The organism is Streptomyces sp. NPDC045695 (assembly GCF_056432025.1).
The window spans coordinates 1-455,933 of the sequence record NZ_JBWKJU010000004.1 but is presented as its reverse complement, the minus strand read 5'-3'; the positions used below and the strand labels follow the sequence as shown (position 1 = coordinate 455,933).

Genomic DNA, 455,933 nt, shown 5'->3' with positions numbered 1-455,933 from the left:
CCACCGAGTGCCCCAGGTCTGAGTCTCTGGGGAGCTTCCGTAACTCGGGAGGCGGGGTCCGCTGAGCGCAGCCTCCAGAGAGCTCCGGGGGCGCGTACACAAACGGCCGTCACACAGCGTACCAGGCTGCCGGGACGCGACGTCTCAGCTGGTGAGAGCGCGGGCCCGGGAGTAAACGTCCAGCACGGCCAGGGTCAGGGGAACCAGGCTGAGCAGGACCGCCGCCTCGGTGAGGTCGAGCAGCCTTCCCCAGAAGGGTGACAGACCCTTGCGCGGGATGACAAGCGCAATTCCCGCGAGGAGGGCCGCGCCGGCGGCGACGGCGGCGGTCAGCCAGATCGTCCGCAGGTCCAGCCCGCTGCGGTCGTGCTCCAGGACCAGGGCCTCGTACAGGGAGGTCGGCGGGTGCAGGGCCATGCCCAGGATCAGCAGCGCGACGGCGACGAGGCCGGCGGTCAGGGCGCACACGACCTGGGAGGTGTACCGGAAGAGGCGGGCGCGCAGCAGCATGGCGAGGCCGGTGGCCAGGGCCAGCAGGCGGCCCCAGGTGTTGTCGGAGAACCCGAGGACGGCGGCGGATCCGATGGCGACGGCGGCGCAGCCGGCGACGAGGCCGAGCAGCATCTCGTGACCGCGGCGGGCCTGCGCGGCGATGGCCTCGGCGTCGAGCGGGGTGCCCTGCTCGGGCTGGTCGGAGCCGGGCTGCTCGCCGTACGACTCGATCTCGTAGCGGTCCGGCGCCCCCGCGTAGTCGACGTACTCCTCCGTAGCGCTCTGCGGGGCGGCGTACCCGATGGGCAGCCGGGCGAAGCGCGCGGATAGGCCGGGGAGGAAAGCGACGAGGCCGATGGCCACGGGGGCGCAGGCGGCGGCGGTGTGGGTCGCGGAGGCCTCGGTGGCGATGGCCGCGAAGGTGGCGAGGGTGCCGGTGACGGCGACGAAGGTGGCCGCGACGAAGGGGGCGTCGCCACTGGGGGTGAGCGCGACGAGGGCGACGGAGGCGACCAGGACGCAGACGCAGCCGAGCAGGAACTGGAGCCGGCCCGGTCCCTCGCCGACGGCGGGCGCGATGATCCCGGAGCCGGCGATCAGCAGGTGCGGGAGGGCGCCGAGGCCCAGGGCCACGGCGGAGAGGCGGTCGCGGTAGACCCGGGCGCGCACTCCGGCCACGGCGGTGAGCAGGACGCCCACCGCGCCGGCGATGACGCCGGGCAGGCCGTGCATGTCGTGGCGGACCGGGTCGGCGTACCAGAGGACGAAGCCCAGCATGACGAGCAGCACCGCGGCGCCGGCCAGGCCCGCGCCGCGCAGCATGTCGTCGCTCCAGCGGTGCCGGTCGCGCACGACGGCGGAGGCGACGGCGTCGGAGACGTCGTCGAACACGGCCGGCGGCAGGGACTCGGCGAAGGGGCGCAGGCTGAGCACCTCGCCGTCGAGGACCTGCTGGGCGGCGAGGGTGCGCGCGCCGTCCAGGACGGTGCCGGAGCGGCGTACGAGGTGGAAGCCGGTCGGGGCGCCCACGGGCTGGGTCTGGCCGGTGAGGCGCAGCAGCTCGGGGTAGACGTCGGCGACGGCGATGTCCTCGGGGAGGGCGACGTCGATCCGGCTGTCAGGTGCCACGACGGTGACCCTGCAGAAACCCGTCGTGCCGGCCGTACTCACCTGTGTGACCCCCCTGGTTGGTGCCCGCACCGGCGGACGATTCGCGGATGCGCATGCTGCGGCGCCACCCTACCGGGCGTATGGCCGACTGTCGGCAAGTAGGATCACCGTCGCGTGGGGGAGACCCCCTTCGCGCCCGGGACTTGGGGGCGCCGGTTATGACGTCCCGTCCGTTTTCGAGGGATTGATGCTCCGGTGAGCCAGATCGTCGTCAAACGCCCGCCGCGGTCCCTGCCGCCCGAGGTTCCCTCGGACGAGCTGAGACTGGAGGCTCCGCCGGAACTCCCGCGCGGGCAGCAGGAGGGCATGCTGATGCAGCTCCTGCCGATGCTCGGCATGGGCTCGTCCGTCGTCTTCTTCTTCATGCCGGGTGCGGCGCCGTTCATGCGCATCATGGGCAGCCTGATGCTGGTGTCGACGGTGGGCATGGTCGTCGCCCAGTTGATGCGCCACCGTCGCGGTACGCAGGGGCAAATGGCCGATGTGCGCCGCGACTACCTCAAATACCTCGCGCAGACCCGCCGTCAGGTGCGCCGTACCGCGCGGGCGCAGCGCGACGCGCAGCTGTATCTGCACCCGGCCCCCGAGCAGTTGTGGTCGGTGGTGGCGGAGGGCTCGCGGCTGTGGGAACGGCGGGTCGGGGACCCGGACTTCGGGCAGGCCCGGCTCGGCCTGGGTGCGCAGCGCCTGGCGACCGCCCTGGTGGCGCCGGAGACGGCGCCCGTGGACGAGCTGGAGCCGCTGACCGCGGGCGCGATGCAGCGCTTCCTGAAGGTGCACTCCTCGCTCGACGGACTGCCGGTGGCGGTGTCGATCCGCGCCTTCTACCACGTGACGGTGTCCGGGGAGCCGGACTCCGCGCGCAGCACCGCGCGGTCGCTGGTCGCCCAGCTGGCGACGCTGCACTCCCCCGAGGACCTGGTGGTGGCCGTGGTCGCGGCGCCGGGCGCGGTGCCCTCGTGGGACTGGACGAAGTGGCTGCCGCACACCCAGGTGCCCGGTCAGGTCGACGGGGCCGGTACGAAGCGGCTGTTCGGCGATCACCTCGCCGAGCTGGAGGCGCTGCTGGCGCCCCGGCTGGAGGGCCGGCCGCGGTTCAGCCGCGAGGTGTCCCCGGTCCTGGACCAGCCGCACCTGGTGGTCGTGCTCGACGGCGGGATGGTGCCGCCGGATTCGGTGTTCGCGGCGGCCGAGGGGCTGCAGGGCGTCACCATCGTCGAGGTGGTCGGCGGCGAGCTGGACGAGCCCCGCGGCGGGCTGTCGGTCGTGGTGCGGCCGGGCCGGCTGCGCCTGGAGTCGGGCGCGGGGGTCGCGTACGAAGGCGTCCCGGACACGCTGTCGCTGCCCGCGGCCGAGGCCCTGGCCCGGCAGCTGGCGCCGCTGCGCACCGGCGGCGGGGACGACGACGAGCCGCTGCTCGCCAATCTGGACTTCACGGACCTGCTGAACCTGGGCGACGCGGCCGCGGTGGACGTGGCGCGGACCTGGCGGCCGAGGTCGGCCGGTGAGCGGCTGCGCGTGCCGATCGGTGTCGGCGAGGACGGCGCCCCGGTCATGCTGGACCTCAAGGAGGCCGCGCAGGAGGGCATGGGCCCGCACGGCCTGTGCGTGGGCGCGACCGGTTCCGGCAAGTCGGAGCTGCTGCGCACGCTGGTGCTGGGTCTGGCGGTCACGCACACCTCCGAGACGCTGAACTTCGTCCTCGCCGACTTCAAGGGCGGTGCGACCTTCACCGGCATGGGTCAGATGCCTCACGTCGCGGCCGTCATCACGAACCTGGCGGACGACCTCACGCTCGTGGACCGCATGGGCGACTCGATCCGCGGTGAGCTCCAGCGCCGTCAGGAGCTGCTGCGTTCGGCGGGCAACTACGCGAACATCCACGACTACGAGAAGGCCCGCGCGGCCGGCGCCCCGCTGGAGCCGCTGGCTTCGCTGGTGCTGGTGATCGACGAGTTCAGCGAGCTGCTGACGGCGAAGCCGGACTTCATCGACATGTTCATCCAGATCGGCCGCATCGGCCGCTCGCTGGGCGTGCACCTGCTGCTGGCCTCGCAGCGCCTGGAGGAGGGCAAGCTGCGCGGCCTGGACACGTACCTCTCGTACCGGATCGGTCTGCGGACCTTCTCGGCGGCGGAGTCGCGGACGGCGATCGGTGTGCCGGACGCCTACCACCTGCCGTCGGTGCCCGGCTCGGGCTATCTGAAGTTCGGTACGGACGAGATGACCCGCTTCAAGGCGGCGTACGTCTCGGGCACCTACCGCTCGGGCGGCCCGGACCTGTCGGTCGGCCTGTTCCCGGTGGAGCGGCGGCCCGCCCTGTTCACGGCGGCCCCGGTGCCGGTCGTGTACGCGGCTCCGGACCCCGCGTACCTGGCGGCGCAGCAGGCGCCGCGGGAGGACGACGCGCTCGCGGACACCGTGCTGGACGTGATCGTGAGCCGGCTGGAGGGGCAGGGCGTACCGGCGCACCAGGTGTGGCTGCCGCCGCTCGACCAGGCGCCGCCGCTGGACCAGCTGCTGCCGGCGCTGGCGCCGAGCGCGGAGCGCGGGCTGCACGCGGACGGGTACACGCGGCCCGGCGGCCTCGTCGTACCGCTCGGCCTGATCGACAAGCCCTTCGAGCAGCGGCGTGAGGTGCTGTACCGGGACTTCTCGGGTGCGGCGGGCCACATGATGGTGGTCGGCGGTCCGCAGTCGGGCAAGTCGACGCTGATGCGGACGCTGATCTCGTCCTTCGCGCTCACGCACACGCCGCGCGAAGTGCAGTTCTACGGGCTGGACTTCGGCGGTGGCAGCCTGTCGGCGGTCTCGGAGCTGCCGCACGTGGGCGGGATCGCCTCCCGCCTGGACCCGGAGCGGGTCCGGCGTACGGTCGCGGAGGTGGGGGGCATCCTCAACCGCCGCGAGGAGTTCTTCCGCGCGAACAACATCGACTCGATCGGCACCTACCGGCGGCGCCGGGCGGCGGGCGACCTGCCCGGTGAGCCGTGGGGCGACGTGTTCCTGATCGTCGACGGCTGGGGCAACTTCAAGGGCGAGTACGAGGGCCTTGAGCAGATCGTCACGGACATCGCCTCCCGCGGTCTGGGCTACGGCATCCACGTGGTGATCACCGCGGCGCGGTACATGGAGGTCCGGGCCGCGCTCAAGGACCAGATGCTGAGCCGGCTGGAGCTGCGGCTCGGCGACACCATGGACTCCGAGTTCGACCGGAAGGTCGCGGCGAACGTCCCCCCGGGGATGCCGGGCCGCGGCCAGGTGGCGGAGAAGCTGCACTTCCTGGGCGCGCTCCCGCGCATCGACGGCTCGCACGACGCGGACGACCTGTCGGAGGCCACGGCGGCCTTCGTCGAGGCGGTGAAGCAGAACTGGGCGGGACCGGCGGCTCCGGGCGTACGGCTGCTGCCGCGGCTGCTCCACGCCGACCAGCTGCCCAAGGGCGGCGAGCACCCCGGCCGCGGGATCGCGATCGGCATCGACGAGACCGACCTGGAGCCGGTGTTCATCGACTTCGAGTCCGATCCCTTCCTCCTCGTCTTCGGTGAGAGCGAGTCGGGCAAGACGAACCTGCTGCGGCTCATCGCCAAGCAGATCTCGGAGCGGTACACGCCCGACCAGGCGCGCCTGGTCGTCGGCGACTACCGGCGGAGCCTGCTCGGGGCGCTGCCGGAGGAGCACCTGCTGGAGTACGCGCCGATGGCGAGCTCCCTGCAGATGCACATGGAGGCGCTGGGCGGGGTGTTCTCGCGCCGGCAGCCACCGACGGATGTCACTCCTCAGCAGCTGCGGGACCGCAGCTGGTGGACGGGTCCGGACGTCTACATCGTGATCGACGACTTCGACCTGGTGGCCACCAGTCAGGGCAATCCGCTGGCGCCGCTGGTGGAGTTCCTGCCGTTCGCGCGGGACACCGGCGTCCGCTTCATCATCGCCCGCAACTCGGCGGGTGCCTCGCGCTCGATGTACGAGCCGTTCATGCAGCGGATCAAGGAGCTGGGCGCGCAGGGCATCGTCCTGTCGGGCGACCCGTCCGAGGGCGATCTGGTCGGCAACGTGCGACCGCGTCCGATGCCTCCGGGCCGGGCCTACTTCGCCTCGCGCAGGCGCGGGACGTCGCTGGTGCAGCTGGGCCGGATGCCGGGCGGCATGTGACCGGGCGGTACGCACGCGGCCGGGATCGGGGGGAAACCCGTCCCGGCCGGCGGCCCGGCACCGATAATCGGCGGTGAAGACCGCTCCACCGAGGGAAAGGCCTCCCATGGGCACTCAGCAGGAGAAGGACGAGCTCTACGCGCTCGACATCAGCGGCGTGGAGTGGGAGGGCCCGCCCGGGACCAGCCCGGACGAGGAGCGGGTCGAGATCGCCCGGCTTCCCGAGGGGGCGGTGGCCATGCGGTCGTCGCTGGACCGGGACACGGTGCTGCGCTACACGGCCGCCGAGTGGGAGGCCTTCGTACTCGGGGCCAGGGACGGCGAGTTCGACCTCGACCGGCACCGTCCCTGACGGGTCCGCCGACAACGCCGAAGGGGCGCGCCCGGTGTGGGCGCGCCCCTTCGGCGTGTACGGACGTGCGTACCGACCGGGCTCAGAAAGCCTCGGTGAACAGGGCCGAGGCCTTCTTGTCGGTGGCGCGGTAGTCGTCCTTGCCGCGCTCGATCAGCTGGGCGACCTTCTCCAGCGTCATCTTCATGTGGTCGGCCTTGCCCTTGTACTTGGCCTGCAGCTGGACGTACTGGCCGTGCGCCTCACCGTCCCAGGTGTCCGTGACGGCCTTCACCGCCTGCTCCATCGCATCCAGGTCGTCGATGATGTTCTTGGAGACCTGGCGGATGCGGTTGGCCATCTGCTGGACGTTGTCGTACCGGACCTTAGTGTGGCCGTCGTCGGCAGCCATGTGCTTCTCCTCGCGCTGGGTGGGTTACGGAAAACGGCGTGGATCAGATGCCGTTGAGGCCGGAGCTGTTGCCACCGGCACTCGCCTGAACCGCCTTGAACGCCGCGCGTACCTCGTCGTCCTGGGCGTTGCTCAGGTTCTTGGTCTGGGACACCGCGTTGTGCAGGACGCGGAGCAGGCGGCGGATCTCGTCGTGGTCCTCGTTCACCACCGTCTGGGCGGAGACGAACCCCGAGGCACCGACACCGGTCCAGCCGGCGCTCACGGTGGCGAGGATGTCGGCCAGCTCGCGTGCCTGCCTGCTGACGGCGCTGGCCGTCTCCTCGATCTTGATCTTCGCCTGGTTGACCGGATTGTCTGCAAGTCCGAAGGTGTTCGTGCTCATCCGAAGCTCCTCACTTCTCAATTCGCCGGCGGAACCGGCGGATTGCGTGGCGGAGCGGACATGGCCCGGCGCGGCTTTGAACCACACGCCCCGGCGTCCCCCTCCGCCTCACGCGATCCCCCGATCACACTCGTGAAGCCTGTTGCCACTCTAGCCAGTTCATCGCACAGGCCCAACACCGATAGGCCGCTTCCGTTGATGAACTGTGACCGTTCACTGCAAACGGCGTCGGCGGCTGCGCGCCTCCCGCACGACCGTCGCGGTCCCCGCGATGACGGCGATGAGGACGGCGCCGATGCCAAGAGCGTACGTGCCGTACCGCTCCTCGCGCTCCTGCGCCGTCTCGGTGAGCTGCAGCGGCGCCGCCTGAGGGGCGGCCGCCGGCGGCGGGCCCGGGTCCGGGACCGGGGCCTTGGGGGCCTCCTGGTCCTGGCTCAGCGCGCGCACCGGGTCGACGACGCCCCAACCGACGTAGTCGTCGCGGCCCTTGACCGAACGTTCGGCGGTGTTCTGGATCTGCCAGACGATCTGCTGCACCGACCAGTCCCCGTGCTCGGCCCGCAGCAGGGCGGCGACCCCGGCCACGTACGGGGCGGAGAAGCTGGTGCCGTTGTCGATGCACTGGCCGAAGCCGGGGACGGTGGAGACCATGTCGACGCCGGGCGCCGCGACGCCGATGAAGTCGCCGGGCTGGGAGAACGCGGCACGCTCGTTGTTGCGGTCCGAGGAACCCACCGCGAGCACTCCGGGGAAGGCCGCCGGGTAGGTCTTGCGCTTCTGGCCGCTCATGCCGTCGTTGCCCGCCGAGGCCACCACCACGACGTTGGCGGCGATGGCCTTCTGGACCGACTTGCCGAGCTCGGAGTCCGCGGACATCGGTACGTCGGTGTCCTGGGAGATGTTGATCACTTGGGCGCCCTTGGCCACCGCGTGGTCGATCGCCTGGCTCAGGGACAGGGCGTTGCCCTTGCCCTGCCCGTCGTTCTGCCGGATGGGGATGATCACCGCGTCCGGGGCCAGGCCGACGAAGCCGGTGCCCTCCTGGGGGCGGGCCGCGATCAATCCGGCGACCTTGGTGCCGTGGCCGATGGTGTCGGTCGTGCCGTCGCCGCCCTTGGGGTCGACGAGGTCCTTGCCGGCGCCGGTGTCGATGGCCCCGCTGAGCTGCGGGTTCGCCCGGTCCACGCCGGTGTCGATGACCGCGACCCGGATGGCGTGGCCGTTCTTGTCCTTGCCCTTGGTCTGGGCCCAGAGCTCGTCGAGGAGAAGCCGCTGCAGGGCCCAGGGGCGGTCCGCGATCTGCTTCTTCATCGGGAACGTGCACTCCCCCGCCCCGTCCAGGCCGAAGGCGTACGGGGGCTGCGGCGCCGCCCCGGAGACCGCGCCGGCCGCGCCGGTGGCGCCGCAGAGCAGGGGCAGGGCGAGGGCGGCGGCGAGGAGGGCGCGACGGGGCTTGAAGCGGGGCTTGCGGTACTGGGGCATCGGTTACTTCCTCACGAACCCTGGGGCTGGCGAGCCGAGTTGGTGTCCAGGCGCGGCCCCTTGGAGAGGAACTCCGACCAGGCGATCGGCACCAGGGCCGGGGTGACGCTTCCGTAGCCGAGCCGGACCTGCGCCTGGCTGGGCTCGGGGCGGCCGTCGGAGCCCCCCTTCTGCTGGTCCGGTGCGCCGATCTTCGACTGCTCGGCGTCGCTGTCGCCGTTGGCCTGGACGGCGTACCGCAGGCCGGTGTCGGTGACCAGGAACAGGGAGCCGCCGGCCGTGGTCTGCTTGCCCTGGACCTGGGTGTAGAGCAGACCCGAGCCCGGGGTGACGTACGCGCTGGTGCCGCTGGCGGTGATGTCGATGGGGAAGCCGGTGCCGGCCCACGTGCTCAGCGTCTGTCCGCCCTGGCCGTCGACCGAGCGCAGGACGTTGCAGACGGTGTCGCGGTGGTGGGCGCCGGTCGCCTGCCCGCCGGCGGCGGGCGCCGTCTGGTTGACCCGGTCGGTCTTCTTCTGGGGCCACTTGACCTCGCCGGCGAACGGGGTGGCCTCCGGGTTGATCGACTGGAGGTCGATCTCGCGGGGCTTGCCGTGCATGTTGAGGCCGTCGGTCGCGGGCGCCGAGATCAGCAGCCAGGCGACGAAGTCGGAGACGGGGGCGACCTTTCCGGGCAGGACCACGTAGTGCTGCGCCCCGGATCCGGTCTGGGCCTTGAGCACCATGCCGACCTTGTTGTCGGCGGTGATCAGGCCCTTGACGTTGGCGGGTTCGGCGGCCTTGCCGGGCAGCTGCGGGAAGGCGAGGTCTTCGCCGGAGTTGAGGGTCCCCAGCCATTCCGGGGTGACCTGCTGCGGGGTGGCGCCGGTGCCGACCAGGGCGTTGGTCATCGTCGCGGCGGCCGGTGTGCCCTCCGGGAACTTGTACTTCGTCCCCGCCGCGTCGATCAGGTAGCGCTCCTTGCCCGCGCCGGTGCTCTGCACGTACAGCGACTGGGTGTCGGTGAGCCTGCGGGCGTCGTCCGTCAGGGACGCCTCGCGGTCGGCGAGGACGAAGGTGGCGCTCTGCACGCCGCTGCCGTTGCCGCCCGGCTGCTGGCACACGGCCCAGCGCTTGGCCTTGCCGGCCTCGTCCTTGGAGGGGAGCCGGTCGGGGGCGTACGGGATGCCGATGATGGGTCCGCGCGGCGGCTTGCCCGCGTCGAGGACCTTGTCGTCGACCTGGATCACCTTGAACTTCGCCGGGTCCAGCAGGAGTCGGGCGGAGGCCAGGTTCAGCACCGGGTGCAGGCGGGTCTGGTCCTTGCCGTTGACCTTGGTGGTGAGGACCACGTACCGGGTCGTCGAGTCCTTGCCGACGATCACCTTGGTCCCCGGCTCCGCCCAGCCCTTGGGCGCCGTCGGCTTGAACATGCCCCAGGCGCCGAATCCGGCGAGCACGAGCGCACCGACGATCATCCCCGGGAGGACGGCGCGCAGGGGGCGGGGCGCACCCTCCTCGGTCCCCGTGGCGGATGGCTGGAGGAACGCGGCCACCGTGCGCCGCTTCGCAAAGGTGTACGCGTTGAGCTCATCACGTCGTGATGCCATGACCGCCTGCTTCTCCCCGCACGGCCCGGCCGGTGAACACGGTCCCAGGGCCTCGTTTGTCGGACCGGGCACCTACTATGCCTCTTGACGGACGGTATGCAGGGGCCGGGTAGGGTGAGCTCGCCGCTCAGCACCTTCCGGACCGGGGTAATCAGGGCTTGTTGGGGTGGATTGGGGAGGTTCCGGAGTCCGCCGGAACTCATGGGGTCTGGCCCCGGGAAGGGGAAGTGCGGGAGTGATGGCCACCGCGACGGAGCCGCAGACTGGCGCGCCCGCACCCGCACGCGGCGGGGTGACGCCTCATCCGAAGTCGAGCCCCGGCCGCTTCGGTCCATTCCGACTGCAACAGCTCGTACTGCTGCAAGTGGCCGCGGCCGCCCTGCTGGTGGCCTGGGTGGTCGAGCCGCTGCTGCTGGCTCCCGCCGGCGTACTGGCGCTCGTCCTGGTGGTGCTCGCGGTCGTACGCCGCCACCAGCGCTCCCTGCCGGAGTGGATCGGCAGCGCGCTCGCCCTGCGTGCGCGCCGGCGCCGGGCCGCGTCCCTCGCCGTGCCCGCGGGCACGGAGCCGGGGCTGGCCCCGCTGGTCGAGGCCGATCCGGCGCTGCGCACGCTCACCTTCAGCGACCGCGACCGGCGGCCCGTCGGGATGATCGGTGACGGGACCTTCCTGACCGCGGTCGTGCAGGTCGACACGGACGCCACCGCGCTGCGGCCCGACCGGGCGGCGCGGCCGCTGCCGCTGGGCCTCGTACGGGACATCCTCGAAGTGGACGGCATCCGGCTGGAGTCGGCGCAGCTGGTGCAGCACACCCAGCCGGCGCCGGCCCCGCACCTTCCGGCCCAGTCGATGGCCGCCCGCAACTACGCGCCGCTGCAGGCCCGGACCGGTTCCCCGGCGGTGCGGCTGACCTGGATCGCACTGAAGCTGGACCCGGAACTGTGCCCCGAGGCCGTCACCGCGCGCGGTGGCGGGCTGGCGGGCGCGCAGCGGTGCCTGGTGCGCGCCGCGGACCAGTTGGCGAGCCGGCTGGCCGGCGCCGGGTTCAAGGCGACCGTGCTGACCGAGCAGGAGCTGACGGCGGCCCTGGCCACGTCCTCGTGCGCGAACCCGATGGCGATCACCCAGGCGGGACGGTCGGCCAGTACGGGACGGCGTACCGAGGAGACCTCGCGGACCTGGCGGTGCGACGACCGGCGGCACACGACGTACTGGATCGGCCGCTGGCCGCAGCTGGGCGGCTCGGGGGCGGCGGCCCTGCCGCAGTTCGTGGCCCTGCTGACCTCGCTGCCCGCGCTCGCGACGAACTTCAGCCTGACGATGGCCCCGGCGGAGCGACAGGGCGTCACCCTGACCGGACACGTACGGGTGACGGGGCGCAGCGACGAGGAACTGGTGGCGGCGCGCCGCGAGTTGGAGAGGACGGCCCGGGGCGTGAAGACCGGACTGGTCCGGCTCGACCGTGAACAGGTACCGGGGCTGCTGGCTTCGCTGCCGCTGGGAGGGACGCGATGAGGGGCGGTTTCGGGCTGATCGGCCCGCAGCGCGAGCGGCACGTGGTGCCCGCGGTGGACCTGGACGCGCTGGCGCTGCCCGTGGGTGACGACGGGGTCGTCATCGGCGTGGACGCCGAAGGACGGCCGGCGGTGCTGGGCATCAACCGGCCGACGCCGTACGAGGTCACGCTGATCGGCGGCCTGTGGACCGCGCAGGTGCTGGCGCTGCGCGCGGCGGCCACGGGCGCCCGGGTGGCCGTGGAGACCGGGCGCGGACAGGTGTGGGCCGGGCTGGCCCAGGCAGCGGGCGGCGGGCAGCAGTGCGTGACCCTGCACGAGGTGGGCCGGATCCCGCCGCAGGGCGCGTCGGCGGGCAGCCCGGTGCTGGTGATCCGCGACTGCGGCATGCGTCCGCCGCGCGGGCGCGTGGTGGCCGGGCCGTGGCAGTCGGTGCTGACCCTGCTGCCGTATCTGAGCCCGACGGCCCCGCGGCTGCTCCAGCAGTCCTCGCTGGTGGGCGTGCAGCGGGTGTCCCCGGACGAGGCGGGGCAGATCGGGCAGCTGATGCGGCTGCCGCGCCAGGCCGTGGAGGCCCTGCCGACGCTGGGCGACGGCGTGACGCTGTGGTGCACGCCGCGGGACCGGCAGTTCGTGATGACCCAGGGGACGGAAGCGGAATCGGGCTTGCTGGGTCCGGCGCGCCGCATCGACTGACCGCCGCCCCCCGAGGGGGGCGGACAGTGGTGTCGGGGCGCGATTAGGGTGGGTCCGGGCGCGGCGAGGTGGGCGCCGGACCAGTGTGCGACAGACCAGGAGGACCAGTGAGCGGCGATCGGAACGAGAGGCGCGGCGGGACGTGGGACGTCCCGACGGACGATCAGTCCGACGCGGAGCCCGAGCTGACGGGCGAGTTCACCATCGACTACACCCCGCCCGCCTGGTACACGCAGGGCTCGGCCCCGGCCGCGCAGGTCCCCGGGCTCCCCGAGGGCAGCGGCTTCGAGCCGCACCGCCCCACGGACTTGGACTCGCCGTCGACGATGCGGATCGCTCCGTCGGCGCCGCGGACCCCGTCCGAGGGCGAGGGCGCGCCGTCCGCGTTCCCCGCTCCGGCGCCGTCCGCGTTCCCGGCCCCCGCTCCGGCCCCCGCGCCGTTCCCGACTCCGGCTCCGGCCGAGGCGGGCGCACCGGACCGGGCACCGACGCCGCTTCCGTACTCCGCTCCGGTTCAGGCTCCGGCTCCAGCTCCGTTCCCGGCTCCGCCGGCCGAGCCGGTGGCGGCTCCGGTCGAGCCTGCGGCTCCCGCTCCTGCGTTCGAGACCCCGGCCCCTGACCCTGCTCCCGCCCCGGCCCCTGACTCTGACTCTGCCCCTGCCCCTGCCCCGATCGAGGACGCGCCGCCGGTGCCCGCGCTCGAAGCACCGGCGCCGGTCACCGCGTCCCCCGCTCCGGTCGAGGACGCGCCACCGTACGCGGCTTCCGCCCCGGCCGAGGACGCGCCCGTGGCCGACGCCCCGGCGGCCCCTCCGGCCCCTCCCGCGCCGTTCGCGGACCTGGCGCCCTCCCCCGCCGCCGAACCCGTCGCCGACGCGGCCGTCCCCGCGCCGGAGGCCTCGCCCGAGCGCTGGGCCGGTCCTGCGGACACCCCCGCCGACGGCACCCCGCTGCTGCCCCCCGCCGAGCAGGCATCGGCGCCGGTCAGCCCCGCGGACGTACCCCAGCCCCGCGCGGAGAACGCGTTCGGGGGGCCCGTCGGCGAACTGCCGCCGCTGCCGCCCGCGTTCGCGGCTCAGGACGCCTACCCGTTCCCCCCGCCGGCTCCCGCCCCGCCGCAGCACCAGCACCCCCAGCCGCCGCAGCAGCAGCCGTATCCCCAGCCCCAGCAGCAGCCGTACGGCCAGCCCCAGGGCCAGCCGCCGTACCAGCAGCCCCAGCCGCCGCAGCCGCACGACCCGCGTTACTCGGCCGGCCAGACCACCGGCGGCGCGCCGCTCGGCTACACCGCCGCCGTCGAGCTGTCCTCCGACCGCCTGCTGCGCAACAAGCAGAAGCCCAAGAACAACAACGGCGGCGGCGGCCTCTTCCGCTTCGGCGGCAAGGCGGCCGAAGCGGAACGCCAGCGCAAGCTGGAGCTCATCCGCACGCCGGTCATGTCCTGCTACCGCATCGCCGTCATCTCCCTCAAGGGCGGTGTCGGCAAGACCACGACCACCACCGCCCTCGGCGCCACCCTCGCCACCGAGCGCCAGGACAAGATCCTGGCCATCGACGCGAACCCCGACGCCGGCACCCTCGGTCGCCGCGTCCGCCGTGAGACTGGTGCCACGATCCGGGACCTGGTCCAGGCGATCCCTTACCTGCACTCGTACATGGACATCCGCCGGTTCACGTCCCAGGCGCCCTCCGGTCTGGAGATCATCGCCAACGACGTGGACCCGGCCGTCTCGACGACGTTCAACGACGAGGACTACCGCCGCGTCATCGAGACGCTGGGCCGCCAGTACCCGATCATCCTCACCGACTCGGGCACCGGCCTCCTCTACTCCGCCATGCGCGGCGTCCTGGACCTGGCCGACCAGCTGATCATCATCTCGACCCCGTCCGTCGACGGCGCCAGCAGCGCCAGCACCACCCTCGACTGGCTCTCCGCGCACGGATACGCCGACCTCGTCTCCCGCTCCCTCACGGTCATCTCGGGAGTCCGCGAGACCAGCAAGATGATCAAGATCGAGGACATCGTGCAGCATTTCGAGACCCGCTGCCGCGGTGTCGTCGTCGTGCCGTTCGACGAACACCTCGCCGCGGGCGCGGAGGTCGACCTCGACATGATGCGGCCCAAGACGCGCGAGGCGTACTTCAACCTGTCCGCGCTCGTCGCCGAGGACTTCGTCCGGGCCCAGCAGCAGGCCCCGCAGGGCCACTGGGGTGCTCAGCAGCAGCAGCCCCAGCCGTATCCCCAGCAGCAGCCGCCGCCGTACGGCCAGCCCCAGGGCCAGCCGCCGTACCAGCAGCCGCCGCAGGCCCCGCAACCGCAGCAGCCGCCGCCGCAGCCCTACGGCCAGCCGTACCCGCAGCCCGGCCAGCCCTGGCAGCAGCCCCCGGCCCCCCAGCAACCGCAGAACCCACAGCAACAGCCCCCGCGCGACCCGCGCCTCGGCTGAACGAGTGAGGGCCCGTACCACCGGTACGGGCCCTCACTCGTTCTCGCGCTCGTGCGCCGCCGTCAGCGGTGCGCGTCGTACGCGTCCGTCAGCACCCGCGCCCGCTTCACGTCGTCCGCGATGGCCTCCAGCAGCCCGTCCAGCGACTCGAACTTCGCCATCCCCCGCACGTAGGCGAGGAAGTCGACGGCCACGTGCTTCCCGTACAGGTCCAGCCCGATCCGGTCGATCGCGTACGCCTCCACGGTCCGCTCGGTGGCGTCGAACTGCACGTTCGTCCCCACCGAGATCGCCGCGGGCATCCGCTCGCCGTCGGCCGTCAGCCAGCCCGCGTAGACCCCGTCCGCCGGGATCGCGGTGTGCGGCGGGGTCTCGACGTTCGCCGTCGGGTAGCCGAGCTCGCGCCCGCGCTGCGCACCGCGCACCACCACGCCCTCGACCCGGTGCGGACGCCCCAGGACCTCGGCCGCGCCCTCCATGTCGCCCTCGGAGACCAGCTTGCGCGCGAGCGTCGAGGAGAACGGCACGCCGCCGCCCGCCGCGCCCCGCTCGACCAGGTCCACCACGTCGACCTCGTAGTCGTACGTGCCGCCCAGCTCGCGCAGGAAGTCGACGTTCCCCGCCGCCCGGTGGCCGAAGCGGAAGTTCGGACCCTCGATGACGGCCCGCGCGTGCAGCTTGTCGACGAGCACCTTGACGATGAAGTCGGCCGGGGAGAGCTTCGAGAACTCCGCGGTGAACGGCAGGATCAGCAGCGCGTCCACACCGAGCCCGGCCATGAGTTCGGCGCGCCGGTCGTACGGCGCCAGGATCGGCGGGTGACTGCCCGGGCGGACGACCTCGCTGGGGTGGGGGCTGAAGGTGACGACGACGGACGGGAGGCCGAGCGCGCGCGCCTTGGCCACGGCCCGTCCGATGATCAGCTGGTGCCCGCGGTGCACACCGTCGTAGGAGCCGATGGTGACGACGCTGCGTCCCCAGTCCTGGGGGATGTCCTCCAAGCCACGCCAGCGCTGCACTGTGACCGCTCCTCGCCCGAACCCGTTTAGTCCTTGAACTGATTGCCGATTGCAGGTCTAAGACTGCCATGCCGGTGCCCGGTGCCCCGCATCGGCGTCCGGGATCATCAGGTCAGGTCGGGGATCGTCAGGTGACGTCCGGGGCCGCCCTGCCGAGGGTCTCCACCGTCCGCCGGGCGCCGGGTCCCAGCAGGGCCCCCGCCTCGGCACCCGCCTGCGCCAGCCAGCCGGCCACCAGCGCGCCGAAGGCCGGTTCCGCCCGGGCCAGCTCCACCGTCCGCCGTTCGAACACCGCCGCCCCGCCCGGGGCCCGGCCCAGCTGTCGCCCGGTCGCCCGCAGCAGCTCCCGCGTGCGCTCCTGCGGGCGCCCGGCGGTCCCCGCGGCGAGTGCGCCGAGGAAGGCGTCTAGCACCTGCGGATCGGCCTCCTCGCGCAGCAGTACGCCGGCGAGCTCGCTCCGCAGCGCGTACGAGGGCTCCGTGCCCGGGGCGGCCAGTACGGCGGCCAGCGCGGCCCTGACCCCGGCCGGGGCGGTCCGCAGCAGGTCCAGGACCAGCGGGCGCAGCACGGGGGCCGCGGCCGTTCCCTGTTCGAGCCGCAGCTCCACGAAGGCGGCGGCGTGCGGAGCGTCGGCCGGACACCGCGCCAGGTGCTCCCGTACGAGGTCACCCGCGCGCCGGGCCAGCCCCGGCGTGGTCAGCGCCGCCAGGGCGCGCACCACCTCCCCGTCGGCCCGGGCCCGCAGGGCGGCGAACACCGCGTCCGGGTCCGGCAGTACGGGCAGCGCCGCGACCAGCGCCGCCGCGGGCAGCCGGGCACCGTGCTCGGGGGCGCGGAAGCAGGCCAGGGCGTCGGGCAGGTAGCGGCCGCGCGCCTGCGGGTCGCGGAGCAGGATCGCCAGGGCGCTGCCGTGCAGGGTCGCGTCGGCGGGGCGGGCCAGCAGCGCCCGGGCGGCGGCGCGCAGCAGGTCGCGGTCGGCGGGGGTGCGCACGTGCGGGGCGGTGGCGATTCCGTGGGCCGCGGCCACGACCCGCCGCCCGGGGCGTTCGTCGTGCGCCCAGCGGTGCACGGCCCGGCACATCGCGGCGGGCTCGTCCTCGGCGAGTGCGGCGAGCAGCTCGTCGGCGCACGGGTGCGCGGCGCCGACGAGCGCCTCGGTGAGGCCGTCGACGGCGGGGCGGCGGTGGGTGTGCAGCAGGGCCTGGGCCGCGGTGGCGACGGTGGCCCCGGGGCGGCCGCGCAGTCGGCGCCCGTCGGTGAACCAGGCGCAGAGCAGCGGCTGCACGCGTTGCGGATCCCGGGCGAGGCGGCGGGCCGCGGCGTCGAGGTAGCGCTCGCCCGGGACCGCCTCGGCGGGATCGGCGGGCAGCAGGCGGCGCAGCAGGTCGAGCCGGTCGGGCTCGGGCAGGCGCAGCCGGTTCCAGAACCAGCCTCCGAACGCGCCGGGGCCGGCCCGGGCCACGTGCTCGGCGAGGGCGTGCAGGACGGGGAGGTGGCGGCGGGCGTCGGGGACGCGCAGCAGGGTCTCGCGCAGCAGCCGGGCGGCCCACCAGGTGCGGTCGGGGTCGGCCGGTTCTTCGGCGAACCGGTTCAGGGCATGGACCAGCGCGGTGAGTTCGGCGTGCAGGCGGTCCGGGGAGAGCCGGCACAGGGCCTCCAGGACGGGTCCGATCCGGTGCCGGGGGACGGGCAGGCCCGGGTCGGCGGGACCGTGGACGAGGGAGGCGAGGGCCGTCGGGACGTCCAGGTGGCCGGCCTGGATCCAGTCGGACAGTTCCTCGTGGGCGAAGCGGTAGCCGGGGCCCGCGGGCACCAGCAGCCCCTCGGTGAGCACGGCCGGAGCCCAGCCGGTGCGCCGGGGGAACAGCTCCTCGAAGGAGGCCCGGTCCAACTGCCCCTGCCCGGCGCCCAGACAGCGCCGCGCGGCCTCGTGCACGCTGCCGGCCACGCGCGCGGCGAGCCGCCTCACTCCCGGGCCGTGCACCGCGCCGGTCGCGGCGGCGATGCGGACGGCGACCCGCAGGGCGGTCAGGTCCAGGTGGGCGGCGAAGACCTCGTCGCGGCCGGGGCGTCCGGCGGTGACCCCGGCGGCCCGGATCCCGGCGAGCAGGCGCAAGGTGAGCGGATGCCGGGCGTCGGCCTCCCGGACGGCGCCTTCGGGGATCCCGAGACGGGCCCGGACGGTCGCGGCCTCGGCCGGTGTCAGGTCGCCGACCGCGAGGGCGGCCGGCAGCCGCCGGGCGGGGCGGGCCGGGCTGTGCAGAGCCTCGGGCGGATAGAGGGCGCCGGCCCGTTCCCAGTACTCGGGCCGGGCGGCGGCGACCAGCCGGACGCCGGTCCGGGCCAGCCACCCCGCGGTGGCCGCACTCCAGGGCGCGAGCCGGTGCGCGAGCTCGGGCGGCATCTCCTCCGGCGCGTCGAGCACCACGACCAGCACCCGCCCCGCCCCCGCGACCAGCCCCGCGACCCGCTCTCCGATCCCGCCGAACGCCCCGACACAGCCCGCGCCGGGAACCGCGGGTCGCTCTGCGGCGGGCACGGCGGGTACGGCAGGCACGGCAGACACGGCAGACACGGCAGACACGGCTCCCGAGCGTGCTTCGGCCGTGGCGTACGGCCCGTCCGGCAGGTGGGGGCCGGGGGCGTGCCCGGGCGGGGGCGGGTCGGTGGGGGCGCCCGCCGGGGGTACGGGGCCGGGGGCCCGGACGGTGCGGCCCGCCGTCGTCAGCGCCCGCGTCACCGCGTCGGCCAGGGAGGTGTCCGCCCGGTGCAGGTCCGCGCCCCGCAGCCACAGGGTCGGCGCCGGCCGGGGCCCCCGCGCGCGGCGGGCGGCCAGGGCGGCGAGGGCCGTGGTGCGGCCGGTGCCCGGGTGTCCGGCCAGGCCGAGGACCAGGCGGTCCCCCGCCGTGAAGGCGTCCAGATCTGCGTCGAGGTCGGGGCGCTCCACCGGAGCCGGCGCGGACCCGGGAGCGCCCGGCGGGCAGGCCGCCGCGACGGTGAGCGCGGTCAGTTCCAGCGCCCCGGCGAGGTTCAGGTCGGCCCCGTGGGCCGGTACGGTCGCGGCATTGCGCTCCAGCAGCGCGGCCAGGGGCCCGCGCGGATCGGCTCCGGCGGCCGCGCGCAGCGCCACCGCGAAGCCTCCGGAGCGGTGCTCCGCCCGCAGGGCGGTGTTCAGGACCGCGAGCACCGCTCCGGTCCCGGCGTCCAGGACCGGGCCGCCGCAGGCCTCCCCGCCCAGCAGCAGCGCGTCCCGCCCGTCCGTCCCGATCGCCAGCTCCACGGCCGCCCCCCGGGGCACCGCGTGGCACCGGTCCGTCGCGGGGTACGCGACCTGGACGTCCCCGCCCCCCAGCACCCGCGCTTGGCGCCATCCCCGCGCGGGCAGCCGTACGTACGTCCCGGGATCGATCATCCGGCGCGCGGACACGGGCAGCGGCCGCACCCCGAGCCCGTCGGTCCGTACGAGCGCCAGCGCCAGCCCCGGCAGCGCGGTCACGTCCGCCGCCTCGGCCAGCCAGGTCCGCCCGGCCGGTCCCGGCCCGTGGAGCACGACCCGGGTCAGCCCGTCGACGGCCTCGTGGCTGGTGACGACCGTTCCCCGGTCGTCGGCGACGAATCCGCTGCCGCGCGCTCGCCCGGCCTGATCGCAGATCCTGACGAGCTCCGCCATGGCCGCACCACCACTCCCCGCAGCACTCCCCCGTAACACCCGTGTTCACGAGGGTAGGGAGACGGTAGGCCGGTGAAGATCAGCACGAAAAGCACGCGAGGCGAAAGCGCCCCCTTACGCTCCCTCCATTCACTCCGAGCGCCTGCTCGGACGGGTGAATACGGGGCTCCGGGTGGATAGAGACCTACCCGAGGGGGGTCGTGGAGCGGTGAACGGCAGACCATGGGCGCTCACCGCTCCACGTCGACGAAGCCGACGGAGGCGTCCGTCACATTCAGACGAAGACCGCGAGGGACTTCGCCTTGCCGCCCTTGCTCTCGACGAGCCCGAGCAGCTGGCCCTGCGGCCCGAAGACCGCGACCGTGCGGCCGGCCTCGTACTCCTGCGGCATCTCGATCCGCACGCCGTTGGCGAGCAGCGAGGCCCGCCGGGCGTCCAGGTCCCAGCGCGGGAAGGCGGCCGCAGCCGCCTCGCCGATCGGCATGACGGTCAGCTCTTCCTGGAGCTGGTCCAGCGTCCGCGCCCGGTCGAGCTTGTAGGGGCCCACCCGGGTGCGCCGCAGCGCCGTGAGGTGGCCGCCGACACCGAGGTCGGCGCCCAGGTCACGGGCGAGGGCGCGGATGTACGTACCGCTGGAGCAGACGACGGAGACGACGAGGTCGACGACCTTGGTGCCGTCCGGGGCCTCCGCCTCCCGCATGTCGTACACCTGGAAAGACGAGACGGTCACCGGCCGGGCCGGGATCTCGAAGTCCTCGCCGTCCCGCGCGCGCTTGTAGGAGCGCACGCCCTTGATCTTGATGGCGCTGACCTTGGACGGGACCTGCATGATCTCGCCGGTCAGCTTGGCGACGCCCGCGTCCACGGCCTCCCGGGTGACCCCGCCGGCGTCGATGGAGGAGGTGATCTCGCCCTCGGCGTCGTCCGTCAGGGTGTTCTGGCCCAGGCGGATCGTGCCGAGGTACTCCTTCTCCGTGAGCGCGAGGTGGCCGAGGAGCTTGGTGGCCTTCTCGACGCCCAGCACGAGCACGCCCGTCGCCATCGGGTCGAGCGTGCCTGCGTGGCCGACGCGGCGGGTCTTGGCGATCCCGCGCATCTTGGCGACCACGTCGTGCGAAGTGAAACCGGACGGCTTGTCGACGATGACCAGGCCGTCCGGAGTCTTCCCTGCGTTGGTGCTCATTCCGCGGCTGCGTCCTCGTCGTCCTCGTCGCCCGGCTTCTTGTACGGGTCGGCGTCGCCGGCGTACTGGGCTCCGGAGGAGACCTCGCGCACCTGGGCGTCGGAGGTGCGCGCCTTCTCGAGGAGGTCCTCGATGGTCTTGGCGTTCTCCGGGAGGGCGTCCGCGATGAAGGTCAGGGTGGGCGTGAACTTGGTGCCCGCCGCCCGGCCCACCGCGGAACGGAGTACGCCCTTGGCGCTCTCCAGGCCCGCAGCCGCGCTGGCCCGGTCCTCGTCGTCCCCGTAGACCGTGTAGAAGACCGTGGCCTCCCGCAGGTCGCCGGTGACCCGGGTGTCCGTGATGGTCACGTGCGTACCGAGGCGGGGGTCCTTGACACCACGCTGCAGCTTCTCGGCCACCACCTCCCGGATGAGGTCCGCCAGCTTCTTCGCCCGCGCATTGTCGGCCACTGGTCCGTCTCCTTCTTATGTCTTGCTATCAGTCTTCATCACCGTGGAGGCGCCGTCGTACGGACAGCAGCTCCACTTCCGGACGGGCCGCGACCAGCCGCTCGCAGCGGTCGAGTACGTCCGAGAGGAACCCCGCGTCCCCACTCACCAGGGCGACCCCTATACGGGCCCTGCGGTGCAGGTCCTGGTCGCCCACTTCAGCCGCGCTCACGGAGAACTTGCGTTGGAGCTCGGCGACGATGGGCCGGACGACGGAGCGTTTCTCCTTCAGCGAGTGGACGTCGCCGAGGAGCAGGTCGAAGGACAGAGTCCCCACGTACATGCAGTTCCGGATATCCCGCCGGTGCGGGTTCGGTGGCCTGCCGGACCGTCGCCCGGCAGGATCACCCGGCGCTCGTGCGGCCGGGTCACCAGAACCGTACACGCAACGGCCGGGGCCGATCGACGGATATTCCGCCGACCGGCCCCGGTGTTACGAGTTACGACACGGTGCGAACCGCCTCGCGCTTACGCGCGGGGCTTCTCGCGCATCTCGTACGTCGCGATGACGTCGTCGATCTTGATGTCGTTGAAGGAACCGAGGTTGATACCACCCTCGAAGCCCTCGCGGATCTCGGTGACGTCGTCCTTGAAGCGGCGCAGACCGGAGATGGTGAGGTTCTCGGCGATGACCTTGCCATCGCGGATGAGACGCGCCTTGGTGTTGCGCTTGACCTCGCCGGACCGGATGAGGACACCGGCGATGTTGCCCAGCTTGGACGAGCGGAAGATCTCGCGGACCTCCGCCGTACCGAGCTCGACCTCTTCGTACTCCGGCTTGAGGAGACCCTTCAGGGCCGCCTCGATCTCCTCGATGGCCTGGTAGATCACCGAGTAGTAGCGGACGTCGACGCCCTCGCGGTCCGCCATCTGCGCGGCACGGCCGGCCGCACGGACGTTGTAACCGATGACGATGGCGTCGGAGCCCATCGCCAGCGAGATGTCGGACTCGGTGACCGCACCCACACCGCGGTGCAGGACGCGGATGTCGACCTCTTCACCGACGTCGAGCTGGAGCAGCGAGGACTCGAGAGCCTCGACCGCACCGGACGCGTCGCCCTTGATGATGAGGTTGAGTTCCTGGACGAGACCGGCCTTGAGGACCGAGTCGAGGTCTTCCAGGGACACCCGGCGGACACGCTTGGCGAAGTTGGCGTTGCGCTCACGCGCAGCACGCTTCTCGGCGATCTGACGGGCCGTACGGTCCTCGTCGACGACGAGGAAGTTGTCGCCGGCGCCGGGGACGTTGGTGAGACCCAGGACCAGGACGGGGGTCGACGGACCCGCTTCCTCGACGTTGTTGCCCTTGTCGTCGAGCATGGCGCGCACACGGCCGTAGGCGTCGCCCACGACCATCGTGTCGCCGACGCGGAGGGTACCGCGCTGGACGAGGACGGTGGCGACGGCACCGCGGCCGCGGTCGAGGTGGGACTCGATCGCAATACCCTGAGCGTCCTGCTCCGGGTTGGCGCGCAGGTCGAGCGAGGCGTCGGCGGTGAGGACGACGGCCTCCAGCAGGGAGTCGATGTGCAGACCCTGCTTGGCGGAGATGTCGACGAACATCGTGTCGCCGCCGTACTCCTCGGCGACCAGACCGAACTCGGTGAGCTGACCGCGCACCTTGACCGGGTCGGCACCCTCGACGTCGATCTTGTTGACCGCGACGACGATCGGGACGCCGGCGGCCTTGGCGTGGTTGAGCGCCTCGATCGTCTGCGGCATGACGCCGTCGTTGGCCGCGACCACGAGGATCGCGATGTCGGTCGACTTGGCACCACGGGCACGCATGGCGGTGAACGCCTCGTGACCCGGGGTGTCGATGAAGGTGATGCGACGCTCTTCGTCGTTGACCTCGGTGGAGACCTGGTACGCACCGATGTGCTGCGTGATGCCGCCGGCCTCGCCCGCAACGACGTTCGTCTTGCGGATGGCGTCGAGCAGTCGGGTCTTACCGTGGTCGACGTGACCCATGACGGTCACGACCGGCGGACGCGGCATGAGGTATTCCTCGCCGCCCTCGTCCTCGCCGAACTCGATGTCGAAGCCCTCGAGGAGCTCGCGGTCCTCTTCCTCCGGGCTGACGATCTGGACGACGTAGTTCATCTCGCCGGCCAGCATTTCGAGCGTCTCGTCGGAGACGGACTGCGTGGCAGTGACCATCTCGCCGAGGTTCATCATCACGGCGACGAGCGACGCCGGGTTGGCGTTGATCTTCTCCGCGAAGTCGGTGAGGGAGGCACCGCGCGACAGGCGCACGGTCTCGCCGCCACCGCGCGGCAGCATCACGCCGCCGACGGACGGGGCCTGCATGGCCTCGTACTCCTGGCGCCTCTGACGCTTGGACTTGCGACCACGACGGGCCGGACCACCGGGACGGCCGAAGGCGCCCTGCGTGCCACCACGGGCACCGGGACCACCGGGACGGCCACCGAAGCCGGGACGACCGCCGCCACCGGCACCAGCCGGACCGCCGCCGAAGCCACCGCCACCGGGACGCGGGCCGCCGAAGCCGCCACCGCCGCCGGGACGCGAGCCCGGACCGGCCGGACGGCCTGCGAAGCCGCCGCCCGCGGGACGACCGGCGCCGCCGCCGGGACGGGCACCGCCCGCACCGGGACCACGGCCACCGGGGCCGCCACCGGGACGGGGACCGGGACCACCGGCAGCGGGACGCTGCGGCATCATGCCCGGGTTCGGACGGTTACCACCGGGAGCACCACCCGGACGCGGGGCGCCGCCCTGCGGACGGGGCATGCCGCCGGGGGTCGGACGACCGGCGCCGGCACCCTGCGGACGCGGAGCGCCGCCGGGGCCGCCCTGCGGGCGGGGAGCACCCTGGCCGCCACCGGCGCCGGGGGCACCGGGACGGGGAGCGCCGGCCGGACGGGGCGCCTGCGGGCGCGCCATGCCGGTGGAGCCACCAGAGGTGAAGGGGTTGTTGCCCGGGCGGGGACCCGCCGGACGGGCACCCTGGGGACGCGGAGCCTGAGCGCCGGGGGCGCCGGCGGGGCGCTGCCCCTGGGGAGCGGTGCCGGCCGGGCGCGGGGCTCCGGGACGGGCGCCGGCCTGGCCACCCTGGCCCTGCGCCGGACGCTGCTGCGCCGGACGGGGACCGGGAGCCGCGGCGGCGGGACGCTCGGTGCGCGCCGGGGCGGCCGGGGCCGCCGGCGGCGCGGAGAACTCGGTCGCCACGGGAGCCGCCGGAGCGGGCTTCGGGGCGGCCGGAGCCTTCGGGCCGGGACGCGGGCCGGAGGCGGCCGGAGTCACCGGGGCGGGCGCTGCGGCGGCCGGAGCCTCCGCGACGACCGGCTTGGGGGCCGGTGCGCCGGGCTTCGGCGCAGCGGGACGTGCAGTCGCACCCGGGGTGGGCGCCCCGGGCTTGGCGGGGGCAGCCTTGCGGGGCGCACCCGGCTTCGCAGCGGACTTGCCGGCGTTGCCGCCGGGCCCCTGCAGTGCGTCGGTCAACTTGCGCACAACCGGCGCCTCGATCGTCGAGGACGCCGAACGGACGAACTCACCGAGTTCCTGGAGCTTGGCCATGACGACCTTGCTCTCAACTCCGAACTCCTTGGCGAGTTCATATACCCGGACCTTAGCCACTTCGCTCCTTTTAGGTCCGGGTTACGCCGGACCGTTGCTACTTCATGGGCGTACTCATCGCGTACTCATCGAGTGCTCATCGCAATCTCGACCTACTTCCAACTCGCGAGGTACCTGACCGCACGGGGCATCCGTGCCGTTCTCTGTCTTACGGTGTCGCCCCGGCCGCAACGGCCAGGGCTTTGCGCAGTTCCGCCGTATCGAGCGCTCCGGCGGACCGGAGGGCCCGGGGAAACGCGCGCCGGCGGACCGCCTGGTCGAGGCAGACCACGGCGGGGTGCACGTAGGCACCCCGGCCGGGCAGCGTACCGCGTGGATCGGGGACGCATTCGTCCCCGATCGCCACGATGCGCAGCAAATCGCTCTTGGCCGCTCGCTCCCGACACCCCACACAGGTGCGTTCGGGGCATGCGCGGGCTTGCGTCCGGCCAGACACGCCTAAGTCTACCTCCCCGCACCGACCTCTCTCCCGACAAACGGCGGGAGAGAAATCGAACGGCTGTTGTGTTGTCCTGATCCACCACCGCCGGAGCGGTGGCCGTGCACCTGTCTACCGTCCGGGTAGCCCCGGCCGGTACCGGTTTATTCCCCGCCCCGGTCCCGGTCCGCGTCCGGGGACGCCTCGGTGTCGGGTCGGATGTCGATGCGCCAGCCGGTGAGCCGCGCGGCGAGGCGGGCGTTCTGGCCCTCCTTGCCGATGGCCAGCGACAGCTGGTAGTCGGGGACGGTCACCCGGGCGGAGCGGGTGTCCCAGTCGACGACGTCGACCGCGCTCACCCGGGCGGGTGACAGCGCGTTCGCGACCATCTCCGCCGGGTCGTCCGACCAGTCGACGATGTCGATCTTCTCACCGTGCAGTTCGGCCATCACGTTGCGCACGCGGCTGCCCATCGGGCCGATGCAGGCGCCCTTCGGGTTGAGGCCCGAGCGGGTGGACCGTACGGCGATCTTGGTGCGGTGACCGGCCTCACGGGCGATCGCCGAGATCTCGACGCTGCCGTCGGCGATCTCCGGGACCTCCAGCGCGAAGAGCTTCTTCACCAGGTTGGGGTGCGTGCGCGACAGGGTCACGGACGGACCGCGGACACCCTTCGCCACGCGCACGACGTACGCCTTCAGGCGCAGGCCGTGCGTGTACTCCTCACCGGGGACCTGCTCCTGCACCGGCAGGATGGCCTCCAGCTTGCCGATGTCGACGAGGACGTTCTTCGGGTCCTTGCCCTGCTGGACGACGCCGGTGATGACGTCACCCTCCCGGCCGGCGAACTCGCCGAAGGTCAGGTCGTCCTCGGCGTCGCGCAGACGCTGCAGGATCACCTGCTTGGCGGTCGTCGCGGCGATCCGGCCGAAGTCCGACGGGGTGTCGTCGAACTCCTTGGGCTCCTGCCCCTCTTCGAGGTCCCTCGGGTCTTCCGTCGCCCACACGACCACGTGACCGTTGGTGCGGTCCAGCACGACGCGAGCGCGGCGGAAGCTCCCCTCGGTCCGGTGGTACGCGATGAGGAGGGCCGACTCGATCGCTTCGACGAGCAGGTCGAAGGAGATCTCCTTCTCCCGGACCAGACCCCGCAGGGCACTCATGTCGATGTCCACGGCTACGCCTCCTCTTCCTTCTTGTCCTTGCGGTTGAACTCGATCTCGACACGCGCCTTGGCGATGTCGGTGAAAGCAATGCGGCGGGCGGTGGCCTTGCGGCCCTTCACGCCCGGAACTTCGAGGTCCAGTCCCTCGTCGTCGGCGTCGAGGATGCGGGCGATGACTTCCCCGCCCTCCGCCAGCTGGAACTTCACGAGACGGCCGATGGCCCGTACGTAGTGACGGTGCTCGGTCAGCGGGCGGTCGGCGCCCGGCGAGCTCACTTCGAGGACGTACTCGCCCTCGCCCATCACATCGGTTTCGTCGAGCTTGTCGGAGACCTCGCGACTCAGCTCCGCACACGCGTCCAGTTCCACGCCCTCGTCGGAGTCCACGATGATCCGCAGCATCCGGCGCTTGCCCGCCCGCGACATCTCGATCTCTTCGAGGTCCAGGCCCTTGGCGGCGACGAGAGGCTCCAGCAGTCCGCGCAGCCTGTCGCTCTGGGTCGTGCTCATCCGGGTGACTCCTCGGCCGCGTGTGCTGTTGTGGTTTCCGTCGTGTGTCAGGTCAAAGGGTATCCGGTGTCGGAGGGTGTTGCCGTCCGCGCTGTGGACGGGGGCCCCGGGTACCGTGATCACACCCTGCCCCGCACCAGCCCGGTCATCACCCGAAGGACGCCGCCGTGCCCTGGACTCCGCCTTTGAGACCCTCGCGCAGGAGCCTGCTCACCGGCGCCGCCGGTGCGGTGGGCGCCGTACTGCTCACCGGGTGCTCCGACGACCGCCCGGCCGGTGGTGACACCGGAATTCCGCTCGAACGGCGGATGCGGGAGGCGGCCGTTCGTGACAGTGCGCGACTGCTGGAACGTTACGACGCCACCGCCGCCGCCCATCCGGCCCTGACCGGGCGGCTCGCGCCGCTGCGCGCCGCCGTCGCGGCGCACACCGCCGCCCTGTCCCCGACCCCTGCGGGCTTGCCGTCCCCCGCCGCGTCCGTCGCCGCAGGTGCGGCCGCGACCGCGGCGAGCGGCGAACCGGTGCCCCCGGTGGCCGCCGAGGCCCTGACCGCCCTCGCGGACGCCGAACGGAGCCTGTCCGAAGCCCGGACCATCGACCTGGCCGGAGCTCCGGGGGAGCTGGCGCGGATGCTGGCCTCGGTGGCCGCCTGCGGCGCCGTACACGCCCACCTGCTGACCTCCACCCCGGGAGCCGCTTCGTGAAGCCCGAACCCGCCGGCCCCGGCCCCGCCCTGGAGGCCGCGCAGGCCGCGCTCGCCGCCGAGCACGCGGCCTCCTACGGCTACGGGGTGATCGGAGCCCGCACCACCGGCGCCCGCGCGACCGAGGCCCGGGAGGCGTACGGCGCCCACCTCGCGCGGCGTGACGCGCTGATCCGGACCGTACGGGAGCTGGGGGGCGCGCCCCGGCCCTCGGAGGCGGCCTACGCCCTGCCCTTCGAGGTGCGCACCGCGGCCGACGCCGAGCGGCTGGCCGCCGACATCGAGGACCGGGTGGCGGGCGCGTACGCGGACCTGGTGCGGTCGGCGGAGGGCCCGCTGCGTCGGGAGGCGGCCGACGCGCTGAGCGCCGCGGCCGTGCGGTCGGCGCGCTGGCGCGGTGCAGGCGTAGCCTTCCCAGGGCTCCCGGAACGCGCGTAAGGAGCCCTCACCAGCTGAAAGGGACCACGCACGCATGGCTTTCGAACCGCCGCAGCGGCTTGTACGGGCGCTCGGCGAGATGCCGGGGACAGCGCAGGACGCGGACTGGCTGGGGCAGTTGCCCCGGCTCACCGAGGCCGCGCTCTCCCGGCGCGGGCTACGGGCCCAGCGGGTCCAGGCCCCCGGCGGCCGCAGCAGCGTGGTCGTCCTCGTGACGTACGCCGACGGGACCCCGGCCGCTCTGAAGCTGGCGCCGCCGCACGCCCGGCCCGACCGGGAGCTGGCCGCGCTGGCGCACTGGGGTGGCTTCGGGGCCGTACGGGTCCTCGACACCCGCCACCACGAGGAGGACGGGGCGCTGCTGCTGGAGCGGCTGCACCCGGAGGTGTCGCTGCGGTCGCTGCCGGAGACGAAGGCTCTGCTGGAGGCCAGCGGGACGCTGCGCAGGCTGTGGGTGGCGCCGCCGGCCGGGCACGGCTGGGAGACGGTGGCGGAGCGCACCGCGCTCCAGTCGCGGGCGCTTCGGGCGGCTCCGGCGGAGGTCCGGGCGCTGGCCGATACGGCCCTGGCGATGCGCGAGGAGCTGCTGACGGCCCCGCCGGAGGAACTGCTGCTGCACGGAAACTTCCGGCAGGGCAAGGTGCTGGCGGGCGAGCGCGCGCCGTGGCTGACGGTGGGCCCGGAACCGCTGGTCGGCGAGCGGGCGTACGACGTGGCGCGGCTGGTCCGGGACCGGCTGGAGGACCAGGTGGCCTCCTCGGCCGGGGCGGGCGGAGCCCGGCGCCGGGTGAACAAGCTGGCCGACGCGCTGGAGGTGGACCGGGAGCGGCTGCGGGGCTGGACGCTGTTCCGGGCTGTGGAGTCGGGGAACCGGGCACTGTCCGCGGGGCGGCGCCGGGACGCGGAGCTGCTGCTGGAGTTCGCCGCCTGGTTGTAGGGCATACCGTAGGAAAAGAGGTATGTCGGGCAGGGGGCCGTCATGGTCGAAGAACTGCTGACAGCGGGAATCGCCGCGGGCGTGGGCGTCGCGGCGTACCTGGGCGCCGCGGCCCGGGTGGTGAAGCAGTACGAGCGGGGTCTGGTCTTCCGCTTCGGTCGGCTGCGGGACGAGATCCGGCCGCCGGGCTTCACGGTGATCGTGCCCGGGGTGGACCGGCTGCGGAAGGTCAACATGCAGATCGTGACGCTGCCGGTGCCGGCCCAGGAAGGCATCACCCGGGACAACGTCACGGTGCGGGTGGACGCGGTCGTGTACTTCAAGGTCGTCGACCCGGCGAGTGCGGTCGTGGCGGTGGAGGACTACCGCTTCGCCGTCTCGCAGATGGCCCAGACCTCGCTCAGGTCGATCATCGGAAAGTCGGACCTGGACGATCTGCTGTCCAACCGGGAGATGCTCAACCAGGGCCTGGAGCTGATGATCGACAGCCCGGCGGTGGGCTGGGGCGTGCAGATCGACCGGGTCGAGATCAAGGACGTCTCGCTGCCGGAGACGATGAAGCGGTCGATGGCCCGGCAGGCGGAGGCGGACCGTGAGCGCCGGGCGAGGGTGATCAACGCCGATGCGGAGCTGCAGGCCTCGCACAAGCTGGCCGATGCGGCGGCGGTGATGTCGGACCAGCCGGCGGCGCTCCAGCTGCGCCTGCTCCAGACGGTGGTGGCGGTGGCCGCGGAGAAGAACTCCACCCTGGTCCTGCCGTTCCCGGTGGAACTACTGCGCTTCCTGGAACGCGCAGCCCCTTCGCCTGCGGCGACGCTCCCCGAACCCCCTGCGGCGACCCCGGGCCCCGGGGCGGTTCCGCCTGCGGCGCCGCTCCCCGAACGGGAGGCTACGGGCTCGGGCCCCGGCACACCCCTTCCGCCTGCGGCGATGCTCCCGGAACAGGAGGCTCCGGGCCCGGCCCCCGGCGGTGTCTCTTCCCCTGCGGCGACGCTCCCCGAACCCGCTGCGGCGCCCCCGGGCCCCGGGGCGGTTCCGCCTGCGGCGCCGCTCCCCGAACCGGAGGCGGCCACCGGCACGGGCTCCGGCGGGGCTTCGGGGGCGGCCGTCTCTCCCGAAGACCCGGCTGCGGTCGGCCCGGCTACCGAAGGCCCCGGGCCGGCCGCGGTCGACGACGTGCCGGGGGGCGGCTGGTCCCTGGACGGCTCGCCGCCGCCCGCGGCGGAGCCGGACCCGCCGCGCGGGTAGGCGCCCGCTGCGCGGAGCCGTACCCCACCCCGCCCTTCCACCGTTTCCCCGGGCTCCGCCCGGACCCGCGCCTCAATCGCCGGCGAGGCTGAGATGTGCCCGGGCAGCGCGGACGGCGCCAGCCGGATCCGCCCCCGCCGAGGTTTGAGGCAACGGGGTCCGGGCCCAGGGCAGAACCCGTCTCGCCAGCCCATTCAGCCCCGCCGACGCTTGAGGCGCGCGGTCCGGGCCCAGGGCAGAACCCGTTTCGCCAGCCCATTCAGCCCCGCCGGCGTTTGAGGCGCGGGGTCGGGGGCGGAGCCCCGGTCTTTCAGCCCCGCCGGCGTTTGAGGCGCCCGGCGCGGGGCCGGGCTGCGGTGCTTCAGCCTCGCCGGCGATTGAGGCGCGGGGTTCGGGGCGGAGCCCCGGTCTTTCGGCCTCGACCGCGCTGGAGGCGGGCGGCGGGCCGGGCCTCGGCCGGGGGCGGTGGGGTTAGGGCGTCAGGCGGGACAGGGCCTCCGTCAGGGGGAGTTCCTCGCGGGTGCCGGCCGCGCGGTTCTGGAGCTCGACCACCGACTCCGCGGAGCGACGGCCCGCCACCAGGATCCACGGCACGCCGATCAGCTCCGCGTCCGTGAGCTTCACGCCGGGCGACAGGCCCGGGCGGTCGTCCAGCAGGACCCGCCGCCCCGCCGCGGCCAGCGCGGTGGCGGCCTCCTCCGCCAGCGCGAGCGGCACGGCCTTGCCCGCCGCCACCACGTGGACATCGGCCGGGGCCACCTCCGCCGGCCAGCACAGCCCGCGCTCGTCCGCCGTCTGCTCGGCCAGGGCCGCCACCGCGCGGGAGACGCCGATGCCGTACGAGCCCATCGTGACCCGTACCGGCTTGCCCTCCTTGCCCAGCACGTCCAGGCCGAACGCGTCCGCGTACTTGCGGCCCAGCTGGAAGATGTGGCCGATCTCGATCGCCCGGTCCAGCTTCAGGGCCGCCCCGCAGGACGGGCAGGGGTCGCCCGGTTCCACGACCACCACGTCCAGGTACCGGTCCACCTCGAAGTCGCGCCCGCAGACCACGTTCCGGGCGTGCGTGTCCGCCTTGTTGGCCCCGGTCACCCACGAAGTGCCGGGCGCGACACGGGGATCGGCGATGTACCGGACCTTGTCCAGGCCCTGCGGGCCCACGTAGCCGCGTACCAGATCGGGCCGGTCCACGAAGTCCTCGGCCGTCACCAACTCCACCACGGCCGGGGCCAGGTGCTCGCCCAGTTTGCCGAGGTCCACCTCCCGGTCGCCCGGTACGCCCACGGCCACGATCTCGCCGTCCACCTTCACCAGCAGGTTCTTCAGCGTCGCCGAGGCGGGCACCCCCAGGTGCGCCGCCAGGGTCTCGATCGTCGGGGTGTCCGGGGTGTCCACCTCCTCCAGCGCGGGGTGCTCCCCCGCCGCCGGTACCAGGGCGAAGGTCACGGCCTCCGTGTTCGCCGCGTAGTCGCAGGAGGGGCAGTCCACGAAGGTGTCCTCGCCCGCCTCCGCCGGGGCCAGGAACTCCTCCGACGCCGAGCCGCCCATCGCCCCCGACACCGCCGACACGATCCGGTGGTCCAGCCCGAGCCGGGTGAAGATGCGGACGTACGCCTCGCGGTGGAGCCGGTAGGACTCCGCCAGGCCCTCGTCGGACACGTCGAAGGAGTACGAGTCCTTCATCTGGAACTCGCGCCCACGCAGCACCCCCGAGCGGGGCCGCGCCTCGTCCCGGTACTTGGTCTGGATCTGGTACAGCATGACCGGCAGGTCCTTGTACGAGGTGCACTGGTCCTTCACCACCAGCGTGAAGATCTCCTCGTGGGTCGGACCGAGCAGGTAGTCCGCGCCCTTGCGGTCCTTGAGGCGGAACAGCAGGTCCCCGTACTCCGACCACCGTCCGCTGACCTCGTACGGCTCCCTCGGCAGCAGGGCCGGGAGCAGCACCTCCTGGGCCCCGATCGCGTCCATCTCCTCGCGGACGACGCGCGAGACGTTGTCCAGGACCCGCTTGCCGAGCGGCAGCCACGTCCACACCCCGGCCGAGCTGCGCCGGACATAGCCGGCGCGGACCAGGAGCCGGTGGCTGAGGGTCTCGGCGTCGGCCGGGTCCTCGCGGAGGGTCTTGGCCATGAGGCGGGACATGCGCTGCACGTGAGAAGTGGACATGACGGGAGGCTACCGGGGCCCCTCGCGGCCCCGGAAATCAATTCAGGGCCGGCCGGGGCTCCAGGTCAGGGCCGCCTCAGCGCCTCTTCAGCGGCAGCGGGGCGCCCATCACCGCGTACGGGAGGCTCGCGCTCGGGAAGTGGACCTGCCGGGCGAGGTCGGCGTAGCCGAGGGCCCGGTAGAGCCCGCGGGCGGGGCTCTCGGTGTCGATGGCGGAGAGGATCGAACGGGGCTCGGCGGCGCCGTCGGTGATGCGGGTGATCAGCTCGCGGCCGACGCCGTGGCCCTGGAAGCCGGGGTGGACGTGCAGCTCGGTGATCACGAAGGAGTCGTCGAGCCAGTCCTCGTGCCCGCCGGCCCGCAGGTACGGCGCGACGATCGTGGACCACCAGTGCGTCCGGTCGTTCGGCATGCCGTAGACGAAGCCGGTGAGCGCACCGTCCTCGGTGAACGCCCCCAGGGCCCGGGCTCCGCGGCAGGTCATGTGGCGCTGGACGATGTAGCGCCGGATGCCGACCTCCTCCTCGCTGAGGCCGAAGGCGACGGCCTGCACGCGCAGGGCCTCGTCCACGCGGGCGGCGAGGTCGAGAGGGCCGATGCGGAGTCCGGTAGGGAGCATGCGGCGACCTTACTTCCGGTACGTCCGCGCCGGAATGCCGTCAGCCGGATCTTGTCCGGTTCAGAAGAGGACGCTCATGAACGCGCCGACCTCCTGGAAGCCGACGCGCCGGTACGAGGCCCGCGCGGCGGTGTTGAAGTCGTTCACGTAGAGGCTGACCACGGGGGCCACGTCCCGCAGCGCGTAGGCGACGACGGCGGCCATCCCGGCCTCGGAGTGCCCCCGGCCGCGGAACTCGGGGGCCACCCACACGCCCTGGATCTGGCAGGCGCGGGCGGTGGCGGCGCCGATCTCCGCCTTGAAGACGACCGTGCCGTCCTCGACGCGGGCGAAGGAGCGGCCGCCGGCGACCAGCTCCGCGACGCGGGCCTGGTAGAGCAGGCCCCCGTCACCGGCCATCGGGGAGACGCCGACCTCCTCGGTGAACATGGCCACGCAGGCGGGCATGATCAGGTCCATCTCGTCCTTGCGGACCCGGCGGACCAGGGGGTCGGGCGCGATCGTGGTGGACGGGCTCTCGATGGTCATGAGCGGCTGGTGGGGGCGGACCTCGCGGGCCGGTCCCCAGCTGGGCTCCAGGAGCTGCCACAGCAGCCGGGTGGGCCCGGCCGGACCGACGATGGAGGAGCACCGGCGGCCGGTGCGGCGGGCCCGGTCGGCGAAGGCCCGTACGGCGTCCGGCTCGGCGCAGACGGGAACCAGGTTGGCGCCCGCGTAGCAGAGCGAGCGCAGCTCGCCGTGGGCGTACCAGCCCCACATCTCGCCGCCCAGGCGCCAGGGGTCGAGCCCGGCGACCTGGACCCGGGAGGCGACGAAGGCGTTCTCGACCGGCTCGCGTCCGAGGATCTCGAGCGCGGCGTCGAGATCACTGGGCTCAAGGACCCGGGTGGTGGTCTGCGTCAACACTGGGGCCTCACCATGCAAGTCGCTGATCTCCGCACTGTACCCGGCGATACCTGACGATGCCGCGTCCGCGGTCACGGAAAAGCCCCGGCCCCGCCCGCGAGCTGCGGGAACGGGGCCGGGGCGGCACCTCGCGGTGCTTAGACTCCGATGGCGACGGTCGGTTCGCCGCTCATCACGCCGTCCTTCTCCATCTGCTCGGCGATCTTCATCGCCTCTTCGATGAGGGTCTCCACGATCTTCGACTCGGGGACGGTCTTGATGACCTCGCCCTTGACGAAGATCTGGCCCTTGCCGTTGCCGGAGGCGACGCCGAGGTCGGCCTCGCGGGCCTCGCCCGGGCCGTTGACGACGCAGCCCATGACCGCGACGCGCAGCGGGACCTCCATGCCCTCCAGGCCCGCCGTGACCTCCTCGGCCAGCTTGTAGACGTCCACCTGGGCCCGCCCGCAGGACGGGCAGGAGACGATCTCCAGGCGGCGCGGCTTGAGGTTCAGGGACTCCAGGATCTGGATGCCGACCTTGACCTCCTCGACCGGCGGGGCCGAGAGGGAGACGCGGATGGTGTCGCCGATGCCCTCGGAGAGCAGCGCGCCGAAGGCGACGGCGGACTTGATGGTGCCCTGGAAGGCGGGGCCGGCCTCGGTGACGCCGAGGTGCAGCGGGTAGTCGCAGGCGGCGGCGAGCTGGCGGTAGGCGTTGACCATCACGACCGGGTCGTTGTGCTTGACCGAGATCTTGATGTCGCTGAAGCCGTGCTCCTCGAAGAGGGAGGCCTCCCACAGCGCGGACTCGACCAGCGCCTCCGGGGTGGCCTTGCCGTACTTCTTCAGCAGCCGGGCGTCGAGCGAGCCCGCGTTGACGCCGATGCGGATCGGGGTGCCCGCGTCCTTGGCGGCCCGCGCGATCTCCTTGACCTTGTCGTCGAACTGCTTGATGTTGCCCGGGTTCACGCGGACCGCGGCGCAGCCGGCGTCGATCGCGGCGAACACGTACTTCGGCTGGAAGTGGATGTCGGCGATGACCGGGATCTGCGACTTCTTCGCGATCACGGCGAGTGCGTCGGCGTCGTCCTGGGTCGGGCAGGCCACGCGGACGATGTTGCAGCCGGAGGCGGTCAGCTCGGCGATCTGCTGGAGCGTGGCGCCGATGTCGGAGGTACGGGTGGTGGTCATCGACTGCACCGATACGGGTGCGTCGCCACCGACGGCCACGGAACCGACCTGGATCTTGCGGCTGACCCTGCGGTCGGCAAGCTTCGTCGGCACGGCCGGCATTCCGAGAGAGATGGCAGTCATCTGCTGTGCAACCCCAAGGTGTGGATCAAGGTCCCGAATTCGGCGGGCTCCAGCCTTCGAGATTACGCCAAGCCCGGCGGCCCCCGTGCATCCGAGGGGGTGTGCCACCCGAATGCGGGGAGCCGGGCACGATGCGTGCCCGGCTCCGGTGGATCTGTGGCAGGACGGTCCGAGGGCTAGGTGATCTTGATCGGGTTCACCACGTCCGCGACCATCACCAGCACGGTGAAGCAGATGAACACGCCGGCGACGACGTACGCGACGGGCATCAGCTTCGCCACGTCGAACGGACCGGGGTCGGGACGCCGGAAGATCCGCGCCACGGTGCGCCGGACCGACTCCCACAGGGCGCCGGCGATGTGCCCGCCGTCGAGCGGGAGCAGGGGCAGCATGTTGAACAGGAACAGCGAGAGGTTGAAGGCGGCCAGCAGGTTCAGGAAGAACACCAGCATGTGGCTGGCCGGGATGTCGAGGGCGAAGATCTCACCGCTGACCCGCGCCGCGCCGACGACGCCCATCGGGCTGTCCTGCTTGCGCTCGGCCCCGTTGAAGGCCGCGTTCCACAGGTCGGGGACCTTGGCCGGCAGGTCGACCAGCGACTGCACGCCGGCCTCCATCATCTCGCCCATGCGGTCGACGGACTGGCCGAAGGACTGCGGGACGTAACCCTGGGCGGGGGCGAAGCCCAGGAAGCCCGCGGTGACGTACTGGTCCTTGACGTACTTGCCGCTGCCGTCCGTCTTGGCGACCTTGTTCTCGATCAGGTTGGCCGTGAGGTCCATGCGCCGGCCGGCCCGCTCGACGGTGATCGTGGCGGGACCGACGGTGGCGCGGATGTCCTTCTGCAGGGCCGACCAGTCGCCTACGGCGCGGCCGTTGAAGGCGACGATCTTGTCGCCCGCCTGCAGGCCCGCCGCCTTGGCGGGGGCGGCCGGGTCCCCGGGAGCGCACTTGTCGCGCTTCTCGCTCTGCTGGATGACGCAGTCGGAGACCGTGGCGACCGAGGTGGTCTGGGTGTTCAGCCCGAAGGTCATCAGCGTGGTGAGGAAGATCGCCACGGCCAGGACCAGGTTCATGAAGGGGCCGGCGAACATCACGATCACGCGTTTCCACGGCTTGCGCGTGTAGAAGAGCCGGCTCTCGTCGCCGGGCTGGAGCTCCTCGTACGCGGCCGAGCGCGCGTCCTCGATCATGGACCGGAACGGCGAGGTGGAGCGGGCGGTGACCCGGCCGTCCTCGCCCGGCGGGAACATCCCGATCATGCGGATGTAGCCGCCCATGGGGATGGCCTTGATCCCGTACTCGGTCTCGCCCTTCCTCCGGGACCAGATGGTCGGGCCGAAGCCCACCATGTACTGCGGCACGCGAATGCCGAAGAGCTTGGCCGTGGACAGGTGCCCCAGTTCGTGCCAGGCGATGGAGACCAGCAGCCCGACGAAGAAGACCACGATCCCGAGCACCGTCATCAGTAGTGTCATGCGCGCGCCTCCGCGGCGGCCCGAGCCGCCATTTCCCGCGCCCGGGCCCTGGCCCAGGCCTCCGCTTCAAGGACGTCCTGGACGGTCAGGGAAGTTCCCGACTCCGGCGTCCCGTGCTCATCGACCACGGCAGAGACCGTATCCATGATTGCTGTGAACGGCAGCCGACCGGCCAGGAAAGCCTCCACGCACTCCTCGTTGGCCGCGTTGAACACGGCCGGAGCGGTGCCGCCGAGGGTGCCGACGTGCCGGGCCAGGCCCACCGCGGGGAAGGCCTCCGTGTCCAGCGGGAAGAACTCCCAGGTGGAGGCCTTGGTCCAGTTGAAGGCGGGGGCCGCGTCCGGGATCCGCTGCGGCCAGCCCAGGCCGATGGCGATGGGGCCGCGCATGTCCGGCGGGGTGGCCTGGGCGAGCGTGGATCCGTCCGTGAACTCCACCATCGAGTGCACGTAGGACTGGGGGTGGACCACGACCTCGATGCGGTCGAAGGGGATGTCGTAGAGCAGGTGCGCCTCGATGACCTCCAGCCCCTTGTTGACCAGGGTCGCGCTGTTCACGGTGATGACCGGACCCATCGCCCAGGTGGGGTGCGCGAGCGCGTCCTTCACCGTGACGGCCGCCAGCTCGGCGCGGGTGCGGCCGCGGAAGGGCCCGCCGGAGGCGGTGACCACGAGCTTGCGCACGTCGGCGCGGGTGCCGGCGGCGAGCGCCTGGAAGAGCGCCGCGTGCTCGGAGTCCACCGGGATGATCTGGCCGGGCCGCGCGAGGTCCTTCACCAGCGGGCCGCCGACGATCAGCGACTCCTTGTTGGCGAGGGCCAGGGTGCGGCCCGCCCGCAGCGCGGCGAGGGTGGGCGCGAGACCGATGGAGCCGGTGATGCCGTTGAGCACGGTGTGGCACTGGGAGGCGGCGAGTTCGGTCGCCGCGTCGGGGCCGGCCAGGATCTCGGGCATCGGCTCGGAGGGACCGTACTGGGCGCTCAGCGCCTCTTTCAGGGCCGGTACGACGTCCTCGCGGGCGACGGCCACCTTCTCGACCCGCAGCTGCCGGGCCTGTTCGGCCAGCAGCCCGACGCGTCCGCCGGCGGCGGACAGCGCGGTGACCCGGAACCGGTCGGGGTTGCGCAGGGCGAGATCGATGGCCTGGGTGCCGATGGATCCCGTGGACCCCAGGATGACGATGTCCCGGCGGCCGGCCGCGGGGTCGAAGAGGAGGTGCGGATCGGCGAGGGGGGCTGGACGGTCGCTCATACCCCCATTGTTGCCGGAAGTCAGATCGGCTCGGACACGGAGCCCCCCTCCGTGACCCGCAGGAGCAGGTGCGGGAGCGTTCCGGCGAAGTCCGGGAGCGTGAGGGCCACGCGCCACCAGGCGTCCGGATCGGCGCCGAGGGCCAGCGCGAAGAGCCGGTCGGCCTCGGCGTGCGCGTCGAGCACCGGCGCGGTCCAGTCGTGCCGGTCGGGGTGGTGCACGTCGCCCAGCCAGTGGTCCTCGTCCAGGGCCCAGCAGGCGGGCGCCTTGTGCCGGATCACGTCCTGCCCGGTGAGCAGCCCGCGGGCCAGGCAGTCGCGCACCCACCGGATGTCCTCCTGAACGGACTCCATGGGCACCGCGAGGCTGGCCAGGGCCAGTTCGCGGTCCACTCCGCCCGCGGTGGGCTCGGCGGCCCTCGGGGTCAGGGAGCGCACCGCCGCGGCGAGCCCGATGACCTCGGGCTCGCCGGCCGCCCCGGCCGCCCCGGCCGCCTCCGGCAGGGTCCCCCGCACGATCCGGGCCACGAGCACCGGCAGGGTGCCGGGAAAGGCGGGGGCGCAGCGGAGCAGCTCGGCCCAGAGCCGGGGGTCGTCGCGCAGGGGGCGCAGCGCCCGTACGACGGCCGTCCGCATTCCCGCCCGCTCGGGGAGGGTCCAGCGCAGTCCCCTGGCCCCGGAGAGGTCCGCGAGCAGCAGGGTGCGGTGCGCGGGGGCGACGTGGGCGACGAGCTCGTCGAAGGTGAGCAGGCCCATCCGGACGGCCCGGACGGCGGGCCGGTACCACCGGTACCCGGACGCCTCCTGCGCGCCGGCGTCGAGGAGCGAACGGCAGACGCCGGAGGGCAGGCCGCCGACGAGCAGCAAGGCCTCGACCGCGGTGGGCGGCAGCGGGTCGCGGGCGTGTTCGCGCAGCAGCGTCGCGGTGTCCAGGGCGGGGTGCGGCATCCGCAGCAGGGTGAGGGGGATCCGGGGGCTGCGGCCGTGCCGGCGCAGCAGCGCGATCAGCTCGTCGGTGGTGAACGGCCCGGGGCCGACCGCCCCCAGCAGTTCGGGCGAGGGCCCGGGGCGGGCGGCGTAGCGTGCGGGGCCCGGCAGGCCGGGCAGCGGCCGTCCGACGACGCGCGGGTTGCGGGCGATGAAGTGCCGGTCGGCCTCGCCGCCGTGGCGCAGCAGGAGGGTGACGGTCGAGGCGGAGAGCCACTCGTCCCGGCACAGGTACTTGCGGGTGGGCCAGTCGAGCCGGCCGATCAGGTCGGTGACGACGTGGTCCGGTGCGTGGCGCAGCAGGTGCGCCACGCACCAGGCCAGCCGTCGGCTGGTGCGGTCTTCCTCGGCCGTCGCCATCGTTCTCGTCCGCCTCGTGCTGTGCTCGTACGGGCTGTGCCAGTACACGACCGGCACCCGTACTCATCCTCGTACGCCCGTCCGGCGTCCGGCGATGATCGCAGGTCAGCGGAGGGGGCGGTGCACGTTTTTCCGGGTGGAGGGTCCGGGGGCGGCGTCCGCGATCCAGGGGCCGTCGCCGGAGGGGTCGAGGACCCCGTCCTCCAGCCAGGTGTAGGTGCCGGACAGGACGCCCGCGACGACCTTGCGGTCGAGGTCGTCGGTGTTGGACCAGAGCCGGCCGAAGAGCTCCTCCACGCGCAGCCGGGACTGCTCGCAGAAGGCGTCGGCCAGCTGGTACGCCTCGCGGCCGTGCTCGCCGGCGGCGCGCAGGTGCTCGGCGCGGACGCAGGCCGCGCTCATCGCGAACAGTTCGGCGCCGATGTCGACGATCCGGCCGAGGAAGCCCTGCTTGGTCTCCATGCGGCCCTGCCAGCGGGACATGGCGTAGAAGGTGGAGCGGGCGAGTTTGCGGGCGCTGCGCTCGACATAGCGCAGGTGGGTGGCGAGGTCGGGGTGGCCGCTGGGGTGGAAGGCGCGGTAGGTGCCGGGGACCTGGCCGGGGCCGGTGGCCAGCTTGGGCAGCCAGCGGGCGTAGAACCCGGCGGCGCGGGCACCGGCCCTGGCCTTGTCGCCGAGCGCCTTGTCGGGGTCGATGAGGTCGCCGGCCACCGAGAGGTGGGCGTCGACGGCCTCGCGGGCGATCAGCAGGTGCATGATCTCCGTCGAGCCCTCGAAGATCCGGTTGATGCGCAGGTCGCGGAGCATCTGCTCGGCGGGGACGGCGCGCTCGCCGCGGGCGGCGAGGGACTCGGCGGTCTCGAAGCCGCGGCCGCCGCGGATCTGGACCAGCTCGTCGGCCATCAGGCAGGCCATCTCGGAGCCGTAGAGCTTGGCGAGGGCGGCCTCGATGCGGATGTCGTTGCGATCCTCGTCGGCCATCTGGGAGGCGAGGTCGACGACCGCTTCGAGCGCGAAGGTGGTGGCGGCGATGAAGGAGATCTTGGCGCCGACCGCCTCGTGCCGGGCGACCGGGCGCCCCCACTGCTCGCGGACGCCGGACCACTCGCGGGCGATCTTCAGGCACCACTTCCCGGCGCCGACGCACATGGCGGGCAGCGACAGCCGGCCGGTGTTGAGGGTGGTCAGGGCGATCTTGAGCCCGGCGCCCTCGGCGCCGATGCGCTGGTCGGCGGGGACCCGCACCCGGTGGAAGCGGGTGACGCCGTTCTCCAGGCCGCGCAGGCCCATGAAGGCGTTGCGGTGCTCGACGGTGATCCCCGGCGAGTCGGCCTCGACGACGAAGGCGGTGATCCCGCCGCGGTGGTTCTCGGACTTCGGGACCCGGGCCATCACGACGAGCAGGTCCGCGACGACCCCGTTGGTGGTCCACAGCTTCACGCCGTCGAGGACGTAGGCGTCCTCGCCGTCGGGCACGGCGGTGGTGGCCAGCCGGGCCGGGTCGGATCCCACATCGGGTTCGGTGAGGAGGAAGGCGCTGATGGCGGTGGTGGCGCAGCGCGGAAGGTAGGCGTCCTTCTGTTCCTGCGTGCCGAACATCTTCAGCGGCTGGGGGACGCCGATCGACTGGTGGGCCGAGAGCAGGGCGCCGATGGCCGGGCTCACCGAGCCGACCAGGGCGAGCGCCTTGTTGTAGTAGACCTGGGTGAGGCCCAGGCCCCCGTACTTGGGGTCGATCTTCATGCCGAGGGCGCCGAGCTCCTTGAGCCCGCGCACGGTCTCGTCGGGGATCTTCGCCTCGCGCTCGATGCGCGCGCCGTCGATCGAGCTCTCGCAAAACTCCCGCAGCCGGGCCAGGAAGGCCTCGCCGCGCCGCACGTCCTCGTCGGCGGGGAGCGGGTGGGGGTGGATCAGGTCGAGCCTGAACCGCCCGAGGAAGAGTTCCTTGGCGAAGCTGGGTTTGCGCCAGTCCTGTTCCCTGGCCGCTTCCGCGACCTGCCGTGCCTCGCGTTCGGTCACCTTGGGCTGTACGGGCTGTGTTGCGGACATGAGGGGCCTCACCTCGCCGCCGAGTCGGGTACACCGGATTACCAGCCGGTGCTACCTGTGAGTCGTACCCCGTTCACGCCTCCGGGAAAAGGGGGACGGCCTGGACCCCCGCACAGTAGGTCCAGGCCGTCGGCTCTTTGGCCGTACGAGATCAGATGTCGAGGCCGGTCAGGACCAGGACTCGCTCGTACGTGTAGTCGTCCATCGCGTAGCGGACGCCCTCGCGGCCCACGCCCGACTGCTTGACGCCGCCGTAGGGCATCTGGTCGGCGCGGTAGGACGGCGCGTCGCCGACGACGACACCGCCGACCTCCAGCTCGCGGTGGGCGCGGAACGCGGTCTGGATGTTCCGCGTGAAGACGCCGGTCTGCAGGCCGAACTTCGAGTCGTTGACGGCGGCGAAGGCCTCGTCGGTGTTCTCGACCTTCTGCAGCGTCAGGACCGGGCCGAAGACCTCCTCGGTGGCGAGCTTGACGCCGTCCGGGACGTGCGCGATGACGGTGGGCTCGTACGAGGCACCCGTGCGCTTGCCACCGGTGAGCAGCTTGGCTCCGGCGGACACGGCCTCGTCGACCCAGGACTCGACGCGCTGGGCGGCGGCCTCGGAGACGAGGGGGCCGACGTCGGTGGCGGAGTCGGACGGGTCGCCGGTGACCTGGGCCTGGACCTTCGCGACGACCTTCTCGACGAGGCGGTCGTAGACGGAGGCGTCGGCGATCACGCGCTGCACGGAGATGCAGGACTGGCCGGCCTGGTAGTTCGAGAAGGTCGCGATGCGGGTCGCGGCCCAGTCGAGGTCGGCCTCGGAGGACCAGTCGTCCAGGACGACGGCCGCGGCGTTGCCGCCGAGCTCCAGGGTGCAGTGCTTGTGCGGCACCGACTGCTGGATGGCGTAGCCGACGGTGTCGGAACCGGTGAAGGAGATCACGGGCAGACGCTCGTCCTTGACCAGGGCGGGCATCTTGTCGTTCGCGACCGGCAGGACCGACCAGGAGCCGGCCGGGAGGTCGGTCTCGGCGAGCAGCTCACCCAGGATCAGCCCGGACAGGGGCGTGGCCGGGGCGGGCTTCAGGATGATCGGCGCGCCGACGGCGATGGCCGGGGCCACCTTGTGGGCGCACAGGTTCAGCGGGAAGTTGAACGGCGCGATGCCGAGGACCGGACCCTTGACGAAGCGGCGGGTCAGCGCGAGGCGGCCGACGCCACCGGCGTCGGTGTCGAGGCGCTGGGCCTCTCCGCCGTTGAAGCGGCGGGCCTCTTCGGCGGCGAAGCGGAACACGGACACCGCACGGCCGACCTCGCCGCGCGCCCACTTGATCGGCTTGCCGTTCTCGGCGGAGATCAGCTGGGCGATCTCCTCGGTGCGCTCCGCGAGCCGCTTGGACACGTGGTCCAGGGCTGCGGCCCGTACGTGGGCGGGGGTCGCGGAGAACTCCGCCGTCACGGCGTGCGCCGCGGCCACGGCCTCTTCGACCTGCTCGTCGGTGGGCACGCTGACGACGCCGACGAGGCGTCCGTCCCACGGGGAGTGGACGTCGAAGCTGTCCTCGCCGGTGGCCTGGCGGCCGGCGAGCCAGAAGGCGTGGGTGGAAGTCATGCGAATCCCGGCCCTTCGGAGTGTGCGGTCGTCTTGTCCCCTCCACGGTAGGACGCCGTCGGCGTTTGGGCGTTTGTCCCTGATGGAGCGGCGGGTCGCCGGGCTTCGCCGGTTTGTCACTGTCGCCCCGGCGGGTCCGCCGCCCGGCTACGAGGGGGCCGAGGACGCCTTGAGGGCGAGCCACAGCTCCATGCGTACGTCGGGGTCCTCCAGGGAGCGGCCGAGGATCTCCTCGACCCGCTTCATCCGGTAGCGCAGCGTGTGCCGGTGCACGCCGAGGTCGGCGGCCGCCGCGTCCCACTGGCCGTGGCGCGAGAGCCACGCCTGGAGCGAGGCCACGAGGTCGCCGCGTCCGGTCGCGTCGTGGTCCCGCAGCGCGCGCAGGGTGCCGTCCGCGAAGGCCCGTACCGCGTCGTCGGCCAGCAGCGGCAGGACGGAGCCGGCCGCCATGTCCTCGTGCTCCACCATCGGCCGGCCGCGGCGGCGGGCCACGGCGAGCGCCTGGTCGGCCTGTTTGAGGGCCGCCGCCACGCTGTCCGCGGTGGCGGGTGCGGACAGGCCGACGACGAGTTCGTCCGGCTCGGGCCCGGCCGCGTCCCGGCCGCGCCGTGCCTCCAGCGCCTCCGCGTGGTCCGCGCACGCCTGTACGGCGGAGCCCGCGTCGGCGGCCAGCACCACGAGCCGCCCCGCCTCCGGGACCACCAGCAGCGACTCGCCCGTACGGGCCGCCGCCGACTCCACCGCGTCGGCCAGCAGCGCCAGGCCCTGCGGCTGCGCCGTCCCCGGCAGCGCCGGCTCGGCCGCGATCAGCCGGAAGGGCGCCTCCAGCAGACCCCCGTACAGGTCCCCGGCCACGGACCGCGCGTGCTCCGCCTCGCCCGCCAGCAGCATCCGCAGGACCGCCGCCCCCAGCCGGGACTCGGCGTCGTGCAGCGAACGGGAGCGCTCGGTGGTCAGGGTCAGCAGCGCGACCGCGGAGTGGACGGCGTACCGCTCGGCCGTGCCCAGCGGGGCCCCGGTGCCGACGGCCAGCGCGCCCCGGGCCCGGCGGCCCGTACCGAGGGACTGGAGCTCGACGCGGTCCTCGGAGCCGCCGACCACGGCGCTGGCGGGCGCGGGCCGCTCCCGCAGCCGCTCCACGTCGGGGGTCAGCCGGGCGGCGCGCCGGGCGGCCCAGTCCGGGGCCGCGGCGACCACGGCGCCCGAGGTGTCGTACAGCGCGGCCCAGCCGTGCACGTGCGCGGCCAGCTTCGCCAGCAGCTCGGCGGGCCCGTCGGCGGAGAGCGCGGCGCGGGTCAGCTCGCGCTGCGCCTCGAAACCGGCGGTCACGGCCCGGTACTGGTCGGCGGCGAGGGCCGCGGAGACGGCCTTGCTGATCGCGAGGAACGGGGTCCGGCGCGGTACCTCCAGCAGCGGCATGTCCTCGGCGCGCGCCGCCTCGACCAGCGCGTCGGGGACCTCCTCGTAGTTGACGCCGATCGCGAAGCCGATGCCGACGACCCCGGCCGCGGCGAGGCGGCGTACGTAGCGCCGCATCTCCTCGGGGTCCTCCGCGTCCAGCTTCATCGCGGTGATCAGGAGGAGTTCCCCGCCCTCCATGTAGGGGACGGGGTCGGCGAGCTCGCTGACGTGGGCCCAGCGGACCGGGGTGTCGAGGCGGTTCTCCCCCGCCCGCACGCTGAGCTTGAGCGCCGAGTGCTGGACGAGCGAGGCGAGGGTGAGCGGCATCGGTTACCAGGGGCCTTAGCGGGAGGGGGCGGAGGAGGAGCCTTTTCGCCGTGTCGTATGAACGGCTCACCTCGATTCTGCCACCTCGTACTGGTTCAGGTGCGGGTCAGGCCGTTCCGGCCAGCCGGACCAGGAGCGGAGCCGCCCGTTCCCCGCGGACGGAGGTCAGCGACAGCACCGCGTGCCCCGGGGGCACGGCATGGGCCAGGTCCGAGGCGGACCACCGCTCCCGCTCGACCTGGCGCACGGTGACCGCGTCGGTGGTGACGGCCTTGCCGGTGACGAGCTTGCGGAAGGCGTGCATCGCCCGGGTCAGCGGCTGGTCGGCGAAGACCGTTCGGTGGGTCACGTCGCGCGTCTCCACCCACTCGGTGCCCCAGGCCTCCGCGAAGCGCTTGCCGTCCCAGGTGGTGACCCCGGAGAAGGCCATCCGGCAGCCGACCGCCCCCAGCAGCGGCGTCCGCAGCGCCTCGGGTACGTCGTCCAGGGTGCGCAGGGTGAGCAGGACCCCCGCGTTCGCCGAACGCAGCCGCTGTACGCCGCGCACGATCTGCGGGGTCAGGGTGTGCGAGGCGTCGTCGAGGGCGAGGAAGGCGAAGAGGGAACGGTCGGTGCGGGCGGCCGCGGCGGCGCTGAACTGGGCCAGCAGCAGCCGGGCCAGCATGCGGGAGGCGTCGGCGTGCGCGCGCTCGGGGAGGTCCACGCGGACGCGGATCGGGTGCTCCAGGGCCCGCAGCGAGAAGGGTCTGCCCTGCCCGGTGGTGTCGAAGCCCCCGACATTGAAGAACGCCGCGAAGGCGGGCCGGTCCAGCAGCGCCACCCGGTCCGCGAGGGCGGGGCCGGGGTCGCCGTGGGCGCCGTACTGCCGTTGGCGCGCGTCGAGCTCGCGCAGCATCGCCTGCTGCCCGCCGTCCTCCAGCGCCCGCCGCAGCCCGTCGATGGCCGCCGGCACCTGGTCGAGCAGTTCGCGCAGCTCGGGCACGGCGGGGAAGCGGCCGTGCGCCGCCCGGAACGGCCCGAGGAGCTGGGCGAGGGCGGTCGCGGCCCGGCGCACCTCGATCCCCGGGACGTCACCGATGAAGGCCTCGGCCAGCAGGCCGGCGGCCTCGTCGGGGTCCGTGGCGCCGCCGTAGAGGTCGAGGTCGTAGACGGAGGCGGGGTCGCCGACGCGGACCACGACGTCGTAGGCGGCGTCCGGTCCCAGCTGCGCCCCGGCCGCGCCGACGGCGACGACGGCGGCCTGGCCGGCGAGCGCCTGGAGCGCGAGCGACTCGACGACGGGCCGCACCAGGCGGCCGGTCTTGCCGGATCCCGACGGCCCGACGGCGAGCAGCGAGGTCCCGAGGACCTCGGGGTCGAGCGCGAGCGAGGTGCCGCGGCGGGCGTACGGGTTGCGCGCGCCGTCGTCGACGGTGCCGAGCAGCACCTGCCGGGCCAGCAGGTCGTGCCGGGCGGCGCGCACGGGCAGGTCCCGCGCCCCGGACGGGTGCGCGCAGGCCCCGGCGCCCTTGTCCCGCACGGCGTCGGCGAAGGCCCGCAGCCGCGAGGGGTCGGCCCGCACGGAATCCCAGGCCCGCCGGATCCGCGCGTAGTCCACGTCGTTCATCCGCCCACCGGTGGCCTCCCCCTCCAGCCGATCGGCCACCTCCCCCAACCCGGCCCCCCGCAACTGCGGCCACCGCGCGGGGTCCTCCGGGCTTCCGGCCCCGGGTGCGGCCGGGACCGCGGGGTGTGTCTTCGAGGCGCCGCCGCGCAGCAGCCGTCCGCCCAGCTCGGGCCAGCGGCCCAGGCGCCCGAACCCGGTCAGCAGGACGGTGGCGACCACGGCGTACCAGACGTAGGAGGCCACCACGGCCGGAAGGGTCCCGGCCCAGGAGTCGGGCGTGAACATGTAGAGCGGCCACAGCCAGAACCCGCCGAGGTAGCCGTTCCACAGCAGGGACCACAAGAGCACTCCCGCGAGCAGCGAGATCAGGGCCCCGCTGACCAGTTGGCGGGTGGGTGTCTCCTGGGGCTCCTCGGCGGCCCGCGGTACGTGCCCGTACGTCCACACGCCCGGCCCGTCCGAGGCGCGCGGGAAGCGCAGCCAGTCCGCCAGCGTCGGCCCGGCCGTCGGCGCGTGGGACGGCCGCGGCGGCAGGCCCGGGGGCGGCGGGGCGAGCGGTCTCGGGATGCGCCCCGTGTGGGGCGGGCGCGTCTCGTGCGTGCCGTCGGTGTCCATGAAACCCCTGCCCCCTGCCCCGTTCCTGCGCTCCGGCGCTCAATCTAGTGCCCGGGCCGGGTCTTGGAGCGGTACCCGGTCATGATCCACGAGATGCGCGTCACGTCCTTCCTATAGCCGTCGCGGACAAGGACACGCGGAGATCACTACCGAACGGAGCATGCAGGACTCCCTCCCCCGGGCCTAGCCTGCGGACAAAGACACAAGTGCGTCCGAAAACACCCCCCAGGAGCCCTCCATGACCGCTGTCCCGCAGGAGCGCAAGATCGTCACCGCGATCCCCGGCCCCAAGTCGCAGGAGCTGCAGGCCCGCCGCCTCGGCGTGGTGGCCGGTGGCGTGGGCTCCGTGCTTCCCGTCTTCACGGCCCGCGCGGGCGGCGGCATCATCGAGGACGTCGACGGCAACCGTCTGATCGACTTCGGTTCCGGCATCGCCGTGACCTCCGTCGGCGCCTCCGCCGAGGCCGTCGTGCGCCGCGCCTCCGCGCAGCTCGCCGACTTCACGCACACCTGTTTCATGGTCACCCCGTACGAGGGCTACGTCGAGGTCTGCGAGGCCCTCGCCGAGCTGACCCCGGGCGACCACGCCAAGAAGTCGGCCCTGTTCAACTCCGGCGCCGAGGCCGTCGAGAACGCCGTCAAGATCGCCCGTTCGTACACCAAGCGCCAGGCCGTCGTCGTCTTCGACCACGGCTACCACGGCCGTACGAACCTCACGATGGCGCTCACCTCGAAGAACATGCCGTACAAGAACGGCTTCGGCCCGTTCGCCCCCGAGGTCTACCGCGTCCCGGTCGCCTACGGCTACCGCTGGCCCACCGGCGCCGAGAACTGCGGCCCCGAGGCCGCCGCCCAGGCGATCGACCAGATCACGAAGCAGATCGGCGCCGACAACGTCGCCGCGATCATCATCGAGCCGGTCCTCGGCGAGGGCGGCTTCATCGAGCCGGCCAAGGGCTTCCTGCCGGCGATCGTGAAGTTCGCCAACGAGAACGGCATCGTCTTCGTCGCCGACGAGATCCAGTCCGGCTTCTGCCGCACCGGCCAGTGGTTCGCGTGCGAGGACGAGGGCATCGTCCCGGACCTGATCACCACCGCCAAGGGCATCGCGGGCGGTCTGCCGCTCGCCGCCGTCACCGGCCGCGCCGAGATCATGGACGCCGCGCACGCGGGTGGCCTGGGCGGCACCTACGGCGGCAACCCGGTGGCGTGCGCCGGCGCGCTCGGCTCCATCGAGACGATGAAGAAGCTCGACCTCAACGCCGCGGCGAAGAAGATCGAGTCCCTCATGAAGGCCCGCCTGACGGCCATGCAGGAGAAGTACGACATCATCGGCGACATCCGCGGCCGCGGCGCCATGATCGCGATCGAGCTGGTCAAGGACCCGGTGTCCAAGACCCCCTTCCCGGAGGCGGCCGGCGCCCTCGCCAAGGCCTGCCACGCCGAGGGCCTGCTCGTCCTCACCTGTGGCACGTACGGCAACGTGCTCCGCTTCCTCCCGCCGATCGTCATCGGCGAGGACCTGCTCAACGAGGGCCTGGACCTCATCGAGGCCGCATTCGCGGCCATCGGCACCGAGATCTGAGCGGACGCGCGCGCGGACCAGTGCGGACCAGTGGGCGGACAAGTGAGCGGACGGCTAGAACGTCCGCACGCAGCGCCCGGTCACTAACCACCGGTAACGGTCGGGCGCTGTGAAGAAGGTGTGGGGGGCCGATGGCGGGAGCGCGTTCCTGCTGTCGGTCCCCCTTCCGCTGCCGTACGGTTTCTGCAGATGAGTGAGACAGCCCGCTCACGGGAAACCGGGGGCGATACCAGTACCGGGCTTCCCCAGCGCCGTACTGGGCATGCGTTCGCGCACACTCCTCACCGATCGGACGGCCGTTCGCCCCAAACCCCCCGGGGCGCACGGCAACCCGGTCCGGGCGGCCGTCCCGGAACCATCCCCCCTGTTCCGGGACGGCCGGCCATTCTCCTCGCCGCGCTCTGTCTGACGGCCTTCGCCCTGATCACCTGGCAGGTCCTCGCCGCCGGGCCGCTGCTGACGCCGGATCACGAGCTGAGCCGCGCCCTGGTGCGCGCCGTTCCCGACCGGATCACCGAGCGCCTGTCCGACCTCGGCAACGTCCCGGTCGCCCTGCCCGTCCTGCTCCTCGCCGCGGCGTACGCCGCCCGGCGCGGCAACCGCCGTGGCGCGCTGGTCGCGGCCGTGGCCATGGCCCTCGTGCCGGCCCTGATCGTGCCGCTGAAGGAGTGGACCGCCCGCCCGGGCCCCCTCGAACCGTGGGCGGCCGGCTACTACCCCTCGGGCCACACCGCGACGGCCTTCGTGGCGTACGCGGGCGCGGCCCTGCTGCTGCGGCCGTACACCGGCCGCGCGTGGTGGGGGTGGTGGCCGCTGGTCGTCGCCCTCGTCCTCACGGGCGCCACTGCCACCGGGCTGGTCCTGCGGGGCTACCACTGGCCGCTCGACGTGCTGGCGAGCCTCCTGATGTGCACGCCCCTGCTGCTGGCGGTCGGCCGGTCCTGCCGTCGTACGCGCCGAAGTCCCGGCTGATCCGGCCGGCCGCCGGCGGCCGGGCGTGCGGACCGGGCCGGGTGCCGTGCGTGGATGTGTGCCGTGCGGGCCGTGCGTGCTTGTGTGCGGGCGGCAGGCGGAAGGCGGGAGGGGGGTCAGGGCTCACGGCCCTCCCGCGCCTCGGCAGTGGCCGACGCCGCGGCGACCCCCGCCGCCGCCTCGTGCATCGCGAGCTCCAGCACGGCCGGGTCGGTCAGGGTCCCCCGCCCGTCCGGGAGCACCAGCCAGCGCGCTCCGCCCGTGTGCCGGCCGGGGTACGGGGTCACGATCCAGGTGCCGCGCCCGGCTCCCCGTACGCCCGTGCCGATCCAGCGGGACGCCGTGCCGACGGGCACGAAGAAGCCCACCCGCGAGCCGCCGAAGTCGGCGAGCACGGGGCCGGGCCGGTCGAGGATCAGGCGCAGCACGTCGAGAGTGGGCCGCCCCAGCTCCCCGGGCAGGATCAGCACGTCCCAGCGCCGGCCGGCGGGCAGGAGGGCGACCCCCAGGGGGTTGCGCTCCCACTCCCACCGGCAGGCATCGGGATCCGGGGCAACCGATACCAGCCATTCCACTGCCGTCTTGGCCCCCGGGATCGTCATCGCCCGGCCTCCGTTCCGCGTAGGTGAGGGGTTCTCACCTGGAGAGAGCGGGGCCGGGCGCGGTGATGACGCGGGTTTCGTCACTCCAAGGCAGTGAATCAGCGCCGGTCAGCTGTCGAACCCGAGGCCGAGCCTGTCCAGGGTCCTGAGCCACAGGTTGCGGCGGCCGCCCCGGGCGTCGGCGCGGGCCAGCGACCACTTGGTGAGGGTGATGCCGGTCCAGGCGAAGGGCTCGGGCGGGAACGGCATCGGCTTGGACCGCACCATCTCCAGCCGGGTGCGCTCGGTGTCTTCCCCGTCGAGGAGGTCCAGCATCACGTCGGCGCCGAAGCGGGTGGCGCCCACGCCGAGCCCGGTGTAACCGGCCGCGTAGGCCACCTTCCCGGAGTGCGCGGTGCCGAAGAAGGCGGAGAAGCGCGAGCAGGTGTCGATCGCGCCGCCCCAGGCATGGCTGAACTTCACGCCCTCCAGCTGTGGGAAGGCGGTGAAGAAGTGCTCGGCGAGCTTCAGGTAGGTCTCGGGGCGGTGGTCGTACTCGGAGTCGAGCTTCCCCCGGTAGGGGTAGATCGCGTCGTAGCCGCCCCACAGGATCCGGTGGTCCGGGGTGATCCGGAAGTAGTGGAACTGGTTGGCGCTGTCGCCCAGCCCCTGCCGCCGCTTCCAGCCGATCGCGGCGAGCTGCTCCCCGCTCAGCGGCTCGGTCATGAGCGCGTAGTCGTAGACCGGGACGGTGAAGGGGCGGATCCTCTTGACCAGCGACGGGAAGATGTTGGTGCCCAGCGCGACCCGGCGGGCGAGGATCGTGCCGTAGGGGGTCTGCACGGTCATGCCGGTCCCGGCCGAGGCCATCTTCAGGCCGCGGGTGTTCTCGTAGATCCGTACGCCCAGGTCGAGGCAGGCCCGCTTGAGGCCCCAGGCCAGCTTCGCGGGGTTGAGCATCGCGACGCCGTCGCGGTCCCACAGGCCCGCGAGGAAGGTCGGGGAGTCGACCTCGGCGCGCACCGCGTCGCCGTCCAGCCATGTGCTGGAGCCGGCCAGGCCGAGGCGCTGCGCCTCCTCGTAGAGTTCGCGCAGCTCCTCGACCTGGTGCGGTTCGGTGGCGACGTCGATCTCGCCGGTGCGCTCGAAGTCGCAGTCGATGCCGTAGCGGGCGACGGCCTCCTCGATGGCGTCGAGGTTGCGGGCGCCGAGCTCCTCCAGCTTCGCCAGCTCGCCGGGCCAGCGGGCCAGCCCGTTGCCGAGCCCGTGCGTGAGGGAGGCGGCGCAGAAGCCACCGTTGCGGCCCGAGGCGGCCCAGCCCGCCTCCTTGCTCTCGATCACCACGACGTCCCGCTGCGGGTCCCGTTCCTTGGCGAGCAGGGCGGTCCACAGCCCGCTGTATCCGGCGCCGACGACCAGCAGGTCGCAGCGCTCGTCGGTGGTCAGCGCCGGCTGTGGGGCCGGCTTGCCGGGGTCGTCCAGCCAGTACGAGACCGGCTTCGCTTCGGAAAGGGATTTCGCAACACTACGCATGGCGACTGGGGCCATGGCTTCCAACTCCCTACGGAACTGATGACGTGCCTTGGAACTACTTCGGCTGTGCTTTCCTGCGGCGGTTGCCGACCATCTGGCCGACGAGGACCACCAGCACCGCGATGACGAACATCGCCGTGCCGATGACGTTGATCTGCACGGGCGTACCGCGCTGGGCCGAGCCCCACACGAACATGGGGAAGGTGACGGTGTTGCCCGAGTTGAAGTTGGTGATGATGAAGTCGTCGAATGAGAGTGCGAAGGAGAGCAGCGCTCCCGCCGCGATACCGGGTGCCGCGATCGGCAGGGTGACCCGCAGGAAGGTCTGCACCGGGCCCGCGTAGAGGTCGCGGGCCGCCTCCTCCAGCCGCGGGTCCATGGACAGGACCCGCGCCTTGACGGCGGCGACGACGAAGCTGAGGCAGAACATGACGTGGGCGATCAGGATCGTCCAGAAGCCCAGCTGGATACCCATGTTGAGGAAGAGGGCGAGCAGCGAGGCCGCCATCACGATCTCGGGCATGGCCATGGGCAGGAAGATCAGCGAGTTGACCGCGCCGCGCGCCTTGAAGCGGTAGCGGACCAGCGCGAAGGCGATGGCGGTGCCCAGCGCGGTCGCGCCCAGCGTGGCCCACAGGGCGATCTGGAGGGAGAGCGAGAGGGAGCCGCACAGGTCGGCGACCCCGCAGGGGTCCTTCCACGCGTCGAGCGAGAACTCCTGCCAGGCGTAGTTGAAGCGCCCGGTGGGGTTGTTGAAGGAGAAGACGGTGACCACGACGTTGGGCAGGATCATGTACGCGAGCGTGCCGAGGCCCGCGATCACGACCAGGTTGCGCCGCAGCCAGGTGAGGGGGGTGCGCATCAGACCAGGTCCTCCGTCCCCGCTCGGCGGATGTAGATGGTGACCATGATCAGCACGATGGCCATGAGGATGAAGGACAGCGCGGCCGCCGTCGGGTAGTCGAGGATCCGCAGGTACTGCGACTGGATGACGTTGCCGATCATCCGGGTGTCCGTGGAGCCGAGCAGTTCGGCGTTCACGTAGTCGCCGCTCGCCGGGATGAAGGTGAGCAGGGTCCCGGAGACGACGCCCGGCATGGAGAGCGGGAACGTCACCTTCCGGAAGACCGTGGCGGGCGTGGCGTAGAGGTCCCCGGCCGCCTCGTGGAGGCGGGTGTCGATGCGCTCCAGCGAGGAGTACAGCGGCAGGATCATGAAGGGGAGGAAGTTGTACGTCAGGCCGCACACGACCGCGAGCGGGGTGGCCAGCACCCGGTCCCCCTGGGTCATGCCGAGCCAGCTGGTGACGTCGAGGAAGCCGATGTCGTTGAGGACGGCGACCACCGGCCCGCCGTCGGCCAGGATCGTCTTCCAGGCCAGCGTGCGGATCAGGAAGCTCGTGAAGAACGGGGCGATGACCAGCACGAGCAGCAGATTGCGCCAGCGGCCCGCCTTGAAGGCGATCAGGTAGGCCAGCGGGTACCCGAGCAGCAGGCACAGGGCGGTCGCGGTGCCCGCGTAGAGCAGGGAGCGCAGGAACTGCGGCATGTACTCGGTGAGGGCGTCCCAGTACGTCTGGAAGTGCCAAGTGACCTCGAAGCCCTCTTCGAGGGAGCCGGTCTGCACCGAGGTGGAGGCCTGGTAGACCATCGGCAGCACGAAGAAGACCAGCAGCCACAGGATGCCGGGGAGCAGCAGCCAGTAGGGGACCAGGCGCTTGCGGGCCGACGGCTTGTGCACCGGGGGTTCGGCGGGGGCGGGCGCCTGGGGCGGCGCCGCGGTGGTGGTCATGCGCTCGCCTCCACCGTCTCGACGCCCGCGTCGATGGCCTGGGCCGCGTCGAGGCCGAAGGTGTGCTCCGGGTTCCAGTGCAGGACCACCTCGGCGCCCGGGACCAGGCGCGCGTCCCGTTCGATGTTCTGGGCGTACACCTCCAGCTCGGGGCAGACCGGGCTGTCGATCACGTACTGGGTGGAGACGCCGATGAAGGACGTGGCGGCGATCCGGCCGGAGATGGTGTTCCGGCCCGCCCCGATGGTGTGCTCCTCGTCCGCGTGGACCAGGGAGATCTTCTCCGGCCGCACTCCGACCAGCAGCTTGCCGCCGTCGGCGGGCGTGGTCGCGCAGCGGGCCGCGGGCAGCCGCAGCTTCGTGCCGGAGGCCGAGACGACGACCTCGGAGCCGGCGGACTCGACGGACGCCTCGATGAGGTTGGAGGTGCCGAGGAAGTTGGCGACGAAGGTGGTGCCCGGGTTCTCGTACAGCTCGGCGGGCGCGCCCAGTTGCTCGACGCGGCCGCCGTTCATCACGGCGACCGTGTCGGCCATGGTCATGGCCTCCTCCTGGTCGTGCGTGACGTGTACGAAGGTGATGCCGACCTCGGTCTGGATCCGCTTGAGCTCCAGCTGCATCTGGCGGCGCAGCTTGAGGTCGAGGGCGCCGAGGGGCTCGTCGAGGAGCAGGACCTGCGGGTGGTTGATGAGGGCGCGGGCGACGGCGACGCGCTGCTGCTGGCCGCCGGAGAGCTGGTGCGGCTTGCGCCGGGCGAACTGGCCGAGCTGGACCAGTTCCAGCATGTCGTCGACCTGCTTCTGCACCGACTTGATGCCGCGGCGGCGCAGGCCGAAGGCGATGTTCTCGTAGATGTCCAGGTGCGGAAACAGCGCGTAGCTCTGGAAGACCGTGTTGACCGGGCGCTTGTGGGGCGGCAGGTGGGTGACCGCCCGCTCGCCGAGGTGGACGGTGCCGGTGGAGGGCTCCTCCAGCCCGGCGATCATGCGCAGGGTGGTGGTCTTCCCGCAGCCGGAGGCGCCGAGCAGGGCGAAGAAGGAGCCCTGGGGGATGGTGAGATCCAGCGGGTGCACGGCGGTGAAGGTGCCGTAGTGCTTGCTGATCCCGGAGAGGCGGACGTCGCCGCCCTCGGTCTTGTCAGTCATGGAGGGGTCCCGGGGTTGGGTGGGCGAAGAGGACGAGGGAGGGGTTCGGTGCCGGAAGCTGCGGCTAGGGCCACTGCTTCGGCTACGGCTACGGCCTGCGGCTACGCGCCGATGAGCTTGGCGAACTTCTCCTCGTAGGCGGTCTCTTCCTCGCCGGTGAGGGAGCGGAAGGCGTGGGACTTGGCGGTCATCGCCTTGTCCGGGACGATCAGCGTGTTCTCGGCGAGTTCGGCGTCGATCTTCGCGAGCTCGTCCTTGACTCCCTCGACGGGGCAGACGTAGCTGATGTAAGCGGCCAGCTGGGCGGCGACGGGAAGCTCGTAGTAGTAGTCGATGAGCTTCTCGGCGTTGGCCTTGTGCCGGGCCTTGGCGGGGACCAGCAGGTTGTCGCTGGAGGTGATGTAGCCGGCGGCCGGGATCGCGAACTTGATGTCCGGGTTGCCGGCCTGGAGCTGGATGACGTCGCCCGCCCAGGCCAGACAGGCGGCGAGGTCGCCCTTGTCCAGGTCGGCGGTGTAGTCGTTGCCCGTGAAGCGGCGGATCTGGTTCTTGTCCACGCCCTTCTGAAGCCGGCCGATCGCCTCGTCGAAGTCGGCGGTGGTGAAGCTCGCCGGGTCCTTGCCCTGGTCGAGGAGGGTCATGCCGACGCTGTCGCGCATCTCGGTGAGGAAGCCGACCCGGCCCTTGAGGGTGGGGTCGTCGAGCAGCTGGGTGACGGAGTCGACCTTCTTGCCGCCGGTGGCCTTCTCGTTGTAGGCGATGACGGTGGAGATGCCGGTCCAGGGGTAGCTGTACGCGCGGCCCGGGTCCCAGTCGGGGCTGCGGAACTGCGGGGACAGGTTGGCGTAGGCGTGCGGCAGGTGCGAGGGGTCCAGCTTCTGGGCCCAGCCGAGGCGGATGATGCGGGCGGCGAGCCAGTCGGTGACGACGATCAGGTCGCGGCCGGTGTCCTGGCCGGCCGCGAGCTGCGGCTTGATCTTGCCGAAGAACTCGACGTTGTCGTTGATGTCCTCGGTGTACTTGACCTCGATCCCGGTCCGCTTGGAGAACTCCTCCAGGGTGGGACGGGACTTCTCGTCCTCGCTGGTGTCCATGTACTCGGTCCAGTTGGAGAAGTTGATCTCCTTCTCCTGGGCCGAGTGGTCGTCGGACGCCGCGGCCGAGTCGCCCTCGCGCTTCGCGGGCGGGATCCCGCACGCGGCGAGGGTGGACAGGCCGCCGAGGGTGAGCGCTCCGACGCCGGAGGCGCGCAGCAGCGAACGGCGTGTGAGGGCTCCGCGCCCGCTGGTGAGGCTGCGCCGCATCGCGGCGAGTTGCGCCGCCGAGAGGCGGTCGGGCTCGAACTGCTCCATGCGCTGTGCCCTTTCGGGAGGTGTACCGCTGGTCGGGCGGTGGTCTTTTATCGGTCCCCGAAGATCGTGCGGTGCCAGTCCTTCGCGGCTACCGCCGTGTTGTCGTACATCACGTGCTTGACCTGCGTGTACTCCTCGAAGGAGTAGGCCGACATGTCCTTTCCGAAGCCGCTCGCCTTGTAGCCCCCGTGGGGCATCTCGCTGATGATCGGAATGTGGTCGTTGATCCAGACGCAGCCCGCCTTGATCTCGCGGGTGGCGCGGTTGGCCCGGTAGAGGTCACGGCTCCAGGCGGAGGCCGCGAGTCCGTACGGGGTGTCGTTGGCCAGCGCGAGGCCCTCGTCGTCGGTGTCGAAGGGCAGGACGACGAGGACCGGGCCGAAGATCTCGGACTGGACCACCTCGCTGTCCTGGGGGGCGCCGGCGATGAGGGTGGGCCGGTAGTACGCGCCTTCGGCGAGCTCGCCCGCCGGGATCTCGCCGCCGGTGACGACGGTGGCGTAGGCCCGGGCCCGCTCGACGAAGCCGGCGACCCGGTCGCGCTGGGCGTGGGAGACCAGCGGGCCGAGGTCGGTGGTGGGCGCGAAGGGGTCGCCGACGCGGACGGTCTCCATCAGTTCGGCGACCCGGGCGACGAAGGCGTCGTGGAGGGGGCGCTGGACGTAGGCGCGGGTGGCGGCCGTGCAGTCCTGACCGGTGTTGATGAGGGAGGCGGCGACGGCTCCGTGTGCGGCGGCCTCCAGGTCGGCGTCGTCGAAGACGAGGAAGGGGGCCTTGCCGCCGAGTTCCAGATGGAGCCGCTTGACGGTGGCGGTGGCGATCTCCGCGACCCGCTTGCCGACGGCGGTGGAGCCGGTGAAGGAGGTCATCACCACGTCCGGGTGGCCGACGAGGTGTTCCCCGGCGTCCCGGCCCGCGCCGGTGACGATGTTGATCACGCCGTCGGGCAGGCCCGCCTCCTTGGCCGCCTGCGCGAACATCAGGGAGGTCAGGGGTGTGAGCTCGGCGGGCTTGAGGACGATGGTGTTGCCCGCGGCGATCGCCGGGAGGATCTTCCAGGCGGCCATCTGGAGCGGATAGTTCCAGGGCGCGATGGAACCGACGACCCCGATGGGCTCGCGGCGTACGTACGAGGTGTGGTCGCCGGAGTACTCGGCGGCGGCCTGCCCCTGGAGGTGGCGCGCGGCCCCGGCGAAGAAGGCGGTGTTGTCGATCGTCCCCGGTACGTCGAACTCCGTGGACAGCTTGATCGGCTTGCCGCACTGGAGGGACTCGGCGTACGCGAAGTCCTCCGCCTGCTCCGCCAGTACGGCGGCCAGCCGGTGCAGGGCGTCCGACCGCTCGCTGGGGGTGGCCCCGGACCAGGCGGGGAAGGCCCGCACGGCGGCGGCGACGGCCTCGTCGACGTCCGCGGTGCTCGCGAGTTCGTAGGTGAGGACGTCCTCGCCGGTCGCCGGATCGACCACCGTGTGTGAACGACCGGAGGTGCCGGGCCTCAGCCGCCCGTCGATGTACTGCGCGCCGTCCGCGAAGCGGTCCTTGACCTGGAAGCGGTTGCCCATCACGCTCTCACGCTCTCCGTAGCTACAGTTCGAGCTACAGCTCGAATTGAGTGCCGATCCTGGCAGAGGAGGTGCCCTCGGCCAAGTGATTCCGTTGTTTCCTTTTGATTACGCGACGGAATCGGTCGACCATGTGTCGAGGCACGCCGAAAATCCCGTACGAAGTGTCAGTGGCGGGTGCCAGACTCGCGTGCATGGAGAAGATCGACGAGCTGATCAGGCAGGTCAGCCAGGGTAAGCGGGTGAAGTTCCTGCCGTTCTGGGGGCACCGGCCCAGGCCGGACGGGAAGCTCGGACCGAGCTGCCTGAGCCAGTGGTGGCCGTCCCCCTTCACTGTCGGTGACGTCCGTTATGCCACGGCCGAGCACTGGATGATGGCCGGAAAGGCCCGGCTGTTCGGGGACCCCGAGGCGGAGCGCGCGGCTCTGGAGGCGAAGACCCCGGCCGCCGCGAAGAAGGCCGGGCGGCTGGTGCGCGGCTTCGACGACGCGATATGGACGCGGGAGCGCTTCGCCCTGGTGGTGGAGGGCAGCGTCCACAAGTTCGGCTCCGACCCGGCGCTGCGCGCGTACCTGCTGACCACCGGGGACCGGGTGCTGGTGGAGGCGAGCCCGGTGGACCGGATCTGGGGCGTCGGGCTGGCGCCCGACGACGAACGCGCCCTGGACCCGGCGCGCTGGCGCGGGCTGAACCTGCTGGGCTTCGCGCTGATGGAGGCCCGGACGCGGCTGCGCGAGGACAGCGCGTGACGGAGCGGCGCCGGGTGGCCGCGGTGATCATCCGGGACGGCTGCGTGCTGATGGTGCGCGAGCGCGGGCGGGGCCCCTCCGGGCTGCACGACGGGCCGGAGTACTGGACCCTGCCCGGCGGCGGGGTGGAGGCGGGCGAGGAGCCGGAGGAGGCGGTCCGGCGGGAGGTGGCCGAGGAGGTCGGCCTGCGCGCCCTGGACGTGCGGTATGCGTACGACGCGCCCTACCCCTCGGGCTGGACCTCCTGCTTCCGCGTGGAGGTGGCACCCGGGGAGCCGCGGCTGGGCGTGGACCCCGACCTGGAGTGCGCGTGCCCGAGGATGATCGGGCTCATCTGGGTCCCGTTGTCGCGCGGCACCGACGGCGCGTCGGTCATGGTGCCCACCCTGCTGAGCAACTGCCCGGTGGATCCGGGCCCCGGCCCCGACACCGGCCCCGACGCCTAGGTCGTCTCTTTCGGATCTTGTCGGCCGAGCCCGCGGCGTCTGGTGCCGTGCATGGCAAGGCGGAGGGGCGTGCCGCGTACTGGACGTACCCGGACGTCCCGACAACGCGGCCAGGTGCGGTGCCAGACGCCGCGGGCCCGGCAAGATCCGGAAGAGACGGCCTAGCGGGATCCTCGTCCGGGTGCGTAGGTGAGAAGTAACCTCCGGGCCGTCAGACCCTCTCCCGGACCCGGGAGTTGTCGTACGGGCTGTCGTACCGGGAGTCGTCGAAGTCCCCCTCCATGAAGTTGGCGAAGACGGCCACGAGCATCAGCGCGCCCAGCAGGATGCCGATCGCGCCGAGGATGATGCCCGCCAGCGCCATCCCGCCGTTGTCGGCCTCGCCGCGGTTCGCCTTGCCCTTGCCCAGGGCGCCGAAGACGACCGCGCCGATCCCGAGCGCTATCGCTATGAAGCTGGTGACGCAGCCGATCACCGACAGGATGCCGAGGACCAGGGCGGTGATCCCGAAGCCGTTGCTCCGCTGGATCCCGTACGGCGCGTACCCGCCGTGCCCCGGGTAGCCGGGATACCCCTGGGCCCCGGGGTATCCGGGGTGTCCGGGGTATCCGGCGTCACCGGGGTATCCGTAGCCGGGTTGGGCGGCCGGGTATCCGTACGCCGCCGACGCGGGCCCGGGCATCGGCGCCTGCGTCGGATGCGGGGTCGCCATCGGCGCCGTGACGGCCTGCGGAGCGGTATGCGGGTCGGCCTGCGGCGCCGGGCCCGACGGCGGCAGTTGGTCCCCCGGCATCCCGGCGAGCGTCGGCTGGTCGTGCACGGACGGCGGGCCCGACACGCCCGGCGTGCCCTGTGACTTGCCCAGGTCCACCGCCGGCCGCTCCGGTGGTGCCCAAGGGTCTCGCGGCTCGGGGCTGTTCTCGGTCATGCGGCGCCCCCCTCTCGTACAGCCATGCTAAGCGCTGCCACCGACAGTCACCGGGGCTGCCTACGATGAATCCAGACCCGCCCGCACCAGCGTCCTCCCGGAGGCACCCCCATGACCGACCTGCACCCCTTCATCGCGGGGCTGCCCAAGGCCGAACTGCACGTCCACCACGTCGGATCCGCCTCCCCGCGCATCGTGGCCGAGCTGGCCGCCCGGCACCCGGACTCGAAGGTCCCCACCGACCCCGAGGCGCTCGCCGACTACTTCACCTTCACCGACTTCGCGCACTTCATCGAGGTCTACCTGTCGGTCGTCGACCTGGTCCGCACCCCCGAGGACGTCCGGCTGCTGACCTTCGAGGTCGCCCGCGACATGGCCCGGCAGAACATCCGCTACGCCGAACTGACCATCACCCCGTTCTCCTCCACCAAGCGCGGCATCGAGGAGAAGGCCTTCATGGCGGCCATCGAGGACGCCCGCAAGGCCGCCGAGGCCGAACTCGGCGTCATCCTGCGCTGGTGCTTCGACATCCCCGGCGAGGCGGGACTCGAAGCCGCCGCCGAGACCGCCCGGCTCGCCGTCGAGCTGCGCCCCGAGGGCCTGGTCTCCTTCGGCCTCGGCGGACCCGAAATCGGCGTCCCGCGCCCGCAGTTCAAGCCGTACTTCGACGCGGCCCGCGCCGCCGGCCTGCACAGCGTGCCGCACGCCGGCGAGACCACCGGCCCCGAGACGATCTGGGACGCCATCCGCGAGCTGGGCGCCGTCCGCATCGGCCACGGCACGAGCGCCACCCAGGACCCGGAGCTGCTCGCCTACCTCGCCGAGCACCGCATCGCGCTGGAGGTCTGCCCCACCTCCAACATCGCGACGCGCGCGGTCACCGACCTCGACCGGCATCCGGTCCGGGAGATGGTCGCGGCGGGCGTGCTCGTCACCATCAACAGCGACGACCCGCCGATGTTCGGATCCGACCTCAACAACGAGTACGCGGTGGCGGCCCGCCTCCTCGGTCTCGACGAGCGCGGGCTCGCACAGATCGCCAAGAACGCCGTCGAGGCCTCCTTCCTGGACCCGGCCGGCAAGGCGAAGCTGAGTGCGGAGATCGACGCGTACACCGACGCGTGGCTCGCGCGCTGAGCCCCGCCGGTGCGGCCCGCCCCTGAGAATGGGGCCATGAGCACCCTGACGGCCGTCGGCCACCGCGGCGATCCCTACCGCGCCCGTGAGAACACCCTGTCCTCGATCCGCTCCGCCTTCGCACGCGGGGCGGACGCGGTCGAGATCGACGTACGGCTGACCCGCGACGGGGTGGCCGTCCTCCTCCACGACGACACGCTCCAGCGGCTGTGGGGCCACGACGTACGCCTCGCCGACGTCACGGCCCCGCAGTTGAAGGAGCTGACCGGGGGCGGAGTGCCGACCCTGCGCGAAGCCCTGACGGCGGCCGGGGCGGGCCGGCTGATGCTCGACCTGCCGGGCGCCACCTTCGAGTCGGTGCGCACCGTCGTGGGCGAGGTCCACGCGTGCGGGGCGCGCGAGCGGACGTACTACTGCGCGGGCCCGAAGACGATGCTGGCGGTCCGCGCCGCCGATCCGGGCGCGGAGATCGCCCTGACGTGGACGACGCTGTCGCCGCCGAGGCGGGTGCTGATCGACGCCGTGGCGCCGCGCTGGCTCAACTACCGCTTCGGGCTGGTGAGCCGGGAGCTGACGGACGCGCTGCACCGGGACGGCCTCCTGGTGTCCGCCTGGACCGCTGACACCAAGCGGGCGATGAAGGGGCTCCTCGCCGCGGGGGTCGACTCGATCACCACGAACCGGGTGGACGTGCTGGCGGCCGTACGCGCCGGCCTCGGCCGGTGATACGCGGCCTCGGAGTGCGGATCCGGGCCGCCGATCCGCGGTGGCGCGACCTGGGCCTGACCTTGCTGGTGCAGCTGGCCGTCACGATGCCGTTCGTCGTACCGCGCTCGCCCGACTGGCCCCCGGCGACGTGGACCTCGTACGGCATGACCACGCTCACCGTGCTCCCCCTGATCTGGCGGCGCCGGGCGCCGGTGACCGTACTGACGGCGATCACACTCATCGGCGGGATCTACAAGATCACTGTGGACGGTCCGGGCCAGCCGCTGCCGTACGCCGGTCTCATCGCCTTCTACACGATCGCCCTGCAGTGCACCGCCCGGGTCCGCGCGGCCGTGGGCCTGGCCAGCGTCGGGGTGGTGGCCGTGTCGGTGGGCCGGGAGACGGGGACGGCCCGGGAGCTGCTGTTCACCCTCTTCGTTTCGGCGGCGGCCTACGTCCTGGGACGGCTCCAGCACACGCGCCAGGCCTACACGGCCGCGGTCGAGGCCCGCGCCGCCGAGCTGGAGCGGGCCAACCGGATCGAGGCGGAGCAGGCGGCCGCGGCCGAACGGGCCCGGATCGCACGGGAGATGCACGACATCCTCTCGCACGCGGTCAGCATCATGATCGTGCAGGCGGAGGCCGGGCCGGTGGCGGTGCGCAGGGCCCCCGAGCGGGCCGAGGCCGCCTTCGAGGCCATCGCGGAGACGGGGCGCGACGCAATGGCGCAGCTGCGCGCGATGCTGGGCGTGCTGCGCACCGACACGGCCTCGCCCAGGAGCCCGCAGCCGGGGATCGCCGCACTGCCGGAGCTGGTGGACCGGGTAAGCGCCAGCGGGCTGCGCGTGTCCTACGAGCGGACGGGCGCGGTGCGCGAGCTGCCGGCGGCCCTGGAGGCCACGGTGCACCGGGTGGTGCAGGAGGCCCTGACGAACGTGGTCAAGCACGCCGGGGCTTCGCTGGTGGACGTGACGCTCGCGTACGGCCCGGACGCCCTCACGGTGACGGTCACGGACGACGGCCGGGGGCGGGCGGCGCCTCGGGCGGGCACGGTCTGATCGGCATCCGCGAGCGGGCGGCGGCGCACGGCGGGACGGCGTGGACCGGACCGGGGCTGGGCGGCGCCGGGTACTCGGTGCGGGTGGTCCTTGTAACCTCGCCGCTGGAGGTGGGGAAGCGACGATCCGTGTGGTGGTGGCCGACGACCAGGAGCTGGTGCGCAGCGGTTTCGCGATGATCCTGGACGTCCAGGAGGACATCGAGGTCGTGGCCGAGGCGGGGGACGGCGCGGCGGCGGTGGAGGCGGTGCGGCGGCTGTCGCCCGACGTGGCGCTGCTGGACATCCGGATGCCGGTGATGGACGGGATCGAGGCCTGCCGGGCGATCTCCGCCGGGAGTGCCTGCCGCACGGTGATGCTGACGACCTTCGACGCGGACGAGTACGTGTACGAGGCCCTGCACGCGGGGGCGAGCGGGTTCCTGCTGAAGGACGTGCGGCGCGACGATCTGGTGCACGCGGTACGGGTGGTGGCGGCGGGCGAGTCCCTGCTGGCGCCTTCGGTGGCGCGGCGGCTGATCGAGGAGTACACGGCGATGACGGGGGCGGCGCGGCCCGGGCTGCCGACGGCGCGGCTGGACGTGCTGACGGCCCGGGAGCGGGAGACGCTGCTGCACCTGGGGCGCGGTCTGTCGAACGCGGAGATCGCGGCGGCGCTGGTGGTGAGCGAGCACACGGTGAAGTCGCATGTGGGGAACGTGCTGGCGAAGCTGGGGCTGAGGGACCGGATCCAGGCGGTGATCTGCGCCTACGAGACGGGCCTGATCGCGGCGGGTACTCCCTCCGGGGAGTGAGGGCGCGGCGTGTCGCCTCCCTCTCGCCGGTGAGTTGTCGTACCGCTGAAGACCCCTCTGCCGGGTGATCCGCAACTACCCCTCTGACCACAGCATTGAGTCATCGAGGCCACAGCGGCCCGGTGAAGTCAGAGGGGGATTCCATCATGAAGGCTCGCACCCGCACGTTGATCGCCGCAGCCCTGGTCCTGGGCATCGCGTCCGGACCCGTCGTCGCACATGCCGCTGCGGCGGCTCCCGTCCCGGCGGGGGCCACCGTGTCGGCCACGGCGCCCCTCGTCTCGACCCCGCCGAACGCGGCGGCGCTGGCCGAGGCGATCGCGGGCCTCGGCCCGGACCACAATGACGCGACGGCCGCCCTGGTTCGCGTGGGAGGGACGAGCGGGGGCTGGCGGGGCGCTTCCGGTGTCGCGGACGTCGTCACGGGGCGGGGGGCCGTGGAGCAGGGGCGGTTCCGGGCGGGGTCGGTGACCAAGACCTTCACAGCGGCGGTGGTGCTCCAGCTGGCGGCCGAGGGCCGGGTGGATCTGGACCGGCCGGTGCGGGAGTACCTGCCCGGGACCGTCCCCGACGCCTACGGCACGGTCACGGTCAGGCAGTTGCTCAACTACACCAGCGGCATACCGTCGGCGGACGGCCCGGGCGACTCGTTCGAGGCGCAGTGGGAGCACCGCTTCGACGTCACCGACCCGCACGATCAGCTGGCCAACGCCTTCGCGAAGAAGCCGGAGTTCGTCCCGGGCACGGCCCAGCACTACCTGAACATCGACTACACGGTGCTGGGCGTGCTGATCGAGAAGGTGACGGGCACCTCGTACGAGGATGCGGTCGCCCGGCGGGTCCTGAAGCCGCTGGGTCTGCGTCAGACCTCGTTCCCCGCGCGGACGCAGACGAGGATCCACGGTCCGCACAACCGCGGCTACCAGGCGATAGCGCGGGCGGACGGCTCCAGGGAGCTGCGGGACGTGACGGAGTGGAACTCCTCGGACCGGTGGGCGGCGGGGGACATCATCTCGACGACGGCTGATCTGGAGCGCTTCACCACGGCCCTCTTCAGCGGGCGGATCGTGCCGAAGGCCCAGCTGGAGGAGATGTTCACGGTGCCCGCCGTGAAGAACTTCGCGAACGGCAAGGACGCCACCCTGACGGCGGGCCTGTCCAGGATCGTGCTGCCGGACGGCACGGTGGCGTGGGGCAAGACGGGCGGCCGCCACGGCTACAACACCGCGATAGGCGCGACCCGCGACCTCTCCCGCACCCTGGTCTACTCGGTCAACTCCACCGACGCGAAGGGCGAGGACATGAACCCGGTGGCCTTCGGCATCGTGATGGCGGCCTTTTCCCAGTAGTCCGGCGGCCTAGGCGGACATGGCCGGCGCGGCGGACATGGCCGGCGCGGCGGGCATGGCCGGGGTGGCGGGCATGGCCTCAAGGCGCTTGATCATCCGCCGGAGCGCCAGCAGGGGAATCACTCCGAAGACGCCGAAGGACATGTCGATGACGCTCCACCAGAAGGGGATGCCCCGGATGGGGCCGCAGATCAGGGCCAGGGGGATGACCCCCGCGCAGGCGATCATGCCGGCGTCGACGATCCAGATGTTGCGGACCGGGTCGCGGTGGACGCCGTAGAAGAAGACGGCGATGACGAGGTGGGCGAAGGCGAGCCAGTCGGTTCCGTAGAGGAGGAAGGGATAGTCGGCGTCGGCCTGTTCCAGGCCGTCGCCCACCCGGCGCAGCCACGCGTTGTCCACGAGGGCGTTGGCCCAGTGGAGTTCGCTGACCAGGGGGAAGGCCGTAAGGCCGCTGAGCACCAGGCAGACCAGGAACAGGATCAGCCAGGCACGGATTCGCCGCTCAAGGGCGCTTCTTTCGCTCATGGAGGGAAGCCTACGCCTGTTTCTGAACACGTTCAGCCAAATTGCTGAACATGTTCAGTTCCCCTTTCCCATCCTCCCCCGTCGGTGTAAGCGAAAGGGCGGGCGGTGGACATGGTGTCCACCGCCCGCCCCTTCAAGGTCCTGCCGTGAGTCAGCCGTCGAGCGAGGTCATCACGTGCTTGATGCGCGTGTAGTCCTCGAAGCCGTAGGCGGAGAGGTCCTTGCCGTAGCCGGACTTCTTGAAGCCACCGTGCGGCATCTCGGCGACGAGCGGGATGTGGGTGTTGATCCACACGCAGCCGAAGTCGAGGTTCTTGGACATCCGCATCGCGCGGCCGTGGTTCTTGGTCCACACGGAGGAGGCGAGGGCGAACTCGACGCCGTTCGCGTACTCCAGGGCCTGGGCCTCGTCCACGAAGGACTGGACGGTGATGACGGGGCCGAAGACCTCGTTCTGGATGATCTCGTCGTCCTGCTTGAGGCCGGAGACGACGGTCGGGGCGTAGAAGTAGCCCTTCTCGCCGACCTGGTGGCCGCCCGCCTCCACCTTGGCGTGGGCGGGGAGGCGCTCGATGAAGCCCGCCACCTGCTTGAGCTGGTTCGGGTTGTTCAGCGGGCCGTAGAGCACGTCCTCGTCGTCCGGCTGACCGGTCTTGGTGTCCGCGGCGGCCTTGGCGAGCGCGGACACGAACTCGTCGTGGATCGACTCGTGCACGAGCACGCGGGTGGCGGCGGTGCAGTCCTGACCGGCGTTGAAGTAACCGGCGACCGCGATGTCCTCGACGGCCTTGGCGATGTCGGCGTCCTCGAAGACCACGACCGGGGCCTTGCCGCCGAGCTCCAGGTGGACGCGCTTGACGTCCTTCGAGGCGCTCTCGGCGACCTGCATGCCCGCGCGCACCGAGCCGGTGATGGAGGCCATCGCCGGGGTGGAGTGCTCGACCATGGCCTTGCCGGTCTCGCGGTCACCGCAGATGACGTTGAAGACGCCCTTGGGCAGCACCGAGTCGATGATCTCCGCCATCAGCACGGTGGAGGCCGGGGTGGTGTCCGAGGGCTTGAGCACGACGGTGTTGCCCGCGGCGATGGCCGGGGCGAACTTCCACACCGCCATCATCATCGGGTAGTTCCACGGCGCGACCTGGGCGCAGACGCCGACCGGCTCGCGGCGGATGATCGAGGTCATCCCCTCCATGTACTCGCCGGCCGAGCGGCCCTCCAGCAGGCGGGCGGCGCCCGCGAAGAAGCGGATCTGGTCCACCATCGGCGGCAGCTCCTCGCTGGCCGTGAGGCCGAGCGGCTTGCCGGTGTTCTCCGACTCGGCGGCGACGAGCTCGTCCGCGCGCGCCTCGAAGGCGTCCGCGATCTTCAGCAGCGCCTTCTGGCGGTCCGAGGGCGTGGTGTCGCGCCAGCCCGGGAAGGCGGCCGCGGCGGCGGCCATGGCGGCGTCGACGTCGGCCTGGCCCGAGAGCGGCGCGGTGGCGTACACCTCGCCGGTGGCCGGGTTGACCACCTCGGTGGTCCGCCCGTCGGCGGCGTCCTTGAACTCCCCGCCGATGTAGTTGCGCAGACGACGCAGTTCGGTGGTCACTACAGCCACACTCCTGATCACATGTCCAACGATTGAGACGATTGCCAATCGTAGCCGCTTCGCAGAGGCTTTCGACAGACCCGACGGCCACCAACTACGAAATCAGTGAGATCACAGTCGCGAAACAACGGATTTCATCGATTCCATCTTGCGGAACAGACGACTCCTCGTGCACAGTGAGGTCGTGGTCAGTCGAAGCGCAGATTCCAGGAACAGACAACCGTCCCCTTCGGTCGATGCTGTGTCCCTGGCGATCATCGAGCAACTGCAAGAGGACGGTCGCCGTCCCTACGCATCGATCGGCAAGGCCGTGGGCCTGTCCGAGGCGGCCGTGCGCCAGCGCGTGCAGAAGCTGCTCGACCAGGGCGTCATGCAGATCGTCGCCGTCACCGACCCGCTCACCGTGGGCCTGCGACGCCAGGCCATGGTCGGCATCAACGTCGAGGGCGACCTCGACCCGGTGGCCGATGCACTGACCGCCATGGCCGAGTGCGAATACGTGGTCATGACCGCAGGGTCGTTCGACCTGATGGTGGAAATCGTCTGCGAGGACGACGACCACCTGCTGGAAACGATCAACAAGAAGATCCGCACGCTCCCCGGCGTGCGATCAACCGAAAGCTTCGTTTACCTGAAGCTGAAGAAGCAGACCTACATGTGGGGAACTCGATAGCCCGTGAGCCAGGACCTCTCCAAGACCGCCTACGACCATCTGTGGATGCACTTCACCCGCATGTCGTCGTACGAGAACGCACCCGTCCCCACCATCGTGCGTGGTGAGGGCACCTACATCTTCGACGACAAGGGCAAGCGCTACCTCGACGGTCTCGCCGGACTGTTCGTGGTCAACGCCGGTCACGGCCGCAAGGAACTGGCCGAGGTCGCCTACAAGCAGGCCCAGGAACTCGCCTTCTTCCCCGTCTGGTCGTACGCCCACCCGAAGGCCGTGGAGCTCGCCGAGCGCCTCGCGAACTACGCTCCGGGCGACCTGAACAAGGTCTTCTTCACCACCGGTGGCGGCGAGGCCGTCGAGACCGCCTGGAAGCTCGCCAAGCAGTTCTTCAAGCTGCAGGGCAAGCACACCAAGTACAAGGTCATCTCGCGTGCGGTCGCCTACCACGGCACCCCGCAGGGCGCCCTGTCCATCACGGGCCTGCCGGCCCTCAAGGCCCCCTTCGAGCCGCTGGTTCCCGGCGCCCACAAGGTGCCGAACACCAACATCTACCGCGCCCCGATCTACGGCGACGACCCCGAGGCCTTCGGCCGCTGGTGCGCCGACCAGATCGAGCAGGAGATCCTCTTCGAGGGCGCCGACACCGTCGCGGCCGTCTTCCTGGAGCCGGTGCAGAACGCCGGCGGCTGCTTCCCGCCGCCGCCCGGGTACTTCCAGCGGGTCCGCGAGATCTGCGACCAGTACGACGTGCTGCTCGTCTCCGACGAGACGATCTGCGCATTCGGCCGCCTCGGCACGATGTTCGCCTGTGACAAGTTCGGCTACGTGCCGGACATGATCACCTGCGCCAAGGGCATGACCTCGGGCTACTCCCCGATCGGTGCCTGCATCGTCTCGGACCGCATCGCCGAGCCGTTCTACAAGGGTGAGAACACCTTCCTGCACGGCTACACCTTCGGCGGACACCCGGTGTCCTCCGCGGTGGCCATCGCCAACCTGGACATCTTCGACAAGGAAGGCCTCAATCAGCACGTGCTGAACAACGAGGACGCCTTCCGCTCGACGCTGGAGAAGCTGAACGACCTGCCGATCGTCGGCGACGTCCGCGGCAACGGCTACTTCTACGGCATCGAGCTCGTCAAGGACAAGGTCACCAAGGAGTCCTTCACGGACGAGGAGACGGAGCGCGTGCTCTACGGGTTCCTCTCCAAGGCGCTCTTCGAGAACGGCCTGTACTGCCGGGCCGACGACCGCGGCGACCCGGTGATCCAGCTCGCGCCGCCGCTGATCGCGGACCAGGGCACCTTCGACGAGATCGAGGGCATCCTGCGCTCGGTGCTCACCGAGGCGTGGACGAAGCTGTAACCAGGCCTTAAATCGTCCGACCACCCGGCCCGGATCCTCCGTTCGAGTGAGAACGCGGGGGTCCGGGCCGTGTGCTGTCGCCATCCCGGACGTTCATCTCTTTACATCTCCATACGGCCCAGTGACTTCAGCGGGCTCCGCTTCGTTCCCTCGGACGGAGGTGTACGCCATGGTGGCTCCACCGGACAATGCCCCGCCTGACAATGACGTCCTCTGGGCACGGTCCCTGCACTACTCCCACGGGGGAGGCTCCCCGGCACTCGTCGGGATCAGTCTGGGCGTGCGGCAGGGCGAGATCCTGGCCCTGACCGGTCCCCGCGGCAGCGGGAAGACCACCCTGCTCCGCTGCCTGTCCGGGCAGCTGACCCCCGAGCAGGGCGAGGTCTGGTTCAACAGCGTCCCCGTGCACACCATGGGCGCGCTGACCCGCGAACGGCTGCGCCGCGACCGCTTCGGCTGGATCGGACCCGAGCCGCAGCTGCTGCCCGAGCTCAAGGTATGGGAGAACGCGGCCCTGCCGCTGCTGCTCGCCGGAGCCTCCCACCGCAGCGCCAAACACGCCGCCTGCGCATGGCTGGAGCGCCTCGACATCGGCGGATTCGCCCGCAAGCGACCCCGCGCGCTGAGCCGCGGCGAGGCCCAGCGGGTCGCCCTGGCCCGGGCGCTGGTCAACGTGCCCGCGGTGATCTTCGCCGACGAGCCCACCGCCCCGCTGCACCGCACCGAGCGCGCCCTGCTGCTGCGGACGCTGACCACCGCGGCCCGCTCCCACGAGATCACCGTGCTGCTGGCCACCCACGACGAGGCGACCGCGGCCGTCGCGGACCGGCACCTGGCCCTGCTCGACGGCCGCCCGGCCGGGGCCGCGGCGGGCTCCTCGCCCGGCGCCGACACCCCGGAGGATCAGGCCGCGTGCTCGCTCTCCGCCTAGCCCGCGGTGCCCGTCCGCTGGTCCAGCTGCGGCGGCTCCTGGTCGCCGCCGCTTCCGCCGGTACCGGATTCCTGCTGCTCTACGTGCTCGCGGGAGCCGTGGCCCGGCCCGCCGGATCGTTCCCTCGCCTGCTGTGGGCGCTGATCCCGCTGGCCGCCACCGTCCACTTCGCCGTCGCCGTGGCCCGCGCCGACCCCGCGACCCGCCCCCGCGAGGGACTGGACGCCGCCGGGCTGGGACCCGTACGGCTCATGCTCGTCGCCGTGATCTCCACCGCCGTGGCCTGTGCCCTGGGCAGCGCCCTGGCCCTGGCGGCCTTCCTGCACCTGCGCGGAGACCTGGCCGGGCTGCCCTTCGACGGGGCCGGAGCCGGACTGCTCCACGCCGGGCAGCCGCTGCCCGTGGCGGCCGCCCTCACCCTGCTGGCCCTGGTCCCGCTGGCCGCCTCGGCCGCCACCGCCCTCGCGCTGCGCCCGCACACCCCGCCGGCGCCGCAGACCCGGCTCCCGTGGGGCATCGCGCTGACCGCGTGCGGGCTGGCCGCACTGGCCTACACGGGCCGGGGCGGCGCCGCGATGCTCGTCGGCTGGTCGCTGACCGCGGTCGGGCTCGCCCTCGCCGGCCCCGGCCTCGCCTACGCGTGCGGGAGCCTGGTCCAGGCCGTGCGCCCGGGCGGACTCCGGCTGCTGGCCGGGCGGGCCCTCCAGGAGGAGGCGCCCCGGATCGGCCCGCCGCTGGGGGCGTTGTGCTCCGTCGGCGCGGGCGCCCTCACGGCCCTGGCCCTGCACGACCGGGGCGGGCTGGACGTCCCGCTGGGCCCGCTGACCGGCCCGGCCGCGGCCCTGGTCGCCCTGTGCGCCATCGCGACCCTTCTCACATCCTCGGTGGAGGCCCGCCAGAGGCGGGCCGCCGAACGCGAGGCCCTGCGGGACCTGGGCGCCTCCGCCAAGGTCCTGCGGACGGCGGCGAGTTTGCGGGCCACGGCGCTCGTGGCCGTGTGCGTACCGCTCAGCTGGGGTGTGGCGCAGCTGACGTCGATGGCACTGACCCGCTGACGGAGCACCCCTTAGTGTGGGCCGAATGGTCAACGCAGACATCGAGATCGAGACGCTCGCCGAATTCGACCAGGTCGTGGCCCGCGGCTCGCTCAGCGGCTACCGGATCCAGTCGGTCAACCTGCTGGAGCGGACCTTCGCGCTGCTGTCCGTCGACACCTCGGCGGCCGTGTTCCTGGGCTGCGCGATGGAGCCCGATGCCGCGGCGAAGGTCCGCGGCGACGGCGCGCTGGTCTTCCCGCCCGTTCCGGACCTGCCGTTCAACCCGTACCGGGGCCTGCTCTACAGCCCCGAGGAGCTGTTCGCCGGTCTGGGCGAGGGGTACGAGGCCACCCAGGACGCCCAGACCTACGCCTGGTTCCAGGAGACCAAGGCCGACGCCGACGTCTTCTCCTCGATGCTCCGGTCGGTGCACGACGACGCGATCTCCGACGCGCTCGACGAGCACCTCGCCGGTGCCCGGGTGGCGGGTGTGATGGGCGGCCACGCCATGTCCCGCGGCAGTGCGGAGTACCGGGGCGCGGCCGAGCTGGGCCGGGCCCTGACCCGGGCCGGTCTGACCGTCGCCACCGGCGGTGGTCCCGGCGCGATGGAGGCCGCCAACCTCGGCGCCTACCTGGCGCCGGCCCCGGACGCGGCCCTCGGGGAGGCCCTGGAGCTGCTGGCCAAGGTGCCCTCCTTCACCCCGTCGGTGTCCGACTGGGCGCGGGCGGCCTTCGCCGTACGCGACCGCTGGCCCGGCGGTGGCGACTCGGTGGGCATCCCGACCTGGTTCTACGGACACGAGCCGCCGAACCCCTTCGCGGGCCACATCGCGAAGTACTTCGCGAACGCCACCCGGGAGGACGGTCTGCTGGCACGCTCCGGCGCGGGCGTGGTCTTCCTGCCCGGCGCGGCGGGGACGGTCCAGGAGATCTTCGACAGCGCCACGCCGAACTACTACGCGTCGCGGGGCGAGCCGGCGCCGATGATCCTGGTCGGCCGCGCCCACTGGACCGAGCACCTCCCGGCGTGGCCACTGCTCCAGGCCCTGGCGCGCGGCCGCGCGATGGAGTCCCGGATCGCGCTCGTCGAATCGGTGGACGAGGTACCGGACGTCCTCGCGTCGATGAGCTGAGGCTCGGAGGCAACGTCCCGGCCGGTTTCCACGTCTGGCAGAGGTACCGCAAAACCTGCCAGACGTGAACGGAGCCCTTGGTGCTCATAGGCCTGCTGACCGCTGTCGCGGCGTCCATCTGCTACGGCACGGGATCCGTGCTGCAAGCCGTCGGATCGCGCCGCGCCGCGCGGATGTCGCCGACCGCCGCCGGAGTGACCGCCCACGGCGGCCCCAACCTGTCGTCCACCGCGAAGGCGGCGATGACCTGGGAATTCATCGTCGGCACGGTCCTGGACTTCGTGGGCTTCGGGCTCGGCGCCCTGGCCGCCCGCCTCCTGCCCCTGTTCCTGTCCCAGACGGTGATCAGCGCCAATCTGGTGATCACGGCCGTGCTGAGCGTGAAGATGCTGGGCATCCGGCTGACCCGCAAGGAGTGGACCTCGATCGGGGTCGTCTGCACCGCGCTGGTGCTGCTGGCCACGGCGGCGGGCCACGAGGGCGGCCACCACGCCCCGATGTCCACGCACTGGTGGCTGCTGGGGATCACCGTGCTGCTGATGGTGGGCGGCACCGTCGCCGTACGCCTCCTCGGCGGCGGAGCCGCGATCCTCGCGGGCCTGCTGTCGGGCCTGGGCTTCGGCGCGCTGGGCGTCGGCGTGCGGATCCTCGACGGCGTCGACCCGTTCGACCTCGGCACCTTCCTGTCCGACCCGGCCCTCTACGCCATCGTGGTGGCGGGCGTCGGCGGCATGTACCTGCACACGATCGCCCTGCAGATCGGCTCGGTGAACGGCGCCACGGCGGCACTGGTCGTGGGCGAGACGGTCCTGCCGGGCGCGATCGGCGTCCTGTGGCTCGGCGACGCGTCCCGCCCGGGCCTGGCGTGGCTGGCCGTACTCGGCTTCGTCCTGGCCGTCGCCGGAGCGGTGGCCGTGGCCTGGTACGGCAAGCACGAGGGCTCCGATCCACAGGCCGAGGCCCCGGTCCCGACGGCGGTCGGGTAGCCGGGGGCCGGGGAGGGCCCGGGGCAGGCTCGGGCGGGCTCGGGGCGGCTCGGGGGCGGATCCGAAAACGGCCGAGAAGGCCGAAAGCTCCGTGCGGCACCCTTCACCCGCCCGGCCGCTCCGGGTGGCGGGCTCCCGGCGTCCGGCGCTTGCTGGACGGGGGAGAGAGCGAGGGTGGCATGGACACCACGACCGCACGGTTGCAGACGCCCAAGGCCGCAGGAGCGGCCGGCATCGCCTTCGCCGTCCTGCTCGCGGCGGCGATCGTCCTGATGCGGATCGCCCTGCCCTCGGGCGACGGCGCCGAGGCGCCCGTCGACCCCGCCGACCGCTGGGCGGTGCGGCTGGCCCTGGAGATCGTGCCGTTCGCCGCCATCGCCTTCCTGTGGTTCATGGGCGCGCTGCGCGCCCATGCCGGCGAGGCCGAGGACAGGTTCGTCTCCACCGTGTTCCTCGGCAGCGGGTTCGTCTGTGTCGCCACCCTGTGCGTCGCCGCCGGGGCGGCCGGAACCGTCCTGGCGCAGGACACGCCCTCCGATTTCGGCCGGACCTACGCGTACACGGTCCTCGCCACCTACTCCATGCGGATGGCGGCCGTGTTCGTCCTCGCGACCTCGACGATGGGGCGGCGGCTCGGGATCTTCCCCAGGCCGCTGTCACTGCTGGGCACCGCCGTCGGCCTGGTCCTGATCGTGGTGGGGTCCGGCGTGCCCTGGTCCGAGCTGCTGTTTCCGGCCTGGGCCCTCGTCGTCAGCGTCCACATCCTGCGGATCCGGCTGCGGTAGCCCGCCTGCGGGGCCGAAGCGGGCCTTGACCTGCGGGTTCGGTGCCCCGCATGACGGGCCCGGCTCCCGCGTGCATGCTGGAGAGGGAAGGGGACGGGGGGCAGGGGTCGGGCATCGGGGACTGCGGGGGAGATCGGGCCACCGAAAGGCTGATGCCTCATGAGGCTTGTCGTCGACCTCAACCGCTGCCAGGGATACGCCCAGTGCGCGTTCCTCGCGCCGGACGTGTTCGCCATGCACGGCGACGAATCGCTCCTCTACTCCCCCGAGACGGACGAGGAACAACGCGAGCACGTCGAGCGCGCCGTCGCCGCCTGCCCGGTCGGGGCCATCCTCGTCGAGTACGACCCCGCCGAGGAACCCGTACGCACCACCCCGGAGGCGCGCGGTGAGCGGTGACGGAACCCTGGAACGGCTCAAGCGAGAGGGCCGCATCGTCGTGGTCGGCGCCTCCCTGGCGGGCCTGCGGGCCGCCGAGACCATGCGGGAGAAGGGCTTCGCCGGGTCGCTGACGATGATCGGCGACGAACCGTACGAGCCCTACGACCGGCCCCCGCTGTCCAAGCAGGTGCTGCTGGGCAAGGCGTCCGCGGACCGCACCGCGCTCCCCCGCCGCAGGGCGCTCGACGCCCAGTGGCGGCTCGGGGTCCCCGCCACCGGCCTGGACATGTCCCGCCGCCGGGTCGTTCTCGGCGACGGCGAGGAAGTGGAGTACGACCGGCTGCTGATCGCCACCGGCGTACGGGCCCGGCCGTGGCCGAACGAGGAGGAGGGCGCGCTCGAAGGGGTCTTCGTCCTGCGCACCCGCGACGACGGCGCCGCACTGGAGCGCAGCCTCGCGGCCGGCCCGCGCCGGGTCCTCGTCATCGGAGCCGGCTTCACCGGCTCCGAGATCGCGTCCGCCTGCCGCGAGCGCGGGCTGCCCGTCACCGTCGCCGAACGCGGCGCCGCGCCGCTGGTCGGGGCGCTCGGCGGCGTCATCGGGGAGGTGGCCGCCGAGATGCACCGCGAGCACGGGGTGGACCTGCGGACCGGGGTGATGGTGACCGGACTGGAGGGGGACCCCTCCGGACGGGTCCGCGCCGCCCACCTCTCCGACGGGAGCACCGTCGAGGCCGACGTCGTGGTCGTCTCGCTCGGCGCGCAGCGCAACACCGAATGGCTCGCCGGATCCGGACTGGGCGCCGGCCCCCGGGGCATCGCCTGCGACGCGGGGTGCCGGGCCTTCGACATCCGGGGCATCGTGACCGACGACATCTATGTCGCGGGTGACGTGGCACGCTCCCCGCACGCGCTCTTCGGCTATCAGTTCCTGTCCCTGGAGCACTGGGGCAATGCCGTCGCCCAGGCCGAGACGGCCGCGCACAACATGCTCAGCGAGAGCGCGGACCGCCGTCCCCACATGTGGGTCCCGGCGTTCTGGTCCTCCCAGTTCGGGGTGAACATCAAATCGGTCGGAGTGCCCTCCATGGGCACCGAGATCATGATCTCGCAGGGCTCGCGGGACGAGCGCCGCTTCACCGGCGTGTACGGCTATCAGGGGCGGGTCATCGGCGCCGTCACCTTCGACCAGTCCCGGTGGCTGCAGTTCTACCAGCAGCTGATCGAGACGACCGCGCCGTTCCCGCCGCCGTTCGCGACGGTGGACCGCAGGCCGGAGGGGCACAAGCCTTTGCCCGCCGACTTCCCCGACCCGTCGGTGCCCACCCACGGTCCGACCATCACCCTCAGCGGCTACGCGCCGGACGACCGGCGGCTGACGTTCACCCCCGCGCACCACTGACCGAGGACCTGCCATGACCCAAGCCATCCTGCGGCGGATCATCGACTACGACAGCCGCGCCGATCCGTATCCCCTGTACGAGGAGCTCCGCAAGACGCCGGTGTCCCACGACGCGGACGGCCCGTACGTCGTCAGTACGTATTGGGAGATCCAGAGCCTGCTGCACGACCCGCGGATCAGCTCGGACACCCGCAATCTGGCGTCGGCGGCGGATGACCCGCTGGCCCAGGAGGAAGCGCAGGACACGGTCCTGCCTCCGGCCTTCCTGAAGCTCGACCCGCCCGAGCACGACCGGCTGCGCCGGATGACGAACCGGCCCTTCGGCCCGCCGCACACCCCCCGCCGGGTGCACGACATGCGCGGCGAGCTCGGCGGGATCGTCTCCGGGCTGATCGACGCCATCGCCGACACGGGAGCGGCGGACCGGATCGACCTGGTCGACCAGTTCTCGTACCCCTTCCCGGTCTCGGTCATCTGCCGGCTGCTGGGCGTGCCGCACGAGGACGAGCCGCGCTTCCACGTCTGGGCCGACACGCTGGCGGCGAGCCTGGATCCCGACCCGGACGCCGATCCGGCGCAGGGCAAGAAGGGCGCGCAGGACGCCCGTATGGAACTGGGCATGTACCTGGCCGGGCTGATCGAGGAGCGGCGCAAGAGCCCCGGCGACGACATGCTGTCCCAGCTCGCGACCGCGGACGGCCCCGACGGCACGATGACGACGATGGAGGTCCTCAGCACCGCCGGGCTCCTGCTGATCGCGGGCCACGAGACCACGGTCAACCTGATCACCAACGGCATGCTGACCCTGCTGCGCCACCCTGAGGTGCTCCAGCGGCTGCGCGAGGACCCTCGCCTGTCGGTGCCGATCGTCGAGGAGCTGCTGCGGTACGAGCCTCCGGTGCAGCTGCTGCCCCAGCGCAGCACCCTCGCCGAGATCGAGGTCGGCGGGGTCACCATCCCCAAGGGCGCCTCGCTCTGGCTGATCCTGGCGTCCGGGAACCGCGACCCGCGGCGGTTCGCGAACGCCGACCGCTTCGACCCGGACCGCGGCGACATCCAGCACCTGGGCCTCGGCAGCGGGATCCACAGCTGCTTCGGGGCGCCGCTGGCCCGGCTGGAGGCCCAGCTGGCGCTGAGCGAACTGGCCCGCCGGCTGGAGAACCCCCGCCTGCTGGAGGACCCGCCCCTGTACCGCCAGAACGCGGTCCTGCGCGGCCCGCGCCATCTGCCGATCGCCTGCGACGGGATCCGCGCCGCCTAGGCGGCGGTAGCGGGCAGGACGACGACCTCGGCCGGGGTGAAGGCGACCGCGACGCGGTCGCCGACCGCCGGGGCGCCGGCCAGCCCGCATTCCGCTTCCAGTACGGGCCCGGCCTCCGGCCTCAGCAGCAGCGCGACGTGCGTACCGCGGAAGGTGCGGGACACCACCTCGCACGGCAGGCCCGCCTCGCAGAGCACGACCCCGGCGGGGCGGATCAGCAGACGCTGCTCCCCCTCCGGGGTCCCGGCCGGGACCGGGACCTTGCCCCAGGGCGTCCCGGCCGCGCCGCCCGAGACCGTCGCCGGGGCCACGTTCTCGAAGCCGAGGAAGCGCGCCACGAACTCCGACGCGGGCCGCTGCCACACCTCCAGCGGGGTCCCGGCCTGCGCGATCCGGCCGTCCCGCATCACCACCACCCGGTCCGCCAGCGCGAAGGCCTCCCCCTGGTCGTGCGTGACGGCCAGCACCGTCGTCCCCAGCCGGGTGAACAGGCCCTGCAGCTCCACCACGAGCCGCTCCCGCAGGCCCCGGTCCAGCTGTCCCAGCGGCTCGTCGAGCATCAGGAGCCGCGGTGACGGCGCCAGCGCCCGGGCCAGTGCCACGCGCTGCTGCTCGCCGCCCGACAGGGAGGCCACCGCGCGGCCCTGGGCCCCGGGCAGGCCCACCAGCTCCAGGAGTTCCGCGACCTGGGAGGTGTAGGCGGCCCGCCCGGCGCCCCGCATCCGCAGACCGAAGGCGACGTTCCCGCCGACGTCCCGGTGCGGGAAGAGCTGGTGGTCCTGGAACATCAGGCCCACGCCCCGCCGGTGCACGGGTACCCCGGCCTGGTCCGCGCCGCCCAGCAGGACACGGCCCTCGGACGGCCGCTGAAGCCCGGCGACGACCCGCAGCAGCGTGGACTTGCCGCTTCCGCTCGGTCCGAGCACGCACACGATCTCGTGCTCGGCGACTTCCAGGTCCACGCGGTCCACCACGGCGCGCTCGCCGAAGCGGACCGACACCCCTTCCAGTTGAAGCAGTGTCATCAGAACTCTCCGGCGGTCTTGTCGGGTCGCAGTCGCTCCAGCAGCAGCAGGGAGACCGCGCACACCAGCATCAGGATCGTGCTCAGGGCCATCGCCTGCCCGTAGTTCAGCTCTCCGGCCCGGCCCAGCAGCCGCGCCACGGCGACCGGCAGGGTCGGCTGGTCCGGCCGCGCGATGAAGACGGTCGCGCCGAACTCGCCCAGGGACACCGCGAAGGCGAACCCGGCCGCGATCAGCAACGCCCGCCGCACCAGCGGCAGGTCCACCTCCCGCCAGGCCCGCCACGGGGACGCGCCGAGCACCGCGGCCGCTTCCCGCAGCCGCCCGTCCACCGCGCGCAGCACCGGCAGCATGCTCCGGACGACGAAGGGCACCCCCACCAGCGCCTGGGCCAAGGGCACCAGGATCCACGACGTCCGCAGATCCAGCGGCGGCTCGTCCAGGGTGATGAGGAAGCCGAAGCCCACGGTGACGGCGGACACGCCCAGCGGGAGCATCAGCAGCGCGTCGAAGCCGCGTACGAAGCGGCCGCCGCGCCGGGTCAGGGCCGCGGCGGCGAGCCCCCCGATCACCAGGGCGATCGCGGTGGCGGCGAGCGCGTACCGCAGGGAGTTGCCGATGGCGTCCAGCGGCGGCACCAGGAAGGTCCCGCCACCGGCGCCCGCGTCCTGGAGCGCCTGGTAGAAACCGGGGCCGTAGCCGCCGGGGGTGTCGAAGGACCGTTCCACCAGCACGCCGAGCGGCAGCACGATCAGCAGCGCCACCGTCAGCAACACCCCGCCCAGCAGGGCGCGTTGCGCCAGGCCGCGGGGGCGGTGCGTGGTCCGGCCGGGGTCTACCAGCCGTAGCGCGGTCTCGCGCTTGCGCACGGTCCAGGCGTGCACGCCGAGGACCGCGCCGACCGCGGCGAACTGCACCATCGTCAGCACGGCGGCCGTGGGCAGGTCCAGGAGCTGCGCGGTCTGCCGGTAGACCTCCACCTCCAGGGTGGAGTACGAAGGCCCGCCCAGGATCAGCACGACGCCGAAGGAGCTGAAGGTGAACAGGAACACCATCAGCGAGGCGGCGGCCACGGAGGGGGCCAGCGCGGGCAGCGTCACCCGCCGCCAGGCGGCGAACCGGCCGGCGCCCAGCACCCGGGCGGCCTCCTCCTGGCGGGGATCCAGCTGGGCCCACAGCCCGCCGACCGTGCGGACGACGACGGCGTAGTTGAAGAAGACGTGCGCGAGCAGGATGGCCCAGACCGTGGTGTCGAGCCGTACGCCCGCCACCTCGTCCAGCAGCCCGCCCCGGCCGACGAGGGCGAGGAAGGCGGTGCCGACGACCACGGTCGGCAGCACGAACGGCACGGTCACCACGGCGCGGAGCACCTGCTTGCCGGGGAACTCGAAGCGCGCGAAGACGTACGCGCCGGGGAGTGCGATCAGCAGCGTGAGCGCGGTGGAGGCGAGCGCCTGCCAGGTGGTGAACCACAGGACTCCGGCGATGTCGGGCCGGGTGATCACCTCGCCGATCCGGCCGAACTGCCACCCGTCGGCGGTCTTGAGGCCGCGCCCGACGATCGCGGCGACGGGGTAGGCGAAGAACAGCCCGAAGAAGGCGAGGGGAACGGCCATCAGGGCGAGCCGCACGGCGGTCGCCCTGACCGCCCCGGCGGGGCCGGGGACCGCCGCGGCGCCCCCCGGCGCCGCGCGCGGAACCTTCGTACCGCTTACTTCACGACGAGCGCGGTCCATGCCTTGACCCACTGCTCACGGTTCTCGGCGATGGTCTGCGGAGCGACGTTCTCGGGCTTCTCGACGACCGCGCCGTGCTTGGTGAACAGCTCCGGCAGGGAGGCGTTCGCCGTCACGGGGTTCACGAACATCTGGAGCGGCATGTCCTCCTGGAACTTCTTGCTGATCAGGAAGTCCACCAGCGCCTTGCCGCCCTCCTCGTTCTTCGCCCCCTTCAGCAGACCCGCGAACTCGATCTGGCGGAAGCAGGTACCGGTGGCGACGCCCGTCGGGGCCTCGGCCGGCTGCGGCTCGCCGTACAGCACCTCGACCGGGGGGCTGGACGCGTAGGAGACGACCAGCGGGCGGTCGCCCTTGGCCTTCTTGCCGCCCGCGGAGCCGGAGAAGCGCTCGTTGTAGGCCTGCTCCCAGCCGTCGACGACCTCGACGCCGTTGGCCTTCAGCTTGCTCCAGTAGTCCTTCCAGCCCTCCTCGCCGTACTTGCCGACGGAGGCGAGCAGGAAGCCGAGGCCGGGCGAGGAGGTCGCGGCGTTCTCGGTGACCAGCAGGTTCTTGTACTCCGGCTTGATCAGGTCGTCCAGCGTCTGCGGCGGCGCGATCTTCTTGTCCGCGAAGTACGCCTTGTCGTAGTTGACGCAGATGTCGCCGGAGTCGACCGGGGTGACGCGGTGCTCCTTGTCGAGCACGTACTCGGGCTTCACCTCGGCCAGGCCCTTGGCCTCGTACGGCGTGAAGAGACCGTTGTCGAGGGCGCGTGAGAGCAGGGTGTTGTCCACCCCGAAGAAGACGTCGCCGCGCGGAGAGCCCTTGGTGAGGATCTCCTGGTTCAGCGCCGCGCCGGCGTCCCCGGACTTCAGCACCTTGACGGTGTAGCCGCTCTGCTGCTCGAACGCCTTGAGGACCGTGTCGGTCACGTTGAAGGAGTCGTGGGAGACGAGGGTGACGGTCTTGGACTTCGGGGTCTCTCCGGCGCCCGCGGTCTTGTCCTCGGCGTCGCCGCCGCAGGCGCTGAGCGTGGTGACGCCCAGCGCGGCCGCGAGCGCGGCGCCCGCGATCTTCTTGGTGGTGCTCACTGGTGATTCCTCCTGGGATGACCAGGAGAAGACGCGGCCCCGCCCGGCGCTCAGTACGAGCGGACGCCGGGCAGGGCGCAACAGCTTGAGTGGTGACCGAACTTCCTACCCCGAATGACCGGGGCGAGGTTCAGAGGGTCTGCGGATGACGGTTGCCGCACTCTCAGCGCTGTGGCGCTCCCCTGTCGGAATATGAAATTGGTTCGGCCACAGGGTACCCCGTGGCCGAATCATGCAGAACGGAAGCGGAATCCAGCGCTCCTAGCGCTCCGAAGCGGCCAGCTGGCCACACGCGCCGTCGATCTCCTGGCCGCGGGTGTCGCGTACGGTCACGGGCACGCCGTGGCGGGCGATGGCCTCCACGAAGGCCCGCTCGTCCTCGGGGCGCGAGGCGGTCCACTTGGAGCCCGGCGTCGGGTTCAGCGGGATCAGGTTGACGTGGACGCGCTTGCCTTTGAGCAGCTTGCCCAGCAGGTCACCGCGCCAGGCCTGGTCGTTGATGTCGCGGATCAGGGCGTACTCGATCGAGATGCGGCGGCCGGACTTCTCCGCGTACTCCCAGGCCGCGCCGAGGACCTCGCGGACGTTCCAGCGGGTGTTCACGGGGACCAGGGTGTCGCGCAGCTCGTCGTCGGGCGCGTGCAGCGAGACGGCGAGACGGCACTTGAAGCCCTCGTCGGCGAACCGCAGCATCGCCGGGACCAGGCCGACGGTCGAGACGGTGATCCCGCGCTGGGACAGGCCCAGGCCGTCGGGCTCCGGGTCGGTGAGCCGGCGGATGGCGCCGACCACGCGGTTGTAGTTGGCGAGCGGCTCGCCCATGCCCATGAAAACGATGTTCGACAACCGGGCGGGGCCACCGGGGACCTCGCCGTCGCGCAGGGCGCGCATGCCGTCGACGATCTGGTGCACGATCTCGGCGGTCGACAGGTTGCGGTCCAGACCGGCCTGGCCTGTGGCGCAGAACGGACAGTTCATGCCACAGCCGGCCTGCGAGGAGATGCACATCGTGACCCGGTCGGGGTAGCGCATCAGCACGGACTCGACGAGCGTGCCGTCGTGCAGCTTCCACAGGGTCTTGCGCGTGGTGTCGTCGTCGCAGGAGATGTGACGGACGACGTTCATCAGGTCCGGCAGGAGCTCCTGCTGGAGCTTCTCGCGGGAGGCCGCGGGGATGTCCGTCCACTCGGCCGGGTCGTGCGCGTAGCGCGCGAAGTAGTGCTGGGAGAGCTGCTTGGCCCGGAAGGGCTTCTCACCGATCGCGGCGACCGCCTCGCGGCGCTCCTCCGGCGTGAGGTCGGCGAGGTGCCGCGGGGGCTTCTTGGCTCCACGGGGGGCGACGAAAGTGAGCTCTCCCGGAACGGGGGCCATGAGCGGTACTCCTCAGTATTACGAGCCCAAGACGGGCGACCTCCGCGTCGGCGGAGAGTTGTCGATGGCACGACCGGTGCCAGGAGACCTCACGGGTCCACCCCCGAAACACGGGGAAAGCGCGCCACTCGGAAGTGGCGCGCTTTTCAGGATAACCCGCCCGGGTCAGCCGGTGCCTACGAAGGCCGCCAGCAGCAGCCAGACCACCGGAGCCGTGGGCAGCAGCGAGTCGAGCCGGTCCATGATGCCGCCGTGTCCCGGAAGCAGGGTCCCCATGTCCTTGATGCCCAGGTCCCGCTTGATCATCGACTCGCCCAGGTCGCCCAGGGTGGCGCTGACCGCGACGGCGAGGCCGAGCAGCAGGCCCTGCCACCAGGAACCGCCGTCGATCAGGAACTCCATGCACAGCGCGCCGGCGGCCATGGCGAAGGCCACCGCGCCGAACAGGCCCTCGCGGGTCTTGCCGGGGCTGATGCGCGGCGCGAGCTTGGTCTTTCCGAAGCGCCAGCCGACCGCGTAGGCCCCGGTGTCGCTGACCACGGTCAGGAGCAGGAAGGTGATCACGCGCTGCGGACCGTCGTCGGCGGTGAGCAGCATCGCGACGAAGGTGGCCAGGAACGGCACGTAGAACGCCGCGAAGGCGCCCGCCGTGACGTCCTTGAGGTAGTCCTCGGGCGGCTCCGTCATCCGCCACACCAGGACCGCCAGCACGGTCAGTGCCATGGCGACCCAGGCGCCCTCGGCCCCCCGGACGTATCCGGCGATGACCATGGCCGCACCGCCGACCGCGAGCGGGACCAGCGGGGCCTTGATGCCCTTCTGCTCCTGCAGCCGGGAGGTGAGCTCCCACAGGCCGACGACGACGGCGACGACGACGACACCGACGAAGACGGCCTTGACGATCAGCAGCGAGGCGAAGATCACCGCACCGAGTCCGACACCGACCCCTATGGCGGCGCGCAGGTCCCGCCCCGCGCGCTTCTTCGGCGGCGGGGTCGGGGCGCCCTGCGGGTGCGGGGCGTGCGGAGGCGGGGGGCTGGGCATGGGCTCCTGCGGCGGCGTCTCGGCGCGGAAGAAGGGGCCGCCGTTCTCGGCGGCCCCCCGATCGCGTGCTTCCCGGTCGTCGAAGTCACGGCCGGCGGCATCGGGCACGATGGGCATGGGCCGAGTGTGCGGGCCCACCTGCGCATCGTATGCGGGACCCGCCGGAACCGGCTCCGGCTGCCAGGAAGAGTCGTTCATCAGACTTCGAGGAGCTCGGCTTCCTTGTGCTTGAGGAGCTCGTCCACCTGCGCGACGTACTTCGCGGTGGTGTCGTCGAGCTCCTTCTCGGCCCGGCGCACCTCGTCCTCGCCGGCCTCCTTGTCCTTGACGAGCTTGTCCAGGGCGTCCTTCGCCTTGCGGCGGACGGAGCGGATGGAGACCTTGGAGTCCTCGGCCTTGTTCTTGGCGACCTTGATGTACTCCTTGCGGCGGTCCTGCGTCAGCTCGGGGAAGGTCACCCGGATGATGCTGCCGTCGTTGCTCGGGTTGACACCGAGGTCGGAGTCGCGGATCGCCTGCTCGATGTTGCGCAGGGCGCTCTTGTCGAACGGCGTCACGATCGCCATGCGCGGCTCGGGCACCGAGAAGGAGGCGAGCTGGTTGATGGGCGTGATGGCGCCGTAGTACTCCGCCACGATCTTGTTGAACATCGCCGGGTGCGCACGGCCGGTGCGAATCGCGGCGAAGTCTTCCTTGGCGACGACGACGGCCTTTTCCATCTTCTCCTCGGCCTCGAGGAGGATCTCTTCGGTCACCACGTGCTCCTGCATGTCTTGAATGGATGGTTCAGGCGGGCGGGGCGGACGGGTCCTGTCCGGGCTCGGTCCGGCGTCGGACCGCTCAGACCCGGGTTCCCTGGTCGCTGACGAGCGTGCCGATCTTCTCACCCTTGACGGCGCGGGCGATATTGCCTTCGGCGAGCAGCTCGAAGACGAGGATCGGCAGCTTGTTGTCGCGGCAGAGCGTGATGGCGGTGGCGTCGGCGACCTTGAGGTCGCGCGAGAGCACCTCGCCGTACTCCAGCGCGTCGAACTTCACCGCGTCCGGGTTCTTCTTCGGGTCGGAGTCGTAGACCCCGTCGACCCCGTTCTTGCCCATGAGCAGGGCCTCGGCGTCGATCTCCAGGGCGCGCTGCGCGGCCGTGGTGTCGGTGGAGAAGTACGGCATGCCCATGCCGGCGCCGAAGATGACGACGCGGCCCTTCTCCAGGTGCCGCACGGCACGCAGCGGGATGTACGGCTCCGCGACCTGGCCCATCGTGATGGCCGTCTGCACGCGGGAGTCGATGCCCTCCTTCTCCAGGAAGTCCTGGAGGGCGAGGCAGTTCATGACCGTGCCGAGCATGCCCATGTAGTCGGACCGGGCCCGGTCCATGCCACGCTGCTGGAGTTCGGCGCCGCGGAAGAAGTTGCCGCCGCCGATCACGATGGCGATCTCCGCGCCGTCGCGGACGACCGCGGCGATCTCACGCGCGATGGCGTGGACGACGTCGGGGTCGACGCCCAGTCCTCCGCCACCGGAGAAGGCCTCGCCCGACAGCTTCAGCATGAAGCGGCGGCCCTTCTTCTTCTGGTCGCTCTTGTCGTCGGATGCGGTGTGGGGGTCCACGCCCTGATTCATGGAGATCTCCTCGTGCACATACGAAGAAGGCCATTGCCGGTGGGTCCTCGCGGTTCCCTGTGCGGCAATGGCCTCCTCGTCAGATCTGCGGTCGTCTCGCGCAAGCGCGGACGACTGCCTCAGACCCTACCGGGGTCCGGTGTCCGTCGCGTACGGACGGACTCAGATGCCGACCTTGATGCGGCTGAACCGCTTCAGGGTGACACCGGCCTCGTCCAGAACCTTCTGGACGGACTTCTTGTTGTCCAGCGCGTACGGCTGGCCGAGCAGCGTGGCGTCCTTGAAGAAGCCGTTGATGCGACCCTCGACGATCTTCGGGAGGGCGGCCTCGGGCTTGCCCTCCGCGCGGGTGACCTCTTCGGCGATGCGACGCTCGGACTCGACCTTCTCGGCCGGGACGTCTTCCTTGGAGAGCCACTGCGGGGCGAACGCGGCGATGTGCTGCGCGATGCCGCGGGCCACCTCGGCGTTCTCCTTGTCGAGCTCGACGAGGACACCGATCTGGTACGGCAGGTCGGGCATCGTGCGGTGCATGTACGACGCCACGTAACCGCCGGTGAACTGCGCGAAGCGGTCCAGGACGATCTTCTCGCCGAGGTTGGCGTTGGCCTCGTCCACGAACGCCTGTACGGTCTTGCCGGGCTCGATCTCGGACGCGAGCAGCGCCTCGATGTCGGCCGGAGAGGTGGCGGCGACGTGCGCGGCCAGCTGGTTGGCGACGGCCAGGAACTTCTCGCCCTTGGCGACGAAGTCCGTCTCGCACTTCAGCTCGACGAGGACGCCGGAGGTGTGGTCGTCGGCGATGAGGTCGACCACGGCACCGTTCTCGGCAGAACGGCCCTCGCGCTTGGCGACGCCCTTCTGGCCCTTGATACGGAGCGCTTCCATGGCCTTGTCGACGTCACCGTCGGAGTCCACCAGCGCGTTCTTGCAGTCCATCATGCCGGCGCCGGTGAGCTCGCGGAGCTTCTTGACGTCAGCGGCGGTGTAGTTCGCCATGAGTCTGTGATTCTCTCTCGAAGTCGTAGATCTACGGGTGAACGGCGGAGGCGCCGCGCCTTGGGCGCGGCTCCCCCGCCGTCATCGTCCGTGCTGTGAGTGCCCGGCGCGTGAACGCCGGGTCCTCTCAGTGGGTCAGGCCTGCTCGGCGTCGGCGGCCGGGGCCGGGGCGGCCTCAGCGGCCGGGGCCTCGGCGGCCGGGGCCTCGACGGTCTCGGCGGCGGCCTCGGCCGGAGCGGCCTCAGCGGCGTCGTCGGCCTTCTTGTCGCCCTCGAGCAGGTCGCGCTCCCACTCGGCGAGCGGCTCGGCAGCGGCCTTCTCGCCCGGCTTCGAGTCGCCGGTCGCAGCGCCGGAGCGGGCGATGAGGCCCTCGGCGACGGCGTCGGCGATCACGCGGGTGAGCAGGGTGACGGAGCGGATCGCGTCGTCGTTGCCCGGGATCTTGTAGTCGACCTCGTCGGGGTCACAGTTGGTGTCGAGGATCGCGACGACCGGGATGTGGAGCTTGCGCGCCTCACCGACGGCGATGTGCTCCTTCTTGGTGTCGACGATCCAGACGGCGCTGGGGACCTTCGACATCTCGCGGATACCACCGAGGGTCTTCTCCAGCTTGGTCTTCTCGCGGGAGAGGACCAGGAGCTCCTTCTTGGTGAGACCCGAGGCGGCGACGTCCTCGAAGTCGATCGCCTCAAGCTCCTTCAGACGCTGGAGGCGCTTGTAGACGGTGGAGAAGTTGGTGAGCATGCCACCCAGCCACCGCTGGTTGACGTACGGCATACCCACGCGGGTCGCCTGCTCGGCGATGGCCTCCTGGGCCTGCTTCTTGGTACCGACGAACATGATGGAGCCACCGTGCGCGACGGTCTCCTTCACGAACTCGTAGGCGCGGTCGATGTACGACAGCGACTGCAGCAGGTCGATGATGTAGATGCCGTTGCGCTCCGTGAAGATGAAGCGCTTCATCTTCGGGTTCCAACGGCGGGTCTGGTGACCGAAGTGGACGCCGCTTTCCAGCAGCTCCCGCATCGTGACGACGGCCATGGCCATCTCCTTGGTTTCTCGGTTTGGTTCCTGACGCCCCGCCGCGCCCTGCCCCGATGAGGGACCGAGAGACGCTGTCACCTGGCCGTTTCGGGCCGGTGCTGGGGCGTGCGAAGTCGACCCGGTGACCCGGATCGCCACAAGAAGTGTACGGGACCCGGTGGTATGCCGGGTGACGCCGTTGTCCACAGTGCCCGGACTGTCCACAGGCCCGGTCGCGCGCCCGCCGGACGCGCGACGCTGTGGGCCATGACGACACTGCTGCTCAGCCTTCTCCTGGCCCTGGCCCAGGCCGCCGTCCCGGGGGTCCGCCCGCTGCCCGCGCCCCTGTCCGTGGCCCGCTGGTGGGACCCGCCGCCGACGCCGTACGCGGCCGGGCACCGCGGAGTGGACCTGTCCGCCCCGGTGGGCGCGGAGCTCCGGGCGGTCGGGGCGGGCCGGGTGCACTACGCCGGGCAGGTCGCGGGCCGCGGTGTCCTCTCGCTCACGCTGCCCGGCGGCCTGCGCACGACCTACGAGCCGGTCCGGCCGCTGGTCTCGGAGGGCGAGGAGGTCACGGCGGGCCAGGTGGTGGCGGTCCTGACGGAGGGCTCCCACTGCCCGGAGCCGTGTCTCCACTGGGGCCTTCTGGCCGGCGAGGCGTACCTCAACCCCTTCACCCTGCTCCCCCGGCCCACTCCCCGCCTGCTGCCGGGTGCCGGCCCGAACGGGGCCAGCGGCCCCGGGGACCTCAGCCCCGGACGCCCCGCAGGACCATCGCCACGGCAGCCTCGGTGACGACCTCGGGGTCCTCGGCGGCGCCCAGCTCGATCCGCCGTACCGCCGCGTCCACGACCCCCTGGAGCAGCATCGCCGCCAGGCGGGGCTCCGCATGCCCCAGGGAGCTCAGCGCCTCGACGATCATCGCCACCAGCCCCCCGTGCGCCGCACGGATCTTCTCCCGCGCCCCTGCGTCGAGCTCGCTCGCCGAGATGGCGACCACCGCCCGGTGCCGGCGGTCTCCCACCAGGCCCAACTGGCTCCGTACGTAGGCCTCGACCTTCGCCTCCGGCGACGGCGCGTGTTCCATCGCCGCCTCGATCTCGGCGGCCCACACGGGGAAGTCCACCGCGCACAGCTCTTCGACCACGGCGGCGCGGGAACGGAAGTACTCGTAGACGGAGGACCGGGCCAGCCCGGTCCGTTCCGCGAGGGCGGGGAAGGTCAGCGCCTCCGTCCCGCCTTCGGACAGCAGGGAACGCGCGGCGTCCAAGAGGGCGCCGCGCTGCATCGACCGGTGCTCGGCCACGGAGGCCGCTCGAATCCTGGGCACGCGTCCACTTTACGGAGGTGCCGCAAGCTCACCGGCCCACATCCGCCAACTTCGCACGCAGTTGCAGCACGGACTTGGTGTGGATCTGGCTGACCCGGCTCTCGGTGACACCCAGCACGTTGCCGATCTCGGCGAGCGTGAGGCCCTCGTAGTAGTAGAGGGTCACCACCGTCTTCTCCCGCTCGGGCAAGGTGTTGATGGCGCGCGCCAGCAGGCGGCGCAGCTCGCGGTCCTCGGCCACCTCCACCGGGTTGTCGGCGGCCGTGTCCTCCAGGGTGTCCATCAGGGAGAGGCGGTCGCCGCCCTCCCCGCCGACGTGCAGCAGCTCCTCCAGGGCGACCACGTTCGCCAGCGACAACTGGCTGAAGACGGCGTGGAGATCCTCCACGGCGATCCCCATCTCGCCGGCGACCTCGCCCTCCGTCGGGGTGCGCCGCAGCTGGGCCTCCAGCGTGGCGTAGGCCCGCTCCACGGCCCGTGCCTTCTGCCGGACCGAGCGGGGGATCCAGTCCAGCGCGCGCAGTTCGTCGATCATCGCGCCGCGGATGCGGGTGATCGCGTACGTCTCGAACTTGATCGACCGGTCGATGTCGAACTTCTCGATGGCGTCGATCAGTCCGAAGACTCCGGAGGAGACGAAGTCCGCCTGTTCCACATTGGGCGGCAGGCCGACGCTGACGCGCCCGGCGACGTATTTCACCAGGGGTGAGTAGTGCAGGATCAGCTGCTCCCGCAGCCGCTCGTCACCCGACTCCTTGTACGAACGCCACAGCACCTCCAGGGACGAGGGCGCGGTGGACCGCACGCTGCCACGGGCCGCGGGGGGCACCGCAGCGCGGTCAGACCCTGAGGTGTGCTGGGGCATGCTTCGCCTTTGCCGGAGCCGGATTCCTTGGGAGCGTAGCGTGACGAGAGTGTCGCGGTGCGCGAAGAGTACGGGATGACGCGGGGGCGCAAAGGCCTCCCGACTCACGCGGGCGACCCGGGACCGGCGCCTGGCGCACGGTCCCGGCGACTGCCACCGGGAGGACCGCGTCTCTCATCGCTTTCACTCTTTCACCGGAACACCCCAGGTCAACGACCGCCTCGCCGGGTGGCACCGGTTTGTGTACCCGCTCCAGCCGTTTGTCTGCTCAACTGCCAGCCGTCGCCCTGCCGTTCGACGAACCCCAGAGAGTGAAGTTCGTACAGTCTGCCGATGACTTCATCGGCGCTGATGCCGCAGGCACGTGCCACCTCCGCCATGTCCACCGGGCGCCCGGCCGGGAGTGCTTCGAGCACACGAACGGTCTCCGGCGCCAGCAGGTCCCGGGCGAGCACCGGTCCGCGCCGTTCGGGAGCCAGCTCGCCGATGGCGCCGACCAGTTCGGCCACCTCCGCCGCATCGGTGACGAGCACGGCCTCGCCCCGCAGCAGCTCGTGCACCCCGGTGGAGAGTGCGCTGGTGGCGGGGCCCGGGACGCCCATCGTGAAACGCCCGAGCTTCTGGGCCTGCCGGGCGGTGACCAGGGAGCCGCTGCGCACGGCGGCCTCCACGACGACCGTGCCCCGGGTGAGGGCGGCGATGACCCGGTTGCGCAGGACGAACCGGCTGGGGGTCGGATGGCTGCCGGGTGGCAGTTCCCCGATGACCAGCCCCTGTGCGGCGATGCGGCCCAGCAGGCCGGCGTGTCCGCGGGGGTAGGCGACGTCGACCCCGCAGGCCAGCACCGCGGCGGTCGCCCCTCCCGCGGCGAGCGCCCCGCGGTGGGCCGCGCCGTCGATCCCGAACGCGGCCCCGGAGACCACGACCCAGCCCCGCTCGGCGAGTCCCCCGGCCAGCACCTGGGCCATGTGGGCGCCGTACGGGGTGCAGGCCCGGGCCCCCACCACGGCGACGGAGCGCAGCGCCCAGCTCCGCAGGTTCGGCCGGCCCCGCAGCCACAGCCCGACGGGCCGGGCGTCGCCGAGGTCGTCGAGCTGCGTCGGCCACTCCGCCGATCCGGGGCACACGAACCGGACTCCCGACTCCGCGGCCAGCGCGAGGTCCTGGCGCGGGTCGGCCAGCGCCGCCCGCCCGCGGTACCCGGCGAGCCGCTCCGGCCCCACCCCCGACAGCGCGGTCGACCGAGACGGGCCGGTCAGCAGCCGTATCAGCCCCACGGCGCCGTACGCGCGCAGCCACCGCCCGCCGTGTTCCTCCCCGGGCTCCAGGACCCGTGTCAGCGCCGCCCGCGCGAGCAGTTCGTCCTCCCCGGGCCCGGTCACGGCGCCGCCCCCGGCACCGCCATCGCCCCGCGGGCGATCCCCGTCCGCAGCTCCAGCGCCACCGCCACGTCCAGCGCCTCGGGCCGGTCCCGCGCCCGCAGGTCGGCCACGGTCCAGGCGACCCGCAGGACCCGGTCCAGCCCGCGCGCGGTGAGCAGCCCCCGCTCCAGATCCCGCTCGGCCTGGGCCAGTGCGCCGGGGCCCGCCTGCCACCGGGTCCGCAGTTCCTGCCCGGGCACTTCGGAGTTGAGCCGCCACGGGGTGTCGGCCAGCCGGGCGGCGGCGCGCTCCCTGGCCTCGCGGACCCGGTCGGCGACCACTGCGGTGGACTCCCCCCGGCCGCCCTGCCCGAGCAGATCGGAGCGGGTCACGGGCTCGACCTCCACCCGCAGGTCGACGCGGTCGAGCAGCGGCCCGGACAGCCGCGCCTGATAGCGCCGGATCACCGAGGGCGGGCATTCGCACCCGGCTCCCAGCAGCGTGTGGCGCCCGCACGGGCAGGGGTTCGCGGCGAGCACCATCAGGAACCGGGCCGGGAGCCGCACCACCCCGGCGGCCCGGGCGATCACCACGTTCCCCGATTCCAGGGGCTGGCGCAGCGCGTCCAGCGCCCGGCTGTGGAATTCCGCGGCCTCGTCCAGGAACAGCACCCCCCGGTGTGCCAGGGAGACCGCCCCGGGCCTGGGGATACCGGTCCCGCCGCCGACCAGGGACTGCATGGTCGCCGAGTGGTGCGGTGCGCAGTAGGGCGGCCGCGAGACCAGCGGTTCGCCGGGCGGCAGGATTCCGGCGACCGAGTGGACGGCCGTGACCTCCACGGAGTCCTGGCGGCTGAGCGGCGGCAGGATCCAGGGCAGCCGCTCGGCCAGCATGGTCTTGCCCGCACCCGGCGGTCCGCTGAGGAAGAGGTGGTGCCCGCCCGCGGCCGCGACCTCCAGGGCGCGGCGAGCGGTGTGCTGGCCCGCGACGTCCGCGAGGTCGGGGAAGTCCGCGCAGTCCCCCCGGCCGGCGCGGCCCGGCGCGAGACCGGTGCCCAGGCTCGCCCCCGGGACGAGCAGCCCGGCCAGTATCGGGTCGGGACGGCCGGGCGGGCCGGGCGGGCCGGGCGGATCCTCCTCCGGGACCACCCCGTCGGTCAGGACCGCGATCAGCTGGCGCAGGCTGCGCACGCCGAGCACGGACACGTCCGGCACGAGCGCGGCCTCGGCGGCGCACTGCTGCGGCACCACCACCTGCCGGTATCCCGCCTCGGCCGCGGCGAGGACCGCCGGCAGGATGCCCCGGACCGGACGCACCCGGCCGTCCAGCCCCAGCTCCCCGATGAGGACGAGATCGGCGATCCCGGCCGGGTCGATCACCTCGGCGGCCCCGAGCACGGCGGCCGCGACGGCCAGGTCGAAGCCGGCGCCGGATTTCGGTACGGAGGCCGGGCTGAGCCCGACCGTGAGCTTCTTCTGCGGCCAGGCCGCGCCCGAGTTGACCACGGCCGCACGCACCCGGTCCCGGCTCTCGACCAGCGTCTTGTCGGGCAGCCCGACCAGCGTGAAGGCGGCGACCCCGGGCTCCAGGTCGGCCTGGACCTCGACGACCACGCCGTCGACGCCCACCAGGGCCACCGAGCAGGCCCGCGCGAACCCCATCAGGCCACCCCCCTGACGTGTTCCACCAGGGGCGCGCCGCGCCGCGGCAGCAGGACTCCGACGAGGTCGATGCGCACCCCGCCCGGGGGTGGTCCCCCATGGTCGGCGAGCCAGCGCCCGGCGAGCGTGCGTAAGCGCTCGGCCTTGGCGGGCCGCACGGCGGCCATGGGGTGCTCGAACTCCCCCTCCCGGCGGGTCTTGACCTCGCACATGACGAGGGCGTCCCCGTCCCGCGCGACGATGTCGATCTCCCCGCCGCGGCACCGCCAGTTCCGTGCGATCACGGTCATGCCGGCCTCGGTCAGCCGCCGCGCCGCGAGCTCCTCGCCGTACCGCCCCAATGCCTGCTGTGCCACGCCCTTCGCGTTCATCCGGCACCACCTCCGGTACCGACGATCGCGCGCCCCCGCCCACCCCGTGGATCTTGGTGGACAACCCGGCCGTTGTGGATATCCCCGTCACCCTCCCGGGTGAAGGCCTCCCGGGTGAAGGCCTCCCGGGTGAAGGCTCAGCTGCCGGGCAGTTCGAGGTCGCTCTTGTTGAGCTCCTCGATGTTCACGTCCTTGAAGGTCAGCACCCGCACCTGCTTCACGAAGCGGGCCGGCCGGTACATGTCCCAGACCCAGGCATCGGCCATCGAGACCTCGAAGAACACCTCGCCCTGGACCGAGTGCACCTGCATCTCGTAGTCGTTGGTGAGGTAGAAACGGCGTTCGGTCTCGATCACATACTTGAACAGCCCGACGACGTCGCGGTACTCCCGATAGAGCTTCAGCTCCATCTCGGTCTCGTACTTTTCGAGGTCCTCGGCACTCATGGCATGTTCCCCTTCAGCCGTGCGTCCCCCTATTGTGCGCCAGGGTCCTGCGCCCCTAAACGATTTCCGGGGCCAGGACCACCGGCGCGCGCGGAGGACCCTCGTCGAGCAGTGCACGGAGCAGCTCGGCGAGCCTGGTCGGGTACACCGTCTCACGGGCCGCCAGAAGTTCCTCGGAGGTCCACCATCTGGCTCCGGTCACGCTGCGCCGCTCCAGCTCGGTGAGGCCGCCCATCTCGGTCGCCGTCTGGGTGGTACGTGCCAGGAAGTACCACTCGTCCTGCTCCCAGCGCCGCCCGTCGAAGGGGAAGGAGCAGTAGCGGTGCCACAGCACCGGCCCCAGCTCCACCTCTGTGATCCCCGTCTCCTCCGCCAGCTCGCGCAGCGCGGCCTGCTCGCGGCTCTCCGCGCCCTCCAGCCCGCCGCCGGGGGTGAACCACCAATCGTCCGCGGGGTCCGCCGGCTCGAAGCCGTGCAGCAGCAGGATCCGGTCCTCGGGGTCCAGCAGGATCACCCGCGACACCCGCCGGTGGCCGTGACCTGCGGCCGGGTCAGCTGACACCGGACCGCTCCCGGCGCCGGGTGCGGCCCAGGACCCGTACGAGGGGCCCGTACGCGGCCCCCAGCAGCATCAGGGCGGCTCCGGCCGCCACCGCCGCCACCTGGAGGCGCAGCGGCCCGGGCCGCGAGATCCCGCCCGGCAGGGCGGCGTAGGTCCCCGGTCGCTCCAGCATCTTCACGGAAGGCCAGGCCAGGGCGTCGACGCGGGCGCTGACGGCCGACCGGGGCACGGTCCCCTGCCCTGCCTCCTGCAGGTGCGCCCGGGAGTCCAGCGAGGAGCTGCGCCGGTCGCCCAGCAGGAAGAGGTTCCCCTCGGGGACCGTCACCTCGAAGGGGGTGGTCCCGGCGGGCGCGGCCTGGCCGGGCGGCATGGTGAGCTTCGTGTCGGGCTTGGTGTCGTCGGCGTACGGCTCGTCCAGCGGGGTGCCGTTCACCGTGAGCTCGCCGGCCGCGCCGCAGCACTTCACGGTGTCGCCGCCGATGCCGACGACCCGCTTGACCATGGGCGCGTCGCTCCACATGGAATCAGTAAAGACGACCACGTCCCCGCGGCGCACCTCACCGCCGTCGATGCGCTGGGCGAGCACCCGGTCCCCGGGCCGCACCGTCGGCATCATCGAGTCGGTCGGCACGGTGTAGGGCTGGTAGACGAGCGCCCCCCACACGAAGCCGCCGAGGAAGAGCGCGAAGCCGACGGCCACGGCGATTCCCGACAACACGTTGCCGAGACCGCCGCGGCCGTCCTTGCCCCTGCGTATCGCTTCTGTTCCGCCCATTCCTGCGCCCCCACACTCCGGGATCGTCGACCTGGGCGGCACCCTACCCGGCGGTACGTCCGCTGGTCAGCCTTCGGCGGCGCCACATGACGAGCGGCACAGCGCCCGTCAGGCCCAGCGCGGCCGGTCCGAGCCCGACCGGCGCCAGGCCGGAGGCCCCGAGGCCGAGCGCGGCCGCGGCGGCCTGGTTGCCGATGCCCGGCTGGTCGAAGGTGTCCGGGACCGGCAGGGTGGACCAGCGGGTCACCGGCCACGCGACCACCACGGCGCGTCCGACGACCTTGTCGACCGGCACGAAGCCCTGGGTGGAGTCCTGCATGTGGTAGCGGGAGTCCTGGGAGTTCTGCCGGTGGTCGCCCATCACCCAGATCTTGCCCTTGGGCACGGTGATCGGGCCGAACGGGGCGTCGTCGCAGGCGGTGTTGCCGGGGAAGATGTACGGCTCGTCGAGCTGCTTGCCGTTGACGACGACCGGTCCGCCCTTCTTGCACTCGACCGTGTCCCCGCCGATGGCGATGGTCCGCTTGATCAGGTCCTTCTCGGCGGCGTCCGGCATCAGGCCGATCTTGCTGAGGACCTGCTGGGCGATGTTCGGCTCCGGGGTGAGCTCTCCGGACAGCCAGTTCGCGGGGTCGTGGAAGACCACGACCTCACCGCGCTCGGGCTCGGAACCGAACCACGGCGTCAGCTTGTCCACGAGCACCCGGTCCCCGCGCTGCAGGGTGTCCTGCATCGAGTCGGACGGGATCGAGAACGCCTGGACCAGGAAGGTCTTGATCAGCAGGGCCAGCAGCAGCGCGATGCCGATGAGGAGCGGCAGCTCCTTCCAGAACGAGCGGTGCGGACGGGCCGCGGCACCGCCGTCCTCGGCCTCGCCCCTCAGGGCGTCGTCATCCGGCCGCTCCTCACCCTCGTCGCGTCCGGACCGTGCGCCTACCGCCACATCCCCCACATCCACTCCTCAATCGAGATCGCCGCCCGCGCCGACCGGCTACGGGCCCTCCCCTCCCTTAACGAGCGGGAGTTCCCTAAGGCGCGGGAGACCCAGGACACACTATGCGAACGGCGCGCCCCGTCGGCGCCGCCGACGCCCGCGTCCCTCTCGCCTCGCCTGATCGGGCACCATGCGGAAGGTCGCGGGGGTCTCGAAGTGCTTCCAGTGCCCGAAGGGCCAGGCGATCACCACGGCCTCGCCCACGACCCCGTTCTCGTCGATGGTGCCCTGAAAGGCCTCGTCGAGGTGGTAGCGGGAGTCCGCCGAATTCGACCGGTGATCGCCCATCACGAAGAGCCGGCCAGCCGGCACCTCCACCTCGAAGCTGATCTCCGAGGGGGCGTTGCCCGCGTTCACGTACGGCTCGTCGAGGGGTGCGCCGTTGACGGTGACCCGCCCCCGGTTGTCGCAGCACTTGACGGTGTCCCCGCCGACCCCGATGACCCGCTTGATCAGATCCTGCTCGTCGGCCGACGGCAGCAGGCCGATGAAGGTCAGGGTCTGCTTGATCTGCTTGACCCCGACCGGGTCCGGGGCCGGCCGGGCCGCCTCGCCGCGCAGCCAGCCGCCGGGGTCCTTGAACACGACGACGTCGCCGCGCTGGATCTCGGAGCCGAACCACGGGGTCAGCTTGTCCACGAGGACCCGGTCGCCGATCCGGATGGTCTGCTCCATCGAGCCCGACGGGATGAAGAAGGCCTGGACGAGGAAGGTCTTCAGGAGCAGGGCGATGCACAGCGCGACGACCACCAGCAGGGGCAGTTCGCCCGCCCGGCGCGTGCGGCGGCGCCGCCGCACCTTGCGGGCCAGCCGGCGCCTCTGCGCCCGGCCGCCCGCCACCTCCGCGAGGGACTCCGGCTCCGGCTCGGGCTCGGGCTGAGGCTCCGGCTGCCGTCGGCCGCGCGGCCGCCCCCGGCTACCCACGGCCGCCCCCGACGGCGCCCCAGCGCGAGACCGGCCAGCCGATCCAGTCGGCCCGCCCGATCACCTTGTCCACCGGCACCATCCCCCCGCCCGGCTCTCCCAGGTGGTCCCGCGAGTCCCGGGACTGGGAACGGTGATCACCCATCACCCACAGGGTCCCAAGGGGGACGACGATCCGGAAGGGCACCTTCGAGGGGACGTCACCGGGATACAGGTACGGCTCGTCCAGCGCCACCCCGTTGACCCGGATCCGCCCGTGGGCGTCGCAGCACACCACGTCGTCCCCGCCGACCCCCACGACCCGCTTCACGAAGTCGGTGTCGGACGGCTCCGCGAGCCCGAGCGCCGAGGCGCCCCCGTGCAGCAGCCCGCCGAGGGCGCCGCCGTCCGGGCGCTCCCGTACGAAGGAGCCGGTGCCGTCGAAGACGACCAGGTCGCCGCGGCGCGGCTGGCCGCCGGAACGGTACGCCAGCTTGTTGACCAGCAGCCGGTCCCCGACCTGGAGCGTCGGCTCCATGGAACGGCTCGGGATCAGGAAGGGCTGGACCACGAAATGGCTGAACAGCAGCAGGAAGACGGTGCAGATCACACCGAGCGCTCCGGCCCGCCGCCACGTCAGCCGCAGCAGGCGCCCGCCCGTACGCCGCCCGCGCCCGGGCCGCCGGGTCGCGGAGAACGCAAAACGCGGCCGCCCCTCCCCCTCGCCGGGGGAAGAGTGGCCGCGCTGCGTGTGAGGTGCTTCGGTGTCCATCGGGAGCGAGCCTATCCGGCCACCCCCGGGCCCCGGAGGGGACCTCAGCGGTCGCGCTTCTCCTTGATCTTCGCGGCCTTGCCGCGGAGCTCACGGAGGTAGTACAGCTTGGCGCGACGCACGTCACCGCGGGTGACGAGCTCGATCTTCTCGAAGATCGGGGAGTGGACCGGGAAGGTACGCTCCACGCCGACGCTGAAGGAGACCTTGCGGACGGTGAAGGTCTCGGAGACACCGGCGCCCTGGCGGCGGATGACTACGCCCTTGAACTGCTGGATACGGGAGCGGTTGCCCTCGATCACGCGGACGTGCACGTTGATCGTGTCACCCGGGCGGAAGGCCGGGACGTCCGAGCGGAGCGTGGCGGCGTTGACGCCATCGAGCAGGTGAGACATGTTGTTCGTCTGCTTTCTTCGCATGACGCCACAGGTCGCCAATGCGGGTTTCCGTAGAGAATTCGGGAGCTGCGAGACCCGGCGGACGACGGTCCCCCTGTGGCAGGGGCGTCCGCGAGCACACAACAGCCGCCTATTCTTCCACGGCCTCGGGCCTGCGCCAAAATCGGCCGTCCGGTGACGGGGTCCAGCCCAGGATGGAGAGGATCTCCCGGTCCTTCTTGTCGAAGGCGGTGGCCTCGCAGCGCTCGATCAGGTCCGGGCGGTTGCGGGCGGTCCGGCGAAACGCCTCGTCCCTGCGCCAGCGGGCGATCTTCCCGTGGTGACCGCTCAGCAGCACCTCGGGAATGTCGCGGCCGCGCCATACGGGGGGCTTGGTGTAGACGGGCCCCTCCAGGAGGTTGGCCATCTCGCCCGGCGCGAAGGAGTCGTCGCGGTGCGATTCCGCGTTGCCGAGCACCCCGGGCAGCAGCCGGGCCACGGCCTCGGTGACCACCAGGACGGCGGCCTCGCCGCCCGCCAGGACGTAGTCGCCGATGGAGACCTCGTACACCGGCATGCGCGTGGCGTACTCGTCCATGACCCGGCGGTCGATGCCCTCGTACCGGGCCGGCGTGAAGATCAGCCACGGCCGCTCGGAGAGCTCGACGGCCAGTTCCTGGGTGAAGGGGCGGCCGCTGGGGGTGGGGACGACCATGACGGGCCCGTGCGCGCCCGCCTCGTAGCCGTCGGCCAGGGCCGCGTCCAGCGCCTCGCCCCACGGCTCGGTCTTCATGACCATGCCGGGACCGCCGCCGTACGGGGTGTCGTCGACGGTGTTGTGCCGGTCGTACGTCCAGTCCCGCAGGTCGTGCACGTGGACGTCGAGCTGCCCGCGGGCGCGGGCCTTGCCGACGAGGGAGACGTTCAGCGGCTCCAGGTACTCGGGGAAGATCGTGACGACGTCGAGACGCATCAGGCGTCTTCCCCGTCGGCGTCACGCGTCGAGACGATGATCGCTTCGCGCTCGTCGATCAGTCCCGGCGGCGGGGTGATGACGCAGCGCTGCTCCTCCAGGTCGATCTCGGCGACGATCTCCTCGACGAAGGGGATCATCACCTCGGAGCCGTCCGGCCGCTCGACGATGAAGAGGTCCTGCGAGGGCAGGTGGGAGATCTCGGTGATCCGGCCGATCTCGGTGCCGTCGGCGAGGACCACGTCCAGGTCCATCAGCTGGTGGTCGTAGTACTCGTCGGGCTCCTCGGGGAGCTCGGTCGGGTCCACGTCCGCGATCAGCAGGATGTTGCGCAGGGCCTCGGCGCCGGTGCGGTCCTTGACGCCGGCGAAGCGCAGCAGCAGCCGCCCGCTGTGCACCCGGCCCGTCTCGATGGTCAGCGGGCCCGCCGACGCGGGCTCCGTCCTGAGCACGGCGCCGGGACTGAGCCGCAGTTCCGGCTCGTCCGTGCGCACCTCGACGGTGACCTCGCCCTTGATGCCGTGGGCGCGGCCGATCCGCGCGACTACCAACTCCACTGTGCTCTCCTGTTCAGACGACGACGGGCCGGGGCGGGCACGAATGCCCTCCCCGGCCCGTGCCGGTGATTCACGCTTCTAGCAAGCCGGGTCTCAGCGGACCTGGTCCACGTCGACGAGGTCGACGCGGATCCCCCGGCCGCCGATGGCGCCCACGACGGTACGCAGAGCACGTGCGGTGCGGCCGTTGCGACCGATCACCTTGCCGAGGTCGTCCGGGTGAACCCGGACCTCGAGCACCTGTCCGCGGCGCAGGTTGCGCGAGGCGACCTGCACGTCGTCGGGATTGTCCACAATGCCCTTTACGAGGTGCTCAAGAGCCTCCTCGAGCATGATCAGGCCTCGGTCGACTCGGCGGTGGCCTCAGCCTCGTCCGCCTTCTTGTCGGCCTTCTTCTTCTGCGTGATGGCCTCGCCCTTGCCCTCGCCGATGCCCTCGAGGGCCTTGGCGAACTCGTCGAAGGAGCGACGCTTGCTCTCCTTCGTCTCCGGCTGCAGGAGCGGCGCGGGGGCGGGGAGGCCCTTGTGGGCCTGCCAGTCACCGGTCAGCTTCAGGATGGCGAGCACAGCCTCGGTGGGCTGGGCGCCGACGGACAGCCAGTACTGCGCACGCTCGGCGTTGACCTCGATGCGCGACGGGTTGTAGGTCGGGTGGTAGATACCGATCTCTTCGATCGCGCGACCGTCCCGACGGGTACGGGCGTCGGCGACGACGATGCGGTAGTGCGGCTGGCGAATCTTGCCGAGGCGCTTGAGCTTGATCTTGACTGCCACTGGAGTGGTGTCTCCTGAACTTGACGTGGTTGGGCACATGAGATGCCACGTGGGGTTGCGGTACTCGGGTGCCCGATGGACGCGTCAGCCGGAGGAGAGAGGGGTCCTATGCGACTGTCGAGTACAGCTAGCCATTGTGCCATACGCCTGCGGCGGCTCCGAGCGGGGTGAACCTCCCCGCGGGCAGGGCTGCGCCGGCGCGCGGCAGCCTCCTGACCCCCCACGGGTCAGGAGGCTGCCGCGATGGCCACCTCGGGGATGCGGAAGGGCTTCATGCAGCCGCCGCACACGATCGGGGCCTGGGCCAGGACCGAGGGGACCACCCGGACGTTGCGACCGCAGTCGCAGACCGCCTTGACCCGCACGCCGCCGCCGGAGGACCCGTGCCGTGCGGCCGGTCCCCGGAAGCTGCGCTTGGTGTCGGCGGCCGTCGCGGCCGTGTGCGCCTTCAGCGCGCGCTGCAGCCGCTCCATCGTCGGGCGGTAGCGCCGCTTCGCCTCGGGATTGAGCGTGACCAGCGAGAAGCCGCTGCTGGCGTGTGGCTCCTCGGGGTGGTCCAGCCCCATTTCCTCGGCGATCGCGAGGAATCTGCGGTTGTGGTAGCGGCCTGCGCGCGAGGTGTCGCGGACACCGCGGGCGGCGGCGATGCCGTGGACTGCCTCGTGCAGCAGTCGCTCGAAGGAGAGCTCGGCGCCACAGGCGGACGAGGACTCTCCGATCAGGGACTCGGGCGCGGCAAGGTCAGGCAGCTCGGGGTGGTACCGCTGAATGTCGGCCCACGCCTGCGCCAGCTCTGCGGCGAGAACAGGTGGTGTCGTGCTCACGTCGTGACAACGAGCCGGGGGGCCCGGGTGTTCCGATTCCGGGCCATTCCAAATTTTTTGCACGTACCAGTCAGTTCAGTCTCATGCGTCCTGACGAGGACGGGTGCGTCGATGTCAGGATGAGTCGGTACGTAACGAGGACTAACGACAAAGCCGCCCCGGCGCGCGGCTCGTGCCGCACGCCGGGGCGTACAGGTGACTCAGTAGGAGCGCGCGACGATCGCGAGGGTACCGGGGGCGTCGTCCGACTGCGGGACCGACCCGTCCGCGGCGATCAGGCAGCGCACGGAGACGGCCTGCTCGGCCAGCTTCGCCTCGCCCTCCGGTCCGAGGTCCGCCCACGGGATCCGCGCCCAGCCGCCGGCGATGGCGGCCTCGGCGGCCTCCTCGATGGTGGAGACGTCGGAGGTACGGGCCTCGCGGCGCTCGCGGGACTCGCGCAGCAGCTGCGCCTGGTCCTCGTCGAGCACCTTGGGCAGCAGGTCGAGCAGCTCGGTGATCTGGACCGGCTCCTTGCCGCCCGGGATGCGGCGGGCCAGCATCGCGGTGCCGGCCTCCAGGTCGCGGGGGCCGATCTCGATGCGGACCGGTACGCCCTTGAGCTCCCAGTCCACGGCGCGGCGGCCGAAGGGCGTGTCCACGCGGTCGTCGACGTGCACGCGCAGGCCGGCGGCCTTCAGCTGGGCACCCAGCTCGCGGACCTTGGTGACGGCCTCGTCGCCCTTGATCGCCATGACGACGACCTGGACGTGCGCCAGGCGCGGCGGGACCCGCAGGCCGTTGTCGTCGCCGTGGGACATGATCAGGCCGCCGACCATGCGGGTCGAAACGCCCCACGAGGTCTGCCAGACCAGCTCCTGCTTGCCTTCCTTCGACAGGTACTGCGTGTTGAAGGCCTTGGCGAAGTTGGTGCCGAGCTCGTGGCTCGTGCCCAGCTGGAGGGCCTTGCCGTCGCCCATCATGCCCTCGAGGGTGAGGGTGTTGATGGCGCCGGCGAAGCGCTCCTTGGCGGTCTTGCGGCCGAGCACGACGTCGATGCCGAGCACGTTCGTCATGAAGTCGCCGTAGACGTCCGTGTGGATCCGGGCGGCGTAGTCGCGGGCGTCCTCGTAGGTGGCGTGGGCCGTGTGGCCCTCCTGCCAGAGGAACTCACTCGTCCGCAGGAACACGCGCGGACGCATCTCCCAGCGGACCACATTGGCCCACTGGTTGATCAGCAGGGGCAGGTCCCGGTAGCTCTGGACCCACTTGGAGAAGTAGTCGTTGATGATCGTCTCGGAGGTCGGCCGGACGACGACCGGCTCTTCGAGCTCCTTGCCGCCGCCGTGCGTGACGACCGCGAGCTCGGGGGCGAAGCCCTCGACGTGCTCCGCTTCCCGCGTCAGGTAGGACTGCGGGATGAACAGCGGGAAGTACGCGTTCTGGGCGCCCGCGTCCTTGATCCGCGCGTCCATCTCCTGCTGCATCCGCTCCCACAGGCCGTAGCCGTACGGTCGGATGACCATGGTGCCGCGGACCGGACCGTTGTCGGCCAGCTCGGCCTTGTTGATCAGATCCTGGTACCAGCGGGGGAAATCCTCCGCCTGCGGGGTGAGAACGGGTGCCTTTGCCATGGCGCGAATGGTACGGCGCCCGGCGGTCGATGCGTGAATCGGGTGGCGCACTCCTCTGGACGCGGGGGCCGATGGGGAGTTCCCTGTCAACGGGGGCAAGGGGGCGACATGGAATCAGGAGCGCTCTTTCGATGACACCGACGCCGACGCCGACGCTCACCGCCCGGGACTGGGCGGAGATCCAGGAACGGATGCTGGTACCGCTGTACGAGGCGGTCTACGACCGGCTGGAGGTCGGGCCGGGAGACCGGCTGCTGGCCCTCGACTGCGGGGCGGGCCTGGCCCTGCTGCTGGCGGCCGGGCGCGGCGCCGTGGCCACGGGCGTGGAGGCGGATCCGGCCCGGCGGGCCCTGGCCCGCGAGCGGCTGCTGGACGTGCTGGCGGCCCCGCCGCGGCCGCCCCGCCCGTACGACGCCCTGCTGGCCTTCTCGCCGAGCCCGGCGGCCCTGGCCGCGGCCCTGCCCGCGGTCCGGCGCGGTGGCACGGTGGTGCTGGCCGACTGGGGTCCGGCGGAACGCTGCACCGTGCCCCGCGTCCTGGGCGGCGGGCCCGCGCCGCGGGACCTGGACGCGCTGGTGGAGCGGGCGGGGCTGCAGCCGGACGGCTCGGGGCGGGTGTTCTGCCCGTTCGGGTACGCGGACGTGGACAGCGCGGTGCGCGGACTGCTGTCGACCGGGCTCTACCCCGTCGCGAGCGCCGCCTCCACCGGAGGGGCCTGCGCGGCGCCTTTCGGGGCGGCGGATCAGGCGCCGGCTGATCCGGCGCTGGCGGAGAAGGAGCTGGCCGAGGCCCTTCACCCGTTCGAGCGGCCCGACGGCGCCGTGTGGCTGCCGAACATCCTCCGGTACGTGATCGCCCGGGTGGCGTAGCGGTCGCGTCCTACGGCTCGGCGTGGGCCTTCGTCAGCCGCGGGATGCCCGCGGCGGCGTAGGCGGCCGGTTCGTCCAGGGTCTCGTTGGCCAGGAGCGCCTCCGCCAGGGCGTCCAGCTTCGGGCGGTGCTCGCGCAGCAGGCGGCAGGCCTCCACGTAGCACTCGTCCACGATCCGCCGCATCTCGTGTTCCACCGCGTCGAGGGTGGCGGGGGCGGCCAGCAGGCCGTAGGGGCTCTGCGCGTCGGAGGGGATCGCGGTGAGGCGGCCGATCCGCTCGCTCATGCCCCAGCGGCCGACCATGCCGCGGACGATGTTGGTGACCTGTTCGAGGTCGTTCTCCGCGCCCGTGGTGATGACGTCGTAGACGATGTGCTCGGCGGCCATCCCGCCCAGCGCTCCGATGATGCGCCCGCGCAGGTACTGCTCGGTGTACGCGTAGCGGTCCGCGTCCGGGCTGGAGAGGGTGACGCCCAGCGCGCGCCCGCGCGGGACGATCGTGATCTTGCGGACCGGGTCGGCGCCGGGCTGGAGCATGCCGAGGAGCGCGTGGCCGCTCTCGTGGTACGCCGTGCGCCGGCGCTCCTCCAGCGGCATGACCAAGGAGCGCTCCGCGCCCAGCTGGACCTTCTCCAGGGCGTCGGAGAGGTCGGACTGGGTGACCTCGCTCTGCTGGCGCTTGACGGCGAGCAGGGCGGCCTCGTTGGCCAGGTTGGCGAGTTCGGCGCCGGTCATTCCGGGGGTCGTACGGGCCACCTGGGCCAGGTCGACGCCCGCGGCGAGGGGGATGTCGCGGGTGTGGATGCGCAGGATGGCCTCGCGGCCGGACCGGTCGGGCGGGGAGACGACCACCGTGCGGTCGAAGCGGCCGGGCCTGGTCAGGGCCGGGTCCAGGACGTCGGCCCGGTTGGTGGCGGCGAGCACGACGACTCCCTCGGAGCCGGAGAAGCCATCCATCTCGGTGAGGATCTGGTTGAGCGTCTGTTCGCGTTCGTCGTGGCCGCCCAGGCCCGCGCCGCCGCCCCGCACCCGTCCGATGGTGTCGATCTCGTCGATGAAGATGATGGCGGGGGCCACCTTGCGCGCCTCGGTGAACAGTTCGCGCACCCGGGAGGCGCCGACTCCGACGATCATCTCGATGAACTCGGAGGCGGAGGCGGAGAAGAACGGCACCCCGGCCTCGCCCGCGACCGCCCGCGCGAGGAGGGTCTTGCCGGTGCCGGGCGGGCCGGACAGCAGCACGCCGCCGGGCATCCGGGCGCCCATCTTCCGGTACTGCTGGGGGTTCTTGAGGAAGTCGACGACGTCGTTGAGCTCTCCCTCGACCTCGTCGATGCCGGCGACGTCCTCGAAGGTGGTGCGTTTGGCGCCCGCTTCCAGCTCCACCGGTTTGGGCGGCGCCTTGCGGCCCAGCGCTCCCATGCCGCCGCCCGTGCCCGCGCCCATCCGGCGGGCGATGACCACCCACAGCACGACCAGCAGCAGCATGGGGGCGAGGGAGATCAGCAGGTTGGCGAGGAAGCTGCGCTGTACGACGACCGGGGAGGCCGTCACCGTCACGTTCTGCTTGGTGAGGCCGGCCCACAGGTCGTCGTCGGCGAACGCCGGGCGCTGGGTGACGAATTTGGTGTAGTCGCCCTTGCCCCCGTCGGGCAGCGGCCGTTTGGTCTTCAGTTCGCCCTGGATGGCGTCGCCCTTGGAGTAGATCTTCGAGACGTTGCCGTCGGCGACCTGCTTGCTGAACTCCGTGTAGGAGACCGTCGGCTCGTCCCCCTCGTTGAAGAAGGACAGCACGAGGTTGGTCACCAGATACACGATCAGGGCGGTGAGGATCAGCCCCCGCCAGCCGCCCGGCATCCGCTTCTTCGGCGGCGGGGCGGGCGGTGCGCCTTCGGAGCGCCAGGGCGTGTCGGCCCGCTCGCGAGGCGGTACGGGGGTGGGGCTGGGCACGGGGCGCCTCCTTCTGCCATCCTCCCGGCCGACCATAAGGGATAAAACGGACCGTCGCCCCGGCAGAAACCGTCGCCCCGGCGGAAAAGGGGAGGGCCCCGACCGTGTGACCACGACCGGGGCCCTCCCCCGCACTGCCCGCGTGCTACTTCATGAACTTCTTGAACTCGTCCGGAAGGTCGAAGTCCTGACCTGCCTGGCCGCCCGCCGGAAGACCGAAGGGGCTGCCGGCGGCCGCGGGCTCGATCGCCTGCGGGCCCTGCTCCCGGCGGGCCGCGGCTGCGGCCTCCTCTTCCTTGCGCTTCATCGGGTTGCCGCTCTTGCGCTTGCCCTTGGCCTGCTTGACCTGCTTCTTCTGCCGGCCGGGGCCGCCGCCCATCCCCGGGATGCCGGGCATCCCGGGCATGCCGCCGCCCTGGGCCATGCGGGACATCATCTTGCGCGCGTCGAAGAACCGCTCGACGAGCGACTTGACGGCGCTGACCTCGGTGCCGGAGCCCTTGGCGATGCGGGCGCGGCGCGAGCCGTTGATGATCGTCGGGTCCTGGCGCTCGGCCGGGGTCATCGACTTGATGATCGCGGCGGTGCGGTCCACGTCGCGCTCGTCGATGTTATTGATCTGGTCCTTGATCTGACCCATGCCGGGGAGCATGCCGAGCAGCTTGGAGATGGAGCCCATCTTGCGGACCTGCTCCATCTGGGCCAGGAAGTCGTCGAGCGTGAACTCCTTGGGGCCCTTGGCGAGCTTGGCCGCCATCTTCTCGGCCTCGGCCTGCGAGAAGGTCTTCTCGGCCTGCTCGATGAGGGTGAGCATGTCACCCATGTCGAGGATCCGGCCCGCCATGCGGTCGGGGTGGAACGCGTCGAACTCGTCGAGCTTCTCGCCGTTCGAGGCGAACATGATCTGCTTGCCGGTGACGTGCGCGATGGAGAGCGCGGCACCACCGCGGGCGTCACCGTCGAGCTTGGAGAGCACGACGCCGTCGAAGCCGACGCCGTCGCGGAATGCCTCGGCGGTGTTGACCGCGTCCTGGCCGATCATGGCGTCGACGACGAAGAGGATCTCGTCGGGGCTGACGGCGTCGCGGATGTCCGCAGCCTGCTGCATCAGCTCGGCGTCGATGCCGAGGCGGCCGGCGGTGTCGACGATGACGATGTCGTACTGCTTGGTCCGCGCGTACTCGACGGAGTCCTTCGCCACCTGGACCGGGTCGCCGACGCCGTTGCCGGGCTGGGGCGCGTAGACCGCGACGCCGGCGCGCTCGGCGACGACGCTCAGCTGGTTGACGGCGTTGGGGCGCTGGAGATCGCACGCGACCAGGAGCGGGGCGTGGCCCTGCCCCTTCAGCCACAGACCGAGCTTGCCGGCGAGGGTGGTCTTACCGGCACCCTGGAGACCGGCCAGCATGATCACGGTGGGCGCGGTCTTGGCGAAGCGCAGCCGCCGGGTCTCGCCGCCCAGGATGGTGACGAGCTCGTCGTTGACGATCTTCAGGACCTGCTGGCCCGGATTCAGGGCCTTGCTGACCTCTTCGCCGCGCGCGCGTTCCTTGACGTTCGCGATGAAGGAGCGGACGACCGGGAGGGCGACGTCGGCCTCAAGGAGGGCGATACGGATTTCCCGGGCCGCTGCGTCGATGTCAGCCTCGGACAGCCGGCCTTTGCCGCGCAGGCCCTTGAAGGTATTCGCCAAGCGGTCGGAGAGCGTATCGAACACGGTGGTCGCGATTCCTCGGGTCGGGGGCGTGTGGTCGTCCCCCAGGGTATCGGGCCGGGCCGCGTGGTGGACCCTGCGGTCCACCGCGGGCTCCTCGGATCCGCTGGGCGCTCGCTACGTCAGGGCGTCCTGCACCGCGCCGGCCAGGGCCGCGGCCTCCCGGGCGGGCAGGGGTTTGCCGTCGCCGTCGACCACGTACAGCGAGTCCACCGCGTTGGCGCCGAGCGTCGAGACGTGCGCGCTGCGGACCCGGGCGCCCGCGGCTTCCAGGGCGCGGCCGATCCGGTGCAGCAGGCCCACCGCGTCGGGTGCCCGTACCTCCAGGACCGTGGCCAGCGAGGAGACGTCGGGGACCACCGTGACGCGGGGCGGCGGCGGGATCACCCCGCGCCGGCGCGGGTAGGAGGACTCGCGGTCCGCCAGCTTCGCCGGGACGTCCAGCGACCCGTCCAGCGCGCGCACGAGATCGGTGCGCAGCCGCGCGGCCTCGGGCAGCGCGCCGTACTCCGCCGCCACCCGCCACCGCAGCACCAGGACCTCGCCGAGCCGGTCCGGGAGCTCCATGGAGCGCAGGTCCGCCGCGCGGACGGTGAGCCGGTGCAGGGCCAGCACCCCGGCCACCGCCGGGAGGACCCCGGGCTGGTCGGGGACCGCCACGACGAGTTCCACGCCGACCGCGTCCTCCTCCTGGCGGGCGTGCAACGCCAGCACCGGCTCCCGGGTGCGCAGGGCCTCCACGGCCAGGCGTTCGTGTTCCGTGGTCGGGATCTCCGGTTCCCGCACCGCGGGGGCCGTGCCGCGCAGGACCGCGGCCACCCGGGCGACGAGGTCCGCGACCAGCGATCCCCGCCAGGCGCTCCAGGCCGCCGGGCCGGTGGCCAGGGCGTCCGCCTCCGTCAGGGCGTGCAGTACCTCCAGCGTGGTCACCGACCCCACGGCCTCGGCGACCGAGCGGACGGTGGCAGGGTCGTCCAGGTCGCGCCGCGTCGCGGTGTCGATCAGCAGCAGGTGGTGGCGTACGAGCGCGCCGAGCACGTCGACGTCCTGCGCGTCGAAGCCGACCCGGGCGGCGACGTCGCGGGCGATCGTCGCTCCGGCCACCGAGTGGTCGCCCGGCCAGCCCTTGCCGATGTCGTGCAGCAGGGCGGCCATCAGCAGCAGGTCGGGGCGCCCGACGCGGCGGGTGAGGGCCGCGGCGCGGACCGCCGTCTCGATGAGGTGGCGGTCCACCGTCCAGGTGTGCACGGGATTGCGCTGCGGGCGGCACCGCACCCGCTCCCAGTCGGGGAGCAGCCGCGTGATCAGGCCCTCCGCCTCCAGTGCCTCCCACACGGCCACCGTCGGCTCCCCCGCGCCCAGCAGCGTCAGCAGCTGCTCGCGCGCCTCGGCCGGCCAGGGCACCGGCAGCGGTTTCCCCTGGGCCGCGAGCCTGCGTACGGCGTGCAGCGATACGGGAAGGCCCGCCTGCGCGGCGGCCGCGGCGAACCGCAGCGGCAGTACGGGATCGCGGTCCGGGCGCGCGGCCAGGGCCAGTACGGCCTCGCCGTCGGACTCCACGACGCCCTCGGCCAGGGGGGCCCGCGGGGCGGCCGGGGCGCCCCGGGTCCCCAGCAGTCCGCGCAGCCGGGGCCGGGTGGCGCGGGCCCGCAGCACGCGCCCGACCTCCCGCCAGGTGACGTCACCGGCGTACGCGACCACGCGCGCGGCCTCGTAGACCTCGCGCAGCAGCGCGTCGGCGTCGAGCAGCCCGAGCCGGGCGGCGACCTGGTCCTGCTCCTGGAGCGAGAGCCGGTCGGTGGCCCGGCCCGTCACCAGGTGCAGGGCGTCGCGCGCGTCCAGGAGCCGGCGCCGGGCCTCGGCGAGGCCCTCGCGCGGCGCGTCGGCGAGCCAGGACGCCGCGACGGCCCGCAGCGCGGTGGCGTCCCGGAGCCCGCCGCGGGCCTCCTTGAGGTCGGGTTCGAGCAGGAAGCGCAGCTCACCGGCCCGCTCGGCCCGCTCGCGGCACAGGGCGTGCAGCTGCGGGAGCCGCTTGGCGGCCTGGTTGCGCCAGTCGGCCAGCACGGAGGTGCGCAGGCCGGCGAGGAGCCCGGCGTCTCCGGCGACCGTGCGGGCGTCCAGCAGGCCGAGGTGCACCTTCAGGTCCTCGGCGGCGGTCTTGCGGGCCTCGCCGGGGGTCCGTACCGAGTGGTCGAGGGCGAGGCCGAGGTCCCACACCGGGTACCAGAGCCGGTCGGCGAGCGCGCTCAGCTCGCGCGGCTGCGCCTTGCCGTCGTGCAGCAGCACCAGGTCGAGGTCGCTGCGCGGGGAGAGTTCGGCCCGCCCGTAGCCGCCGACGGCGACCAGGGTGGCGCCGCGTACGCCCGTCTCCCGTACGGCGGTCGTGAACAGGGTGTTCAGCCATGCGTCGGTCAGCCCGGCCAGGGCGGAACGCCGCGAGGGCCCGGACTGCGACTCCTCCTGGAGGAGTCGCAGCCGGGCCGCGGCGTATCCGCTGGGTCCCGAGTCGGCCGTGTGGTCCGTGGATTCTTCGACGCTCGTCACCCAGGAGCTCCCGTCAGTTAGGGCTTGTCCGGTGGTCAGGCCGGGCTGGCGCTACAGCGCGTCGGCGCCGCGCTCGCCGGTGCGGACCCGTACGACCGAGTCCACGGGGACGCTCCACACCTTGCCGTCGCCGATCTTGCCGGTGGCCGCCGCGCTCACGATGACGTCGATCAGCTGGTCGGCGTCGTCGTCCGCGACCAGCACCTCGATGCGGATCTTGGGGACGAGGTCGACCTGGTACTCGGCGCCGCGGTAGACCTCGGTGTGACCGCGCTGGCGGCCGTAGCCGCTGGCCTCGGTGACGGTGAGTCCCTGGACCCCGAAGGCCTGGAGGGCTTCCTTGATCTCGTCCAGCTTGTGCGGCTTGACGATCGCGGTGATCAGCTTCATGCGTCAACCTTCTTGCTCGCGGCGGAGGGGACGGGGACGGCGGTGTTCCGCGAGGCGGCTCCGCCGCCGGCTCCGCTGAAGTCGTAGGCGGTCTCGGCGTGCTCGATCTGGTCGATGCCGACGACCTCGTCGTCCTCGGAGACCCGCATCCCGATCGTCTTGTCGAGGAGGAAGGCGAGCACCGCGGACGCCACCAGAGAGTAGGCGAGGACGGAGAAGACTCCGACGGCCTGCTTGCCGAGCTGCTCCAGACCGCCGCCGTAGAAGAGGCCGGCCACGTCGGACTGGACCCCGCCGGTGGCGAAGAGGCCGACGAGCAGGGAGCCGGCGACACCGCCGACGAGGTGGACGCCGACCACGTCGAGGGAGTCGTCGTAGCCGAACTTGTACTTGAGGCCCACCGCCATGGCGCACAGCACGCCGGCGATGGCGCCGACGGCGATCGCGCCGAGCGGGCTGACGGCGCCGCCCGCGGGGGTGATGGCGACGAGGCCGGCGACGGCGCCGGAGGCGGCGCCGAGGGTGGTGAAGGAGCCGTGGCGCAGCTTCTCGTAACCGAGCCAGGCGAGCATGGCGGCGGCCGTGGCGACCTGGGTGTTGACGAACATGACCGCGCCGACGCCGTCGTCGTTACCGAGCCAGGAGCCCGCGTTGAAGCCGAACCAGCCGAACCACAGCAGACCGGCGCCGAGCATCACGAGGGGCAGGCTGTGCGGGCGCATCGGGTCCTTCTTGAAGCCGACGCGCTTGCCGATGACCAGGATGACGCCGAGGGCGGCGGCGCCGGCGTTGATGTGGACGGCGGTGCCGCCCGCGAAGTCGATGACGCCGAGCTCGAAGAGCCAGCCGCCGGCGCCCCAGACCCAGTGGGCGACGGGGAAGTAGACGACGGTGACCCAAAGGGCGGTGAACAGGACCCAGGCGCTGAACTTCACGCGGTCGGCGAGGGCGCCGCTGATCAGGGCCGGGGTGATCACGGCGAACATCAGCTGGAAGACGGCGAAGACGTAGACCGGGATGGTGTAGCCGTCCCAGAGCTCGGTGATCCCGATGCCGCTGAGTCCCACGTAGTCGGAGTTCCAGCCGATGAGGGAGCCGGAGTCGGTGCCGAAGGCGAGGCTGAAGCCGTAGAGCACCCACAGGATCGTGACGATCCCCAGGCTGACGAAGCTCATCATCAGCATGTTGAGGCTGCTCTTGACCCGGACCATGCCGCCGTAGAAGAAGGCGAGTCCCGGGGTCATCAGCATGACCAGGGCGGAGCAGATGAGCATGAACCCGGTGTTCGCGGCAGACAGCGTCGGGGCGTCTGCCGCGAGGGTCGTGATGGCTGATGCCATCGGCGTCTCCTCGTCGTCGGTACGTTCGCGTGCGGGCGATCGTGAAAACCTGAGCGGCGTTAAGGGGTCCGGCCTCGTGGGGGCTGGCCTGGACTGGCCGGTTAATGACCCTGAGATTCGCGCAGGCCGGTTTCCGGCGGCGCCGCTGGGTGTTTCGCGCCGATGACGAAGGAGTCGTGGGTGTTACGACGTGATGAACGCCGCGACCACCGGTCGAGGGGCCCCGGCGCTGAGCCGCCGCCCCTGTGAGAGCGGCGGCGGCTCAGCGGTGGAAAGCGAAGCCGGCCGCGGCAGTACCCGGAGTGTCCTGGCTGGGGGAGCCTGATCGGGCTTCACGGGGTTGACTGCCGCGGCCGGCGCCTGGGGGCGGCCGCGCGGGCCGTCAGACGGCCTCCGCGGCCTCGGGGAGCCGGGAGGCGAGGTGGTCGGTGAGCCGGACCACGTCGGCGACGTCGCCGTACTCACGGGCCGCGGCGTCGACGGTCTTGCGCAGCCGGGTGTTCACCCGCTCGGACCGCACCTTTCCCGCCACGTCCAGGGCTCGGTCGACGAGGACGGCGGCCTGCTCGGGCTCGCGCTGGAGCAGGTGCACGGTGGCCATGCCGATGAGGTTGAGGGCGTAGGAGCGCTGGTGCTCCTCGTCCTTCTCGAAGAGCTCGACGGCCCGTTGCATGACGGGCTCGGCGAGGGAGGCGTAGGTGGGGCTGCGGCCGGCCACGTAGGCCAGGTCCCGGTAGGAGTGGGAGTTCTCGCCGTTCAGCTCGGCCTCGGAGAAGAAGCGGATCCAGTCGGGTTCGGGCTCGCCGCCGAAGCCGGCGTCGGAGAAGGTGTCCTCGGCCATCCGCACGGCCCGCTTGCAGCGGCTGGGCTGGCCCATGTTGGCGTACGCGCGGGCCTCCATCGCATACAGCATGGCCTGGGTGCGCGGGCCGGCGCAGTCGCGGCTGCCGTACTGCGCGAGGTGGATCAGCTCCAGCGCGTCTTCGGGGCGGCCCAGGTGGATCATCTGGCGGCTCATGTTGGAGAGGATGTACGAGCCGAGCGGCTTGTCCCCGCCCTCCTTGGCGGCGTGCAGCGCGAGGACGAAGTACTTCTGCGCGGTGGGGTGCAGGCCGATGTCGTAGCTCATCCACCCGGCCAGCTCGGCCAGCTCGGCGGCGACCTTGAAGAGCCGCTTCATGACCGGGGCCGGGTGGTCCTCCTGGAGCAGGTCGGTGACCTCGTGGAGCTGGCCCACGACGGCCTTGCGCCGCAGTCCGCCCCCGCACTGGGCGTCCCACTGGCGGAACATGACGGTGGTGTCGTCGAGGAGGTCGAGCTCCGGTGCGGAGAGCCGGGGCGGGCGGTGGCCGCCGAGGGCGCCCCTCGGCCCCGGTTCCCGCGGTCCCGGGTCGGCGGCCGGGACCGGGACGAGCCAGCGCTGCATGGGCTCGATGAGGGCGGGGCCGGCGGACAGGGCGAGCGAGGTCCCGAGGAAGCCGCGGCGGGCCAGCATCAGGTCGCTGCGGGAGAACTCGCCGAGCAGTTCGACGGTCTGCGGGCCGGCCCAGGGCAGGTCGACGCCGGACACGGAGGGCGTCTGGTGGGCGGTGCGCAGGCCGAGCTGCTCGATCGCGACGACGGTGCCGAAGCGCTCGGAGAAGAGCTCGGAGAGGATGCGCGGGACGGGCTCGCGGGGCTGTTCGCCGTCGAGCCAGCGGCGCACCCGGGAAGTGTCCGTGCTGATGTGGTGGGCGCCCATCTGGCGCGCCCGGCGGTTGACCTGGCGGGCGAGTTCGCCCTTGGACCAACCGCTGCGGACGAACCAGGAGGTCAGCTGGTCATTGCGCGCAGCAGCGTCCTCGATCGTTCCGCTTGCGCCGTTGCCGCTCACTGGAACGCCCCCATCCGCTCAGCCTCTTCCTCACGAAACCCTGGCGCGTACGCCGGGCGCCGCCACGGACCTTCACAGGTCCTTCACGCATTGCCTCCGGCATACCCACGATTGAGTTTGCCTTCGGGCTTCGTGTACCGAAAGTAATCCTACGATCACCCCTGCGGCGAGGTCGATTCCACAAACGCCACCATTCGCCACCCCTTCGAATGAACTAGCCACCGGCCAGGCGCGATTCACTTGACACCAAGGTGAAACGGATCGGATGGACTGGAGTGCGCTCGGGGCGCGCGCGGCGAGGAGTGCGCCGGGCAGCCGTGCGGGGCACACCGCGGCGGACCGCCGCCGGCCGGGGGCACGTGCGGGCCGGCGCGGGGAGAGTCCGGCCGATCTCGTAACCACCGGCACGTCCGACCCGTTGGAGGGGGCATGGGCATGGGCTTCACGATCGGCGGCAGCCGCAGCACCAAGGAGTTCCGTTCCGGCGCCCGGCGCCGCGGCCGGAGCTGCGACTGCACGGCGGTGGCGGAGTACACCGGACTGTGGGGCTGGGACGTGGTGCCCGGCGCCCGCGCCGCGGCGCCCGCCCGCGACTGCTCCTGCGGGGACGCGCGGTGCCCGGCGCCCGGGGCGCATCCGCTGCCCTTCGCCCCCACGGTCAAGGCCGGGGCCACCCTGGACGAGGTCACCGAGGCCTGGTACGAGTACCCGGGCGCGGCGGTCCTGCTGCCCGTGGGCGCCGCCTTCGACGTCATCGAGGTCGCCGAGGAGGCCGGGCGCCGCGCGCTGGTACGGCTGGAGCGGATGGGTCTGCCGCTGGGCCCGGTCATCGGGACCGCGGACGGCCGGGCGCAGTTCTTCGTGGCCCCGGGCGCGGCGGCGGAACTGCCCCAGCTGCTGTACCGGATGGGCTGGGACGACGCGGACCTGGACCTGCGGGCCCTGGGCCCGGGGTCCTTCGTCACGGCCCCGCCCTCCGACCGTGCGGGGCTCGGCCGGGTGGCCTGGCTGCGGCCGCCCGCGCTCGACGCGGCCGGCGGTCCGCCGCAGGCCCGGCTGCTGCTGGGCACCCTCGCCTACCTGTGCCACCGCTTCCGCCGGTAGTCCCCCGCACATGACGGTGCCCCCGCGTTCCGGACGGAAGACGGGGGCACGGGTGTCGGCTCGGACCGCGCTCAGTCGCCGATCAGGGCGTCCACGAACGCCTCCGGCTCGAACGGGGCCAGGTCGTCCGGGCCCTCGCCCAGGCCGATGAGCTTGACCGGGACGCCCAGCTCGCGCTGGACGGCGACGACGATGCCGCCCTTGGCCGTGCCGTCGAGCTTGGTCAGCACGATGCCGGTGATGTCCACGACCTCGGCGAAGACGCGGGCCTGCGTCAGGCCGTTCTGTCCGGTGGTGGCGTCCAGGACCAGCAGGATCTCGTCCAGCGGGCCGTGCTTCTCCACGACGCGCTTGACCTTGCCGAGCTCGTCCATGAGGCCGGTCTTGGTGTGCAGGCGGCCGGCGGTGTCGATGAGCACCACGTCGGCGCCCTCGGCGATGCCCTCCTTGACCGCGTCGTAGGCGATCGAGGCCGGGTCACCGCCCTCGGGGCCGCGCACGGTGCGGGCGCCGACGCGTTCGCCCCAGGTCTGGAGCTGGTCGGCGGCGGCGGCGCGGAAGGTGTCGGCCGCGCCGAGCACCACGCTGCGGCCGTCGGCGACGAGCACGCGGGCGAGCTTGCCGGTGGTGGTGGTCTTGCCGGTGCCGTTGACTCCGACGACCATGATCACGCCGGGCGTGTCCTGGCCGCTCTCCGTCTTCACGGCGCGGTCGAAGTCGGTGCCGACCAGGGTCAGCAGTTCTTCCTTGAGCAGGGTGCGCAGCTCCGCCGGGGTGCGGGTGCCGAGCACCTTGACCCGCTCGCGGAGCCGGTCGACGAGCTCCTGGGTCGGCACGACGCCGACGTCGGCGATGAGGAGGGTCTCCTCGATCTCCTCCCAGGTGTCCTCGTCGAGGTGCTCGCGCGACAGCAGCGTGAGCAGCCCCTTGCCGAGGGAGTTCTGCGACCGGGCGAGCCGGGCGCGCAGCCGGACCAGGCGGCCGGCGGTGGGCTCGGGCACCTCGATCGCGGGCGCGGCCGGGGCGGTGTCGGCGGGCGCCGGTGCGACCGGCGCCTCCACGGGGGCCGCGGCCTCCGGGAGCGCGACCTCCTCGATCGTGCGGCGCGGCTCTTGCGCCGTCTCTACGGCGTCCTCCCCCACCTGCGGTTCGGCAGGCGGGGCAGTGATGGTCGGCGTGCTCGACGGTGCCGGGGGCAGCTGCTTCTTCTTGCGGCTGCTGACCACGAGCCCGCTGATCGCGCCGACCGCGACCAGGGCGATGACTACAGCAAGGATGAGGATGTCCATAACCCCCCCAGTATCGGCCACGGGCGGCCCGTACCCCGGACCTCGGGCGGCGAGCTCGGGACGTAGGGCTCCGTTTGTGGTTTCAGCGGGTGCTGCTCAGGGCCGCCGGCATCCTGACCCCGGGCCTGCTGTACGCCGCACTGCCGCGCACGGCGGTCCCGGGCGCGCCCGCCGCGGAAGAGGAGCACGCGCCCGCCGGGACCCTGTCCAACTGACGCTGCGTCAGCTAACGTCCCCCTTCGCCCGCCCACCCGCATCCGGCGAAGGGGGACTCCTCCATGCCCATCACCGTGGCCCGGTTCAATCTCGTCGACCCGAACGGCACCCCCGTAACCCTCTCCGCCCGCTACAGGGCGGCGCTGGAGATGGCCCGGTACGCGGACGACCGCGGGATCGACACCGTCCAGACCGAGGAGCACCACGGCACCGGCAACAACTGGCTGCCCTCCCCCTTCGCCTTCGCGGGCGCCGTCTTCGGCGCCACCCGCCGGATCGCCGTCACCGTCTCGGCGATCATCGGCCCGCTGTACGACCCGCTGAAGGTGGCCGAGGACATCGCCGTCCTCGACCTGCTGAGCGGCGGCCGCCTGGTCACCGTCGCCGGCATCGGCTACCGGCCCGAGGAGTACGAGCAGCACGGCGTGGAGTGGGGCCGGCGCGGCAGGCTCCAGGACGAGCTGCTGGGGACCCTGCTGAAGGCGTGGACCGGCGAGCCCTTCACGTTCCGCGGCCGCACGGTACGGGTCACCCCGAGGCCCTTCACCCAGCCGCACCCGCTGCTCCTGGTCGGCGGCAGCTCCGAGGCGGCGGCGCGCCGCGCGGCCCGGCTCGGGCTGCCCTTCTTCCCCAGCGCGCACCTGCCCGAGCTGGAGGCGTACTACCAGGCGAGGCTCGCCGAGTACGGCACGGAGGGCTTCTGCATGATGCCGGCGGCCGAGACCCCGCTGCTGCACATCGCCGAGGACCCGGACCGGGTCTGGGCCGAGCACGGCGAGTGCTTCCTGCACGAGGCGGCCATGTACGCCTCGTGGCAGTCCGAGGACATCCGCAGCGCCGTACGGTCGTCCGCGCGCTCGGTGGCGCAGCTGCGCGCGGAGGGTGTGTACCGGGTCCTCACCCCGGACGAGGCGGTCGCGTACGCCCGGGGCGCGGGCGAGGCGGGGAACCTGGTCCTGCACCCGCTGTGCGGCGGGATGCCCCTGGACGAGGGCTGGCGCAGCCTGCACCTGCTGTGCGAACAGGTACTGCCCCGGCTCAAGGACTGAGCCGGGGCAGTATCGAGGAGAAGGGGCGTTGGCGGGGGTGGTTACCCCATCTCCTCCAGCGCCTTGCCCTTGGTCTCCGGCACCCACTTGAGGATGAACGGGATCGAGAGCAGGGCGAAGACCGTGTAGATGACGTACGCGCCGGACAGGTTCCAGTCCGAGAGCGACGGGAACGAGACGGTGATGACCCAGTTGGCGACCCACTGGGCCGCGGCGGCGACGCCGAGCGCGGCCGCCCGGATGCGGTTGGGGAACATCTCGCCGAGCAGCACCCAGACCACCACGCCCCAGGACAGGGCGAAGAAGAGCACGAACGAGTGCGCGGCGATCAGCGCGACCGTGCCCTGGGTGTCGGGCATGTGGATGGCGTCGCCCGTGCCCTCCTTGTACGAGAACGCCCACGCGGCGAGACCGAGCGAGAGGGCCATGCCCGCGGAGCCGATGAGGGCGAGCGGCTTGCGGCCGATCCGGTCGACGAAGATCATCGCGATCACCGTGCCGACGATGTTGATGATCGACGTGGTGAAGGAGTACAGGAACGAGCTGGTCGGGTCGATGCCGACGGACTGCCACAGCGAGGAGCTGTAGTAGAAGATCACGTTGATGCCGACGAGCTGCTGGAAGACCGAGAGGCCGATGCCGATCCAGACGATGGGCAGCAGGCCGAAGCGGCCCCCGAGCAGGTCCTTGAAGGTGGACTTGTGCTCGGAGCGCATGGCCAGCTCGATCTCGGCGACGCGGCCGTCGAGGTCGGTGTGCGCGCCCTCGACCTCGCTGAGCACCTTCTTGGCGTCGTCGGTGCGGCCGACGGAGATCAGGAAGCGGGGGGACTCCGGGATGACGAAGGACATCAGCCCGTAGAGCACGGCCGGGACGACCATGACGCCGAGCATCCACTGCCAGGCCTCCAGGCCCGCGAGGGTGCCGCGCTGGTCGCCGTCGGCGAGGTTCAGGATGCCCCAGTTGACCAGCTGGGAGATGGCGATGCCGATGACGATGGCGGCCTGCTGGAAGGAGGCGAGCCGGCCGCGGTAGGCGGGCGGGGACACCTCGGCGATGTAGGCGGGGCCGATGACGGAGGCCATGCCGATGCCGAAGCCGCCGATCACCCGCCACAGGGCCAGGTCCCACAGGGCGAAGGGGAGGGCCGAGCCGACGGCACTCGCCGTGAACAGCGCGGCGGCGATCTGCATGCAGCGGATGCGGCCGATCCGGTCGGCGAGGCGGCCCGCGGTCGCCGCTCCGAGCGCGCAGCCGATCAGCGCGGCCGCGATCACCTGGGCGAGCGCCTCCGAGCCCACGTCGAAACGGTCGCGGATCGCGACGACGGCGCCGTTGATGACGGAACTGTCGTAGCCGAAGAGGAAGCCGCCCATGGCCGCGGCCGCGGTGATGAAGATGACGTGGCCGAGGTGGTCGGGCTGCGACGCGGATCGGCCGCCGGGTGCCGGCGCCTGCGCTGTACTGCTGGTCAAGGTGTGCTCCGTGGGGGGTTCGTCCGTCCTCCCAGTGGCGCACGGTTCAAGATCGGGCACCACTCGAAGACCGGGGACAGCGGAGCGAGCCTATTCGTTCATTTCCTGAAGTCAATACCTGGCGTGAACTTCACGTAACGCCTCAGGGAAGCCCCAGGCCGAGCCGCTGAATTCATTTCTTGAAGCTACCTGCGCGTTTACCCACGGAGGAGCGCGGTATGCAGCGGGCCGTCAGCGCAGCCGTTGGCTGATGACCTTCGAGACTCCGTCGCCCTGCATCGAGACGCCGTACAGCGCGTCGGCGACCTCCATCGTCCGCTTCTGGTGCGTGATGACGATCAGCTGCGAGCTCTCCTGGAGCTCCTCCATGATCCGGATCAGCCGCTGCAGGTTGGTGTCGTCCAGCGCGGCCTCGACCTCGTCCATGACGTAGAACGGGCTGGGGCGCGCCTTGAAGATGGAGACCAGAAGGGCGACCGCGGTCAGCGAGCGCTCGCCGCCGGACAGCAGCGACAGCCGCTTGACCTTCTTGCCCGGCGGGCGGGCCTCCACGTCGACGCCGGTGGTCAGCATGTGGTCGGGGTCGGTCAGGACCAGTCGGCCCTCGCCACCGGGGAACAACCGCGAGAACACGCCTTCGAACTCCCGGGCCGTGTCCCGGTACGCCTCGGTGAAGACCTGCTCGACGCGCTCGTCGACCTCCTTCACGACCTGAAGGAGGTCGGCCCGGGTCTTACGGAGGTCCTCCAGCTGCTCGCTGAGGAACTGGTGGCGCTCCTCCAGTGCGGCGAACTCCTCCAGCGCGAGCGGATTGACCTTGCCGAGCTGCTGGTAGGCCCGCTCGGCCGCCTTGAGCCGCTTCTCCTGCTGGGCCCGGACGAAGGGGCCCGGCCGGTTGCGGGGGTGCTCCGGATCCTCGGGCAGCTCCTCGCCGTCGGCGGGCGGGGACGGGGGCACCGGCTGGTCGGGGCCGTATTCGGCGACGAGCCCAGCTGCCTCCATGCCGAACTCCTCCAGCGCCTTGGCCTCCAGTGCCTCGATGCGCAGCCGCTGCTCGGCGCCGAGCACCTCGCCGCGGTGGACGGAGTCGGTGAGCTTGTCGAGCTCCCCCTTCAGCTCGCGCCCGTGGTTGCGCGCCTCACCGAGCTCCCGCTCGCGCAGGCCCTTGGCGTGTTCGGCCTGGGCGCGCTCCTCCTCGGCCCTGCGGAGCGAGACCTCCACGTGCGCGAGGAGCTGCCGGGAGCCGTCGGCCACCGCCCGGGCCACCTGCGCCTCGTGCCGCAGCCGTGCCCGGCGGCGCTCGGCGCGGGCGCGGGCCTCGCGCTCGGCCCTGGCCGCGCGGTCCAGGGAATCCGCCCGTCCGGCCAGCCCCTTGACCCGCTCCTCGTGGGTCCTGAGCTGGAGCCGGGCCTCCATCTCGGTCTGCCGGGCGTTGGCCCCGTCCGCCGCGAGCCGGTCCCGCCGGGAGCTGTCCGGCTCCTCCTCGGCCGGCATCTCCTCGGCGGTGGCGAGCCGCGCCGCGCACTCCTCTACGTCGGCCAGCGCCTGCTCCAGCGCGCCCTGCGCCTTGGCCGCGGCGGCGGCACTGCGCTCGGCTTCGCCGGCGGCCCCCTTCGCCTGCCCGGCGAGCCGCCCGAGCTGCTGGGCGACCCCGGCCCGGGCCTGTTCCGCGGCCCGGCGCCGCTCGCCGAGCTCCTCCACCCGGGTGGCCGCGTCCTGACGCCGCGTCTGGGCGGCCGCCTGGGCCTCGCCGAGCTCCTGGCAGCGCACGCCCAGCCGGGCGAGCTCCTGCGCCGCCTCGTCGACGGCGGCCTGCACCTCGATCAGGCTGGGCGCGCCCGCGGAGCCGCCGTGCGCGAGGTGCGCGCCGAGCACGTCCCCCTCCAGGGTCACGGCCACCACGTCGGGCCGCCGCGAGACGAGTGCCCCGGCCGCGTCGAGGCTGGGCACCACGACGTAGTCCCGCAGCACCCAGCTGACGGCGCGCAACGCCTCGGCGTCGCCGCCGATCAGCGTGGCGGCGGGCACGCCGGTCGCTTCGGCCGCGCCCCCAGTGCCGGGGCTCCGCCCCGGGCCCCGCTCCTCAAACACCGGAGGGGCTGGATGGTGCGCAGCCCGGTCCCCGGGAGCGGCCGGGGCCACCGCCGCGGCCGACGGCACAGGCCCCGAGCCCTGACCCGGCACGACAGCCGGACCGCCGGGATCACCGGCCCGGCCCGGCAGGGCAGCTGACGCGGCGGATTCCGAGGCCTGGCCCGACGGGGCAGACGGATCAGCGAGCTCCGAAGCCCGGCCTGACAAGACAGCCGGACCGGCGGCGTCCGAGGGGTGGCCTGACAAGACAGACGGACCGGCGGAGCCCGAAGTCTGGTTCGGCAGGGCCGACCCGGTGCCGTTCGCGGGCCGGCCCGGTAGGGAGGGCGGGGTGATCAGGAAGGTGGCGCGGCCGGCGTCCGTGGTGCGCAGGTGGCGGATCGCCTGGGCCGCGGCCTCCGGGGAGGTCACCGCCAGGGCGTCCGCCGCCGAGCCCAGCGCCGCGGCCACGGCCGCCTCGTAGCCCGGCGTCACCGAGAGCCGTTCCGCCGCCGGTCCCAGCAGCCCCGCCAGCCGCTCCCGCGCCGCGAGCAGCGCCCCCGTACCGTCCTTGCGGCGCAGCCCCAACGCCAGTGCGTCCCGCCGCGCCGACACCGCCGCCCGCGAGCGCTCGGCCGCGGACAGGGCGTCCCGCGCGGCCGACAGCCCCGCCTCCGCCGCCGTCAGCTCCGCCCGCGCGGCCTCGTGGTCGGCGTCCGCCGACGGGTCGTCGAGCCCGCCGACCTCCTCGGCCAGCGCCTCGTACTCCGCCTGCGCGGCGGCGGCCCGCACCTGCGCCTCGTCGCGCGCCGCGACGAGACGGTCGATCTCGGCCTGCGCCGCCCCCGCCCGGGAACGGGCCGCGCCGAGCCGGCCCGTCAGCCGGGCCAGTCCCTCGCGCCGGTCGGCGATGGCCCGGGCGGCGTCCCGCAGCCGCCGCTCCTCCTCGGTGAGCGCCCGCTCCAGCTCGGCCCGGTGCGCGGAGGTGTCCTCCAGGGCGTGCGAGGCCGCCTCCAGGGCCGCGGTCAGCTCCGCCTCCTGCTCGCGGATCCGCTCGGCCTCCCGCTCCATGTCCTCGGGATCACGGCCGCGCCGCTCCTCCTCCACCGGGGCCGTCGCGCTCTTGACCCGCGCGTCCGCCAGGGACGCGGTCCCCCGTACCCGCTCGGCCAGCTGCGACAGCTCGTACCAGGTCTGCTGCGCCCGCTGCAGTCGCGGCGCGAGCTCCCGTACCGCTTCCTCCAGCTCCGCCTCGCGCCGCAGCGCGCCCGCGAGCTGGGCCTCGGCGGCCTCCTTGCGCTCCTTCAGTGCCGCCTCGTCCGCGATCTCCGCGTCGAGCGCGCGCCGCAGCACCACCAGGTCGTCCGCGAGCAGCCGCAACCGGGCGTCGCGCAGGTCCGCCTGGATCACGGCGGCCCGCCGGGCGACCGCCGCCTGCCGGCCCAGGGGCTTGAGCTGGCGCCGCAGCTCGTCGCCCAGGTCCTGCACGCGCGCCAGGTTGGCCTGCATCGCGTCCAGCTTCCGCAGCGCCTTCTCCTTGCGCTTGCGGTGCTTCAGGACGCCCGCCGCCTCCTCGATGAAGGCGCGGCGCCCCATCGGGTCGGCGTGCAGTACGGAGTCCAGCTGGCCCTGGCCGACGATGACGTGCATCTCGCGGCCGATGCCGGAGTCGGAGAGCAGGTCCTGGATGTCGAGCAGGCGGCAGGTGTCACCGTTGATCTGGTACTCGCTGCTGCCGCCGCGGAACATGATCCGGGTGATGGTGACTTCGGCGTAGTCGATGGGCAGCGCGCCGTCGGAGTTGTCGATCGTCAGGGACACCTCCGCGCGCCCGAGCGGTGGCCGCCCGGTGGTCCCGGCGAAGATGACGTCTTCCATCTTCCCGCCGCGCAGGGATTTGGCGCCTTGTTCGCCCATGACCCAGGACAGCGCGTCCACCACGTTGGACTTGCCGGAGCCGTTCGGACCGACCACGCAGGTGACGCCGGGTTCGAAGCGCAGGGTGGTGGCGGAAGCAAAGGATTTGAATCCGCGCAGGGTCAGGGACTTGAGGTGCACGCCGCCGGACTCTACCTTTCGCGTCCGGTTTCACCCATGAAGGTGCAGGGCACAAGTGACGCTGAAGGAGCCAGGCCCCCCACCTGGCCCTCTGGTACCAGGACAGGACCTGCGGCCGGAAGATGGCCGGAGGAAGGGTCGGCGGAAAGAAAGAAGGGACGCCGGAGCGTCCCTTGCAGATCAAGCGGGGCTGGATTCGAGCGACGATGGATCAGGTGAGCGCAGGCTCCGCCTGGGGTACGTCGATGTCGATGCTGTCCAGCAGCGAGTCTCCGTCGTGCTGAGCGGCGGCCGCGTTCAGCGCGTCATTTTCGGACTGAATCCGTACGAGCTCGGACTCAAGGTCCTGGACGCGCTGCTGAAGCCGTCGCATCTCGGCGAGGAGTCGCGGATCGGAACCGCCGACGTAACCGAGAAGCGCCTTTGCCATGATGGATGGTCCTCCACACTGAGTGACCGACCGAAGCGGTGTGGGTCGTGAGGGAATCGCACCCGCGGATGTCCGACAGCGACTGACAGTCACTGCGCTTACTACTGCCAACACTGTCAAACAGCTCAGGTGCGCGGGGCTTCCAGCGTCTCACCAAAAAGTTTGACGGTCAACACGATCACGCCCCGTATCGGCGGGCGCCCCGGCCCTCGCAGCGGGCGTGGAGATCATCCTCATCTCCGAGCCTTCCACGAATCCTCCGCGTCGGCAACGTGTCGACGACGAATGCCCAGTTCCGACCGTGTGCAGGCGGGCGAGAGGTGTGATGAGTCCATGATCAGTCGATCCCTCACCGCATCGCGAACCCGTCGTAGCCACCGCGCGGTGTGCCCCAGATCTCTGTCACCCCGTCCACCCTGCCGGGCGTGTCGGCGGACCGCAGCCAGTCGAGCAGCCGGTGGCAATTCTCACGTTGACCTTCGGCCACCACCTGCACTCGCCCGTCGTCGAGGTTGAGCGCGAAGCCCACGACTCCCCCGATCTCCAGAGCGTTCTCCCTGGTGAACCATCGGAAGCCCACTCCTTGTACACGGCCGCGCACCCAGGCGGTCAGGCGGACATCTTCATTCATGCGTGAACGCTAACCGCGCAAACACTTCCGGCACACATCGCCCTCTGGCCCCATGGCGTACAGTCGCGCACCAATGAACTCACCCATTTGGGTGAGTAAGGGATGATCTTGATCCGGCAAGGAAGGCACGACACCGATGGGACGCCACCGACTCCCCGCCGCGCCGCGCCGCGGCGGCAAGCACGGCACCGCCCTGCGCACCGGCCTGCTGGGCGTCTCGGTGGCCGTGGCCCTCGGCACCGCGGCCGTCACCACCGGCATGGTGCCGGTGGGCGGCTCGTTCCCCTATGTGGGCGTCGACGCCCACGACGCGGGCCGTGCGACCGAGGCCGCGGCGAAGCCCTCGCCCCGCCCCGCCAGCACGCCTGAGCAGCAGGGCGGCCTCGCGAACCTGTCCGGCCGCGCCTCCACGGGTACGGGCGCGGGCTCCGCGTCCCCGTCGGCCTCCCCGACGCCCTCCGCGTCCGCCTCGCCGAGCCCGAGCCCGAGCCCCTCCGCGTCCGCCTCGCCGAGCGCCCCGCCCTCGGCCAAGCCCGCGCCTTCCACCAAGGCCCCGCAGAGGCCGGCCCCGGCCCCGGTCCCGGTACCGGTCGCCTCGGCGGTGACCCCCGTGGTCCCGCCGGCCGGTGACGGCCACTCCGCGGAGGAAGCCGCGGTACTCGCCCTGGTGAACCAGGAGCGCGCCCAGGCCGGCTGCGGGCCGGTCCGGGCCAACCCGCCGCTCGCCGCGCTGGCCGGAGCCTTCAGCAAGGACATGGCCGTCCGGGGCTTCTTCAGCCACACCGACCCCGACGGCAACAGCCCCTGGGACCGCGCCACCAACGCCGGCCTCTCGGGCCTCGGCGGCGAGAACATAGCCCGCGGCCAAGGCGACGCCGAGGCCGTCATGAAGGCCTGGATGAACAGCCCGGGCCACAAGGCGAACATCCTCAACTGCGAGTTCCGCACCCTGGGCGTCGGCGCCCACTTCGCCGCCGGCGGCCCCTGGTGGACCCAGGACTTCGGCTTCTGACCCCCTGCACCGGGCCCCGGCAGGGCCCGGCCAGAGCTCTGACGGAACCTACGCCGCCAGGGCCGCGCGGCCCGCGATGACGATGCGGGTCTGCTCGGCCACCCGGCGGCCCAGGTGCTCCGCGGTCGCGATGTCGGCCTTGTGGACGGCGTCCGCACCCTCGTCGGCGTTGGACTGCGCGGCCGCGCCGGAGAAGAAGCCGAGGCGGTTCAGGTCGTTCTCGGAGGCAGTGCTGGCGTTCCAGCCCGGCTTCAGACCCAGGTTGACCCAGCTCATGCCGTGCTGCGCGGCCAGCGTCTGGAAGTACTGCAGGGTGTGCAGCTTGTCGCCGCTCTTGGACGAGGAGTTCGTGAAGCCGGCGGCCACCTTGTCCTGCCAGGCGTCGGCGAACCAGCGCTTCGAGGTGGCCTCGGCGAAGACGTGGAAGGCGCCGGAAGCGGTGCCCATGTAGGTCGGGGAGCCGAAGACGATCGCGTCGGAGGAGTCGAGCAGCTCCCACTGCGCGTCGTCGATCTCGTCGACCTTGATCAGGTGGACGGTCGCTCCGGCGTCCAGGGCGCCGCCCCGGACCGCTTCGGCGATGACCGCGGTGTGGCCGTATCCGGAGTGGTAGGCGATCGAGACGACGGGGGTGTGCGTGATACCGGACAAGGCTGATCTCTCCCTCGGGTGAACTCTCGCCGCAGCACGGAACGAGGTGCGACGAGAGAAAGAGAAGCACTAACTTTTAGAAAGCGCAAGCTGCAAGTTAGCGCTGCCGGGGAGTACGCTTGAGGCATGGAGACCCCTGCCTGTACCGAAGCGGCCGCATCCGACCTGCCGTTCGACGTGTTCGCGCGCAGTTGCCCCTCCCGGGAGACGCTGGAGCACGTCACGGGACGCTGGGGCAGCCTGACCGTGGGCGCGCTGCGCGAAGGCTCGTGCCGCTTCAACGAGCTGCGCCGCCGGGTGGAGGGCGTCAGCGAGAAGATGCTCTCCCAGACCCTGCACGCGCTGGAGCGCGACGGCATCGTCCACCGCGAGGCGCAGCCGACGAACCCGCCGCGCGTCGACTACGAACTGACCCCGCTCGGCCTGGAGGTCGCGGACCGGCTGCTCGCGCTCATCCACTGCCTGGAGGGGAACATGCCGGCGGTGCTGAGCGCCCGGGAGACCTACGACGGGACGCGCGGCGGCCGCTGACAGCGCGGGCAGAAATAGCTCGACCTGTTCATCCACGGCCGGCGCCGCATCGGCGTACCGCAGCGCCGGCAGGGCTCGTCCTCGCGCCCGTAGGCGTCGAGCGAGCGGTCGAAGTACCCGGACTCCCCGTTGACGTTCACGTACAGGCTGTCGAAGCTGGTGCCCCCGACGGCGAGCGCCGCGTTCATGACGTCCCGGACATGGCCGAGGAGTTCGGCGCTCCGGGGGCGCGTGAGCGTGGCCGTGGGGCGCTCGTAGTGCAGCCGGGCGCGCCACAGCGCCTCGTCCGCGTAGATGTTGCCGACACCGCTGATCAGCGACTGGTCCAGCAGGGCACGCTTGACGGTGCTCCGCTTGGCGCGCAGCGCGAGGTGGTAGGCCACCTCGTCGAACAGCGGGTCCAGGGGGTCGCGCGCGATGTGCGCGATGACGTCGGGCAGTCCCTCGGGGGTGTTCTCGTGCAAGGAGAGACCGCCGAAGGTCCGCTGGTCCACGAAGCGCAGCTCCGTCCCGGCCGCGTCGTCGAACCGCACCCGGATGCGCAGGTGCTTCTCGTCCGGGGCGTCCTGCGGCTGCACGAGCAGCTGTCCGCTCATGCCCAGGTGGCCGAGCACGGACAGGTCCGGCCCTTCCAGGGGCAGCCACAGGTATTTGCCGCGCCGCTGCGGCACGCCGATGGTCTCCCCGCGCAGCCGCGCCGCGAAGTCGGCCCCGCCGCCCGGGTGACGCCGTACGGCTCGCGGATGCAGGACCTCCACGGCCTCGACGGTCCGCCCGGCCACCCAGCGCTCCAGCCCCCGCCGCACGACTTCGACTTCGGGCAGCTCGGGCACGGGGAACCTCCGGTGGGGGTGCGGATCGGACGTGGACCGGACAGGGACCGGACGCGGGCGGAAAGCCGGCCGACACGGTCGGTGGGCGGGCCGGGCGGTGGGCCGGGCGCCTGCCGCGAGCGTACCGGCCGCCCCGGGAACGGGACCGCCCGCCCCTGCGAGGCAGGGGCGGGCGGGTGGATCCCGAAGGAAGGGTCAGGCGTCCGGCGCCGAATCGGCGGGAGTCGGCACCCCGCCGTCCTCGGCCTCGGCCTGAGCCGGTGCCTCGGACGGAGCCGCTGCGGCAGCGGCAGCCGCCGCGATCCGCTCGTCCGCCGCGGCGCGGATTCCGCGCCAGGCGGACTCCGCAGCCTGCTGTTCCGCTTCCTTCTTGCTGCGGCCGGTGCCGGTGCCGTACGAGACACCACCGACGCGAGCGGCAGCAGTGAAGGTCTTCTCGTGGTCCGGACCGGTCTCGGTGACCAGGTACTCCGGCACACCAAGACCTTCGGCCGCCGTGAGCTCCTGGAGACTGGTCTTCCAGTCCAGGCCGGCCCCGAGGTTCGAGGACTTCTCGATGAGCGGGTCGAAGAGCCGGTGGACCAGCTCCGAGGCCGCGTCGAGGCCCTGGTCGAGGTAGACCGCGCCGATCACCGCTTCAAGGGTGTCGGCGAGGATGGAGGCCTTGTCCCGGCCACCCGTGCCCTCTTCGCCCCGGCCGAGCCGGATGAAGGAGCCGAGTTCGAGGCCGCGCCCGACCTCCGCCAGTGCACGCGAGTTGACCACCGCGGCCCGAAGCTTGGCCAGCTGGCCTTCGGGGAGATCCGGGTGGGTCGTGTACAGCGTGTCCGTGACCACCAGGCCCAGCACGGAGTCCCCGAGGAACTCCAGCCGTTCGTTGGTGGGCAGACCGCCGTTCTCGTACGCGTACGAGCGGTGGGTCAGTGCACGCACCAGAAGGGCGGACTCGAGTCGATACCCGAGCCGCCCTTCCAGAAGCGTGTGGGACGAGGCCGCGTTGTTACTGTCTGCCTGCTTCTCAGCGTTGGACAGCTCAGACATTGCGCCTCTCACCAGCCGCTCAGACCTCGAGGACCTGGCGCTTGTTGTAGGTGCCGCAGCTCGGGCACGCAATGTGCTGGAGCTTCGGCTCCTGGCAACGCTCGCACGAAACCAGGGTGGGGACCGCAGCCTTCCACTGCGACCGGCGGTGGCGCGTGTTGCTGCGCGACATCTTCCGCTTCGGAACAGCCACGGCTACTTCTCCTGCTTCTCGGCGGCGCCCTGAACTCCGTCAGAGGCAGTGCCGCTCATGTTGTCCTTCTCGTCGTCCTGATCGGTCACGACGAGTCCTTGCAATGCCGCCCAACGGATGTCGACGGCGTCATGGTGGTGGTCCGGGTCGTCGTTCAGGCTGAGCCCGCAATCGGGGCACAGTCCGAGACAGTCCTCCCGGCACACCGGCTGCAGCGGCAGTGCGAGCACCACCACGTCGCGCAGCACGGGTTCGAGGTCGAACAAACCGTCCTCGAGGAAGAGCGTGTCCTCGTCGTCCTCGGCGTCGTCGGCCGGCTCCGCCTTGGAGCGGGTCCGGTCGTCGGCGTCAGGGTACGAGAACATCTCCTGGAAGTCCGCCTTGAGCTCGCGCTCCACGGACTCCAGACACCTTACGCACTCCCCCACGGCCGATGCACGGGCGGTGCCTGTGACAAGCACCCCTTCCATGACCGACTCCATGCGGAGCTTGAGCTTCAGCGGGGTGCCCTCCGGCACTCCGATGACGCCGGCGAGACCGAGGTCCGCCGGCGCCGCGATCTCACGGGACAGCCGCTGCATGGCACCAGGACGCCGACCCAGCTCGTGCGTGTCGAACACGAGGGGGTTGCGGTGGTCGAGGCGGGTATTCAGGGCCGTTCCTGCTTTCACAGATCGCTGAAGATCAAAAATGCTGCATTCGTGCCGCCCGCAAGGGCAGCACGGATCGCGGTGCATACGCGCGACCGAACAGCCAGGATACCCGCAGCCGCGCCCAGCACCCAATCCGGTGCTAGCGCCCCTGTTCGTACTGGCGCAGCTGCTCCAGGTTGATCATGCTCGTGTCGAAGAAGCTGGTCTCGTCGAGCGCGGGCTGCTGCGCCTGCGGCTCCTGGTACGCGGCGTACGGATCGGGCTGCTGGTACCCCGCGTAGGGGTCGGGCTGCTGCTGGTAGCCGCCGTAGGGGTCCTGGTAGGCGTAGGCGTCCTGCTGCTGCGCCGCGGGCTGCTGGTAGCCGTACGTGTCGTACACCGGCTCCGGCTGCGCGGGAATCGGCGCCTGCGCCGGCGCCGGCTGGGGGTCGGCCAGTCCCGCCAGGAAGTCCGCGTCGCTCGCCGAGCGGGACGGCTGCCCGGCGGCCGCGTCCTGGGCGGCCATGTGGGCCCCGAGCTCGTCCGTGGGGACCCGGCCCAGCAGCTTCTGGCGGCCGCGGCCGACGGCCTCCAGGGTCTTGGAGAGCACGGCCTCGAAGGTCGCCAGCTTGGTGTCCACGTAGGCGTCCGCCTGCTGGCGCTGCGTCTCGGGGTCGTGGCTGCGCTCGGGCGCCTCGGCGTCCGCGAAGCCGTGCTCGTCGAGCCCCGGGCCGCGGCCCAGCAGCTTCTCCCGGCCCCGGTCCACCGAACCGATGGTCTTGGTCAGCACGACCTCGAAGTTCGCGAGCTTGCTGTCGACGTAGTCGTCGGCCTCGGCCCGGATCTCCGCGGCCTCGCGGCGGGCCTCGTCGAGGATCCGGTCCGCCTCCGCCTGGGAGCGCCGCGCGATCTCGGTGTCGGAGATGAGCGAGCCGCGCTGGTTGTGGGCGGACTCGATGATCCGCTCCGCCTCCCGGCGGGCCTCCTCGACCATCTGCTCCCGGCCGCCGATGAGCTCCTGGGCCTGCGCGAGCGAGCCGGGGAGCGCCTGGCGGACCTCTTCGAGCTGGGCGAGCAGCTCGGCGCGGTTGATCACGCAGGAGGCCGACATGGGCATGGACCGGGCGCCGCCGACGGCCGCGACGATCTCGTCGAGCTTCTTCTGCACGTCCATGGGGGCTCGCACTCTCTCGGCCTCAGGCGGTTCCTGAGACGGACGGGACGACTGTAAGGCCAGCGGCCGTGCGCCCGACACTGGCTGACGGGGCGTCAGGGGGTCAGCGGTCGCCGAGCCGCTCGACGAGCGCCGCGTGCACGTGCGCCGGCAGTAGGTGGGTGACGTCGCCGCCCCAGGCCGCGACCTCCTTGACCAGCGAGGAGGACAGGAAGCTGTAGGTGGGGATGGTCGGTACGAAGAGCGTCTCGACGCCCGACAGCCCCATGTTCATCTGGGCCATCTGGAGCTCGTAGTCGAAGTCGCTGACCGCCCGCAGCCCCTTGACGATGGCCGGGATGTCGCGCTGCTTGCAGTAGTCGACGAGCAGCCCGTGGAAGGACTCCACCTCGACGTTGCCGTAGTCGGCCGTCGCCTCGCGGATCAGCTCGATCCGCTCCTCGACGCTGAACAGGCCCTTCTTGGACGGGTTGATCATCACGGCGACGTGCACCACGTCGTAGAGCCGGGAGGCGCGTCCGATGACGTCGAGGTGTCCGTTGTGGATGGGGTCGAAGGACCCCGGGCAGACGGCGCGGCGCAACTGAACTCCCTCGTTCATGACTCTTCGCTGGTGAAGGCGGCGCGGCCGTACCACAGGGTGCCCTCGCCGTACTTGCGTGACCGGAGCGGCTCGAAGCCCTCGGGCCACGGGAAGGCACCGGTGCGGGTGCTGCGCTCCACGGTGGCGAGCGCATCGTCCGTGAGCCAGCCATTGGCCCGGAGTGTGAGGAGGATCTCCCGCAGGTCGGCGCTGTCCACGGCGTACGGCGGGTCGAGGAAGACGATGTCGTACGGGGCCCCGCCCGCGGCGCCCGCCACGATCTGCTCGGCCTTGCCCGCGCGGAATTCGGCGCCGGGCAAGCCCAGCGCCTTGATGTTGTCGCGGATGGCCTTGGCGGCCTTGGCGTCGGTCTCGACGAGCAGGGTGTGGGCCGCCCCGCGGGAGAGGGCCTCCAGGCCTACGGCGCCCGAGCCCGCGTACAGGTCGAGCACCCGGGACCCCTCGACGCCGTGCAGCGACTCCCAGGTCGAGAACAGGCCTTCGCGCATCCGGTCCGAGGTCGGCCGGGTGCCGGTGCCCGCAGGCACGGCCAGCCGTCGCCCGCCGGCGCTGCCGGCGATCACGCGGGTCATCTGGGGGGTCCTTCAATCTTCGGGGACGTGGGGCACTCCCATTGTCAGCCCTTCTCCAGGTACTGCTCCCGCTCGGTGTCCAGCAGCGCGTCCAGGGCGGTGCGCAGGCCCGGCAGCCGCTCCAGCCCCGGATCGGCGGCGACCACGCGCGCGGCCTCCTCCCGGGCCTGGGCGATGACCTCCTCGTCCTCGATGACGGACAGCACCCGCAGCGAGGAGCGCACCCCGGACTGGGCCTGGCCGAGGACATCGCCCTCGCGGCGCTGTTCCAGGTCGATCCGGGAGAGCTCGAAGCCGTCGAGGGTCTGGGCGACGGCGGTCAGCCGGGCCCGGGCGGGGCTCGCCTCGTGCATCTCGCTGACCAACAGGCACAGGCCGGGTGCGGAGCCGCGGCCGACGCGGCCGCGCAGCTGGTGGAGCTGGGAGACGCCGAAGCGGTCGGCGTCCATGATCACCATGACGGTGGAGTTCGGGACGTTCACCCCGACCTCGATGACGGTGGTGGCGACCAGGACCTTGACCTCGCCGGCCGCGAAGCGGCGCATGACGTCGTCCTTGTCGGCGGGGTCCATCCGGCCGTGCAGCACCTCGACGCTCAGACCGGCCAGGGGGCCGCGCCTGAGCTGCTCGGCGATGTCCAGGACGGCGAGCGGCGGCCGCTTCTCGGCCTCGTCCTCGGCGGAGGCCTTCTTCTTCGGCTCCTCCTCGTCCCCGATGCGGGGGCAGACCACGTACGCCTGGTGGCCGTTCTCCACTTCCTCGCGGACCCGCTCCCAGGCCCGGGCGAGGAAGTGCGGCTTGTCCTTGGCGGGCACCACGTGCGTGGCGATCGGTGAACGCCCGGCGGGCAGCTGGTCGAGGACGGAGGTCTCCAGGTCGCCGAAGACGGTCATGGCGACCGTGCGCGGGATCGGGGTCGCCGTCATCACCAGCAGGTGCGGGGGCTGCTTGCCCTTGGACCGCAGGGCGTCGCGCTGCTCCACCCCGAAGCGGTGCTGTTCGTCGACGACGACCAGTCCGAGGTCGTGGAACTGCACCTTGTCCTCGATCAGCGCGTGCGTGCCGATCACGATGCCCGCCTCACCGGTGACGAGGTCGAGCAGTGCCTGGCGGCGCGCGGGCATCCCCATCGAGCCGGTGAGCAGCACCACTTTGGTGCCCTGGTCGGAGCCGCCGAGCATTCCGCCCTCGGCGAGCTCGCCCATCATCTCGGTGATGGAGCGGTGGTGCTGCTGGGCGAGCACCTCGGTGGGCGCGAGCATGGCGGCCTGCCCCCCGGAGTCCACCACGGCGAGCATGGCCCGCAGCGCGACCATGGTGTTGTGCGTGACGGTGAAGTTGTCAGTCACATAGGCATGGCTCGGGTGCTCGACGCTGATGCACTGGACCGGCTTGGCACCAACGTGCTCGACATTCCGAATACCGCGGCGGAAGGTGTTGTACGTCGGCCTCGGCCGCATTCGTGCCGACTTGCGCGGCAGCCGGAACGGCTCGAACTCCTCAGGCAAGGCAACAGAGACGTTGAAGGCCGCCTTCTTGGGCAGCACACGAGCACGTCCACCTAGAGAGCGCACAAGCCAGGCCACGTCCTCCGCCAACCGGAGCGAGGCGGAGCAGAACGAAATACTCATTCCGTTCGCGTCAAGCGTCCCGTCCGTGTCCATGAGCCCTTGAAGGACCGCCAAACGGTCCTTGACCGATGCGTTCTTGTAGACATCCGGGACGAACTTGTCGTGTGAGGTGGCACCCCACAGCCCCAGGTCACGAACCGCCTGGATGACGGGATTCCGTCGAGTGCCGCCCCCCGGCCCGCTCATCCGGATCGTGTAGTCGCAGCTGGATCCGGGAACCTCGGCCATCTCACAGCCCGGGGCCACCGCAGCCTCGACCGCGGCCAGGATCTCCCCGTCCGCGGTGGACAGTCTCAGGTTGTGTCGGAACGAGCCGTCGCCGATGAGAACGCCCATCAGGTAAGGATCAAGCGGTTGGTGGTCACCGTTCCCGAGGTCCACGGGGACGGCTACCGGCAGGTACCACTTGGAAGATCCATTGGCCTTGCGCAGGTCCGATCGGATCTCCCTTGTGGTCATCACCTTGGGCTCCTGGCCGCGGTGCCATCCACAACTGGTGCCGACGATCCACAGGTGTTCGTCGTCGCACTCGACCGAGCTCCCGTCCGAGAGCACCACCCTCCACACGTCGCGTTCCCCCTGAGGGAAGACGCCCCCGACGAGTGCGATCTCGCCGCTCGGCACCACCACCTCGTCCCCGACCTCGATATCGCCCATGGGCCGGAAGCCCGCGGGCGTCAGCACCAGCGAGTCGAGGGGCTGGGCCTTGCCGGAGCCGACCTCGCCCTGGAGGAGGCGGTGCATGGGGTGGCTGGTGGCCAGGTCGTCGAAGATCTCCTTGGAGACGCCCTGCTGGCCCTCGGTGAGGGTGAAGGGGAGCTTGGCGTCGAAGGAGTCGAGCAGGCCGCCGGGGGCGGGGCGGCGGGGGACGGCGGGGAGCTGGGCGTCGGCGTGGCGGCGGCGGGCCAGGGCGACCTGGAGGACGAAGGCCTCGTCCCACTTCAGGCGCTGGCGGGCGTCCTCGATGTCGGCCTTGGTGGCCGGCCGGTGGATCTTCAGCAGGGCTTCGGGGAGCGGGACCAGTCCCCGGCCCTCGCGCAGGGCGGCGGGAAGCGGGTCGAGGACCTCCTGCGTGCGGGGCAGCACCGCGTCCACGCACTTGGCGATCTTCCAGGACTCCAGCTTCGCGCAGGCGGGGTAGATCGGGATGAGCTGGCCGGCGAAGGCGGCGGCCGCGTCGGACTCGCCGGCCTCCTTGCCGAGCGGCTCGTACGCGGGATGGGCCAGCTGGAGCTTGCGGTTGAAGAGGGAGACCTTGCCCGCGAACATCGCGCGGCTGCCGGGCAGCAGCTCCTTGTGCGGCTTGTGGACGCCGGCGCCGAAGAAGACCAGCTGGAGGCGCCCGCTGCCGTCGGTGATGGTGACTTCGAGGCGCTTGCCGCCGCCGCGGCTGCCCTGGTAGGTCAGCAGCCGGGCGTCGGCGACCTGCGCGACGACGGTCACGTGCTCGTCGATCTGGTCGGCCAGCTCGGCCAGCGAGGTCAGCTCACCGCGCTCGGCGTACCGCCGCGGGTAGTGGTGGAGCAGGTCCAGGGCCGTGTGCAGGCCGAGCTGCTCGGCCAGCACCTTGGCGGTGGCGGGTCCGAGCGTCTTCTTGAGGTCTTCGTCGAGCGCGGGCACGTGTTCCATTGCACACCATGGCGCTGACAAGCCCGCTATTCCACCCCGATGAGGAGCGGCGCCGAGTACCGGCCGCCCCGGTAGGTGACGGTGTCCACGGCCAGGTGGCCGTGGAGCACGTACGCCTCCAGGCGCTCGGCGACGGCGTCCGGCACCTCGGGTCCCAGGACCAGGGTGACGAGTTCGCCGCCGGAGCCGAGCATCCGCTCCAGGACCGCCTCGGCGGTCTCGGTGAGGTCCGAGCCGATCACGGCGACGTCGCCGTCGATGAGACCGAGCACGTCACCGGCCTGGCAGATGCCGGCCGAGGTGAAGGACTGCCGTTCGGCCACGGCCAGTTCCCCGTACCGGGTGGCGCCGGCCGCCGCCGTCATGGCGACCACGTCCTCGTCGAAGGTGCCGTCCGGATCGTGCACGGCGAGGGCGGCCAGGCCCTGGACCGCGGAGCGGGTGGGGATCACGGCGACCCGTACGCCGTCGACGCGGGCCTGTTCGGCCGCCGCGGCCGCGGCGGGGCGCAGCTCGGCGCCGCCCGGCAGGAGCACGACCTCGCGGGCGTGCGCGCGGCGGATGGCGTCGACCAGTTCGGCGACGGCCAGGGGTTCCCCGGGGCGCACGAGCACGGTGGTGGCGCCCGCCTCCCCGCACAGGGCGGCCAGGCCCTCGCCGGGGACCACGGCGACCACGGCCCGCTGGGCGCGTGCGCCGCGGGCCCGGCGCCGTTCGTCCCCGAAGTGCGTGATCCGTATCCGGTACGGCCGTCCGGCGACGACCCCGGCCTCCACGGCGGCCCCGGGGTCGTCGACGTGGACGTGGACGTTCCACAGCCCGTCGCCGCCGACCACGACCAGGCTGTCGCCCAGCCCGTCGAGGCGTTCACGCAGGGCGCCGACCGCCTCCTCGGAGGCCTCCAGCAGGTAGATCACCTCGTAGGCGGGCCCGTCCGCCTCCTGCTCGCAGGGGTCCGGCGGCTGCGGTACGGGCACGGCCCGCCCGGGCACCGGCTCGACGGCCGGCGCCTGGCCGGACAGGGCCTGCCACAGGGCCCCGAGTACGGCGACCAGTCCGCAGCCCCCGGCGTCGACCACCCCGGCCCGGCCCAGCGCGGCCAGCTGCCCGGGGGTTTCGGCGAGGGCGGCGCGGGCCGCGTCGTAGGCGGCCCGGGCCACGTCGGCCGGGCTCCCGGCGGCGGCCGCGGCCGCCTCACCGGCCCGCGCGGCGGCGCCGGCGACGGTGAGCATGGTCCCCTCGACGGGGTGCGCGACGGCCGCGTACGCCTCCTGCGCGGCCCGGGTCAGCGCCCGGGCGAGAAGCCTGCCGGGCACCGGCTCCCCGGGCTGCCCGGGCTCATCGGGCTGCCCGGGCTCATCGGGCTGCCCGGGCTCATCGGGCTGCTCGCCGAGTACCTCGGCCACCCCGCGCAGCAGCTGCGCCAGGATCGTCCCGGAGTTCCCGCGGGCGCCGAGGAGCGCTCCGTGCGCCCAGGCCCGTACGGCCTGGTCCAGGGAGGTCGGCGCTGTGCCCTCGGTCACCTTCCCGAAGGCCGCGGTGAGCGCGAGGTCGGCCGATTCGGCGGTGAGGTAGAGGTTGGTCCCGGTGTCCGCGTCGGCGACCGGATAGACGTTGATCGCGTCGATGTCCTCGCGGGCCCGCCCCAGCGCGGCCAGGGCCAGCGAACTCCAGGTGCGCACGGCTTCGGCGTCGAGCTCGTCAGTGGGCTGCGGCTGCAGCTCGTGCGGCACTGGGCGTTCCTCCTCGTGCGGGCCAGGGTTCACCGCAGGGTAACGAAGGACCGCCCGCTCGTCCGGACCACGGGGCGGCGCCTGCGGCGGCCGTGGTAGTTTTCTTGGACGGACGCAGTCGTTGTATGCTGCTCCGGTTGCCCGGCGAGAGTCGGGCCATTCCCCGGCAAACCACTTCAGACCTCTGAATCCGGTGCGCCGGTTTCACTGTTAATTGCACCTGAAGTCTTGGAGTGACCTGTGGCTGCCAACTGCGACGTTTGCGCCAAGGGGCCGAGCTTCGGCAACAACATCTCCCACTCGCACCGCCGCACCTCGCGTCGCTGGAACCCGAACATCCAGCGCGTCCGTGCCGTGGTCAATGGGACGCCGAAGCGCCTCAACGCCTGCACCTCGTGCATCAAGGCCGGCAAGGTCTCGCGCTGACGCCTCCCGTCGTAGCGCAGCCCTTTCCGGTTGCCCTAAAGGCCGGTTCACCTCTGGTGAACCGGCCTTTTGCCTTGTCCGGCGGGGCTCAGCCTGGTCCCGCGGGGGCTCAGCGCCACTGCCAGGCGTGATCCACCGGGCCGATGCCCGCGCCGAGCGCGAAGCCGGCGGCGATGGCGCCCGTGACGTAGTCCTTGGCGGCCGTGACGGCCTGCGGGACGGTCAGGCCCTTGGCCAGCCCCGCCGCGACGGCGCTGGCGAGGGTGCAGCCGGTGCCGTGGGTGTGCCGGTTGTCGTGGCGGGGGGCGCGCAGCCACCGCTCCTCGGTTCCGTCGGTGAGCAGGTCCACGGCCTCGCCGCCGTGCGCCGCGAGGTGTCCGCCCTTGATCAGCGCCCAGCGGGGGCCGTGGCCGAGGATCGCGTCGGCGGCCCTCCGCATGCCGTCCTCGTCCTCCACCAGCACGCCGGTGAGCTGCGCCACCTCGTCCAGGTTGGGCGTGGCCACGGTGGCCCGCGGCAGCAGCTCCCGGCGTACGGCGTCCAGGGCCGAGGCGGCGAGCAGCGCGTCCCCGTGCTTGGAGACCCCGACGGGGTCCACGACGGCCGGGGCCGAGGTGGTGGCGAGCAGCTCGGCCACCGTCTCCACCAGGGCGGCCGAGGAGAGCATCCCGGTCTTCACCGCCTGGACGCCGATGTCGTCCACGACGGCCCGGTACTGGGCCGTGACGGCCTCGACGGGCAGTTCCCACACTCCCCGTACCCCGAGTGAGTTCTGCGCGGTCACGGCGGTCACCACGCTCATGCCGTGCACGCCGAGCGCGAGCATGGTCTTGAGGTCGGCCTGGATGCCCGCGCCGCCGCCGGAGTCGGATCCGGCGACGGTCAGGCACAGCGGCGGCGCAGGGCTCACGCCGGACCGTCCTGGGCGGCCGGGTCGGCCCCGAAGTGGTCCCAGCCGCCGGTGCTGGTCCAGGGCGCGCCGTCCACGGTCACCTGGGGCAGCGCGGAGCGGTTCAGCACCTCGCCGATGACCTTCCAGCGGGCGGGGAGCTTCACGTCCGGCGGGAAGGTGGCCACGATCGCGTGGTCCTCTCCCCCGGTGAGCACCCACTGCAGCGGGTCCACGCCGACGGCCTGCCCGATGTCGTGCATCTGCGTGGGGATGTCGACGGCCGCCGAGCGCAGGTCGATCCGTACCTTGCTGGCCTCGGCGATGTGCCCGAGGTCGGCGATCAGGCCGTCGCTGACGTCGGTCATGGCGGTGGCGCCGAGCCCGGCGGCCGCGGGGCCCGCGTGGTACGGCGGCTCGGGGCGCCGGTGCGCCTCCACGAACGCCCGCGGGGAGCGGAAGCCGCGCGAGAGCACGGCGAAGCCGGCCGCGGACCAGCCCAGCCAGCCGGTCACGGCGACGACGTCGCCGGGCTGGGCGCCGGAGCGCAGGACCGGCTCGTGGTTGCGCAGGTCGCCCAGCGCGGTGATGGCGACGGTGATGACGTCCCCGCGGACGACGTCCCCGCCGACCACGGCCGCGCCGGCGACCTGGCACTCGTCGCGGATGCCGTCCATCAGCTCGGTGGGCCAGGTGACCGGCAGTTCGGCCGGGACGACGAGGCCGAGCAGCAGCGCGGTCGGCACCGCGCCCATGGCGGCGATGTCGGCGAGGTTCTGCGCGGCGGCCTTGCGGCCGACGTCGTAGGCCGTGGACCAGTCGCGCCGGAAGTGCCGGCCCTCCAGCAGGATGTCGGTGCTCGCCACGACCCGCCGGTCGGGGGCCGACACGACCGCGGCGTCGTCGCCCGGTCCGAGCCGGACCGCCGGGGTGGTGGTGAGCCGTGAGGTGAGCTCCCTGATCAGCCCGAACTCCCCCAGCTCGCCCACAGTGCCCTTCATCGCTGTGCCCCTTCTTGCCCAGTCCGCTTGCGGTCGCGAGCCGTCACAGCTCTGGGTACCGTCAACAGATATGTCAACTTCTGCTCTCCGTACGCCCCGCTGTGCGTGGCGCCGGGCCCGCAGGTCTCCCCGCGGCGCACGGCGACGCGGTACCGTGGCGTCCCTTCTTCCCCCGGCCCCTCGCATCGTGTGGGGCCCACCCGAAGGTTAGGGGAAATGATCCTCGTGGCCGCCCTGGAGGTTCCGTGGTACAGGCGTACATCCTTATCCAGACCGAGGTGGGCAAGGCGTCTTTCGTCGCCGAGTCCATCGGGCAGATCCCGGGGGTGATCCAGGCCGAGGACGTGACGGGCCCGTACGACGTGATCGTGCGCGCCCAGGCCGACACCGTGGACGAGCTCGGCCGCATGGTCGTGGCCAAGGTCCAGCAGGTGGAGGGGATCACCCGCACCTTGACCTGCCCGGTGGTCCATCTGTAGCCCCCGTCTACTCTTGGCCGGTGATGTCCCTCCACCGCCGGCCCCTCCGTGTCCTGGCCGTGCCGGCCGTACTGGCCCTCGCGGCGTGCTCCCCGGGTGGTTCCCAGGCCCGGGTCGGCCCTCCGCCCATGCCGCCCGCCGACATCGCGGGGCTCTGTGCAGCGCTGCACGAGAAGCTCCCGGAGACGGTGGCCGGCCTGGCGCGGACCCCGACCGAACCGGAGTCCGATCTGACCGCCGCGTGGGGCGGCTCGGCGATCGTACTGCGGTGCGGGATCCCCAAGCCCCCCAAGATGGCGGATCCGGAGCAGGACGGGGTCGAGGTGAACGGAGTGTCCTGGCTGCTGGAGAAGCTCGACGACGGTGCGGGCGGCGGTTTCCGGTTCACCACCGGTCTGCGGCTGGCGTACACGGAGGTCCGGGTCGACCAGGAGCATGCCACGGATGCGGGGATGCTGGTCGGCCTGTCCGCGGCGATCGCCGCGACCGTTCCCGAGGGCATCTCCTCCTACTGAGCCCTACTGAGTCCCACTGAGTCCTCCTGAGCACCGAACTCACCGGACGCACCGCCGCCCGCCGGCCATGCCTTTCAGGGCGGGCCGGCGGGCGGTCGGCTGTACGGGTGCGCGGCGCTCGGCTCAGCGCAGGCCGGTGGGGCGGCGCAGGGCGGCCTGGATCAGGCAGTCCACCAGCTCCGGGTACTCCACGCCGGTCTTCTGCCACATCAGCGGGTACATGGAGATCGGCGTGAAGCCGGGCATCGTGTTGATCTCGTTGATGACGAACTCGCCGTCCTCGGTGAGGAAGAAGTCGGCGCGCACGAGGCCCTCGCAGGACGCGGCGTCGAAGGCCTCGACCGCGAGCCGCCGCACCTCTGCGGTCTGCTCCGGGGTGAGCGGCGCGGGCACGATCCCGGACGCCGAGTCGATGTACTTCGCCTCGAAGTCGTAGAAGTCGTGGCTGGACACCGGCGGGATCTCGGCGGGCACGCTGGCGCGCGGCCCGTCCTCGAACTCCAGGACCCCGCACTCGATCTCGCGGCCGCGCAGCAGCGCCTCCACGATGAACTTGGGGTCGTGGCGCCGGGCCTCGCGGATCGCCGCCTCCAGTCCGGAGACGTCGTCGACCTTGGTGATGCCGATGGAGGAGCCGGCCCGGGCGGGCTTGACGAACAGCGGCCAGCCGTGTTCGGCGGCGAAGTCCAGGATCCTGGCCTTGGCGGCGTCCGGGTCGGCGTCCCACTCGCGGGGGCGGATGGTCACGTACGGGCCGACGCGCAGCCCGAAGGACGTGAACACCCGCTTCATGTAGTCCTTGTCCTGGCCGACGGCCGAGGCGAGGACGCCGGAGCCGACGTACGGGATCCCGGAGAGCTCCAGGAGCCCCTGCAGGGTGCCGTCCTCGCCGTAGGGGCCGTGCAGCACGGGGAAGACGACGTCGACCTCGCCCAGCGCCTTGGGAACGGCGCCCGGCTCGGTGTAGACGACCTGGCGGTGGGCGGGGTCGACCGAGAGCACGACGGAGCCGTCCTCGCCTTCGGCGAGCTCCTCGACGCTCGGGAGCCGCCGGTCGGCGATGGCCATCCGGTCGGGCTCGTCGGCGGTCAGCGCCCACCGGCCGTCCGTGGTGATGCCGATGGGCAGCACCTCGTACTTGGAGCGGTCGATGGCGCGCAGCACGGCGCCCGCCGTGACGACCGAGATGGCGTGTTCCGAGCTGCGGCCGCCGAACACGACGGCCACGCGGGGCTTGCGGCCCTGCTGCTCAGGGGTCTGGGGGAGGTTCTCGCTGCTCATATCGCCACGAGAGTACCCGCTCAGACGTGCGGAATGGAGTCAGTGACGTTCCGGTTTGGCGCTGCGTCCCATCAGTTCCTTGAGCGCGACCAGGGTGGGCTTGCCGTGGTGGACGATGTCGACGACCGTGTCGGTGATCGGCATGTCCACCCCGTGGCGGCGGGCCAGATCGGCCACCGACTGGCAGGACTTGACTCCTTCGGCGGTCTGCTTGGTGACCGCGATGGTCTCCTCCAGGGTCATCCCGCGGCCGAGGTTGGTGCCGAAGGTGTGGTTCCGGGAGAGCGGCGAGGAGCAGGTGGCGACCAGGTCGCCGAGGCCCGCGAGGCCGGAGAAGGTGAGCGGGTCGGCGCCCATCGCCACGCCCAGGCGGGTCGCTTCGGCCAGTCCGCGGGTGATGAGCGAGCCCTTGGTGTTGTCGCCCAGGCCCATGCCGTCCGCGATGCCGACGGCGAGGCCGATGACGTTCTTGACCGCGCCGCCGAGCTCGCAGCCGATGACGTCGGTGCTGGTGTACGGGCGGAAGTACGGGGTGTGACAGGCGGCCTGGAGGCGCTGCGCCACGGCCTCGTCCACGCAGGCGACGACGGAGGCGGCGGGCTGCCGGGCGGCGATCTCGCGGGCCAGGTTGGGGCCGGTGACCACGGCGATGCGCTCGGCGGGGACCTTGGCGACCTCCTCGATCACCTCGCTCATCCGCTTGGCGGTGCCGAGTTCGATGCCCTTCATGAGGGAGACGAGCACGGTGTCGGGGGCGAGCAGGGGCGCCCAGGCGGCGAGGTTGCCGCGCAGGGTCTGGGAGGGGACGGCGAGGACGGTGAAGTCGGCGCCCGCCGCGGCCTCGGCGGGGTCGGTGGTGGCCCGGATGCCCGCGGGGAGTTCGACGTCGGGGAAGTAGTCCGGGTTGGTCCGGCCGGTGTTGATGGCGTCGACCAGCTCCTGGCGGCGCCCCCACAGGGTCACCTCGCAGCCGGCGTCGGCCAGCACGATGGCGAAGGCCGTGCCCCAGGAGCCCGTTCCGAATACGGCTGCCTTCATGGGACGTGTCACTTGTCGCCCTCCCCCGCGGCCTTGCGCCGCTGTTGCGCCCTGGCGTCTCGATGGTTGTACGGCTGGTCGGGCGCGGTCTGCCCGCGCAACTCCTCCAGCAGCTTGGTGATGGCGCCCATGATCACCTCGGTGGCCTCCTTGAGGACCTCCGGGGTGGGCTCCAGGTCGTAGAAGGCGGACAGGTCCACCGGCGGCCCCGCGAGGACCTGGAGGGTCTTGCGCGGGAAGAGCCGCACCCTGTTCTTCTTCGCGTAGGGCGGCATCGCGAGGTTCGCGCCCCACTGGGCCACCGGAACGACGGGCGCCCTGGTGATCAGCGCGACACGGGCGGCGCCGGTCTTGCCGGCCATCGGCCACATGTCGGGGTCGCGGGTGAGCGTGCCCTCCGGGTAAAAGGCCACGCATTCACCGCGCTCGATCGCCTCCACCGCGGCCCGGAATGCGACCAGGGCGTTGGTGCTCTCGCGGTAGACGGGGATCTGCCCGCTGCCCCGCAGGATCGACCCGACAATAGGGACCTTGAAGAGGGCGGCCTTCGCGAGCAAACGGGGCACGCGGCCGGTGTTGTACTGGAAGTGCGCGTAGGAGAGCGGGTCCAGATACGAGTTGTGATTGATGGCGGTGATAAATCCGCCCTCGGCCGGAATGTGCTCCATTCCCCGCCAGTCCCGCTTGAAGAGCACTACCAGCGGCGGTTTTGCGATGACCGCCGCCAGGCGGTACCAGAAGCCGAATCTGCGGCGGGGCACTCGAACACCTTTCCTCTAGGACCGGTGCGCGGCTGGGGCCACCTCGTCGGCCGGACAAGTGTGGTCCCGGGCCCGGTCTCTGTCGAGTCTCTGTCGGGAACACCGTACGCCCCGCTCGCACCACCGGAGTCCCGGGTTCACGGGGCGAGGGCGACAATGGACCGGCACATGACCAGGCCATGACCCGACCATGGCCCGCGCGGGTGCGGCAGCGCAGGGGAGGGAGGGGGCGGTGACGAACGCCGTCTGGAGTCTGGTGGTCCCGCTCAAGCCCCTGGCGGTGGCCAAGAGCCGTCTCGCGGCGGCCGTGGGCGCCTCCCGTCCGGGGCTCGCCCTGGCCTTCGCCCAGGACACCGTGGCCGGGGCGCTGGCCTGCGCGGCCGTCGCGGATGTGGTGGTCGTCACGGACGACGCCGCGGCGGGGGCGGAACTGGCCCGGCTGGGCGCGCGGATCGTCCCCGACGCCCCGGCGGCCGGGCTCAACGCGGCGCTGGCCCACGGGGCGCGGGCGGTGCGGTCGGGGCGGCCCGGCGCCGCGGTGGCCGCGATGAACGCCGATCTGCCGGCGCTGCGGCCCCCGGAACTGCTACGCGTGCTCGAAAACGCCTCGGTATTTCCCCGGGCATTTCTGGCGGACGCGGCAGGAATCGGGACGACCTTGCTTTCCGCCGCTCCGGACGTGGAATTGGCCCCCTCCTTCGGCGGCCCGTCGCGGGCCAGGCATTCGGCCTCGGGGGCGGTGGAAATCGGCCTGGCGGGCGTCGACAGCGTGCGCCGGGACGTGGACACGGCGGCGGATCTGCGCACGGCCCTCGCCCTCGGTGTGGGGCCGCACACGGCCCGATACAGTGCGGGTATGCAGGCGACCGCGTACACGTACGACTCCCAGACCCGCAGCGGCAGTGTGCTGCTGGACGACGGCACCCCCGTGCCCTTCGAGGCCCCGGCCTTCGACGCGGGCGGCCTGCGGCTGCTGCGGCCCGGGCAGCGGGTGCGGATCGAGACGGACGGCGAGGGCGCGGGCCTGCGGATCACCCTGGTCACGCTGCAGACCTTCTGACGAACGCACCGCGGGCCGGCTTCCCCACAGGGGGAAGCCGGCCCGGCGTGTGTGACCGTGCCCTTACTTGCTGCGGGCGGTGGTCTTCTTCGCGGTGGCCTTGCGCGTCGCGGTCTTCTTCGCGGGCGCCTTCGTCGCCGCGGTCACCTTCTTGGCGGCCGGGGCGGTCTTCTTCGCGGTGGGGGTGGTCTTCTTCGCGGTGGCCGTGGCCTTCTTCGCGGTGCTGGCCTTCTTGGCCGTGGCCGTCGCCTTCTTGGCGGTGGGCGTGCTCTTCACCGCCGCCTTCTTGGCGGTCGCGGTGGTCTTCGTGGCCGTCGTCTTCTTCGCGGCCGTGGACTTCGCCGCGGCCTTCTTGGCGGTGGTGGCCTTCTTCGCGGCGGCCTTCTTGACCGTCGCGGAGGCACCACCGGTGAGGCTGCCCTTGGGCGCCTTCTTCACGGAGACCTCGCCGCCCTTGGGCAGCTTCTTGGTGCCGCTGACCAGGTCCTTGAAGCCCTGGCCCGCACGGAAACGGGGCACGGAGGTCTTCTTGACCCGGACGCGCTCTCCCGTCTGCGGGTTGCGCGCGTAACGGGCCGGGCGGTCGACCTTCTCGAACGAGCCGAAGCCCGTGACCGAGACCCGATCGCCCGCGACGGTAGCGCGGACGATCGCGTCCAGTACCGCGTCGACAGCATCCGCGGCCTGCTGGCGGCCGCCCAGCTTGTCGGCAATCGCTTCTACGAGCTGCGCCTTGTTCACGTCTTCCCCTTCGGAGACTTCGCCAGAACGAATGTGTTCAAGCTTATTTCGCACGTTAGGCGGATATATACCGCAAATCAAACACGAAACGGGCTAATCACCCTAGTGCCGCAACGCTGGAGACCGTTACGGAGTTCCTTCGCATCAGTCGCCTTCAGGGAATCGACCCTCGTCGAGGTCCTTCATCAACCTGTCCAGGCGCCTTGCCGCATCGGCGAGATCATGTTTCGCCGCGGCCGTGACGACCAACAGCTTCCGGGACAGCGCCATCCTTACGCCCTCCGGGACTTGCAGTGAGCGCACCCGTATGTGTGCTTCCTTCAGTCGGTCCGCGACCAGTTCGTAGAGCTCAAGTTGACTGTCGCGTTCCATGCACAGATTGTGCCATCTGGGGCGAGTTGTCGCCTCACGGGGCCTCAACACACAGCTGTGCCCCCCACCGTTCGGTGGAGGGCACAGTGTTGTCGATGTGATCACCCAGGGGCGAATAAGCGCTGATCAGGCAGGAATCAGCCCTTAACCGTGCGCGGCTTGAAGGCCGGGCGGCTGCTTTCGTACGTGGCGATGTCCGCTTCGTTCTGAAGGGTGAGCGAGATGTCGTCCAGGCCTTCCAGCAGTCGCCAGCGGGCGTTGTCGTCGAGTTCGAACTCCGCGACGACGCCTTCGGCTCGCACCTGGCGGGCGACCAGGTCGACCGTGACCTCGGCGGTGGGGTCGGCCTCGGTCAGCTCCCACAGCCGATCGACCGTCTCCTGCGGGAGCACGACGGTCAGCAGGCCGTTCTTCAGCGAGTTCCCGCGGAAGATGTCGGCGAAGCGGGAGGAGATGACGGTCTTGAAGCCGAAGTTCTGCAGGGCCCAGACGGCGTGCTCGCGCGAGGAACCCGTCCCGAAGTCGGGGCCGGCGATCAGCACGGTGGCGCCGGCGCGCTCCGGACGGTTCGTGACGAACTGCGGGTCCTTGCGCCAGGCCTCGAAGAGCCCGTCCTCGAAGCCGTCGCGGGTGATCTTCTTCAGCCAGTGGGCGGGGATGATCTGGTCGGTGTCGACGTTGCTGCGGCGCAGCGGGACGGCCCGGCCGGTGTGGGTGGTGAAGGCTTCCATGGTTCAGACTCCGGCGGTCGCGGGGGCGTCGGACAGGTCGGCGGGCGAGGCCAGATGGCCCAGCACCGCGGTGGCGGCGGCCACCTGCGGGGAGACCAGGTGGGTGCGCCCGCCCTTGCCCTGCCGGCCCTCGAAGTTGCGGTTGGAGGTGGACGCGGAGCGTTCACCGGGCGCCAGTTGGTCGGGGTTCATGCCCAGACACATCGAACAGCCCGCGTGCCGCCATTCGGCGCCGGCCTCCTTGAAGACCTTGTCCAGGCCCTCCTCCACGGCCTGCAGGGCGACCCGTACGGAGCCCGGGACGACCAGCATCCGCACGCCGTCGGCGACTTTGCGGCCCTCGATGATCCCGGCGACGGCGCGCAGGTCCTCGATGCGGCCATTGGTGCAGGAACCTACGAAGACGGTGTCGACCTTGATGTCGCGCAGCGGCTGCCCGGCGGTCAACCCCATGTACTCCAGGGCCTTTTCGGCGGCGTGGCGCTCCGAAGCGTCCTCGTACGAAGCCGGGTCGGGGACGTTGGCCGACAGCGGCGCGCCCTGGCCCGGGTTGGTGCCCCAGGTGACGAAGGGGGCCAGCGTCGTGCCGTCGATGACGACCTCGGCGTCGAAGACAGCGTCGTCGTCGGTGCGCAGCGTCTTCCAGTAGGCGACGGCCGCGTCCCACTCCTCGCCCTTCGGGGCGTGGTCGCGGCCCTCCAGGTAGTCGAAGGTGGTCTGGTCGGGGGCGATCATGCCGGCGCGGGCGCCGGCCTCGATCGACATGTTGCAGATGGTCATGCGGGCTTCCATCGAGAGCTGCTCGATGGCCTCGCCGCGGTACTCCAGGATGTAGCCCTGGCCGCCGCCGGTGCCGATCTTGGCGATGATCGCCAGGATCAGGTCCTTCGCGGTGACGCCCTCGGCCAGCGCGCCGGTGACGGTGATCGCCATCGTCTTCGGCCGGGCGAGCGGCAGCGTCTGGGTGGCCAGCACGTGCTCGACCTGGCTGGTGCCGATGCCGAAGGCCAGCGCGCCGAAGGCGCCGTGCGTGGAGGTGTGCGAGTCGCCGCACACGACCGTGGTGCCGGGCTGGGTCAGGCCCAGCTGCGGTCCCACGACGTGGACGACGCCCTGCTCGACGTCGCCCAGCGAGTGCAGGCGGACGCCGAACTCGGCGCAGTTCTTGCGCAGCGTCTCCAGCTGCGCCCGGGAGACCGGGTCGGCGATCGGCTTGTCGATGTCGATGGTGGGGGTGTTGTGGTCCTCGGTCGCGATGGTGAGGTCGAGGCGTCGGACCTTGCGGCCGGCCTGACGCAGGCCTTCGAAGGCCTGCGGGCTGGTCACCTCGTGCAGCAGGTGCAGATCGATGAAGAGGAGGTCGGGCTCGCCTTCGGCGCGCCGGACGACATGGTCGTCCCAGACCTTCTCCGCGAGTGTCCTACCCATCGCTTTCCCTCCGGCCGGCCGGTTGTGCCGGCGCTTCATAGAGATCTCGTGCGCCTGATCGCCCGTACCCCACGTCCCGGACGACGGCTCGGACCCAGTGGTTCGTGGACCCGCACATACAGACTCGCTGGTTCTTGGAAAAATTGAACTTGCGTTTCACAGTGTGAGACGCGAATATCGTTTCATGGACAACTCTAGCGGCGTCGGCGTTCTCGACAAGGCAGCTCTGGTATTGAGCGCACTGGAGTCCGGTCCGGCCACCCTCGCCGGGCTGGTCGCGGCGACAGGGCTCGCACGACCCACGGCACATCGCCTGGCCGTGGCACTGGAACACCACCGGATGGTGGCGAGGGACATGCAGGGCCGGTTCATCCTCGGTCCGCGGCTGGCGGAGCTCGCCGCCGCGGCCGGCGAGGACCGCCTGCTGGCCACGGCGGGACCGGTACTCACCCACCTGCGCGACGTGACGGGCGAGAGCGCGCAGCTCTACCGCCGTCAGGGAGACATGCGCATCTGCGTGGCGGCCGCCGAGCGGCTGTCGGGTCTGCGGGACACCGTCCCGGTGGGCTCCACGCTCCCCATGAAGGCCGGCTCGGCCGCGCAGATCCTGATGGCGTGGGAGGAGCCGGAGCGGCTCCACCGCGGCCTTCAGGGCGCGCGCTTCACGGCGACGGCGCTCTCGGGCGTACGGCGTCGCGGCTGGGCGCAGTCGATCGGCGAGCGGGAGCCCGGTGTGGCCTCCGTCTCGGCGCCGGTGCGCGGTCCGTCGAACCGCGTGGTGGCCTCCGTGTCGGTCTCCGGGCCGATCGAGCGCCTGACCCGCCACCCGGGCCGGATGCACGCCCAGGCCGTCATCGACGCGGCCGCACGCCTCACGGAGGCGCTGCGCCGCACCGGCTGACCCACCCCTCCCGCCCTGACTGCCACTCCCCCGCCCACCCTTCGGGCCCGGGGGCGCGTACGACGCCGCACACGTCTGAACACGCGCCCCCGGGCCCCTTTTTGCGTGGGTGCATCGGCGCACCGTCGCCTCGGTGCCTCGGTGCCGGGCATAGCGAAGAGGCCCTCCGCGATGAACGCGGAGGGCCTCTTCGATGCGTACCCCCGACCGGATTCGAACCGGCGCTACCGCCTTGAGAGGGCGGCGTGCTAGGCCGCTACACAACGGGGGCTAGCTGGTGCTGCTGTTACTGCGCTGGGCTACCAGGACTCGAACCTAGAATAAGGGAACCAGAAACCCTCGTGTTGCCAATTACACTATAGCCCAAAGTGGTCTAGACCAGACCAGTACCCCCGACCGGATTCGAACCGGCGCTACCGCCTTGAGAGGGCGGCGTGCTAGGCCGCTACACAACGGGGGCCCTAGCGATCCTGCATCAAAATGTCCGGGTGCGACCCTGGAGATCTCGCGGGAAGGATCTGTACCCCCGACCGGATTCGAACCGGCGCTACCGCCTTGAGAGGGCGGCGTGCTAGGCCGCTACACAACGGGGGCAAAGCACTGCGTTACTGCTGCACTGCGCTGGGGTACCAGGACTCGAACCTAGAATAAGGGAACCAGAAACCCTCGTGTTGCCAATTACACTATACCCCACCAAAAGTCAACCCCTTGCGGGGCTTTTTCTTTGGGTGGCGCCTCCGTTCGGCCTTTCGGCCCGCTCCGGCGGCGCAGAAAGAACATTACCGGATGCCTGACCGTGCTCCAAAACGGGTATCGCGTGCCAGCAGCTCCGGGAGCCGGGCGAGGCCGTCGATGCGGTGCGCGCCGTCGGGCCCGGGCCCGCGGCCGCCGTCGCGGTCCAGCCAGATCGCCAGCAGCCCGGCGTCGCGCGCCCCGCGCGCGTCGATCTCGGGCTGGTCCCCCACGTACGCCACCTCGCCCGGCGGCAGCCCGAGCGCCTCGCAGGCGGCGAGGAAGGCCGCCGCCTCCGGCTTGCTGACCCCGAGTTCGACGGCGCAGACCAGCACCTCGAAGCGGTCGCGCAGCCCGAGGTCGCGCAGCTTGGGGTCCTGGTTGGCGGTGGAGGAGTTGGAGAGCACCCCGTGCCGGTAGTCCACGGCCAGCGCGTCCAGCGCGGGCACCACGTCGGGGAAGACCGTCCAGGCGGTCTTGTAGTGCGCGACGTACTGGTCGAACCAGGTGTCCGCCTCGTCGTCGGTCATGGCGGGGCGCTCCAGGAACTCGCGCACGCGGTCGCGCCGCTGCCCCTGGAAGGTGCCCTCGCCGGCTGCGAAGCGCGCCCAGTGCCGGTCGGTGATCTCCCGCCACAGCGCGAGCGCCTGCGCGGGCGTCCCGTAGCGGTCGGCGAGCCGCTCGGCGTCCAGTTGCCGCGCGAGGCCGGCGGCGTCGGCCCCCGTGTAGTCGAAGAGCGTGTCGTCGATGTCCCACAGCACGGCGCGGATCGGCATGGGGCCGAGCCTACGCCGGGCACCGGCCCCCCGTGGGGGATGTGAAAGAAAGATCGTCCCGCGACCGTCCCGAACGCCGCAGGGGGCGGTGGCCGGGTGTCCGGCCACCGCCCCCTGCGGGACGTACGGGTGGGGCTATGCGGCGAGCTTGGCCAGGGCCGCGTCGATGCGGGACAGCGAGCGCTCCTTGCCCAGGATCTCCAGGGACTCGAAGAGCGGCAGGCCGACCGTGCGGCCGGTGACCGCCACGCGGACCGGGGCCTGGGCCTTGCCGAGCTTGAGGCCGTGGGCCTCGCCGGCGGTCAGGACGGCCTGCTTGAGGGACTCCGGGTCCGACCAGTCGGCGTTGGCGAGGTTCTCGCGCGCCGTGGTCAGCAGGGCCGCCGGCTCGCCCTTCATCGCCTTGTCCCAGGACGCCTGGTCCTCGACCGGCTCCTTGCGGAACAGGAAGTCCACGTTGGCGGTGATGTCCGAGAGGACGGTCACACGGGTCTGGGCGTACGGGGCGATGCGCGCCCAGGCATCGGCGTCGAAGTCCTCGGGCTCCCAGTTGGCGTGCGGGGCCCGCAGCCACGGGGCGCAGGCGTCCGCGAAGGCCTTCGGGTCGAGCATGCGGATGTGGTCGGCGTTGATCGCCTCGGCCTTCTTGAGGTCGAAGCGCGCGGGGTTGGCGTTGACACCGTCGATGTCGAACTTCGACACCATCTCCTCGATCGAGAAGACGTCCTGGTCCTTGGAGAAGGACCAGCCGAGCAGCGACAGGTAGTTCAGCAGGCCCTCGGGGAGGAAGCCGCGCTCGCGGTACAGGTTGAGCGAGGACTCGGGGTCGCGCTTGGAGAGCTTCTTGTTGCCCTCGCCCATCACGTACGGCAGGTGGCCGAACCGGGGGATGCCCGTGGCGATGCCGAGCTCCATCAGCGCCTTGTACAGCGCGATCTGGCGGGGGGTGGAGGACAGCAGGTCCTCGCCGCGCAGCACGTGCGTGATCTGCATCAGCGCGTCGTCGACCGGGTTGACCAGCGTGTAGAGCGGCGCGCCGTTGGCCCGCAGGATGCCGAAGTCCGGCACGTTCTCCGGGGTGAAGGTCAGCTCGCCGCGGACCAGGTCGGTGAAGGTGATCGGCTCGTCGGGCATCCGGAAGCGCACGATCGAGGGGCGGTGCTCGCCCTGGAAGGCCTCCAGCTGGACCTGGGTCAGCTCGCGGCAGTGGCCGTCGTAGCCGGAGGGCTTGCCGGCGGCGCGGGCGGCGGCGCGGCGCGCGTCCAGCTCCTCGGTCGAGCAGTAGCAGTCGTAGGCGTAACCGCCGTCGCGCAGCCGCTGGGCCACGTCCGCGTAGATGTCCATGCGCTCGGACTGGCGGTACGGGGCGTGCGGGCCGCCGACCTCGGGGCCCTCGTCCCAGGTGAAGCCGAGCCAGCGCAGCGAGTCGAGCAGCTGCTCGTAGGACTCCTCGGAGTCGCGGGCCGCGTCGGTGTCCTCGATGCGGAAGACGAACGTACCGCCGTGGTGGCGGGCGAACGCCCAGTTGAAGAGGGCCGTCCGGACCAGGCCCACGTGGGGGTTGCCGGTCGGGGACGGACAGAAACGTACGCGGACGTTCGCGTTAGCCACGCTTGATCACCTTGTTGGTGAGAGTGCCGATGCCTTCGATGGTGACGGCGACCTCGTCGCCGACGTTGAGGGGGCCGACTCCGGCCGGGGTCCCCGTGAGGATGACGTCGCCCGGGAGCAGGGTCATGGCCTCGGTGATGTGGACGATCAGGTCCTCGATGGAGCGGACCATGTCACTGGTGCGGCCGAGCTGGCGCTGTTCGCCGTTGACCGTGCACTGGATGGTCAGGTCGCTCGGGTCCAGATCGGTCTCGATCCAGGGGCCGAGGGGGCAGGAGCTGTCGAAGCCCTTGGCCCGGGCCCACTGCTTCTCGCGTTGCTGGACGTCGCGCGCGGTGACGTCGTTGGCGCAGGTGTAGCCGAGGATCACGTCCTTGACGCGCTCCTTCGGGACCTCCCGGCACATGCGGCCGATGACCACGGCGAGCTCCGCCTCGTGGTGGAGGTCCTGGGAGAAGGAGGGGTACGCGATCGGGTCGCCCGGGCCGACCACCGAGGTGGAGGGCTTGAAGAAGGTGATGGGGACCTCGGGGACCTCGTTGCCGAGCTCCGCCGCGTGCTCCGCGTAGTTGCGGCCGATGGCCACGACCTTGTTCGGGAGCACGGGCGGCAGCAGCCGGACCTTGCTCAGCGGGACCTTCGTGCCCGAGAGCTCGAAGTCCGCGAACGGGATGCCCTTGATGATGTCGAGCACGAGCGTCGATTCGCCGCCGGGGGCGGCGTCGCCCTCGACCGCGCCGAACGCGACGTTGCCGTCGATCGAGAACCTGGCGATGCGCACGTGTTGCGTCTGCCCCTCTGTCCGTATCCGCTGGCTGGAGTCTGCGTTCCCAGGCTAACGCGGCGGACGGGGAGGCTTCGCGATCCGTGGCGCCGCGGCTACTGCGCGGCGGCGGCGACCGGCGCGTCCATCAGGACGGTGCGGCGCGGGTTGGCGGTCTGCGCGGGCAGGTCGACGGAGTGTTCCGGGGTGGCCGGGGCCGCCTGCAGCTCGTCGGCGTCCTTGAGGTGCGCGAGGGTGGTGCGGCGGGGGTTGGCTATGTTGCGGAACATCATCGTCGTCTTCATCGGAGTTCGGGGTCCTCGGTTCGGTCTGTGAGTGTCGGCTGTCGCATGCACCAACCCTGGCGCCAACCCTTTAAGAGGCAAGGCTAAACATCTGAATCCCCCGTCGAACCAGGAAGTAATGGCCACGGCTGTGTGAGTTTGCTCACCCGTGACCAGGCATTTCTGGCATAACGGACAGTCAACTGGGGCACCCGAAACGGACATTGCGCCACTGAATGCGCCATTCCGCTCCTGATCATCTCGACTGGGACACCTTGACAGGCATGCGGTTTGGATGGCGTAAGTCCGGTTTCGACCGAATACGGTCACACATCGCGTAGCACCGCCGTCACGAGCGGTCACCGACTCCCCGGGCCGACACGCGCACCTTGTTGGAGATCCTCCACTGTGCTGGAATTCGCGGGACCGCCGCGGGAACAGCCGGCGCGCAGGTGGCGCGACAAAGCGCCGAGCGCGGCGGCACAGAGAGGGAGACGCGCCGGTCACCGACGACCACCATGGGGCCGCACGTGCCCCACGACTCGACACCGTCCCACCGGTCGCCCGGAGGGACGCCTGGTCCAGAGGTTGCGACGCTAGTGCAGGGACGATTCAAGAGGGATGGCAAGGGGTCTCCCCAGGCCCGCCAGGGCCGTGGGGAAGCCGCGGCGGAGCAGGACCCGCGCGGCGGGACCGACCGAGGCTCCTCGCCCCAGCACGCCCAGAACCGCGGGCCGGCTGTCGAAGGCGCGGGCCGCGGCGCCGGTGCCCCGGTGAAGGCGAAGGGCCGCGGGAAGTCCGCCAAGGCCGGGCCGGCCGAGCAGGACGTGGCGATACCGAAGGCCCCCAGTGGGCCCGGGTCCCGCCTCGCCATGCAGAACTGGCGCATCAGCACGCGACTGGTGTCGCTGCTGACCCTTCCGGTCGTCGCCGCCACCACGCTCGGTGGTTTCCGCATCAACGACTCGCTCAACGACATCGCGCAGCTGGAGCACATGCAGCTGCTGACGACCATGACCCGGCAGGCCACCAACCTGGCCGCCATGCTCCAGGAGGAGCGGGACATGTCGGCGGGTCCGCTCTCGCTCTCCAAGGGCAGGAGCACCAGCAGCGTCGACGGCATCCGCCAGCAGACGGACACCGCGGCCAAGGCCTTCGCCGCCGCGACCGACAAGGTCGACAGCACCGGCGACAAGGACGACACCCTCAAGTCGATCCGCAACAACGTCCTTCAGATCGGCCGCCAGCTCACCAACATCGAGACGATCCGCAGCAAGGCGTACGCCAACGGCGCCCAGCAGACCGTCAGTGAGTACAACTCGCTGATCGTCTCGCTGCTCTCGCTCTCCCAGGACATGGCGCAGGCCACCTCCAACCCGGAGATGATCAAGCGTACGCGTGCCCTGGCCGCGTTCTCCGCCGCCAAGGAGTACGCCTCCATCCAGCGCGCGATCATCGCCGCCTCGCTCCCCGACACCTCGGAGCGCCAGGGCGAGCTGAAGGAGAACGACCGCCTCTACGCCCTCTCCGCGCAGAAGGGCGAGCAGCAGGCGAAGACGACCTTCGAGCTCGTCTACCAGGGCCGCACCGAGGAGCTCCTCGCCGGTCTGGGCGACAGCAACTCCGAGATCTCCAGCGCCGACCACTACGCCCGCCGCGTCCTGGCCAGCCCGGACGCGTTCCTCCGGGAGAAGAACCGGTCCTGGCTGGACTGGTACGACGCGGACGGCACCAAGCTCCAGGCCATGAAGGTCATCGAGCTGACCCTGCTGGAGGAGATGGAGCAGAAGGCCCGCGAGCTCAAGAACGAGGCCCAGCAGGACGCCATCATCAACGGTGCCCTGATCCTCCTCGTCCTCGGTGTCTCCCTCGTCGGCGCCTTCGTCATGGCGCGCTCGATGATCCGCTCGCTGCGCCGCCTGCAGGACACCGCGACGCGCGTCGCCCAGGACCGTCTGCCCGAGCTCGTCAAGCAGCTCTCCGAGTCCGACCCGCAGGACGTGGACACGTCCGTGGAGTCGGTCGGTGTGCACACCCGCGACGAGATCGGCCAGGTGGCCGCGGCCTTCGACGACGTGCACCGCGAGGCCGTCCGCCTCGCCGCCGAGCAGGCCCTCCTGCGAGGCAACGTCAACGCGATGTTCACCAACCTCTCGCGCCGTTCGCAGGGCCTCATCCAGCGTCAGCTCTCGCTCATCTCCGAGCTGGAGTCGCGCGAGGCCGACCCGGACCAGCTGTCCTCGCTCTTCAAGCTCGACCACCTCGCGACCCGCATGCGCCGTAACGGTGAGAACCTCCTCGTCCTCGCGGGCGAGGAGCCGGGCCGCCGGTGGACCCGCCCCGTCCCGCTCGTCGACGTGCTCCGCGCCGCCGCCTCCGAGGTGGAGCAGTACGAGCGCGTCGAGCTGGCCTCGGTGCCCGGCACCGACGTCGCCGGCCGCGTCGTCAACGACCTCGTGCACGTGCTCGCCGAGCTGCTGGAGAACGCCACCTCGTTCTCCTCCCCGCAGACCAAGGTCAAGGTCACCGGTCACGCGCTGCCCGACGGCCGCGTGCTCGTCGAGATCCACGACACCGGTATCGGCCTCTCCCCCGAGGACCTCGCCGCGATCAACGAGCGGCTCGCGTCGCCGCCGACCGTGGACGTCTCCGTCTCCCGCCGCATGGGCCTGTTCGTGGTCGGCCGCCTGTCCCTGCGACACGGCATCCGCATCCAGCTGCGTCCCTCCGACTCGGGCGGTACGACGGCCCTCGTCATGCTTCCGGTGGACGTCGCCCAGGGCGGCAAGAAGCCGGGCCCGATGCCGGGTCAGGGTGGCCAGGGCGGCCCCGGTGGCGCCCCCGGCGGCCCCGGCGGCCAGGGTTCCGTAGCCGGTGCCGGCGCGCGTCCCACCGTGGGCGCGGCCCCGCAGCGCGGTCAGGTCCCGGGAGGCGGCCAGCGCGCGGCTCTTCCGGGGCGCGACGGCGGCGCCCCGCAGCGCCCGCAGGGCGGCCCCGGCGCTCCCGGCGCCCGCCCGCAGCAGGGTCAGACCACCGCGGGACAGGGCCAGGGTGCCTTCGGTGGCGGTGCGCCGCTGCCGGCCCGCGGTCCGGTCGCCGGTGGTGCGTTCGGCGGTGCTGCGCTCGGCGGTGGGCCTCAGGCCCGTCCCGCGTCGTCGCCCCCGGCCGGCCCGGCCGGTTACCCGCAGGGCAACGGATTCGAGCGGCCCCAGCCGCAGCAGCCGCAGCAGCAGCCCGTTCAGCAGCAGTCGGCCGCTCCGGGCGCTCCGGCTCCGGCTCCGGGCGGCGCCCGGCCGCAGCTGCCGCCGCGCGGCGGCGCCCCGCGTGCGGAGCTCCCCGGCCCGCAGACCACCAGCTGGGGTGCGGACCAGGCCCGCGGCCACGACGAGCTGTCGGGCCCCGGCTCGACGGCCGAGTTCGCCCGCCCGGACTTCAACGCCCCCATGCCCCAGGGCGACGGCAGCGCGAGCACGACCGGACAGTTCGAGCGTCCGGACGTACGCGGCGCCGTGAACCCGTCCACCACCGGACAGTTCGAGCGCCCGGCCGGCTACCAGCCCACGGGTCAGCCCCAGCGCCCCGGCGGCCCCGGTGTCGGCGGTTTCGCCCGGCCCCAGCAGGCCCCGCAGCAGCCGCAGGCCCCGCAGCCCGGCGGCGAGTACGCACCCGTACCGCCTGCGCGCCCGGAGACCCCGCGACTGCCGCAGGGCCACCGGCCTGAGGCGCTGCCCGCGGCGCAGAGCTCCGGCGACGGCCGCAGCCCGATCTTCGACACGCTGGAGTCGAACTGGTTCCGCGAGGAGGGGCAGCAGCCCCCCGCGCAGGGACCGGCGGTACCCCAGCAGCCGCAGCAGTCCGCGGGCCTCGCGCCGCAGCAGCACCAGCCGCTGCCGCAGCGCGGCCAGGGGCCCGCGGCCGAGCCCGCCGCGGCGGCGACCGGCACCACGCCGACCGTCAGCTGGCGTTCCTCGCCGAACGACGAGCTGATGCGGCAGGCCGAGCGCGTGCGCCAGCCCGCCGCCGGCGGCATCACGACCTCGGGGCTGCCCCGCCGGGTCCCGCGGGCGAACCTCGTGGCCGGCACCGCGCAGCAGCAGGCCGAGGCGCAGGCGGGTCCGCAGGTCTCGCGGGCGCCGGACGACGTCCGCGGCCGTCTGACCAACCTCCGACGCGGTATCCAGCAGGGCCGTCAGGCCGGCAACAACGGTCCGGCGACCGGCAGTTACCACATCGACCCCACTTACCAGCAGGAGCGATAGTTGAGTTCGATGAGCCAGGCGGCACAGAACCTGAACTGGTTGATCACCAACTTCGTGGACAACACCCCAGGGGTGTCCCACACGGTGGTGGTCTCCGCCGACGGACTCCTTCTGGCGATGTCCGAAGGTTTCCCCCGCGACCGGGCCGACCAGCTGGCGGCCGTCGCCTCCGGGCTGACCTCGCTGACCGCCGGGGCCTCCCGCATCTTCGAGGGCGGCGCCGTCAACCAGACCGTCGTCGAGATGGACCGGGGATTCCTCTTCCTCATGTCCGTCTCGGACGGCTCCTCGCTGGCCGTACTGGCGCACCCCGAGTGCGACATCGGCCTCGTGGGTTACGAGATGGCTCTTCTGGTGGATCGCGCGGGCAGTGTCCTCACCCCGGACCTGCGCGCCGAACTGCAGGGCAGCCTGCTCGGCTGACTTCCCCCCTCCCGGCCGGACGGTACTGCCGGCCGGGAGACCGGGGCCCCGCCCCCGGAATCCAGTACCCCCGCCAGGCCGTCATACAGTCCCCCCCACCGGCCGCCCCGTCAGACGGCACGCTGACCACTGCTGTCCAGCCCGGAGGATCAATGACCCCGCCCCCCGCCTATCCCGACTCGTACGGAGACTCGTACTCGGAAGGCGACCAGCCGCTGGTGCGTCCGTACGCGATGACCGGCGGCCGGACCCGGCCCCGCTACCAGCTCGCCATCGAGGCGCTGGTCAGCACCACCGCGGATCCGATGCACCTGTCCAACCTGCTCCCCGAGCACCAGCGCATCTGCACTCTGTGCCGCGAGGTCAAGTCGGTCGCCGAAGTCTCCGCACTGCTGTCGATGCCGCTCGGTGTCGCCCGGATCCTCGTCGCCGACCTGGCGGAGGCCGGAATGGTGGCCATCCACCAGCCGGGCAATGGAGAGGCCGGCGGCACGCCGGATGTAACGCTGCTCGAAAGGGTGCTCAGTGGCCTTCGGAACATCTAGCGGAGCGGCTCCCGCCCGCTCCACCACCTCCGCGAAGATCGTGGTGGCGGGCGGCTTCGGCGTGGGCAAGACCACGTTCGTCGGAGCCGTCTCGGAGATCAACCCGCTGCGCACCGAAGCCGTCATGACGTCCGCGAGCGCGGGCATCGACGACCTCACGCACACCGGTGACAAGACGACCACCACGGTCGCCATGGACTTCGGCCGCATCACCCTGGACCAGGACCTGATCCTGTACCTCTTCGGTACGCCGGGCCAGGACCGCTTCTGGTTCATGTGGGACGACCTGGTCCGCGGCGCGATCGGTGCGATCGTGCTCGTCGACACCCGCCGTCTCGCCGACTGCTTCCCCGCGGTCGACTACTTCGAGAACAGCGGGCTGCCGTTCGTCGTCGCCCTCAACGGCTTCGAGGGGCACCAGCCGTACACCCCGGAGGAAGTCCGCGAGGCCCTGCAGATCGGCCCCGGAGCTCCCATCATCACGACCGACGCCCGCCACCGCGCGGACGCCAAGAGCGCGCTCATCACGCTCGTCGAGCACGCCCTCATGGCGCGGCTCAAGTAACACGGTTTCACATGACGCGCGGGAGGGGCGGGCTGTGTCCTACGACACGGCCCGCCCCTGTCGTTCATAACGTTTCGACAGAGAATTGACGCCACTTGGCAACGGGGCGCGTTCGGTTGGTACCGCTGCGTTCACAACTGCCCCCATTTTTGCCGTAAGACGCTCTTTATGTCCGAATTATGTGGGGCATAAGCATCTGCCGGTGGCCGATTTCAACTGTTTGGAACACGGCCGTTAACCGTGCTGGAATTCAACGAACTAGCTAGTAGCACCGCCGAGAGGTTGTTGGTCGAGTGAGGCGAAGCAACTCAAGCCCCGCGGATGAACCCGCGCGCGGCAACTTCACCCCGCCGCCGCGAGCGGCCGCGTCGCCCGTCGACGTGCCCGTGGACCCACCCGCGAAGGGCGGGAGCTCCAGCCGGTTCGCCCCCCGCAACTGGCGCGTGCCCACCAAGCTGAACGCCATCCTGCTCGTGCCCGCCCTCGTCGGGCTGGTCATGGGCGGTTTCCAGGTCAAGGGCTCGATCGACACCTGGAACGAGGCCAAGGACGCCGAGCAGATAGCCAGGGTCGTGCAGGCCGCCTCGGAGTACGGCCAGGCCCTGCTCAACGAGCGCGACCTCACCGCCGAGCCGCTGTTGAGCGGCGACACCAAGAGCGAGACCGTCACCAAGGCCCGCGGCGTGACCGACGCGGCCAAGGTGAAGTTCGACCGGGCCGTCCAGGACATGCCGAAGAACCAGGGCCTGGAACGGCGTCTGGACCTCTTCCGCGACGAGGAGCCCAAGCTCAAGCTGGTCCGCGACTCCGCGTACCTCGCGGCGGCCGAGACCCCCAAGAAGAACCTCCCCTCCGCGCCGGGCCCCATCCCGACCGAAGAGGGCTACGTGCTGGTCCAGCACTACCTCATGCAGTTCGCCAACGAGCTCGGTCTCGGCACCGGCAACGTGACCTCGTACGGCCGCATGGTCTACGCGATCCAGCTGGCCAAGGCGGCGAACTCGCTGCAGCGCTCCGTCGGCACCCACCTGCTGGTGCGCCCGAGCACGAACGAGGAGATCCGCAAGAGCCAGCTCGTCGCCTTCTCCTCGTACGCCTACCTCGAGGAAATCGCCATCGGCGAGTACGTCGCGGCGGGCACCGAGGAGGACGTCAACCGCCTCAAGCAGGTCATGGGCGAGAAGTCCAAGGAAGGCGCCGTCAAGCTCGCCGAGGCCAAGCGCCAGGCCGAGCAGAGCGGCACCGTCTTCAAGGCTCCGCCCACCGGCGGCCCCAACAACTCGGTGCTCACCGGCATGACCGAGGCGATAGCCAGCGGCGAGTCGAAGAAGAAGCTGGCCGAGAACGGCACCACGGCGCTGGCCTGGCAGGCCGCCGCCACCGCCAAGTTCGACGGCTACGACCAGATCGAGAAGGAACTCCTCGACAAGGCCGTCAAGGACGCCGTCGCGGTCTCCGACGACGCCCGCACCGACGCCATCACCAACGGCGCCATCGTGGTCGTGGCCCTGCTCGCCGCCTTCATCCTGGCCGGCCTCATGGCCCGCCAGATGGGCCGCGCGATGCGCCGCCTGCGTTCCGCCGCCTTCGACATCGCCGAGCAGCGCCTGCCGATGCTCGTCGACCAGCTCTCGCGCACCGATCCGGGCAAGGTGGACACCCGCGTCCACCCGATCCCGATCGACTCCCAGGACGAGATCGGCGAGGTCGCCCGCGCCTTCGACCAGGTCCACCGGGAAGCGGTACGGCTCGCGGCCGAGCAGGCGCTCCTGCGAGGGAACGTCAACGCGATCTTCACGAACCTCTCCATGCGCAACCAGTCGCTGATCGAGGGCCAGCTGACCCTCATCACCGACCTGGAGAACAACGAGGCCGACCCGGACCAGCTGGAGAACCTCTTCCGCCTGGACCACCTGGCCACCCGTATGCGCCGCAACGGCGAGAACCTCCTCATTCTCGCGGGTGAGGAGCCGGGCCGCCGCTGGGACCAGCCGGTCCCCCTCGTCGACGTCCTGCGCGCCGCCTCCTCCGAGGTGGAGCAGTACGAGCGCATCGAGCTCTCGGGCGTCTCCGACGCCGAGATCCACGGCCAGGCCGTGACCGACCTCGTGCACCTGCTCGCCGAGCTGCTGGAGAACGCCACCACGTTCTCCTCCCCCCAGACCAAGGTCCGCGTCAACGCGACCCGTCTGCCGGACGGCCGCGTGATGGTCGAGATCCACGACAAGGGCATCGGCCTCACCGCCGAGGACTTCGCGGACATCAACCACAAGCTCGCCAACCCGCCGACCGTGGACGCCGCGATCTCGCAGCGCATGGGTCTGTTCGTGGTCGGCCGGCTGGCGGACCGCCACAGCATCCGCGTCCAGCTGCGCCCCTCCGGCGAGGCCGCCGGTACCACGTCGCTGGTCATGCTTCCCGACGCCATCACCCACGGTGGCGGTGGCGAGGGCATCCCGGAGGACGACTTCACGGTCTCCCAGATCATCCCGGAGCAGAAGGCCCAGCTGGCGCCTCCGCTGCGCACGGCCGCCGAGCTCGGCTTCGACGACTCCCGCTACGACGAGCAGGGCGCCGACGGCCGGGGTCTCGACCCGGTCGGACGCTCCCTGGTCCGCGAGGAGCGGCGGGCCGCGCTGGAGGCCCAGGCCGGCTATCCGCAGGGCCAGCAGGAGTTCCAGGGCCAGGACTATCCGGAACCTCAGCCTGAACACGGGTACCAGCAGTACCAGGACTACGAGCAGCAGCCCGGGCAGGGCTACGACGCCCCGTACGAGGCCCAGCAGGCGCAGCAGGGGTACGAGGAGTACCCGCAGCAGGACTACGCCTATACGGAAGACGGCTACCCGGATCAGCAGCCGGGCCAGCAGGGCTACGACAATGGCTACGAAGCCCGGTCGCAGCAGGCCGAGTGGCCCGGTCAGAACGCCTATCCCGCTGGCTACCAGCAGGATTACGGGACCGAATCGGAATCCCAGGCCGTCCCCGAACCGGCTCCGGACCGCGTAGGCTTCGACCGTCCGGGCGCCGCCGCCGACACCGGTCATGTGATGACCGGAGCGGGCCTGCCGCGCCGCGGCAGCCAGCAGCAGTGGCAGCCGGCACAGCAGGAAGCGGAGTCCACCGGATCCCTCTTCGAGCAGCGGTCGCCGCGTCAGCAGCAACCGCAGGCCCCGGAGCAGGAGAAGGAAGGCAGCACCGCCTGGCGCTCGGGCAACGACGAGCGCTGGCAGCAGGCCGCCAAACTCCGTGAGCCGAAGGCGGGCGGGGTCACCCCCTCCGGTCTTCCCCGGCGCGTGCCCAAGGCCAACCTGGTCGAGGGCGCGGCGGAGACGACCCCGCAGGGCGGCCCCCAGGTCTCCCGCGCTCCGGAGGACGTCCGCGGCAGGTTGAGCAACCTGCGGCGCGGTGTCCAGCAGGGACGCAGCGCGGGATCTGAGCAGTCAAGTAACAGCTATGACCAGGAGCGTTAGTGTGAGCCCGATGAGCCAGGCGGCACAGAACCTGAACTGGTTGATCACCAACTTCGTGGACAACACCCCAGGGGTGTCCCACACGGTGGTGGTCTCCGCCGACGGCCTTCTTCTGGCGATGTCCGACGGATTCCCCCGCGACCGCGCCGACCAGCTGGCGGCCGTGGCCTCCGGACTGACCTCGCTGACCGCCGGGGCGTCCCGCATCTTCGAGGGCGGCGCCGTCAACCAGACCGTCGTCGAGATGGACCGGGGATTCCTTTTCCTCATGTCCGTCTCGGACGGCTCCTCCCTCGCGGTGCTCGCGCACCCGGAGTGCGACATCGGCCTCGTCGGTTACGAGATGGCCCTTTTGGTGGATCGTGCGGGCAGTGTCCTCACCCCGGACCTGCGCGCCGAGCTGCAAGGAAGTCTTCTCAACTAGCAGACAGGCAGTGCGTTTCGCGCCATCGCACCATAGGGTGCGGTGGCGCGGTTCCACAGGGAGTACTGCGTACTTGGAGTCGGAGGAGGAAACGTGACAACACCCGGAGGACATCCTTATGGCGGCGCGCAGCAGCCGCAGGGTGGGCACGACCAGAACCGATTCAACTTCCCCTCCGCTCCCAGCCGGCCGGTGCCGGAGCAGAACCCCTACCAGCAGCAGCCGTACGGCCAGCCCCAGCAGCCTCAGCAGCCCCACATGCCTCCGCAGCAGCCTCCGCGCGCTGCCCGGCAGCCGGCTCCGAAGGCCCACAACCCGCTGGTGCGTCCGTACGCGATGACCGGTGGCCGTACTCGGCCGCGCTACCAGCTCGCCATCGAGGCGCTGGTCAGTACCACGGCCGATCCCGCGCGTCTGCAAGGGCAGTTGCCCGAGCACCAGCGCATCTGCCGCCTGTGCCAGGAGATCAAATCCGTCGCGGAGATCTCGGCACTGCTCTCCATTCCTCTTGGTGTCGCCCGCATCCTCGTCGCCGACCTGGCGGAGGCGGGCCTTGTCGCCATTCATCAGCCCGGCGGCGACGAGTCTGCCGGTGGCCAGCCAGACGTGACACTGCTCGAAAGGGTGCTCAGTGGACTTCGCAAGCTCTAACGGCGGAGCGGCTCCCGCCCGCTCCACCACCTCCGCGAAGATCGTGGTGGCGGGCGGCTTCGGCGTGGGCAAGACCACGTTCGTGGGCGCGGTCTCCGAGATCAACCCCCTGCGCACCGAAGCCGTCATGACCAGCGCCTCGGCCGGAATCGACGACCTCACCCACACCGGTGACAAGACGACCACCACGGTCGCCATGGACTTCGGCCGCATCACCCTGGACCAGGACCTGATCCTGTACCTCTTCGGTACCCCGGGCCAGGACCGCTTCTGGTTCATGTGGGACGACCTGGTCCGCGGCGCGATCGGCGCCGTCGTACTCGTCGACACCCGCCGTCTCGCCGACTGCTTCCCCGCGGTCGACTACTTCGAGAACAGCGGGCTGCCGTTCGTCATCGCCCTCAACGGCTTCGACGGCCACCAGCCGTACACCCCGGAGGAAGTCCGCGAGGCCCTGCAGATCGGCCCGGACGCCCCGATCATCACCACCGACGCCCGCCACCGCGCGGACGCCAAGAGCGCGCTCATCACGCTCGTGGAGCACGCCCTCATGGCGCGCCTGCGGTAGCAGCCGTTCGTATCCGACAGGCCCCTGCGCTCGCGGCGCGGGGGCCTTCGCCGTGGGCGGGCTCCGCGCGCGGCCCGGTACGGCGAAAGGCCCCGCACCCTGGAAGGGGTGCGGGGCCTTTGCGGGCTCGGGGAGCTCAGCCCTGCCAGCTGTGCGGGGCGCGGAAGCCCGGGGTGCGCTCCAGACGGCGCCAGCCGGCCTGGCGGGGCGTACGGACCGCGGTCTCCTCGGGGGTGGCGGCGGCGCGGGCGAGCAGGATCGCGGTGATCGCGGCCAGCTCCTCGGGCTCGGCGTTGCCCTTCTCGACGCGCAGCAGGGTGTCAGTGGCGTGGGTCATGGGGTGGCAGGTCTCCTTCGCGGTTACTGCGGCGGGTTGCCGTGCTTGCGGGACGGCAGATCGGCGTGCTTGTTGCGGAGCATCGCGAGGGCGCTGACGAGGACCTCACGGGTCTCGGCGGGGTCGATGACGTCGTCGACGAGGCCGCGCTCGGCCGCGTAGTACGGGTGCATCAGCTCGGCCTTGTACTCCTTGACCATGCGCACGCGCATGGCCTCGGGGTCCTCGGCGTCCGCGATCTGCTTGCGGAAGATGACGTTGGCCGCACCCTCGGCGCCCATCACGGCGATCTCGTTGGTGGGCCAGGCGTAGGTGATGTCGGCGCCGATGGACTGGGAGTCCATGACGATGTAGGCGCCGCCGTAGGCCTTGCGCAGGATCAGCGAGATCCGCGGGACGGTGGCGTTGCAGTACGCGTACAGCAGCTTGGCGCCGTGGCGGATGATGCCGCCGTGCTCCTGGTCGACGCCCGGCAGGAAGCCGGGGACGTCCAGCAACGTGATGATCGGGATGTTGAAGGCGTCGCACATCTGGACGAAGCGCGCGGACTTCTCGGAGGCCTCGATGTCGAGGACGCCGGCGAGGTGGGCGGGCTGGTTGGCGACGATGCCGACGACCTGTCCGTCCATGCGGGCCAGGGCGCAGACGATGTTGCGGGCCCAGCGCTCGTGGATCTCCAGGAAGTCGCCCTCGTCGACGAGCTCCTCGATGACCTTGTGCATGTCGTACGGGCGGTTGCCGTCGGCGGGCACCAGGTCCAGGAGGACCTCGCTGCGGCGGTCCGCCGGGTCGCTCGTCTCGTGGACGGGCGGGTTCTCGCGGTTGTTGGAGGGCAGCATCGAGATGAGGTAGCGGACCTCGGAGATGCAGGTCTCCTCGTCGTCGTACGCGAAGTGCGCGACGCCCGAGGTCTCGGCGTGCACGTCCGCGCCGCCGAGTCCGTTCTGGGTGATCTCCTCGCCGGTCACCGCGCGGACCACGTCCGGGCCGGTGATGAACATCTGCGAGGTCTCCCGGACCATGAACACGAAGTCCGTGAGGGCCGGGGAGTACGCGGCGCCGCCGGCGCACGGACCCAGCATGACCGAGATCTGCGGGATCACGCCCGAGGCCTTGGTGTTGCGCTGGAAGATGCCGCCGTAGCCGGCGAGGGCGGAGACGCCCTCCTGGATACGGGCGCCGGCGCCGTCGTTCAGGGAGACCAGGGGGGCACCGGCCGCGATGGCCATGTCCATGATCTTGTGGATCTTCGTGGCGTGGGCCTCGCCCAGGGCGCCGCCGAAGATGCGGAAGTCGTGCGCGTAGACGAAGACCGTGCGGCCCTCGACCGTGCCCCAGCCGGTGATGACACCGTCGGTGTAGGGCTTCTTGGCCTCCAGCCCGAATCCGGTCGCCCGGTGGCGGCGGAGCTGTTCGACCTCCTTGAAGGAACCTTCGTCGAGCAGCAGCGCGATGCGCTCACGGGCGGTCAGCTTGCCCTTGGCGTGCTGGGCCTCGGTCGCGCGGTCACTGGGGCCGCGACGCGCCTGCTCGCGCAGGGAGTGCAGCTCGGCCACGCGCCCGCGGGCGTCCGTCGGCTCGCTCGGGGTCTGGTCCACAACGGTCATGTACCGACCTTACGAAGATCGCCATGAAAAACCTCCGTTCATTCCGCACAGTCTCGGGAGTGTTCCGCTGTCTGGCCCGCACAGTGCCACCCGGAGATGTGAGGACTTCCCCAGAGGCGGCCGTCGTCCTTTGTCGGACTTCCACAAAGAGACCTGACACCGTGCCTAGATGTTGAAATTTGAACGGAATGGGTCTAGCGTCATCCTCGTTGAAGTCGTTGAACATTCAACAGAACTGCACACCCCGCGCAGGACACTACCGAGGAGGAAGCCATGGGTCTCTTCACCCGCCGCAGCCAGGACACCACCACCGCCACCGCCACCGCCACCGACGCCGCCGTCGCCACGCTGGAAGTGGACCCGGCGCTCGCCGCCCTCACCGGCGACTACGTCATCGACGCGGCCCACAGCAGCATCGGCTTCACCGTCCGCCACGCCATGGTCACCAACGTCCGCGGCACCTTCGCGGATCACGAGGGCACCCTGCACCTGGACGGCGCCGACCCGTCGCGCTCCACGGCCGCGATCGACGTCAAGATCCCCTCGGTCAGCACCGGCATCGCCGACCGCGACGCCCACCTGCTGGGCAGCGACTTCTTCGACGCCGAGCTCTTCCCCCTGATGACCTTCCGCTCCACCGAGGCGCGGCAGCTGGGCGGCGACGCCTACCGCGTCACCGGCGAACTGACGATCAAGGACGTCACGCGGCCGCTCGCCATCGACCTGGAGTTCACGGGTTCCGCCAAGGACGTCTACGGCAACGAGCGCGTCGGCTTCGAGGGCTCCGCCGAGATCCTGCGCTCCGACTGGGGTCTGACGTGGAACGCCGCGCTGGAGGCCGGCGGCGTGATGGTCAGCGACAAGGTGAAGCTGACCTTCGACATCTCCGCCATCAAGCAGGCCTGACCGGCGGATCCGGAGGGGGCCCGCGACCTACGGGCCCCAGGGGGCGGTCAGAAGCCGCCCCCGCCGTCGAAGCCTCCGCCGCCGTCGAATCCGCCACCGCCGCCGAAGTCCCCGCCGCCGAAGTCGGACGGGTTGAAGTCGGCCCCGGAGACGTCCCCGCCCTCGAAGCCGCTGCCCGGGCCGCCGCCCAGGTCCGAGGCGTAGGCGGGGCTGGACATCATCGAACCGAGCATCGTGCCCATGAGCAGGCCGGGCAGCATGCCGCCGCCGAAGTAACCGCCGGCCCAGGGACCGTACGCCGGGCCGGCGTCGTAGTAGGGACGCGGTCCGTGCGCGGTGTCGACCGTGCGGACCGCCGGGTCCAGCCCGTCGCGCAGCCGTACCGCGTCCGCCGTGCAGACGGGCACCGTACGGGCCGCCGCGCCGGCCGGAGCCCAGGTGGCGTCCTCGGTGCTCGGCCCGTGGCGCGGGTCGAAGAAACAGGGCGGGCGGCGCTCGGGAACCGGCCGCCCCTGCCGGCGCGCGTCCAGGCAGGCCAGGGCGTACCGGCCGTCCTCCAGCGCCTGGGTCACCCCCCTGACCTCTTCGGGGTACTGGACCGAGGCCATGATCTGCTTGGCCTTCTCGTACGCGTCGAGCCCCTGCTCGTAGTCCTTGCGCATGAGGTCGTCGGCGCCGGGCTCGCCGGGGTGGAAGTCGAGTCGGTCGAGCTCCTCACCGAAGGCCGTGATGTCCTCGTCGACCACGACGCGCAGGCGCTCGATGGCCTCGCGCCGGGCCTCTTCCTTCCTCTTGCGGTTGCGGCGGACCAGCGCGTACGCGCCGCCGCCGCCGATCGCGGCCACCGCGCCGAGCGTGATCAGGCCGCCGACGGGAGCGCCGCCGTTCGTACCGGCGCTGTCCCATGAAGCGGGAGCGCCGCCCCTGACCTGGCTCAGCGCCTGGTCCACGAAGTTGTTGAGCTGGGTCACCGGGTCGGGCGCCCCCACCTTCACCGCGTCGGAGAGGTTGCGCACGGCGTCCGGGGCCATGACCGCCCGGTCGGCGCGGGCGCTGAAGCCGTCCCCGAGACGGATCGCGTAGAGCCCCGTGATGCCGGTCTGGGCGCGGACGGCGCCGAACACCTTGTCCGGCGGGAACTCGGCGGTCGCGGGCAGCACGGCGACGAACACCGGCTTCCCCGCGTCCTTGATCTTCTTCGCGAGCGCGTCCGCCTCGGCCCCGGGCAGCTGCGCCTCGGCTCTGGGGTCGACGTAGACCGGGCCCTCCTTGAGGGCCTGGGCCACGGCTTCGACCCCGGTGGCGGCCGACGCCTGCGGGGCGCCCGCGAGGGCGGCCGCCGACAGGGCCAGCAGCAGACCGGACAGCAATGATCCACAGCGCACGGATATCAGCCTGGTCCTCATAGTCACGACGCTACCCGAACCGGAACTTTCCCGTGTGAGACGGACATAAGGCATCACGCCTCGCCGGACGGGAGCCCGACGGGCCGAAGCCCGGACTGACGGCTATTCGGCCGGTTCGACGCCCGCGTGCAGGAGGCCGTAGGTGTAGGCGTCCTCCAGGGCCTGCCAGGAGGCCGCGATCACGTTCGGCGCCACGCCGACCGTGGACCACTCGCGCACGCCGTCCGTCGTCGCGATCAGCACGCGGGTCGTGGACTCCGTGCCGTGCTTGCCCTCCAGGATGCGGACCTTGTAGTCGACCAGCTCGAACTTGGCCAGCTGCGGGTAGAAGCGTTCCAGGGCGACGCGCAGCGCGCGGTCCAGGGCGTTGACCGGGCCGTTGCCCTCGGCCGTCGCGACGATCCGCTCGCCCTTGGCCCACAGCTTGACCGTGGCCTCGTTGGCGTGGGTGCCGTCGGGACGGTCCTCGACGATCGCGCGCCAGGACTCGATGCGGAAGTACTTGCGGGCCCGGCCCTCCGCCTCGGCGCGCAGCAGCAGCTCGAAGGAGGCGTCGGCCGCCTCGTAGGTGTAGCCCTGGAGCTCGCGTTCCTTGACCCGCTCCACGACCCGGGAGATCAGGGCGCGGTCCCCGCCGAGCTCGACGCCGAGCTCCTTGCCCTTGAGCTCGATGGAGGCGCGGCCCGCCATGTCGGAGACCAGCATCCGCATGGTGTTGCCGACCCGCTCGGGGTCGATGTGCTGGTAGAGGTCCGGGTCGACCTTGATGGCCGAGGCGTGCAGGCCGGCCTTGTGGGCGAAGGCGGAGACGCCGACGTAGGGCTGGTGCGTGGAGGGCGTGAGGTTCACGACCTCGGCGATCGCGTGCGAGATCCGGGTCATCTCGGCGAGCGCGCCCTCGGGGAGTACCTTGCGGCCGTACTTGATCTCCAGGGCGGCGACGACGGGGAAGAGGTTGGCGTTGCCGACCCGCTCGCCGTAGCCGTTCGCCGTGCACTGGACGTGGGTGGCCCCCGCGTCCACGGCGGCCAGGGTGTTGGCGACCGCGCAGCCGGTGTCGTCCTGGGCGTGGATGCCCAGGCGGGCGCCGGTGTCGGCCAGCACGGTCGCGACGGTCGCCGTCACCTGGGCGGGCAGCATGCCGCCGTTGGTGTCGCAGAGGATGACGACGTCGGCGCCGGCCTCGTGGGCCACGCGTACGACGTACTTCGCGTACTCGGGGTTGGCGCGGTAGCCGTCGAAGAAGTGCTCGCAGTCCACGAAGACGCGGCGGCCCTGGGCGACCAGGTGGGAGACGGTGTCGCGGACCATCTCCAGGTTCTCGTCGAGGGTGGTGCGCAGGGCGAGCTCGACGTGGCGGTCGTGGGACTTGGCGACGAGCGTGATCACGGGGGCGCCGGATTCCAGCAGGGCCCGCACCTGCGGGTCCTGGGCCGCGGACCCGCCGGCCCGGCGGGTCGCGCCGAAGGCGACCAGCTGGGCGTTCTTGAAGTCGATCTCCGCGCGGGCGCGGGCGAAGAACTCGGTGTCGCGGGGGTTGGCGCCGGGCCAGCCGCCCTCGATGAAGCCCACTCCGAAGTCGTCCAGGTGCCGGGCGATCGTCAGCTTGTCCGCGACCGTGAGGTTGATGCCCTCGCGCTGGGCGCCGTCGCGCAGGGTGGTGTCGAAGACGTGGAAGCAGTCGTCCAGGCCGCCGGACAGCGCAGTTGCCGCCTCTGGTGTCGTCGTCATGCTGATCTGACTCCTGTCGGATGAGTGGTTCCGGATGTCCGCCGAGGGGGCAGGCAACCGTCACTGCCCCCATCATCGCGCGCAGTGCGCTCCCGGCTGGGATGGGCCGGGAAACGAAAAAACCCCTCGCGGGTAGCGAGAGGTCTGCACGCGGGTCCGAGGCACGGTGGCCGCTTCCGCGAAGTTCTTCCACGGTTCAGCGGCCACGGGGGACCGGCGCGCTGCTGGCAATAATCATGAGCTGAGCAGGCACGGCGGCAGTCTGCCACAGTCCCCGCCCCGGATGGACAGCGATCTCAGCATGCGGGCACGCGCCCGCGCGCACGCCCCCGGCCCGCGCCCCCGTGCTCCTCAGGGGCGCGGCCGGCGTCACGAGCGGGGAGTGAGGGACTCCGTGAGGAACTCACGGACGTGGTCGAGGATGGCCTGCCGGTCCACCGTCGGCAGACCGACGGCCAGCTGGATACTGAACCCGTCCAGCAGAGCCCTGGTGCGGGTCGCCACGCGGTCGGGGTCCACCGCCCGGAACTCCCCGCGCGAGATGCCCTCGGCCAGCAGCGCCACCAGGTCGCGGTGCCAGGCGCCCTCGATGGCCGCCTGCCGTTCGCGCTCCTCGGGGCCGGCGTTCTGGGAGCGGTTCCAGACCTCCAGCCACAGCGTCCAGTGCGGGTCGCGGGCCTGCGTGGGCACGTACAGGTCGACGTACGCGCGCAGGCGCTCGGCGACGGGCCCGCGCCGGGCCAGCAGGGCCCGGCGTTCGGCGCCCAGGGCCGCCTCGCTCCACTCCAGGGTCTGCAGCAGGAGCTCGTCCTTGCTGCGGAAGTAGTAGAGGAGGTGGCCGCTGCTCATGCCGACCTCGCGGCCCAGCCCGGCCATGGTCAGGCCGTCCAGACCGCGCTCGGCGATCGTGGCCATGGCGGCGGCGAGTACGGCCTCGCGCGGGGGCGCGTTCCTGCGCGCCGCCCGTACCGGTACTCCACCCGCCGTCATGGCCCCGCTCCTCGTCCGTCCGCCGCAGGTCAGACCTTCGGCTGTTGCTGGGTGATGCAGTGGATACCGCCACCCCCGGCGAAAATCGTACGTGCGTCGACGAGCGTCACGGTCCGCTCGGGGAACAGACCGCGGAAGATCTCGGCGGCCTCCTCGTCGCGCGGGTCGTCGAAGGAGCACAGCACGACGCCCCCGTTGCACAGGTAGTGGTTGATGTAGGAGTAGTCCACCCACTCACCGTCCTCCTCCAGCACGGTCGGCGCCGGGATCTCCACGACCTCCAGACGCCGGCCCCGCGCGTCGGTGGACGCGCGCAGGATCGCCGCGATGGTCTTGCAGCGCTCGTGGTCCGGGTGGGCCGGGTCGGGCTGGGTGTGCACCATGACGACGCCGGGACGGGCGAAGGCGGCGACGATGTCGACGTGCCCCTGGGTGCCGTAGGTGCCGTAGTCCCCGGCCAGGCCGTACGGCAGCCAGATCGCCTTGGTCGTGCCGAGGTGGGCGTGGATCTCGGCCTCGACCTGCTCGCGGGTCCAGCCGGGGTTGCGGCCCTTGCCCAGCTGCACGGTGTCGGTGAGCAGTACGGTGCCCTCGCCGTCGACGTGCAGGGCTCCGCCCTCGTTGACGAGTGCGGTGCTGAACGTACGGGTGCCGACCACGTCCGAGACGTGCCGGGCGATCTTGGAGTCGTGGTCCCAGCGGGCCCACTCCTGTGCGCCCCAGCCGTTGAAGGTCCAGTCGACGGCCGCGAGCTCGCCGGCGTCGTTGGTGACGAAGGTCGGGCCGATGTCGCGCATCCAGGCGTCGTCGAGCTCCTGCTCGACGATCTCCACGTCGTCGCCGACGAGCCCGCGGGCGCCGTCCGCGTCACCGGGCGAGACGACGAGGGTCACGGGCTCGTACGCGCGCACCGCGCGGGCGACGGCGCCCCAGGCCCGGCGGGCCTCGGCGAGCTCCTGCTCGGTGGTGAAGGTGGGGTTGGGGCTGGGCCAGGCCATCCAGGTGCGCTCGTGGGGCGTCCACTCGGCGGGCATCCGGAAGCCGTGGTCGGCGGGCTTGGTCATGAAGGGTCCTTACGGGGTGCTGGCCTACAAGAAGTACAGGCGGTTCAGGGACACCGAATCGGCGGCTTCGGAGCGCAGCGGTTCGCCGTCGAGGGAGACGAGTCCGCTGCGCGCGTCCACGTCGACCGCGCCCACCCGGGAGTTGAGGAGCAGGTCCCGGGGGCCGATGCCGCGGGTGCCGCGGACGGCGACGCGGCGCCGGCGGGTGGGCATCTCGTCGCTGCCGAGGGCCGCCGCGGCGGCCGAGACGAAGGCGACGGAGATGTCGGCGGCGGTGGCGCCGTACGAGCCGAACTGCGGTCCGAGCACCAGGGGTTCGCAGGTGTCGGTGGCCGCGTTGGGGTCGCCGGTGACCCCGTACGCCGGGAAGCCGGACTTGAGGACCAGCTGCGGCTTGGCGCCGAAGAACTGCGGGCGCCACAGCACGATGTCGGCGAGCTTGCCGACCTCGATGGAGCCGATCTCGTGCGCCAGGCCGTGGGCGATGGCCGGGTTGATGGTCAGCTTGGCCATGTAGCGCAGGACGCGGGCGTTGTCGTCGCCCTCGCCGTCGCCGGCCAGCGGGCCCAGCTCGCCCTTCATCTTGGCGGCCATGGCGAAGGTGCGCCGGATGGTCTCGCCCGCGCGGCCCATGCCCTGGGCGTCGGAGGAGGTGATGCCGATCGCGCCCAGGTCGTGCAGCACGTCCTCGGCGCCCATGGTGCCGGCGCGGATCCGGTCGCGGGCCATGGCGGCGTCGCCGGGCAGGTCCGGCTTGAGGTCGTGGACGGAGACGATCATGCCGTAGTGCTCGGCGACCGCGTCCCGGCCGAAGGGCAGGGTGGGGTTGGTGGAGGAGCCGATGACGTTCGGTACGCCCGCCATCTTGAGCACGTTGGGCACGTGCCCGCCGCCGCAGCCCTCGATGTGGAAGGCGTGGATGGTGCGGCCGTCCAGGACGCGCAGGGTGTCCTCGACGGAGAGGCACTCGTTCAGGCCGTCGCTGTGCAGGGCGACCTGTACGTCGTGCTCCTCGGCCACGCGCAGGGCGGTGTCCAGGGCTCGGGTGTGCGCGCCCATGTCCTCGTGGACCTTGAAACCGGACGCGCCGCCCTCGGCCAGGGCCTCGACGAGGGGCGCGGCGTCCGAGGACGAGCCGCGCGCGAGGAAGCCGATGTTGACGGGCCAGGCGTCGAAGGCGTTGAAGGCGTGCTTCAGCGCCCACGGGGAGTTGACGCCGACGCCCCAGACCGGGCCGAACTCCTGGCCGATGACCGTGGTGACGCCCGCGGCGAGCGAGGCCTCCATGATGCGCGGCGAGAGCAGGTGAACGTGGGTGTCCACGGCGCCGGCGGTGGCGATCAGGCCTTCGCCGGAGACGATGGACGTGCCGGTTCCGACGACGACGTCGACCCCGTCGAGGGTGTCGGGGTTGCCGGCCCGGCCGATCGCGTGGATCCGGCCCTCGCGGATGCCGATGGAGACCTTGCGGATGCCGAGGACGGCGTCGACGACCAGCACGTTGCTGATGACGACGTCACAGGTCTCGCGGACGGCGGCGGCCTTCAGGTGCAGGCCGTCGCGGGCGGTCTTGCCGAAACCGGCGAGGAACTCGTCGCCGGGCTTCTGGGCGTCGTGCTCCACCCGGACGGTGAGCCCGCTGTCGCCGAGCCGCACCCGGTCCCCGGCGCGGGGGCCGAAGACGGAGGCGTACTCGTGCGGGTCGATGTGCCGGCTGCCGGGCGCGCAGTGCGCGCTGTGGTCGCTGTGGGGGGTCTGGCGGCTCACGCCTGTGCTCCTTCGCTACCGGTGTCGCCCACGCCGAGGTAGCCGCAGGCCGCCGCGCGGCGCAGGGCCTCGTCCTTGGCCCCGGGGGCGTCGAGGGGGCCGTCGACCAGGCCAGCGAAGCCGATGGCGATCCGGTCGCCGCCGATGGGGACGAGGCCGACCTCGCCCTCGCCGTGCGGGTCGAACCGGACGGACGAGCCCGCCGGCACGCACAGCCTCATGCCGTAGGCGGCGGCGCGGTCGAAGTCGAGGCGGGGGTTCGCCTCGAAGAAGTGGAAGTGGGAGGTGACGCTCACCGGCACGGCGGCCGTGTTGCGCACGCGCAGGCGCAGCTGCGGCTCCGGCTGGGGCGCTCCGGGACCGGGCAGGACCGCGCCGGGGGCGTCCTCGCCGAGGCCCACGGCTCCCCGGATCGGGGAGGAGACGACCGCGAGGCGGGAGCCGTCGTCGAAGACGGCCTCGACGTGCACCTCGGCGACCACGTCCGCGACGCCGGGCAGCACGTCGTCGGGGCCCAGCACGCCGCGGGCCTCCTCGATCGCCTCGGCCAGCCGCTTGCCGTCGCGTGCGGCCTCGCAGACGGTGTCCGCGATCAGCGCGGTGGCCTCGGGGACGTTGAGCCTCAGACCCCGGGCCCGCCGGGCCCTGGCCAGTTCCGCCGCACTGCGCAGCAGCAGCCGGTCGCGCTCCGTAGGGGTCAGCCGCACGGCGATCCACCACCTTTTGCCTCAATGGGTTAGAGCATCACTCTAACTCTTCATTTCCTTGCAAGGAATCATTGACCCGGGACCAGGGCTTAGGTCACATTGAGTGTCGCTCAAACACTTTGCAACCACCCCCCGCCCTGCCCAAGGGAGTCCCCCATGCCCATCGAACAGCGCGGAGTCGACACCATCCCCGAAGAGGAGCGGACGAGCGGTCCCCGCGACCTGATCTCGATCCTCCTCGGCTCCAACCTCTGCCTCGGCGTGATCGTCTTCGGCTGGCTGCCCCCGTCCTTCGGGCTGGGCCTGTGGCCCTCCCTCACCGCCATCGTCACCGGCACCCTCGTCGGGATCGCCTTCACCGCGCCGCTGGCGCTGGTGTCGCTGCGGACCGCCACCAACCTGTCCACCTCCAGCGGCGCTCAGTTCGGCGTCCGCGGCCGCCTCGTCGGCTCGGTGGTCGGCCTGCTGCTCTCGCTGGGCTACACGGCCCTGACCCTGTGGATCGGCGGCGACGTCATGGTCGGCGTCCTGTCCCGCTTCACCGGGCTGCCGGACACCGGCGTCTCGCGGGCCGTGATGTACGGCGTACTCGCCGCGTGCACCGTCGTCGGGGCCGTCTTCGGCTACCGGCTGCTGCTGCGCATGAGCAAGGTGCTCTCCGTCGGCATGGTGGCCCTGCTCGCCGTCGGCCTCTTCGCCTACTCCGGCGACTTCACCACCGCCGCCCCGCCGGACACCGCGTACCTGCTCGGCTCCTTCTGGCCGACCTGGCTGCTCGCGGCCGTCGCCGCGGGCCTGAGCGGCCCCGTCGCCTTCATCACCCTGCTCGGCGACTACACGCGCTACATCTCCCCCCGCAGGCACGGCTCCCGCAAGGTGCTGTGGGCCACCGGCTTCGGCCTGCTCATCGGCCTGCTGATCCCGCAGCTCTTCGGAACGTACACCGCGCTCGCCGCCAAGGCCGGCGCCGACTACGCCGGGCCGCTCGTCGAGGCCGCGCCCTTCTGGTACCTGGTTCCGCTGCTCGCCGCCGCCGCGGCCGGCTCGGTGGGCAACGCCGGGCTGATGCTCTACTCCATGGGCCTGGACCTGGACGCGATCGTCCCGCGGGCCACCCGCACCACGGCCACCCTCGTCGCCGCCGCCGTCGCCACCGCCTTCGTCTTCATCGGCTCCTTCGAGTGGGACGTGCAGTCCGCGATGACCTCGTTCGTGCTGCTGCTGACCGCCATCGGCACCCCGTGGGCCGTGATCACCCTCATCGGATACGTGCGCTGCCGCGGCCACTACGACGCCGACGCCCTCCAGGTCTTCAACCGCCGCTCGGTGGGCGGGGTCTACTGGTACCGCGGCGGCTGGAACCTCGCCGCCACCGCCTCCTGGGCGATCGGCGCCGGGATCGGCCTGCTCGCCGTGACCACCCCGTTCTACGAGGGCCCGCTGCTCGCCCTCACCGGCGGCGTGGACTGCTCCTTCGTCCTGTCCGGCCTGGCGGGCGGGCTGGTCTACCTGGCCCTCACGGCCCGTACCGCCCCGGCCCCCGTCCCGGTCGCCGCGCAGGACCCGCAGCCCTCGGCCGCGTCCGCCTGACCGGTCCGTACGCGAGAAGGGCCCGCCTCCCGATGGGGAGGCGGGCCCTTCTCGTCATCCGTCCTGCGCTAGGTGTCCTGCACTAGCTGTCCTGCGCTCAGCCGATCTGGTGCATCCAGCCGTGCTGGTCGGCGGAGTGGCCGGTCTGGAGCTCCAGGAGCGCCTTGCGCAGCCGCATGGTCACCTGGCCGGGCATGCCGTCGCCCTGGGTCCAGTTGGCACGCTCGGACTTGACCGAGCCGACCGGGGTGATCACGGCGGCGGTGCCGCAGGCGAAGACCTCGGTGAGGGTACCGTTCGCGTTGTCCCGCTCCCAGTCCTCGGTGGTGATCCGGCCCTCCTCGGCGGTGTAGCCGAGGTCGCGGGCGATGGTGAGGAGGGAGTCGCGGGTGATGCCGGGCAGGAGCGAGCCGGTGAGCTCCGGGGTGACGATGCGGTCGCCGTACACGAAGTACAGGTTCATGCCGCCCATCTCCTCGATCCAGCGGTGCTCGACGGCGTCGAGCCAGACCACCTGGTCGCAGCCGTGCGAGGCGGCCTGGGCCTGGGCGACGAGCGAAGCCGCGTAGTTGCCGCCGGTCTTGGCCGCACCGGTGCCGCCCTTGACGGCGCGCACGTACTCCTCGGAGAGCCAGACGGAGACGGGCTTGACGCCACCGGGGAAGTACGCGCCCGCGGGCGAGGCGATCACGATGAAGAGGAACTCGTTGGCGGGACGAACGCCGAGGCCGACCTCGGAGGCGAACATGAACGGCCGCAGGTACAAGGAGGCCTCGCCGGAGTCCGGCACCCAGGCGCGGTCCTGCTTGATGAGCGCGTCACAGGCCTCGATGAACAGCTCGGTCGGCAGTTCCGGCATCGCCATGCGGCGGGCGGAGGTCTGGAAGCGCTCGGCGTTGGCCTGCGGGCGGAAGGTGGCCACGGTGCCGTCGGGCTGGCGGTACGCCTTGAGGCCCTCGAAGATCGTCTGCGCGTAGTGCAGGGTCATGTTCGCGGGGTCCATCGACAGCGGCGCGTACGGGACCAGCTCGGCGTCGTGCCAGCCGCGGCCCTCCGTCCACTTGATCGTCACCATGTGGTCGGTGAAGTGGCGGCCGAAGCCGGGGCTGGCCAGGATCGCCTCGCGCTCCGCATCGGACAGCGGGTTCGAGGAGGGCTTGAGCTCGATCGTGGGCGTCGTCATGAGTGCTTGTCCTTCACCGGTTGTGTATGGCGGACCGCGCTCACGGCGTACTAGGACGTCCGAGCTTCCCCGCATTCCGCGGCCTCGCGTTCGATTATCGCCCGCGGGCAGGCTTCGGAGAAGCGGGGAGAGCGGCCCAGGGAGATGGTGGCACCCGGGGCCGCACAGGAGAAGCCGCCGGGTCCCATTGTGACCCGGCGGCTTCCTGAGGGTGGAGCTGCCGGGTCAGCCGGCTACGCGAGCGGCGAGCGCGTCACCGATCTCGTCGGTGGAGCGGAAGGTGCCGTCGCGCTCGGCCAGGTCGGCGCTGACCGCGTCCTCGATGCGGACCGCCTGGGCCTCGTAACCCAGGTGGCGCAGCAGGAGGGCGACGGAGAGGATCGTCGCCGTCGGGTCGGCCTTGCCGGTGCCGGCGATGTCCGGGGCCGAGCCGTGGACGGGCTCGAACATGGACGGGAACGTGCCGGTCGGGTTGATGTTCCCGGAGGCGGCCAGGCCGATTCCGCCGGTCACGGCGGCAGCCAGGTCGGTGAGGATGTCACCGAAGAGGTTGTCCGTCACGATGACGTCGAAGCGCTCGGGCTGCGTGACGAAGAAGATCGTCGCGGCGTCGACGTGCAGGTAGTCGGTGGTGACCTCGGGGTACTCCTGGCCGACCTTGTCGAAGATGCTCTTCCACATGTGGCCCGCGTACACGAGGACGTTGTTCTTGTGGACCAGCGTCAGCTTCTTGCGGGGGCGGGCGTTGGCCCGCTCGTACGCGTCACGGACCACGCGCTCCACGCCGTACGCGGTGTTGATGCTGACCTCGGTGGCCACCTCGGCGGGGGTGCCGGTGCGCAGGCTGCCGCCGTTGCCCGTGTACGGGCCCTCGGTGCCCTCGCGGACCACGACGAAGTCGATCTCCGGACGGCCGGCCAGCGGGGTGGCCGTGTTGGGGAACAGCTTCGACGGGCGCAGGTTGATGAAGTGGTCGAAGGCGAAGCGGAGTTTCAGCAGCAGGCCGCGCTCCAGCACGCCGGACGGGACCGAGGGATCGCCGATGGCGCCCAGCAGGATCGCGTCGTGGTGCTTGAGGGCTTCGAGCTCCGCGTCCGGGAGGGTCTCACCGGTGCGGTGCCAGCGCTGGGCGCCGAGATCGTAGGGCCTGGTCTCCAGCTTCACATCCTGGGGCAGGACCGCGGTAAGGACCTTGAGGCCCTGAGCCACGACTTCCTGGCCGATGCCATCACCGGGGATCACTGCGAGATTGATGCTGGTCGACATGGCGGAACCGTACTCCGTGTCCCAGCCCTCAGACATCCTGCGTCCACCATCTGGACGCAGAATGCCGGGCCGGCGCTGGTCGCTGTGCTGTCGCGGTGCTGGTCAGTGGCCGGTCGCCCCGCCGTTGTCACGGCGGTCCAGGGCCCGCTGGAGGGCTGCGGCGGCGTTCTTGCGGTCGGCGGCCGAGGCGGAGGTGTGACGGACGCGGCGGGGGGAGGTGACTGCGGTCATGGTGATCGACTCCTTGAGATCACGGCGTGGCGGGGCCACGGATGAGGGGTTCCTTCAAGGCGCCGGAAGAGGCGGGGAGCAGTGCGCCGCAGGGGTTGCCTGCCAGGGGCGCGCGCTCTCGACCGCCATTCGCCGGATCGGCGAGACGTTCGGCTCCTACAAAGCTAGGGCAGGTCCCGCTGTATGTCTCGGCGATTACTCGGACTTCCTACTATCTGAGACGCGCACCCCCTCGAAGAGCCCCGCCGAGAGCCTCCGTTTCAGCCCTTCCCTGAGCGGAGTTCCCTGATCAGAGCCCTCACGGCGAGGCTTTGGGCCAAGTCCGGCGTGGTGACGTATCCCACCTGCCTCACCGGCCCCCGGGGGCCCAGATCGGTGATGTCGACCGCCTCGGTCGCCTCCCTCAGGGACAGCTCGGGCATGATCGCCATGCCGAGTCCGCGGCCGACCATGGCCAGCACCATCGCGTCGTCCTCCGCCTTGACGGTCGCCCGCGGGATCCAGTCCTGGGCCCGCCACCAGGAGCGGGTGTAGGAGCCGCAGTTCTCGTCCCAGTCCATCAGGGGCAGCGCCCTCGGGTCGGGATGCCCGGCGGGGTGCACCAGGCGGTACGCCTCCTTCGTGAGCACCCCGCTCAGAAGGCCGGGCAGCGCCCCCTCGGCCGCGCCCAGCGTGGCGATGCCCAGATCGGCCCGGCCCGCCGCCACCTCCCCGGCCGCCCCGGCGCCGATCTCGCGCACCACCCGTATTTCGGGGCGGATGCCGGGGTGCCGGGCGGTGAGCCGCTCCAGGGCGGGCGGGAGCAGGTGCAGGGCCGCGCTGCGGAACGCGGCGATCCGCAGCACGCCCTCCACCACCTCCCGGCCGGGGTCCCCGCCCGGCGTCCGGGCCGCGCCCCGCACCTCCGCGCCCATGACCTCGTACAGGCGCAGGATCCGGCGGGCGTGGGCGACCGCCCGCTCCCCCGCCCGGGTGGGCCGGGCCCCGGTCCTGCCGCGCTCGAAGAGCACCGCGCCGAGCTTGGCCTCGCTGCCGCGCACCGAGTGCGAGACGGCCGACTGGGTGAGGCCGAGCCCGGCGGCCGCGGCGGAGAAGCCGCCGCTGTCGGCGACGGCGACCAGGATGCGCAGTTCCTGCGGGAGAAGATCGGACATCCGGGCCCCCACCTCGTTCTATGAGCGCCGCTCATGCCACCGCGGCTTCCATGAACCAAACCCCCTGCCCGGCCCGGAGATTCCTTCCTAGCGTCGGGGCCATGACCCAGAACACCGCTTACGCCGTCCACCAGAGCTCCCGCCCCGCCGGCCTGCCCTCCGCCACCGACTTCACCTACGTCGCCCACCCGGTCCCCGAACCGGCGCCGGGCACCGCCCTCGTGGCGAACCTGCTGCTCTCGGTGGACCCCTACCACCGGGGGATGATGGACGGCGGCGAGGGCGGCTTCGAGCTGAACGCCCCGCTGGAGGGCCGCTCGGTGGGCCGCGTCATCGCCTCCCGCGACCCGGGCCTGGCCGAGGGCGACCTGGTCTTCCACCGCGAGGGCTGGCGCACGCACGCGCTCGTCACCCTCGGCGTGGGCGGCACCCGCAAGCTGCGGGGCCACGAGGGCGTCCCCCTGGAGGCCTACCTCTCCGTCCTCGGCGGCACCGGCCTGACCGCGTACGCGGCCCTGACCCGGACGGCGGGGCTGCGGCCGGGCGAGGACCTCTACGTCTCCGCCGCCGCGGGCGGGGTCGGCACGGCCACCGGGCACATCGCCCGGCTGCTCGGCGCGCGCCGGATCATCGGCAGCGCGGGCTCGGCGGCCAAGGTCCGCCACCTCACCGAGGTGCTCGGCTTCGACGCGGCCTTCGACTACCACGACGGGCCGGTCGGCGAGCAGCTCGCGAAGGCGGCGCCCGAGGGCATCGACGTCTACGTGGACAACGTCGGCGGCGACCACCTGGAGGGGGCCATCGACGTGCTGCGCGAGTACGGGCGGATCGCCTGGGTCGGCGCCGTCTCCACCTACAACGGCGACCGCTCCCCCGCGGCGCCCCGCAACCTCTTCGAGGTCGTCCACAAGTCGCTGCGCCTGGAAGGGGTATTGGTTCGAAATCACACCAATCTGCAGGACGAATTGGAGGACTTCCTCGTCCCTCATCTGCGCAGTGGCCGGATCGGTACCGATACCACCGTTGTGCAGGGGTTCGACCGCACGGTGGACGCCTTCCTCGGCCTGTTCCGAGGAGAGAACCTGGGCAAGATGCTCGTGCGGATCGACGACTGACGCCGGCCCTCCGGAAGTTCACCGAACTCTTACCGCACGGATGTAGACCTTTGAGCCGGACACCGTCACTCTTGCCGTCAATGTGCCAGCGGGGCACGTGAGTTGGAGGTGAGGGGCCAGTGAAGCCGATCAGCCGCAGAGGTTTCGTGGGAATCGGCGCCGGGCTGGTGGCGGGGGCGGCCCTGCCCGCGGCCCAGCCGGCGACGGCGGCCGCGGCCGCCGCGACCGGCACCATCACCGACGTCAGGCACGTGGTGATCCTGATGCAGGAGAACCGCAGCTTCGACCACTACTTCGGCAGGCTGAAGGGCGTCCGCGGCTTCGGCGACCGCGCCGCCGGCAACATCCCGGGCGGCTGGGGCATGTTCAACCAGCCGAACTGGGGCGGCCGCCAGTACCCGTGGAAGCTCAGCGCCACCCCGCCGGCGGGCGGCGTGGACGGCGAGACCCTGGCCCAGTGCAACGGCGACCTCCCGCACAGCTGGACCTCGCAGCACGCGGCCTGGAACAAGGGCCGGATGGACAACTGGGTCACCGGAGTAGGCAACACCCGCACGCTCGGCTATCTGGACCGGGGCGACATCCCCTTCCACTACGGCCTCGCCGACCACTACACGATCTGCGACGCCTACTTCTGCTCCACCCTCAGCGCGACCGGCCCGAACCGCACCTTCCTGTGGAGCGGCAAGGTCGACGCCTCCAGCAAGGACGGCGGCGACGAGTCCGGGCTGACCTGGGAGACGTACGCGGAGGCCCTCCAGCGGGCGGGCATGAGCTGGAAGGTGTACCAGAACGCCCAGGACAACTACGGGGACAACGGTCTGGCCTACTTCAAGAAGTTCACGGACGCGGCCCCCGGCAGCCCGCTGTGGGACCGGGGCATGGGCTCGGTGCCCAAGGTCACCGGCTCCACCCCCGACGACATCGCGGCCGCCATCCGCGCCGACGTCCTCGCCGGCACCCTCCCCCAGGTGTCCTGGGTCGTGGCCAGCGAGGCCTTCTCCGAGCACCCCTACGCCCCGCCCGGTGACGGCGCGCACTTCGTGGACCTGGTGTACCGCGCGCTCGCCGCCGACCCCGAGGTCTTCGACTCCACGGTCCTCTTCCTCAACTACGACGAGAACGACGGCTTCTTCGACCACGTGCCGCCGCCGGTCGCCCCGCCCGGCACCCCGGGCGAGTACATCGACGCCACCCCGATCGGCCTCGGCTTCCGCGTGCCGATGCTGGTCCTGTCCCCGTGGACCCGAGGGGGCTGGGTGAGCTCGGAGATCTTCGACCACACCTCGGTGCTGCGGTTCATGGAGACGTGGACGGCCTCCCTCGGCACCCCCGCCACCTGCCCGAACATCAGCGCCTGGCGCCGCAGGGTGACCGGCGACCTCACCGGCGTCTTCGACTTCGCGCACCCGGTCTACGGGGTCCCCGCCGGCCTCCCGTCCACCGCCAAGGTGATCGGCCAGGCGACCTGCGGCCCGCTCCCCAACCCGGCGCCGCAGGACAACGCCCTCCCGGCGCAGGAGCCCGGCACCCGCCCGGCGCGCGCCCTTCCCTACCAGGTGAACGGCAACCTGGACCGTTTCGAGTTCGGGGCGGCCGGCAAGATCCTGGCCTGGTTCTCGATGACCAACCAGGGCGCCGAGGCGAAGCAGGCGGCGCACTTCTCGATCCACCCCCACCAGTACCGGGACACGGCGGCCTGGCAGTACACGGTCGACGCGGGCGCCTCGGCCTCCGACTACTTCAACATCGGCCTCGGCAGTGGCTCCGGCAAGTACGACATCTCGATGCACGGCCCGAACCGCTTCCTGCGGCGCTTCCTCGGTGACGCGACGAAGCCGGGCAAGTCCCTGGAGGTCGCGGCCCGCTTCGCGGTGGAGCCCGGCACCGGCAAGACGGCGATCTGGTTCAAGCTGACGAACGCCTCCGCCTCGCCCGTCACCTTCACGATCCGCTCGAACGCCTACCGCACGGACGGCCCGTGGACCTACACGGTCCCGGCGAACTCCTCGCGCGAGGACTACTTCAACGCCGTGGCCTACAGCAACGGCTGGTACGACTTCACGATCCTGGCCGACTCCGACGGCACCTGGTCGCGCCGCTACACGGGCCACATCGAGACGGGCGCCGCCAGCGTCTCGGGGTAGGTCCTGTCCCTTACAGCACGTCCCCGTCCCGCCAATCGAAGTCGAGCCGCCCGGCCGGGTCCAGCCGGATCCCGCCGGGCGGCACCCACACGTAGGTGGACCCCTCCTCCTCGGGGAGCGGGACGGGCCCGGCGGGCGAGAGCGCGCCGATCCGCCCTCCCCACACCCGCCACCCGCGGCCCCGGTACAGCGCGGCCCCGTCGTCGGACGCCGACAGCGCACCGAGCACGTACGCCCGGTCGAGGATCGCCTCCAGCCCGGCCATGACGAGCCCGCCGAGCCCCTGGCGCCGCCGGTCCTCCCGTACGGCCACGGCCTCCACGTAGCCGGTGCGCAGGGCCCGGCCCCCGTGGACGACCCTGCGCTGCACGAGGCTGCCGTGCGCGACGAGCTCCCCGTCCTCCCGGACCAGGACGTGCATCCCGCCCAGCGCGTGCTCGAAGTCCTCCTCGGCGAAGTCCCCGCCGAAGGCGGCGTCGAGCAGGCCGCGGATCTCGCGCAGCTCCTGCCCGGTCAGCTCCGCGGTGTGGGCGGTGCGGGCGGTGCGGATGCGCTCGTTCATGGCCCCGAACCTACCCCGGGCCCGCATTGCGGACGCCGAACCGCCCTCCACCGGCCGGAATCGTCCGACGGGGCTCTGGCGGTCTGGACCAATGCGTCGGCACAATCGCGCCATGTCGACCGATACCCCGCAGTGGACCCCGATCCACGGCCAGCCCTACCGTCCCGCCGCCTACCGGCCGCAGCGCATGCCGCGGCCCGAATCCCTCGCGCGCGCCGCCGAGTTGCGGGCGCGGATGGAGGAGCGGCGGACCGTACGCCACTTCTCCCCCGACCCCGTCCCCGAGCAGGTGGTCCGCGACGCCATCGCGTGCGCCGCGACCGCCCCCTCCGGCGCCCACCAGCAGCCCTGGACCTTCGTCCTGGTCAAGGATCCGGCCATCCGGCAGCAGATCCGCGCCGCCGCCGAACAGGAGGAGCAGATCTCCTACGACGGCCGCCTCGGCGACGAGTGGCTCGCTGCCCTGCGCCCCATCGGCACGGACGCGGTCAAGACCCACCTCACGGACGCCCCGGCCCTCATCGTGGTCTTCCAGCAGCGCTACTGGCTGGGCCCGGACGGCACCAAGCACAAGCACTACTACGTCGACGAGTCGGTCGGCATCGCGGTGGGCATGCTCCTGTCCGCGCTGCACCTGTCGGGCCTGGCCGCCCTGATCCACACCCCGAGCCCGATGCGCTTCCTCGGCCAGGTCCTGGGCCGCCCCGAGAACGAGAAGGCCTTCGCGGTGATCCCGGTCGGCTACCCGGCGGCCGACTGCGAGGTCCCCGACCTGGTCCGCAAATCCCTGGACCAGGTCATGGTCGAGATCTAGCCCTCCGGCCCGGTGGGCGGCACGGCCCCCTCGGCCCGCCGCCCGCCCAGCGCCCCGGCCAGCCGCAACCCGATGCGCACCCGGTCCCGGGCCGAGCAGCCCTCCATGGCCGCGCGGACCTGCCGCAGGATCAGCCAGTCCCGCACCACCTTGGTCACCCCGAGCACGGCCGCCGTGACGATCGCCGCAGTGAGCATCAGGCGTGCCTCCGTGCCGCGGCGGCCGGCGCGTAACAAGGTCCGCGCCGCAGGGTGACGAATGCTCCGCCCATCGCGATCTCACCGGGAAACCACGGCTGGTCCCGCAACCGCTCGGAGATCCGGCCGGGCCGCTGCGCGAGGCCGCTCCGGCGCAGCCGCCGCTCCAGTTCGTCCCGTTCCACGGCACAGCACCACTCGACGACCACGTCCCCGCCGCCGTGGGTGTAGACGTTCGCCGACCCGTGCGCGGCCCCGGCCTCGCCCAGCAGTCGTGGGCGCCTCAGGAGCCGGCTGTTCAGCCAGTCCTGGGCCGTGGCCGTTCCGGGATCGGCGGCCGCGCCGGCGCGCTCCTGCAGGTCGGCCGCCTCGGCGGGGTGCAGGCGGTGGCGGTTGCGCCGCCACAGCTGCGTCAGCCCGTCGCCGTGTTCCGGCAGCACCGGCCGCCAGTCGGGGTCGGGGTGCACCAGATGGACCGCGGCCCGGCCCCGCACGTGGGTCAGTGCCCAGCTCCGCCCCGTGGGGACGATGCGCAGCCCCGGCACCCCGCGCAGTCCGCCGTAGTGCTCGTCGACGCGCGGCAGCACCGTGGACAGGACCCGGTCCGCCATGGCCGGATGCAGCCCGAGCGACAGTCCGGTCCGGGCTGGCCGGGCGGAGGTGAAGCCGAAAAGGGCCCCGTCGCGGCGCTCGCTCTCACGGAGGCCGTCGGCGAGCTCGGCCACCAGAAGCGACTCGAAAAGACGCTGCGCGTCGTCCTCGGCGTCCGGGACGGGTTGGCGGTAGTCGATGAGCCCCGTTTCGGCCCAGCCGAGGCAGGTTCGGTGCGGCAGTCCCGTGGCTGCGCGACAGATGGTCGCGGCGCGGTGGTTGTTGTCTGTACGCCTGGACATACGTCTCCCCGGGCGCCGGTCCCGGTACGGGCGCGTAGAGGTTGCGTATCTCCCAGCAGTCTTCCCACCCCGTACGGGAACTCACAGAGCCCTTGGCTCCCCCGGGGCACCGGGCCCGGGTCGCGGAGCTGGTCGCCGTACACGACAACTGGTGGCAGGCTAGCAGGAGTTACCCGGCCTGGGAATGGAAACCGCCCCCGCTCCGGGCTTGGGGGTACCGGAACGGGGGCGGGGTTCAGCGGGGCTGGGGTCAGCCCATGTGGGGGTAGCCGTACTCGGTCGGCGCGACCAGGGTCTCCTTGATGGAGCGGGTCGAGGTCCAGCGCTGCAGGTTGGTCGCGGCGCCCGCCTTGTCGTTCGTGCCCGAGGCGCGGCCGCCGCCGAAGGGCTGCTGGCCCACCACGGCGCCGGTCGACTTGTCGTTGATGTAGAAGTTGCCCGCCGCGAAGCGGAGCTTCTCCATCGCGGCCGCGGCCGCGTACCGGTCCGCCGCGATGATGGAGCCGGTCAGGGCGTACGCCGAGACGGACTCCATCTGCTCCAGCATCGCGTCGAAGTCGGCGTCCTCGTAGACGTACACGGCGAGGACCGGGCCGAAGTACTCGGTCGTGAAGACCTCGTTCTCCGGGTCGGTGCACGCGATGACGGTCGGGCGGACGAAGTAGCCCTCCGAGTCGTCGTACGTGCCGCCCGCGATGATCTCGCAGGTCGGGTCGGCCTTGGCCCGGTCGATGGCGGCCTTGTTCTTGGCGAACGAGCGCTCGTCGATGACGGCGCCGATGAAGTTGCCCAGGTCGCGGACGTCACCCATGGTGATGCCGTCGACCTCGGCCGCGAAGGCCTCCTTGAAGCCGTCGTTCCAGATCGAGGCCGGGATGTAGGCGCGCGAGGACGCCGAGCACTTCTGGCCCTGGAACTCGAAGGAGCCGCGGGTCAGGGCGGTCTTCAGGATCGCGCGGTCCGCGGACGGGTGCGCGACGACGAAGTCCTTGCCGCCGGTCTCGCCGACCAGGCGCGGGTAGGACTTGTACTTCTCGATGTTGTTGCCGACCGTCTTCCACAGGTACTGGAAGGTCTTGGTCGAGCCGGTGAAGTGGATGCCGGCCAGCTCCGGGTGGTTCAGGGCCACCTCGGAGACGGCGATGCCGTCGCCCGTCACCAGGTTGATGACGCCCTTCGGCAGGCCGGCCTCCTCCAGGAGCTCCATCAGGAGGACCGCGGAGTGGGTCTGCGTCGGGGAGGGCTTCCACAGGACCACGTTGCCCATGAGGGCGGGGGCGGTCGGCAGGTTGCCGGCGATGGCCGTGAAGTTGAACGGCGTGATCGCGTAGACGAAGCCTTCGAGCGGGCGGTGGTCGCTGCGGTTCCACACGCCGGCGGAGTTCGCGACCGGCTGCTCGGCCAGGATCTGGCGGGCGAAGTGGACGTTGAAGCGCCAGAAGTCGACGAGCTCGCACGGGCAGTCGATCTCGGCCTGCTGCGCGGTCTTCGACTGGCCCAGCATGGTGGAGGCGGCGAGCTTCTCGCGCCACGGGCCGGACAGCAGCTCGGCGGCGCGCAGGATGATCGCGGCGCGGTCGTCGAAGGACATGGAGCGCCAGGCCGGGGCGGCGGCCAGGGCGGCGTCGATGGCCTCCTGGGCGTCGGCCTCGGTGGCGTTGGCGTAGGTGCCGAGCACCGACTTGTGGTCGTGCGGCTGGACCACGTCGAAGCGCTCGCCGCCGCCCATCCGCTTGACGCCGTTGATCGTCATCGGAAGGTCGATCGGGTTCTCGGACAGCTGCTTGAGCTGCGTTTCGAGACGCGCGCGCTCCGGGGTGCCGGGGGCGTACGAGTGGACCGGCTCGTTGACCGGAGCGGGGACCTGGGTCACAGCATCCATGGGGCTGGTAACTCCTTGACCTGGTTCTTGGCTAGTTCTTGGTGATCATCGAGCGGAGGAAGAAGAGGAGGTTGGCCGGCTTCTCCGCGAGGCGGCGCATGAAGTAGCCGTACCAGTCGGTCCCGTACGCGGTGTAGACGCGCATCCGGTGGCCCTCGGCGGCGAGCCGCAGGTGCTCCTCGCTGCGGATGCCGTACAGCATCTGGAACTCGTACTCGTCCAGTTTGCGCCCGGCCTGGCGGGCGAGCTCCTGGCCGATCGCGATCAGGCGCGGGTCGTGGGACCCGATCATCGGGTAGCCCTCGCCGTCCATCAGGATCTTCATGATCCGGACGTACGCCTTGTCGATCTCGGCCTTGTCCTGGTAGGCGACCTCGGCGGGCTCCTTGTAGGCGCCCTTCACGATGCGGACGCGGCTGCCGGCGGCGGCCAGGCGGCGGGCGTCGGCCTCCGTGCGGAAGAGGTACGCCTGGATCACGCAGCCGGTCTGCGGGAAGTCGCGGCGCAGTTCCTCGTGGATCGCGAACATCGAGTCGAGGGTGGTGTGGTCCTCGGCGTCGAGCGTCACTGTGGTGCCGATGGCTGCGGCGGCCTCGACGACCGGGCGGACGTTGGCGAGGGCGAGCTCGTGGCCGCCCTCCAGCGCCTGGCCGAACATCGACAGCTTCACCGACATCTCGGCGCGCTCGCCGAGACCGAGCACGGCGAGGCGCTCGATGAGCTGGAGGTAGGCGTCGCGGGCGGCGTAGGACTGCTCGACCTCGGTGATGTCCTCGCCCACGACGTCGAGGGTGACCTCAAGGCCGCTGCGCGTCAGCTCCTCCACGATCGGGATGACCTGGTCCACCGTCTCACCGGGGATGAATCGGTTCACCACGGGCTTGGTCACCGGGGCGGCAGAGACGATACGGCGCATCTTGTCGCTGCGCGAAGCGGCGAGGATCACGGGACCCAGCACGGGGCACCTCCAGCGGGTGGCAGAAGAAAAGCTCAAGTAAAACCACCGTGAAACCTAAGGATCGCTTTGATCCTCTGCCATCGACAGCTGTCACGCATCCGTGTCCCGGATCTCATACATCTGTCTGAAGAGCCGGTGCGAGGGTGGGAGAATGTCCGGGTGAAGGGCGATTACCAGGACCTGGTGGACGAGATCTCGGCGCTGCTCGGCGCCCCCGCGACACTGGAGAACCGGGACTTCCGGCTGATCGCCTTCGGCGCGCACGACAGCGACGACGATCTCGCGATGGACCCGGTGCGGACCCGCTCGATCCTGACCCGGCAGTCGACGGCGGCCGTCCGGTCCTGGTTCGAGGGCTTCGGCATCGCCCGCGCGACCGGGCCCGTCCGGATCCCGGCGGCGCCCGACGCGGGGGTGTTCCGGGGACGGATCTGCCTGCCCGTGCGCTACCGCGGCATCGTGCAGGGCTACGTATGGCTCCTCGACCAGGAGCCCGGCACACCCGGCCCCGGACCGGCGGCGCTGGACGCGGCCATGGAGGTGGCCCAGCGGATCGGGGTCCTGCTCGCCGAGGAGGCCAAGGCGGGGGCCGATCTGTCGCGGGAGTTCCTGGCGGTGCTGACGGCCGGGCGCGGGTGGCAGCGGGACATGGCGGTGGCCGCGCTGCGGGTCGCCCTGGGCCCGGGCGGGGACGGCCCGCACGCGGTGGTGTGCGTGGCGCCGTGGCCCGGGGAGGCTCCGGCGTCGGTCCCCGGCGCGGCGGCCGTGTGCGTGGTCCCGCGCGGGGCCGGGGGCGGTGCCCACCCGGGGGGCGCTCTCCCGGGCGGCGACGGCGACTTGGCCGTGCTGCTGCGGATCCGCTCGACGGACGCGCTGGCCCCGGCCCTGGCGGCGGTGTCCCGGCTGCTCCCGCGCACGGCCGGCGCGTCCGGACCCGCGGCCGGCGCGAGCAGTGGTCCGGCCGGCGCGGCCGGTTCGGCCGGTCTCGCCGCCCACCGGATGACCGCAGGTGTGGGGGACCCGGTACGGAGCCTCGGGGAGCTGCCCGCCGCCTGGGGGCAGGCCGTCGCCGCGGCCCGGGCGGCCGTCGCGCAGCCCCGGTTCGGCCCGGTCGCCCAGTGGTCGGCGATCGGCCCGTACCGGCTGCTGGCGACCCTCGCCGCCGAACCGGTCGACGATCCGGCCGCGCGCGCCCTGCTGACGCCGGCTCACCGCGAACTCGCCCGGACCGCCGAGGTGTTCCTGGACTGCGCCGGCCAGGCGGGCCGCGCGGCGGCGGCCCTGGGCATCCACCGCCAGACCCTCTACTACCGCCTCGCCCGGGTGGAACAGCTGACCGGCCTCGATCTGGACGAGGGCGAGGACCGGCTCCTGCTCCACATGGCCCTCAAAGCCGCCCGCCTGGCCTGATCCCCCGTCGGCTGCGCCCGGCCGGAGGCCGGGATCCGGGCACCGACGTCCCGACGTCCCGATGTAGCGGACGGCCCAACGGCGGTCAGGCGCCCGGGTGGTGATCACCGCTCCGGGGGACGCGTCATCGCCTCGGCGGCCCGGCGCATGCCCTCGGTGAACTCCTCCGCGGTGGCGGCCGACTCCGGATCGAAGAGCCACTGGATCATCAGGCCGTTCAGGAGCGCCTGGTAGAAGGCGCCCAGCGTGCGGACGTCCCGCTCGTCGAGCTGGTCCTCCGGGGTGCCGGTCAGCATCGAGATCAGACCCCGGCGCCCCTCGGCCTGCGAGGCGGCGAGCATCTCGCGCAGCTCCGGCCGCTGGTCGCGGCCCAGCGCCACCTCCAGGCTGGCCGCCCAGACCGGCCCCGACTTCTCGTGCTGCGCCAGGACGCCCTCCCACAGCGCGCGGAAGCGCTCCAGTGAGCCGCCCTCTCCCGCCAGGCCCGACTGGAAGACCTCGCCCCATTCCTCGATCAGACCGATGAAGGCCTGGGTGAGCAGGGCGTCCTTGGAGCCGTAGTGGTAGCCGATCGAGGCCAGGTTGGTCCCCGAGGCGCTGACGATGTCGCGCGCGGTGGTGCGCACGAACCCCTTCTCGACCAGGCACTTCTTGGCGCCTTCGAGCAGATCTTCACGGTGTCCCATACCGACACGTTAGCAAGACAGCCGTCCCAGACAACCGTTTGGGACAGTCGTTTTATACAAGCGTCATAGACAAACGTTTAAGACGCCTGTACATTCCTTCCCATGACGAACCCCGCCGCCCCAGCGCGACTCGCCGGCCGCCGTGAATGGACCGCCTTCACCGTCCTGTTGCTGCCGCTGCTCCTGGTCTCGATGGACGTCTCCGTCCTCTACTTCGCCATCCCGGCCATCACCGACGAGCTCCAGCCGAGCGCCACCCAGCAGCTCTGGATCTTCGACAGTTACGCCTTCGCCCTCTCCGGCCTGCTGATCACCATGGGCTCCCTCGGTGACCGGATCGGCCGCCGCAAGCTGCTGCTGATCGGCGCCACCGCCTTCGGCCTCGCCTCGATCGGCGCCGGCTGCGCCACCAGCGCCGAGATGCTCATCGCGGCCCGCGTGCTGCTCGGCATCGGCGGAGCCACCCTGATGCCCTCCACGCTCGCCCTCGTCCGCAACCTCTTCCAGGACGCGGCGCAGCGCGGCCGGGCCATCGCCCTCTGGTCCGGGGCCATGACCGGCGGCATCGCCCTCGGCTCGGTCCTGAGCGGTGTGATGCTGAACCACTTCGCCTGGGGCTCCGTCTTCCTCATCAACGTGCCCGCGATGCTGCTCCTGCTGGTCCTGGTGCCCGTGCTGGTCCCGGAGTTCAAGGACCCGGCCCCGGGCCGCTTCGACCTGCTGGGCGTCCCGCTGTCCATGGCCGCCGTGCTGCCGGTCGTCTACGGCCTGAAGGAGATCGCCGCCGAGGGCTTCGAGCCCCTCTCCCTGGTCTGCCTCACCGTCGGCCTGGCCTTCGGGTACGTCTTCGTCCGCCGCCAGCGCAGCCGCGACGACGCCATGGTGAGCCGGGCACTGTTCCGGGGCCGCGGATTCGGTGCGGGCATCGGCCTGAACGCCGTCGCCGCCTTCGCGATGATGGGCTCGGCCTACTTCACCACCCAGTACCTCCAGTCGGTGCTCGGCATGGGCCCCCTGGAAGCGGCCCTGTGGAGCCTCGCCCCCTCGCTCGTCATCGGCGCCGCCGCCCCGCTCGGCGCGGCCCTGGCCCAGAAGGTGGACCGGGCCTACGTGATCGCCGGCGGGTTCGCCCTCGCCGCCGCCGGGTTCGCCCTGGTCGGCCTGGTCGGGACGGACTCGCTGTGGCTGCTGCTGACCGGCGCCGGGGTGCTGGCCTCGGGCATCGTCACCGTGATGTCCCTGGTGTCCGACATGGCGCTGGCCTCGGCCCCCGCCGAGAAGGCCGGTTCCGCCGCCTCCCTGCTGGAGACCGGCCAGGAGTTCGGCGGGGCCCTCGGGATGGCCCTGCTGGGCAGCCTGAGCACCGCCGTCTACCGCAACGACCTGGCGGACTCCGAGCCCGCGGTGCGGGAGACCCTGGGCGGGGCCGTCGCCACGGCCCACCAGCTCGGCGGGACGGCGGGCGAGCAGGTGCTGGCCGCGGCCCGGGAGGCCTTCGTCCACGGCATGCAGTACGCGGCCTGGGGCGGCACGGCGCTACTGCTCGGGGCGGCCGTCCTCGCCGCGGCTCTGATGCGGGGGATCGAAGCCCCCGCGCCGCCCGCGGCGGAGCCGGCCGGGGCCGACGGGGTCCGCGTCCGGGAGGCGACGTACAGCTGATCGGCGCGCGGTGGCCGACGGAACGCGAAAGGGCCCGGGGGTCTCCCCCGGGCCCTTCGCCTATGTCCTGCCGCTCAGCTGCTCAGCTGCTCAGCCGAGGGTGACGGTGCGCGCCGAGACGGCGCCGATCTCGGCGGCGATGTCCGCGAGGACGTTCGCCGGGACCTCGGCGTCAACGGTGAGGACGGCGAGCGCCTCGCCGTGCTCCTCGGCGCGGGCGACCTGCATGCCCGCGATGTTCAGGCCGGCCTCGCCGAGCAGCTGCCCGACCTTGCCGACCACGCCCGGGCGGTCGGTGTAGCGCAGCACGACCATGAAGTCGGCGAGCGCGAGGTCCACGTCGTACTCGCCGACGCCGACGATCTTCTGAAGGTGCTTCGGGCCGGCGAGCGTGCCGGAGACCGAGACCTCCTGACCGTCCGACAGGGTGCCGCGCACGGTGACCACGTTGCGGTGGTCCGGGGACTCCGAGCTGGTGGTCAGGCGCACCTCGACACCGCGCTCCTGCGCGAACAGCGGGGCGTTGACGTAGGAGACCGTCTCGTCGACGACGTCCTCGAAGACACCCTTGAGGGCGGAGAGTTCCAGCACCTTGACGTCGTGCTGGGTGATCTCGCCGCAGACCTCGACGTCGAGGCGGACCGCGACCTCGCCCGCGAGGGCGGTGAAGATGCGGCCGAGCTTCTCGGCGAGCGGCAGGCCCGGACGGACGTCCTCGGCGATGACGCCGCCCTGGACGTTGACCGCGTCCGGCACGAGCTCACCGGCGAGCGCGAGGCGCACCGACCTGGCGACCGAGACGCCGGCCTTCTCCTGGGCCTCGTCCGTGGACGCGCCGAGGTGCGGGGTGCAGACGACCTGGTCGAGCTCGAAGAGCGGGGAGTCCGTGCAGGGCTCCTTCGCGTACACGTCGAGGCCCGCGCCGGCGACCCGGCCCTCCTTGATGGCCGAGTACAGTGCGGCCTCGTCCACGATCCCGCCGCGCGCGGCGTTGACGATGCGGACGGACGGCTTCACCTTGTGCAGGGCCTCGTTCCCGATGAGACCGACGGTCTCGGGGGTCTTGGGCAGGTGCACGGTGATGAAGTCGGCGACCTCCAGGAGCTCGTCCAGCGTCAGCATCTTGACGCCCATCTGGGCGGCGCGCGCGGGCTGTACGTAGGGGTCGTAGGCGACGACCTTCATGCCGAAGGCCGACATGCGCTGGGCGACCAGGACACCGATGCGGCCGAGGCCGACGACGCCGAGGGTCTTCTCGCTGAGCTCGACACCCGTGTACTTGTTCCGCTTCCACTCACCGTTCTTCAGAGCGGTGTTGGCCTGCGGGATGTTGCGCGCGGTGGCGACGAGCAGACCGCAGGCCAGTTCGGCGGCGGTCACGATGTTCGAGGTCGGGGCGTTGACGACCATCACGCCGGCCTTGGTGGCGGCGGAGACGTCCACGTTGTCCAGTCCGACGCCGGCGCGCGCGACGACCCGCAGCTTCCTGGCCGCGGCGATGGCCTCGGCGTCGACCTTGGTTGCGGATCGCACGAGGATCGCGTCCGCGTCGACGATCGCGGGCAGCAGCTCGGCGCGGTCCGCGCCGTTGCAGTGCCGGATCTCGAAGTCGGGGCCGAGCGCCTCCACCGTGGCGGGCGACAGCTCTTCGGCGATGAGTACGACAGGTTTCGAGCTCACGTGGGTCCTCACAAGTCCAGTGCGGACGGCCGTCCCGACGGCCGCAGGCGGTGGAGGGGGTAGCCGCGTGGAAGACGCACGACACTGTGGGCCTGACGCGTTGTGTTGAGCAGTGTAGTGGCGCTGAGCGGCCGGATTTCCGCCTGTACGGAAGGATCACCCTTCCGGGGTTGGCCGGGGTGGACAAGCCATGCCCCGGACGGCCGTATTCCAGGTGCCCGGGACGCCCGGCCCACCGTGGCCCGCGGCGCCCCCGGCGATGCGCGGCGGGGCCGGGACACGACGCCCCGGCCCCCCCGTCACGAGATCAGCTCTCGTCGTTGTCGACCCAGCTCATCAGCTTGCGCAGCTTCTTGCCGGTGGTCTCCAGCAGGTGCTCCTCGTCAGCCTTCTTGTACTCGTTGTACTTCGGCAGACCGGCCTTGTACTCGGCCATCCAGGTGTTGGCGAACTCGCCGCTCTGGATCTCCGCGAGGACCTTCTTCATCTCGGCCTTGGTGGCGTCGGTGATGATGCGGGGACCGGTGATGTAGTCGCCCCACTCGGCGGTCTCGGAGACCGACCAGCGCATCTTCTCCAGGCCGCCCTCGTACATAAGGTCCACGATGAGCTTCAGCTCGTGCAGGCACTCGAAGTACGCGATCTCCGGCTGGTAGCCGGCCTCCGTCAGGGTCTCGAAACCGGCCTTGACCAGCGCGGACGCGCCACCGCAGAGAACGGCCTGCTCACCGAACAGGTCGGTCTCGGTCTCCTCGGTGAAGGTGGTCTTGATGACGCCGGCGCGGGTGCCGCCGATGCCGGCGGCGTACGAGAGCGCCAGCGCGAAGGCGTTGCCCGAGTGGTCCTGCTCGACGGCCGCGATGCACGGAACGCCGCGGCCCTCCTCGTACTGGCGGCGGACCAGGTGACCCGGACCCTTCGGGGCGACCAGGGCGACGTCCACGTTGGCCGGGGGCTTGATGAAGCCGTAGCGGACGTTGAAGCCGTGGCCGAAGAAGAGCGCGTCGCCGTCCTTGAGGTGGTCCTTGATGGACTCCTCGTAGATCTCGGCCTGCAGCGGGTCCGGGGTCAGGATCATGATGACGTCGGCCCACTCGGCGGCTTCCGCCACGGGGACGACCGTCAGACCCTGCTCCTCGGCCTTGGCCTTGGACTTCGAGCCCTCCTTCAGGCCGACCTTGACGTCGACGCCGGAGTCACGGAGCGACAGCGCGTGGGCGTGGCCCTGGCTGCCGTAACCGATGACCGCGACCTTGCGGCCCTGGATGATGGACAGGTCGGCGTCGTTCTCGTAGAACAGCTCGGCCACTGGGATATCTCCTTGGTGCGCTGGTGTTGCTCCCACCGTACGGCGGGGAACGGAATCTGAGTTTCTCGGTCTCGCTATGCGAGCTGAGCGTGTCCGGCCGGCTTGCGCGGCCGGTGCGTCGGCGGGGTCAGGCGCTGCGGTCGAGCGCGCGCAGGCTGCGGTCCGTGATGGACCGGCCGCCACGCCCTATGGCGATCGTGCCGGACTGCACGAGCTCCTTGATGCCGAAGGGCTCCAGCATCTTGAGCATCGCGCCGAGCTTGTCGGCGCCGCCGGTGGCCTCGATGGTGACGGCCTCCGGGGAGACGTCGACCGTCTTGGCGCGGAACAGCTGGACGATCTCGACGATCTGCGACCGGGTCTCGTTGTCGGCGCGGACCTTCACCAGGACGAGTTCACGCTCGATCGCGTTGTGGGGCTCCAGCTCGACGATCTTGAGCACGTTGACCAGCTTGTTCAGCTGCTTGGTCACCTGCTCCAGCGGGAGGTCCTCGACGTTGACGACGATGGTGATGCGGGAGATGTCGGGGTGCTCGGTGACACCGACCGCGAGCGAGTCGATGTTGAACCCGCGGCGGGAGAACAGCGCGGCGATCCGGGCGAGGATGCCGGGCGTGTTCTCGACCAGGACGGAGAGCGTGTGCTTGGACATGTGGGGCGTTCTCTCTCTCGGCTCTCTCGGCTCAGTCGTCTTCGTTGTCGCCGAAGTCGGGACGGACGCCCCGGGCTGCCATGACCTCGTCGTTGGAGGTGCCGGCGGCGACCATCGGCCACACCATGGCGTCCTCGTGGACGATGAAGTCGATCACGACGGTACGGTCGTTGATCGCGTTGGCCTCGGCGATGACCCTGTCCAGGTCGGCCGGGTCCTCACAGCGCAGCGCCACGCAGCCCATGGCCTCCGACAGCTTGACGAAGTCCGGGACGCGCGTGCCCTTGCGGGGGGCGGTGGACTCGCCGAGCTGGGAGCCGACCGTGTCGTGGCCGGTCTCGTCGGCGTGCAGAACGGTGTTGGAGTACCGCTGGTTGTAGAACAGGGTCTGCCACTGGCGGACCATGCCCAGCGCACCGTTGTTGATGATCGCGACCTTGATCGGGATGTTGTTCAGCGCACAGGTGACCAGTTCCTGATTGGTCATCTGGAAACAGCCGTCGCCGTCGATCGCCCAGACCGTGCGCTCCGGCATGCCGACCTTGGCGCCCATCGCGGCCGGGACCGCGTAGCCCATGGTTCCGGCGCCGCCGGAGTTCAGCCAGGTGCGGGGCTCCTCGTACTTGACGAAGTGCGAGGCCCACATCTGGTGCTGGCCGACGCCCGCCGCGAAGATCGTGCCCTTCGGCGCGAGCGCGCCGATGCGCTCGATGACCTGCTGGGGCGAGAGGCTGCCGTCCTCGGGCAGGTCGTAGCCCAGCGGGTAGGTCTCGCGCCAGCGGCTGAGGTCGTTCCACCAGGCGGTGTAGTCGCCCGCGTTGCCCTCGGTGTGCTCGGCCTGAACGGCCTGGATCAGGTCGGCGATGACCTCGCGGGCGTCGCCGACGATCGGGACGTCGACCGCGCGGTTCTTGCCGATCTCGGCCGGGTCGATGTCCGCGTGGATGATCTTGGCGAAGGGGGCGAAGCTGTCCAGCTTGCCGGTGACCCGGTCGTCGAAGCGGGTACCGAGGGCGATCAGCAGGTCCGACTTCTGCAGCGCGGTGACGCCGGTGACACTGCCGTGCATGCCGGGCATGCCGACGTGCAGCGGGTGGCTGTCGGGGAAGGAGCCGAGGGCCATCAGGGTGGTGGCGACCGGGACGCCGGTCAGCTCGGCCAGGACCTTCAGCTCGGCGGTCGCGCCGGACTTCATGACGCCGCCGCCGACGTACAGCACCGGGCGCTTGGCCTGGCAGATGAGCTTGGCGGCCTCGCGGATCTGCTTGGCGTGCGGCTTGGTGACCGGCCGGTAACCGGGGAGGTCCTGGGTGGGCGGCCACGAGAAGGTGGTCTTCGCCTGGAGGGCGTCCTTGGCGATGTCGACCAGGACGGGGCCCGGACGGCCGGTGGAGGCGATGTGGAAGGCCTCGGCGATCGTCCGCGGGATGTCCTCGGCCTTGGTGACCAGGAAGTTGTGCTTGGTGATCGGCATCGTGATGCCGACGATGTCCGCCTCCTGGAAGGCGTCGGTACCGATCGCCTTGGAGGAGACCTGGCCGGTGATCGCGACGAGCGGGACGGAGTCCATGTGCGCGTCGGCGATGGGCGTGACCAGGTTGGTGGCGCCCGGGCCGGAGGTGGCCATGCAGACGCCGACCTTGCCGGTGGCCTGCGCGTAGCCGGTGGCGGCGTGCCCGGCGCCCTGTTCGTGGCGGACCAGGATGTGACGGACCTTCTTGGAGTCCATCATCGGGTCGTACGCGGGGAGGATGGCACCTCCCGGAATCCCGAAGACGGTGTCGCACCCCACCTCTTCGAGAGAGCGGATGAGGGACTGCGCACCCGTGACGTGCTCAACTGCGGCGGACTGATGTCCGCCGGAACGGGGCCGCGGCTGCGGATGGTGGGCCCCGGTGGCCTGCTCGGTCATCGGCATTCTCTTCTCGAAGCTGAGGGTTTTACGCGGATTCGACTCTGTGCCAGTGCAACAAAAAACCCCTCGTGCCGGGAGGCAAGCGAGGGGAGCGCGTCGGGTGTGCGGAGCGGGGACATGCTGGCCCCAGCTTCAGCCGACGCGCTTTCCAAGTACGAGAATTCGGGTGCGCATGGCACTGACCCTCCCTCTGGCGGGAGGGTGATGTCAAGTAGGTGGGACGGGCGTCTCATTATGTGAGCCTCTGCGGATGGCCATCGAGCCCCCGGGGGAACCGCCTGCCAGAGCGGGCTGGGCCGCTCCACCCGGTACTGGGAACGTACCGCGCACCAGCGCGCGCCGCAGCCTGTACTCGTCGAGCGGTCCGGAAAACGCCACTCCCTGGCCGTGGGTGCAGCCCATCGCACGCAGGGCCGTCACCTGTTCGGGGAGGTCCACACCGTCGGCCACCGACTGCATGCCCAGGTCGTTTGCGATCCGCAAGAGACCTGCGGTGATCTTGTGCAGGCGGGCGGACTCGACCACCCCCTCCACCAGGCCCCGGTCGAGTTTGAGCATGTCCACCGGGAGGCGGCGCAGGGCGCTGATGGCCGCGTAACCGCTGCCGAAACCGTCCAGGGCGATGCCCACCCCGAGCCGGTGCAGGCCCGTCAGGCGGCGCTCCAGGTCGTCGAAGGGCACTCTGGGATCGGATACGGCGAGCTCCAGCACGAGGGCCCCGGAGGGCAGCCCGTGCCGGGTCAGCAGGGCCTCCACGGAGCCGAGCGGCATGGCGCCGTCCAGGAGCCGCTGGGCGGTCATCCGTACGGCCACGGGCACGTCGTGCCCCGCCCGGTGCCGGTCGGCGGCCTGCTCCACGGCCTCCTCCAGCAGCCAGCGCCCCAGCTCGGCGACGCGGGCGGGGGAACCGCCGGGGAAGCCGGGCAGCGCCTCGGGGCCCGCGGGGCCGGAGCCGCCCTCGCTGTACTCGGCGACCCGGAGGAACTCGGCCGGGGTGAAGAGGATCCCCTGGGCCGAACGCCAGCGGGCCTGCGCCACGACGGCCGAGATCTCGCCGGTGGCGAGCGAGACGACGGGCTGGTGCAGCAGGGCGAACTCGCCCTCGTGCAGTGCGGTCCGCAGCCGGCCCGCCAGCTCGGCCTTCCGTACGAGCTCCGCCTGCATCTGGGGGGCGTACAGCTCCACGCGGTCCTTGCCGCCCGCCTTGGCCCGGTACATCGCCAGGTCCGCGTTGCGCATCAGGTCCGAAGGGGTGATGCCCTGGTCGGCGAAGGCGACACCGATGCTGGCCGCCACCCGCACCTCGCTGGCGCCGATCCGGTACGGCTGGGAGAGGGTGGTGCGCAGCCGGTCCGCGATCTCGCGCACCTGGTACTCGCGGGCGCTGCGGTCGCGGTTCCCGTCGCCCAGGATCAGCGCGGCGAACTCGTCGCCGCCGAGGCGGGCGGCGGTGTCCCCGGCGCGGACCGAGTCCTGGAGCCGGCGCGCGGCCTCGATGAGCAGCTCGTCGCCGGCCTGGTGGCCGATGGTGTCGTTGACCGCCTTGAAGCCGTCGAGGTCGATGAAGAGCACGGCCGTGCTGTGGTCGCCGGCGCGCCGGCCGGTCAGGGCCTGGCAGACGCGGCGGGTGAACAGGGCCCGGTTCGGCAGGTCGGTCAGCGGGTCGTGTTCGGCGCTGTACTGGAGCTGGGCCTGGAGCCTGACGCGTTCCGTGACGTCGCGGCTGTTGAGGATGAGCCCGCCCTGGTGGCGGTTGACGGTGGATTCCACATTGAGCCAGTCGCCGCCGCCCGACTTGAAGCGGCACTCGATGCGGGTGGTGGGCTCCTCGGTCGGCGGCGCGGCCAGGAAGCGGCGCACCTCGTGGACCACCCGGCCCAGGTCGTCCGGGTGGATCAGGGTGGCGAGCTCGGTGCCGACCAGCTCCTCCGCCTCGCGTCCGTAGACCCCGGCGGCGGCGGGGCTGACGTAGCGCAGGGTCCCGGTGGGCGCGGCGATCATGATGACGTCGCTGGAGCCCTGGACCAGGGAGCGGAAGTGGTTCTCCTTCTGGGCCAGCTCCTGGGTCAGCGCGATGTTGTCCAGGAGCATGATGCCCTGCCGGATGACCAGGGCGAGCACGACCGTGCAGCCGGTGAAGACGACCGTCCGGTCGACCTTCCTGGCGTCCACGACGTTGCAGAGGATGCCGAGCGTGCACACCGCGGCCGCGAGGTACGGGGTGAGGGCGGGCAGCGAGCCGGTGATCGGGCGGCTGTGCACCCGCTCCGGCCGCGGGCGCCCGGCGGGCTCCGGGCCCGGATGCGCGCGCTTGGCGCCCCAGGGCGCGTACGCGAGCAGGAGCGAGCCCGCGAACCAGCCCGCGTCCAGCAGCTGTCCGGACTTGTACTCGGCGCTCAGCAGGGGCGAGGTGAACAGGGCGTCGCTGAGCACGGTCAGGGCCAGCGCGGCGATGGCGGTGTTGACGGCGGAGCGGTTGTCCTCGCTCCGCCGGAAGTGCAGGACCAGGACCATCGAGACGAGCGCGATGTCCAGGAGCGGATAGGCGAGGGAGAGCGCGGCGCGCGGCACGCCGTCGGGGTCGCCGGTCTGGGCGCTCCGCGCCGCCTGGGCCAGGGCCACGCTCCAGGACAGGGTGAACAGGGAGCCTGCGATGAGCCAGCAGTCGAGCCCCAGGCACACCCAGCCGGCGCGGGTGACCGGGCGTTTGGCGAGGACCAGCAGCCCGACGATGGCGGGCGGGGCGAAGCAGAGGAAGGCGAAGTCGGCGAGCGAGAGCTTCGGCACGCTCTCGCCGAGGATGACCTCGTACCAGCCCCAGACGGCGTTTCCGGTGGCGCCCATGAGGGAGGAGAAGGCGAAGAGCAGCCAGGCGGGGCGTTCACGGCTGTCGATCGCCCGCGCGTAGGAGTAGCAGGAGACCGCGGCGAGTATGCCGGCCGCGCTGAGTCCGAAATCACCCATGATCGCAGCGACTTCCTTCGACCCCCAGTTGAGCGCGGCGCCGACGGCGTATCCGCCACAGACCAGTGCGAGCAGGAGCTGCATCGCCGGGCCCCCGCCGTCGCCGGAGACGGACGGCCGGTTCAAGAGCGCCGTCCCCGGGGCATTCACCGGTCCCCCTCGCCGGCTGGTTCCGGCGCAGTCCAGTCCCGGCAGCGTCGCCTCCGGCGGCTTTGCCGCAGCGGATCCTTCGTCCATTGGCCGTGCATCGCCCGTCGCCCCCCAAAGTGTCCGATCACTCCCCAGCGCCAGACGTTCGTGGCGCAGCCCCTTCTTCCGGACGATACACCACTTTCGTCACTCAGGGACATAGTTGCTCTACGCTCCGTTACTGATAGGGGAGTTGTGTCCACCGAATGCATCCATGCGACTGCGGAGCGTGCGCCAGGCATGCCTTATTCGGTGATCAACACCGTGTGCTCCACGGGCTCCCCGGCGGCGAACCGGGTGAGCTGGCGCGCCAGCAGGCGCTTGGCCCGCGGCTCGAACGCCGAACTGCTGCCCCCCACATGAGGCGTGATCAGGACATTCGGAGCATGCCAGAGCGGGTGGCCGGCGGGCAGCGGTTCCGGGTCGGTGACGTCGAGCGCCGCGCGCAGGCGGCCCGACTCCACTTCGCCCAGCAGGGATTCGGTGTCGACGACGGGTCCGCGCGCCACGTTGACCAGCAGGGCGCCGTCCTTCATCCGGCTCAGGAAGCCGGCGTCCACCAGGCCCCGGGTGGTCTCGGTCAGCGGGGTCACGAGGATCACCACGTCGGCGTGCGGCAGGAGTCGGGGAAGGTCGCAGAGGGCGTGGACGGGTCCGCGCGCGCTGGTGCGCGCCGTACGGGCCACGCGTGTGATCCGCTCGCACTCGAAGGGCACCAGCCGGTCCTCGATGGCGGAGCCGATGGATCCGTAGCCGATGATCAGAACGGATTTGTCGGCGAGTGCGTCGTAGAAGCCGGAGCGCCACTCCTCGCGGTCCTGGCCCCGCACCATGCCGGGGATGCCGCGCAGGGAGGCGAGGGTCAGGGCGAGGGCCAGCTCGGCGGTGCTGGCCGTGTGCACGCCGACGGCGTTGCACAGCCGTACGCCGGGACGCAGGTCGCCGAGGCCGCCGAGGACGTGGTCGATGCCGGCGGTCAGGGTCTGGACGACCCGGACGGCGGGCATGGCGGCCAGCGGACGCACGGTGACCTCGGGGGACTTCATGTAGGGGGTCACGTAGAAGACGCAGTCCGCGGGATCCGCCGGGAAGGCGTCCTCGCCGTCCCAGAGGCGGTAGCGGAAGGAGTCGGGGAGGCCGTCGATCTCCTCGGCCGGGAACGGAAGCCAGACGTCCGGGGTCATTGCAGTCATGATCACGAGGCTATGCCAAGGCTTCTTGATCAAGCCGTTAGTTTGTTGGCCGGAGCGGGAGGAGGACGCAGGCGTGGAGCGCAGGTCGATCGGGGCGGGGGCGCTGAGCGTGGGCGCCATCGGCCTCGGATGTATGCCGATGAGCTGGGCGTACGCGCCTTCGCGGCGCAGCGGGCAGGAGTCGCTGGCCGCCGTGCACACGGCGCTGGACCTGGGGTCGAACCTGCTGGACACGGCCGATGTGTACGGCCCCTACACCAATGAGCTGCTGCTGGGCCGGGTGCTGCGGGAGCGGCGCTCGGAGGCGTTCGTCTCGGCGAAGGGGGGCCTGCGGGCGGGCGAGCAGCACGTGGTGGCCGACGGGCGGCCCGGCTACATGCGGCGGGCCTGCGACGCCTCGCTGCGGCGGCTGCGGACCGACGTCATAGACCTCTACCAGCTGCACCGGGTGGATCCGGAGGTTCCGGTCGAGGAGACCTGGGGTGCCATGGCGGAGCTGGTGGCCGCGGGGAAGGTACGGGCGCTGGGCTTCTGCGCGCTGGGCGCCGGGGCCGGTCCGGGGGCGGGGCGGCGCGGGGACCGGGCGTACGGGACGACCCTGCGGCACCTGGAGCGGGCGCAGCAGGTGTTCCCGGTGAGCGCGGTGCAGGCGGAGCTGTCGGTGTGGTCGCCGCAGGCGGCGTGGCAGTTGCTGCCGTGGTGTGCGGCGCGCGGGGTGGGGTTCCTGGCGGCGATGCCGCTGGGCAGCGGGTTCCTCACGGGGACGCTCACCCCGGGCGAGGGGTTCGAGTCGCAGGACGTACGGGCCCGCCATCCGCGTTTCACGGCGGAGGCGATGGCCTCGAACCAGGTGCTGGTGGCGCAGCTGCGGCGGGTGGCGCGGCGGCACGGGCCCGAGGTCACGGCCGCGCAGGTGGCGCTGGCCTGGGTGCTGGCGCAGGGCCCGCAGGTGGTGCCGGTGCCCGGGGCCGACCGGGCGCACTGGGCCGCGGAGAACGCGGGGGCGGCGCAGGTGCAGCTCACGGCCGGGGACCTGGCGGAGATCGCGTCCCTGCCGGGCGCGGTGGGAGCCTGGGACTGACCGCAACCACTCGATCGAGTGTACGAGCGGTGGAACTTCGCGGACTGCTGGGTCTGTTGAAACAGATGACGGGCACGATCGGAGGACCGGAAGGGAGCAGGGCGATGCGATACGGAAGTTCTCCCGCGCGGGTGGGGTACGAGGCCCAAGGCACGCGGGGCCGGAGCGTGCTGGCGGCGGTGGCACTGGCCGGGTGCGGTGCGCTGCTGGCGGCGGGGTGCTCGCCTTCGGGAGCCCCCGGCGCCGGGGGGAGCTCGCCACCGGGCACGGGCGCGGCCGGCTCCGGGTCGGCGGGCGCGTCGGCGAGAGCGTCCGCCTCGCCGGAGGCCACCGGCCCGCCGGCCAAGGGGGCGGTGACGGTCACCGGCGAGGTCGCCAAGGGCCTGGAATCGCCGTGGGGCGTGGCCCCGCTGCCCGGCGGCGACCTGCTGGTCGCCTCGCGGGACAAGGGGACGATCAGCCGGATCGCGGCGGGCTCGGGCGCGGTGACGCAGATCGGCAAGGTGCCGGGGGTGGCTCCGGGGGGAGAGGGCGGGCTCCTGGGCCTCGCACTGTCGCCCTCCTTCGCCTCCGACCGGCTGGTGTACGTGTACTTCACGACCGAGTCCGACAACCGCATCGCCCGGCTGCGCTATGACGAGAACAGACCGGCCCGTCAGCAACTGGGCGCGCCCGACACCGTGTTCCGGGGCATTCCCAAGGGCCTGGTGCACAACGGCGGGCGGATCGCCTTCGGTCCGGACAAGATGCTCTATGCGGGGACGGGTGAGACCGGCGACCGGGGACTGGCGCAGGACAGGAAGTCGCTGGGCGGCAAGATCCTGCGGATGACCCCGGACGGGGATCCGGCGCCCGGCAATCCGGAGGCCGATTCCGTCGTCTACTCCTACGGGCATCGCAATGTGCAGGGCCTCACCTGGGACCAGGACAAACGGCTGTGGGCGGCCGAGTTCGGCCAGAACACGTGGGACGAGCTGAATCTGATCGAGCCCGGCGCGAACTACGGCTGGCCCGAGGCCGAGGGGAAGGCGGGAAGACCGGGCATGCGCGATCCGGTGGCCGTGTGGAAGACCGACGAGGCCTCGCCGAGCGGGATCGCCTGGGCCCAGGGGTCCGTGTGGATGGCCGGGCTGAAGGGCGAGCGGCTGTGGCGGATCCCGCTGGCCGGGGCGCGGCCCGTGGCGGAGCCCGAAGCCTTCCTGGAGGGGAAGTACGGCCGCCTGCGCACGGTGGTGCCGCTCGGCGGGGACTCCTTGCTGCTGGTCACGAGCGAGACGGATGGGCGCGGGTCGCCGGAAGCGGGCGACGACAGGATCCTGACACTGACGGTGCGATAGCCGACGGAGCCCCGCAGGGGGAGGGAAGGCGTGGTGGACGCGGTGTTCAACATGATCGAGGAGCTGTTCAATCCGGGGCGCAGGCACACGGACGAGGAGAGGAAGCGGCTGGAGCTGTCCCGGACCGACGTCGACGACGACGATCCGGGACGCGGCCCGATAGACCTCGCCTCGGGCAGGGTGCTCATACGCCTGGCCGAGCAGCCTCCGGTCGCGCACTGACCGGGGCGGGGTGACTCACCGGGCCGGACGGGCTGACCGGGCCGGGCGGGGCGAAGAGCCGTAGCCGGTGCGCGAGGGCGGCCGCTTCGCCGCGGCCGGTGACGCCCAGCTTCGCCAGGATGTTGGAGACGTGCACGCTCGCCGTCTTCGGGGAGATGAAGAGCTCTTCGGCGATCTTGCGGTTGGTGCTACCCGCCGCGACCAGGCGCAGCACGTCCCGCTCGCGGCTGGTCAGGCCGAGGGCCTCGACCGGGTCGGTCCGCGGTCCGGACGGGGCCGGGGAGGGCTCGGCGGCGGTGAGCGGTAGCCGGGCGCGCTGCGCGAGCAGGGCCAGGTCCTCGCGCAGCCGGCGGGCGCCGATCCGGTCGGCCGTGGCGTAGGCCTCGCAGAGCAGGACGGCCGCGGGCTCCCGCTCGCAGCCGGCGGCCAGCAGCGCCTCGGCGAGCCGGTGGCGGGCCCGGGCCAGGAGGTACGGGCGCTCCAGCGGGCGGACGGCCTCCTCGACGGATGCCCAGTCGGCGACGGTGTCCCGGGCCTCGGCCCTGAGCAGCTCGGCCCGGAGGTATGCGGCGTGGGCGCACCACACCGGGACCGGGGTGCTGAGGGCGTCGGCGGCGGTGCGCAGCAGGTCCAGAGCTGCGTCCCGGCCGGCGTCGGCAGCCGGGAGGCCCCGTGCGTCCGCCTCGGCGGAGGCGGAGGCGAGGAGCAGCGGCCAGGCGTAGCGGTGGTGCCCCAGCGGGAACCCGTAGGCGACGGCGGCGGCGGTCTCGGCGCGGACGTCGGCGATCCGGCCCTCCCCCGCGGCGAGCCCGACCGCGAGGCGGAACAGCGGTATCCGGTGCTGGGGCTGGGCCTCGTGGGCGCCGAAGTGGGCGTGGGCGGCGGCGAGCTGGTGGGCCGCTTCGGTCAACTCGCCCCGGGCCAGCGCCAGGTAGGCCAGGCGTGCGGCGGCCGAGCCGCGGGGGGCGGCGCTCTGGCCGACGAGCAGGGTGCGCCGGGCGGCCTCGGCCGCCTCGTCCCAGCGGCCGAGGCTGCACAGGCTCTCGGCCATGTTCCCGCAGAGCCACGCCTCGGTGTCCAGCAGCCGGGAGTTCCTGCCCAGTTCAGCCCCTTGTTCGGCCAGTTCCACGGCTTCCCGGGAGCGGCCCAGGCTTTCCAACTGAGAGGTGAGATTGATATGCGCACGTCCCGCCAGCATGGCGAGCCCGAGTTCCGTGGCCCGTTCCCGGACCGCGTGCATCTCGGCGAGACCACCGTCCACGTCGCCGAAGTCGGTGCGCAGGCAGCCCACGGCGACCCGGGCGTTGAGCTCGGTCTCCTCGGCGCCGACCATGCGCGCGTACTCGACGGCGCGTTCGGCGGCGGCGAGGTTGCCGGGGCCCGGCTTGTGGAGCAGGCCCCAGTTCGCCGCCTTCGCCAGGACCTCGGCGTGCACCTGGGACGGGGGCAGCCCCCGGACCAGGTCCTGCGCCTTGGCTATCTCCTCCCAGCCGTCGCCGCGGCCGAGGCCGGCGACGAGCCGGGAGCGCTCGGTCCAGAACCAGGCGGCCCGCAACGGGTCTCCGTCCTCCTCCAGCAGGCGCAGCGCCGTCTTCGTGATCTTCAGGGCGCGTTCCGGTTCGCCGCCGTAGCGTGCCGCGACGGTCGCCTCGGCCAGCAGGTCGAGCCGCTGAAGCGGGGCCGGCGCGGGGGCGCGGCCGCCGTCGTCCGCCGTGCCGCAGGTCAGGGGCGGGTACACCTCGGTGTAGTCCGCCGGGCGGAGCGCCTCGCGGACCTCCTCCGGGGCGCTGTCCCACAGGTCCATGGCCCGCTCCAGCAGGCGCAGCTGCTCGGAGTAGGCGTGACGGCGGCGGGCCGCCACCGAGGCGGCCAGTACGACGGGCAGCGCCCTGGCCGGGTCGTTCGCCTGGTACCAGTAGCTGGCCAGCCGGATGATGCGCTCCCCCGCGCGGATCAGCGAGCCGTCGGCCTCCACGGCCTCGGCGTAGTGGCGGTTGACGCGGGCCCGCTCGCCGGGCAGCAGGTCGTCGCTGACGGCCTCGCGGACGAGCGAGTGCCGGAAGCGGTAGCCGTCGCCGTCGGGTGTGGCGATCAGGATGTTGGCTCCGACCGCGGCCCTCAGTGCCTGGATCAGCTCGTCCTCGGTGAGCCCGGCGACGGCGCGCAGCAGTGGGTACTCCACGGTGGAGCCCCCCTCGGCGACGATGCGAACCAGGCGCTGGGTCTCCTCGGGGAGGACCTCGACGCGGACGAGGAGCAGGTCGCGCAGGGATTCGGTGAGTCCGGTGCGGCAGCCGCTCTCCCGGGAGGCGACGAGTTCCTCGACGAAGAAGGCGTTGCCGTCGGACCGGTCGAAGACGGAGTCGACGAAGTCCTCGGCGGGCTGCGCGGCGAGGATGCCGGCGAGCTGGCGGCGCACCTCCGCCCGGTTGAAGCGGGACAGCTCGATGCGCTGGACGGTGCGGAGCCGTTCGAGCTCGGCGAGGAGCGGGCGCAGCGGGTGCCGGCGGTGGACGTCGTCGGCCCGGTAGGTGGCGACGACGACGAGCCGGCCGCTGGCCAGGGTGCGGTAGAGATAGGAGAGCAGGTGCCGGGTGGAGGTGTCCGCCCAGTGGAGGTCTTCCAGGACGAGGACGACGGTGCGGTCGCGGGCGAGCCGCTCCAGCATCCGGGCCGTCAGTTCGAAGAGCCGGGCGGTGCTCTCCTCGTCGTGCGGGCCGCGCGGGGTGTCGCCGAGCTCGGGGAGGATCCGGGCGAGTTCGTCCTCCTGGCCGGCGGCAGCGGCCGCCAACTCCTCGGGGAGCAGCCTGTGCAGGGTGCGCAGAGCCGTCGAAAAGGGGGCGAAGGGAAGTCCCTCCGCCCCGATCTCCACACAGCCCCCGACGGCGACGACGGCGCCGCGGCGGTCCGCCTCGCCGAGGAACTCCTCGGTAAGGCGGGTCTTGCCGACCCCGGCTTCTCCCCCGATGAGCATCGCCTGCGGTTCACTGCGGGCGGCGCGGGTCAGCGCGTCGGTGAGTACGGCCAGTTCGTCGGCGCGGCCCACGAACACCGGGCTGACAGATCTCGTCTCCACGTCGGCGAGCATCGCACAGTGGTCTGGCCGGGGGGCACTGGTGGCCGGGGCTCTTCTCATCACGTGTCAGTTCACCCGGGCCGCGGCGCGGATCACGCGGCGCGGGCGAAACGGCCGCGGTGCACGGTCACCGACCCTTCGGGTTCCTGGTTTCGCGAGGAGGCACGGCGCGCCTTCCTGGCCTCGCGCACCAGACGGTACGCGTCGGCCTTGCGGGCGAGGTCGGCGTTGCGGGCGGCTGCGATCTCGTGCTGGAACATCTCGTACTCCCTGGTCGGCGCTGCCTGGACACCTCGTTCGGTGTGCTTCCAGCTTCGCGTCCCAGGGGGCGGCGCCACATCGGTCGCATGCCGCATCTATGGGGGGCGGGGGTCCTTAGGCCGGGGGCCCAGGGAGCCCCCCCGCCCTAAGGACCCCCGGCGGCCGGCCTAAGGAGGTGCCGCAGTGCGTCCTAGCCCGCTGCCTTCGGGATGGTGAGGAGCAGGTCGAAGTACATGAGGACGAAGAGCAGTACGCCGAGGGCGCCCAGGGCGATGCCCGCCCAGGAGACGGACCGGACCCAGGTGGGCAGGGTGCGCTCGGGGGTGCTGAAGGCCGGGAGGGCCAGCACGAAGGTGGCGATGATCAGGGCGAGGGCGGAGAAGACGCCGTTCACCATGGCGGTGGCGTGCCACGGGTCGGCGAACTGGGCGGCGATCTGAGCGTTGGCGTCGGCGCCCTGGCTCAGTTCCAGCCGGCCGGTGACGCTCGCGCGCTCGGACACGATGCCGGCGACCCAGCTTCCGCTGAGGGCGACCACACCGAGGCCGGCCGCGACGATCGCGGAGGCCGCCGAGCCGACGTGACCGGGCTCCGCTGCCTCGGCCTCGTCCTGGTCCTCGGCGAGCTCGTCGTCGTCCAGTTCCTCGCCGGTGAGCTCGACGTCGGTCGGGTCCCCGGCGGGCTGGTCGTTCTCGGTCTTGGCCAGGTCGGCCGGCGTGGTCTCCGCCTCGGGGGCGTTCGGGGCGGGGGTCTTGGTGGTGTCCATGCGGGGCACCGTAGGCGTCTTGTCTGAGAGTCTTCTGAGAATCCGCCGCTCTCGCCGACGTCCTGTGCCGCGCCGCGGCCGGCGCGGCGCGGGACCGGGCTCAGGCCGACGTGGCGGCGGCCCACTCGGGGGCGAGGATCGACCAGACCTCGGTGTCCTGGCGGACGCCGCGGTGGAGGTGGTTCTGCCGCAGGACGCCCTCGCGGGTCATCCCCAGGCGCTCGGCGACGGCGAGGCTCTTCTTGTTGGCGCTGGCGGCGTGCCACTCGACGCGGTGCATGCCGCGCTCGCCGAAGGCGTAGTCGATCAGGACGCGGCAGGCCTTGGTGACCAGGCCCCGGCCGGCCGCGGCGGGCTCCAGCCAGCAGCCGATCTCACAGTTGCCGGTGGCCGCGTTGAAGACGGGGAAGAGGACCCCGCCCACGAGGGTGCCGTCGAGGCGGATGCCGAAGAACCGCGCGCCGTCCTCCCCGGCCTTCACCGCGTACGTGGCGAGCAGGGCCCGGGCGGACTCGACGTCCGGGGACCGGTCCGGGAAGGAGACGTACTGGCCGATGAAGGCGCGTCCGCGTTCGATGTGCGCGAAGAACTCCTCGGCGTGCCGCGCCTCCAGCGGGAACAGCTGAGCGTCATCAGTCAGCGGTATCGAGAACATGCGGGCCTTCCTTCGGTCTCGTGCGGCGCTGTCGCCGGATCACCGGGAGGCCGTCGCCGCCTCGGCGCCGTCCTCGCTCGCGGCCGTCAGGCCGGGCCGCTGTGCCGGAAGTTTCGCATGCGGCCGCTCTTCCGGAGGCTCGATGCTGATCCGGGGCAGCCGCCGGTCGAGCCAGGCGGGCAGCCACCAGTTGGCGCCGCCGAGCATGTGCATCAGGGCCGGGACCAGGAGGGTCCGCAGTACGAAGGCGTCCAGGGCCACGGCCGCGGCGAGCGCGATGCCGAACATCGCGATGATCCGGTCGCCGCTGAGGACGAAGGCGAGGAAGACCGAGATCATGATCACGGCCGCCGAGTTGATGACCCGGCTGGTCTCGGCGAGGCCGACGCGTACGGCCCGCTGGTTGTCGCCGGTCGCCAGCCACTCCTCGTACATCCGGCTGACGAGGAAGACCTGGTAGTCCATCGACAGGCCGAAGAGGACGGACACCATGATCACGGGCAGGAAGGGTTCCACGGGCCCGGCGCTGCCCAGGCCCAGCAGCTCGCTCCCCCAGCCCCACTGGAAGATCGCGACGACGACCCCGAAGGAGGAGGCCACCGCGGCGACGTTCATGGCCGCCGCCTTGAGCGGGATGCCGAGGGACCGGAAGGCCAGCAGCAGGAGCACGCAGCCCAGGGCGATGACCACGCCGACGAACAGCGGCAGCTTGCCGATGATGACCTCGGCGAAGTCGTCGTAGCCGGCCGTCACGCCGCCGACGTGGACCTCCATGGAGTTGCCGTGTCCGGCGCGCGGGATGACGTCCTGGCGCAGCGTGTCGACGAGTTCGCTCGTGGCCCGGGACTGCGGGGCCGAGTCGGGCACGACGGTCAGGACCGCGGTGTCCCCGCTGCGGTTGAAGACGGCGGGACCGGTGGAGGCGACGCCCTTCGTCGTACGGAGCGCCTGCGCCAGCCCGTCGACGGCGAGGCGGTCACCGGCGCCGTCCAGGCGGGCGACGACGGTGAGCGGGCCGTTGGTACCGGGGCCGAACCCCTGCGCCAGCAGGTCGTACGCCTTGCGGGTCGTGGAGGTGGCCGGGTTGTTGCCCTGGTCGGAGGTGCCGAGGTGGAGGGAGAACGTGGGCAGGGCCAGCACCAGCATGACGACGGTGGCGGCGGCTCCGAGCAGCTTGGGGTGCCGCTCGACGAAGACGGACCAGCGGGCGGCGAAGCCGGAGGCCCGCTCGGGCTGCGGACCCTCGGCGGCGAGCTTGCGGCGCTCGCGGCGCGAGAGGGCGCGCGTACCGATGTACGACAGGAGGGCGGGCAGCAGCGTGACGGAGGCGGCGACCGTCAGGACCACCGTCACGCAGGCGGCTATCGCCACTCCGTCCAGGAAGTCCAGCCGCAGCACCAGCATGCCGAGGAGGGCGATGCAGACGGTGGCACCGGCGAAGACGACGGCGCGGCCGGTGGTGGCGACGGCGTTCGCGGCCGCCTCCTCGACCGAGAGGCCCCGCGCCAGGCCCTTGCGGTGCCGGGTGACGATGAACAGCGCGTAGTCGATGCCGACGCCGAGCCCGACGAGGGTGCCGAGCATCGGGGCGAAGTCGGCGACCGGCATCGCGTGCCCGAGCAGGGTGATGCCGAAGTAGGCGGTGCCCACGCTGACCAGGGCGGTCGCGATGGGCAGCAGGCTCGCGGCGAGCGAGCCGAAGGCGAGGAAGAGCACCAGGGCGGCGACGGCGACGCCGATGACCTCGGCGAGGTGGGCGGTGGGCGCCTCGGTGAGCTGGATGGCGCGGCCGCCCAGTTCGACCTGCAGTCCGCCGGCCTCGGTGTCCGGGTTCTTCGCCTCGGCGACGACCGCCCTGGCCTGGGCCTTGGGCACGGAGTCGGCCTGCCGGTCGAAGGTGACCACGGCGTAGGCGGTGCGCCCGTCGGGGCTGATCTGCGCTGCGCTCTCTGGGCCGGGACCGTAGGGGCCGGCGACCGATCCGACGCCGGGGAGCTTCGCGACGGCGTCGAGCGCCCGGGTCATGCGCTGCTCGATGTCGGGGGTGCGCGCGCTCTGGTGGTCCGGGGCCCGCCACACGATGGTGTCGGTGTCGCCGCCCTGGCCGTGGAAGCCCTCGCGCAGGAGGTCGTTCGCCTTGCCGGACTCGGTGCCGGGCACCTCGTAGTCGTTGGAGAACGCCGCTCCGGCGGTTGCTGCGGCGGCCGCGGTCCCACCGAGTGCGAGGAGCCAGATCAGGACGGCGAGGAGACGGTGGCGCATGCACCACCGTGCGATTACTGCCAACGGACGTGCTCCCTGGTGGTTCGTCTTTACCGGGATCAGCCCGTCGCAAAGAACGTGAACGCGTGAAGACCCGGCCCGCCGCCGGGGGATCACCCCGGGGGATTCGGCCCCACTTGGTCAACGTCGTCACGATCCCAGCGTTTCGTGATCGTTGGCCCCTTTCGTGTGCATCGTCACAGGGGCGGGAGGTGCGATGTTCGTTACACCGGCGCGTGGACCGCGCGCCGGGCCGCCACCGCACCCTCGGGCTGAGCGTCCGCCGCGCCCTCGGGCTGAGCGTCCGCCCGCCCCTCGGGCTCGTCCGTCCGGTAGCCGGGGATCGAGGGCCACCGGACCGTGAGGACCACCGCGTCCTCCTCCGCGTACCAGGAGTGGTCGACGCCGCGTCCCCAGAGCACGTAGTCGCCTTGCTCGGCGAGGACGACCGTCCGCCCCGGGAACTCCAGCCGGAAGCGTCCGCTGATCAGCACCAGCAGTGCGGTGCGCCGCTCACCGGTGGCCCACCGCTCCCGCTCGTCGCCCTTCGGGTGGACCCCCCATTTGATCTCCACGTCCTCGCTGTGGCGGGGATCGGCGGGGTCCTTGAAGTGGCCGAGGAGCCAGCCGCGGTCGGCGGCGGCGTCGGGGGTGGCCTTGCCGGTGTAGATGACGGAGTCGCCGGTGCAGGGGGTGGAGTCGTCGTTCACGGGGCGAGGTTAATGCAGTTGTACGACGGCTCGCGCACTGATGAGCTGCACCGATGACGATGACTGCTGATGAGCTGCTGAAGGTCCGCGCCCTGTACGACGCCGAGATGCGCGAGGGCGCGCAGAAGGACGCGGGGCCCGCCCACGTGGAGCGGGTGGGCCCGGTCGTACGGCAGAGCCTGACCGGCCTCGGCTGGCAGGGCGTGCTCTGGTCGGACCTCGACGAGCGGACGGCGGACGCCCAGATCGCGGCGCAGGTGGAGTTCTTCGCGCGGCGCGAGCACTCCGAGTTCGAGTGGAAGCTGTACGACTACGACCGGCCCGCGGACCTCGGCGAGCGGCTGCGGTCGGCGGGCTTCGTCCCCGAGCCGGCCGAAACGCTGCTGGTGGCGCCCGTACGCGACCTCGCGGGGCTGCCGGTGGAGCCCCCGGAGGGGATCACCCTGCGGGTGGTGACGGACGAGGCCGGGGTCGACCTGATGATGCAGGTGCACGCCGCGGCCTTCGGGACGGAGCGGCCGCGGATCCGGGAGCACCTGCTGAGCGCCCTGCGGGACGAGCCGGAGACCGTCGCGGCCGTGCTCGCGATGGCGGGTGACACCCCGGTGAGCGCGGCCCGGATGGAGATGCGGCCCGGGGCGTCCTTCGCGGGCCTCTGGGGCGGCGGCACGGTCCCGCAGTGGCGGGGCAGGGGCGTCTACCGGCTGCTGGTCGCCCACCGTGCCCGCATCGCGGCCGAGCGGGGCATCCCGTACCTCCAGGTCGACGCGTCGGACGACAGCCGCCCGATCCTGGAGCGGCTGGGCTTCGGGGTCCTGGGCGTGACCGTCCCGTACATGTGGCCGGGGGTGTAGGCGCCGGCGCGGGGCGGCCCGGCCGCGGGCGTCAGCCGGTGGCCGGGAGGATCAGGCACGTGGTGGTGGCGTGGGCGATCAGCTTGCCCCGCTCGTCGACGACCCTGCCCTCGGCCGTCGCGGTGCGGCGCCCGCAGTGGATGACGGTGCCCTCCGCGCTGAGGATCCGCCCGTCGGTCCGGGCGGCCCGGACGTAGTTCACCTTGAGCTCCAGGGTGGTGTAGCCGACCCCGGCGGGGAGGGTGGTGTGCACGGCGCAGCCCATCGCGGTGTCGAGCAGGGTGGCCGCGATGCCGCCGTGGACGGTGCCGAGGGTGTTGGCGAAGTCCGGCCGGGTGTCCACCGAGACGACGCTGCGGCCGTGTTCCACCTCGTCGAAGCGCATGCCGAGCAGTCGGCGCAGCGAGGGGAAGTCCGCGGGCTGCTCCGACTGCACCCAGCGCATCAGTTCCAGGCCAGACATGGCGCTGAGTTCCTCGGTCGACACGGCGTCTCCTCGCGTGGGCGGTCGGGCAGGGACGCGGCGGCGGGCCCCCGTCACCTGCTGCCCAACGGCCGTCGCCTGCTGCCAAACGGCCATTGTGGTGCACGGCGGCCGCCGTGCAAGGGGTTCCCCCACCGGTGATCAACGGGCAGGATCGCCGCATGGAACGCATCAGCCCGCCCCTCACCGGCCAGGAGCGCGAGACCCTACGGGCCTTCCTCGACTACCACCGGGCCACCCTCGCCCTGAAGTGCGAGGGCCTGACCGACGAGCAGCTGCGCCTGGCCTCGATGCCCCCGTCCACCCTGTCCCTGCTGGGTCTGGTCCGGCACATGGCCGAGGTCGAGCGGCACTGGTTCCGGCGCGTCATGAACGGCGAGGAGCTCCCGCACCGGTGGTCGGACACCCACGACTTCCAGGCGGCCTACGACGCCTCCGGCTCCACCCGCGCCGAGGCGTTCACCGCCTGGGAGGAGGAGGTCGCGCACGCCCGCCGCATCGAGGCCGCCGCCCCGTCCCTGGACGTGACGGCCTACGTGCCGAGCTGGAAGGAAGAGGCCTCCCTGCGGCTGGTGATGCTCCACCTCATCCACGAGTACGCCCGCCACAACGGCCACGCCGACTTCCTCCGAGAGGCGCTCGACGGCGCCACGGGCGCCTAGGCCGTCTGGGAGTGTCGTGAGTCCCGGCCCGGCGCCCGCCCCGGCTCCCCCGTTACGCCTCGGCCCGCCAGTAACCCAGCGCGTTCACCCGGTGCTTCGGCAGGCCGAGGTCCTTGCGCAGGTACCCGGTCAGGGCGCGCGTCGTCACCGTGTCGCAGGCCAGCCAGACGTACGCCGCCTGCGGGTCCCCGAGGAGCTCCGGCAGCTCGGCCCTGACCCGGTCGGCCAGGGCCGTGCCGCCCCGGGGCACCCGGCGGACGTCGTGCCGGCCCGCGTCCACCCGCAGCGGCAGCTGCGCGTCCGAGGCGTGCTGCGTCTCGAACCAGACGGTCGCCGGTGTCCGCGGGTGCGCGTCCAGCAGCGAGTTGATCGCCGGAAGGGACGCCGGGTCGCCGATGACCAGCAGGCGCTCGGGCGGCGGCGCCGGAGCGGTGAAGCCGGTGCCCTGGACGGTGGCCTCGATCGTGTCGCCCGGCTTCGCGGCGCGCGCCCAGTCGCTGGCGACCCCGTCGTGCAGGGCGAACTCGAAGGAGAACGTGCCCGCGGCCGGATCCGGGTCCACCAGCGTGTACGCCCGCTGGTGCGGCCGCCCCGCGCCCTCGAACCAGACCCGCACCCACATCGTCGGATGCAGGGACTCCCCGGCCGCGGCCAGCAGCCCGCCGTCCGAGAAGTGGACCCGGCGGTAGTCCGCCGTGACGTCGTGCGCCCCCGTCACCGTGAACGTGAAGTCCTTGCCCCTCATGAGCTTGAGGACCACGCCCTCCCAGCCCTTGCCACCAGCCATGGCCAACCCCTCCCCTGACCCCTTTATAGTTAGGCCAGCCTAACCTAATGCGTCTCGGGGGAAGAGTGTGAGCATCGTGAGCAGCGGGACCCAAGCGAGCAGCGGCGAGAGCGACGCGTACGAGGTCTATCGCGACCCCTGGGGGATCCCCCACGTCCGCGCCTTCGACGAGCTGCGCCTCGCCTACGCCCAGGGCCGCGTCACCGCCTTCGACCGCGCCTGGCAGATCGAGGTGGAGCGGCACCGCGCCGAGGGCTCCAGCGCCTCCTTCCTCGGCGCCGACTGCGTCCCCTGGGACCGCTTCGCGCGCCAGTGCCGGCTCGCCGACACCGCCCGCCGCTGCTACGAGGCCCTGGACCCGCACACCGCCGCCTGGGTCCGCGCGTACGTGGACGGGGTCAACGACGGGCTCACGATCGGCGCCGCCCGCGACGAGCGCTTCGCGCGCACCGGCCTCACCCCCACCCCCTGGGAGCCGTGGGTTCCGCTCGCCGTCTGGATCGCCACGCACATCCTGTTCGCGGGCTTCGCCACCAAGCTGTGGCGCGAGCGCGTGGCCCGCGCCCTCGGCGACGACGCGGTCACCCTCTTCGCCACCGACGGTCCCGGCACCGCCGGCAGCAACGGCTGGCTGGTGCCGGGCGACCGCACCACCACCGGTGCGGCGATCATCGCGGGCGACCCGCACCGGTTCATCGAGGACCCGGGCGTCTACCAGCAGATACGTCTCTCCTGCCCGGACTACGACGTCGTCGGCCTGGCCGTCCCCGGTGTGCCCGGCCTCGCCCACTTCGGGCACACCGGCGCCGCCGCCTGGGCGATCACCAACGCGATGGCCGACTACCAGGACCTGTACGTCGAGCAGTTGCGCCGGTCCGGCTCCCGCGTGGAGGCACGCGGCCCGGGCGGCCGGTGGGAGCCGGTGCACCGCCACACCGAGACCATCACCGTGGCCGGCGGCGACGACGTCGAGGTGGAGATCCTGGAGACCGCCCGCGGCCCGGTGATCATCCACGCCGACGCCAACGCCGGGACCGCGGACGGAGCAGCCACCGCGGCCGGTGGCAGCGCGCAGACCCTCTCCCTGCGCTACCCGCCCCGCGTCCGCGAGGACCTCGGCTTCGCCGCCCTCCCCGCCCTCCTGCGCGCCCGCACCGTCGCCGACGTCGACCGCGCCCTCGACGGCTGGGCCGAGCCGGTCAACGTCGTCCACGCCGCCGATTCCGCGGGCGGCCTGCTGCACCGCGTCGCGGGCGCCGTACCGCTGCGCCACCGCTCCAACCGGCTGCGCCCCGTGCCCGCCTGGGACCCGCAGCACGCCTGGCAGGGCTGGGCCCCGACCCCCGCCGAGCCCGTGCAGGGCTTCGCCGTGATGGCGAACGCGCGGGGGATCGCCTCCCTCCTCGGCGTGGAGTTCGCGCCGCCGCACCGCGCCGACCGCATCCGCGAGCTGCTCAGCGGCTCCGCGGACTGGTCCCCGCAGGCGATGGCCGACGTACACGCGGACACCTACCTGGCCTCGGCCGCGCCCCTGCTGGCCCTGCTGCCGGACTTCGACGGGCTGTCCCTGGCGGCGCGGGAGCTGCGCGCCCGGCTGCTGGCCTGGGACCGGCGCATGGCGGCCGACAGTGCCGAGGCCACCCTGTTCGCGGCCCTGCGGAGCGCGGTCGTACGCCGGTTCGCCGCCGACCCCGTCTTCGCCGGCCTGTGGGGGGCGCCCACCGGCCCGGAGGTGTTCCACCCCTGGCTGTACCTGCTTCCCCGGATCGGCTACGCGCTCGAAGGCCTGCTCGCCACCCGGCTCCTGCCGGAGCTCGACCGCGCCGCACACGTCCGCGCCGCCCTGGAGGAGACGGCCGCGGCGGGCGCCCCCGACACCCCGTGGTCCCAGGTCCACCGGCTCACCCCCTGGCAGGCGCTGCCCGACCCCGGGGAAACGGCCCCCGACTGGCCCGGCCTCGGCGGCGACCACGACTGCGTGAACGCCACCTCCTCCGTCCCCGGCTTCACCGACCTCACCGCCCGGGCGTCGGCGGCCCGTTACGTCTGGGACCTCGCCCGCCGCGAGGACAGCCTCTGGGCGGTCCCGCTGGGCGCGGACGGCGTCACCGGATCCCCCCACCACCGCGATCAGCTGCCCCTGTGGGCGCGGTGCGAACTCGTCCCCGTCGTCACCGACTGGACCCGGCTCACCAAGGAATCGATATGACCGCCTCCTCCGCCTCCGACTCCACCGCCACCGGCTCCGGCCGGGAGCCCGTGTACCGCCACCACGTCGAGGGCTTCGGCACGGTCCGCGTCACCCCCGTCGACCCGGCCGCCGACTCCGCCCTGATCCACAGCTGGGTCACGCAGGAGCGGGCCCACTTCTGGGGCATGGGCGGGGCCAGCCGCGAACTGGTCCAGGAGATCTACGAGGACGTGGACCGCCGCACCACCCACCACGCGTTCATGGTCAGCCGCGACGGCGAGCAGGTCGCGCTGTTCCAGACGTACGAGTGCGCCGAGGACCGGGTCAGCGAGTGCTACGAGGTCCAGCCGGGGGACGTCGGCGTGCACCTGCTGATCGGCCCGGGCAAGGGCGAGCGGGAGCACGGTTTCACCGCGCACCTGATGTCGGCCTTCATCTCGTTCGTGTTCTCCGACGCCACTGTCCGGCGCGTGGTCGTCGAGCCCGACGCCCGCAACGACAAGGCCATCGCCCTCATGGAACGCACCGGCTTCGTACTCGGCCCGGAGGTCGAACTCCCGGAGGTCGATCTCCCCGAGGTCTACATCCCGGCCAAGAGGGCCCGTCTCGCGTTCTTCGACGCGCCGACGTCCCTGCGCGAGGCCCGCTGACCGGCGCCGGGGCGGTCCGCCGCCCCGGTGGCGCGACGGGCGGCGCGGTGTCCGCTCATATCGTCACCCTAACGGGATCCCGGTGGCCATTGACCGCGCGGGCCTGACGGCTGGAAGCTGATCCCCACTCACATCATTGGCGCTGGGGGGAAATTGACCAGCCAGAACCTGCACATCGGACCGGACGCGGCGGCCGACCGGTATCGCCTGCTCCGGTCGATCGGGCGCGGCGGGGAGGCGGTGCTCTATCTGGCGGAGATCGAGCTCGCCGGCGGATCCGAGCCCGTCGTCGTCAAAGTGCTCGACTCCAAGACGACGATCACGCCCGACGTCTTCGACCGGATCAGCCACAAGTGGAACGAGCAGGCCGAGCTGCTGCGGTTCGTCCACCGGCCCGGCGTCGTGGGCGTACGGGAGCACTTCGAGGGGCCGCCGATCCACCGGCCCGGCGAGTCCTCGACCCTGACGGGGCGGGCGCTCGTGCTCGTCATGAACCACGTCGACGGACTCGACCTGCGCGACTGGCGGGCCGAGCGGACCCTCACCACCGCCGCCGAGCGGCGCGAGGTGATGCGCACGCTGGAGCAGCTGGCCGAGGTCCTGGACTGGCTGCACTCGGGCAAGGCCACCCCGTCCGGGCGCCAGGTCATCCACGGCGACCTCTCCCCCGGCAACGTGATGGTCGACGCGCACGGCCAGGCCACGCTGGTGGACTTCGGCCTCAGCAAACTGACCGCCGACCACCAGACGGCGGAGGTCTGGTTCACCCCCGGCTACGCGGCCCCCGAGGTCTTCGACGGCAAGCGCACCCCGGGCACGGACCGCTACGCCTTCGGCGCGATCGCGTACTTCATGCTCAGCGGCGAGTCCCCGCCCAACGCGCCGGACCAGCTGGCCCGGGCGATGGCCGCGCTCCCGCAGTTCGCCGTGCTGGACGCCGGGCAGCGGGCCCGGATCACCTCCATCTACGCGGGCGATCCCGCCGAGCGGCCGGTGAGCCTGGCCGGATGGATGAAGGACGTCCGGCACGCGGTGGTGTCCACGACGGCCTCCTCCACCTCGCAGCGGTCCGTGCGGGACGCGGCCCCCGGGCGGCCCGCGGCGGCTCCGCCGCTGCCGCCGCCGCCCGCGTACGCCCCGGTGCCACTGCCGCCCGCGCACGCCCCGGCGCCCGCACCCCACCCCGTACCGCAGACCCTGCCGGAGCCCGTCCCGGAGCCCCTGCCGCAGACCGTGCCGGAAACCGGACCGGAGCCCGTGCAGGAGGCCCTGCCCGCGACGGTGCCCACCGGGTACGGGCCGGCCTACAGCCTGGCTCCGGCACCCGCGCCGGCACCGGCACCGGCACCCGAGCGGCCCCGCCCCGGGAAACGGCGGACCGGGCTGATCCTGGGCGCCGTCGGCGCCGTCGTGGTCATCGCCGCGCTCGCGGTGCTCGGCGTACGGCTGCTCGGCGACGGGGACGAGGGGACCGGCCGGGCCGCGGACCAGAAGCAGTCCGCCGACTCCGGTTCCGCTGCCGACCCGACGGAAGCGGACTCCCCGGCCCCCTCCCCGTCGGAGAGCGAGAGCGGCGGGAGCAGCGCGGGCCCGACCACCGGGCCCGGTGCGACGGCGTCCCCATCGCCCTCGGGCTTCGCGCCCGACATCAAGGCCGCCGATCTGACCGTCATGAACCCGGTCGACGGACTGGGCGAGTTCACGGTCGGAGCAGCGAAGATCAACACCAAGCAGTACGGCGCGGCGTTCCTCGCCGAGCTGGGCTGCAACGGCGACGCGATCGCGGAGTTCGACCTCAACCGCGAGTGGAAGTACCTGGACTTCACCGCCGGGATCGAGGACGGCTCCGCCCATGAGAAGGGCCGGGTGAGCGTCTCGCTCGACGGCCAGCCCGCCGCCTTCTCCGAGCTCGTCGCGCTCGGCAAGCCGATCACCAAGAGGGTGGACGTGAACGGGGCCCTGCGCCTGCGCATCAAGGTGGACGCGGGGTGCGACATGGGCAAGGTGGTCATCGCCGCCCCGCAGCTGACGCGCTGAACCCCGTACACCGGGGGAACCCGGTACGACGAAGGGCGGCCCCGCACCGGATGCCGGTGCGGGGCCGCCCTTCGCGTACGGGGTCTACTCGGAGACGCCCAGGCGCTCCAGGATGAGCTCCTTGACGCGCGCCGCGTCGGCCTGGCCGCGCGTGGTCTTCATGACCGCGCCGACCAGGGCGCCGACCGCCGCGACCTTGCCGCCGCGGATCTTGTCCGCGATGGCGGCGTTGCCCGCGATGGCCTCGTCCACGGCCGCGCCGAGCGCGCCCTCGTCCGAGACGACCTTCAGGCCGCGCTTCTCGACGACCTCGTCCGGGGTGCCCTCGCCGGCGAGGACGCCGTCGATGACCTGGCGGGCCAGCTTGTCGTTGAGCGAGCCGTCCGCGACCAGGGCCGCCACCCGGGCGACGTCGGCCGGGGTGATCGGCAGCTCGTCGACGGAGACGCCCTGCTCGTTGGCGCTGCGGGCGAGCTGGCCCATCCACCACTTGCGCGCGGCGGCCGAGTCGGCACCCGCCTCGATCGTGGCGACGATGGAGTCCACCGCGCCCGCGTTGAGGATCGACTGCATGTCGTGCTCGGTGACGCCCCACTCCTCGCGGAGCCGGTTGCGGCGCACGCGCGGCATCTCGGGCAGACCGGCGCGCAGTTCCTCGACCCACTCGCGGGCCGGGGCCACGGGGACCAGGTCGGGCTCCGGGAAGTACCGGTAGTCCTCGGCGTTGTCCTTGATGCGGCCGGCCGTGGTGGAGCCGTCCTCCTCGTGGAAGTGCCGGGTCTCCTGCACGATCGAGCCGCCGCCGCTCAGCACGGCCGCGTGGCGCTGGATCTCGAAGCGGGCCGCGCGCTCGACGGAACGCAGCGAGTTGACGTTCTTCGTCTCGCTGCGGGTGCCGAAGGGCGCCTCGGGGCCGGGGCGCAGCGACAGGTTCACGTCGCAGCGCATCTGGCCCTTGTCCATGCGGGCCTCGGAGACGCCGAGCGCCTTGATGACCTCGCGCAGCTCGGCGACGTACGCCTTGGCGACCTCGGGGGCGCGCTCGCCCGCGCCCTCGATCGGCTTGGTGACGATCTCGATGAGCGGGATGCCGGCGCGGTTGTAGTCCAGCAGGGAGTGGGACGCGCCGTGGATGCGGCCGGTGGCGCCGCCGACGTGCAGCGACTTGCCGGTGTCCTCCTCCATGTGGGCGCGCTCGATCTCCACGCGGAAGATCTCGCCGTCCTCCAGCTGCACGTCGAGGAAGCCGTTGAAGGCGATCGGCTCGTCGTACTGGGAGGTCTGGAAGTTCTTCGGCATGTCCGGATAGAAGTAGTTCTTCCGGGCGAAGCGGCACCACTCGGCGATCTCGCAGTTCAGCGCGAGACCGATCTTGATGGCGGACTCGACGCCGATGGCGTTGACGACGGGCAGGGAGCCGGGCAGACCGAGGCAGGTGGGGCAGGTCTGCGAGTTGGGCTCGGCGCCCAGCTCGGTGGAACAGCCGCAGAACATCTTGGTCTTGGTGCCGAGCTCGACATGGACCTCAAGGCCCATGACGGGGTCGAACGAGGCGAGAGCGTCCTCGTACGACATCAGTTCGGTGTAGGTGCTCACGGTGAAACTTTTCCCTCTCAGCCCAGCAGGACGTCGTCGTCGCCCAGACGCTTCAGCTCGCGGTACAGGATCGCGAGGCCGGTGACGATGGCGGCGGCGGACACGGCGGCGTCGACCAGCTTCAGCACGTCGTGCTCGCTGCGGGCCTTCTTGACCTGCTTGATGACGCTGATGGCGCCGAAGGCGGTGGTGCCGATCGACAGGTAGGTGCCGGTCTTGGACTTCTTGAAGCCCTTGGCCTTGGACAGTGCACTGGTGCTCACAGCGACGGTGCCTCCTCAAGCAGCGGGTGACCCCAGCGTGCGACGAAGGCGGCCTCGACGGCCGCGCCGACCTTGTACAGCCGGTCGTCCTTCATCGCCGGGGCGATGATCTGCAGTCCGACCGGGAGGCCGTCCTCCGGCGCCAGGCCGCAGGGCAGCGACATGGCGGCGTTGCCGGCCAGGTTGGTCGGGATGGTGCACAGGTCCGCGAGGTACATCGCCAGCGGGTCGTCGGTGCGCTCACCGATCGGGAAGGCGGTGGTCGGGGTCGTCGGGGAGACGATCACGTCGACCTGCTCGAAGGACTTCTCGAAGTCCTTCGTGATGAGCGTGCGGACCTTCTGGGCGGAGCCGTAGTACGCGTCGTAGTAGCCGGAGCTGAGCGCGTACGTACCCAGGATGATGCGGCGCTTGACCTCGTCGCCGAAGCCGGCTTCGCGGGTCAGCGCGGTGACGTCCTCGGCGGACCTGGTGCCGTCGTCGCCGACGCGCAGGCCGTAGCGCATGGCGTCGAAGCGGGCCAGGTTCGAGGAGCACTCGGAGGGCGCGATCAGGTAGTACGCGGCCATGGCGAGGTCGAAGGAGGGGCAGTCCAGCTCGACGATCTCGGCGCCGAGCTCGCGCAGGAGCTCCACCGACTCGTTGAAGCGCTGGACGACGCCGGCCTGGTAGCCCTCGCCGGCGAACTGCTTGACCACGCCGACGCGCATGCCGGCGACCGAGCCGTTGCGGGCGGCCTCGACGACCGGCGGGACCGGGGCGTCGATGGAGGTCGAGTCGAGCGGGTCGTGCCCGGCGATGACCTCGTGCAGCAGGGCCGCGTCCAGGACCGTACGGGCGCAGGGGCCGCCCTGGTCGAGGGAGGAGGAGAAGGCCACCATGCCGTAGCGGGAGACGCCGCCGTACGTGGGCTTCACGCCGACGGTGCCCGTGACGGCGGCGGGCTGGCGGATGGAACCGCCGGTGTCCGTGCCGATGGCGAGGGGTGCCTGGAAGGCCGCGAGGGCCGCCGCGCTGCCGCCGCCGGAGCCGCCGGGGATCCGGGTGAGGTCCCAGGGGTTGCCGGTGGGCCCGTAGGCACTGTTCTCCGTCGACGACCCCATGGCGAACTCGTCCATGTTGGTCTTGCCGAGGATGACGACGTCGGCTTCCTTGAGCTTGCGCGTCAGGGTGGCGTCGTAGGGCGGGATCCAGCCTTCGAGGATCTTCGAACCGACGGTGGTCGGGACCCCGACGGTGGTGAAGATGTCCTTGAGGGCGAGCGGGACGCCGGCCAGCGGGCCGAGCTCCTCGCCGCGCTCGCGCTTCGCGTCGACGGCGCGGGCCTGGGCCAGCGCGCCTTCGCGGTCGACGTGGAGGAAGGCGTGGACCTTCTCGTCGGTGGCGTCGATGCGGGCCAGGTGGGCCTCGGTGACCTCGACGGCCGTGAGCTCGCCGGAGGCGATCTTCTCGGCGGTCTCGGCGGCCGTGAGCCTGATGATGTGTTCGGTCTTTTCGGTGGCCATGGTGGTTAGTCCTCCCCCAGGATCTGCGGCACCTTGAAACGCTGCTGCTCCTGGGCGGGAGCACCGGAGAGCGCCTGCTCGGGGGTGAGCGACGGACGGACCTCGTCCGCTCGCATGACGTTGGTCAGCGGCAGCGGGTGGGAGGTCGGCGGGACGTCTTGGTCGGCGACCTCGGAGACGCGGGCGACCGCGCCGATGATGTCGCCGAGCTGTCCGGCGAAGTGATCCAGCTCGTTGCTGGACAGCTCAAGGCGCGCCAGCCGAGCGAGGTGGACGACCTCCTCGCGCGTAATGCCAGGCATGCAGCGATCCTCTGGGGGTGGGTGGATGTTTCGTTTCGGACCCAATCCTATGGGGCCCGGCCCCCGACCCACGAAACGGTTTGCGCTGGTGCCGTACGGCTGGGGGTGCGGGGCCGCCGCGCGGGGCCCCGCACCTGGACGATCAGCCGGCGTCGGCCTCGGCCGCCGCCAGCTCCGCCGTGATGTCCGCAGGGCGCCGCCAGCCCCGCTCCCCACGGGCGAGCAGCCACGCCGTGGCCTCCTGCGGCGGCATCGCGGCGGCGACCAGCCACCCCTGCACCGCGTCGCAGCCCAGGTCCCGCAGCCGCTCCCAGGTCTCGTCGTCCTCCACGCCCTCCGCCACGACCAGCAGGCCCAGCGAGTGCGCCAGGTCCACCGTGCAGCGGACGATCTCCGCGTCCTGCGCGTCGACGGCGAGGCGGCCCACGAACGACCGGTCGATCTTCAGCTCGCTGACCGGCAGCCGGCGCAGGTGGACCAGGGAGGAGTACCCGGTGCCGAAGTCGTCCAGCGACATCTTCACGCCGTGGCCCGTGAGCCCGGCCATGGTGTCCGCCGCCCGCTGGGGGTCTTCGAGCAGGACGTGTTCCGTTATTTCGAGCTGGAGCCCGCTCGCCGGGACACCGTGGCGGGCCAGCCGCGCGGCCACCGCCCCGGCGAAGCCCGGGGTGTGCACGTCGCGCGGCGAGACGTTGACGGCCACCGGCACCTTCAGACCCTGCGCCCGCCAGCGCGCCACCTGGGCGAGGGCCGTCTCCAGGACGTACTCCGTCAGGTGCGGCATCAGCCCGGAGGTCTCGGCGATCGCGATGAACTCGTCCGGGGGGACCCGGCCGCGCTCCGGATGCACCCACCGCACCAAGGCCTCCAGGCCGGCGACCTGGCCGTCGAAGCGGACCTTCGGCTGGTAGTGGAGTTCGACTTCGCCGGCGTCCAGAGCCCTGCGGAGGTCGCCGAGGAGGCCGAGGCGGTCGGGCGTGTTGCTGTCGCGCTTGGACTCGTACACCTCCACGCCCGTGCGGTCGCGCTTGGCCTGGTACATGGCCACGTCCGCGCGCCGCAGCAGGCCCTCCGCGTCCAGGGCGTGGTCGGGGAAGACGGCGAGGCCGGCGCTGGCCTCCAGGACGAGCGTGAGGCCGTCCAGGTCGAGGGGCGAGCTGAGCTCCGCGACGAGGTGCCGGGCGATCCGCTGGGCGCTGGTGGTGGAGTCGGCGACGGGCAGCAGGACGGCGAACTCGTCACCGCCGAGCCGGGCGGCCTCGGCGTCCTCGGGCAGGGCCTGGCGCAGCCGGTCGGCGATCTGGAGGAGCAGCCGGTCGCCCGCCAGGTGGCCCAGGGTGTCGTTGACCGCCCGGAAGCGGTCCAGGTCGATCAGCACGAGAGCGGCCCGGGTGCCCAAACGTTCAGCCTCATCGAGCGCGCTCCAGGCCCGCTCCAGCAGCCACTGCCGGTTCGGCAGTCCGGTCAGCGGGTCCCGCAGCTGTTCCTCGGCGCGCGCCCGGGCGATCCACAGGGTGGAGTCCAGCGCGATCAGCGGTACGGCGAACAGCGGCAGCAGGACCGGCTGCGTGGCGGCGACGACGCAGATCAGGGGGGCGATGCCCAGCAGCGCGACGGCGACTAACGCCTGGCGCAGCAGGGCGGTGCGGGCCACGGTGCGCAGGCCGCCGCCGCGCGGGGCCAGGGCGAGGCGGAGCAGGACGCGGGTGGAGAGCAGGTAGGCGACGGCGACGAGGACGACCTCGGGGGCCGCCTCCACCTCCCAGGTGGTGGGCAGCCAGGGGGTCTCGACCGAGGGGTTCACGCCGAAGGCGGCGAGGACCAGGGCCCCCGCGCCGATGCCGAGGATGTCCACGGAGCCGTGCAGCAGCCCCTGCCGCCAGCGGTGCCGGCGCGCGGCGCCGACCAGGGAGACGACGGCGAGCGAGACCAGTCCCGCGGGCACCCACCCGTAGAGGAGGAGGACGCCGAGGGTGAGCGCGGCGCCCGAACCGGTGCCGCCCCACCAGCGGTCGCGGCCCAGCGCGACCAGGTGGCCGACGATGATTCCGGTGAGCAGGGCGAACGCCCAGCCGACGGTCCCGCCGGGGAACAGCGCCTGACGGTCGTTCAGGGCGGAGACGATGCCGCTGCCGAGGACCACGACGGCGAGCCCGACGACGAGGAAGGGCAGCACGCCGCGCCGCTCTTGGCCGCCCGCGCCGGTGTCGAGCGGTCGGGTGTCCGGTGTCCTGGCCCCCAGGACGCCGAGCCTGCCCGCCCGCATGGACGGGACCTCCCCGCCGAACTCAGGTGACGGGTCGGCGCTTTCGGTGGGTTTCATGCCCGTACCTCTCACAGCCGGCGATGCCGATGTCACGCGATGGCCCCGATGTCATGCCACCACGGCCAAAGTCGCATCCTGCGGCCGTGCACGACAGGCGCACCCCTCAACAGTAGGCCGCGGGAGGCTCCCAGGGGCAGCGGTCGGCAGGGGTTGCCCGAATGCGACCCAGCCATCCTCATCAGTACGGTATCCGCCGAACGGGTGAGTTTGGACCAGGCCCCCCTCTGTCACCCGTCCGATGATCCGACAGGTCACCGCCCTGCCAACAGCCTTGTACCGGCCGTTTACACCGGCTCGCGCGCCTGGCGTGCGCCCGCCCGTACGGCCGCACCCCACGCATCCGTTCGCCTTCGCTACTCCCCCGGGGCGATCGCCCTGTCCGTACTACTCCCCTTCGGGCGCGCCGTCCACAGGAAGCGCGGCCTCGCGCGCCGCGTCCGGGCCCTGTTCCAGCAGCACGGCGAAACCGGCGTCGTCGAGCACGGGCAGCTTCAGCTGCACGGCCTTGTCGTACTTCGAGCCCGGGTTGTCACCGACCACGACGAACGAGGTCTTCTTCGACACCGATCCGGTGACCTTGGCGCCGCGGCTCTGCAGGGCCTCCTTCGCGCCGTCCCGCGTGTGGCTCTGCAAAGTGCCGGTGACGACCACGGTCAGCCCCTCCAGCGGCCGCGGTCCCTCCTGGTCGGCGGAGCCCTCCTCCTCCATCCGCACTCCGGCCTCCCGCCACTTGCGCAGGATCTCCTCGTGCCACGGCTCGGCGAACCACTCCTTGAGGGAGGCGGCGATGATGGCCCCGACCCCCTCGGTGGCCGTCAGCTCCTCCAGGGTGGCGTTGCGGATGGCGTCGATCGACCGGAACTCGCGGGCGAGGGCCTGCGCCGCGACCGGTCCGACGTGACGGATCGACAGGCCGTTGATGATGCGGGCGAGCGGGCGGCTCTTGGCCGCCTCGATGTTCTTCAGCATCGCCAGGGCGTTCTTCTTCGGCTCGCCCTTCTGGTTGGCGAAGACGGTGACGATCTTCTCCTCGCCCGTCTTCGGGTCGCGCTTGGGCAGCCCGCTGTCCTGGTCCAGGACGTACGCCTTGATGGGCAGCAGCTGCTCGATGGTCAGGCCGAAGAGGTCGCCCTCGTCCCGCACCGGCGGCTGGGCCGGCTCCAGCGGGGCGGTCAGCGCGGCCGCCGCCACCATGCCGAAGTTCTCGATGTCCAGGCTCTGCCGGCCGCCCAGGTAGAAGAGCCGCTCGCGCAGCTGGGCGGGGCAGGTCCGGGCGTTGGGACACCGGACGTCGATGTCCCCCTCCTTCATCGGCTTCAGCTCCGCACCGCACTCGGGGCAGTGCGTCGGCATCTCGAAGGGGCGCTCGGTGCCGTCCCGCAGGTCCACGACCGGCCCGAGGATCTCGGGGATGACGTCGCCCGCCTTGCGCAGCACCACGGTGTCCCCGATGAGCACACCCTTGGCCTTGACGACCTCCTGGTTGTGCAGGGTCGCGAACTCGACCTCCGAACCGGCCACCGTCACCGGCTCCACCTGCGCGTACGGGGTCACGCGCCCGGTGCGGCCGACCCCGACCTTGATGTCGATGAGCTTGGTGTTGACCTCTTCGGGGGCGTACTTCCAGGCGATCGCCCAGCGCGGGGCGCGCGCCGTGGAGCCGAGCCGGCCCTGGAGGGCGATCTCGTCGAGCTTGACGACCACGCCGTCGATCTCGTGCTCGACCGAATGCCGGTTCTCGCCGAAGTACGCGATGAACTCCCGGACCTCGGCGAGCGAGGAGAGCACCTTGTTGTGCTGGGCGGTGGGCAGACCCCACTCGCGCAGCAGCTCGTACGCCTGCGACTGGCGCTCGATCTCGAAGCCCTCGCGGGCCCCGATGCCGTGCACGACCATGTGCAGCGGGCGGCTCGCGGTGACCTTGGGATCCTTCTGGCGCAGGGAACCGGCGGCGGCGTTGCGCGGGTTGGCGAAGGGCTTGCCCTCGGCCTCGACGAGCCGGGCGTTGAGCTCCTCGAACTTCTCCATCGGGAAGTAGACCTCGCCGCGGACCTCGACCAGGGGCGGGATGCGGTCGCCCTTGAGCCGGTCCGGGATGTCGGCGATCGTGCGGACGTTGGGCGTGATGTCCTCGCCGGTGCGGCCGTCGCCGCGGGTGGCGGCGCGGGTGAGGCGGCCGTTCTCGTAGGTGAGGTTGACGGCGAGACCGTCCACCTTCAGCTCGCACAGGTAGTGGTAGTCCGAGGTGTTCACGTCGCGGGCCACCCGCTCGGCCCACGCGGCCAGTTCCTCGTCGTCGAAGGCGTTGTCGAGGGAGAGCATCCGCTCGCGGTGCTCGACGGAGGCGAAGTCCGTCTCGTACGCCCCGGCCACCTTCTGGGTGGGCGAGTCGGGCGTGCGCAGCTGCGGATACTCCTCCTCCAGCGCCTCCAGCGAGCGCAGCAGCGTGTCGAACTCGGCGTCGCTGACGACCGGCTGGTCGTTCACGTAGTACCGGAAGCGGTGCTCCTCGACCTGCTCGGCGAGCAGCTGGTGCTGCTCACGCACCGCCGTCGGTACCGCCGTGTCCTGCTGTTCGGCTGCCATGCCGTGTCCTCCCGTGCCCCGTCTCGACCGTCACTCAGGGTTGTCGGCGAGCGACCTCGCCGCCCTGACGCAATGGGCCTGCACCGCTCGGGCATAGGCGGGTGAAGCGCCCGCCAGACCGCACGAGGGGGTGACCACGACGGACTCCGCCAGAGTCCCCGGGGCCAGCCCCAGCCTGCGCCAAAGCTTCCTGACACCCATGACGCTACCGGCAGGGTCCGACAACGGGCCGTCGGTGCCCGCCACCACTCCGGCGAAGAGTTTCGTGCCGTCTTCGACGGCCTCCCCGATGGCGTCGTCCTCGCGCTCGGTGAGCAAGGAGAAATCGAACGACACGCCCGTGGCACCCGCTCGCCGCAGCAGGCCGAAGGGGACCTCGGGCGCGCAGGAGTGCACGATCACCTCGCCGTCGTGCACGCCGAACAGGTCGCGCAGCGTGCCCTCGACGACCTGCCGGTCGACGGCCCGGTAGGTCCGGTAGCCACTGGCGGAACGCACCCGCCCGAGCAGGACGGCGGTCAGGGACGGCTCGTCGTACTGGAGCACGATCTCGGCGCCGGGGACGCGCCTGCGCACGTCCGCGAGGTGCTCGCGCAGCCCCTCGGCGAGCGATCCGGCCAGGTCGCGGCAGGCGCCCGGGTCCTGGAGCATGGCCTCGCCGCCGTGCATCTCCAGGGAGGCGGCCAGCGTCCACGGGCCGACGGCCTGGACCTTGAGCCTGCCGGTGTACCCCTGGGTGAACTCCTCCAGGGCGTCGAGGTCCTCCCCGAGCCAGGACCGGGCGCGCTTGCTGTCCCGCCCGGGGCGGTCGCTGATCCGCCAGCCGCTGGGCTCGACGTGCGCGTACATGTCGACGAGCAGGCCCAGGGAGCGGCCGATCATGTCGGCGCCGGGCCCCCGGGCGGGCAGCTCGGCGAGGTAGGGGAAGTCCTCGAAGGACCCGGTGACCGTCTTCGCGGCCTCGCGGGCGTCGCCGCCGGGCAGCGAGCCGACGCCGGTGGCGCCGGCGCTCATCGGCCCGGCCTCACGCTGAGGTCGTTGACCTCGGCGTCGCGCGGCAGGTCGATGGCCATGACGATGGTCGTCGCCACCGACTCGGGGTCGATCCAGTGGGAGGGGTCGTACTCCTTGCCCTCCTGCGAGTGCACCTTGGCCTGCATGGGGCTGGCGGTGCGGCCGGGGTAGACGGAGGTCACGCGGATGCCGTGCGGCCTCTCCTCCTCCCGCAGGGAGTCGGCGAGCGCCTTGAGCCCGTGCTTGGAGGCGGCGTACGCGCTCCACTCCGCGTGGGCGTGGAGCCCGGCGCCGGAGTTCACGAAGACGATGTCGGCGTGCGAGGCGCGCAGGGTGGGCAGCAGCAGCCGGGTGACCTCGGCGGGGGCGATCAGGTTCACGTTGAGCTGCTGGTGCCAGGTCTTGGGCCGCAGGTCGCCCACCGGCCCGAGGTCCACGATCCCCGCGATGTGCAGGAGCGAGTCGATCCGCTCCGGAACGGGCTGCTTGGAGAAGGCCCATGAGAGGCGGTCGGGGTCGGCGAGGTCGCCGACGAGGGCGCGCGCCCCGGGGTACCGCTCGACGAGCTGCTTGCCGCGTCCGGCGTCGCGGGCGAGCAGGACGAGGTCGTCGCCGCGGGCGTGCAGCCGGGCCGCGACGGCGGCGCCGATGCCGGACCCGGCACCGGTGATCAGGTGAGTAGCCATAGGCCCCATGCTCGCACCCCGCCGGCCTCCGGCGGCCGCGTGGTAGGCCGCCTCGGCGATGGCCCCTAGGTCGTCGTCACAGACCGGCGGCCTCGCGCAGGCGGGCGGCCGTCCTCGTGGCGTCGTAGTCGGCCGGGACGCCCTCGACCAGGATGACCTCGCCCGCGATGTGGTCGGTGCGCAGCGGCAGGATCTCCTGGTAGGCGGGCGAGGCGTACCAGGCGCGGGCCTTCTCGATGTCCGGGAAGCCGATCATGACGACGGTGCCGGGGAAGGGGCCCTCCATGACCTCGACCTCCGCGCCGTGGACGAGGAAGCGGCCGCCGAAGGGGTCCATGGTCGGCTGGATCTCCTCGATGTAGCGCAGGACGTCCGCGTTGACGGTCTCGGGGCGGATGTGGGCGATGGCGTACGCGGTCATGTTGCTCTCCCCTGTCAACGGGCCCGTCGGTTCGGGCCGTTGACCCGATCCTGTCAGGACGTGGCCGCGGTGACGATTACCTCCGAGGTCATGGGAGCACGAGCCGGCGCGGGCTGGAAGGTGCGCCGGTAGGCGATCGGCGAGATGCCGAGGGCGGCGCGCATGTGCTGGCGCAGCGAGCCCGCCGAGCCGAAGCCGGAGCGGTGGGCGACCAGGTCGACCGCCAGATCGCTGGACTCCAGCAGGTGGCGGGCGATCTCCAGGCGCTGGGCGGTGAGCCACTGCACCGGGGTCATGCCGACCTCGTCGCGGAACCGCCGGGTGAAGGTGCGCAGGCTCATCCGGGCGTGGGACGCGAGCTCCGCGAGGGTGAGGGGCTCGGCGAGCCGCTCCAGGGCCCAGGCGCGGGTCGCGGTGGTCGTGGCGACGGTCGGTTCGGGGACGGGCCGGTCGATGTACTGGGCCTGTCCGCCGTCGCGCCAGGGCGGTACGACGCACAGTCGCGCGGCGCGGTTGGCGACGGCGGAGCCGTGGTCCCGGCGGATCATGTAGAGGCACAGGTCGACGCCGGCGGCCACGCCCGCCGAGGTGAGGATGTCGCCGTCGTCGACGAAGAGGACCTCCTCGTCGAGCCGCACGCGCGGGAAGCCCCGCTGGAACTCGGGCGCGTGCATCCAGTGCGTGGTGGCGGGCCGGCCGTCGAGCAGTCCGGCGGCGGCCAGGACGTAGGAGCCGGTGCAGAGGGAGACCAGCCGGGTGCCGGGCCGGATCGCGGCGAGGGCGTCGGCCAGCGCCCGCGGCAGGGGCGCTCCCTGGGCGAGGTCGTCCATGGCGTGCGTGGGCGTGATGATCACGGTGTCGGCCTCGGCGAGGGCCTCGGGGCCCGTCGAGACGCCGACGGTGAAGCCCGCGTCGCTGGTCACGGGCTGCCCGTCGGCGGTGCAGACGGTCAGCTCGTAGAGCGGCTTCCCCGCCTCGTCGAAGGCGTTGCCGAAGACCCGGGAGGGGATCCCGAGCTCGAACGGGGGGACGCCTTCGAGGGCGAGTACGGCGATCCGGTGCATGGCCAGATCCTGACACATGGTGGCCGTCCGGCCAACCCCACGGGTCGGTTGCGCCCCCGAAGCTGGTTCCGCAGCAGCAACCGGACACCACCGGACACACCTGAGGAGAAACACATGCGCGCCGTCGTCGTCAGCCAGTGGGGCGGACCCGAGGTACTGACCGAGACCGAGCTGGAGCGGCCCGTGCCGGCCATGGGCGAAATCCTGGTACGGGTCCATGCGGCCGGGGTGAACCCCGTCGACTGGAAGACCCGGGCCTCCGGCGCCCTCATCCCCTGGGGCCCGGTCCCGGCGGTCGGCTGGGACGTGTCCGGCACGGTCGAGGCGGTCGGCCCCGGCGTCACCCTGCACCGGGTGGGCGACGAGGTGTACGGAATGCCCCGCTTTCCGCAGCAGGCCGGCGCCTACGCCGAGTACGTGACGGCTCCCGCCCGGCACTTCGCCCGCAAGCCCGCCTCCCTGGACCACGTACAGGCCGCCGCGCTGCCGCTGGCGGCGCTCACCGCCTGGCAGGCGCTGGTGGACACCGCGGGGGTCTCGGCCGGGCAGCGCGTGCTGGTGCACGCGGCGGCCGGCGGGGTCGGCCACCTGGCCGTGCAGATCGCCAAGGCCCGCGGCGCCTACGTGATCGGCACCGCGAGTGCGGGCAAGCACGACCTGCTGCGCGCTCTGGGGGCCGACGAGGTGATCGACTACCGCACCACCGACTTCGAGGACGCCGTCACGGACGTCGACGTGGTGATCGACGCCATCGGCGGGGACTACGGGCAGCGCTCCCTGAAGGTGCTCAAGCCGGGCGGCCACCTCGTGACCCTGCCCGGCCCGGACGGCATCCCGGCCGATACGCAGGGCGTGCACGCGGCCTGGGTCCTGGTGGAGCCGGACCTGGCGGGCCTCCAGGAGATCGCGGCCCTCGTCGAGCGGGGTCTGCTGAGGCCGCTGGTCGACACGGTGCTGCCGCTGGCGCAGGCCGCGAAGGCCCACGAGATCGGCGAGCGGGGCCGCACCACCGGCAAGATCGTCCTGACGGTGGTCTGAGACCGGGTCTCCCGGGGTGTCTTGGACCGGCCCAAGGCACCCTAGACCGGTGCGGCGGCCCGCTGGGTCGTCGCGATGGTGGCGGAGCCGACCACGCGCGTGCCGTCGTAGAGCACGATCGCCTGGCCGGGGGCCACGCCGCGGACCGGCTCCGTGAAGGAGACGCGCAGCTCGCCGTCCACGACCTCGGCGAACACCTCGGTCTCGCCGCCGTGGGCGCGCAGCTGCGCGGTGTAGGTGCCCGGGGCGGCGGGGGTGGAGCCGCACCAGCGGGGGCGGATCGCGGTCAGGGCGGTGACGTCGAGGGCCTCGACCGGTCCCACCGTGACGGTGTTGTTCACCGGGGAGATGTCCAGGACGTAGCGCGGCTTGCCGTCGGCGGCGGGGTGGCCGATGCGCAGGCCCTTGCGCTGGCCGATGGTGAAGCCGAAGGCGCCCTCGTGCGTGCCGACCGTCCGTCCGGTCTCGTCGACGATGTCGCCCTCGGCCTTGCCCAGGCGGTTCGCGAGGAAGCCCTGGGTGTCGCCGTCGGCGATGAAGCAGATGTCGTGGCTGTCCGGCTTCTTCGCGACGGCCAGGCCCCGCTCCTCGGCCTCCGCGCGGATCTCCTCCTTGGTGGTGAGGGTGTCACCGAGGGGGAAGAGGGCGTGGGCGAGCTGCTTCTCGTCGAGGACGCCGAGGACGTACGACTGGTCCTTGGCCATGTCGGAGGCGCGGTGCAGCTCGCGGGAGCCGTCCTCGTTCTCGACGACGGTGGCGTAGTGGCCGGTGCAGACGGCGTCGAAGCCGAGGGCGAGCGCCTTGTCGAGCAGCGCGGCGAACTTGATCTTCTCGTTGCAGCGCAGGCAGGGGTTAGGGGTGCGCCCGGCCTCGTACTCGGAGATGAAGTCCTCCACGACGTCCTCGCGGAAGCGCTCGGCGAGGTCCCAGACGTAGAACGGGATGCCGATGACGTCGGCGGCGCGGCGGGCGTCGCGGGAGTCCTCGATCGTGCAGCAGCCGCGGGCGCCGGTCCGGAAGGACTGCGGGTTCGCGGAGAGGGCGAGGTGTACGCCGGTCACGTCGTGCCCGGCTTCGACCGCGCGTGCGGCGGCGACGGCGGAGTCCACGCCGCCGGACATGGCGGCCAGGACGCGAAGGGGGCGGGCGGTGCGCGGCAGGTTCTCAGTCATAGCACCGTCCAGAGTACGGGGGAACCGAGCGGGGTCACAGCGCGTTGTGGGGTACGGGGGGTGGATCACATGGCCGAGCAGGGGAATGCAGGGAAGAAGCCGCCGAGCCGGACGCGCAGGGCCGTGCTCTTCGGGGGGCTCGGGGTCGTCGCGGTGGCGGCGGTCGCCGGCCGGGAGGAGATCGGCCGCGCCTGGTGGCTGCTGCCGGGGGTGGCCAAGCCGCGCAAGGAGGGCGAGCTCGACCATGCGGGCGCGGGCTGGACGGCGGCCTCCCCGGCGAACTGGCGGCTGGCCGACCGGCCCGACGACTACCGCGTGGACCGGATCGTCGTCCATGTCACCGAGGGCGGCTACGCGTCCTCGGTCGACGCCTTCAAGAACCCGTGGCACAAGGCGTCGGCGCACTACATAGTCCGCCAGGACGGCCACATCGAGCAGATGGTGCGCGAGCTGGACGTGGCCTTCCACTCCGGCAACCGCTCGATGAACGAGCGCAGCGTGGGCATCGAGCACGTGGGCTTCGTGGACCGGCCGCAGGACTTCACGGACGCGATGTACGCGGCCTCCGCCCGCCTGGCCGCCGACGTCTGCCACCGGTACGGCATACCGGTGGACCGCACGCACATCGTCGGCCACAGCGAGGTCCCGGGCACCGACCACACCGACCCGGGCCGCCACTGGGACTGGGAGCGCTATCTGCGCATGGTCGGCGAGGCTCTGCGCGCGGCTAGCTGAGGCCTGCCGTCCGGGCGCGCTCCACCGCCGGGCCGATGGCCGCGGCCAGCGCGGCGACGTCCTCCTCGGTGGAGGTGTGGCCGAGCGAGAAGCGCAGGGTGCCGCGGGCCAGCTGGGGATCGGTTCCGGCGGCCAGCAGGACGTGGCTGGGCTGGGCCACGCCGGCGGTGCAGGCGGAGCCGGTGGAGCACTCGATGCCCTGGGCGTCGAGCAGGAGCAGCAGCGAGTCGCCCTCGCATCCGGGGAAGCTGAAGTGCGCGTTGGCCGGGAGGCGCTCGTGCGGGTCTCCCCCGAGGACGGCGTCGGGCACGGCCGCGCGGACGGCGGCGATCAGCTCGTCGCGCAGGGCGCCGATCTCGGTGGCGAAGCGCTCGCGCCGCTCGGCGGCGAGGACGGCGGCCACCGCGAAGGCGGCGACGGCCGGCACGTCGAGGGTGCCGGAGCGGACGTGCCGCTCCTGGCCGCCGCCGTGCAGGACCGGTACGGGGCTCTGGTCGCGGCCCAGGAGCAGCGCGCCGATGCCGTACGGGCCACCGATCTTGTGGCCGCTGACGGTCATGGCGGCGAGGCCGCTGGCGGCGAAGTCGACGTCGAGCTGCCCGAAGGCCTGGACGGCGTCCGAGTGCAGCGGGATCCCGTGCTCGCGGGCGATGGCGGCCAGGTCGCGGACCGGCATGACGGTGCCGATCTCGTTGTTGGCCCACATCACCGTGGCCAGGGCCACGTCGTCCGGGTTGCGCTCGACGGCCTCCCGGAAGGCGTCGGCGTGCACGCGGCCGTAGTGGTCCACGGGCAGGTACTCCACGCGCGCGCCCTCGTGCTCGGCGAGCCAGTGGACGGCGTCGAGCACCGCGTGGTGCTCGACGGGGCTGGCGAGGACCCGGGTCCGGGCGGGGTCGGCGTCGCGCCGCGCCCAGTAGAGGCCCTTGACGGCGAGGTTGTCGGCCTCCGTGCCGCCGGCGGTGAAGACCACCTCGCTCGGCCGGGCGCCGACCGCTTCGGCGAAGGCCTCACGGGCCTCCTCGACGGTACGGCGGGCCCGGCGGCCGGCGGCGTGGAGGGAGGAGGCGTTCCCCGTGGCGGCGAAGTGCGCGGTCATCGCCGCGGCGGCCTCCGGCAGCATCGGAGTGGTTGCGGCGTGGTCGAGGTAGGCCATGATCCCCCGATTCTACGAGCCCGCGGGCGGGGCTCCGCCCGGCGGGACTCCGGGCCGGCGGGGCCCGGCGGTGCGCGCCCCCGCCGGGCCGTCTCCCGGGGCTTCGTCCCGCCGGGTCAGAAACGCAGCGCGCGGGCGAGTTGACGGGACTGGGCGACCAGGTGGTCCGTGGAGTCCCAGACCTCAGCGTCCTCCTCCAGGAAGCCGCCGGCCAGGTTGCGGGTGGTGATGGAGACCCGCAGCGGGCCCGGGGCCGGGCGGCGGCGGATGTGGGTGGTCAGCTCCACGGTCGGGGTCCAGGCCACCAGGCCCAGGTCGAACGCGGTCGGCGGCAGCGCGTCCACCGCCAGGAGCATGGAGAGCGGGTCGGCGTCGCGGCCGTCGGCCAGCTCGAACCAGGCCCGCATCTCGCCCTTGCCGGAGGGCGCGCCCAGGGCCCAGCCCGCCGTCGCCGGGTCCAGCCGGAGCCGGAGCCGGTCCACGATGGCGGAGCTGCCGGGGATCGGTGCCGGGCCGGCCTCGGGGCCGATGCAGTCCTCGTAGGCGGGCATGACGGGCGGCACGGCGACCGTGCGCACGTCGTCCGGCAGGGCCGCGAGGTCGCCGTAGGAGGCGAGGACGCGGATGCGCTCGACCTCGGCGCCGTTCTCGTCGTACTGGAACAGCGAGGCCTGGCCGGTGGAGAGGGTGCGGCCGACCCGTACGACCTCGGTGCGGATCACGGCGGGGCCGGGCACGGAGGAGGTCAGGTAGTGCGCGGAGACGGTGAAGGGGTCCGGGTGCGGCAGGGCCGCGGCCAGCGCCCGGCCGACCAGGGCCAGCAGATAGCCGCCGTTGACGGCGGCGATGATCGTCCATCCGGCGGAGAGCTCCGCGTCGTACACCCCGGGCTCGTCGGCGCGGGGGGTGATGGTGGTGTCGCGGTCGAACTCACTGTCGCCGATGGAGGCCTGGGCAGCTGCGTGTGACATGTAAACGACGGTACACCGGCTTACTACTAAGCGGTAGCTTTCTTCTGTTACGGCTCTTCGGCCACGGAGGACCGGCGGTTCCAGGCCAGCGGCGCCCGCCAGTGGTAGCGCATGGCGAGGAGCCGCAGCACGAACGTGGTGACGATCGCCAGTGCGGTGGTGACGGCGTTGAGCGAGTCCAGCGCGATCGAGACGGCGACCATCGCCGCGCCGACGGTCGCGGGCACGGCGTACATCTCCCGGTCGCGCAGCAGCGAGGGCACCTCGTTCACGAGCACGTCGCGCAGGACGCCGCCGCCGACGGCCGTGGCGAGGCCCAGCGCGGCGGACGCGGTGAGGCCGAGACCGTACTCGTAGGCCTTGGTCGTGCCCGACACGCAGAACAGCGCGAGGCCGGCGGCGTCGAAGACGTTGATGGCCCGGTTGATCCGCTGGACCTCGGGGTGGAGGAAGAAGACGAGCCCGGCGGCGATCAGCGGGGTGACGAAGAAGCTGAGCTCGCCGAAGGCCGCAGGCGGGGTGGCGCCGATGACGAGATCGCGGAAGAGGCCGCCGCCGAGGGCGGTGACCAGGGCGAGGACGGCGATGCCGAAGACGTCGAAGTTCTTGCGGACGGCGAGCAGGGCGCCTGCCGTGGCGAAGACGAAGATGCCGGCGAGGTCCAGCGCATGCTGGATCCCGGGCGGGAAGAGATCGTGGAGCACTGGCTCATTGTCGCCCCTCGCCACCCGTCGGGGGATCGCGGGGCTCGGGCCGCAGACCTGCGGGTTCAGGAATCAGTGCCCCGGCCCGGATCGCGCGCCTCACACGCCGGCGGCCGGATTCCGCCCGGCCGGGGCCCGGGGCCCGGGCCCGGGCGTGCCCGACGGAGGCCGGACGTACCCGGCGGAGGCCGGACGTGCCCGGCGGAGGCCGGACGTACCCGGCGGAGCCGAGCCGAGCCGAGCCGCATGGGCCCGCCGGGGTGCGCGGCCAGCGCAGCCTCCCCGGCGGGCACCCACGGACCGTTACGGCGTGACCGTGACCACCGCGTCCGCCGCACCGGGCAGGGGCTCGTCGCCCGGAGCCTGGTCGGGCGCGTTCTCCGGGTGGTGGCAGGCCACCTGGTGGCCCGTCTTCAGCGCCAGCAGCGGCGGTTCCTGCGTCGTGCAGATCTGCGTCGCCTTCCAGCACCGCGTGTGGAAGCGGCAGCCGCTCGGCGGCGAGATCGGCGACGGCACGTCGCCCTTGAGCAGGATGCGGCCGCTCTTCGCGCCGCGCCGCCGCGGGTCGGGCACCGGCACCGCCGACATCAGGGCCGTGGTGTACGGGTGCATCGGCGCCCCGTACAGCGACTTGTTGTCGGCCAGCTCGACGATCTTGCCGAGGTACATCACCGCGATGCGGTCCGACACGTGCCGGATGACCGACAGGTCGTGCGCGATGATCACGTAGGTGAGGCCGAGCTCCTCCTGGAGGTCGTCCAGCAGGTTGACCACCTGGGCCTGGATCGACACGTCCAGCGCCGAGACCGGCTCGTCCGCGACCACCAGCTTGGGCTTCAGCGCCAGGGCCCGCGCGATGCCGATGCGCTGGCGCTGGCCGCCCGAGAACTCGTGCGGGTAGCGGTTGTAGTGCTCGGGGTTGAGGCCCACGAGCGACAGCAGCCGCTGCACCTCGGCCTTGAGCCCGCCCTCCGGGGTGACGTTCTGGAGCTTGAACGGCGCACTGACGATGGTGCCCACCGTGTGGCGCGGGTTCAGCGAGCCGTACGGGTCCTGGAAGATCATCTGCACGTCGCGGCGCAGCGGGCGCATGCCCGACACCCCCAGGTGCGTGATGTCCTTGCCCTCGAACTCGACGGTGCCGCCGGTCGGTTCCAGCAGCCGCGTGATCAGCCGGCCCATGGTCGACTTGCCGCAGCCGGACTCGCCGACGACGCCGAGGGTCTCGCCGCGCCGGACGTCGAAGTCGATGCCGTCGACGGCCTTGACCGCGCCCGCCTGCCGCCGCAGCAGCCCCTTGGTGATGGGGAAGTGCTTGGTCAGGCCGGTGACCTTCAACAGCAGTTCGGGGGCCTCGGCAGCCTCGGGTGCGTCCGGTGCGTCCGTGGCCTGCGCGGGGATGCCGGCCGCGGCCGTGTCCGTCTTCTTGGGGTCAGGCGTCTCGGTCACAGCTTCGGCGCAATCTCTTCGGTCCAGATCCGGGTCCGCTCCTCCTGCGACATGTGACAGGCGGACCAGTGGTGGGTGCCGTCTTCCTCGACCAGCTCGGGCCGTACCGTGCGGGTCACGTTACCCTTGGGCACGTCGGCGTACGGGCAGCGCGGGTTGAAGGCACAGCCGCTCGGGATGTTGATGAGGCTGGGCGGGGAGCCCTTGACCGGGATGAGGCGCTCGGTCTGCTCGCGGTCGATGCGCGGCATCGATCCCAGCAGGCCCCAGGTGTACGGGTGCCGGGGCTCGTAGAAGACCTTCTCGGAGGTGCCCCGCTCGACGCACCGGCCGCCGTACATGACCAGCAGTTCGTCGGCCATCTCCGCGACCACGCCGAGGTCGTGCGTGATCATGATGACCGCGGAGCCGAACTCCTTCTGCAGGTCGCGGATGAGGTCGAGGATCTGCGCCTGGACCGTGACGTCCAGGGCCGTCGTCGGCTCGTCCGCGATGAGCAGTTCGGGGTTGTTGACCAGCGCCATCGCGATCATCGCGCGCTGGCGCATGCCACCGGAGAACTCGTGCGGGTAGCTGTCGACGCGCTTGTGCGGCTCGGGGATGCCTACGCGGTCGAGGAGTTCGACGGCCCGCGCGCGGGCGGCCTTCTTGTCGACCTTGTTGTGGACCCGGTACGCCTCGGCGATCTGCTTGCCGATGGTGAAGTACGGGTGCATCGCGGACAGCGGGTCCTGGAAGATCATGGCGATCTCCCGGCCGCGCAGCCTGCGCACCTCGTCCTCGTCGGCGGAGAGCAGTTCCTTGCCGTTGAGCCAGATCTCGCCGGAGATCCGGGCCCGCTGGCGGCCGTACTGGCCCACGCGGTGCAGGCCCATGATGCCGAGCGAGGTGACCGACTTGCCGGATCCGGACTCGCCCACGATGCCGAGGGTCTTGCCCTTCTCCAGCGTGAAGGAGAGCCCGTCGACCGACTTGACCAGGCCGTCCTCGGTCGGGAAGTGCACCTTGAGGTCGCGGACCTCCAGGAAGGCCGTGGCGGGCTCCACCGCGTCGACCGGCTGGTTGAGGGCTCCGGTCTTGGTCAGATCGGTCATGACAGCCTCACTCGGGGGTCGATCACCGCGTACATGAGGTCAACGATGAGGTTCGCCGCGACGACGAAGAAGGCGGAGATCAGGGTGATGCCCAGGATGACCGGGAGGTCGTGCTCGCTGATGGCGCGGACCGCGCTGTAGCCGAGGCCGTGCAGCGAGAACGTGTACTCGGTCAGCACCGCCCCGCCCATCAGGGCGCCGAGGTCGAGGCCCAGGACGGTCAGGATGGGCGTCATCGTCGAGCGCATGGCGTGCTTGCCGATGACGACGGGTTCCGTCAGCCCCTTGGCGCGGGCGGTGCGGATGTAGTCCTCGTTGAGGACTTCGAGCATGGTGGCGCGGGTGAGCCGCGCGTACATGGCCGCGTAGAGGAAGGCGAGCGAGACCCACGGCAGGACCATGCCGTTGAACCACTTGCCCGGATCGTCGGCGAAGGTCGCCTCGGGCCTGCCGAACCAGCCGAGCTGGTCGGAGAAGAAGGCGATGGCGAGCATGCCCGTGAAGTAGATGGGGAGGGAGACGCCGGCGAGGGCCACGCCCATGGCCGAGCGGTCCAGGACGGTGCCGCGCTTGAGGGCGGAGAGGACGCCGGTGGCGACCCCGCCGAGCACCCAGAGCACGACGGCGCCCATGGCGAGGGAGAGGGTGACCGGGAGCCAGTCGGTCAGCAGCGGCCAGACCTCCTGCTCGGTCTTGAACGAGTAGCCGAAGCAGGGCGCGGCGCATTGCGTGACGTCGGAGCCGTTGGCGTACGTGCGACCCGCCACCAGCCCGACGACGAACTTGCCGAACTGGACGAGGATCGGGTCGTCGAGACCCATCTTCTGCCGGATGCCCTCGATGGCGGCAGGGTCGGACTGCTTGCCGACGAAGTAGAGCGCCGGATCCGTCCCGATCATCTTCGGGAAGAGGAAGAAGATTCCGAAGGTCACCAGCGTGATGACCAACAGCATGACGATGACGGCGAAGATCCGTCGGAGGAGATATGCAAGCACTGCGCTCGGCCTGGCTGCGGCCCGGGGGCGCCCTCTTCTGGAGGGCACCCCCAAGCCGTAACCGCGGCCATCACCTGCCCTTCGTGCCTAGCGGGTGTGGCACTGGAACATCGGAACTGGACTGACGGATCGTTACTTCATGACGCCGAGCGACGCGTAGTCGTAACGGCCGTTGTAGGCGTCGGTGGTGTAGGCGTTCGTCAGACGGCTCGAGCGCCAGGTGATCGTCTTGTCGTAGACGAAGGGCAGGTAGACCGCGGCCTCGGAGACCTTCTGGTTCATCTGCTTGTAGATCTCGCCGGCCTTGTTCGGGTCGGTCTCCGCGATGGCGTCGTCGAACAGCTTGTTGATCGCCGGGTCGTTCAGCTCGGAGAAGTTGTTGTTGCCGCTCTGCAGGATGAAGCGGCCGTCGACCAGCGGCTGCGAGAAGCCCTGACCGGTCGGGAAGTCGGCGCCCCAGCCCATGATGATGATGCCGTAGTTCTTCTCCTTGACGACCTTCGGCGAACCGATGATGCCGGAGGTCTGGGCGCCGTCGATCTGGTCGACGTCGGCCTCGATGCCGACCTGCTTCAGGGCGTTCTGCAGGGAGACGGCGGTCGCGATCTCGACCGGCTTGTTGTTGCGGACCGCGATCGTGGTCTTGAAGCCGGTCTCCTTGCCGCAGGCCTTCAGCGCGGCCTTGGCCTTCTCCAGGTTCGGCTTGCCGTCGTTCTTCAGGACCTCGTACGGGTCGTACTTGGCGTCCGAGCCCTTGATGCCGAGCGGGAGCATGTTCGGGGCGATGTCGCCACCGGCCTGCGGGCCGCCGCGGGCGGTCTGCAGGGACTTCTTGTCGGCCGCGTAGATGACGGCCTTGCGGCACTCGATGTTGTCGAACGGCGCGACGGTCTGGGGCATGACGGCGTACCGGATGAAGCCGGTCTGGCCGTTGTCCAGGTTGTCCTTGTGCTCCTTCAGCGCGGTGGCGCGGGCCGCCTGGCCGATGCCGGTCGCGTTGATGTCGACGTCGAACTCGCCGTTCATCAGGCGCTTGTCCATGTCGTCCGCGTTCGCCATGAACGTGACCGAGATGGTGTCCGGGAGCGCCTTGCGGATGGTGTCCGACTCGGGCTTGTAGTTCTCGTTGCGCGAGAGCTTCATGCTCTTGTTGGGCTCGTACGAGTCGATCTTGTACGGGCCGTTCGAGAAGGGCTTCAGGCCGTACTTGGCCGCGGTGTCCTTCTCCTGCTTGACCGGGCTCGCCGCCGGCATGGCCAGCATCTGCTCGAAGTCACCGTTGGGCTGCGGGAGCTTGAAGATGATGGTCTTCGCGTCCGGGGTCTCGATCGCCTTGAGGCCGAGCTTGTCCGGGGAGGGGTCCTTGTACGGGCCCGGGTACTCGGTCTTCGGGTCGAGGACCTGCATCAGGTAGACCGGACCGCCGGAGATGACGTCCTGGGCCCAGGTGCGTTCGATGCCGTACTTGACGTCCTGGGCGGTGACGGGGGTGCCGTCCTCCCAGGTCACGTTGTCCTTCAGGGTGTACTTGTACGTCTTGCCGCCGTCGGTGATCTCGGCCTTGGCGGTGGCGAGGTCGGGGACGAGCTCGGTGCTCTCGGTGCCGGGACCCGGCTTGAAGCTCACCAGCTGGCGGGCGTAGTAGCGGGAGAAGTCCCACATGAAGCCGTAGTAGCCGCGCTGCGGGTCCCACGAGTCGGCTTCCTGGGTACCGACGAACTTCAGCTCGCCGCCCTTCTTGTCCGAAGGGTTGGCGATCTTGCCGATGCCCGCGTTGAAGCCACCGCCGCCGGCGGAGGTCTTCTCGTCCTTCTTGTCGTCTCCGCCACAGGCGGTCGCGGTCAGCATGACCGCGAGCACGACGGCGGTGCCGGCGGCAAGTCGTCGCTTCGACGTGCGATGGGTAGTCACGATGCTCGCAACCCTCCGTTGTAGTTCCGGTGCACTTACGGCATGAAGCCGGGTCCTGAATTGCCCTGCGATGGCTAGCGGGAGCCCTTCGGGTCGAGGGCGTCACGGACGCCGTCGCCGAAGAGGTTGAAGGCCAGCACGGTGATGAAGATCGCTACGCCGGGGAAGATCATGAACAGCGGATCGTCCTCGTAGGTCCGCACGGCCGTGGAGAGGGTCTCTCCCCAGGACGGCGTGGGCGGCTTGACGCCGACTCCGAGGAAGCTCAGGGCGGCCTCGGTCAGCACATTGGTGGGGATCATCAGCGTCGCGTAGACGGTGATGGGCGCCACCAGGTTCGGGAGCAGTTCGCGGAAGAGGATGTAGACGCGGCCCGCGCCGAGGCTGCGCGCCGCCTCCACGTACTCGCGCTCGCGCAGTGACAGGGTCTGGCCGCGGACGATGCGGCCGATGTACGGCCAGCCGAAGAAGCCGATCACCAGCACCAGTACGGCGATCCGCAGGCCCGAACCCTCGAACCCCCACAGCTTGCTGGGGATGACGGAGATCAGCGCGATGATGAAGAGCAGCTGCGGGAAGGCCAGCAGCAGGTCCATGACCCGGCTGATGGCCGCGTCCACCCAGCCGCCGAAGTAGCCGGCGACGATGCCGAAGAAGGTGCCGAGCGAGACCGCCACGAAGGCGGACAGGAAGGCGACCAGGAGCGAGATCCGGGCGCCGTAGACGATCCGGCTGAAGACGTCGCGGCCGTTGACCGGCTCGATGCCGAGCAGGAAGTCGCCGCTCATGCCGCCGTAGTCGCCGGCCGGCAGGCCGAGCAGCGGGTCCAGCAGGTCCTCGTGCAGCTCCTCCGGCGGGTGGCCGAAGGCGTTGACGATCAGCGGCGCGAAGATCGCGACGAGGATCAGCAGGAGCACGATGACGCCGCCTGCCAGTGCGACCTTGTCACGCTTAAGGCGCAGCCAGGCGATCTGCCACGGCGAGCGCCCTTCGATCGCCTTCGGCGGGACGTCGGAGGCGGCCACGGCCGCGGGCTCGGCCGCGCTGGTGTCGTGCAGTGGTGCCGTCATCGTGGTGGGGACCCCTCTCGGCCGACTGTGGCCGGCCCATGCCCGCCGCTGTGGCGGCTTTGGTTCTATCGGCGTCGCTGATGGTGCGAATGGCGCGAAATGCGCCTGAAGCGCACGTGAAGAGCTGGTGGTTGCGGGATGGACCTGCCTTCGGTGGGGTGGAGTCTTCAACGCCGTCTCAAGCGCCCGCCAGACCTGCCGGGGATGTGATGCGCAACCGTGATCTGTGCCGCGTCCTTCCGTTATCCGAACGACGCGGCCCTATCAGCGGTGAAAGACCGCCCCTTAGCCGCGGAACGGACATCCGGCCCAACTGCCGTGTAGCACTTGGATTTTGGACGGAATCAGCGGATATGCCGAAGGCCGCACCGGTGGGTCCGGTGCGGCCTTCGAGATGAGATGTCTCGCTATGCGGATGTGCGGATGCGCGGGCCACGAGGGCCCCGGACCGGGTCAGTACGCCGGAGCCTGGCCCTCGCGGTCGTAGAAGGGGCGGGTCTGCGCGCGCAGCCACATGGCGACGGGGTCGTGCTCGTCCGCCAGCGCCACCGTGCACACCGGGACGCCCTCGGGGACCACGCCGACCGACTGGCGCATCATCTCCCGTACGGACTCCAGCGCGGGCGCGGAGGCGTCGTACAGGTCGAGCCCGACCGCGAGGTACGGGGAGCCGAGCGCGGGCTGCACCCAGGCGCGGCGCAGCGAGCGCACGGCGGGCGTGCGGTGCGCGTGCTGGGTCAGCAGCCCGTAGAACTGCGGGAGCTCCAGCGCGGGCTCGGAGAGCCGCAGCGGTCCGGCCGGCATCCGGTCCAGGCCGGTCGCCATCCGGCGCAGGTCGGCCCAGGGGATGCCGAGACCGCCGCCCTGGGCGTGCGGGTTGAGCCACAGGCCCCAGCGGTCCGGGTAGAGCGCGCGGGCGATGTCCCGCCCGGTGACCACCTCGTAGCCCCGGCTCCAGCCGCTGGCTGCCAGCTCCTGCGGGGAGGTGACGCAGGGCGCGTACCCCAGGCCCTCGACCTCCATACCGCCGTACTGGGCGTCGGGGGAGCCCGGCTGCCCCTGCCAGAGCAGCATCCACAGCCGGCCCTCGCACAGGGCGTGCAGAAGCGACTCGTAGCTTTCGTAGCGCCCGGGAGTCACCTGGCGCAGCATGTGCTCGACCTGCCCGGCCGCGGCCGTGCCTGACGCACTCACCCGGTACCCCTCTTCGTCTCTTCTTCCGCCCGTCGTCAACGCGTGAACAGCTTAAGCGGCCCTACGGGAGGTAGAAGGGGCGTACGCGCTCACGAATCCAGTCCGTGACCGGGTCCTGGGCGGCGTCCAGGAGGATCAACTGCACGGGCCACGGCGGCGCGACCCGGTTCAGGGCCCGCCCCAGGGCGTCCATCGGGGCGTTTCGCATCTCGGGTTCCCATCCCACCAGGCGGACACCGATGAACAGTTCCGGCGCCCCGCCCTCGATGCTGGCGAGGCAGCGGAAGGCGGCGGCGATCACGCCGGTGGCGCGGAACTCCTCGGCGGCGGCGGCCAGGAAGTCGACCGGGTCCTCCTGCCAGTCGGGCTCGTAGAGCCGTACGCGGCCGCCGGTGGCCGGGCCGTCGAGGGGGGTCCGGCCGGTGCGGCAGAGCTCCGCGACGGCGGGCGGGGGCAGCGGGACGCCGACGGCGCCCTCGGGGTTGAGCGCGATGCCGAGCTGCGGGGGCAGGCCACGGGCGAAGTCGACGGCGGGGGCCACCGCGAAGTCCATGCCGGGGCCGGCGCAGGCGAGGAACTGGGCCTCGGAGCTGTAGACGGGTACGTACGCCGCCCCGCCGATCTCCATCGTGGGCAGGTCCAGGGCGGCCGAGTCCTGCCCGCCGCCGCCGGGCAGGGGCACCCACACCTGGCTGCGCCCGAGCACCTCCAGGATCCGCCCCCCGGCGTCCGGCTGCCCGAGCGCCGCCCCGAGCACCTGCTCCAGCTCATTTGCCGGCCAGCCGCCGCTGTGCATGTGCGTGTGCCTCCATTGGTTCCGCGGATCGTCGTGGCCGAGGTTATCCGTCGGGCCGCGGCGCCGCTGCCGGGGGCCAGCCCCCGGAGCCCCGGTCTTTCAGCCGGGGCTGGCTCCCGGCGGCGCGCCCGGCGAGCTACCCGTGGAACGCGATCCCCGTCACGGTGGCGGCCGAGCGGCGGTCCAGGAGGGTCGCCGAGGCGCAGCCGACGGGCGGGCGGCCCGCCTCCGCCTCGCGCAGCAGGCGGCCCACCGCGCCGCGGTGGCGGGCGAAGGCGTACGCGGAAACCCCGCGGCCGCGCGCCGCCTGGCCCGAGAGGGCCTCCTCGGGGCTGCTGTCCAGCAGGACCAGGTGCAGCGCCCGGCCCCGGCGGCGCGCGGCGGCCGCGAGCAGGCCGCGCACCCAGCTCTGCGTGCCGCAGTCGTGCACCACCACGGAGGCTCCGGAGCGCAGGGCCCGCCCCAGCCCCCAGTAGTGCGCGATCCGCACCAGCGGCCGGTACACCGCGTACGGCAGCGCCTGCGGCATCCGGCGCTCCCAGCGCTCGCGGGTGTCCTGGGAGTCGATGGCAGCGCCCTCGGCCGCGGCCCGCTTGATCAGCGTGCTCTTGCCGCCGCCCGGCAGGCCGGACACCACGACGATGTCCCCTTCCGCGAAGCCGAGCCGCTGCGGGCCGCGCACCGCCGGGCCGCGCAGATCGCGTACGGGACCGCGGCCGAGGCCCGTCCCGGCCGCCGCAGCGGCGTCCGCCGCGCCCTTGCGCCCGCGCGCGCCGCGCTGCGCCGGCACCGCGTCCACGGTTCCCGCCGTCGTCGCCACTACCCCGAATCTGCGCACAGTGTTCGCCTCCCCCGAATCGGGTCGCCAGGACCCTTGCCCACTGAGTGTAAAGAGACGGTAATCCGGCAGCTCTGGTTCCGGTCCGCCCACCGGCGGCCCGGACGCACGTGCGGACCCGCACGCCCGATCACGGACATGGCGTGCAATGATGTGCGCCATCTGGACCAACTGCATACCGGCCGCTTGAATCCGCGCGGGAGAGTCCCGGCACGCCGCAAGGCCGTGCGTGGGCGCCGAAGGAGCAAGATCCTCCCTTGAATCTCTCAGGCCCCGTACCGCGTGGATGAGGCAGATCTGAAAAGCGAGCTGCTCGACAGCTCCACCCAAGGTGCAAGCCGACGTCCTCCGGGACTTGCGGCGAACCTCTCAGGTTCCGATGACAGATGGGGAGGACCCTCCTCGTCATGTCATGCCCTGGGACTCGGGAGCCACACCCATGAGCACTGCCCCCCGTCTGACCGCGCTCGATGCGCTGCACCGCTCGGTCGGTGCGACCATGACCGACTTCGCGGGCTGGGACATGCCGCTGCGGTACGCCAGCGAGCGCGACGAGCACAACGCCGTACGCACCAAGGCCGGTCTCTTCGACCTGTCCCACATGGGCGAGATCACGCTGACCGGCCCTGAGGCCGTCAAGGCCCTCGACTACGCGCTGGTCGGCAACATCTCCACCGTCGGCGTCGGCCGCGCCCGCTACACGCACATCTGCCAGGCCGACGGCGGGATCCTCGACGACCTGATCGTCTACCGCCTCGGCGAGACCGAGTACATGGTCGTCGCCAACGCCTCCAACGCCCAGGTCGTCCTCGACGCCCTGACCGAGCGCGCCGCCGGCTTCGACACCGAGGTCCGCGACGACCGCGACGCGTACGCGCTGATCGCGGTGCAGGGCCCGGAGTCCCCCGGCATCCTGGCGTCCCTCACGGACGCCGACCTGGACGGCCTCAAGTACTACGCCGGCCTGCCCGGCACCGTCGCGGGCGTGCCCGCGCTGATCGCGCGTACGGGCTACACCGGCGAGGACGGCTTCGAGCTGTTCGTCGCCCCCGAGCACGCCGTGGAGCTGTGGCAGGCGCTGACCAAGGCGGGCGAGGGCGTCGGCCTGGTCCCGGCCGGCCTGTCCTGCCGCGACACGCTGCGCCTGGAAGCGGGCATGCCGCTGTACGGGCACGAGCTGAGCACCTCCCTGACCCCGTTCGACGCGGGCCTGGGCCGGGTCGTGAAGTTCGAGAAGGAGGGGGACTTCGTCGGCCGCGCCGCACTGGAGGCCGCCGCCGAGCGCGCCGCCACCAACCCGCCGCGCAAGCTGGTCGGCCTGATCGCCGAGGGCCGCCGCGTCCCGCGCGCCGGTTTCCCGGTCGTCGCCGACGGTCAGGTCATCGGCGAGGTCACCTCGGGCGCCCCCTCGCCGACGCTGGGCAAGCCGATCGCGATGGCGTACGTGGACGCGGCGCACGCCGCGCCCGGCACCTCCGGCGTCGGCGTCGACATTCGCGGTACGCATGAGCCGTACGAGGTCGTGGCGCTGCCGTTCTACAAGCGGCAGAAGTAGTTCCGCACACGACATCCGCCGTACGGACGCCCGTACGGCGCCGTCTCAGTACCCGAGACCGCAGTTCGTATCCACTCCCCCGCATCCAGGAGAATCAGGTCATGAGCAACCCCGAGAAGCTGCGTTACACCAAGGAGCACGAGTGGCTGTCGGACGCCGTGGACGGCGTCGCGACGGTCGGCATCACGGAGTTCGCGGCCAACGCGCTCGGTGACGTCGTCTACGCCCAGCTCCCCGAGGTCGGCGAGACCGTGACCGAGGGCGAGACCTGTGGCGAGCTGGAGTCGACCAAGTCGGTCAGCGACCTGTACTCCCCCGTCTCCGGTGAGATCGTCGAGTTCAACCAGGACGTCGTCGACGACCCGGCGCTCGTGAACACCGCCCCGTTCGAGGGCGGCTGGCTGTTCAAGGTGCGCCTCTCGGAGGAGCCGAAGGACGTCCTGTCCTTCGGTGAGTACACCGCCCTCACCGCCGGTAACTGACCCCAGGGGACCCTGATGTCTGTACTGAACACCCCTCTCCACGAGCTGGACCCGGACGTCGCCGCCGCCGTCGACGCCGAGCTCGCCCGTCAGCAGTCCACCCTGGAAATGATCGCGTCGGAGAACTTCGCTCCGGTCGCCGTCATGGAGGCCCAGGGCTCGGTCCTGACCAACAAGTACGCCGAGGGCTACCCCGGCCGCCGCTACTACGGCGGCTGCGAGCACGTCGACGTGATCGAGCGGATCGCGATCGAGCGCATCAAGGCGCTCTTCGGCGCCGAGGCCGCGAACGTCCAGCCGCACTCGGGTGCGCAGGCGAACGCCGCCGCGATGTTCGCGCTGCTGAAGCCGGGCGACACGATCATGGGCCTCAACCTGGCCCACGGCGGTCACCTGACCCACGGCATGAAGATCAACTTCTCCGGCAAGCTCTACAACGTGGTCCCGTACCACGTCGGCGAGAACGGCCAGGTGGACATGGCCGAGGTCGAGCGCCTCGCCAAGGAGTCCAAGCCGCAGCTGATCGTCGCCGGCTGGTCCGCCTACCCGCGCCAGCTGGACTTCGCCGCCTTCCGCCGCATCGCGGACGAGGTCGGCGCATACCTGATGGTCGACATGGCGCACTTCGCCGGTCTGGTCGCCGCGGGCCTGCACCCGAACCCGGTGCCGCACGCCCACGTCGTCACCACCACCACGCACAAGACCCTCGGCGGTCCGCGCGGTGGCGTCATCCTGTCGACGCAGGAGCTGGCCAAGAAGATCAACTCGGCCGTCTTCCCGGGTCAGCAGGGCGGCCCGCTGGAGCACGTGATCGCGGCCAAGGCCGTCTCCTTCAAGGTCGCGGCCTCGGAGGAGTTCAAGGAGCGCCAGGTGCGCACCCTCGAAGGCGCGAAGATCCTCGCCGAGCGTCTGGTGCAGCCGGACGTCAAGGCCGTGGGCGTGGACGTGCTCACCGGCGGCACGGACGTGCACCTGGTCCTGGTCGACCTGCGCAACTCCGAGCTGGACGGCCAGCAGGCCGAGGACCTCCTCCACGAGCTCGGCATCACGGTCAACCGCAACGCCGTCCCGAACGACCCGCGGCCGCCGATGGTCACCTCGGGTCTGCGGATCGGCACGCCGGCGCTGGCCACGCGCGGTTTCGGCGCCGAGGAGTTCACCGAGGTCGCGGAGATCATCGCGACCGCGCTGAAGCCCGGGTACGACAGCGAGGACCTGAAGGCGCGTGTCTCCGCGCTCGCCGCGAAGTTCCCGCTGTACCCGTCCCTCTGAGCGGATCGTCCGAAGGGCCCGGCCTCGTCTGCGCACAGGGCCGGGCCCTTTCCCGTGACCGCGGCACGGGGCCGGGCGGGCCGCCCGACCCCGGTCCGACCCGTCCGCGTAATCCTTCCCACGTCGTGCGGCGGCCGAGCCGTTCACCTGGCCGCGTTAAGCTCGGCTGTCGGACAAAATCCGAATAATCCGCCTCTCCTGCACCTCCCACCCCACGAGCAGACAAGGGAGTCCGCCACCGTGGCCATCTCCGTCTTCGACCTCTTCTCCATCGGTATCGGTCCCTCCTCCTCCCACACGGTCGGCCCGATGCGGGCCGCCCGCATGTTCGTGACGCGGCTGAAGAAGGACGGCGTGCTCGCCCAGACGGCCTCCGTCCGGGCCGAGCTGTTCGGCTCGCTCGGCGCGACCGGCCACGGCCACGGCACCCCCAAGGCGGTCCTGCTGGGCCTGGAGGGCCACTCCCCCCGCACGGTGAACGTCGAGACGGCGGACGACGAGGTCGAGCGCATCCGCAAGAGCGGCCGGCTGCGGCTGCTGGGCGCGGAGATAGGCGATGGCCACGAGATCGCCTTCGACGAGCCGAACCAGCTGATCCTCCACCGCCGGCGCTCGCTGCCGTACCACGCGAACGGCATGACGCTCTTCGCGTACGACGAGGCCGGCGCCCCCTTGCTGGAGAAGACCTACTACTCGGTCGGCGGCGGGTTCGTCGTGGACGAGGACGCGGTCGGCGAGGACCGGATCAAGCTCGACGACACGGTGCTGAAGTACCCCTTCCGCTCCGGCGACGAGATGCTGCGCCTGGCGAACGAGACCGGCCTGTCGATCTCCTCGCTGATGCTGGAGAACGAGAAGGCCTGGCGCACCGAGGACGAGATCCGCGAGGGCCTGCTGGAGATCTGGCGCGTCATGCAGTCCTGCGTCGCGCGCGGCATGTCCCGCGAGGGCATCCTCCCGGGCGGCCTGCGGGTCAAGCGCCGGGCCGCCTCCACCGCGCGCCAGCTGCGCACCGAGGGCGACCCGATGATGCACCGCAGCGAGTGGACGACGATCTACGCGATGGCGGTCAACGAGGAGAACGCGGCGGGCGGCCGGGTCGTGACCGCCCCCACCAACGGCGCCGCGGGCGTGCTCCCCGCCGTCCTGCACTACTACACGAACTTCGTGCCGGGCGCGGACGAGGACGGCGTGGTCCGCTTCCTCCTCGCCGCGGGCGCGATCGGCATGCTGTTCAAGGAGAACGCCTCGATCTCGGGCGCCGAGGTCGGCTGCCAGGGCGAGGTGGGCTCGGCCTGCTCGATGGCGGCCGGCGCCCTCGCCGAGGTCCTGGGCGGCACCCCGGAGCAGGTGGAGAACGCAGCCGAGATCGGCATGGAGCACAACCTGGGCCTGACCTGCGACCCGGTCGGCGGCCTGGTCCAGATCCCGTGCATCGAGCGCAACGGCATGGCGGCGGTCAAGGCGGTCACCGCGGCGAAGATGGCGATGCGCGGCGACGGCAGCCACAAGGTCTCCCTGGACAAGGTCATCAAGACCATGAAGGAGACCGGCGCCGACATGAAGGTCAAGTACAAGGAGACCGCCCGCGGCGGCCTCGCGGTCAACGTCATCGAGTGCTGAGCTGACCCGCACCGGGCCCCTCGTATCCGGGGGGGTCCGGTGGCAACCGGGGGCGGGCGGTGGGTGTCTTAGACGACGACAACCCGTCCCCGTCTCTGAGAATCGGGGGGACGTCATGAAACGCCCACATCCCCTGCTCCGGCTCCGTCCGCACCGCCGGCGGATCGCGGGCCTGGCCTCGGGCATCCTGCTCGTCGCCGGACTCTCCTTCGCCGCGCCGGCCTCGGCCGCCGCACCGTCCACCACCACCCAGACCCCGCTCGTGGTGAATGCCCGCTGGGCCGGGCACCCCACCTATGACCGGATCGTCATCGACCTGCGGGCCTTCGTGCCCACGGTCACCGTCACCCCCGTCCCCCAGCTGCGCTACGACGGGTCCGGCGCGCCGGTCCCGCTCGCCGGGAAGCACTTCCTGGAGATCCGGCTGAACCCCGCCGCCGCGCACGACGACGCGGGCCGCAGCGTCTACCTCGGGCCCAAGCTCCAGAAGATCAACCTGGTCAAGCTCAAGGGCATCGCCCTGACCGGCGACTACGAGGGGTACGTGACCATCGGCGCCGCCTTCGACACCCTTCCCTACTACCGCGCCTTCAGCCTGCACTCCCCGGAACGGCTCGTCGTGGACATCGCCCACTGAGCCCCCGCCGGCGCAGGTGCCGGTGCAGCCCCGGGCGGCGCACTAGCGGTGCTCGGGGTTCGGGAAGTCGAAGCGGCAGCCGGCGTCCCACTCGGAGCGCTGGTTCCCGTGCGCGGGAATGCCGCCGGAGCGCTTGAGCAGGGCGGCCAGGTGCATGAGGTTCCAGGACATGAAAGTGGTGTTCCGGTTGGTGAAGTCGTTCTCCGGGCCGCCCGAGCCGGGGTCCAGGTAGGAGGGCCCGGGCCCGGCCTCGCCGATCCAGCCCGCGTCGGCCTGCGGCGGGATCGCGTAGCCCAGGTGCTGGAGGCTGTAGAGGACGTTCATGGCGCAGTGCTTGACGCCGTCCTCGTTGCCGGTGATCAGCGCCCCGCCGACCCGCCCGTAGTAGGCGTACTGGCCCTGTTCGTTCAGCAGGGAGGAGCAGGCGTAGAGCCGCTCGATGACCTGCTTCATGACGGAGCTGTTGTCCCCGAGCCAGATCGGGCCGCAGAGCACGAGGATGTCGGCGTCCATGACCTGGCTGTAGAGGACCGGCCACTGGTCGCTCTCCCAGCCGTGCTCGGTCATGTCCGGCCAGACGCCGGTCGCGATGTCGTGGTCCACGGCGCGGACCAGCGAGGTCCGGGCGCCGGCCGCCTCCATGAGCGCACGGCTCCGGTCGATCAGGCCTTCGGTGTTGCTGACCTCGGGCGATCGCTTGAGCGTGCAGTTCACGAAGAGGGCGGTGAGGTCCGAGTAGTCGTAGTCGGCGGGCACTCCCCCAGCCTGCGCACCCCCGGCCGCGCCCGCCACAGGGCCTCGCCCGTACGGGGACGGCCGCCGCAAACCTAGGATGGGCGCCATGTCCCTGCCGCACGCCATCCTCACCGCCCTGCTCGAGAAGCCCTCGTCCGGGCTGGAGCTGACCCGGCGGTTCGACAAGTCGATCGGGTTCTTCTGGTCGGCCACGCACCAGCAGATCTACCGCGAGCTCGGCCGGCTGGAGGAGGCCGGGCTGATCAGGGCGCTGCCCAGCGAGGTGCCCGTGCGGGGACAGAAGAAGGAGTACGAGGTGCTGCCCGCCGGCGGCGCGGAGCTGGCGCGGTGGGTCGCCGAGAGCCAGGACCCCAAGCCGATGCGCGACCCGCTGCTGCTGCGGATCCGGGCGGCGGGCGTCGTGGGGCCGCAGGGGCTCGGCCCCGAGCTGCGGCGCCATCTGGACCTGCACCAGCGCCAGCTGGCGCAGTACGAGGCCATCGAGGAGAAGGACTTCCCGCCGGGGCGCGACGCCGTGGAGGACCGGCTGCGCCGGCTCGTCCTGCACGGCGGGATCGCCCTGGAGACGTTCTGGCTGCACTGGCTGGAGGAAGCCCTCGCCGAGGTCGAGGACATGTCCGGGCCGCACGCCTGAGACACGAGCGGGACACAGCACCGCCCCGGCCTTCGCGGCCGGGGCAGGGGCTGGTGACTACTTGTTCAGGGAGCCCCAGAACTCGTCGAAGCTGAGCAGGCCGTCGCCGTTCGCGTCCTTGGAGGCGATCACGGCGTCCGCGACCGGGCCGGTGACGAACGGGTCGCCCATGGCCGCCATGGCCGCCTTGAACTCGTCCGCCGTGACGAAGCCGTCACCGTTCACGTCGAACTTGCCGAACGTCGTCCGTGCGCTCTCGATGTCCGCCACTGGGTCCACTCCTTCTCGATGCCTGCTGACCGGCTCAGGGTAGCGGCCACCCCCGCCCGCCCCCGCCTCGGGTCCGCCTACGCCCGGTCTAAGCCGCCTAGCGGAAGATGCCGGTGTGGCCCAGCGAGTAGCGGCCGGGCTGCGGATAGACGGCGAGCCCGTGCGGTCCGCCGCCCACCGGGACCCGGGCGAGCTGCTTGCCGGTGGCGGTGTCGATCGCGTAGACCTCCGAGTTGTAGCGGCCCGACAGCCACAGCACCTTGCCGTCGGCGGAGACCCCGCCCATGTCCGGGCTGCCGCCGTTCGGCAGCGTCCACTTCTTCGTGAGCTTGTTCTTCGGGAAGTCGAAGACCGAGACGGTGCCCTCGCCCCGGTTCGAGATGTACATCTCCTTGGAGTCGCGGCTCACGTACAGGCCGTGGCAGCCCTTGCCGGTGGGCAGCAGCTTCGGGGTCTCGAAGGTGTCCCCGCCGAGCACCCACATGCCGTGCGCCATCATGTCCGCGACGTAGAAGGTCTTCCCGTCGGGGGAGACCTTCACGTCCTGCGGCATCGCGCCCTCGAAGGGGAGCTTCTGCTGGCCGATCACCTCCATCTTCTCGGTGTCGACCTTGAGGAGCTCGCCGGAGAACTCGCAGCTGACGATGAAGTAGCGCCCGTCGGCGGAGAAGTCCGCGTGATTGACGCCGTAGCAGGTCACCGGGACGGTCTTGACGCGCTCCATGGTGTGCGGATCGCGGAAGACGAGCTCCTTGTCCATCGAGGCCATGACGATGGCGTACTTGCCGTTCGGCGTGAAGTACAGGTTGTACGGATCGTGCACCTCGACGGGCTTTCCGGCCTCGCCGGTGGCCGGGTTGATCGGGGTGAGGGTGTGGCCGCGGTTGTTGTTGACCCACAGGGTCTTCATGTCCCAGGAGGGGACCACGTGCTGGGGCTGGACCCCGACCGGGATGGTGTCGATGACCTTGTAGGTCTCCGGGTCGATGACGGACACCGTGTTGGACGTGGTGTTCGGCACGTAGACCCGGGACGGGAAGTCCTTGACCACCGGCGAGAGCCGGCCCGGCCGGTCCGCCGCGTAGACGTCGTTCGGATCGAGGAGCGGCGGCATGCCGGGCAGCCCGGGCGGGACGGCCGGCACGGCTTTGACGGGCTTGGCCGGGCCTTTGGTGCCCACGCCCTCGGCGGGCCCCTTGCCTGCGGTTCCGCAGCCGGCCAGGGCGGCGAGGGCCAGACCGGCCAGGAGCACGGTGGCCTTCCGGAGAAGGCGGGTGGTCGTCATGGGGTCAGCAGCTCCGTGGTGGTCACCGCGCGCAGCTTGCGGCGGGCGAGTTCTTCGAGGAGGGGTGGCATCGCGTCGACCGTGTCCGCGTAGCCGAAGTGCAGGCTCACCACCGATCCGGGCCGGATCGTCCCGGTGACGGTGCGGACGACGGCCGCGGCGCCGGGCGAGGTGAAGTCGAGGGAGTCCACGTCGTACGAGAGGACGTGCGGGTAGCCCGCCCGCTGGGCCAGTCTGCTGACGAGGGGGGTCGCGTACTGGGTCTGGGAGGGCCGGAACCAGGTGCCGATGGAGCCGGTCAGCCGCTTGAGCCGCCGGGCGCAGTCGGTGATCTCCGCGTACGCCTGCGCCTCGGGCAGGTCGTTGAGCGCGAGGTGGCGCTGGGTGTGGTTGCCGAGCTCGTGACCGCCGTCGAGGACCCGCCGGGCCATCTCCGGGTGGGCGTCGAGCCAGCTGCCGACGGCCAGTACGGTGACCCGCGCGCCCCCGCGTTCGGCCTCGGCCAGGACCGCGCGCGCGATGGCGGGGTCCCCGTTGCCGTGGAAGGTGAGGGCGACCCTGGGGCGGTCGCGCGGGCCGTGGCCGATCTCGACGGGCTGCCCGGCGTACCGGCGCGGGACGGCCGGCGCCGCCTGCGCGGGGCGGGCCGCTCTGGCCGGGCCGGGGGGCGGGGCGGAGGACGCGGTGGCGGGGCGGCCCGATCCGCAGGCGGCGGTGAGGCCGGCCGCGGCGGCGCCGGCCGCCCCGAGGCCGGCCGTGCGCAGCGCCGCTCGCAGGGCCGCTCGGCGGCCTGGATGTGAGAGCACCTGCCCATTTAAGGGGTGGATGGGCCGGAAGGTAATGATTGACCCAATTCGCGATGTTCACCACAAGGGGCCGAACGGGTGCCCCATCCCGCACGTGATCAACGATTCACTCAGAGCAGTCGATAGTTATTCATTGATTGCGAGGTGAGTGGCCCACCTCACCTAGGATTTAGCTAGAAAGTCTTAGTATTTGCCCACTTATGTCCGAGTAGGGACTTTTGGCGTTTGGACCCGCGTCTGCCATAGTCGAAGCACGGCTTCCCATTGACCCGAGCGAAGTCGCCACGCCGAGGATCGCACCCCCTTCAGATCCTCAGCGCACCCATGAAGCCCCCACAACGCCCCACCACGGCGCCGGGGGCTTCAGGCGTTCTGGCGGTCGGCGACCCGCATCTCGAACCATGTGATCTTGCCGCGCGGTTGCAGGTCCGCGCCCCAGCGGTCGGACAGCTTGTCGACGAGGAACAGGCCCCGGCCGGTGGTGTCCAGCTCGTGGACCGGCATCAGGCAGGGCAGTCCGCGCGAGGGATCGCGCACCTCCACGCGGATCCAGCCGCGCCGGCGCAGCATGCGTAAACCGAACGAGCGGGCCCCGGTGTGGCGGACGGCGTTGCCGACCAGCTCCGACACCAGCAGGACGGCGTGCTCGGCGATCTGCGGCGAGAGGCCCCAGAGGCGGACCACCACGCACTGGGTGAGCCGGCGCGCGGTGCTCGCCGACTCGGGCATGGACGGCAGGGTCACTTCCGCCTCAGCCGGATTCCCGTGCGACTCCAGCGCCTTGAGACCCTGTTCGTCCTCCACCGCCGCCGTGAGCCGCACCGCCGAAGCGCTGCCGCGCTGCCGCGGCTGTTCCACACCCTCCAGGCCCGCCATGCACCCATCATGGACGGCCGCACCGCCCCTCCGGGCCGTTCCCCGGGAAAACGCCCCCCGGATTCAACGAGTCCGGGGGGCGTCCTGTCATATGCGGCGGGCAACGCGGCGCCCGCCATATACGCCGTGACCTGCGGTGACGGAACGCCTCGAAACGATCACGGTGAGTGGATCAACGGCGTTCCTTAAGGTCCTCTTAAGGCCTGGCTAATCCACCCGCAGGGGGGACCGGCGGACCGGCCTCAGACGAACTTGGCCTTGCCCGGGCCCTCTTCGACGAAGCTGCGCATGCCGCGCGCGCGGTCCTCGGTCGCGAACAGGCCCGCGAACCAGTTGCGTTCGATGGTGAGGCCGGTGTCGATGTCGGCCTCCAGGCCCGCGTCCACGCACTCCTTGGCCGCGCGCAGCGCCATCGCCGGACCCTGCGCGAGCTTGGCGGCCCAGGCGTGCGCCTGCTCGTAGACCTCGGCTGCGGGCACGACCCGGTCGACCAGGCCCAACGTGAGCGCCTCGTCGGCCTTGACCATGCGCCCGGTGAAGATCAGATCCTTGGCCTTGGAGGGGCCGACCAGCCGGGAGAGGCGCTGGGTGCCGCCCGCGCCCGGGATCAGGCCCAGCAGGATCTCGGGCTGCCCGAGCTTCGCGTTCTCGGCGGCGATCCGGTAGTCGGCGCACAGCGCGAGCTCGCAACCGCCGCCCAGCGCGTAGCCGGTGACGGCCGCGACCACGGGCTTGGGGATGCGGGCCACGGCGGTGAAGGCGTCCTGCAGCCCGCGGGACCGGGCGACCATCGCCGCGTGGTCCATCTGCTGCATCTCCTTGATGTCCGCGCCCGCCGCGAACACCTTCTCGCCGCCGTAGAGGACGACCGCGCGGACGTCGGACCGGTCGGTCGCCTCCACCGCGAGCTCGCGCAGCCGGTCCTGGGTGGCGATGTCCAGGGCGTTCATGGGCGGCCGGTCCAGGCGGATGGTGCCGACGCCTTCGGAGACTTCGAGAGAGATGGTCATACGGGCCAGGTTAGCGCTGGTTAACGTGAAGTGGCCCGGTGCCGTGGGTCACAGCCCGGCGCCGGGTGGTCTCACCCGCTGCTGTCGCGTTCCGGTCGGGAGTGGGTGTGGGAGCGGAAGGTGCGGCGGTAGGTGTCCGGGGGGACGCCGACGGTCCGGTGGAAGTGGCGGCGCAGGGTGGTGGACGTGCCCATGCCGGTGGCGGTGGCGATGGTGTCGACGGTGTCGTCGGTGGTCTCCAGGAGTTCCTGGGCGTGGCGGATGCGCTGGGCGTGGAGCCACTGCAACGGGGTGGTGCCGGTCAGTGATTTGAAGTGGCGGCCCAGGTGGCGCGAGCTCATCCGCGCCTGGCGGGCCAGGTCTTCCACGGTGAGCGGCTCGTCCAGGCGCTGGAGGACCCAGGGGAAGAGCTCGGCGAGGGGATGGTTGCCGGGGCCGGGGACCGGGGTGGAGATGAACTGGGCCTGCCCGCCGTCGCGGTGGGGCGGGACGACCAGCCGGCGTGCGATCTTGTTGGCGTTCGCCGAGCCGTGGTCGAGGCGGACGAGGTGCAGGCACAGGTCCATGGCGGCGGCCTTGCCGGCGGAGGTGAGCACGTCGCCGTTGTCGACGTAGAGGACGTCCGGGTCCACCGTGACGTCGGGATGGCGCCGGGCGAGTTCACCGGTGTGCGCCCAGTGCGTGGTGGCGCGCTTGCCGTTCAGCAGGCCGGCGGCGGCCAGGACGAACGCCCCGGTGCACAGCGAGACCACGCGTGCGCCCGCCGCGTGGGCCGCGCGCACCGCGTCGACGAGTTCCACGGGCGGATCCACGTCCGTGTCGGCCCAGCCGGGGACGATCACGGTGTCGGCGTGCGGAAGGTGGTCGAGTCCGTGGTCCGGCTCCAGGCTGTAGCGGTCGAGCCGCACGGCGCCCGGTCCGCAGAGGGAGAACTCGTACCAGGGGTCCACGAGGTGGGTCAGGTCGGACCCGAACACCTCGATGGCCAAGGACAGTTCGAATTGCAGCATGCCGTCGGTGACGGCCAGGGCGACGGAATGCATGTCCGGAAGTGTATGGCGCACGTCGTTCCAGACGCTCGTGTGTGGTGCTGTCGGGCGCCAGGATGTCCACAACGGATCACAGCGGAGCAGCCGCGGACCGGATGTTCGACGCCCGCGACTTCCTGGGCGCGCTGTCCTCGCACATCACGCTGGAACTGCGTCCGTGACGACGCGTCGTACCGGACAGCCCATGACAGCCTCTGCCTGAAGGAACCCACGCCATGCCGTACTTCGCGTCCGCCACCGACCGCACCCGCCTCCACTTCGTCGACTACGGCCCCTCGGACGGACCCGTCATCGCCTTCGTCAACGGCTCGTACTTCGGTACCGAGATGTGGGAGCACCAGATGCTGCCGCTGGCGGCCGAAGGCTTCCGCTGCGTGGGCCTCGACCGCAGGGGGCACGGCAGGTCCGAAGACGTCTGGGGCGGCTTCGACCTCGATACCCTCGCCGGGGACCTGGGCTCGCTCCTCGATCATCTGGACCTGCGCGACGTCACCTTGGCCGGGCATTCGATCGGCGGCGCCGAAGTGGTCCGGTACCTGACCCTGCGCGGCAGCGACCGCGTGGCGCGCGTGGCCCTCGTCGGCGCGGTCGTCCCCGGGCCGGCCCGCTCCGCGGACCACCCGCAGGGACTGGACCCGGAGCTGGTCCGCGGGTTCAACGCGACCTTCCGCAAGGACCGGGCCGCGTTCTTCGCCGGCGGGGCCGACGCGTTCTTCGCCCGCCACCTGCCCGGCCCGCAGGTGTCGGACGCGTACGTGGCGTACATGGTCGAGCGCTGCCTCGGGGCGACGGCGCGCGCCGCCAACGCCCTGGGGGACCTCCTGCCGACCCTGAACCTCGCCCCGGAACTGGTGAAGATCGGCCGTCCGGCCCTCGTCGTCCACGGATCGGACGACGCCTCCGCCCCCCTGGCCCTCACGGGCCGCCGCACGGCCGACCTGATCCCCGGAGCGCGGCTGCACGTGTACGAGCACGCGGGCCACGGCCTGTTCGCCACCCACGCGGAGCGCCTCAACGACGACCTGCGCGCCTTCGCCTCCACCCGCGCCTGACAGCGGAGCACCCGACCGAGGAAGTCTGACCGCCATGACCGTCCAGCCCACCCGCGCCGCCCTGACCATCGACGGCCGCACCCTGTCCTACCTCGACTTCGGCGGATCCGGCCGCCCCCTGGTGACCCTGCACGGCCACCTCTCCGAGGGGGCGTCCTTCACCGCCCTCGCTGCCGCCCTCGGGCCGGAGTGGCGAGTGATCAGCCCCGATCAGCGCGGCCACGGCGACTCCGACCGGGCCCCGGAGTACACCCGCGCCGGCTACGTCGCCGACCTCCGCGCCCTCCTCGAACACCTCGGCATCGGCCGCGCGGTCTTCCTGGGCCACTCCCTCGGCGCGTTCAACGCCCTCCACCTGGCCGCCGAACGCCCGGACGCGGTCGAGGCCCTGATCAACGTGGACGGCGCCGTCGACCTCCCCGACCACGGCGCCAGTCCCCTCGCCTTCGTCCTCGGCTTCCCCTACACCGCGGCCACCCGTGAGGAACTGGCCGCGGCCTGCGGTCCCCTGGCCGCCGTCCTCGGGCCCGTGCTGCGCCCGCTGCCGGGCGGCTCCGGCTGGCGGCTGCCGTTCCACCCGCAGGACACCGTCGACTCCGAGAACCTCGTCCACGGCGACCACTGGAAGCAGTGGCTCGCCACCGACTGTCCGGCGCTCCTGATCCACGGGCTGCGCAGCCAGGTCCTGCCCGCCGAGCAGGCCCGGGCCATGTGCTCCCGACGCCCCGGCACGGTCTACCGCCCCCTGGACACCGACCACTTCGTCCAGCAGGCCGACCCCGAGGGCTTCGCCACCGCGGGACGCTGCTCAACGTGCAGTGGCCCGGCGCTGTGGATCACAGCACCGGGCCACCGCCTGCGTTCGGGAGGGGGCTACTTAGTCCACTCCGCCCACGGCATGTTCCAGCCGTTGAGGCCGTTGTCCGGGGCGATCTGCTTGTCCTTGGAGTTCTTCACGATGACCACGTCGCCGATCAGCGACTCGTTGAAGAACCAGGCCGCCGGGGCGTCGGGGTCCCCGCCGCCGCGCTGGTCGCGCAGGCCCACGCAGCCGTGGCTGACGTTGGCCGAGCCGAACGTGCCCGCGGAGGCCCAGTAGTTGCCGTGGACGAAGGTGCCCGAGTTCGACAGGCGCATCGCGTGCGGGACGTCCGCGATGTCGTACTCGCCTCCGAAGCCGACGGTCGCGCCGTTCATCCGCGTCACCTGGTACTTCTCGCTGATGACCATCTGCCCGTTGTACGTGGTCGTCGACGGGGCGCCCGCGGTGATCGGGACGGTCTTGAGCACCTGGCCGTCGCGGACGACCTGCATCTCCTTCTCGCTGGCGTCGACCGTGGACACCTGCGAGCGGCCGATGGTGAAGGTGACCGTGCGGGTCTGCTTGCCGTAGACCCCGGGGCGGCCTTCGACTCCGTCGAGGGCGAGCTTCACGGTGACCTTGGTGCCCGCGGCCCAGTAGTTCTCGGGGCGGAAGTCGAGCCGGTCGTTGCCGAACCAGTGGCCCTCGACCGGCACGGACGGCTCGGCCGTCACCGTGATGGCCTTCTCGACGGCCTCGGGGTTGGTGATGCCGCGGGTGAAGTTGATCGAGACCGGCATGCCGACGCCGACGGTCGCGCCGTCCTCGGGCGTGTAGTGGCCCACGAAGGTGTTCGTCGGGGTCAGGGTCGTGAAGGTGGTGTCCTTGGCGGACTCCCGGCCCGCCTCGTCCTTGGCGACCGCGTGCACCTTGTACTCGGTGGCCGAGGCCAGGTGGCGGGCCGGCTCCCAGCTCGCGCCGTCATCGGCGAGCTTGCCCTCGACCGCGTTGCCCTTGGTGTCGGCGACGGTCACCGTTGCCAGCTTGCCGCCGGTGCTCGTGATCTTCAGGACGCCACTGGTGGCGACCTCCTTGGCCCCGTCGTCGGGCTTGACGCTGACGACGGCCTTGGAGGCCTCGGTACCGGTCTTGCCGCCCCCGGCCTTGTCGTCGCTGCCGCTGCTGTTGCCGCCGCCGCCACCACTGCACGCGGTGGTGAACAGCAGGGCCGCCCCCAGCAGAAGGGCCGGCAGGCCGGTGCGGGCGCGGCCGCGTATCGGCTGCAGGTTCACTCGTGTTCTCCCCATGTCCCCCGCGCGCGGACAGTCGCGCGCATGTCGACAGGAAATCACACGGGGGGATCACGACGAGCCACGGTCTTGTCACCGTTCCGTCCCAACTGACCTGCGGGTCCCGCAGGGGGCGGGGTCAGTCGGCGGTGCCGGGCTTGGTGCCCCACACGTAGACGGCGTCGCCCTCGTCCAGCAGGTCCCACAGGGCCTTCGCGTCGGATTCCCGGAGGTTGACGCAGCCGGCGGAGCCGCCGTGGGCGTAGAGGTACTCGGAGCGGCCGTGCAGGGCCTGGCCCCCGTCGAAGAACTGCGCGTAGGGCATGGGTGAGTTGTCGTACAGCGAGGACTTGTGGTCCTTGCTGCGCCAGTACACCTCGTGCCAGCCGGGCCGGGTCTCCTGGTAGTCGCGGCCGGTGCGGACGGGCACGGGCGGGAAGACGATGCGGCGGTCGCGCTGGACCCAGAGCAGTTGCCGGTCCATGTCGACGCAGGTCACGCGGTAGGAGCGAACCGGGCACTCGCCCGCGGCGTTGGGGTCGGGGCGGGCGGCCACGACGAGCATCGTGCGGAAGGTCGCCACGCCCGGGTAGCCGTCGGCCGGGACGACGCCGTTCTCGCGCTGGAAGGCGCGGATCGCGTAGCAGTCCGCCGCGGACTGCACCCCGTCGACCGTGCGGCGCAGGTGGGCCTCCATGTCCCGCTGGTAGGGGCCGGTACGCACCCGGCAGGCGCTCTCCGGCTCCGTGGCCGCCGCTGCCGCCGGAAGCGGGGTGAAGCCCGCCAGTGCGAGCAGGGCGGCGAGGGCGGCCGCCCTGGAGCGGGGGTCTCTCCACTGTCCCGTAGCCATCAGTGCCTCCTCGGGGCCGCGGACCGGGCCGTCGCGTCCCAGCCAACCCGGACGGGCGGGGTACGGCCCGTGCTGATGCGCCGGTGGGGTGAGGAGGTCACTCCACCGGCGCATCAGGACGGGTCCCGGGCCGGGACGGCTCAGGCCCGGCGGCCCTCCTCGTCCTCCTCCTCGTCCGTCTCCCGCTCCCTCTCCTTCTCCTTCTCCTTGTCCGCCTCGGGGTTCAGCCCGTAGTTGTCCCGCTCGTTGGAGAGCCTGACCACGAGCCGGTGGCCCGGGGAGTCCTCGTCCAGCCGGCCCGGACCGGTCACCGGGTCCTCGGGCTGGAGGTAGCCCTCGGGGACGTCCGTCTCGACCAGGTAGTACGCGCCGTCCGGCAGCCCGCCGAAGTCGCACACGCCGTCGTCGTCCGTGGCGCAGCCCGGCCTGACCTGGTGGTCGGCGTTGATGCCGCGCCTCTGGAGCCCGTCGGTGGAGTTGGTCTCCTTCCAGAGCTCGAAGACGGCGCTGGCCAGCGGGGACCCGGTCTTCGCGTCCCTCTTCAGCACCCGGACGGAGCCGTCGTAGGCGGCGTCCGTGCGCCGGTTCGTCACGTTGACGACGAAGTCCTTCGCCCTGCCCTGGGCGAGGCCGAAGCCGGTGACCGGTTCCTCGGGCCGCTCGTAGCCGGCCGGGACCGAGGTCTGCACCCAGTAGTACGTCTCGCCGGCGGGCAGCTCCACCGTGCAGCTGCCCTTGGCGTCGGTCACGCAGACGCCGTCGTGCCTCTCGTCGGCGGCCGCGCCGGTGGTCTGGAGCCCCGAACGGTCGTTGAGCTCCCGCCACAGCTCGAACCGGACGCCGGACAGGGGTGCTCCGGTGTCCGCGTCCGCGGCGCGCAGCGCCACCCTGACGCCGTTCGCGGCGGCCGCGGCGGCGGGCGGTGGCCCGTCCGGGCCCGCGGCGTGGACCGGCGCCGCCGCGGCGATCACCGCTGCGGCGGCGAGGCCCAGGGGCCACACCCTCGTTGTCCTGGCTGCCATGACTCTCCGTCCGTCGCCCGGGGCTGCTCTGCCCTGACAGGCTGCGGGGAGCCTCGTACACACATGCGCCAGGACACTCGGCCGCTACGGCATTCCGGTCACACGAATCACCCGTCCGTGCTGCTCAGGCGAGGGCGGAGCCGGCGACCCAGTCCGCCCAGGACATGTTCCAGCCGCCCAGCCCGTTGTTGGGCGCGACCGTCTTGTCCTGGGAGTTCACGACCTCCACGACGTCCCCGATCAGGGTCCGGTCGAAGAACCAGCCGGCGGGGGTGTCCGAGCCGCCGCCCCGGTCGTCGCGCAGGCCCACGCAGCCGTGGCTCATGTTGCTGGTGCCGAAGGTGTCGGGGCTGAGCCAGTAGTTCCCGTGGAGGAAGGTCCCGGAGGAGGTCAGCCGCATGGCGTGCGGGACGTCGGGGATGTCGTACTCGCCGCCGAAGCCGACGGTCTGGCCGTTCATCCGGGTGACCTCGAACATCTCCATCACCACCATCTTGCCGTTGTAGGTGGTGGTCTTGGGCGCTCCGGCGCTGATCGGCACGGTCGACAGCAGTTCCCCGTCCCGGCGGACCTCCATGGTGTGCGCGGCCGCGTCGACCGTGGAGATCTGGGAACGGCCGACGGTGAAGGTGATGGTCTTGGACTGGATGCCGTACGAGCCCGGGGCGCCCTCGACGTCCCGCAGGTTCATCTTCACGGTGACCCGGGTGCCGGGCTTCCAGTAGTGCTTGGGCCGGAAGTCGAGCCGCTCCTTGCCGAACCAGTGGCCGACGACCTCCACCGCAGGGTCGGAGGTGATGGCGATGGCCCGCTCCACTTCCGCGCGGCGCTCGATGGCGCGGTTGAAGTTGAAGGAGACGATCATGCCGGTGCCGACGGTGGAGCGGTTCTCGGGCTTGAAGTAGCCGATGAACCGCTCCTCGGGGACGTAGGTGGTGAAGGTGGTGTGCCGGGCCTGGCGGCGGTCGTGCCCGTCGAGGGCGACGGCGTCCACGGTGTACTTGGCGGCGAGCGCGAGGCGGCCGGACTCCGGGTCGGGGCTCCAGCTGAGCCCGTCGGCCGCGATGGTGCCGGGGACCTCTTCCTCCTGCGCGTCCTCCACCTTGGTGACGACGACCCGCTCCAGCCGGCCCTCGGGCACGGTGACGGACAGCCGTCCGTCGGCCGGGACCCCCTTGGCGTTGTCGTCGGGGGTGATGCGGATGGCCTCGTCCGGCGAGCGGGGTTTGCCGGGCAGCTGGATCTCGACCGGGGACTTGCCGTCCCCGGTGCATCCGGCCAGACCGCCCAGCAGGCCCGCCCATGCCGCCATGGCGGCCAAGCCCGCCCCTGCCCGCCTCGTCAGAAGTGTCACGATCCCTCCAACGACCAGCCCCCTCCGGGGAAACGTGAGCGCGGGCCACGTTCCGGGCAGAACTGTCCGGGCAGAACAGTGTGAAGGACCAGACGGGGGCGGGCCCAGGCCGGGACGCCGGGGTCGCACTCCCCTACCCCCGCGTACCGAGAGCCGTGGAGGCGGGCAGTGTCGAGCGCAGCCGAGCAAGAGGCGGTGGAAGCCGTCAGCAACGCCGTCGACGTGGTGCGGAGCGGCCAGGCCGCGCCCGTACCGCAGATCGACGACCGACCGAGCGACCCACCGGACCGCACACCTGACGGGCAGGCCAACGGGCACGCCAACGGCCAGGTCAGGAGCCAGGCGTCACGGGCGCAGGCGCGCCCGGGCGGCCCGCCGGTGTGGCCCGGGTCCTCGCACCCCCTGGGGGCCCGGTTCCACCACGGTCCGGACGGGACCGCGGGCACCAACTTCGCCCTGTGGGCGCAGGGCGCGGAGGCCGTGGAGGTGTGCCTCTTCGACGCCGACGGGTCCGGGGGTACGGAGATCCGCTGCGCCCTGACGGAGCTCACGCACGAGATCTGGCACGGCTTCGTTCCCGGCGTGCGCCCCGGGCAGCGGTACGGATTTCGGGTGCACGGCCGCTGGGACCCCTGGACGGGAGCCCGGTACAACCCGGCGAAGCTGCTGCTCGACCCGTACGCCCGCGCCGTCGACGGGGAGTTCACGCTGCCGCCGGAGGTGTACGCGCACGTGCGGGACTGGCCGCAGCAGTACATCGCGGACACGGTGCGCGACGACCGGGACTCCGCGCCGTACGTCCCCAAGGGCGTGGTCGTCCACGATGACGACGACTGGGCGGACGACGTCCGGCCGAAGACGCCGTGGGCCGATTCGGTGATCTACGAGCTGCACGTGCGCGGCTTCACGATGCGCCATCCGGGTATTCCCGAGGAGCTGCGGGGCACCTACGCGGGGCTGGCCCATCCGGCGGCGATCGAGCACCTGGTCAAGCTCGGGGTCACCGCCGTGGAGCTGCTGCCGGTGCACCAGTTCGCGCACGAGGACCATCTGCTGCGCCGCGGGCTGCGCAACTACTGGGGCTACAACTCGATCGGCTACTTCGCCCCGCACGCGGCGTATTCGGCGAGCGGCACCGCCGGGCAGCAGGTCGGGGAGTTCAAGCGGATGGTCCGCGCCCTGCACGCGGCCGGCATCGAGGTCATCCTCGACGTGGTCTACAACCACACGGCGGAGGCGGGCGAGCTGGGTCCGACGCTGTCGCTGCGCGGCATCGACAACCGCGGCTACTACCGGCTCCAGTCGGACCAGCGCCGGTACGCCGACTACACGGGCTGCGGCAACACCCTGCACGCGGGGCGCCCGCACGTGCTGCGCCTCATCACCGACTCGCTGCGCTACTGGGTGACGGAGATGGGGGTGGACGGATTCCGCTTCGACCTGGCGGCGGCCCTGGCCCGCTCGATGCACGACGTGGACATGCTGTCCCCGTTCCTGGCCGTGATCGCCCAGGACCCGGTGCTGCGCCGGGTCAAGCTGATCGCCGAGCCGTGGGACGTGGGCTCGGGCGGCTACCAGGTGGGGGCGTTCCCCCCGCTGTGGACGGAGTGGAACGACCGCTACCGGGACGCCGTACGGGACTTCTGGCGCGGCGCGCTGCCCGACGTGCGGGATCTCGGGTACCGGCTGTCGGGGTCGAGCGACCTGTACGCGTGGGGCGGGCGGCGCCCGTACGCCTCGGTGAACTTCGTCACCGCGCACGACGGTTTCACCCTGCGCGACCTGGTGTCGTACGAGCGCAAGCACAACGAGGCGAACGGGGAGGAGGGCCGGGACGGCACCCATGACAACCGGTCGTGGAACTGCGGGGCCGAGGGCGAGAGCGACGACGTCCGGATCGGGGTCCTGCGCCGCCGCCAGCTGCGCAACCTCCTGACCACCCTGCTGCTGTCGACGGGCGTGCCGATGCTGGTGGCGGGAGACGAGTTCGGACGCACGCAGGGCGGCAACAACAACGCCTACTGCCAGGACAACGAAACCGGGTGGGTGGACTGGTCGCTGCTGTCGGATCCGGCCTGGCAGTCGCTCTTCGCCCTGGCCTCGCGGCTGATCTCGCTGCGCCACGCCCATCCGGTGCTGCGGCGGCGGGCGTTCTTCTCGGGGCGGCCCCAGGGGGTGGACGGGCTGCGGGACCTGGCCTGGTTCACGCCGGCGGGCGCGGAGATGACGGAGCGGGACTGGTACGCGCCGGCCGCCGCGCTCGGCATGTACTTGTCGGGGCGGGACATCCCCGGGCGCGACGAGCGGGGCCGGCAGGTGACGGACGACAGCTTCCTCGCGCTGCTGCACGCCGGCGACCGGCCGGTGGCGTGGGCGCTGCCGGGGGAGCCGTGGGCCGAGGCCTACGAACTCGTCCTGGACACCTCGCTGGAGGAGCAGGCCGCCGCGCCCCTGAGCCGGTACCGCGGCGGCGAGACCCTGACGGTTCCGGCCCGCTCGGTCATGCTGCTCCGGGTCGTCAGCGGAGCAGCCGGAGCCGCCCTGCGATGATGTGTTCGACATCATCACGGAGGGGGTCCCTGCATGGGCAGAGTCGAAGCCGCGCTGCGGGAGCTGCGCGGGGCGCAGAAGTCGGCGAAGGGGGTGTCGCTCTATTCGCGGTTCGTCAACCGGCCCACCGGGCGCTACCTTGCCGCCGGTTCGTACGCGCTGGGGCTCACCCCGAACCAGGTGACGCTGGTCAGCGCCGCCTTCAGCTTCGCGGCCGTGGCCGCGGTCGCGCTGGCCGCGCCCTCGTGGGGCCTGGGTGTCGCGGTGTGGGGCGCGCTCGCCGTCGGGTTCGCCTTCGACTCCGCCGACGGGCAGCTGGCCCGGCTGCGCGGGGGCGGCAGCGCCGCGGGCGAGTGGCTCGACCACGTCGTGGACTGCGCCAAACTCACCGCGCTGCACACCTGTGTGCTGATCGCCTTCTACCGCTTCCCCGAGGCGTACGGGGTCGGCGGGGGCGCGGCGGGCGCGCACGGCTGGCTGCTGGTGCCGCTGGGCTTCCAGTTCGCGGCGGTGGTCACCTTCTTCGGCGGGCTGCTGACCGAGAAGCTCAAGCCCAAGCCGGTCCCCGGGAGCCCCGCCGCCGCGCCGTCGACCGTGCGCGCGGTGGCGTTGCTGCCCGTGGACTACGGGGTGTTCTGCCTGGTGTTCCTGCTGCTGGGCGGCGGGAAGCTGTTCGCGTACGCCTACGCGGGCCTGGGCGTGGTCGCCGGCCTGTTCCTGCTGGCCTTCCTCGCCAAGTGGTTCCGGGAGCTCAGCGCCGTTCCCCGGTGACCTGGCCCGGCAGCGCGGGGGGCTGTGCGAGCGCGTCCAGGGCCCGGCGCAGCTGGGTGCTGGAGGTGTGGACGGTGTAGGGGAAGTAGACGACGTCGACCCCGTGGGCGGCGAAGTCCTTCTCCAGCCGGTCGCCCTTGGGGGTGCCCCGCCAGTCGTCGCCCTTGAAGATGACGTCGAAGCGGACCTGCTTCCAGGTCTCCACCTTGTCCGGGACGGTCTCGACGAAGGCGGCGTCGACGTACTTCACGCTGCGGACGATTTCCAGCCGTTCGACGAGCGGGATCATCGGGCGGCGTCCCTTGGCGAGTTCGGCCATCTCGTCGGAGACCACGCCCGCCACCAGGTAGTCGCACCGACTTCGGGCGTGCCGAAGGATGTTGAGGTGGCCGATATGGAACAGATCGTAGGCGCCCGGCGCATAGCCGACTCGGTACGGTCTGCGCGGCGGCGCGCCAAAGTCGGACATGTCCCGCTCCGTCATCTGTTACCCCCAGCGGCCACACCCCCCGGTGCAGCGGATTAGCAGACAATAGCGTGCGCGTTCCACACCGTGCGGGTGAACGAATAGGGTGACGAGCGCACCATCCAGGGGAGAAGAGGACGTTCAGTGTCGAGATCCGGTCACCGGCGCATGCTGCTGGTTTCCACCAATTACGCTCCCGAGCACGCGGGGATTGGGCCCTACGCCACCCAGATCGCGGAGCACTGGGCGGATCTCGGCCACGAGACCCATGTCCTCGCGGGCATGCCGCACTACCCGGCGTGGTCCTTGGAACCGGAGTACCGGGGGGCGCTACGGCGCACGGAACAGCGCGCGGGGGTCACCGTGCACCGGCGTGCGCACACGGTGCCGCGGAAGCAGACCGCCGTGAAGCGGGCCCTCTTCGAAGGATCGATCCTGCTGCACGGCGCCGTGGCCCCGCCCAGGATGCCGAAGCCGGACGCCGTACTCGCCCAGATGCCCAGCCTGGCCGGCGGCGTGCTCGCCGCCCGGCTCGCGGCGCGGTGGAAGGTCCCCTACGTCCCCGTCGTCCAGGACCTGATGGGCGCCGCCGCCGCGCAGAGCGGGATCAGCGGCGGCGACAAGGCCGCCGCGATCGCCGGGCGCGCCGAGGCGTACGCCCTCAAGCGGGCCACTCTCGTCGGCGTCATCCACGAGACCTTCGTGGACCGGGTCGTCGGCATGGGCGTGGACCCGGCCAGGATCCGTCTGGTCCCCAACTGGTCCCACGTGCCGGTGCCCACCAAGCCGCGCGGCGAGACGCGCCGCCACCTCGGCTGGGCGCCCGGCGAGACCGTCGTCCTGCACTCCGGGAACATGGGGCTCAAGCAGGGACTCGAAGTCCTCGTGGGGGCCGCCCGGCTGGACCGCGGCGTCCGCTTCGTCCTGATGGGCGACGGCAGTCAGCGCACGGCGCTCGCCGCGCTCGCGGCCGACGTCCCCAATCTGGACATCATCCCCCCTGCCGCTGACGGGGAGTTCCCGGATATCCTCGCCGCGGCGGACGTTCTCGCCGTCACGCAGCACGCCGCCGTGCTGGACATGAGCGTGCCGTCCAAGCTCACCTCCTACTTCCAGACCGGCCGGCCCGTCGTCGCCTCCGTGGCCGCGGAGGGCGGAACCGCCCAGGAGGTGGAACGCTCGGGCGCGGGGGTACTCGTACCGCCGGAGGACCCCGAGGCCCTGCTGAAGGCCGTACGGGCCCTGGCCGAGGACCCGGAAGGCGCGGACGCACTCGGAGCGGCCGGACCCCGCCACGTGGCGGCCCATCTGAGCCGTGAGGCGGGCCTGGCCCGCATCGACGCCCTGATCGACGAAGCACTTGGGGGACCCCGGCCGTGATCGAGACGAACCGCCCCGCAGCGGCACCGGCCGACGACGAACCGGATCTCCTCAGAGACCAGTTCCGCCAGCTCCTGCGCTACCGCAGGCTCATCGGCGCGGGCATCGGGGTCGGCCTGCTGGGCGGCGTCTACCTCGGCGTCTCCACCGCCGACACCTATGTCGCGACCGCCGACGTGGTGCTGCGCGCGCCCACCGACGACCCGTTCAACCCGAGCCTGGCCCCCGACAAGGCCATCAACATCGGCTCGGAGCGCCAGGTCGCCCTCAGCTCCTCCATAGCCAACGAGGCGGCGAAGAAACTCGGCGTCCCCGCCTCCGGCTTCGCCTCCCTGCGCAGCGGCCTGCAGGTGACCAATCCGCCGCAGACGATGGTGCTCCGCTTCACCTACACCGCGTCCTCCCCGAAGGAGGCCGCCAAGCGGGCCAACGCCATGACGGAGGCGTACCTGCTCAAGCGGCAGGAAGCCCTCGACGTCACCCGCGACAAGATGGTCACGGGCTACCAGGAGCAGCGCGACCCGGTGGCCAAGCAGCTCGACGAGCTGGTCAAGTCGATCAACTCGATGCCGGCGGGCACCGCGCGCGACGCGGCCTACTCCTCCAAGACCGACCTGCAGAGCAAGGTCAACACGCTCAACAGCAACATCGCCAAGCTCCAGGCCCTCGACATGACCCCGGGCCGCGTCACCAGCGCCGCGACCCCGCCCGCCGGGGCGGACGGCCCCGGCATCGTGATGTCCCTGGCGCTCGGCGCGGCCGTGGGTCTCGCGCTCGGCCTGCTGGCCGCCTGGGTCCGGCTCGTCTTCGACCCGGCGCCGCGTTCCGAGGGCGATGTGGCCCGGGCCCTGCGCGCTCCCGTCCTCGGCTACCTGCCGCGGGACCGGACCGGCGGCGGGCCGCTGCTCGCCGCGGGCGAGACCGATCCGCGGCTCGCGGAGGAATACCGTTCGGTGGCCTTCCGGCTCGCCTACGACTCCCGCTTCGCCGACCGGCGCCGGCTGCTCGTGGTCGCCCCGCGCGGCAGCAGCGAGACCGCCGCCGCGGTGGCCGTGAACCTCGGCGCCTCCTTCGCGGAGACCGGCAAGGACGTCCTGCTCATCGAGGCCGACCTACGCACCCCGGTCCTGGCCAGCCAGCTGCCCACCGACGCGGGCAGCCGGCCGCGCTGGAGCCAGTCGGCGAGCTCCCCGGCCGCCGGGAAGCGTCCCGCGCAGCACGGCGACACGGAGTGGCCCGACGGGCGCCAGCTGGTCGTGGACGCCGGTGAGTCGGGCGCCTTCGACCTGATCCCGGGTCAGCGGGTGCGCAACGTCGCCCGATCGCTGACCTCCGCGCGCGCCACCCGGCTGATCTCCGAGGCCGACTCCCCCAACGCCACGGTGGTCGTGCTGGCGCCGCCCGTACTCTCCTACGCCGACGCCCTCGCGCTCGTCGACCGCGTCGACGGTGTCCTGGTCGTCTGCGACCCGCGCGCCGTGCACCGCTCCGACCTGTCCCGGATCCGCGAGCTGATCAGCGGCGCCGGCGGCACCGTGCTCGGCGCGGTGCTGCACGCGCCGCTGCCCGGCGAGAAGCGCGGCCGCGGCAAGGACCGCGGCGCCGCAGCCCCGGCGGCACCGCAGGCCCCCTCCGCCCCGCGGCCCCAGCCGATCACCCGCGAGGACGTCGAGCCCGAACAGCACATCCCGGGCGACGGTACGGACACGGTCGCCCTGCGTACGGTCCGCCCGGGCCGGCGGTGAGCCGGCGCGCTCTCGCGGCGGCCCTGTCGGTCCTGGACCAGGCCGCCTCCAGCGCCACGAACATCCTCGTGCTGGTGCTGGCGGCCCGGCTGTCGTCGGCGTCCGCCTTCGCCGACTTCTCGATGGTGTACGTGACCTTCAGCGTGCTCCTCGGGCTGAACATGGCCTACGTGGGCCAGAGCCTGGTCCTGGAGAAGGGCGCGGGGATCCTCCCGGGCCGGGTCCGGGGCGAGCTCGGTGCGGTGTGCCGCTCAGCCGTGGGGTTCACCGGGGCCGCGTCGGCCACCGTGGGCGCGGTGCTCGCCGTGGTGGGCCTCGCGCTCCCCGGGGCCGGCGGCCGGGCCTTCCTCGCGCTGGGCCTCGTACTGCCCCTGGTGCTCCTCCAGGACGGGCTGCGGTACTGCTTCTCCGCGCTGCGCGCCCCCGGACGGGCGCTGGCCGCCGACGCACTGCGGCTGGCGTGCGCGGTCGCGGCGCTGGCCGTCCAGCCCGAAGGGGCCTCGGCGGGGCGCCTGGTGCTGGTGTGGGGGCTCTCGGCGCTGCCCGCGCTGGCCCTCGGGCTGTGGCTGCTGCTGCCGTACGTACGCGGCGCTCGCGCCGACCTGCGGCCGTACCTGCGGCGCGGTCACCTCGGGCAGCGGTTCGTGGTCGAGTTCGCCGTGGGCAACGGCTCCAGCCAGCTCGCCGTGCTGGGCCTCGGGGTCTTCGCGACGCCCCTGTCCGTCGGCGCGCTGCGCGGTGCTACCACCCTGTTCGGGCCGCTGAACGTGCTGTTCAACTCCGCGAACGCCTTCGGCCCCCCGGTGCTGGGGCGGCTCGGCGGCAAGCGGGCCACCGTCCGGGCGACGGCCGCGCTGGGCCTGGTGCTGGCCGCGGTCGGCGCGGGCTGGGGAGCCGTGCTGTACGCGCTGCCCGACCGGGTCGGCTCCTCCCTGCTGGGCGACACCTGGGCGGCGACGTCCGCGCTGCTGCCGGCCACCGGCGCCCAGTACGCCGTCATGGGGCTCGGCACCTGCGCGCTGCTCACGCTGCGCGTGCTCGCCCCGAAGGCCACGCTGTCGTTGCAGGTGGTCTTCTCGCTGCTGTCCGTGGGCCTCCTGCTGGGCGGCTACGCCGTGTGGGGCGTGGCGGGCGCCGCCTGGGGCCTGGCGGCCGGCTCGGCGGCGAAGGCGGGCGCCGGCTGGCTGCGGGTGACCCGGCTCCCGGCCCCCGCGCCGCAGCCCGCCCCGGCGGCCTCGGCCGCGTAACGGCGGCCCGGCGCGCGGGAGGGGTCCTCAGCGCAGGGTCGTGGCCCGGTCCTGGCGGTAGGTCGCGACCAGCGCCAGGCACAGCGCGGCGATCGCGACGCGGCCCGAGGCCTGGAGCAGGGGTCCGCGCAGCAGGATGAAGGAGTAGCCCGCGACCAGCGGGACCACGACCGAGATCAGGCTCCCCGGCGGGCTGCGGCGGGTCGCGCGCTTCGCGTAGCGCCGGTCGACGCGGGCGGAGGCGTATCCCATGCCCAGCAGTCCGGCGCCCATGCCCAGCGGACCGAAGTCGATCCACAGCTCCGCCCAGATCGGGGAGGAGAGGTTGGTGTTGACCGTGCCCATCCACTGACCGACCATCACGCCCGTGTCCCGCGGCTTGCCCGGCCACATCGAGCGCGGCACCGCGAAGAAGACCGATCCCGCGAGCTGGCGGCCGTAGGAGTGGCCGGGGCCGGAGTTCGAGAAGGTGATGGTGTTCGCGAACATGCCGATCTGGTCGTAGTCCTTGAGGGCCATCGGCTCCAGGAAGGACGTCGTCTCGACCGGCTTGTAGTTCTTCTCGTCGTAGCGGAAGCGGTCCGCGAAGGGGAAGACCAGGAGGGCGACGACCACGGCCATGGACAGCGCCACCCGGTACATCGCGGCGCTCACCGGGAAGATGGTGAACAGCAGCGCGAACATGACCGTCAGGAACCAGTAGCGCGGGTTCGAGATCGGATTGTTGACCACGAGGTTCAAGACGGCCAGCGCCGACCAGGTGACGATGATCGAGACCTTGCGGCGGGCGAACTTCGAGGTGATCAGCCAGCGCGTGTAGAGCAGCAGGGCGAGCAGCGCCGGTACGGTGCCGAAGCCGCGCAGCAGGGCCTGCCCGGCCTGGCCGTCGCCGTTGGAGACGCCCGCCTCCTCGATGCCCGCGATGATCTCCTGACGGCTGGAGAAGAAGACCGCCGGACCGCCGAGCTTCATCACGAAGGCGGCGCTGCACAGGAACGCCAGTACGGTCAGCAACTGCAGGCGCCGCCGGTGGGCCATGACCGGGCGCGGCTCCTTCTGGGAGCCGCCCGCGCGGCCGGCCGGCCGGTGCCGGGCGAGCAGGACGCCGACGTCGTAGGCCGTGCACCCCAGGAGCACCAGGCCGATGGCGACGGTCAGGTCGGATCGGGCGCCGACGACGGGGGTGGGGACCTGACCGAGTACGGCCTGCGCGAGCGGGGCCACGCCCATGGCCATGTAGACGAAGAGCCAGAAGGAGCCCTGGAGCAGCTTGCGGCGGCTGGTGAGCACCATCGCTGAGAGCCGGGCTCCCGCGTACATGGTGAGCAGGAGCTGGAGCCAGAAGGCCGCGTCGCGCCGGCCCGCGCCGGTCTGGGCGGCGACGAACAGCGGCAGGAAGACGGTGAATCCGAGGACGAGCGGGACCGACAGCGCCCGCGAGAGCAGGGTGCGCGGGGTGGTGACCCGGCCCCACTGCGCCTCGTCCCCGACGACCGGCGGCGGGGGTGCGACGGAGGGCTTGCGTATGTCCGTTGCCACTGCCGCCCCCACCCCATGTGCCTGACTCGCGCGCAGTCTAGTCTGAGCGGGCGGCGCCCGGGGAGGCGCCGGTGGGGGTCCCCCCGGCGGCGTCGGGGGTGGGTGGACGATCGGGGCTTCAGGTGCGTGACCTTCCTGCCTTCACGCTGGCCGGATACGACAAGGGGCGCGGGCTGCTGACGCAGGCGCTCTGGTTCGCCGTGATGAACACGCTCTTCATGAGCTGGTTCTGTCCGCCGCGGCTGCGGGTGGCGCTGCTGCGCGCCTTCGGGGCGCGGATCGGCGAGGGCGTGCTGATCCGGCACAGGGTGCGGGTGCTGTGGCCGTGGAAACTCACCGTCGGGGACCACACCTGGATCGGTGAGGGGGCCTGGCTGCTGAACCTGGAGCCGGTGACGATCGGTTCGCACGTGTGCCTCTCGCAGGAGGCCATGCTGTGCACCGGCTCGCACGACCACCGGGCCGCCGACTTCCGTTACCGCAACGCGCCGATCACCGTCGAGGACGGCGCGTGGGTGGCCGTACGGGCGACCGTGCTGGCCGGGGTCACCGTGGGCCGCTGCGCGGTGGCGGGCGCGGGCGCGGTCGTGCACGAGGACCTGCCCGAACTGACCCTGCAGACGGGGGACGGTCAGCGCCGCCCGGTCGAGGAGCCCAAGTGAGCGTCCTGAGAGTCCTGCACGCCGTCACGCTGCACTCCCCCTCCCACGCCTTCGGCGGCCCGGTCCGGGTCGCGCTGAACCTGTCGAAGGGCCTGCGGGCCCGGGGCCACGAGGCGCGGCTGCTGGCGCTGGGCGAGGGCTTCGAGGAGTGGCCCGCCCATGTGGAGGGCGTCCCGGCGAAGCTGTTTCCGGCCCGTCGCCTGCTCCCCCTCGGCTTCAGCGGGATGACCTCTCCGGCGCTGCTGGCCTCGGCCGGCCGCCTGGTGCGGGACGCCGACGTCGTGCACGTCCACCTGGCGCGCGACCTGGTGAGCCTGCCGGTGGCCCTGGCCGCGCTGCGGGCGGGCAAGCCGCTGGTGCTCCAGACCCACGGCATGGTGGACCCGAGCGAGAAGTTGCTGGCCAAGGTGCTGGACGCGGTGGCGGTACGCCGTCTGCTGCGCGGCGCGGACGCGGTGCTGTACCTGACCCCGCACGAGCGCGAGGGGCTGGACGCGGTGGTCGGCGCGCCCCTCCCGCAGACCGTGCGCCTGGTCAACGGAACCCCGGCGCAGGAGGAGCGGCCCCCGCTGAGCGGTCCGCCGCGCATCCTGTACTCGGCGCGGCTGCAGGCCCGCAAGCGGCCCGTGGACTTCGTCGACGCGGCCCCGGCGGTCCTCGCGGCGCACCCGGACGCGCACTTCGTGGTGGCGGGCCCGGACGAGGGGGAGGCGGCGGCCGTCCGGGCCCGCGTCACGGCGCTGGGCCTCTCGTCCCGCTTCACCGTCCCGGGCGCCCTGTCCGGTGCGGAGGTCCTCTCCGAGCTGCGGCGGGCGCACGTCTACGTCCTGCCCTCCGTGGACGAGCCGTTCCCGATGTCGGTCCTGGAGGCCCTCGCGGTGGGCGTCCCGTCGGTGGTGACGCACTCCAACGGCCTGGCCCGCGACGTCAGCGCGGCGGGCGCGGGGCACGCGGTCGAGCCCGGCCCGGCGGGCGTCGCGGCGGCGGTCCTGGCCCTGCTGGACCCGGCGGCGAACGCGGCCGCCTCGCGGGCGGCGCGCGAACTGGCCGCCGCGTCCTTCTCGATGGACGCCGTCCTGGACACCCTGCTCCCGGTGTACGAGGCGGCGGCCGCCGCGCACGGACCGGCCTGATCCACGAGACGGCCCCTAGGCCGTCTCTTCCGGACCTTGCCGGGCCCCCGGCGTCTGGCACCGCACCTGGCCGCGTTGTCGGGACGTCCGGGTACGTCCAGTACGCGGCACGCCCCTCCGCCTTGCCATGCACGGCACCAGACGCCGCGGGCTCGGCCGTCAAGATCCGGAAGAGACGGCCTAGATGACGTCCCGGCGCCGTTCCTCCACCACCGGGATGGCGCCCGCCGCGCGGCGGCGCTTGAGGACGCTGGAGTACACGGCGAGGCCGATGGCCCCCGCCGCCATCATGATGAGGCCGACCAGGTCGAGGTCGACGCTGCTCATCTCCCAGTCGGTGGCGAAGGTCAGGATGGCCCCCACCACGATCAGGCCGATGCAGCCGCCCAGGCCACTCATAGGATCGCCTCCGCATGCCGGTGTGTCGTCGTGTCTCCACGCGGGTACCCCGCCCCGGCAGGCGAAAACGCCCCCGGGGACCGGCAGTCCGGCCCGGGGGCGTTCTCGTACGGCGGTGGCGGCCCTACGCGGGCACCCAGGCGTAGCAGCCGGTGGAGCTGAACTCCGCCGTGCCCGCCGGGATCTGCGCCGTGATCGGCTCGCCCGCCTTGGGCGGGGTCTGCGGACCCGAGGCGAGGGCGGCGCCGTCCTTGCCCCTCGCCTCCCACGTGCAGTTCGTGGCCTGGGTCAGGGCCCGGTAGGTGCCGGCCGCCGGTGACGGGCGGGCGCCCTCCCGGAAGCCCTTCTCGGCCGCCGCGAGGATCGGCTTCTGCTCCGGGCACAGGAAGGTGATCGCGTCCTTCGCGCCGGGGATCTCCCCGGCGATGACCGCTCCGGTTGCCGCGTCCTTGTCGCGCTTCGCCGTGCGCTCCACCCGCTGGCAGGCCTCCTGGCCGCCCTGCAGGACGGCCGCGGGGTCCATCTTCTCGGGGACCCGGCCGCTGAGGTACTTCTTCTCCTGCGCCGTGAAACTGCCCGTCTTCGGGGTGAGCTTCGCGTCGGGCAGGACGGGCCCCGTCGGCTTCGCGTCGGGGTCGGCGGACGGCGGCGGGGTGTCCGCCGGGTCGGGGGCCGCCGAGGAGGCCGGGGGCTTCGCCTTCGCGCCGGAGTCGGCCTTGTCGCCGCCCGAACTGCAGGCGGTGAGCGTGAGGGCGGCGGTCAGCAGGACAGCAGCCGCTGCGGAGCGTCGGTACATCGGATGGCTCCCGTACTTACTGGGGGTGGGACAGGGGTGCGGGGCCCGGCCGGTGAGAGCCGGGCCCCGCACGCCGTCAGGCGGTTGCTTCGGTGTCGCTACTTCACGCCGAAGGTGAGGACCAGCTGCGGAGCGCCCTCCGCCGCGGTGGACTCCGAGGACCAGAGCCACAGCGGGTCGGTGCCCGTGCTCGTCAGGCCCAGGCTGTAGCTGCCGCCCAGCACCGCGGAGAGCGCGGTGGTGTCCAGCTCCACGTTGTGGATCGCCGAGCCGTCCGGCACGCCCGTGATGCTGCCGAGCGGGGTGGTGCCGAGCGTGGGCTTGGTGTTGAAGGTCGTGCCCGCACCGCTCCAGGTGCCGGTGACCGGGACCACGGACACGGTGTCGGCGGTGCCGGCGCCCGTCTGCGTGGTCGTCTTGAACTGCAGCGTCGCCGACTTCAGGACCTGGCCGGCCGGAGCGGCCGGCAGGGTGAAGCGCAGGTACGACTCGTACGCCGAGGTGCCGCGCACGGCGAGCGAGGTCGACGTGCCGTAGGCGGTGCTCGGGGCGCCCTGGTTGATGTAGGTGTCCTCGGCCGCCTTGACCGCGGAGACCGTGTCGGTCGGGGCGTTGGCCAGGTCGAAGTGGCTCTTGACCTGGGCCTGGGTGAGCGCCGTCGGGTAGACGGCCGTCTCGTCGAGCTGCCCGGCGAAGAAGTTGCTCGTGGGACGGTTCGGCCAGCCGGAGAGGTTGTCGCCACCGGCGTGCCAGAAGCCCGCGTAGGTGGTGTTGCTCGCGGCGTTCAGCGTGCCCTTGTTCTGGCCGTCGACGTACAGCGTGATGCCGCCGGGGCCCTGGGTGCCGACCACGTGGTGCCACTTGTTGTCGTTGTACGTGTCGAACAGACCGGTGGTGACGGTCTTGGCCGAGCCGTTGTAGACGCCGAAGGCGAGCCGGCCGGTGTTGGTCATGTACAGGTGACGGTCGTACGAGCCGCTGGAGCGGGCGGTGTTGTTGCCGAAGCCGATCAGCTTGCCGCCGCGGGTGGTGTTCGTCTTGAACCAGGTCTCGATGGTGTAGGTGCTGCCGACCGTCTGGCGGTGGTCGCTGTAGACCTGCTGGCTCGTCCCGTTGAAGCCCATCGCCGTGCTGGTGCCGGAGACGGCGCCGGGCGACTGGCGCAGGGCCGGGGCGTTGAGCTGGACACCGCTGGTGTTGCCGGACACCGAGGAGTCGGCGGTGTACGGGCTGACCGTGTCGTCGTAGCGCCAGTACAGCTGGGCGCCGTCGGCGCGGACCTGGTTCGGGTAGGACTGGACCGAGGCCGGGACGGTCACGGAGGCGTTGGCCGACAGGGCGCTGGTGTTGCCGGCGTCGTCGGTCGCGGTCACCCGGTAGGTGTACGTCTGGCCGGCCTTGACGGTGGTGTCGGTCCAGGAGGCCTGCGGGCGCTCCCACTCCAGCGAGCTCGCCGTGACGGTGGCGACCGGGGTGGCCGAGCCGTTGCGGTAGATGCGGTAGGTCAGCTTGCTGTCGTCCGCGTCGTAGCTGGTGCGCCAGCGGACCTGGGCCTCGCCGGGCTTGACGCTCGCGGCGCTGGCCACCGGGGTGGTCGGTGCGCCGACGTCGCCGGTGGAGGCGAAGCGGGTCAGGCCCCACTGCGTCTTGCCGTTGATGAGGGTGAACTCACCGCCGACCCACATGTACTTGACGTCGTTCTTCTCGGCCACGGCCATGACGCGCGGGCCGATGCCCTCGATGTCGGCCATGGCGCCGTCGTTGGCGGTGGGGTGCCAGCCGAGCTTGCCCGGGCCGCGTACGAAACCGTCCACGGGCGCGGGGGCGGCGCCTTCGTGGTTGGTCGGCTGCGCCAGCAGGAAGTTGCGCTTGCCGTCGGGGAACTCCAGCTCGGTGGAGCAGTCGTGCGCGTGCGAGGAGCTGTAGAGCACTCCCTGGTACGGCAGGACGAACTGGGTGGCGCCGAGGCAGCGGTCGCGCCACTTCTCGTTGAAGTCGCTGAGGTTCAGGCCGATGCGGCCGTCGAAGACGCCACCGCCGGAGCCCTCGTTGCCCGTGTAGAAGCCGGTGTCGTCGGTGGAGATGTCCTTGACGACCGAGTTCGACGGGATGTTGGTGTAGGCCTTGGTGAGCGCGCCGGTGGTGGCGTTGACCACGGCCAGGGCGTGGCTGGTCTTGCCGTTGACGGTGAAGAAGTCACCGCCGAGCAGCACGTTCTTGCCGTCGGGGGTCACCTCGACGGCGCGGCCCGGCTCGTCGACGTTGGCGACGAATGGCTTGAGGTCACCGGAGGTGGCGTCCACCGCGGCGAACCGCTCGCGGGTCTGGCCCTGGACCGTGGGGAAGTCGCCGCCCGCGTACAGGGTGTCGTCGGTGACGGCGAGCGCGCGCACGGTGGCGGAGAAGCCGGGGTGGAACGATGCCCTGGGGGTGCAGGCCGCGATGTCGATGGCCGCGACGTTGGAGACCGGGGTGCCGTTGACGGCGCCGAAGGAGCCGCCCGCGTAGAGGGTCTTCTGGTCCTTCGAGACGGCCAGCGACCGCACGGTCGCGGCGCCGTCGCCGATGGTGAAGGCGAGCTTGCAGGAGGTGGGGTTGCCCGTCGCGGCGTCGAGCGCGACGAAGTTCACGGCCTCCTGCTCGGCGCCGGCCGCGCCCTCGGGCGGGCGCACGGCGGAGAAGGTACCGCCGGCGAAGACGGTGCCGTTCGCCTGGGCCATCGCCCAGACCACGCCGTTCGTCTGCCAGGTGGGCAGTTCGTCGGCGGTGAATGCCACCGGCGGCGTGATGGCGGACGCCTGAGGCATCAACACCAGGCCTATACCGGTGCCGGCACCGGCCAGTGACAGGACGAGGGCAGCAGTCAGCCCTCTGGATCTACGCATGAGCCCCCCAGGGCAATTGCCCGGTTTGATGGCTGGAACTATCCGAACAGCCATATGTACTGGCGCAGACTAGGGCTCACGCGAGGACCCGTCACCTCCCTTGACCCATTGCATACCAACTTGGAACCAACGGTTCAGCGCGGAGGGCGCACTACGGACATACGGCAGGTTTATCCCGGCCACACCCACAGGGACCTGCGGACATGGCCGAACACGGCCAATCGTAGGGGAAATATAAGGCCTCAGCGGTCGATACGGACCGTCACGCCCGCGAGTTGGTCCTGCACCTGGCGGATGTCGGCGTCCACCATGATCCGGGCCAGTTCCGCCACCAGGACCGTCGGCTTCCAGCCGAGCAGCTCATGGGCCTTGGAGGCGTCGCCGATGAGGGCGTCGACCTCGCTGGGGCGCTCGTACTTGGGGTCGTAGCGCACGTGCTCGGTCCAGTCGAGACCGGCGTGGCCGAAGGAGGACTCGACGAACTCGCGGACGGTCGCGGCCACTCCGGTGGCGACGACGTAGTCGGTGGGCTCGTCCTGCTGGAGCATCCGCCACATGGCGTCCACGTACTCGGGCGCGTAGCCCCAGTCTCGCACCGCGTCGAGGTTGCCGAGGTACAGGTGTTCCTGGAGACCGGCCTTGATGCGGGCGACCGCGCGGGTGATCTTGCGGGTCACGAAGGTCTCGCCGCGGCGCGGGGACTCGTGGTTGAAGAGGATCCCGTTGACGGCGAACATGCCGTACGCCTCGCGGTAGTTCACCGTGGTCCAGTACGCGAAGACCTTCGCGGCGCCGTACGGGCTGCGCGGGTGGAACGGGGTGCCCTCGTTCTGCGGGGGCGGGGTGGCGCCGAACATCTCGGAGGACGAGGCCTGGTAGATACGGGTGTCGACGCCGCTGGCCCGGATGGCCTCCAGCAGCCGCAGCGCGCCGAGGCCGGTGACGTCGCCGGTGTAGAGCGGGGCGTCGAAGGACACCCGCACATGCGACTGGGCGCCGAGGTTGTAGACCTCGTCGGGGCGTATCTCGCGGAGCAGGTTCACCAGGGCCACGCCGTCGGACAGGTCGGCGTGGTGCAGGACGAAGGACCGGTTGGCGGTCTGCGGGTCCTGGTAGATGTGGTCGACGCGCTCCGTGTTGAAGCTGGAGGACCGCCGCACGAGCCCGTGCACCGTGTAGCCCTTGGAGAGCAGGAGCTCGGCGAGGTACGAGCCGTCCTGCCCGGTGACGCCGGTGATGAGTGCGGTCTTGCCCATACGGGTCCCCCTGGGATGCGTTGTTCGTGGTGCCGGGCGCGCTTCCCCTGCGCGCCCGTGGTGGCCCGTGGGCCGGATGCGTACCGTACACGCCGGGCCCGCCCAAGTACGGCCCCGGACCCCCGGGTGAGCTCGCGGCCGCCCGGGCCCGGACTGCTGCGCCCGGACTGCCGCGTCCCCCGCGGGAGCGGACTGGCATCATCGGCGGTATGACAAGTTCGCTGCCGCTCCTGCCCCCGAACGCCCGCGTCTTCGTCGCGGGCCACCGCGGCCTCGTGGGGTCCGCGGTCGCCCGGCGGCTGACCGCCGACGGCCACGAGGTGCTCACCCGGGGCCGCGCCGACCTCGATCTGCGCGACGCCGCCGCGACCGCGGCGTACCTGAAGGACGTGCGCCCGGACGCCGTCGTGCTGGCCGCCGCCAAGGTCGGCGGGATCATGGCCAACAGCACCTACCCGGTGCAGTTCCTGGAGGAGAACCTGCAGATCCAGCTCAGCGTGATCGGCGGCGCGCACGCCGCCGGCGTGGGCCGGCTGCTGTTCCTCGGCTCCTCCTGCATCTACCCCAAGCTCGCCCCGCAGCCCATCCGCGAGGACGCCCTGCTGACGGGCCCGCTGGAGCCGACCAACGAGGCCTACGCCCTCGCGAAGATCGCCGGCATCGTCCAGGTCCAGTCGTACCGCAAGCAGTACGGGGCCTCGTACATCTCGGCCATGCCCACGAACCTCTACGGTCCCGGCGACAACTTCGACCTGGAGTCCTCGCACGTCCTGCCCGCCCTGATCCGGCGCTTCCACGAGGCCGCCGCCGAGGGCCGCGAGGAGGTCACCCTGTGGGGTTCGGGCACCCCGCGCCGGGAGTTCCTGCACGTGGACGACCTGGCCGCCGCCTGCGCCGTGCTGTTGGAGACGTACGACGGGGACGAGCCCGTCAACATCGGCTGCGGCGAGGACCTGACCATCAAGGAGCTGGCCGAGACCGTCGCCGAGGTGACCGGCTTCCGCGGCCGCCTCGCCTGGGACACCTCCAAGCCGGACGGGACCCCGCGCAAGCTGCTGGACGTCGGCCGCCTGACCGCGCTCGGCTGGAAGCCCGGCATCCCGCTGCGGGAGGGCGTCGCCGCCACGTACGCGTGGTGGCGCGGGCAGAGCTGAACGCACGGGCGGCCACGGCCCCCTTCAGTAGGCTCCGCGACCGTCGACGACGGCGCGGAGCGTGCGGCCCATCACGTCGACGTCACTGGTGAACGACCAGTTGTCGACGTACTGCAGGTCCAGCTGAATCGTTTCGTCCCACGACAGGTCGGAGCGCCCGCTGATCTGCCACAGCCCCGTCATCCCGGGCCGCACGGTGAGCCGGCGCAGCTCGACCTCGTCGTAGAGCGCCACCTCCTCCGGCAGCGGCGGACGCGGGCCGACCAGCGACATGTGGCCGGTCAATACGTTGATCAGCTGCGGCAGTTCGTCCAGGGAGGTGCGGCGCAGCAGCCGGCCCACCCGGGTCACGCGGGGATCGCGGCGGATCTTGAACATCAGGCCGTCGTTCTCGTTGGCCCCGCTCAGCTCCTCCTTGCGCGCGTCGGCGTCCACGACCATGGTGCGGAACTTCCACATCACGAAGGGGACCCCGTCGCGGCCGATGCGCCGCTGGCGGTAGAACGCCGGGCCGCGCGAGCCGGTCCGGATGGCCACGATGATGCCGAGGAAGAGCGGCGAGAGCAGCAGCAGCCCGGCCGCGGCTCCCACCCGGTCCAGGGCCGACTTGAGCAGGGTCTGCACGCCGCGGCTGACCGGGGGCGCGACCCGCAGCACGGCCAGCCCGCCCGCGGACAGGGTCTCCAGCCGCTTGACGGAGACCTCCACCAGCCCGGTGAAGACGGCGAGTTCGAGCCCCGCGTCGTGCAGGGCCCAGGCGACCCGGCGCAGCCGCTCCCCCGCGATCCGCACGCCCGGGGCCACCAGCACCAGGTCGGCGTGGTGGCTGGCGACGGCGCCGAGCACGGCCGCGGCGTCGCCGCCCGCGGCCGAGGGCGGCTCGGCGTCGAGCCGGGCCGCGACGGGCACGCCGCTGACGAGCGACCCGCCGCCGACCGGGACCACGCCGACGACCACGTACGGGTGGTCGGTGCGGGCGGAGAGGTGGGCGATGACCTCCTCGGCCGCGTCGGGCTCGCCGACGACCAGGACCCGGCTGACGGCCTGGGCCTCGCGGCGGGCGGCCGAGAGGTGACGGTAGGTCAGCTTGTGGCAGGCGACCGTGATGAGCAGGGCGGGCAGCAGGGCCCCGATGGCCGACAGCCGGGGGGTGTCCTCCTCGGTCACCACGCGCGCCACGGCCAGTACGCCGATCAGAATCAGCCAGTCGTGCACGACAGGCAGCACACCGCGGGACTCCCCGAGCACGCGGGACGCGTACCGGCGGCGCAGCGCCTGCACGCCGGTCCACGCCACGGCGGCGGCGAGGGCGCAGAAGAGCGGCCTGACCTGCTGCGCGGCCTCGAAGACGAGCCCGACCGGGAGGGCGGCTCCGAGGAAGTCGGCGGCGACGGCGGCCGGGCGGTACCAACGGGCCTTGTCCCCGAGGCGCCGTACGGGCGCTGCGGACCCCACGGCGGTACGAGCCACTCTTTGCGCAGGAAAATGGACATGCCTCATGGGCCCCCCTGGCACGTGGTCAACGACTGTGGCGGGCGTCCATGGCTTCCCCAGGCAACGAACATCTGCCGCACCGGCAAACAGTACGACAAACACCAGTACGGCAAATGCCGTTCGGGGCAATACGGCCTCTCTTTGCCCAAGCGTTAGCAACCGGTATGGGCACTTCCGAATGCCGGCCCCCCCCTCTCGCACACGAAGGTGAATGGTCCGCATACCGGATACGTATCTTCGAACAACGAACGATTTCCGGCCAATCCTTTGACGCGGCCCTGACATTCGGCTCCGCAAGTGGCAATCTTCGACCGTTCTTCGCACCAGCACTGTTCTGCCCGGAGGCCCTACCCAGCCATCCGGAACCCCCCTTGCAGAAGGAGTCTGCGTTGAGGTCCACCCCCCAGCGGCGTGCCACCGCGGCCGGCGCACTCGTTGCCGCGGCAGCCATGCTCGCCGTAGGCATACAGGCAGGTACCGCCACCGCCGACGCCACCGCGTCAGAGGCCCGTACGGCCGTCAAGTCCAACCCGGGCGCGGCCAACCGCACCCTCAGCGCCTCGGAGCGTGCGACGCTCCTCGCCGAGGCCAACTCGACCACCGCGCAGGCCGCCAAGGCGCTCGGCCTGGGCGGTGGCGAGCAGCTCGTCGTCCGCGAGGTCGTCCAGGACGCCGACGGCACCACGCACACGATGTACGAGCGCACCTACAACGGACTCCCGGTCCTCGGCGGTGACCTCACGGTCCACGCCAAGGACGGCGTCACCAAGAGCGTGACCAAGGCGACCCAGCACGCGATCAAGGTCGCGGACACCGAAGCCTCGGTCACCCCCGCGGCCGCCGAGAGCCAGGCCGTCGCCGCCGCCGGCGCCGAGGGCTCCAAGGAGCTCAAGGCCTCCAAGAGCGCCCGCAAGGTGATCTGGGCGGCCTCGGGCGTTCCGGTCCTCGCGTTCGAGACCGTCGTCGGCGGCCTCCAGCACGACGGCACGCCGAACGAGCTGCACGTGGTGACCGACGCCAAGACCGGCGCCAAGATCACCGAGTGGCAGGCCATCGAGACCGGCACCGGCAACACCATGTACAGCGGCCAGGTGACCCTGGGCTCCACGCAGTCGGGCAGCACCTGGAACCTGACCGACGCCGCGCGTGGCAGCCACAAGACCTACAACCTCAACCACGGCACCGGCTCCGGCACCGGCACGCTCTTCTCCGGCCCGGACGACATCTGGGGCAACAACACGCCGCAGAACCTGGAGACGGCCGGCGCCGACGCGCACTACGGCGCCGCGGTCACGTGGGACTACTACAAGAACGTGCACGGCCGCAACGGCCTGCGCAACGACGGCGTGGCCCCGTACAGCCGGGTCCACTACGGCAACAACTACGTGAACGCCTTCTGGAGCGACAGCTGCTTCTGCATGACGTACGGAGACGGTGACGGCAACGTCAAGCCGCTCACCTCCACCGACGTCGCCGCGCACGAGATGACCCACGGCCTGACCTCGGTCACCGGCAACATGACCTACTCCGGTGAGCCCGGCGGTCTGAACGAGGCGACCTCCGACATCATGGCGGCGGCCGTCGAGTTCTACGCCAACAACCCGCAGGACGTCGGCGACTACCTGGTCGGCGAGAAGATCGACATCCGCGGCAACGGCACCCCGCTGCGCTACATGGACAAGCCCAGCAAGGACGGCTCGTCCAAGGACGCCTGGTACTCGGGCCTCGGCTCCATCGACGTCCACTACTCCTCGGGCCCGGCCAACCACTGGTACTACCTGGCCTCCGAGGGCTCGGGCGCCAAGGTCGTCAACGGCGTGAGCTACGACTCGCCGACCTCCGACGGCCTCCCGGTCACCGCGATCGGCCGCGACGCCGCCTCGAAGATCTGGTTCCGCGCGCTGACCACCGGTCTGTTCCGGTCGAACACCGACTACGCGGCGGCCCGTGTGGCCACCCTGCAGGCGGCCGCCGACCTCTACGGCGCCGGCTCGGCCACCTACAACAACGCGGCCAACGCCTGGGCGGCCATCAACGTCGGCCCGCGCATCCAGGTCGGTGTCTCGGTCACCAACCCGGGCAACCAGAACACCGTCACGGGCAGCGCCGTCAGCCTCCAGATCCAAGCCACCAGCACCAACGCCGGTGCCCTGACCTACTCGGCGACCGGCCTCCCGGCCGGCCTGTCGATCAACGCCTCGACCGGCCTGATCTCCGGTACGGCCTCCACCGCGGGCACGTCCAACGTGACCGTGACGGTGAAGGACTCGCAGAACCAGACCGGCACCGCGGCGTTCACCTGGACGGTCGGCACGAGCCAGCAGACCGTCTTCGAGAACACCACGGACTACGCGATCGCGGACAACGCGACCGTCGAGTCGCCGATCACCGTGAACCGCACCGGCAACGCGCCGAGCACCCTCAAGGTGGACGTCAACATCCTCCACACCTACATCGGTGACCTGAAGGTCGACCTCGTCGCCCCCGACGGCACCGTGTACAACCTGCACAACCGCTCCGGTGGCAGCGCGGACAACATCGTCAAGGCCTACACGGTCGACGCCTCCTCCGAGGTGGCCCAGGGAGTCTGGAAGCTCCGGGTCAACGACAACGCGAGCATCGACACCGGCAAGATCGACAGCTGGAAGCTCACCTTCTGACCCTCACCGAGGGTGCTGTGAAGGACAGCTGAGCAGATAGACACGGGGCCGCCCGGGAGAAGACCTCCCCGGGCGGCCCTGTCCCATGGGCGCCGCGGAATCACCGCAGCAGCACTCCGCCTCCCGCGTCCGTGTCCACCGGAGCCGCGACCAGTCCCAGTTCGGCCGGGGTGGCCAGCAGCGGGTGCGTGGGCAGGACGCGGACCGTGTAGCCGAAGGGCCCCGTGCGGTCGAGGGCGAGGGGGCCCTCGTACACCCAGCGCCCGTCCAGGTCCGGCCCGGCGGCCGGCTTGAGCGGGAAGCTGCGCCCGTCCCGGATCACGTCCTGGGCGTCCACCCGCCCGGCGAAGGCCTGCACCTCCACGTCCTCGGGCGCGAGCGAGTCCAGGGCCACCTGCACCCGCAGGGTGAGCGTGGCGCCCAGCTCGGCGGTGCCGTTCACGGGAGCCGCGGCCAGCGCCTCCACGTGCTCGACCGACACCCGCGGCCAGGCCGCCCGGACCCGGCCCTTCCACCAGGCGAGGTCGCGCGCCGCCTCGGGGGTGAGGGTGCGGTGCGCGAGCGCGGCCGGCGCGTAGAGCCGTTCGACGTACTCCCGCACCATCCGCCCCGCGAGCACCTTCGGCCCCAGGGAGGCGAGGGTGCGCCGGACCATCTCGATCCACCGCACGGGGAGTCCGCTCCGGCCGGCCCGGTCGTAGAAGCGGGGCGCGACCCGGTTCTCGATCAACTCGTAGAGGGCGCCGGCCTCCAGGTGGTCACGCCGGTCCTCGTCGGCGCCGAGTCCGTCCGCCGTCGGGATGGCCCAGCCGAAGTCCGGCTCGAACCACTCGTCCCACCACCCGTCCAGCACGGACAGGTTGAGGCAGCCGTTCAGCGCGGCCTTCATGCCGCTGGTCCCGCACGCCTCCAGCGGCCGCAGCGGGTTGTTCAGCCAGACGTCGCAGCCGGGGTAGAGCTTCTGCGCCATGGCCATGCCGTAGTCGGGCAGGAAGACGATCCGGTGCCGCACCCGCGGGTCGTCCGCGAACCGCACCAGCTCCTGCACGAGCCGCTTCCCGCCGTCGTCGGCCGGATGCGCCTTGCCCGCCACCACGATCTGCACCGGCCGGTCCGGGTCCAGCAGCAGCCTGCGCAGCCGGTCCGGGTCGCGCAGCATCAGCGTGAGGCGCTTGTACGAGGGCACGCGCCGGGCGAAGCCGATGGTGAGCACGTCGGGGTCGAGTACCGAGTCCACCCAGCCCAGTTCGGCCGCGGCGGCCCCGCGCTGGCGCCACGAGGCCCGCAGCCGGTCGCGCACCTCCTGCACCAGCTGCTCCCGCAGCACGCGCCGCAGGTCCCACACGTCCTGGTCCGGGATCTCGGCGACCGCGTCCCAGCGCTCGGAGCCGCCCACCGACAGGGCGTCCTCGGTGCGGCCCGCGCCGATCTGGCGGGCGCCGAGCCGCACGACCTCCGGAGTCACCCAGGTCGGGGCGTGCACGCCGTTGGTCACGGAGGTGATGGGCACGTCGGCCGGATCGAAGCCGGGCCACAGGCCGGCGAACATCTCCCGGCTGACGGCCCCGTGCAGCGTGGACACCCCGTTGGCCCGCTGGGCCAGGCGCAGTCCCATCACGGCCATGTTGAACACCCCGGGATCGCCCCCGGGATAGGTCTCGGCGCCCAGTTCCAGGATCCGCTCGACCGGCACGCCGGGCAGTTCCCCGCCCTCGCCGAAGTGGCGGGCGACCAGGGCCCGCTCGAAGCGGTCGATCCCGGCGGGCACGGGGGTGTGCGTGGTGAACACGGTCCCGGCGCGGACCGCCTCCACCGACGCGTCGAAGCCGAGCCCCTGCTCCCTCTCCAGTTCCCTTATGCGTTCGAGTCCGAGGAAGCCGGCGTGACCCTCGTTGGTGTGGAAGACCTCGGGGTCGGGGTGGCCGGTGAGGCCGCAGTACAGGCGGACGGCGCGGACGCCGCCGATGCCCAGCAGCATCTCCTGGAGCAGCCGGTGGTCGCTGCCGCCGCCGTAGAGCCGGTCGGTCACCTCGCGGGCCACGGCGTCGTTGTCCTCGACGTCGGAGTCCAGGAGCAGCAGCGGCACCCGGCCGACGCGGGCCTGCCAGATGTGGGCGTGCAGGGCGCGCCCGCCGGGCAGGGTCAGCGAGACGCGGGCGGGTGAGCCGTCGCCCTGGCGGAGCAGGGCGAGCGGGAGCTCGTTGGGGTCGAGTACGGGGTAGTGCTCCTGCTGCCAGCCGTCGCGGGACAGCGACTGCCGGAAGTAGCCGTGCCGGTAGAGCAGCCCGACACCGATGAGCGGGACGCCGAGGTCACTGGCGGCCTTCAGGTGGTCCCCGGCGAGGATGCCGAGGCCGCCGGAGTACTGGGGCAGTGCGGCGGTGATGCCGAACTCGGGGGAGAAGTAGGCGATGGCGGTGGGCAGGGCGCCTTCGGACTGCTGCGCTTGGTACCACCTCCCGCCGTTCACATAGTCATCGAGGTCGGCGGCGACGACGGCGAGCCGCCGCAGGAACCGGCGGTCGGCGGCCAGTTCCGCGAGGCGGGCCGCGGAGACGGCGCCGAGCAGCCGGACGGGGTCGCCCCCGGCGGCCTGCCAGCCCTCGGGGTCGACGGATTGGAAGAGTTCGCGTGTTTCGGTATGCCACGACCAGCGCAGATTGCGCGCGAGGTCGGCGAGCGGCGACAGGGGTTCCGGGAGGACGGGGCGCACGGTGAATCGACGGATAGCCTTCACGTGTTCCACCTTCGCAGGGGATCGCGGGTCGGAGCGGTCGCACCACGCTGTGCGTCCACGCATCACCCCCGGAAGGCTAGCGAGCACCCTTCCCCGCGGCCATGGCGCCGCCGGTGTGCTCGGGGTACCGGGCGTCAAGGGGAGCGTGCTCCCGCGCCCCGGGGCGTGACGGCGTCAACCGGGCCGTCGCCGCCGGCGACAAGCGAACGGGTGACCCTCACGGGAGCCCCGTGCGCCCCTCCCGGGACGGACGGGGCGGGCGGGTCCGGCGTCGGCGCCGAGGACCTTTCCGACCATATGTTTCCAGCCTCCTCGCCCCGCACCCGTGGCCGATTCCGCCACCCGGGACAACGGGCCACTGCGCCCCCTGCGGCCCGTACTGCGCTCTCCACAGGGGCCCGAGCGGCTGGTGGGACGGGTGGTGCGCGTCCCCACGCCCCTTGGCCCCGGCGGAGTTGACGCAGCCGCGCCGGATGTCGATCCGGGGCCGTGGACGAGTCACGCCCTACGTACGAGTAGTTGACCGAAGGCGCGGATTGGGCCGGACGAGAGTGGGAAGGGCTCCCCGGGTACACGTCGTACACGCACGGCGCACCCGCTTACAAACCCTCTCCCCGCCACCCGAGTGAACGCGGACAGGAGCGGCCATGCCCGCAGCCCAGCCGTCTTCCGAGCGGCTAGAAACAGAGCGAAATGAGCGTGCACTACCAGCCGTGATACCGGTTGGCCTGTTGTCACCGAGCCCTGCGAACTGCCCCCAGGTGATCCCATCATGATCGGTCGCATTCCCGTGCTGGACGTCCGCCCCGCCGTCGACTGCGGCACCAGACCCGCCAAGGCGGTCGTGGACGAGGTCTTCGAGATCTCCGCCACCGTGTTCCGCGAGGGACACGACGCGGTCTCCGCCCACCTCGTCCTGAGAGATCCGAGCGGGCGGCTGCGGCCCCCCGTGCCCCTGCGCGAGCTCGCCCCCGGCACCGACCGGTGGGGGGCGCGGGTGTCCGCCGACGTCGAGGGGAGGTGGACGTACGCCGTCGAGGCCTGGAGCGACCCGGTGGCCACCTGGCGGTCCCACGCCGCGATCAAGATCCCCGCGGGGATCGACACCGGGCTCGTGCTGCTGGAGGGCGCGGAGCTCTACGCGCGGGCCGGCTCCCGGATCCCCAAGCGCGACGGCCGCCAGGCCCTGCTGGCCGCGGCGGAGATCATGCGGGACGAGGACCGGCCGGCCGCGGAACGCTACGCGGTCGCCCTCGATCCCGCGGTGGACGCGGCGCTCGCCAGGCGCCCCTACCGGGAACTGGTCACCTCCTCCAAGCCGCTGCCCCTGCTCGTGGAGCGCAAGCGGGCCCTGTTCGGCTCCTGGTACGAGATGTTCCCGCGCTCCGAGGGCGCGGTGGTGGAGCCCGGGCGCACCCCCGTCAGCGGGACCTTCCGCACCGCCGCCGAGCGGCTGCCCGCGATCGCCGAGATGGGCTTCGACGTCGTCTACCTGCCGCCCATCCACCCCATCGGGTCCACCCACCGCAAGGGGCCGAACAACACGCTGTCGGCCGGGAGTTGGGATCCCGGTGTGCCCTGGGCCATCGGCTCGACCGAGGGCGGGCACGACGCCGTCCACCCCGAGCTCGGCACGATCGAGGACTTCGACGCCTTCGTCGCGCGCGCCCGCGAGCTGCAGCTGGAGATCGCCCTGGACTTCGCCCTCCAGTGCTCCCCCGACCACCCCTGGGTGGAGAAGCACCCGGAGTGGTTCCGCCACCGCGCCGACGGGACGATCGCGTACGCCGAGAACCCGCCGAAGAAGTACCAGGACATCTACCCGATCCACTTCGACACCGACATGCCCGGCATCGTCGCGGAGACCTGCCGGATCCTGCGGTACTGGATGAAGCACGGCGTCCGCATCTTCCGCGTCGACAACCCGCACACCAAGCCGGTCGTCTTCTGGCAGAAGGTGATCGCGGACATCAACAAGACCGACCCCGACGTGATCTTCCTGGCCGAGGCCTTCACCCGGCCCGCGATGATGCGCGCGCTCGCCGCCGTCGGCTTCCAGCAGTCGTACACGTACTTCACCTGGCGCAACACCAAGGCCGAGCTCACCGAGTACCTGACCGAGCTCGCGGCCACCCCCTCGGCCTGCGTCATGCGGCCGAACTTCTTCGTCAACACCCCGGACATCCTCCACGCGTACCTCCAGCACGGGGGCCGCCCCGCCTTCGAGGTCCGTGCGGTGCTCGCCGCCACCCTCTCCCCCACGTGGGGCGTCTACGCCGGCTACGAGCTCTGCGAGAACGAGGCGGTCAGGGAGGGCAGCGAGGAGTACCTGAACTCCGAGAAGTACGAGCTGCGCCCCCGAGACTGGGCGGCCGCCGAGCGCGAGGGCCGCACCATCGCCCCTCTGATCACGGCCCTCAACCGGGTGCGGCGCCAGCACCCCGCTCTCCAGCAGCTGCGCGACCTGCACTTCCATTCGACCGACAACGAACAGGTGATCGCCTATTCGAAGCATGCCGGAGCCAATTCCGTACTGGTGGTCGTCAACCTCGATCCGCACCACACCCAGGAGGCGACGGTCTCGTTGGACATGCCGGTACTCGGCCTCGACTGGCACGGGTCCCTCGCGGTGCGCGACGAGCTCACCGGCGAGACCTATCACTGGGGCAGGGCCAACTACGTGCGCCTAGAGCCGGGCCGCACGCCCGCGCACGTACTGGCGGCTCTGCGACCGTCCCCGCCCACCGGAGGGTCACCCACCACATGATGATCAACGACCCCGTCCACGACACGTTCGAGGACACCCCCGCCAAGGACCGCGATCCCGACTGGTTCAAGCGGGCCGTCTTCTACGAGGTCCTCGTCCGCTCCTTCCACGACAGCAACGGCGACGGCGTCGGGGACCTCAAGGGGCTCACCGCCAAGCTGGACTACCTCCAGTGGCTCGGCGTCGACTGTCTCTGGCTGCCGCCCTTCTTCGCCTCACCCCTCCGCGACGGGGGCTACGACGTCTCCGACTACACCTCCGTGCTCCCCGAGTTCGGCGACCTCGCCGACTTCGTGGAGTTCGTGGACGCCGCACACCAGCGCGGCATGCGGGTGATCATCGACTTCGTCATGAACCACACCAGCGACCAGCACGAGTGGTTCCAGCAGTCCCGCAAGGACCCCGAGGGCCCCTACGGCGACTACTACATGTGGGCCGACAACGACAAGCAGTACCAGGACGCCCGCATCATCTTCGTCGACACCGAGACCTCGAACTGGACGTACGACCCGCTGCGCAAGCAGTACTACTGGCACCGCTTCTTCTCCCACCAGCCGGACCTCAACTACGAGAACCCGGCCGTGGTGGAGGAGATCGTCTCCGCCCTGCGCTTCTGGCTCGACCTCGGCATCGACGGTTTCCGCCTCGACGCCGTGCCCTACCTCTACGCGGAGGAGGGCACCAACTGCGAGAACCTGCCCCGCACCCACCAGCTCCTCAAGCGGGTCCGCGCGGAGATCGACGCGCACTACCCGGACACGGTGCTGCTCGCCGAGGCCAACCAGTGGCCCGAGGACGTCGTCGACTACTTCGGGGACTACGCGAAGGGCGGGGACGAATGCCACATGGCCTTCCACTTCCCCGTCATGCCGCGCATCTTCATGGCCGTCCGAAGAGAGTCCCGCTACCCGGTCTCCGAGATCCTGGCCAAGACTCCGGCGATCCCGGACCGCTGCCAGTGGGGCATCTTCCTGCGCAACCACGACGAGCTCACCCTCGAAATGGTCACCGACGAAGAGCGCGACTACATGTACGCCGAGTACGCCAAGGACCCGCGGATGCGGGCCAACATCGGCATCCGGCGCCGGCTCGCCCCGCTCCTGGACAACGACCGCAACCAGATCGAGCTGTTCACCGCCCTGCTGCTGTCCCTGCCCGGCTCGCCGATCCTCTACTACGGCGACGAGATCGGCATGGGTGACAACATCTGGCTGGGCGACCGCGACGGCGTGCGCACCCCGATGCAGTGGACCCCGGACCGCAACGCCGGTTTCTCCTCGTGCGATCCGGGCAGGCTGAACCTGCCGGTCATCATGGACCCGGTCTACGGGTACCAGGTCACCAATGTGGAGGCGGCCTCGGCGTCGCCCTCCTCGCTGCTGCACTGGACCCGCCGGCTGATCGAGATCCGCAAGGCGAACCCCGCCTTCGGACTCGGCTCGTACACCGAGCTGCCCTCGTCCAATCCGGCCGTGCTCGCGTTCCTGCGCGATTTCGGGGACGACCAGGTGCTGTGCGTGCACAACTTCTCGCGCTTCGCGCAGCCCACCGAGCTCGACCTGCAGTCGTTCAACGGGCGGGTCCCGGTGGAGCTCACGGGTGACGTGCGCTTCCCGCCGATCGGCGAGTGGCCGTACCTGCTGACGCTGGCGGGACACGGTTTCTACTGGTTCCGGCTGCGCAAGGAATAGCCGCGCGTACGGGGCGGGTCACTCGGATGGGTCAAGCGCCCGCCCCTGTACGGATCATCCTGACCCGACACTCGCACATGCCGGATAAGCAACTGCCGCGCATCCGGGACACTCTGCGCATTCTGTGACGGCCCGGGGAAAGGACGCGACGCCATGTCGGAGGCTGCATCCGCCCGGAGCCGGCTCACGGCCGACCGGGCCGCCGGGATCGGCCCGCTGGAACCGATGCTGAGGGCCTGGCTGCCCGCTCAGCGCTGGTTCGCGGGCAAGGGCCGCGCGATCGACCGGCTCAGGACCGTCTCGGCGGCCGAGCTACTGCCGCCGGGCTCCACCCCCGGACTGCTGCACCTGCTCCTCGACGTCGACGGGGACTGCTACCAACTGCTGCTCGGGATCCGCCCGTCCCTGCCGCCCGCGCTCGCCCCCACCCTGATCGGGCGGGCCGAGCACGGACCGTACGCCGGCCGGGTGGTCTACGAGGCGCTGGGCGATCCCCGGCTCGCGGCCATGCTGCTGGAGCGGCTGCGCTCGCCCGGCGCGCTGGGCCCGCTGCGCTTCGACCGGGACCCGGCCACGGAGATCCCGGCCGCACTCGCGCCCCGGCCGCTGTCGGGCGAGCAGACGAACTCCTCGCTGATCTACGGAGATTCGTTCATCCTGAAGGTGTTCCGCCGGGTCGGCCCCGGGGTCAACCCGGACCTGGAGCTGCCCAGAGCACTGGCCGCCGCCGGCTGTACCCGCGTCCCGGCGCCCGTCGCCTGGTACGAGGCCGAGCTGCCCGGCAGCGAGCCGCTGACCCTGGGAGTGCTCCAGCCGTATCTGCGCGGCTCCGACGACGGCTGGCAGCTCGCACTGCGCCGGCTCGACGCCGGGGGCGATTTCACCGCCGAGGCGCACGCCCTCGGCCGGGCCACCGCCGAGGTGCACAGCGCGCTCGCCGCGGCCCTGCCCACCGTCGCGCTCGGCGCCGAGCAGACCGCCCGGCTGGCCGCCGGGATGACGGCGCGGCTCGCCGCCACCGCCCGGGAGGTGCCCGCGCTGCGGCCCTACGAGGCGGGGCTGCGGGGTGCCTTCGACGCGCTGGCCGCCTCCCGGGGGGCGGGGGTCCCCGCCCAGCGGATCCACGGGGACCTCCATCTGGGTCAGACCCTGCGCACCCTCGACGGGAGCTGGTCGTTGATCGACTTCGAGGGCGAGCCGGCCAGGCCGCTGGCCGACCGGCGCCGTCCGGAACCGGCGGTCCGCGACATCGCCGGGATACTGCGTTCCTTCGACTACGCCGCCCGCTCCCACCGGCCGTTCGCCCCCGCCTGGGCGGACGACTGCCGGGCCGCCTTCTGCGAGGGCTACGCCCGCACCACGGGCCGCGACCCCCGCGAGGACCCCGTACTGCTGCGCGCGTACGAGACCGACAAGGCGGTGTACGAGGCCAGGTACGAGTCCCGGCACCGCCCCGACTGGCTGCACGTCCCGATGGCCGCGATCCGGCGGCTCTCGGAGCCGCAGCGCCCCGCCCACCGCATGCCCCCGTCCACCCCGGGGGTCACCCCCCGACCGAAGCCCCCGAGGAGGCCGCTCGCGTGAGCGCCGCACGACAGCCGTCACCGACCGCCCGCGCCGAAGCCGCAACCGCCCCGGCCGACCCGGGCCCCGCGGCCGACCCGGCGGGAGCGTCCGCTCCGAAGAAGGCCCGCGCGCCCCGGGCACGCAGCGCCGCCCCGTCCCACGGGGTCCGGCGGGCGCCCGCGCTCGGCGGGGAGGAGCGGGCCCGCCTGCTGGAGGGCCGCCACCACGATCCGCACGCCGTGCTGGGCGCCCGCACCCAGCGCGACGGGGTGACCTTCCGCGTGCTGCGCCCCTACGCCAAGGCGGTCTGCGTCGTCGCCAAGGGTCTGCGGGCCGAGCTGTTCGACGACGGCGACGGGCTGTTCTCCGGGCTGCTGCCGCTGGGCGCGGTCCCGGAGTACCGGCTGCTGGTGACGTACGACGGCGCCGAGGTGGAGGTCCACGACCCGTACCGGTTCCTGCCCGCCCTCGGCGAGCTGGACCTGCACCTGATCGGCGAGGGCCGCCACGAGCAGCTGTGGAAGGCGCTGGGCTCCCAGCCGATGGAGCACCAGGGCGTGGCGGGGACCCGGTTCACCGTCTGGGCGCCGAACGCCCAGGGGGTGCGGATCGCCGGGGACTTCTCGTACTGGGACTCCACCGCCCACCCGATGCGTTCGCTCGGCGCGACGGGCGTGTGGGAGCTGTTCCTGCCCGGCGTGGGCGCCGGCGCGCTCTACAAGTACGACATCGCGCGCCCGGACGGCAGCCACACCCTGCGCGCCGACCCGATGGCCCGGTCGGCGGAGGTGCCCCCGGCGACCGCCTCGGTGGTCACCGCCTCCCGGTACGAGTGGCAGGACGCGGCGTGGATGGAGCGCCGCGGGGCCCGGCCCCCGCACCAGGCCCCCTTCTCGGTGTACGAGGTGCACCTGGCCTCCTGGCGGCCCGGGCTCTCGTACCGGCAGCTCGCCGAGCAGCTCCCGGCGTACGTGAAGGACCTGGGCTTCACGCACGTGGAGCTGATGCCGGTCGCCGAGCACCCCTTCGGCGGCTCGTGGGGCTACCAGGTCACCGGTTTCTACGCCCCGACCTCGCGGATGGGCTCCCCGGACGACTTCCGCTTGCTCGTGGACTCACTGCATCAGGCCGGGATCGGGGTGATCGTCGACTGGGTGCCCGCGCACTTCCCGCGTGACGAGTGGGCGCTCGCGGAGTTCGACGGGCGGCCCCTGTACGAGCACCAGGACCCGCGGCGGGCCGCGCACCCGGACTGGGGGACGCTGGAGTTCGACTACGGCCGCAAGGAGGTCCGCAACTTCCTCGTAGCCAACGCCGTGTACTGGTGCGAGGAGTTCCACATCGACGGGCTGCGCGTGGACGCGGTGGCCTCGATGCTCTACCTCGACTACTCGCGCCAGGAGGGCGAGTGGAGCCCGAACGAGCACGGCGGGCGGGAGAACCTGGACGCGGTGGCCTTCCTCCAGGAGATGAACGCCACGGTCTACCGGCGCTGCCCGGGCGTGGTGACGATCGCGGAGGAGTCCACGGCGTGGACGGGCGTGACGCTGCCGACGGACGCCGGCGGGCTCGGCTTCGGCCTGAAGTGGAACATGGGCTGGATGCACGACACGCTGCGCTACCTGTCGAAGGAGCCCGTGCACCGCAAGTACCACCACCACGACATGACCTTCGGGATGGTCTACGCCTACAGCGAGAACTTCGTGCTGCCGATCTCACACGACGAGGTGGTGCACGGCAAGAACGCGCTGGTGTCCAAGATCCCCGGCGGGGACTGGTGGCAGCAACGGGCCTCGCACCGGGCCTACCTGGGCTTCATGTGGGCCCACCCGGGCAAGCAGCTGCTGTTCATGGGACAGGAGTTCGCCCAGGGCTCGGAGTGGTCGGAGCAGCACGGGCCGGACTGGTGGGTGCTGGACGACTCCTACGTGGCGGCCGGTGACCACCGGGGCGTGCGCACCCTGGTGCGCGATCTGAACCGCGCCTACGCGGCGGCGCCCGCGCTGTGGGAGCGGGACAGCGTGCCGGAGGGCTTCGCCTGGGTGGAGGCGGACGCCGCGGAGGACAACGTCTTCGCCTTCCTGCGGTACGCGCAGGACGGCTCGCCGCTGCTCGCGGTGTCGAACTTCTCGCCGGTGGTCCGCCACGGCTACCGGCTCGGGGTTCCGCCGGAGGTCCCGCAGTGGCGGGAGGTCCTCAACACCGACCTGGAGGTGTACGGGGGCAGCGGCATCCACCACGCGCAGCCGCTGCGGCCCGAGCCGGTGGCGGCGCAGGGCCGCCCGGTGAGCCTGCGCATGACCCTTCCGCCCCTGGCGACGCTCTGGTTCAGGCCCTAGCGTCCGCCGCGGGCGCGGGCGGGGCCCCCGCCACCCCCGTATGCGGGGGCCCCTTGAAGGTGCACGGATGGGAGAGGTGTCCGGTTCACGTCGTGTGGAGAGTGTGACGGCTCTTGCGTCGACGGGCATTGGCTGGAACCGTACCCATGGAAAGGATCTTCGAGCGCACCGATTACCGGACAGTCGCCGGAGAACCCGGCGAAAGCCCCCACACTCCATAGGACGTTCCTACGAGGTATGGGCTTGTTTGTTTGGTCTGTAGGCGCCGCAGCCTGGCCACTCCTACCGTGTGCCCTGTGCACTCCAGCCCACCTTTCAATGCCCCCGCCGCGCGTCGTCTGCGCGCGGCCCTGGGCATGGCTCCCGGACATGTCGCCTACGGCCTGCGCGCCCAGTACGGACTCGTCGTCGCGCCCGAGACCGTGCTGGCGTGGGAGCGTGGCGAGATATCGCCCTCCTCCGTCGAGCTCACGGCGCTCGCCGGCGTCCTGTGGTGCTCGCCCGGGGAGCTGCTGGCCGAGCCGGTCACCCTCCGGGAGCACCGGATCTCCCGGGGGCTGGCGGCGGACGATCTGGCCCGCAGGATCGGCCTGGACACGGCCTCGTACCAGAAGATGGAGGACACCGGCCGCTGGCGGGGCAACGAGCGGCAGTCCGCCGCCCTCGCGAGCGTGCTGGGTCTGACGCTGGCCCAGTTCGTGACGGCGACCGGCAAGCACGAGGAGCTGGCCGAACTGCTCCGCAGTGCGGTGACCACGCGCTGGCAGGCGTACGTGAAGCCGCTGGGCAAGCTGCTGCCGATCCCCAAGCCCCACCTGGAGCGCGTGCTGGAGCAGCTGCACGGGGAGTACCAGTCGCGCATGGTCGCGACGCTCAGCTGGGGCGGCGGCCAGGGCGAGGCCGGCAACGGTGACTCGGGCCGGGAGTTCCTCGTCGGGATCGTGGACCGCTTCTGGCACGTGGCGGGCGGTGCGGCGTAGGCCGCGACGCGGCCTAGAACACCGACTCGGCCTCGTACATGCGGTTCTCGGGGACGGTCTTCAGCTCGGTGACCGCGTGGGCGAGGGGGGCCATCACGATGTCGGTGCCGCGCAGGGCGGTCATGTTGCCGAATTCGCCGCGGTGGACGGCCTCGACGGCGTGCCAGCCGAAGCGGGTCGCGAGGACGCGGTCGTACGCGGTGGGGGTGCCGCCGCGCTGGACGTGACCCAGGATGACCGGGCGGGCCTCCTTGCCGAGGCGGTGCTCCAGCTCCACCGCGAGGCGGTTGCCGATGCCGGCGAAGCGCTCGTGACCGTACTGGTCGATCGCCCCCTTCTCGTACGGCATGGAGCCCTCGGCCGGGTGCGCGCCCTCGGCGACGCAGATGACGGCGAACTTCTTGCCGCGCGCGAAGCGTTCCTCCACCATCTTCACCAGGGCGTCCACCTCGAAGGGGCGCTCCGGCAGGCAGATCCCGTGGGCGCCGCCGGCCATGCCGGACTCCAGGGCGATCCAGCCCGCGTGGCGGCCCATGACCTCGACGACCATCACGCGCTGGTGCGATTCGGCGGTGGTCTTGAGGCGGTCGATGGCCTCGGTGGCGACCATGACGGCGGTGTCGAAGCCGAAGGTGCGGTCCGTGGAGGAGATGTCGTTGTCGATGGTCTTCGGGACGCCCACCACCGGCATCCCGGCGTCCGACAGCATCCGGGAGGCGGTCAGGGTGCCCTCGCCGCCGATCGGGATGAGGGCGTCGATGCCGTAGCGCGTCGCCAGTTCCTGCGCGTTCTCGGCGGCTTCGTGGAGGCGGGCGCGCTCCATCCGGGCCGAACCGAGGATCGTGCCGCCGCGGGCGAGGATGCCGCTGACGGCGTTGATGTCCAGGGGGCGGTAGTGGCCGTCGAGCAGGCCCTTGAACCCGTCCTCGAAACCGATGACCTCGTCCCCGTGCCCGACCAGGGCGCGGTGTACGACCGACCGGATGACAGCGTTGAGGCCCGGGCAGTCGCCTCCTGCGGTGAGTACTCCGATACGCATCGTCCTGTGTCTCCTGCCGTACATATGAAGGGCGTATTGGTGAAGCCTGTCCGATTCTTCCACGGGGCCGGGGGGCCGCGCGCTTTCCGCCGCTCCGCCCCGCGGGCCTTTCGGCCCTCCCGGCCGGGCCTTTTCCCGGGCGGCGCCCTAGCTACCGACAGAGGTATTGTCAAGAGGTCAAGCGAGATCAAACAGACATTCACAGCACGGGACGGAGAGCGGGCGTGACGCGCAGCGTGTACGTGACCGGTATCGAGCGGGGGGACGGCCGGCAGGTCGTCGAACTGGGGATCATGGAGCTCCTGACGCGGCAGACCGGCCGGGTCGGTGTCTACCGTCCACTGCTCCACGACGCACCCGACCGGCTCTTCGACCTCCTCAAGGCCCGCTACCGGATCGACCAGGACGCCGCGACGGCCCACGGGATGGACTACCAGGAGGCCTCCGCGATCCTGGCCGAACAGGGCACCGACGAACTCGTCTCCCGCCTCGTCGACCGCTACCACCGGGTGGCCCGCGACTACGAGGTCATGCTGGTCCTGGGCACCGACTACGCCCACACCAACCTGCCCGACGAGCTGGCGCTCAACGCCCGCATCGCCAACGAGCTGGGCGCGGTCGTCGTCCCCGTCGTGGGCGCCACCGCGCAGCCGGCCGAGGCCGCGCGCGCGGAGACCCGCAACGCCTACCGGGCGTACGAGAGCCTGGGCTGCCACGTCGTCGCGATGGTCGTCAACCGGGTGGCCGCCCAGGACCGCGAGGACATAGCCGAGCGGCTGGCCGTCCAGCTGCCCGTGCCCTGCTACGTGCTCCCGGACGACAAGTCGCTGTCCGCCCCGACCGTCGCCGAGATCACCCGGGCGCTCGGCGGCGAGGTGCTCCTCGGCGACGACGCCGGGCTGGCCCGGGACGCCCTGGACTTCGTCTTCGGCGGCGCCATGCTGCCGAACTTCCTGAACGCCCTGACCCCCGGCTGCCTGGTCGTCACCCCCGGGGACCGCTCCGACCTGGTCGTCGGCGCGCTGGCCGCGCACGCCTCGGGCACCCCGCCGATAGCCGGGGTGCTGCTCACCTTGAACGAGCGCCCCACCCAGGAGGTCCTGACATTGGCCTCCAAGCTGGCGCCGGGCACGCCCGTGGTGTCGGTCGCCGGGAACAGCTTCCCCACCGCGGCGGAACTCTTCGCCCTGCAGAGCAGGTTGAACTCCGCGACCCCGCGCAAGCTGGAGACGGCGCTCGGCCTGTTCGAGCGTCACGTGGACACCGGCGAACTGCGCGACCTGCTGTCGGTGGCCCGCTCGGAGCGCGTCACCCCGATGATGTTCGAGCACGAGCTGCTGGAGCGGGCGCGGGCGGACCGCCGGCGCGTCGTCCTGCCCGAGGGCACGGAGGAGCGCGTGCTGCGCGCCGCCGACGTGGTGCTGCGCCGCGGCGTCTGCGAGCTGACCCTGCTGGGCGAGGAGCAGGCGATCCTGAAGAAGGCCGGCGACCTCGGCGTCGACATCTCGGGCGCCCAGATCATCGACCCGGCGACCTCGCCCCTGCGGGAAGGTTTCGCCGATTACTACGCCCAGGTCCGCGCCCACAAGGGCATGACCGTCGAGCTGGCGGCCGACGTGGTCACCGACGTCAACTACTTCGGCACCCTGATGGTCCAGCGGGGCCTGGCCGACGGCATGGTCTCCGGCTCGGTGCACTCCACCGCCGCCACCATCCGCCCCGCCTTCGAGATCATCAAGACGAAGCCGGAGGCCTCCATCGTCTCCTCGGTCTTCTTCATGTGCCTGGCCGACGAGGTCCTCGTCTACGGGGACTGCGCGGTCAATCCGGACCCGGGCGCCGAGCAGCTCGCCGACATCGCCGTCCAGTCGGCCGCCACCGCCGCCGCCTTCGGCGTCCAGCCGCGGATCGCGATGCTCTCGTACTCGACCGGCACCTCGGGCAGCGGCGCGGACGTGGACAAGGTCCGCAAGGCCACCGAGATCGTCCGCGAGCAGCGCCCCGACCTGGCCGTCGAGGGGCCGATCCAGTACGACGCGGCCGTGGAGCCCTCGGTCGCCGCGACCAAGCTGCCCGGGTCGGAGGTGGCCGGGCGGGCGACGGTGCTGATCTTCCCCGACCTCAACACCGGCAACAACACGTACAAGGCGGTGCAGCGCTCGGCGGGCGCGGTCGCCGTCGGACCGGTCCTCCAGGGCCTGCGCAAGCCGGTCAACGACCTCTCGCGCGGTGCGCTGGTCCAGGACATCGTCACCACCGTGGCCATCACCGCGATCCAGGCACAGGGCGCGCCGGCGCCCACCGCCTGACCTCCCTCCCCCCTGCCCCTCCCCCGTCCGTGAAAGGGAAAGACCCCATCGTGACCGCATCGCGCGTACTCGTCCTCAACTCCGGCTCCTCCTCGCTCAAGTACCAGCTCCTCGACATGGCCGACCGGTCCCGTCTCGCCGTCGGCCTGGTGGAGCGCATCGGCGAGGAGGGCTCACGGCTGGTGCACGAGCCGCTGACCGGGCCGGGCGCCGAGGGCGGCAAGCGGGAGACCCTCCGCCCGATCGCGGACCACGCGGACGCGCTGCGGGCCGTGGCGGCGGAGCTCGCCGCCGACGGGACGGGCCTGGACTCCCCCGACCTGGCGGCGGTGGGCCACCGGGTCGTGCACGGCGGGACGCGGTTCACCCGGCCGACGGTGATCGACGACGAGGTGCTGGCGGAGATCCGCGCGCTGATCCCCCTGGCCCCGCTGCACAACCCGGCGAACGTGACGGGCATCGAGGTGGCGCGCTCGCTGCGCGCGGACCTCCCGCAGGTCGCCGTCTTCGACACCGCATTCCACGCGACGATGCCCGAGTACGCGGCGCGGTACGCGATCGACGCCGCCACCGCCGACAAGTACGCCATCCGGCGGTACGGCTTCCACGGCACCTCCCACGCCTACGTGTCCCGGGCGACGGCCGCGCTGCTCGGCAGGCCGGTGGAGGACGTGAACGTGATCGTCCTGCACCTGGGCAACGGCGCCTCCGCCTCGGCCGTCCGCGGCGGGGTGTGCGTGGAGACCTCGATGGGGCTGACGCCCCTGGAGGGTCTGGTCATGGGGACCCGTTCGGGCGATCTCGATCCGGCGGTCGTCTTCCACCTGGCGCGGGTGGGCGGCCTCTCAGTGGATGAGATCGATTCGCTCCTGAACAAGAAGAGCGGTCTGCTGGGCATGTGCGGCGACAACGACATGCGCGAGGTGCTGCGGCGGGCGGGCGAGGGGGACGAGGCGGCGAGCCTCGCCTTCTCGGCGTACGTGCACCGGCTGAAGAAGTACATCGGGGCGTACTCGGCGGTGCTCGGGCGGGTGGACGCGGTGGCGTTCACGGCCGGGGTCGGCGAGAACGCCCCCCAGGTCCGCGAAGCCGCGCTGGAGGGCCTGGCCGAGCTGGGCCTGGTACTGGACCCGCAGGCCAACGCCGCGCGCTCCCCGCGGCCGCGGCTGGTGTCGGCGCAGGGTGCGCGGGTGGCCGTCGCGGTGGTCCCGACCGATGAGGAACTGGAGATCGCCACCCAGGCGTACGCGCTCGTTACCGTGACCCCGTAGCCACGTCTTGGACTTTCCACCAGACGGAATATTCCACTGCGAAACAAACCCGATAGGATCCGCTCCATGCGCCGTTCCAAAATCGTCTGCACGCTGGGCCCCGCCGTCGACTCGTATGAGCAGCTGAAAGCGCTCATCGAGGCAGGTATGAACGTGGCCCGATTCAACTTCAGCCACGGATCCCAGGCAGAACACCAGGAGCGGTACGACCGCGTCCGGAAGGTCTCCGAGGACACCGGGCGCGCCGTCGGCGTCCTCGCCGACCTCCAGGGTCCGAAGATCCGTCTGGAGACCTTCGCCGAGGGTCCCGTCGAGCTGGTGCGCGGTGACGAGTTCACCATCACCACCGAGGACGTCCCGGGCGACAAGTCCATCTGCGGAACCACCTACAAGGGCCTGCCCGGCGACGTCGCCAAGGGGGACCAGGTCCTGATCAACGACGGCAACGTCGAACTGCGGGTGACCGAGGTCGACGGCCCCCGGGTCAAGACCATCGTCATCGAGGGCGGTGTCATCTCGGACCACAAGGGCATCAACCTGCCGGGCGCCGCCGTCAACGTCCCCGCCCTGTCGGAGAAGGACGTCGACGACCTGCGTTTCGCCCTGCGGATGGGCTGCGACATGGTCGCCCTGTCCTTCGTCCGCGACGCCAGCGACGTCAAGGACGTCCACAAGGTCATGGACGAGGAGGGCCGCCGGGTCCCCGTCATCGCCAAGGTGGAGAAGCCCCAGGCCGTCGAGAACATGGAGGCCGTGGTCGCGGCCTTCGACGCGGTCATGGTGGCCCGCGGCGACCTGGCCGTCGAGTACCCGCTCGAAAAGGTCCCGATGGTCCAGAAGCGGCTCATCGAGATGTGCCGCCGCAACGCCAAGCCGGTGATCGTCGCGACTCAGATGATGGAGTCGATGATCACCAACTCCCGCCCGACGCGCGCGGAGGCCTCCGACGTGGCCAACGCGATCCTCGACGGCGCGGACGCGGTCATGCTGTCGGCCGAGTCCTCGGTCGGCGCCTACCCGATCGAGACCGTCAAGACGATGTCGAAGATCGTCGCGGCGGCCGAGGAGGAGCTCCTGTCCAAGGGCCTGCAGCCGCTGGTCCCGGGCAAGAAGCCCCGTACCCAGGGCGGCTCCGTCGCCCGCGCGGCCTGCGAGATCGCGGACTTCCTCGACGGCAAGGCGCTCATCGCCTTCACCCAGTCCGGCGACACGGCCCGCCGCCTGTCGCGCTACCGCGCCACGCAGCCGATCCTGGCCTTCACCACGGACGTCAACACCCGCAACCAGCTCACGCTGAGCTGGGGCGTCGACTCGTACGTGGTCCCCCACGTGGACACCACCGACGCGATGGTCGACCTGGTGGACGGTGAGCTGCTGAAGCTGGGCCGCTACGACCAGGGCGACACCATGGTCATCACGGCCGGCTCGCCCCCCGGTGTCCCGGGCACCACCAACATGGTCCGGGTCCACCACCTGGGCGGCGACGCCCCCCAGGCCTGACCGACCTCTGCCGCACAGGGACCGAGGGCGGCACCCCGCATCACTGCGGGGTGCCGCCCTCGGTGTTTCGCCTCCGGTGCGCCGTACGGGACTACTCGGGCGGGCCGATGTAGTTCTTCAGGCCCGGCACCGTGAGGGTGCCGCCGAACTGGCCGGCCTGGACGACCTTGACGTCCGTGAAGAACGCGAACGGGACGTTCAGGGGCGGCGGGCTGTTCGGGGTGAACTCGATCGGGATGAGACCGAACAGGTTGCCCTTGAGGCTCTCGGTGTACATCGTCACCGTGCCCCCGCGGATCTTGGACGTGGAGCCCGGACGGGACTTCAGGTGGGCGACGTGCCCCTCCTTGCCGACCGTCTGGTACAGGTCCTTGATGTCCAGCGAGTCCGCGGTGAACTTCAGGACCTTCTTGATCTTGCCGCTGCCCGTCTTCACCTCGACGATGCCGTGGTAGTCCAGGCCGTAGAGGGTCAGCATGGAGCTGTCGAGGTACCAGGGCTCGTCCGGGAGGAGCGGGACGCCCTGCTCCAGTTCGGCGTCGGCGAGCGCCTTGGCGTCGTAGGTCGGACAGGGGAAGGGTTGCTTCCCGTCCGGGTCCTTCTTCGCCTCGTCCTCGGCCGCCTTGCCCGTCTCGTCCTTCGGGGTCTTCTCGGTGTCCTTGACCTCGTCGGACAGGTCCGAGACGTCGACGCCCGCCTTCTTCGCCGCGTCACGGATCGCGTCCGCGGTCGGGTCGGGGGTCGGCGTGGCGGTCTTGGAAGCGGTGGGCGTGGGCGTGGGCGTCGGCGTGGGCGTCGGCGTGGCCTTCGTGTCCTGGAGCGGGCGGCCGAGTTCGTCGACGAGGCCCTTGAGCGCGTCGCCGAGGCCCAGCGGGTCCAGCGGGTTCACGGTCTTGGTCGGCGACGGTGTGGCGGCCGGGGCCGTCTGGTTCACCGTCGCGGGCTTGGTCGCCGACGGGGAAGTGCTCGGCTGCGGCTTCGCGGACGCGGACGGCGAGGGGGTCGCGCTGGGCGACGCACTCGGCGAGGACGTCGTCGAAGGCGTCGGGGACGGCGACTTGGACTCGCTCTGCGCGGGTTCGTCGGACCGCGTGACACACGGTCCGGGCGCGAAGGGTATCTCCGTCTCGTCGGCCATCGCCAGCTTCGGCGCGATGCCCATCCCGACGAACACCGCGGTCGGCATCGCCGCCAGCGCCATCGTCTTGCCGACGGGTATCTGGAACTTGTTCAGCAGCGACTTCTTCGGCGCCGCGTGGCGCGGCCCCTTGATCTCACGGGACTCTGCGCCGGGGGCCACGCCCCGCTGCGTCTCGTCACCCCGCACTGTTCCTCCCGCCATCGGCGTGGGCAGTCGTCTCGCTCGCGTGTGCAGGCGTTTCCGTTTCGCGCTGTCCCGGGAAGCCCTGGGGACCGGCCGCGGCGGTCATGCCGTTCATGCCGTTCATCCCGGCGATGCCCGGGCCCGCCATGCCCGCCATCGCCTCCGTCTTGCCCAGGCCGGCCGCGGCCGGATGCTGGCCCGTCGGCTCCTCGTCCGCCGGCGGCGCCGGGACCCACGACAGCGCGAGGGCGCCGCCGATCAGGGCGGGTACGAAGCCGAGGCCGAAGCCGCCGAGGTTGGACACCGGCAGGGACACCAGGGCCAGCAGGATCGAGGCGACCCCGGCGAAGACGCGGATGCTCTGCTGGAACCAGAGGGCCAGGCCCAGGGTGATGAGCAGGACCCCGATGATCAGGGCTCCGGCACCACCGGTGGTGGCCATGGCGAGACTGAGGTTGCCCAGGCGGAGGTCGGCGTACGGGAAGTACGCGATCGGGAAGCCGCTGACGAACGTGAACAACCCGGCCCAGAAGGGGCGGCGTCCGCGCCAGGCATGGAAGTGGTAGTACGCCACGGTGAGCCAGGCGTCGTCTTCTGCGCGAACGTAAACCGGGGCCTGGGGGTTCATGGACAACAGCTCCCTGGAAACGGTGGTACTTGAGACATCGGTGGAGCCCGGCCGGGCGGGCGGCGACGAGGGTCGGCGTCGCCCGCCCGGCCGGTCACGCGTCAGGACGGACGGATCAGTCCTTGATGTCCTGGTAGCACGGCTGGTCGCCGCCGAGCAGACGCAGCTTCAGGTCGGGAAGCTTGAACGTGCCCGCCGTGGTCGCCCACGCCTTCTGGCGCACGTTCGTCAGGATCGCCTTGTCGGCGCGCTGCGAGAACGCGTACGGGCTGGCGACCGTGCCGGCCTGCGGCTTGGTCTTGTGGCTCGGGTCACCGACCGCGACACCGATGTCCAGGTTCTTGAACTCGGCGTCGGTGTCGAGCTCCGCGACATCCAGGTAGATGTTGTCGGCGACGGCCGGCTTGCCCTTGTGACCGGTGCGCAGCTGCAGCGTGATGTTGCCCAGCGGCGTGGGCGTCACCAGTGACTGGCACATGTTGGTGATTTCCGCGTGGCTGAACCCGGAGATGGTGACCGGGTGCTTCTGCGGGTTGCCCTTGAGGTCGTGCCCCTCGGCGATACCGCCGTACTGAATGAGGTTGTCACCGTCGAGCTTGTCGGCCGAGACCTTGAAGTCCTGGCCGGAGACGCTGAAGGACGCCGCGAGGGCACCTTGCGCCAGACCCACACCGACCGCGGCCGTGGCCGCGATGCTCGGCACCATGACGAGCGCGAAGCGCTTCCATCTGGTCCCACCACGAACCTGAGAACTCATTTCGTTCCTCCTTCTCGGACGTACATCTCCGGTCCGGGCCGTGCCCGTCCTGGGATGGGAGAAGTGCTACGTCCTCGGGAAGGAGCGCAGGCGGCCGAGCCGCGGCTGTGCCACGTCCGGTACACCGGCGATCACCCCCGAGCGACAACCACTGGGCCACGCGTTCGCGCAACCTGAGGACAGGCCCCGCCTCTATGGCGGAGACCCCCCTGTCCCACGGCCGGTGCCACTGCCACCGGCCGGCTCGGTGGGGACCCTTCACCGCGGCTCCGAGTGAGCGGCTCTGCGGGAAGGACCGAGCGTGGCCGATCGTGGTCCATTCCCGGCCAGGGCACAAGGGGGTTCGTTACTGGCGGGTAACGGCCAGATAACCGGGGAACGACCCACTGCCGTCGGGCAGCGACACAGGGTGTCACCAAGGGCCACGACAGACCGGTGGAAGAGTGAACACACCGGACAGTTCACGGGGTTCGATTTACTGCGAGTAACAGCGACCGCAATTGCCAAGTTTTGGCAAAGTGCGGCCGCTGTTTATCTCCGTGTCAACAGATCGGGTGCTTCGCGGGCCCTCGCCGGGGCCTGTTCCCGTAGGTCTAGAAGAGCACCCGGGCCAGCGCCGTACGCGCCGCGGACACCCTCGGGTCGTCCGCGCCGATCACCTCGAACAGCTCCAGGAGCCGCAGCCGCACGGCGTCCCGGTCCTCACCGAACGTCACGCGCACGGTGTCCACCAGACGCCCGAAGGCGTCTTCCACGTGACCGCCGGCCAGATCCAGGTCGGCCGCGGCGATCTGGGCCGCCGGGTCGCGCGGGTTCTCGGCCGCCGCGGCGCGCACCGCCTGCGGGTCCATGTGCTGGACGCGGGCGAGGAGCTCGGCCTGGGCCAGGCCCATCGCGGCCTCGGTGTTGCCCGGGTCGTCCGCCAGGACGTTCTTGTACGCCTGCACGGCGCCGCCCAGGTCACCGGCGTCCAGCGCGTCGACGGCCGCCTCCAGCAGTGCGTCGTGCGGGCTGACCGGGACCGGGACCTCGGCGTCGGAGACGGCGGCGGTCGCCGCGGCGTTCGCGTCCACCTCGATGCCGAGGATCCCGAAGCGCTCCTCGGCGACCTGGACGAGCTGGGCGAAGGTCTCGCGGATCTGCTGTTCGGGGACGGCGCCCTGGAACAGCGGCAGCACCTGACCGGCGACCACGGCGAAGACGGCCGGAATGCCCTGGATGCCGAACTGCTGCATCAGCATCTGGTTGGCGTCGACGTCGATCTTGGCCAGCACGAGGCGGCCGTTCGCCTCGATCGTCAGGCGTTCCAGCAGCGGGCCGAGCTGCTTGCACGGCTGGCACCACTCGGCCCAGAAGTCCAGGACGACCGGAACCTCGGCGGAGAGCTGGATCACGTCGCGTTCAAAACCGGCCTCGTCGACGTCGATCACGAGGGCGGAGGGCGGCACGGCGCCGGCGGCCGGAACCGCCCCGCCACCCTGGCCGGCCTGGCGCGCCGCTTCGGCGCGGGCCTGCTCGGCCTTGGCCTTGGCCTCACCGGCCGCCTTCACCGCGGCGAGGTCGACGACGCCGCTCATGGACATGTTTCTGGGCTGCATGCGTACATCCTCCCCCGTGTGCGCGCGCCGACGAAAAAGATCGCGTGAATTGGCCGTACTGTCGCGTTGGCCGGATCGTGCTGTGGAACGGCGGCGCCGGGTCCCCACCTGGCGCCTGTAGCTCTTCGCGTGGTTGTCGCTCTTACGCTACGACCCGTAGCGTAACTCGCGGCGGCCCTCGGCGCTCCCCTCTTGGTCCGAACGCGCCGCGTGATCTGAACCACAGCCGCCGCCGGGGCTACTGGCGGGTATGGTCTCGGCCATGCACAGCCCCAGCCCCGGCCGCACCGGTCGCCCCCGCAGCGCCGCCGCGGACGCCGCCATCCTCGCCGCGACGCGGGACGCACTGGTCGAGCTGGGCTGGTCGAAGCTGACGATGGGCGATGTGTCGGCTCGTGCGGGCGTCGCCAAGACCACCCTGTACCGCCGCTGGGCGGGCAAGAACGAGCTGGTCGTGGACGCGGTCGCGGAGCTGTTCGACGAGCTCGAACTGCCGGACCGCGGCTCCCTCGAAGCCGACGTCGAGTACGTGGTGCTGCGCTTCGCGGAGCTGCTGCGGCGCCCGGAGGCCCGTACCGCTCTGATGGCGGTCGTCGCCGAGTCCACCCGCGACGAGGCCCTGCGCGACCGGATCCGGTCGGCGATCGTGGACCGGCAGAAACGTCTCGTCGTACTGGGCCGCGCGCGGGCCCAGGCCCGCGGCGAACTCCCGTACGAGGCGGACGAGTGCCTCGCGGGCCGCACCACGGACCTGATCTTCGACGTGATCGCGGGAACGGTGGTGCACCGCGCCCTGGTCAGCTCCGAGCCGGTGGACGAGCTCTGGGTGGCCACCTTCACCGCCCTGCTGATGCACGGACTGCGCGGTCCCGCGGCGGGCTGACGCCCCCTCCGCACAGAGAAAGGCCGGCCACGGCGCCGCGGGGCACCATGACCGGCCTTCCCCCGGGGGGACCGTGGCCGGGTCAGAAGCCCGGCGGCTCGGTGTACGTGCCCCACTCGTCGCGCAGCACGTTGCAGATCTCGCCCAGCGTGGCCTCGGCCCGCACGGCGTCCAGCATGGCCGGGATCATGTTCGATCCGTCGCGGGCGGCGTCGAGCATGGTCTTCAGCGAAGCCGTCACCTTGGCGTCGTCGCGGCGGGCCTTGCGCTCGGCCAGCTCCCGCACCTGGACGGTCTCCACCTCGTGGCTGACCCGCAGGATCTCCAGGTCGCCGGTGACCGAGCCGTGGTGGACGTTGACGCCGACGACCCGCTTGTCGCCCTTCTCCAGGGACCGCTGGTACTGGAAGGCCGACTCGGCGATCTCGCCGGTGAACCAGCCGTCCTCGATGCCGCGCAGGATGCCCGAGGTGATCGGCCCGATGGGGTGCTGACCGTCGGGGTGGGCGCGCAGCCCGCGCTCCTTGATCTGGTCGAAGATCTTCTCGGCCTCGGCCTCGATGCGGTCGGTGAGCTGCTCGACGAACCAGGAACCGCCCAGCGGGTCCGCCACGTTGGCGACGCCGGTCTCCTCCATCAGCACCTGCTGGGTGCGCAGGGCGATCTCGGCCGCCTGCTCGCTCGGCAGCGCGAGGGTCTCGTCCAGGGCGTTGGTGTGCAGGGAGTTGGTGCCGCCGAGGACGGCGGCGAGCGCCTCCACGGCGGTCCGTACGACGTTGTTGTACGGCTGCTGCGCGGTCAGGGAGACCCCGGCGGTCTGGGTGTGGAAGCGCAGCCACATGGACTTCTCGCTCTTCGCCCCGTAGACCTCCTTCATCCAGCGGGCCCAGATGCGGCGGGCGGCGCGGAACTTGGCGATCTCCTCGAAGAAGTCGAGGTGCGCGTCGAAGAAGAAGGAGAGCCCGGGCGCGAAGTCGTCGACGTCCATGCCGCGCGAGAGCCCGAGCTCCACGTAGCCGAAGCCGTCGGCCAGGGTGTAGGCGAGCTCCTGAGCGGCCGTCGCCCCCGCCTCGCGGATGTGGTAGCCGGAGACGGACAGCGGCTTGTACGCCGGGATGCCCTTCGTGCAGTACTCCATGAGGTCGCCGATGAGGCGCAGGTGCGGCTCCGGCTCGAAGAGCCACTCCTTCTGGGCGATGTACTCCTTGAAGATGTCGGTCTGCAGCGTGCCGTTGAGCACGGCGGGGTCCACGCCCTGCCGCTCGGCGGCCACCAGGTACATGCAGAACGCGGGGACCGCGGGGCCCGAGATCGTCATGGAGGTCGTGACGTCGCCGAGCGGGATGTCCTTGAACAGGACCTCCATGTCGGCGGCGGAGTCTATGGCGACCCCGCAGTGCCCGACCTCGCCCAGGGAGCGCGGGTCGTCGGAGTCGCGTCCCATGAGGGTCGGCATGTCGAAGGCCACGGAGAGCCCGCCGCCGCCCGCGGCCAGGATCATCTTGTAGCGCTCGTTGGTCTGCTCGGCGTTGCCGAAGCCGGCGAACTGCCGGATCGTCCAGGTCCGCCCGCGGTAGCCGGTGGCGTGCAGCCCGCGGGTGTACGGGTACTCACCCGGCCACCCGATCCGCTCGAATCCCTCGTACGTGTCGCCGGGCCGGGGCCCGTAGACGGGATCGACGTCATCCCCGGAGAGCGTGGTGAAGTCTGCCTCGCGCTTGCGGGCCTTGTCATAACGGGCCTGCCAGCGACGGCGGCCTTCCTCGATGGCGTCAGCGTCCATACCGATGAATTTACTAGGACGTCCTAGTAAATGTCGATGGGCAACCCCCGGGGAGTCGTCCCCGGGGGTGGGCGACGCGCGCGCGGTCCTAGGCGTCGGCGGTGGCGAAAGAGCGCCTGACCAGCGGTTCGACCTCGGCGCGGACCTTGCGCTCGACGAAGAACGCGGCCAGCGGAATCGTGCCCGACACGAGGACCCACAGGAGCTTTCCGAAGGACCACTTGGCCTTGGAGCCCAGGTCGAAGGCGAAGACCAGGTAGATCATGAAGAGGACGCCGTGGGCCTGTGAGACCGCGAAGGTCAGGTCGGCGCCGGTGTCGAAGCCGTACTTCGCCACCATGCAGGCACAGAGGATCAGGAGCATGACCGCGGTCACGTAGGCCATGACGCGGTAGCGGGTCAGCACGCTTGGTTTCATGCGGACGAGCCTAACCGTCCGTTTTGCGAGATCTTGACGCGGCCCCGGGCTGGGCGCGGACCGAGCGGCCTCGGCTCAGGACTCCACGAAATCGGCGGCGGCCACCCGCAGCGGGCGCAGCAGCGCGAAGATCTCCGCGCACTCCTCCGCGTCGTACGCGCCGAGGCCGAAGTCGATCTCCATCAGGTCCTTCGTGGCCGCCTCGACGACCTCCCGGCCCTTGTCCGTGATGGAGGCGAGGGTGCCGCGGCCGTCGTTCGGGTTGGGCCGCTTGTCGACCAGCCCGGACCTCACCAGCCGGTCCACGGTGTTGGTCACCGAGGTCGGGTGGACCATCAGCCGCTCGCCGATCTTCGACATCGGGAGCTCGCCGGCCTTGGAGAAGGTGAGCAGCACCAGTGCCTCGTACCGCGCGAAGGTCAGTCCGTACGGCTTGACCACCGCGTCGACCTCGCCGAGCAGGATCTGGTGCGCGCGCATGATCGAGGTGATGGCGGCCATCGAGGGCACCGGCCCCCACCGCTGCTGCCAGAGCTCGTCGGCGCGGGCGATGGGATCGAAGGGAAGACTGAGCGGCTTGGGCACGCACCCGACCCTACCGGGCCGTCACTTCACGGCGAGGGCCGTCTCATTCCTCAGTCCTGTCTCCTCCCGGACCGCTGCGCGCAGTTCGGCCAGGAGCAGCAGGACGACGGCCGTGCCGAGGATCCCGGATCCGGTGACGACCGCGTGCACCGGGAAGAACTCGGCGACGAGGCCGGCCAGGGCCATGCCGACGCCCTGGAGGGTCATCAGACCGGCGCCGAGCAGGGTCATCGCACTGCCGCGCAGCTCGTCGGGGACGGCGTCGACGTACCACTGGTCCAGCCCGAGGGTGTACGCGTGGGCCAGGCCGGCGAGCAGCAGCGCGGCGAGCACGAGCAGCGCGCCCGGCCGGACGGCGTAGAGCAGGAGCGGCAGCAGACCGGCGGCGGCGAGCGGGGCCACGATCCGCGATCGCGTTCGGGCGGTGAGGACCGAACCGGCCACGAGTTCACCCGCGATCGTACCGACGGGCATGGCGCACATCAGCAGTCCGAGGGTGGCGGTGCCGACGCCGATGCCGTCGCTGTACGGGGCGAGCAGCGCCTCGGGCACGACGAGGAACACGGGCGGCAGCCAGAACAGCAGGGTGAGCGCCCGCAGCCGGCGCCGGCCGAGGACGGCGCGCGCTCCGGCGAGCGGGGAGGTGCGCGCGCTCGTGCGGGCGGGGCGGCTGCGCGTGCCGAGGCGCAGCAGGAGCGCGGAACCGAGGAAGCCGGCCGCGGTGATCGCGATGGCCCCGCGCGGCGCGACGACGGCGAGCAGCAGCCCGCCGAGGCCGAAGCCCACGAGCTGGGCGCTCTGGGCCACCATCCGCAGCAGCGAACGGCCCAGGACGAAGGCGTCGCCGGTGCCGACGATGTCGGCGAGGGAGGCGTTGCGCGTGCCCTGGAACAGCGGGGCCACGAAGGCCAGTGCGCAGCGCAGGAGGAGGAGCAGGGCCACGGGCGTGCCCGGCAGGACCATGGCCGCCGCGCAGGCCGCGCAGACGAGGTCGCAGGTGACGAGCACCCGCCGGGCGGGGTGACGGTCGGCGATCGGGGCGAGCAGGATGCCGCCGAGGACGTACGGGAGGAAGCCGAGGGCGAAGGTGAGCGCGCTCATCAGGGGCGAGCCGGTGGCGCGGTAGACGAGGACGGTGAGCGAGATCTCGGCGACGACGAGGCCGAGCACGGACATCAGATGTGCGGCGAAGACGGGGCGGAACTCCCGGATCCCGAACACCGAGCGGTACCCGCCGCGGGCGGGGGTGACGATGGGCATGGCGTGAGCTTCGCGGCCCTAGGCTGGCGGACGTAGAGATTCGGTCCGGGCCGAATCTTCCGGCGCGAGGGGCGGCTGGCATGGCGTTGCACCACCGGTTCGGACACAGGGACCTGCTGCGGTGCCGGTTCGCGCTGTCGCCGGCGTGGGAGACGCAGGAGGCGATCCGCACCCTGAGCCGCCCCGACCGGCAGGGCTATCACCTGCCCTGGCTCCAGCGGATCCGCGCTGCCGCCGCCGGGCTGGACCTGCGGCCGCTGTGGCTGCTGATGCCGCGGCGGGGGCACAGTACGGACTTCATCAGCCCCCCGCCGAGCGGACCCGGTGTCTCCTTCGAGGAGGAGATCGCCCTGATCCGCGCGTCGGATCCGGCGGTGGCGCGCGAGGACATGCGCAGGTCGCTGGCCTGTACGCCGGGCGCGCTGGACAGCGACACCGGCCGGGCCCTGCTCGCCGATCCGGCGGGGGCGGTGCGCGAGCTGGCCGATCTGCTGGAGCGGGCGTGGAGCGTCCTGATCGAGCCGCACTGGCCCCGGCTGCGGGCCCTGCTGGAGGCAGACGTCCTCTTCCACTCGCGCCGCCTCGCCGACGGCGGACTGGAGTCGCTCTTCGACGGACTGCACCCGGACCTCTCCTGGGACTCCGCCTCGCTCACCCTGACCATCGAGCGGCCCAGCGCGCACGAGCGCGTCCTGGGCGGCCAGGGCCTGCTCCTCATGCCGAGCGCCTTCATCTGGCCCGGCATCGCGGGAGGCTTCGACCCTCCCTGGCAGCCGACCGTCGTCTACCCGGCCCGCGGCATCGGCGCGCTGTGGACCCCGGCCCGGGAGGACACCCCGGCCGCGCTCGCCCGCCTGATGGGCCGGGCCCGGGCCGACGTGCTGTGCGCACTGGACCAACCGGCCACCACCAGCGCGCTGGCCCACCGGCTGGGGCTGGCCCCCTCCACCGTCTCGGCCCATCTGAAGGTGTTGCACGCGGCGGGCCTGCTGATCTCCGCCCGCCACGGCCACCAGGTCCGCTACGAGCGCACGCCGCTGGCCATCGCCCTGACGACCGGGGGACCGACGGTGTCGTAAGGGCCCGCCACCTGACCGTTATGTCACGATATCCCGGTTGGCTGCCCGTCCCTTCGTCCCGAGGAAGCCGGATGCACCCCGCCGCTCGACGCCGCCGCCTCCGGGCCTGCCTCGGCCTCCTCCTGCTCCTCGCCTCCGCCCCCGCGTGCACGGACGCGTCCGCGCCGCAGCCCGGAGCCCCCGCCGCCCGGGCGCCCTCCCCCGTCGCCGCCGGGCCGGACGGGTCCCCGTACTGGGTGGACCCGCAGAGCGAGGCCGCCCGCCAGGTCACCGCCTGGGAGGCCGCGGGCCGCTACGCCGACGCCCAGGTGCTGCGCAGGATCGCCGAGCGGCCGACGACCCTCTGGCTGACGGGAGGCGACCGGGGCCCCGAGATCCGCCGGGCCGTGGCGGGCGCCCGGGCCACGGGCCGCACGCTCCTGCTCGCCGCGCACCACATCCCGCACCGCGACTGCGGGCCCCGCCCGGCCGGCGGCGCCCAGGACGCCCGGGCCTACCGCGGCTGGATCGGCGCCCTGGCCGACACCCTCAAGGACGCCAAGGCCGTCGTCATCCTGGAGCCGGGCGCGCTCGCACACCTCGTCGACGGCTGCACGGCGGCCGAACACCACGCCGAGCGCTACCGGCTGCTCTCCGAGGCCGTCGACCGGCTCAAGAGGAACAAGAACACGAAGGTCTATCTGGACGCGGGCGATCCGGCCCGGATCCCGCGCCCGAAGGACCTGGTGGAGCCCCTGCGCAAGGCGGGCCTGGAGCGCGCGGACGGCTTCGCCCTCAACGTCTCCGGCTTCCAGCCCGACGCGGCCACCCGGGCGTACGGCGCCGCGATCTCCCGGGCGACCGGGAACAAGCACTTCGTCGTGGACACCAGCCGCAACGGCGAGGGCCCACTGCCCGGCGACCGGGAGCAGGCCCGCTGCAATCCCCCGGGCCGCGCGCTGGGCACACCGCCGACCGACCGGACCGGCGACCCGCTCGTCGACGCGTACTTGTGGATCCAGCGCCCCGGCGCGTCCGACGGAGCCTGCCGCGGCGGGCCGGCGGCCGGCAGGTGGTGGCCGGACTACGCCCTCGGCCTGGCCCGCCGCGCCAGGGAGTGACGGGAGAGAGACGGCCTAGCCCGCGAGGTGCCGTTCCACCGTCTGGACCTTGGAGGTGATCCCGTCGACGACCCCGGGGCGGATGTCGGCCTTCAGGATGAAGGACACCCGGGGCGCCCGTTCCTCCACCGCGGCCACCGCACGCCGGATCACGTCCATGACCTCGTCCCACTCGCCCTCGACGGTGGTGAACATGGCGTCGGTCCGGTTCGGCAGCCCGGACTCCCGGACCACCCGCACCGCCTCGGCGACGTACTCGCCGACCTCTTCACCGACACCCAGCGGGGTCACCGAGAACGCGACGATCACGCCTCGGCCGCCTCACGCGCGCGGGCCGCTATCACGCTGTCGGCCTCGTCGCGCTTGAGCAGCTTGTCGCCGTACAGCCCGCCGAAGGGCACCAGCGCGAGGACGAAGAACAGCAGGGCCTTCTTGAACGGCCACTTGGCCTTGGTCCAGACGTCCAGCAGGAAGACCGCGTAGATGACGAACAGGAACCCGTGGAGGACGCCGAGCGGCATCATCAGGTAGTCGATGTCCGAGATCCGGCTCAGCAGCGAGCCGAAGATCAGCAGGGCCGGGAACGACAACGCCTCCGGGACGGAGATGAGGCGCAGCCGGTGCAGGGCGGAGGCGGTCTTGATGTCCACGTGGAACCTTCGGGTCTCTGGCGGCCTGGTCCGGTCCAGTGTCTCAGCCGCTTTGCGGGAGCCTGACCGGCCCCCTCCCCTTCCTCCCCGGCCCACCCCCGGGACCGCGTGTGGGGCACATATCGGCCAGGGGGCACTGTTCGGGCTCGCCCGCTGCCGATAACGTCATCCCGTGGCTCAGTTCCGACTCCAAGGCAGCAAGGTGCTGGCCGTCGACCTGACCGGGGACGCCGTGAAAGCGAAGAACGGCTCCATGGTCGCGTACGACGGGCAGATGGCCTTCAAGAAGATGTCCGGCGGCGGCGAAGGCCTCCGCGGCATGGTGACCCGCCGGTTGACCGGCGAACAGATGACGGTGATGGAAGTGCAGGGGCACGGCACCTGCTTCTTCGCCGACCGCGCAAGTGAGATCAATCTGGTCAATCTGCGCGGCGAGAAGCTCTACGTCGAGTCCAGCAACCTGCTGTGCACCGACGCCGGCCTGCGGACCGGCACCACCTTCACCGGTCTGCGCGGCGCGACGACCGGAAACGGCCTGTTCACGACGACCGTCGAGGGCTCCGGGCAGGCGGCGATCATGTCCGACGGCCCGGCGGTGGTGCTGCGCGTGAGCGCCCAGTACCCGCTCTCCGTCGACCCGGGGGCGTACATCGCGCACACGGGCAACCTCCAGCAGTCCTTCCAGTCGGGCGTGAACTTCCGCACGCTGATCGGCGAGGGCTCGGGCGAGTCGTTCCAGATCCGCTTCGAGGGCGAGGGCCTGGTGTACGTGCAGCCCAGCGAGCGCAACACCATCGGGGGCGACGTCTGATGCCGTTCCGCGAGATCAACTCGAAGATGGTCGAGGCCCAGGTGATCCCGGGCCAGAAGATGTACAGCCAGCGCGGCGCGATGCTCGCGTACCGCGGCGAGGTCTCCTTCACCCCGAGCCTGACCGGCGGTCAGGGCGGGGTGATGGGCATGATCGGACGCCGCGTGGCGAACGAGCAGACCCCGCTGATGACGGTCGAGGGCAGCGGCACGGTGATGTTCGGCCACGGAGGCCACCACATCCAGGTGATCAACCTGACCGGTGAGACCCTCTACGTCGAGGCCGACCGGCTGCTCGCCTTCGACGGCACCCTCCAGCAGGGCACCATGTTCATGGGCTCCCAGGGCGGGGTCATGGGCATGGTCCGCGGCCAGGTGACGGGCCAGGGCCTGTTCACCACCACCCTCAAGGGCCACGGCTCGGTCGCCGTGATGGCCCACGGCGGGGTGATCGAGCTGCCCATCACCCCCCAGCGGCCGGTCCACGTGGACCCGCAGGCGTACGTGGCCCACCACGGCGACGTCCGCAACAAGCTCTCCACCGCGCTCGGCTGGCGGGACATGGTGGGGCGCGGCTCGGGCGAGGCGTTCCAGCTGGAGCTGTCCGGCCAGGGCGCGGTGTACGTACAGGCCTCGGAGGAGAAGCTGTGAACTTTGGCCCTGTGACCGGCGGACCCGGCGGCCCGACGGTCTTCGACCCGTACACGCTGCCCTCCGACGACAACGTGAACGCGTACACCTTCTGCGTGGAGCTCAAGGGGAGCCAGTGGTTCCTCCAGAAGGGCAAGATGATCTCGTACTACGGGAGCATCGAGTTCAACGGCATCGGCAACGGGCGCTTTGACCGCCTGCTGCGCACCAGCTTCCACTCGCCGCTGCACGCCGCGGACTGGGTGGTGGCCGAGGGGCAGGGCAAGATGCTGCTCGCCGACCGCGCCTTCGACGTGAACTCGTACGACCTGGACAAGGGGAACCTGACGATCCGGTCAGGCAACCTGCTCGCCTACCAGCCCACCCTGGCGCTGAAGCAGTCGATCGTCCCGGGTTTCCTGACGCTGATCGGAACCGGGAAGTTCGTAGCCGCGTCCAATGGACCGGTGGTGTTCATGGAACCGCCGCTGCGCGTGGACCCGCAGGCGCTGGTGGGCTGGGCGGACTGCCCCTCGCCGTGTCACCACTACGACCACGGCTACATGTCGGGCGTGATGGGCGGGCTGCGCTCACTGACGGGCATCGGGGGCACCTCGGGCGAGGAGCACCAGTTCGAGTTCGTCGGCGCGGGCACGGTGCTGCTGCAGTCCTCGGAGATGCTGATGGCGGAGCAGAACGTCGGGGCCGTCGGCGCCGGCGCGGCGACGGGCAACGCGCAGGGCGTCCCGGGGGCCGGCCAGGGGCCGCTGGGGCAGCTGGGCGTACCGCGGATGCCGGGGCAGCTGGGTGATCTCCAGCGGCGCTTCGGGCTGTGATCCTCAGACCATCCGATTTTTGTACGTAATTCAACTTTTTAGGTAGAGTTCATTCATGGAGACCATGGAGACCGAGACGGCCACGCGCTGGCTGACCGACGCCGAGCAGTGCGCCTGGCGCACCCACCTGGACGTCAGCAGACTGCTGATGCACCAGCTGGAAAAGGATCTCCAGCCCTTCGGACTCACCAACAACGACTACGAGATCCTCGTGAACCTCTCGGAGTCGCCGGACCACCGGATGCGGATGAGCGATCTCGCGACCGCCACCCTGCAGTCCAAGAGCCGGCTGTCGCACCAGATCACGCGCATGGAGACGGCGGGCCTGGTCCGCCGGGTGAACTGCGAGTCCGACCGCCGCGGCCTGTACGCGGTGCTCACGGACGACGGCATGGAGACGATGCGCAAGGTCGCCCCGCACCACGTGGCGTCCGTGCGCCAGCACTTCATCGACCTGCTGCCGCCGGAGGCCCTGGCGGCGCTGCGCGCCTCCCTGACCCCAGTGGCCGAGCACCTGCGCGCCAACCGCGGCAAGGGCTGAGCCCCCTCGGGCGCCCGACGCGCCCCGCGCGGCGGTCGGCCGGACAATGGGCAGTATCCGCCCGCTGCCGGCCGCCGCCGCGCACAGCATGCGCCATGGCCGGCCTGAGGAGGTCCAAGCCATGAAGCGCACTGTGTACATCTCCGCGGCCGCATCCGTCGTCCTGATCGTGGGCGGCCCGGTGGCGGCCGCGACAGCGGCATCCGCCGACACGGCGAGAAGCGTCTGCGCGGCCGCCGCCGTCCGCGCCGACGTGACGGCCGAAGCCGCCGCCGCGGCGGCCGTGAAGAAGTATCCGGGCGTCGTCGAGTCCCTCGACAAGGACGGCGACACCTGGCACGTGGACGTGATCAGCAAGGACGGCAAGGAGCACGCCGAGCTGGACGTCGCCGCGAACGGCGCGGTCACCGAGCGGAACCGCGAGAGCGAGGACAGCACCGAGAACGAGGAACTGCTCGAAGCCAAGGTCACCGCACAGCAGGCCATCAAAGCAGCCCTGACCAGCCATCCCGGAGCGGTCGAGTCGGTCGGCTGGGACGACGACGGCGGCGCCAAGTACTGGGACGTCGAGGTCAAGGGCGCCGACGGCAAGACCTGGAACGGCCACGTGGACCCCGGCACCGGCAAGGTCACCGAATCGACCGACTCGGACGACTCGGACGACTCGGACGACCGGTACCCACCCATCCCGAGCCCCGCGGGGGTGTGAGGCGGTCCTCCGGCCCGGCCGGCGCACGGCGCGGGGGCCGGGGCGGCGCCCCGAAGGGGCGGCCGCACCCGCTCCCGCGCCCGCCTCAGCCCTCCGTCAGCGTCGCCAGCAGAGCGTCGGCCGCCGCGTACGGGTCCAGCTCGCCCACGGCCACCCGGGCGGCCAGCGCGTCGAGATGCGCGTCCCCGTGCAGATCGGCCATCCGCGCCCGCAGCGCCGTCACGGCGATGGTCTCCACCTCCCGCGCGGCCCTCGCCGCGCGCCGCTCGGCCAGCACGCCCCGCTCGTCCATCCACGCCCGGTGCTTCTCCAGCGCCTCGACCAGCTCGTCGATGCCCTGGCCGCGCGCCGCGACCGTCTTCACGATCGGGGGCCGCCAGTCCTCCCGGCCCCGCGCCTCCCCCAGCCCGAGCATGTGGTTCAGCTCCCGGGCGGTCGCGTCCGCCCCGTCCCGGTCCGCCTTGTTGACCACGTACACGTCGCCGATCTCCAGGATCCCCGCCTTCGCGGCCTGGATCCCGTCGCCCATCCCGGGGGCCAGGAGCACCACGGAGGTGTCGGCCTGCGAGGCGATCTCCACCTCCGACTGCCCGACCCCGACCGTCTCGACCAGGATCACCTCGCAGCCGGCCGCGTCCAGGACCCGGATCGCCTGCGGGGCGGCCCACGCCAGTCCGCCCAGGTGCCCGCGGGTGGCCATGGACCGGATGTAGACGCCCGGGTCCGAGGCGTGGTCCGACATCCGCACCCGGTCGCCGAGCAGCGCCCCGCCCGAGAAGGGCGAGGACGGGTCGACGGCGAGGACACCGACCCGCTTCCCGGCCTTGCGGTAGGCCGACACGAGCGCCGACGTCGACGTCGACTTGCCGACGCCCGGCGACCCGGTCAGGCCCACCACGTACGCGTTGCCCGTGAGGGGGGCCAGCGCCGCCATCACCTCGCGCAGCTGCGGGGACGCCCCTTCCACCAGCGAGATCAGCCGGGCCACCGCTCTCGGCCTGCCCTCACGTGCCTGGGCCACCAGCTGGGGGACGTCCACCGCCGTCATACGTGCTGCGCTCCTCGGGTTCTCGTACGGTACGGAGGTGCTGTCAGGCCTGGGCGCCGGGCACCCGGACGATCAGCGCGTCGCCCTGGCCACCGCCGCCGCACAGCGCGGCCGCGCCGACCCCGCCGCCGCGGCGCTTGAGCTCCAGCGCCAGGTGCAGCACCACACGGGCTCCGGACATGCCGATCGGGTGCCCCAGGGCAATGGCGCCGCCGTTGACGTTCACCTTTTCCGGGGTCACCCCGAGGTCCTTCATTGACTGCACGGCGACCGCCGCGAAGGCCTCGTTGATCTCGATGAGGTCCAGGTCGGAGACCTCCAGGCCCTCCTTCTTCAGGGCGTGCAGGATCGCGTTGGACGGCTGCGACTGGAGGGAGTTGTCGGGGCCGGCCACGTTGCCGTGGGCGCCGATCTCGGCGATCCACTCCAGGCCGAGCTCCTCGGCCTTCGCCTTGCTCATCACGACCACGGCGGCCGCGCCGTCGCTGATCTGGGAGGAGGTGCCGGCGGTGATCGTGCCGTCCTTGGCGAAGGCGGGGCGCAGCTTGCCGAGGGACTCCGCCGTGGTCTCGGGGCGGATGCCCTCGTCGGTGGAGAAGATCACCGGGTCGCCCTTGCGCTGCGGGATCTCGACCGGGGTGATCTCGGCCTCGAAGACACCGTTCTTCTGGGCGGCCGCGGCGCGCTGGTGCGAGGTGGCGGCGAACTCGTCCTGCGGGGCGCGCTCGATGCCGAGGCGGGTGTTGTGCTTCTCCGTGGACTCGCCCATCGCGATGTTCTCGAAGGCGTCCGTGAGGCCGTCGTAGGCCATCGCGTCGAGCATCTCGATGGCGCCGTACTTGAAGCCCTCGCGGGACTTGGGCAGCAGGTGCGGGGCGTTGGTCATGGACTCCTGGCCGCCCGCGACCACGATGTCGAACTCACCGGCGCGGATCAGCTGGTCGGCCAGCGCGATGGCGTCCAGGCCCGAGAGGCACACCTTGTTGACGGTCAGGGCGGGCACGTTCATCGGGATGCCGGCCTTGACCGCCGCCTGGCGGGCGGGGATCTGGCCCGCGCCGGCCTGGAGCACCTGGCCCATGATCACGTACTGGACCTGGTCGCCGGAGATCCCGGCCCGCTCCAGCGCGGACTTGATGGCGAAGCCGCCGAGGTCGGCGCCCGAGAAGGACTTCAGCGAGCCGAGCAGGCGCCCCATGGGCGTGCGGGCCCCGGCGACGATCACGGAAGTGGTGTTGTTCGATCCGGACATGAGGCACAGCCCCTTGGATGAGGAGTGAACGAGGGTTTACGTGAATGTACTGGGCGGTACCGCAGCGGTCACCGGGGTGCCGGTGTGATCGCGCGCACGTTGCGTGACGACCCCCTTCGGGAGTGCACTGTCCCCATGCTGACAAGAATCGACCACATCGGGATCGCCTGCTTCGACCTGGACAAGACCGTCGAGTTCTACCGTGCCACGTACGGCTTCGAGGTGTTCCACTCCGAGGTCAACGAGGAGCAGGGCGTCCGCGAGGCCATGTTGAAGATCAACGAGACGTCCGACGGCGGCGCCTCCTACCTCCAGCTCCTGGAGCCCACCCGCGAGGACTCCGCGGTGGGCAAGTGGCTGGCCAAGAACGGCGAGGGGGTCCACCACATCGCCTTCGGCACCGAGGACGTCCAGGGCGACTCGGAGGCCATCCGCGGCAAGGGCGTCCGCGTCCTCTACGACCAGCCCCGCACCGGCTCGATGGGCTCCTCGATCACCTTCCTCCACCCCAAGGACTGCCACGGTGTCCTGACCGAACTGGTCACCAGCAACCCTGAGCACTGATGCCGCCATTCCCCGGCCGGTAGAGTGGCCATGGCTCGGCCGGGGTTCGGTGCGGAGACGGGGTCGGGGCCTGTGACCCCTGCCCCGGTATCTGACACCATTCCCCCGGGGGCGTCGTTCAGCGGGCGAGCGATGCTCATTGGGAGTGAGCTTGCGACCAGGGGACGGATGGGACCGCGCTGTGCGGGGCTACGAAAGCCAGGAGAGCCATCAGGCCGAGGCCGACCATCTCTCGCGCTTCGAGGCCGAGATGGAGCGGCTGAAGAAGGAGCGCGGGAAGGCCGTCCAGCACGCTGAGGACCTGGGATACCAGGTCGAGGTGCTGCGCGCCAAGCTCCACGAGGTACGCCGGTCTCTGGCGTCCCGCCCCGCCTACGACGGCGCGGACATGGGGTACCAGGCGGAGCAGCTGCTCCGCAATGCCCAGATCCAGGCCGACCAGATGCGCTCCGACGCCGAGCGCGAGCTGCGCGACGCCCGGGCGCAGACCCAGCGCATCCTCCAGGAGCACGCCGAGCACCAGGCGCGTCTCCAGGCCGAGCTGCACGCCGAGGCCGTCAACCGCCGCCAGCGTCTGGACCAGGAGCTCAACGAGCGCCGCCAGACCGTCGAGGCGCACGTCAACGAGAACGTGGCCTGGGCCGAGCAGCTGCGCGCCCGTACGGAGTCCCAGGCGCGCCGGCTCATGGAGGAGTCCCGCGCCGAGGCCGAGCAGTCCCTGAACGCCGCCCGCGCCGAGGCCGCCCGGGTCGCCGAGGAGACCCGGCGCCGGATGGCCGCCGACGCCGAGGCCGCCCGCGCGGAGACCGAGGCCACCCTGCTGCGCGCCCGCAAGGAGGCCGAGCGGCTGCTGACCGCCGCCTCCGCGCAGGCCCAGGAGGCCAGCGAGCACGCGGCGCGGCTGCGTTCCACCACCTCCGCCGAGGCCGAGCAGACCCGGCAGCAGACCATGAACCTCGGCCGGGTCGCCGAATCCCGCGTGCAGGAGGCCGAGTCCGCGCTGCGCGAGGCCCGGGCCGAGGCCGAGAAGGTGCTCGCCGAGGCCAAGGAGAGCGCGGCCCGCCAGCTCGCGTCGGCGGAGTCCGTCAACGAGCAGCGCACCCGCACCGCCAAGGAGCAGGTCGCCCGGCTGGTCGGAGAGGCCACCAAGGAGGTCGAGGTCCTCAAGGCCGAGGCCGAGCAGGCCCTGGCCGACGCCCGCGCCGAAGCCGAGCGGCTGCGCACCGAGGCCGGCGAACAGGCCCGTACGGCCGCGGCCGAGGACATGGCGGCCCAGCTGGCGAAGGCGGCCCGCACCGCCGAGGACGTACTGAACAAGGCCTCGGAGGACGCCCGGGCCACCACCCGGGCCGCGTCCGAGGAGGCCGAGCGGATCCGCCGCGAGGCCGAGGCCGAGGCCGACCGGCTGCGCCTGCAGGCCGCGGCCACGGCCGACGAGCTCAAGGGCGCCGCCAAGGACGACACCGAGGAGTACCGGGCCCGGACGGTCGAACTCCAGGAGGAGGCCCGGCGGCTGCGCGGCGAGGCCGAGCAGCTGCGCGCGGAGGCCGTCGCCGAGGGCGAGCGGATCCGCGGTGAGGCCCGCCGCGAGGCGGTCCAGCAGATCGAGGAGGCGGCCCGGACCGCCGAGGAACTGCTCGGCAAGGCCAAGGCCGACGCGGACGAGCTGCGCGGCGGGGCGAACGCCGAGAGCGAGCGGGTCCGCGCCGAAGCCGTCGAGCGGGCCGGCACGCTGCGCAAGCAGGCCGAGGAGACCCTGGAACGCACCCGCGCCGAGGCCGAGCGGCTGCGCGCCGAGGCCGAGGAGCAGGCCGAGGCCGTACGGGCCGAGGCGGACGCGGCGGCGCTCGCGCGGCGCGCGGAGACCGAGCAGGCCCTGGCCGCCAAGCGCGCCGAGGCCGACGAGGAGCTCGTACGGCTCCACACGGACGCCGAGAGCCGGCTGACCACGGCCGAGCAGACCCTGCGTGACGCCCGTGCGGCGGCGGAGAACATCCGCCGGGAGACTACCGAGGAGACCGACCGCCAGCGCGCCGAGTCGGCGGAGCGGATCCGCACCCTCCAGGCGCAGTCGCAGGCGGAGGCCGAGCAGCTGCGCACCGAGGCGGCCGAGGACGCCGGCCGCGTGCGCGCGGAGGCCGAGCAGGTCGCCGTACGGCTGCGCGGCGAGGCCGAGGTCGAGGCCGAGCGGGTGCGCTCCGAGGCGCAGGAGACCGCGGACCGGCTGCGCGCCGAGGCGAAGGCCGCGGCCGAGCGGGTCGCGGCCGAGGCGGCGGAGGCCCTGGCCGCCGCGCAGGAGGAGGCGGCCCGGCGTCGCCGGGAGGCCGAGGAGACCCTGGCGTCCGCGCGTACGGACGCCGAGCAGGAGCGGGCGCAGGCCCGCGAGCAGAGCGAGGAGCTGCTGGCCGCGGCCCGCCGCCGCTCGGAGGAGGCGCAGGCCGAGGCGGCCCGCCTGACCGAGGAGGCCGAACGGCGCGCCTCGGAGCTGGTGTCGGCGGCCGAGGCCACCGCCCAGCAGGTGCGCGACGCCGTGGCCGGGCTGCACGAGCAGGCCGAGGAAGAGGTCGCCGGGCTGCGCAGCGCCGCCGAGCACGCGGCGGAGCGTACGAGGACGGAGGCCGAGGAAGAGGCCGGACGGGTCCGCTCCGACGCCTACGCGGAGCGCGAGCGGGCCACCGAGGACGCCAACCGGATCCGCAGCGAGGCGCGCGCGGAGACGGACGCGGCGAAGGCGCTGGCGGAGCGCACGGTCGGCGACGCGCTCGCCGAGGCGGAGCAGCTGCGCAGCGACACCGCCGAATACGCGCAGCGGGTGCGTACGGAGGCCACGGACGCCCTGGCCGCGGCCGAGCGGGACGCGGCGCGCACCCGGGCCGACGCCCGTGACGACGCGAACCGCATCCGCGGCGAGGCGGCCGAGTCCCTGGAGGCCTCCCGCGCCGAGGGTGCCCGGATCACCGCCGAGGCGACGGCGATGGCCGAGCGCCTCACCGAGGAGACCCGCGCGGCCAACGAGGCGACCGTCGGCGAGGCCGCGGCCGAGGCGGAGCGGATCACCAACGAGGCGCAGGAGGCCGCGGAGGCCACCCGAGCCGAGGCCGCAGGCACCCTGGACGAGGCGCGCGCCGAGGGCAACCGGCTGCGCACCGAGGCCGCGGAGCAGGCGGACCGGCTCATCACCGAGGCGGCGGCCGAGGCCGAGCGGCTCACCGAGGAGACCCGCGCGGCCAACGAGGCCACCGTGGGCGAGGCGGCCGCGGAGGCCGAGCGGCTGCGCACGGCGGCGGCGCGGCTCAAGACGCAGGCGGCCGAGACGCTGGCGAGCGCCGAGCGGGACGCGGCCAAGATCATGGTCGATTCGCGTGCCGAGGGCGACCGTCTGATCGACGAGACCCGCGCGGCCAACGAGGCCACGGTCGGCGAGGCCGCGGCCGAGGCCGAGCGGCTGCGCGCGGAGGCGCACCGCGTCCTCGACGACGCCCGGGCGGAGGGCGGCCGGATCATCGGCGAGGCCACCGCGGAGGCGGAGCGCGTCACGGCTGCGGCGAGCGAGACCCTGGAGAGCGCGGAACGGGAGGCCGAGCGGACGCTGGACGAGGCGCGCGCCGAGGGCAACCGGCTGCGTACGGAGGCGGCCGAGCAGGCGGACCGGCTCATCACCGAGGCGGCGGCCGAGGCCGACAAGCTCACCGGCGAGACCCGCAAGGCGAACGAGCGCACGGTCGGCGAGGCCGCGGCCGAGGCCGAGCGGCTGCGCGCGGAGGCTTCGGAGGCGCTGTCCTCGGCGCAGGAGCACGCGACCCGTACCCGCTCGGAGGCCGAGCGCGTCAAGGCGGAGGCGGCGAGCGAGGCGGAGCGCATCCGCAGCGAGGCCCGCGCGGAGTCCGAGCGGCTGCTGGACGAGGCCCGCGAGGCGGCCAACAAGCGCCGCAGCGAGGCCGCGGAGCAGGTCGACCGGCTCATCACCGAGGCCTCGGCGGAAGCCGAGAAGCTCACGGCCGATGCGCAGCAGAAGGCCCTCGCCGCCACCACGGCGGCCGAGGAGCAGGCCGACGCGATGGTCGACGCGGCCCGCAAGGAGGCGGCGCGGATCACCTCGGAGGCGACCATCGAGGGCAACTCCATGGTGGAGAAGGCCCGTACGGACGCGGACGAGCTGCTGGTCGGCGCGCGCTCGGACGCGGCGGCCATAAGGGAGCGGGCGGAGGAGCTGCGCGGCCGCGTCGAGAGCGAGGTCGAGGAGCTGCACGAGCGGGCCCGCCGGGAGTCGGCCGAGCAGATGAAGTCGGCCGGCGAGCGCGTGGACAAGCTGGTGCGCGCGGCGACCGAGCAGAGCGTCGAGGCCGAGGCGAAGGCCAAGGCGCTGGTGTCGGACGCGAGCAGCGAGGCGAGCAAGGTCCGCATCGCCGCGGTGCGCAAGGCGGAGGCGCTCCTGAAGGAGGCCGAGCAGAAGAAGGCCGAGCTGGCACGGGAGGCCGAGAAGGCCCTCGCGGAGGCCAAGGCGGAGGCCGAACGCCTCGTCGACGAGGGCCGCCGCGAGCTGGAGGTCCTGGTCCGCAGGCGGCAGGACATTCAGGGGGAGATCTCCCGTGTCCAGGACGTTCTTGAGGCGTTGGAATCATTCGAGGCACCTTCGGGCGGCGGAAAGCCCACGGTCGGCGGCCAGGGCGCGGGGGGCGCGAAGGCCGGCGCGGCAGCGGGTTCCACTCGTTCGGGTGGCAAGACGTCGGAGGGCTAGTCGGCGCCCAGGGAGGTGTGCTCCTGACGGAGGTTCAGGCGAACGAGTGACAAGCATTCTGCCGCCTTGCCACTCAAAAGGGGTGTCATTGTCCAGATCAATCGCCGATTGACTCGAAGACACGCCGCCCTGGCGCCTAGGATTCCCCTAACACCTCACGCAGTACCTCATCGGTCTCATTCGACAGGAACCCCATGAGCGACCCTTCCTCCCCCTTCGGCTTCGAGCTCGTGCGGCGCGGTTACGACCGCGGTCAGGTGGACGACCGCATTACCAAGCTGGTCTCCGACCGCGACAGCGCCCTTGGACGCATCAACTCTCTGGAAAAGCGGATCGAGGAACTGCACCTCGAAACGCAGAACGCCCAGGCCCAGGTGAACGACGCCGAGCCGTCGTACGCCGGCCTCGGCGCCCGGGTCGAGAAGATCCTGCGACTGGCCGAGGAGGAGGCGAAGGACCTGCGCGAGGAGGCCCGTCGCGCGGCCGAGCAGCACCGCGAGCTCGCCGAGTCGGCCGCCCAGCAGGTGCGCAACGACGCCGAGTCGTTCGCCGCCGACCGCAAGTCGAAGGCCGAGGACGAGGGCGTCCGCATCGTCGAGAAGGCCAAGGGCGACGCCTCCACCCTGCGCGCCGAGGCCCAGAAGGACGCGGCGTCCAAGCGCGAGGAGGCCGACGCGCTGTTCGAGGAGACCCGCGCCAAGGCCGCCCAGGCCGCCGCGGACTTCGAGACCAACCTGGCCAAGCGCCGCGAGCAGTCGGAGCGGGACCTGGCCTCGCGTCAGGCCAAGGCCGAGAAGCGGCTCGCGGAGATCGAGCACCGTGCCGAGCAGCTGCGCCTGGAGGCCGAGAAGCTGCGTACGGACGCGGAGCGCCGGGCCCGCCAGACGGTGGAGACCGCGCAGCGCCAGGCCGAGGACATCGTGGCCGACGCCAACGCCAAGGCGGACCGCATCCGCAGCGAGTCCGAGCGCGAGCTGGCGGCGCTCACCAACCGCCGCGACTCGATCAACGCGCAGCTGACCAACGTGCGCGAGATGCTGGCGACGCTCACCGGCGCGGCCGTCGCGGCTGCCAACCCGATCGTCGACGACGAGCCGGTCACCCGCGGCGTTCCGGCGCAGCAGAGCCGCTGAGCTCCCGCTTCGCCTGATCGAGGGCCCTATGTCATCTCTGAGGTGACGTAGGGCCCTCGGGCGTTCCCGCGCCGGCTCATGCCCATCGACGGGATTTCCTCCTGGAAATCACCTTCATGATCTTGGCCGTTGGAGGAAATCCGGAGGAAGCCCGGAGGAAATCCACAAGAAGAGGGACGCCCACACCCTCCTGAGGAACTACGGGGGATGCCCGGGTCGGTCTCAGGGACAGCTCAGGGATCCGGCGGGGACGGAACCGTAGGAGACTCGATATCCTCTTAACCCTTACGCGGGCGAAAGTCGTCCCGGCCTGGTAAGGGGCAGCAAGATGATCGAGGCAGTCGGCCTGACCAAGCGCTTCGGCGCCAAGACCGCCGTCGACCAGTTGTCCTTCCAGGTCAAGCCGGGTCACGTCACCGGTTTCCTGGGGCCCAACGGCTCCGGCAAATCCACCACCATGCGGATGATCCTGGGCCTCGACCGGCCCACGTCCGGCCGGGTCACGATCAACGGCCACCCCTTCCGGGAGCTGCCGAACGCCCAGCGTCACGTCGGGGCTCTGCTCGACGCCAAGGCCGTGCACGGCGGCCGCCGGGCCCGCACCCACCTGCTCTCGATCGCCCAGCTCTCCGGGATCCCCGCGCGGCGCGTGGACGAGGTGCTGGGCGTGGTCGGCCTCCAGGACGCCGCCCGGCAGCGTACGAAGGGCTTCTCGCTCGGCATGGGCCAGCGGCTCGGCATCGCCACCGCCCTGCTCGGCGACCCGCAGGTGCTCCTGTTCGACGAGCCGGTCAACGGACTCGACCCCGAGGGCATCCTGTGGGTGCGCAACCTCATGCGCCGGCTCGCCTCCGAGGGCCGCACCGTGTTCGTCTCCTCGCACCTGATGAGCGAGATGGCGCTGACCGCGGACCACCTGATCGTCATCGGCAGGGGCCGGCTGCTGGCCGACATGGGCACCCAGGAGTTCATCGCGCACAACTCGGCCGGATTCGCTCGGGTGCGCGCGGCCGACACTGATCCGGATGGCTGGGACACGCTGGGGGCGGTCCTCACGGAGGCGGGCGGGCGGGTCCTCCAGGAGCCCGACGGTGCACTGCGCGTGACCGGTCTGGACCTTCCCCGCATCTCGGACCTCGCCCACGGGGCCGGCGTACGGCTCTGGGAGCTCTCCCCCCACCGGGCCTCGCTGGAGGAGGCGTACATGCGGATGACCCAGTCCGCCCTCGAGTACACCTCCACCGACGACCCGCGGGCCGAGCTGTGGGAGCCGGAGCCGCTCACCGTCCCGGCGTGGGAGGAGGAGCCGGCGGTCCCGGAGGTCCCGCGGACGGGCTTCTTCGCGCCGCCGCCTCCGGCAGCGGGCGGCCGGCCCTTCCTGATGCCCAGCAAGCCCGGCGAGCTCGCCGGTGCCCGCGAGAACGACCCCGAGGAAGCCAAGTGACCAGCCCCCGCGGCGCGCAGGCCGCCCTGCCGTACAGCTCGCCGCTGCCCGCGCCGCGGCCGCACCTGGGACACGCCCTGGCCTCCGAGTGGACCAAGATGGTCTCGGTCCGCTCCACGCTGTGGACGCTCGGCTCGCTCGTGCTGACCGTCGTGGGCATCGGCCTGCTCTTCGTCGTGCAGACCGACGACCGGGACTACGACCAGATCTCCTTCGTCACGCCGGCCCTCTTCGGCCTGCTGATCGGGCAGATCGCGGTGATGGTCCTGGGCGTCCTGACGATCAGCTCGGAGCACGCGACCGGCCTGGCGCGGACCACCTTCACCGCCGCCCCCGACCGCTACCGGGTGCTCACCGCGAAGTACCTCGTCTTCAGCGTCACGGCCTTCCTCACGACCGGGGCGGCCGTCTTCGTGATCGGGGTGGCGGCGAGGATCACGCACAGCGGGGCAGCCGCCGGACGCCATGGGACGAGCGAGTGGCTCGGTGCGCTGGCGGGCAGTCTCTACGTCACGCTGCTCGGGGTGCTCGCGCTCGCCGTCGGCGCGCTGGTGCGGCACTCGGCGGGGGCGATCGCCGTGATGCTCGGCCTCGTCACGCTGCCGCCGGTGATCGGGGCGATGCTCAGCATGTGGCAGGCCATGGCGTCCGTCGGGCGGGCGGTCATCCAGCACAACGCGCCGGTGGCCCTGATGCAGCTGTTCGGCCTGCCGACCGGCGACGAGGCGGGCGTGGCGCCCAGCGCCCTGTCCCACATGGTGCTGATCGTGCTGGTCGCGGGAGCCGCGGTGACCGCCTCGTACGTCTCGGTCGGCCGCCGGGACGTCTAACGCCGAGGACGCCTAATAACGGGGGGCGTTGCGGGACCGCTGCACCTTGGAGGTGCGGCGGTCCTTCGCGTTCCAGCAGGCCTTGTGCCAGTGCCGCCGGTCGTCGACGCCGCCGTACTCCGGCCACGCCACCAGGTGCGGGGTGCCGGAGGGGATCTCCTGGTCACAGCCGGGGCAGCGGTAGCGCTTGCCCGCCGCGCTCGCGCCCGCGACGTGCCGGACCTTCCAGTCCTCGCCCTGGTACTCCTCGGTGCGCTCCAGCCCGTAGCGGTCGAGGCCGGTGCTGGGTCGTTCGTCCGGAGTCTCCCCGCCCTTGGGGCGGTTGTTGCGCGGTGACACGTATACCTCACGGATGGGCGGACGGCAGTGACTTTCTCCCAGACTACGCGCAGCGAGGCCGGGTAACCGCAGGGTTGCCGGTAGCGGCTGCCGTGCGCAGAGGGATGGCCCGACAATCCCAATAACTTCCTGACAGACCGTGCCTTTGGCACGTGTCAGACGTTGTTGCCATAGGAAGAACCGGTCCACCTGGGGAGGCCGCGTCAGCCGCGAGGAGGCTAAAGGCGATGCGCGTAGGAGCGTTTGTACTGGCGGCCCAGTTCCCGGGTCAGGGACAGGGAGAGGCACTGCACCGGGCGGTGCGGACCGCCGAGGTGGCCGAGGAGGCGGGACTCGACTCGGTCTGGCTCGCCGAGCACCATTTCGTCCCGTACGGGGTCTGCCCCTCGGCGGTGACCCTGGCCGCCCTGCTGCTGGGCCGCACGCGGCGGCTGCGGGTGGGCACGGCGGTGAGCGTGCTGCCGAGCACCCACCCGGTGGCCCTCGGAGAGCAGGCGGCCCTGCTGCACGTGACCTCGGGGGGCCGTTTCTCGCTGGGGCTGGGCCGCGGCGGGCCGTGGGTCGACCTGGAGGTGTTCGGGGGCGGCCTGGACGCGTACGAGAACGGCTTCCCGGAGGCCCTGGACCTGCTGCGGCGCTGGCTGACGCAGGCCCGGGTGGGAGCCGCCGGCGAGCGGTACGACTTCCGCGAGGTGGCCGTCGTACCGCGGCCGTCGGAGGCCCTGGACGGGGACGGGACGGGCCCGGAGGTGATCGTGGCCTGCACCTCGCCGACATCGGTACGGCTGGCCGCGCGGCGGGGGCTGCCGATGCTGCTCGGCATGCACTGCGGGGACGAGGACAAGGCCGAGATGGTCGCGCTGTGGCGCGCCGAGGCACGGGCGGCGGGGCACTCGCCGGAGCACGTGGCCGGCGCGGGCCACGTCTCGGCCGGGGTGTGCCAGCTGGCGGACAGCACGGCGGACGCCCGCGAGGCCCTGCTGAAGGCGATGCCCGGCTGGCTCAAGCAGGGCCTGGACGCGCATGTGACGGTGGACGGCCGGGAGCGCGCGATGCGCGATCCGCTCGCGTACACGGAACTGCTGTGCGACCTGCACCCGGTGGGCACCCCGGAGCGGGCGGCGGACCGGCTGGCGACCACGTCGGAGCGGACGGGCATCACGCGCTTCGCGCTCCTGACGGAGGGCTCCGGCGATCTCGCCGCGACGGAGGAGAACGTACGACGACTCGGCGCCGAAGTCCTGCCCCGTCTCGGCTGAGATCCACCGGCGGCGCTCCGTACCTGTCCGGCCGATCGCGCCGGGTTCGCCCTGACCGACCGGACAGGTCCCCGACCGGGTTTAGCAGTCGCGCAGTTCCGGCGACTGGTTGAGCAGCTGGCCCCGGATCGAAGTGAACTTGGCCAGCCGGTCGTCCACCGAGGGATCCATCGGGAACACCGCCACCCGGTGACAGTTCTGGAACGCCAGGCGCACTCCGAAGTGCCGCTGCAGAGCACCGCGTATCGCGTCACTCGCGAGCGCGCGCAGCAGCTGCCCACGCGCCTGCTCGTCGGGCGGCGGCGTCTGGTTGTCGGCGAACTGTCCGCCGTCCACCTTCAGCTGGGCCACCAGCGAGCTGATCATCTCCCATGCGAAGGGCAGGGAGGTCCGGACGCAGTCGACGAAGGCGGCTTCGTCGACCTCGCCTCGCTCGGCCTGTTCGAGTAGGGCCGGTGAGACGTCGAGCGACATGGGTTCTCCTCTCGCGACCCCGGCTGTTTGGGTTGCCGGAGCCTTACGGGCAGGGAAGGAGATCGCGACGCAGCGTGCACGCTTCGCAACCTCCCGCTCACCACGGTAGGCGCCCCATGGGTGGCGCACCAGGAGAATGCGCATACAACGCGCCATCGGCGAAGGGGGCTTTCAGGGGCGAATCGCGTGGAGGGCCGTCGGTCGAGTAGCGTTGCCGACCATGCGTCTCGTCATTGCCCGCTGCTCCGTCGACTACGCGGGCCGGCTCACCGCCCATCTGCCCTCGGCACCCCGTCTGATCCTCGTGAAGGCCGACGGCAGTGTCTCGATCCACGCGGACGACCGGGCGTACAAACCGCTCAACTGGATGTCGCCCCCGTGCACCCTCAAAGAGGGGAGCGGTGACGACGCCGGTGTGTGGACGGTCATCAACAAGGCGGGCGAGAAGCTCATCATCACCATGGAGGAAGTCCTCCACGACTCCTCCCACGAGCTCGGCATCGACCCGGGGCTCATCAAGGACGGGGTCGAGGCACACCTCCAGGAACTCCTCGCGGACCGCATCGAGACGCTGGGCGAGGGCTACACCCTCATCCGGCGCGAGTACATGACGGCGATCGGCCCGGTGGACATCCTGTGCCGGGACGCCTCCGGCGCGACGGTGGCGGTGGAGATCAAGCGCCGCGGCGAGATCGACGGCGTCGAGCAGCTGACCCGCTACCTGGAGCTGCTCAACCGCGACCCGCACCTGGCGCCGGTCCGCGGGGTCTTCGCGGCCCAGGAGATCAAGCCGCAGGCCAAGGTGCTGGCGACGGACCGCGGGATGGACTGCGTGGTCCTGGACTACAACGCGCTGCGCGGCATCGAGGACGACAAGCTGCGACTGTTCTGACCCTCGCCCCGTCCGAGCCTCACGCAGCAACGGCTCCGTCCCGAGGGACGGAGCCGTCGGCGTTCTACGGGGCGGTGGGCGTGGACGGCCCGGTCGCGGTGGCCGTTCCCGACCCCGAGGCGCTGGCCGTCGGCGTCGGCGCGGTGCTCTCCGTCGGCGGCACCGACGGCCCGGCCGTCGTCGGCGGGGGCGAGACGGGCGGGGACGGCGGCGCGGAGTTCGGCGGCGTCGTGGACGGGCGGCGGGACGGGGTCTTGCCGGGCGTGCGGCCGGGGCTCGGGGCGACGCCCTCCCCCGGCGCCGTCGACTGCGACGGCGAGCCCGAGGCGGGCGGCTCCGGTGCAGGATCGTTCCCTCCGGTCCCCGTCGTGGACGACGGGGTCGTCGCCCCCGGGGTCGAGGACACCGCGGGCGCCTGCGCCGGCGGCGAGGTGTCCGAGGAGCCCAGCGCGAGGCTCACGACGGTGCCCAGCGCCACCACCGTCAGCGCTCCCGCCCCGGCCAGCAGGGCCAGCCGTCGGCGACGGGGGTCCGGGGCCGGCCGGGCGGCGGGCGCGGGGGCGGGCGCCGGGGAGGGCTTGGGCGACAGCGGGAAGGCGTCCTCGAACACCTCGGACAGCGTCGTGGGCGGCTCCGTGGACCGGTTCACCGGCACCACCGGCGTCATCCGCGTCACCGCCTCGGCGGAGACGGGCACGCGGAGGGGGACGGCCGGGGCGGTCCGAGCCGCCGGGGCGGCGGGAGCGGCGGAAGTGGCGGGAGCGGGGGGAGTCACCGCCGCCGTCGAGGCCGGCGGGAGGGCCGCCCGGGCGGCCGGGGCGGCCTCCAGGGCCACCGTCGCCGCCTCCGCGGCGGCCGCGGGCAGGGCCGGCAGCCCCGGAGCCTCCAGCCGCAGGGGCGGCGACGCCGCCACGGCCGCGGCCTCCCGGTCCACGACGAGCGCCAGCGCCCGCCGCCCCGCCACGGTGCCCCGCTTGTCCGCGAGCGCGCCGCGCAGTCCGATCGAGGTCTCCAGCTCGGCCCGCGCCCGGTCGAGGCGTCCCTCGCACAGGGCCAGGACGCCGAGCTCGTGGTGGAAGTACGCCTGCTCGGCGACCTCCCCCGCCTTGCGCGCGGCCTCCGCGCCCGAGCGCAGCACCCGCTCCCACGCCTCCCAGTGCAGGGAGGCCGCGAACGCCGCGGCCGCCGTCCGCGCCAGCAGCACCGCCGCCACCACGTCCGCGCCGGCCAGCGCCGCGAGCACCGCGTCGGCCTCCGCCGCGACCCGCTCGGGGGTCACCGAGGCGTGCCCGGTCCACCAGGCGTAGTGCCGGGCGGCCGTACGGGCCTGCTCGGCCGCGGTGTCCCCGTACCCGGCCTCCTCCAGCTGCCGTGCGACTCCCGCGGCCAGCCGGTAGCGCGTTCCGACGGGCGTCAGCAGCCCGCAGGCCAGCAGTTCCGCCACCGCCGTGTCGGCGTGGGTGTCCCCCACCAGCGCCGGCAGGTGCGTGTGGTGCGGCATCTCCCCGCCCAGCGCGCACGCGATCCGCAGGGCCGCGCGCGCCGACTCACTGACCCGGGAGGCCAGCAGCTCCGCCGGGGCCGCGCCCTGGGCCAGCGTGGGGAGCGGCACCTGGGCGGCCTCGCGCGGGCGCTCCTCGAAGACGCCGGGCTCGTCCTCCTCGTCGTCCTCGGCGAGGTGGTTGAGCTCGTCGCGCTGGCGCAGCAGCGCGGCGGCCTGTACGAAGCGCAGCGCCAAGCCCTCGGAGGCGAACCGCAGGTCTTCCGCCCAGGCGGTCTCGACGTCCGTCAGCGGCCGTCCGAGGCCCGTCTCCAGCAGGTCCAGGCAGTCGGTCTTGTCCAGCCCGCCGAGGAAGACCTCCTCGACGTGCGAGTCGTCGGAGGGTGCGCGGGTCTCGGGGGTGGCGGCCAGCAGATAGGCGCACTCGGGGGTGGCGTGCAGCAGTTCGTCGAGGGCGCTGCCCCCCATCTCCAGGTCGTCGAGGAGGACGATCGCGCCGATGCCGCGCACGCGGGCGAGGAGTTCCTCGCGCTCGGGCCGCTCCCGCGAGGCCTCGTACACGGTCGCGTAGAGCGCCTGGAGCAGCTCGGCGGGCTGCTGGTGGCCGTATCCGGAGAGGCGGACGACGCCGTCGGGCGCGAGGCCCTCGCAGCGTGCGGCGACCGCGTCGAGCAGCGCGCTGCGACCGGATCCCGAAGGTCCGGTCAGTCGTACGGAGCGGCCGCGGCCCAGCAGCCGGACGAGGCGGTCGCGCTCCTCCTCGCGCGCCGGCCGGTGCCGGACGGGTATGGAGGTGCCCGGCAGCGCGGGCGGCCGTGCGGCGGCCTCGGCGGCGCGGCGGGCGCCCGCGTCGCGCTTGGCGGGGCGGGGGCTCTGCGTACCGGGCCGCAGCGGTTCGATCTCGCTGCCGTCGACCGGGTTGACGGTGAGGAGGAAGTCGCCCGCGACCAGGCTGACGACCCGGGCGGGCCCGGCCGTCGCGCCCGTCGCGCCCGTCGTGCCCGTCGCGCCCGTCGTGCCCGTCGTGCCCGCCGTGCCCGTCGCGGACGGGGACGGCGCCGCGGACGGCACGGAGCTGCCCGCGGACGGCTCGTCCTGCCCGGTATGCCCCTGTGTAAGGTCCATGACCAAGTCCCCCATCGCGGGCCGCGCGCCTCGCCGTCGTACCGCCCGGCCGTCGCGCACCCGCGGGCGCTCCTGGTCCGGTTTCCGCCCGAACCCTAGACGGTGGCCGGTCGTGCGGGAAACCGCAGGGGTGCGATCACCACCGGACCGTTACGTTTCCGCAGGAAATGCAAAGGTCAGCGGGCTGCGACTGCGGCTGCGGCCGGCCCGATCAGACCCGGGGCAGGGACTCGGCCTCCAGGCCGCCCTCGATGGCGAGGATCCGGTGCAGCCTCGTCGCCACGAGCAGCCGCTGCATCTGGGGCGGCACCCCGCGCAGGACGAGGCGCCGTCCGGTCCGCCCGGCCCTGCGGTGGGCGCCCATGATCACGCCGAGGCCGGTCGCGTCCCAGGAGTCGAGCCCGGTGAGGTCGAGCACGAGGTCGCCCTGGCCGTCGTCGAGGGCGGTGTGCAGGACCGTACGGGCGTCCGCCGCGCTGCGCACGTCGAGGCGACCCCCGACAGCGAGTTCGGCGTGGTCGCCCCTGATGTGCATGTGTACTCCCGGCGGTACTGCGTACGTATGGTCCGACTGGTCCGTGATCGGCAACTCTCACTGCAACTGACTGCCGCACGGGCAGGGAAGTTGCCGACCGTGAGCGAACCGATACCTAAATCACCCCGAGGGGTGATGGCGTTCGAACGATGGTGCTCAGCGGCCGGCCCGGCCTCAGTGCTTGTAGAAGCCCTGCCCGCTCTTGCGGCCGATGTCGCCCGCGTCCACCATCCGGCGCATGAGCTCCGGCGGCGCGAACTTCTCGTCCTGGGACTCGGTGTAGATGTTGCTGGTGGCGTGCAGCAGGATGTCGACACCCGTGAGGTCGGCGGTGGCCAGCGGCCCCATCGCGTGTCCGAAGCCCAGCTTGCACGCGATGTCGATGTCCTCGGCGGAGGCCACGCCCGACTCGTACAACTTGGCGGCTTCCACGACCAGCGCGGAGATCAGACGGGTCGTCACAAAACCGGCGACGTCGCGGTTGACGACGATGCAGGTCTTGCCGACGGACTCGGCGAACGCCCGGGTGGCGGCGAGGGTTTCGTCGCTCGTCTTGTAGCCGCGCACGAGCTCGCACAGCTGCATCATCGGGACGGGCGAGAAGAAGTGCGCGCCGACGACCCGCTCGGGACGCTCCGTCGCGGCCGCGATCTTGGTGATCGGGATGGCGGAGGTGTTGGAGGCGAGGATCGCGTCCTCACGGACGATCTTGTCGAGGGCGCGGAAGATCTCGTGCTTGATCTCGATCTTCTCGAAGACGGCTTCCACCACGATGTCGACGTCGGCGACGGCGTCGAGGTCGGTGGTCGTCGTGATGCGCGCGAGCGCCGCCTCGGCGTCCTCGGCGGTCATCTTGCCCTTGGAGACGAACTTGTCGTACGAGGCCTTGATCCCGTCCGTCCCGCGGGTCAGCGCGGCGTCGGTGACATCGCGCAGCACGACGTCCCAACCCGCCTGAGCGGAGACCTGAGCGATCCCGGAACCCATCAGTCCGGCACCGATGACGGCAAGCTTCCCAGCCACTGCACACCCCATGTATTCGAATGGGCCAGCGTCGAATTGGCCCAGCGTCGATGTGGCCCGGCGTCGACCCGGCCCGGCGTGGACACGGCCCGCCGCACCTCGGAACGGCACCGTCTCCTGGCCCCTCCGGCGGAGACTAGCGTCCGGGCGGTGCGCTGTGACCGCGAAGTAACACGCGTCACGTCTCAGATGACGGACATCACACCGGTACGGCCCACCGCTCGGCGAGGGGCGCTCAGTTGGCCGCGCATTACGCTGGCGGCATGGTGAACCTCACGCGCATCTACACCCGAACCGGTGACCAGGGCACGACCGCTCTCGGCGACATGAGCCGCACGGCCAAGACCGACCTGCGGATCGCCGCGTACGCCGACGCCAACGAGGCCAACGCGGCCCTGGGGACGGCCATCGCGCTCGGCGGGCTGCCGGCGGAGATCGTCAAGGTCCTGGTCCGGGTGCAGAACGACCTCTTCGACGTGGGCGCGGACCTGTGCACGCCCGTGGTCGAGGACCCGCAGTACCCGCCGCTGCGGGTGGAGCAGTTCTACATCGACAAGCTGGAGGCGGACTGCGACCGCTTCCTGGAGCAGGTCGAGAAGCTGCGCAGCTTCATCCTCCCCGGCGGCACCCCCGGCGCGGCCCTGCTGCACCAGGCCTGCACGGTGGTCCGGCGCGCCGAGCGGTCGACGTGGGCGGCGCTGGAGGTGCACGGCGAGGTGATGAACCCGATGACGGCCACCTACCTCAACCGCCTCTCGGACCTCCTCTTCATCCTGGCCCGGGTGGCCAACAAGGAGGTCGGGGACGTCCTGTGGGTGCCGGGGGGCGAGCGGTAGCCCGCGCCTAACGCCCCGTATGCCCCTAACGCGCCGTACGCGCCCTACCGCCCGGTCCGCGCGGGCGCCGGCTTCTCCCCCGCGCCGCCGGCGGGGGCCTTCTTCGGCCAGATCGTGTAGGTGAGGGCGATCAGGCCGTGGATGGCGACGGCCCGCAGGGCGCCGAGCTGCCAGGCCTTGAGCGAGGCGACGTCACCCGCGTCCCCGACGTACCAGATCGCGGCCTGGAGCAGCCCGAGGGCCACGGCGGCCGCGACGACGGTACGGCCCCACAGCTTCCACTCGTGGACGGCCCGCACCTTCCCGTACCCCGCGCCCGCCGGCTTGGGCCCGCCGGCCAGCCGGTGCGCGGCGTGAGAGTCCAGCCAGGTGATCGTGTAGTGCCCGTAGGCCACGGTGTAGCCGATGTACAGCGCCGCCAGGCCGTGCTTCCAGTCCGGCTCGGCGCCGTTCTTGAGGTCGAGGGTGGTGACCACCAGCAGGGCCAGCTCCATCAGCGGCTCGCACAGCAGGACGGCGGCGCCCAGCCGGGGCATCCGCGCCAGGTAGCGCAGGGCCAGTCCGGCGGCCAGCAGTACCCAGAAGCCGACCTCACAGGCGATGACCAGCGCGACGATCACGGGACCCTCCGTTCCCTCGGGTGGTGCGACGTGCTCCCAGCCTCCCGCCCCCGCCGGGCCGGTGCGTCGTCTGCGGTGACGACCTGCGACTGCATCCTTCGATGTACCGGCAACTCGGTCTGCGCGCCGAGGCCGGCGCCCCGCACACCCTGTTGGATGGGACCGTGACCCCGAAGAGCCTGCGCCCCCACCGACACGACGTCCTGCTCGCCGTGGCCGGCGTCCTGGCGGGCCTGGTGCTCTGGTCCTTCGGGGTCTACAGCAGCTCCGTCCGGGACCTGCTGCCCGCCTGGGTCGCGCTGGTCCCGCTCGTGGTGCTGGGCGCCCTGGAGCTGCTGCGCCGCACCAGGCCCGCGGTGGGTCTCGCCGTCGGCACCGTCTGCGTGGTCGCCAATGAGTTCACCGTCGGCAGCCTGGCCGCCGTCCTGATCTTCACCGACCTGATGTACGCCGCCGTCGTCTACGGCAAGCCCGCCGCGGCCCGGCGGCTGCCCGTCAGCACCGGCCTGATCACCGTGGCCGTCACCATCGCCGCCCTGGCCTGGCTGCGCACGCCCGAAGCGCTGCTGATCGGCGTGGTCACCGGCCTCGTCAGTTTCGGCCCGGCGCTGACCGGCGCCACCCTGCGCAACCACCGGGAGGCCGCGGTGGCGGCCCGGCTGCGCGCCGAGCAGACCGCGCTGCTGGCCGAAATGGACCGGGCGCAGGCCATCGTCGCCGAGCGCGCCCGGATGGCCCGGGAGCTGCACGACATGGTGGCCAACCACCTCTCGGCCATCGCCATCCACTCCACCGCCGCGCTCTCCATCGACACGCCCGGGGCGAGCCGTGACGCCCTCGGGGTGATCCGCGAGAACAGCGTCCAGGGCCTGGCCGAGATGCGCCGGCTGATCGGGCTGCTGCGGGACGCGGGGGCGGAGCGCGAGCCGGTCGCCGTACCCTCGCTGGACGGCCTGGAGGCCCTGGTGGCACAGGCCCGGACCAACGGCTCGGCGAGCGGCCTGGACTTCGTACTGCGCGACGACCGGCCGCCCGGGCAGCCGGTGACGGCCCCGGTGGAGCTGGCCGCGTACCGGATCCTCCAGGAGTCGCTGACCAATGCCCTCAAGCACGCCGTCCCGGGCACGGTCACGGTCCATGTGGGCTGCGAGGCGGGCCTGCTGACGGTGACGGTGGACTCGCCCTACGGCGAACGGCCCGGTCCCCGCGCGCCGGGCTCCGGGGCCGGGCTGATCGGCATGCGTGAGCGGACGGATCTACTGGGCGGGGAGTTCACGGCCGGCCCGGCCGGCGGGATGTGGCGGGTGCGGGCGGCGCTGGCCGCGGAGGAGAAGGCGGTGGGGGCATGACCATCCGGGTGGTGGTGGCGGAGGACCAGGGCGCGGTACGGGCCGGGCTGGTGCTCATCCTGCGCAGCGCGGGCGGCATCGAGGTCGTCGGCGAGGTGGGCGACGGGGAGGAGGCCGTGCGCCTGGCCCGGGAGCTGCGGCCGGATCTCGTCCTCATGGACGTGCAGATGCCCCGGCTCGACGGGGTGTCCGCGACGCGCCAGGTGGTCGCCGAGGGCCTGTCCGACGTCCTGGTGCTGACCACCTTCGACCTCGACGAGTACGTCTTCGGGGCGCTGCGGGCGGGGGCCGCGGGCTTCCTGCTCAAGGACGCGGAGGCGGCGGAGCTGATCGCGGCGGTACGGACCGTCGCGGGCGGGGAGGGTCTGATCGCCCCGGCGGTGACCAGGCGGCTGATCGCGGAGTTCGCGGCTCCGACGGCTCCGTCCAGGCCCGCGCCCCCGCCGGCTCTGGAGACGCTGACGCGCCGGGAGCGCGAGGTCCTGTCCTGTCTGGGGGACGGGCTGTCCAACGCGGAGATCGCGGCCCGCCTCGACATGGCGGAGGCGACGGTGAAGACGCACGTCAGCCGCCTGCTGGGCAAACTCGATCTCCGCAGCCGCGTCCAAGCGGCCGTACTGGCTCAGGAGTTGGGCCTGTAGCCCCACCGGTCTGGACCTCTTGACGGTTGGTCCAGACCTTTCTAGTCTCACCGGCACAACACTGTGGTGAGCGTGCCATGACAAAGCGTGCTCACGGGCGGCGCAGGTCCCACCCCCATGTCGACGTCGGCCCCACGACCGCGACGGACCTACGGAGGATCACCCTTGAGCACAGCATCCCCACCGCGCACCGGGCGTACCCGGTTCTTCACCAGAGTCGCGGCGATCGTGGCCGCGCTCGCCCTGCCCGTCACCGGGCTCGTCGCCCTGGCCGGCCCGGCCCAGGCCGCCGCCTCCGCGACCGCGACGTACACCAAGGTCTCCGACTGGGGCAGCGGCTTCGAGGGCAAGTGGGTGGTGAAGAACACCGGCACCACCACCCTGAGCAGCTGGACCGTGGAGTGGGACTACCCGGCCGGCACCTCGGTCACCTCCGCCTGGGACGCCACCGTCACCAGCTCCGGCACCCACTGGACGGCCAAGAACGTCGGCTGGAACGGCACCCTCGCCCCCGGCGCCACCGCCAGCTTCGGCTTCAACGGCGCGGGCTCCGGCGCCCCCAGCGGCTGCAAGATCAACGGAGCCTCCTGTGACGGCGGCACGCAGCCCGGCGACGCTCCCCCCACCGCGCCCGGCACCCCCACGGCGAGCAACGTCGCCGACACTTCGCTGACCCTGAGCTGGACGGCGGCCACGGACGACAAGGGCGTCAAGAACTACGACGTCTACCGGGGCTCCGCCAAGGTCGCCACCGTGACCGGGACCAGCTACGCGGACTCCGGCCTGACCAAGGGCACGACGTACACCTACAGCGTCACCGCCCGCGACACCGCCGACCAGACCGGCCCCTCCTCCGGCTCCGTCTCGGTGACGACCACCGGCGGCGTCATCCCGCCCGACCCGGGTGGCAAGGTCAAGCTCGGCTACTTCACCGAGTGGGGGATCTACGGCCGCAACTACCACGTGAAGAACCTGGTCACCTCGGGTACGGCCGCCAAGATCACCCACATCAACTACGCCTTCGGCAACGTCCAGAACGGCCAGTGCACCATCGGGGACGCCTTCGCCGACTACGACAAGGCCTACACCGCCGACCAGAGCGTCGACGGCGTCGCCGACACCTGGGACCAGCCGCTGCGCGGCAACTTCAACCAGCTGCGCAAGCTGAAGAAGGCCTACCCGAACATCAAGGTGCTGTGGTCCTTCGGCGGCTGGACCTGGTCCGGCGGGTTCCCGCAGGCCGCCGCCGACCCGACCGCCTTCGCCAACTCCTGCTACAACCTGGTCGAGGACCCGCGCTGGGCCGACGTCTTCGACGGCATCGACCTGGACTGGGAGTACCCGAACGCCTGCGGTCTGTCCTGCGACACCAGCGGCGCGGCCGCCTTCAAGAACCTGATGCAGGCGACCCGCGCCAAGTTCGGCGCGAACAACCTGGTCACCGCGGCCATCACGGCGGACGCCTCCAGCGGCGGCAAGATCGACGCGGCCGACTACGGCGGCGCCGCGCAGTACGTCGACTTCTACAACGTGATGACGTACGACTTCTTCGGCGCCTGGGCGGCGCAGGGCCCGACGGCCCCGCACTCCCCGCTCACCTCGTACGCGGGCATCCCCCAGGCCGGCTTCAACTCGGCCGACGCCATCGCCAAGCTCAAGGCCAAGGGCGTACCAGGCGCCAAGCTCAACCTCGGCATCGGCTTCTACGGCCGCGGCTGGACCGGCGTCACCCAGGCGGCCCCCGGCGGCACCGCCACCGGACCGGCTCCGGGCACGTACGAGCAGGGCATCGAGGACTACAAGGTGCTCAAGACCAGCTGCCCGGCCACCGGCACCATCGCGGGGACGGCCTACGCCAAGTGCGGCAGCAACTGGTGGAGCTACGACACCCCGGCCACCATCGCCGGGAAGATGACCTGGGCCAAGCAGCAGGGCCTCAAGGGAGCCTTCTTCTGGGAGTTCAGCGGCGACACCACGAACGGTGAACTCGCGAACGCGATCCACACCGGTCTCCAGTAAAGACCGAAGCCGGGAAGACGGGTCCGCCCCCGTCTTCCCGGCTTCTTCACGTCTGGAATGCCCCGGGCCACGTCACGCGACGTTCACCCGTTGCCCGGGAGGCGCCGCCTCCAGCCAGGCGAGGAACCCGGTCAGCGCGTCCTCGCTCATCGCCAGCTCCAGGCGCGTCCCCCGGTGGACGCAGCCGAGCACGACGGCGTCGGAGAGCAGGGCCAGCTCCTCCTCGCCCTCGGGGGCGCGGCGGGCGACCACCTCGATGGAGGAGCGCTCCAGCAGCCGGCGCGGGCGCGGGGAGTACGAGAACACCCGGAACCAGTCGATCTGGTCACCGCTGTACCGCGCGACCCCGTAGACCCAGCCCTTGCCCGAGATGTCGGGCGTGTCGGCCACACCCCAGCGCAGACTGCAGTCGAAGGTGCCGCCGGAACGCTGGATGAGCCTGCGGCGCAGCCCGAAGACAAACAGCCCGATCACCACCAGGGCTACGACCAGGCCGCTCACAAGCAGAGCGAGGAGCATCTTCACCGACCTCCTCGCTCATCGACACGCAACGAAAAACGACCTGCATCGCCTCAGCCGCGACCCGGTCTGGAATGTTCCAGAACGGACCGCGGCTGAGGTCTGCTGCGTACCGGCGGTCGCCCCCCGGTACTCAGCGGTTCAAACTCCGACGGGTGTTCAGCCCGTTACGGCGCGCAGCCGGACATCCGCGCGACGCTCGGCGGCCGCATCGGCCTCCGCCTTCGCGCGCTCCAGTGCCCGCTCCGCACGCTGGACGTCGATCTCGTCCGCGAGCTCGGCGATCTCGGCCAGCAGGGACAGCTTGTTGTCCGCGAACGAGATGAAACCGCCGTGCACCGCGGCGATGACGGTGTTGCCGTCGCTGGTGCGGATGGTCACAGGGCCCGATTCCAGCACACCGAGAAGCGGCTGGTGACCGGGCATGACGCCGATGTCGCCGGACGTGGTGCGGGCGACAACAAGGGTGGCCTCGCCGGACCAGACATTGCGGTCCGCCGCGACCAGCTCGACGTGCAGCTCAGCAGCCAAGGTGGCTCCTCGGGTCACCACCCGGCGGGTCAGCCGGGTGTTGGGTCAAATTCTAATGGGCGTGGGGAGAGGGACGGGACACACCCGCCCCTCTCCGACGAGACACCTGCCGGCCGGGCCGGCGGGGCCTTCGAACCGGATGCGCTCCGCGAGGAGCGCGCCGGATCAGGAGACGCCCAGCTCCTTGGCGTTGGCCTTCAGGTCCTCGATACCACCGCACATGAAGAACGCCTGCTCGGGGAAGTGGTCGTAGTCACCGTCGCAGATCGCGTTGAACGCGGTGATCGACTCGTCGAGCGGAACGTCCGAACCGTCCACACCGGTGAACTGCTTCGCCACGTGGGTGTTCTGCGACAGGAAGCGCTCGACGCGACGGGCACGGTGGACAACGAGCTTGTCCTCCTCGCCCAGCTCGTCGATACCGAGGATCGCGATGATGTCCTGGAGGTCCTTGTACTTCTGGAGGATCCCCTTGACACGCATGGCGGTCGCGTAGTGGTCCGCCGCGATGTACCGCGGGTCGAGGATGCGGGACGTCGAGTCCAGCGGGTCCACGGCCGGGTAGATGCCCTTCTCGGAGATCGGACGGGAGAGAACCGTCGTCGCGTCGAGGTGGGCGAAGGTGGTCGCCGGCGCCGGGTCGGTCAGGTCGTCCGCGGGGACGTAGATCGCCTGCATCGAGGTGATCGAGTGACCACGGGTCGAGGTGATGCGCTCCTGGAGGAGACCCATCTCGTCGGCCAGGTTCGGCTGGTAACCCACCGCGGAGGGCATGCGGCCGAGCAGGGTCGACACCTCGGAACCCGCCTGGGTGTACCGGAAGATGTTGTCGATGAAGAACAGCACGTCCTGCTTCTGCACATCGCGGAAGTACTCCGCCATGGTCAGACCGGCGAGCGCGACGCGCAGACGCGTGCCCGGGGGCTCGTCCATCTGGCCGAAGACGAGGGCCGTCTTGTCGATGACGCCCGAGTCGCCCATTTCCTCGATGAGGTCGTTGCCCTCACGGGTACGCTCACCGACGCCCGCGAAGACCGACACACCGTCGTGGTTGTTGGCGACGCGGTAGATCATTTCCTGGATCAGAACGGTCTTGCCGACACCGGCACCACCGAACAGACCGATCTTTCCACCCTTGACGTACGGGGTGAGAAGGTCGATGACCTTGACGCCGGTCTCGAACATCTCGGTCTTCGACTCGAGCTCGTCGAAGCGAGGGGCCTTGCGGTGGATGGGCCAGCGCTCGGTGACCTCGGCGTTCGCCTCGGGGTAGTTGAGCACCTCACCCAGGGTGTTGAAGACCTTGCCCTTGGTGAAGTCACCGACGGGGACGGTGATGCCCTCGCCCGTGTCGGTCACCGGGGCCTGGCGGACCAGGCCGTCGGTCGGCTGCATCGAGATGGTACGGACGAGGCCGTCACCCAGGTGCTGCGCGACCTCGAGGGTCAGGGTCTTGAGCTTGCCGTCCTCGGCCGGGTCGGCGACCTGGACCTTGAGGGCGTTGTAGATCTCGGGCATGGCGTCGACGGGGAACTCCACGTCGACGACCGGGCCGATGACCCGGGCGACGCGGCCCGTGGCGGCGGCCGTCTCAACAGTGGTCGTCATTACTTGTCACTCCCCGCGGTCGCGTCAGCCATGGCGCTGGCGCCACCGACGATCTCGCTGATTTCCTGGGTGATTTCGGCCTGGCGGGCCGCGTTGGCAAGCCGGGAGAGGCTCTTGATGAGATCCCCGGCGTTGTCGGTCGCCGACTTCATCGCGCGGCGGCGGGCGGCGTGCTCGGAAGCGGCCGACTGCAGCAGTGCGTTGTAGATGCGGCTTTCGACGTAGCGCGGCAGAAGGGCGTCGAGGACGTCCTCCGCCGACGGCTCGAAGTCGAACAGCGGAAGGATCTCGCCCTTCGCACCGGACTCTTCTTCGACCTTGTCGAGGCTGAGCGGCAGCATCCGGCCGTCGACCGCGTTCTGCGTCATCATCGACACGAATTCCGTGTAGACGATGTGCAGCTCGTCGATGCCGCCCTCGGCGGTGTCCGCCTGGATGGCCTCGATCAGCGGGCCCGCGACGCGCTTGGCGTCGGCGTACTCGGGCCGGTCGGTGAAGCCGGTCCACGAGTCCGCGATCTTGCGCTCGCGGAACCCGTAGTACGCGACACCCTTGCGGCCGACGATGTAGGCGTCGACCTCCTTGCCCTCAGCGCGCAGCCGCTCGGTGAGCCGGTCGGCCTGCTTGATGGCGTTGGAGGAGTAGCCGCCGGCCAGACCGCGGTCGCTCGTGATGAGCAGGACCGCGGCGCGGGTCGGCGTCTCGACCTCGGTGGTCAGGGCGTGCTTGGCGTTCGAACCGGTCGCCACCGCGGTCACCGCACGGGTGAGCTCGGTCGCGTACGGCATCGATGCCGCCACCTTGCGCTGCGCCTTGACGATGCGCGAGGCGGAGATCATCTCCATCGCCTTGGTGATCTTCTTGGTCGCCGTGATGGCACGGATGCGACGCTTGTAGACCCGGAGCTGCGCTCCCATGAGTCAGGTCCCTTCCGTCGTCACTTGGAGACGTTGACGGCCGGTGCGTCCTCGCCCAGGAGCTTGCCGTCCGAGGTCTCGAACTGGCGCTTGAAGCCGGCGATGGCGTCAGCGATCGACGTCAGCGTGTCGTCCGACATCTTGCCGCCCTCGGCGATGGAGGTGAGGAGGTCCTTGCGCTCGCGGCGCAGGTGCTCCAGCAGCTCCGCCTCGAAGCGACGGATGTCGTTGACCGGGACGTCGTCCATCTTGCCGGTGGTGCCGGCCCAGACGGAGACGACCTGCTCCTCGACGGGCATCGGCTGGTACTGGCCCTGCTTCAGCAGCTCGACCATGCGCTTGCCGCGCTCCAGCGAGTTCTTCGACGCGGCGTCCAGGTCGGAACCGAAGGCGGCGAACGCCTCCAGCTCGCGGTACTGGGCGAGGTCCACGCGCAGACGGCCGGAAACCTGCTTCATGGCCTTGTGCTGGGCGGAGCCACCGACGCGGGAGACCGAGATACCGACGTTCAGCGCCGGGCGCTGGCCCGCGTTGAACAGGTCGGACTCCAGGAAGCACTGGCCGTCGGTGATGGAGATGACGTTGGTCGGGATGAACGCCGACACGTCGTTCGCCTTGGTCTCGACGATCGGCAGACCGGTCATCGAACCGGCACCCATCTCGTCGGAGAGCTTCGCGCAGCGCTCCAGCAGACGCGAGTGCAGGTAGAAGACGTCACCCGGGTAGGCCTCACGGCCCGGCGGGCGGCGCAGCAGCAGCGACACGGCGCGGTAGGCGTCGGCCTGCTTCGACAGGTCGTCGAAGATGATCAGGACGTGCTTGCCGGCGTACATCCAGTGCTGGCCGATGGCGGAACCGGTGTACGGCGCCAGGTACTTGAAGCCGGCCGGGTCGGACGCCGGGGCGGCGACGATCGTCGTGTACTCGAGCGCGCCGGCCTCTTCCAGGGCGCCGCGAACGGACGCGATGGTCGAGCCCTTCTGGCCGATGGCGACGTAGATGCAGCGGACCTGCTTGTTCACGTCGCCCGAGCGCCAGTTGTCGCGCTGGTTGATGATCGTGTCGACGGCCAGAGCGGTCTTGCCGGTCTGACGGTCACCAATGATCAGCTGACGCTGGCCACGGCCGATCGGCACCATCGCGTCGACGGCCTTGTAGCCGGTCTGCATGGGCTCGTGCACCGACTTGCGGACCATGACGCCCGGGGCCTGCAGCTCGAGGGCGCGGCGGCCTTCGGTCGCGATCTCGCCGAGGCCGTCGATCGGGTTGCCGAGCGGGTCGACAACGCGGCCGAGGTAGCCCTCGCCGACGCCTACGGAGAGAACCTCACCGGTGCGCTGCACCGGCTGGCCCTCCTCGATACCGCTGAACTCGCCGAGGACGATCGCACCGATCTCGCGCTCCTCGAGGTTGAGGGCGAGACCGAGGGTGCCGTCCTCGAACTTCAGCAGCTCGTTCGCCATGGCGGAGGGCAGGCCCTCCACCTTCGCGATGCCGTCGCCGGCAACGCTGACCGTTCCGACCTCCTCGCGCGAGGCCGCGTCCGGCTGGTACGACTGGACAAAGTTCTCCAGTGCGTCCCGGATCTCCTCCGGCCGGATCGTGAGCTCCGCCATCTGGGTTCCCTGCTCTCCTTGTTGGGCCTGAAGCTTCTTTGGGGTCTGGGGGCGACCCCCAGGAATCTTCTGCAAGTTCTGCACGGCCCAACCGGGCCGCTAGGAATGCTTTGTTCTATTGGTGGCTGGTCAGCCGGCCATGCGGCGGGACGCCTCGGAGAGGCGCTCCGCGATGGTGCCGTCGATGACCTCGTCGCCGACTCGCACCTCGATCCCGCCGAGGACCTCGGGGTCCACGTCGAGGTTCAGGTGCATCTGGCGGCCGTACAGCTTGGCCAGCACCGCGCCGAGACGCGCCCGCTGCACGTCGCTGAGCGGAACCGCGGTGGTCACGGTGGCGACCATGCGGTTGCGGCGCTCGGCGGCGAGCGTGGAAAGGGACTCGAGTCCCGCTTCCAGGCTACGTCCACGCGGACGGGTGACCAGACGCGTGACCAGGCGCTCGGTGACGGCGTTCGCCTTGCCGCCGAGCAGGCTGCGCAGCAGCTCGCTCTTGGCGGCGACGGTGGCCGCACGGTCGGTGAGCGCGGAGCGCAGCTCCGTGTTGGAGGAGACGATCCGGCCGAACCGGAAGATCTCATCCTCGACGTCGTCGAGCGCGCCGCCCTGCTGGGCCGCCGTGAGGTCGGCGGTGGCCGCCAGCTCCTCCAGCGAGTCCACCAGGTCACGGGACTGCGACCAGCGCGACCGGGCCATGCCGGACACCAGGTCGAGGGTCTCCCCGCCCACCTGGCCGGCCAGCAGCCGACTCACCAGCTCGGCCTTGGCCTCGCCGGACTGCGCCGGGTCCGTGATGACCCGACGCAGCGAGACCTCACGGTCGAGCAGCGCGGTGACGGCTGCCAGCTCGCCGGCGAGCTTCGCCGCGTCGACGGACGTGTTGTCCGTCAGCGCGTCGAGACGCTCGCGCGCGGAGGCCAGCGCCTCGCGGCTCGCTCCGTTCATCGGGCCGCCTCGGCCTTCTCCTCAAGCTCGCTGAGGAAGCGGTCGATCGTGCGGCTCTGCCGGGCGTGGTCCTCAAGGGACTCGCCGACGAGCTTTCCGGCCAGGTCGGTGGCGAGCTTGCCCACGTCCTGGCGCAGCGCCTGAGAGGCGGCCTTGCGGTCTGCCGCGATCTGGGCGTGGCCGGCAGCGATGATCTCCTCACGCTGCCGCTGGCCCTCTGCGCGCAGTTCTTCCTTGAGCGCAGTGCCCTGCTCCAGCGCTTCCTGGCGCAGGCGCGCGGCTTCGTGCCGGGCTTCGGCGAGCTGGGCCTTGTACTGCTCCAGCACGCTCTGAGCCTCGGTCTGAGCGGCCTCAGCCTTCTCGATACCGCCCTCGATGGCCTCACGACGCTCGTCCAGAACCTTGTTGATGTTCGGGAGGAGCTTCTTCGCGAGGAAGCCGAAGACGATGACGAAGGCGATCAGACCGATGACGAGCTCGGGGATCGGCGGGATGAGGGGGTTTTCCACCTCAGCCGCGAGAACCAGGAGGTTCACATCAGTGCCTTTCGTCTAATGGGCTGTTCGTCGAGACCGAAGATCAGGAGCTCGGGTAAACGAACGGCATGACCAGACCGATCAGGGCGAGCGCCTCACAGAAGGCGAAGCCGAGGATCTGGTTGGCGCGGATCAGACCGGCAGCCTCGGGCTGACGGGCGAGGGCCTGGGTGCCGTTACCGAAGATGATGCCGACGCCGACGCCGGGGCCGATGGCCGCGAGACCGTAACCAACGGAGCTGAGGGAGCCGGTGACGGCGGCAAGGGTCTGGGACATGCCAGTTCTTCCTTCTCTTTCACGGACCGGTGGGGGTTGGCCACCGGACGAATACGGGGGGCTGAGCTTGGGCGGGCCTGGCTCAGTGGTGCTCGGCGAGCGCGCCCTGGATGAAGCTGCAGGCCAGGAGGACGAAGACGTACGCCTGGACAGCCTGGATGAAGAGCTCGAAGGCGGTCATCACGATCACCATCACGAACGACACACCCGCGTAGGCGATGCCGATGCCGTTCAGCAGGTACCAGCTGGCGATCGTGAAGAGCAGCAGCAGGGTGTGACCGGCGAACATGTTCGCGAAGAGTCGGACCGCGTGGGTGAACGGGCGCACCAGGACGTTCGAGAAGAACTCGATGACCATGATGAGCGGCAGGACACCACCGAGGGTCTTGTCGTAGCCCGTCAGGTTCTTCAGGCCGCCCACGAAGCCGTGGCGCTTGAAGGTGACCGACATCCAGACGACGTAGACCAGCACGGCCAGCACCATCGGGAACGCGATGATCGAGGTCACCGGGAACTGCGCGATGGGGACGATCGACCAGACGTTCAGGATCCAGACGAAGAAGAACAGCGAGACCATCAGGGGGACGTACTTCTCGCCCTCCTTCTTGCCCAGCGTCTCGTACACGATGCCGCGGCGTACGAAGTCGTAGCCGGCCTCGGCGACCATCTGCAGCTTGCCCGGGACGACCTTCGGCTTGCTGAAGGCGGCCCAGAAGAAGCCGAGGATGATGACCGTGCCCAGCAGGGCCAGCAGCATCGGCTTGTTGAAGTACAGGTTGCTGTCGGCATCGCCCCACAGCGGCTCGAAGAGGAACGAGTGCAGGCCCGGGCCGGGGAAGCCACATCCGTCGAAGATGTGGCAGTCGGTCTCGAAAGCGAGGACCTGCGTCGGGTCAGCACTCACCGCGGGCTCCTTCAGCGTGGCGCATAGGTACGGCAACCTCGTTGTGTCGGCGCGGCGCGCAGCCGCGGTTCGGCACTGGACTGGTGTTACGGATGGTGGGGCGGCAGTCAGGCATCGAGCCTCGCGATGGGACAGGCGTCAGCTCAGATGCCCGCGCCCGCAGTGCCGCAGTTGGCACCGGACGATAGCAGGACCCCGAACGCGTACTTATCCCGACCCTACCCCTCACGACTTCGACCCCGGATTTTCGGGCTTGTCGCCCTTCACCGAGTCCGGTTCGACGTAAAGGATCTTGGCCTTCATATGAGCACGGGTCTGCGCGCCGATCCACACGAGGGTGGTGGCCACGAGCGTGATCGCAAAAGCCCTGGGGTGGAACAGCGTCGTGTTCTTGAACACGGCGAGAAAGACGAAGAGCAGCAGGATCTGGGTCGCATAGAGCATGAGCCCCATGGCCTGGAAGAGGTGCGGGAGTGATTTCGCCGTGCGCTGCAGAACGATGAATCCGATGCCCATGAACAGGATCACGACCAGCGTGGCGACAACGGACCCGACCGCTCCCTTTCCGCCGACCACGAATGCGCTGACCGCGGCGGCTACGGCGCCGGCGGCAGCGGTGGGTACGGCGGTTTGAAGCAGGGGTCGGACATCATCTGACCGCATGGCGGTTTGCTCCGCGTGGTGGTGGGGGCACTGGACTCGTACGGGACGAGCGTAAGCCCGGTCCGAGAGAGAACCTCGGGCCAAGGGACCGTCGCACTACGGTCCTTCGGCTCTGTCGCCGGGTTTAGTGAACGGTATCACAAACTATTTGATGAGAGCTTTACCTGCGGGGTGTGCTGACTGTCACACATGAGAGGGACCCTGCGCGTGTGTGCAGGACAGGCAACCACCTTGCGTGGTAAAGGGGGTTCATGTCCGACATGCGTTCCGGGTGTCAGCGAGTGGATTCAGCCTTACGCCTCTCGGGAAAGCGCGAACGGGGGCCCACGGCGGTCGCCCCGTTGACGCCGGAGACACCCGCCGCGATCGGCCTGGCGGGCTGCGGCTCCGCACCCGAGGCGTCCTGTGCGGCCGCCTCCGCGGCCGCCTCCGCCGCGCGTACGGCGTGCCGGTAGCGCGGCGGGACCAAACCCTGCGCCCACCGCGGGGTACGCGGCGTGAAGCGCGGCAGGAGCAGCAGGATCAGGCCCACCGCGCTGAGGGCGGCGATCGCCAGGACGATCCACATCGAGGTGGAGTGCACCGAGTACGCGACCGCTCCGAAGGCGATCAGTCCCGACCAGAAGTACATGATCAGGACCGCCCGGCTGTGTGAATGCCCGAGCTCCAGCAACCGGTGGTGCAGGTGCCCTCGGTCCGCCGCGAAGGGCGACTGGCCCTTCCACGTACGCCGCACGATGGCCAGGATCAGGTCCGCCACCGGGATCGCGATGATCGTGAGCGGCAGGATCAGCGGCATGAAGACCGGCAGCATCGCGTGCGTCGCGTTGCGCTCACCACCCGCGAACAGGGCCATCGCGTCCGGGTCGACCTGGCCGGTCATCGAGATGGCGGCCGCGGCGAGCACCAGGCCGATGAGCATCGACCCGGAGTCGCCCATGAAGATGCGCGCGGGGTGCATGTTGTGCGGCAGGAAGCCGAGGCACATGCCCATCAGGATCGCGGCGAAGAGGGTGGCGGGCGCGGCCGCCTCGATGCCGTAGCCGAACCAGATCCGGTACGAGTACAGGAAGAACGCAGCGGCGGCGATGCACACCATGCCGGCGGCGAGGCCGTCGAGGCCGTCCACGAAGTTCACCGCGTTGATGGTGATCACGACGAGGGCGACGGTCAGCAGATTGCCCTGCCACTGGGTGAGCGAGACCGGGCCGACGAAGGGGACCGGGATCCACAGGATGGTCAGACCCTGCATGACCATCACGCCGGCGGAGATCATCTGGGCGCCGAGCTTGATCAGGGCGTCGATCTCGAACTTGTCGTCGAGCACGCCGACCAGCCAGATCAGGGCCGCTCCGGAGAGCAGCGCCCGTGGTTCGTTCGACAGCTCGAACACGCCGTTGAGGTTCCGCAGGTGGTCGGCGACCAGCAGGCCGGCGCACAGACCGCCGAACATGGCGATGCCGCCCAGCCGTGGTGTGGGCTCGCGGTGCACGTCGCGGGCGCGGATCTCCGGCATGGCCCCGGCCGCGATCGCGAACTTCCGCACGGGCCCGGTCAGCAGGTAGGTCACCGCGACCGTGACGCAAAGCGTCAGCAGATATTCACGCACGGGCTGCCCCAGATGTATCGCCGGCCATCTCAGCCCCACACATTAGCTGCGATGTCCCCTCCCCCGAGGACGCGAGGGGGCCGTATCCCGGTTGCGGCACACCCCGCTTGCCCTGCTTACTCCCCGTAAGGGGGAAATCCAGACGTGAGTTCACTGACCTCCGTACGGGTCCGCTCGACGTCCCCGTGCAGCGCGGCGGCGAACAGCGCGGCGATCCGGAGCATCTGCGCCTCCCCCATCCCCTGGGTGGTCACGGCGGCCGTTCCCAGCCGCACACCGCGCTGGTCCCCGTACGGGAGGGCGCAGGTGTCGAGCACGATCCCGGCGGCGGCCAGCCGGCCGCGGGCGGTCGGGCCGTCCATGCCGAGGGGCGCCGGGTCGGCGGTGATCAGGTGCGTGTCGGTGCCGCCCGTGGTGACGGCGAAGCCCCGGTCCTCCAGCGCCTGCGCGAGTGCCCGGGCATTGGCGACGACCCGGTGGGCGTAGGTGGTGAACGCCGGGCGGGCCGCCTCGCCGAAGGCCACGGACTTGGCGGCGATCGTGTGCATCTGGGCCCCGCCCTGCGTGAAGGGGAACACCGCCCGGTCGATGCGCTCGGCGAACTCGGCGCCGCACAGGATCATTCCGCCGCGCGGCCCGCGCAGCACCTTGTGCGTGGTCGCGCAGACGATGTCGGCGTAGGGCACAGGGCTGGGCGCGGCCCCGCCGGCCACCAGCCCGATCGGGTGGGCGGCGTCGGCGATCAGATAGGCGCCCACCTCGTCGGCGATCTCCCGGAAGGCGGAGTACTCGGGGTGGCGCGGGTAGGAGATCGACCCGCACACGATCGCCTTCGGCCGGTGGGAGCGCGCGAGTCGCTGGACCTGCTCGTAGTCGATGAGACCCGTCTCGGCGTCGACCCCGTAGCCGACGAAGTCGAACCAGCGCCCCGAGAAGTTGGCGGGCGAGCCGTGGGTGAGGTGGCCGCCGTACGGGAGGCCCATCGCCAGCACGGTGTCCCCGGGCCGCAGCAGCGCGGCGTACGCGGCCAGCACGGCGGAGGAGCCGGAGTGGGGCTGCACGTTGGCGTGGTCGGCCCCGAACAGCGCCCTGGCGCGCTCCACGGCCACCCGCTCGGCCTGGTCGGCGTACTCGCACCCGCCGTGGTACCGGTTCTCCGGGTACCCCTCGGCGTACTTGTTGGCCAGGGCGGACCCCAGCGCGGTGAGCACGGCGGCGGAGGTGAAGTTCTCGGCGGCGATCAGCTGGAGCGTGCCGGCCTGGCGCCGGCGCTCCCCGTCGAGTACGTCGGCCATCTGCGGGTCCTGCGCGCGCAGCAGGTCCGTGGGCGGGGTGATGACGCTCATGGCGCGGCTCCAGGGGGTACCGGGTACCAACCACTGTAGGGCCGCCCCTGCGGATACGCCCGATTTGAGCCTCGCGATGCGCGGCGCCGCGGGGTCAGCGGGAGGCCGTCACGCCCGTCAGGGCCGTCACGACGGGGTCCAGCGCCTGGTTGATCTCGTCGCCGATGGAACGGAAGAAGGTGATCGGCGCCCCGTACGGGTCGTACACCTCGTCCGCGTCGGGCGACGGCGCCAGCAGCCATCCCCGCAGCGCCGCGGCCGCCCGCACCAGCGCCCGGGCCCGTTCCGCCATCCCGTCGTCCAGCGGCGGCAGCGTGGCCGGGTCTATGGCCCGCACCAGCCGGGTGAACTCCTTCAGCGTGAAGGTCCGCAGCCCCGCCGAGTGGCCCATCGAGATGACCTGGGCCCGGTGGTCACGGGTGGCCGTCAGCACCAGGTCGGCCCGTATGACGTGCTCGTCCAGCAGCTCACGCCCGGTGAACCCGCTCGCGTCGGCCCCGAAGTCCGCCAGCACGGCGGCCGCGTTGGCCTCCATGGGCGCGCCCTCGTGGCCCCAGGTGCCCGCGCTCTCCACGATGAGGTCACCGGTCACGAGACCGCCCAGCCGGTGGGACAGGGCGTGCCGCGTCAGCCGCTCGGTGATGGGCGAGCGGCACACGTTGCCGGTGCTGACGTGGAGTATGCGGAAGGAGTCTCCCCCAGCTGCCGCTGGGTGGTGCCCCCGGGCTATGCCACGCCCCTCAGGGCTCACGGGGCGACCTCGAGGTCGGGTACGACCTGGCGCAGCTGTTCGGCGGTCAGCGCCCCCTCGCGCAGCAGGACGGGGACCTTCCCGGTGACGTCGACGATCGACGACGGCTGGATGCCGGGCGTGGGCCCGCCGTCCAGGTACACCGACACGGAGTCCCCGAGCATCTCGCGCGCCGCGTCGCAGTCCTCGGGGGCCGGCTGCCCGGTCAGGTTCGCCGAGGACACCGCCATCGGGCCGACCTCGGTCAGCAGCTCGATCGCGACGGGGTGCAGGGGCATGCGCACGGCCACGGTGCCGTGGGTGTCGCCCAGGTCCCAGGCCAGCGAGGGCTGGTGCTTGGCGACGAGCGTGAGCGCGCCGGGCCAGAAGGCGTCGACGAGCTCCCAGGCCTGCTCGGAGAAGTCCGTGACGAGGCCGTGCAGGGTGTTCGGGGAGCCGATGAGCACCGGGGTGGGCATGCCGCGGCCGCGGCCCTTGGCGGCGAGCAGGTCGTGGACGGCCTCCGGGCTGAAGGCGTCCGCGCCGATCCCGTACAGGGTGTCGGTGGGCAGCACGACGAGCTCGCCGCGACGCACGGCGGATGCGGCTTCGCGCAGTCCCGTCTTACGGTCCGTCGCGTCGTTGCAGTCGTATCGCCGGGCCATCAGCGGGCCTCCTCGTGCAGCAGGGGGGTGGCGGGAATCGTCGCGCCGGTCACGGCAGTGCCTTGCGCGCGGTCGCGAAGCGGGGGCGGTTGTTGAGGTCGGGGTGGTCGGCCGCGTCGGCCCAGCCCCGCTCCTCGGCGAAGATCCACGGGACCTGCCCGCCCTGGGTGTCGGCGTGCTCGATCACGACGATGCCGCCGGGGCGCAGCAGCCGGTGGGCGGTGCGTTCGATGCCGCGGATGGTGTCGAGGCCGTCCTCGCCGGAGAAAAGCGCCATCTCCGGGTCGTGGTCGCGGGCCTCGGGGGCCACGTACTCCCACTCGGTGAGCGGGATGTACGGCGGGTTGGAGATGACCAGGTCGACCTGGCCGTCCAGCTCCGGCAGGGCGCTCAGGGCGTCGCCCTGGTGGACGGTGACCCGCGAGCCCTCGGCGTTCTTACGGGTCCACCGCAGGGCGTCCTCGGACAGTTCGACCGCGTGCACGCGCGAGCGCGGCACCTCCTGCGCCATGGCCAGCGCGATGGCGCCGGAACCGGTGCACAGGTCGACGATCATCGGCTCGACCACGTCCATCGCCCGGACGGCGTGTATGGCCCAGTCCACGACCGACTCGGTCTCGGGCCGGGGCACGAAGACCCCGGGCCCGACCTGGAGCTCCAGGTACCGGAAGAAGGCGCGGCCGGTGATGTGCTGGAGCGGCTCGCGCGCCTCGCGGCGGGCGACGGCCTCCCAGTACCGGGCGTCGAAGTCGGTGTCCTTGACGTGGTGCAGTTCCCCCCGTTTGACGCCGTGCACGAAAGCGGCGAGCTCCTCCGCGTCGAAGCGCGGTGAGGGCACGCCGGCGGCGGCCAGCCGCTGGGTGGCCTGGGCCACCTCGGCAAGCAGCAAGTTCACGCTGGTCCTCCGGGCTGCTGTCGTACGGGGGGTGAAGCGGGGCAGGTCAGTGCGCGGCCGCGAGCTTGGCCGCCGAGTCGGTGTCCACGCAGGCCTGGATGACCGCGTCGAGGTCACCGTCGAGCACCTGGTCCAAGTTGTACGCCTTGAAGCCGGTCCGGTGGTCCGAGATCCGGTTTTCCGGGTAGTTGTACGTCCGGATCTTCTCGGAGCGGTCCACGGAGCGCACCTGGCTGCGGCGCACGTCGGAGGCCTCCTGCTCGGCGGCCTCCTGCGCGGCGGCCAGCAGGCGCGAGCGCAGGATGCGCATGGCCTGCTCCTTGTTCTGGAGCTGGCTCTTCTCGTTCTGGCAGGAGGCGACCACACCGGTCGGGATGTGCGTGATGCGCACGGCCGAGTCGGTGGTGTTGACGGACTGGCCGCCGGGGCCGGAGGAGCGGTACACGTCGATGCGCAGGTCGTTCATGTTGATCTCGACCTCCACCTCCTCGGCCTCCGGGGTGACGAGCACGCCCGCGGCGGAGGTGTGGATGCGGCCCTGGGACTCGGTGGCCGGAACGCGCTGGACGCGGTGCACGCCGCCCTCGTACTTCAGGCGGGCCCACACGCCCTGGCCGGGCTCGGTGGCGCCGTTGCCGCCCTTGGTGCGGACGGAGACCTGGACGTCCTTGTAGCCGCCGAGCTCGGACTCGGTGGCGTCGATGATCTCGGTCTTCCAGCCCACGCGCTCGGCGTAGCGCAGGTACATGCGCAGCAGGTCGCCGGCGAACAGGGCCGACTCGTCGCCGCCCGCGCCCGCCTTGACCTCCAGGAGCACGTCCTTGTCGTCGCTGGGGTCGCGCGGGACCAGCAGCAGGCGGAGCTTCTCGGTGAGCTCCTCGCGCTGCTGGGTCAGCTCCTTGACCTCGGCGATGAAGTCCGGGTCGTCGGCCGCGAACTCCTTGGCCGTCTCGATGTCGTCCCCCGCCTGCTTCCACGCACGGAAGGTGGCGATGATCGGGGTCAACTCCGCGTAGCGCTTGTTCAGCTTGCGCGCGTTGGCCTGATCGGAGTGGACCGAAGGGTCGGCGAGCTTCTTTTCAAGATCGGCGTGTTCGCCGACCAATTCCTCGACCGCCTCGAACATCGGGGGCTCCTGTGGTGAAAGTACGAAAGGGGTGACGTGGCAGACGGACGACAAAGGCGCCGGTCCGGCCGCCCCCGAGTGGACAGGGGGCGACCGGTGACCGGCGCCTGGGTCGCGCTACTTCTTGGCCGCACCCTTGCCGAAGCGCGCCTCGAAGCGGGCCACGCGGCCACCGGTGTCGAGGATCTTCTGCTTGCCCGTGTAGAACGGGTGGCACTCGGAGCAGACCTCGGCTCGGATGGAGCCCTCGGTCAGGGTGCTGCGGGTGGTGAACGACGCGCCACAGGTGCAGCTGACCTGGGTCTCGACGTACTCGGGGTGAACATCGCGCTTCAAGGTGTCTCCTAGATTCGGGAGGGCGCCGGGTCGCAGGAGCCGAATTGCGCACTGCGTGAACCGGGGCCGACAGACCAGTCTGCCAGGACCGGGCTGCCTGTCAAAATTCTGAGGACGCCTCCCTCAACGGCAGGGGGCCTCCGGGTATTCCGCGGGGCTTCCCCACGCATTGCGCGGAGCTTGTCTACCGGACGACGGCGCCCGCCGTGCCCTTGTCCCCGGTGGAGTTCACCGTGGCCTCGGCGGGGACGGGCCGGTCCGCCAGCAGGGCGTCCCAGACCATCTGGGACTCCTTCTTGAGGGGGGCCACGCGGTTCTCGTCGATCGCGTCCGTGGTCACCGGCATGGTGATCATCTGCATGTCCTGGGCGTCGATGCCCTTGAGGCTCTGGGCGAAACCCATGAGGGACTTCACGTCGCCGAGGGCCCGGTCGGTGGTGAGCGCCTTGGTGCCGGTGTCGGCGAGGTCGAGCAGCTGCTTGGGGTTGTCGAAGAGGCCGATGCCCTTGACCTGCTTGATCAGCGCCTTGATGAAGGCCTGCTGGAGCTGTATTCGGCCGAGGTCGCCGCCGTCCCCGACGCCGTGGCGGGTCCGGACCAGGCCCAGGGCCTGCTCGCCGTTCAGCTTGTTGGGGCCGGCCGGGAGGTCCACGTGGGCGAGCTTGTCCTTGATCGGCTTCGAGGTGGTCACCTCGACGCCGCCGAGGGTGTCGACGATCTTCTTGAAGCCCGTGAAGTCGACTTCCAGGTAGTGGTCCATGCGGATCCCCGAGATCTTCTCGACGGTCTTGACCGCGCACGCGGCCCCGCCGATGGTGAAGGCCTCGTTGAACTGCTTGCGCGGGCCGCCGGGGTCGGTCTTGCCCTTGCCGGTGGGGCATTCGGGCCGGACGGTCATGAGGTCGCGGGGGATCGATATGACGCTGGCCTTCTCGTGACCCTCGTACAGGTGGACGATCATCGCCGTGTCGGAGCGCGCCGAGCCGCCGTCGTCCGAGCCGTACGCGGAGTTCGCGCCGCCGCGGGAGTCGGAGCCGAGGACGAGGATGTCCATCGAGCCGTTGTCGACGTCCTGCGGGCGGTCGGTGCCGAGGGCCTGGTCGATGTCGACGGTCTTCAGGTTGCCGTTGAGCTTGAAGTAGAAGTAGCCGAGGCCCGCGCCGCCGAGCAGGACCACTCCCGCGGCGCTCCAGGCGACGATGACGAGGGCCCTGCGGCCCTTCGCCGGTTTGCGCCGGCGCCGGCCCGTGGCGCGGCGGCCACGGCCCTTGCTGTCCTCGGTCATGCTCTCCTCAGTCCTGAGTCGGGTCCCCTGGTCCGTTCCGGCCCGCCTCCACTGCGCGGTTCCTCTGACACAGACGGAGGAACGTCCTCCCGGGTTCCACGGGCGGCGCGGCCCCGGGCCACCGCCGGATGGTCACCCCCCGGGGCGAACGCTCCGCGATGAGGCGTCCACCTGCGGTTCTTGCGCAGGATCAGGCAGGGCGCGCCCCGGTGGCGCGGGGCCCACCGGCCGCAGGGGTGTGGCGAAGCTCGCACCGGGGGCCCGTACGGCGGGTCGAACCGGGCCGTACAGCGTACGCGGCCCAGGAGCTCCCGTACACGCACAGCCGCCCCCGCCGCGGGTGCGGCGGGGGCGGCTGTGGTGTCAGTCGTCCGGACGTCAGTCGTCGTTCTTGCCCGACGGGGTCGTCTTCGCGATCTGCATGAGGAACTCGGCGTTCGACTTCGTCTGCTTCATCTTGTCGAGCAGCAGCTCGATCGCCTGCTGCGAGTCGAGCGCGTGCAGCACCCGGCGCAGCTTCCAGACGATGGCGAGCTCCTCCGCGTTGAGGAGGATCTCCTCCTTGCGGGTGCCCGACGGGTCGACGTCGACGGCCGGGAAGATGCGCTTGTCGGCGAGCTTGCGGTCGAGCTTGAGCTCCATGTTGCCGGTGCCCTTGAACTCCTCGAAGATCACCTCGTCCATGCGCGAGCCGGTGTCGACGAGCGCGGTGGCCAGGATGGTCAGCGAGCCGCCGTCCTCGATGTTGCGCGCGGCACCGAAGAAGCGCTTCGGCGGGTACAGCGCGGTCGAGTCGACACCACCGGACAGGATGCGGCCGGAGGCGGGCGCCGCGAGGTTGTACGCGCGGCCCAGACGGGTGATGGAGTCCAGCAGGACGACCACGTCGTGACCCAGCTCGACGAGACGCTTGGCGCGCTCGATGGCCAGCTCGGCGACCGTGGTGTGGTCCTCGGCCGGGCGGTCGAAGGTCGAGGAGATGACCTCGCCCTTGACCGACCGCTGCATGTCGGTGACCTCTTCCGGACGCTCGTCGACCAGGACGACCATCAGGTGGCACTCGGGGTTGTTGGTGGTGATCGCGTTGGCGATCGCCTGCATGATCATGGTCTTACCGGTCTTCGGCGGGGCCACGATCAGGCCGCGCTGGCCCTTGCCGATCGGCGACACGAGGTCGATGATGCGGGTCGTCAGCACACCCGGGTCGGTCTCCAGGCGGAGCCGGTCCTGCGGGTAGAGCGGGGTCAGCTTCTGGAACTCCGGTCGGCCACGGCCGGATTCGGGCGCCATGCCGTTCACCGAGTCCAGGCGCACGAGGGCGTTGAACTTCTCGCGGCGCTCGCCGTCCTTGGGCTGGCGCACGGCACCGGTGGTGTGGTCGCCCTTGCGCAGGCCGGCCTTGCGGACCTGAGCGAGGGACACGTACACGTCGTTGGGGCCGGGCAGGTAGCCCGACGTCCGGATGAACGCGTAGTTGTCGAGGATGTCGAGGATGCCCGCGACGGGGATCAGGACGTCGTCGTCGGCGACCTGCGGCTCGCTCGGCGCGAACTCGTCGCGGCCACGACGGCCCCGGCGGTCGCGGTAGCGGCCGCGACGGCCACGGCGGCCGCCCTCGTCGTCGAAGTCGTCCTGCGGACCGGTGTCCTGACGGTCCTGACGGCCCTGCGCCTGGCCCTGGCCACGGCCACCCTGCTGCTGGCGGTCCTGGCGGTCGGCGCGGTCCTGACGGCCGCCGCCCTGTCCGCCCTGGCCACCCTGCGCGCCCTGGCCCTGACCCGGGGCGCCCTGGCCCTGGTCGTCGGCCTTGGCACCGCGCTCACGGCGGTCGCGCTGACGGTCACCGCGCTCGGCACGGTCACCGCGCTCCCCGCGGTCACGGCGGTCGCGACGGCCACGGCCTTCGCCGTCCTGGCCCTGCGCCTGGCCGGCGCTCACGGCGGTGGCGGCTTCGGCCTTGGCCTCGGCCGGCGCGGTGGCGACGGTCGCGGTCTCGGTCTTCTGCTCGACCTGCACGGCGACGGGGGCCGAGGCCTCCGGGCTGCCGGTGGGGGCCGTGGCACGACGGCGGCGGCGCTCGCCGGCCGGGGCGTCCTCTCCCCCACGCTCGGCTTCGCTCGCGCGGGAGGGGCCCCCAGCCGGCTGGCCCGGGATCTCGATCTGCGCCTGCACGGCAGGCTTCTCGGCGGGCGCCTCGGCGGCGGCCTCACCCGTACGGGCCTTGCTGGTGGCCCGGCGCTTCGGCTTGGCCTCGGCGGCGTCGGCGGAGGCCGCGGCCTTGGGGGCACCGCTGCCCGCCTGCGCCTCCTTGATGACCTCGATCAGCTGGCTCTTGCGCATCCGCGCGGTGCCCCTGATCCCGAGGCCCGACGCGACCTGCTGCAGCTCGGCCAGGACCATGCCGTCAAGGCCGGTGCCGGTGCGTCGACGCTTGGGTGCGGCGCCCGCGGCGGGGGCACTGGTGTCGACAGAGGTGTCGGCAGCGCCCATCAGATCGGTGGTGTCGCTCACGAAGGGTCCTTCCCTGGAGCGGACGTCGGCCTGTCTGGCTCGGCGACCGGTTGTGCTGTCCGACAACAGTCCTAGGTGTGGACCGTGCCGGGGCGGTGGTCCGCCGAAGAGATACGGCGGAGAGAGACGTGCGTGGGTGGTTCCGGCGAGAAGCCCCCGAGCTGGAAGCGTGGGAATGTCACGCCGATTCCGGAGCGTGCTCGAAACTGCTGGAAGTGATCAAAGCAGTCGGGGAGGCTCCCGGAAGAAATGTGGTCCCGAAGGGGGACACTGAGCACGGAGCCATGGCGGCTGCCGATGCGCACTTGAGACTAACACTACCGGATCCAATAGATATTCCCCCTCTCCATCACCGGCAATCGCGCTTTCCGCGCGGGCGGCCTGCCCTGACCGCCCGCCCCTGGCCGGCTGTGCTCCCGGAGGACCCACCCTCCGGGAACCCTTGTCTTCTCTGTATTCGCGAAAAGGAAGCCCTGTCTCCGGAAGGAAGACCTAGCCGCCCTGGGTGCCCAGCGGAAGGACGCTCGCGCCCGCGGCGTCGAGGGCGAGCCGGTTGGCCGCCCACCCCTCGCCCGCGAGCTGCGCGACCTTGTCGGCCGCGCCGCTGTCGACCAGCGCGAGGACCGTGGGGCCCGCGCCGGAGATGACCGCGGGGATCCCGTCCGCCCGCAGCCGGTGGACGAGTGCCACGCTCTCGGGCATCGCCGGGGACCGGTACTCCTGGTGGAGCCGGTCTTCGGTGGCCGGCAGCAGGAGCTCGGGACGCCTGGTCAGGGCCTCCACGAGCAGGCCCGCACGGCCCGCGTTGACGGCCGCGTCCACGTGCGGGACGGTGCGCGGCAGCAGGCCGCGCGCCGTCTCGGTCAGGACCGGCTTGGAAGGGACGAAGACCACCGGAACGATGGATTCTGCGGGCTCCATCCGGATGGCCTTGGCGCTGCCCCCGTCCATCCACGCCAGGGTGAAACCGCCGAGCAGACAGGCGGCGACGTTGTCGGGGTGGCCCTCGATCTCGGTGGCGAGCTCCAGCAGCGCCGCGTCGTCGAGCCTGGCCTCGCCGCCTATGGTCACGGCGCGGGCGGCGACGATGCCGGCGCAGATGGCGGCGGAGGAGGAGCCGAGGCCGCGGCCGTGCGGGATGCGGTTGGCGCAGACGACCTCGAGGCCGCGCGGCTGTCCGCCCAGCAGGTCGAAGGCGGTGCGCATGGAGCGTACGAGCAGGTGGCTCTCGTCCCGGGGGAGGGTGTCGGCGCCCTCGCCCGCGATGTCGATGTGCAAGCCGGAGTCGGCCACCCGGACGACTACGTCGTCGTAGAGCCCCAGGGCCAGGCCGAGGGCGTCGAAGCCCGGGCCGAGGTTGGCACTGCTGGCGGGGACGCGCACCCGTACGGCGGCGGCGCGGAACGCTGGACCGGCCATCGTCCGATGACACTCCTTGTGACTGTGCGAGATCTTCGCTCTTCGCTGGCTCGCTGCGAATGTACTGGAGAACGTACGACACCCGAAGGCCCTCGGGGCAGCACCGCAGTCATATGCGCGGGGCGGATGTAAGTACAGCGTATCGAAGGAAGGTTCTCTCGCGACATAGGGCGCACAGGAGGCGCACGATGCGTGTCGTCGACTTCGACCGGCTTCGACGGGATTCGGCCGCACTCTTGTCGTCGTACGGGGTGAGTTGCCCGGTTCCGCAGGCCCTCCGGGAGGGCCTGCGGAACCCGGCGCGGCTCACTCGGCCGTTCGGTCAGACCAGGCCGAGGCGGACCGCGGCGGCTTCGGCGTCCACCGGAACGGTGACCGGCTGCGGAGCGCCGGCGATCGCCCAGTCGGGGTCCTTCAGGCCGTTGCCGGTGACGGTGCACACGATCGTCTGACCCGGGTCGACCAGACCCAGCTCCGCGGCCTTGAGCAGACCGGCGACCGAGGCGGCCGAGGCGGGCTCGACGAAGACGCCCTCCTGAGCGGCCAACAGCCGGTAGGCGGCGAGGATCTGGCGGTCCGTCACCTCGTCGATGAAACCGCCCGACTCGTCGCGCGCGGCCAGCGCGTAGTCCCAGGAGGCCGGATTGCCGATGCGGATCGCGGTGGCGATGGTGTGCGGCTCCTTGACGACCTCGCCGCGCACGATGGGCGCGGAACCGGAAGCCTGGAAACCCCACACGCGGGGCGTACGGGAGGCCAGGCCGTCGGCCTTGTACTCCTTGAAGCCCTTCCAGTACGCCGTGATGTTGCCGGCGTTGCCGACGGGCAGGACGTGGATGTCGGGGGCGTCCCCGAGCGCGTCGACGATCTCGAACGCGGCCGTCTTCTGGCCCTCGATGCGCACCGGGTTGACCGAATTGACCAGCGCCACCGGGTAGTTGTCGGAGAGGGCGCGGGCCAGGTTCAGGCAGTCGTCGAAGTTGCCGTCCACCTGGAGGATCTGGGCGCCGTGCACGAGGGCCTGGCCCATCTTGCCGAGCGCGATCTTGCCGCGGGGCACGAGCACCGCGCAGACCATCCCGGCGCGCACCGCGTACGCGGCGGCTGAGGCCGACGTGTTACCGGTGGAGGCGCAGATGACCGCCTTCGCGCCCTCCTCCTTGGCCCTGGTGATGGCCATGGTCATCCCGCGGTCCTTGAAGGACCCGGTGGGGTTCGCCCCCTCGACCTTCAGGTGCACCTCGCAGCCGGTGCGCTCGGAGAGCACCTGCGCGGGGACGAGGGGAGTGCCGCCCTCGCGGAGCGTGACCACGGGAGTCGTGTCCGTCACCGGCAGGCGGTCCCGGTACTCCTCGATGATGCCGCGCCACTGGTGGGTGCGATTGCTGCTCATGGGTCCTTACTCCCCTTCAACACGCATGATGCTGGCGACACCGCGCACGGTGTCCAGCATCCGCAGCGCCTCGACGGTCCCGGAGAGGGCGGCGTCGGGTGCGCGGTGAGTGACGACGACGAGGGAGGCCTCGCCGTCCTTGCCCTGCTGCCGCACGGTGTCGATGGAGACGCCGTGCTCGGCGAAGGTGGTCGCGACCTGGGCGAGGACGCCCGGCTTGTCGGCCACATCGAGGCTGATGTGGTAGCGCGTGACGACCTCGCCCATGGGGCTGACCGGCAGCTGGGTGTACGCCGACTCGCCGGGCCCCGTTGCCTCGGCGAGCTTGTTGCGGGCGACGGCGACGAGGTCGCCGAGGACCGCGGACGCGGTCGGCGCACCGCCCGCGCCCGGCCCGTAGAACATGAGCCGCCCGGCGGCCTCCGCCTCGACGAAGACGGCGTTGTACGCCTCGCGGACGGAGGCGAGCGGGTGGCTGAGCGGGATCATCGCCGGGTGGACGCGGGCGGTGACGGACGCGCCGTCCGCCGCCCGCTCCAGGATGGCGAGGAGCTTGATGGTGCAGCCCATCCGCTTGGCCGAGGCGAAGTCGGCGGCGCTGACCTCGGTCATGCCCTCGCGGTACACGTCGTCGAGACGGACGCGGGTGTGGAAGGCGATGCCGGCCAGGATCGCGGCCTTGGCGGCGGCGTCGTAGCCCTCGACGTCGGCGGTCGGGTCGGCCTCGGCGTACCCGAGGGCGGTGGCCTCGTCGAGGGCCTCCTGGTACCCGGCGCCGGTGGAGTCCATCTTGTCGAGGATGAAGTTCGTCGTGCCGTTGACGATGCCCATCACACGGTTGATCTTGTCGCCCGCGAGGGACTCGCGCATCGGGCGGACCAGCGGGATGGCGCCGGCGACGGCGGCCTCGTAGTACAGGTCCAGCCCGTGCTGCTCGGCCGCGGCGTGCAGGGCGGCGCCGTCCTGGGCGAGGAGCGCCTTGTTCGCGGAGACGACGGAGATGCCGTTCTCGAAGGCGGTGGTGATCAGCGTACGGGCGGGCTCGATGCCGCCGATGACCTCGATGGCGATGTCGACGTCGCCGCGTTTGAGGAGGGCGGTCGCATCGGTGGTGATCAGGGCCGGGTCGATGCCCTCGCGCACCTTGGAGGGACGGCGCACGGCCACGCCGGCGAGCTCGACCGGCGCGCCGATCCTCTGCGTCAGGTCGTCGGCGTGCGTCGTCATGATGCGGGCCACTTCCGAGCCGACCACTCCACAGCCCAGCAGCGCCACCTTCAGCGGACGCGTACGCATCATTCGACCTACGCCTTTCGATCTTCCATCAGTACCCCGCGCGCGGTTTGCACACCGGGGTGGAACCAGTCTCACTCAATGGACAGCAGTTTCCATCCTCGGTCCATTGAGTGAGACACCTATTTCATCATCCGAGGTCGAGGCGCAGGAGATCTTCCTCCGTCTCCCGGCGGACGATCACTCGGCCCACTCCGTCACGCACGGCGACGACCGGCGGGCGGAGCGCGTGGTTGTAGTTGCTGGCCATGGAGCGGCAGTAAGCGCCGGTGGCGGGGACGGCGAGCAGGTCGCCGGGCGCGAGGTCGGCGGGCAGGAAGGCGTCCTTCACGACGATGTCACCGCTCTCGCAGTGCTTGCCGACGACGCGCACGAGCATGGGCTCGGCGGTGGAGGTGCGGGAGACCAGGGAGACGGAGTACTCGGCGTCGTAGAGGGCGGTGCGGATGTTGTCGGACATCCCGCCGTCGACGCTGACGTACGTACGCAGCCCCTCCAGCGGCTTGATCGTCCCCACCTCGTACAGGGTGAAGGCGGTCGGGCCGACGATGGCGCGCCCCGGCTCGACGGAGATGCGCGGCGCCCTCAGCCCGGCGCTCTCGCACTCGCGGGCCACGATCTCGGTGAGCGCCTTGGCGATCTCGTGCGGCTCGCGCGGGTCGTCGCCGGAGGTGTACGCGATCCCCAGGCCGCCCCCGAGGTCGATCTCGGGCAGCTCCACACCGTGCTCGTCGCGCACGGCGGCCAGCAGCCGCACGACGCGCTTGGCGCTGACCTCGAAGCCGGCCATGTCGAAGATCTGCGAGCCGATGTGGGAGTGGACGCCGAGCAGCTCCAGGCTGTCGTGCCCGAGCGCGCGTCGCACCGCCTCGGCGGCGGACCCGTCCGCGACGGCGATCCCGAACTTCTGGTCCTCGTGAGCGGTGGCGATGAACTCGTGGGTGTGCGCCTCGACGCCCACCGTCACGCGGATCTGCACCGGCTGGCGCACCTGCATCTCGCGGGCGACGTGCGCGACGCGGGCGATCTCCTGGAAGGAGTCCAGCACGATCCGCCCGACCCCGGCCCCGACGGCCCGCCGGATCTCGCTCTCGGACTTGTTGTTGCCGTGGAAGGCGATCCGCTCGGCGGGCATCCCGGCGGCGAGCGCGGTGGCCAGCTCCCCACCGGAGCACACGTCGACGTTCAGCCCTTCCTCCTTCAGCCACTTCACGACGGCCTTGGAGAGGAACGCCTTCCCGGCGTAGAAGACGTCGGCGTCCTTGCCGAAGGCGTGCGCCCAGGCCCGGCACCGCGCCCGGAAGTCCTCCTCGTCGAGGAAGTAGGCGGGGGTCCCGAACTCCTCGGCGAGCCGGGTCACTTCGATCCCGCCGACGGTGACCACACCGTCGGCGTTGCGCTCGACGGTCCGGGCCCAGACCTTCTCGTCCAGCGCGTTCAGGTCGGCGGGCGGCGGGGAGTAGTGCCCCTCGGGCAGGACATCGGCGTGACGGGGCCCGGCGGGGTGCGCGGAACGGCTCATCGGTATCTCTCTTCGCGGGTCACAGGCGTGTCGGTGCGTCTATGCCGAGCAGGGCCAGGCCGCCGGCCAGCACCGTCCCGGCGGCTTCGGCAAGAGCCAGCCGGGCACGGTGGGCGGCCGAGGGTTTCTCGTCCCCCTGGGGCAGGACGCGGTACTGGAAGTCGAGCAGCGCGTCGGCCAGCTCGACGAGGTGCCGGGCGAGCCGCTCGGGCGCACGGTGGTGCGCGGCGGCTTCGAGGACGAGGGGCTGGTCGGCGAGGGCCCGGAGCAGCTCGGGGGCGTCGACGTCGCCGGGCTCGGCGACGAAGCCGAGCAGGGCGGCGTTGCGCAGGAGCGCGTGGCTGCGGGCGTGGGCGTAGCGCACCCTGAAGAACTCGCTGCTCTCGCCCTGCGCGAGCAGCACGTCGGAGAAGACGGGGGTCTCGCGGGCCGGAACGGTGAGCATCGCCCAGGCGGCGGCGTCGGCGCCGTAGCGGGCGAGGACGTCGGCGTCGCGGGGGGCGAGGGGGGCGACGGGGGCGGGGGCGTCCCCCTGGCCGTCGACGGCGCCGGCACCGGAAGTGACACTGGCACCGGCCTGGGCCCCGGAAGTGGCGCGGGCACCAGCCCCGGCACCGGAAGCGGCACGGGCATCAGCCCCCGCACCGGAAGGGGAAAGGGCTCCTCCCCCTGTCCCGTGGACGGCACGGACGATCCGCAGGACGCTCTCGCGCACGACCCGTTCCCGCAGCCCGAGCCCGGCTGCGGCGCGGTGATCGGCGGCGGTGAGAAAGGCGGCCCCTCCGCGCACGTCCCGGATCACGATGTCCCAGACGATCGCCTCCCGGACAAGGGAGGGGGCGCAGGGCGCCGGCAGTACGAAGTTGAGGAACCCGGCCCCGGTGACCTCGACCTGCTCGATGCCGGGCTCGGCGCGGAGCCGGCGGGCCAGTACGTCCGCCACGTCACGAGGCGGACGTCCGGCGCTCTTGGCGACCTGAAAGGCGACGGGGGTGGCGTAGTCCCCCACCCCGCCGGGCCGGGTCCGCTCGACGACGACCCGCTGCGGAACGACCCCCTCCGCCGGCAGCTCCCCGTCCTCGACGGCGCAGCGCACGGCGCGTACGACGCAACGGGAGAGGTCAGCGGGGATCACGGGACCAGCCTAGGCGAGACGCCCCGCCCTCAGCCGAAGGGTTTCGCCATGTGAACAAGAGGGGCGATCAGGCGTCATCCCCTCCCCCTCCCGGCGGGCGCCCCTTTCCTCCCGTCACGCCGATCCTTGCGCTCGGCCAGCCCCCGCACGACGCGTACCAGCTCGGCCGGCTCGAAGGGCTTCGCGAGGAACGCGTCCACCCCGGCGGCGATCCCCTCCTCGACCTCGTGCTGCGTGCAGGCACTCACGATGGCCAGCGGCACGTCCCTGGTCCGCGGATCGGCCCGCAACCGCGCGGCCGCCCCGAACCCGTCCAGCCGCGGCATGACCACATCAAGGGTGATCACGTCAGGGGACACGCGATGGACGATGTCCAGACACTCGGCACCATCATTCGCGGTCACGACCTCGAAGCCCTCCAGCTCGAGATTGACCTTGATCAGCTGCCGGATGACCTTGTTGTCGTCGACAACAAGCACCCGGCCCGAGGCGCCTGGCACAACTCGAGAGTAGGTCGACCCGAGCCCCCGCGTCCGGGTTTTCGCCACTTCCACCCCCTGCGGGCGACCCACCCTCCCCTCCCCCGCAAACCGGTTCCTGATCACCCCGAGGAAGCTGGTAGTGTTCAACCCGTCGCAGCAACACCAGCGACCGCGCCCCCGTAGCTCAGGGGATAGAGCAACGGCCTCCGGAGCCGTGTGCGCAGGTTCGAATCCTGCCGGGGGCACTTCTGCTGGACCAGCGTGAAACACGAGCTGACCTGCACGAGTGCCAAGCATGAAGACCTGGACCCAGTCCCACTGAGTCCAGGTCTTTGTCGTTGTTTCGCACTGATCGCGATAGACCTGCGATAGAGGGCAGCTCCGCCCCGCCACCCAGCACGAGCGCCAGCCTGCTGAGCCCCTTGCCGGGACCCCAAAGCGCTTCTCCTAGCCGTCCGTTGAGTCGCTCGGGAGGCCCTGGGTCGCTGGAGAGGCTGGAGAGGCTGGCCCACCCCCGGGACATCCACCACGGTTACGGGACCACCTTCAAGGGCACCGTCAGATAGTTGACGGTGACCCCTAGAGGGGCTCAGCACCAGAAAGGTGGGCGATGCCCCGTGAGCGAGGCCAGGCGTGCTGAAGAAAGGCTCCAGCTTGCCCAATGGCACCTCGGCCGGTCGGACCAGCTGCGATTGGGCCTCGTAAATCGGGCCAGCGCTCTACTAAGTGGGAACACACTTGTAATAGCCGGTACAGCTTTCATTTCCGGCTCGACACCCTCTCGAATAGCACCAATCATTGGGGCGACTGCACTGCTCGCCTTAACGGTAAGCGCATACTCGATAGTACAGGTAACTGGAGTACTCACGGGATCTCGAAGAATCCCAGCACTATCCCGACCGTCGAACTCTCCAGCCTCAATCGCATTTAGCTACAGTGACACCGTAAGCCGATTTGACTCCCCGAGAGGCTTTCAGAGTCAATTCCTGACGCAGAGCATCGAAGAGGCCACAAACGATGCGACTCTCGAATTATGGCGCTGCATAAGCCTTCACCATTTGAGAACGATCAAGCTGCAGCGCGCCACACGCGGCCTGCTAGCCAGCGCGATAGTCCTCGTCGCAATGACCGCCGAAAAACTACTCCTCGGACTCCTTTAAGACGGCATCTCATTGGGCTAGTCGGCGGTAGCAGATGAAGGTGCAGGCGATGCTGGTGAAGGCGAGGAAGTGCTCGGCCTTGCGTTCGTAGCGGCGGTGGAGTCTGCGGCAGCCGGCGAGCCAGGCCATGGTGCGTTCGATGGTCCAGCGGTGGCGGCCCAGTCGCTGCGAGGACTCGATGCCCTTGCGGGCGATGCGGTGTGTGATGCCGCGCTGACGTAACCATTTGCGCAGGTGGGCGTAATCGTAGCCCTTGTCGGCGTGGAGCTTCCCGGGCTTGCGCCGTCGGCGTCCGCGGCGCGACCTAATGGGCGGTATGCCCCGGACAAGAGGCTTGAGGGCCTGACTGTCGTGCAGGTTCGCCCCCGAGATTCCGACGGACAGGGGCAGACCGGTCCTCTCTGTGATCAAGTGGATCTCGATCCGAACTTGCCCCTGTCGACAGAATTCGGACCTGTCAGGTCCCCTTTTTCAGGGCCCGCATATTGAAGGAGTCGACAGCGCAGCGGGACCAGTCCAGCGCGCCGCGGGCGCCGAGCTCGTCGGGGCCAGGCGGTGGAGCTTGGCCCAGACCCGTGCCTTCGTCCACTCGGAGAAGCGCCGGGGGGCTGTCGCCCCCGACGGCCCGAAAGATGCCGCGGGCAGCTGCCGCCAGGTACAGCCCCAGGTGGCGACCAACACGATCGCCGCCAGCACCTCCCGGTCACCGTGCCGACGCCGGCCACCGCCCTGCGGCCGCGACGGCGCCTCCGGCACCACCCGCTGGAACAGCACCCACAACTCATTCGGCACCAGCCGCTCAACCAGAAAGATCTCCATCGACAAGCACGTCGGCCTGACCGACGACCAGCTCAGGCAGCGCCTGCGCGACCAGCCGGGCGCACCCGCCGCCTCCTCCTTCAAGGATCTCGCCTCCGCGCAGAAGTTCACCCAAGCCGCACTCGAGGACATCAACAACGCGGATCGCATTGCAAAGTGGATCGAGAGCGTCGAGAAGAAGAAGCAGAACAACCCGAACTACGATCCGAACAAATCCGAGATTCCTCCGGTATACCTGGAATTCAAAGAGCCCGTCGGACGTAGTGTCTCGCGCGAGGACTACAATACGGACGGCATGAACGCCCAAGCTGCGGAGAAGAACTGGGTCCAGGTACGACTGATCTACAAGGAAGGTCTGGAGCCACCGTTCATCGTCCTGACCGCCATGCCACACAAGGGCCCCCCGGGCACATCCAGCACCCCCTAGGAAGGTCGCAGCCACGTGCAGCCATCCCTTTCCGCCCTCTTCTCAGGCGGGCCAGCACTTCGGCTCATCGATCTGGCCATCTCGGTTCAGGAGTCGAGTGGGAAACTGTCGCTGGACGACGAAATCCGGCGTTACATTCGAGTGATCGGGAACGACTGGACCGCGCATTGGAACTGCTCGGTATATGCTTCTGCTGCCGTTTTGGAGTTCGCCGCCGAGTCGATTGCGGCATCGGGCTCACTCGACAGCTATCCGCCTGAATTTCGGGAAAAGGTGGTCAAGGCGGCGGGCTCGATGGAGCCCGTAGAGTACCTGCACCTTCTTGCTGAGATGGTCCGCATACTCGACCGCGAACCGCCGCCCGAATACGAGGAACTCCCCATGGCCGGCTGGGAGTTTCTTCAGCTGTTCCCGAATCTGTTCGGGCTCGACGCCGTTCTGATGGACGAGGGGGACCTGCCCTTCGCGGGTATCGTCCAGAGGTTCGTGACCAACGAGCACCCGTACTGTTTCGACCGTGCCGTCGGGCTCACCACAGAGGCACAGCGTGCCCTGGTCCTCTTCCCGGGCGAGAAGTGCCTCGAAGGCCACAACTACTGGGGCACCCGCGATCGCATGCGTGAGCTCATCGAGACCATCAACGACCACATGCAGCGGGAGCACGCATGACCCCAGTCGAGAACACGGCAGCCGTCCCGAACCGATCCGCCACCTACCCGGATCGCGAGACGGCCCAGTGGGCCACCCAGCACGTCGTCACCCGCAACGAGCAGGTGATCCACCGGTGGCTGGCCCAGTCCACGCGGCAGCGGCTCACCATCGAGGCCGCCTGGCCATCCCGCCCCGAGCCGGTCGGTCGGGTCCTGCTCCAGGCCATGATGCTGGCCGGCCGCGATGCGGTGGACGTACGCGCCGCCCGCGTCATCCTCAAGCGGAACACCGCGAGCCCCCACGGCTTCACCGTCCACGGCACCTTCCCGATCTACCTCTAGAGGCAACCCCGTGTCCCTCAAGCCCCTCGAACATGACCGGAAGTACGGCGAACTCGACCAGGTGATCCAGGCATACCTGGGCCGCACCGCCGATGACGAGGAAGCCCTCACCGCCTACCTCCGGCACTGCTGGCGCACCCGGCCATGGGCCATCGCGATCGCCGAACACCAGCTCCGCGAGTACGCGCAGAACCCGCCGGGGCGGCTCCGGCTGCGCCTCGGCGAGTTCTATCCCGTGCCTGATGTAGGGCTGCCCGACGGGGAGATCCAGGACTGGCTCGTCCGGTTGGCGGACCGGCTCAAGGAGAGCGTGGAGACAGGCTCGGCACCGGCCCCCGCCACGCCCCGGACCCACTGGGAGTGGCGCGCTCGCTTCCCCGAACTCGGGCAGCTGCTCGGAGGCTGGTTCTCCCAGGACATGCCGGACGAGTTCGAGGACCACGACGCGGCATTGCAGGACTACCTAGACGGCACCGACTCCGGAATGATCGCCCAGCTCCGCGGGGAGCTGCACGACCTTCTCTCACTGCCACTGGACGAGTCCGACTACGCCGTCGCTGTAGCAGACTTGGGCATGGAGGTCGATCCCCCCGCGTCCTACGGCCCCGGTGCCTGGCTCTCCGAACTGGCCGCTCGCATCAGCTGAGGCCGAATCAGTCCCCCGAACTCCTGGCCCGCCACCCCCCGGCCACCATCCCGCCGCACGGTTCCGGTGGTCCGTACGAGGGGGGTGGGGTGGGGTCTGTGGGTTTGGGGGGTGGGTCGGGGTGTCGGGCGTGATTAGGGTGGATCCTGAGGCCGCATTGTGCCGTTGACCTGGTGCTTTGCGGGGAGTTGCGCGCAGGAGGATGGGGCGGTGCGGATGCGTGAGCTGGTGGAGACGGCCCGGCTGTGGGTGGCTGAGGGGCGGGCCGCGTTTTTGGCCCGGCCCGTGACCGAGCAGGGGTTCGGGCCGCGGGATCCGGCCGGGGCCGTGCTCGTCGACGCGCGCGGGGAGTGCGTCGGGGCGCTGTACCGGGGGGTCTTCGATGCCGAGCTGGTGGCGGAGGCCGGGGCCATGGGGGCTCGGGAGAACGCCCGGGTGTGCGAGGTCTCCGTGGGGGCGGGCGAGGCCGTCGAGGCGCGGCTGACCTGCGGCGGGCAGGCGGAGATCCTGCTCCAGTCGCTGGATTCGGTACCCGCCGAGTGGTGGGAGCTGCTCGGGCAGGGGGCCGGGGTGGCTCTGGTCACGCGGCTGGGCGAGCGGGCGGACCACGTGGTGAGCGAGGTCGTACGGGCCACCGACGCGGCGCGCGATGATGCGGGGCGGCGGGCCGGTGAGCTGTTGCGCACGCGGCGGCCGGGGCGGGACGCGCTGTACGGGGAGTCCGGGCTGGTGCTGGTCGAGGCCTACCCGTCGGCCCCGTACGTGGTCATCGGCGGCGGTGGCGAGCTGGCCGGCCTCATCGCCCGGCAGGCCGCCCTGCTGGAGTGGGGTGCGCAGATCGTGGAGTCCGCGGCGGAGGCCGGGAAGGTGCTCGCGGACCACCGGGACTCCGCCTGCCTGGTGCTGCTCAGCCACGAGCCCGACTTCGACGTGCCGACGCTGTGCACGGCGCTGGCACTGGAGGTTCCGTACGTAGGGGCGCTGGGTTCGCGGCGGACCACCGCGAGGCGCCGGGACGGGTTGGTCGCCGCGGGGGTGGGCGAGGACCAGCTGGCTCTGGTGCACGGGCCCATCGGCCTGGATCTCGGCGCCAGGACCCCGGCGGAGACGGCGCTGGCGATCTGCGCCGAGATCCTGGGAGTGCTGAGCGGGCGGGAGGTGCGGGGGCTGCGTGACTCCGACGGCCCGCTGAGGGGGTAGCCGGGGCTGAGGGGGGTGGCCGGGGCTGAGCGGGGTGGCCGGGGCTGAGCGGGGTGGCCGGGGCTGAGCGGGTAGCCGGGGCTGAGCGGGTAGCCGGGGAGGGAAGTGCGCATATTGGGGCTAAGTGCGGGAAAATGGTCGGTATGGACATGATCCTGAGTGTGGACCCGGTCCTCACCGACATCGCGTGGTTCCTGGTCGTCGGACTGGTCGTCGTCGCCCTGCTGCTCGGGGGCTTCAAGCTGGGCCAGCGGGTGCGGGCCAAGGAGCCGCCGCCGCCGACCACCGAGGAGCAGCCGCACCTGCCCGACGGCGGGGCCGTCCACGAGGTCCGCGAGGAGCGGGACCCGGTGGAGTTCCCCGAGGGCGGCCTGAGGCCGCACGAGATGCAGGGCTACGGGAACTTCGGCTCCACCACCTCCACCCATCCGGACGACGTCCGGGCGGAGCGGGAGTCCGGGTTCGAGCAGGTAGAGGGCCCGGGTCCGCACCCGCAGCCCGGAGCTCCCCCGGACGCCGGGCGAGGTGCACACGCCTGAAAACCCTCCGGCCCCCGTCGCCTCCGGCCCTCTGATCCGCGCCCCCCGCGCGGATCAGAGGGCCGTCTTGAGCCGGAGCACCTCCGGTGGGGGGTGGCGGGTCGACGTGTGGCGGACTTCGGCCGTGAGGGGTGGGTCGAGGGGGTGGAAGGGGACTTCGCCCAGTCCGATGGCCGTGACCGTGGCCAGCGGGCCGGCCGTCGGCATGCGTGCAGCCGTAGGTGAGGTCGTACGCGAGGCCGCGCCTGACGTCGCACGCGCCGCCAGTTCCGCCGCCACCTCGGCACGCAGGGCCCCGGTCAGGGGGCTCGATACGAGCGGGGTCTGGTCGCCCACCGGCAGGACCAGCACCAGGGCGAGCGGGCGCCGCGCGGTGCCGGTGTAGCCCACCACCGCCGCGTCGCGGACGTCCGTGTGCCGCAGCTTCTGCCAGCCCCGCCGGCCGGCCGGGTAGGCCTGGTCCAGACGCTTGATGACCAGGCCCTCCACGCCGCTGGCCGGCAGGGTCTCGTACCAGGTGGCGGCCAGTTCCGGGTCCGTGGTCATCGGGACCGGCTGGAGGGGCGGGCCCAGCGGGAGGAGGAGGTCGACGAGCAGCGCGCGGCGGCGCTCGTACGGGCGGCCGCGCACGTCGAGCCCGGCCAGTTCCAGCACGTCGAAGGCGGCGTACGAGGCCGGCAGGCTCTGCGCGAGCACGGCGGCCCTGGCCGCCGTGGCCGCCGCCCGCCGTTGCACGAGCGCGAAGTCCGTGCGGCCCGCGTGCCAGACCACCACTTCGCCGTCGAGGACCGTCCCGGCGGGCAGGTGGAGGGCGGCCGCCGCCAGGTCGGGGAAGGCGCTGGTCACGATGCGGCCCGAGCGGGCCTGCAGGACGACGTCCTCCTCCGTGCGCAGGACGACGAGGCGGTGCCCGTCGAACTTCGGCTCGTACGCCAGCCCCGCCCCGCGCGGCAGGGTGCGTACGGGCGCGGCCAGCGCGACCCGGATCACGGCAGCCGTCCCGCCAGGCCGAGGTCGAGCAGCGTGCCGAAGAGGTCGCCGTCGCGGGCCAGCCGCGGCGGGATGTCGTCGGCGAGGAAGACCAGGTCGTCGGGGGTCCGGCAGGCCGTGACCTCCTCCCACGAGACGGGCGCGGACACGGTCGGCCGGGCCCGCGCGCGCAGGGTGTAGGGGGCGGCGGTGGTCTTAGCGGCGGCGTTCTGGCTGTGGTCGACGAAGACCTTGCCGGGGCGCAGCGCCTTGGTCATGCGGTGGACGACGAGGCCGGGGAGCTCGCGTTCGGCCTCCTGGGCGAGGAGTTTCGCGTACGCCGACACCCGCGCGGACGGGGTCGGCTCCAGCGGCGCGGCCAGGTGCACGCCCTTGGAGCCGGAGGTCTTGGCGCAGGCGTGCAGGCCGTCGGCGGCGAGCCGGTCGCGCAGCCAGAGGGCGACGGCGCAGCATTCGACGGCGGTGGCGGGCGGACCGGGGTCGAGGTCGAGGATCAGGCGGTCGGCGACGGCGGGGCGGCCGGCGGGCCACTGGGGGGTGTGGAACTCGACGACGAGGTTGGCGGCCCACATGAGGGAGGGCAGGTCGGCGACGACGACCTGTTCGGCGGAGGGTTCGTCGGAGCGGGGCACGGGGGTGGTCTTCACCCAGTCGGGTGTGCCGGGCGGCGGATTCTTGGTGAAGAAGAGCTGGCCCTGCGGCCCGTCGGGATAGCGCAGGAAGGACACCGCCCGGTCGTGGATGTGGGCGAGGAGGGTGTCGGCGACGGTGGCGTAGTAGTGGAGCACCTCGCCCTTGGTGAAACCGGTCTCCGGGTACAGGACCTTGTCGAGATTGCTGAGCGCGATGCGACGGCCCTCCACCAAAGTGATCGGCGTCATACGATGAGATTGCCACGAAACGGGAGGAACCGGGCTATGCGATCCATCTGGAACGGCGCGATCTCCTTCGGTCTGGTCAGCATTCCGATCAAGCTCGTGAACGCCACCGAGAGCCACTCGATCTCCTTCCGGCAGATCCACCTCAGCGACGGCGGGCGCATCCGCTACCGCAAGGTGTGCGAGCTCGACGGCGAGGAAGTGTCCAGCGCAGAGATCGGCAAGGGGTACGAGGAGGCGGACGGGTCGGTCATCCCCCTCACCGACGAGGACCTGGCGCAGTTGCCGATCGCCACCGCCAAGACGATCGAGATCATGTCGTTCGTCCCGGCGGAGGAGATCGACCCGCTGCAGATGGACGCGGCGTACTACCTGGCCGCCAACGGGCCGACGGCGGCGAAGCCGTACACGCTGCTGCGGGAGGCGTTGAAGCGGAGCCGGAAGGTCGCGATCGCCAAGTACGCGCTGCGGGGGCGGGAACGGCTGGGGATGCTGCGGGTCGTCGACGACGTGATCGCGATGCACGGGCTGTTGTGGCCGGACGAGATCCGGGCGCCGGAGGGGGTGGCACCGGAGGCGGACGTGTCCGTACGGGAGGCCGAACTCGACCTGGCGGACGCGCTGATGGCCACGCTCGGCGAGGTGGAGATGTCCTCGCTGCACGACGACTACCGGGACGCCGTGGAGGCCTTGATCGCGGCGAAGGCGGGTGGGGCGTTCGAGCCGACGGAGCCCGTGGTGGCGCCGGCCGGGGGTCAGGTGATCGACCTCATGGCGGCGCTGGAGAAGAGCGTGCGGGCGGCGAAGGCGTCCCGGGGGGAGGGGTTGGGGGCGGGGGCGGCCGAGGCGGAGGCCGAGGCCGAGGCCGAGGCCGAGGTTACGCCGATGCGGCGGAAGGCGGGGCGTGCGGGGGCGGCTGCGCCGAAGGCGGTGGGCGGGAAGAAGTCGACGGCGGCGTCGGCCAAGAAGACTGCGGCATCGGCCGCTTCGAAGAAGAAGACCACTACGGCCGCCAAGGGGACGAAGTCGGCCAAGTCGGGGGCTGCGGCGGCCAAGTCCACTTCGGCCTCCGCCAAGAAGGCGGCCTCGGGCGCGAAGAAGGCGGCTGCGCCGCGGAAGCGGTCCTCCGCCTGACCGTTCCTGGCGGGGTGGCGTGGCGGGGTGCGGGGTGCCTGCGGCGCTGCTCCCCGCCCCGCCCTTCCACCGTTCCCTGGGGCTCCGCCCCAGACCCCGCTCCTCAAACGCCGGAGGGGCTGGAAGGTGCGCCGGGGGACGGGTGCGCCCGAGGGGATGGAAGGTGCGCCAGGGGGACGGGTGCGCCCCAGCGGATGAAAGGCGCGGCGGGGGGACGGGTGCGCCCGAGCGGATGGAAGGCGCGGCGGGGGGACGGGTGCGCCCGAGCGGATGGAAGGCGCGGCGGGGGGACGGGTGCGCCCGAGCGGATGGAAGGTGCGCCGGGGGACGGGTGCGCCCGAGGGGATGGAAGGCGCGGCGGAGGGGCTGGACGTGCGCCCGAGGGGATGGAGAGTGCGGCGGGAGGGTGCGGGTGGGTCAGGCTGGGCTTGTGAAGGGGCGCAGCCAGGTTCTCGTGTCGCGGGCCAGGGTGAACAGGGCTTCGATGTCCGGGAGTTGGAGGGTGGTCGGGGAGTTCGCGAGGTGCGGGGTGACCGTCGGGGGGTGCAGGACGTGGATGTCGCGGACCGTGGGGGCCACGTCGACGCGGGAGGCGTCGGCCAGGGCCAGGGCCGGGGTGACCTCCGCGCTCAGGGCACGGCCGGCGGCGGCCGCCGCGCGGCGGGTCCAGCGGGGGTCCGGGCGGGGTTCCGTACGGCCGACGGTGAGCAGGAGGTCGCCGACCACCGCGCGCTGGCGGCGGCCCGGGACCGTGCGGACGCAGAAGACGCCGGCCGGGCCTATGAGCAGGTGGTCGATGCGGCCGAAGCCGGGGAGCGGAACGCAGTGCAGGACCCGCCAGCCGTCCGGCTCCAGGGCGTCGAAGGCGTCGCCCATCCGCTGCTGGGCGGTCAGCTCCTGGCGCATGCGGTGCCGCGCGCGGGTTCCCGCCGGGGCGTGGGTCAGCTCCCCCAGCAGCGTCTCGCCCGGGCGGTTCGGGGCCAGGTCCGCGTCCGGCGGGAGGGCGAGGCGCCGCAGGTCGGCCGCCGTGGGGACCGGGGGCGGGCCGATCGAGACGGCGCCGCTCAAGTACGGGCGCAACGCCGCCAGGACCGCCTCACGGTGATCGTCCGCGAGGACGCTGATCCGGCTGGCCTGCCGGTCGTACCAGGCCACCGCCCGCCCGTCGGGCAGGTTGACGTACAGCCGGCCACGGCCGGGCCGGCCGCTCGGCAGCACCTTGAGTCCGCGCATCGCCCTCACCCCCGCGGTCCATGGGAGCAGCCGGGACCTCGCAGGGCAATCCCTCGGTTGTGTAACGACTCCGACGGGACGTTGCCGCTTCGCTGTTACACATCCGGGGCTCGGCCGCAACGGCCGGGGCCTAGGTTCATCCCACGTAGCCGTCCCCTATCCACCCCGGACAGCCCAGCCCGCCAGTACGGAAGGACTTCCCGTGAGCACCGTCAGCCGCCGCACTCTCGTTCGCGCCGCCGCCGTGGCCGCATGTGCCGGAAGTCTGCTGGCGCTGCCCACCGTTGCCGCCTTGGCCGAGGGGGTGCCGGCGGCCTCGTCCGCGCATTCCGCGGCCCCGCAGCGGGTCCTGGTCAAGAGCCTCGCCCTCGCCGACGGGGTGTCGACGGCGAAGGTCTACCGCACGGCCAAGGGCGCCTACCAGGCCGACATCCTGACCGCTGAGGGCGTCAAGGCCGTCAGCCTGACGAGCCGTGACGGGATCACCGCCGTCGGCGCCGCCGGGGACCTGCACGCCACGCTGGACGACGACGGGCGGCTGACCTCCTGGATGGGCGAGGTCCCCGCGGCGGGCGCCGACCACTCGGTCCCGGGCGCCGACGGGCACAAGACGGGGACCCGCAACGGCCACGTCGTCCCCGCCTCGGCCCAGCGGCAGACGGGCGGCGAACGGCGCGACGTCGCGACCGGGTCCGAGGACGCCCAGCGCCTGAGCACGCTGGCCGACGGCCCGGGCGAGGGCGTGCTGCTGCTCGCGGCGGGCGGCGCCACCGCCGCCGTCGGCGCCGCCGGTCTCGGCTTCGCGATGCTGCGCCGCGGGCGCACCGACAGCTGACGGGCCGCGGACGGAGCGACCGACAGGGCGGCTGACGGGGCCGCAGACGGAGCGGCTGGCAAGGCGGCCGACGGCTCACCCGGCGCGGCCGCGCCGTCGACTCGGGTAAAAGGGATGTACCTGTGCATATGGTTGGCGCGATCGATCGTCGTCCAGCGCGGACAGAAGGGCACAAGGGCCGTGACCAGGTTTCGCTTCCGTGCGGCCGCCCTCCACGGCCTGCCGGCCCTCGCCCTGCTGGCGCCGCTCTCCCTGGTGGCGGGCTGCGGGAACACCGGCGGGCTGGTCGCCGCCGGGGCCACGCCGACGGCGAGCGGACCCGTACACCTGTGGCCCGACCGCCGGGGGGCGACCGTACCGCCCGCCGATCCGGGTGGGGCGCCGCCCGAGTACATCCAGGGAATCCCGCCGGTCCGCGACCAGAACGTGCACGCCGTCGACCCCGTGGCCCTCGTCCAGGCGGAGCTGCGGGCCCGCCCGGAGGCGGAGGTCGGCGCGGACGGGATGCCGCCCGAGACCGCGGCCGCGATTCAGGCGTGCGGGGAGGACGAGGACGAGGAGCCCGGGTCGTGCCCGGTGCTCAAGCCGTACTACCGGGACCTCACGGGCAACGGTACGGACGAGCTGATCGTCGGCATCGAGTTCCCCGACAAGATGATGTCCGTACGGGTGTACACGGCCGACCCGGACGGGCGGCTCAACCGGATCATGGCGACCACGGAGACCGTCATCTCGGTGGAGCTGGCCGCACGGGACGTGATCCTGCGGGTGCCCAGCGGGAACCACGGCTACGAGCTGATCACGGCCTGGTCCTGGGACGAGAAGCAGCTCACCATGCTGCCGACGCGCGAGCAGATCGTACGGGTGCCCGGGAATCCGAAGCCCGCGCTCACGAAACCCGCGCTCACGGCCCGGCCCTCGGCTCCGACGGCTCCGACGGCTCCGAGCGCCCCGTGAGACCGCGGCTGCGGCTGCCGCTGCGCCCGCCCGCCTGGACGGCCACGCTGACCTGGAAGTCGGCGTGCTTCATCGTGGTGATGTGCTGCTCGCTGGCCGCCGTGCTGGGTGCGCTCGTGCACGTGGAGGTGACCCGCCAGACGGTGGCCACGGCGCGGGAGAAGGCCCTCGGCAAGCTGCACGACGCGTCGCGCGCCTACGAGGCGGGCGACGCCCTGCCGCCCGACGCGGGGCTGGATCCCGTGGGGCTGCCGCCGGAGCTGCGGGCCCTGGCCGTGGGCGGCCAGCGCGCGACGGTGGTGGCGGACTACCGGGGCCGGCCCACGATGTGGGCGGCGGCCCCGGCGGACGGGCGTGCGCTGGCGGCCGCCATCGACTACGGGCAGAGCGCGCGCACGATCAGCGGGCTGGACAACGCGATCATCGGCTCGTCGGTCCTGGCGATCGGCGGGACGCTGCTGGTGGGCGCCTTCGCGGTGACCCGGGTGACGCGGCGACTGCACCAGACGGCGACCGTCGCGCGGCGGATCACCCAGGGCGATCTCGACGCGCGCGTGGGAGACCCGCGGACGAAGGACCCCTCGCGGCACCAGGACGAGGTGGCGACGGTGGCCGGGGCGCTGGACACGATGGCGGGAAGCCTGCAGGCGAAGCTGGAGAGCGAGCGGCGGTTCACGGCGGACGTGGCGCACGAGCTGCGCACACCGCTGACGGGGTTGCAGGCGGCGTCGGAGCTGTTGCCGGAGAGCCGGCCGACGGAGCTGGTGCGCGAGCGGGTACGGACGATGCGGCAGCTGACGGAGGACCTGCTGGAGATCTCGCGGCTGGATTCGGGCAGCGAGGTGGTGGAGACGGACCTGCACCAGCTGGGGCGGCTGGTACGGCGGGTGGTGCGGGCGTCGGGGACGGACACGGAGGTGGTGGTCGTCCGGGACGCGCACGTGGAGACGGACCGGCGGCGGCTGGAGCGGGTCCTGGGGAACCTGGTGGCCAACGCGCACAAGCACGGGCGTGCGCCGGTCGTCCTGACGGTGGACGGGCCGGTGGTGACCGTACGGGACCACGGGGACGGCTTCCCCGCCTACCTGCCGGCGCACGGCCCGCAGCGCTTCCGCAGCGCGGGCAAGGGCCACGGACTCGGCCTGACGATCGCCGTGGGCCAGGCCCGGGTGATCGGGGCCCGACTGGAGTTCCGGGAGGCGCGGGGCGGCGGCCTCGCGGTACTGACCCTGCCGGATGCGTCGTCCAGCCCAGCCGACGCGTAAGACGGGGGGCCGGGGCGGCACCGACGCGTGCGGCGCGGGGCCGGGGCCGAGCCCGAGGTCAAGGCCCAGGGCGGCACCGACGCGTGAGGCGCGGGGCCCGGGGCCGAGTCCGAGGTCAAGGCCCGGGCGGAGCCCGAGGTCAAGGCCCGAGCCGGCCCGAGGTTACGGCCGCGGGGGCTTCGTCCACGGCCAGCGGGGCTTGGGCTTGGTGCCCGTCGGTCGGTGGCAGTACTTCCAGCCCTTCTGGAGGCCCAGGCGCTTGGAGTAGCCCGCCGGGACGCGTTCGTAGAGCAGAACCGTCGGCGGGCCGCCGTCCGGCGCCGGGACCGGGATCTCGTACCACTTCGGGGGATGGCCGGTCGGGCCGAGGAGGATCGGGAGGACCCGGCCGTCCATCGGGCCGCCCTCGAACGGGGTCGGTTCGCTTCTCACCCCACCAGTGTCACAGCAGGTGGGCCGCCTCGGAGACCACCGGTATCACGCGGCGGGCCAGGACCCCGACCGGTCCGTCCGCCGATTCCAGGGCGAGGGCGGCGCGGGCGGCCGCGGCCGTCTCCGGGTCCGTGGCCGCGGTGGCCGTCAGCAGGGCGATGAACTGGTCCAGCAGCCAGTCCCGCAGGGTGCCGGTCTGCGGTTGCTTGCCCTCGTCGATCCAGATGAGGGAGGCCGCCTCGACCGCCGTGATCCACGTACGGACCATCATGCGCAGCCGGGGGCCCGGGGCCGGGACCCCGAGGTGGAAGAGGATCTGGTCCGCGGCGGCCCGGCGGATGCCGTCCACCGTGGCCGTCGTGCGGGAGGTCTCGACGACGCTGCCGCCCTGGAGGAGGGCGGCGAAGCCGGCGTCGTGCTCGTCGACGAAAGCGAGGTAGCGGTCCAGGGCCCGGGAGAGGCGCTGGGTCAGGGGGCCGTGCTGGGGCTCCGCGAAGCAGAGCTTGAGGACGTCGGCCGCCGAGCGCAGGGCGGCCTCGTACAGCTGCTGCTTTCCGCCCGGGAAGTAGCGGTAGACGAGCGGGCGGGAGACCCCGGCGGCCTCCGCGACGTCGTCCAGCGAGACCTCCTCCGGCGCCCGGTGCGCGAACAGCGAGAGGGCGGCGTCGAGGAGTTGGGCTCGCCGCTCCTCGACGCTCAGCCTGCGGTAGGCGCGTACGGTCATGTCCGCAGGGTAGCCCTCCGCAGGCCGCGCGCGGCCGTCTCTTTCGGATCGGCCCCGCGGGTGGAGGGCTGGCCTGACGCGACGCCTGGCCCGGTCCGAAAGAAAGACGGCGGCGCGGGCCCGGCAGGATCCGGAAGCGGCCTACGCCAGGAGGCCCGAGCTCTGCCACAGCTTGCGGCCGACTCCGCGCAGGACGCCTATGTCGTCGAGGAAGTCGGTGAGCCGCTTCGCGCCGCTCTGCATGACCTCCCGGCGGTGGCCGCTCGCCCTGACCTGGGCGACGGCTTCGCGGCGGTCGAGGCCGACGTGGTCGTAGACGGCCGGGTTCACGAAGGCGAGCGAGAAGACGCGGGCGGCCTCGCCGCAGCTGATGCGGGTGAGCTCCTGCTCCCAGCGCGGCGCCGTCAGCATCTGACGGCGCAGTTCCTCGCGGGCGTAGCGGACGTGCCGGGCCTCCTCGATGACGTGGATGCGGGTGACCCCACGGATCAGCGGCTGGACGCGCTCGTCCGGGAAGGTCAGGCGCTGCATCCAGTCGAGGATCTCCTCGCCGAGGAGGGTGCAGGCGAAGGAGCCGGGGGTGGTGGAGATGGTCTTCAGCACCCGCGCGAGGTTGTGGTTGACGCGGGAGACCGGGTACGCGGGGGCGCCGGACTTCTGGATCATGCGGGCGAACATCATCGAGTGGCGGCACTCGTCGGCGATCTCGGTGAGGGCGTACCGGACGTGATTGCTGGTCAGGGACTTGTCGTAGATGTGACGGACCAGCAGCTGCATCAGGATGATCTCGAACCAGACGCCGAGCGAGCCGAGCGCCGCGGCCTCGTGGCGGGAGAGGTCGATGCGCTGCTCCTCCCCCATTTTCCGCCAGAGCGGGGTGCCGTAGAGGGAGAGCAGCTCCGGGGGCCAGTAGTACTTGCCTTCGACGAGTGGGGCTTCCCAGTCGAGTTCCTTGTCGGGGTCGAAGGAGTGCTTGGCCGAGGATTCGAGCAGGCGCTCGGCGATCTGCTCACGGTCCTTGAGCAGGCCGAGGGCGTCCCTGAGCGCGGCTCGTTCGGTCGGCACGGTCGTCATGGCGGGGACACCTCGTCATCGGGTTTCCGGCGGTCACCAGTTATGAGACTGCTTGTCAGCAAGGCCGTCAATCCCCCGCGCACGACTTGTTGACCCGGCGTCTACCAACGTGTGACCCTGCCAACTATCCGGTCCCACACCGCAGTACGTGAGACGAGGGGGCGTCAATGTCGACGCACGAGCTCTACACCACCAACCCGCGCGAGGCCGTCTGGCAGGTGCCCGCCACCGGCTCCGCCCGCTTCAGCTGGGAATACGACGACGGCCGCGAGCGGCTCCTCGCCCTGTACCAGAAGGGCAAGGACAAGCAATGGGACGGCGCCAAGCGCATCGACTGGGGCATCGAAGTGGATCCCTACAATCCGCTCGGCACCCCGGACGAGGCCCTGACGCTGTACGGGACACGGCACTGGGCCAAGCTCACCGAGAAGGACAAGGGCGAGCTGCGCCGGCACTACGCCTCGTGGAACTTCAGCCAGTTCCTGCACGGCGAGCAGGGCGCGATGGTGTGCGCCGCCCGCATAGTCGAGTCCGTGCCGGACCTCGACGCGAAGTTCTACTCCGCCACCCAGACCATGGACGAGGCACGGCACGCCGAGATCTTCGGGCGTTTCCTGCACGAGAAGGTCGGGATGCTCTACCCGGTCAACGACAGCCTCCAGGCGCTGCTCGGCGACACCTTGCGCGACGCGCGGTGGGACATGCCGTACCTGGGCATGCAGGTGCTCATCGAAGGGCTCGCGCTGGCCGCGTTCGGCATGATCCGCGACACGACCGACAAGCCGCTGCCCAAGCAGATCCTGGCGTACGTGATGCAGGACGAGGCCCGGCACGTGGCGTTCGGGCGGATGGCCCTGCGCGACTACTACAAGCAGCTGACGGACGCCGAGCGGCGCGAGCGCGAGGAGTTCGTGATCGAGGGCTGCTACCTGATGCGGGACCGGTTGCGCGGGGTGGAGGTGCTGGAGAACTTCGGCATCCCGAAGAAGGAGGCGGAGCAGTACAGCGAGGAGGCGGAGTACCTCCAGCTGTTCCGCAAGCTGCTCTTCAGCCGGATAGTGCCGTGCGTGAAGGACATCGGCCTCTGGGGCGAGCGGCTCCAGCGGGCGTATCTGGACATGGGGGTCTTCGACATGGGCGACTCCAACCTGGACCTGCTCATGAGCCAGGACGAGGAGATCGCCGAGGCCCTCGACCGGGAACGGTTCGCGGCCGAGGAGGCGGAGCGGGTGGCGGAGGTCGAGGCGGCGATCTCGGACGGGGCCGACGCGTAGCCGGGCGGGAGCGGGTGCGGGAACGGCTGCGAGGGGGGCCGCGCCGTCAGCGCGTGGACAGGGCCGCTTCCATGACCGCCCGCGCGATCGGCGCGGCCGCCAGGTTCCCGCTGATGTCCCCGCGGTCCGCGGCCGCGTCCTCGACCACCACGGCCACCGCGACCGACGGCACCGCCTCGCCCTCCGCCTTGGCCCAGGCGATGAACCACGCGTACGGGGTCCCCGCGTTGCCGACGCCGTGCTGCGCGGTGCCGGTCTTGCCACCGACCACCGCGCCGGGGATCGCCGCGTTCCTGCCCGTTCCGTTCTCCACGACCTTCACCATCAGCTCCTGGAGGCGCAGCGCGGTGACCGGGCTCATCGCCCGGCCCAGGCTGCGCTGGCCGCCGCGCCGGACCGGCGACCCGTCGTCCTGGGTCGTCCGCTCCACCAGGTAGGGGGCCTTCAGCTCACCGCCGTTGGCGACCGCGGCCGCCACCATCGCCATCTGCAGCGGCGTGGCCCTGGTGTTGAACTGGCCGATCGAGGACAGGGCCAGCTGGTCCTGGCTCATGTCGGTGTCGAAGTTCGACCGGGACACCCACGAGGGGACCCGCAGCCCGTCGCCGTTGAAACCGAAGCGCCGCGCCGCCTCCACCATGCCGCGGAGCCCGACCTGCACGCCGATCTTGGCCATCACCGTGTTGCAGGACCACTGCACCGCGTCGGCCATCGAGGCGTCCTCGCAGCCCGTGCCCGCGTTCGGCAGCAGGGTGCTGGTCCCGGGCAGCGGGTACGGGTCGGGGGTCCGGGTCGGCGCGTCCACATCGGAGACCACGCCCGCGTCGAGGGCGGCCGCCGCCGTCACGATCTTGAAGGTGGACCCGGGCGGGTAGGTCTCGCGCAGCGCCCGGTTGAGCATCGGCCGGGCCGGGTCCGCGTTCAGCGCGGCCCAGGCCTCCTTGACCTTCTCGCCCGTGCCGGAGAGCACGGAGGGGTCGTAGGAGGGGCTGCTGACCAGGGCGAGGATCTTCCCGGTGGCCGGCTCCACGGCGGCCACCGCCCCGCGCTTGCCCGCGAGCCCGACGTACGCGGCCAGCTGCATGCCGGAGCGGACGGTGGTGACGGCGTTCCCGCCGGCCGGGCGGCCGCGGGCCAGGTCGTACCAGAGCGGGAAGGCGGAGAGCCCCGGGTCGGTGCCCGACAGGAGCGCGTCCTCGGCCCGCTCCACGAAGCTGGTCCCGTACGTCTGGGAGGAGAAGCCGGTGACGGGCGCGTAGAGCGGGCCGTTCTCGTACGTCCGCTCGTAGCGCAGCAGTTGGCCGCTGTCGCGGGAGCCCGTGACGGGGCGGCCGTCGACCAGGATGTCCCCGCGGGGCTGCGCGTAGCGCTCGATGGCGGGGCGCTTGTTGGCCGGGTTCGCGCCGTAGCCGGCCGACTCCCAGACCTGGACGCGGGTGATGTTGACCAGCAGGGCGACGAGCAGGGCCGCGCAGAAGTACGCGCACCAGCGGATGTAGCGGATCACTCGGCCGGCTCCTGTGCGGGGCGGGGTCTGCGGGCGCTGTCGCTGAGCCGGACCAGCAGGGCGACGATGATCCAGTTGGTGACGACGGAGGAGCCGCCCTGCGCCAGGAAGGGCATGGCCATGCCGGTGAGCGGGATGAGCCCGGTGACTCCGCCCGCGATGACGAAGACCTGGAGGGCGACGATCGAGGCGAGGCCGGTGGCCAGCAGCCGCCCGAACGGGTCCCGCAGCGACAGCCCGGCGCGGAAGCCGCGGGCCACGAGGAGTCCGTAGAGGAGCAGGATCGCGGTGAGGCCGACGAGCCCGAGCTCCTCGCCGGCGGTGGCGAGGACGAAGTCCGACTTGGCGGCGAAGCCGATGAGGAAGGACTGGCCGTGGCCGAGCCCGGCGCCGAGCAGGCCGCCGGCGCCGAAGGCGAAGAGGGACTGGGCGAGCTGGCCGGGGCCTTCGCCGCGCTCGATGGAGGCGAACGGATGGAGCCAGTCCTCCACGCGGCTGTTCACGTGCGGTTCGAACGTCCCGACGGCGTACGCGCCGAGGGCGGCGAGCAGCAGCCCGATGGCGATCCAGCCGATCCGCCCGGTGGCGGTGAACAGCATGATCACGAACAGGCCGAAGAACAGCAGCGAGGTGCCCAGGTCCCGCTCCAGGACCAGTACGCCGACGCTGAGCAGCCAGATCGCGAGGATCGGGCCGAGCACCCGGCCGGGCAGGAGGCGCAGCTTCCAGAAGAGCCGGCGGCCGGTGAGCGCGAGGGCGGTGCGGTTCGCGGCGAGGTACGCGGCGAAGAAGACGGCGAGCAGGATCTTGGCGAACTCCCCCGGCTGGAAGGAGAGTCCCGCGAACCGGATCCAGATGTGCGCGCCGTTGACCGCCGGGAAGAAGACGGGCACCAGCATCAGGACCAGGGCGGCGGCGACGGAGAGGTACGCGTAGCGCTGCAGGACGCGGTGGTCGCGCAGCAGCGCGACCACCGCGACGAACAGCGCCATCCCGAGCCCGGACCACAGGAGCTGGTCCCCGGCGGTGAGGTGGGCGGGTGTGGTCACGTCGAGCCGCTGGATGAGGACGAGTCCGAGCCCGTTGAGCAGGAGGGCGATCGGGAGTACGAGGGGGTCGGCGTACGGGGCCCTGAGCCGGACGGCGAGGTGCGCGATCAGGGCGGCCGCGGCGAGGCCGGCGGCGTAGCGGGTGGCGGCGCCGGGGATGTGGCCGGCGGTCGCGAGGCCGACGTGGAGGTGACCGAGGACGGAGATCAGGACGGCGCCGGCGAGGAGCGTCAGCTCGACGCCGCGGCGCATGGGGGCGCGGGCGTCGGGAGGCGGGGGCGGGGCGGGCTCCGTCACCTTCGCCGTCAGAGCGGTCATACGGCAAACGTAGCAAGCCGGCGGATGGTATGTACGCTTATGTCATAGTGTGCCGAAGAGTCGTCAGAAACGGTCGCAATCAGGAGCCGAGCCTTATGGGACCTGTGGAATTCATCGTCCTCGCCTTTCCCGAGGAGCAGCTGCGGGTCCAGGCGGTCGAGGCGGTGATGGGGCTGCGCAAGGCCGGGGTGGTCCGGCTGATCGACGGTCTCCTCGCGACGAAGACGGCGGCGGGCGAGGTGCTGGCGGCCGAGTTCGACGAGTTCGTCGAACTGCACGGGCTGCTGACGGGGCGGGACGTGGCACGGTTGATCGGGCCGGAGGACGTGCAGGAGGCCGCGGGGCTGCTGGAGCGCGGGAGCTGCGCGTTGCTGCTGGTGGTCGAACACGTGTGGGCCGAGGACGCGGCGATCGCCGTACGCGCGGCGGGCGGGCGGATCGTCGGCTCGGTCCGCATCCCGCTGGACCGGATGGCGTCGGACCCGCGGACGGGGGTGGCGTGATGTTCATCCGACCGGTGGGCGTGACGGTCCGCTCGGCGGACCGCCCTGCGGGCCGCCCGCTGCTCCAGGGTCTGCTGGCCCGGGCGGCCGGATCCGCGCAGGGCGCGGCGGTGGCGGACGAGCCCCGGCACGGGGTGCGGTGGCGCCCGGCGGAGCGGATCGTGCGCGCCGAGCCGAGGCACGAGCCGGAACCTGAACCGGAGCCGGAGCTGGATCTGGAACCGGAGCCGGATCTGGAACCCGGGCCGGAGCCCGGGGAATGGCTGGAGGCCGGCTTCTCGGAGTTCCCCCCGCCAGGCGCCCCGTCGGGCGGACCGGCGCCCCGGACGGGCCTGGCGGTGGAGCTGACCCAACTGGCCGCCCTCGCCCGCGAGGGCCTGCTCACCCCGGAGGAGTTCGCGACGGCCAAGGCGCGCCTGCTGCGGGGATGAGGGGCACTCGGTACGCCCCGGCACACCCCGGTGCACCCCCAACCGGGTGACCGGCGCCCCGACCTCCGACTCGCCTGGGCGATTTGTCATACCGATCGTGGCAGCATCGGGCGTCTCGTCCCGGAGGTGATCACATGTCACATCGGCTGCTTCGCGCCGCCTGTATCGCCGCAGTGCTCCTCGTCGCGGGGCCGGCTTCGGACGCCGGCGCCGAGCCGGGGCTTCCCGAAGCGGAGTCCGTGGGGGTCCTGCTCACCCGTCTGCAGGGGCTCTACCAGAAGGCCGAGGAGGCCACCGAGGCCTACAACGCCACCGAGGAGGCCCTCAAGTCCGGCCAGGACGAGGAGCGGCAGCGTGCCGCCGAGCTCGGCAGGGCCCGTACCGCCCTCGCATCCGAGCAGGCCCTCGCCGGGCGGCTGGCCCGGGAGCAGTACCAGGCCACGCGGGGCCTGTCCCCCTACGCCCGGATGCTGCTCGCGGGCGACCCCCAGGCCGCCCTGGACCAGCGTCGGCTCGTCGCCCGCGAGGGCGCCCGGCGGGCCGGCGTACTGGACCGGCTCCGGCGCGGCGAGCGGGAGGCCGGCGCGCTCGCCGTGCGGGCCCGCAGGGCGCTGGACACCCAGCAGGCGCTGGCCGCCCGGCGCAAGCGCCACCAGGACGAGGTCTCCGCGCAGCTCAAGGAGGTCGAGCGGGTCCTGGCCTCGCTGACCCCGGAGCAGTTGGCGCGGCTCGGTGCGAAGGAGGCCGAGGACACCGCCGCGGCGCAGCGCGATCTGATGGACTCCGGCCGCCTGCCGACCCGTACCGGGACGCCCACGGCGGCGGGCGGCGCGGCCCTCACGTACGCGGCCGCCCAGATCGGCAAGCCGTACGTGTGGGGCGCCGAGGGGCCGGGGTCCTTCGACTGCTCCGGGCTCACCTCCCAGGCGTGGGCGCACGCCGGGCGCGTCATCCCGCGGACCAGCCAGGAGCAGTGGGCCCGGCTGCCGAAGGTGCCGCTGGACCAGCTGCGGCCCGGGGACCTGGTGGTCTACTTCCCCAAGGCCACCCATGTGGGCCTGTACGTCGGAGACGGCAAGGTGATCCAGGCGCCGCGGCCCGGGGCGAAGGTCAAGCTCTCCCCGATCGCCGCGAATCCGCTGCTCGGGGCCGTGCGGCCGGATCCCGACGGGACCCCGCTGACGGAGTTCACCCTTCCGCCGCTGCCCGCGAACGCCGGGGCGGCGACGGAAGGGGACGACGCCGGTTACTCCGCCGAGGGGGCCCCGGACGCGTCGGACGCGACGGAGGCCCCGGACGCGGCGCCCGCGGCCGAGGAGACCTCCGCCAGGTAGTCCGCCGCGTCCTGGGGGTCGTAGAAGTACTCGTCGAAGTCGGCCGGGTTGTCGAAGCCGTTGGCGAATCGGTTCGCCACCGGCTGGAGCTGCCCGGCCGCGCCGATCAGGTTCAGGACGTGCTCCGGCGGGACGCCCAGCATCGCGTTCGTCCACTGCGTCACCGGCTTGCCGGTGGTGAACCAGAACTTCTCGAAGGTCGCCTTCATCCACGCCTCGTCGAACGGCTTGTCGCCGTGCATCAGGATCGAGGAGAGGTACGAGGCCGCGCACTTGGCGGCGGTGTTCGCGCCCTGGCCGGTGACCGGGTCGTTGGACACGACCACGTCCGCGACGCCCAGCACCAGCCCACCGCCCGGCAGGCGGCCGATCGAGTTGCGGACCACCGGCGCGTAACGGCCGGCGAGCGTGCCGCCCGCGTCCGTCAGCTCCACCTTCGTGGCCCGCGCGTACTCCCACGGGGTGAACTTCTCCATCAGTTCCAGCGTGAGCGCCAAGTGCTCCCCCGGGTCCTTGACACCGGTGAAGACGTCCAGCGGACCGCCCGGGAGGCCCTCCCAGAACAGGATGTCCGCGCGCCCGGAGGTCGTCAGGGTGGGCATGACGAACAGTTCGCCGACACCCGGGACCAGGTTGCAGCGGACCGCCTCCGTCTGCGGGTGCTCCGGGCGCGGCCCGAGCCCGTGCACGTACGACACGGCCAGCGCGCGCTGCGGGGCGTCGTAGGGGGAACGCGCCGCGTCCCGCCCGAACATCGAGACCAGCTCGCCCTTGCCGGCGGCGACCAGCACCAGGTCGTACGTACGGGAGAAGAAGTCCAGGTCGGCGACGGAGGCGCCGTGCACGACCAGTTGTCCGCCGCGCTGCACGAAGGTGTCCAGCCAGCCGGCCATCTTCACGCGCTGGTCGACGGACTGCGCGTACCCCTTGAGGTGGCCCAGCCAGTCGATGGCGCGGGAGGAGTCGGGGGCGGCGACGGAGACGCCGAGGCCCTCGATCTTCGGGGCCTGCTGCTCCCAGAAGTTGATCTGGAGGTCGCGCTCGTGCTGGAGCGCCGTGTCGAACATGACTTGCGTGGACATGACCCGCCCGGTGCGGATCTCGTCCGCCGTCCGGTTGGACATGAGGGTGACCTCGTACCCCTTCGACTGGAGTCCGAGGGCGAGCTGGAGACCGGACTGGCCGGCGCCCACGACAAGTATCTTGCGCATCTCTCACGTTCTCTGTTCGGGGGTGCGGGGGTGTGGGGGTGCTGTGTTCGGACTGCTCTAGCTGTGTTCGGACTGCTCTACTCGGGGGTGCTGTCCAGGGCGTGGCCCACCAGGGTCAGCAGGGATTCGACCACCGTCCGGCGGCGCCGCGCGTCCATGATCACGACGGGCACCCCGGGTGCGGTGGAGAGCGCCTCGCGGACGTCCTCGGGCTCGTAGGACCGTGAACCCTCGAAGTGGTTGACGGCGACGACGTACGGGAGTCCGCAGCTCTCGAAGTAGTCGAGGGCGGGGAAGCAGTCGCGCAGCCGGCGGGTGTCGGCCAGCACGATGCCGCCGATGGCGCCGCGCACCAGGTCGTCCCACATGAACCAGAACCGCTCCTGGCCCGGGGTCCCGTACACGTAGAGGACGAGGTCGTCGTCGAGGGTGACGCGGCCGAAGTCCATGGCGACGGTGGTGGTGTTCTTCTCCGGCGTCGCGGACAGGTCGTCCGTGGGGGCGCTGGCCTGGGTCATCACCGCCTCGGTGCGCAGCGGGGTGATCTCGGAGACGGAGGAGACGAAGGTGGTCTTGCCGACGCCGAAGCCGCCCGCGACCAGCACTTTGACGGCGACGGGTGCGCGGGAGCGGTCGTACTGCCAGGGCTGGACCGGTTCGTCGTCGGTCTCCGGCAGGGGCACCTGGCTGTCAGAGACGGCGAAGACCACTGAGCACCCTTTCCAGCAGCGCGCGTTCGGGACGGCCCGTGCCGTGGCCCGTCCCGTAGACGCGTATCCGTCCCTGGTCCGCGAGGTCGCTGACGAGTACGCGCACCACGCCGAGCGGCAGCTTCAGCAGCGCGGCGATCTCGGCGATCGTGCGCATGCGGCGGCAGACCTCGACGATGGCGGGCATCTCGGGCATGCGGTCGGGCTTCTGGGGCTCCGACGCCTTGGTGTCCAGGGCGGCGACGAAGGTCTCGACCAGCAGGACGTGCGTGAAGCGGGTGCGGCCGCCCGTGAGGGAGTACGGGCGGACGCGGGCGGGGCGGCGGTCGGCTCCGCGTATCGGCAGCCGGTCGGAGGCCGGACTCCTCACGGGGTGTTCTCCATCGACTGGCGCAGCTCGCTGCGGACTTCGGGGGTCAGGACGTGGCCGGCGCGGCCGACGAACAGGGCCATGTGGTAGGCGACGACGCTCATGTCGCAGTCGGGTGTGGCGTGCACTCCCAGCAGCGAGCCGTCGCTGATGGCCATGACGAAGACGGAGCCGTTCTCCATCGCCACCATGGTCTGCTTGACCGAGCCGGTGTCCATCAGGGCGGCGGCGCCGGTGGTGAGGCTGCCGAGGCCCGACACGATGGTGGCGAGGTCGGCGCAGGCCCCGCGCGGGCCCTTGCGCTCGGGCTGTTGCCCGGCCGCGCCGGTGCCCGCCCCGGGGTCCGAGGACAGGAGCAGCAGCCCGTCCGAGGAGACGACGGCGACGGAGTTGACGCCGGGCACCTCCTCGACCAGGTCGGTCAGCAGCCACTGCAGGTTGCGGGCCTGGGTGCTCAGTCCGTACGTACTGGGCGCGGTCATGTGCGTGCCTCCTGTGCGGTGTCCCCCTGGTCGGTCTTGCTGTGGCCCCGGTCCGGGCCCTGCCCCCGCCCCTGGTCCTGCGCCTGGCCCGGCCGCTGGTCCTGCGCGAACTCGGCGGCGACGACGCGGCGCCCGTCCTGGGCCCCCTGGTAGAAGCCGCCGAGGCGGCGGCGCAGCTCGTCGGCGTCCACCCGGCGCGGGGCGGCCGGCGGTGCTTCGTCACCGGGCGCGCGGACCGCGGTGACGTTGCGGGGGGTCCGCTTCGGCAGGCCCTTGTCGGTGAGGGCCTCCGGGGCCCGCCCGGGCCGGTCCTGCGCCCCGGCCGGTGTGCCGGTCGGCGTCGCGGCCGGTGTCGCGGGCTCCGTCTCGGCGGGGTGGCTGCCCTGGCGGGGGAGCCAGTTCCCCTCGGCGGGGGCGTGGCTGTGCGGGTCCGGCTCCGGCGCGCTCTCCCGTACCTGGAAGGCGCCCGCGTCCGCGTCGGGGACGACCCGCGCGAGCATCTCCTCGGCGGGGGCGGTCCCTTCGGGAGCCGGGGCCGGCACGGTGAACACCTGGTCGGCGGGCGGCAGGCCCGAGCCTGCGGCCGGCGCCGCATCCGGAGCGGCGGCCTCGACGGGGTCGGCGGCGTCTGCCGCGGGCTGCGCCACGGCCGCGTGGTCCGCCTCCGCGGCAGCCGGCGCGGCGGGCACGTCGGCGGCAGGAGCGGCGTCGGGCGCGGCGTGGGCGCCGCGGGGGCGCGACGGCAGCGTGTTCTCGTTCGCCTCCGCGATCACGCCCGGCAGGTGCAGGGCGGGTCCGCCCGGCGTGGCCAGGGTGTGGACCGGCGATACCGGCGGGGCGGCGGGCAGCAGGGACGCCGGTACGACGACCACGGCCTCGGTGCCGCCGTGGCGCGGGGCGCGCAGCTCCGCGGTGACCCCGTGCCGGGCCGCGAGGCGACCGGCCACGTACAGGCCGAGGCCCAGGCCGTGTTCCGACTCGGGCTCCTCGTCGTACGCCTCGGGCGTCGAGAGCCGGGAGTTCAGCGCTTCCAGCCGGTCCTCGGTGACCCCGATGCCCTCGTCCACGACGGAGAGCACGACGTCGCCGGAGTCCAGCAGCCGGCCGGAGACCTTCACCTTGGCGTCCGGCGGCGAGAACGTCGTCGCGTTCTCCAGCAGCTCGGCCAGCACGTGGGAGATGTCGTCGGCCGCGTGCCCCGCGACGTGGGTGTACGAGGGCAGCGCCGCGAGGTCGACGCGCTCGTAACGCTCGATCTCGCTCACGGCGGCCCGCATCACGTCCACCAGCGGCACCGGCAGGCCCTGCCCGTGGCCGTGTTCCTGCCCGGCCAGGACCAGCAGGTTCTCGTTGTGGCGGCGCATCACCGTCGCCAGGTGGTCCAGCTTGAAGAGGGTCGCGAGCCGGTCCGGGTCCTGTTCCCTGGATTCCAGCTCCTCGATGACCGCGAGCTGGCGCTCCACCAGGCCCAGGGTCCGCAGCGACAGGGAGACGGAGGTCGTCGACACGATGCGGCGGTGCTCCTCCAGCCCCGTCCGCAGCTTGGTCAGTTCCTCCTCCAGAACGTCCCGGCTGGAAGTCAGAGCCTCGTTGCGGCCGATGAGCCGCCGCCGGTCGGCGTCGAGTCCGGCGATCCGGGTGTGCAGGGAGACCGTCTGGTCGCGCACCGCGTTCAGGTGGCGTACGACCTCGGCGAACTCGTCGTTGCGGCCGGTGAAACGGACCGGCTCCACCGAGCCCTCCGGCGTCGCCAGCCGCTGCGCGCCGCGGCGCAGGACCGACAGCGGCCGCGTCAGCGACCGCGCCACGGCGGTCGAGACGCCGACGGCGACCAGGAACAGCACGCCCAGCAGGGCGACCAGGGTCTCCAGCCGGGTCACGTCGTCGTCGCGCAGGGAGGCGAGCGCGGTGGCCCGCTGGCCCGCGAGGGTGGACTCCACGGACCGCATGCGGTCGATGCGGGCGGTGAGCGCGGCGCCGACGGTGGGCCCGTCGGTCTTGCGGTCGGCGGCCGTCAGGGTGGGCCGGTCGGTGAGCCGCTTGAGGAAGTCGTCGGCCGTCTTGACCTCGGGGCCGGTGACGGTCGCGGCGAGGGTCTGGCGTACGTCGGGCCGCGCGGCCCGCGCGAAGTCGTCCAGGGCGGCCTGCTCCCGTACGCGCGCACGCTGGGCGGCGGCGGTGAGCTCGTCGACCACGGCGGAGTTGGGAAGCTGCTCACCGCGGGGGACGGCCAGCGCGGCGAGCAGCAGTCCACGGGTGGCCGAGGCCTGTTCCACGGCCTGGCCGAGCGGGGCCAGCGGGCGGGTGGTGCTGAGGGCGGCCCCGGCGCGCGGCGGGGTCAGCTCGGCGAGCCGGTCGCCGGGGGCCTGGAGTTCCGCGATGACTCCCGCGTAGGCCTGGTGGGCGGCGAGGGCGCTGCCCTTGCCGTCGACGGCCTCGCTGCGGACGGCCCGGATGCGGGCGAGCGCGCGGGCGGTCTCCTCGTCGGCCTCGGCCTGAACCTCGGCCAGCTGCCGGTCGGTTCGGGCGGCGCGCTCCTGGACGGGCCCCTTGGCGGCGCCGGGCCGGCCCTTGGCGGCGTACTCGACGACGACGTCGCGCTCGTCGCCGAGCAGGTGCGCGAGGGTGAGGGTCTGCCGGGTCCGTTCCGCGAGGGTGACCAGGCGCTGGGAGTCGTTCAGTTCGGTTGATGCGGAGATGACGGCGGGGCTGCCTGCCGCGAGGACGGTGAGGCCGGCGACGGCCACACCTACGACCAGCCTGCGGCGCACGCGGACGCGGCGTCCTGCGGGGGCCGGGCCGTCGGCGGCGGTGCCTCCCCCAGCTACCGCTGGGAGGTGCCCCCATTTCCGAGACCGCTTCTTCTGCACCGGTGCTCGCAATCCTGTACGTGTGCTTCTGCTCGTCTACTCGTGTGGCCGAGGTAACGGCCGGTCAACAAGTAAACGCCCCCTGCTCCCTCGTACCGCCTCAGACCTTTGCAGCGTGTTGGGGAGAGAGCCGCACATCGCCCACCCGGCCACTCGAACGAGTGAACATCACGGATGAGTTGGCGACCAACTCGGACACCTCGTCTCAGAGCGCCGTCGGTGGACAGGTGGTTGAAAGATCGATACGGGCTTTGGCAGGATGCCCGCCCACATCCGCGCCGGGGGTGCCGGGGCCGCTGCCCGCCGGCCGGGCGGTGGGCGCTGCGGCCGGATCCGGGCCCTCGCCCATTGGTACGGACCTGATCGGGCCTCGCGTGGCCCGGCGGGCAGAATGCCCGTATGCGCATCGACCTCGCCTCGGCCCCCGGCCACCAGGAACGCCCCAATGAGGACTGGCTGTCGGCCGCGATCCCCGCCTCCGGCGGTGGGGTCCTGGTCGCGCTGGACGGGGTCACCCCACCGGAGGGCGAGGACGGGTGCGTGCACGGAGTGCCGTGGTTCGCGGCCCGGCTCGGCGGCCGATTGACCGAACTGTCCGGATCCCGGCGGGACATGCCGCTGGACCGGATCCTGGCCGAGGCGGTCCGCGCCACGGCCGAGGCCCACCGCGACACCTGTGACCTTTCTCACGTGCGCACGCCCCAGTCGACGGTCGTCATGGTCCGCTGGGACGAGGCGTACGTGGAGCACCTGGTGCTCTCGGACTCCGTCCTGCTCCTCCAGGCGCCGGGGGGCGAGGTGACGGCGGTACTCGACGACCGCCTCGACCGGGTTCCGCGGGAGGTACTGCGCTCGGTGTCCGCGACGGATGCCCTGCGCAACGCGGAGGGCGGTTTCTTCACGGCGGCCGCGGATCCTGCGGTGGCGGCGCGGGCGGTGACGGGGCGCACTGCGCGCGAGCGGGTGCGGGCGGTGGCGGCGCTGACGGACGGGGCGAGCCGGTGGACGGACACGTTCGGGGAGGGTGACTGGGCGGAGTGCGTGGCGGTGCTGCGGAAGGAGGGGGCGCAGGGGTTGATCGGCCGGGTGCGGACTCTCGAGTCCGATCCGGCGCGGCCGGTGGGCCGGTACAAGCGGCATGACGATGCGTCGGCGGTGTATGCGGAGCTGTGAGATTCCCGCCGGGGGGGGGAGGAGCGGGCGGGGCACGGGCCGGCGGAGCCGGTGGCGCCGGGCCGGGCCGGTGGGTTCCGGGCCGAGCCGGTGAGCCTGAGCCGCCGGGCCCTCGGGCGGGGTCGGCAGGGGGTGGCGGCGGTGCCGGGCGCGCGCCGGGGTGTCTCCCCGGGCGCCGAACGTGGCGAGGGGTCGGTGGGTGCGGCGGCGGTGCGTTCGGCGCCCTGCGGGGACACCCCGCCACACACCCGTCCCCGCCGCCACGGGCCGCGTAGGGGGACGGCCTGGCACACACCCGGCACCGCCGCCACGGGCGGGGTCGGCACCCTGGCAGACACCGGCCGTGGCGCCACGGCCCCGCCGCCCGGGCGGGGGCCCGGCGCGCAGCGGCCATGGCGCCACGGGTGGGGCCGGGTTACTCCTCGCCGGCGTTGAGTTGGTTCAGCAGGCGGGCCAGTTCGGCTACTTCCCCGCGGTCCCAGTCGGCGAGTTTGCGCATGTACTGCTCGCGCCGTGCGCCCCGTACGCGCAGGAAGCGTTCGCGGCCTTCCTCCGTGAGGCCGACCAGGAAGGCGCGGCCGTCGGCGGGGTCCGGCTCGCGGGCCACCAGGCCGAGGACCTCCAGGGCCCGCAGCTGGCGGCTCATGGTGGCCTTGCCCACGCCGAAGTAGGCGGCGAGCTCGGTGGCCCGCTGCCGGCCCGCCGCCTCCAGGCGTACGAGGAGCCCGTAGGCGGCGGGTTCCAGCTCGGGGTGCAGCTCGCGCGCCATCTCGCCGGAGGAGGCCCGGGCCCGCCGGAGGAAGACGGACAGCTCCCGCTCCAGGGCAAGGAACTCCTGGTCTTCGCTCCCGTGCACGTACCGCTCCTTCGATGGGTGAGGGGGCCAGTATTTCGCAGCGGGCAGCTACGCGGCGACGGTGACCGGCACCTCCGCGCCGGCCAGGGCGAGTTCCAGCACCTGGCGCACGTCCGTCACCGGGTGCACCTCCAGCCCCTCCAGTACCTCCGCCGGGACGTCGTCCAGGTCCGCTTCGTTCCGCTTCGGAATGATCACGGTGGTCAGCCCGGCCCGGTGCGCCGCGAGCAGCTTCTGCTTGACCCCGCCGATCGGCAGGACCCGCCCGGTCAGCGAGACCTCGCCGGTCATCGCGACGTCCGTGCGGACCTGGCGCCCGGAGAGCAGCGAGGCGAGCGCGGTCGTCATGGTGATGCCGGCGCTCGGGCCGTCCTTGGGGACCGCACCCGCCGGGAAGTGGATGTGCACGCCCCGGTCCTTCAGGTCGGCGACGGGGAGCTCCAGTTCCGCGCCGTGCGAGCGCAGGAAGCTCAGCGCGATCTGCGCCGACTCCTTCATGACGTCGCCGAGCTGGCCGGTGAGGGTCAGGCCGGCCGCGCCCGTCTCGGGGTCGGCCAGCGAGGCCTCAACGAAGAGGACGTCGCCGCCCGCTCCGGTCACCGCGAGGCCGGTGGCCACGCCGGGGACGGCGGTGCGCCGCTCCGACGGGTCCTGGGCGGACTCCGGGACGTGGTGGGGCCGTCCGATGAGCCCGCGCAGGTCGTCGGCTCCGATGCTGAAGGGCAGTTCCCGCTCGCCCAGCTCGTGCTGCGCGGCCACCTTGCGCAGCAGGCGCGCGAGGGACCGTTCCAGGGTGCGCACGCCCGCCTCGCGGGTGTACTCCCCGGCCAGCTTGCGCAGGGCGTCCTCCTCCAGGACCACCTCGTCGGAGCCGAGACCGGCGCGCTCCAACTGGCGCGGCAGCAGGTGGTCGCGTGCGATGACCACCTTCTCGTCCTCGGTGTACCCGTCGAGGCGGACGAGCTCCATCCGGTCGGCCAGTGCCTCCGGGATGGCCTCCAGGACGTTGGCCGTGGCCAGGAAGACGACGTCGCTCAGGTCGAGTTCCACCTCCAGGTAGTGGTCGCGGAAGGTGTGGTTCTGCGCGGGGTCCAGGACCTCCAGCAGGGCGGCCGCCGGGTCGCCGCGGAAGTCGGAGCCCACCTTGTCGATCTCGTCGAGGAGGACGACGGGGTTCATCGACCCGGCCTCCTTGATGGCCCGGACGATCCGGCCGGGCAGCGCGCCGACGTACGTGCGCCGGTGGCCGCGGATCTCGGCCTCGTCCCGTACGCCGCCGAGCGCGACCCGGACGAACTTGCGGCCCATGGCGTGGGCCACGGACTCCCCGAGGGAGGTCTTGCCGACCCCGGGCGGGCCGACGAGCGCGAGGACGGCGCCGCCGCGGCGCCCGCCGATGACGCCGAGGCCGCGCTCGCCGCGCCGCTTGCGGACGGCGAGGTACTCGGTGATGCGGTCCTTCACGTCGCCGAGCCCGGCGTGCTCGGCGTCGAGGACCGCCCTGGCGCCCTGGATGTCGTACTGGTCCTGCGTGCGCTCGTTCCAGGGCAGTTCGAGCACGGTGTCCAGCCAGGTGCGGATCCAGGAGCCCTCCGGGCTCTGGTCACTGGCCCGCTCCAGCTTCTCGACCTCCTTCAGCGCGGCCTCCCGCACCTTCTCGGGGAGGTCGGCGGCCTCGACGCGGGCCCGGTAGTCGTCGGACTCCGCGCCCTCCTTCTCCCCGCCCAGTTCGCGCAGTTCCTTGCGTACGGCTTCCAGCTGGCGGCGGAGCAGGAACTCCCGCTGCTGCTTGTCGACGCCGTCCTGCACGTCCTTGGCGATGGACTCGGCGACGTCCTGTTCGGCGAGGTGCTCGCTGAGCCACTTGACGGCGAGGCGGAGGCGGGCGACCGGGTCGGCCGTCTCCAGCAGCTCGACCTTCTGGGCCACGGTCAGGAACGGCGAGTATCCGGAGTTGTCCGCGAGGGCGGAGACCCCGTCGATCTGCTGGACCCGGTCGACGACCTGCCAGGCGCCGCGCTTCTTGAGCCAGCTGGTGGCGAGCGCCTTGTACTCCTTGACGAGCTCGGTCACCACTCCGGGCAGCGGGTCGGGGACCGGCTCCTCCACCGTCTCGCCCTCGACCCAGAGGGCGGCGCCCGGACCGGTGGTCCCGGCGCCGATCCTGACGCGCCCGCGGCCGCGGATGAGCGCGCCGGGGTCCCCGTCGGAGAGCCGTCCCACCTGCTCGACCGTCCCGAGCACCCCGGTCCCGGCGTACGTCCCGTCGACGCGCGGCACCAGCAGCACGCGGGGCTTGCCCTGTCCCGCCGCCGCCTGCGCGGCCTCGACGGCCGCGCGCACCTCGGCGTCGGACAGGTCCAGCGGAACGACCATGCCGGGCAGCACGACCTCGTCGTCGAGTGGCAACACGGGCAGGGTGAGCGTTACGGACGTCGAAGCCATGATCTTCCCTCCGGCAGTGAAGTTGAGCTATGCCGACTCAATGCTTAGGCGCCGTCCGATGTTCCCCAACACCCGTTCGCCCGGGGCGAACAGCTGCCCCCGTCGGCACGGATGGGTGACCCCGAGGGCCGGGATGGGGGTGGCCGCTTAGCGTCGGCGGCGAAGCCCGTGTGCCGTCCGCCTACCGCGCCGCAGGCGCTCGAAAGGATCTCCATGGCAGTCGTGATGACCTTTTCCTGGCCCGAAATCACACCGGACGTCTACGACACGGTCCGTGAACGGGTGCAGTGGGAGCAGGACGCTCCGGACGGCTGCGTCCTGCACGCCGCGTGGTTCGTCGACGGCGGCCTCAACGTGATGGACGTCTGGGAGGCCGAGGAGCACTTCAGCCGGTTCATCGCCTCCCGGGTGGCCCCCGTGCTCAAGGGTGAACTGGGCGTGCAGAGCGATCCCGATCCGAAGTTCTTCCCCTTGCACAGGCGCTTCGTCGCCCCGGGCGTCAGCGGCGGCGGGGCATAAGGGACCTCACGACCGGTCCGACGGTCTGCGACGGGTCCTGGTCCCCAGGCCGAAAGGGGCGGCCTGGGGCGCGCCGACCTGGGGCGCGCCGGCCGGGAGCGGCCTCACCCGGTGGTCACGGGGAGCGCCGACGGCACGCCCCACTCGCTCCAGGAGCCGTCGTACACCGCGAGGTCCCGGTAGCCGGCGAGGTCGGCGCCGAGGGCGAGCACGCAGGCGGTCACGCCGGATCCGCAGCTGAAGTAGAGCCGCTGCCGCTCTCCGGCCACCGCCTCGATGGCCGCGCGCAGTTCGGCGGCCGGGCGCATCAGGCCGCCGGGCCGCTGGAGCTCCCCGAAGGGCAGGTTGACCGCGCCCGGCATGTGGCCGCCGCGCAGGCCGGGGCGCGGTTCGGGGGCGGTGCCGGCGAAGCGTTCGCGGGTGCGGGCGTCGAGCACCGCCGCGGCCGGGTCGGTCAGGGCGCCGGCGACGGCGGCGCTGTCGACCAGCAGCCCGGCGCGGGGCCGGGCGTTGAAGGAGCCGCGCGGGCCCTCGTAGGCGGGGCCGGTCGCCTCGACGGGCAGCCCGGCGGCCGTCCAGGCGGGCAGCCCGCCGTCGAGGACGGCGGCGCGGTCGAAGCCCATGGCGCGCAGCATCCACCAGGCGCGGGCGCTGGAGTAGAGGCCGGCGCCGTCGTAGACGACGACGGTGTCGGAGTCGTCGAGCCCGAGGGCCCGCACCGCCTCGGTGAACGCGGCGGCGCCGGGCATGGTGTGCGGAGCGGGCGCGTCGTGGTCGGACAGGGCGCCGTCGAGGTCGAACGGCCGCGCGCCGGGTATGCGCACACCGGCGCCGCGGTGGGCCCCGACGGAGGCGTCGAAGAGGACCAGCCCCGGCGCGCCGAGCCGGTCGGCCAGCCAGTCGGCCCGGACGAGCGGTCCGGGCAGCGCGGGCTGCCCTCCGGGCACGGTCAGCGGGGACGCGGCGTTCTGCGGCGCGGTCATTGGGCACCTCCGGTGTGTGCGACGTGGACCGCCCCATCCTCCCGGGCCCTCCGTCCCAACCCGCGCCCACCTGGCCTGACTCGGCCTCGCCGGGTCGGTTCCGCGGGCTCCGCCCCGGATCCGGCGCCTCAAACGCCGGCGAGGCTGGATTCGGGCGGCCTAGCCGCAGGCGCCCCGGGGGGCGTAGACCGCCACGCGGGCGCCGCGGACCTCGGTGATCGAGCAGAGGTCGAAGCGGGCGGCGAGGGTGTCCCGCTTGACCGCCTCCCGCGGGTACGGGTCCAGGGGCTGCCCCGGCGGGTCCAGCAGGGCGATGACACGGGGGGCGGCGAGCAGGGCCGCACGGATCCGGTCCGGGGGCAGCTCGGTGCCCTGGAGGCTGTGCGAAGCCGCCGGGGAGCGGTCCAGGGCCACGTCGCGCAGCCCCTCGTACGCCCCCGGCGAGGACAGCAGCCACTCGCGCCGCCGCGACGGCATGAACACCACCGCGTCCCCCGGCCCGGCCCATGCCCGGACGGCGGCGGCCACCGCGAGGACGTCGTCCTTGCGGCTCTCGGGCGTACGCAGCCACACCGACCAGAAGCCGAACGGCACCAGCAGCGCGCCGGCCAGCAGCCACGGCCACCACCCGCGGGCCTCCGCCAGCCGGGCCCCGGCCAGCAGGGCGAGCCCGACCAGCGCGTAGAGCACGTACCGGTCGACGTACCAGGGGTGGACCAGCGAGATCACCATCAGCAGGCCGGGCGGCAGCAGGGCGAGCGGCAGCGCCACCCGTACGAGCTCCCCGGACGCGCCCCGGGCGAGCAGCAGCACGGCCGCCACGAGCACCCCGTACGCCGCCCAGTCCTGCCCGCTGGGCCGCCCGAGCCAGCCGAGCTGCTGCTCGGCCTGCCACGCGCTCGCCACGGCCAGCGGCAGCAGCAGCGCCACGACGGCGGCGGCGCTCCACCGCCAGCCGCGCGAGCGCCAGGCGGTGAAGCCGTGGGCGAGCAGGGCCAGCACGGCGAACTCGTGCAGCCAGCAGCCGAGCAGCAGCACCGCCGCGTACGCCGCCCAGCGCTCGCGCAGCATCAGGTGGGTCGCCCACACCACGGCCGCGGCGACCAGGGCGTACGAGCGCCCCTCCTGGGCGTACATCTGTACGGGCGGGAGCAGCGCGTACGCCGAGCCGGCGAGCAGCGCCGCCCGCTCCCCCGCGAGCCGGTGGGCGACGGCGGCCACCCCGGCGGCCGCGAGGGCGGTGGCGGCGACGGAGGGCAGCCGCAGGGCCCACAGGCCGCCGTCCCAGGTCTGGAAGACGGCGTGCATGAGCAGGTAGTACAGCCCGTGGACCGCGTCTACGTGGCCCAGCAGCTCCCAGATCCCGCCGAGCGGCCGGTGGGCCACCTGCCAGGTGACGGACTCGTCTCGCCACATGCTGGCTCCCCGCTCCAGACCCCAGAGGCCGAGGACCGCGGCGAGCAGCGGCGGGAGCAGTCGCCAGGGGGCGATCCGGGTGATGTCGGCCTCCGGAAGCTGTCGGAACGGGTGTGCGCACTCCATACTCGGGGTTGGACCCCAGTGCCTGCGGAGGTGGGTGTGCGCGCGTTCCGGTCGGTGGCGGCGGTGCTCCTGCTGCTGCTCGGTGCGGTCCTGGTGGCGGGATGCGGGCCGACCGGTTCCGGGAACGGCGACGGCGCGCCCCCGAAGGCAACCCCGCAGGCGCCCTCGCAGGCACCCCCGACAGCCTCCACGGCGACGGGTCCGAGCACGGCCCCCGCCCCCGGCGCGAGCCCGTCGGCCGAGCCGCTCCCCGACCCCGCCGCGACCCTGGTCCGCGTCACCCGCAGCGGCGGCTTCGCCGGCCAGACGCACACGCTCGTCGTCGAGGGCGACGGCTCGTGGACCCGGCTGGACGCCAAGGCGGGGCCGCAGGGCACCGGAAAGCTGTCCGAGGCCGGGCTGGCCGCCCTGCGCACCGCCCTCCGGGAGGCGGACTTCGCCCGGCTGCCACGGCTCTCGACGGGCGGCCCCAAGATCTACGACGGGTTCTTCTACGCGTTCGCGCACGGCGGCTTCGAGGTGGCGGGTGACGAGGGGTCCCTGCCGCCGACCCTGACGAAGGTACTGGACGCGCTGCCGCCGTTCACGGCGGCCCAGGACGGCTCCTCCTGATCACGATGCGGCCTTGATTTAGCCCCGATTCCGCCCGGGACACCCGGTACATCCCCTTCCATTTGCAGAGGTCCCGCACATTTGCCGTGACTCCACCCCACGTAGCCGCAGGCCAGTGCCTCCTCTACGCTGCACCCCATTCACGCGGGATCTTCAGGGGCGGAAATGGAACAGACGCACACCACTCACAACGGCGCCGCAGCGACACCCGGCACCCAGCGGCGTGTGCTCGTCGTCGAGGACGACCACACCATCGCCGAGGCCATCGCGGCCCGCCTGCGCGCCGAGGGCTTCCAGGTGCAGACGGCCCCGGACGGCCCGGCCGCCGTGGCCGCGGCCGAGAGCTGGCTGCCCGAGCTGCTGGTCCTGGACGTCATGCTGCCCGGCTTCGACGGGCTGGAGGTCTGCCGCCGGGTCCAGGCGCAGCGGCCGGTCCCTGTGCTGATGCTCACAGCGCGGGACGACGAGACCGACCTGCTGGTCGGTCTCGGGGTCGGCGCGGACGACTACATGACGAAGCCGTTCTCGATGCGCGAGCTCGCCGCACGGGTCCACGTACTGCTGCGGCGGGTGGAGCGCGCGACGATCGCGGCGCACGCCCCGCGCGGGGCCACCCTGCGCCTGGGCGACCTGGAGATCGACCACGCGCAGCGCCGGGTCCGGGTGCAGGCCGAGGACGTGCACCTGACGCCGACCGAGTTCGACCTGCTGGTGTGCCTGGCCGGGACCCCCCGGGCGGTGCTCTCGCGGGAGCAGCTGCTGGCCGAGGTGTGGGACTGGGCCGACGCGTCCGGGACCCGTACGGTCGACAGCCACATCAAGGCCCTGCGCCGCAAGATCGGCGCGGAGCGGATCCGTACGGTCCACGGCGTCGGGTACGCCCTGGAGACCCCGGCCCAGGCATGAGCGGCCGGCCGGCGCAGCAGCAACGGCAGAGGCAGCAGCAGAGGCAACGGCAGCGGTCCTCCGGGGGCCTGCGGCCCTTCTCGCCCTTCTCGATCAAGACCAAGCTGGGCACCCTCGTGGTGGTCTCGGTCTTCATCACGACGGGCCTGCTGCTGGTGGCCCTGCGCACCGACACCGAGCTGCGGTTCATCACGGTCTTCTCCGTGATCGCCTCGATGCTGATCACCCAGTTCGTGGCGCACAGCCTGACGGCGCCGCTGGACGACATGACGACGGTGGCCCGGGCGATCTCCCACGGTGACTACACCCGGCGGGTCCGGGAGGCGGGGCGCCGCGACGAGCTGGGCGACCTGGCCTCCACCATCAATCTGATGGCGGACGACCTGGAGGCGGTGGACCGCCACCGCAAAGAGCTGGTCGCCAACGTCTCGCACGAGCTGCGCACGCCGATCGCGGCGCTGCGGGCGGTGCTGGAGAACGTGGTGGACGGGGTCTCGGCCGCCGATCCCGAGACCATGCGGACGATGCTGAAGCAGACCGAGCGCCTGGGGCGGCTCGTGGAGACGCTGCTGGACCTGTCCCGGGTCGACAACGGGGTGGTCCCGCTGCGGGCGCGCCGCTTCGAGGTGTGGCCGTACCTCTCGGGCGTGCTGAAGGAGTCGGGGCTGGCGGCGGCCGGCCGGCCGGGGCTGCTCTCCGGTTCGGGCGGGCACACCCGCAACGACGTGCACCTGCACCTGGACGTGTTCCCGTCCGAGCTGTGGGCGTACGCGGACGCCGAGCGGCTGCACCAGGTCGTGGCGAACCTGATCGACAACGCGGTCAAGCACAGCCCGCCGCACGGCCGGGTCACGGTCCGCGCCCGGGCCGGCGACGCGCCCGGGAGCCTGGCCCTGGAGGTCGTGGACGAGGGCCCCGGCATACCCGAGGCGGAGCGCTACCGGGTCTTCGAGCGGTTCAACCGGGGCAGTGCGCGCGGGGGCGACGGCGGCACGGGACTGGGGCTCGCGATCGCCCGGTGGGCGGTGGAACTGCACGGGGGCCGGATCGCAGTGGCCGAATCGTCACGCGGCTGCCGCATGCTCGTCACGCTTCCGGGCAGCTCGCAGGCGCCGTGTTGACGTAGGGTTCGAGTGGGAAGGACATGATCTCGGCCACACGTACCCGGGGTCCGTCAGGGGTGCGAAGCCAAGGGGGCCGCAACCTCGGTGCCCCCTACCCGAACCACACTTGTTTCCCGCCATTCCAGGTGGTGAAACCCGCCGTTCGATGTGACCTGCATGACGGATGTACCGCCCGGTCTGCATCTCGCGGTCCAGGAGGCGTAGCCTTTATTCCCGCTGTCCATACCTTGTGAAGCGGAAGAGGGCGGTTGCCGCCGTGTCGCCACAGTCCCCCAGTAACCCGAGCACCACGACCGAAGCAGGAGAAGGCGGGAAGAACCCCGCCTCAGGCTTCGGCGCGAATGAGTGGCTCGTCGACGAGATCTATCAGCAGTACCTCCAGGACCCGAACTCGGTCGACCGGGCCTGGTGGGACTTCTTCGCCGACTACAAGCCGGGGGGCGCTGTCGCTCCGGTGACGTCGGACGAGCCCCTGAAGTCCCCGACGACGGATGGCGCCTCCGCACAGGCCGCCACCCCCGTCGCCGCAGCCCCCCGGGCCGCCGACGCCGCCGCCACGGGGGCGGCGCGCGCCGCAGCCCCCTCGCCAGCCGCGCCCACGCCCGTGTCAGCTCCTGCCCCTGCTCCTGCCACCCCCTCTGGTGCCCCTGCTGTGACTGTCACCTCCCAGGCCCCGGCCGCCGCACCGGCCGCGCCCGCCCCCTCCTCCGCAGCCCCCAAGCAGGCCGCGCCCTCCACCGAGGCCCCCGCGGGCCCCGAGCTGGTGACGCTCCGCGGCCCGGCTGCCGCCGTCGCCAAGAACATGAACGCCTCCCTGGAGGTGCCGACGGCCACGTCCGTGCGCGCCGTCCCGGTGAAGCTGCTGTTCGACAACCGCATTGTCATCAACAACCACCTCAAGCGCGCCCGGGGCGGGAAGATCTCCTTCACGCACCTCATCGGCTACGCGATGGTGCAGGCGATCAAGGCCATGCCGGCCATGAACTACTCCTTCGCGGAGAAGGACGGCAAGCCGACCCTGGTCAAGCCGGAGCACATCAACTTCGGTCTCGCGATCGACCTGGTGAAGCCCAACGGCGACCGCCAGCTCGTCGTCGCCGGCATCAAGAAGGCCGAGACCCTCAACTTCTTCGAGTTCTGGCAGGCCTACGAGGACATCGTCCGCCGCGCCCGCGTCGGCAAGCTGACGATGGACGACTTCACGGGCGTCACCGTCTCGCTGACCAACCCCGGCGGCCTGGGCACCGTGCACTCCGTGCCCCGTCTGATGCCCGGACAGTCGGTCATCATGGGCGTCGGCTCCATGGACTACCCCGCCGAGTTCCAGGGCACCTCGCAGGACACCCTGAACAAGCTGGGCATCTCCAAGGTCATGACCCTGACCTCGACCTACGACCACCGGGTCATCCAGGGCGCGGCCTCCGGCGAGTTCCTGCGCATCGTCGCGAACCTGCTGCTCGGCGAGAGCGGCTTCTACGACGACGTCTTCGAGGCGCTGCGCATCCCGTACGAGCCGGTGCGCTGGAACCGCGACATCGACGCCTCGCACGACGACGACGTCACGAAGGCCGCCCGCGTCTTCGAGCTGATCCACTCCTACCGGGTCCGCGGCCACGTCATGGCCGACACCGACCCGCTGGAGTACAAGCAGCGCAAGCACCCCGACCTCGACATCACCGAGCACGGCCTCACCCTGTGGGACCTGGAGCGCGAGTTCGCGGTCGGCGGCTTCTCCGGCAAGTCGATGATGAAGCTGCGCGACATCCTCGGCGTGCTGCGCGACTCGTACTGCCGCACCACCGGCGTCGAGTTCATGCACATCCAGGACCCGAAGCAGCGCCGCTGGATCCAGGACCGCATCGAGCGCCCGCACTCCAAGCCGGAGCGCGAGGAGCAGCTGCGCATCCTGCGCCGGCTGAACGCGGCGGAGGCCTTCGAGACCTTCCTGCAGACGAAGTACGTCGGCCAGAAGCGCTTCTCCCTGGAGGGCGGCGAGTCCGTCATCCCGCTGCTCGACGCCGTCATCGACTCGGCCGCCGAGGCCCGCCTCGAAGAGGTCGTCATCGGCATGGCCCACCGCGGCCGCCTGAACGTGCTCGCGAACATCGTCGGCAAGTCGTACGCGCAGATCTTCCGCGAGTTCGAGGGCAACCTCGACCCGAAGTCCATGCACGGCTCCGGCGACGTCAAGTACCACCTGGGCGCCGAGGGCACCTTCACGGGCCTGGACGGCGAGCAGATCAAGGTCTCGCTCGTCGCGAACCCGTCCCACCTGGAGGCCGTGGACCCGGTCCTGGAGGGTGTCGCCCGCGCCAAGCAGGACGTCATCAACAAGGGCGGCACGGACTTCACCGTCCTGCCGCTGGCCCTGCACGGCGACGCGGCCTTCGCGGGCCAGGGTGTGGTCGCCGAGACGCTGAACATGTCGCAGCTGCGCGGCTACCGCACCGGCGGCACCGTGCACGTGGTCATCAACAACCAGGTCGGTTTCACCGCCGCCCCGGAGTCGTCGCGTTCCTCGATGTACGCGACCGACGTGGCCCGCATGATCGAGGCGCCGATCTTCCACGTGAACGGCGACGACCCGGAGGCCGTGGTCCGCGTCGCGCGGCTCGCCTTCGAGTTCCGCCAGGCGTTCAACAAGGACGTGGTCATCGACCTCATCTGCTACCGCCGCCGCGGTCACAACGAGTCCGACAACCCGGCCTTCACGCAGCCGCTGATGTACGACCTGATCGACAAGAAGCGCTCGGTGCGCAAGCTCTACACCGAGTCGCTCATCGGTCGCGGCGACATCACGCTGGAAGAGGCCGAGCAGGCCCTCCAGGACTTCCAGGGCCAGCTGGAGAAGGTCTTCGCCGAGGTCCGCGAGGCCTCCGCGCAGCCCGCGGCCGGCGCCCCGGTGGCGCCCCCGCAGGTCGCGCAGCAGTTCCCGGTCGCCGTGGACACCGCGATCTCGCAGGACGTCGTCAAGCGGATCGCCGAGTCCCAGGTCAACATCCCCGAGGGCGTCACCGTCCACCCGCGTCTGCTGCCGCAGCTGCAGCGCCGCGCGGCGATGATCGACGAGGGCACCATCGACTGGGGCATGGGCGAGACCCTGGCCTTCGGTTCGCTGCTGATGGAGGGCACCCCGGTCCGGCTGTCCGGCCAGGACTCCCGCCGCGGCACCTTCGGCCAGCGCCACGCGGTCCTCATCGACCGGGAGACGGGCGAGGACTACACCCCGCTGCTCTACCTGTCGGACGACCAGGCCCGCTACAACGTCTACGACTCGCTGCTCTCCGAGTACGCGGCCATGGGCTTCGAGTACGGCTACTCGCTGGCCCGTCCGGACGCGCTGGTCCTCTGGGAGGCCCAGTTCGGTGACTTCGTCAACGGCGCGCAGACGGTCGTGGACGAGTTCATCTCCTCGGCGGAGCAGAAGTGGGGCCAGACCAGCGGCGTCACGCTGCTCCTCCCGCACGGCTACGAGGGCCAGGGCCCGGACCACTCGTCCGCCCGCCCGGAGCGCTTCCTCCAGATGTGCGCGCAGGACAACATGACGGTGGCCATGCCCACCCTGCCCTCCAACTACTTCCACCTGCTGCGCTGGCAGGTGCACAACCCGCACCACAAGCCGCTGATCGTCTTCACCCCGAAGTCGATGCTGCGTCTGAAGGCGGCGGCGTCGAAGGCGGAGGAGTTCACGTCGGGCGCGTTCCGTCCGGTCATCGGTGACACCACGGTGGACGCCAACGCGGTCCGCAAGGTCGTCTTCTGCGCGGGCAAGGTCTACTACGACCTGGAGGCCGAGCGGGAGAAGCGCGGCATCACGGACACCGCCATCATCCGCATCGAGCGCCTGTACCCCCTGCCGGGTGCGGAGCTCCAGGCGGAGATCGCCAAGTTCCCGAACGCGGCGAAGTACATCTGGGCGCAGGAGGAGCCGGCGAACCAGGGTGCGTGGCCGTTCATCGCGCTGAACCTGATCGACCACCTCGACCTGGCGGTCGGCGCGGAGGTCCCGGCGGGCGAGCGCCTGCGCCGGGTCTCCCGCCCGCACGGCTCGTCCCCGGCGGTGGGCTCCGCCAAGCGCCACCAGGCGGAGCAGCAGCTCCTCATGGCGGAGGTCTTCGAGGCGTAGGGCTTCGAGGCGCAGGCACTGCGCCGCCTCAGCAGGTGGAAGGCCCGGCTCCCTTCGGGGGGCCGGGCCTTCCGGCTCGGTCCGGGTAGTGTCGTCGCGGAATCCGACACCGCGGGAGGACCGCCATGGCGACCGGCATCGTGATCGCGCAGACCACCGTCGACGGCGAACACAGGGCGAGGGAGCTGGCCCGGGGCGCGGTGGAGGGCCGTCTGGCCGCCTGCGCGCACGTCGACGGGCCCGTCACCGCCGTCTACCGCTGGCAGGGGACCGTGGAGACGGCCACCGAGTGGCGCGTCTCCTACAAGACGACACGGGACCGGCTGCCCGCCCTCGGCGCTTGGATCGAGCGGGAGCACGGCTACGAGGTACCCGAGTGGATCGTGGTGGCGGTGGACGGCGGCTCGGAGGCCTACCTGGCGTGGGTCGCCGAGGAGAGCTCCCCCGCGTAGCCGGCGCGGGGACGGGGCCGCGGCGTCGGCCGCCCTGCGGGCCGCCGGCCGGTACTCCTCCCCCGGGGGCGTTTGCGTCGGCGTGCGCGGGAAGGCTCTCGGCATGGCCGACACCCGGTTCCCCGCCCGCCGCCCGTCCGCGCCGGACGCCGCGGGCCCCCGCCGCGTCCGGGTGCCGGAGCCGCCGGTCGCCCGGGGCACTCGGGGCGCGGTGTGACGGCCGGGGCCGCGCCGCGGTCCTGCACCTTCGTGGGCCACGGGGGGATACCGCTGGTGGCGGACGTGTGGGGCGGGGCGTCCGCTCCCCCGCTCGTCCTGCTGCACGGCGGCGGCCAGACACGGCGCGCCTGGGGCCGGACCGGCCCCCGGCTGGCCGCCCTGGGGTGGCGGGTCGTCGCGCCGGACCTGCGGGGGCACGGTGACAGCGGGTGGTCGCCCGACGGTGACTACGCCCTCGGCCTGTTCGCCGAGGACGTCCGGGCGGTCGTCGCCGGCCTCGGCGGCCGGCCGGTGCTCGTCGGTGCCTCGCTCGGAGGTCTGGGTTCGCTGCTGGCCGCCGGGGAGCCACCGGGGGCGGCGATCCGCGCGCTGCTGCTCGTCGACGTCGCCCATCGGCCCGATCCGGGCGGCTTCCGCCGGATCGCCGCGTTCATGCGCGGCCATCCGGACGGGTTCGCCGACCCGGCGGAGGCGGCCGCGGCGGTGTCCGCCCACCTGACCCACCGCCCGCGTCCGTCCGGCTCCGAGGGGATGCGCACCAACCTGCGGCGCCGCGGCGACCGGTGGGTCTGGCACTGGGACCCGCGCATCGTGGACTACTTCGAGAGCCGGGCGGACCCGCCCGGCATGGCGCGGCGTCTCCTCGACGCCGCGCGCCGGGCGGACGTACCGGTCCTGCTCGTGCGCGGCGGGAGCAGCGACGTGCTGCGGGAGGAGGTCGCCGAGGAGTTCTGCGCCCGGGTGCCCGGGGCGCGGCGCGTCGAGGTGGCCGGAGCGGGACACATGGTGGTCGGCGATCGCAACGACCACTTCCTCGACGCGATCACGCCGTTCCTGGACGAGGTCGTATGAGCGAGCGGGGGGAGAGCGCGGCTGCGCCAGGTGGCGCGCAGCATGCTCACGCTGTCGCGGATCCCCCCACTCCGTCACCGCCTCCGCCCTCGACTTCGGTTCGGTGACCGTTCCGCTGGACCCGGCCCCCCAGGGCGACAAGCAGGACATCAGCGACGTCACCTGGGGCGACTGACAGCCGGCTACGGCTAAGGCTGCGGCTCGAAGTCCCAGTACGGGCGCGTCTGCTGCTTCGCCGAGATCGTGTGGACGTGTTGCGGGCCCAGCGTGCGGGTCAGGCCCTTGATGCCCGCGTCCTCGTGTGTGCCCGCCTCCGCGTCCTCGCGGACCGCGCGCAGGTCCGCCGCCAGGGCGATCTGCGCGCTCAGCGTCATCGGGTGGTCCGGGCCCAGGACCTGCTCGGCCGTGCGCAGCGTCTCGCGGCTCAGGGACAGCGCGTCCTCCAGCCGTCCGGTGATGTTGCGGTGGCCGGTGGCGTTGAGGGCGCAGCCCAGCGTCCAGGGGTGCCGGTCGCCGAGCGCGCCCCGCATGCCGACCAGTGCCTGCTCCGCCAGCGACAGCGCCTCCGCCCGCTCGCCCTGCGCGCGGAGCACCAGGCCGAGGTTGCCGACCGTGCCGATGCTGTACGGGTGTGCGAGGCCGAGCTGCGACTGGTAGCCGCGGACCACGTCCTCGGAGATCCGGCGGGCCTCGCCGACGTCCCCGTACTCCCGCAGGTACGTCGCGTAGTCGGAGGCGACCATCAGGGTCCACGGGTAGTCGACTCCGAAGACACGGGTGGCCCGCTCCCACACGGTCCGCAGCCGTAGCCCCGCCCCCGGGATGTCGCCGGAGCGGCGCAGGCACTGCCCGAGGTTGTGCTCGGCCCGCAGGGTCTGGGGGTGACCGAGGCCCAGGACCTGGGTGTTGAGCTTGACGCCCTGCTCCTGGCGGGTCTGGGCCTCGCGGTAGCGGCCCATCAGCCGCAGGCCCATGGCGCAGGCGATGCCGGAGGCGAGGGTGGAGATGTGCAGGGACCGCAGGACCCGCTCGCGGCGGCGCAGGGTGTCCAGGTCCAGGTCGTAGGCGTCCTGGTAGCGGCCGAGGAGGCGGTAGGTGGCGGCCAGGTTGTTCTGGGCGTCCAGCGTGGTGGTGTCGTCCTCGCCGAGCAGTTCGCGGTAGGTGGCCAGGCAGTGCTCGAAGATCTCCCGGGCGGGCTCGAACTTGGCGATGCACAGCAGCACTCCGCCGTACGCGCTGGTGGCGCGCAGGCTCTCCAGGTCGCGGTCGCCGCGCTCCTCGGTGAGCCGGTCGGCCACGGTCTTGGTGAGGGTCTCGGCGCGGCGGAACAGTCCGAGGTTGCGCAGGGCGTTTCCGTACTGGTAGCTGAGCTCGCGCACCTTGGGGTGGTCCTCGCCCAGCGCGGTCCGCCAGATCTGGTCGGTCTCCTCGGAGAGCCGCAGGCAGGTGCGGTACTCCCCCGCGAGGATCAGGTAGCGCAGGCAGTGCAGCAGGAAGTTCTGGATGCGCGGGTTGCTGCTGGTGAGCACCCCGGAGGTGTCCAGGTGCGGGACGAGTTCGGCGTACCGGGGCCACAGCCGCGCGTCGGAGGGCCGGCCGGGGTCGGCGGCGGCGAGGACCTGGCGGACGGCCCGGGCCAGCGGTTCGGCCTCCTCCTCGGAGAGGTTCTCGCGGACGATGCCGTGGACCATGCGGTGCAGCTGTACGGTCTCCAGCCCGCCGCCGCCCTCCTCCACGGCCAGGTCCGAGTACTCCAGGCGCACCACGGAGAACTGGACGAGCTTGTTGAGGGCCGCGTTCCACCGGATCTGGTCGTTGATCAGCCCGGCGAGCTCCTCGGGCACGTCCTCGGCGGGGAACTCGCGCAGCAGCCGCAGCGGCACCGGTCCCGGGGCGAAGAAGACGAACAGCCTCAGCAGGGCGAGGGCGTCGGGGAAGTTCTCCCGGACGTTGTTGAGCAGTATCGCCAGCGCGGTGGGGAAGGGCAGCGGGTAGTCGTCGGAGACGGTGACGGCTTCGCGGGAGTCCAGCCGGCGCCGCAGCAGCGCCAGGTAGTCGCCGACGGTCAGCGGGGAGTCGGCGAGCCAGCCGGCGGTCTGGTCGAGGGCGAGGGGGTAGTCCTCCAGGGCCTCGGCGAGCTGGTCGGCCTCGTCGGCCGTGAGGCGGTGGGCCCGGCGGCGGATGAAGGTGACCGACTCGGGGCGGGCGTAGAGCGGTACCTCGACGAGGCTGGTGTGCCGGGCGGCCCACTCGCGGTTACGGGAGGTGATGATCACGTCGCCGGCGCCGGAGGGCAGCAGGTCGACCAGGTCGTCCGGGTTGTCGCAGCCGTCGAAGACCAGGAGCCAGCGCCCGTAAGGGGATCCGCGCCGCAGCGCCTCCTGGACGGCCCGGATCTGCTCGCCGTAACTGCCGGCGCCGCGCGGCAGCCCGAGGGCGGGGGCCAGGTCGGCGAGGCGTTCGCGCAGGGTGGGCCGGTCCTCGGCGGGGACCCACCACACCACGTCGTACTCGGAGGCGAAGCGGTAGGCGTACTCGGTGGCGACCTGGGTCTTGCCCACGCCGGACAGGCCGAGCAGGGTGACGGTGGACGCGCCCGGCGGGGCCTCGGTCAGTGCCGCGCGCAGGGTGCCGATGACGTCGTTGCGGCCGGTGAAGCGCGGATTGCGGCGCGGGACCCGCCCCCAGATCTCGGGCGGGTCGTTGGGGAAACGGGGCCCGCGGCGGCCGGTGTCGGCGCCGATGCGGTCGGTGGGCAGCTCCAGGCGGCGCAGCACCCGGTACTCGGCCTCGTACGCGTCCATCCCCCACAGGTCCGTCTTCTCCAGTACGGCCACGGCGCTGGGCAGCGGGTCGTCGGTGAGGCAGACGGCGGCGAACCGGTCGGGGTGGCGGTCGGTGACCGTGCGCAGGGCGGTGTTCCACTCCTCGTCGGAGTGGGTGCCGGCGAAGAAGTAGCGCTCGCTGAGCACGAGGAGGACCCGGCTGCCGGACCGGGCGAGGTCGTCGAGCGCCTGGACGAGGCCGGGGCTGCTCTGCGGGTCCCAGCGCTGGAGGGCGACGCGGTGGCCGTGTTCCTCCAGGCGGTGGGCGATCCACACGGCCCAGGGGCGGTTGAAGCCCGCGAAGCTGATGACGAAGCGCTGGGGCTGGTGCTGCTGTGGGGCCGCCGCGTCGCGGTCCTGTCGACTACCGGTGGTCATGGCGCCGTCTCCCTGGGCTCCGGGCAGTGGACGGGACTGAAAACGTACCGCAGCGGACGGTCCGTCAGCCCTCCGCGCGCTTCAGTCTTTTGTGAACGCGGCGAGTTCCGGGTGGGCCTCGCACCAGGCGCGCCGCTCCCGTTCGACGCTCCGGCGGGCCGCGGTGTGCTGGTCGCCGGGCGGCGGCAGTTCGTCCATGGCCCGCTCGGCGGCGCTCATGGCCTCGGTGAACTCCCGCCCCGCGGCGGTCAGCCGCTCGTGCGCCCGCAGGACGGGCAGGACGGCCGCCACCTGGGCCCGGATCCGGGCGTGCTGGGCCCAGGCGCCGCGGGCCCCGTACAGGGCGGCGCGCTGCCAGTACCCGGCCAGGGCCAGGTGGGCGTAGGCGCCGTGGAGGAGTCCCTCCAGCGGGCGGGGGTCGCTGCGCCAGGGCGCCCAGTGGCGGAGGGTGCGGTCGGCGGTGTGCAGGGTCAGGACGTCGGCGAGGGCGGACAGCTTGCCGTGCTGGACCTCGTGGACGAGGGTGGCGGCCAGCGCGGGCGGGGCCTGGGCGCGGGCCAGTACGGAGCCGGCGGCCGCGGGCAGGGTGGCGCCGCTGGAGCGGGAGCCGCCGGCCAGCGGGACGACGGAGCGCAGCAGGTGGACGGTCTCCTCCGCGCGGGCGGTGTCGTAGCGCTGGAGCAGGGTGAGCGCGCCGGACCACTGGGTGTCCCACCGCTTGTGCCCCTTGGAGGTGAGGCGGCGGGCCGCGCGGACGGTGGCGGGCTGTGCGGGACCCGGCGCCCGGTACGGGTCGAGGTCGTCGAGGGCCGTCCCGCCCCCCGGCAGGCTGTGCAGGGGCAGGGTGGCGGGGTCCTCGGGGTCCCAGGAGCGCTCGGTGAGGGCGAGCGGGCCGGGGCGGTCGGGGCGCAGCAGTCCGAGGGTGGGCAGGACGAGCCGGCCGTGCAGGGGCCGCAGGGTGCGGGTGAAGGCGATCCCGGCGCGCAGGGCGGCGGCGACGGCGAGGACACCGAGGTGGCCGAGGTCGGGCGGGGGCCCGTACAGGGCGTGCAGCCGCCGCAGGGTCTCCTCGGCCCACACCCCGGTAGCCGGGTAGTGCAGTACGTCGCGCACGGCGCCCGGGTCGCGCCGCTCGGCCTCCTCCAGCAGGGCCCAGTGGTCGGCGGTCTCCCCGCGGCGGCCGCCGGGGGCGGCGTCGAGGACCGCGCGCAGCAGGACCAGGCGCCGGGAGCGGCGGACGTCGCGGACCAGGCGGGTGCCCTCCGCGGACGGTTCGGTGGAGGCCAGGGCGCGCAGGGTGCGGGAGGAGACGGTGAAGGCGGCGAGGGCGGCGGTCATGAGGCGGCCCGTGGCGTCGCCCGCCCGGCCGTCGCCGCGGCCAGGGCGGCGGCGACGTGCCGGATCAGGACCTGGAGGTCGGCGCAGTAGACGGACGGCTGCCGGAAGCCCTCCCCGGCGCGGTAGCGGTGCGGGTAGTGCCCGCCTCCGCACACCTCGACCAGCTCGCAGGTGCGGCAGCCCGCGGCGAGGGCGTCGCGCCCGAGCTGGCGGGCGGCGAGCCCGGGGTGGTCGAGCAGCTGGTCGAAGCTGTGGGTGTCCAGGCTCATGCCGGTGGTGGCGGCGCCCTCGTACGCGGATTTCAGAGAATCGGCCTGTTCGATGGAGCCGTCGGTCTCGATCACGGCGGTGGCGGCGGGCTGCAGCCCGAGGGTCTCGGTGGCGGCGGGCAGGCCGAGCAGCAGGGCGATGATCTCCTCGAAGGGTCGGATCCGGGTGCGCCGTGCCCCGTCGTGCCACCAGCGCTCGAAGACTGCGACGAGCCAGTCGGCGTACGGGGTCCGGCCCGGGCGGTGGCCGGGGGGCGGGGCGCTCCAGTGCGCGAGCGGCAGCAGCAGCCCGACGCTGGGCGGGGCGAAGGCGAGCAGGGACTCGTAGGTCTCCACCGGGTCCTGGGCGAGGTCGACGACGCAGAGCACGCCGGCGTAGCTCTCCGGATGGCGTGCCAGCAGCCGCAGGCCCCGGACGGCGGCGCCGAAGCCGGGCCGCCCCGCGCGGTCCACGCGCCGGGCGTTGTGCGCCGGCAGTCCCCCGTCGAGGCTGACGCCGACGCGGATCCCGGCGCGGGCGAGGGCAGTGAGGCGGCCCGGGGTGAGCAGGGTGGCGTTGGTCTGCACGGTGGCGGTGACGCGGGTGCGCGGGGCGGCGCCGGCGAGGGCGGCCCGTACGGCGTCGACGGGCCCGGCCAGCGCGGCGGGCGCGGTGAGCAGCGGTTCGCCGCCGTGCAGGACGAGGTCGACGCGGGGCAGGTCGTGGGCGGCGGCGTGTTCGGCGATGCGCTGGGCGGCGCGTGCGGCGATGGCGGGGGTCATGGCGGCCGGCTGGCCGCGCCAGCCCTGGTCGGCCATCTCGTAGACGTAGCAGTAGGTGCAGGCGAGGTTGCAGCGGCTGCGGGTCTTGAGCACGAACTGCCGCACGGGGTGGGGGCGGTGGCCCGCGGCGCGCAGCGCGGGCAGGTCGAGCCGGGTGTAGGGCCAGGGCGCGTGCCGGGCGTGGTGCGCGGTCGGCACGGCGGAGTCGGTCGTGATCGCTCGGCCCATCGCTGCCCCTCCCTCCCCCGGACTTCGTCGGGGGACCCCCAGCGGACGGTCCATCCCTGCCCCTCGGGCGGTCCCCGCTAACGGCGGAAAGTGGTCAACTCGTTTCTGGTCGGGGCGGATCAGGCATCCTGACCGCCGTCCGGTCAGACCACGCCGGAGTCGAACGCGTTGAGGATCTCGGCCGGGTGGGTCACCCGCTCGACCATGCCTTCGATCACCTGGGCCAGCACGGGATGGTCGATCCCGCGCAGGGCGGCCAGGTCCAGCCCGGAGAGGTCGGGCAGCCGCCCGGGACACTGCCGGGTTTCGGCCGCCACTTCCTGATGGTTGGTCACCATGTGCCGCTGCTCCCCCTGTCGTGTCGCGGACCGGACGGTCCACTGCCCCTTCCCCTCCGACCGGTCCCCGGAAACGGCGGTTCCGGTCGGGGGTACCGGTCGCGGCGGCTCTGGCGGCGGCTCCCGGGGCGGCTGGCGCGGCGGCTCGGTCACTGCCCGGCCTCCAGGATCCGCATCCGCACGCGCAGCGCCTCCGAGCGCACCTCGGCGCCCGCCCCGGTCCGCGCCCACAGCTCCAGCGCCGAGCGGTACGCGTCCAGGGCCGCCCGGGGCCGGGCGAGGAGCTCCAGCACCTCGCCGCGCAACTCCTGTACGCGCGCGGCCAGCTTGACGGCCGTGCCGCTGGCCCGGCGCTCCTCGTGGTCGGCCTCCAGCGCGGCCCGCCAGGCCCGCCGGTAGGAGTCCGCCGCCCGGTCGAGGCGGTCCGCCGCCCGGGTGTGGCCGTAGATCTCCTGCTGTACGTCACCGTGGTCCCGCCAGGCCCGCGCCTGCTCCAGCGGCTCGCGGCTCTGCCGGACGGCCAGCTCCAGCAGGTACTCCGCCTCCCACAGGTCCACCGGGTCGCCCTCGTAGGCGTGCCGCAGCCGCAGCCCGGTCGCCAGTCTCAGCAGCCGGTGGGCCGAACCGGGGTCGGACTGCGGGACCGCCGCCCGGCTGTCGCGCAGTACCCGCACGGCGGCCCCGGTGAACCGCCGCCCGTCGGCGGTGCGGGCCCGCTCCAGGAGTACCTCGCCCCACTCGGGCAGCAGTTCCCCGATGGCCTCGGCGTCCCGGGGGATCAGCCTGCGGGCGCGGCCGTAGGCCTCGGCCGCGTCCTCCAGGGCCACCGGATCGGCGTCCCGCGCGTACCGCTCCCGGTGTACCCGGGCCAGGCACACCAGCGCGGCCACCCGCAGCTCCCGGTCCCCGCCGTCCTCCGCCAGGGCCGCGTCCAGCTGTCCGGCCGCCTCCTCCAGCCGGCCGGGCAAATACCGCAGCGCGCCGGCCAGTTCCACCCGTACCCGCGCGGCCCGTGCGGCGCCCGGGACCCGCGGGGTGCGCGGCCGGTGGGCCAGGGCCGTCGACAGGCGGGCCGCGGCCTGTTCGGCCAGAGCCGTGCGGCCGGCCGGGTCGGGGGTGAAGGGCAGGAGGGCCAGCAGGACCCGCCCCAGGGCCAGGTGCAGCTCGGGGTACGGGCCGGGGGCCGGCCCGGCGTCCACGCCCGGGGCGGGACCGGCGGAACTGGTGCGACGCGCGGGACCGGCAGGGCCGGTGGCGGGGCCAGCGGGGCCGGGGGCGGGACCGGCGAAGCCGTTGGCGGGGCCCGTCAGGGGTTCGAGCACCGTCCGGGCCTCGCGGAGCGCCCCCGCGTCGCCGCGCAGCTCGCTCAGCCGCATCAGGGTCTCGGCCCGCCGCACCGCGCAGTCCCGCACCAGCCGAGAGTCCGCCGCCGCGCCCGCCGCGCCCGCCGCCGCGAACTCCCGGTCCGCCGCGGCCAGCAGCTCCGCGTCCGGCGCGCCCGCCAGCGCCCGCTCGTACAGCACCCGGCCCCGCAGCGCCCGCCCCTCGGCCGTTCGCAGCACGGTCACCACCCGCTCCGCCTCGGCGAGCACCTCCGGGTCCCGCTGCGCCGCCCATAGCCGTAGCAGCGCCGCGCCCAGCTCGGTCTCCGCCTCCTCGGGCGGATCGCCCGGCCCCGGCGGGGCCGTCACCGCGCGCCGCAGCACCGCCACGGCCTCGTACAGGGCCCGCGCGCCCCCGCCGCCGACCCCGTCGGCGTCCGCCAGGCGGTCCCGGGCGGCGCGCACCGCCGCGGCCCTGGGTGCGGCGGGCACGGGGGGCGGGCACGGCGCCGTCCCCTCCTGCGGCATCCCGGGCAGGTAGCGGCGTACGACCTTGGCCGAAACCTGTGCGAAGGCCCGCGGGAGCCGCCCCGCGGGGACCCGATCGGCGTCCTCGGAGCCGGGGTCGGCCACCGCCGGCGGCGTCCCCGTCAGCTGGGTGACCGCGAGCGCGGGGAAGTTGCGTACGCCCCGCCCGAAGTGCGCCAGCACGTACTCCGAGCAGTGCTTGAGCACCAGCGTGGCCTCGTCGCGCCCCAGCGGCCCCAGCAGCACGTCCTGCACCCCGGGCGCGAACTCGTACCAGTGCCCCGGCCCCGGCCCGCTGCGCCGCACCAGCCCGCTGAGCAGCACCTCCGCGAGGTCCGACGGTTCGGAGTCCGGCAGCATCGTGCGCTGCACCAGCCGCATCACGGGCAGGTTCAGCGGCGCGGCCGACAGGTACACCGCCAGTTGTACGGCCCGGGGCGCGGCCGAGGACCGGAACCGCGTCACCAGCTCGCGCGGCGGCCGTACGGTACGCGGCGGCGGCACCGGCGCCGCCGGGTGGTCGGCCAGCACCCGGCCCACCTCGGCCGGTACCGGGCCGGTGCCGAGCCCGGCGACGAGCCGGGCCCAGGCCCCGAGGGCGGTCGCGCTCGGCGGCAGCACCGGGACGCTCAGCCCGCCGGTGGGCCGCCCCGGCAGCGGGGCCCGGTCCGAGCGGAATTTCAGCTTCCCGGCCCCGCCCTCGATGCGGGCGAGCGTGCCCCGCTCGGTCGGCAGCCAGCTGCGGCCCCACAGCCGCTGGGGCAGCGGCTGGACCACCACGCACGGGGTGCACTGCGCCCACCGGTACAGCAGCCGTTGGGCCGTGCCCTCGCGCCACAGCGGCCCGGCGCAGTCCGAGACCACCATGGTCAGGGCCCGGCCGGTCGGGTCCCGCAGCTGGTCCCCGGAGCGCAGCCCGGAGCCGGGCGACGGGCCGCGTCCGAGCGCCGCGCCGCCGTCCGCGAGCCGGTGCAGATAGTGGACCTGGACGTCGCGGAAGGCGCCCAACCGCTCGCAGACGGAGCGAAGTTCCTCGAACATGTCCTGCCAGACGGCCATCGACGGGGACGCGTCCATCACCAGCCGTACGGTCGCCTCGCGCCGGCTCTGCGGCCGGAGCACGGGGATGACCAGCCCGAGGGCCCGGGCGCTGGCCTCGGCGGTGGCCGCCTCGTCCAGGACCAGCCGGGTGGGCGGGGCGGGCGGGCGGTGGCGCTGGAGGGCGCGCAGGGCGCGCTGGACGGCGAGGATGCGGGGCAGCGCGGCAGCGCCGGGGACCCGTACGGGCACCCCGTACTCCTCGGGAGACTCCCCCGGCGACGCCCCCTCGGCCCCGCCGGCCCGGCGCTGGCCCGGCGCGTAGAGCCTGACCGGATCCTCAGCCTCCGCCTCTTCCCGTACGGGCTGTTCGCGCTCCGTGACCGGATCCTCAGCCTCCTCTTCGGGGCCCGGGGGCGGGCCCGGCGCCACCCGCGACCGCCCCCGGATGTGCCCGGCCAGCCACAGCGCGTCGGCGAGTTCCTCGGCGGACGGGTCGAGCCCGGCCGCGCGCAACCGCGCGGCCAGGTCCCGAATGCCGGACGATCCGGCGCTCGGCACGGACCTCACCTCGGGCGGTCGAGGCGCTGGATGAGCAGGTCGGCGAGGTCCTCCCGGGTGGGCGGGGCGGCGTAGTGCGTCAGGTACACGGCATTGAGCAGCTGGTCGGCGGCGACCAGTTCGGACTGGGAGCGGCTGAGGAACTCCCGGATCAGGTCCGCCCCGAGCCGGGCGGCCTCCTCGCCGAGATGGGCGCGGACCAGGGTGGCGAGCCGTTTCTCGCCGGGCTGCCCGAGCCCCAGCTGGATGCAGCGCCGCAGCAGGGCGGCCGGGAAGTCCCGCTCCCCGTTGCTGGTCAGGATGATGAAGGGGAACGCCCGGCAGCGGATCCGGCCGCCCCGCACGGTCACCTTCGTCCCGTCGTCGGTGAGCACCTGCACCTCGGGCTCGGTGTCGGCGACCCGTTCGAGCTCGGGCAGCGCGAACTCCCCTTCCTCCAGCACGTTCAGCAGGTCGTTGGGGAGGTCGATGTCGCTCTTGTCGAGCTCGTCGATGAGGAGCACGCGGGGACGCGCGGTGGGCAGCAGCGCGGTGCCGAGCGGCCCGAGCCTGATGTACTTCCCGATTCCGGTGCCGCTGCCGGGGCCGGGGGCAGGGCTGGGGCCGCTGCCGGGGCCGGGGGCAGGGCTGGCGCCGTGACCACACCCGCTCGCGGCGATCTGCACGTCCTGGAGCCGGGCGAGGGCGTCGTACCGGTACAGCCCGTCCTGGAGGACGGTGCGCGAGACCACCGGCCAGCGCAGCACCCGTCCCAGTTTCAACTCGTGGGCGACGGCGTGCGCGAGGGTGGACTTCCCGGTTCCGGGAAAGCCCGTCACGAGCAGCGGCCGCCGCAGGTACAACGCCGCGTTGATGGCCTCCAGCTCCTCCGGCTCGGGCCGGTGCAGCTCGGCCGCCTGCCGGTGCGCCCCCAGCCGCCGGGCCACGTTGCCATCGGCCACCGCGGCGGGGCCGCCCGCCTCCGCCACGGGGCCGCCGTCGAAGTCCCGCCAGGGCGGCGGGTCGGGCAGGGCGTCGATCCCGTCGTGGGGCTCGCCGACCCCGCGGTAGATGAGCCACTCGTCGTTCATGGGCGCTCCCTTCCTCGCATCCGCCGGCCCGGCGGTGTCACAGGTCGCCTTGCAGCGGCTCGTCGTGGGGCAGCGGCCGCGCCGGGTCCTCCCACACCAGCCCGGCCCCCGCCGCCCAGTACGCGTCGGGGTCCGCCCCGTACGCCCGCCCCCGCAGCTCCTGCAACCGCAGCGGCAGCACCTCGGCCCGCCCGGCCTCGGCCAGTTCCTCCCGCAGCCCGCGGTGGAACGGCGCGCACGAGCCCGCCGCCCCCGGCGGCCTGCGGGTCACGGCCACCCCGTACCCGGCGTCCCGCACCGCGTGCAGCGAGCCCAGCGTGGGCTCCTGGTCCGCCGCGCGGCAGTGCACGGGCACGGTGTTGTCCGGCAGGCCGGACAGCCACTCGGCGGCGGGCGCGCGCGGACGGCCCCCTATGCAGTCGGCCCGTTCGTCCTGGAGCGGTCCCGCCTGCACCCGGGCCCAGCGGGCGGACCCCTCGGCGCCCTCGCGGTCCGCCGGGTGCTCCCTCGCCCCGGCGCCGTGGCGCAGCAGCACCGGCCGCTGCACCCCGAGCGGCACGCCGCCCGTCACCGTCCATTCGTCCACCGGCAGCCCGAACAGCTCCGGGGACACGGCCACTTCGAGCGGGGCCGCCGCCTCGTGGGTGTCGCACCGCCGGAAGGCCTCGGCGAGCGGGGCGCGCAACGCCTGGGGCAGGCCCGCCAGGGTGGCCCGTACGCCCGAGTCCACCGGGGTCACCCGCCCGGGGCGCGCCGGGCCCGCCAGTACCGACACCCGCCAGTCGTAGAGGTCCTCCCAGCCGTGCGCCCACACCTCCAGCAGCGCCGAGGCCCCGGCGGGCAGCCCACCCGACCGCGGGGCCGGGCCGTGCGCCGCCCGACCGGCCGTGGCCCGCCGGCGCCGTTCCCGCTCGGCCAGGCCCCGCTCGTGGCGCTCGCCGAGCTCCCGCCGCAGGGGCCGCCAGAGCCGCTCGGCGGTGGCCCGTACCCATTCCCAGAGCTCCTCGTCCGCGCCGGGCGTGGGCGGCTCGCGGTAGTCGGCCACGCTCACGTCCGTGGCGTACCGGAGCATCGCCGCGGCCTCCGCGGCCCCGCCCGGCGGGTCGCGCAGCAGCCCCAGCCCGTCGCGCCAGCTCAGCGGGGCCGGCGGCTGGGGATCCGGCTCCTCCCCGCGGGCCGCCTCGACCAGGGCCCGTACCGTCTCGGAGGAACCGGGCGGGGGCAGCTCGGCCAGCAGCCCGCACAGGGTGGTGCGCTCGCCGGGGGTGAGCCGCCCGCGGCCGGCATACGGATCACCGTCCTCGGGCGGGAGTTCGCCGTGGACGTCCGTCCACGTACGGCGGTTGTCGAGGTCGCTGAGGTGCTGGTCGTAGTGGTACAGGTCGTGGGCCTGCATGACCCGCCGGTAGAGGCCGACCTGGCCCCGCGCCGCCATCGGCAGGGTCCTCAACTGCACGACGGAGACGGCGAGCCCGCCGCCTCCCGCGTGCCGCCGGGCCTTGACCACGCCGACGACCTCCCCGCGCGCGAGGTCCACCACGGGGCCGCCGGACATGCCCGGGTCGATCTCGTCGTCGTCGCCGAGCCGGATGGCCGCGCCGTTCCCGGCGGTGCCGCGCAGCCGGGTGGTGCGGCCGGTGATCTCGGGGATGCCCAGTTCCTCGGTGCAGCCGAAGTAGGCGACCTCGTCGAAGCGGGGCCTGGAGCGGTCGGTCAGCCAGACGCAGGAGTGCGAGACGGGCGCCAGCACCCGTACGAGCGCCAGATCGGGCAGGTCCCACAGGGCCCCCCGCCGGGGCCGGCGCTCCTCCAGCCGCTCGGGCACGACGCACTCCACGCGCCCGGCGACGGTTCCGGTCCGGCGCCCCGAGGAGAAGCTGATGCCGACCTCGCGCCCCGCGATCCGCACGGTGGCACCACCCCCCTCACCGACGACGTGCGCACACGTCAGGACCCAGCCGGGGGCGATGAAGAAACCGCTCCCCCAGGTGGGTCCGGCCCCAGCGGTTCCATACCCGCCGGGCGGGGCGTGAACGCGTACGGTGGCGGCCAGGACGAGGGGCTCCAGGAGCTCGAAGGCGCGCGCGGAGCCGCTCGTGCGCCCCTCGGTCATCCGCGCCCCCCACTGGTGAGACATCCAGGCTAGCGCCGGGCACAGCACGGGCGGGAGGTCTCGCCGCAGGACGGATTATCCTGGCGTAAAACCCCCCTTGGACACGGAGCCCGACTTGTACTTCACCGATCGCGGCATCGAGGAGCTGGAGAAGCGGCGCGGCGAGGAGGAGGTCACCTTCGAGTGGCTCGCCGAGCAGCTGCGCACCTTCGTCGACCTGAACCCGGACTTCGAGGTCCCGGTGGAACGCCTGGCCACCTGGCTGGCCCGCCTGGACGACGAGGACGACGACGCGGACGAGTGACCGCCCCCGGCTCCGACGTCCGGTGAACGAGGACGAGGACGAGGACGAGTAACGAGAACGGCCCGGCCGCCACGAAGGCGGTCGGGCCGTTCTCATGTGCGCTCGGACCAGCAGCGCAGGAAGATCGTTCGGGCGCCCGGGATCAGGCGGCCTTGGTCTCCCAGAAGATGCGGTCGATCTCGGCGATGAGCTCAAGAGCCTTGGCGCCGGTCGCCGGGTCGTTGGACGCCTTGGCGGCCGAGAGGGCCTTCAGGGTGTCGTTGACCAGGGTGTGCAGCTGCGGGTACTTCTCGAAGTGCGGCGGCTTGAAGTAGTCGCTCCACAGCACCGAAACGTGGTGCTTGGCGAGCTCGGCGCGCTGCTCCTTGATGGTGATGGCGCGCGCGCGGAAGTCGGCGTCGTCGTTGGCCTGGTACTTCTCCTGCACGGCCTTGACGGACTCGGCCTCGATGCGGGCCTGGGCAGGGTCGTACACGCCGCACGGAAGATCGCAGTGGGCGGAGACCTTCGCCTTGGGGGCGAAGAGGCGGGAAAGCATGGAGTGTCCTCCTCGTGATCGTCTTCTCAAGGGGGAGATTACTCGCTGGGGAAGCGGATTTCGCGGGCGCCCCCGGGGGCTTAGGACAAAAGTCCAGGGTCTCGGCCGGACCGGTGAGCGAATGTACGGGACCGTGCGGCAGCATGCGGGGTGACGAGGAGGACACGCATGGTGGAGTACGGACGCCCGCGCAAGCGGTTCGAGGTGGTGGAGGTGGAGGGGGCGTCGATGGTGCCCACCCTGCTGAGCGGCGACCGGCTGCTGGTCCGCTACGGGGCCGCCGTCCGGCCGGGACACGTGGTGGTGCTGCGCCACCCCTTCCAGCAGGACCTGCTGGTGGTCAAGCGGGCGGTGGAGCGCCGGCCCGGCGGCTCCTGGTGGGTGCTCGGCGACAACCCGTACAACGAGACCGGCGACAGCACCGTCTACGGGCCGGTGCCCGACGAGCTGGTGCTGGCGACGGCGGTCCTGCGCTTCCGGCCCCGCGAGGAGGATCAGCGCTCGCTGAGGGCCCGGCTGTCCTGGGCCTTCTCGGCGCTGCGCCCGCTCCGGGCGGACGCCTCGGCCTCCAGCCGCTTGCGGGCGCGGTAGGCGGCCACGTTGGCCCGCGTGGCGCACCGGTCGGAGCAGTAGCGCCGGGAGCGGTTGGTGGAGGTGTCGAGGTAGGCGTTGCGGCAGGGCGCGGCCTGGCACAGGCCGAGGCGGTCGGGGCCGTGCTCGGTGAGGGCGAAGGCCAGGCCCATGGCCGCCATGGCGGCGTAACCGGCGGAGGCGTTCGAGGGGTGCTCGGCGAGGTGGATGTGCCAGTCGGGGGCGCCGTCCGGGCCGATGGTCTTGTGGCCTGAGATATGGGGGCTGACGGGGAACTCCATGAGCAGCGAGTTCAGCAGGTCGACCGCGAGGACGTCGTCGCCGCCGTCGGCGGCCTCGAAGACGGCGCGCAGCCGGGCCCGCACGTTGCGGAAGCGGGTGACGTCGGTGTCGGTGACCCGCCGCGCCATCTGCACACTGGCGCCGAACAGCGCGCGGACGGCGTCCACGGAGGTGAGCGCGTCCTTGTTGCGGGCCGGCTCCTCGGTGTTGACCAGGCGCACGGCGAAGTCCGAGTAATGGGCCAGTTCCACTTGTAGTCCTTACGGCTGCGGATTAATGTCTGCGGTAACGGCTGAGACGTCTTCGAGGGTATTACTTATGGAGGGGTTCATGAGCGCGGATACGACCGAAACGGCTACCACTGCGGCGTACTGGCAGGCCTGGCAGGACAGCTGGGACCGCCAGCAGGAGTGGTACATGCCCGACCGCGAGGAACGGTTCCGGGTGATGCTGGACATGGTCGAAGCCCTGGTCGGCCCCGCCCCCCGGGTACTGGATCTCGCGTGCGGTACGGGAAGTATCACGGACCGCGTCCTCAAGAGGTTCCCGGAAGCCACCAGTACCGGCCTCGATCTCGACCCCGCCCTGCTGGCCATCGCCCGGGGCCACTTCGCCGGGGACGAGCGCGTCACCCTCGTCACCGCCGACCTGAAGGACCCCGACTGGCGCTCCGCCCTGCCCCACGACTCCTACGACGCGGTCCTGACCGCCACCGCCCTGCACTGGCTGCACAGCGAGGACCTCGCCGTCCTGTACGGGCAGCTCGCACCGCTGGTGGCGCCCGGCGGGGTCTTCATGAACGCCGACCACATGCCCGACCCGGCGACCCCCCGCATCGACGCCGCCGAGCACGCCCACCGGCACGCCGGCATGGACCGGGCCAAGGCGGCCGGGGTCGCGGACTGGCGCGAGTGGTGGGCCCTCGCGGCCGCGGACCCGGTACTGGCCGAGCCGGTGAAGGCGCGCTTCGCGATCTACGGGGAGCACGCGGACGGTGACACCCCCTCAGAGGCGTGGCACGCCCGCACCCTGCTCGACGCCGGGTTCGCGGAGGCCCGTACGGTCTGGCGCTCGCCCTCGGACGCGCTGGTCCTAGGCCTGAAGTAGGGACCTGGAACAGGACCCGGAGGCAAGCGCCCGGAAGGGCCGCGCACGGCTGAGGGGCGGTACGGGAATCCGTACCGCCCCTCAGCCGTGAACGCGTGCGACCGCGGCTACAGCACCTTGGACAGGAACGCCTTGGTGCGGTCGTGCTGCGGGTTGCCCAGCACGTCGCGCGGGTTGCCCGACTCGACGACCACGCCACCGTCCATGAAGACGAGGTTGTCGCCGACCTCGCGGGCGAAGCCCATCTCGTGCGTGACCACGATCATGGTCATGCCCGACTCGGCCAGGTCCCGCATGACGTCGAGGACGTCACCCACCAGCTCGGGGTCGAGCGCCGAGGTGGGCTCGTCGAAGAGCATCAGCTTCGGCTCCATGGCGAGCGCGCGGGCGATCGCCACGCGCTGCTGCTGGCCACCGGAGAGCTGGGTGGGGTAGTTCCCGCCCTTGTCGCCGAGGCCCACGCGGTCCAGCAGGCGCACGGCGCGCTCGCGCGCCACCGCCTTGGACTCGCCCTTGACCATGACCGGGGCTTCCATGACGTTCTCTATGGCCGTCATGTGCGGGAAGAGGTTGAAGCGCTGGAAGACCATGCCGATGTCCCGGCGCTGGGCCGCGACCTCGCTGTCCTTCAGTTCGTAGAGCTTGTCGCCCTTCTGCTTGTACCCCACCAGCTGGCCGTCGACCGAGAGCCGGCCGGCGTTGATGCGTTCCAGGTGGTTGATGCACCGCAGGAAGGTCGACTTGCCGGAGCCGGACGGACCGACCAGGCAGAAGACCTCTCGCGGGGCGACCTCCAGGTCGATGCCCCGGAGGATGTGGGCGGCGCCGTAGGACTTGTGGACGCCTTCTGCCTTGACCATCGGCTGGGCGGTCACTTCGCCACCTCCGTACGGCGGAACATGTTCAGGTTTGCCTTCAGCCGCTGGAACGGGGTGAGGGGCAGGCTGCGCAGCGAACCGCGGGCGTAGCGGCGCTCCAGGTAGTACTGGCCGACACTGAACACACTGGTCAGAGCCAGGTACCAAATGGAGGCGACGAAGTACATCTCGATCACCGCGCCGGCCGTGGAGCCGATGTTGGAGCTGGCCCGCAGCAGTTCGGTGTACTGCACCGCCGAGACCAGGGACGAGGTCTTCAGCATGTTGATGAACTCGTTGCCCGTCGGCGGGATGATCACGCGCATCGCCTGCGGGAGGACCACGCGGCGCATGGTCTGCGTGCGGGTCATGCCCAGGGCGTGCGAGGCCTCGCTCTGGCCCTCGTCGACGGACTGGATGCCGGCCCGGACGATCTCCGCCATGTAGGCGCCCTCGTTCAGGCCGAGGCCCAGCAGGGCGACCATGAACGGCGTCATGACGTCGACGGTCTCGTTCTTGTAGATCGGACCCAGGTTGATGTACTGGAAGATCAGCGGGAGGCTGAACCAGACCAGCAGCTGCACGTAGACCGGGGTGCCGCGGAAGAACCAGATGTACAGCCAGGACACGAAGCTCGTGACCGGGTTGTTCGAAAGCCGCATCACCGCGAAGAGGATGCCGAGCACGAGGCCGAGCAGCATCGACAGCACGCTGATGACGATGGTGTTCCAGAGGCCGTCGATGACCGAGGCGTCGAACAGCTTGTCGCCGACGGTGGCCCAGATGACCTTGCCCTGCGAGAAGGCGTAGATGAGCCAGCCCAGCAGCACGGCCACGACGACGGCGCTGACCCAGCGCCCGTAGTGCCGTACCGGGATGGCCTTGATGGCCTCGTAGGGGGAACCCGAGGGGCCGGGTCCGGCCGGTGCGGAGGCCGGACCCTTGTCGATCTTGTCAGTCACTATGACTGCCCTTCAGTGGAGCGCGCGGAACTACTTGCCGGCGTTGACGGTGGCCGACGGGACGGCGCTTCCCTTGACGTCCCACTTCTCCAGGACCTTGGCGTAGGAGCCGTCCTTGATGACGGCGTCGAGCGCTTCCTTCAGGGCGTCGCGCAGCTGGGTGTTCTCCTTGGCGACCGCGATGCCGAAGAGGCCGACGTCGCTCTGCTGGCCGCCGACCTCGAAGTCGTTGCCGCCACCGGAGGTCTTGGCGATGTACGCGGCGACCGGGTAGTCGTTCAGGTCGGCCACGGCGCCGCCGGCCTTGACGCGGGTCTGGGCCTCGGCGTCGGTGTCGAAGGCCTCGATGGTGAGCTTCTTGTCACCGCACTTCTCGGCCTGCGCCTTGAAGGTGTCCTCGTAGATCGTGCCGCGCTGGACGGCGACCGTCCTGCCGCACAGGTCGTCGAGGGACTTGATGTTCTCCGGGTTGCCCTTCTTGACGATGAGCGAGACGCCGGAGGAGAAGTAGTCGACGAAGTCGACGCCCTTGCCGATCTTGGCGCCCTTCTCGTCCAGGCCCTCCTGGCGGCGCTTGTTGTCGCTGATGGAGGACATGGCGATGTCCTGGCGGCCGGTCTCCAGGGAGGTGATCAGGCCGTCGAAGGTGCCGGAGGTGAACTGGAACTTCACACCGAGCTGCTTGCCCATGGCCTCGGCGATGTCGGGGTCGACGCCGACGATCTTGCCGCCCTCGGTGAACTCCATGGGGGCGTAGGCGGCGTCCGTGCCGACCTTGATGACCCCGGCGTCCTGGATCTTCTTGGGCAGCTTGGAGAACAGCGGGGCGTCGCTGGTCTTGTCCTTGGACTTGGTGCCGCTGTCCGTCTGGTCACCACAGCCGGTGAGGATCAGGGCGCCGGCGACCGCGATCGCGCCGACCGCGGCGATCCGGGACCGGGCGGCGGTCGTACGACGGGTGGTGCTTGCGGTCATGGCTTCGTTCCTCCGGCTGGTGGAAAAGCATCGAAAAACGGTCGGACACGCACCATCGAGTGTCACGACCTTGTGTGATTACGGCATCTTGCCATTCGGACTGAGACATTCAGGGTGCCCGTCAGGTCAAAATCGCATAACGGGCGACGGGGGTAGCCCAACAGGACTGCGGAGATGCGGGTTCGAGACCGCAGATACTGCCGTGACCTGGCTCTTTGACCGCAGTTTCTGCGGACCGTCTCGCCCATCGGACGCCAAGGTTTGGACTTTTCACCAAAAGCAGGGCAGCCGACCTACAGTTGAGCGGGAATCGACTCGTCTGGGCGAGTGTTCTTCGGGTAGAACAGATCCTTACACCCCTCATCCGGGGCTCAGGGCGCGCGTGCGGCGCGCCCGCGCGTACGAAACCTCCCCTTCGCGGAGACGGGCCAACCGTCGATGCGGAGTACAGACGCGGTGCCCGCCCACCCCTTAACCAGGAGTGGCCACCCTCAACGATTCAAAGGACTTAAGGGGTCACACACAGTGGCAGCGGAGATCATCAACCCTCGCAGTGACAGCGTCACGGACAACAACCCCGACGCGGTGTTCGCACTGCACCGGGGCGGCAAGATGGCCATCCAGGCCACGGTGCCCGTCAACGACAAGGATGACCTGTCCCTCGCGTACACGCCCGGCGTGGCGAAGGTGTGCAGCGCCATCGCCGAGCAGCCGGAGCTGGTGAACGAGTACACCTGGAAGTCCAACGTGGTCGCCGTCGTCACCGACGGCACGGCCGTGCTCGGCCTCGGGGACATCGGTCCCGAGGCGTCCCTCCCCGTGATGGAGGGCAAGGCGATTCTGTTCAAGCAGTTCGGCGGTGTGGACGCGGTCCCGATCGCGCTCGCCACCAAGGACACCGAGGAGATCATCGAGACGGTCATCCGTCTCGCCCCCTCCTTCGGCGGGGTCAACCTCGAGGACATCTCGGCCCCCCGCTGCTTCGAGATCGAGCGCCGCCTCCAGGAGGCGCTGGACATCCCGATCTTCCACGACGACCAGCACGGCACGGCCATCGTCACGCTGGCCGCGATGCGCAACGCCGCCAAGCTCACCGGTCGCACCCTCGGCGACCTGCGCGCCGTCATCTCGGGCTCGGGCGCGGCGGGCATCGCCATCGCCAAGATCCTGGTCGACGCGGGCATCGGCGACGTCTGCGTCACCGACCGCAAGGGCGTCGTCTCGGCGGACCGCACCGACCTGACGGACGTCAAGGCGGAGATCGCGGGCCTGACCAACAAGACGGGCCAGACCGGCTCGCTGGAGAAGGCCCTCGCCGGCGCGGACGTCTTCATCGGCGTCTCCGGCGGTACGGTCCCGGAGGAGGCGGTGGCCTCGATGGCGAAGGACGCCTTCGTCTTCGCCATGGCCAACCCGAACCCGGAGGTCCACCCCGACGTCGCGCACAAGTACGCGGCCGTCGTCGCCACGGGCCGCTCGGACTTCCCGAACCAGATCAACAACGTGCTGGCGTTCCCGGGCATCTTCCAGGGCGCCCTCAAGGTCCGGGCCACCCGGATCACCGAGGGCATGAAGATCGCCGCCGCCGACGCCATCGCCGGTGTCGTGGGGGACGAGCTCGCCGCCGACTACGTGATCCCGTCGCCGTTCGACGAGCGCGTGGCCGTGGCCGTCGCCTCGGCCGTCGCGGCCGCGGCGAAGGCCGACGGCGTGGCCCGCCTGGCCTGACGGCCCGACCGCCCCGCTGAGCCGTACGGGTGAAGGCCCGGCCGGATCCACCAGGATCCGGCCGGGCCTTCACCTTGTGGGCGCCTGTGGTGGGCGGGCTCCGGCATCCCGGTGCGACGAAGACCTCACTCCCCCGGTCGCGGAAGGTCTGGAACCCGGCCTTACTGAGCGGTAGCGTCGCGGCATGTTCGCTGCCTACGCCGCCCGAATCGACCGTGACCAGCCGCTGAACGGCCTTGAGCTGGGCGAACGCCCGGCACCGGAGGCCCGGCCCGGCTGGGTGACCGTGAACGTCAAGGCCGCCTCCCTCAACCACCACGACCTGTGGTCGCTGCGCGGGGTCGGCCTCGGCGAGGAAAGACTCCCGATGATCCTCGGCTGCGACGCCGCCGGGATCGACCAGGACGGCAACGAGGTCGTCCTGCACTCCGTGATCGGGCAGAGCGGCCACGGAGTCGGCCCCGACGAACCCCGGTCGATCCTGACCGAGCGTTACCAGGGCACCTTCGCCGAGCAGGTGACCGTCCCCGCCTGGAACGTCCTGCGCAAGCCCGCCGAACTCTCCTTCGAAGAGGCCGCCTGCCTTCCGACGGCCTGGCTGACCGCCTACCGCATGCTCTTCACCAACGCGGGTGTGCGCCCGGGGGACTCCGTACTGGTCCAGGGCGCTGGCGGCGGGGTCGCGACCGCCGCGATCGCCCTCGGCAAGGCGGCGGGTCTGCGGGTGTTCGCCACCAGCCGGGACGAGGCCAAGCGCAAGCGGGCCGTGGAACTGGGCGCGGTGGAGGCGTACGAGCCTGGCGCGAGGCTGCCGCAGCGGGTGGACGCCGTGATCGAGACGGTGGGCGCGGCCACCTGGTCGCACTCGGTGAAGTCCCTGCGCCCGGGGGGCACGCTGGTCATCTCCGGCGCCACGAGCGGCGACCGCCCGGCGCACGCCGAACTCACCCGGATCTTCTTCCTGGAGCTGAAGGTGGTCGGCTCGACGATGGGTTCGAAGGACGAGCTGGAGGACCTGCTGGCGTTCTGCGCGACGACGGGCCTGCGGCCGGTCATCGACGAGGTCCTGCCGCTGGAACGGGCCCGCGAGGGCTTCGAGAAGCTGGCGTCGGGTGACCTCTTCGGCAAGATCGTCCTCAAGCCGTAGGCTCCGCTTGCGGTCGGCTCCCGCCGGCGCGTCGGCCTGGCGAGACGTTCACCTTGCGGTGTCCACGCCGGAGCCCCTGCCGTCCCCCCGGCGGGGCCTACACGGCGCGGTGCCCGTGGCCGAAGCCCCTGCCCGTCCCCGGGGCGGGGGCCGCTTCTGCTCTCCCCCACCCCGCCCTTTCACCGTTTCCCGGGGCTCCGCCCCGGACCCCATACGCGCGCTCCGCGCCCGTGCCCTCAATCGCCGGGCAGGCTGAACCTGCAGCCCCGCCGCACATCCAGCCCGGCCGGCGTTTGAGGCGCGGGGTCCGGGGCGGCGCCCCGGTGGGCGGGCGGCGGGGCCGAGCTAGGAGCCGGGGCGGAGCGTCGCGCTCAGGCGGGCGGCGGCGGCCGCGAGGTGGTGGCGGGCCTCGGCCAGCTGGGCCGGGGTCAAGCCGTGGTCCCGAGCCGCATCGCGGACCTCGTCGCGGAAACGGTCCAGCAGCCGGTCCAGATCGCGCCCCGGGTCACCGGTGGGCACCACATCCTCGGCCCAGGCCGCATCCGCCGCCGGAGCCGAGGCCGGCGCCGGCGTCGGCGTGACGCCACCCAGCCACGCCCCCGCGAGACTGCCCAGCACACCACCGGACTTCGCGAACTGCTCCTGCAGCTGCCCCGCTATGCGCTGGACCTCCTCCCGCGCCCGCTCCTGGGCCTCCTTGGCCTGCCGACGGGCCTGCTGCGCCTCCTCGCGGGCCCGGCGGCTCTCGTCCTTCGCTCGCCGCGCCTGCTCCTTCCACTCCTGCTTCGCCTTGCGCAGCTCCTCCTTCGCCGCCTTCCAGGACTCGTCCTCGACCCGGGTCGAGGACGCGGAGGCGGCCGCGGCCGCCCGCATCTCGCGCCGCAGGTCACCCGCCGCGCCCCGGACGTCGCTGCGGATCTCGGCGGCCAGTTCGGTGACCGAGTCGCGGATCTCCAGCTCCAGGTCGGCCAGTTCGCCGCCTCGGTCGGCCAGTTCGGCCCGGCCCGCCTCGGTGATGGAGTACACCTTGCGCCCGCCCTCGGTGGCGTACGTGACCAGGCCTTCGGCCTCCAGCTTCGCCAGGCGCGGGTACACGGTGCCCGCTGAGGGCGCGTACAGGCCCTGGAAGCGCTCCTCCAGCAGGCGGATCACCTCGTACCCGTGGCGCGGAGCCTCGTCCAGCAGCTTGAGGAGGTAGAGGCGCAGGCGGCCATGGGCGAAGACGGGCGGCATCTCAGAGCACCTTCTTGTCGAGCGCGAGGGGAGCGGGGCTGGCGTCGGCGTCGGCCGGGCGACGCAGCAGGGCGATGCCGCCGGAGACGGTGGTGGCCCGCAGGGTGCCGGTGCCGGAACCGAGCGTGCCGGTGATCCGCTTGGCGCCCAGCTGGCCGGAGACCCGTAGGTCCTCGAAGGCGTTGGAGACACCGCCGGTGGCCGTGTTGGCCTCCACGCGGGCGTCGGCGGGATGCGGCAGGCGGATCGCGACCTGGCCGGAGACGGAGTTCAGCGCGATGTCCACGGGTCGCGGAGCCACCCCGTCGTCGTCCGGGTTCAGGTTCAGGTCGATGAGCATGTCGCCGCTGACCGAGTCGGCCCGTACGCTCACGCCCGCGCCGTCGACCAGCGTCAGGCCGCCGGAGATCGAGTGGAAGCCGAGGTCCCCGGTGACGGACTGGGCCTCGACGCTGCCCGAGACGGTGTGCGCCTTGACCCTGCCGGACAGGCCGACCAGCGTGGCGTCGCCGGAGACGCCGTTGACGTCGGTGCCGCCGCTGATGCCCGAGACGAAGGCGGCGGCGTCGACCGTCGCCACCTGGACCCGGGTCGCGGCGGGGACGGTGAGGGTGATCGCGGCGCTGCGCTCCCAGGCCTTGCGGCGGGCGGAGGATCCGGACCAGGCCTTCCAGGGCTTGGCCTCGATCCACTCCTTCAGGCCTTGGGATCCGTTCCAGGGCAGGTCCTCGTAGGAGACGGTGAGGACGCCGTCGTCCTGGACGACGTAGAGGGGCGGTCCGTCGACCTCGGTCACCTCCAGGCGGGCCGGGCCGTCTTCGGCGGCGACCACGTTCACCGTGCCGCTCACGACGCGGACGCGGAGCTCGGTGAGCGGCTCCTCGAAGGTGAGCTTCTGCGGTGCGGCGACATGCCATGTCGACCGTGACGACTGGGACGCCTGAGACGACTGCTCTGCCATGGTGCTGATCCTCCTCGTGCGTTCACGACCGGGCTCGACGCACGCAACATATCGCGTCTTCTCGTTAACACGATATATCGCGGTCGGGGGAAGTCAAGCGAGGTCCCGGAAACTGCCCTTTGGGGGCGATTTGCCTTACTGTGTGAGCATGTCAATCTCCAGGACCGCGACCGGCGGACTGCTGCTCTGCCGTGCCGAACCCCGTGCCGTCCGGCCCCCGGCGCACCTGCTGCGCGTACGCCTGCTCCTGGCCCCGGCGGGCGAATGGACCGCGCTCGTCCCCGAGGACAAGCCGTGGCTGAAGGGGGAGGAGACCGTGGCCGAGACCCTCTACGGCTGGGGCTCGGCGATGGCGATCGGCACCCACTGGCCCGTGCTGAGCCTGTGGTGGGAGGGCGGCCGGGCCGGGTTCGCCCTGCTCAGCGGTTTCCGGCGGACCGCTTCCTACGCGTGGGACGCGGCCGGGCGCCCGTCCGGCGAGCCCGACGCAATGCGGGCCCTGGCGGCGCGGCTCGGCCTGGACCCCGTGCTCGACCTGGAGGATCTGGAGCGCCTCACCCGGCCCGGGGCCGAGGACGGCGAGACCCGGCTGCTCGGGCTGATCGCCCTGCTGGCGCGCGCCGGCCTGGCCCTGCCGGCCGGGCTGACCCCGGGTGAGCCGGCCGACCGGCTGCGGGCCTCGGCCCGGGTCGCGCCCGGCGCCGAGGCCGTGCAGTGGTCAGGCTGGCGCGACGCGGTGCGGGCCGAGCTCGACGCGGTGGAGGGCGGCCCGCTGGGGCCGTGGGTCCGCGGCCCGAAGGCCCGGCTGCTGGGCGCGGCCCAAGTCGCCGCCGGAGCGCCCCTCTTGGCCTGGGCGGCCCGTCGGCGCAGCCCGGGCTGGGCGGCGGCGGGAGCCCTGCTGATGGCCCAGGGCGGCCTGTCCCTCGCGTACGACCGCGCCCGCGCGCGGCGCTAAGCGAGGGCCCCGCCCGCCCCGCCCCGCCCGGTCACACCGCCTCCAGCAGCGGGCTCGCGTGGTGGTGGAGCCATGCCCGGTAGAGGGGTGTCCGCAGGGCGGCTTCGCGGTAGGCGGAGCGGAGGTCCTCGTAGACCTCGGCGTGCGCGCCCGGCCTCCTCGCCAGCAGCAGCCGCACCGCGAGGGGGTCCCCCGACAGCCGCCGGATCGCCATGTCCTCGCGCGGCCCGGAGGTCGGCTGGCAGGGGGCGACGGCCTCGCCGGAGATGATCAGCGAGGTCGCGGTGTGGTAGTCGGCCTGGAGCACGGGCGGATCGAGCCCGGCACCGGCGAAGACGCGCCGCAGCCCGTCCCACTCGCCGTCCACCGAGGGGTCCACCATCCAGCGGTCGGTGGCCAGGTCCCGTAAGGAGACGACCTCCTGCCGGGCGGCCGGATGGTCCGGGGACATCGACACGAACTGCGGCTCGCGCTCCATCAGCACGTGCATCTGGAGCCCCGGCGGCACCCGCAGCGGGCTGCCCTCCACCTCGTGCACGAACGCCACGTCCAGCTGCCCCGCGTCCACCATCCTGAGCAGCGCGTTGGCCGAGACGTCCACCACCAGCGAGGTCTCGGTGTCGGGCAGCCGCCGGTGCAGCCTGCGCAGCCAGCCCGGCAGCGCCCGGCTGGCCGTGGAGCCGATGCGCAGCCGCGGGCCGTGGGACAGCGCCCGGGCCTCCGCCACGAGCGCGGCCATGTCGGCGAGCAGCGGGCGGGCCCGGCCCAGTACGGTGCGGCCGAAGGGGGTGGGCCGGCAGCCGGTGCGCTCGCGCAGGAACAGCTCGCCGTCCAGGGCCCGTTCGATCCGGCGCAGCTGGGTCGTCAAGGAGGGCTGGCTCACGCCGAGTTGCCGGGCGGCCTTGTGCAGGCTGCCGGCGTCGGCGATGGCACACAGCGCACGCAGGTGCCTGACCTCGAGCTCCATGACCCGAGGGTAGGCCGCGGCCCGCGGCCCGCACCAGCCACCAAAAGCCTCCCGAATCCCGCCATTCTCACCCTAGTTGATCTGTCGAAATCTTCCCGATAGGCCCGCGCTATCGGGCAGTGACATCATCCGCCGGGCACTTCCGCTCCCGCAGACTCCGGTACCGAACGACCCACCCCCCACCGCACCGGACGAGTAGGAGCTCCCCCACATGCGCCACTCCCGTAAGGCCGTGCTGGCCACCACCATCGGCCTCGGCCTCGCCGCCGCCCTCGGCATCGTCCCCACCGCCAGCGCCGCGCCGGCGCCCGTCGGCAGCCCCGCCAGCTACACCGCGTACGAGCGTTCCCAGGAGAACGAGGCCGCCAACCGCGCCTTCTTCGAGGCCGTGCAGCGCTCGGTGGCCGAGCAGCGTGCGGCGAACCCCGGCCTGCTGGCCGTGACCGTCACGTACAACACCCGCAACGCGCCCAGTTTCCGCACCCAGATAGCCCGTTCCACGCAGATCTGGAACAGCTCGGTGACCAACGTCAAGCTGCAGGAGGTGTCCACCGGCGGGAACTTCTCGTACCGCGAGGGCAATGACTCACGCGGTTCGTACGCGAGCACGGACGGGCACGGCCGGGGTTACATCTTCCTCGACTACCAGCAGAACCAGATCTACAACTCCACCCGGGTGACCTCGCACGAGACCGGCCACGTGCTGGGCCTGCCGGACCACTACTCGGGCCCGTGCAGTGAGCTGATGTCGGGTGGCGGCCCGGGCACCTCGTGCACGAACGCCACGCCGAACTCCACCGAGCGCTCGCGCGTCAACCAGCTGTGGGCCAACGGGTTCGCCGCCTCCGGTCTGGGGACGAAGGGCTAGGCCCGCCCGCTCTCCGCGGAGACGTCGTACCGCGGGCAGTCCGGGTTCCGGCAGGGGCCCGGCATCCATTCCGGTACGAAGATCCCGAGCGACTTGCGCCGCTTGACGATCGTCTCGACGGGGCGCCCACAGGCCGGGCACGTCTGCTGTTCGTGCCCGGCCTGCGGGGCGACCGTCTCGTGCTGGTGCTCGTGCTCCTCGCGCCCGTGTCGCCCGTGCGCGTGCGCCCCGTGTGCGTGCTGCTGCTGTTCACCGGCCATACCTCCACGGTAGGTCGGTTTCGCCCGTTTCGGCGGGTCCGTGCGCCGTCAGCGCGTGACGGCGTACGTGGTGACGATCTGGCCGCCGCCGAGGGCCTTGACCCCGGTGAGCTCCAGGGGGCGGGCGCCGAAACCGGCCCGGGTCATCGGCATGCCGGTGCCCGCGAAGACCGGGTAGGTCTTGACGATGAACTCGTCGATCTCGTCGATCAGCTGGGTGGCGAGGTCCGCCCCGCCGCACAGCCAGATGCCGAGCCCGTCCCGGGCCTTGAGCGCGCGGACCTCGGCCGCCACGTCCCCGCTGATCAGCCGCACCTGCGGGTCCGGCGGGGCGGCGAGGGAGCGCGAGACGACGTACTGCTCGGGCAGGTGCCCGTAGGGGCTGGTGGCGCCCTGCTTCAGGCCCGGCTCGTAGGTGCCCCGCCCCATCAGGACCGCGTCGAAGTGCTTGGGCTCGGCGTCCTCGATGCCGAGCTGGGCGCGGCCCTGGGAGGAGATGGTCTCCGGGTACTCGGCCTTGAGGAAGTCGATGAACTCGCGGTCGAGGTGGGCGTAGAAGAAATCACCGTCGCCGTTCGGGGCCCCGATGAAGCCGTCGACCGACGTGGCGATGAAGTACGTGAGCTTGCGCAAGCGATTCTCTTCCGTCCGGCGGCGCCCGCGCACCGCGGGCACGCCAGGTAAAGTACTTCAGCTGAAGTGGTTGTGCAAGGCCTCGTGTTCGGGACGGGCCTGGGGCTTGCGCCACATCGGCCACATCAGGGGCCCCTCGGGCAGCCGCACCGCCTCGCCCGTGAACTCCCAGCCGAGCCGCTCGTACAGCTCCTTGCTGCGCTCGCTGCTCGCCTCCAGGTACGCCGCCAGGCCCTCGCGGTCGCAGCGCTCCAGCACGGGCCGCATCAGCTCGGTGCCCAGCCCCTCCCCCTGCCGGGCCGGGTCGACCGCGATCATCAGCAGGTACTCGTGCTCCTCGGCCGTCGGGTGCACCGCGCCCGTCAGCCGGCCGACCAGCTCGCACCGCTCGTTGTCGGGGTCGGCCGCCTCCCGCATCCTGGCCGGCACCTCGTCCTCGGCGGGCTCCGCGTCCGGATCGCCCGCCGGGATCCGCAGCCACAGGGCCGCCGCCGAACCGTCCGCCGCGTAGTCGATGCGGCCCTCGGCGAGCGCCACGTCCACGAACACCCCGAGGAACTTGCCGTGCACGGCGGCCCGGTGGTCGGGGTCCGGGAAGACCCAGCAGCTCACCGGGTCGGCGCGGAAGGCCTCGTCGAGCAGTCGGGCCACCGCGTCCCGGTCCGACTGATCCGCCTGACGTATCTCCAGCGCCACTGCTCACACCCTTCGCTCACGTCTCAACCACCGCAAGCGATCCTAGAGTTGCGCCGGAAGCGGCGTAAGGCCCGTTCCGGCACGGTGCGGTGCCGGAACGGGCCTCCCCCGTACCGTTACGCCTTCACCTCGTGCGGCGCGTCACGAACTCCGCCAGCGCCAGCAGCCCGCCCGCCGCCCCCAGGTCGGCGACGGCCCGGGACAGCTGCTGCACCGCCCGGCCCATCCGGTCCGCGGCATGGGCCTGCGCCCAGTCGCGCCCGCCGGCCCGGTCCACCGCGTCGGCCGCCTTGCGCACGTCGTCACCCGTCATGGGACCGGCGTACAGGGCGGCCAGTTCCTCCCCCGCCGCGGTGCCCGAGGTGAGGGCGGCCACGACCGGAAGGGACTTCTTGCGGGCGATCAGATCGGCTCCGGCGGGCTTGCCGGTGTGCCCCGGGTCCCCCCAGATGCCGATCAGGTCGTCGATCAGCTGGAAGGCCAGCCCGGCCTCCCGCCCGAAGGCGTCCATGGCGTCGACCTCTTCCGGACCGGCTCCCGCGTACAGCGCGCCCAGCGCGCAGGAGCACCCCAGGAGCGCCCCGGTCTTGGCCATGGCCATGGCCAGGCACTCGTCGAGCGAGACGTTCCCGCGCTGCTCGAAGGCACAGTCCGCCTGCTGGCCCGCGCACAGCTCGATGACGCAGGCCGCCAGCCGCGACGAGGCCGCCGCCGCGGCCGGATGCGGATCCTCCGCGAGCAGCCGCAGTGCGAGCGCCATCATGGCGTCGCCCACGATGATCGCGTCCGCCGTCCCGAAGACGGTCCACGCGGTGGCCCGGCCGCGCCTGCGGACGTCCTTGTCGATGACGTCGTCGTGCAGCAGCGTGAAGTTGTGCGCCAGCTCCACGGCCGCAGCCGCCCGCACCACCTCCTCGTCCCGTCCGCCCCCCGGCCCTCGGAGGGCCTGGGCCGCGGCCAGGACCAGGGCCGGGCGGATGGCCTTCCCGGCGTTGCCCGAGGCCGGGGTGCCGTCCGCGCGCTCCCAGCCGAAGTGGTACATCGCCACGCGCCGCATCGCAGCGGGCAGGCTCTCGACCGTCCTGCGCAGTTGCGGGTTGACCGTTTCCCTCGTCCGTTCCAGCAGGGCCGCGGCCTCCTGGCCCTCGCCGGTCGCGATGGCGTTCACCGCACTCAGCGCCAGCGGCCGATCTCGACGTTCTCCAGCACGCCGAGCGCGTCCGGCACCAGCACCGCGGCGGAGAAGTACGCGGTGACCAGGTACGAGATGATCGCCTGCTCGCTGATCCCCATGAAGCGGACCGACAGGCTCGGCTCGATCTCGTCCGGGATGCCCGGCTGGTGCAGGCCGATCACGCCCTGCTCGTCCTCGCCGGTGCGCATGCACAGGATGGACGTGGTGCGGGCGTCACTGATCGGGATCTTGTTGCTGGGGAAGATCGGCACGCCGCGCCAGGACGGCACGCGGTGGCCGCCGATCTCCACCGCCTCCGGGTAGAGCCCGCGCTTGTTGCACTCACGGCCGAAGGCGGCGATGGCCTTGGGGTGGGCGAGGAAGAGCTTGGATCCGCGCCGCATGCTGAGCAGCTGGTCCATGTCGTCGGGGGTGGGCGCGCCGTCGTGCGGCTGGATGCGCTGGTCGTAGTCGGCGTTGTGGAGCAGGCCGAAGTCGCGGTTGTTGAGCATCTCGTGCTCCTGGCGCTCGCGCAGCGCCTCGACCGTGAGCCGCAACTGCTGCTCGGTCTGGTTCATCGGCTGGTTGTACAGGTCGGCGACGCGGGTGTGCACCCGCAGGACCGTCTGCGCGATGGAGAGTTCGTACTCGCGCGGGCGGGCCTCGTAGTCCACGAAGGTGCCGGGCAGGACGGCCTCGCCCTCGTGGCCGGCGGAGAGGTCGATGGCGGCCTCGCCGTACTTGTTGGTCCGCTGGGCGGGCAGCGTCCGTACGTGTTCCAGGTGCTCGCGCAGCGAGTCGACCCGGTCGGCGAGCAGCTGGAAGTCCTGACGGGTCAGGACAAGGGCGGTGCCGGAGGTGGCGGCGCGGGCGGTGTACTCCCAAATCGATTCTGCATCGACGAGGGAGTCCTCCCCGAAGAAGGCGCCGTCGGCGACGGTCCGCAGGACGGCGTCGTCCCCGTAGGGGCCGGGGCCGATCTGGTCGATGCGGCCGTGGGCGAGGAGGAACACCTGGTCCGAGGGGCTGCCGAAGGAGGTGAGCTCCTGGCCGGCCTCGAAGTCGATCTGGCGGCACCTCTGGGCGAGTTCCGTGAGGACTTCCTCGTCCTCGTAGTCGCGCAGGTACGGCAGCTCGCCGAGCTCGGCGGGGATGACCTGGACCTGGGTCCCGGTTTTGATGAACTCGACGACGCCGTTGCCGACGGAGTAGCTGAGCCGGCGGTTGACGCGGTACGTGCCGCCCTGCACGGACACCCACGGCAGCATCTTGAGGAGCCACCGCGAGGTGATCTCCTGCATCTGCGGCACGGACTTGGTCGTGGTTGCCAAGTTCCGCGCGGCCGATGTCCCAAGACTGCGCTGCGGTGCCTGGGCCTCGGATTCGGAACCTGCCTGGACCGACATGTATTTCCCTTTCGATCACTCCATGGATCTGCGGGACCAGCGTTTCAGCACGGTACGTGGTGGGACCATTACACAAAAGGGTGGGACTACTCCGTCCGAGTAAGGGGCACTCTTTGGGGTCACCTCCCGTCCCACCCGCCCCTTGCGCCCCACGCCGCCCCGCCACTTCCAGCCAAGCCGTCGCCGCGGGCGTTTTAATTTGCATGACGGATGCAAATTTCTCTACGGTGAGCCCATGCGGCTGACCCGATTCACCGACCTGGCGCTGCGCGTCCTGATGCGCCTGGCCGTCGTGCGGACGGACCCCCCGACGACGCGCGACGTGGCGGCGACCATGGAGGTCCCCTACACGCACACCGCCAAGGTGGTGGCCAGGCTGCAGCATCTCGGGCTGGTCGAGGCCCGGCGCGGCCGCGGAGGCGGGCTCACCCTGACGCCCGCGGGGCGGGCCGCCTCGGTGGGCGGGGTGGTGCGCGAACTGGAGGGCGCGGGCGACGTCGTGGACTGCGACGGCACCACCCCGTGCCCCCTGCGCGGCGCCTGCCTGCTGCGCAGCGCCCTACGCCGGGCCCAGGAGGCCTTCTTCGCCACCTTGGACCCGCTGACGGTGAACGACCTGGTGGCGTCCCCGACGGGGCCGCTCCTGCTGGGCATTTCGAGCGGCGTTTCCGGCGGTACCGGTAGCCCGGGCAGCCCGGCGCGGTCGAGGGCCGAAGGGCCCTGACCCCGGGGGCCGGATGGCCGGTTCCCGTCGGCTGTCCGCGCCCCTAGGGCCGAACCGTCCCGGGGATCGAACGCAAGTCCGTATGACCGAGGGCCTCTCCTCCGCCCAAAAATACGCATCCCAGATTCCAATTCAGTAGTAGATCACGCAAGGAGCTCCAGATGCTTTCCGAGAAGTCGACGGCGACCGTACGAGCCAGCCTGCCCGCCGTGGGCGCCGCGATCGGCGACATCGCCGAGCTCTTCTACGCGAAGCTGTTCGCCGCCCACCCCGAGCTGCTCCGGGACCTGTTCAACCGGGGCAACCAGAACGCCGGCCTCCAGAAGCAAGCCCTCGCCGGGTCGATCGCCGCCTTCGCCACCCACCTCGTCGAGCACCCGGACACGCGGCCCGACGTCATGCTGACCCGCATCGCCCACAAGCACGCCAGCCTCGGCGTCACCCGCGAGCAGTACCCGGTCGTCCACCAGCACCTCTTCGCGGCGATCGCCGAGATCCTCGGCGAGGCCGTCACCCCCGAGGTGGCCCGGGCCTGGGACGAGGTCTACTGGCTGATGGCCAACGCCCTCATCGCCCTTGAGGAGCGCCTCTACGCCGAACAGCGGGTCACCGCCGGGGACGTGTGGCGGGAGTGGACGGTCAGCGACCGCGTCGAGGAGACACCGGACTGCACCACCTTCCGGATGGTCCCCGCCGACGGCGCACCGGCCCCCGCCTTCAAGGCGGGCCAGTACGTCTCGGTGCAGGTCGAACTCCCGGACGGGGCGCGCCAGATCCGCCAGTACAGCCTCTCCACCTCCCCCGGCTCCCCGGTTCGCGCGATCACCGTCAAGCGGGACGGCGAGGTCTCCACCCACCTGCACGCCCACGTCCACGCCGGTGACACCGTGCGGGTCTCGGCCCCGTACGGCGACCTGGTCCTGGCGGACTGCGAGGCGCCGCTCCTGCTCGCCTCGGCCGGCATCGGCTGCACCCCGATGCTGTCGATGCTGGAGGACCTGGCCGACCGCGGGCACGCCGCCCCGGTGACGGTCCTGCACGCCGACCGCTCCCCCGCCGCTCACGCGCTGCGCGGCGACCACCGGGCCCTGACGCACAAACTGGCCGACGCCTCGGCCCGATTCTGGTACGAGGAGGCGGCGGAGCCGGGCGACGGCTCCGGCCTCATGGACCTCACTGCCGTCCCGGTGGCGCCCGGCACCCGGGCCTACCTCTGCGGCCCGCTCCCCTTCATGCGCGCCGTCCGCGAGCAGCTGGTCGCCAAGGGCGTGCCGGCCGCCGACATCCACTACGAGGTGTTCGGGCCGGACCTGTGGCTGGCCTCCGCATGACGAGTGGCCGGATATCGCCCTAGCGGCGGAAGGGTCGCCTCCACTAAACCGGAGCGTGACGCGACGGACACACAGGGTGTCCGCTGCGCACCGCACCGAAGGAGGCGGCCATGGCCGCACCCATGTCCGCGGACCGGTTCATCAACGCACTGCGCAACGAGGGTCTCACCGTCGTCGAGGTCGGCGCCTGGCGCACCCACAACCGCAACCACAAGGGCCCGTGGGGCCCCGTACACGGGGTGATGATCCACCACACCGTCACCCACGGCACCCCGCACACCGTCCAGCTCTGCCGCGAGGGCCACGAAGGCCTGCCGGGCCCCCTGTGCCACGGCGTGATCGCCAAGGACGGCCGCGTCCACCTGGTCGGCTACGGCCGCGCCAACCACGCGGGCGCCGGCGACTCGGACGTCCTGGCCGCGGTCATCGCGGAGAGGCGCCTCCCCCCGGACAACGAGGCCGACACCGACGGCAACCGCCACTTCTACGGCTTCGAGTGCGAGAACCTCGGCGACGGCAAGGACCCCTGGCCGGCGGTCCAGCTCGAAGCCATCACCCGCGCGGCGGCGGCCGTCTGCCGCGTCCACGCCTGGACCTCCCGCTCGGTCATCGGCCACCTCGAATGGCAGCCGGGCAAGATCGACCCGAAGGGCTTCACGATGAACTCCCTACGCGCACGCATCGCGGAACGCCTGAACTAACCGCCCCGCGCTCCGCCCGGACCGGCCGCGCCTCCCCCTGAGCCGTCCGCCCAGCGAGGTGTCGGTGTGGGCGGGGCTCTGACGTGCGGCTGAAGGGGCGGGGCGTCGCACAATGGGCGGGTGAAGCGTTCCGCGCACGTTGACGTGCTCCTGCAGCCGCGTCCGCCGTCCCCGTTGCAGGAGATCCGCGACGACGGGTTCGAGCGGCACGGCGTCCGGTTGCTGCTGAAGCGGGACGACCTGATCCACACCACCGTCCCGTGGGACGCGGCCCTCCTCGGGCCGGTGGAGCTGCACCCTCCGGGGAACAAGTGGCGCAAGCTCGCGCCGAACCTGCGGGCCGCCGTGGCCGAGGGGCGGGAGTGCCTCCTCACCTTCGGTGGGGCGTACTCGAACCACCTGCGGGCCACCGCCGCCGCCGGGCGGCTGCTCGGCCTGCGGACCGTCGGCGTCGTGCGCGGGGACGAGCTGGCCGGGCGGCCTCTCAACGACTCGCTCGCCCGGTGCGCGGCCGACGGGATGCGGCTGCACTTCGCGTCCCGGTCGCAGTACCGCCGCAAGGCCGATCCGCAGGTGCTGGCGGGGCTGGTGCGGGAGGCCGGGGCCGAGGGGGCGTACGTGGTCCCCGAGGGCGGCAGCAACGCCCTCGCGCTGCACGGCTGCGCCGAGCTCGGCCGCGAGCTGCGGGGCGCGGCCGACGTGGTGGCGGTCGCCTGTGGGACCGGCGGGACCCTGGCGGGCCTGGCGGCCGGGCTGGGCCCGGGGCAGCGGGCGCTGGGCGTACCGGTCCTGGCGGGCGGGTTCCTGGCCGCGGAGATACGGGCCCTCCAGCTGGCCGCCTTCGGGGGACCGGCCGGCGACTGGACGCTGGCGGAGGACTTCCACCACGGCGGCTACGCCCGTGTCCCAGCCGCTCTCGACGCCTTCGCCGCCGGGTTCGAGGACCGCCACGGCCTCCCGGTCGAGCGGGTCTACGTCGCCAAGCTGCTGTGGGCGCTGACCGAGCTCACCGCCTCCGGGGCCTTCCCGCGGGGCACCACCCTGGCCGCCGTCGTCACCGGCCGGCCGTAGCCCCCATCCGTGGCCGCAGTCCTAGGTCGTCTCTTTCGGATCTTGTCGGTTGAGCCCGCGTCGTCCGGTGCCGTGCATCGCAAGGCGGAGGGGCGCCCGAGTACTGGCCGTACTCAGGCGTCCCGACAACGCGGCGAGGTGCGGTGCCGGGCGGCGCGGGCCCGGCAAGATCCGGAAGAGACGGCCTAGCCGCCCCCTCAGCCCTCCTCGCGGTAGGCCGCCGCCTCCTCCAGGTCCAGCCTGCGCAACAGCGCCCGGAGCATCTCGTCGTCGATGCGCCGCCGGTCTCGCAGCGCGACGAAGACCTCCCGCTCCGCCTCGATCATCTCCCGCGCGAGGCGCCGGTAGACGTCGTCCGCCGACTCCCCCGTCACCGGGTTGACCTCGCCCAGCCGTTCCCACACCGCGTTGCGCCGCCGTTCCAGCACCGTCCGCAGCCGGTCCGCCAGCGGCGGGGGCAGGGTGCTGTTCTCCGGTTCCTCCAGCAGTTCCGCCAGCCGTTCCTCCGCCGCCCGCGAGGCCTCGCTCTGCGCCTGCGCCTCCGCCAGCGTCTCCGCCTGGACGTCCTTCGGCGGCAGCTCCAGCGCCCTGATCAGCGGGGGCAGCGTCAGCCCCTGCACCACCAGCGTCCCGATGACCGTCGTGAAGGTCAGGAAGAGGATCAGATTGCGGTGCGGCACGTCGATCGGCACCGAGAAGGCGATGGCCAGCGAGACCACGCCCCGCATCCCGGCCCACCCCACGATCACCGGGGCCTTCCAGTCGGTGTCCGGCTCGCGCCTGCGGATCCGCTCCGACACCCAGCGCGGCACGAAGGTCGCCGGGAACACCCACAGGAACCGCGCCACCACCACCGCGAGGAACACGGCGGTCGCGTACCAGGCCGCGTGCAGGCCCTCGTACTCCCCCAGCCCCTTCAGGACCACCGGCAGCTGGAGTCCGATCAGCGCGAAGACCACCGACTCCAGCGCGAAGGAGACCATCTTCCACACCGCCTCCTCCTGGAGCCGGGTGGCGAAGTCGACCTGCCAGTTCCGGTGCCCGAGGTACAGCGCGACGACGACCACCGCCAGCACTCCGGAGGCGTGCACCCGCTCGGCCGCCGCGTACGCCACGAAGGGGATCAGCAGCGAGAGGGTGTTCTGGAGCAGGGGCTCCCGCATCCGCTTGCGCAGCTGGTGGATGGGGACCATCAGCAGCAGGCCCACGCCGATCCCGCCGACCGAGGCCAGCAGGAACTCCACGATCCCGCCCGCCCAGCCGGCGCTCACCCCTATCGCCGCCGCCAGCGCCACCTTGTACGCGGTGATCGCGGTGGCATCGTTCACCAGGGACTCGCCCTGCAGGATGGTCGTCATGCGGTTCGGCAGCCCGAGCCTGCGGGCGATGGCGGTGGCGGCGACCGCGTCGGGCGGGGCGATCACCGCGCCGAGGACCAGCGCCACCGGCACCGTCAGACCCGGCACCACCAGGTACGTCGCGTATCCGACGGCGAGCGTCGCGAAGAGCACGTAGCCGACCGAGAGCATCGCGATCGGCCGGGCGTTCGCGCGCAGGTCCAGGTACGAGCTGTCCACGGCGGCCGTGTGCAGCAGCGGCGGAAGCAGCAGCGGCAGCACGATGTGCGGGTCCAGCGTGTACGCGGGCACGCCCGGCACGTACGCGGCCATCAGACCGGCCGCGACCAGCAGCAGCGGAGCGGGCACCGGTGTCCGCCGCGCCAGCCCGGCGACGGCCGCGCTGCCCGCGACCAGCGCCACCAGCGGCAATACCTCCATCGAAGATCCGTCCTCAGTCGTCGCGCGCCCGCACCCTGGTCGTACGCTGGCCATCATGAGCGAGTGCACCCACGTTGCCGAACTGCCGCGCCCCGAGCCGGTCCCGTCTGCCCAGACCTGCCCTGAATGTCTGGCACTCGGCAGCCACCCCGTGCAGCTGCGGATGTGCCTGGCGTGCGGGCACGTGGCCTGCTGCGATTCCTCGCCCCACCGGCACGCCAGCGCGCACCACAGGGAGACCGGGCATCCCGTGATGCGGAGCTTCGAGCCGGGCGAGACCTGGCGGTGGTGTTTTGTCGACGGTTCGATCGTCTGAGGCGGGGTAGGTCAACCCTCCGCCGGCTCCCCCGATTTGATCCTCGCCGACCCCTAGCCACTGTGCGTACCCATGGGCTTACCATCAGTCACTGGGTAGAGGCATGGCTGGCCGGGCGCTCCCAGCGGGTGCCACGAGGGGTGCCGCGACACGATCGCCCGGATCGCGATAGCGTCACCGGCGAACAGAGCTCGTACCACCTTGGAGGTGAGGGTGTCCCAGATCGCAGGCGAGCCCGGGACTCAGGACTTCGTGGAAGTCCGGCTGCCCGCTGCGGGTGCCTACCTGTCGGTGCTGCGGACGGCCACGGCCGGTCTCGCAGCACGTTTGGACTTCACCCTCGACGAGATCGAGGACCTCCGCATCGCGGTGGACGAGGCCTGCGCGATCCTGCTCCAGCAGGCCGTGCCGGGCTCCGTCCTCAGCTGCGTCTTCCGGCTGATCGAGGATTCGCTGGAGGTGACCGTCTCGGCACCGACCACGGACGGGCGCGCGCCGGAGCGTGACACGTTCGCGTGGACCGTCCTGTCGGCGCTGGCCGGCAAGGTCGAGGCCACGGTCGAGGAGAACAAGACAGTGAGCATCAGCCTCTACAAACAGCGCGGCGCGGGACCAGGCCCGGCGTGAGCGGCGGGGAGATCCCGGTGCGGGGCGGGGATCGGCCCCCGGTACGGCACGAGGTCGACGGCGGCATCCCGGAACAGCAGCACGCCCGGCCGCACCCGGCTGACGCGGATGCGGAAGACGGCTTTTTGGACTCGGCGGAGCGACGGGCGGGCCCTATGAGCGAGAACCAGCACGACCAAGCACAGCCACCGCAGGCTGCGCCGCCGGCCCCGGCGGTGCCTGCGGCGGTGTTCCCGGTGACGCCGGCGCTGCCGGACCCGCGCGACCGCAGTGGTGCGCGGGCCCTCTTCATCGAGCTGCGGGCCCTGCCCGACGGGTCGCCGGAGAAGGCGGAGCTGCGCAACCGGCTCGTACGGATGCACCTGCCTCTGGTCGAACACCTGGCGCGGCGCTTCCGCAACCGCGGTGAGCCGCTGGACGACCTGACCCAGGTCGCGACCATCGGCCTCATCAAGTCGGTGGACCGCTTCGACCCCGACCGCGGGGTCGAGTTCTCCACCTACGCCACGCCCACGGTGGTCGGCGAGATCAAGCGCCACTTCCGTGACAAGGGCTGGGCGGTGCGGGTGCCCCGGCGCCTGCAGGAGCTGCGGCTGTCGCTGACGACGGCCACGGCGGAGCTGTCGCAGCAGCACGGCCGCTCCCCCACGGTGCACGAGCTGGCCGAACGGCTGGGGATCTCCGAGGAGGAGGTGCTGGAGGGGCTGGAATCGGCGAACGCCTACAGCACGCTGTCCCTGGACGTCCCCGACACCGACGACGAGTCGCCGGCGGTCGCGGACACCCTGGGCGCGGAGGACGAGGCCCTGGAGGGCGTCGAGTACCGCGAGTCCCTCAAGCCCCTGCTGGAGGGGCTGCCACCGCGGGAGAAGCGGATCCTGCTGCTTCGGTTCTTCGGCAACATGACCCAGTCGCAGATCGCGCAGGAGGTCGGCATCTCCCAGATGCACGTCTCGCGTCTGCTGGCCCGCACCCTGGCCCAGCTCCGCGAGAAGCTCCTGGTGGAGGAGTAGGAACGCAGGAGGGGTCAGGCTCTAGCGAGCCTGCTCCCCGGGGCCGATCCCGAGAGCCTCGGTCGCCGTCGGGTTCACCAGGAGCGCTACGACGGCCGCCGCGGCCAGGGCCAGGGCCGCGGCGGCGGCGGTCATCGCCCCGCCGGTGGTGTAGAGGGTCCAGGCGACGGGCAGCGCCATCAGCTGGGTGATCAGCGCCGGACCGCGGCTCCAGCGGCGGCCCAGGCGCAGCCCGCGGGCGGCGATCAGCGGCAGCGCGGCGAGCGCGAGCAGGGTGATCCCGCCCGTCTCGGCCTGCTGCGGGGAGTCCGCGTCGCCCGCGATGCCCACGAAGAGCATGTAGACCCCGAGGCCGGCCAGGGCCAGGCCTTCGAGCGCGGTGAGCGCGGCGGCGCCGGTCAGTCGGCCGGGCAGCGCGGCGCGCTCGGCGGCGGGACGCTCGGCGGCGGCGCGCTCAGTGGTGGCGCGCTCAGTGGTGGCGCGCTCGGCGGTGGCGCGCTCGACGGCCGGTCCGGTGGCGCGTCCGGCGGGGCGGGAGACCTTCGCGGGCTTCTTCTTACTCACTCCAGCAGGGTAGCGGCGCACCCCGGCCCCCGGAGGGGACGGGCAGGAGGGTCGGCATTCGATGCCGGTGGACGGGCTGGGTAGGCTGGCGCTCATGCGTGCACTCCTCGTGGCCAACCCAGCAGCGACCACCACCAGTGCGCGCACGCGTGACGTCCTGACCCATGCCCTGGCCAGCGAGATGAAGCTGGAGGCGGTGACCACCGAGTACCGCGGGCACGCGCGGGACCTGGGACGCAAGGCCGCGCACGAGGGGCTGGACCTCGTCGTCGCCCTCGGTGGCGACGGCACCGTCAACGAGGTGGTCAACGGGCTCCTGCACGACGGCCCCGATCCGGACCGGCTGCCGCGGCTGGCGGTGGTCCCCGGCGGCTCCACCAACGTGTTCGCCCGGGCACTCGGCCTGCCCAACGACGCGGTCGAGGCGACCGGGGCGCTGCTGGACGCGTTGCGCGAGCAGCGCGAGCGGACGGTGGGCCTGGGACTGGCGGCGGGCACCCCGGGCACGGAGGACGAGTCGGTCCCGGCGCGCTGGTTCACCTTCTGCGCGGGCTTCGGCTTCGACGCGGGCGTGGTGGGCAGGGTCGAACAACAGCGCGAACGCGGCAAACGTTCGACGCACGCCCTCTACGTACGTCAGCTCATGCGGCAGTTCTGGGAGGAACCGAACCGCCGGCACGGCACGGTCACGCTGGAGCGCCCGGGCGCGGATCCGGTGAGGGACCTGGTGCTGTCCATAGTGTGCAACACCTCACCGTGGACGTATCTGGGCAATCGTCCGCTTTACGCCTCACCGGAGGCGTCGTTCGATACCGCGCTTGACGTATTGGCCCTGGACCGTTTGTCAACTCCAGCCGTCGCCCGGTACGCGACACAGCTGCTGACCTCCACTCCTGAGCGCGGTCCACACGGGAAGCACGCGGTGTCTCTACACGATCTGACCGACTTCACCTTGCATTCCAAGGTTCCCCTTCCGTTCCAGATGGACGGCGACCACCTCGGACTGCGGACCAGCGTTCGGTTCACAGGCGTACGCCGTGCACTGCGTGTGATTGTGTGAGCGGAAGGGCCAAAAGGCCTTTCACTCGAACGTTTACACGCCGGTCCACCCTCACGATGTAGGGCTGTGACCTAGTAGACACCGACGAATCAAAAAAAACTTTCCGGAAGGGGTTGTATCCCCGTCCGAGGTTTGCGAATCTCTTCATGGCGATCGGGACAGCCCGCAGAACCGGCACCCACTCAGACCGCCAGAACCCCACCACGAATCTTCGGACCGCACCAGGCGACTGGGCGTCGGCCCTTCCCTCGCGGAGGGATTCGTGAAAGCGTTCACATTCACAAGCAACGTGCATGTCACACAAGAGAGGTAGCAGCCATGGACTGGCGTCACAACGCCGTTTGTCGTGAGGAAGACCCCGAGCTGTTCTTCCCCATCGGCAACACCGGTCCTGCGCTGCTGCAGATCGAGGAAGCCAAGGCCGTCTGCCGCCGCTGCCCCGTCATGGAGCAGTGCCTGCAGTGGGCGCTCGAGTCCGGTCAGGACTCCGGCGTCTGGGGCGGTCTCAGCGAGGACGAGCGCCGCGCGATGAAGCGCCGCGCCGCTCGCAACCGGGCGCGCAACGCCAGCGCCTGACAACGACTTTCGAGCCTCGACGCGCAGCGCGTAGAACCGTACAAGCGCTCAGCAACGTGCTCTTGAGCCCCGGACCGATCACCATTCGGTCCGGGGCTCAGTGCTGTGCGGGGCGCCTTGCGTCACGCTGAGTGACGGGGCGGCCGGGGCGCGGCTACTTCTGCGGGCTGGACGGGATGTCCAGGACGACCTTGGTGCCGCGCGGCTGCGCCCGGACCATGTCGAACGTGCCGCCGAGCTCCCCCTCCACGAGGGTCCGCACGATCTGCAGGCCGAGATTCCCAGCGCGCTGGGGGTCGAACCCCTCGGGCAGGCCGCTGCCGTCGTCGAGCACGGTGATCATCAGGCGGCCGTCGGTGCGGCCGGTGCCGGTGCGGGTCGCGGCCACCTCGACGGTGCCCCGCTCGCCCTGGGTGAAGGCGTGCTCCAGGGCGTTCTGGAGGATCTCGGTCAGCACCATCGACAGCGGGGTGGCGACCTCCGCGTCCAGGATTCCGAAGCGGCCGGTGCGCCGGCAGTCGACCTTGCCGGGCGAGATCTCCGAGACCATCGCGATCACCCGGTCGGCGATCTCGTCGAACTCGACCCGCTCGTCCAGGTTCTGAGACAGCGTCTCATGAACGATCGCGATCGAACCGACCCGGCGCACGGCCTCGTTGAGCGCCTCGCGGCCCTGGGGCGAGTCCATGCGGCGGGACTGCAGCCGCAGGAGCGCGGCCACGGTCTGGAGGTTGTTCTTCACCCGGTGGTGGATCTCCCGGATGGTCGCGTCCTTGGTGATCAATTCTCGTTCGCGGCGGCGCAGTTCGGTCACGTCGCGGCAGAGCACCAGGGAACCGATCCGGGTCCCCTTCGGCTTCAGCGGGATGGCGCGCAGCTGGATGACCCCGCCGTTGCCGTCGACCTCCGTCTCCCGCGGGGCCCAGCCGCTGGCGAGCTTGACCAGCGCCTCGTCCACCGGGCCGCGGGAGGGGGCGAGTTCGGCGGTGGTGTTGCCCAGGTGCTGTCCGACCAGGTCGGAGGCGAGGCCGAGGCGGTGGTACGCGGAGAGCGCGTTCGGCGAGGCGTACGTGACCACGCCGTCGGCGTCGAGCCGGATCAGGCCGTCCCCGACGCGCGGGGAGGCGTCCATGTCGACCTGCTGGCCGGGGAACGGGAAGGAGCCCGCCGCGATCATCTGGGCCAGGTCGGAGGCGGACTGGAGGTAGGTCAGCTCCAGCCGGCTCGGGGTGCGCACCGTGAGCAGGTTGGTGTTGCGGGCGATCACGCCCAGGACCCGCCCCTCGCGGCGGACGGGGATCGACTCGACGCGGACCGGCACTTCCTCGCGCCACTCCGGGTCGCCCTCGCGCACGATCCGGCCCTCGTCGAGGGCGGCGTCCAGGAGGGGGCGGCGCCCGCGCGGCACCAGGTGGCCGACCATGTCGTCCTGGTAGGAGGTGGGGCCGGTGTTCGGGCGCATCTGCGCGACGGAGACGTACCGGGTCCCGTCCAGGGTGGGGACCCACAGCACGAGGTCGGCGAAGGAGAGGTCGGAGAGCAGCTGCCACTCCGAGACCAGCAGGTGGAGCCACTCCAGGTCGGTTTCACCGAGAGCGGTGTGCTGGCGTACGAGGTCGTTCATGGAGGGCACGTGGCGAGCGTACCCCGGGTACGCCCCATGACTTTCCGCACGACTGTACTCAGGAGTATCCAGGAGGGGGCCGTTCCGCGTACTGTTGGAGGAAGTGACGGGTTTCTCGGCCCTGTCATTGGATGGACAGAACAATATGGTCTAGTCCACAATTGAGGTACAGCTTCCGTCCTCCCCGCACAGGAGGACGGATCGAGGTAAGCCGCGCGCTCTGCCCTGACCGCGCTGGCACCTCCCACCGGCCGTCGGGAACCGCACACCTGTCGGCCGTAAGTACTCCGGGCTACGGTGCGGGGCGGGTCGAGGGTCCCGCCTTGCACCGTGGCCCAGAGGAATCTCGGGCCCGCTCCCCCTATGTCGTCGGCCAGGCCCGCAGGGCCAGCGCCGCGACCGCCTCCAGCTCTTCCCGGCTCGCCCCGTCGCGCGACTGCTGGGACATCCCCTGGAGCACCGCTCCGAAATAACGGGCCAGCGCCCACGCGTCGGTGTCCGCGGGCAGCGCGCCCGCGGCCACGTCGGCCCGGATCCGGCTCGCGAACAGCTCCAGGTTCGCCGTGCGCCGTTCGCGCAGCGCCTGCGCCACCTCATCGGAGGTGGTGTTGACCGCCGCGCTGATCACCATGCAGCCCGGCGGGTGGGCCGGGTCGGTGTAGATCTCCGCCGCCTCGCGCAGGATGCGGTCCAGGGCCGCCCGGGCGGTGGGCTCCTCGGCGAACGCCACGCTCACGAAGTCCGCGTAGCGGCTCCCGTACACCGCGACGACCTCGCCGAAGAGGGTGCGCTTGTCGCCGAAGGCCGCGTAGAGGCTGGGGGCGCTGATCCCGATCGAGGAGGTCAGGTCGGAGATGGACGTCGCCTCGTAACCGCGCTCCCAGAAGGCGGTCATCGCCTTGTCGAGGGCGGCGTCACGGTCGAAGGAGCGGGGTCTGCCGCGCTGTCCGGTCACCATGGGCAGATTCTATAGCGGGCGTTAGGGAATCTGATACGGTCCTTTCTGTAGCGACCACTACTGATTGCGGAGGGGGGCGCGTCATGGGCGTGCTCAAGGGGAAGACGGCGCTGGTCACGGGCGGCAGCCGGGGGATCGGGCGGGCCGTGGCCGAGCGGCTGGCGCGGGACGGCGCGCTCGTGGCGGTGCACTACGGACGCAACGAGGCGGCGGCGAAGGAAACGGTCGCCGCCATCGAGGCGGCCGGCGGGCGCGCCTTCGCCATCGGTGCCGAGCTTGGGGTCCCGGGCGACGCCCGGGCGCTCTGGGCGGCGTACGAGGCCCATCCCGCGCACACCGAGGCCGTGGACGTCCTGGTCAACAACGCGGGGGCGGCGGTTTTCGCCGGCATCGCGGAGACCGACGAGGAGATGTACGACCGGGCGCACGCGCTCAACGCCAAGGCGCCGTTCTTCGTGATCAAGCACGGCCTGGCGCGGCTGCGGGACGGGGGCCGGATCGTGAACGTGACCGGCACCCCGGACCTCGCCCTGCCCGCGATCCTGGCGACGGTCATGGCGAAGGGGGCGGCGAACGCGCTGACGCGCTCGCTGGCCGCGGAACTGGCTCCGCGCGGGATCACCGTGAACTCGGTGGGTCCGGGGATCACCGAGACGGACCTGAACGCGGCCCTGCTCCAGGACCCCGGGACCCGGGCCCACCTGGCCGCCCGGTCCGTCTTCCACCGGGTGGGCACGGCGCGCGAGGTCGCGGACGTGGTGGCCTTCCTGGCCTCGGCGGACTCCCGCTGGGTGACGGGCCAGCACCTGGACGCGACGGGCGGCCTCCAGCTGGCGCTGATCTGAGGCAGCCGCGGACCCGCCTAGGCGCTGTCGTCAAAGTAGCGCCGGTCGGGCACCGCGGGCCAGGCGGGACTTTGACGACAGCGCCTAGCTTGATCTTTAACCTTCGGCGTCGAACGGTGCATCGAACTTGATCGCTCGGTTCGGTAACCGCAGTACGCGGAAGCGGCCTTCGTCTGGA

The 455,933-nt window shown here is 72.0% G+C and carries 399 protein-coding genes, 6 tRNA genes, 4 pseudogenes and 1 riboswitch; of the genes and pseudogenes, 149 read left to right on the top strand and 260 right to left on the bottom strand.

The window, feature by feature from the left end:
- Nucleotides 1-144 precede the first annotated feature (144 nt).
- A complete protein-coding gene (gene eccD / locus AC07DU_RS10970) occupies nt 145-1,662 on the bottom strand; it encodes a type VII secretion integral membrane protein EccD (protein WP_479030595.1) in 1,518 nt (505 codons plus the stop codon).
- 195 nt (nt 1,663-1,857) lie between these two features.
- Between eccD and eccCa the strand changes: the two genes are divergently transcribed.
- Nucleotides 1,858-5,817, top strand: coding sequence for a type VII secretion protein EccCa (gene eccCa / locus AC07DU_RS10965; protein WP_479110727.1), 3,960 nt, complete (start codon nt 1,858-1,860; stop codon nt 5,815-5,817).
- A 106-nt stretch (nt 5,818-5,923) separates the two neighbouring features.
- Entirely contained in the window at nt 5,924-6,169 is a 246-nt protein-coding gene (locus AC07DU_RS10960) for a DUF397 domain-containing protein (RefSeq protein WP_030708695.1), read from the top strand.
- 82 nt (nt 6,170-6,251) lie between these two features.
- Here the strand turns inward: AC07DU_RS10960 and AC07DU_RS10955 are convergent, their stop codons facing one another.
- The 4 genes from AC07DU_RS10955 to eccB all read right to left on the bottom strand — a co-directional run bounded on the left by AC07DU_RS10955 (nt 6,252) and on the right by eccB (nt 10,016).
- Nucleotides 6,252-6,560, bottom strand: a complete 309-nt coding sequence (locus tag AC07DU_RS10955; protein ID WP_479030606.1) for a WXG100 family type VII secretion target — start codon at nt 6,558-6,560, stop codon at nt 6,252-6,254.
- 43 nt (nt 6,561-6,603) lie between these two features.
- A complete protein-coding gene (locus AC07DU_RS10950) occupies nt 6,604-6,945 on the bottom strand; it encodes a hypothetical protein (protein ID WP_453286827.1) in 342 nt (113 codons plus the stop codon).
- A gap of 213 nt (nt 6,946-7,158) precedes the next feature.
- A complete protein-coding gene (gene mycP / locus AC07DU_RS10945) occupies nt 7,159-8,427 on the bottom strand; it encodes a type VII secretion-associated serine protease mycosin (protein WP_479110725.1) in 1,269 nt (422 codons plus the stop codon).
- A gap of 11 nt (nt 8,428-8,438) precedes the next feature.
- A complete protein-coding gene (gene eccB, locus AC07DU_RS10940) occupies nt 8,439-10,016 on the bottom strand; it encodes a type VII secretion protein EccB (RefSeq protein WP_360901854.1) in 1,578 nt (525 codons plus the stop codon).
- Between the two features lie 238 nt (nt 10,017-10,254).
- Here eccB and eccE point away from each other — a divergent pair, with 238 nt between their 5' ends.
- The 3 genes from eccE to AC07DU_RS10925 all read left to right on the top strand — a co-directional run bounded on the left by eccE (nt 10,255) and on the right by AC07DU_RS10925 (nt 14,671).
- The gene (gene eccE / locus AC07DU_RS10935) at nt 10,255-11,529 is read left to right on the top strand and encodes a type VII secretion protein EccE (RefSeq protein WP_360901857.1); all 1,275 of its coding nucleotides are present in this window, start codon (nt 10,255-10,257) and stop codon (nt 11,527-11,529) included.
- Complete coding sequence (locus tag AC07DU_RS10930) at nt 11,526-12,224, top strand: hypothetical protein (protein WP_360901860.1); 699 nt, start codon at nt 11,526-11,528, stop codon at nt 12,222-12,224. Before eccE ends, AC07DU_RS10930 begins: the two co-directional genes overlap by 4 nt.
- A 107-nt stretch (nt 12,225-12,331) precedes the next feature.
- Nucleotides 12,332-14,671, top strand: a complete 2,340-nt coding sequence (locus AC07DU_RS10925; RefSeq protein WP_479110723.1) for an SCO5717 family growth-regulating ATPase — start codon at nt 12,332-12,334, stop codon at nt 14,669-14,671.
- 62 nt (nt 14,672-14,733) lie between these two features.
- Here the strand turns inward: AC07DU_RS10925 and AC07DU_RS10920 are convergent, their stop codons facing one another.
- From AC07DU_RS10920 to rimP, 9 genes are all read right to left on the bottom strand, one after another.
- Entirely contained in the window at nt 14,734-15,690 is a 957-nt protein-coding gene (locus AC07DU_RS10920) for a bifunctional riboflavin kinase/FAD synthetase (protein WP_360901866.1), read from the bottom strand.
- Nucleotides 15,691-15,817: 127 nt separating this feature from the next.
- Nucleotides 15,818-19,360 carry a serine protease gene (locus tag AC07DU_RS10915; protein ID WP_479110720.1) on the bottom strand — a complete coding sequence of 1,181 codons (3,543 nt, stop codon included), beginning with the start codon at nt 19,358-19,360 and terminating at the stop codon, nt 15,818-15,820.
- A 274-nt stretch (nt 19,361-19,634) separates the two neighbouring features.
- Nucleotides 19,635-20,543: a tRNA pseudouridine(55) synthase TruB gene (gene truB, locus AC07DU_RS10910; RefSeq protein WP_360901872.1), complete on the bottom strand. Its 909-nt coding sequence runs from the start codon at nt 20,541-20,543 to the stop codon at nt 19,635-19,637.
- A complete protein-coding gene (rbfA, locus tag AC07DU_RS10905; RefSeq protein ID WP_360901875.1) occupies nt 20,540-20,992 on the bottom strand; it encodes a 30S ribosome-binding factor RbfA in 453 nt (150 codons plus the stop codon). Before rbfA ends, truB begins: the two co-directional genes overlap by 4 nt.
- 28 nt (nt 20,993-21,020) lie before the next feature.
- Nucleotides 21,021-21,314, bottom strand: coding sequence for a DUF503 domain-containing protein (locus AC07DU_RS10900; protein ID WP_030651158.1), 294 nt, complete (start codon nt 21,312-21,314; stop codon nt 21,021-21,023).
- 185 nt (nt 21,315-21,499) lie between these two features.
- Nucleotides 21,500-24,631: a translation initiation factor IF-2 gene (gene infB, locus AC07DU_RS10895; RefSeq protein ID WP_453371941.1), complete on the bottom strand. Its 3,132-nt coding sequence runs from the start codon at nt 24,629-24,631 to the stop codon at nt 21,500-21,502.
- Between the two features lie 148 nt (nt 24,632-24,779).
- On the bottom strand, nt 24,780-25,067 hold the full coding sequence (locus tag AC07DU_RS10890; protein WP_360901881.1) for a YlxR family protein: 288 nt from the start codon (nt 25,065-25,067) through the stop codon (nt 24,780-24,782).
- Between the two features lie 146 nt (nt 25,068-25,213).
- Nucleotides 25,214-26,224: a transcription termination factor NusA gene (gene nusA / locus AC07DU_RS10885; protein WP_360901884.1), complete on the bottom strand. Its 1,011-nt coding sequence runs from the start codon at nt 26,222-26,224 to the stop codon at nt 25,214-25,216.
- Nucleotides 26,225-26,226: 2 nt separating this feature from the next.
- Nucleotides 26,227-26,724 carry a ribosome maturation factor RimP gene (gene rimP, locus AC07DU_RS10880; RefSeq protein WP_479110718.1) on the bottom strand — a complete coding sequence of 166 codons (498 nt, stop codon included), beginning with the start codon at nt 26,722-26,724 and terminating at the stop codon, nt 26,227-26,229.
- Nucleotides 26,725-26,891: 167 nt separating this feature from the next.
- On the opposite strand from rimP, the gene AC07DU_RS10875 reads away from it, so the two are divergent.
- Genes AC07DU_RS10875 through AC07DU_RS10860 form a run of 4 tightly spaced genes read left to right on the top strand, consistent with a single transcriptional unit; the run spans nt 26,892 to nt 30,050 of the window.
- Nucleotides 26,892-27,428: a hypothetical protein gene (locus tag AC07DU_RS10875; protein WP_479110716.1), complete on the top strand. Its 537-nt coding sequence runs from the start codon at nt 26,892-26,894 to the stop codon at nt 27,426-27,428.
- Nucleotides 27,425-27,865: a ferritin-like domain-containing protein gene (locus AC07DU_RS10870; RefSeq protein WP_479110715.1), complete on the top strand. Its 441-nt coding sequence runs from the start codon at nt 27,425-27,427 to the stop codon at nt 27,863-27,865. Before AC07DU_RS10875 ends, AC07DU_RS10870 begins: the two co-directional genes overlap by 4 nt.
- 34 nt (nt 27,866-27,899) lie before the next feature.
- On the top strand, nt 27,900-28,802 hold the full coding sequence (locus tag AC07DU_RS10865; RefSeq protein WP_479110713.1) for an aminoglycoside phosphotransferase family protein: 903 nt from the start codon (nt 27,900-27,902) through the stop codon (nt 28,800-28,802).
- A 42-nt stretch (nt 28,803-28,844) separates the two neighbouring features.
- Nucleotides 28,845-30,050, top strand: coding sequence for a slipin family protein (locus AC07DU_RS10860; RefSeq protein ID WP_479110711.1), 1,206 nt, complete (start codon nt 28,845-28,847; stop codon nt 30,048-30,050).
- A 471-nt stretch (nt 30,051-30,521) separates the two neighbouring features.
- Here AC07DU_RS10860 and AC07DU_RS10855 read toward each other — a convergent pair whose 3' ends face one another.
- The 11 genes from AC07DU_RS10855 to AC07DU_RS10805 form a co-directional block, all read right to left on the bottom strand.
- Nucleotides 30,522-32,219, bottom strand: coding sequence for a proline--tRNA ligase (locus AC07DU_RS10855; protein WP_453371946.1), 1,698 nt, complete (start codon nt 32,217-32,219; stop codon nt 30,522-30,524).
- A 76-nt stretch (nt 32,220-32,295) separates the two neighbouring features.
- Entirely contained in the window at nt 32,296-32,838 is a 543-nt protein-coding gene (locus tag AC07DU_RS10850) for a GNAT family N-acetyltransferase (RefSeq protein ID WP_360902972.1), read from the bottom strand.
- 60 nt (nt 32,839-32,898) lie between these two features.
- Entirely contained in the window at nt 32,899-33,744 is an 846-nt protein-coding gene (locus AC07DU_RS10845) for a GNAT family N-acetyltransferase (protein WP_360902975.1), read from the bottom strand.
- 137 nt (nt 33,745-33,881) lie between these two features.
- Complete coding sequence (gene ispG / locus AC07DU_RS10840; RefSeq protein WP_360902978.1) at nt 33,882-35,039, bottom strand: flavodoxin-dependent (E)-4-hydroxy-3-methylbut-2-enyl-diphosphate synthase; 1,158 nt, start codon at nt 35,037-35,039, stop codon at nt 33,882-33,884.
- Between the two features lie 176 nt (nt 35,040-35,215).
- On the bottom strand, nt 35,216-36,517 hold the full coding sequence (locus AC07DU_RS10835) for a M50 family metallopeptidase (RefSeq protein WP_366864842.1): 1,302 nt from the start codon (nt 36,515-36,517) through the stop codon (nt 35,216-35,218).
- On the bottom strand, nt 36,514-37,767 hold the full coding sequence (gene dxr / locus AC07DU_RS10830; protein ID WP_479110708.1) for a 1-deoxy-D-xylulose-5-phosphate reductoisomerase: 1,254 nt from the start codon (nt 37,765-37,767) through the stop codon (nt 36,514-36,516). The genes AC07DU_RS10835 and dxr overlap by 4 nt, the downstream gene beginning before the upstream one ends.
- Before the next feature lie 20 nt (nt 37,768-37,787).
- Entirely contained in the window at nt 37,788-39,170 is a 1,383-nt protein-coding gene (locus AC07DU_RS10825) for a serine/threonine-protein kinase (protein WP_479110706.1), read from the bottom strand.
- Nucleotides 39,171-39,218: 48 nt separating this feature from the next.
- Nucleotides 39,219-41,162, bottom strand: coding sequence for an acyl-CoA dehydrogenase family protein (locus tag AC07DU_RS10820; protein WP_360902989.1), 1,944 nt, complete (start codon nt 41,160-41,162; stop codon nt 39,219-39,221).
- Between the two features lie 151 nt (nt 41,163-41,313).
- Nucleotides 41,314-42,759 (bottom strand): aldehyde dehydrogenase family protein, encoded by a 1,446-nt coding sequence (locus tag AC07DU_RS10815; protein WP_453371951.1) that lies wholly within the window; start codon nt 42,757-42,759, stop codon nt 41,314-41,316.
- Between the two features lie 147 nt (nt 42,760-42,906).
- Nucleotides 42,907-44,487: a PucR family transcriptional regulator gene (locus AC07DU_RS10810; RefSeq protein ID WP_479030647.1), complete on the bottom strand. Its 1,581-nt coding sequence runs from the start codon at nt 44,485-44,487 to the stop codon at nt 42,907-42,909.
- Nucleotides 44,488-44,593: 106 nt separating this feature from the next.
- A complete protein-coding gene (locus AC07DU_RS10805) occupies nt 44,594-46,708 on the bottom strand; it encodes an ATP-binding protein (protein WP_479110704.1) in 2,115 nt (704 codons plus the stop codon).
- 238 nt (nt 46,709-46,946) lie between these two features.
- Between AC07DU_RS10805 and gabT the strand changes: the two genes are divergently transcribed.
- Together gabT and AC07DU_RS10795 are read left to right on the top strand one after the other, a co-directional pair.
- The gene (gene gabT / locus AC07DU_RS10800; protein WP_360902998.1) at nt 46,947-48,293 is read left to right on the top strand and encodes a 4-aminobutyrate--2-oxoglutarate transaminase; all 1,347 of its coding nucleotides are present in this window, start codon (nt 46,947-46,949) and stop codon (nt 48,291-48,293) included.
- A 489-nt stretch (nt 48,294-48,782) separates the two neighbouring features.
- A complete protein-coding gene (locus AC07DU_RS10795) occupies nt 48,783-49,265 on the top strand; it encodes a phosphatase PAP2 family protein (RefSeq protein ID WP_479030650.1) in 483 nt (160 codons plus the stop codon).
- Nucleotides 49,266-49,381: 116 nt separating this feature from the next.
- Here the strand turns inward: AC07DU_RS10795 and AC07DU_RS10790 are convergent, their stop codons facing one another.
- The 7 genes from AC07DU_RS10790 to AC07DU_RS10760 form a co-directional block, all read right to left on the bottom strand.
- The gene (locus tag AC07DU_RS10790; RefSeq protein ID WP_479110702.1) at nt 49,382-49,867 is read right to left on the bottom strand and encodes a hypothetical protein; all 486 of its coding nucleotides are present in this window, start codon (nt 49,865-49,867) and stop codon (nt 49,382-49,384) included.
- Nucleotides 49,868-49,975: 108 nt separating this feature from the next.
- Nucleotides 49,976-51,394: an NAD(P)/FAD-dependent oxidoreductase gene (locus tag AC07DU_RS10785; protein ID WP_479110700.1), complete on the bottom strand. Its 1,419-nt coding sequence runs from the start codon at nt 51,392-51,394 to the stop codon at nt 49,976-49,978.
- Between the two features lie 40 nt (nt 51,395-51,434).
- The gene (locus AC07DU_RS10780) at nt 51,435-52,241 is read right to left on the bottom strand and encodes an ABC transporter permease (RefSeq protein WP_479110698.1); all 807 of its coding nucleotides are present in this window, start codon (nt 52,239-52,241) and stop codon (nt 51,435-51,437) included.
- Nucleotides 52,241-53,170 (bottom strand): ABC transporter permease, encoded by a 930-nt coding sequence (locus tag AC07DU_RS10775; RefSeq protein ID WP_392049546.1) that lies wholly within the window; start codon nt 53,168-53,170, stop codon nt 52,241-52,243. The genes AC07DU_RS10780 and AC07DU_RS10775 overlap by 1 nt, the downstream gene beginning before the upstream one ends.
- A complete protein-coding gene (locus AC07DU_RS10770; RefSeq protein ID WP_479030657.1) occupies nt 53,167-54,315 on the bottom strand; it encodes an ABC transporter ATP-binding protein in 1,149 nt (382 codons plus the stop codon). The genes AC07DU_RS10775 and AC07DU_RS10770 overlap by 4 nt, the downstream gene beginning before the upstream one ends.
- 101 nt (nt 54,316-54,416) lie before the next feature.
- Nucleotides 54,417-55,667, bottom strand: a complete 1,251-nt coding sequence (locus AC07DU_RS10765) for a polyamine ABC transporter substrate-binding protein (RefSeq protein ID WP_360894422.1) — start codon at nt 55,665-55,667, stop codon at nt 54,417-54,419.
- A 47-nt stretch (nt 55,668-55,714) separates the two neighbouring features.
- Nucleotides 55,715-57,229: a gamma-aminobutyraldehyde dehydrogenase gene (locus AC07DU_RS10760; RefSeq protein ID WP_479110764.1), complete on the bottom strand. Its 1,515-nt coding sequence runs from the start codon at nt 57,227-57,229 to the stop codon at nt 55,715-55,717.
- A 194-nt stretch (nt 57,230-57,423) separates the two neighbouring features.
- Between AC07DU_RS10760 and AC07DU_RS10755 the strand changes: the two genes are divergently transcribed.
- Both AC07DU_RS10755 and AC07DU_RS10750 read left to right on the top strand, forming a co-directional pair.
- Nucleotides 57,424-57,978 (top strand): NADAR family protein, encoded by a 555-nt coding sequence (locus AC07DU_RS10755; protein WP_360894425.1) that lies wholly within the window; start codon nt 57,424-57,426, stop codon nt 57,976-57,978.
- Nucleotides 57,975-58,424 carry an NUDIX hydrolase gene (locus AC07DU_RS10750; protein ID WP_479110696.1) on the top strand — a complete coding sequence of 150 codons (450 nt, stop codon included), beginning with the start codon at nt 57,975-57,977 and terminating at the stop codon, nt 58,422-58,424. Before AC07DU_RS10755 ends, AC07DU_RS10750 begins: the two co-directional genes overlap by 4 nt.
- A gap of 211 nt (nt 58,425-58,635) precedes the next feature.
- On the opposite strand, the gene AC07DU_RS10745 is transcribed toward AC07DU_RS10750, so the two are convergent.
- Nucleotides 58,636-59,352, bottom strand: a complete 717-nt coding sequence (locus AC07DU_RS10745; protein WP_479110694.1) for a DUF4190 domain-containing protein — start codon at nt 59,350-59,352, stop codon at nt 58,636-58,638.
- A 111-nt stretch (nt 59,353-59,463) separates the two neighbouring features.
- On the opposite strand from AC07DU_RS10745, the gene AC07DU_RS10740 reads away from it, so the two are divergent.
- The 5 genes and pseudogenes from AC07DU_RS10740 (at nt 59,464) to AC07DU_RS10720 (ending at nt 64,397) form a co-directional block, all read left to right on the top strand.
- Nucleotides 59,464-60,489 carry an adenosine deaminase gene (locus AC07DU_RS10740; RefSeq protein ID WP_360894432.1) on the top strand — a complete coding sequence of 342 codons (1,026 nt, stop codon included), beginning with the start codon at nt 59,464-59,466 and terminating at the stop codon, nt 60,487-60,489.
- Nucleotides 60,490-60,525: 36 nt separating this feature from the next.
- On the top strand, nt 60,526-61,215 hold the full coding sequence (locus AC07DU_RS10735) for a glycerophosphodiester phosphodiesterase (protein WP_479030668.1): 690 nt from the start codon (nt 60,526-60,528) through the stop codon (nt 61,213-61,215).
- A gap of 86 nt (nt 61,216-61,301) precedes the next feature.
- A pseudogene (locus AC07DU_RS10730) lies at nt 61,302-62,434 on the top strand (sensor histidine kinase).
- Nucleotides 62,389-63,048, top strand: a complete 660-nt coding sequence (locus AC07DU_RS10725) for a response regulator (protein ID WP_479110692.1) — start codon at nt 62,389-62,391, stop codon at nt 63,046-63,048. Before AC07DU_RS10730 ends, AC07DU_RS10725 begins: the two are co-directional and overlap by 46 nt.
- Nucleotides 63,049-63,194: 146 nt before the next feature.
- Nucleotides 63,195-64,397 (top strand): serine hydrolase domain-containing protein, encoded by a 1,203-nt coding sequence (locus AC07DU_RS10720; RefSeq protein ID WP_479110690.1) that lies wholly within the window; start codon nt 63,195-63,197, stop codon nt 64,395-64,397.
- A 9-nt stretch (nt 64,398-64,406) separates the two neighbouring features.
- Here the strand turns inward: AC07DU_RS10720 and AC07DU_RS10715 are convergent, their stop codons facing one another.
- Nucleotides 64,407-64,925, bottom strand: coding sequence for a hypothetical protein (locus AC07DU_RS10715; protein WP_479110689.1), 519 nt, complete (start codon nt 64,923-64,925; stop codon nt 64,407-64,409).
- Between the two features lie 151 nt (nt 64,926-65,076).
- Nucleotides 65,077-66,516: a gamma-aminobutyraldehyde dehydrogenase gene (locus AC07DU_RS10710; RefSeq protein WP_479110762.1), complete on the bottom strand. Its 1,440-nt coding sequence runs from the start codon at nt 66,514-66,516 to the stop codon at nt 65,077-65,079.
- 169 nt (nt 66,517-66,685) lie between these two features.
- Between AC07DU_RS10710 and AC07DU_RS10705 the strand changes: the two genes are divergently transcribed.
- The 10 genes from AC07DU_RS10705 to AC07DU_RS10660 all read left to right on the top strand — a co-directional run bounded on the left by AC07DU_RS10705 (nt 66,686) and on the right by AC07DU_RS10660 (nt 76,472).
- Complete coding sequence (locus tag AC07DU_RS10705) at nt 66,686-67,189, top strand: Lrp/AsnC family transcriptional regulator (RefSeq protein WP_007266859.1); 504 nt, start codon at nt 66,686-66,688, stop codon at nt 67,187-67,189.
- Between the two features lie 3 nt (nt 67,190-67,192).
- Entirely contained in the window at nt 67,193-68,554 is a 1,362-nt protein-coding gene (locus AC07DU_RS10700) for an aspartate aminotransferase family protein (RefSeq protein ID WP_479110687.1), read from the top strand.
- A 169-nt stretch (nt 68,555-68,723) separates the two neighbouring features.
- A complete protein-coding gene (locus tag AC07DU_RS10695; protein ID WP_360894451.1) occupies nt 68,724-69,485 on the top strand; it encodes an ABC transporter ATP-binding protein in 762 nt (253 codons plus the stop codon).
- Nucleotides 69,467-70,540, top strand: coding sequence for a hypothetical protein (locus AC07DU_RS10690; protein WP_479110684.1), 1,074 nt, complete (start codon nt 69,467-69,469; stop codon nt 70,538-70,540). Before AC07DU_RS10695 ends, AC07DU_RS10690 begins: the two co-directional genes overlap by 19 nt.
- A gap of 25 nt (nt 70,541-70,565) precedes the next feature.
- Nucleotides 70,566-71,657, top strand: coding sequence for an LOG family protein (locus AC07DU_RS10685; RefSeq protein ID WP_360894456.1), 1,092 nt, complete (start codon nt 70,566-70,568; stop codon nt 71,655-71,657).
- 80 nt (nt 71,658-71,737) lie between these two features.
- Complete coding sequence (locus AC07DU_RS10680; protein ID WP_360894459.1) at nt 71,738-72,643, top strand: DMT family protein; 906 nt, start codon at nt 71,738-71,740, stop codon at nt 72,641-72,643.
- A 179-nt stretch (nt 72,644-72,822) separates the two neighbouring features.
- The gene (locus AC07DU_RS10675; protein ID WP_479110682.1) at nt 72,823-73,428 is read left to right on the top strand and encodes a hypothetical protein; all 606 of its coding nucleotides are present in this window, start codon (nt 72,823-72,825) and stop codon (nt 73,426-73,428) included.
- 159 nt (nt 73,429-73,587) lie between these two features.
- Entirely contained in the window at nt 73,588-73,827 is a 240-nt protein-coding gene (locus tag AC07DU_RS10670; RefSeq protein ID WP_360894462.1) for a ferredoxin, read from the top strand.
- Complete coding sequence (locus AC07DU_RS10665) at nt 73,817-75,211, top strand: NAD(P)/FAD-dependent oxidoreductase (protein WP_360894465.1); 1,395 nt, start codon at nt 73,817-73,819, stop codon at nt 75,209-75,211. The genes AC07DU_RS10670 and AC07DU_RS10665 overlap by 11 nt, the downstream gene beginning before the upstream one ends.
- A gap of 13 nt (nt 75,212-75,224) precedes the next feature.
- Nucleotides 75,225-76,472, top strand: coding sequence for a cytochrome P450 (locus AC07DU_RS10660; protein WP_360894468.1), 1,248 nt, complete (start codon nt 75,225-75,227; stop codon nt 76,470-76,472).
- On the opposite strand, the gene AC07DU_RS10655 is transcribed toward AC07DU_RS10660, so the two are convergent.
- From AC07DU_RS10655 to rpsB, 9 genes are all read right to left on the bottom strand, one after another.
- Complete coding sequence (locus AC07DU_RS10655; RefSeq protein ID WP_479110679.1) at nt 76,469-77,497, bottom strand: ABC transporter ATP-binding protein; 1,029 nt, start codon at nt 77,495-77,497, stop codon at nt 76,469-76,471. The genes AC07DU_RS10660 and AC07DU_RS10655 overlap by 4 nt on opposite strands.
- On the bottom strand, nt 77,497-79,113 hold the full coding sequence (locus tag AC07DU_RS10650; RefSeq protein ID WP_453372001.1) for an ABC transporter permease: 1,617 nt from the start codon (nt 79,111-79,113) through the stop codon (nt 77,497-77,499). The genes AC07DU_RS10655 and AC07DU_RS10650 overlap by 1 nt, the downstream gene beginning before the upstream one ends.
- Nucleotides 79,114-79,208: 95 nt before the next feature.
- On the bottom strand, nt 79,209-80,306 hold the full coding sequence (locus AC07DU_RS10645) for a thiamine ABC transporter substrate-binding protein (protein ID WP_479110677.1): 1,098 nt from the start codon (nt 80,304-80,306) through the stop codon (nt 79,209-79,211).
- Between the two features lie 261 nt (nt 80,307-80,567).
- Nucleotides 80,568-81,677 carry a dual-specificity RNA methyltransferase RlmN gene (gene rlmN / locus AC07DU_RS10640; RefSeq protein WP_453371975.1) on the bottom strand — a complete coding sequence of 370 codons (1,110 nt, stop codon included), beginning with the start codon at nt 81,675-81,677 and terminating at the stop codon, nt 80,568-80,570.
- A 165-nt stretch (nt 81,678-81,842) separates the two neighbouring features.
- Nucleotides 81,843-82,919, bottom strand: coding sequence for a phosphatidate cytidylyltransferase (locus AC07DU_RS10635; protein ID WP_360894479.1), 1,077 nt, complete (start codon nt 82,917-82,919; stop codon nt 81,843-81,845).
- Entirely contained in the window at nt 82,919-83,476 is a 558-nt protein-coding gene (frr, locus tag AC07DU_RS10630; RefSeq protein WP_360894482.1) for a ribosome recycling factor, read from the bottom strand. Before frr ends, AC07DU_RS10635 begins: the two co-directional genes overlap by 1 nt.
- Nucleotides 83,477-83,561: 85 nt before the next feature.
- Entirely contained in the window at nt 83,562-84,341 is a 780-nt protein-coding gene (gene pyrH / locus AC07DU_RS10625; RefSeq protein WP_360894485.1) for a UMP kinase, read from the bottom strand.
- A 162-nt stretch (nt 84,342-84,503) separates the two neighbouring features.
- Nucleotides 84,504-85,340, bottom strand: coding sequence for a translation elongation factor Ts (gene tsf, locus AC07DU_RS10620; protein WP_360894488.1), 837 nt, complete (start codon nt 85,338-85,340; stop codon nt 84,504-84,506).
- 135 nt (nt 85,341-85,475) lie between these two features.
- On the bottom strand, nt 85,476-86,381 hold the full coding sequence (rpsB, locus tag AC07DU_RS10615; protein WP_453285251.1) for a 30S ribosomal protein S2: 906 nt from the start codon (nt 86,379-86,381) through the stop codon (nt 85,476-85,478).
- A 249-nt stretch (nt 86,382-86,630) separates the two neighbouring features.
- Between rpsB and AC07DU_RS10610 the strand changes: the two genes are divergently transcribed.
- Entirely contained in the window at nt 86,631-87,158 is a 528-nt protein-coding gene (locus tag AC07DU_RS10610) for a M23 family metallopeptidase (RefSeq protein ID WP_360894493.1), read from the top strand.
- Here the strand turns inward: AC07DU_RS10610 and AC07DU_RS10605 are convergent.
- The 18 genes from AC07DU_RS10605 to proS all read right to left on the bottom strand — a co-directional run bounded on the left by AC07DU_RS10605 (nt 87,112) and on the right by proS (nt 101,520).
- Nucleotides 87,112-87,669, bottom strand: coding sequence for a TetR/AcrR family transcriptional regulator (locus tag AC07DU_RS10605; protein WP_479110759.1), 558 nt, complete (start codon nt 87,667-87,669; stop codon nt 87,112-87,114). The two genes, AC07DU_RS10610 and AC07DU_RS10605, sit on opposite strands and share 47 nt — an antisense overlap.
- 52 nt (nt 87,670-87,721) lie before the next feature.
- Complete coding sequence (gene whiG, locus AC07DU_RS10600; RefSeq protein WP_360894496.1) at nt 87,722-88,558, bottom strand: RNA polymerase sigma factor WhiG; 837 nt, start codon at nt 88,556-88,558, stop codon at nt 87,722-87,724.
- A gap of 209 nt (nt 88,559-88,767) precedes the next feature.
- On the bottom strand, nt 88,768-89,940 hold the full coding sequence (gene dprA / locus AC07DU_RS10595; protein ID WP_479110674.1) for a DNA-processing protein DprA: 1,173 nt from the start codon (nt 89,938-89,940) through the stop codon (nt 88,768-88,770).
- Complete coding sequence (locus tag AC07DU_RS10590; RefSeq protein WP_479110672.1) at nt 89,937-91,580, bottom strand: YifB family Mg chelatase-like AAA ATPase; 1,644 nt, start codon at nt 91,578-91,580, stop codon at nt 89,937-89,939. The genes dprA and AC07DU_RS10590 overlap by 4 nt, the downstream gene beginning before the upstream one ends.
- The gene (locus tag AC07DU_RS10585) at nt 91,580-91,951 is read right to left on the bottom strand and encodes a YraN family protein (RefSeq protein ID WP_360894505.1); all 372 of its coding nucleotides are present in this window, start codon (nt 91,949-91,951) and stop codon (nt 91,580-91,582) included. The genes AC07DU_RS10590 and AC07DU_RS10585 overlap by 1 nt, the downstream gene beginning before the upstream one ends.
- Nucleotides 91,952-92,088: 137 nt before the next feature.
- Nucleotides 92,089-92,397: a DUF2469 domain-containing protein gene (locus tag AC07DU_RS10580; protein WP_005311352.1), complete on the bottom strand. Its 309-nt coding sequence runs from the start codon at nt 92,395-92,397 to the stop codon at nt 92,089-92,091.
- A gap of 55 nt (nt 92,398-92,452) precedes the next feature.
- Complete coding sequence (locus AC07DU_RS10575; RefSeq protein WP_360894508.1) at nt 92,453-92,959, bottom strand: NUDIX hydrolase; 507 nt, start codon at nt 92,957-92,959, stop codon at nt 92,453-92,455.
- Complete coding sequence (lepB, locus tag AC07DU_RS10570; protein ID WP_479110670.1) at nt 92,949-93,734, bottom strand: signal peptidase I; 786 nt, start codon at nt 93,732-93,734, stop codon at nt 92,949-92,951. The genes AC07DU_RS10575 and lepB (AC07DU_RS10570) overlap by 11 nt, the downstream gene beginning before the upstream one ends.
- A 43-nt stretch (nt 93,735-93,777) precedes the next feature.
- Complete coding sequence (lepB, locus tag AC07DU_RS10565; RefSeq protein ID WP_360894514.1) at nt 93,778-94,677, bottom strand: signal peptidase I; 900 nt, start codon at nt 94,675-94,677, stop codon at nt 93,778-93,780.
- Nucleotides 94,678-94,788: 111 nt separating this feature from the next.
- A complete protein-coding gene (lepB, locus tag AC07DU_RS10560) occupies nt 94,789-95,652 on the bottom strand; it encodes a signal peptidase I (protein ID WP_479110668.1) in 864 nt (287 codons plus the stop codon).
- A complete protein-coding gene (gene lepB / locus AC07DU_RS10555; protein WP_453371984.1) occupies nt 95,645-96,403 on the bottom strand; it encodes a signal peptidase I in 759 nt (252 codons plus the stop codon). Before lepB (AC07DU_RS10555) ends, lepB (AC07DU_RS10560) begins: the two co-directional genes overlap by 8 nt.
- Before the next feature lie 44 nt (nt 96,404-96,447).
- Nucleotides 96,448-96,798, bottom strand: coding sequence for a 50S ribosomal protein L19 (gene rplS, locus AC07DU_RS10550; protein ID WP_030011886.1), 351 nt, complete (start codon nt 96,796-96,798; stop codon nt 96,448-96,450).
- A 133-nt stretch (nt 96,799-96,931) separates the two neighbouring features.
- Nucleotides 96,932-97,753 carry a tRNA (guanosine(37)-N1)-methyltransferase TrmD gene (gene trmD, locus AC07DU_RS10545; protein WP_360894520.1) on the bottom strand — a complete coding sequence of 274 codons (822 nt, stop codon included), beginning with the start codon at nt 97,751-97,753 and terminating at the stop codon, nt 96,932-96,934.
- Nucleotides 97,753-98,310: a ribosome maturation factor RimM gene (gene rimM, locus AC07DU_RS10540; RefSeq protein WP_360894523.1), complete on the bottom strand. Its 558-nt coding sequence runs from the start codon at nt 98,308-98,310 to the stop codon at nt 97,753-97,755. Before rimM ends, trmD begins: the two co-directional genes overlap by 1 nt.
- Before the next feature lie 93 nt (nt 98,311-98,403).
- Nucleotides 98,404-98,643 carry an RNA-binding protein gene (locus tag AC07DU_RS10535; RefSeq protein ID WP_007266827.1) on the bottom strand — a complete coding sequence of 80 codons (240 nt, stop codon included), beginning with the start codon at nt 98,641-98,643 and terminating at the stop codon, nt 98,404-98,406.
- A 2-nt stretch (nt 98,644-98,645) separates the two neighbouring features.
- The gene (rpsP, locus tag AC07DU_RS10530) at nt 98,646-99,083 is read right to left on the bottom strand and encodes a 30S ribosomal protein S16 (RefSeq protein WP_008737511.1); all 438 of its coding nucleotides are present in this window, start codon (nt 99,081-99,083) and stop codon (nt 98,646-98,648) included.
- Between the two features lie 227 nt (nt 99,084-99,310).
- Nucleotides 99,311-99,907 (bottom strand): hypothetical protein, encoded by a 597-nt coding sequence (locus AC07DU_RS10525; RefSeq protein ID WP_361941990.1) that lies wholly within the window; start codon nt 99,905-99,907, stop codon nt 99,311-99,313.
- A 200-nt stretch (nt 99,908-100,107) separates the two neighbouring features.
- Nucleotides 100,108-101,520 (bottom strand): proline--tRNA ligase, encoded by a 1,413-nt coding sequence (proS, locus tag AC07DU_RS10520; protein WP_360894530.1) that lies wholly within the window; start codon nt 101,518-101,520, stop codon nt 100,108-100,110.
- Between the two features lie 131 nt (nt 101,521-101,651).
- Here proS and AC07DU_RS10515 point away from each other — a divergent pair, with 131 nt between their 5' ends.
- Complete coding sequence (locus AC07DU_RS10515) at nt 101,652-102,389, top strand: methyltransferase type 11 (RefSeq protein ID WP_479110665.1); 738 nt, start codon at nt 101,652-101,654, stop codon at nt 102,387-102,389.
- A gap of 10 nt (nt 102,390-102,399) precedes the next feature.
- On the opposite strand, the gene ftsH is transcribed toward AC07DU_RS10515, so the two are convergent.
- The 6 genes from ftsH to nsdA all read right to left on the bottom strand — a co-directional run bounded on the left by ftsH (nt 102,400) and on the right by nsdA (nt 112,201).
- A complete protein-coding gene (ftsH, locus tag AC07DU_RS10510; protein WP_479110757.1) occupies nt 102,400-104,247 on the bottom strand; it encodes an ATP-dependent zinc metalloprotease FtsH in 1,848 nt (615 codons plus the stop codon).
- 238 nt (nt 104,248-104,485) lie between these two features.
- Nucleotides 104,486-106,057, bottom strand: a complete 1,572-nt coding sequence (gene ffh / locus AC07DU_RS10505) for a signal recognition particle protein (protein ID WP_361941978.1) — start codon at nt 106,055-106,057, stop codon at nt 104,486-104,488.
- A 114-nt stretch (nt 106,058-106,171) separates the two neighbouring features.
- Nucleotides 106,172-108,598, bottom strand: a complete 2,427-nt coding sequence (locus tag AC07DU_RS10500; protein WP_479030729.1) for a [protein-PII] uridylyltransferase — start codon at nt 108,596-108,598, stop codon at nt 106,172-106,174.
- A gap of 51 nt (nt 108,599-108,649) precedes the next feature.
- Nucleotides 108,650-108,988: a P-II family nitrogen regulator gene (locus AC07DU_RS10495; RefSeq protein WP_453371988.1), complete on the bottom strand. Its 339-nt coding sequence runs from the start codon at nt 108,986-108,988 to the stop codon at nt 108,650-108,652.
- Nucleotides 108,985-110,328, bottom strand: a complete 1,344-nt coding sequence (locus tag AC07DU_RS10490; RefSeq protein ID WP_360894541.1) for an ammonium transporter — start codon at nt 110,326-110,328, stop codon at nt 108,985-108,987. The genes AC07DU_RS10495 and AC07DU_RS10490 overlap by 4 nt, the downstream gene beginning before the upstream one ends.
- 382 nt (nt 110,329-110,710) lie before the next feature.
- Complete coding sequence (nsdA, locus tag AC07DU_RS10485) at nt 110,711-112,201, bottom strand: transcriptional repressor NsdA (protein WP_360894543.1); 1,491 nt, start codon at nt 112,199-112,201, stop codon at nt 110,711-110,713.
- 435 nt (nt 112,202-112,636) lie between these two features.
- Here nsdA and AC07DU_RS10480 point away from each other — a divergent pair, with 435 nt between their 5' ends.
- The gene (locus tag AC07DU_RS10480; protein WP_479030732.1) at nt 112,637-113,305 is read left to right on the top strand and encodes a bifunctional DNA primase/polymerase; all 669 of its coding nucleotides are present in this window, start codon (nt 112,637-112,639) and stop codon (nt 113,303-113,305) included.
- Between the two features lie 71 nt (nt 113,306-113,376).
- Here AC07DU_RS10480 and ftsY read toward each other — a convergent pair whose 3' ends face one another.
- On the bottom strand, nt 113,377-114,594 hold the full coding sequence (gene ftsY, locus AC07DU_RS10475) for a signal recognition particle-docking protein FtsY (protein ID WP_366864893.1): 1,218 nt from the start codon (nt 114,592-114,594) through the stop codon (nt 113,377-113,379).
- Nucleotides 114,595-114,683: 89 nt separating this feature from the next.
- Between ftsY and AC07DU_RS10470 the strand changes: the two genes are divergently transcribed.
- Both AC07DU_RS10470 and AC07DU_RS10465 read left to right on the top strand, forming a co-directional pair.
- Nucleotides 114,684-114,809, top strand: a complete 126-nt coding sequence (locus AC07DU_RS10470) for a hypothetical protein (protein WP_479110663.1) — start codon at nt 114,684-114,686, stop codon at nt 114,807-114,809.
- A gap of 63 nt (nt 114,810-114,872) precedes the next feature.
- Nucleotides 114,873-115,859, top strand: coding sequence for an LLM class flavin-dependent oxidoreductase (locus AC07DU_RS10465; protein WP_479110661.1), 987 nt, complete (start codon nt 114,873-114,875; stop codon nt 115,857-115,859).
- 41 nt (nt 115,860-115,900) lie between these two features.
- Here AC07DU_RS10465 and AC07DU_RS10460 read toward each other — a convergent pair whose 3' ends face one another.
- The 4 genes from AC07DU_RS10460 to AC07DU_RS10445 form a co-directional block, all read right to left on the bottom strand.
- Nucleotides 115,901-117,334 (bottom strand): sugar porter family MFS transporter, encoded by a 1,434-nt coding sequence (locus AC07DU_RS10460; RefSeq protein ID WP_366864896.1) that lies wholly within the window; start codon nt 117,332-117,334, stop codon nt 115,901-115,903.
- Between the two features lie 231 nt (nt 117,335-117,565).
- Nucleotides 117,566-121,465, bottom strand: coding sequence for an AAA family ATPase (locus AC07DU_RS10455; protein WP_479110659.1), 3,900 nt, complete (start codon nt 121,463-121,465; stop codon nt 117,566-117,568).
- 211 nt (nt 121,466-121,676) lie between these two features.
- A complete protein-coding gene (locus AC07DU_RS10450) occupies nt 121,677-121,895 on the bottom strand; it encodes a hypothetical protein (protein WP_030032603.1) in 219 nt (72 codons plus the stop codon).
- 349 nt (nt 121,896-122,244) lie between these two features.
- On the bottom strand, nt 122,245-122,526 hold the full coding sequence (locus AC07DU_RS10445) for an acylphosphatase (protein ID WP_453371994.1): 282 nt from the start codon (nt 122,524-122,526) through the stop codon (nt 122,245-122,247).
- A 136-nt stretch (nt 122,527-122,662) separates the two neighbouring features.
- Here AC07DU_RS10445 and AC07DU_RS10440 point away from each other — a divergent pair, with 136 nt between their 5' ends.
- Nucleotides 122,663-123,538: a CAP domain-containing protein gene (locus AC07DU_RS10440; RefSeq protein WP_479110657.1), complete on the top strand. Its 876-nt coding sequence runs from the start codon at nt 122,663-122,665 to the stop codon at nt 123,536-123,538.
- A gap of 48 nt (nt 123,539-123,586) precedes the next feature.
- Here the strand turns inward: AC07DU_RS10440 and AC07DU_RS10435 are convergent, their stop codons facing one another.
- Entirely contained in the window at nt 123,587-124,180 is a 594-nt protein-coding gene (locus AC07DU_RS10435) for a flavodoxin family protein (RefSeq protein WP_479110755.1), read from the bottom strand.
- 135 nt (nt 124,181-124,315) lie between these two features.
- On the opposite strand from AC07DU_RS10435, the gene AC07DU_RS10430 reads away from it, so the two are divergent.
- Nucleotides 124,316-124,720 carry a winged helix-turn-helix transcriptional regulator gene (locus AC07DU_RS10430; RefSeq protein ID WP_360894570.1) on the top strand — a complete coding sequence of 135 codons (405 nt, stop codon included), beginning with the start codon at nt 124,316-124,318 and terminating at the stop codon, nt 124,718-124,720.
- Here AC07DU_RS10430 and mutM read toward each other — a convergent pair.
- The 9 genes from mutM to AC07DU_RS10385 form a co-directional block, all read right to left on the bottom strand.
- Entirely contained in the window at nt 124,693-125,553 is an 861-nt protein-coding gene (gene mutM, locus AC07DU_RS10425; protein ID WP_479030747.1) for a bifunctional DNA-formamidopyrimidine glycosylase/DNA-(apurinic or apyrimidinic site) lyase, read from the bottom strand. The two genes, AC07DU_RS10430 and mutM, sit on opposite strands and share 28 nt — an antisense overlap.
- A gap of 195 nt (nt 125,554-125,748) precedes the next feature.
- The gene (rnc, locus tag AC07DU_RS10420; RefSeq protein WP_360894576.1) at nt 125,749-126,594 is read right to left on the bottom strand and encodes a ribonuclease III; all 846 of its coding nucleotides are present in this window, start codon (nt 126,592-126,594) and stop codon (nt 125,749-125,751) included.
- A 19-nt stretch (nt 126,595-126,613) separates the two neighbouring features.
- Nucleotides 126,614-126,787 (bottom strand): 50S ribosomal protein L32, encoded by a 174-nt coding sequence (gene rpmF, locus AC07DU_RS10415; protein WP_003965982.1) that lies wholly within the window; start codon nt 126,785-126,787, stop codon nt 126,614-126,616.
- 2 nt (nt 126,788-126,789) lie between these two features.
- Nucleotides 126,790-127,440, bottom strand: coding sequence for a YceD family protein (locus tag AC07DU_RS10410; protein ID WP_360894773.1), 651 nt, complete (start codon nt 127,438-127,440; stop codon nt 126,790-126,792).
- Between the two features lie 139 nt (nt 127,441-127,579).
- Nucleotides 127,580-128,593 carry a DivIVA domain-containing protein gene (locus AC07DU_RS10405; protein ID WP_479110655.1) on the bottom strand — a complete coding sequence of 338 codons (1,014 nt, stop codon included), beginning with the start codon at nt 128,591-128,593 and terminating at the stop codon, nt 127,580-127,582.
- Between the two features lie 103 nt (nt 128,594-128,696).
- Nucleotides 128,697-129,176, bottom strand: a complete 480-nt coding sequence (gene coaD, locus AC07DU_RS10400; RefSeq protein ID WP_360894775.1) for a pantetheine-phosphate adenylyltransferase — start codon at nt 129,174-129,176, stop codon at nt 128,697-128,699.
- 14 nt (nt 129,177-129,190) lie between these two features.
- On the bottom strand, nt 129,191-129,769 hold the full coding sequence (rsmD, locus tag AC07DU_RS10395; protein ID WP_360894581.1) for a 16S rRNA (guanine(966)-N(2))-methyltransferase RsmD: 579 nt from the start codon (nt 129,767-129,769) through the stop codon (nt 129,191-129,193).
- Between the two features lie 44 nt (nt 129,770-129,813).
- Entirely contained in the window at nt 129,814-133,029 is a 3,216-nt protein-coding gene (locus AC07DU_RS10390; RefSeq protein ID WP_479110653.1) for a helicase-related protein, read from the bottom strand.
- Between the two features lie 26 nt (nt 133,030-133,055).
- Entirely contained in the window at nt 133,056-134,762 is a 1,707-nt protein-coding gene (locus AC07DU_RS10385) for a DAK2 domain-containing protein (RefSeq protein WP_479110651.1), read from the bottom strand.
- 240 nt (nt 134,763-135,002) lie between these two features.
- Here AC07DU_RS10385 and rpmB point away from each other — a divergent pair, with 240 nt between their 5' ends.
- Nucleotides 135,003-135,188, top strand: coding sequence for a 50S ribosomal protein L28 (gene rpmB, locus AC07DU_RS10380; protein ID WP_007266795.1), 186 nt, complete (start codon nt 135,003-135,005; stop codon nt 135,186-135,188).
- Between the two features lie 109 nt (nt 135,189-135,297).
- Here rpmB and thiD read toward each other — a convergent pair whose 3' ends face one another.
- Together thiD and AC07DU_RS10370 are read right to left on the bottom strand one after the other, a co-directional pair.
- Complete coding sequence (gene thiD, locus AC07DU_RS10375; protein ID WP_479110649.1) at nt 135,298-136,098, bottom strand: bifunctional hydroxymethylpyrimidine kinase/phosphomethylpyrimidine kinase; 801 nt, start codon at nt 136,096-136,098, stop codon at nt 135,298-135,300.
- Nucleotides 136,095-137,078, bottom strand: coding sequence for a thiamine-phosphate kinase (locus AC07DU_RS10370; RefSeq protein WP_360894593.1), 984 nt, complete (start codon nt 137,076-137,078; stop codon nt 136,095-136,097). The genes thiD and AC07DU_RS10370 overlap by 4 nt, the downstream gene beginning before the upstream one ends.
- A gap of 245 nt (nt 137,079-137,323) precedes the next feature.
- On the opposite strand from AC07DU_RS10370, the gene AC07DU_RS10365 reads away from it, so the two are divergent.
- The gene (locus tag AC07DU_RS10365; protein WP_030028650.1) at nt 137,324-137,557 is read left to right on the top strand and encodes an Lrp/AsnC family transcriptional regulator; all 234 of its coding nucleotides are present in this window, start codon (nt 137,324-137,326) and stop codon (nt 137,555-137,557) included.
- Between the two features lie 23 nt (nt 137,558-137,580).
- Complete coding sequence (locus AC07DU_RS10360) at nt 137,581-138,072, top strand: DUF3515 domain-containing protein (protein WP_360894596.1); 492 nt, start codon at nt 137,581-137,583, stop codon at nt 138,070-138,072.
- A 123-nt stretch (nt 138,073-138,195) separates the two neighbouring features.
- Here AC07DU_RS10360 and AC07DU_RS10355 read toward each other — a convergent pair whose 3' ends face one another.
- The 3 genes from AC07DU_RS10355 to AC07DU_RS10345 are packed head-to-tail and all read right to left on the bottom strand — an operon-like array spanning nt 138,196 to nt 141,152.
- Nucleotides 138,196-139,353 (bottom strand): D-alanine--D-alanine ligase family protein, encoded by a 1,158-nt coding sequence (locus AC07DU_RS10355; protein WP_453371710.1) that lies wholly within the window; start codon nt 139,351-139,353, stop codon nt 138,196-138,198.
- A 39-nt stretch (nt 139,354-139,392) separates the two neighbouring features.
- Nucleotides 139,393-140,403, bottom strand: coding sequence for an NAD(P)H-dependent glycerol-3-phosphate dehydrogenase (locus AC07DU_RS10350; protein WP_360894602.1), 1,011 nt, complete (start codon nt 140,401-140,403; stop codon nt 139,393-139,395).
- Nucleotides 140,400-141,152: a lysophospholipid acyltransferase family protein gene (locus AC07DU_RS10345; RefSeq protein ID WP_479110647.1), complete on the bottom strand. Its 753-nt coding sequence runs from the start codon at nt 141,150-141,152 to the stop codon at nt 140,400-140,402. The genes AC07DU_RS10350 and AC07DU_RS10345 overlap by 4 nt, the downstream gene beginning before the upstream one ends.
- 190 nt (nt 141,153-141,342) lie before the next feature.
- Between AC07DU_RS10345 and cofC the strand changes: the two are divergent.
- Nucleotides 141,343-142,011: pseudogene (gene cofC, locus AC07DU_RS10340) on the top strand (2-phospho-L-lactate guanylyltransferase); the annotation flags it as partial.
- Between the two features lie 264 nt (nt 142,012-142,275).
- Here cofC and AC07DU_RS10335 read toward each other — a convergent pair.
- The 4 genes from AC07DU_RS10335 to leuC form a co-directional block, all read right to left on the bottom strand.
- Nucleotides 142,276-142,953 carry an HU family DNA-binding protein gene (locus tag AC07DU_RS10335; protein ID WP_360894607.1) on the bottom strand — a complete coding sequence of 226 codons (678 nt, stop codon included), beginning with the start codon at nt 142,951-142,953 and terminating at the stop codon, nt 142,276-142,278.
- A 144-nt stretch (nt 142,954-143,097) separates the two neighbouring features.
- Entirely contained in the window at nt 143,098-143,325 is a 228-nt protein-coding gene (locus AC07DU_RS10330) for an SCO5555 family protein (protein ID WP_360894610.1), read from the bottom strand.
- A gap of 137 nt (nt 143,326-143,462) precedes the next feature.
- Nucleotides 143,463-144,056: a 3-isopropylmalate dehydratase small subunit gene (gene leuD, locus AC07DU_RS10325; RefSeq protein WP_479110645.1), complete on the bottom strand. Its 594-nt coding sequence runs from the start codon at nt 144,054-144,056 to the stop codon at nt 143,463-143,465.
- 3 nt (nt 144,057-144,059) lie between these two features.
- A complete protein-coding gene (gene leuC / locus AC07DU_RS10320; RefSeq protein ID WP_360894616.1) occupies nt 144,060-145,484 on the bottom strand; it encodes a 3-isopropylmalate dehydratase large subunit in 1,425 nt (474 codons plus the stop codon).
- Nucleotides 145,485-145,668: 184 nt separating this feature from the next.
- Between leuC and ndgR the strand changes: the two genes are divergently transcribed.
- Entirely contained in the window at nt 145,669-146,385 is a 717-nt protein-coding gene (gene ndgR, locus AC07DU_RS10315) for an IclR family transcriptional regulator NdgR (RefSeq protein ID WP_150517662.1), read from the top strand.
- 198 nt (nt 146,386-146,583) lie between these two features.
- Here the strand turns inward: ndgR and AC07DU_RS10310 are convergent.
- The 9 genes from AC07DU_RS10310 to AC07DU_RS10270 form a co-directional block, all read right to left on the bottom strand.
- A tRNA-Glu gene (locus AC07DU_RS10310) sits at nt 146,584-146,656 on the bottom strand.
- A 23-nt stretch (nt 146,657-146,679) separates the two neighbouring features.
- A tRNA-Gln gene (locus tag AC07DU_RS10305) sits at nt 146,680-146,751 on the bottom strand.
- 21 nt (nt 146,752-146,772) lie between these two features.
- Nucleotides 146,773-146,845: transfer RNA gene (locus AC07DU_RS10300), tRNA-Glu, on the bottom strand.
- Between the two features lie 61 nt (nt 146,846-146,906).
- Nucleotides 146,907-146,979 (bottom strand) — tRNA-Glu (locus AC07DU_RS10295).
- Nucleotides 146,980-147,006: 27 nt separating this feature from the next.
- A tRNA-Gln gene (locus tag AC07DU_RS10290) sits at nt 147,007-147,078 on the bottom strand.
- Between the two features lie 86 nt (nt 147,079-147,164).
- The gene (locus AC07DU_RS10285) at nt 147,165-147,893 is read right to left on the bottom strand and encodes an HAD family hydrolase (RefSeq protein ID WP_360894619.1); all 729 of its coding nucleotides are present in this window, start codon (nt 147,891-147,893) and stop codon (nt 147,165-147,167) included.
- Nucleotides 147,894-148,028: 135 nt separating this feature from the next.
- Nucleotides 148,029-149,504 carry a glutamate--tRNA ligase gene (gltX, locus tag AC07DU_RS10280; RefSeq protein WP_360894622.1) on the bottom strand — a complete coding sequence of 492 codons (1,476 nt, stop codon included), beginning with the start codon at nt 149,502-149,504 and terminating at the stop codon, nt 148,029-148,031.
- The gene (locus tag AC07DU_RS10275) at nt 149,497-150,285 is read right to left on the bottom strand and encodes a fumarylacetoacetate hydrolase family protein (RefSeq protein ID WP_479030774.1); all 789 of its coding nucleotides are present in this window, start codon (nt 150,283-150,285) and stop codon (nt 149,497-149,499) included. The genes gltX and AC07DU_RS10275 overlap by 8 nt, the downstream gene beginning before the upstream one ends.
- 98 nt (nt 150,286-150,383) lie before the next feature.
- On the bottom strand, nt 150,384-150,572 hold the full coding sequence (locus AC07DU_RS10270) for a hypothetical protein (protein ID WP_360894628.1): 189 nt from the start codon (nt 150,570-150,572) through the stop codon (nt 150,384-150,386).
- A 578-nt stretch (nt 150,573-151,150) separates the two neighbouring features.
- Between AC07DU_RS10270 and AC07DU_RS10265 the strand changes: the two genes are divergently transcribed.
- From AC07DU_RS10265 to AC07DU_RS10230, 8 genes are all read left to right on the top strand, one after another.
- On the top strand, nt 151,151-154,810 hold the full coding sequence (locus AC07DU_RS10265) for a sensor histidine kinase (protein ID WP_479110642.1): 3,660 nt from the start codon (nt 151,151-151,153) through the stop codon (nt 154,808-154,810).
- A 9-nt stretch (nt 154,811-154,819) separates the two neighbouring features.
- Nucleotides 154,820-155,233 carry a roadblock/LC7 domain-containing protein gene (locus AC07DU_RS10260; protein ID WP_030708442.1) on the top strand — a complete coding sequence of 138 codons (414 nt, stop codon included), beginning with the start codon at nt 154,820-154,822 and terminating at the stop codon, nt 155,231-155,233.
- 152 nt (nt 155,234-155,385) lie between these two features.
- The gene (locus AC07DU_RS10255; protein WP_360894633.1) at nt 155,386-155,778 is read left to right on the top strand and encodes a DUF742 domain-containing protein; all 393 of its coding nucleotides are present in this window, start codon (nt 155,386-155,388) and stop codon (nt 155,776-155,778) included.
- The gene (locus AC07DU_RS10250) at nt 155,759-156,343 is read left to right on the top strand and encodes a GTP-binding protein (protein WP_266605322.1); all 585 of its coding nucleotides are present in this window, start codon (nt 155,759-155,761) and stop codon (nt 156,341-156,343) included. Before AC07DU_RS10255 ends, AC07DU_RS10250 begins: the two co-directional genes overlap by 20 nt.
- Nucleotides 156,344-156,636: 293 nt before the next feature.
- Complete coding sequence (locus AC07DU_RS10245; RefSeq protein WP_479030780.1) at nt 156,637-159,816, top strand: sensor histidine kinase; 3,180 nt, start codon at nt 156,637-156,639, stop codon at nt 159,814-159,816.
- 10 nt (nt 159,817-159,826) lie between these two features.
- The gene (locus AC07DU_RS10240) at nt 159,827-160,240 is read left to right on the top strand and encodes a roadblock/LC7 domain-containing protein (protein WP_030037347.1); all 414 of its coding nucleotides are present in this window, start codon (nt 159,827-159,829) and stop codon (nt 160,238-160,240) included.
- A gap of 93 nt (nt 160,241-160,333) precedes the next feature.
- Complete coding sequence (locus AC07DU_RS10235) at nt 160,334-160,891, top strand: DUF742 domain-containing protein (protein ID WP_360894639.1); 558 nt, start codon at nt 160,334-160,336, stop codon at nt 160,889-160,891.
- Nucleotides 160,872-161,459, top strand: a complete 588-nt coding sequence (locus tag AC07DU_RS10230; RefSeq protein WP_073911148.1) for a GTP-binding protein — start codon at nt 160,872-160,874, stop codon at nt 161,457-161,459. Before AC07DU_RS10235 ends, AC07DU_RS10230 begins: the two co-directional genes overlap by 20 nt.
- Before the next feature lie 136 nt (nt 161,460-161,595).
- Here the strand turns inward: AC07DU_RS10230 and AC07DU_RS10225 are convergent, their stop codons facing one another.
- Nucleotides 161,596-161,796, bottom strand: coding sequence for an acyl-CoA carboxylase subunit epsilon (locus AC07DU_RS10225; protein ID WP_360894641.1), 201 nt, complete (start codon nt 161,794-161,796; stop codon nt 161,596-161,598).
- A gap of 23 nt (nt 161,797-161,819) precedes the next feature.
- Complete coding sequence (locus AC07DU_RS10220) at nt 161,820-163,403, bottom strand: acyl-CoA carboxylase subunit beta (protein ID WP_360894644.1); 1,584 nt, start codon at nt 163,401-163,403, stop codon at nt 161,820-161,822.
- A 273-nt stretch (nt 163,404-163,676) separates the two neighbouring features.
- On the opposite strand from AC07DU_RS10220, the gene AC07DU_RS10215 reads away from it, so the two are divergent.
- Nucleotides 163,677-164,309, top strand: a complete 633-nt coding sequence (locus AC07DU_RS10215) for a YceI family protein (RefSeq protein WP_479110640.1) — start codon at nt 163,677-163,679, stop codon at nt 164,307-164,309.
- 47 nt (nt 164,310-164,356) lie between these two features.
- Here AC07DU_RS10215 and AC07DU_RS10210 read toward each other — a convergent pair whose 3' ends face one another.
- From AC07DU_RS10210 to ureA, 6 genes are all read right to left on the bottom strand, one after another.
- Nucleotides 164,357-165,715, bottom strand: coding sequence for a hypothetical protein (locus tag AC07DU_RS10210; protein WP_479110638.1), 1,359 nt, complete (start codon nt 165,713-165,715; stop codon nt 164,357-164,359).
- Nucleotides 165,716-165,817: 102 nt separating this feature from the next.
- Nucleotides 165,818-167,446 carry a citramalate synthase gene (gene cimA, locus AC07DU_RS10205; protein ID WP_479110636.1) on the bottom strand — a complete coding sequence of 543 codons (1,629 nt, stop codon included), beginning with the start codon at nt 167,444-167,446 and terminating at the stop codon, nt 165,818-165,820.
- A 369-nt stretch (nt 167,447-167,815) separates the two neighbouring features.
- Nucleotides 167,816-168,436 carry a TetR/AcrR family transcriptional regulator gene (locus AC07DU_RS10200; protein WP_360894655.1) on the bottom strand — a complete coding sequence of 207 codons (621 nt, stop codon included), beginning with the start codon at nt 168,434-168,436 and terminating at the stop codon, nt 167,816-167,818.
- Between the two features lie 29 nt (nt 168,437-168,465).
- Nucleotides 168,466-169,500 (bottom strand): agmatine deiminase family protein, encoded by a 1,035-nt coding sequence (locus AC07DU_RS10195; RefSeq protein WP_360894657.1) that lies wholly within the window; start codon nt 169,498-169,500, stop codon nt 168,466-168,468.
- Between the two features lie 24 nt (nt 169,501-169,524).
- The gene (locus AC07DU_RS10190; RefSeq protein WP_453371699.1) at nt 169,525-171,267 is read right to left on the bottom strand and encodes an urease subunit alpha; all 1,743 of its coding nucleotides are present in this window, start codon (nt 171,265-171,267) and stop codon (nt 169,525-169,527) included.
- Complete coding sequence (gene ureA, locus AC07DU_RS10185) at nt 171,264-171,974, bottom strand: urease subunit gamma (protein ID WP_453371698.1); 711 nt, start codon at nt 171,972-171,974, stop codon at nt 171,264-171,266. Before ureA ends, AC07DU_RS10190 begins: the two co-directional genes overlap by 4 nt.
- Before the next feature lie 156 nt (nt 171,975-172,130).
- Between ureA and AC07DU_RS10180 the strand changes: the two genes are divergently transcribed.
- Entirely contained in the window at nt 172,131-173,564 is a 1,434-nt protein-coding gene (locus tag AC07DU_RS10180) for a cytosine permease (protein WP_479110634.1), read from the top strand.
- 97 nt (nt 173,565-173,661) lie between these two features.
- Here AC07DU_RS10180 and AC07DU_RS10175 read toward each other — a convergent pair whose 3' ends face one another.
- From AC07DU_RS10175 to AC07DU_RS10160, 4 genes are all read right to left on the bottom strand, one after another.
- Nucleotides 173,662-174,747 carry a branched-chain amino acid aminotransferase gene (locus tag AC07DU_RS10175; protein ID WP_360894666.1) on the bottom strand — a complete coding sequence of 362 codons (1,086 nt, stop codon included), beginning with the start codon at nt 174,745-174,747 and terminating at the stop codon, nt 173,662-173,664.
- Nucleotides 174,748-174,972: 225 nt separating this feature from the next.
- Nucleotides 174,973-176,013 carry a 3-isopropylmalate dehydrogenase gene (locus AC07DU_RS10170; protein WP_479110633.1) on the bottom strand — a complete coding sequence of 347 codons (1,041 nt, stop codon included), beginning with the start codon at nt 176,011-176,013 and terminating at the stop codon, nt 174,973-174,975.
- 102 nt (nt 176,014-176,115) lie between these two features.
- Nucleotides 176,116-176,244 (bottom strand): hypothetical protein, encoded by a 129-nt coding sequence (locus AC07DU_RS10165; RefSeq protein WP_360894672.1) that lies wholly within the window; start codon nt 176,242-176,244, stop codon nt 176,116-176,118.
- 260 nt (nt 176,245-176,504) lie between these two features.
- A complete protein-coding gene (locus tag AC07DU_RS10160; RefSeq protein ID WP_479110632.1) occupies nt 176,505-177,398 on the bottom strand; it encodes a LysR family transcriptional regulator in 894 nt (297 codons plus the stop codon).
- A gap of 101 nt (nt 177,399-177,499) precedes the next feature.
- Between AC07DU_RS10160 and AC07DU_RS10155 the strand changes: the two genes are divergently transcribed.
- Together AC07DU_RS10155 and AC07DU_RS10150 are read left to right on the top strand one after the other, a co-directional pair.
- Entirely contained in the window at nt 177,500-178,513 is a 1,014-nt protein-coding gene (locus AC07DU_RS10155; RefSeq protein ID WP_453371695.1) for an NADP-dependent oxidoreductase, read from the top strand.
- 119 nt (nt 178,514-178,632) lie between these two features.
- A complete protein-coding gene (locus AC07DU_RS10150) occupies nt 178,633-180,660 on the top strand; it encodes a phosphocholine-specific phospholipase C (protein WP_479110631.1) in 2,028 nt (675 codons plus the stop codon).
- A gap of 10 nt (nt 180,661-180,670) precedes the next feature.
- Here the strand turns inward: AC07DU_RS10150 and AC07DU_RS10145 are convergent, their stop codons facing one another.
- The gene (locus AC07DU_RS10145; RefSeq protein WP_479110630.1) at nt 180,671-181,222 is read right to left on the bottom strand and encodes a GNAT family N-acetyltransferase; all 552 of its coding nucleotides are present in this window, start codon (nt 181,220-181,222) and stop codon (nt 180,671-180,673) included.
- A 112-nt stretch (nt 181,223-181,334) separates the two neighbouring features.
- On the opposite strand from AC07DU_RS10145, the gene AC07DU_RS10140 reads away from it, so the two are divergent.
- Entirely contained in the window at nt 181,335-182,036 is a 702-nt protein-coding gene (locus AC07DU_RS10140) for a nitroreductase family protein (RefSeq protein ID WP_479110629.1), read from the top strand.
- On the opposite strand, the gene AC07DU_RS10135 is transcribed toward AC07DU_RS10140, so the two are convergent.
- From AC07DU_RS10135 to AC07DU_RS10120, 4 genes are all read right to left on the bottom strand, one after another.
- On the bottom strand, nt 182,033-182,233 hold the full coding sequence (locus AC07DU_RS10135; protein ID WP_479030812.1) for a hypothetical protein: 201 nt from the start codon (nt 182,231-182,233) through the stop codon (nt 182,033-182,035). The two genes, AC07DU_RS10140 and AC07DU_RS10135, sit on opposite strands and share 4 nt — an antisense overlap.
- On the bottom strand, nt 182,233-183,126 hold the full coding sequence (locus AC07DU_RS10130; RefSeq protein WP_479110627.1) for a hypothetical protein: 894 nt from the start codon (nt 183,124-183,126) through the stop codon (nt 182,233-182,235). Before AC07DU_RS10130 ends, AC07DU_RS10135 begins: the two co-directional genes overlap by 1 nt.
- Nucleotides 183,127-183,376: 250 nt before the next feature.
- Nucleotides 183,377-185,008: an L-glutamate gamma-semialdehyde dehydrogenase gene (gene pruA, locus AC07DU_RS10125; RefSeq protein WP_360894695.1), complete on the bottom strand. Its 1,632-nt coding sequence runs from the start codon at nt 185,006-185,008 to the stop codon at nt 183,377-183,379.
- Nucleotides 185,009-185,039: 31 nt separating this feature from the next.
- Complete coding sequence (locus AC07DU_RS10120; protein ID WP_479110625.1) at nt 185,040-185,966, bottom strand: proline dehydrogenase family protein; 927 nt, start codon at nt 185,964-185,966, stop codon at nt 185,040-185,042.
- Nucleotides 185,967-186,125: 159 nt separating this feature from the next.
- Here AC07DU_RS10120 and AC07DU_RS10115 point away from each other — a divergent pair, with 159 nt between their 5' ends.
- Nucleotides 186,126-187,376 carry a PucR family transcriptional regulator gene (locus AC07DU_RS10115; protein ID WP_479110623.1) on the top strand — a complete coding sequence of 417 codons (1,251 nt, stop codon included), beginning with the start codon at nt 186,126-186,128 and terminating at the stop codon, nt 187,374-187,376.
- 104 nt (nt 187,377-187,480) lie between these two features.
- Here the strand turns inward: AC07DU_RS10115 and AC07DU_RS10110 are convergent, their stop codons facing one another.
- Nucleotides 187,481-188,062 (bottom strand): TetR/AcrR family transcriptional regulator, encoded by a 582-nt coding sequence (locus tag AC07DU_RS10110; RefSeq protein WP_360894703.1) that lies wholly within the window; start codon nt 188,060-188,062, stop codon nt 187,481-187,483.
- A 102-nt stretch (nt 188,063-188,164) separates the two neighbouring features.
- On the opposite strand from AC07DU_RS10110, the gene AC07DU_RS10105 reads away from it, so the two are divergent.
- Nucleotides 188,165-189,721 carry an MFS transporter gene (locus AC07DU_RS10105; protein ID WP_479110621.1) on the top strand — a complete coding sequence of 519 codons (1,557 nt, stop codon included), beginning with the start codon at nt 188,165-188,167 and terminating at the stop codon, nt 189,719-189,721.
- Between the two features lie 90 nt (nt 189,722-189,811).
- Here AC07DU_RS10105 and serA read toward each other — a convergent pair whose 3' ends face one another.
- From serA to AC07DU_RS10075, 6 genes are all read right to left on the bottom strand, one after another.
- On the bottom strand, nt 189,812-191,401 hold the full coding sequence (gene serA, locus AC07DU_RS10100; protein ID WP_479030829.1) for a phosphoglycerate dehydrogenase: 1,590 nt from the start codon (nt 191,399-191,401) through the stop codon (nt 189,812-189,814).
- Nucleotides 191,402-191,708: 307 nt separating this feature from the next.
- Nucleotides 191,709-192,710, bottom strand: a complete 1,002-nt coding sequence (gene ilvC, locus AC07DU_RS10095; RefSeq protein ID WP_360894711.1) for a ketol-acid reductoisomerase — start codon at nt 192,708-192,710, stop codon at nt 191,709-191,711.
- A 127-nt stretch (nt 192,711-192,837) separates the two neighbouring features.
- Nucleotides 192,838-193,362: an acetolactate synthase small subunit gene (gene ilvN, locus AC07DU_RS10090; protein WP_030857425.1), complete on the bottom strand. Its 525-nt coding sequence runs from the start codon at nt 193,360-193,362 to the stop codon at nt 192,838-192,840.
- 31 nt (nt 193,363-193,393) lie between these two features.
- Nucleotides 193,394-195,280: an acetolactate synthase large subunit gene (locus AC07DU_RS10085; protein ID WP_360894715.1), complete on the bottom strand. Its 1,887-nt coding sequence runs from the start codon at nt 195,278-195,280 to the stop codon at nt 193,394-193,396.
- 204 nt (nt 195,281-195,484) lie between these two features.
- Nucleotides 195,485-198,391 carry a putative bifunctional diguanylate cyclase/phosphodiesterase gene (locus AC07DU_RS10080; RefSeq protein WP_479110619.1) on the bottom strand — a complete coding sequence of 969 codons (2,907 nt, stop codon included), beginning with the start codon at nt 198,389-198,391 and terminating at the stop codon, nt 195,485-195,487.
- Nucleotides 198,392-198,675: 284 nt separating this feature from the next.
- Nucleotides 198,676-199,623: a 2-hydroxyacid dehydrogenase gene (locus tag AC07DU_RS10075; RefSeq protein ID WP_479110617.1), complete on the bottom strand. Its 948-nt coding sequence runs from the start codon at nt 199,621-199,623 to the stop codon at nt 198,676-198,678.
- Nucleotides 199,624-199,696: 73 nt separating this feature from the next.
- On the opposite strand from AC07DU_RS10075, the gene AC07DU_RS10070 reads away from it, so the two are divergent.
- From AC07DU_RS10070 to AC07DU_RS10060, 3 genes are all read left to right on the top strand, one after another.
- Entirely contained in the window at nt 199,697-200,704 is a 1,008-nt protein-coding gene (locus AC07DU_RS10070; protein WP_479110615.1) for an aldo/keto reductase, read from the top strand.
- A 104-nt stretch (nt 200,705-200,808) separates the two neighbouring features.
- The gene (locus AC07DU_RS10065; RefSeq protein WP_479110613.1) at nt 200,809-202,041 is read left to right on the top strand and encodes a PQQ-dependent sugar dehydrogenase; all 1,233 of its coding nucleotides are present in this window, start codon (nt 200,809-200,811) and stop codon (nt 202,039-202,041) included.
- Between the two features lie 30 nt (nt 202,042-202,071).
- The gene (locus AC07DU_RS10060) at nt 202,072-202,263 is read left to right on the top strand and encodes a DUF6191 domain-containing protein (RefSeq protein ID WP_479030844.1); all 192 of its coding nucleotides are present in this window, start codon (nt 202,072-202,074) and stop codon (nt 202,261-202,263) included.
- Here AC07DU_RS10060 and AC07DU_RS10055 read toward each other — a convergent pair.
- The 6 genes from AC07DU_RS10055 to AC07DU_RS10030 all read right to left on the bottom strand — a co-directional run bounded on the left by AC07DU_RS10055 (nt 202,226) and on the right by AC07DU_RS10030 (nt 209,993).
- On the bottom strand, nt 202,226-205,351 hold the full coding sequence (locus AC07DU_RS10055) for a helix-turn-helix transcriptional regulator (protein ID WP_479110611.1): 3,126 nt from the start codon (nt 205,349-205,351) through the stop codon (nt 202,226-202,228). The genes AC07DU_RS10060 and AC07DU_RS10055 overlap by 38 nt on opposite strands.
- Before the next feature lie 80 nt (nt 205,352-205,431).
- Nucleotides 205,432-205,599 (bottom strand): hypothetical protein, encoded by a 168-nt coding sequence (locus AC07DU_RS10050; RefSeq protein ID WP_360894733.1) that lies wholly within the window; start codon nt 205,597-205,599, stop codon nt 205,432-205,434.
- A 191-nt stretch (nt 205,600-205,790) separates the two neighbouring features.
- Entirely contained in the window at nt 205,791-206,366 is a 576-nt protein-coding gene (locus AC07DU_RS10045) for a hypothetical protein (RefSeq protein ID WP_453371679.1), read from the bottom strand.
- 100 nt (nt 206,367-206,466) lie between these two features.
- On the bottom strand, nt 206,467-207,021 hold the full coding sequence (locus tag AC07DU_RS10040; RefSeq protein ID WP_453371678.1) for a GNAT family N-acetyltransferase: 555 nt from the start codon (nt 207,019-207,021) through the stop codon (nt 206,467-206,469).
- Nucleotides 207,022-207,060: 39 nt separating this feature from the next.
- Entirely contained in the window at nt 207,061-209,307 is a 2,247-nt protein-coding gene (locus AC07DU_RS10035) for an MMPL family transporter (protein ID WP_479110608.1), read from the bottom strand.
- 200 nt (nt 209,308-209,507) lie between these two features.
- Nucleotides 209,508-209,993, bottom strand: coding sequence for a cupin domain-containing protein (locus AC07DU_RS10030; protein WP_479110606.1), 486 nt, complete (start codon nt 209,991-209,993; stop codon nt 209,508-209,510).
- A 59-nt stretch (nt 209,994-210,052) separates the two neighbouring features.
- Between AC07DU_RS10030 and AC07DU_RS10025 the strand changes: the two genes are divergently transcribed.
- Complete coding sequence (locus AC07DU_RS10025) at nt 210,053-210,847, top strand: GNAT family N-acetyltransferase (protein ID WP_479110753.1); 795 nt, start codon at nt 210,053-210,055, stop codon at nt 210,845-210,847.
- Nucleotides 210,848-210,878: 31 nt separating this feature from the next.
- Here AC07DU_RS10025 and AC07DU_RS10020 read toward each other — a convergent pair whose 3' ends face one another.
- Nucleotides 210,879-211,310, bottom strand: coding sequence for a PaaI family thioesterase (locus AC07DU_RS10020; RefSeq protein ID WP_453371715.1), 432 nt, complete (start codon nt 211,308-211,310; stop codon nt 210,879-210,881).
- Nucleotides 211,311-211,492: 182 nt separating this feature from the next.
- Here AC07DU_RS10020 and AC07DU_RS10015 point away from each other — a divergent pair, with 182 nt between their 5' ends.
- Nucleotides 211,493-211,993 (top strand): DinB family protein, encoded by a 501-nt coding sequence (locus AC07DU_RS10015; protein WP_360894754.1) that lies wholly within the window; start codon nt 211,493-211,495, stop codon nt 211,991-211,993.
- 52 nt (nt 211,994-212,045) lie between these two features.
- On the opposite strand, the gene AC07DU_RS10010 is transcribed toward AC07DU_RS10015, so the two are convergent.
- Nucleotides 212,046-212,780, bottom strand: coding sequence for a siderophore-interacting protein (locus AC07DU_RS10010; RefSeq protein ID WP_479110604.1), 735 nt, complete (start codon nt 212,778-212,780; stop codon nt 212,046-212,048).
- Between the two features lie 76 nt (nt 212,781-212,856).
- Between AC07DU_RS10010 and AC07DU_RS10005 the strand changes: the two genes are divergently transcribed.
- The 3 genes from AC07DU_RS10005 to AC07DU_RS09995 all read left to right on the top strand — a co-directional run bounded on the left by AC07DU_RS10005 (nt 212,857) and on the right by AC07DU_RS09995 (nt 217,658).
- Nucleotides 212,857-214,989 (top strand): penicillin acylase family protein, encoded by a 2,133-nt coding sequence (locus AC07DU_RS10005; RefSeq protein WP_479110602.1) that lies wholly within the window; start codon nt 212,857-212,859, stop codon nt 214,987-214,989.
- Entirely contained in the window at nt 214,986-215,621 is a 636-nt protein-coding gene (locus AC07DU_RS10000; protein WP_479110600.1) for a GNAT family N-acetyltransferase, read from the top strand. Before AC07DU_RS10005 ends, AC07DU_RS10000 begins: the two co-directional genes overlap by 4 nt.
- 153 nt (nt 215,622-215,774) lie before the next feature.
- Complete coding sequence (locus AC07DU_RS09995; RefSeq protein WP_479110598.1) at nt 215,775-217,658, top strand: protein kinase domain-containing protein; 1,884 nt, start codon at nt 215,775-215,777, stop codon at nt 217,656-217,658.
- Nucleotides 217,659-217,742: 84 nt separating this feature from the next.
- Here AC07DU_RS09995 and gatB read toward each other — a convergent pair whose 3' ends face one another.
- From gatB to AC07DU_RS09945, 10 genes are all read right to left on the bottom strand, one after another.
- Nucleotides 217,743-219,233 carry an Asp-tRNA(Asn)/Glu-tRNA(Gln) amidotransferase subunit GatB gene (gene gatB, locus AC07DU_RS09990; RefSeq protein WP_360903922.1) on the bottom strand — a complete coding sequence of 497 codons (1,491 nt, stop codon included), beginning with the start codon at nt 219,231-219,233 and terminating at the stop codon, nt 217,743-217,745.
- Nucleotides 219,234-219,271: 38 nt separating this feature from the next.
- Nucleotides 219,272-219,517, bottom strand: a complete 246-nt coding sequence (locus AC07DU_RS09985; RefSeq protein ID WP_360903907.1) for a hypothetical protein — start codon at nt 219,515-219,517, stop codon at nt 219,272-219,274.
- On the bottom strand, nt 219,514-221,022 hold the full coding sequence (gene gatA / locus AC07DU_RS09980; protein WP_360903904.1) for an Asp-tRNA(Asn)/Glu-tRNA(Gln) amidotransferase subunit GatA: 1,509 nt from the start codon (nt 221,020-221,022) through the stop codon (nt 219,514-219,516). The genes AC07DU_RS09985 and gatA overlap by 4 nt, the downstream gene beginning before the upstream one ends.
- A 5-nt stretch (nt 221,023-221,027) precedes the next feature.
- Nucleotides 221,028-221,324, bottom strand: coding sequence for an Asp-tRNA(Asn)/Glu-tRNA(Gln) amidotransferase subunit GatC (gatC, locus tag AC07DU_RS09975; protein WP_030010586.1), 297 nt, complete (start codon nt 221,322-221,324; stop codon nt 221,028-221,030).
- Nucleotides 221,325-221,466: 142 nt separating this feature from the next.
- Entirely contained in the window at nt 221,467-223,647 is a 2,181-nt protein-coding gene (locus AC07DU_RS09970) for a putative bifunctional diguanylate cyclase/phosphodiesterase (RefSeq protein WP_479030870.1), read from the bottom strand.
- A 387-nt stretch (nt 223,648-224,034) separates the two neighbouring features.
- Complete coding sequence (ligA, locus tag AC07DU_RS09965; protein ID WP_479030873.1) at nt 224,035-226,236, bottom strand: NAD-dependent DNA ligase LigA; 2,202 nt, start codon at nt 226,234-226,236, stop codon at nt 224,035-224,037.
- 30 nt (nt 226,237-226,266) lie between these two features.
- Nucleotides 226,267-227,250 carry a methionine synthase gene (locus AC07DU_RS09960; protein WP_360903894.1) on the bottom strand — a complete coding sequence of 328 codons (984 nt, stop codon included), beginning with the start codon at nt 227,248-227,250 and terminating at the stop codon, nt 226,267-226,269.
- Nucleotides 227,247-227,936: an SDR family oxidoreductase gene (locus tag AC07DU_RS09955; protein ID WP_360903891.1), complete on the bottom strand. Its 690-nt coding sequence runs from the start codon at nt 227,934-227,936 to the stop codon at nt 227,247-227,249. Before AC07DU_RS09955 ends, AC07DU_RS09960 begins: the two co-directional genes overlap by 4 nt.
- 76 nt (nt 227,937-228,012) lie before the next feature.
- Entirely contained in the window at nt 228,013-228,357 is a 345-nt protein-coding gene (locus tag AC07DU_RS09950; RefSeq protein WP_360905240.1) for a DUF1330 domain-containing protein, read from the bottom strand.
- 53 nt (nt 228,358-228,410) lie between these two features.
- The gene (locus tag AC07DU_RS09945) at nt 228,411-229,421 is read right to left on the bottom strand and encodes a GlxA family transcriptional regulator (RefSeq protein ID WP_479110595.1); all 1,011 of its coding nucleotides are present in this window, start codon (nt 229,419-229,421) and stop codon (nt 228,411-228,413) included.
- Between the two features lie 114 nt (nt 229,422-229,535).
- Here AC07DU_RS09945 and AC07DU_RS09940 point away from each other — a divergent pair, with 114 nt between their 5' ends.
- Entirely contained in the window at nt 229,536-230,459 is a 924-nt protein-coding gene (locus AC07DU_RS09940; protein WP_479110593.1) for an NADP-dependent oxidoreductase, read from the top strand.
- Nucleotides 230,460-230,500: 41 nt separating this feature from the next.
- Here AC07DU_RS09940 and mnmA read toward each other — a convergent pair whose 3' ends face one another.
- Nucleotides 230,501-231,631, bottom strand: a complete 1,131-nt coding sequence (mnmA, locus tag AC07DU_RS09935) for a tRNA 2-thiouridine(34) synthase MnmA (protein WP_453371666.1) — start codon at nt 231,629-231,631, stop codon at nt 230,501-230,503.
- Nucleotides 231,632-231,700: 69 nt separating this feature from the next.
- Between mnmA and AC07DU_RS09930 the strand changes: the two genes are divergently transcribed.
- Entirely contained in the window at nt 231,701-232,366 is a 666-nt protein-coding gene (locus AC07DU_RS09930) for an N-acetylmuramoyl-L-alanine amidase (RefSeq protein WP_479110591.1), read from the top strand.
- Here AC07DU_RS09930 and AC07DU_RS09925 read toward each other — a convergent pair.
- From AC07DU_RS09925 to AC07DU_RS09875, 11 genes are all read right to left on the bottom strand, one after another.
- Nucleotides 232,359-233,522 carry a cysteine desulfurase family protein gene (locus AC07DU_RS09925; protein WP_479110589.1) on the bottom strand — a complete coding sequence of 388 codons (1,164 nt, stop codon included), beginning with the start codon at nt 233,520-233,522 and terminating at the stop codon, nt 232,359-232,361. The genes AC07DU_RS09930 and AC07DU_RS09925 overlap by 8 nt on opposite strands.
- A gap of 116 nt (nt 233,523-233,638) precedes the next feature.
- A complete protein-coding gene (locus AC07DU_RS09920; protein ID WP_360888736.1) occupies nt 233,639-234,493 on the bottom strand; it encodes a thioesterase family protein in 855 nt (284 codons plus the stop codon).
- A gap of 47 nt (nt 234,494-234,540) precedes the next feature.
- Nucleotides 234,541-235,197, bottom strand: coding sequence for a trimeric intracellular cation channel family protein (locus AC07DU_RS09915; protein WP_360888733.1), 657 nt, complete (start codon nt 235,195-235,197; stop codon nt 234,541-234,543).
- Nucleotides 235,198-235,500: 303 nt separating this feature from the next.
- On the bottom strand, nt 235,501-236,598 hold the full coding sequence (locus AC07DU_RS09910; protein WP_360888818.1) for an ABC transporter ATP-binding protein: 1,098 nt from the start codon (nt 236,596-236,598) through the stop codon (nt 235,501-235,503).
- A gap of 44 nt (nt 236,599-236,642) precedes the next feature.
- Nucleotides 236,643-237,740 carry an ABC transporter ATP-binding protein gene (locus tag AC07DU_RS09905; RefSeq protein ID WP_360888730.1) on the bottom strand — a complete coding sequence of 366 codons (1,098 nt, stop codon included), beginning with the start codon at nt 237,738-237,740 and terminating at the stop codon, nt 236,643-236,645.
- Complete coding sequence (locus AC07DU_RS09900; protein WP_360888727.1) at nt 237,737-238,735, bottom strand: ABC transporter permease; 999 nt, start codon at nt 238,733-238,735, stop codon at nt 237,737-237,739. Before AC07DU_RS09900 ends, AC07DU_RS09905 begins: the two co-directional genes overlap by 4 nt.
- Before the next feature lie 132 nt (nt 238,736-238,867).
- A complete protein-coding gene (locus AC07DU_RS09895) occupies nt 238,868-240,646 on the bottom strand; it encodes an ABC transporter substrate-binding protein (RefSeq protein WP_479030895.1) in 1,779 nt (592 codons plus the stop codon).
- Between the two features lie 74 nt (nt 240,647-240,720).
- Nucleotides 240,721-241,716, bottom strand: coding sequence for an ABC transporter permease (locus AC07DU_RS09890; RefSeq protein WP_360888721.1), 996 nt, complete (start codon nt 241,714-241,716; stop codon nt 240,721-240,723).
- A 453-nt stretch (nt 241,717-242,169) separates the two neighbouring features.
- Nucleotides 242,170-242,910: an enhanced serine sensitivity protein SseB C-terminal domain-containing protein gene (locus AC07DU_RS09885; RefSeq protein ID WP_360888718.1), complete on the bottom strand. Its 741-nt coding sequence runs from the start codon at nt 242,908-242,910 to the stop codon at nt 242,170-242,172.
- A gap of 61 nt (nt 242,911-242,971) precedes the next feature.
- Nucleotides 242,972-243,706 carry an enhanced serine sensitivity protein SseB gene (locus AC07DU_RS09880; RefSeq protein ID WP_453371662.1) on the bottom strand — a complete coding sequence of 245 codons (735 nt, stop codon included), beginning with the start codon at nt 243,704-243,706 and terminating at the stop codon, nt 242,972-242,974.
- Between the two features lie 136 nt (nt 243,707-243,842).
- Nucleotides 243,843-244,526, bottom strand: coding sequence for an AAA family ATPase (locus AC07DU_RS09875; protein ID WP_453371661.1), 684 nt, complete (start codon nt 244,524-244,526; stop codon nt 243,843-243,845).
- A 205-nt stretch (nt 244,527-244,731) separates the two neighbouring features.
- Nucleotides 244,732-244,835: riboswitch (glycine riboswitch) on the top strand.
- 148 nt (nt 244,836-244,983) lie between these two features.
- Here AC07DU_RS09875 and gcvT point away from each other — a divergent pair.
- The 5 genes from gcvT (at nt 244,984) to AC07DU_RS09850 (ending at nt 250,113) form a co-directional block, all read left to right on the top strand.
- Nucleotides 244,984-246,099, top strand: a complete 1,116-nt coding sequence (gene gcvT, locus AC07DU_RS09870) for a glycine cleavage system aminomethyltransferase GcvT (protein ID WP_479110587.1) — start codon at nt 244,984-244,986, stop codon at nt 246,097-246,099.
- A 101-nt stretch (nt 246,100-246,200) separates the two neighbouring features.
- Nucleotides 246,201-246,581, top strand: a complete 381-nt coding sequence (gene gcvH, locus AC07DU_RS09865) for a glycine cleavage system protein GcvH (RefSeq protein ID WP_360888707.1) — start codon at nt 246,201-246,203, stop codon at nt 246,579-246,581.
- Nucleotides 246,582-246,596: 15 nt separating this feature from the next.
- Complete coding sequence (glyA, locus tag AC07DU_RS09860) at nt 246,597-247,853, top strand: serine hydroxymethyltransferase (protein ID WP_453371659.1); 1,257 nt, start codon at nt 246,597-246,599, stop codon at nt 247,851-247,853.
- A 240-nt stretch (nt 247,854-248,093) separates the two neighbouring features.
- On the top strand, nt 248,094-249,476 hold the full coding sequence (locus AC07DU_RS09855; protein WP_361945555.1) for an L-serine ammonia-lyase: 1,383 nt from the start codon (nt 248,094-248,096) through the stop codon (nt 249,474-249,476).
- A gap of 115 nt (nt 249,477-249,591) precedes the next feature.
- On the top strand, nt 249,592-250,113 hold the full coding sequence (locus AC07DU_RS09850; protein WP_479030907.1) for an AMIN-like domain-containing (lipo)protein: 522 nt from the start codon (nt 249,592-249,594) through the stop codon (nt 250,111-250,113).
- Nucleotides 250,114-250,155: 42 nt separating this feature from the next.
- Here AC07DU_RS09850 and AC07DU_RS09845 read toward each other — a convergent pair whose 3' ends face one another.
- Complete coding sequence (locus AC07DU_RS09845) at nt 250,156-250,869, bottom strand: flavodoxin family protein (RefSeq protein ID WP_360888696.1); 714 nt, start codon at nt 250,867-250,869, stop codon at nt 250,156-250,158.
- Nucleotides 250,870-250,954: 85 nt separating this feature from the next.
- On the opposite strand from AC07DU_RS09845, the gene AC07DU_RS09840 reads away from it, so the two are divergent.
- Complete coding sequence (locus tag AC07DU_RS09840) at nt 250,955-251,503, top strand: PadR family transcriptional regulator (RefSeq protein WP_360888693.1); 549 nt, start codon at nt 250,955-250,957, stop codon at nt 251,501-251,503.
- 57 nt (nt 251,504-251,560) lie between these two features.
- Here the strand turns inward: AC07DU_RS09840 and AC07DU_RS09835 are convergent, their stop codons facing one another.
- From AC07DU_RS09835 to AC07DU_RS09810, 6 genes are all read right to left on the bottom strand, one after another.
- Nucleotides 251,561-251,773, bottom strand: a complete 213-nt coding sequence (locus AC07DU_RS09835) for an EF-hand domain-containing protein (RefSeq protein WP_360888683.1) — start codon at nt 251,771-251,773, stop codon at nt 251,561-251,563.
- 97 nt (nt 251,774-251,870) lie between these two features.
- Nucleotides 251,871-253,058, bottom strand: coding sequence for a YncE family protein (locus AC07DU_RS09830; RefSeq protein ID WP_453371655.1), 1,188 nt, complete (start codon nt 253,056-253,058; stop codon nt 251,871-251,873).
- Complete coding sequence (locus AC07DU_RS09825) at nt 253,055-253,864, bottom strand: polysaccharide deacetylase family protein (RefSeq protein WP_479030913.1); 810 nt, start codon at nt 253,862-253,864, stop codon at nt 253,055-253,057. The genes AC07DU_RS09830 and AC07DU_RS09825 overlap by 4 nt, the downstream gene beginning before the upstream one ends.
- Nucleotides 253,865-254,227: 363 nt before the next feature.
- A complete protein-coding gene (locus AC07DU_RS09820) occupies nt 254,228-254,740 on the bottom strand; it encodes an ATP-binding protein (RefSeq protein ID WP_360888677.1) in 513 nt (170 codons plus the stop codon).
- Nucleotides 254,741-254,982: 242 nt separating this feature from the next.
- Entirely contained in the window at nt 254,983-255,750 is a 768-nt protein-coding gene (locus AC07DU_RS09815; protein ID WP_360888674.1) for an enoyl-CoA hydratase/isomerase family protein, read from the bottom strand.
- A 71-nt stretch (nt 255,751-255,821) separates the two neighbouring features.
- Nucleotides 255,822-256,793, bottom strand: a complete 972-nt coding sequence (locus tag AC07DU_RS09810) for a helix-turn-helix domain-containing protein (protein WP_479110583.1) — start codon at nt 256,791-256,793, stop codon at nt 255,822-255,824.
- Nucleotides 256,794-257,014: 221 nt separating this feature from the next.
- Between AC07DU_RS09810 and AC07DU_RS09805 the strand changes: the two genes are divergently transcribed.
- Together AC07DU_RS09805 and AC07DU_RS09800 are read left to right on the top strand one after the other, a co-directional pair.
- Nucleotides 257,015-257,851, top strand: coding sequence for an alpha/beta fold hydrolase (locus AC07DU_RS09805; protein WP_479110581.1), 837 nt, complete (start codon nt 257,015-257,017; stop codon nt 257,849-257,851).
- A gap of 34 nt (nt 257,852-257,885) precedes the next feature.
- Nucleotides 257,886-258,635: pseudogene (locus tag AC07DU_RS09800) on the top strand (alpha/beta fold hydrolase); the annotation flags it as partial.
- Nucleotides 258,636-258,724: 89 nt separating this feature from the next.
- Here AC07DU_RS09800 and AC07DU_RS09795 read toward each other — a convergent pair.
- The 4 genes from AC07DU_RS09795 to AC07DU_RS09780 form a co-directional block, all read right to left on the bottom strand.
- Entirely contained in the window at nt 258,725-259,960 is a 1,236-nt protein-coding gene (locus tag AC07DU_RS09795; protein ID WP_453371650.1) for a L,D-transpeptidase, read from the bottom strand.
- Between the two features lie 121 nt (nt 259,961-260,081).
- Nucleotides 260,082-260,792 carry a L,D-transpeptidase family protein gene (locus AC07DU_RS09790; RefSeq protein ID WP_479030927.1) on the bottom strand — a complete coding sequence of 237 codons (711 nt, stop codon included), beginning with the start codon at nt 260,790-260,792 and terminating at the stop codon, nt 260,082-260,084.
- Between the two features lie 140 nt (nt 260,793-260,932).
- Nucleotides 260,933-261,814: an MSCRAMM family protein gene (locus AC07DU_RS09785; protein WP_479110578.1), complete on the bottom strand. Its 882-nt coding sequence runs from the start codon at nt 261,812-261,814 to the stop codon at nt 260,933-260,935.
- 124 nt (nt 261,815-261,938) lie between these two features.
- Nucleotides 261,939-263,126: a L,D-transpeptidase gene (locus AC07DU_RS09780; RefSeq protein WP_360888810.1), complete on the bottom strand. Its 1,188-nt coding sequence runs from the start codon at nt 263,124-263,126 to the stop codon at nt 261,939-261,941.
- A 210-nt stretch (nt 263,127-263,336) separates the two neighbouring features.
- On the opposite strand from AC07DU_RS09780, the gene glgX reads away from it, so the two are divergent.
- Nucleotides 263,337-265,718 (top strand): glycogen debranching protein GlgX, encoded by a 2,382-nt coding sequence (gene glgX / locus AC07DU_RS09775; protein WP_360888656.1) that lies wholly within the window; start codon nt 263,337-263,339, stop codon nt 265,716-265,718.
- 33 nt (nt 265,719-265,751) lie between these two features.
- Nucleotides 265,752-266,489 (top strand): CDP-alcohol phosphatidyltransferase family protein, encoded by a 738-nt coding sequence (locus tag AC07DU_RS09770; RefSeq protein WP_479030934.1) that lies wholly within the window; start codon nt 265,752-265,754, stop codon nt 266,487-266,489.
- Here AC07DU_RS09770 and AC07DU_RS09765 read toward each other — a convergent pair.
- Nucleotides 266,470-266,958, bottom strand: a complete 489-nt coding sequence (locus AC07DU_RS09765; RefSeq protein ID WP_360888650.1) for an FAD synthase family protein — start codon at nt 266,956-266,958, stop codon at nt 266,470-266,472. The two genes, AC07DU_RS09770 and AC07DU_RS09765, sit on opposite strands and share 20 nt — an antisense overlap.
- A gap of 165 nt (nt 266,959-267,123) precedes the next feature.
- Between AC07DU_RS09765 and AC07DU_RS09760 the strand changes: the two genes are divergently transcribed.
- Genes AC07DU_RS09760 through AC07DU_RS09750 form a run of 3 tightly spaced genes read left to right on the top strand, consistent with a single transcriptional unit; the run spans nt 267,124 to nt 271,327 of the window.
- Nucleotides 267,124-268,335 (top strand): glycosyltransferase family 4 protein, encoded by a 1,212-nt coding sequence (locus AC07DU_RS09760; protein ID WP_479110750.1) that lies wholly within the window; start codon nt 267,124-267,126, stop codon nt 268,333-268,335.
- The gene (locus AC07DU_RS09755) at nt 268,332-270,080 is read left to right on the top strand and encodes a tyrosine-protein kinase domain-containing protein (protein ID WP_479110576.1); all 1,749 of its coding nucleotides are present in this window, start codon (nt 268,332-268,334) and stop codon (nt 270,078-270,080) included. The genes AC07DU_RS09760 and AC07DU_RS09755 overlap by 4 nt, the downstream gene beginning before the upstream one ends.
- Nucleotides 270,077-271,327, top strand: coding sequence for an MATE family efflux transporter (locus AC07DU_RS09750; RefSeq protein WP_479110574.1), 1,251 nt, complete (start codon nt 270,077-270,079; stop codon nt 271,325-271,327). Before AC07DU_RS09755 ends, AC07DU_RS09750 begins: the two co-directional genes overlap by 4 nt.
- 27 nt (nt 271,328-271,354) lie before the next feature.
- Here AC07DU_RS09750 and AC07DU_RS09745 read toward each other — a convergent pair whose 3' ends face one another.
- Nucleotides 271,355-272,866, bottom strand: coding sequence for a hypothetical protein (locus AC07DU_RS09745; RefSeq protein ID WP_360888641.1), 1,512 nt, complete (start codon nt 272,864-272,866; stop codon nt 271,355-271,357).
- 122 nt (nt 272,867-272,988) lie between these two features.
- Between AC07DU_RS09745 and AC07DU_RS09740 the strand changes: the two genes are divergently transcribed.
- Nucleotides 272,989-273,528, top strand: coding sequence for a WcaF family extracellular polysaccharide biosynthesis acetyltransferase (locus tag AC07DU_RS09740; protein ID WP_479110572.1), 540 nt, complete (start codon nt 272,989-272,991; stop codon nt 273,526-273,528).
- Nucleotides 273,529-273,533: 5 nt separating this feature from the next.
- Nucleotides 273,534-274,661 (top strand): glycosyltransferase, encoded by a 1,128-nt coding sequence (locus AC07DU_RS09735; protein ID WP_479110748.1) that lies wholly within the window; start codon nt 273,534-273,536, stop codon nt 274,659-274,661.
- 180 nt (nt 274,662-274,841) lie between these two features.
- Here the strand turns inward: AC07DU_RS09735 and AC07DU_RS09730 are convergent, their stop codons facing one another.
- From AC07DU_RS09730 to gmd, 4 genes are all read right to left on the bottom strand, one after another.
- Nucleotides 274,842-275,060 (bottom strand): DUF6458 family protein, encoded by a 219-nt coding sequence (locus AC07DU_RS09730; RefSeq protein ID WP_360888635.1) that lies wholly within the window; start codon nt 275,058-275,060, stop codon nt 274,842-274,844.
- A gap of 124 nt (nt 275,061-275,184) precedes the next feature.
- Nucleotides 275,185-275,856, bottom strand: coding sequence for a hypothetical protein (locus AC07DU_RS09725; RefSeq protein WP_360888633.1), 672 nt, complete (start codon nt 275,854-275,856; stop codon nt 275,185-275,187).
- Nucleotides 275,857-275,954: 98 nt separating this feature from the next.
- Nucleotides 275,955-278,741 carry a CBM96 family carbohydrate-binding protein gene (locus tag AC07DU_RS09720; protein WP_479030945.1) on the bottom strand — a complete coding sequence of 929 codons (2,787 nt, stop codon included), beginning with the start codon at nt 278,739-278,741 and terminating at the stop codon, nt 275,955-275,957.
- Nucleotides 278,742-278,983: 242 nt separating this feature from the next.
- Nucleotides 278,984-279,997, bottom strand: a complete 1,014-nt coding sequence (gmd, locus tag AC07DU_RS09715; RefSeq protein ID WP_360888627.1) for a GDP-mannose 4,6-dehydratase — start codon at nt 279,995-279,997, stop codon at nt 278,984-278,986.
- A gap of 209 nt (nt 279,998-280,206) precedes the next feature.
- Here gmd and AC07DU_RS09710 point away from each other — a divergent pair, with 209 nt between their 5' ends.
- On the top strand, nt 280,207-281,151 hold the full coding sequence (locus AC07DU_RS09710; protein ID WP_479030951.1) for a GDP-L-fucose synthase family protein: 945 nt from the start codon (nt 280,207-280,209) through the stop codon (nt 281,149-281,151).
- A gap of 24 nt (nt 281,152-281,175) precedes the next feature.
- Here the strand turns inward: AC07DU_RS09710 and AC07DU_RS09705 are convergent, their stop codons facing one another.
- Nucleotides 281,176-282,651: a sugar transferase gene (locus tag AC07DU_RS09705; protein ID WP_479110569.1), complete on the bottom strand. Its 1,476-nt coding sequence runs from the start codon at nt 282,649-282,651 to the stop codon at nt 281,176-281,178.
- A 383-nt stretch (nt 282,652-283,034) separates the two neighbouring features.
- Here AC07DU_RS09705 and AC07DU_RS09700 point away from each other — a divergent pair, with 383 nt between their 5' ends.
- On the top strand, nt 283,035-285,305 hold the full coding sequence (locus AC07DU_RS09700) for a M4 family metallopeptidase (protein ID WP_479030956.1): 2,271 nt from the start codon (nt 283,035-283,037) through the stop codon (nt 285,303-285,305).
- A gap of 100 nt (nt 285,306-285,405) precedes the next feature.
- Here the strand turns inward: AC07DU_RS09700 and glgP are convergent, their stop codons facing one another.
- The gene (glgP, locus tag AC07DU_RS09695; protein ID WP_479030959.1) at nt 285,406-288,042 is read right to left on the bottom strand and encodes an alpha-glucan family phosphorylase; all 2,637 of its coding nucleotides are present in this window, start codon (nt 288,040-288,042) and stop codon (nt 285,406-285,408) included.
- Nucleotides 288,043-288,814: 772 nt separating this feature from the next.
- On the opposite strand from glgP, the gene AC07DU_RS09690 reads away from it, so the two are divergent.
- The 5 genes from AC07DU_RS09690 (at nt 288,815) to AC07DU_RS09670 (ending at nt 297,385) form a co-directional block, all read left to right on the top strand.
- The gene (locus AC07DU_RS09690) at nt 288,815-290,809 is read left to right on the top strand and encodes an alpha-1,4-glucan--maltose-1-phosphate maltosyltransferase (protein WP_479110567.1); all 1,995 of its coding nucleotides are present in this window, start codon (nt 288,815-288,817) and stop codon (nt 290,807-290,809) included.
- Nucleotides 290,806-292,500, top strand: coding sequence for a maltose alpha-D-glucosyltransferase (gene treS / locus AC07DU_RS09685; protein ID WP_360888609.1), 1,695 nt, complete (start codon nt 290,806-290,808; stop codon nt 292,498-292,500). The genes AC07DU_RS09690 and treS overlap by 4 nt, the downstream gene beginning before the upstream one ends.
- A gap of 153 nt (nt 292,501-292,653) precedes the next feature.
- Nucleotides 292,654-294,084 (top strand): maltokinase N-terminal cap-like domain-containing protein, encoded by a 1,431-nt coding sequence (locus tag AC07DU_RS09680; RefSeq protein ID WP_479030965.1) that lies wholly within the window; start codon nt 292,654-292,656, stop codon nt 294,082-294,084.
- Nucleotides 294,081-296,405, top strand: coding sequence for a 1,4-alpha-glucan branching enzyme (gene glgB / locus AC07DU_RS09675; RefSeq protein ID WP_479110565.1), 2,325 nt, complete (start codon nt 294,081-294,083; stop codon nt 296,403-296,405). The genes AC07DU_RS09680 and glgB overlap by 4 nt, the downstream gene beginning before the upstream one ends.
- A gap of 287 nt (nt 296,406-296,692) precedes the next feature.
- A complete protein-coding gene (locus AC07DU_RS09670; RefSeq protein ID WP_479110563.1) occupies nt 296,693-297,385 on the top strand; it encodes an XRE family transcriptional regulator in 693 nt (230 codons plus the stop codon).
- Between the two features lie 13 nt (nt 297,386-297,398).
- Here AC07DU_RS09670 and AC07DU_RS09665 read toward each other — a convergent pair whose 3' ends face one another.
- Entirely contained in the window at nt 297,399-298,424 is a 1,026-nt protein-coding gene (locus tag AC07DU_RS09665) for an ATP-dependent 6-phosphofructokinase (RefSeq protein ID WP_360888597.1), read from the bottom strand.
- A gap of 224 nt (nt 298,425-298,648) precedes the next feature.
- Here AC07DU_RS09665 and pta point away from each other — a divergent pair, with 224 nt between their 5' ends.
- The 3 genes from pta to pyk all read left to right on the top strand — a co-directional run bounded on the left by pta (nt 298,649) and on the right by pyk (nt 303,504).
- Complete coding sequence (pta, locus tag AC07DU_RS09660; protein WP_479110561.1) at nt 298,649-300,733, top strand: phosphate acetyltransferase; 2,085 nt, start codon at nt 298,649-298,651, stop codon at nt 300,731-300,733.
- A 50-nt stretch (nt 300,734-300,783) separates the two neighbouring features.
- Nucleotides 300,784-302,004 carry an acetate kinase gene (locus AC07DU_RS09655; RefSeq protein ID WP_479110559.1) on the top strand — a complete coding sequence of 407 codons (1,221 nt, stop codon included), beginning with the start codon at nt 300,784-300,786 and terminating at the stop codon, nt 302,002-302,004.
- 66 nt (nt 302,005-302,070) lie between these two features.
- Nucleotides 302,071-303,504: a pyruvate kinase gene (gene pyk / locus AC07DU_RS09650; protein WP_360888588.1), complete on the top strand. Its 1,434-nt coding sequence runs from the start codon at nt 302,071-302,073 to the stop codon at nt 303,502-303,504.
- A gap of 91 nt (nt 303,505-303,595) precedes the next feature.
- Here the strand turns inward: pyk and AC07DU_RS09645 are convergent, their stop codons facing one another.
- The 4 genes from AC07DU_RS09645 to AC07DU_RS09630 all read right to left on the bottom strand — a co-directional run bounded on the left by AC07DU_RS09645 (nt 303,596) and on the right by AC07DU_RS09630 (nt 307,811).
- Nucleotides 303,596-304,831, bottom strand: a complete 1,236-nt coding sequence (locus AC07DU_RS09645) for a hypothetical protein (protein ID WP_479030983.1) — start codon at nt 304,829-304,831, stop codon at nt 303,596-303,598.
- Nucleotides 304,821-305,456, bottom strand: coding sequence for a DUF6114 domain-containing protein (locus AC07DU_RS09640; RefSeq protein ID WP_479110557.1), 636 nt, complete (start codon nt 305,454-305,456; stop codon nt 304,821-304,823). The genes AC07DU_RS09645 and AC07DU_RS09640 overlap by 11 nt, the downstream gene beginning before the upstream one ends.
- A gap of 115 nt (nt 305,457-305,571) precedes the next feature.
- Nucleotides 305,572-306,213 (bottom strand): DUF6230 family protein, encoded by a 642-nt coding sequence (locus tag AC07DU_RS09635; protein ID WP_360888579.1) that lies wholly within the window; start codon nt 306,211-306,213, stop codon nt 305,572-305,574.
- Nucleotides 306,214-306,806: 593 nt separating this feature from the next.
- Nucleotides 306,807-307,811, bottom strand: coding sequence for a tetratricopeptide repeat protein (locus AC07DU_RS09630; RefSeq protein ID WP_360888576.1), 1,005 nt, complete (start codon nt 307,809-307,811; stop codon nt 306,807-306,809).
- Between the two features lie 262 nt (nt 307,812-308,073).
- On the opposite strand from AC07DU_RS09630, the gene AC07DU_RS09625 reads away from it, so the two are divergent.
- On the top strand, nt 308,074-308,694 hold the full coding sequence (locus tag AC07DU_RS09625) for a TetR/AcrR family transcriptional regulator (protein ID WP_479030992.1): 621 nt from the start codon (nt 308,074-308,076) through the stop codon (nt 308,692-308,694).
- 82 nt (nt 308,695-308,776) lie between these two features.
- Here the strand turns inward: AC07DU_RS09625 and AC07DU_RS09620 are convergent, their stop codons facing one another.
- From AC07DU_RS09620 to AC07DU_RS09605, 4 genes are all read right to left on the bottom strand, one after another.
- Nucleotides 308,777-310,477 (bottom strand): coenzyme B12-dependent isobutyryl-CoA mutase large subunit, encoded by a 1,701-nt coding sequence (locus tag AC07DU_RS09620; protein ID WP_453372983.1) that lies wholly within the window; start codon nt 310,475-310,477, stop codon nt 308,777-308,779.
- 88 nt (nt 310,478-310,565) lie between these two features.
- The gene (locus AC07DU_RS09615; RefSeq protein ID WP_360888568.1) at nt 310,566-310,895 is read right to left on the bottom strand and encodes a DUF3817 domain-containing protein; all 330 of its coding nucleotides are present in this window, start codon (nt 310,893-310,895) and stop codon (nt 310,566-310,568) included.
- Nucleotides 310,896-310,970: 75 nt separating this feature from the next.
- The gene (locus tag AC07DU_RS09610; protein ID WP_360888565.1) at nt 310,971-311,480 is read right to left on the bottom strand and encodes a MarR family winged helix-turn-helix transcriptional regulator; all 510 of its coding nucleotides are present in this window, start codon (nt 311,478-311,480) and stop codon (nt 310,971-310,973) included.
- Between the two features lie 21 nt (nt 311,481-311,501).
- On the bottom strand, nt 311,502-312,740 hold the full coding sequence (locus AC07DU_RS09605; protein ID WP_479030996.1) for an MFS transporter: 1,239 nt from the start codon (nt 312,738-312,740) through the stop codon (nt 311,502-311,504).
- Nucleotides 312,741-312,820: 80 nt separating this feature from the next.
- Here AC07DU_RS09605 and AC07DU_RS09600 point away from each other — a divergent pair, with 80 nt between their 5' ends.
- Together AC07DU_RS09600 and AC07DU_RS09595 are read left to right on the top strand one after the other, a co-directional pair.
- Complete coding sequence (locus AC07DU_RS09600) at nt 312,821-313,819, top strand: ArsR/SmtB family transcription factor (RefSeq protein WP_479110554.1); 999 nt, start codon at nt 312,821-312,823, stop codon at nt 313,817-313,819.
- Between the two features lie 71 nt (nt 313,820-313,890).
- Nucleotides 313,891-314,919 (top strand): glycoside hydrolase family 6 protein, encoded by a 1,029-nt coding sequence (locus AC07DU_RS09595; RefSeq protein ID WP_479110552.1) that lies wholly within the window; start codon nt 313,891-313,893, stop codon nt 314,917-314,919.
- A gap of 15 nt (nt 314,920-314,934) precedes the next feature.
- Here AC07DU_RS09595 and AC07DU_RS09590 read toward each other — a convergent pair whose 3' ends face one another.
- A complete protein-coding gene (locus tag AC07DU_RS09590; protein WP_479110550.1) occupies nt 314,935-315,228 on the bottom strand; it encodes an MTH1187 family thiamine-binding protein in 294 nt (97 codons plus the stop codon).
- On the bottom strand, nt 315,225-315,569 hold the full coding sequence (locus AC07DU_RS09585; protein ID WP_360888551.1) for a DUF3817 domain-containing protein: 345 nt from the start codon (nt 315,567-315,569) through the stop codon (nt 315,225-315,227). The genes AC07DU_RS09590 and AC07DU_RS09585 overlap by 4 nt, the downstream gene beginning before the upstream one ends.
- Before the next feature lie 172 nt (nt 315,570-315,741).
- On the opposite strand from AC07DU_RS09585, the gene AC07DU_RS09580 reads away from it, so the two are divergent.
- The 5 genes from AC07DU_RS09580 (at nt 315,742) to AC07DU_RS09560 (ending at nt 319,095) form a co-directional block, all read left to right on the top strand.
- Nucleotides 315,742-316,380: an AIM24 family protein gene (locus AC07DU_RS09580; protein WP_360888549.1), complete on the top strand. Its 639-nt coding sequence runs from the start codon at nt 315,742-315,744 to the stop codon at nt 316,378-316,380.
- Entirely contained in the window at nt 316,380-317,030 is a 651-nt protein-coding gene (locus AC07DU_RS09575; protein ID WP_360888546.1) for an AIM24 family protein, read from the top strand. The genes AC07DU_RS09580 and AC07DU_RS09575 overlap by 1 nt, the downstream gene beginning before the upstream one ends.
- A gap of 11 nt (nt 317,031-317,041) precedes the next feature.
- Nucleotides 317,042-317,845, top strand: coding sequence for an AIM24 family protein (locus AC07DU_RS09570; protein ID WP_360888801.1), 804 nt, complete (start codon nt 317,042-317,044; stop codon nt 317,843-317,845).
- Nucleotides 317,846-317,909: 64 nt separating this feature from the next.
- Entirely contained in the window at nt 317,910-318,386 is a 477-nt protein-coding gene (locus AC07DU_RS09565) for a MarR family winged helix-turn-helix transcriptional regulator (protein WP_360888798.1), read from the top strand.
- A 121-nt stretch (nt 318,387-318,507) separates the two neighbouring features.
- A complete protein-coding gene (locus AC07DU_RS09560) occupies nt 318,508-319,095 on the top strand; it encodes a PepSY domain-containing protein (protein ID WP_479110548.1) in 588 nt (195 codons plus the stop codon).
- Between the two features lie 85 nt (nt 319,096-319,180).
- Here AC07DU_RS09560 and meaB read toward each other — a convergent pair whose 3' ends face one another.
- Nucleotides 319,181-320,143 (bottom strand): methylmalonyl Co-A mutase-associated GTPase MeaB, encoded by a 963-nt coding sequence (meaB, locus tag AC07DU_RS09555; RefSeq protein WP_360888542.1) that lies wholly within the window; start codon nt 320,141-320,143, stop codon nt 319,181-319,183.
- Between the two features lie 43 nt (nt 320,144-320,186).
- Nucleotides 320,187-321,395, bottom strand: coding sequence for an acetyl-CoA C-acetyltransferase (locus tag AC07DU_RS09550; protein ID WP_392049967.1), 1,209 nt, complete (start codon nt 321,393-321,395; stop codon nt 320,187-320,189).
- 135 nt (nt 321,396-321,530) lie between these two features.
- On the opposite strand from AC07DU_RS09550, the gene mce reads away from it, so the two are divergent.
- The 5 genes from mce to AC07DU_RS09525 all read left to right on the top strand — a co-directional run bounded on the left by mce (nt 321,531) and on the right by AC07DU_RS09525 (nt 330,104).
- The gene (gene mce / locus AC07DU_RS09545) at nt 321,531-321,959 is read left to right on the top strand and encodes a methylmalonyl-CoA epimerase (protein WP_008738238.1); all 429 of its coding nucleotides are present in this window, start codon (nt 321,531-321,533) and stop codon (nt 321,957-321,959) included.
- A gap of 181 nt (nt 321,960-322,140) precedes the next feature.
- Nucleotides 322,141-326,697: a polarized growth protein Scy gene (gene scy / locus AC07DU_RS09540; protein WP_479110545.1), complete on the top strand. Its 4,557-nt coding sequence runs from the start codon at nt 322,141-322,143 to the stop codon at nt 326,695-326,697.
- A gap of 194 nt (nt 326,698-326,891) precedes the next feature.
- A complete protein-coding gene (locus tag AC07DU_RS09535) occupies nt 326,892-327,830 on the top strand; it encodes a coiled-coil domain-containing protein (protein ID WP_360888535.1) in 939 nt (312 codons plus the stop codon).
- Between the two features lie 328 nt (nt 327,831-328,158).
- A complete protein-coding gene (locus AC07DU_RS09530; RefSeq protein WP_360888532.1) occupies nt 328,159-329,274 on the top strand; it encodes an ABC transporter ATP-binding protein in 1,116 nt (371 codons plus the stop codon).
- The gene (locus AC07DU_RS09525) at nt 329,271-330,104 is read left to right on the top strand and encodes an ABC transporter permease (protein ID WP_453372990.1); all 834 of its coding nucleotides are present in this window, start codon (nt 329,271-329,273) and stop codon (nt 330,102-330,104) included. Before AC07DU_RS09530 ends, AC07DU_RS09525 begins: the two co-directional genes overlap by 4 nt.
- A 12-nt stretch (nt 330,105-330,116) precedes the next feature.
- On the opposite strand, the gene AC07DU_RS09520 is transcribed toward AC07DU_RS09525, so the two are convergent.
- Nucleotides 330,117-330,443, bottom strand: a complete 327-nt coding sequence (locus AC07DU_RS09520; protein WP_360888526.1) for an ATP/GTP-binding protein — start codon at nt 330,441-330,443, stop codon at nt 330,117-330,119.
- A gap of 227 nt (nt 330,444-330,670) precedes the next feature.
- Between AC07DU_RS09520 and AC07DU_RS09515 the strand changes: the two genes are divergently transcribed.
- Complete coding sequence (locus AC07DU_RS09515; RefSeq protein ID WP_479110542.1) at nt 330,671-331,702, top strand: LLM class flavin-dependent oxidoreductase; 1,032 nt, start codon at nt 330,671-330,673, stop codon at nt 331,700-331,702.
- Nucleotides 331,703-331,783: 81 nt separating this feature from the next.
- On the opposite strand, the gene AC07DU_RS09510 is transcribed toward AC07DU_RS09515, so the two are convergent.
- Nucleotides 331,784-332,176, bottom strand: a complete 393-nt coding sequence (locus AC07DU_RS09510; protein ID WP_360888520.1) for an SCO5389 family protein — start codon at nt 332,174-332,176, stop codon at nt 331,784-331,786.
- Nucleotides 332,177-332,396: 220 nt separating this feature from the next.
- Between AC07DU_RS09510 and nucS the strand changes: the two genes are divergently transcribed.
- Nucleotides 332,397-333,068 (top strand): endonuclease NucS, encoded by a 672-nt coding sequence (nucS, locus tag AC07DU_RS09505; RefSeq protein WP_360888518.1) that lies wholly within the window; start codon nt 332,397-332,399, stop codon nt 333,066-333,068.
- A gap of 64 nt (nt 333,069-333,132) precedes the next feature.
- Here the strand turns inward: nucS and AC07DU_RS09500 are convergent, their stop codons facing one another.
- The 3 genes from AC07DU_RS09500 to AC07DU_RS09490 all read right to left on the bottom strand — a co-directional run bounded on the left by AC07DU_RS09500 (nt 333,133) and on the right by AC07DU_RS09490 (nt 337,252).
- Nucleotides 333,133-335,694 (bottom strand): ATP-binding protein, encoded by a 2,562-nt coding sequence (locus tag AC07DU_RS09500; protein WP_479110540.1) that lies wholly within the window; start codon nt 335,692-335,694, stop codon nt 333,133-333,135.
- 211 nt (nt 335,695-335,905) lie between these two features.
- Nucleotides 335,906-336,229, bottom strand: a complete 324-nt coding sequence (locus AC07DU_RS09495) for an STAS domain-containing protein (protein WP_031148287.1) — start codon at nt 336,227-336,229, stop codon at nt 335,906-335,908.
- Between the two features lie 174 nt (nt 336,230-336,403).
- Entirely contained in the window at nt 336,404-337,252 is an 849-nt protein-coding gene (locus AC07DU_RS09490) for a 3-hydroxyacyl-CoA dehydrogenase family protein (protein WP_479110538.1), read from the bottom strand.
- A gap of 263 nt (nt 337,253-337,515) precedes the next feature.
- Here AC07DU_RS09490 and AC07DU_RS09485 point away from each other — a divergent pair, with 263 nt between their 5' ends.
- Nucleotides 337,516-338,088, top strand: coding sequence for a cob(I)yrinic acid a,c-diamide adenosyltransferase (locus AC07DU_RS09485; RefSeq protein WP_360888510.1), 573 nt, complete (start codon nt 337,516-337,518; stop codon nt 338,086-338,088).
- 44 nt (nt 338,089-338,132) lie between these two features.
- Here AC07DU_RS09485 and AC07DU_RS09480 read toward each other — a convergent pair whose 3' ends face one another.
- Complete coding sequence (locus AC07DU_RS09480) at nt 338,133-338,708, bottom strand: hypothetical protein (RefSeq protein ID WP_479031035.1); 576 nt, start codon at nt 338,706-338,708, stop codon at nt 338,133-338,135.
- Nucleotides 338,709-338,860: 152 nt separating this feature from the next.
- Here AC07DU_RS09480 and AC07DU_RS09475 point away from each other — a divergent pair, with 152 nt between their 5' ends.
- From AC07DU_RS09475 to AC07DU_RS09465, 3 genes are all read left to right on the top strand, one after another.
- Nucleotides 338,861-340,057 carry a sensor histidine kinase gene (locus AC07DU_RS09475; RefSeq protein WP_479110745.1) on the top strand — a complete coding sequence of 399 codons (1,197 nt, stop codon included), beginning with the start codon at nt 338,861-338,863 and terminating at the stop codon, nt 340,055-340,057.
- Nucleotides 340,054-340,698, top strand: coding sequence for a response regulator (locus AC07DU_RS09470; protein ID WP_479110536.1), 645 nt, complete (start codon nt 340,054-340,056; stop codon nt 340,696-340,698). Before AC07DU_RS09475 ends, AC07DU_RS09470 begins: the two co-directional genes overlap by 4 nt.
- A gap of 117 nt (nt 340,699-340,815) precedes the next feature.
- Nucleotides 340,816-342,717 carry a glycosyl hydrolase family 18 protein gene (locus AC07DU_RS09465; RefSeq protein WP_479110534.1) on the top strand — a complete coding sequence of 634 codons (1,902 nt, stop codon included), beginning with the start codon at nt 340,816-340,818 and terminating at the stop codon, nt 342,715-342,717.
- 72 nt (nt 342,718-342,789) lie between these two features.
- On the opposite strand, the gene AC07DU_RS09460 is transcribed toward AC07DU_RS09465, so the two are convergent.
- The 25 genes from AC07DU_RS09460 to AC07DU_RS09340 all read right to left on the bottom strand — a co-directional run bounded on the left by AC07DU_RS09460 (nt 342,790) and on the right by AC07DU_RS09340 (nt 369,070).
- Entirely contained in the window at nt 342,790-343,236 is a 447-nt protein-coding gene (locus tag AC07DU_RS09460) for a DUF2550 domain-containing protein (protein ID WP_360888499.1), read from the bottom strand.
- Between the two features lie 159 nt (nt 343,237-343,395).
- Nucleotides 343,396-343,767, bottom strand: coding sequence for a F0F1 ATP synthase subunit epsilon (locus AC07DU_RS09455; RefSeq protein ID WP_360888496.1), 372 nt, complete (start codon nt 343,765-343,767; stop codon nt 343,396-343,398).
- Between the two features lie 165 nt (nt 343,768-343,932).
- Nucleotides 343,933-345,375 (bottom strand): F0F1 ATP synthase subunit beta, encoded by a 1,443-nt coding sequence (gene atpD / locus AC07DU_RS09450; protein WP_360888493.1) that lies wholly within the window; start codon nt 345,373-345,375, stop codon nt 343,933-343,935.
- Nucleotides 345,375-346,292 (bottom strand): F0F1 ATP synthase subunit gamma, encoded by a 918-nt coding sequence (locus AC07DU_RS09445; protein ID WP_360888490.1) that lies wholly within the window; start codon nt 346,290-346,292, stop codon nt 345,375-345,377. Before AC07DU_RS09445 ends, atpD begins: the two co-directional genes overlap by 1 nt.
- Nucleotides 346,293-346,312: 20 nt before the next feature.
- Nucleotides 346,313-347,908 (bottom strand): F0F1 ATP synthase subunit alpha, encoded by a 1,596-nt coding sequence (gene atpA, locus AC07DU_RS09440; protein WP_360888488.1) that lies wholly within the window; start codon nt 347,906-347,908, stop codon nt 346,313-346,315.
- Between the two features lie 129 nt (nt 347,909-348,037).
- Complete coding sequence (locus AC07DU_RS09435) at nt 348,038-348,853, bottom strand: F0F1 ATP synthase subunit delta (protein WP_360888486.1); 816 nt, start codon at nt 348,851-348,853, stop codon at nt 348,038-348,040.
- Nucleotides 348,850-349,389 carry a F0F1 ATP synthase subunit B gene (locus tag AC07DU_RS09430; protein ID WP_360888483.1) on the bottom strand — a complete coding sequence of 180 codons (540 nt, stop codon included), beginning with the start codon at nt 349,387-349,389 and terminating at the stop codon, nt 348,850-348,852. Before AC07DU_RS09430 ends, AC07DU_RS09435 begins: the two co-directional genes overlap by 4 nt.
- 43 nt (nt 349,390-349,432) lie before the next feature.
- Nucleotides 349,433-349,666 carry an ATP synthase F0 subunit C gene (atpE, locus tag AC07DU_RS09425; RefSeq protein ID WP_007266589.1) on the bottom strand — a complete coding sequence of 78 codons (234 nt, stop codon included), beginning with the start codon at nt 349,664-349,666 and terminating at the stop codon, nt 349,433-349,435.
- 82 nt (nt 349,667-349,748) lie between these two features.
- Entirely contained in the window at nt 349,749-350,585 is an 837-nt protein-coding gene (gene atpB, locus AC07DU_RS09420; protein ID WP_479110743.1) for a F0F1 ATP synthase subunit A, read from the bottom strand.
- A gap of 210 nt (nt 350,586-350,795) precedes the next feature.
- On the bottom strand, nt 350,796-351,233 hold the full coding sequence (locus tag AC07DU_RS09415; protein WP_360888480.1) for a Cg1360 family ATP-synthase-associated protein: 438 nt from the start codon (nt 351,231-351,233) through the stop codon (nt 350,796-350,798).
- Between the two features lie 274 nt (nt 351,234-351,507).
- The gene (locus AC07DU_RS09410) at nt 351,508-352,842 is read right to left on the bottom strand and encodes an MraY family glycosyltransferase (RefSeq protein WP_360888477.1); all 1,335 of its coding nucleotides are present in this window, start codon (nt 352,840-352,842) and stop codon (nt 351,508-351,510) included.
- A 116-nt stretch (nt 352,843-352,958) separates the two neighbouring features.
- Nucleotides 352,959-354,188 carry a serine hydroxymethyltransferase gene (locus tag AC07DU_RS09405; RefSeq protein WP_479110532.1) on the bottom strand — a complete coding sequence of 410 codons (1,230 nt, stop codon included), beginning with the start codon at nt 354,186-354,188 and terminating at the stop codon, nt 352,959-352,961.
- Nucleotides 354,189-354,282: 94 nt separating this feature from the next.
- A complete protein-coding gene (locus tag AC07DU_RS09400) occupies nt 354,283-354,939 on the bottom strand; it encodes an arsenate reductase/protein-tyrosine-phosphatase family protein (protein ID WP_360888471.1) in 657 nt (218 codons plus the stop codon).
- On the bottom strand, nt 354,936-355,583 hold the full coding sequence (locus AC07DU_RS09395) for an L-threonylcarbamoyladenylate synthase (RefSeq protein ID WP_360888468.1): 648 nt from the start codon (nt 355,581-355,583) through the stop codon (nt 354,936-354,938). The genes AC07DU_RS09400 and AC07DU_RS09395 overlap by 4 nt, the downstream gene beginning before the upstream one ends.
- Nucleotides 355,584-355,632: 49 nt before the next feature.
- Nucleotides 355,633-356,478, bottom strand: a complete 846-nt coding sequence (gene prmC / locus AC07DU_RS09390) for a peptide chain release factor N(5)-glutamine methyltransferase (RefSeq protein ID WP_053784691.1) — start codon at nt 356,476-356,478, stop codon at nt 355,633-355,635.
- Between the two features lie 46 nt (nt 356,479-356,524).
- Nucleotides 356,525-357,604 (bottom strand): peptide chain release factor 1, encoded by a 1,080-nt coding sequence (gene prfA / locus AC07DU_RS09385; RefSeq protein ID WP_360888464.1) that lies wholly within the window; start codon nt 357,602-357,604, stop codon nt 356,525-356,527.
- 117 nt (nt 357,605-357,721) lie between these two features.
- Nucleotides 357,722-357,940, bottom strand: coding sequence for a 50S ribosomal protein L31 (gene rpmE, locus AC07DU_RS09380; protein WP_030708126.1), 219 nt, complete (start codon nt 357,938-357,940; stop codon nt 357,722-357,724).
- 184 nt (nt 357,941-358,124) lie between these two features.
- Nucleotides 358,125-359,225 carry an LCP family protein gene (locus AC07DU_RS09375; protein WP_479031054.1) on the bottom strand — a complete coding sequence of 367 codons (1,101 nt, stop codon included), beginning with the start codon at nt 359,223-359,225 and terminating at the stop codon, nt 358,125-358,127.
- A gap of 378 nt (nt 359,226-359,603) precedes the next feature.
- The gene (gene rho / locus AC07DU_RS09370; RefSeq protein ID WP_479110530.1) at nt 359,604-361,736 is read right to left on the bottom strand and encodes a transcription termination factor Rho; all 2,133 of its coding nucleotides are present in this window, start codon (nt 361,734-361,736) and stop codon (nt 359,604-359,606) included.
- 492 nt (nt 361,737-362,228) lie between these two features.
- Entirely contained in the window at nt 362,229-363,155 is a 927-nt protein-coding gene (gene thrB / locus AC07DU_RS09365) for a homoserine kinase (protein ID WP_360888456.1), read from the bottom strand.
- A 322-nt stretch (nt 363,156-363,477) separates the two neighbouring features.
- On the bottom strand, nt 363,478-364,548 hold the full coding sequence (gene thrC, locus AC07DU_RS09360) for a threonine synthase (RefSeq protein ID WP_453373002.1): 1,071 nt from the start codon (nt 364,546-364,548) through the stop codon (nt 363,478-363,480).
- A gap of 6 nt (nt 364,549-364,554) precedes the next feature.
- Nucleotides 364,555-365,844: a homoserine dehydrogenase gene (locus AC07DU_RS09355; protein WP_360888789.1), complete on the bottom strand. Its 1,290-nt coding sequence runs from the start codon at nt 365,842-365,844 to the stop codon at nt 364,555-364,557.
- Between the two features lie 127 nt (nt 365,845-365,971).
- On the bottom strand, nt 365,972-367,363 hold the full coding sequence (gene lysA / locus AC07DU_RS09350) for a diaminopimelate decarboxylase (RefSeq protein ID WP_479031063.1): 1,392 nt from the start codon (nt 367,361-367,363) through the stop codon (nt 365,972-365,974).
- A 19-nt stretch (nt 367,364-367,382) separates the two neighbouring features.
- A complete protein-coding gene (gene nrtL, locus AC07DU_RS09345; protein ID WP_479110528.1) occupies nt 367,383-368,498 on the bottom strand; it encodes an ArgS-related anticodon-binding protein NrtL in 1,116 nt (371 codons plus the stop codon).
- Nucleotides 368,499-368,572: 74 nt separating this feature from the next.
- Nucleotides 368,573-369,070, bottom strand: coding sequence for a response regulator (locus tag AC07DU_RS09340; RefSeq protein WP_453373004.1), 498 nt, complete (start codon nt 369,068-369,070; stop codon nt 368,573-368,575).
- A gap of 83 nt (nt 369,071-369,153) precedes the next feature.
- Between AC07DU_RS09340 and AC07DU_RS09335 the strand changes: the two genes are divergently transcribed.
- Nucleotides 369,154-369,225 (top strand) — tRNA-Arg (locus AC07DU_RS09335).
- A gap of 924 nt (nt 369,226-370,149) precedes the next feature.
- Here AC07DU_RS09335 and AC07DU_RS09330 read toward each other — a convergent pair.
- Nucleotides 370,150-370,896 (bottom strand): annotated as a pseudogene (locus AC07DU_RS09330) (IS5 family transposase).
- Here AC07DU_RS09330 and AC07DU_RS09325 point away from each other — a divergent pair.
- The 6 genes from AC07DU_RS09325 (at nt 370,808) to AC07DU_RS09300 (ending at nt 374,763) form a co-directional block, all read left to right on the top strand.
- Entirely contained in the window at nt 370,808-371,386 is a 579-nt protein-coding gene (locus AC07DU_RS09325) for an RNase A-like domain-containing protein (protein ID WP_479110526.1), read from the top strand. The pseudogene AC07DU_RS09330 and the gene AC07DU_RS09325 overlap by 89 nt on opposite strands.
- A 15-nt stretch (nt 371,387-371,401) precedes the next feature.
- Nucleotides 371,402-372,055 (top strand): hypothetical protein, encoded by a 654-nt coding sequence (locus AC07DU_RS09320; protein ID WP_479110524.1) that lies wholly within the window; start codon nt 371,402-371,404, stop codon nt 372,053-372,055.
- Nucleotides 372,052-372,378, top strand: a complete 327-nt coding sequence (locus tag AC07DU_RS09315) for an RNase A-like domain-containing protein (protein ID WP_360888367.1) — start codon at nt 372,052-372,054, stop codon at nt 372,376-372,378. Before AC07DU_RS09320 ends, AC07DU_RS09315 begins: the two co-directional genes overlap by 4 nt.
- A 10-nt stretch (nt 372,379-372,388) precedes the next feature.
- Nucleotides 372,389-373,024 carry a contact-dependent growth inhibition system immunity protein gene (locus tag AC07DU_RS09310; RefSeq protein WP_360888364.1) on the top strand — a complete coding sequence of 212 codons (636 nt, stop codon included), beginning with the start codon at nt 372,389-372,391 and terminating at the stop codon, nt 373,022-373,024.
- A 216-nt stretch (nt 373,025-373,240) separates the two neighbouring features.
- Nucleotides 373,241-374,224 (top strand): XdhC family protein, encoded by a 984-nt coding sequence (locus tag AC07DU_RS09305; protein WP_479110741.1) that lies wholly within the window; start codon nt 373,241-373,243, stop codon nt 374,222-374,224.
- 143 nt (nt 374,225-374,367) lie between these two features.
- A complete protein-coding gene (locus AC07DU_RS09300; RefSeq protein WP_360888358.1) occupies nt 374,368-374,763 on the top strand; it encodes a DUF6479 family protein in 396 nt (131 codons plus the stop codon).
- Between the two features lie 54 nt (nt 374,764-374,817).
- On the opposite strand, the gene AC07DU_RS09295 is transcribed toward AC07DU_RS09300, so the two are convergent.
- Both AC07DU_RS09295 and ligD read right to left on the bottom strand, forming a co-directional pair.
- A complete protein-coding gene (locus AC07DU_RS09295; RefSeq protein ID WP_479110739.1) occupies nt 374,818-375,750 on the bottom strand; it encodes an ATP-dependent DNA ligase in 933 nt (310 codons plus the stop codon).
- Complete coding sequence (ligD, locus tag AC07DU_RS09290) at nt 375,750-376,634, bottom strand: non-homologous end-joining DNA ligase (RefSeq protein ID WP_479110522.1); 885 nt, start codon at nt 376,632-376,634, stop codon at nt 375,750-375,752. Before ligD ends, AC07DU_RS09295 begins: the two co-directional genes overlap by 1 nt.
- A 36-nt stretch (nt 376,635-376,670) precedes the next feature.
- Here ligD and ku point away from each other — a divergent pair, with 36 nt between their 5' ends.
- Complete coding sequence (gene ku, locus AC07DU_RS09285; protein WP_479110520.1) at nt 376,671-377,765, top strand: non-homologous end joining protein Ku; 1,095 nt, start codon at nt 376,671-376,673, stop codon at nt 377,763-377,765.
- A gap of 417 nt (nt 377,766-378,182) precedes the next feature.
- On the opposite strand, the gene AC07DU_RS09280 is transcribed toward ku, so the two are convergent.
- Nucleotides 378,183-378,998 carry a nuclease-related domain-containing protein gene (locus AC07DU_RS09280; protein WP_479110518.1) on the bottom strand — a complete coding sequence of 272 codons (816 nt, stop codon included), beginning with the start codon at nt 378,996-378,998 and terminating at the stop codon, nt 378,183-378,185.
- 202 nt (nt 378,999-379,200) lie between these two features.
- Between AC07DU_RS09280 and AC07DU_RS09275 the strand changes: the two genes are divergently transcribed.
- The 3 genes from AC07DU_RS09275 to AC07DU_RS09265 all read left to right on the top strand — a co-directional run bounded on the left by AC07DU_RS09275 (nt 379,201) and on the right by AC07DU_RS09265 (nt 382,055).
- Nucleotides 379,201-379,833: a hypothetical protein gene (locus AC07DU_RS09275; RefSeq protein WP_479031094.1), complete on the top strand. Its 633-nt coding sequence runs from the start codon at nt 379,201-379,203 to the stop codon at nt 379,831-379,833.
- Between the two features lie 180 nt (nt 379,834-380,013).
- Nucleotides 380,014-380,790, top strand: a complete 777-nt coding sequence (locus AC07DU_RS09270) for a hypothetical protein (RefSeq protein WP_479110516.1) — start codon at nt 380,014-380,016, stop codon at nt 380,788-380,790.
- Nucleotides 380,787-382,055 (top strand): histidine kinase dimerization/phospho-acceptor domain-containing protein, encoded by a 1,269-nt coding sequence (locus tag AC07DU_RS09265; protein WP_479110514.1) that lies wholly within the window; start codon nt 380,787-380,789, stop codon nt 382,053-382,055. Before AC07DU_RS09270 ends, AC07DU_RS09265 begins: the two co-directional genes overlap by 4 nt.
- 162 nt (nt 382,056-382,217) lie before the next feature.
- On the opposite strand, the gene AC07DU_RS09260 is transcribed toward AC07DU_RS09265, so the two are convergent.
- From AC07DU_RS09260 to AC07DU_RS09250, 3 genes are all read right to left on the bottom strand, one after another.
- Nucleotides 382,218-382,487 carry a hypothetical protein gene (locus tag AC07DU_RS09260; RefSeq protein WP_479110512.1) on the bottom strand — a complete coding sequence of 90 codons (270 nt, stop codon included), beginning with the start codon at nt 382,485-382,487 and terminating at the stop codon, nt 382,218-382,220.
- 10 nt (nt 382,488-382,497) lie between these two features.
- Nucleotides 382,498-383,211: a TetR/AcrR family transcriptional regulator gene (locus AC07DU_RS09255; protein WP_360888334.1), complete on the bottom strand. Its 714-nt coding sequence runs from the start codon at nt 383,209-383,211 to the stop codon at nt 382,498-382,500.
- A gap of 141 nt (nt 383,212-383,352) precedes the next feature.
- Nucleotides 383,353-384,285 carry an AurF N-oxygenase family protein gene (locus AC07DU_RS09250; protein WP_360888331.1) on the bottom strand — a complete coding sequence of 311 codons (933 nt, stop codon included), beginning with the start codon at nt 384,283-384,285 and terminating at the stop codon, nt 383,353-383,355.
- A 167-nt stretch (nt 384,286-384,452) separates the two neighbouring features.
- Between AC07DU_RS09250 and AC07DU_RS09245 the strand changes: the two genes are divergently transcribed.
- Entirely contained in the window at nt 384,453-385,559 is a 1,107-nt protein-coding gene (locus AC07DU_RS09245; protein WP_360888329.1) for a ferritin-like domain-containing protein, read from the top strand.
- A gap of 46 nt (nt 385,560-385,605) precedes the next feature.
- Here AC07DU_RS09245 and AC07DU_RS09240 read toward each other — a convergent pair whose 3' ends face one another.
- Together AC07DU_RS09240 and AC07DU_RS09235 are read right to left on the bottom strand one after the other, a co-directional pair.
- Complete coding sequence (locus AC07DU_RS09240) at nt 385,606-387,066, bottom strand: penicillin-binding transpeptidase domain-containing protein (protein WP_479031107.1); 1,461 nt, start codon at nt 387,064-387,066, stop codon at nt 385,606-385,608.
- Entirely contained in the window at nt 387,063-388,433 is a 1,371-nt protein-coding gene (locus AC07DU_RS09235) for an FtsW/RodA/SpoVE family cell cycle protein (RefSeq protein ID WP_479031110.1), read from the bottom strand. The genes AC07DU_RS09240 and AC07DU_RS09235 overlap by 4 nt, the downstream gene beginning before the upstream one ends.
- A 95-nt stretch (nt 388,434-388,528) precedes the next feature.
- On the opposite strand from AC07DU_RS09235, the gene AC07DU_RS09230 reads away from it, so the two are divergent.
- From AC07DU_RS09230 to AC07DU_RS09220, 3 genes are all read left to right on the top strand, one after another.
- On the top strand, nt 388,529-388,936 hold the full coding sequence (locus tag AC07DU_RS09230; RefSeq protein WP_361938620.1) for a DUF6325 family protein: 408 nt from the start codon (nt 388,529-388,531) through the stop codon (nt 388,934-388,936).
- Nucleotides 388,936-389,367, top strand: coding sequence for an SHOCT domain-containing protein (locus tag AC07DU_RS09225; protein WP_479110509.1), 432 nt, complete (start codon nt 388,936-388,938; stop codon nt 389,365-389,367). Before AC07DU_RS09230 ends, AC07DU_RS09225 begins: the two co-directional genes overlap by 1 nt.
- Before the next feature lie 134 nt (nt 389,368-389,501).
- The gene (locus tag AC07DU_RS09220; protein ID WP_479110507.1) at nt 389,502-390,701 is read left to right on the top strand and encodes a C40 family peptidase; all 1,200 of its coding nucleotides are present in this window, start codon (nt 389,502-389,504) and stop codon (nt 390,699-390,701) included.
- On the opposite strand, the gene AC07DU_RS09215 is transcribed toward AC07DU_RS09220, so the two are convergent.
- From AC07DU_RS09215 to AC07DU_RS09195, 5 genes are all read right to left on the bottom strand, one after another.
- The gene (locus AC07DU_RS09215) at nt 390,614-391,912 is read right to left on the bottom strand and encodes a styrene monooxygenase/indole monooxygenase family protein (protein ID WP_479110505.1); all 1,299 of its coding nucleotides are present in this window, start codon (nt 391,910-391,912) and stop codon (nt 390,614-390,616) included. The genes AC07DU_RS09220 and AC07DU_RS09215 overlap by 88 nt on opposite strands.
- Before the next feature lie 77 nt (nt 391,913-391,989).
- Nucleotides 391,990-392,622, bottom strand: a complete 633-nt coding sequence (locus AC07DU_RS09210) for a GTP-binding protein (RefSeq protein WP_453374478.1) — start codon at nt 392,620-392,622, stop codon at nt 391,990-391,992.
- Nucleotides 392,603-392,992, bottom strand: a complete 390-nt coding sequence (locus tag AC07DU_RS09205; protein ID WP_360888306.1) for a DUF742 domain-containing protein — start codon at nt 392,990-392,992, stop codon at nt 392,603-392,605. The genes AC07DU_RS09210 and AC07DU_RS09205 overlap by 20 nt, the downstream gene beginning before the upstream one ends.
- Nucleotides 392,989-393,474, bottom strand: a complete 486-nt coding sequence (locus AC07DU_RS09200; protein WP_479031121.1) for a roadblock/LC7 domain-containing protein — start codon at nt 393,472-393,474, stop codon at nt 392,989-392,991. The genes AC07DU_RS09205 and AC07DU_RS09200 overlap by 4 nt, the downstream gene beginning before the upstream one ends.
- On the bottom strand, nt 393,471-396,245 hold the full coding sequence (locus tag AC07DU_RS09195; RefSeq protein ID WP_479110503.1) for a sensor histidine kinase: 2,775 nt from the start codon (nt 396,243-396,245) through the stop codon (nt 393,471-393,473). The genes AC07DU_RS09200 and AC07DU_RS09195 overlap by 4 nt, the downstream gene beginning before the upstream one ends.
- 498 nt (nt 396,246-396,743) lie before the next feature.
- Here AC07DU_RS09195 and AC07DU_RS09190 point away from each other — a divergent pair, with 498 nt between their 5' ends.
- Nucleotides 396,744-397,517 (top strand): protein phosphatase 2C domain-containing protein, encoded by a 774-nt coding sequence (locus tag AC07DU_RS09190; RefSeq protein ID WP_479110501.1) that lies wholly within the window; start codon nt 396,744-396,746, stop codon nt 397,515-397,517.
- A 415-nt stretch (nt 397,518-397,932) separates the two neighbouring features.
- Here the strand turns inward: AC07DU_RS09190 and AC07DU_RS09185 are convergent, their stop codons facing one another.
- Both AC07DU_RS09185 and lon read right to left on the bottom strand, forming a co-directional pair.
- Entirely contained in the window at nt 397,933-398,373 is a 441-nt protein-coding gene (locus AC07DU_RS09185; RefSeq protein ID WP_360888293.1) for a MarR family winged helix-turn-helix transcriptional regulator, read from the bottom strand.
- 48 nt (nt 398,374-398,421) lie between these two features.
- Complete coding sequence (lon, locus tag AC07DU_RS09180; protein ID WP_360888290.1) at nt 398,422-400,818, bottom strand: endopeptidase La; 2,397 nt, start codon at nt 400,816-400,818, stop codon at nt 398,422-398,424.
- Nucleotides 400,819-401,031: 213 nt separating this feature from the next.
- Here lon and AC07DU_RS09175 point away from each other — a divergent pair, with 213 nt between their 5' ends.
- Nucleotides 401,032-401,337, top strand: coding sequence for a hypothetical protein (locus AC07DU_RS09175; RefSeq protein WP_479110499.1), 306 nt, complete (start codon nt 401,032-401,034; stop codon nt 401,335-401,337).
- Nucleotides 401,338-401,441: 104 nt separating this feature from the next.
- On the opposite strand, the gene AC07DU_RS09170 is transcribed toward AC07DU_RS09175, so the two are convergent.
- Both AC07DU_RS09170 and AC07DU_RS09165 read right to left on the bottom strand, forming a co-directional pair.
- The gene (locus AC07DU_RS09170) at nt 401,442-402,320 is read right to left on the bottom strand and encodes a sulfurtransferase (RefSeq protein WP_479031135.1); all 879 of its coding nucleotides are present in this window, start codon (nt 402,318-402,320) and stop codon (nt 401,442-401,444) included.
- A 159-nt stretch (nt 402,321-402,479) separates the two neighbouring features.
- A complete protein-coding gene (locus AC07DU_RS09165) occupies nt 402,480-403,862 on the bottom strand; it encodes a glycosyltransferase family 39 protein (RefSeq protein ID WP_479110497.1) in 1,383 nt (460 codons plus the stop codon).
- A 36-nt stretch (nt 403,863-403,898) separates the two neighbouring features.
- On the opposite strand from AC07DU_RS09165, the gene AC07DU_RS09160 reads away from it, so the two are divergent.
- The 6 genes from AC07DU_RS09160 to AC07DU_RS09135 all read left to right on the top strand — a co-directional run bounded on the left by AC07DU_RS09160 (nt 403,899) and on the right by AC07DU_RS09135 (nt 412,153).
- Entirely contained in the window at nt 403,899-404,474 is a 576-nt protein-coding gene (locus AC07DU_RS09160; protein ID WP_479110495.1) for a hypothetical protein, read from the top strand.
- A gap of 165 nt (nt 404,475-404,639) precedes the next feature.
- Nucleotides 404,640-405,380: a response regulator transcription factor gene (locus tag AC07DU_RS09155; protein WP_360888277.1), complete on the top strand. Its 741-nt coding sequence runs from the start codon at nt 404,640-404,642 to the stop codon at nt 405,378-405,380.
- The gene (locus AC07DU_RS09150) at nt 405,377-406,501 is read left to right on the top strand and encodes a HAMP domain-containing sensor histidine kinase (protein WP_479110493.1); all 1,125 of its coding nucleotides are present in this window, start codon (nt 405,377-405,379) and stop codon (nt 406,499-406,501) included. The genes AC07DU_RS09155 and AC07DU_RS09150 overlap by 4 nt, the downstream gene beginning before the upstream one ends.
- A gap of 259 nt (nt 406,502-406,760) precedes the next feature.
- Nucleotides 406,761-410,630 (top strand): multifunctional oxoglutarate decarboxylase/oxoglutarate dehydrogenase thiamine pyrophosphate-binding subunit/dihydrolipoyllysine-residue succinyltransferase subunit, encoded by a 3,870-nt coding sequence (locus AC07DU_RS09145; RefSeq protein ID WP_479031148.1) that lies wholly within the window; start codon nt 406,761-406,763, stop codon nt 410,628-410,630.
- 125 nt (nt 410,631-410,755) lie between these two features.
- A complete protein-coding gene (gene cutA, locus AC07DU_RS09140; protein ID WP_360888268.1) occupies nt 410,756-411,082 on the top strand; it encodes a divalent-cation tolerance protein CutA in 327 nt (108 codons plus the stop codon).
- A gap of 273 nt (nt 411,083-411,355) precedes the next feature.
- Complete coding sequence (locus AC07DU_RS09135; RefSeq protein ID WP_479110490.1) at nt 411,356-412,153, top strand: alpha/beta fold hydrolase; 798 nt, start codon at nt 411,356-411,358, stop codon at nt 412,151-412,153.
- Between the two features lie 188 nt (nt 412,154-412,341).
- On the opposite strand, the gene fxsT is transcribed toward AC07DU_RS09135, so the two are convergent.
- The 7 genes from fxsT to AC07DU_RS09100 form a co-directional block, all read right to left on the bottom strand.
- Nucleotides 412,342-415,356 carry an FxSxx-COOH system tetratricopeptide repeat protein gene (fxsT, locus tag AC07DU_RS09130; protein ID WP_479031156.1) on the bottom strand — a complete coding sequence of 1,005 codons (3,015 nt, stop codon included), beginning with the start codon at nt 415,354-415,356 and terminating at the stop codon, nt 412,342-412,344.
- An 81-nt stretch (nt 415,357-415,437) separates the two neighbouring features.
- Nucleotides 415,438-416,694 (bottom strand): aKG-HExxH-type peptide beta-hydroxylase, encoded by a 1,257-nt coding sequence (locus AC07DU_RS09125; protein WP_479110488.1) that lies wholly within the window; start codon nt 416,692-416,694, stop codon nt 415,438-415,440.
- A complete protein-coding gene (locus AC07DU_RS09120) occupies nt 416,691-417,953 on the bottom strand; it encodes an FxsB family cyclophane-forming radical SAM/SPASM peptide maturase (RefSeq protein ID WP_479110486.1) in 1,263 nt (420 codons plus the stop codon). The genes AC07DU_RS09125 and AC07DU_RS09120 overlap by 4 nt, the downstream gene beginning before the upstream one ends.
- A 143-nt stretch (nt 417,954-418,096) precedes the next feature.
- On the bottom strand, nt 418,097-418,291 hold the full coding sequence (gene fxsA, locus AC07DU_RS09115) for an FxSxx-COOH cyclophane-containing RiPP peptide (RefSeq protein WP_360888250.1): 195 nt from the start codon (nt 418,289-418,291) through the stop codon (nt 418,097-418,099).
- 149 nt (nt 418,292-418,440) lie between these two features.
- The gene (locus tag AC07DU_RS09110; protein ID WP_479110484.1) at nt 418,441-421,740 is read right to left on the bottom strand and encodes an SAV_2336 N-terminal domain-related protein; all 3,300 of its coding nucleotides are present in this window, start codon (nt 421,738-421,740) and stop codon (nt 418,441-418,443) included.
- 5 nt (nt 421,741-421,745) lie between these two features.
- On the bottom strand, nt 421,746-422,810 hold the full coding sequence (locus AC07DU_RS09105) for an AAA family ATPase (RefSeq protein WP_479110482.1): 1,065 nt from the start codon (nt 422,808-422,810) through the stop codon (nt 421,746-421,748).
- A gap of 37 nt (nt 422,811-422,847) precedes the next feature.
- A complete protein-coding gene (locus AC07DU_RS09100; RefSeq protein WP_479031169.1) occupies nt 422,848-424,923 on the bottom strand; it encodes a VMAP-C domain-containing protein in 2,076 nt (691 codons plus the stop codon).
- Nucleotides 424,924-425,038: 115 nt separating this feature from the next.
- On the opposite strand from AC07DU_RS09100, the gene AC07DU_RS09095 reads away from it, so the two are divergent.
- Nucleotides 425,039-425,227 carry a DUF6104 family protein gene (locus AC07DU_RS09095; RefSeq protein WP_030709801.1) on the top strand — a complete coding sequence of 63 codons (189 nt, stop codon included), beginning with the start codon at nt 425,039-425,041 and terminating at the stop codon, nt 425,225-425,227.
- 142 nt (nt 425,228-425,369) lie between these two features.
- Here the strand turns inward: AC07DU_RS09095 and sodN are convergent, their stop codons facing one another.
- Nucleotides 425,370-425,765, bottom strand: coding sequence for a superoxide dismutase, Ni (sodN, locus tag AC07DU_RS09090; RefSeq protein ID WP_030709803.1), 396 nt, complete (start codon nt 425,763-425,765; stop codon nt 425,370-425,372).
- Nucleotides 425,766-425,933: 168 nt separating this feature from the next.
- Between sodN and sodX the strand changes: the two genes are divergently transcribed.
- Nucleotides 425,934-426,356, top strand: a complete 423-nt coding sequence (gene sodX, locus AC07DU_RS09085; protein WP_479110479.1) for a nickel-type superoxide dismutase maturation protease — start codon at nt 425,934-425,936, stop codon at nt 426,354-426,356.
- On the opposite strand, the gene AC07DU_RS09080 is transcribed toward sodX, so the two are convergent.
- Nucleotides 426,260-426,889 (bottom strand): CGNR zinc finger domain-containing protein, encoded by a 630-nt coding sequence (locus AC07DU_RS09080; RefSeq protein WP_479110477.1) that lies wholly within the window; start codon nt 426,887-426,889, stop codon nt 426,260-426,262. The two genes, sodX and AC07DU_RS09080, sit on opposite strands and share 97 nt — an antisense overlap.
- Nucleotides 426,890-426,968: 79 nt before the next feature.
- Between AC07DU_RS09080 and AC07DU_RS09075 the strand changes: the two genes are divergently transcribed.
- Nucleotides 426,969-427,745 carry a methyltransferase domain-containing protein gene (locus AC07DU_RS09075; protein ID WP_479031176.1) on the top strand — a complete coding sequence of 259 codons (777 nt, stop codon included), beginning with the start codon at nt 426,969-426,971 and terminating at the stop codon, nt 427,743-427,745.
- A 107-nt stretch (nt 427,746-427,852) separates the two neighbouring features.
- Here the strand turns inward: AC07DU_RS09075 and AC07DU_RS09070 are convergent, their stop codons facing one another.
- From AC07DU_RS09070 to AC07DU_RS09060, 3 genes are read right to left on the bottom strand one after another with little or no spacing between them, the layout of a single operon-like run.
- Nucleotides 427,853-428,605, bottom strand: coding sequence for an amino acid ABC transporter ATP-binding protein (locus AC07DU_RS09070; protein ID WP_326593562.1), 753 nt, complete (start codon nt 428,603-428,605; stop codon nt 427,853-427,855).
- Between the two features lie 11 nt (nt 428,606-428,616).
- Nucleotides 428,617-429,564, bottom strand: a complete 948-nt coding sequence (locus AC07DU_RS09065; protein ID WP_360888232.1) for an amino acid ABC transporter permease — start codon at nt 429,562-429,564, stop codon at nt 428,617-428,619.
- 30 nt (nt 429,565-429,594) lie between these two features.
- Complete coding sequence (locus tag AC07DU_RS09060; protein ID WP_360888229.1) at nt 429,595-430,539, bottom strand: ABC transporter substrate-binding protein; 945 nt, start codon at nt 430,537-430,539, stop codon at nt 429,595-429,597.
- 525 nt (nt 430,540-431,064) lie between these two features.
- On the opposite strand from AC07DU_RS09060, the gene AC07DU_RS09055 reads away from it, so the two are divergent.
- Complete coding sequence (locus AC07DU_RS09055) at nt 431,065-432,267, top strand: NAD(P)-dependent malic enzyme (RefSeq protein ID WP_453373354.1); 1,203 nt, start codon at nt 431,065-431,067, stop codon at nt 432,265-432,267.
- 184 nt (nt 432,268-432,451) lie between these two features.
- A complete protein-coding gene (locus tag AC07DU_RS09050; RefSeq protein ID WP_360888226.1) occupies nt 432,452-433,414 on the top strand; it encodes a zinc-binding dehydrogenase in 963 nt (320 codons plus the stop codon).
- Between the two features lie 345 nt (nt 433,415-433,759).
- On the opposite strand, the gene AC07DU_RS09045 is transcribed toward AC07DU_RS09050, so the two are convergent.
- Together AC07DU_RS09045 and AC07DU_RS09040 are read right to left on the bottom strand one after the other, a co-directional pair.
- Nucleotides 433,760-434,647, bottom strand: a complete 888-nt coding sequence (locus AC07DU_RS09045; RefSeq protein WP_453373352.1) for a PadR family transcriptional regulator — start codon at nt 434,645-434,647, stop codon at nt 433,760-433,762.
- A 1-nt stretch (nt 434,648) separates the two neighbouring features.
- Nucleotides 434,649-435,608, bottom strand: coding sequence for a DUF4097 family beta strand repeat-containing protein (locus tag AC07DU_RS09040; protein ID WP_479110475.1), 960 nt, complete (start codon nt 435,606-435,608; stop codon nt 434,649-434,651).
- A gap of 148 nt (nt 435,609-435,756) precedes the next feature.
- Here AC07DU_RS09040 and AC07DU_RS09035 point away from each other — a divergent pair, with 148 nt between their 5' ends.
- Entirely contained in the window at nt 435,757-436,563 is an 807-nt protein-coding gene (locus AC07DU_RS09035; protein ID WP_479110473.1) for a hypothetical protein, read from the top strand.
- A 31-nt stretch (nt 436,564-436,594) separates the two neighbouring features.
- Here the strand turns inward: AC07DU_RS09035 and AC07DU_RS09030 are convergent, their stop codons facing one another.
- Nucleotides 436,595-437,530: a LysR family transcriptional regulator gene (locus AC07DU_RS09030; RefSeq protein ID WP_479110471.1), complete on the bottom strand. Its 936-nt coding sequence runs from the start codon at nt 437,528-437,530 to the stop codon at nt 436,595-436,597.
- Between the two features lie 211 nt (nt 437,531-437,741).
- Here AC07DU_RS09030 and snpA point away from each other — a divergent pair, with 211 nt between their 5' ends.
- Nucleotides 437,742-438,398, top strand: a complete 657-nt coding sequence (gene snpA / locus AC07DU_RS09025; RefSeq protein WP_360888209.1) for a snapalysin — start codon at nt 437,742-437,744, stop codon at nt 438,396-438,398.
- Here snpA and AC07DU_RS09020 read toward each other — a convergent pair.
- The 5 genes from AC07DU_RS09020 to AC07DU_RS09000 form a co-directional block, all read right to left on the bottom strand.
- A complete protein-coding gene (locus tag AC07DU_RS09020; protein ID WP_479110468.1) occupies nt 438,395-438,658 on the bottom strand; it encodes a hypothetical protein in 264 nt (87 codons plus the stop codon). The two genes, snpA and AC07DU_RS09020, sit on opposite strands and share 4 nt — an antisense overlap.
- A gap of 48 nt (nt 438,659-438,706) precedes the next feature.
- Nucleotides 438,707-439,291 (bottom strand): dihydrofolate reductase family protein, encoded by a 585-nt coding sequence (locus AC07DU_RS09015; RefSeq protein ID WP_479031194.1) that lies wholly within the window; start codon nt 439,289-439,291, stop codon nt 438,707-438,709.
- Nucleotides 439,292-439,348: 57 nt separating this feature from the next.
- Nucleotides 439,349-439,987, bottom strand: a complete 639-nt coding sequence (locus AC07DU_RS09010) for a GNAT family N-acetyltransferase (protein ID WP_479110466.1) — start codon at nt 439,985-439,987, stop codon at nt 439,349-439,351.
- Nucleotides 439,988-440,111: 124 nt separating this feature from the next.
- Entirely contained in the window at nt 440,112-441,170 is a 1,059-nt protein-coding gene (locus tag AC07DU_RS09005) for a family 2 encapsulin nanocompartment cargo protein polyprenyl transferase (protein WP_479110737.1), read from the bottom strand.
- On the bottom strand, nt 441,161-442,567 hold the full coding sequence (locus AC07DU_RS09000; protein WP_360888198.1) for a family 2B encapsulin nanocompartment shell protein: 1,407 nt from the start codon (nt 442,565-442,567) through the stop codon (nt 441,161-441,163). The genes AC07DU_RS09005 and AC07DU_RS09000 overlap by 10 nt, the downstream gene beginning before the upstream one ends.
- A 235-nt stretch (nt 442,568-442,802) precedes the next feature.
- On the opposite strand from AC07DU_RS09000, the gene AC07DU_RS08995 reads away from it, so the two are divergent.
- The 4 genes from AC07DU_RS08995 (at nt 442,803) to AC07DU_RS08980 (ending at nt 446,394) form a co-directional block, all read left to right on the top strand.
- Entirely contained in the window at nt 442,803-443,291 is a 489-nt protein-coding gene (locus AC07DU_RS08995) for an RrF2 family transcriptional regulator (protein ID WP_479031201.1), read from the top strand.
- A 161-nt stretch (nt 443,292-443,452) separates the two neighbouring features.
- Complete coding sequence (locus AC07DU_RS08990) at nt 443,453-444,622, top strand: globin domain-containing protein (RefSeq protein ID WP_479110464.1); 1,170 nt, start codon at nt 443,453-443,455, stop codon at nt 444,620-444,622.
- 110 nt (nt 444,623-444,732) lie between these two features.
- A complete protein-coding gene (locus AC07DU_RS08985; RefSeq protein WP_360888188.1) occupies nt 444,733-445,323 on the top strand; it encodes an N-acetylmuramoyl-L-alanine amidase in 591 nt (196 codons plus the stop codon).
- Between the two features lie 120 nt (nt 445,324-445,443).
- Complete coding sequence (locus AC07DU_RS08980; RefSeq protein ID WP_479110462.1) at nt 445,444-446,394, top strand: 1-aminocyclopropane-1-carboxylate deaminase/D-cysteine desulfhydrase; 951 nt, start codon at nt 445,444-445,446, stop codon at nt 446,392-446,394.
- Between the two features lie 197 nt (nt 446,395-446,591).
- On the opposite strand, the gene AC07DU_RS08975 is transcribed toward AC07DU_RS08980, so the two are convergent.
- Entirely contained in the window at nt 446,592-448,172 is a 1,581-nt protein-coding gene (locus AC07DU_RS08975) for a Na+/H+ antiporter (protein WP_453373345.1), read from the bottom strand.
- A gap of 55 nt (nt 448,173-448,227) precedes the next feature.
- Between AC07DU_RS08975 and AC07DU_RS08970 the strand changes: the two genes are divergently transcribed.
- The 3 genes from AC07DU_RS08970 (at nt 448,228) to AC07DU_RS08960 (ending at nt 450,128) form a co-directional block, all read left to right on the top strand.
- Nucleotides 448,228-448,488, top strand: a complete 261-nt coding sequence (locus tag AC07DU_RS08970; RefSeq protein WP_360888179.1) for a UBP-type zinc finger domain-containing protein — start codon at nt 448,228-448,230, stop codon at nt 448,486-448,488.
- A 213-nt stretch (nt 448,489-448,701) separates the two neighbouring features.
- The gene (locus tag AC07DU_RS08965; protein WP_360888176.1) at nt 448,702-449,115 is read left to right on the top strand and encodes an ATP-binding protein; all 414 of its coding nucleotides are present in this window, start codon (nt 448,702-448,704) and stop codon (nt 449,113-449,115) included.
- Between the two features lie 11 nt (nt 449,116-449,126).
- Complete coding sequence (locus AC07DU_RS08960) at nt 449,127-450,128, top strand: RNA polymerase sigma factor SigF (RefSeq protein ID WP_453373360.1); 1,002 nt, start codon at nt 449,127-449,129, stop codon at nt 450,126-450,128.
- A 21-nt stretch (nt 450,129-450,149) separates the two neighbouring features.
- On the opposite strand, the gene AC07DU_RS08955 is transcribed toward AC07DU_RS08960, so the two are convergent.
- Nucleotides 450,150-450,542 (bottom strand): hypothetical protein, encoded by a 393-nt coding sequence (locus AC07DU_RS08955; RefSeq protein ID WP_479110735.1) that lies wholly within the window; start codon nt 450,540-450,542, stop codon nt 450,150-450,152.
- 244 nt (nt 450,543-450,786) lie between these two features.
- On the opposite strand from AC07DU_RS08955, the gene AC07DU_RS08950 reads away from it, so the two are divergent.
- Together AC07DU_RS08950 and AC07DU_RS08945 are read left to right on the top strand one after the other, a co-directional pair.
- Nucleotides 450,787-451,752: a diacylglycerol/lipid kinase family protein gene (locus tag AC07DU_RS08950; RefSeq protein ID WP_453373343.1), complete on the top strand. Its 966-nt coding sequence runs from the start codon at nt 450,787-450,789 to the stop codon at nt 451,750-451,752.
- A 318-nt stretch (nt 451,753-452,070) separates the two neighbouring features.
- Nucleotides 452,071-452,328, top strand: coding sequence for a WhiB family transcriptional regulator (locus AC07DU_RS08945; protein WP_003953983.1), 258 nt, complete (start codon nt 452,071-452,073; stop codon nt 452,326-452,328).
- Nucleotides 452,329-452,482: 154 nt separating this feature from the next.
- Here the strand turns inward: AC07DU_RS08945 and AC07DU_RS08940 are convergent, their stop codons facing one another.
- Both AC07DU_RS08940 and AC07DU_RS08935 read right to left on the bottom strand, forming a co-directional pair.
- Nucleotides 452,483-453,952: a sensor histidine kinase gene (locus tag AC07DU_RS08940; RefSeq protein WP_360888767.1), complete on the bottom strand. Its 1,470-nt coding sequence runs from the start codon at nt 453,950-453,952 to the stop codon at nt 452,483-452,485.
- Between the two features lie 361 nt (nt 453,953-454,313).
- Complete coding sequence (locus AC07DU_RS08935) at nt 454,314-454,910, bottom strand: TetR/AcrR family transcriptional regulator (protein WP_360888170.1); 597 nt, start codon at nt 454,908-454,910, stop codon at nt 454,314-454,316.
- Between the two features lie 83 nt (nt 454,911-454,993).
- Between AC07DU_RS08935 and AC07DU_RS08930 the strand changes: the two genes are divergently transcribed.
- Nucleotides 454,994-455,755 (top strand): SDR family oxidoreductase, encoded by a 762-nt coding sequence (locus AC07DU_RS08930; protein WP_479027097.1) that lies wholly within the window; start codon nt 454,994-454,996, stop codon nt 455,753-455,755.
- Nucleotides 455,756-455,933: the final 178 nt, after the last annotated feature.

What these genes read in the sequence shown, in the direction of transcription:
- AC07DU_RS10960 (WP_030708695.1), top strand. Translation starts at nt 5,924, where the DNA reads ATGGGCACTCAGCAGGAGAAGGACGAGCTCTACGCGCTCGACATCAGC.
- AC07DU_RS10955 (WP_479030606.1), bottom strand. Translation starts at nt 6,560, where the DNA reads ATGGCTGCCGACGACGGCCACACTAAGGTCCGGTACGACAACGTCCAG.
- AC07DU_RS10950 (WP_453286827.1), bottom strand. Translation starts at nt 6,945, where the DNA reads ATGAGCACGAACACCTTCGGACTTGCAGACAATCCGGTCAACCAGGCG.
- mycP (WP_479110725.1), bottom strand. Translation starts at nt 8,427, where the DNA reads ATGCCCCAGTACCGCAAGCCCCGCTTCAAGCCCCGTCGCGCCCTCCTC.
- eccB (WP_360901854.1), bottom strand. Translation starts at nt 10,016, where the DNA reads ATGGCATCACGACGTGATGAGCTCAACGCGTACACCTTTGCGAAGCGG.
- eccE (WP_360901857.1), top strand. Translation starts at nt 10,255, where the DNA reads ATGGCCACCGCGACGGAGCCGCAGACTGGCGCGCCCGCACCCGCACGC.
- AC07DU_RS10930 (WP_360901860.1), top strand. Translation starts at nt 11,526, where the DNA reads ATGAGGGGCGGTTTCGGGCTGATCGGCCCGCAGCGCGAGCGGCACGTG.
- AC07DU_RS10915 (WP_479110720.1), bottom strand. Translation starts at nt 19,360, where the DNA reads ATGGCGGAGCTCGTCAGGATCTGCGATCAGGCCGGGCGAGCGCGCGGC.
- truB (WP_360901872.1), bottom strand. Translation starts at nt 20,543, where the DNA reads ATGAGCACCAACGCAGGGAAGACTCCGGACGGCCTGGTCATCGTCGAC.
- AC07DU_RS10900 (WP_030651158.1), bottom strand. Translation starts at nt 21,314, where the DNA reads ATGTACGTGGGGACTCTGTCCTTCGACCTGCTCCTCGGCGACGTCCAC.
- rimP (WP_479110718.1), bottom strand. Translation starts at nt 26,724, where the DNA reads ATGAGCACGACCCAGAGCGACAGGCTGCGCGGACTGCTGGAGCCTCTC.
- AC07DU_RS10865 (WP_479110713.1), top strand. Translation starts at nt 27,900, where the DNA reads ATGGCTTTCGAACCGCCGCAGCGGCTTGTACGGGCGCTCGGCGAGATG.
- AC07DU_RS10860 (WP_479110711.1), top strand. Translation starts at nt 28,845, where the DNA reads ATGGTCGAAGAACTGCTGACAGCGGGAATCGCCGCGGGCGTGGGCGTC.
- AC07DU_RS10855 (WP_453371946.1), bottom strand. Translation starts at nt 32,219, where the DNA reads ATGTCCACTTCTCACGTGCAGCGCATGTCCCGCCTCATGGCCAAGACC.
- AC07DU_RS10850 (WP_360902972.1), bottom strand. Translation starts at nt 32,838, where the DNA reads ATGCTCCCTACCGGACTCCGCATCGGCCCTCTCGACCTCGCCGCCCGC.
- ispG (WP_360902978.1), bottom strand. Translation starts at nt 35,039, where the DNA reads ATGACTGCCATCTCTCTCGGAATGCCGGCCGTGCCGACGAAGCTTGCC.
- AC07DU_RS10835 (WP_366864842.1), bottom strand. Translation starts at nt 36,517, where the DNA reads ATGACACTACTGATGACGGTGCTCGGGATCGTGGTCTTCTTCGTCGGG.
- dxr (WP_479110708.1), bottom strand. Translation starts at nt 37,767, where the DNA reads ATGAGCGACCGTCCAGCCCCCCTCGCCGATCCGCACCTCCTCTTCGAC.
- AC07DU_RS10820 (WP_360902989.1), bottom strand. Translation starts at nt 41,162, where the DNA reads ATGTCCGCAACACAGCCCGTACAGCCCAAGGTGACCGAACGCGAGGCA.
- AC07DU_RS10815 (WP_453371951.1), bottom strand. Translation starts at nt 42,759, where the DNA reads ATGACTTCCACCCACGCCTTCTGGCTCGCCGGCCGCCAGGCCACCGGC.
- AC07DU_RS10810 (WP_479030647.1), bottom strand. Translation starts at nt 44,487, where the DNA reads ATGCCGCTCACCCTCGCCTCGCTCGTCCAGCACTCGGCGCTCAAGCTC.
- AC07DU_RS10805 (WP_479110704.1), bottom strand. Translation starts at nt 46,708, where the DNA reads ATGGACACCGACGGCACGCACGAGACGCGCCCGCCCCACACGGGGCGC.
- gabT (WP_360902998.1), top strand. Translation starts at nt 46,947, where the DNA reads ATGACCGCTGTCCCGCAGGAGCGCAAGATCGTCACCGCGATCCCCGGC.
- AC07DU_RS10790 (WP_479110702.1), bottom strand. Translation starts at nt 49,867, where the DNA reads ATGACGATCCCGGGGGCCAAGACGGCAGTGGAATGGCTGGTATCGGTT.
- AC07DU_RS10785 (WP_479110700.1), bottom strand. Translation starts at nt 51,394, where the DNA reads ATGGCCCCAGTCGCCATGCGTAGTGTTGCGAAATCCCTTTCCGAAGCG.
- AC07DU_RS10780 (WP_479110698.1), bottom strand. Translation starts at nt 52,241, where the DNA reads ATGCGCACCCCCCTCACCTGGCTGCGGCGCAACCTGGTCGTGATCGCG.
- AC07DU_RS10775 (WP_392049546.1), bottom strand. Translation starts at nt 53,170, where the DNA reads ATGACCACCACCGCGGCGCCGCCCCAGGCGCCCGCCCCCGCCGAACCC.
- AC07DU_RS10770 (WP_479030657.1), bottom strand. Translation starts at nt 54,315, where the DNA reads ATGACTGACAAGACCGAGGGCGGCGACGTCCGCCTCTCCGGGATCAGC.
- AC07DU_RS10765 (WP_360894422.1), bottom strand. Translation starts at nt 55,667, where the DNA reads ATGGAGCAGTTCGAGCCCGACCGCCTCTCGGCGGCGCAACTCGCCGCG.
- AC07DU_RS10760 (WP_479110764.1), bottom strand. Translation starts at nt 57,229, where the DNA reads ATGGGCAACCGCTTCCAGGTCAAGGACCGCTTCGCGGACGGCGCGCAG.
- AC07DU_RS10755 (WP_360894425.1), top strand. Translation starts at nt 57,424, where the DNA reads ATGGAGAAGATCGACGAGCTGATCAGGCAGGTCAGCCAGGGTAAGCGG.
- AC07DU_RS10745 (WP_479110694.1), bottom strand. Translation starts at nt 59,352, where the DNA reads ATGACCGAGAACAGCCCCGAGCCGCGAGACCCTTGGGCACCACCGGAG.
- AC07DU_RS10740 (WP_360894432.1), top strand. Translation starts at nt 59,464, where the DNA reads ATGACCGACCTGCACCCCTTCATCGCGGGGCTGCCCAAGGCCGAACTG.
- AC07DU_RS10735 (WP_479030668.1), top strand. Translation starts at nt 60,526, where the DNA reads ATGAGCACCCTGACGGCCGTCGGCCACCGCGGCGATCCCTACCGCGCC.
- AC07DU_RS10720 (WP_479110690.1), top strand. Translation starts at nt 63,195, where the DNA reads ATGAAGGCTCGCACCCGCACGTTGATCGCCGCAGCCCTGGTCCTGGGC.
- AC07DU_RS10715 (WP_479110689.1), bottom strand. Translation starts at nt 64,925, where the DNA reads ATGAGCGAAAGAAGCGCCCTTGAGCGGCGAATCCGTGCCTGGCTGATC.
- AC07DU_RS10695 (WP_360894451.1), top strand. Translation starts at nt 68,724, where the DNA reads ATGGTGGCTCCACCGGACAATGCCCCGCCTGACAATGACGTCCTCTGG.
- AC07DU_RS10685 (WP_360894456.1), top strand. Translation starts at nt 70,566, where the DNA reads ATGGTCAACGCAGACATCGAGATCGAGACGCTCGCCGAATTCGACCAG.
- AC07DU_RS10675 (WP_479110682.1), top strand. Translation starts at nt 72,823, where the DNA reads ATGGACACCACGACCGCACGGTTGCAGACGCCCAAGGCCGCAGGAGCG.
- AC07DU_RS10670 (WP_360894462.1), top strand. Translation starts at nt 73,588, where the DNA reads ATGAGGCTTGTCGTCGACCTCAACCGCTGCCAGGGATACGCCCAGTGC.
- AC07DU_RS10660 (WP_360894468.1), top strand. Translation starts at nt 75,225, where the DNA reads ATGACCCAAGCCATCCTGCGGCGGATCATCGACTACGACAGCCGCGCC.
- AC07DU_RS10655 (WP_479110679.1), bottom strand. Translation starts at nt 77,497, where the DNA reads ATGACACTGCTTCAACTGGAAGGGGTGTCGGTCCGCTTCGGCGAGCGC.
- AC07DU_RS10650 (WP_453372001.1), bottom strand. Translation starts at nt 79,113, where the DNA reads ATGGCCGTTCCCCTCGCCTTCTTCGGGCTGTTCTTCGCCTACCCCGTC.
- rlmN (WP_453371975.1), bottom strand. Translation starts at nt 81,677, where the DNA reads ATGGCCCCCGTTCCGGGAGAGCTCACTTTCGTCGCCCCCCGTGGAGCC.
- AC07DU_RS10635 (WP_360894479.1), bottom strand. Translation starts at nt 82,919, where the DNA reads ATGAACGACTCTTCCTGGCAGCCGGAGCCGGTTCCGGCGGGTCCCGCA.
- pyrH (WP_360894485.1), bottom strand. Translation starts at nt 84,341, where the DNA reads ATGAATCAGGGCGTGGACCCCCACACCGCATCCGACGACAAGAGCGAC.
- tsf (WP_360894488.1), bottom strand. Translation starts at nt 85,340, where the DNA reads ATGGCGAACTACACCGCCGCTGACGTCAAGAAGCTCCGCGAGCTCACC.
- rpsB (WP_453285251.1), bottom strand. Translation starts at nt 86,381, where the DNA reads ATGGCCGTCGTCACGATGCGGGAGCTGCTGGAAAGCGGCGTCCACTTC.
- AC07DU_RS10610 (WP_360894493.1), top strand. Translation starts at nt 86,631, where the DNA reads ATGACGACACTGCTGCTCAGCCTTCTCCTGGCCCTGGCCCAGGCCGCC.
- whiG (WP_360894496.1), bottom strand. Translation starts at nt 88,558, where the DNA reads ATGCCCCAGCACACCTCAGGGTCTGACCGCGCTGCGGTGCCCCCCGCG.
- AC07DU_RS10590 (WP_479110672.1), bottom strand. Translation starts at nt 91,580, where the DNA reads ATGGGGTTCGCGCGGGCCTGCTCGGTGGCCCTGGTGGGCGTCGACGGC.
- AC07DU_RS10585 (WP_360894505.1), bottom strand. Translation starts at nt 91,951, where the DNA reads ATGAACGCGAAGGGCGTGGCACAGCAGGCATTGGGGCGGTACGGCGAG.
- AC07DU_RS10580 (WP_005311352.1), bottom strand. Translation starts at nt 92,397, where the DNA reads ATGAGTGCCGAGGACCTCGAAAAGTACGAGACCGAGATGGAGCTGAAG.
- lepB (WP_479110670.1), bottom strand. Translation starts at nt 93,734, where the DNA reads ATGGGCGGAACAGAAGCGATACGCAGGGGCAAGGACGGCCGCGGCGGT.
- lepB (WP_453371984.1), bottom strand. Translation starts at nt 96,403, where the DNA reads ATGGACACCGAAGCACCTCACACGCAGCGCGGCCACTCTTCCCCCGGC.
- rplS (WP_030011886.1), bottom strand. Translation starts at nt 96,798, where the DNA reads ATGTCTCACCTGCTCGATGGCGTCAACGCCGCCACGCTCCGCTCGGAC.
- trmD (WP_360894520.1), bottom strand. Translation starts at nt 97,753, where the DNA reads ATGCGTCTCGACGTCGTCACGATCTTCCCCGAGTACCTGGAGCCGCTG.
- AC07DU_RS10535 (WP_007266827.1), bottom strand. Translation starts at nt 98,643, where the DNA reads ATGCTCGAGGAGGCTCTTGAGCACCTCGTAAAGGGCATTGTGGACAAT.
- proS (WP_360894530.1), bottom strand. Translation starts at nt 101,520, where the DNA reads ATGGCAAAGGCACCCGTTCTCACCCCGCAGGCGGAGGATTTCCCCCGC.
- AC07DU_RS10515 (WP_479110665.1), top strand. Translation starts at nt 101,652, where the DNA reads ATGACACCGACGCCGACGCCGACGCTCACCGCCCGGGACTGGGCGGAG.
- ftsH (WP_479110757.1), bottom strand. Translation starts at nt 104,247, where the DNA reads ATGCCGGGCGGCTGGCGGGGGCTGATCCTCACCGCCCTGATCGTGTAT.
- AC07DU_RS10495 (WP_453371988.1), bottom strand. Translation starts at nt 108,988, where the DNA reads ATGAAGCTGATCACCGCGATCGTCAAGCCGCACAAGCTGGACGAGATC.
- AC07DU_RS10490 (WP_360894541.1), bottom strand. Translation starts at nt 110,328, where the DNA reads ATGGCATCAGCCATCACGACCCTCGCGGCAGACGCCCCGACGCTGTCT.
- AC07DU_RS10480 (WP_479030732.1), top strand. Translation starts at nt 112,637, where the DNA reads ATGGGCTTCACGATCGGCGGCAGCCGCAGCACCAAGGAGTTCCGTTCC.
- ftsY (WP_366864893.1), bottom strand. Translation starts at nt 114,594, where the DNA reads ATGGACATCCTCATCCTTGCTGTAGTCATCGCCCTGGTCGCGGTCGGC.
- AC07DU_RS10465 (WP_479110661.1), top strand. Translation starts at nt 114,873, where the DNA reads ATGCCCATCACCGTGGCCCGGTTCAATCTCGTCGACCCGAACGGCACC.
- AC07DU_RS10450 (WP_030032603.1), bottom strand. Translation starts at nt 121,895, where the DNA reads ATGGCAAAGGCGCTTCTCGGTTACGTCGGCGGTTCCGATCCGCGACTC.
- AC07DU_RS10445 (WP_453371994.1), bottom strand. Translation starts at nt 122,526, where the DNA reads ATGAATGAAGATGTCCGCCTGACCGCCTGGGTGCGCGGCCGTGTACAA.
- AC07DU_RS10440 (WP_479110657.1), top strand. Translation starts at nt 122,663, where the DNA reads ATGGGACGCCACCGACTCCCCGCCGCGCCGCGCCGCGGCGGCAAGCAC.
- AC07DU_RS10430 (WP_360894570.1), top strand. Translation starts at nt 124,316, where the DNA reads ATGGAGACCCCTGCCTGTACCGAAGCGGCCGCATCCGACCTGCCGTTC.
- rnc (WP_360894576.1), bottom strand. Translation starts at nt 126,594, where the DNA reads ATGTCTGAGCTGTCCAACGCTGAGAAGCAGGCAGACAGTAACAACGCG.
- AC07DU_RS10405 (WP_479110655.1), bottom strand. Translation starts at nt 128,593, where the DNA reads ATGGACGTGCAGAAGAAGCTCGACGAGATCGTCGCGGCCGTCGGCGGC.
- rsmD (WP_360894581.1), bottom strand. Translation starts at nt 129,769, where the DNA reads ATGACCCGCGTGATCGCCGGCAGCGCCGGCGGGCGACGGCTGGCCGTG.
- AC07DU_RS10390 (WP_479110653.1), bottom strand. Translation starts at nt 133,029, where the DNA reads ATGGAACACGTGCCCGCGCTCGACGAAGACCTCAAGAAGACGCTCGGA.
- AC07DU_RS10370 (WP_360894593.1), bottom strand. Translation starts at nt 137,078, where the DNA reads ATGAAGGGCACTGTGGGCGAGCTGGGGGAGTTCGGGCTGATCAGGGAG.
- AC07DU_RS10360 (WP_360894596.1), top strand. Translation starts at nt 137,581, where the DNA reads ATGTCCCTCCACCGCCGGCCCCTCCGTGTCCTGGCCGTGCCGGCCGTA.
- AC07DU_RS10355 (WP_453371710.1), bottom strand. Translation starts at nt 139,353, where the DNA reads ATGAGCAGCGAGAACCTCCCCCAGACCCCTGAGCAGCAGGGCCGCAAG.
- AC07DU_RS10330 (WP_360894610.1), bottom strand. Translation starts at nt 143,325, where the DNA reads ATGGAACGCGACAGTCAACTTGAGCTCTACGAACTGGTCGCGGACCGA.
- leuD (WP_479110645.1), bottom strand. Translation starts at nt 144,056, where the DNA reads ATGGAAGCCTTCACCACCCACACCGGCCGGGCCGTCCCGCTGCGCCGC.
- leuC (WP_360894616.1), bottom strand. Translation starts at nt 145,484, where the DNA reads ATGGGTAGGACACTCGCGGAGAAGGTCTGGGACGACCATGTCGTCCGG.
- ndgR (WP_150517662.1), top strand. Translation starts at nt 145,669, where the DNA reads ATGGACAACTCTAGCGGCGTCGGCGTTCTCGACAAGGCAGCTCTGGTA.
- AC07DU_RS10285 (WP_360894619.1), bottom strand. Translation starts at nt 147,893, where the DNA reads ATGCCGATCCGCGCCGTGCTGTGGGACATCGACGACACGCTCTTCGAC.
- AC07DU_RS10270 (WP_360894628.1), bottom strand. Translation starts at nt 150,572, where the DNA reads ATGAAGACGACGATGATGTTCCGCAACATAGCCAACCCCCGCCGCACC.
- AC07DU_RS10260 (WP_030708442.1), top strand. Translation starts at nt 154,820, where the DNA reads ATGAGCCAGGCGGCACAGAACCTGAACTGGTTGATCACCAACTTCGTG.
- AC07DU_RS10255 (WP_360894633.1), top strand. Translation starts at nt 155,386, where the DNA reads ATGACCCCGCCCCCCGCCTATCCCGACTCGTACGGAGACTCGTACTCG.
- AC07DU_RS10240 (WP_030037347.1), top strand. Translation starts at nt 159,827, where the DNA reads ATGAGCCAGGCGGCACAGAACCTGAACTGGTTGATCACCAACTTCGTG.
- AC07DU_RS10225 (WP_360894641.1), bottom strand. Translation starts at nt 161,796, where the DNA reads ATGACCCACGCCACTGACACCCTGCTGCGCGTCGAGAAGGGCAACGCC.
- AC07DU_RS10220 (WP_360894644.1), bottom strand. Translation starts at nt 163,403, where the DNA reads ATGACCGTTGTGGACCAGACCCCGAGCGAGCCGACGGACGCCCGCGGG.
- AC07DU_RS10215 (WP_479110640.1), top strand. Translation starts at nt 163,677, where the DNA reads ATGGGTCTCTTCACCCGCCGCAGCCAGGACACCACCACCGCCACCGCC.
- AC07DU_RS10210 (WP_479110638.1), bottom strand. Translation starts at nt 165,715, where the DNA reads ATGAGGACCAGGCTGATATCCGTGCGCTGTGGATCATTGCTGTCCGGT.
- cimA (WP_479110636.1), bottom strand. Translation starts at nt 167,446, where the DNA reads ATGACGACGACACCAGAGGCGGCAACTGCGCTGTCCGGCGGCCTGGAC.
- AC07DU_RS10200 (WP_360894655.1), bottom strand. Translation starts at nt 168,436, where the DNA reads ATGACGGCGGGTGGAGTACCGGTACGGGCGGCGCGCAGGAACGCGCCC.
- AC07DU_RS10195 (WP_360894657.1), bottom strand. Translation starts at nt 169,500, where the DNA reads ATGACCAAGCCCGCCGACCACGGCTTCCGGATGCCCGCCGAGTGGACG.
- AC07DU_RS10180 (WP_479110634.1), top strand. Translation starts at nt 172,131, where the DNA reads ATGCCCATCGAACAGCGCGGAGTCGACACCATCCCCGAAGAGGAGCGG.
- AC07DU_RS10175 (WP_360894666.1), bottom strand. Translation starts at nt 174,747, where the DNA reads ATGACGACGCCCACGATCGAGCTCAAGCCCTCCTCGAACCCGCTGTCC.
- AC07DU_RS10170 (WP_479110633.1), bottom strand. Translation starts at nt 176,013, where the DNA reads ATGTCGACCAGCATCAATCTCGCAGTGATCCCCGGTGATGGCATCGGC.
- AC07DU_RS10165 (WP_360894672.1), bottom strand. Translation starts at nt 176,244, where the DNA reads ATGACCGCAGTCACCTCCCCCCGCCGCGTCCGTCACACCTCCGCCTCG.
- AC07DU_RS10160 (WP_479110632.1), bottom strand. Translation starts at nt 177,398, where the DNA reads ATGTCCGATCTTCTCCCGCAGGAACTGCGCATCCTGGTCGCCGTCGCC.
- AC07DU_RS10155 (WP_453371695.1), top strand. Translation starts at nt 177,500, where the DNA reads ATGACCCAGAACACCGCTTACGCCGTCCACCAGAGCTCCCGCCCCGCC.
- AC07DU_RS10145 (WP_479110630.1), bottom strand. Translation starts at nt 181,222, where the DNA reads ATGAACGAGCGCATCCGCACCGCCCGCACCGCCCACACCGCGGAGCTG.
- AC07DU_RS10140 (WP_479110629.1), top strand. Translation starts at nt 181,335, where the DNA reads ATGTCGACCGATACCCCGCAGTGGACCCCGATCCACGGCCAGCCCTAC.
- AC07DU_RS10135 (WP_479030812.1), bottom strand. Translation starts at nt 182,233, where the DNA reads ATGCTCACTGCGGCGATCGTCACGGCGGCCGTGCTCGGGGTGACCAAG.
- AC07DU_RS10130 (WP_479110627.1), bottom strand. Translation starts at nt 183,126, where the DNA reads ATGTCCAGGCGTACAGACAACAACCACCGCGCCGCGACCATCTGTCGC.
- pruA (WP_360894695.1), bottom strand. Translation starts at nt 185,008, where the DNA reads ATGGATGCTGTGACCCAGGTCCCCGCTCCGGTCAACGAGCCGGTCCAC.
- AC07DU_RS10110 (WP_360894703.1), bottom strand. Translation starts at nt 188,062, where the DNA reads ATGGGACACCGTGAAGATCTGCTCGAAGGCGCCAAGAAGTGCCTGGTC.
- AC07DU_RS10105 (WP_479110621.1), top strand. Translation starts at nt 188,165, where the DNA reads ATGACGAACCCCGCCGCCCCAGCGCGACTCGCCGGCCGCCGTGAATGG.
- ilvN (WP_030857425.1), bottom strand. Translation starts at nt 193,362, where the DNA reads ATGTCCAAGCACACGCTCTCCGTCCTGGTCGAGAACACGCCCGGCATC.
- AC07DU_RS10085 (WP_360894715.1), bottom strand. Translation starts at nt 195,280, where the DNA reads ATGCCGATGACCGAGCAGGCCACCGGGGCCCACCATCCGCAGCCGCGG.
- AC07DU_RS10075 (WP_479110617.1), bottom strand. Translation starts at nt 199,623, where the DNA reads ATGACTGCAATGACCCCGGACGTCTGGCTTCCGTTCCCGGCCGAGGAG.
- AC07DU_RS10065 (WP_479110613.1), top strand. Translation starts at nt 200,809, where the DNA reads ATGCGATACGGAAGTTCTCCCGCGCGGGTGGGGTACGAGGCCCAAGGC.
- AC07DU_RS10055 (WP_479110611.1), bottom strand. Translation starts at nt 205,351, where the DNA reads ATGCTCGCCGACGTGGAGACGAGATCTGTCAGCCCGGTGTTCGTGGGC.
- AC07DU_RS10050 (WP_360894733.1), bottom strand. Translation starts at nt 205,599, where the DNA reads ATGTTCCAGCACGAGATCGCAGCCGCCCGCAACGCCGACCTCGCCCGC.
- AC07DU_RS10045 (WP_453371679.1), bottom strand. Translation starts at nt 206,366, where the DNA reads ATGGACACCACCAAGACCCCCGCCCCGAACGCCCCCGAGGCGGAGACC.
- AC07DU_RS10040 (WP_453371678.1), bottom strand. Translation starts at nt 207,021, where the DNA reads ATGTTCTCGATACCGCTGACTGATGACGCTCAGCTGTTCCCGCTGGAG.
- AC07DU_RS10025 (WP_479110753.1), top strand. Translation starts at nt 210,053, where the DNA reads ATGACTGCTGATGAGCTGCTGAAGGTCCGCGCCCTGTACGACGCCGAG.
- AC07DU_RS10020 (WP_453371715.1), bottom strand. Translation starts at nt 211,310, where the DNA reads ATGTCTGGCCTGGAACTGATGCGCTGGGTGCAGTCGGAGCAGCCCGCG.
- AC07DU_RS10015 (WP_360894754.1), top strand. Translation starts at nt 211,493, where the DNA reads ATGGAACGCATCAGCCCGCCCCTCACCGGCCAGGAGCGCGAGACCCTA.
- AC07DU_RS10010 (WP_479110604.1), bottom strand. Translation starts at nt 212,780, where the DNA reads ATGGCTGGTGGCAAGGGCTGGGAGGGCGTGGTCCTCAAGCTCATGAGG.
- AC07DU_RS10000 (WP_479110600.1), top strand. Translation starts at nt 214,986, where the DNA reads ATGACCGCCTCCTCCGCCTCCGACTCCACCGCCACCGGCTCCGGCCGG.
- gatB (WP_360903922.1), bottom strand. Translation starts at nt 219,233, where the DNA reads ATGTCGTACGAGGACGCTCTCGCCTCGTTCGACCCCGTCATGGGCCTT.
- gatA (WP_360903904.1), bottom strand. Translation starts at nt 221,022, where the DNA reads ATGGCCACCGAAAAGACCGAACACATCATCAGGCTCACGGCCGCCGAG.
- gatC (WP_030010586.1), bottom strand. Translation starts at nt 221,324, where the DNA reads ATGCCTGGCATTACGCGCGAGGAGGTCGTCCACCTCGCTCGGCTGGCG.
- AC07DU_RS09970 (WP_479030870.1), bottom strand. Translation starts at nt 223,647, where the DNA reads ATGAAACCCACCGAAAGCGCCGACCCGTCACCTGAGTTCGGCGGGGAG.
- ligA (WP_479030873.1), bottom strand. Translation starts at nt 226,236, where the DNA reads ATGGCAGCCGAACAGCAGGACACGGCGGTACCGACGGCGGTGCGTGAG.
- AC07DU_RS09960 (WP_360903894.1), bottom strand. Translation starts at nt 227,250, where the DNA reads ATGAGCGCCGGCGCCACCGGCGTCGGCTCGCTGCCCGGCGGCGACGCC.
- AC07DU_RS09955 (WP_360903891.1), bottom strand. Translation starts at nt 227,936, where the DNA reads ATGGCTACTCACCTGATCACCGGTGCCGGGTCCGGCATCGGCGCCGCC.
- AC07DU_RS09950 (WP_360905240.1), bottom strand. Translation starts at nt 228,357, where the DNA reads ATGACCGCGTACGCCATCGCCCACATCCGCCCCGAGACCGTCAACGCG.
- AC07DU_RS09945 (WP_479110595.1), bottom strand. Translation starts at nt 229,421, where the DNA reads ATGCACCGGATCGCCGTACTCGCCCTCGAAGGCGTCCCCCCGTTCGAG.
- AC07DU_RS09940 (WP_479110593.1), top strand. Translation starts at nt 229,536, where the DNA reads ATGCGCGCCGTCGTCGTCAGCCAGTGGGGCGGACCCGAGGTACTGACC.
- mnmA (WP_453371666.1), bottom strand. Translation starts at nt 231,631, where the DNA reads ATGACTGAGAACCTGCCGCGCACCGCCCGCCCCCTTCGCGTCCTGGCC.
- AC07DU_RS09930 (WP_479110591.1), top strand. Translation starts at nt 231,701, where the DNA reads ATGGCCGAGCAGGGGAATGCAGGGAAGAAGCCGCCGAGCCGGACGCGC.
- AC07DU_RS09925 (WP_479110589.1), bottom strand. Translation starts at nt 233,522, where the DNA reads ATGGCCTACCTCGACCACGCCGCAACCACTCCGATGCTGCCGGAGGCC.
- AC07DU_RS09920 (WP_360888736.1), bottom strand. Translation starts at nt 234,493, where the DNA reads ATGTCACACGCAGCTGCCCAGGCCTCCATCGGCGACAGTGAGTTCGAC.
- AC07DU_RS09905 (WP_360888730.1), bottom strand. Translation starts at nt 237,740, where the DNA reads ATGACCGATCTGACCAAGACCGGAGCCCTCAACCAGCCGGTCGACGCG.
- AC07DU_RS09890 (WP_360888721.1), bottom strand. Translation starts at nt 241,716, where the DNA reads ATGACGGCACCACTGCACGACACCAGCGCGGCCGAGCCCGCGGCCGTG.
- AC07DU_RS09880 (WP_453371662.1), bottom strand. Translation starts at nt 243,706, where the DNA reads ATGCACAGCGGCGGCTGGCCGGCAAATGAGCTGGAGCAGGTGCTCGGG.
- gcvT (WP_479110587.1), top strand. Translation starts at nt 244,984, where the DNA reads ATGAGCACTGCCCCCCGTCTGACCGCGCTCGATGCGCTGCACCGCTCG.
- gcvH (WP_360888707.1), top strand. Translation starts at nt 246,201, where the DNA reads ATGAGCAACCCCGAGAAGCTGCGTTACACCAAGGAGCACGAGTGGCTG.
- glyA (WP_453371659.1), top strand. Translation starts at nt 246,597, where the DNA reads ATGTCTGTACTGAACACCCCTCTCCACGAGCTGGACCCGGACGTCGCC.
- AC07DU_RS09850 (WP_479030907.1), top strand. Translation starts at nt 249,592, where the DNA reads ATGAAACGCCCACATCCCCTGCTCCGGCTCCGTCCGCACCGCCGGCGG.
- AC07DU_RS09840 (WP_360888693.1), top strand. Translation starts at nt 250,955, where the DNA reads ATGTCCCTGCCGCACGCCATCCTCACCGCCCTGCTCGAGAAGCCCTCG.
- AC07DU_RS09830 (WP_453371655.1), bottom strand. Translation starts at nt 253,058, where the DNA reads ATGACGACCACCCGCCTTCTCCGGAAGGCCACCGTGCTCCTGGCCGGT.
- AC07DU_RS09820 (WP_360888677.1), bottom strand. Translation starts at nt 254,740, where the DNA reads ATGGCGGGCCTGGAGGGTGTGGAACAGCCGCGGCAGCGCGGCAGCGCT.
- AC07DU_RS09815 (WP_360888674.1), bottom strand. Translation starts at nt 255,750, where the DNA reads ATGACCATCTCTCTCGAAGTCTCCGAAGGCGTCGGCACCATCCGCCTG.
- AC07DU_RS09810 (WP_479110583.1), bottom strand. Translation starts at nt 256,793, where the DNA reads ATGCATTCCGTCGCCCTGGCCGTCACCGACGGCATGCTGCAATTCGAA.
- AC07DU_RS09805 (WP_479110581.1), top strand. Translation starts at nt 257,015, where the DNA reads ATGCCGTACTTCGCGTCCGCCACCGACCGCACCCGCCTCCACTTCGTC.
- AC07DU_RS09795 (WP_453371650.1), bottom strand. Translation starts at nt 259,960, where the DNA reads ATGGGGAGAACACGAGTGAACCTGCAGCCGATACGCGGCCGCGCCCGC.
- AC07DU_RS09790 (WP_479030927.1), bottom strand. Translation starts at nt 260,792, where the DNA reads ATGGCTACGGGACAGTGGAGAGACCCCCGCTCCAGGGCGGCCGCCCTC.
- AC07DU_RS09785 (WP_479110578.1), bottom strand. Translation starts at nt 261,814, where the DNA reads ATGGCAGCCAGGACAACGAGGGTGTGGCCCCTGGGCCTCGCCGCCGCA.
- AC07DU_RS09780 (WP_360888810.1), bottom strand. Translation starts at nt 263,126, where the DNA reads ATGGCGGCATGGGCGGGCCTGCTGGGCGGTCTGGCCGGATGCACCGGG.
- AC07DU_RS09770 (WP_479030934.1), top strand. Translation starts at nt 265,752, where the DNA reads ATGGGCAGAGTCGAAGCCGCGCTGCGGGAGCTGCGCGGGGCGCAGAAG.
- AC07DU_RS09765 (WP_360888650.1), bottom strand. Translation starts at nt 266,958, where the DNA reads ATGTCCGACTTTGGCGCGCCGCCGCGCAGACCGTACCGAGTCGGCTAT.
- AC07DU_RS09760 (WP_479110750.1), top strand. Translation starts at nt 267,124, where the DNA reads ATGCTGCTGGTTTCCACCAATTACGCTCCCGAGCACGCGGGGATTGGG.
- AC07DU_RS09730 (WP_360888635.1), bottom strand. Translation starts at nt 275,060, where the DNA reads ATGAGTGGCCTGGGCGGCTGCATCGGCCTGATCGTGGTGGGGGCCATC.
- AC07DU_RS09725 (WP_360888633.1), bottom strand. Translation starts at nt 275,856, where the DNA reads ATGTACCGACGCTCCGCAGCGGCTGCTGTCCTGCTGACCGCCGCCCTC.
- AC07DU_RS09720 (WP_479030945.1), bottom strand. Translation starts at nt 278,741, where the DNA reads ATGCGTAGATCCAGAGGGCTGACTGCTGCCCTCGTCCTGTCACTGGCC.
- gmd (WP_360888627.1), bottom strand. Translation starts at nt 279,997, where the DNA reads ATGGGCAAGACCGCACTCATCACCGGCGTCACCGGGCAGGACGGCTCG.
- AC07DU_RS09710 (WP_479030951.1), top strand. Translation starts at nt 280,207, where the DNA reads ATGACAAGTTCGCTGCCGCTCCTGCCCCCGAACGCCCGCGTCTTCGTC.
- AC07DU_RS09705 (WP_479110569.1), bottom strand. Translation starts at nt 282,651, where the DNA reads ATGAGGCATGTCCATTTTCCTGCGCAAAGAGTGGCTCGTACCGCCGTG.
- AC07DU_RS09690 (WP_479110567.1), top strand. Translation starts at nt 288,815, where the DNA reads ATGATCGGTCGCATTCCCGTGCTGGACGTCCGCCCCGCCGTCGACTGC.
- treS (WP_360888609.1), top strand. Translation starts at nt 290,806, where the DNA reads ATGATGATCAACGACCCCGTCCACGACACGTTCGAGGACACCCCCGCC.
- AC07DU_RS09680 (WP_479030965.1), top strand. Translation starts at nt 292,654, where the DNA reads ATGTCGGAGGCTGCATCCGCCCGGAGCCGGCTCACGGCCGACCGGGCC.
- AC07DU_RS09665 (WP_360888597.1), bottom strand. Translation starts at nt 298,424, where the DNA reads ATGCGTATCGGAGTACTCACCGCAGGAGGCGACTGCCCGGGCCTCAAC.
- pyk (WP_360888588.1), top strand. Translation starts at nt 302,071, where the DNA reads ATGCGCCGTTCCAAAATCGTCTGCACGCTGGGCCCCGCCGTCGACTCG.
- AC07DU_RS09640 (WP_479110557.1), bottom strand. Translation starts at nt 305,456, where the DNA reads ATGAACCCCCAGGCCCCGGTTTACGTTCGCGCAGAAGACGACGCCTGG.
- AC07DU_RS09635 (WP_360888579.1), bottom strand. Translation starts at nt 306,213, where the DNA reads ATGAGTTCTCAGGTTCGTGGTGGGACCAGATGGAAGCGCTTCGCGCTC.
- AC07DU_RS09630 (WP_360888576.1), bottom strand. Translation starts at nt 307,811, where the DNA reads ATGCAGCCCAGAAACATGTCCATGAGCGGCGTCGTCGACCTCGCCGCG.
- AC07DU_RS09625 (WP_479030992.1), top strand. Translation starts at nt 308,074, where the DNA reads ATGCACAGCCCCAGCCCCGGCCGCACCGGTCGCCCCCGCAGCGCCGCC.
- AC07DU_RS09620 (WP_453372983.1), bottom strand. Translation starts at nt 310,477, where the DNA reads ATGGACGCTGACGCCATCGAGGAAGGCCGCCGTCGCTGGCAGGCCCGT.
- AC07DU_RS09615 (WP_360888568.1), bottom strand. Translation starts at nt 310,895, where the DNA reads ATGAAACCAAGCGTGCTGACCCGCTACCGCGTCATGGCCTACGTGACC.
- AC07DU_RS09605 (WP_479030996.1), bottom strand. Translation starts at nt 312,740, where the DNA reads ATGCCCATCGTCACCCCCGCCCGCGGCGGGTACCGCTCGGTGTTCGGG.
- AC07DU_RS09600 (WP_479110554.1), top strand. Translation starts at nt 312,821, where the DNA reads ATGGCGTTGCACCACCGGTTCGGACACAGGGACCTGCTGCGGTGCCGG.
- AC07DU_RS09595 (WP_479110552.1), top strand. Translation starts at nt 313,891, where the DNA reads ATGCACCCCGCCGCTCGACGCCGCCGCCTCCGGGCCTGCCTCGGCCTC.
- AC07DU_RS09575 (WP_360888546.1), top strand. Translation starts at nt 316,380, where the DNA reads ATGCCGTTCCGCGAGATCAACTCGAAGATGGTCGAGGCCCAGGTGATC.
- AC07DU_RS09565 (WP_360888798.1), top strand. Translation starts at nt 317,910, where the DNA reads ATGGAGACCGAGACGGCCACGCGCTGGCTGACCGACGCCGAGCAGTGC.
- AC07DU_RS09560 (WP_479110548.1), top strand. Translation starts at nt 318,508, where the DNA reads ATGAAGCGCACTGTGTACATCTCCGCGGCCGCATCCGTCGTCCTGATC.
- meaB (WP_360888542.1), bottom strand. Translation starts at nt 320,143, where the DNA reads ATGACGGCGGTGGACGTCCCCCAGCTGGTGGCCCAGGCACGTGAGGGC.
- AC07DU_RS09550 (WP_392049967.1), bottom strand. Translation starts at nt 321,395, where the DNA reads ATGTCCGGATCGAACAACACCACTTCCGTGATCGTCGCCGGGGCCCGC.
- mce (WP_008738238.1), top strand. Translation starts at nt 321,531, where the DNA reads ATGCTGACAAGAATCGACCACATCGGGATCGCCTGCTTCGACCTGGAC.
- AC07DU_RS09535 (WP_360888535.1), top strand. Translation starts at nt 326,892, where the DNA reads ATGAGCGACCCTTCCTCCCCCTTCGGCTTCGAGCTCGTGCGGCGCGGT.
- AC07DU_RS09530 (WP_360888532.1), top strand. Translation starts at nt 328,159, where the DNA reads ATGATCGAGGCAGTCGGCCTGACCAAGCGCTTCGGCGCCAAGACCGCC.
- AC07DU_RS09515 (WP_479110542.1), top strand. Translation starts at nt 330,671, where the DNA reads ATGCGCGTAGGAGCGTTTGTACTGGCGGCCCAGTTCCCGGGTCAGGGA.
- AC07DU_RS09510 (WP_360888520.1), bottom strand. Translation starts at nt 332,176, where the DNA reads ATGTCGCTCGACGTCTCACCGGCCCTACTCGAACAGGCCGAGCGAGGC.
- nucS (WP_360888518.1), top strand. Translation starts at nt 332,397, where the DNA reads ATGCGTCTCGTCATTGCCCGCTGCTCCGTCGACTACGCGGGCCGGCTC.
- AC07DU_RS09500 (WP_479110540.1), bottom strand. Translation starts at nt 335,694, where the DNA reads ATGGACCTTACACAGGGGCATACCGGGCAGGACGAGCCGTCCGCGGGC.
- AC07DU_RS09495 (WP_031148287.1), bottom strand. Translation starts at nt 336,229, where the DNA reads ATGCACATCAGGGGCGACCACGCCGAACTCGCTGTCGGGGGTCGCCTC.
- AC07DU_RS09485 (WP_360888510.1), top strand. Translation starts at nt 337,516, where the DNA reads ATGGTGAACCTCACGCGCATCTACACCCGAACCGGTGACCAGGGCACG.
- AC07DU_RS09470 (WP_479110536.1), top strand. Translation starts at nt 340,054, where the DNA reads ATGACCATCCGGGTGGTGGTGGCGGAGGACCAGGGCGCGGTACGGGCC.
- AC07DU_RS09465 (WP_479110534.1), top strand. Translation starts at nt 340,816, where the DNA reads ATGTCGACGTCGGCCCCACGACCGCGACGGACCTACGGAGGATCACCC.
- AC07DU_RS09460 (WP_360888499.1), bottom strand. Translation starts at nt 343,236, where the DNA reads ATGCTCCTCGCTCTGCTTGTGAGCGGCCTGGTCGTAGCCCTGGTGGTG.
- atpD (WP_360888493.1), bottom strand. Translation starts at nt 345,375, where the DNA reads ATGACGACCACTGTTGAGACGGCCGCCGCCACGGGCCGCGTCGCCCGG.
- AC07DU_RS09445 (WP_360888490.1), bottom strand. Translation starts at nt 346,292, where the DNA reads ATGGGAGCGCAGCTCCGGGTCTACAAGCGTCGCATCCGTGCCATCACG.
- atpA (WP_360888488.1), bottom strand. Translation starts at nt 347,908, where the DNA reads ATGGCGGAGCTCACGATCCGGCCGGAGGAGATCCGGGACGCACTGGAG.
- AC07DU_RS09435 (WP_360888486.1), bottom strand. Translation starts at nt 348,853, where the DNA reads ATGAACGGAGCGAGCCGCGAGGCGCTGGCCTCCGCGCGCGAGCGTCTC.
- atpE (WP_007266589.1), bottom strand. Translation starts at nt 349,666, where the DNA reads ATGTCCCAGACCCTTGCCGCCGTCACCGGCTCCCTCAGCTCCGTTGGT.
- AC07DU_RS09415 (WP_360888480.1), bottom strand. Translation starts at nt 351,233, where the DNA reads ATGCGGTCAGATGATGTCCGACCCCTGCTTCAAACCGCCGTACCCACC.
- AC07DU_RS09405 (WP_479110532.1), bottom strand. Translation starts at nt 354,188, where the DNA reads ATGAGCGTCATCACCCCGCCCACGGACCTGCTGCGCGCGCAGGACCCG.
- AC07DU_RS09395 (WP_360888468.1), bottom strand. Translation starts at nt 355,583, where the DNA reads ATGGCCCGGCGATACGACTGCAACGACGCGACGGACCGTAAGACGGGA.
- prfA (WP_360888464.1), bottom strand. Translation starts at nt 357,604, where the DNA reads ATGTTCGAGGCGGTCGAGGAATTGGTCGGCGAACACGCCGATCTTGAA.
- AC07DU_RS09375 (WP_479031054.1), bottom strand. Translation starts at nt 359,225, where the DNA reads ATGACCGAGGACAGCAAGGGCCGTGGCCGCCGCGCCACGGGCCGGCGC.
- thrB (WP_360888456.1), bottom strand. Translation starts at nt 363,155, where the DNA reads ATGGCCGGTCCAGCGTTCCGCGCCGCCGCCGTACGGGTGCGCGTCCCC.
- thrC (WP_453373002.1), bottom strand. Translation starts at nt 364,548, where the DNA reads ATGAGCAGCAATCGCACCCACCAGTGGCGCGGCATCATCGAGGAGTAC.
- AC07DU_RS09355 (WP_360888789.1), bottom strand. Translation starts at nt 365,844, where the DNA reads ATGCGTACGCGTCCGCTGAAGGTGGCGCTGCTGGGCTGTGGAGTGGTC.
- lysA (WP_479031063.1), bottom strand. Translation starts at nt 367,363, where the DNA reads ATGAGCCGTTCCGCGCACCCCGCCGGGCCCCGTCACGCCGATGTCCTG.
- AC07DU_RS09315 (WP_360888367.1), top strand. Translation starts at nt 372,052, where the DNA reads ATGACCCCAGTCGAGAACACGGCAGCCGTCCCGAACCGATCCGCCACC.
- AC07DU_RS09305 (WP_479110741.1), top strand. Translation starts at nt 373,241, where the DNA reads ATGCGTGAGCTGGTGGAGACGGCCCGGCTGTGGGTGGCTGAGGGGCGG.
- AC07DU_RS09300 (WP_360888358.1), top strand. Translation starts at nt 374,368, where the DNA reads ATGGACATGATCCTGAGTGTGGACCCGGTCCTCACCGACATCGCGTGG.
- ligD (WP_479110522.1), bottom strand. Translation starts at nt 376,634, where the DNA reads ATGACGCCGATCACTTTGGTGGAGGGCCGTCGCATCGCGCTCAGCAAT.
- ku (WP_479110520.1), top strand. Translation starts at nt 376,671, where the DNA reads ATGCGATCCATCTGGAACGGCGCGATCTCCTTCGGTCTGGTCAGCATT.
- AC07DU_RS09280 (WP_479110518.1), bottom strand. Translation starts at nt 378,998, where the DNA reads ATGCGCGGACTCAAGGTGCTGCCGAGCGGCCGGCCCGGCCGTGGCCGG.
- AC07DU_RS09255 (WP_360888334.1), bottom strand. Translation starts at nt 383,211, where the DNA reads ATGACCGTACGCGCCTACCGCAGGCTGAGCGTCGAGGAGCGGCGAGCC.
- AC07DU_RS09250 (WP_360888331.1), bottom strand. Translation starts at nt 384,285, where the DNA reads ATGACGACCGTGCCGACCGAACGAGCCGCGCTCAGGGACGCCCTCGGC.
- AC07DU_RS09245 (WP_360888329.1), top strand. Translation starts at nt 384,453, where the DNA reads ATGTCGACGCACGAGCTCTACACCACCAACCCGCGCGAGGCCGTCTGG.
- AC07DU_RS09235 (WP_479031110.1), bottom strand. Translation starts at nt 388,433, where the DNA reads ATGACCGCTCTGACGGCGAAGGTGACGGAGCCCGCCCCGCCCCCGCCT.
- AC07DU_RS09230 (WP_361938620.1), top strand. Translation starts at nt 388,529, where the DNA reads ATGGGACCTGTGGAATTCATCGTCCTCGCCTTTCCCGAGGAGCAGCTG.
- AC07DU_RS09225 (WP_479110509.1), top strand. Translation starts at nt 388,936, where the DNA reads ATGTTCATCCGACCGGTGGGCGTGACGGTCCGCTCGGCGGACCGCCCT.
- AC07DU_RS09220 (WP_479110507.1), top strand. Translation starts at nt 389,502, where the DNA reads ATGTCACATCGGCTGCTTCGCGCCGCCTGTATCGCCGCAGTGCTCCTC.
- AC07DU_RS09215 (WP_479110505.1), bottom strand. Translation starts at nt 391,912, where the DNA reads ATGCGCAAGATACTTGTCGTGGGCGCCGGCCAGTCCGGTCTCCAGCTC.
- AC07DU_RS09200 (WP_479031121.1), bottom strand. Translation starts at nt 393,474, where the DNA reads ATGACCGCGCCCAGTACGTACGGACTGAGCACCCAGGCCCGCAACCTG.
- AC07DU_RS09190 (WP_479110501.1), top strand. Translation starts at nt 396,744, where the DNA reads ATGCGCATCGACCTCGCCTCGGCCCCCGGCCACCAGGAACGCCCCAAT.
- lon (WP_360888290.1), bottom strand. Translation starts at nt 400,818, where the DNA reads ATGGCTTCGACGTCCGTAACGCTCACCCTGCCCGTGTTGCCACTCGAC.
- AC07DU_RS09175 (WP_479110499.1), top strand. Translation starts at nt 401,032, where the DNA reads ATGGCAGTCGTGATGACCTTTTCCTGGCCCGAAATCACACCGGACGTC.
- AC07DU_RS09170 (WP_479031135.1), bottom strand. Translation starts at nt 402,320, where the DNA reads ATGACCGCGCCGCAGAACGCCGCGTCCCCGCTGACCGTGCCCGGAGGG.
- AC07DU_RS09165 (WP_479110497.1), bottom strand. Translation starts at nt 403,862, where the DNA reads ATGGAGTGCGCACACCCGTTCCGACAGCTTCCGGAGGCCGACATCACC.
- AC07DU_RS09155 (WP_360888277.1), top strand. Translation starts at nt 404,640, where the DNA reads ATGGAACAGACGCACACCACTCACAACGGCGCCGCAGCGACACCCGGC.
- AC07DU_RS09150 (WP_479110493.1), top strand. Translation starts at nt 405,377, where the DNA reads ATGAGCGGCCGGCCGGCGCAGCAGCAACGGCAGAGGCAGCAGCAGAGG.
- cutA (WP_360888268.1), top strand. Translation starts at nt 410,756, where the DNA reads ATGGCGACCGGCATCGTGATCGCGCAGACCACCGTCGACGGCGAACAC.
- fxsT (WP_479031156.1), bottom strand. Translation starts at nt 415,356, where the DNA reads ATGACCACCGGTAGTCGACAGGACCGCGACGCGGCGGCCCCACAGCAG.
- AC07DU_RS09125 (WP_479110488.1), bottom strand. Translation starts at nt 416,694, where the DNA reads ATGACCGCCGCCCTCGCCGCCTTCACCGTCTCCTCCCGCACCCTGCGC.
- AC07DU_RS09120 (WP_479110486.1), bottom strand. Translation starts at nt 417,953, where the DNA reads ATGGGCCGAGCGATCACGACCGACTCCGCCGTGCCGACCGCGCACCAC.
- fxsA (WP_360888250.1), bottom strand. Translation starts at nt 418,291, where the DNA reads ATGGTGACCAACCATCAGGAAGTGGCGGCCGAAACCCGGCAGTGTCCC.
- AC07DU_RS09105 (WP_479110482.1), bottom strand. Translation starts at nt 422,810, where the DNA reads ATGAACGACGAGTGGCTCATCTACCGCGGGGTCGGCGAGCCCCACGAC.
- AC07DU_RS09100 (WP_479031169.1), bottom strand. Translation starts at nt 424,923, where the DNA reads ATGACCGAGGGGCGCACGAGCGGCTCCGCGCGCGCCTTCGAGCTCCTG.
- sodN (WP_030709803.1), bottom strand. Translation starts at nt 425,765, where the DNA reads ATGCTTTCCCGCCTCTTCGCCCCCAAGGCGAAGGTCTCCGCCCACTGC.
- sodX (WP_479110479.1), top strand. Translation starts at nt 425,934, where the DNA reads ATGGTGGAGTACGGACGCCCGCGCAAGCGGTTCGAGGTGGTGGAGGTG.
- AC07DU_RS09075 (WP_479031176.1), top strand. Translation starts at nt 426,969, where the DNA reads ATGAGCGCGGATACGACCGAAACGGCTACCACTGCGGCGTACTGGCAG.
- AC07DU_RS09070 (WP_326593562.1), bottom strand. Translation starts at nt 428,605, where the DNA reads ATGGTCAAGGCAGAAGGCGTCCACAAGTCCTACGGCGCCGCCCACATC.
- AC07DU_RS09060 (WP_360888229.1), bottom strand. Translation starts at nt 430,539, where the DNA reads ATGACCGCAAGCACCACCCGTCGTACGACCGCCGCCCGGTCCCGGATC.
- AC07DU_RS09050 (WP_360888226.1), top strand. Translation starts at nt 432,452, where the DNA reads ATGTTCGCTGCCTACGCCGCCCGAATCGACCGTGACCAGCCGCTGAAC.
- AC07DU_RS09045 (WP_453373352.1), bottom strand. Translation starts at nt 434,647, where the DNA reads ATGCCGCCCGTCTTCGCCCATGGCCGCCTGCGCCTCTACCTCCTCAAG.
- AC07DU_RS09040 (WP_479110475.1), bottom strand. Translation starts at nt 435,608, where the DNA reads ATGGCAGAGCAGTCGTCTCAGGCGTCCCAGTCGTCACGGTCGACATGG.
- AC07DU_RS09035 (WP_479110473.1), top strand. Translation starts at nt 435,757, where the DNA reads ATGTCAATCTCCAGGACCGCGACCGGCGGACTGCTGCTCTGCCGTGCC.
- AC07DU_RS09030 (WP_479110471.1), bottom strand. Translation starts at nt 437,530, where the DNA reads ATGGAGCTCGAGGTCAGGCACCTGCGTGCGCTGTGTGCCATCGCCGAC.
- snpA (WP_360888209.1), top strand. Translation starts at nt 437,742, where the DNA reads ATGCGCCACTCCCGTAAGGCCGTGCTGGCCACCACCATCGGCCTCGGC.
- AC07DU_RS09020 (WP_479110468.1), bottom strand. Translation starts at nt 438,658, where the DNA reads ATGGCCGGTGAACAGCAGCAGCACGCACACGGGGCGCACGCGCACGGG.
- AC07DU_RS09000 (WP_360888198.1), bottom strand. Translation starts at nt 442,567, where the DNA reads ATGTCGGTCCAGGCAGGTTCCGAATCCGAGGCCCAGGCACCGCAGCGC.
- AC07DU_RS08995 (WP_479031201.1), top strand. Translation starts at nt 442,803, where the DNA reads ATGCGGCTGACCCGATTCACCGACCTGGCGCTGCGCGTCCTGATGCGC.
- AC07DU_RS08990 (WP_479110464.1), top strand. Translation starts at nt 443,453, where the DNA reads ATGCTTTCCGAGAAGTCGACGGCGACCGTACGAGCCAGCCTGCCCGCC.
- AC07DU_RS08985 (WP_360888188.1), top strand. Translation starts at nt 444,733, where the DNA reads ATGGCCGCACCCATGTCCGCGGACCGGTTCATCAACGCACTGCGCAAC.
- AC07DU_RS08975 (WP_453373345.1), bottom strand. Translation starts at nt 448,172, where the DNA reads ATGGAGGTATTGCCGCTGGTGGCGCTGGTCGCGGGCAGCGCGGCCGTC.
- AC07DU_RS08970 (WP_360888179.1), top strand. Translation starts at nt 448,228, where the DNA reads ATGAGCGAGTGCACCCACGTTGCCGAACTGCCGCGCCCCGAGCCGGTC.
- AC07DU_RS08950 (WP_453373343.1), top strand. Translation starts at nt 450,787, where the DNA reads ATGCGTGCACTCCTCGTGGCCAACCCAGCAGCGACCACCACCAGTGCG.
- AC07DU_RS08945 (WP_003953983.1), top strand. Translation starts at nt 452,071, where the DNA reads ATGGACTGGCGTCACAACGCCGTTTGTCGTGAGGAAGACCCCGAGCTG.
- AC07DU_RS08940 (WP_360888767.1), bottom strand. Translation starts at nt 453,952, where the DNA reads ATGAACGACCTCGTACGCCAGCACACCGCTCTCGGTGAAACCGACCTG.
- AC07DU_RS08935 (WP_360888170.1), bottom strand. Translation starts at nt 454,910, where the DNA reads ATGGTGACCGGACAGCGCGGCAGACCCCGCTCCTTCGACCGTGACGCC.
- AC07DU_RS08930 (WP_479027097.1), top strand. Translation starts at nt 454,994, where the DNA reads ATGGGCGTGCTCAAGGGGAAGACGGCGCTGGTCACGGGCGGCAGCCGG.